387 protein-coding genes, 3 pseudogenes, 2 riboswitches and 1 other annotated feature (1 of these 393 running past the window's edge) are annotated in these 461,373 nt (G+C 45.6%); of the genes and pseudogenes, 309 read left to right on the top strand and 81 right to left on the bottom strand.

Annotation, left to right across the window (positions count from 1 at the left end; translation table 11 throughout):
* Positions 1–303: 303 nt before the first annotated feature.
* The 3 genes from HP552_RS30665 (at position 304) to HP552_RS30655 (ending at position 2,567) form a co-directional block, all read left to right on the top strand.
* Entirely contained in the window at positions 304–1,062 is a 759-nt protein-coding gene (locus HP552_RS30665) for a cupin domain-containing protein (protein ID WP_175399122.1), read from the top strand.
* A gap of 91 nt (positions 1,063–1,153) precedes the next feature.
* A complete protein-coding gene (locus HP552_RS30660) occupies positions 1,154–1,600 on the top strand; it encodes a carboxymuconolactone decarboxylase family protein (RefSeq protein WP_175399121.1) in 447 nt (148 codons plus the stop codon).
* Positions 1,601–1,637: 37 nt separating this feature from the next.
* A complete protein-coding gene (locus HP552_RS30655; RefSeq protein WP_175399120.1) occupies positions 1,638–2,567 on the top strand; it encodes a sigma-70 family RNA polymerase sigma factor in 930 nt (309 codons plus the stop codon).
* 86 nt (positions 2,568–2,653) lie between these two features.
* On the opposite strand, the gene HP552_RS30650 is transcribed toward HP552_RS30655, so the two are convergent.
* Positions 2,654–3,607, bottom strand: a complete 954-nt coding sequence (locus HP552_RS30650) for a hypothetical protein (RefSeq protein ID WP_175399119.1) — start codon at positions 3,605–3,607, stop codon at positions 2,654–2,656.
* Between the two features lie 265 nt (positions 3,608–3,872).
* On the opposite strand from HP552_RS30650, the gene HP552_RS30645 reads away from it, so the two are divergent.
* Both HP552_RS30645 and HP552_RS30640 read left to right on the top strand, forming a co-directional pair.
* Positions 3,873–4,556 carry a DUF1361 domain-containing protein gene (locus tag HP552_RS30645; protein WP_175399118.1) on the top strand — a complete coding sequence of 228 codons (684 nt, stop codon included), beginning with the start codon at positions 3,873–3,875 and terminating at the stop codon, positions 4,554–4,556.
* A 269-nt stretch (positions 4,557–4,825) separates the two neighbouring features.
* The gene (locus HP552_RS30640; RefSeq protein ID WP_175399171.1) at positions 4,826–5,854 is read left to right on the top strand and encodes a serine hydrolase domain-containing protein; all 1,029 of its coding nucleotides are present in this window, start codon (positions 4,826–4,828) and stop codon (positions 5,852–5,854) included.
* A gap of 96 nt (positions 5,855–5,950) precedes the next feature.
* Here HP552_RS30640 and HP552_RS30635 read toward each other — a convergent pair whose 3' ends face one another.
* Complete coding sequence (locus HP552_RS30635) at positions 5,951–6,973, bottom strand: serine hydrolase domain-containing protein (protein ID WP_175399117.1); 1,023 nt, start codon at positions 6,971–6,973, stop codon at positions 5,951–5,953.
* A gap of 593 nt (positions 6,974–7,566) precedes the next feature.
* On the opposite strand from HP552_RS30635, the gene HP552_RS30630 reads away from it, so the two are divergent.
* From HP552_RS30630 to HP552_RS30620, 3 genes are read left to right on the top strand one after another with little or no spacing between them, the layout of a single operon-like run.
* Positions 7,567–8,871 carry an SPFH domain-containing protein gene (locus HP552_RS30630; RefSeq protein ID WP_175399116.1) on the top strand — a complete coding sequence of 435 codons (1,305 nt, stop codon included), beginning with the start codon at positions 7,567–7,569 and terminating at the stop codon, positions 8,869–8,871.
* Entirely contained in the window at positions 8,871–9,614 is a 744-nt protein-coding gene (locus HP552_RS30625; RefSeq protein WP_175399115.1) for a hypothetical protein, read from the top strand. Before HP552_RS30630 ends, HP552_RS30625 begins: the two co-directional genes overlap by 1 nt.
* Before the next feature lie 18 nt (positions 9,615–9,632).
* Entirely contained in the window at positions 9,633–10,031 is a 399-nt protein-coding gene (locus HP552_RS30620) for a hypothetical protein (RefSeq protein WP_175399114.1), read from the top strand.
* 238 nt (positions 10,032–10,269) lie between these two features.
* Here the strand turns inward: HP552_RS30620 and HP552_RS30615 are convergent, their stop codons facing one another.
* Positions 10,270–10,983, bottom strand: coding sequence for a hypothetical protein (locus tag HP552_RS30615; protein WP_175399113.1), 714 nt, complete (start codon positions 10,981–10,983; stop codon positions 10,270–10,272).
* Positions 10,984–11,157: 174 nt separating this feature from the next.
* Between HP552_RS30615 and HP552_RS30610 the strand changes: the two genes are divergently transcribed.
* Both HP552_RS30610 and HP552_RS30605 read left to right on the top strand, forming a co-directional pair.
* Positions 11,158–11,736 carry a cupin domain-containing protein gene (locus HP552_RS30610; protein WP_175399112.1) on the top strand — a complete coding sequence of 193 codons (579 nt, stop codon included), beginning with the start codon at positions 11,158–11,160 and terminating at the stop codon, positions 11,734–11,736.
* Between the two features lie 204 nt (positions 11,737–11,940).
* Entirely contained in the window at positions 11,941–12,639 is a 699-nt protein-coding gene (locus tag HP552_RS30605) for a hypothetical protein (RefSeq protein WP_175399111.1), read from the top strand.
* Between the two features lie 119 nt (positions 12,640–12,758).
* On the opposite strand, the gene HP552_RS30600 is transcribed toward HP552_RS30605, so the two are convergent.
* A complete protein-coding gene (locus tag HP552_RS30600) occupies positions 12,759–13,643 on the bottom strand; it encodes a LysR family transcriptional regulator (protein ID WP_175399110.1) in 885 nt (294 codons plus the stop codon).
* Between the two features lie 112 nt (positions 13,644–13,755).
* On the opposite strand from HP552_RS30600, the gene zwf reads away from it, so the two are divergent.
* The 9 genes and pseudogenes from zwf (at position 13,756) to HP552_RS30555 (ending at position 24,879) form a co-directional block, all read left to right on the top strand.
* The gene (zwf, locus tag HP552_RS30595; RefSeq protein ID WP_175399109.1) at positions 13,756–15,279 is read left to right on the top strand and encodes a glucose-6-phosphate dehydrogenase; all 1,524 of its coding nucleotides are present in this window, start codon (positions 13,756–13,758) and stop codon (positions 15,277–15,279) included.
* Between the two features lie 34 nt (positions 15,280–15,313).
* A complete protein-coding gene (gene fsa / locus HP552_RS30590) occupies positions 15,314–15,979 on the top strand; it encodes a fructose-6-phosphate aldolase (protein WP_175399108.1) in 666 nt (221 codons plus the stop codon).
* A gap of 70 nt (positions 15,980–16,049) precedes the next feature.
* On the top strand, positions 16,050–17,468 hold the full coding sequence (gene gnd / locus HP552_RS30585) for an NADP-dependent phosphogluconate dehydrogenase (protein WP_175399107.1): 1,419 nt from the start codon (positions 16,050–16,052) through the stop codon (positions 17,466–17,468).
* 310 nt (positions 17,469–17,778) lie between these two features.
* Positions 17,779–18,875: pseudogene (locus tag HP552_RS30580) on the top strand (metallophosphoesterase).
* Between the two features lie 285 nt (positions 18,876–19,160).
* On the top strand, positions 19,161–19,490 hold the full coding sequence (locus HP552_RS30575; RefSeq protein ID WP_175399106.1) for a hypothetical protein: 330 nt from the start codon (positions 19,161–19,163) through the stop codon (positions 19,488–19,490).
* A 293-nt stretch (positions 19,491–19,783) separates the two neighbouring features.
* The gene (gene licT / locus HP552_RS30570) at positions 19,784–20,626 is read left to right on the top strand and encodes a BglG family transcription antiterminator LicT (RefSeq protein ID WP_175399105.1); all 843 of its coding nucleotides are present in this window, start codon (positions 19,784–19,786) and stop codon (positions 20,624–20,626) included.
* Positions 20,627–20,751: 125 nt separating this feature from the next.
* The gene (locus HP552_RS30565; RefSeq protein ID WP_175399104.1) at positions 20,752–22,674 is read left to right on the top strand and encodes a beta-glucoside-specific PTS transporter subunit IIABC; all 1,923 of its coding nucleotides are present in this window, start codon (positions 20,752–20,754) and stop codon (positions 22,672–22,674) included.
* Between the two features lie 32 nt (positions 22,675–22,706).
* Complete coding sequence (locus HP552_RS30560; protein ID WP_175399103.1) at positions 22,707–24,170, top strand: glycoside hydrolase family 1 protein; 1,464 nt, start codon at positions 22,707–22,709, stop codon at positions 24,168–24,170.
* 142 nt (positions 24,171–24,312) lie between these two features.
* Complete coding sequence (locus HP552_RS30555; protein ID WP_175399102.1) at positions 24,313–24,879, top strand: 5' nucleotidase, NT5C type; 567 nt, start codon at positions 24,313–24,315, stop codon at positions 24,877–24,879.
* 25 nt (positions 24,880–24,904) lie between these two features.
* On the opposite strand, the gene HP552_RS30550 is transcribed toward HP552_RS30555, so the two are convergent.
* Positions 24,905–25,774, bottom strand: coding sequence for an AraC family transcriptional regulator (locus HP552_RS30550; protein WP_175399101.1), 870 nt, complete (start codon positions 25,772–25,774; stop codon positions 24,905–24,907).
* A 248-nt stretch (positions 25,775–26,022) separates the two neighbouring features.
* Positions 26,023–26,862: a histidine phosphatase family protein gene (locus HP552_RS30545; RefSeq protein ID WP_175399100.1), complete on the bottom strand. Its 840-nt coding sequence runs from the start codon at positions 26,860–26,862 to the stop codon at positions 26,023–26,025.
* A gap of 449 nt (positions 26,863–27,311) precedes the next feature.
* Between HP552_RS30545 and HP552_RS30540 the strand changes: the two genes are divergently transcribed.
* The 9 genes from HP552_RS30540 (at position 27,312) to HP552_RS30500 (ending at position 38,533) form a co-directional block, all read left to right on the top strand.
* The gene (locus tag HP552_RS30540) at positions 27,312–30,008 is read left to right on the top strand and encodes a family 78 glycoside hydrolase catalytic domain (protein ID WP_175399099.1); all 2,697 of its coding nucleotides are present in this window, start codon (positions 27,312–27,314) and stop codon (positions 30,006–30,008) included.
* Between the two features lie 99 nt (positions 30,009–30,107).
* Positions 30,108–30,641, top strand: a complete 534-nt coding sequence (locus tag HP552_RS30535) for a GNAT family N-acetyltransferase (protein WP_175399098.1) — start codon at positions 30,108–30,110, stop codon at positions 30,639–30,641.
* Positions 30,642–30,780: 139 nt separating this feature from the next.
* Positions 30,781–31,869 carry an acyltransferase gene (locus HP552_RS30530; protein WP_175399097.1) on the top strand — a complete coding sequence of 363 codons (1,089 nt, stop codon included), beginning with the start codon at positions 30,781–30,783 and terminating at the stop codon, positions 31,867–31,869.
* A 157-nt stretch (positions 31,870–32,026) separates the two neighbouring features.
* Positions 32,027–32,587: a DEAD/DEAH box helicase family protein gene (locus tag HP552_RS30525; protein WP_175399096.1), complete on the top strand. Its 561-nt coding sequence runs from the start codon at positions 32,027–32,029 to the stop codon at positions 32,585–32,587.
* 40 nt (positions 32,588–32,627) lie between these two features.
* Positions 32,628–33,263, top strand: coding sequence for a pyridoxamine 5'-phosphate oxidase family protein (locus HP552_RS30520; protein WP_175399095.1), 636 nt, complete (start codon positions 32,628–32,630; stop codon positions 33,261–33,263).
* A 31-nt stretch (positions 33,264–33,294) separates the two neighbouring features.
* Positions 33,295–33,600, top strand: a complete 306-nt coding sequence (locus tag HP552_RS30515; RefSeq protein ID WP_175399094.1) for a hypothetical protein — start codon at positions 33,295–33,297, stop codon at positions 33,598–33,600.
* A gap of 334 nt (positions 33,601–33,934) precedes the next feature.
* Positions 33,935–34,774 carry a BglG family transcription antiterminator LicT gene (gene licT / locus HP552_RS30510; RefSeq protein WP_175399170.1) on the top strand — a complete coding sequence of 280 codons (840 nt, stop codon included), beginning with the start codon at positions 33,935–33,937 and terminating at the stop codon, positions 34,772–34,774.
* Positions 34,775–35,131: 357 nt separating this feature from the next.
* On the top strand, positions 35,132–37,054 hold the full coding sequence (locus HP552_RS30505) for a beta-glucoside-specific PTS transporter subunit IIABC (RefSeq protein ID WP_175399093.1): 1,923 nt from the start codon (positions 35,132–35,134) through the stop codon (positions 37,052–37,054).
* Between the two features lie 33 nt (positions 37,055–37,087).
* Positions 37,088–38,533, top strand: coding sequence for a 6-phospho-beta-glucosidase (locus tag HP552_RS30500; RefSeq protein WP_175399092.1), 1,446 nt, complete (start codon positions 37,088–37,090; stop codon positions 38,531–38,533).
* Positions 38,534–38,659: 126 nt separating this feature from the next.
* On the opposite strand, the gene HP552_RS30495 is transcribed toward HP552_RS30500, so the two are convergent.
* Positions 38,660–39,820, bottom strand: a complete 1,161-nt coding sequence (locus HP552_RS30495) for a S8 family peptidase (RefSeq protein WP_175399091.1) — start codon at positions 39,818–39,820, stop codon at positions 38,660–38,662.
* A gap of 224 nt (positions 39,821–40,044) precedes the next feature.
* Between HP552_RS30495 and HP552_RS30490 the strand changes: the two genes are divergently transcribed.
* The 3 genes from HP552_RS30490 (at position 40,045) to HP552_RS30480 (ending at position 41,318) form a co-directional block, all read left to right on the top strand.
* Positions 40,045–40,596 (top strand): GNAT family N-acetyltransferase, encoded by a 552-nt coding sequence (locus tag HP552_RS30490; protein ID WP_175399090.1) that lies wholly within the window; start codon positions 40,045–40,047, stop codon positions 40,594–40,596.
* A 91-nt stretch (positions 40,597–40,687) separates the two neighbouring features.
* Positions 40,688–40,810: an HAD hydrolase family protein gene (locus HP552_RS35870; protein ID WP_376768995.1), complete on the top strand. Its 123-nt coding sequence runs from the start codon at positions 40,688–40,690 to the stop codon at positions 40,808–40,810.
* Between the two features lie 325 nt (positions 40,811–41,135).
* Positions 41,136–41,318, top strand: coding sequence for a YjfB family protein (locus tag HP552_RS30480; protein WP_175399089.1), 183 nt, complete (start codon positions 41,136–41,138; stop codon positions 41,316–41,318).
* Positions 41,319–41,494: 176 nt separating this feature from the next.
* Here HP552_RS30480 and HP552_RS30475 read toward each other — a convergent pair whose 3' ends face one another.
* Together HP552_RS30475 and HP552_RS30470 are read right to left on the bottom strand one after the other, a co-directional pair.
* Positions 41,495–42,127, bottom strand: a complete 633-nt coding sequence (locus tag HP552_RS30475; protein WP_175399088.1) for a DUF1963 domain-containing protein — start codon at positions 42,125–42,127, stop codon at positions 41,495–41,497.
* A gap of 11 nt (positions 42,128–42,138) precedes the next feature.
* Positions 42,139–43,017, bottom strand: coding sequence for a hypothetical protein (locus HP552_RS30470; protein ID WP_175399087.1), 879 nt, complete (start codon positions 43,015–43,017; stop codon positions 42,139–42,141).
* Positions 43,018–43,134: 117 nt separating this feature from the next.
* Between HP552_RS30470 and HP552_RS30465 the strand changes: the two genes are divergently transcribed.
* Positions 43,135–43,827, top strand: a complete 693-nt coding sequence (locus tag HP552_RS30465) for a pseudouridine synthase (protein ID WP_175399086.1) — start codon at positions 43,135–43,137, stop codon at positions 43,825–43,827.
* Between the two features lie 108 nt (positions 43,828–43,935).
* Here HP552_RS30465 and HP552_RS30460 read toward each other — a convergent pair whose 3' ends face one another.
* The 3 genes from HP552_RS30460 to HP552_RS30450 all read right to left on the bottom strand — a co-directional run bounded on the left by HP552_RS30460 (position 43,936) and on the right by HP552_RS30450 (position 47,031).
* Positions 43,936–44,856, bottom strand: a complete 921-nt coding sequence (locus tag HP552_RS30460) for a DMT family transporter (protein ID WP_175399085.1) — start codon at positions 44,854–44,856, stop codon at positions 43,936–43,938.
* Positions 44,853–45,707: an AraC family ligand binding domain-containing protein gene (locus HP552_RS30455; RefSeq protein WP_175399084.1), complete on the bottom strand. Its 855-nt coding sequence runs from the start codon at positions 45,705–45,707 to the stop codon at positions 44,853–44,855. Before HP552_RS30455 ends, HP552_RS30460 begins: the two co-directional genes overlap by 4 nt.
* A 199-nt stretch (positions 45,708–45,906) precedes the next feature.
* The gene (locus HP552_RS30450; RefSeq protein WP_246311115.1) at positions 45,907–47,031 is read right to left on the bottom strand and encodes an NADH:flavin oxidoreductase; all 1,125 of its coding nucleotides are present in this window, start codon (positions 47,029–47,031) and stop codon (positions 45,907–45,909) included.
* A gap of 213 nt (positions 47,032–47,244) precedes the next feature.
* Between HP552_RS30450 and HP552_RS30445 the strand changes: the two genes are divergently transcribed.
* Entirely contained in the window at positions 47,245–47,826 is a 582-nt protein-coding gene (locus HP552_RS30445; RefSeq protein WP_175399082.1) for a TetR/AcrR family transcriptional regulator, read from the top strand.
* Positions 47,827–47,891: 65 nt separating this feature from the next.
* Here HP552_RS30445 and HP552_RS30440 read toward each other — a convergent pair whose 3' ends face one another.
* Positions 47,892–49,145: a cytochrome P450 gene (locus HP552_RS30440; RefSeq protein ID WP_175399081.1), complete on the bottom strand. Its 1,254-nt coding sequence runs from the start codon at positions 49,143–49,145 to the stop codon at positions 47,892–47,894.
* A gap of 106 nt (positions 49,146–49,251) precedes the next feature.
* Here HP552_RS30440 and HP552_RS30435 point away from each other — a divergent pair, with 106 nt between their 5' ends.
* The 4 genes from HP552_RS30435 to HP552_RS30420 all read left to right on the top strand — a co-directional run bounded on the left by HP552_RS30435 (position 49,252) and on the right by HP552_RS30420 (position 52,977).
* On the top strand, positions 49,252–50,400 hold the full coding sequence (locus tag HP552_RS30435) for a YhgE/Pip domain-containing protein (protein WP_217506610.1): 1,149 nt from the start codon (positions 49,252–49,254) through the stop codon (positions 50,398–50,400).
* 75 nt (positions 50,401–50,475) lie between these two features.
* Positions 50,476–51,021, top strand: a complete 546-nt coding sequence (locus tag HP552_RS30430) for a PadR family transcriptional regulator (protein ID WP_175399079.1) — start codon at positions 50,476–50,478, stop codon at positions 51,019–51,021.
* A 35-nt stretch (positions 51,022–51,056) separates the two neighbouring features.
* Complete coding sequence (locus HP552_RS30425) at positions 51,057–51,365, top strand: Dabb family protein (RefSeq protein WP_175399078.1); 309 nt, start codon at positions 51,057–51,059, stop codon at positions 51,363–51,365.
* 292 nt (positions 51,366–51,657) lie between these two features.
* The gene (locus HP552_RS30420; protein WP_175399077.1) at positions 51,658–52,977 is read left to right on the top strand and encodes a nucleobase:cation symporter-2 family protein; all 1,320 of its coding nucleotides are present in this window, start codon (positions 51,658–51,660) and stop codon (positions 52,975–52,977) included.
* 78 nt (positions 52,978–53,055) lie between these two features.
* Here HP552_RS30420 and HP552_RS30415 read toward each other — a convergent pair whose 3' ends face one another.
* The gene (locus HP552_RS30415) at positions 53,056–53,565 is read right to left on the bottom strand and encodes a YhfM domain-containing protein (protein WP_175399076.1); all 510 of its coding nucleotides are present in this window, start codon (positions 53,563–53,565) and stop codon (positions 53,056–53,058) included.
* A gap of 215 nt (positions 53,566–53,780) precedes the next feature.
* Between HP552_RS30415 and HP552_RS30410 the strand changes: the two are divergent.
* The 4 genes and pseudogenes from HP552_RS30410 (at position 53,781) to tyrS (ending at position 58,001) form a co-directional block, all read left to right on the top strand.
* Positions 53,781–55,257: pseudogene (locus HP552_RS30410) on the top strand (protein adenylyltransferase SelO).
* A gap of 140 nt (positions 55,258–55,397) precedes the next feature.
* Positions 55,398–55,856, top strand: coding sequence for an Imm63 family immunity protein (locus HP552_RS30405; protein ID WP_175399075.1), 459 nt, complete (start codon positions 55,398–55,400; stop codon positions 55,854–55,856).
* Between the two features lie 5 nt (positions 55,857–55,861).
* Positions 55,862–56,308, top strand: coding sequence for a DMP19 family protein (locus tag HP552_RS30400; RefSeq protein ID WP_175399074.1), 447 nt, complete (start codon positions 55,862–55,864; stop codon positions 56,306–56,308).
* Between the two features lie 92 nt (positions 56,309–56,400).
* Positions 56,401–56,623 (top strand) — a binding site (T-box leader).
* Between the two features lie 118 nt (positions 56,624–56,741).
* Positions 56,742–58,001, top strand: a complete 1,260-nt coding sequence (tyrS, locus tag HP552_RS30395) for a tyrosine--tRNA ligase (RefSeq protein WP_175399073.1) — start codon at positions 56,742–56,744, stop codon at positions 57,999–58,001.
* Between the two features lie 139 nt (positions 58,002–58,140).
* Here tyrS and HP552_RS30390 read toward each other — a convergent pair whose 3' ends face one another.
* From HP552_RS30390 to HP552_RS30375, 4 genes are all read right to left on the bottom strand, one after another.
* Complete coding sequence (locus HP552_RS30390) at positions 58,141–58,419, bottom strand: YxcD family protein (RefSeq protein WP_175399072.1); 279 nt, start codon at positions 58,417–58,419, stop codon at positions 58,141–58,143.
* A gap of 5 nt (positions 58,420–58,424) precedes the next feature.
* Positions 58,425–58,928 (bottom strand): hypothetical protein, encoded by a 504-nt coding sequence (locus tag HP552_RS30385; protein ID WP_175399071.1) that lies wholly within the window; start codon positions 58,926–58,928, stop codon positions 58,425–58,427.
* A gap of 100 nt (positions 58,929–59,028) precedes the next feature.
* Positions 59,029–59,595 carry a PadR family transcriptional regulator gene (locus HP552_RS30380; RefSeq protein WP_175399070.1) on the bottom strand — a complete coding sequence of 189 codons (567 nt, stop codon included), beginning with the start codon at positions 59,593–59,595 and terminating at the stop codon, positions 59,029–59,031.
* A 186-nt stretch (positions 59,596–59,781) separates the two neighbouring features.
* Positions 59,782–60,345 carry a beta-class carbonic anhydrase gene (locus HP552_RS30375; protein ID WP_175399069.1) on the bottom strand — a complete coding sequence of 188 codons (564 nt, stop codon included), beginning with the start codon at positions 60,343–60,345 and terminating at the stop codon, positions 59,782–59,784.
* 220 nt (positions 60,346–60,565) lie between these two features.
* On the opposite strand from HP552_RS30375, the gene HP552_RS30370 reads away from it, so the two are divergent.
* The 21 genes from HP552_RS30370 to HP552_RS30270 all read left to right on the top strand — a co-directional run bounded on the left by HP552_RS30370 (position 60,566) and on the right by HP552_RS30270 (position 87,087).
* Positions 60,566–62,080: a carboxypeptidase M32 gene (locus HP552_RS30370; RefSeq protein WP_175399068.1), complete on the top strand. Its 1,515-nt coding sequence runs from the start codon at positions 60,566–60,568 to the stop codon at positions 62,078–62,080.
* 149 nt (positions 62,081–62,229) lie between these two features.
* Positions 62,230–63,234 carry an ABC transporter substrate-binding protein gene (locus HP552_RS30365; RefSeq protein WP_175399067.1) on the top strand — a complete coding sequence of 335 codons (1,005 nt, stop codon included), beginning with the start codon at positions 62,230–62,232 and terminating at the stop codon, positions 63,232–63,234.
* 29 nt (positions 63,235–63,263) lie between these two features.
* A complete protein-coding gene (locus HP552_RS30360) occupies positions 63,264–64,058 on the top strand; it encodes an ABC transporter ATP-binding protein (RefSeq protein ID WP_175399066.1) in 795 nt (264 codons plus the stop codon).
* Between the two features lie 41 nt (positions 64,059–64,099).
* The gene (locus HP552_RS30355; protein ID WP_376769000.1) at positions 64,100–64,891 is read left to right on the top strand and encodes an ABC transporter permease; all 792 of its coding nucleotides are present in this window, start codon (positions 64,100–64,102) and stop codon (positions 64,889–64,891) included.
* 467 nt (positions 64,892–65,358) lie between these two features.
* Positions 65,359–66,336, top strand: coding sequence for an aromatic acid exporter family protein (locus HP552_RS30350; RefSeq protein WP_175399065.1), 978 nt, complete (start codon positions 65,359–65,361; stop codon positions 66,334–66,336).
* A gap of 75 nt (positions 66,337–66,411) precedes the next feature.
* Entirely contained in the window at positions 66,412–66,972 is a 561-nt protein-coding gene (locus tag HP552_RS30345) for an outer spore coat protein CotE (protein WP_175399064.1), read from the top strand.
* A 109-nt stretch (positions 66,973–67,081) separates the two neighbouring features.
* Positions 67,082–68,332 (top strand): putative amidoligase domain-containing protein, encoded by a 1,251-nt coding sequence (locus tag HP552_RS30340; RefSeq protein ID WP_246311114.1) that lies wholly within the window; start codon positions 67,082–67,084, stop codon positions 68,330–68,332.
* A 205-nt stretch (positions 68,333–68,537) separates the two neighbouring features.
* Positions 68,538–71,327, top strand: a complete 2,790-nt coding sequence (mutS, locus tag HP552_RS30335; protein ID WP_175399063.1) for a DNA mismatch repair protein MutS — start codon at positions 68,538–68,540, stop codon at positions 71,325–71,327.
* An 18-nt stretch (positions 71,328–71,345) separates the two neighbouring features.
* Positions 71,346–73,427, top strand: coding sequence for a DNA mismatch repair endonuclease MutL (mutL, locus tag HP552_RS30330; RefSeq protein WP_175399062.1), 2,082 nt, complete (start codon positions 71,346–71,348; stop codon positions 73,425–73,427).
* Between the two features lie 17 nt (positions 73,428–73,444).
* Entirely contained in the window at positions 73,445–74,230 is a 786-nt protein-coding gene (locus HP552_RS30325) for a class I SAM-dependent methyltransferase (RefSeq protein WP_175399061.1), read from the top strand.
* Positions 74,211–75,167: a tRNA (adenosine(37)-N6)-dimethylallyltransferase MiaA gene (gene miaA / locus HP552_RS30320; protein WP_376768994.1), complete on the top strand. Its 957-nt coding sequence runs from the start codon at positions 74,211–74,213 to the stop codon at positions 75,165–75,167. Before HP552_RS30325 ends, miaA begins: the two co-directional genes overlap by 20 nt.
* 211 nt (positions 75,168–75,378) lie before the next feature.
* A complete protein-coding gene (locus tag HP552_RS30315) occupies positions 75,379–75,606 on the top strand; it encodes a hypothetical protein (protein WP_175399060.1) in 228 nt (75 codons plus the stop codon).
* Positions 75,607–75,833: 227 nt separating this feature from the next.
* Positions 75,834–76,076 (top strand): RNA chaperone Hfq, encoded by a 243-nt coding sequence (gene hfq / locus HP552_RS30310; protein ID WP_017687918.1) that lies wholly within the window; start codon positions 75,834–75,836, stop codon positions 76,074–76,076.
* A gap of 168 nt (positions 76,077–76,244) precedes the next feature.
* Positions 76,245–78,935 (top strand): penicillin-binding protein 1A, encoded by a 2,691-nt coding sequence (locus HP552_RS30305; RefSeq protein WP_175399059.1) that lies wholly within the window; start codon positions 76,245–76,247, stop codon positions 78,933–78,935.
* A 284-nt stretch (positions 78,936–79,219) separates the two neighbouring features.
* Entirely contained in the window at positions 79,220–79,783 is a 564-nt protein-coding gene (locus tag HP552_RS30300; RefSeq protein WP_175399058.1) for a ribonuclease FAU-1 family protein, read from the top strand.
* A gap of 109 nt (positions 79,784–79,892) precedes the next feature.
* Positions 79,893–80,864: an AAA family ATPase gene (locus HP552_RS30295; protein WP_175399057.1), complete on the top strand. Its 972-nt coding sequence runs from the start codon at positions 79,893–79,895 to the stop codon at positions 80,862–80,864.
* A 117-nt stretch (positions 80,865–80,981) separates the two neighbouring features.
* Positions 80,982–82,268: a GTPase HflX gene (gene hflX, locus HP552_RS30290; RefSeq protein WP_175399056.1), complete on the top strand. Its 1,287-nt coding sequence runs from the start codon at positions 80,982–80,984 to the stop codon at positions 82,266–82,268.
* 85 nt (positions 82,269–82,353) lie between these two features.
* Positions 82,354–83,607, top strand: coding sequence for a methionine gamma-lyase family protein (locus tag HP552_RS30285; RefSeq protein WP_175399055.1), 1,254 nt, complete (start codon positions 82,354–82,356; stop codon positions 83,605–83,607).
* An 82-nt stretch (positions 83,608–83,689) separates the two neighbouring features.
* A complete protein-coding gene (locus HP552_RS30280; RefSeq protein WP_095286436.1) occupies positions 83,690–84,103 on the top strand; it encodes a MerR family transcriptional regulator in 414 nt (137 codons plus the stop codon).
* Between the two features lie 128 nt (positions 84,104–84,231).
* On the top strand, positions 84,232–85,560 hold the full coding sequence (gene glnA / locus HP552_RS30275; RefSeq protein WP_175399054.1) for a type I glutamate--ammonia ligase: 1,329 nt from the start codon (positions 84,232–84,234) through the stop codon (positions 85,558–85,560).
* Between the two features lie 231 nt (positions 85,561–85,791).
* The gene (locus tag HP552_RS30270) at positions 85,792–87,087 is read left to right on the top strand and encodes an aldehyde dehydrogenase (RefSeq protein ID WP_175399053.1); all 1,296 of its coding nucleotides are present in this window, start codon (positions 85,792–85,794) and stop codon (positions 87,085–87,087) included.
* A gap of 102 nt (positions 87,088–87,189) precedes the next feature.
* On the opposite strand, the gene lexA is transcribed toward HP552_RS30270, so the two are convergent.
* Positions 87,190–87,816 carry a transcriptional repressor LexA gene (gene lexA / locus HP552_RS30265; protein WP_056689962.1) on the bottom strand — a complete coding sequence of 209 codons (627 nt, stop codon included), beginning with the start codon at positions 87,814–87,816 and terminating at the stop codon, positions 87,190–87,192.
* 295 nt (positions 87,817–88,111) lie between these two features.
* Here lexA and HP552_RS30260 point away from each other — a divergent pair, with 295 nt between their 5' ends.
* The 8 genes from HP552_RS30260 to HP552_RS30225 all read left to right on the top strand — a co-directional run bounded on the left by HP552_RS30260 (position 88,112) and on the right by HP552_RS30225 (position 95,116).
* Entirely contained in the window at positions 88,112–88,489 is a 378-nt protein-coding gene (locus HP552_RS30260; RefSeq protein WP_175399052.1) for a LysM peptidoglycan-binding domain-containing protein, read from the top strand.
* Positions 88,490–88,585: 96 nt separating this feature from the next.
* The gene (locus HP552_RS30255) at positions 88,586–88,795 is read left to right on the top strand and encodes a DUF896 domain-containing protein (protein ID WP_175399051.1); all 210 of its coding nucleotides are present in this window, start codon (positions 88,586–88,588) and stop codon (positions 88,793–88,795) included.
* A gap of 129 nt (positions 88,796–88,924) precedes the next feature.
* Positions 88,925–89,437, top strand: a complete 513-nt coding sequence (locus HP552_RS30250) for a hypothetical protein (RefSeq protein WP_175399050.1) — start codon at positions 88,925–88,927, stop codon at positions 89,435–89,437.
* Between the two features lie 27 nt (positions 89,438–89,464).
* Complete coding sequence (locus tag HP552_RS30245) at positions 89,465–90,256, top strand: HAD family hydrolase (protein WP_175399049.1); 792 nt, start codon at positions 89,465–89,467, stop codon at positions 90,254–90,256.
* 567 nt (positions 90,257–90,823) lie between these two features.
* Complete coding sequence (locus tag HP552_RS30240; RefSeq protein WP_246311133.1) at positions 90,824–91,753, top strand: ABC transporter permease; 930 nt, start codon at positions 90,824–90,826, stop codon at positions 91,751–91,753.
* A gap of 12 nt (positions 91,754–91,765) precedes the next feature.
* Positions 91,766–92,635, top strand: coding sequence for a carbohydrate ABC transporter permease (locus HP552_RS30235; RefSeq protein WP_175399047.1), 870 nt, complete (start codon positions 91,766–91,768; stop codon positions 92,633–92,635).
* 69 nt (positions 92,636–92,704) lie between these two features.
* Positions 92,705–94,336 (top strand): ABC transporter substrate-binding protein, encoded by a 1,632-nt coding sequence (locus HP552_RS30230; protein ID WP_175399046.1) that lies wholly within the window; start codon positions 92,705–92,707, stop codon positions 94,334–94,336.
* Positions 94,337–94,441: 105 nt separating this feature from the next.
* Positions 94,442–95,116 (top strand): GntR family transcriptional regulator, encoded by a 675-nt coding sequence (locus HP552_RS30225; RefSeq protein ID WP_175399045.1) that lies wholly within the window; start codon positions 94,442–94,444, stop codon positions 95,114–95,116.
* Between the two features lie 87 nt (positions 95,117–95,203).
* Here HP552_RS30225 and mtnD read toward each other — a convergent pair whose 3' ends face one another.
* Positions 95,204–95,749: an acireductone dioxygenase gene (gene mtnD, locus HP552_RS30220; RefSeq protein WP_175399044.1), complete on the bottom strand. Its 546-nt coding sequence runs from the start codon at positions 95,747–95,749 to the stop codon at positions 95,204–95,206.
* Between the two features lie 179 nt (positions 95,750–95,928).
* Here mtnD and metH point away from each other — a divergent pair, with 179 nt between their 5' ends.
* The 26 genes from metH to HP552_RS30090 all read left to right on the top strand — a co-directional run bounded on the left by metH (position 95,929) and on the right by HP552_RS30090 (position 123,331).
* Positions 95,929–99,369: a methionine synthase gene (gene metH / locus HP552_RS30215; RefSeq protein WP_175399043.1), complete on the top strand. Its 3,441-nt coding sequence runs from the start codon at positions 95,929–95,931 to the stop codon at positions 99,367–99,369.
* A gap of 74 nt (positions 99,370–99,443) precedes the next feature.
* Positions 99,444–100,388 (top strand): ribonuclease Z, encoded by a 945-nt coding sequence (gene rnz / locus HP552_RS30210; RefSeq protein WP_175399042.1) that lies wholly within the window; start codon positions 99,444–99,446, stop codon positions 100,386–100,388.
* Positions 100,389–100,744: 356 nt separating this feature from the next.
* A complete protein-coding gene (gene nucF / locus HP552_RS30205) occupies positions 100,745–101,554 on the top strand; it encodes a 5' nucleotidase NucF (RefSeq protein WP_175399041.1) in 810 nt (269 codons plus the stop codon).
* A 6-nt stretch (positions 101,555–101,560) separates the two neighbouring features.
* On the top strand, positions 101,561–102,382 hold the full coding sequence (locus HP552_RS30200) for an Fpg/Nei family DNA glycosylase (protein WP_175399040.1): 822 nt from the start codon (positions 101,561–101,563) through the stop codon (positions 102,380–102,382).
* Positions 102,372–103,220: a deoxyribonuclease IV gene (locus HP552_RS30195; RefSeq protein WP_175399166.1), complete on the top strand. Its 849-nt coding sequence runs from the start codon at positions 102,372–102,374 to the stop codon at positions 103,218–103,220. Before HP552_RS30200 ends, HP552_RS30195 begins: the two co-directional genes overlap by 11 nt.
* Positions 103,221–103,240: 20 nt before the next feature.
* On the top strand, positions 103,241–103,582 hold the full coding sequence (locus HP552_RS30190) for a cyclic-phosphate processing receiver domain-containing protein (RefSeq protein WP_175399039.1): 342 nt from the start codon (positions 103,241–103,243) through the stop codon (positions 103,580–103,582).
* Positions 103,579–103,896: a thioredoxin family protein gene (locus tag HP552_RS30185; RefSeq protein WP_175399038.1), complete on the top strand. Its 318-nt coding sequence runs from the start codon at positions 103,579–103,581 to the stop codon at positions 103,894–103,896. The genes HP552_RS30190 and HP552_RS30185 overlap by 4 nt, the downstream gene beginning before the upstream one ends.
* Positions 103,893–104,672 carry an ABC transporter ATP-binding protein gene (locus HP552_RS30180; protein WP_175399037.1) on the top strand — a complete coding sequence of 260 codons (780 nt, stop codon included), beginning with the start codon at positions 103,893–103,895 and terminating at the stop codon, positions 104,670–104,672. The genes HP552_RS30185 and HP552_RS30180 overlap by 4 nt, the downstream gene beginning before the upstream one ends.
* A gap of 6 nt (positions 104,673–104,678) precedes the next feature.
* Positions 104,679–105,728: a 23S rRNA (cytidine(2498)-2'-O)-methyltransferase RlmM gene (locus HP552_RS30175; protein WP_175399036.1), complete on the top strand. Its 1,050-nt coding sequence runs from the start codon at positions 104,679–104,681 to the stop codon at positions 105,726–105,728.
* 180 nt (positions 105,729–105,908) lie between these two features.
* The gene (locus tag HP552_RS30170; protein ID WP_175399035.1) at positions 105,909–107,387 is read left to right on the top strand and encodes a serine/threonine protein kinase; all 1,479 of its coding nucleotides are present in this window, start codon (positions 105,909–105,911) and stop codon (positions 107,385–107,387) included.
* A 26-nt stretch (positions 107,388–107,413) separates the two neighbouring features.
* Positions 107,414–108,418 carry an SAF domain-containing protein gene (locus HP552_RS30165; RefSeq protein ID WP_175399034.1) on the top strand — a complete coding sequence of 335 codons (1,005 nt, stop codon included), beginning with the start codon at positions 107,414–107,416 and terminating at the stop codon, positions 108,416–108,418.
* A gap of 78 nt (positions 108,419–108,496) precedes the next feature.
* Positions 108,497–109,210 carry a ParA family protein gene (locus tag HP552_RS30160; RefSeq protein ID WP_175399033.1) on the top strand — a complete coding sequence of 238 codons (714 nt, stop codon included), beginning with the start codon at positions 108,497–108,499 and terminating at the stop codon, positions 109,208–109,210.
* Positions 109,207–110,037, top strand: a complete 831-nt coding sequence (locus tag HP552_RS30155) for a CpaE/TadZ family protein (protein WP_175399032.1) — start codon at positions 109,207–109,209, stop codon at positions 110,035–110,037. The genes HP552_RS30160 and HP552_RS30155 overlap by 4 nt, the downstream gene beginning before the upstream one ends.
* A gap of 7 nt (positions 110,038–110,044) precedes the next feature.
* Positions 110,045–111,871, top strand: coding sequence for an ATPase, T2SS/T4P/T4SS family (locus HP552_RS30150; protein ID WP_175399031.1), 1,827 nt, complete (start codon positions 110,045–110,047; stop codon positions 111,869–111,871).
* Entirely contained in the window at positions 111,861–113,927 is a 2,067-nt protein-coding gene (locus HP552_RS30145) for a hypothetical protein (RefSeq protein WP_175399030.1), read from the top strand. Before HP552_RS30150 ends, HP552_RS30145 begins: the two co-directional genes overlap by 11 nt.
* A gap of 65 nt (positions 113,928–113,992) precedes the next feature.
* A complete protein-coding gene (locus HP552_RS30140; protein WP_175399029.1) occupies positions 113,993–114,478 on the top strand; it encodes an ABC transporter permease in 486 nt (161 codons plus the stop codon).
* 16 nt (positions 114,479–114,494) lie between these two features.
* Positions 114,495–114,893: a hypothetical protein gene (locus HP552_RS30135; RefSeq protein WP_175399028.1), complete on the top strand. Its 399-nt coding sequence runs from the start codon at positions 114,495–114,497 to the stop codon at positions 114,891–114,893.
* Positions 114,890–115,441 carry a hypothetical protein gene (locus HP552_RS30130; RefSeq protein ID WP_175399027.1) on the top strand — a complete coding sequence of 184 codons (552 nt, stop codon included), beginning with the start codon at positions 114,890–114,892 and terminating at the stop codon, positions 115,439–115,441. Before HP552_RS30135 ends, HP552_RS30130 begins: the two co-directional genes overlap by 4 nt.
* Positions 115,428–116,423 carry a hypothetical protein gene (locus HP552_RS30125; RefSeq protein ID WP_175399026.1) on the top strand — a complete coding sequence of 332 codons (996 nt, stop codon included), beginning with the start codon at positions 115,428–115,430 and terminating at the stop codon, positions 116,421–116,423. Before HP552_RS30130 ends, HP552_RS30125 begins: the two co-directional genes overlap by 14 nt.
* A 136-nt stretch (positions 116,424–116,559) precedes the next feature.
* Complete coding sequence (locus tag HP552_RS30120; RefSeq protein WP_175399025.1) at positions 116,560–118,110, top strand: ABC-F family ATP-binding cassette domain-containing protein; 1,551 nt, start codon at positions 116,560–116,562, stop codon at positions 118,108–118,110.
* 112 nt (positions 118,111–118,222) lie between these two features.
* Positions 118,223–118,332, top strand: a riboswitch (TPP riboswitch).
* A gap of 174 nt (positions 118,333–118,506) precedes the next feature.
* Positions 118,507–119,199, top strand: coding sequence for a thiamine phosphate synthase (locus tag HP552_RS30115; protein ID WP_312884374.1), 693 nt, complete (start codon positions 118,507–118,509; stop codon positions 119,197–119,199).
* A gap of 21 nt (positions 119,200–119,220) precedes the next feature.
* A complete protein-coding gene (thiO, locus tag HP552_RS30110; protein ID WP_175399023.1) occupies positions 119,221–120,450 on the top strand; it encodes a glycine oxidase ThiO in 1,230 nt (409 codons plus the stop codon).
* Positions 120,447–120,650 carry a sulfur carrier protein ThiS gene (gene thiS / locus HP552_RS30105; RefSeq protein WP_175399022.1) on the top strand — a complete coding sequence of 68 codons (204 nt, stop codon included), beginning with the start codon at positions 120,447–120,449 and terminating at the stop codon, positions 120,648–120,650. The genes thiO and thiS overlap by 4 nt, the downstream gene beginning before the upstream one ends.
* A 3-nt stretch (positions 120,651–120,653) precedes the next feature.
* Entirely contained in the window at positions 120,654–121,421 is a 768-nt protein-coding gene (locus HP552_RS30100) for a thiazole synthase (RefSeq protein ID WP_175399021.1), read from the top strand.
* Positions 121,418–122,467, top strand: a complete 1,050-nt coding sequence (locus tag HP552_RS30095) for a ThiF family adenylyltransferase (protein ID WP_175399020.1) — start codon at positions 121,418–121,420, stop codon at positions 122,465–122,467. Before HP552_RS30100 ends, HP552_RS30095 begins: the two co-directional genes overlap by 4 nt.
* 75 nt (positions 122,468–122,542) lie before the next feature.
* Complete coding sequence (locus HP552_RS30090) at positions 122,543–123,331, top strand: response regulator transcription factor (protein ID WP_175399019.1); 789 nt, start codon at positions 122,543–122,545, stop codon at positions 123,329–123,331.
* Between the two features lie 132 nt (positions 123,332–123,463).
* On the opposite strand, the gene HP552_RS30085 is transcribed toward HP552_RS30090, so the two are convergent.
* Together HP552_RS30085 and HP552_RS30080 are read right to left on the bottom strand one after the other, a co-directional pair.
* The gene (locus HP552_RS30085; RefSeq protein WP_175399018.1) at positions 123,464–123,964 is read right to left on the bottom strand and encodes a C40 family peptidase; all 501 of its coding nucleotides are present in this window, start codon (positions 123,962–123,964) and stop codon (positions 123,464–123,466) included.
* Between the two features lie 286 nt (positions 123,965–124,250).
* The gene (locus tag HP552_RS30080; protein WP_175399017.1) at positions 124,251–124,892 is read right to left on the bottom strand and encodes a thiamine diphosphokinase; all 642 of its coding nucleotides are present in this window, start codon (positions 124,890–124,892) and stop codon (positions 124,251–124,253) included.
* Positions 124,893–125,060: 168 nt separating this feature from the next.
* Between HP552_RS30080 and HP552_RS30075 the strand changes: the two genes are divergently transcribed.
* Both HP552_RS30075 and HP552_RS30070 read left to right on the top strand, forming a co-directional pair.
* A complete protein-coding gene (locus HP552_RS30075; RefSeq protein ID WP_175399165.1) occupies positions 125,061–125,729 on the top strand; it encodes a trimeric intracellular cation channel family protein in 669 nt (222 codons plus the stop codon).
* Positions 125,730–125,731: 2 nt separating this feature from the next.
* Positions 125,732–126,202 (top strand): low molecular weight protein-tyrosine-phosphatase, encoded by a 471-nt coding sequence (locus HP552_RS30070; RefSeq protein ID WP_175399016.1) that lies wholly within the window; start codon positions 125,732–125,734, stop codon positions 126,200–126,202.
* Between the two features lie 150 nt (positions 126,203–126,352).
* On the opposite strand, the gene HP552_RS30065 is transcribed toward HP552_RS30070, so the two are convergent.
* Complete coding sequence (locus tag HP552_RS30065; RefSeq protein WP_175399015.1) at positions 126,353–127,087, bottom strand: alpha/beta hydrolase; 735 nt, start codon at positions 127,085–127,087, stop codon at positions 126,353–126,355.
* 255 nt (positions 127,088–127,342) lie between these two features.
* On the opposite strand from HP552_RS30065, the gene pdhA reads away from it, so the two are divergent.
* The 9 genes from pdhA (at position 127,343) to HP552_RS30020 (ending at position 139,328) form a co-directional block, all read left to right on the top strand.
* On the top strand, positions 127,343–128,410 hold the full coding sequence (pdhA, locus tag HP552_RS30060; RefSeq protein WP_175399014.1) for a pyruvate dehydrogenase (acetyl-transferring) E1 component subunit alpha: 1,068 nt from the start codon (positions 127,343–127,345) through the stop codon (positions 128,408–128,410).
* Positions 128,411–128,515: 105 nt separating this feature from the next.
* Positions 128,516–129,493, top strand: a complete 978-nt coding sequence (locus HP552_RS30055; protein WP_175399013.1) for an alpha-ketoacid dehydrogenase subunit beta — start codon at positions 128,516–128,518, stop codon at positions 129,491–129,493.
* Between the two features lie 180 nt (positions 129,494–129,673).
* Entirely contained in the window at positions 129,674–130,996 is a 1,323-nt protein-coding gene (locus HP552_RS30050; RefSeq protein ID WP_175399012.1) for a dihydrolipoamide acetyltransferase family protein, read from the top strand.
* Between the two features lie 3 nt (positions 130,997–130,999).
* A complete protein-coding gene (gene lpdA, locus HP552_RS30045) occupies positions 131,000–132,415 on the top strand; it encodes a dihydrolipoyl dehydrogenase (protein WP_175399011.1) in 1,416 nt (471 codons plus the stop codon).
* A gap of 292 nt (positions 132,416–132,707) precedes the next feature.
* Positions 132,708–133,502: a thymidylate synthase gene (gene thyA, locus HP552_RS30040; protein WP_312884373.1), complete on the top strand. Its 795-nt coding sequence runs from the start codon at positions 132,708–132,710 to the stop codon at positions 133,500–133,502.
* 27 nt (positions 133,503–133,529) lie between these two features.
* Complete coding sequence (locus tag HP552_RS30035; RefSeq protein WP_175399009.1) at positions 133,530–134,018, top strand: dihydrofolate reductase; 489 nt, start codon at positions 133,530–133,532, stop codon at positions 134,016–134,018.
* Positions 134,019–134,647: 629 nt separating this feature from the next.
* Positions 134,648–136,135 (top strand): glutamate synthase subunit beta, encoded by a 1,488-nt coding sequence (locus tag HP552_RS30030; protein WP_175399008.1) that lies wholly within the window; start codon positions 134,648–134,650, stop codon positions 136,133–136,135.
* A 242-nt stretch (positions 136,136–136,377) separates the two neighbouring features.
* Positions 136,378–136,869 (top strand): ferric iron uptake transcriptional regulator, encoded by a 492-nt coding sequence (fur, locus tag HP552_RS30025; RefSeq protein WP_217506587.1) that lies wholly within the window; start codon positions 136,378–136,380, stop codon positions 136,867–136,869.
* Positions 136,870–136,994: 125 nt separating this feature from the next.
* Positions 136,995–139,328 carry a type IA DNA topoisomerase gene (locus tag HP552_RS30020; protein WP_175399007.1) on the top strand — a complete coding sequence of 778 codons (2,334 nt, stop codon included), beginning with the start codon at positions 136,995–136,997 and terminating at the stop codon, positions 139,326–139,328.
* Between the two features lie 49 nt (positions 139,329–139,377).
* On the opposite strand, the gene HP552_RS30015 is transcribed toward HP552_RS30020, so the two are convergent.
* Together HP552_RS30015 and HP552_RS30010 are read right to left on the bottom strand one after the other, a co-directional pair.
* Positions 139,378–140,142, bottom strand: a complete 765-nt coding sequence (locus HP552_RS30015) for an HAD family hydrolase (RefSeq protein ID WP_175399006.1) — start codon at positions 140,140–140,142, stop codon at positions 139,378–139,380.
* A gap of 42 nt (positions 140,143–140,184) precedes the next feature.
* Positions 140,185–141,105 (bottom strand): ArsR/SmtB family transcription factor, encoded by a 921-nt coding sequence (locus HP552_RS30010; protein ID WP_175399005.1) that lies wholly within the window; start codon positions 141,103–141,105, stop codon positions 140,185–140,187.
* 202 nt (positions 141,106–141,307) lie between these two features.
* Between HP552_RS30010 and HP552_RS30005 the strand changes: the two genes are divergently transcribed.
* The 5 genes from HP552_RS30005 to HP552_RS29985 all read left to right on the top strand — a co-directional run bounded on the left by HP552_RS30005 (position 141,308) and on the right by HP552_RS29985 (position 146,840).
* Positions 141,308–142,507, top strand: coding sequence for an MFS transporter (locus HP552_RS30005; RefSeq protein ID WP_175399004.1), 1,200 nt, complete (start codon positions 141,308–141,310; stop codon positions 142,505–142,507).
* Positions 142,508–142,591: 84 nt separating this feature from the next.
* Positions 142,592–143,317, top strand: a complete 726-nt coding sequence (locus tag HP552_RS30000; protein WP_175399003.1) for a phosphonate ABC transporter ATP-binding protein — start codon at positions 142,592–142,594, stop codon at positions 143,315–143,317.
* A 22-nt stretch (positions 143,318–143,339) separates the two neighbouring features.
* Positions 143,340–144,656 (top strand): hypothetical protein, encoded by a 1,317-nt coding sequence (locus HP552_RS29995; RefSeq protein ID WP_175399002.1) that lies wholly within the window; start codon positions 143,340–143,342, stop codon positions 144,654–144,656.
* Positions 144,649–145,347, top strand: coding sequence for a response regulator transcription factor (locus HP552_RS29990; RefSeq protein WP_095286490.1), 699 nt, complete (start codon positions 144,649–144,651; stop codon positions 145,345–145,347). The genes HP552_RS29995 and HP552_RS29990 overlap by 8 nt, the downstream gene beginning before the upstream one ends.
* Positions 145,344–146,840 (top strand): sensor histidine kinase, encoded by a 1,497-nt coding sequence (locus HP552_RS29985; RefSeq protein ID WP_175399001.1) that lies wholly within the window; start codon positions 145,344–145,346, stop codon positions 146,838–146,840. The genes HP552_RS29990 and HP552_RS29985 overlap by 4 nt, the downstream gene beginning before the upstream one ends.
* A 65-nt stretch (positions 146,841–146,905) precedes the next feature.
* Here the strand turns inward: HP552_RS29985 and HP552_RS29980 are convergent, their stop codons facing one another.
* Positions 146,906–148,132: a glucose-1-phosphate adenylyltransferase gene (locus HP552_RS29980; protein WP_175399000.1), complete on the bottom strand. Its 1,227-nt coding sequence runs from the start codon at positions 148,130–148,132 to the stop codon at positions 146,906–146,908.
* Positions 148,133–148,328: 196 nt separating this feature from the next.
* Between HP552_RS29980 and glgB the strand changes: the two genes are divergently transcribed.
* From glgB to HP552_RS29965, 3 genes are all read left to right on the top strand, one after another.
* Positions 148,329–150,335, top strand: coding sequence for a 1,4-alpha-glucan branching protein GlgB (glgB, locus tag HP552_RS29975; RefSeq protein ID WP_175398999.1), 2,007 nt, complete (start codon positions 148,329–148,331; stop codon positions 150,333–150,335).
* The gene (glgA, locus tag HP552_RS29970; RefSeq protein WP_175398998.1) at positions 150,332–151,771 is read left to right on the top strand and encodes a glycogen synthase GlgA; all 1,440 of its coding nucleotides are present in this window, start codon (positions 150,332–150,334) and stop codon (positions 151,769–151,771) included. Before glgB ends, glgA begins: the two co-directional genes overlap by 4 nt.
* Positions 151,772–151,912: 141 nt before the next feature.
* Positions 151,913–153,622, top strand: coding sequence for a right-handed parallel beta-helix repeat-containing protein (locus HP552_RS29965; protein ID WP_175398997.1), 1,710 nt, complete (start codon positions 151,913–151,915; stop codon positions 153,620–153,622).
* Positions 153,623–153,690: 68 nt separating this feature from the next.
* On the opposite strand, the gene HP552_RS29960 is transcribed toward HP552_RS29965, so the two are convergent.
* The gene (locus tag HP552_RS29960) at positions 153,691–155,442 is read right to left on the bottom strand and encodes an alpha-glycosidase (RefSeq protein WP_175398996.1); all 1,752 of its coding nucleotides are present in this window, start codon (positions 155,440–155,442) and stop codon (positions 153,691–153,693) included.
* Positions 155,443–155,686: 244 nt separating this feature from the next.
* Positions 155,687–156,862: a M20 family metallopeptidase gene (locus HP552_RS29955; protein WP_175398995.1), complete on the bottom strand. Its 1,176-nt coding sequence runs from the start codon at positions 156,860–156,862 to the stop codon at positions 155,687–155,689.
* A 208-nt stretch (positions 156,863–157,070) separates the two neighbouring features.
* Between HP552_RS29955 and HP552_RS29950 the strand changes: the two genes are divergently transcribed.
* The 3 genes from HP552_RS29950 to HP552_RS29940 all read left to right on the top strand — a co-directional run bounded on the left by HP552_RS29950 (position 157,071) and on the right by HP552_RS29940 (position 160,370).
* The gene (locus HP552_RS29950; protein WP_376768999.1) at positions 157,071–158,507 is read left to right on the top strand and encodes an ABC transporter substrate-binding protein/permease; all 1,437 of its coding nucleotides are present in this window, start codon (positions 157,071–157,073) and stop codon (positions 158,505–158,507) included.
* Positions 158,494–159,219 (top strand): amino acid ABC transporter ATP-binding protein, encoded by a 726-nt coding sequence (locus HP552_RS29945; RefSeq protein ID WP_175398993.1) that lies wholly within the window; start codon positions 158,494–158,496, stop codon positions 159,217–159,219. Before HP552_RS29950 ends, HP552_RS29945 begins: the two co-directional genes overlap by 14 nt.
* Before the next feature lie 270 nt (positions 159,220–159,489).
* Positions 159,490–159,693, top strand: a riboswitch (cyclic di-AMP (ydaO/yuaA leader).
* 2 nt (positions 159,694–159,695) lie between these two features.
* A complete protein-coding gene (locus tag HP552_RS29940) occupies positions 159,696–160,370 on the top strand; it encodes a 3D domain-containing protein (RefSeq protein WP_175398992.1) in 675 nt (224 codons plus the stop codon).
* Between the two features lie 134 nt (positions 160,371–160,504).
* On the opposite strand, the gene HP552_RS29935 is transcribed toward HP552_RS29940, so the two are convergent.
* Positions 160,505–161,293, bottom strand: a complete 789-nt coding sequence (locus HP552_RS29935; protein ID WP_175398991.1) for a polysaccharide deacetylase family protein — start codon at positions 161,291–161,293, stop codon at positions 160,505–160,507.
* Positions 161,294–161,444: 151 nt separating this feature from the next.
* Here HP552_RS29935 and lpdD point away from each other — a divergent pair, with 151 nt between their 5' ends.
* The 5 genes from lpdD (at position 161,445) to HP552_RS29910 (ending at position 164,356) form a co-directional block, all read left to right on the top strand.
* A complete protein-coding gene (gene lpdD / locus HP552_RS29930; RefSeq protein WP_175398990.1) occupies positions 161,445–161,786 on the top strand; it encodes a prenylated flavin chaperone LpdD in 342 nt (113 codons plus the stop codon).
* Between the two features lie 123 nt (positions 161,787–161,909).
* Positions 161,910–162,581, top strand: coding sequence for a PspA/IM30 family protein (locus HP552_RS29925; RefSeq protein ID WP_175398989.1), 672 nt, complete (start codon positions 161,910–161,912; stop codon positions 162,579–162,581).
* A gap of 97 nt (positions 162,582–162,678) precedes the next feature.
* Positions 162,679–163,080, top strand: coding sequence for a DUF350 domain-containing protein (locus HP552_RS29920; RefSeq protein WP_175398988.1), 402 nt, complete (start codon positions 162,679–162,681; stop codon positions 163,078–163,080).
* A 23-nt stretch (positions 163,081–163,103) separates the two neighbouring features.
* Positions 163,104–163,610, top strand: coding sequence for a DUF4178 domain-containing protein (locus HP552_RS29915; protein ID WP_175398987.1), 507 nt, complete (start codon positions 163,104–163,106; stop codon positions 163,608–163,610).
* Between the two features lie 11 nt (positions 163,611–163,621).
* Positions 163,622–164,356 (top strand): DUF4247 domain-containing protein, encoded by a 735-nt coding sequence (locus HP552_RS29910; protein WP_175398986.1) that lies wholly within the window; start codon positions 163,622–163,624, stop codon positions 164,354–164,356.
* A 133-nt stretch (positions 164,357–164,489) separates the two neighbouring features.
* Here the strand turns inward: HP552_RS29910 and hlpB are convergent, their stop codons facing one another.
* Positions 164,490–164,780 carry an HNH nuclease-like protein HlpB gene (gene hlpB, locus HP552_RS29905; RefSeq protein WP_175398985.1) on the bottom strand — a complete coding sequence of 97 codons (291 nt, stop codon included), beginning with the start codon at positions 164,778–164,780 and terminating at the stop codon, positions 164,490–164,492.
* Positions 164,781–164,920: 140 nt separating this feature from the next.
* Between hlpB and HP552_RS29900 the strand changes: the two genes are divergently transcribed.
* Together HP552_RS29900 and mobB are read left to right on the top strand one after the other, a co-directional pair.
* Entirely contained in the window at positions 164,921–166,216 is a 1,296-nt protein-coding gene (locus tag HP552_RS29900) for a molybdopterin molybdotransferase MoeA (protein ID WP_175398984.1), read from the top strand.
* Between the two features lie 3 nt (positions 166,217–166,219).
* Positions 166,220–166,756 carry a molybdopterin-guanine dinucleotide biosynthesis protein B gene (mobB, locus tag HP552_RS29895; protein ID WP_175398983.1) on the top strand — a complete coding sequence of 179 codons (537 nt, stop codon included), beginning with the start codon at positions 166,220–166,222 and terminating at the stop codon, positions 166,754–166,756.
* Between the two features lie 91 nt (positions 166,757–166,847).
* On the opposite strand, the gene xerS is transcribed toward mobB, so the two are convergent.
* The gene (gene xerS / locus HP552_RS29890) at positions 166,848–167,942 is read right to left on the bottom strand and encodes a tyrosine recombinase XerS (protein ID WP_175398982.1); all 1,095 of its coding nucleotides are present in this window, start codon (positions 167,940–167,942) and stop codon (positions 166,848–166,850) included.
* Positions 167,943–168,116: 174 nt separating this feature from the next.
* Here xerS and HP552_RS29885 point away from each other — a divergent pair, with 174 nt between their 5' ends.
* The 19 genes and pseudogenes from HP552_RS29885 (at position 168,117) to rbsB (ending at position 186,106) form a co-directional block, all read left to right on the top strand.
* Complete coding sequence (locus HP552_RS29885) at positions 168,117–168,605, top strand: GNAT family N-acetyltransferase (protein ID WP_175398981.1); 489 nt, start codon at positions 168,117–168,119, stop codon at positions 168,603–168,605.
* 65 nt (positions 168,606–168,670) lie between these two features.
* Positions 168,671–169,444, top strand: coding sequence for an SDR family NAD(P)-dependent oxidoreductase (locus tag HP552_RS29880; protein WP_175398980.1), 774 nt, complete (start codon positions 168,671–168,673; stop codon positions 169,442–169,444).
* A 120-nt stretch (positions 169,445–169,564) separates the two neighbouring features.
* The gene (locus tag HP552_RS29875) at positions 169,565–170,461 is read left to right on the top strand and encodes an aldo/keto reductase (RefSeq protein WP_175398979.1); all 897 of its coding nucleotides are present in this window, start codon (positions 169,565–169,567) and stop codon (positions 170,459–170,461) included.
* 357 nt (positions 170,462–170,818) lie between these two features.
* Positions 170,819–172,060: an MDR family MFS transporter gene (locus HP552_RS29870; protein ID WP_175398978.1), complete on the top strand. Its 1,242-nt coding sequence runs from the start codon at positions 170,819–170,821 to the stop codon at positions 172,058–172,060.
* 424 nt (positions 172,061–172,484) lie between these two features.
* Positions 172,485–172,725: pseudogene (locus HP552_RS29865) on the top strand (serine hydrolase); the annotation flags it as partial.
* A 59-nt stretch (positions 172,726–172,784) separates the two neighbouring features.
* A complete protein-coding gene (locus HP552_RS29860) occupies positions 172,785–172,988 on the top strand; it encodes a hypothetical protein (protein ID WP_175398977.1) in 204 nt (67 codons plus the stop codon).
* Between the two features lie 259 nt (positions 172,989–173,247).
* Entirely contained in the window at positions 173,248–173,931 is a 684-nt protein-coding gene (locus tag HP552_RS29855; RefSeq protein WP_175398976.1) for a response regulator transcription factor, read from the top strand.
* Between the two features lie 13 nt (positions 173,932–173,944).
* Positions 173,945–174,991, top strand: a complete 1,047-nt coding sequence (locus tag HP552_RS29850; protein ID WP_175398975.1) for a sensor histidine kinase — start codon at positions 173,945–173,947, stop codon at positions 174,989–174,991.
* A 141-nt stretch (positions 174,992–175,132) separates the two neighbouring features.
* Positions 175,133–175,918: an ABC transporter ATP-binding protein gene (locus tag HP552_RS29845; protein WP_175398974.1), complete on the top strand. Its 786-nt coding sequence runs from the start codon at positions 175,133–175,135 to the stop codon at positions 175,916–175,918.
* Entirely contained in the window at positions 175,905–177,848 is a 1,944-nt protein-coding gene (locus HP552_RS29840; protein ID WP_175398973.1) for an ABC transporter permease, read from the top strand. The genes HP552_RS29845 and HP552_RS29840 overlap by 14 nt, the downstream gene beginning before the upstream one ends.
* Before the next feature lie 20 nt (positions 177,849–177,868).
* The gene (locus tag HP552_RS29835) at positions 177,869–178,228 is read left to right on the top strand and encodes a YxeA family protein (protein WP_175398972.1); all 360 of its coding nucleotides are present in this window, start codon (positions 177,869–177,871) and stop codon (positions 178,226–178,228) included.
* Positions 178,229–178,425: 197 nt separating this feature from the next.
* Positions 178,426–179,373, top strand: a complete 948-nt coding sequence (locus tag HP552_RS29830) for a helix-turn-helix transcriptional regulator (RefSeq protein WP_175398971.1) — start codon at positions 178,426–178,428, stop codon at positions 179,371–179,373.
* A 194-nt stretch (positions 179,374–179,567) separates the two neighbouring features.
* Complete coding sequence (locus tag HP552_RS29825; protein ID WP_175398970.1) at positions 179,568–180,068, top strand: EVE domain-containing protein; 501 nt, start codon at positions 179,568–179,570, stop codon at positions 180,066–180,068.
* 360 nt (positions 180,069–180,428) lie between these two features.
* The gene (locus HP552_RS29820; protein WP_175398969.1) at positions 180,429–181,418 is read left to right on the top strand and encodes a LacI family DNA-binding transcriptional regulator; all 990 of its coding nucleotides are present in this window, start codon (positions 180,429–180,431) and stop codon (positions 181,416–181,418) included.
* Positions 181,411–182,292: a ribokinase gene (gene rbsK / locus HP552_RS29815; protein WP_175398968.1), complete on the top strand. Its 882-nt coding sequence runs from the start codon at positions 181,411–181,413 to the stop codon at positions 182,290–182,292. The genes HP552_RS29820 and rbsK overlap by 8 nt, the downstream gene beginning before the upstream one ends.
* Entirely contained in the window at positions 182,289–182,690 is a 402-nt protein-coding gene (rbsD, locus tag HP552_RS29810; protein WP_175398967.1) for a D-ribose pyranase, read from the top strand. Before rbsK ends, rbsD begins: the two co-directional genes overlap by 4 nt.
* Positions 182,691–182,704: 14 nt before the next feature.
* Positions 182,705–184,186 (top strand): sugar ABC transporter ATP-binding protein, encoded by a 1,482-nt coding sequence (locus tag HP552_RS29805; RefSeq protein WP_175398966.1) that lies wholly within the window; start codon positions 182,705–182,707, stop codon positions 184,184–184,186.
* A 1-nt stretch (position 184,187) separates the two neighbouring features.
* Positions 184,188–185,159 carry an ABC transporter permease subunit gene (locus HP552_RS29800; RefSeq protein ID WP_175398965.1) on the top strand — a complete coding sequence of 324 codons (972 nt, stop codon included), beginning with the start codon at positions 184,188–184,190 and terminating at the stop codon, positions 185,157–185,159.
* Between the two features lie 14 nt (positions 185,160–185,173).
* The gene (gene rbsB, locus HP552_RS29795) at positions 185,174–186,106 is read left to right on the top strand and encodes a ribose ABC transporter substrate-binding protein RbsB (protein ID WP_175398964.1); all 933 of its coding nucleotides are present in this window, start codon (positions 185,174–185,176) and stop codon (positions 186,104–186,106) included.
* A 230-nt stretch (positions 186,107–186,336) separates the two neighbouring features.
* On the opposite strand, the gene HP552_RS29790 is transcribed toward rbsB, so the two are convergent.
* Together HP552_RS29790 and HP552_RS29785 are read right to left on the bottom strand one after the other, a co-directional pair.
* Complete coding sequence (locus HP552_RS29790; RefSeq protein WP_175398963.1) at positions 186,337–186,750, bottom strand: cupin domain-containing protein; 414 nt, start codon at positions 186,748–186,750, stop codon at positions 186,337–186,339.
* A gap of 34 nt (positions 186,751–186,784) precedes the next feature.
* Entirely contained in the window at positions 186,785–187,549 is a 765-nt protein-coding gene (locus tag HP552_RS29785) for a carboxymuconolactone decarboxylase family protein (protein WP_175398962.1), read from the bottom strand.
* Positions 187,550–187,750: 201 nt separating this feature from the next.
* Between HP552_RS29785 and HP552_RS29780 the strand changes: the two genes are divergently transcribed.
* From HP552_RS29780 to HP552_RS35205, 11 genes are all read left to right on the top strand, one after another.
* Complete coding sequence (locus tag HP552_RS29780; RefSeq protein WP_175398961.1) at positions 187,751–188,305, top strand: TetR/AcrR family transcriptional regulator; 555 nt, start codon at positions 187,751–187,753, stop codon at positions 188,303–188,305.
* Positions 188,306–188,465: 160 nt separating this feature from the next.
* The gene (locus HP552_RS29775; RefSeq protein WP_175398960.1) at positions 188,466–189,032 is read left to right on the top strand and encodes a sugar O-acetyltransferase; all 567 of its coding nucleotides are present in this window, start codon (positions 188,466–188,468) and stop codon (positions 189,030–189,032) included.
* A 380-nt stretch (positions 189,033–189,412) separates the two neighbouring features.
* Complete coding sequence (locus HP552_RS29770; protein ID WP_246311111.1) at positions 189,413–191,092, top strand: sensor histidine kinase; 1,680 nt, start codon at positions 189,413–189,415, stop codon at positions 191,090–191,092.
* Positions 191,089–192,732 (top strand): response regulator transcription factor, encoded by a 1,644-nt coding sequence (locus HP552_RS29765; RefSeq protein WP_175398958.1) that lies wholly within the window; start codon positions 191,089–191,091, stop codon positions 192,730–192,732. Before HP552_RS29770 ends, HP552_RS29765 begins: the two co-directional genes overlap by 4 nt.
* Before the next feature lie 182 nt (positions 192,733–192,914).
* The gene (locus tag HP552_RS29760; RefSeq protein WP_175398957.1) at positions 192,915–194,285 is read left to right on the top strand and encodes an ABC transporter substrate-binding protein; all 1,371 of its coding nucleotides are present in this window, start codon (positions 192,915–192,917) and stop codon (positions 194,283–194,285) included.
* Positions 194,286–194,353: 68 nt separating this feature from the next.
* Positions 194,354–195,256, top strand: a complete 903-nt coding sequence (locus HP552_RS29755) for a carbohydrate ABC transporter permease (RefSeq protein WP_175398956.1) — start codon at positions 194,354–194,356, stop codon at positions 195,254–195,256.
* Between the two features lie 13 nt (positions 195,257–195,269).
* Entirely contained in the window at positions 195,270–196,097 is an 828-nt protein-coding gene (locus HP552_RS29750; protein ID WP_175398955.1) for a carbohydrate ABC transporter permease, read from the top strand.
* Positions 196,098–196,132: 35 nt separating this feature from the next.
* Complete coding sequence (locus HP552_RS29745) at positions 196,133–197,134, top strand: glycoside hydrolase family 130 protein (protein ID WP_175398954.1); 1,002 nt, start codon at positions 196,133–196,135, stop codon at positions 197,132–197,134.
* Positions 197,135–197,150: 16 nt separating this feature from the next.
* Entirely contained in the window at positions 197,151–200,231 is a 3,081-nt protein-coding gene (locus tag HP552_RS29740) for a glycosyl hydrolase (RefSeq protein ID WP_175398953.1), read from the top strand.
* Between the two features lie 80 nt (positions 200,232–200,311).
* Complete coding sequence (locus tag HP552_RS29735; protein ID WP_246311110.1) at positions 200,312–202,435, top strand: galactose-binding domain-containing protein; 2,124 nt, start codon at positions 200,312–200,314, stop codon at positions 202,433–202,435.
* 86 nt (positions 202,436–202,521) lie between these two features.
* A complete protein-coding gene (locus HP552_RS35205) occupies positions 202,522–202,650 on the top strand; it encodes a DUF6254 family protein (protein ID WP_246311109.1) in 129 nt (42 codons plus the stop codon).
* Between the two features lie 145 nt (positions 202,651–202,795).
* Here the strand turns inward: HP552_RS35205 and HP552_RS29730 are convergent, their stop codons facing one another.
* On the bottom strand, positions 202,796–203,407 hold the full coding sequence (locus HP552_RS29730) for a TetR/AcrR family transcriptional regulator (RefSeq protein ID WP_175398952.1): 612 nt from the start codon (positions 203,405–203,407) through the stop codon (positions 202,796–202,798).
* 176 nt (positions 203,408–203,583) lie between these two features.
* On the opposite strand from HP552_RS29730, the gene HP552_RS29725 reads away from it, so the two are divergent.
* Positions 203,584–204,321 carry an SDR family NAD(P)-dependent oxidoreductase gene (locus HP552_RS29725; protein ID WP_175398951.1) on the top strand — a complete coding sequence of 246 codons (738 nt, stop codon included), beginning with the start codon at positions 203,584–203,586 and terminating at the stop codon, positions 204,319–204,321.
* 206 nt (positions 204,322–204,527) lie between these two features.
* Entirely contained in the window at positions 204,528–204,734 is a 207-nt protein-coding gene (locus tag HP552_RS29720) for a DUF8580 domain-containing lipoprotein (RefSeq protein ID WP_246311108.1), read from the top strand.
* Between the two features lie 506 nt (positions 204,735–205,240).
* Here the strand turns inward: HP552_RS29720 and HP552_RS29715 are convergent.
* Entirely contained in the window at positions 205,241–206,056 is an 816-nt protein-coding gene (locus HP552_RS29715; protein WP_175398950.1) for a cytochrome c oxidase assembly protein, read from the bottom strand.
* Entirely contained in the window at positions 206,046–206,561 is a 516-nt protein-coding gene (locus tag HP552_RS29710) for a DUF2243 domain-containing protein (RefSeq protein ID WP_175398949.1), read from the bottom strand. Before HP552_RS29710 ends, HP552_RS29715 begins: the two co-directional genes overlap by 11 nt.
* 250 nt (positions 206,562–206,811) lie before the next feature.
* Here HP552_RS29710 and HP552_RS29705 point away from each other — a divergent pair, with 250 nt between their 5' ends.
* On the top strand, positions 206,812–207,402 hold the full coding sequence (locus tag HP552_RS29705; protein ID WP_175398948.1) for a GNAT family N-acetyltransferase: 591 nt from the start codon (positions 206,812–206,814) through the stop codon (positions 207,400–207,402).
* 458 nt (positions 207,403–207,860) lie between these two features.
* Here HP552_RS29705 and HP552_RS29700 read toward each other — a convergent pair whose 3' ends face one another.
* The 5 genes from HP552_RS29700 to HP552_RS29680 all read right to left on the bottom strand — a co-directional run bounded on the left by HP552_RS29700 (position 207,861) and on the right by HP552_RS29680 (position 212,045).
* Positions 207,861–208,628, bottom strand: a complete 768-nt coding sequence (locus HP552_RS29700) for an ABC transporter permease (RefSeq protein ID WP_175398947.1) — start codon at positions 208,626–208,628, stop codon at positions 207,861–207,863.
* Positions 208,629–209,390: an ABC transporter ATP-binding protein gene (locus HP552_RS29695; protein WP_175398946.1), complete on the bottom strand. Its 762-nt coding sequence runs from the start codon at positions 209,388–209,390 to the stop codon at positions 208,629–208,631.
* Between the two features lie 12 nt (positions 209,391–209,402).
* On the bottom strand, positions 209,403–210,266 hold the full coding sequence (locus tag HP552_RS29690; protein WP_175398945.1) for a pentapeptide repeat-containing protein: 864 nt from the start codon (positions 210,264–210,266) through the stop codon (positions 209,403–209,405).
* 14 nt (positions 210,267–210,280) lie between these two features.
* A complete protein-coding gene (locus tag HP552_RS29685; protein WP_175398944.1) occupies positions 210,281–210,610 on the bottom strand; it encodes a PadR family transcriptional regulator in 330 nt (109 codons plus the stop codon).
* A gap of 415 nt (positions 210,611–211,025) precedes the next feature.
* Positions 211,026–212,045 carry an alpha/beta fold hydrolase gene (locus HP552_RS29680; RefSeq protein ID WP_175398943.1) on the bottom strand — a complete coding sequence of 340 codons (1,020 nt, stop codon included), beginning with the start codon at positions 212,043–212,045 and terminating at the stop codon, positions 211,026–211,028.
* 145 nt (positions 212,046–212,190) lie between these two features.
* Between HP552_RS29680 and HP552_RS29675 the strand changes: the two genes are divergently transcribed.
* The 3 genes from HP552_RS29675 to HP552_RS29665 all read left to right on the top strand — a co-directional run bounded on the left by HP552_RS29675 (position 212,191) and on the right by HP552_RS29665 (position 215,940).
* A complete protein-coding gene (locus HP552_RS29675) occupies positions 212,191–213,090 on the top strand; it encodes a LysR family transcriptional regulator (protein WP_175398942.1) in 900 nt (299 codons plus the stop codon).
* Between the two features lie 335 nt (positions 213,091–213,425).
* Positions 213,426–214,703: a cytosine permease gene (gene codB, locus HP552_RS29670; RefSeq protein WP_175398941.1), complete on the top strand. Its 1,278-nt coding sequence runs from the start codon at positions 213,426–213,428 to the stop codon at positions 214,701–214,703.
* Positions 214,672–215,940 (top strand): cytosine deaminase, encoded by a 1,269-nt coding sequence (locus HP552_RS29665; protein WP_175398940.1) that lies wholly within the window; start codon positions 214,672–214,674, stop codon positions 215,938–215,940. Before codB ends, HP552_RS29665 begins: the two co-directional genes overlap by 32 nt.
* Before the next feature lie 144 nt (positions 215,941–216,084).
* Here HP552_RS29665 and HP552_RS29660 read toward each other — a convergent pair whose 3' ends face one another.
* Positions 216,085–216,954, bottom strand: a complete 870-nt coding sequence (locus tag HP552_RS29660) for an AraC family transcriptional regulator (RefSeq protein ID WP_175398939.1) — start codon at positions 216,952–216,954, stop codon at positions 216,085–216,087.
* A 218-nt stretch (positions 216,955–217,172) separates the two neighbouring features.
* Between HP552_RS29660 and HP552_RS29655 the strand changes: the two genes are divergently transcribed.
* Both HP552_RS29655 and HP552_RS29650 read left to right on the top strand, forming a co-directional pair.
* The gene (locus tag HP552_RS29655) at positions 217,173–218,864 is read left to right on the top strand and encodes an ABC transporter substrate-binding protein (RefSeq protein ID WP_175398938.1); all 1,692 of its coding nucleotides are present in this window, start codon (positions 217,173–217,175) and stop codon (positions 218,862–218,864) included.
* 239 nt (positions 218,865–219,103) lie between these two features.
* Entirely contained in the window at positions 219,104–221,365 is a 2,262-nt protein-coding gene (locus HP552_RS29650) for a glycoside hydrolase family 3 N-terminal domain-containing protein (protein WP_175398937.1), read from the top strand.
* A gap of 196 nt (positions 221,366–221,561) precedes the next feature.
* Here the strand turns inward: HP552_RS29650 and HP552_RS29645 are convergent, their stop codons facing one another.
* Together HP552_RS29645 and HP552_RS29640 are read right to left on the bottom strand one after the other, a co-directional pair.
* Complete coding sequence (locus tag HP552_RS29645) at positions 221,562–222,911, bottom strand: response regulator (RefSeq protein ID WP_175398936.1); 1,350 nt, start codon at positions 222,909–222,911, stop codon at positions 221,562–221,564.
* Entirely contained in the window at positions 222,899–224,620 is a 1,722-nt protein-coding gene (locus HP552_RS29640; RefSeq protein ID WP_175398935.1) for a sensor histidine kinase, read from the bottom strand. The genes HP552_RS29645 and HP552_RS29640 overlap by 13 nt, the downstream gene beginning before the upstream one ends.
* Positions 224,621–224,774: 154 nt before the next feature.
* Between HP552_RS29640 and HP552_RS29635 the strand changes: the two genes are divergently transcribed.
* From HP552_RS29635 to HP552_RS29615, 5 genes are all read left to right on the top strand, one after another.
* Positions 224,775–225,821, top strand: a complete 1,047-nt coding sequence (locus HP552_RS29635) for an ABC transporter permease (protein WP_246311107.1) — start codon at positions 224,775–224,777, stop codon at positions 225,819–225,821.
* A gap of 18 nt (positions 225,822–225,839) precedes the next feature.
* Positions 225,840–226,709 (top strand): carbohydrate ABC transporter permease, encoded by an 870-nt coding sequence (locus HP552_RS29630; RefSeq protein WP_175398934.1) that lies wholly within the window; start codon positions 225,840–225,842, stop codon positions 226,707–226,709.
* Positions 226,710–226,773: 64 nt separating this feature from the next.
* Complete coding sequence (locus HP552_RS29625) at positions 226,774–228,459, top strand: type 2 periplasmic-binding domain-containing protein (protein ID WP_175398933.1); 1,686 nt, start codon at positions 226,774–226,776, stop codon at positions 228,457–228,459.
* Positions 228,460–228,543: 84 nt separating this feature from the next.
* Positions 228,544–230,259, top strand: a complete 1,716-nt coding sequence (locus tag HP552_RS29620) for a discoidin domain-containing protein (RefSeq protein ID WP_175398932.1) — start codon at positions 228,544–228,546, stop codon at positions 230,257–230,259.
* A 44-nt stretch (positions 230,260–230,303) separates the two neighbouring features.
* On the top strand, positions 230,304–231,245 hold the full coding sequence (locus HP552_RS29615) for a family 43 glycosylhydrolase (protein ID WP_175398931.1): 942 nt from the start codon (positions 230,304–230,306) through the stop codon (positions 231,243–231,245).
* Positions 231,246–231,307: 62 nt separating this feature from the next.
* Here HP552_RS29615 and HP552_RS29610 read toward each other — a convergent pair whose 3' ends face one another.
* Together HP552_RS29610 and HP552_RS29605 are read right to left on the bottom strand one after the other, a co-directional pair.
* Positions 231,308–232,018, bottom strand: a complete 711-nt coding sequence (locus HP552_RS29610) for a DUF421 domain-containing protein (protein WP_217506585.1) — start codon at positions 232,016–232,018, stop codon at positions 231,308–231,310.
* A 187-nt stretch (positions 232,019–232,205) separates the two neighbouring features.
* Positions 232,206–233,558: an MATE family efflux transporter gene (locus tag HP552_RS29605; protein WP_175398930.1), complete on the bottom strand. Its 1,353-nt coding sequence runs from the start codon at positions 233,556–233,558 to the stop codon at positions 232,206–232,208.
* A gap of 136 nt (positions 233,559–233,694) precedes the next feature.
* On the opposite strand from HP552_RS29605, the gene HP552_RS29600 reads away from it, so the two are divergent.
* From HP552_RS29600 to HP552_RS29585, 4 genes are all read left to right on the top strand, one after another.
* Positions 233,695–234,375 (top strand): TetR/AcrR family transcriptional regulator, encoded by a 681-nt coding sequence (locus tag HP552_RS29600; RefSeq protein WP_175398929.1) that lies wholly within the window; start codon positions 233,695–233,697, stop codon positions 234,373–234,375.
* Positions 234,376–234,576: 201 nt separating this feature from the next.
* On the top strand, positions 234,577–234,714 hold the full coding sequence (locus tag HP552_RS29595) for a hypothetical protein (protein WP_175398928.1): 138 nt from the start codon (positions 234,577–234,579) through the stop codon (positions 234,712–234,714).
* A gap of 160 nt (positions 234,715–234,874) precedes the next feature.
* Positions 234,875–236,137 (top strand): MFS transporter, encoded by a 1,263-nt coding sequence (locus HP552_RS29590; protein WP_175398927.1) that lies wholly within the window; start codon positions 234,875–234,877, stop codon positions 236,135–236,137.
* Positions 236,138–236,325: 188 nt separating this feature from the next.
* Positions 236,326–237,606 carry a diguanylate cyclase domain-containing protein gene (locus HP552_RS29585; protein WP_175398926.1) on the top strand — a complete coding sequence of 427 codons (1,281 nt, stop codon included), beginning with the start codon at positions 236,326–236,328 and terminating at the stop codon, positions 237,604–237,606.
* 95 nt (positions 237,607–237,701) lie between these two features.
* On the opposite strand, the gene HP552_RS29580 is transcribed toward HP552_RS29585, so the two are convergent.
* Genes HP552_RS29580 through HP552_RS29570 form a run of 3 tightly spaced genes read right to left on the bottom strand, consistent with a single transcriptional unit; the run spans position 237,702 to position 240,107 of the window.
* Positions 237,702–238,802: a sensor histidine kinase gene (locus HP552_RS29580; protein ID WP_246311106.1), complete on the bottom strand. Its 1,101-nt coding sequence runs from the start codon at positions 238,800–238,802 to the stop codon at positions 237,702–237,704.
* On the bottom strand, positions 238,795–239,475 hold the full coding sequence (locus HP552_RS29575; RefSeq protein ID WP_175398925.1) for a response regulator: 681 nt from the start codon (positions 239,473–239,475) through the stop codon (positions 238,795–238,797). The genes HP552_RS29580 and HP552_RS29575 overlap by 8 nt, the downstream gene beginning before the upstream one ends.
* 50 nt (positions 239,476–239,525) lie before the next feature.
* Positions 239,526–240,107: a class I SAM-dependent methyltransferase gene (locus tag HP552_RS29570; protein ID WP_175398924.1), complete on the bottom strand. Its 582-nt coding sequence runs from the start codon at positions 240,105–240,107 to the stop codon at positions 239,526–239,528.
* 315 nt (positions 240,108–240,422) lie between these two features.
* On the opposite strand from HP552_RS29570, the gene HP552_RS29565 reads away from it, so the two are divergent.
* The 4 genes from HP552_RS29565 (at position 240,423) to HP552_RS29550 (ending at position 244,430) form a co-directional block, all read left to right on the top strand.
* Positions 240,423–241,649, top strand: coding sequence for a sugar ABC transporter substrate-binding protein (locus HP552_RS29565; protein ID WP_175399159.1), 1,227 nt, complete (start codon positions 240,423–240,425; stop codon positions 241,647–241,649).
* A gap of 70 nt (positions 241,650–241,719) precedes the next feature.
* Positions 241,720–242,598: a carbohydrate ABC transporter permease gene (locus tag HP552_RS29560; protein ID WP_175398923.1), complete on the top strand. Its 879-nt coding sequence runs from the start codon at positions 241,720–241,722 to the stop codon at positions 242,596–242,598.
* A 21-nt stretch (positions 242,599–242,619) separates the two neighbouring features.
* Complete coding sequence (locus HP552_RS29555; protein WP_175398922.1) at positions 242,620–243,435, top strand: carbohydrate ABC transporter permease; 816 nt, start codon at positions 242,620–242,622, stop codon at positions 243,433–243,435.
* A complete protein-coding gene (locus tag HP552_RS29550; RefSeq protein ID WP_175398921.1) occupies positions 243,435–244,430 on the top strand; it encodes a LacI family DNA-binding transcriptional regulator in 996 nt (331 codons plus the stop codon). The genes HP552_RS29555 and HP552_RS29550 overlap by 1 nt, the downstream gene beginning before the upstream one ends.
* Before the next feature lie 380 nt (positions 244,431–244,810).
* On the opposite strand, the gene HP552_RS29545 is transcribed toward HP552_RS29550, so the two are convergent.
* Positions 244,811–245,485: a class I SAM-dependent methyltransferase gene (locus HP552_RS29545; RefSeq protein ID WP_175398920.1), complete on the bottom strand. Its 675-nt coding sequence runs from the start codon at positions 245,483–245,485 to the stop codon at positions 244,811–244,813.
* Positions 245,486–245,793: 308 nt separating this feature from the next.
* Positions 245,794–246,282 carry a pyridoxamine 5'-phosphate oxidase family protein gene (locus HP552_RS29540; protein ID WP_175398919.1) on the bottom strand — a complete coding sequence of 163 codons (489 nt, stop codon included), beginning with the start codon at positions 246,280–246,282 and terminating at the stop codon, positions 245,794–245,796.
* Between the two features lie 251 nt (positions 246,283–246,533).
* Here HP552_RS29540 and HP552_RS29535 point away from each other — a divergent pair, with 251 nt between their 5' ends.
* Complete coding sequence (locus HP552_RS29535) at positions 246,534–247,037, top strand: GNAT family N-acetyltransferase (protein WP_175398918.1); 504 nt, start codon at positions 246,534–246,536, stop codon at positions 247,035–247,037.
* Between the two features lie 18 nt (positions 247,038–247,055).
* Positions 247,056–247,595 carry an AAA family ATPase gene (locus HP552_RS29530; protein WP_175398917.1) on the top strand — a complete coding sequence of 180 codons (540 nt, stop codon included), beginning with the start codon at positions 247,056–247,058 and terminating at the stop codon, positions 247,593–247,595.
* A gap of 247 nt (positions 247,596–247,842) precedes the next feature.
* Here HP552_RS29530 and HP552_RS29525 read toward each other — a convergent pair whose 3' ends face one another.
* A complete protein-coding gene (locus HP552_RS29525) occupies positions 247,843–248,919 on the bottom strand; it encodes a LacI family DNA-binding transcriptional regulator (RefSeq protein ID WP_175398916.1) in 1,077 nt (358 codons plus the stop codon).
* 502 nt (positions 248,920–249,421) lie between these two features.
* On the opposite strand from HP552_RS29525, the gene HP552_RS29520 reads away from it, so the two are divergent.
* The 9 genes from HP552_RS29520 (at position 249,422) to HP552_RS29480 (ending at position 264,797) form a co-directional block, all read left to right on the top strand.
* Positions 249,422–250,315 (top strand): ABC transporter permease, encoded by an 894-nt coding sequence (locus HP552_RS29520; RefSeq protein WP_246311127.1) that lies wholly within the window; start codon positions 249,422–249,424, stop codon positions 250,313–250,315.
* Between the two features lie 16 nt (positions 250,316–250,331).
* Entirely contained in the window at positions 250,332–251,213 is an 882-nt protein-coding gene (locus tag HP552_RS29515; protein ID WP_175398915.1) for a carbohydrate ABC transporter permease, read from the top strand.
* Positions 251,214–251,270: 57 nt separating this feature from the next.
* Complete coding sequence (locus tag HP552_RS29510; RefSeq protein ID WP_175398914.1) at positions 251,271–252,878, top strand: ABC transporter substrate-binding protein; 1,608 nt, start codon at positions 251,271–251,273, stop codon at positions 252,876–252,878.
* A 96-nt stretch (positions 252,879–252,974) separates the two neighbouring features.
* Positions 252,975–254,456 (top strand): glycoside hydrolase family 32 protein, encoded by a 1,482-nt coding sequence (locus HP552_RS29505; protein ID WP_175398913.1) that lies wholly within the window; start codon positions 252,975–252,977, stop codon positions 254,454–254,456.
* A 19-nt stretch (positions 254,457–254,475) separates the two neighbouring features.
* Positions 254,476–255,366, top strand: coding sequence for an ROK family protein (locus HP552_RS29500; protein ID WP_175398912.1), 891 nt, complete (start codon positions 254,476–254,478; stop codon positions 255,364–255,366).
* A 120-nt stretch (positions 255,367–255,486) separates the two neighbouring features.
* Positions 255,487–259,317: a GH32 C-terminal domain-containing protein gene (locus HP552_RS29495; RefSeq protein ID WP_175398911.1), complete on the top strand. Its 3,831-nt coding sequence runs from the start codon at positions 255,487–255,489 to the stop codon at positions 259,315–259,317.
* 1,271 nt (positions 259,318–260,588) lie between these two features.
* Positions 260,589–261,329 (top strand): LytR/AlgR family response regulator transcription factor, encoded by a 741-nt coding sequence (locus tag HP552_RS29490; protein WP_175398910.1) that lies wholly within the window; start codon positions 260,589–260,591, stop codon positions 261,327–261,329.
* Between the two features lies 1 nt (position 261,330).
* Positions 261,331–262,629 carry a sensor histidine kinase gene (locus HP552_RS29485; RefSeq protein WP_175398909.1) on the top strand — a complete coding sequence of 433 codons (1,299 nt, stop codon included), beginning with the start codon at positions 261,331–261,333 and terminating at the stop codon, positions 262,627–262,629.
* Between the two features lie 116 nt (positions 262,630–262,745).
* The gene (locus HP552_RS29480; RefSeq protein WP_175398908.1) at positions 262,746–264,797 is read left to right on the top strand and encodes a serine hydrolase domain-containing protein; all 2,052 of its coding nucleotides are present in this window, start codon (positions 262,746–262,748) and stop codon (positions 264,795–264,797) included.
* A gap of 105 nt (positions 264,798–264,902) precedes the next feature.
* Here HP552_RS29480 and HP552_RS29475 read toward each other — a convergent pair whose 3' ends face one another.
* Both HP552_RS29475 and HP552_RS29470 read right to left on the bottom strand, forming a co-directional pair.
* A complete protein-coding gene (locus HP552_RS29475) occupies positions 264,903–266,057 on the bottom strand; it encodes a glycosyltransferase family 61 protein (protein WP_175398907.1) in 1,155 nt (384 codons plus the stop codon).
* 123 nt (positions 266,058–266,180) lie between these two features.
* On the bottom strand, positions 266,181–266,954 hold the full coding sequence (locus HP552_RS29470) for a helix-turn-helix transcriptional regulator (protein ID WP_175398906.1): 774 nt from the start codon (positions 266,952–266,954) through the stop codon (positions 266,181–266,183).
* A 311-nt stretch (positions 266,955–267,265) separates the two neighbouring features.
* Between HP552_RS29470 and HP552_RS29465 the strand changes: the two genes are divergently transcribed.
* From HP552_RS29465 to HP552_RS29450, 4 genes are all read left to right on the top strand, one after another.
* Complete coding sequence (locus tag HP552_RS29465) at positions 267,266–268,816, top strand: glycoside hydrolase family 43 protein (RefSeq protein WP_175398905.1); 1,551 nt, start codon at positions 267,266–267,268, stop codon at positions 268,814–268,816.
* A 248-nt stretch (positions 268,817–269,064) separates the two neighbouring features.
* A complete protein-coding gene (locus HP552_RS29460; RefSeq protein ID WP_175398904.1) occupies positions 269,065–270,642 on the top strand; it encodes an extracellular solute-binding protein in 1,578 nt (525 codons plus the stop codon).
* A gap of 22 nt (positions 270,643–270,664) precedes the next feature.
* Positions 270,665–272,458, top strand: coding sequence for a sensor histidine kinase (locus tag HP552_RS29455; protein ID WP_246311105.1), 1,794 nt, complete (start codon positions 270,665–270,667; stop codon positions 272,456–272,458).
* Positions 272,443–274,068: a helix-turn-helix domain-containing protein gene (locus tag HP552_RS29450; protein ID WP_175398903.1), complete on the top strand. Its 1,626-nt coding sequence runs from the start codon at positions 272,443–272,445 to the stop codon at positions 274,066–274,068. The genes HP552_RS29455 and HP552_RS29450 overlap by 16 nt, the downstream gene beginning before the upstream one ends.
* 103 nt (positions 274,069–274,171) lie before the next feature.
* Here HP552_RS29450 and HP552_RS29445 read toward each other — a convergent pair whose 3' ends face one another.
* Entirely contained in the window at positions 274,172–274,939 is a 768-nt protein-coding gene (locus HP552_RS29445) for a helix-turn-helix domain-containing protein (protein WP_175398902.1), read from the bottom strand.
* A gap of 295 nt (positions 274,940–275,234) precedes the next feature.
* Between HP552_RS29445 and HP552_RS29440 the strand changes: the two genes are divergently transcribed.
* The 14 genes from HP552_RS29440 (at position 275,235) to HP552_RS29375 (ending at position 296,358) form a co-directional block, all read left to right on the top strand.
* Positions 275,235–276,590, top strand: coding sequence for an extracellular solute-binding protein (locus tag HP552_RS29440; protein ID WP_175398901.1), 1,356 nt, complete (start codon positions 275,235–275,237; stop codon positions 276,588–276,590).
* A 114-nt stretch (positions 276,591–276,704) separates the two neighbouring features.
* Positions 276,705–279,602 (top strand): extracellular solute-binding protein, encoded by a 2,898-nt coding sequence (locus tag HP552_RS29435; RefSeq protein WP_175398900.1) that lies wholly within the window; start codon positions 276,705–276,707, stop codon positions 279,600–279,602.
* Positions 279,603–279,660: 58 nt separating this feature from the next.
* On the top strand, positions 279,661–280,578 hold the full coding sequence (locus HP552_RS29430) for a carbohydrate ABC transporter permease (protein WP_312884379.1): 918 nt from the start codon (positions 279,661–279,663) through the stop codon (positions 280,576–280,578).
* 2 nt (positions 280,579–280,580) lie between these two features.
* Positions 280,581–281,456, top strand: coding sequence for a carbohydrate ABC transporter permease (locus HP552_RS29425; RefSeq protein ID WP_062319293.1), 876 nt, complete (start codon positions 280,581–280,583; stop codon positions 281,454–281,456).
* A gap of 15 nt (positions 281,457–281,471) precedes the next feature.
* On the top strand, positions 281,472–282,935 hold the full coding sequence (locus HP552_RS29420) for an NHL repeat-containing protein (protein WP_175399156.1): 1,464 nt from the start codon (positions 281,472–281,474) through the stop codon (positions 282,933–282,935).
* On the top strand, positions 282,919–283,554 hold the full coding sequence (locus tag HP552_RS29415) for a Yip1 family protein (protein ID WP_175398898.1): 636 nt from the start codon (positions 282,919–282,921) through the stop codon (positions 283,552–283,554). The genes HP552_RS29420 and HP552_RS29415 overlap by 17 nt, the downstream gene beginning before the upstream one ends.
* Before the next feature lie 15 nt (positions 283,555–283,569).
* A complete protein-coding gene (locus HP552_RS29410) occupies positions 283,570–286,140 on the top strand; it encodes a DUF5696 domain-containing protein (protein WP_175398897.1) in 2,571 nt (856 codons plus the stop codon).
* Complete coding sequence (locus HP552_RS29405; protein ID WP_175399155.1) at positions 286,137–287,039, top strand: carbohydrate ABC transporter permease; 903 nt, start codon at positions 286,137–286,139, stop codon at positions 287,037–287,039. Before HP552_RS29410 ends, HP552_RS29405 begins: the two co-directional genes overlap by 4 nt.
* A gap of 16 nt (positions 287,040–287,055) precedes the next feature.
* Positions 287,056–288,000, top strand: coding sequence for a carbohydrate ABC transporter permease (locus tag HP552_RS29400; protein WP_175398896.1), 945 nt, complete (start codon positions 287,056–287,058; stop codon positions 287,998–288,000).
* 254 nt (positions 288,001–288,254) lie between these two features.
* Positions 288,255–289,949: an RICIN domain-containing protein gene (locus HP552_RS29395; RefSeq protein WP_175398895.1), complete on the top strand. Its 1,695-nt coding sequence runs from the start codon at positions 288,255–288,257 to the stop codon at positions 289,947–289,949.
* A 272-nt stretch (positions 289,950–290,221) separates the two neighbouring features.
* Positions 290,222–292,543, top strand: a complete 2,322-nt coding sequence (locus tag HP552_RS29390; RefSeq protein ID WP_175398894.1) for a helix-turn-helix domain-containing protein — start codon at positions 290,222–290,224, stop codon at positions 292,541–292,543.
* A 335-nt stretch (positions 292,544–292,878) separates the two neighbouring features.
* Positions 292,879–293,733, top strand: coding sequence for an ABC transporter permease (locus tag HP552_RS29385; protein ID WP_175399154.1), 855 nt, complete (start codon positions 292,879–292,881; stop codon positions 293,731–293,733).
* 26 nt (positions 293,734–293,759) lie between these two features.
* Positions 293,760–294,686, top strand: coding sequence for a carbohydrate ABC transporter permease (locus HP552_RS29380; protein WP_175398893.1), 927 nt, complete (start codon positions 293,760–293,762; stop codon positions 294,684–294,686).
* Positions 294,687–294,720: 34 nt separating this feature from the next.
* Positions 294,721–296,358, top strand: a complete 1,638-nt coding sequence (locus HP552_RS29375; RefSeq protein WP_175398892.1) for an ABC transporter substrate-binding protein — start codon at positions 294,721–294,723, stop codon at positions 296,356–296,358.
* A gap of 149 nt (positions 296,359–296,507) precedes the next feature.
* Here the strand turns inward: HP552_RS29375 and HP552_RS29370 are convergent, their stop codons facing one another.
* Positions 296,508–297,650 carry a family 8 glycosyl hydrolase gene (locus tag HP552_RS29370; RefSeq protein ID WP_175398891.1) on the bottom strand — a complete coding sequence of 381 codons (1,143 nt, stop codon included), beginning with the start codon at positions 297,648–297,650 and terminating at the stop codon, positions 296,508–296,510.
* Positions 297,651–297,952: 302 nt separating this feature from the next.
* Here HP552_RS29370 and HP552_RS29365 point away from each other — a divergent pair, with 302 nt between their 5' ends.
* The 18 genes from HP552_RS29365 (at position 297,953) to HP552_RS29280 (ending at position 328,077) form a co-directional block, all read left to right on the top strand.
* On the top strand, positions 297,953–300,199 hold the full coding sequence (locus HP552_RS29365) for a glycoside hydrolase family 95 protein (protein WP_175398890.1): 2,247 nt from the start codon (positions 297,953–297,955) through the stop codon (positions 300,197–300,199).
* 78 nt (positions 300,200–300,277) lie between these two features.
* On the top strand, positions 300,278–301,501 hold the full coding sequence (locus HP552_RS29360; protein ID WP_175398889.1) for an SGNH/GDSL hydrolase family protein: 1,224 nt from the start codon (positions 300,278–300,280) through the stop codon (positions 301,499–301,501).
* A 539-nt stretch (positions 301,502–302,040) separates the two neighbouring features.
* Positions 302,041–303,567: a response regulator transcription factor gene (locus tag HP552_RS29355; RefSeq protein WP_175398888.1), complete on the top strand. Its 1,527-nt coding sequence runs from the start codon at positions 302,041–302,043 to the stop codon at positions 303,565–303,567.
* Positions 303,568–303,610: 43 nt separating this feature from the next.
* A complete protein-coding gene (locus tag HP552_RS29350) occupies positions 303,611–305,431 on the top strand; it encodes a sensor histidine kinase (RefSeq protein ID WP_175398887.1) in 1,821 nt (606 codons plus the stop codon).
* Positions 305,421–306,962 carry a response regulator transcription factor gene (locus HP552_RS29345; RefSeq protein ID WP_175398886.1) on the top strand — a complete coding sequence of 514 codons (1,542 nt, stop codon included), beginning with the start codon at positions 305,421–305,423 and terminating at the stop codon, positions 306,960–306,962. Before HP552_RS29350 ends, HP552_RS29345 begins: the two co-directional genes overlap by 11 nt.
* Before the next feature lie 226 nt (positions 306,963–307,188).
* Entirely contained in the window at positions 307,189–308,865 is a 1,677-nt protein-coding gene (locus HP552_RS29340; protein ID WP_175398885.1) for a type 2 periplasmic-binding domain-containing protein, read from the top strand.
* A gap of 140 nt (positions 308,866–309,005) precedes the next feature.
* Complete coding sequence (locus HP552_RS29335) at positions 309,006–309,971, top strand: ABC transporter permease (protein ID WP_175398884.1); 966 nt, start codon at positions 309,006–309,008, stop codon at positions 309,969–309,971.
* A gap of 112 nt (positions 309,972–310,083) precedes the next feature.
* Positions 310,084–310,923 carry a carbohydrate ABC transporter permease gene (locus HP552_RS29330; protein WP_246311125.1) on the top strand — a complete coding sequence of 280 codons (840 nt, stop codon included), beginning with the start codon at positions 310,084–310,086 and terminating at the stop codon, positions 310,921–310,923.
* A complete protein-coding gene (locus tag HP552_RS29325; RefSeq protein WP_217506583.1) occupies positions 310,923–312,479 on the top strand; it encodes a glycoside hydrolase family 43 protein in 1,557 nt (518 codons plus the stop codon). The genes HP552_RS29330 and HP552_RS29325 overlap by 1 nt, the downstream gene beginning before the upstream one ends.
* Positions 312,480–312,542: 63 nt before the next feature.
* Positions 312,543–313,565, top strand: a complete 1,023-nt coding sequence (locus tag HP552_RS29320; protein WP_175398882.1) for an endo-1,4-beta-xylanase — start codon at positions 312,543–312,545, stop codon at positions 313,563–313,565.
* 84 nt (positions 313,566–313,649) lie between these two features.
* Entirely contained in the window at positions 313,650–314,636 is a 987-nt protein-coding gene (locus tag HP552_RS29315; protein ID WP_175398881.1) for a glycoside hydrolase family 43 protein, read from the top strand.
* An 886-nt stretch (positions 314,637–315,522) separates the two neighbouring features.
* Complete coding sequence (locus HP552_RS29310) at positions 315,523–316,290, top strand: alpha/beta hydrolase (RefSeq protein ID WP_175398880.1); 768 nt, start codon at positions 315,523–315,525, stop codon at positions 316,288–316,290.
* A gap of 89 nt (positions 316,291–316,379) precedes the next feature.
* Positions 316,380–317,015: an endo-1,4-beta-xylanase XynA gene (gene xynA / locus HP552_RS29305; protein WP_175398879.1), complete on the top strand. Its 636-nt coding sequence runs from the start codon at positions 316,380–316,382 to the stop codon at positions 317,013–317,015.
* Between the two features lie 125 nt (positions 317,016–317,140).
* Complete coding sequence (locus tag HP552_RS29300; RefSeq protein WP_175398878.1) at positions 317,141–317,980, top strand: formylglycine-generating enzyme family protein; 840 nt, start codon at positions 317,141–317,143, stop codon at positions 317,978–317,980.
* Between the two features lie 184 nt (positions 317,981–318,164).
* A complete protein-coding gene (locus HP552_RS29295) occupies positions 318,165–318,695 on the top strand; it encodes a hypothetical protein (RefSeq protein WP_175398877.1) in 531 nt (176 codons plus the stop codon).
* Positions 318,696–318,934: 239 nt separating this feature from the next.
* Positions 318,935–325,030 (top strand): S-layer homology domain-containing protein, encoded by a 6,096-nt coding sequence (locus tag HP552_RS29290; protein ID WP_175398876.1) that lies wholly within the window; start codon positions 318,935–318,937, stop codon positions 325,028–325,030.
* Positions 325,031–325,264: 234 nt separating this feature from the next.
* The gene (locus HP552_RS29285) at positions 325,265–325,579 is read left to right on the top strand and encodes an ArsR/SmtB family transcription factor (RefSeq protein WP_175398875.1); all 315 of its coding nucleotides are present in this window, start codon (positions 325,265–325,267) and stop codon (positions 325,577–325,579) included.
* Complete coding sequence (locus HP552_RS29280) at positions 325,576–328,077, top strand: FAD-dependent oxidoreductase (protein ID WP_175398874.1); 2,502 nt, start codon at positions 325,576–325,578, stop codon at positions 328,075–328,077. The genes HP552_RS29285 and HP552_RS29280 overlap by 4 nt, the downstream gene beginning before the upstream one ends.
* A gap of 217 nt (positions 328,078–328,294) precedes the next feature.
* Here HP552_RS29280 and HP552_RS29275 read toward each other — a convergent pair whose 3' ends face one another.
* The gene (locus tag HP552_RS29275) at positions 328,295–329,056 is read right to left on the bottom strand and encodes an SDR family oxidoreductase (RefSeq protein ID WP_175398873.1); all 762 of its coding nucleotides are present in this window, start codon (positions 329,054–329,056) and stop codon (positions 328,295–328,297) included.
* Between the two features lie 262 nt (positions 329,057–329,318).
* Between HP552_RS29275 and HP552_RS29270 the strand changes: the two genes are divergently transcribed.
* Complete coding sequence (locus HP552_RS29270; protein ID WP_175399152.1) at positions 329,319–330,152, top strand: AraC family transcriptional regulator; 834 nt, start codon at positions 329,319–329,321, stop codon at positions 330,150–330,152.
* A gap of 51 nt (positions 330,153–330,203) precedes the next feature.
* Entirely contained in the window at positions 330,204–331,187 is a 984-nt protein-coding gene (locus HP552_RS29265; RefSeq protein WP_175398872.1) for an alpha/beta hydrolase, read from the top strand.
* A 49-nt stretch (positions 331,188–331,236) separates the two neighbouring features.
* On the opposite strand, the gene HP552_RS29260 is transcribed toward HP552_RS29265, so the two are convergent.
* Positions 331,237–331,740, bottom strand: coding sequence for a DedA family protein (locus HP552_RS29260; protein ID WP_175398871.1), 504 nt, complete (start codon positions 331,738–331,740; stop codon positions 331,237–331,239).
* Positions 331,741–331,971: 231 nt separating this feature from the next.
* Positions 331,972–332,325, bottom strand: a complete 354-nt coding sequence (locus tag HP552_RS29255; RefSeq protein WP_175398870.1) for a winged helix-turn-helix transcriptional regulator — start codon at positions 332,323–332,325, stop codon at positions 331,972–331,974.
* A gap of 296 nt (positions 332,326–332,621) precedes the next feature.
* On the opposite strand from HP552_RS29255, the gene HP552_RS29250 reads away from it, so the two are divergent.
* From HP552_RS29250 to HP552_RS29235, 4 genes are all read left to right on the top strand, one after another.
* Positions 332,622–333,725, top strand: coding sequence for a Gfo/Idh/MocA family protein (locus tag HP552_RS29250; protein WP_175398869.1), 1,104 nt, complete (start codon positions 332,622–332,624; stop codon positions 333,723–333,725).
* 115 nt (positions 333,726–333,840) lie between these two features.
* Positions 333,841–335,175, top strand: a complete 1,335-nt coding sequence (locus tag HP552_RS29245) for an NtaA/DmoA family FMN-dependent monooxygenase (RefSeq protein ID WP_175398868.1) — start codon at positions 333,841–333,843, stop codon at positions 335,173–335,175.
* Positions 335,176–335,201: 26 nt separating this feature from the next.
* Complete coding sequence (gene nfsA / locus HP552_RS29240; RefSeq protein ID WP_175398867.1) at positions 335,202–335,942, top strand: oxygen-insensitive NADPH nitroreductase; 741 nt, start codon at positions 335,202–335,204, stop codon at positions 335,940–335,942.
* A gap of 142 nt (positions 335,943–336,084) precedes the next feature.
* Complete coding sequence (locus HP552_RS29235) at positions 336,085–336,510, top strand: MarR family winged helix-turn-helix transcriptional regulator (protein WP_175398866.1); 426 nt, start codon at positions 336,085–336,087, stop codon at positions 336,508–336,510.
* A gap of 109 nt (positions 336,511–336,619) precedes the next feature.
* Here HP552_RS29235 and HP552_RS29230 read toward each other — a convergent pair whose 3' ends face one another.
* The gene (locus HP552_RS29230) at positions 336,620–337,471 is read right to left on the bottom strand and encodes an AraC family transcriptional regulator (RefSeq protein ID WP_175398865.1); all 852 of its coding nucleotides are present in this window, start codon (positions 337,469–337,471) and stop codon (positions 336,620–336,622) included.
* 173 nt (positions 337,472–337,644) lie between these two features.
* Between HP552_RS29230 and HP552_RS29225 the strand changes: the two genes are divergently transcribed.
* The 3 genes from HP552_RS29225 to HP552_RS29215 all read left to right on the top strand — a co-directional run bounded on the left by HP552_RS29225 (position 337,645) and on the right by HP552_RS29215 (position 341,376).
* Positions 337,645–339,051 (top strand): family 4 glycosyl hydrolase, encoded by a 1,407-nt coding sequence (locus tag HP552_RS29225; protein ID WP_175398864.1) that lies wholly within the window; start codon positions 337,645–337,647, stop codon positions 339,049–339,051.
* Positions 339,052–339,427: 376 nt separating this feature from the next.
* Positions 339,428–340,630: a glycoside hydrolase family 5 protein gene (locus HP552_RS29220; RefSeq protein ID WP_175398863.1), complete on the top strand. Its 1,203-nt coding sequence runs from the start codon at positions 339,428–339,430 to the stop codon at positions 340,628–340,630.
* 206 nt (positions 340,631–340,836) lie between these two features.
* Complete coding sequence (locus HP552_RS29215; RefSeq protein WP_175398862.1) at positions 340,837–341,376, top strand: GNAT family N-acetyltransferase; 540 nt, start codon at positions 340,837–340,839, stop codon at positions 341,374–341,376.
* A gap of 37 nt (positions 341,377–341,413) precedes the next feature.
* Here the strand turns inward: HP552_RS29215 and HP552_RS29210 are convergent, their stop codons facing one another.
* Positions 341,414–341,596, bottom strand: coding sequence for a hypothetical protein (locus HP552_RS29210; RefSeq protein ID WP_175398861.1), 183 nt, complete (start codon positions 341,594–341,596; stop codon positions 341,414–341,416).
* A 305-nt stretch (positions 341,597–341,901) separates the two neighbouring features.
* Here HP552_RS29210 and biuH point away from each other — a divergent pair, with 305 nt between their 5' ends.
* The 16 genes from biuH (at position 341,902) to HP552_RS29130 (ending at position 357,616) form a co-directional block, all read left to right on the top strand.
* Complete coding sequence (biuH, locus tag HP552_RS29205) at positions 341,902–342,585, top strand: biuret amidohydrolase (RefSeq protein ID WP_175398860.1); 684 nt, start codon at positions 341,902–341,904, stop codon at positions 342,583–342,585.
* Between the two features lie 50 nt (positions 342,586–342,635).
* Entirely contained in the window at positions 342,636–343,643 is a 1,008-nt protein-coding gene (locus tag HP552_RS29200; protein ID WP_175398859.1) for an ABC transporter substrate-binding protein, read from the top strand.
* 12 nt (positions 343,644–343,655) lie between these two features.
* Positions 343,656–344,429: an ABC transporter ATP-binding protein gene (locus tag HP552_RS29195; RefSeq protein WP_175398858.1), complete on the top strand. Its 774-nt coding sequence runs from the start codon at positions 343,656–343,658 to the stop codon at positions 344,427–344,429.
* Complete coding sequence (locus HP552_RS29190) at positions 344,426–345,178, top strand: ABC transporter permease (RefSeq protein WP_175398857.1); 753 nt, start codon at positions 344,426–344,428, stop codon at positions 345,176–345,178. The genes HP552_RS29195 and HP552_RS29190 overlap by 4 nt, the downstream gene beginning before the upstream one ends.
* Positions 345,175–346,248, top strand: a complete 1,074-nt coding sequence (gene atzD, locus HP552_RS29185; RefSeq protein WP_217506582.1) for a cyanuric acid amidohydrolase — start codon at positions 345,175–345,177, stop codon at positions 346,246–346,248. The genes HP552_RS29190 and atzD overlap by 4 nt, the downstream gene beginning before the upstream one ends.
* A 42-nt stretch (positions 346,249–346,290) precedes the next feature.
* Positions 346,291–346,725, top strand: coding sequence for a cupin domain-containing protein (locus HP552_RS29180; RefSeq protein WP_175398856.1), 435 nt, complete (start codon positions 346,291–346,293; stop codon positions 346,723–346,725).
* Positions 346,726–346,741: 16 nt separating this feature from the next.
* Positions 346,742–348,349, top strand: a complete 1,608-nt coding sequence (locus tag HP552_RS29175; protein WP_175398855.1) for a PucR family transcriptional regulator — start codon at positions 346,742–346,744, stop codon at positions 348,347–348,349.
* Positions 348,350–348,385: 36 nt separating this feature from the next.
* Entirely contained in the window at positions 348,386–350,134 is a 1,749-nt protein-coding gene (atzF, locus tag HP552_RS29170) for an allophanate hydrolase (RefSeq protein WP_175398854.1), read from the top strand.
* A 248-nt stretch (positions 350,135–350,382) separates the two neighbouring features.
* Positions 350,383–350,850 carry a hypothetical protein gene (locus tag HP552_RS29165; RefSeq protein WP_175398853.1) on the top strand — a complete coding sequence of 156 codons (468 nt, stop codon included), beginning with the start codon at positions 350,383–350,385 and terminating at the stop codon, positions 350,848–350,850.
* Positions 350,847–351,923 carry a CehA/McbA family metallohydrolase gene (locus HP552_RS29160; protein WP_175398852.1) on the top strand — a complete coding sequence of 359 codons (1,077 nt, stop codon included), beginning with the start codon at positions 350,847–350,849 and terminating at the stop codon, positions 351,921–351,923. The genes HP552_RS29165 and HP552_RS29160 overlap by 4 nt, the downstream gene beginning before the upstream one ends.
* Positions 351,920–352,672, top strand: coding sequence for a glycerophosphodiester phosphodiesterase (locus HP552_RS29155; protein ID WP_175398851.1), 753 nt, complete (start codon positions 351,920–351,922; stop codon positions 352,670–352,672). Before HP552_RS29160 ends, HP552_RS29155 begins: the two co-directional genes overlap by 4 nt.
* A complete protein-coding gene (locus HP552_RS29150; protein ID WP_175398850.1) occupies positions 352,657–353,721 on the top strand; it encodes a LacI family DNA-binding transcriptional regulator in 1,065 nt (354 codons plus the stop codon). Before HP552_RS29155 ends, HP552_RS29150 begins: the two co-directional genes overlap by 16 nt.
* On the top strand, positions 353,697–354,521 hold the full coding sequence (locus tag HP552_RS29145; RefSeq protein WP_175398849.1) for an ABC transporter permease: 825 nt from the start codon (positions 353,697–353,699) through the stop codon (positions 354,519–354,521). The genes HP552_RS29150 and HP552_RS29145 overlap by 25 nt, the downstream gene beginning before the upstream one ends.
* A gap of 40 nt (positions 354,522–354,561) precedes the next feature.
* Positions 354,562–355,602 carry an ABC transporter ATP-binding protein gene (locus tag HP552_RS29140; RefSeq protein WP_175398848.1) on the top strand — a complete coding sequence of 347 codons (1,041 nt, stop codon included), beginning with the start codon at positions 354,562–354,564 and terminating at the stop codon, positions 355,600–355,602.
* 14 nt (positions 355,603–355,616) lie between these two features.
* Positions 355,617–356,780, top strand: coding sequence for an extracellular solute-binding protein (locus HP552_RS29135; RefSeq protein WP_175398847.1), 1,164 nt, complete (start codon positions 355,617–355,619; stop codon positions 356,778–356,780).
* Positions 356,777–357,616 carry an ABC transporter permease gene (locus HP552_RS29130; RefSeq protein WP_175398846.1) on the top strand — a complete coding sequence of 280 codons (840 nt, stop codon included), beginning with the start codon at positions 356,777–356,779 and terminating at the stop codon, positions 357,614–357,616. Before HP552_RS29135 ends, HP552_RS29130 begins: the two co-directional genes overlap by 4 nt.
* A gap of 172 nt (positions 357,617–357,788) precedes the next feature.
* Here the strand turns inward: HP552_RS29130 and HP552_RS29125 are convergent, their stop codons facing one another.
* Complete coding sequence (locus HP552_RS29125) at positions 357,789–358,676, bottom strand: LysR family transcriptional regulator (RefSeq protein ID WP_175398845.1); 888 nt, start codon at positions 358,674–358,676, stop codon at positions 357,789–357,791.
* A 154-nt stretch (positions 358,677–358,830) separates the two neighbouring features.
* Here HP552_RS29125 and HP552_RS29120 point away from each other — a divergent pair, with 154 nt between their 5' ends.
* Complete coding sequence (locus tag HP552_RS29120; protein ID WP_175398844.1) at positions 358,831–359,577, top strand: acetoacetate decarboxylase; 747 nt, start codon at positions 358,831–358,833, stop codon at positions 359,575–359,577.
* Between the two features lie 14 nt (positions 359,578–359,591).
* The gene (locus tag HP552_RS29115) at positions 359,592–360,626 is read left to right on the top strand and encodes a ketopantoate reductase family protein (protein WP_175398843.1); all 1,035 of its coding nucleotides are present in this window, start codon (positions 359,592–359,594) and stop codon (positions 360,624–360,626) included.
* 147 nt (positions 360,627–360,773) lie between these two features.
* Here HP552_RS29115 and HP552_RS29110 read toward each other — a convergent pair whose 3' ends face one another.
* Entirely contained in the window at positions 360,774–361,157 is a 384-nt protein-coding gene (locus tag HP552_RS29110; RefSeq protein ID WP_175398842.1) for a RidA family protein, read from the bottom strand.
* Positions 361,158–361,642: 485 nt separating this feature from the next.
* On the opposite strand from HP552_RS29110, the gene HP552_RS29105 reads away from it, so the two are divergent.
* The 10 genes from HP552_RS29105 to HP552_RS29060 all read left to right on the top strand — a co-directional run bounded on the left by HP552_RS29105 (position 361,643) and on the right by HP552_RS29060 (position 372,139).
* Complete coding sequence (locus HP552_RS29105; RefSeq protein ID WP_175398841.1) at positions 361,643–363,292, top strand: catalase; 1,650 nt, start codon at positions 361,643–361,645, stop codon at positions 363,290–363,292.
* 288 nt (positions 363,293–363,580) lie between these two features.
* Positions 363,581–364,120 carry a glycerol-3-phosphate responsive antiterminator gene (locus HP552_RS29100; protein ID WP_175398840.1) on the top strand — a complete coding sequence of 180 codons (540 nt, stop codon included), beginning with the start codon at positions 363,581–363,583 and terminating at the stop codon, positions 364,118–364,120.
* A 281-nt stretch (positions 364,121–364,401) separates the two neighbouring features.
* Positions 364,402–365,235, top strand: a complete 834-nt coding sequence (locus HP552_RS29095) for an HAD-IIA family hydrolase (RefSeq protein WP_175398839.1) — start codon at positions 364,402–364,404, stop codon at positions 365,233–365,235.
* A 38-nt stretch (positions 365,236–365,273) separates the two neighbouring features.
* Positions 365,274–366,110, top strand: coding sequence for a metallophosphoesterase family protein (locus HP552_RS29090; protein WP_175398838.1), 837 nt, complete (start codon positions 365,274–365,276; stop codon positions 366,108–366,110).
* A 23-nt stretch (positions 366,111–366,133) separates the two neighbouring features.
* Positions 366,134–367,222, top strand: coding sequence for an ABC transporter ATP-binding protein (locus HP552_RS29085; RefSeq protein WP_175398837.1), 1,089 nt, complete (start codon positions 366,134–366,136; stop codon positions 367,220–367,222).
* Positions 367,219–368,091: a carbohydrate ABC transporter permease gene (locus HP552_RS29080; RefSeq protein WP_175398836.1), complete on the top strand. Its 873-nt coding sequence runs from the start codon at positions 367,219–367,221 to the stop codon at positions 368,089–368,091. Before HP552_RS29085 ends, HP552_RS29080 begins: the two co-directional genes overlap by 4 nt.
* A 19-nt stretch (positions 368,092–368,110) precedes the next feature.
* Positions 368,111–368,935 (top strand): carbohydrate ABC transporter permease, encoded by an 825-nt coding sequence (locus tag HP552_RS29075; RefSeq protein WP_175398835.1) that lies wholly within the window; start codon positions 368,111–368,113, stop codon positions 368,933–368,935.
* Between the two features lie 24 nt (positions 368,936–368,959).
* Positions 368,960–370,273, top strand: a complete 1,314-nt coding sequence (locus HP552_RS29070) for an ABC transporter substrate-binding protein (RefSeq protein ID WP_175398834.1) — start codon at positions 368,960–368,962, stop codon at positions 370,271–370,273.
* Positions 370,274–370,604: 331 nt separating this feature from the next.
* On the top strand, positions 370,605–371,069 hold the full coding sequence (locus HP552_RS29065) for an NUDIX domain-containing protein (RefSeq protein WP_175398833.1): 465 nt from the start codon (positions 370,605–370,607) through the stop codon (positions 371,067–371,069).
* Positions 371,070–371,386: 317 nt separating this feature from the next.
* Positions 371,387–372,139 carry an alpha/beta fold hydrolase gene (locus HP552_RS29060; protein ID WP_175398832.1) on the top strand — a complete coding sequence of 251 codons (753 nt, stop codon included), beginning with the start codon at positions 371,387–371,389 and terminating at the stop codon, positions 372,137–372,139.
* 65 nt (positions 372,140–372,204) lie between these two features.
* Here the strand turns inward: HP552_RS29060 and HP552_RS29055 are convergent, their stop codons facing one another.
* Positions 372,205–373,590: an alkaline phosphatase gene (locus HP552_RS29055; protein ID WP_217506580.1), complete on the bottom strand. Its 1,386-nt coding sequence runs from the start codon at positions 373,588–373,590 to the stop codon at positions 372,205–372,207.
* A gap of 341 nt (positions 373,591–373,931) precedes the next feature.
* Between HP552_RS29055 and HP552_RS29050 the strand changes: the two genes are divergently transcribed.
* Positions 373,932–375,557, top strand: coding sequence for a helix-turn-helix domain-containing protein (locus tag HP552_RS29050; RefSeq protein WP_175398831.1), 1,626 nt, complete (start codon positions 373,932–373,934; stop codon positions 375,555–375,557).
* Between the two features lie 23 nt (positions 375,558–375,580).
* Positions 375,581–377,320 carry a cache domain-containing sensor histidine kinase gene (locus tag HP552_RS29045; RefSeq protein ID WP_175398830.1) on the top strand — a complete coding sequence of 580 codons (1,740 nt, stop codon included), beginning with the start codon at positions 375,581–375,583 and terminating at the stop codon, positions 377,318–377,320.
* 54 nt (positions 377,321–377,374) lie between these two features.
* On the opposite strand, the gene HP552_RS29040 is transcribed toward HP552_RS29045, so the two are convergent.
* From HP552_RS29040 to HP552_RS29020, 5 genes are all read right to left on the bottom strand, one after another.
* Complete coding sequence (locus tag HP552_RS29040) at positions 377,375–378,265, bottom strand: carbohydrate ABC transporter permease (protein ID WP_175398829.1); 891 nt, start codon at positions 378,263–378,265, stop codon at positions 377,375–377,377.
* A 15-nt stretch (positions 378,266–378,280) separates the two neighbouring features.
* Positions 378,281–379,171 (bottom strand): ABC transporter permease, encoded by an 891-nt coding sequence (locus HP552_RS29035; RefSeq protein ID WP_175398828.1) that lies wholly within the window; start codon positions 379,169–379,171, stop codon positions 378,281–378,283.
* Positions 379,172–379,259: 88 nt separating this feature from the next.
* The gene (locus tag HP552_RS29030; protein WP_175398827.1) at positions 379,260–380,864 is read right to left on the bottom strand and encodes a type 2 periplasmic-binding domain-containing protein; all 1,605 of its coding nucleotides are present in this window, start codon (positions 380,862–380,864) and stop codon (positions 379,260–379,262) included.
* 403 nt (positions 380,865–381,267) lie between these two features.
* On the bottom strand, positions 381,268–381,669 hold the full coding sequence (locus HP552_RS29025; protein ID WP_175398826.1) for a VOC family protein: 402 nt from the start codon (positions 381,667–381,669) through the stop codon (positions 381,268–381,270).
* A gap of 195 nt (positions 381,670–381,864) precedes the next feature.
* Positions 381,865–382,410 carry a TetR/AcrR family transcriptional regulator gene (locus HP552_RS29020; RefSeq protein ID WP_175398825.1) on the bottom strand — a complete coding sequence of 182 codons (546 nt, stop codon included), beginning with the start codon at positions 382,408–382,410 and terminating at the stop codon, positions 381,865–381,867.
* A gap of 356 nt (positions 382,411–382,766) precedes the next feature.
* On the opposite strand from HP552_RS29020, the gene HP552_RS29015 reads away from it, so the two are divergent.
* The 3 genes from HP552_RS29015 to HP552_RS29005 all read left to right on the top strand — a co-directional run bounded on the left by HP552_RS29015 (position 382,767) and on the right by HP552_RS29005 (position 385,049).
* Entirely contained in the window at positions 382,767–383,939 is a 1,173-nt protein-coding gene (locus tag HP552_RS29015; protein WP_175398824.1) for an MFS transporter, read from the top strand.
* Between the two features lie 132 nt (positions 383,940–384,071).
* On the top strand, positions 384,072–384,548 hold the full coding sequence (locus HP552_RS29010) for an NUDIX hydrolase (protein WP_175398823.1): 477 nt from the start codon (positions 384,072–384,074) through the stop codon (positions 384,546–384,548).
* A gap of 51 nt (positions 384,549–384,599) precedes the next feature.
* Positions 384,600–385,049, top strand: a complete 450-nt coding sequence (locus tag HP552_RS29005; RefSeq protein WP_175398822.1) for a DUF1569 domain-containing protein — start codon at positions 384,600–384,602, stop codon at positions 385,047–385,049.
* Positions 385,050–385,280: 231 nt separating this feature from the next.
* Here the strand turns inward: HP552_RS29005 and HP552_RS29000 are convergent, their stop codons facing one another.
* Positions 385,281–386,192: an AraC family transcriptional regulator gene (locus tag HP552_RS29000; RefSeq protein WP_175398821.1), complete on the bottom strand. Its 912-nt coding sequence runs from the start codon at positions 386,190–386,192 to the stop codon at positions 385,281–385,283.
* Positions 386,193–386,393: 201 nt separating this feature from the next.
* On the opposite strand from HP552_RS29000, the gene HP552_RS28995 reads away from it, so the two are divergent.
* Positions 386,394–387,374, top strand: coding sequence for an aldo/keto reductase (locus HP552_RS28995; RefSeq protein WP_175398820.1), 981 nt, complete (start codon positions 386,394–386,396; stop codon positions 387,372–387,374).
* Positions 387,375–387,720: 346 nt separating this feature from the next.
* Here the strand turns inward: HP552_RS28995 and HP552_RS28990 are convergent, their stop codons facing one another.
* Positions 387,721–388,566, bottom strand: coding sequence for a helix-turn-helix transcriptional regulator (locus tag HP552_RS28990; protein ID WP_175398819.1), 846 nt, complete (start codon positions 388,564–388,566; stop codon positions 387,721–387,723).
* Positions 388,567–388,707: 141 nt separating this feature from the next.
* Between HP552_RS28990 and HP552_RS28985 the strand changes: the two genes are divergently transcribed.
* The 8 genes from HP552_RS28985 (at position 388,708) to HP552_RS28950 (ending at position 399,671) form a co-directional block, all read left to right on the top strand.
* Positions 388,708–390,651: a glycoside hydrolase family 127 protein gene (locus HP552_RS28985; RefSeq protein ID WP_175398818.1), complete on the top strand. Its 1,944-nt coding sequence runs from the start codon at positions 388,708–388,710 to the stop codon at positions 390,649–390,651.
* Between the two features lie 159 nt (positions 390,652–390,810).
* Complete coding sequence (locus HP552_RS28980) at positions 390,811–392,571, top strand: sensor histidine kinase (RefSeq protein WP_175398817.1); 1,761 nt, start codon at positions 390,811–390,813, stop codon at positions 392,569–392,571.
* A complete protein-coding gene (locus HP552_RS28975) occupies positions 392,568–393,698 on the top strand; it encodes a response regulator (RefSeq protein WP_175398816.1) in 1,131 nt (376 codons plus the stop codon). Before HP552_RS28980 ends, HP552_RS28975 begins: the two co-directional genes overlap by 4 nt.
* Before the next feature lie 180 nt (positions 393,699–393,878).
* Positions 393,879–395,561 carry an extracellular solute-binding protein gene (locus HP552_RS28970; RefSeq protein ID WP_175399149.1) on the top strand — a complete coding sequence of 561 codons (1,683 nt, stop codon included), beginning with the start codon at positions 393,879–393,881 and terminating at the stop codon, positions 395,559–395,561.
* 81 nt (positions 395,562–395,642) lie between these two features.
* Positions 395,643–396,533, top strand: coding sequence for an ABC transporter permease (locus HP552_RS28965; protein ID WP_175398815.1), 891 nt, complete (start codon positions 395,643–395,645; stop codon positions 396,531–396,533).
* Between the two features lie 22 nt (positions 396,534–396,555).
* A complete protein-coding gene (locus tag HP552_RS28960; RefSeq protein ID WP_175398814.1) occupies positions 396,556–397,440 on the top strand; it encodes a carbohydrate ABC transporter permease in 885 nt (294 codons plus the stop codon).
* Between the two features lie 268 nt (positions 397,441–397,708).
* Positions 397,709–398,464 (top strand): class I SAM-dependent methyltransferase, encoded by a 756-nt coding sequence (locus HP552_RS28955; protein WP_175398813.1) that lies wholly within the window; start codon positions 397,709–397,711, stop codon positions 398,462–398,464.
* Positions 398,465–398,540: 76 nt separating this feature from the next.
* Positions 398,541–399,671 carry a GntR family transcriptional regulator gene (locus HP552_RS28950; RefSeq protein ID WP_175398812.1) on the top strand — a complete coding sequence of 377 codons (1,131 nt, stop codon included), beginning with the start codon at positions 398,541–398,543 and terminating at the stop codon, positions 399,669–399,671.
* Between the two features lie 63 nt (positions 399,672–399,734).
* Here the strand turns inward: HP552_RS28950 and HP552_RS28945 are convergent, their stop codons facing one another.
* A complete protein-coding gene (locus HP552_RS28945) occupies positions 399,735–402,218 on the bottom strand; it encodes a family 43 glycosylhydrolase (protein WP_175398811.1) in 2,484 nt (827 codons plus the stop codon).
* Positions 402,219–402,706: 488 nt separating this feature from the next.
* On the opposite strand from HP552_RS28945, the gene HP552_RS28940 reads away from it, so the two are divergent.
* The 4 genes from HP552_RS28940 (at position 402,707) to map (ending at position 406,337) form a co-directional block, all read left to right on the top strand.
* A complete protein-coding gene (locus HP552_RS28940; protein WP_175398810.1) occupies positions 402,707–404,005 on the top strand; it encodes an NCS2 family permease in 1,299 nt (432 codons plus the stop codon).
* Between the two features lie 405 nt (positions 404,006–404,410).
* Positions 404,411–405,007 (top strand): acetylglutamate kinase, encoded by a 597-nt coding sequence (locus HP552_RS28935; RefSeq protein ID WP_175398809.1) that lies wholly within the window; start codon positions 404,411–404,413, stop codon positions 405,005–405,007.
* Positions 405,008–405,153: 146 nt separating this feature from the next.
* Positions 405,154–405,450 (top strand): hypothetical protein, encoded by a 297-nt coding sequence (locus HP552_RS28930; RefSeq protein WP_246311104.1) that lies wholly within the window; start codon positions 405,154–405,156, stop codon positions 405,448–405,450.
* A 146-nt stretch (positions 405,451–405,596) separates the two neighbouring features.
* Positions 405,597–406,337, top strand: a complete 741-nt coding sequence (gene map / locus HP552_RS28925) for a type I methionyl aminopeptidase (protein ID WP_175398808.1) — start codon at positions 405,597–405,599, stop codon at positions 406,335–406,337.
* Between the two features lie 62 nt (positions 406,338–406,399).
* Here map and HP552_RS28920 read toward each other — a convergent pair whose 3' ends face one another.
* The 3 genes from HP552_RS28920 to garR all read right to left on the bottom strand — a co-directional run bounded on the left by HP552_RS28920 (position 406,400) and on the right by garR (position 410,184).
* Entirely contained in the window at positions 406,400–407,719 is a 1,320-nt protein-coding gene (locus HP552_RS28920; RefSeq protein WP_175398807.1) for a gluconate:H+ symporter, read from the bottom strand.
* A 133-nt stretch (positions 407,720–407,852) separates the two neighbouring features.
* Positions 407,853–409,289, bottom strand: coding sequence for a four-carbon acid sugar kinase family protein (locus HP552_RS28915; RefSeq protein WP_175398806.1), 1,437 nt, complete (start codon positions 409,287–409,289; stop codon positions 407,853–407,855).
* Positions 409,276–410,184: a 2-hydroxy-3-oxopropionate reductase gene (gene garR / locus HP552_RS28910; RefSeq protein ID WP_175398805.1), complete on the bottom strand. Its 909-nt coding sequence runs from the start codon at positions 410,182–410,184 to the stop codon at positions 409,276–409,278. The genes HP552_RS28915 and garR overlap by 14 nt, the downstream gene beginning before the upstream one ends.
* 288 nt (positions 410,185–410,472) lie before the next feature.
* Here garR and HP552_RS28905 point away from each other — a divergent pair, with 288 nt between their 5' ends.
* The 9 genes from HP552_RS28905 to helD all read left to right on the top strand — a co-directional run bounded on the left by HP552_RS28905 (position 410,473) and on the right by helD (position 425,631).
* Entirely contained in the window at positions 410,473–411,126 is a 654-nt protein-coding gene (locus tag HP552_RS28905) for a GntR family transcriptional regulator (RefSeq protein WP_246311103.1), read from the top strand.
* A gap of 841 nt (positions 411,127–411,967) precedes the next feature.
* Positions 411,968–414,202, top strand: a complete 2,235-nt coding sequence (locus HP552_RS28900) for an S-layer homology domain-containing protein (RefSeq protein ID WP_175398804.1) — start codon at positions 411,968–411,970, stop codon at positions 414,200–414,202.
* Positions 414,203–414,216: 14 nt separating this feature from the next.
* The gene (locus HP552_RS28895; protein WP_175398803.1) at positions 414,217–415,077 is read left to right on the top strand and encodes a GNAT family N-acetyltransferase; all 861 of its coding nucleotides are present in this window, start codon (positions 414,217–414,219) and stop codon (positions 415,075–415,077) included.
* A gap of 338 nt (positions 415,078–415,415) precedes the next feature.
* Positions 415,416–415,871, top strand: coding sequence for a DinB family protein (locus tag HP552_RS28890; protein WP_175398802.1), 456 nt, complete (start codon positions 415,416–415,418; stop codon positions 415,869–415,871).
* A gap of 187 nt (positions 415,872–416,058) precedes the next feature.
* The gene (locus HP552_RS28885) at positions 416,059–416,403 is read left to right on the top strand and encodes a hypothetical protein (RefSeq protein WP_175398801.1); all 345 of its coding nucleotides are present in this window, start codon (positions 416,059–416,061) and stop codon (positions 416,401–416,403) included.
* Between the two features lie 130 nt (positions 416,404–416,533).
* Positions 416,534–418,993: a GH39 family glycosyl hydrolase gene (locus HP552_RS28880; RefSeq protein WP_217506579.1), complete on the top strand. Its 2,460-nt coding sequence runs from the start codon at positions 416,534–416,536 to the stop codon at positions 418,991–418,993.
* A gap of 210 nt (positions 418,994–419,203) precedes the next feature.
* Positions 419,204–420,436, top strand: coding sequence for a PTS sugar transporter subunit IIC (locus tag HP552_RS28875; protein ID WP_175398800.1), 1,233 nt, complete (start codon positions 419,204–419,206; stop codon positions 420,434–420,436).
* Positions 420,437–420,455: 19 nt separating this feature from the next.
* Positions 420,456–422,735, top strand: a complete 2,280-nt coding sequence (locus HP552_RS28870) for a beta-glucosidase family protein (RefSeq protein ID WP_175398799.1) — start codon at positions 420,456–420,458, stop codon at positions 422,733–422,735.
* Positions 422,736–423,204: 469 nt separating this feature from the next.
* Complete coding sequence (helD, locus tag HP552_RS28865) at positions 423,205–425,631, top strand: RNA polymerase recycling motor HelD (protein WP_175399146.1); 2,427 nt, start codon at positions 423,205–423,207, stop codon at positions 425,629–425,631.
* 396 nt (positions 425,632–426,027) lie between these two features.
* On the opposite strand, the gene HP552_RS28860 is transcribed toward helD, so the two are convergent.
* Positions 426,028–427,308, bottom strand: a complete 1,281-nt coding sequence (locus HP552_RS28860; protein ID WP_175398798.1) for a glycoside hydrolase family 125 protein — start codon at positions 427,306–427,308, stop codon at positions 426,028–426,030.
* Between the two features lie 569 nt (positions 427,309–427,877).
* Between HP552_RS28860 and HP552_RS28855 the strand changes: the two genes are divergently transcribed.
* From HP552_RS28855 to HP552_RS28840, 4 genes are read left to right on the top strand one after another with little or no spacing between them, the layout of a single operon-like run.
* Complete coding sequence (locus HP552_RS28855; protein WP_175398797.1) at positions 427,878–428,828, top strand: ABC transporter permease; 951 nt, start codon at positions 427,878–427,880, stop codon at positions 428,826–428,828.
* A 16-nt stretch (positions 428,829–428,844) separates the two neighbouring features.
* Entirely contained in the window at positions 428,845–429,756 is a 912-nt protein-coding gene (locus HP552_RS28850; RefSeq protein ID WP_175398796.1) for a carbohydrate ABC transporter permease, read from the top strand.
* A 38-nt stretch (positions 429,757–429,794) separates the two neighbouring features.
* Positions 429,795–431,405: an extracellular solute-binding protein gene (locus tag HP552_RS28845; protein ID WP_175398795.1), complete on the top strand. Its 1,611-nt coding sequence runs from the start codon at positions 429,795–429,797 to the stop codon at positions 431,403–431,405.
* Positions 431,406–431,446: 41 nt separating this feature from the next.
* A complete protein-coding gene (locus HP552_RS28840) occupies positions 431,447–432,475 on the top strand; it encodes a glycoside hydrolase family 130 protein (protein ID WP_175398794.1) in 1,029 nt (342 codons plus the stop codon).
* A gap of 64 nt (positions 432,476–432,539) precedes the next feature.
* Here HP552_RS28840 and HP552_RS28835 read toward each other — a convergent pair whose 3' ends face one another.
* On the bottom strand, positions 432,540–434,864 hold the full coding sequence (locus HP552_RS28835) for a helix-turn-helix domain-containing protein (protein WP_175398793.1): 2,325 nt from the start codon (positions 434,862–434,864) through the stop codon (positions 432,540–432,542).
* A 230-nt stretch (positions 434,865–435,094) separates the two neighbouring features.
* On the opposite strand from HP552_RS28835, the gene HP552_RS28830 reads away from it, so the two are divergent.
* From HP552_RS28830 to HP552_RS28810, 5 genes are read left to right on the top strand one after another with little or no spacing between them, the layout of a single operon-like run.
* Positions 435,095–436,195 carry an amidohydrolase/deacetylase family metallohydrolase gene (locus HP552_RS28830; protein WP_175398792.1) on the top strand — a complete coding sequence of 367 codons (1,101 nt, stop codon included), beginning with the start codon at positions 435,095–435,097 and terminating at the stop codon, positions 436,193–436,195.
* The gene (locus HP552_RS28825; protein ID WP_175398791.1) at positions 436,173–437,282 is read left to right on the top strand and encodes a DgaE family pyridoxal phosphate-dependent ammonia lyase; all 1,110 of its coding nucleotides are present in this window, start codon (positions 436,173–436,175) and stop codon (positions 437,280–437,282) included. Before HP552_RS28830 ends, HP552_RS28825 begins: the two co-directional genes overlap by 23 nt.
* The gene (dagF, locus tag HP552_RS28820; RefSeq protein ID WP_175398790.1) at positions 437,279–438,034 is read left to right on the top strand and encodes a 2-dehydro-3-deoxy-phosphogluconate aldolase; all 756 of its coding nucleotides are present in this window, start codon (positions 437,279–437,281) and stop codon (positions 438,032–438,034) included. The genes HP552_RS28825 and dagF overlap by 4 nt, the downstream gene beginning before the upstream one ends.
* A complete protein-coding gene (locus tag HP552_RS28815) occupies positions 438,027–439,040 on the top strand; it encodes a sugar kinase (protein WP_175398789.1) in 1,014 nt (337 codons plus the stop codon). The genes dagF and HP552_RS28815 overlap by 8 nt, the downstream gene beginning before the upstream one ends.
* A gap of 10 nt (positions 439,041–439,050) precedes the next feature.
* Positions 439,051–439,773, top strand: a complete 723-nt coding sequence (locus tag HP552_RS28810; protein WP_175398788.1) for a GntR family transcriptional regulator — start codon at positions 439,051–439,053, stop codon at positions 439,771–439,773.
* Positions 439,774–440,049: 276 nt separating this feature from the next.
* Here the strand turns inward: HP552_RS28810 and HP552_RS28805 are convergent, their stop codons facing one another.
* Positions 440,050–441,810: a methyl-accepting chemotaxis protein gene (locus tag HP552_RS28805; protein WP_175398787.1), complete on the bottom strand. Its 1,761-nt coding sequence runs from the start codon at positions 441,808–441,810 to the stop codon at positions 440,050–440,052.
* A 532-nt stretch (positions 441,811–442,342) separates the two neighbouring features.
* Between HP552_RS28805 and HP552_RS28800 the strand changes: the two genes are divergently transcribed.
* The 6 genes from HP552_RS28800 (at position 442,343) to HP552_RS28775 (ending at position 447,705) form a co-directional block, all read left to right on the top strand.
* On the top strand, positions 442,343–443,269 hold the full coding sequence (locus HP552_RS28800) for an alpha/beta fold hydrolase (protein WP_246311102.1): 927 nt from the start codon (positions 442,343–442,345) through the stop codon (positions 443,267–443,269).
* A 377-nt stretch (positions 443,270–443,646) separates the two neighbouring features.
* Complete coding sequence (locus HP552_RS28795; protein ID WP_175398786.1) at positions 443,647–444,447, top strand: MerR family transcriptional regulator; 801 nt, start codon at positions 443,647–443,649, stop codon at positions 444,445–444,447.
* A complete protein-coding gene (locus HP552_RS28790) occupies positions 444,444–444,839 on the top strand; it encodes a hypothetical protein (RefSeq protein WP_175398785.1) in 396 nt (131 codons plus the stop codon). Before HP552_RS28795 ends, HP552_RS28790 begins: the two co-directional genes overlap by 4 nt.
* Before the next feature lie 46 nt (positions 444,840–444,885).
* On the top strand, positions 444,886–445,083 hold the full coding sequence (locus tag HP552_RS28785; RefSeq protein ID WP_246311101.1) for a GNAT family N-acetyltransferase: 198 nt from the start codon (positions 444,886–444,888) through the stop codon (positions 445,081–445,083).
* A 32-nt stretch (positions 445,084–445,115) separates the two neighbouring features.
* The gene (locus tag HP552_RS28780; RefSeq protein WP_175398783.1) at positions 445,116–446,144 is read left to right on the top strand and encodes an alpha/beta hydrolase family protein; all 1,029 of its coding nucleotides are present in this window, start codon (positions 445,116–445,118) and stop codon (positions 446,142–446,144) included.
* Positions 446,145–446,622: 478 nt separating this feature from the next.
* Positions 446,623–447,705, top strand: a complete 1,083-nt coding sequence (locus HP552_RS28775; protein WP_175398782.1) for a foldase protein PrsA — start codon at positions 446,623–446,625, stop codon at positions 447,703–447,705.
* Positions 447,706–447,944: 239 nt separating this feature from the next.
* Here HP552_RS28775 and HP552_RS28770 read toward each other — a convergent pair whose 3' ends face one another.
* From HP552_RS28770 to HP552_RS35865, 3 genes are all read right to left on the bottom strand, one after another.
* Positions 447,945–448,847: a dihydrodipicolinate synthase family protein gene (locus HP552_RS28770; protein ID WP_175398781.1), complete on the bottom strand. Its 903-nt coding sequence runs from the start codon at positions 448,845–448,847 to the stop codon at positions 447,945–447,947.
* A gap of 329 nt (positions 448,848–449,176) precedes the next feature.
* The gene (locus tag HP552_RS28765) at positions 449,177–449,365 is read right to left on the bottom strand and encodes a hypothetical protein (RefSeq protein ID WP_175398780.1); all 189 of its coding nucleotides are present in this window, start codon (positions 449,363–449,365) and stop codon (positions 449,177–449,179) included.
* A gap of 30 nt (positions 449,366–449,395) precedes the next feature.
* Positions 449,396–449,680, bottom strand: coding sequence for a CBO0543 family protein (locus tag HP552_RS35865; RefSeq protein ID WP_376768998.1), 285 nt, complete (start codon positions 449,678–449,680; stop codon positions 449,396–449,398).
* Positions 449,681–450,102: 422 nt separating this feature from the next.
* On the opposite strand from HP552_RS35865, the gene HP552_RS28760 reads away from it, so the two are divergent.
* The 7 genes from HP552_RS28760 to HP552_RS28730 form a co-directional block, all read left to right on the top strand.
* Positions 450,103–451,881, top strand: a complete 1,779-nt coding sequence (locus tag HP552_RS28760; protein WP_175398779.1) for a cache domain-containing sensor histidine kinase — start codon at positions 450,103–450,105, stop codon at positions 451,879–451,881.
* 8 nt (positions 451,882–451,889) lie between these two features.
* Complete coding sequence (locus HP552_RS28755; RefSeq protein ID WP_175398778.1) at positions 451,890–453,428, top strand: response regulator transcription factor; 1,539 nt, start codon at positions 451,890–451,892, stop codon at positions 453,426–453,428.
* 224 nt (positions 453,429–453,652) lie between these two features.
* Entirely contained in the window at positions 453,653–455,236 is a 1,584-nt protein-coding gene (locus HP552_RS28750; protein ID WP_246311100.1) for a glycosyl hydrolase, read from the top strand.
* Positions 455,237–455,301: 65 nt separating this feature from the next.
* The gene (locus HP552_RS28745) at positions 455,302–457,464 is read left to right on the top strand and encodes an alpha-galactosidase (RefSeq protein WP_175398777.1); all 2,163 of its coding nucleotides are present in this window, start codon (positions 455,302–455,304) and stop codon (positions 457,462–457,464) included.
* Positions 457,465–457,689: 225 nt separating this feature from the next.
* On the top strand, positions 457,690–458,649 hold the full coding sequence (locus HP552_RS28740) for an ABC transporter permease (RefSeq protein WP_175398776.1): 960 nt from the start codon (positions 457,690–457,692) through the stop codon (positions 458,647–458,649).
* Between the two features lie 15 nt (positions 458,650–458,664).
* Positions 458,665–459,603 (top strand): carbohydrate ABC transporter permease, encoded by a 939-nt coding sequence (locus HP552_RS28735; protein ID WP_175398775.1) that lies wholly within the window; start codon positions 458,665–458,667, stop codon positions 459,601–459,603.
* 93 nt (positions 459,604–459,696) lie between these two features.
* Positions 459,697–461,373 carry the 5' portion of an ABC transporter substrate-binding protein gene (locus HP552_RS28730; RefSeq protein WP_175398774.1) on the top strand. 3 nt of this gene lie beyond the right edge of the window, so 1,677 of the gene's 1,680 nt are visible here — the first part of the coding sequence; its start codon is at positions 459,697–459,699; the stop codon falls past the right edge of the window.

The raw sequence follows: 461,373 nt of genomic DNA, 5'->3' as shown, positions 1-461,373 counted from the left end.
ACAGTCAGACAGGATTAAGAGTGATTTCTCTTGATCCTGTCTTTTTTTTATTTAAAAAATCTTGATAATGTAATCAACGTTATTTTGCATTTTTTACAATAGTACAGCAGCCTACTCCAAAAAGTTTTAATATCTATATGATTCAGTTAATCGTGAAAGCAAATCCAGATTTAGATATATTCAGGATAGGGTTGTTTGTCCTGCATCCACTCTTGGAGAAATGGGCTCACGCATATGTGCCCAGGGCATAAGCTGGCGTATAGGTTTTTACCTAAACCATGAGCGAAGGGCAGGCGTTATATTTTGGCAACCTCTTATATGGATTACACTTTACCAACTACTCAGTTTACGTATGATGTGAACCAGAATCAACTGTTCAAAAAGGATGATAATAACTATATTAACTCCCTCTCCATTAAACAGTTAAATACATTGGGAAATGCATCCCTGCTTGATATTTATTTGAGTACTGGCAATGTAGTAGAGCCGCACATTCACCAGAACGCAACAGAGCTTGTATACTGCATCAGTGGTTCTGCTGTAGTTTCTCTAATCAATCCCTTTACTAACGAATTGTTAAACTTCCCCATTAATCCAGGTCAGGTAGCGAATGTTCCCCAAGGATGGTGGCACTATGAAATTGCAACTGCAGATCATACTCACCTGTTAGCCATTTTTGATGCACCTGTTCCTGAAGCGATATTTGGTTCAGACATTCTGCGCCTTACGCCTGCGAGTGTGCTGGCCCATACGTACTGTCTGGATGAAAACAAGGTTAAGGAAACACTTGCTCCTATTCAAAAAACGGTCTTCATTGGACCCCCTGCAGATTGTGCGACTCAAGTGTCGCCAGCTGCTGAAAACATGCCAAAACCCAACAGCCAGCCGAACGCTCAGCCTTATGTACAAATGCAGTACGCGCCAAGTCCGGAAATTATGTATTCCGATCCAATGAACCCAACATATGAACATCATCCGAATGCTGCCTATATGCCGTCAGAGACAGGTTATATGCCATACTCGGTACAGCGCCCTTTTATCGGCAACGGCTGGAGATATTAATTGCCCCATCGTAAATTTTTTTGAATGTGTGTCACAGATTCCGCAGCTCATTTGTCTTCAGTATGTACACTACAATACGGAGGCGAATGAAATGAATTTGAGAATGAACCACAGAGCAGTGAATCCGGGAGCTTTCAAGGCATTATTGGCAATGGAGCAGTTTGTGTCGGGTCAATTTGAAGACAAAGTATTATATGAGCTGTTAAAAATCAGAGTATCCCAAATCAATGGCTGCGCGTTTTGTCTTGATATGCATGCCAAAGATTTGATGAAGCTGGGCAATTATGCAGATCATATTTTGATGCTTAGTGTTTGGCGTGAGGCTCCTTTGTTTACGGAAAAAGAACGTGTTATGCTTGAACTGGCTGAAGCAGTGACTCAAATTTCGCAACAGGGCGTGCCACTGGAATTGTATAACAAGGTTCGTGAACACTTTAGTGAAGCTGAACTGGTGGATCTGATCATGGCGATCAATACCATCAACAACTGGAACCGAATTGCAATTACGACAGGCATGTATCCCGGCTGTTTCAATTAAACATATATAATAACCACTGCCAGAGGAGGCCATTCAAATGAATCCTGATTATCCCACTAATGAGCCAGAAGAGTCTTCTCTGGAAGTTGGTGAACTGTATATTCGTTATAAAGCGTATGCGTTCTCCATTGCTTACCGAATGCTTGGAAGTGTTGTGGAGGCGGAGGATGTTGTTCAGGACTGTTTTACAGGCCTGCAGGGCAAATCTGCCGAGATCATCCGTAACCCCAAATCCTACATAGCCAAACTCGTGGTGAACCGGAGCCTGAATTTCCTCAATTCTGCCCGTAATCAGAGAGAACATTATGTTGGTGAATGGCTTCCTGAACCCATAGGTGAGATGGGGATTCTGCCTGAAGAATCCTTCGAGCAGAAGGAAATGATCTCTTATGCCTACCTGGTTCTTCTGGAACGTCTCACACCCGTGGAGCGCGCTGTATTCGTTCTTCGTGAAGCATTCCAATACGAGTACCGGGAGATCGCAGATTGGCTGGGCAAAACGGAGAGCAATTGCCGTCAGATATTTAGTCGGGCCAGACGCAACCTGCCGGATCAACTTCCTGACAAGGAACAGACCCAGGTGGATCGTGCTGCCAAAGAAAAATTGCTTGCGCGTTTCACGACCGCTTTTCTCAATTATGATGTGACTGCCATGCTTGATCTTCTCTCTGAACAACCTGTATTTACCGCAGATGGTGGTGGGCGGGTGCATACAGTTATGAAATCCATGATGGTTCACAAGGGCGTCATGGCTCTTCTGACCTCCAGACGTGTGCTTACCCGATTAAGGGAACGGGAATGGGTGCCCACGGTTATCAATGGAGAGCTTCACGTTGCACTTATGAAAGAGGGGAAGTTAAGCGAGGTATTATGTCTTCAACCCGATTCATCGGGTGAACGCATCGAGGCCGTTTATCTGGTCGTAAACCCAGATAAACTGACAAGAGTCTCAACGATAGCCAATTGAATTATAATGAAGTGATTTTGGAAAAAAGAAAAGCGGCATGCTCCTGCTAAAGGAACAGCCGCTTTTTGCGTTTTGAATTGTCAAATTCATGAATTGACGAATTGGTCTTCGACGGATTCAATCATTTTCTGTATTTGAGGAGTAAGCTCATCATGGTTTTGATTCAGGAGTTCAACAATTTGTTCAATGGTATCCAGAAGAACACTTTGGGTGTTGGCATCCCTGTTTTTGATCGCCTTCTCGTATGCGTTTTTCACTTCAGGATCGAGCGTGCGAACCTCTTCATCGGTGTACCAGTCATAAGCAGGAGAATTGTCACTGCCGTAAAAGATATAATGGACAATCAGGGAGTTCTGAATGGCAGAAGTGCGATTGGAGTACGGGAAGTTACGCAGAAAAGCTTCCTTCTCCAGGGTACGCCGGATGAGTTCATCCCAAGTGACGGAGATGGCCGCATCAGAAATAGTGGCTTGATTTGATTCGTCAGCCATGATATTAATGTATGCAGCAATGTCTGGTTTCACATAAGGCTGGAACTTCTTGTACATTTCATAATTGATGATGGGATAATAGATGCCTTCACTGGTCTCCAGCTTGAACCCCAGATCGGATGCCTCTTGCAAAAGGCGGCGAATGGAAGGGTCCTTAATTTCCTTAAGCAGACTGGTGTACGTCAGTTTTTGTTCATAACCCATTTTGGAATGTGCATCAAAGAGGGCACTTTGCACCGGATTGTTATATATCGTCTCATCCATTTCAGCGAGCTTGATTTTCTGGACGTTCTCAAGCTGCAATGTCATCAACGTGGCTTGCCATGGACTAACTTCCTTTATATGATTCGTCAAATATTTACGAGCCTGAATAAGACTGGACGAAGAGTTTTTGGCATTTTTCCAATAGATCTGAAACTTTGAATACACAGCTTTGGAAGCTGGCACAGAGGCCGCTGATGCTGTTGGAGGTACAAAAGAGACACCAATCGTAGTACAACCCAGTGTAAAAGCAAGAAAACCCAGTTTGATCCTGTGTTTCAAGCGCATACATTATTCCCTCCCCAAATGGTCTGTGCATAGATTAAACCAGTTTATGGTAATGGAAGCAAGTAAAACAGTGATATGGATATTGGCGAAACGGAGTGGAACGGATATATCGCATGTGCTGAATCGTATCTGAATGTAAGCGAATTTGATTCTTATTAAGGACATGGTATGATCCTAGTGTAGTGTATTTAATATAATCTAATATAAATGTTAAGATGAACGATATGAGGGATCGACATTTCCGAAAATAAGTGAGGTAGACTCGTTGAGACAACTGAATTATATCAAAGTTTTTATTTTCCTTAGTGTGGTTACTGTTGTGACGGTAGGGTTATATTATATAGCCGCAGACTGGCTGGACCAGCAATATTTTCGATTTCTCATCTGGAATCTGTTTTTGGGCTGGATTCCGTTTATCTTTTCTTATATTGCGTATGGGTTCAGTTACGTGAAGTGGAGGGCTGCTCCATGGCTTGCAGTGGCATGTGCGCTAATGTGGCTGCTTTTTTTCCCGAACTCATCTTATATCGTAACGGATCTTGTTCATCTGACGGCACGAAGCTCGCGTTATTATGCTGGCAACGGTCTCGATTACAAATACTGGTATGATCTGATTGTTGTACTCATGTTTGTCTGGACAGGCGTGCTGCTTGGTTTTTTGTCCATGTATCAACTACAGGAAGTCATTTATCGTAAAAGCGGAAGTGCGGCATCGTGGGTCTTTGTACTGGCAGGCTGTGCTTTGGGGAGTTACGGTGTACTGCTCGGGCGGGTTTACCGTTTGAACAGCTGGGATGCCTTAACCAATCGTGATACGTTAATTAAACTGATGGTTGAGAGTGTCAGCCGCCCATCACTTGCATTTTGCATGTTCTTTGGCATATTTATTCTTACCATCTATGTGTCGCTGTACTATCTCATCAATACAAGATCTGCAATTGAGAAGTGATATTCCACCCTTAAGGCCTCCTTCAGAGATATTCTGGAAGAGGTCTTCTTGTCTCAACGCTTTTTGAAATTAGTGGGCATAGTATCCGTTATTTGGTGAGAATGTGCAGGAATAGAAAGGATGATGAAGAAATAAAACAAAGCTGGAGCATACATAGAATAGTCTGTAGGTGATTGCATTCCTCTTTTACTCATTGATTCATATATAACGTCTCGTAATCACAGTCACGATATAGGAAGCAAATGAAAAGAAGATAAAGGATTGATATGATGATGAATGTAACGGAATTGACACGCAAGATAGAAGAAGAGATGAATCGGATTGATTTTTCAGGTGTAGTTTTGTTAAAACAAAATGGGCGGACACTCTTGAATCTGAGTCGTGGATATGCCAATCGCAGCGATGAAATTTCCAATCAGACAGATACCCGGTTTGGGATTGCTTCTGGATGCAAGATCTTCACTGCGGTGAGTATATGCCAACTAATTGAACAGGGCAGGCTGTCTTATGACACAAGGCTTGCAGATGCGTTGAATATTGATTTTCCTCTTTGGGATAAGGAGATTACGATACATCAATTGTTAACGCATACCTCGGGCATCCCGGATTACTTTGATGAAGAAGTCATGGAGGATTTCGCGGACCTGTGGAAAGAGCGGCCTGTCTATGCCATGCGGAATGGCAGTGACTTTCTGCCAATGTTCCAGCATCTGCCGATGAAGTCGGTTCCAGGTGAACGTTTCCACTATAACAATGCTGCCTTTATTGTATTAGGCTTGATTGTGGAAGAACAAACAGGACAGTCGTTCACTGACTATGTGCAGAAACATATTTTTACCCGATGTGGCATGAAGAATTCCGGATATTTCTTAACCGATCAGCTTCCGCGTAACACAGCGATCGGATATATCGATCATGACGACGGATCGTGGCACACCAACATTTTCTCGATTCCGGTCAAGGGTGGAGCAGATGGTGGGGCATACACAACAGCAGCGGATATGATTCGCTTCTGGGATGGTTTATTGAATTATCAATTATTGAGTGAATCGGCAACGCACAAGTTGATTACGCCCCATGTACAGGAAGAAGATGAAACCTACTATGGGCAGGGTGTTTGGATTGATCGGAAAGAAGGAGATATTTTCAAAGTGCATGTCATGGGGTTCGATCCAGGCGTGTCGTTCATGTCGTCCGTGTATCCGGATCATGCTACACAACTGGTGGTACTCTCCAATAAGGAGTCGGGTCCGTATCCCATAACGCTTGCCGTTCAAGAGGCGCTGGGATCAAATTGAAGAGTTGAGTCGGTATAAACGAATAGCCCCCGATCCGCCGGCAGCACCCGGTCATGATTTGGGGGTTATTGTTTTAGAAGGACCAAGTGAAACTGTCTATAAGCATTTCAATAATTGAGGGGCAATTAATCTTGGGAACACATCAAGTGGAGGTTTTTCCTTTTTTCGCTTGTCATTGGTCAAGACTGTAACAAGTTCAAGCTCAGGGACGATGTACACGAACTGCCCCCCAAACCCTCGTGCGTAGTAATAGTTCAATACAGGCTTGTTCTGCTCAGTGGTAACTATAGAGGTAGACTGTGACCCGGATATGGAACTACCATCTTTCCCTGATTCGGATGGTTCATCTGCCACGCAAGTATCGACCCACCAGTGCCATCCATAGCTTCCACGATTCGGCGGGGTGACAGTGATGGCTGGCTCTGTAGAACGGGCAACCAGGTCACGCGAAATCACGGTTTCCCCATCCCACATGCCTTGCTGTAAGAACAATTGACCGAATTTAAGCAAATCGGCAGGTAATAGTTTCATTCCGAATCCACCCGTATGTACACCCTGTGGATCGCGCTCCCACTGATACTCCTTAATCTCCAAAGGGCCAAACAAATAACGTTCCGCAAACTCGGCTACGCTCATTCCAGTTTGTTGCATAAGGATGGCCGCAAGTATTTGCGATACCCCCGAATTATATTCCATATGTGTTCCTGGTGTATGACTTAGGCGCTGCTCCAACGCAAATTTCACCCAGTGATCGGTGCGTGTCATGCGTGGAAAAGAATTTTGTCCGCCAAACTCATCCCAGTTAAAGCCAGCTGTCATCGTGAGCAGCTGTTCCAGGGTAATTAGCGGTTTGCGCAAGTCAGGATCCGATGCCAGCTCCGGAAAAAAGGTAGAGATCGGTGTGGATGCCTCCGGCAGCCAACCGTGATCCATCGCGATACAGATGAGTGCAGACAGCACACTCTTGGTGCACGAATTAATTTTGGCCATATGACTCGCTGCTTCTTGATTACGATAGTGTTCATAAATGACCTCACCACGTACGCTGACAAGGCAGCTACGCAGATCCAATGGCGGGATAATTTGACCTAACTTGGTTGGTATGGATGAAGGATTCATAGTGTCCCTTTCTGAACTTGTTGTTTAACTCAATGAAAAATAGGTGTCCATAATATTAGCATAGGAACTGTACTGAGCTCAAATTTTTGTGTCTGAGTTTGAGGAGACCTCTGATATACTCTGCAACGATGTCTATCTATTCTTCATGATAAGCTTGAGCATAATGCAGTATCTATTTTAGTCAAAAAAATAGATTACAGATGTGGAACATCAGGAACATCAGGAATATCAGAATGTAGGAACATTTGATGCATTGATGGCCGAACCTGCAACATTTATTGAAGGGATTCCATACTAAGACTCAATACTTTCCGATAAAGAATCTACGAAACTATAATTTGAACCTCTTTAACATTTGAGTAGTGGAAGAGGTTTTTTTGTATAGCGTTAAATTAATATTTAGGAAAAATAACACAGGAAAAATGAACTATTTTGATGCGAAAGGAGGTTAGAAATGGTAAAATAGCAATGCTTAAACATGAATTCAATAGAATAATAGATGTGGATCTTAAGACTTTTTGGCATGTAAAACTATAGTAGGCACAATATCATTGAGCTTTGTAGTAATCATATACTGAAGTGAGGAATTAAACATGGCGATTATTGATGTAATTAAGTATGATGGCTCACCTGATGTGTTTGCCTGGAAGCATCCCGAGAACGAACTGGGGACATGGACGCAGCTGATTGTGAATCAATCCCAGCAAGCTATACTCTTCAAGGATGGAAGGGCTCTTGATTTATTTGGGCCGGGTCGTCATACGTTGAGTACCGCAAATATCCCGATTCTAAACCGGATTGTTAACCTTCCGTTCGGTGGCAAGTCCCCTTTTGCAGCAGAAGTATGGTATGTAAATCAGGTAAGCGCCCTGGACGTCAAATGGGGAACAGCCAATCCGATTCAGATACAGGATCCCAAATACAATATTATAGTCCCGGTAAGGGCTTTTGGACAGATGGGAATCAAAATCGCGGATTCGCGTAAATTTTTGGTCAAGCTGGTGGGAACATTGTCTGAATTTAACCAAGTCAATATGATCAATTACTTCCGCGGGCTGATTATCATGAATATTAACTCCATGTTGTCATCCTATTTAATACATAGAAAAGTCAGTGTTTTGGAGATCAATGCATATATCGCAGAAATATCCCGACATTTTGCAGATACAATAGCTTCCACCTTTGAAGAGTTTGGTATCGAACTTATTAATTTATATATCCACAATGTGAACCTGCCTGAAGAAGATCCTTCTGTCATCCGATTGAGGGAAGCGTTAGCACGCAAAGCTGAAATGGATATTATTGGGTATACCTATCAACAGGAACGTTCTTTCGATACGCTCGAAGGTGCAGCCAAAAATGAAGGAAGTATGCAGTCTGACATTATGGGTGCAGGGCTTGGCATGGGTATGGGAGTTGGTCTTGGAGGCTCTTTCAGCAGCGAGATGTCCCAGATGTCACGGGTGATGTCCACTACTGAAACGCCTATAATGCATATTTGCGAACATTGTCACCATCCGAATCAGGAGCACGCTTCTTTTTGCAGTAAATGTGGCAAGTCCTTAAAGATGGAATCAGCATCAACAAACTGTAACAATTGTGGGCATGCATTGCAAAAGGGGACCAAATTTTGCCCGAATTGCGGTGACAAATATCATGCATGCCCTTCGTGTGGAGCAGATAATTCAGAGAATGCCTTAGAGTGTATTCAGTGCCATCAGCCCATGCCTAGTCCTTGTCCAAAATGTAACCATATGAATTCCGGTAATACCAAATTTTGCGGCAATTGCGGTACCAGTTTGGCATTAAAATGCAGTCAATGTCACCATGAAGTGAAACCGGGTCAGAAGTTCTGTCTGGATTGCGGACACAATCTGCAAGAGGGAGGACAGGCCTAGTGACTACTAAACAGAGTGATTTCCTTATTTTAAATGCAATCTATCTGATCTGTATGGTGGTAACCTCAATCGTTTCATTTACGATATTTAATCATGCGGTTGTATCTGTTGCATTTTGGATTAATCTGATCGCTTCCTACGTCGCGATTACGGCGATCTGGATGTATATACGTTATATCATGAGGAATCTGGAACAGGTTAAACGATTTGTACCTGGCTATACAGCGTTAGGTGTAATTGCAGTCATTTACCTCCTTTGTGTAGTAGTTTACTCTCTATTCACAAGCACAGCTCATTTTGCGCTTCGCTGGTTCACGTTAGTACATATCGTAACATTGGCGTTGGCATTAATTCTGTGTGGGATAATTATGATTTATATTCGAAATATGCATCGTCAGGAAGCAGACGGGCAAACGAAAATCGTAACCCTTCAGCTAATCGACAAAGCTCTCCAACAATTTCTCCATACATTGGAAAATGCCCCCGCTTCAACTGTAGACGAGGAGAGAAGATACGTGAGTTCTTTAATTGAGCTTGTAAGGTACAGTGATCCCATTACTCCAGATTCACTTACATATAATGATCACCAAATTTTACTGGATATTGAATTAATGAATAATGAACTCGTCAACCAATATGCATCCGGTGAAGGGGTAAACAGTGAGCGCCTGTCTGCGCAATTATCACAATTAAAACACCGGTTAACCGAGCGAAATCAACAATTATTTGCAAGCAAATCATAAGTTTCAGGAGGAAAAGCTGTGAAAAAATTTTTTGGGATCATATTAATTTTGATTTCATCTCTAACTATTCTTTTCTCGTTGTTTCTAGTATCAGAAGGAACTGATGTTGCCGTCATTAGTACCATTATTTTTTTTATTCCTGGTGTTATCGTGCTCGTTACGGGCATTAAAATGTGTAGTAAACCCAAATTTCACCCTAATGTTTATGGGGCTGACTATTATCACCATCAGCACCCCAACCATGACGAGTATTATGAAGAAGAATACGATGAAGAGTACGCTGAGCATGAAGAGGAATTTGAGGAACCACAAGAGCCTGTTTCAGTGAATTGCCCAGGCTGTGGGGCGAAGGCAAAAGTGTATCAGAATATGTCGACTGAATGTGAATATTGCGGCACAACAGTCCGAGCATCATAAGTTTGACTTGACTCGGCATGACTGTTGGAAAAGTTTAAGCCTGATTCCTAAAAGGAACCAGGCTTTTAGTCATTTAATTATCCAAATGGATATTCTCTTATCTCATCAAAAACCTATATAACTCTATGCTTGTACCCTATAGTCCGCTGGAACGGGGTTTCTGACTTGGTTTTAACAGGTTTGGGGTGTTGTTATTGATAATATTTGAGCTTAATGAGTCGTTAGAACATCGGATGGTTCAGGGTGTCCATTGATCATGGACAATTCCGACAAGGGAGTGGTCCTGACCGATCTTTTCAAATACCAGACGCAGTGTATGCCAGTCTCTTCCGTCTGGCTCTGTGCCATTAACATGGAATTCAACAAAATCATGATTGGCTTCAGGGTATACCTCGTGTAAATTGCCGAGATGAGCATCTTCTCCAATCATGGCGTTTACGGCGTTTTCCCCATCATGAATGAAGTCTTTGTTGTACACATATTTTTGATGATAATCCGCATAAGTCATTTCAATGCTCTCTTCGTTACCAGGCGTGCTTCGCCATACATATTTGGTGGTGTCTTTTAGAAGTCCGCTAATTTCATCCGGTTTAAACACCAGATCATTTTCGGGATCAATGTTGGCAAAAGGGGAGAAGCGAACCCCTTCCTGTGAGGCCCAAGAGGCTATGGTTTCCATATCTTCTGCTTGAAGAGCTTTAATAATGGTTGTCGATGCTTCGGTAACGGTCGGTGGCTGGCCCTCAACCGGTTCACTGGTTTCCTTGCTTGATTCGGTATCTTCTGTTTTTGTATCTGTATTGCTTTCCGTTGGTTTATCCTGTTGTTCCTGAATCGTCTCCGTCTCCGCAGTTTGAGGCTCGGCACTCTCTTCAGGGGCTGCACTGCAGGCCGAGAGAGCTGAAGTGACAACGATGCCAAGTGCGAGAAACTTAATTGGTTTCCACTTCAAAATATATCCCTTCCTTCATAAATGTTTCTTACCTTATAGACGTGATTGATCACAAGAAGTTACAGACCAAGGAAAAAAGATGAACAGCAGGTTCATTTTAGACAGCATGATCTAAATTCCTGGCGCATAAAGTACAACAATGAGATGTACGTCCATAAGGAGGAAAATAATAGCATGATAAATCCTATTTTGCAATCCCCGAATGTACAGCTCGCGGGTGACTCCAATGCTGTTTTGAACTATCAGCGAGATGCGCGTAATTATGTTACACAATTATTCGGGGAACAACTGCCTGCGATTCAAAATGGATTCTTCAACGTACACATGAGCAAAGGTATTATTGTTCAGCCTCACTGGCATACCAACGTGACTGAAATGATCGTTTTGATTAGTGGTGAGATTACAACTTCTGTATTTGATCCCTTTACCCGCAGGCGAATGAATTACCATCTGAAGCCCGGCCAGGTCTCCATTTTCCCAAAAGGATGGTTTCACTGGTTTGTGGCCGATACGGATGATGTGCACTTGTTAACGATATTTGATCAGCCAACACCTGATATTGTACTGGGTGCAGACTTCCTAGCTGCAACGCCTCCTGAAGTTGCCCATAGAGCTTACTGCATAGATGAAGAAGCTTACGCCAAAGCAATTGCATCCATAAAAAATGACGCCATCCTAGGACCGCCGATTGGCTGTGTCGACTCTGTTTCGGATCAAGCTACTCAGGCATCCAAAACTAAAGGTGAACTATAGTATCTGCTTCAACGAAACTGTTCAAGTCTGTGACCGGAAAACGAATCGGGTTACAGGCTTTTGTTTTGCAGAAATGTACACATTCAAATTTGTTGGTTAATATAGGTGTATCTTATGATGATCACGATTAAAGGATTGGCGGAGGAACATGGCAAATAAACGTGAAGATATTCAATACAGCAAGGTAACGGAGGGAAACCATTCATGACGATCACGAAAACGGGAATATTGGAAAAAGCGATAAGTTATGCGCCGATATTGATGTTTGATCAGAATGAACCATTTTATCCGGATTTAGTCGGCATTTCACTGTTGGAGAAGCCAGGACCTTCTCCGTCATTTAATCGCGAAATTCTTTTTCCGCTTGAGGCCGTACAATTTGTCATTGAATATGCGATATGGTGGGATTACGAGATTGGTCATCTGTATGAACTGGAGCATGTTTGGGTATATGTTGGCCATGATGGTGAAGTAGTGGATTGTGAAGTCAGTTTCCATGGCAAGGTGCTGCGGGGATTACTGAAAGATCGGGTGAACATGGTTGATCGTCATGTCTGTCTCTACTCACAACCCGGTAAACACGCATTTTCGCCGCTTCCTGTCGTGTTTGAGCTGCTGCCCGATTTGTACTCTGCTACAGGTGTCAAAGCGGGTTGTGACGGACTGCTGGTGAACGACTTGTTCAAAGACTATTATCAAACCAATGAATTGATTGACGCCGGTGTCAGGGACTACCTTAAGACGAAAGCCTTTGTGCCTGCCATGCAGTTCAAGGAGTATATATTGGAGCCAGAGAGGTTTATGACATGGGACAAACTGTTTGAGATTATCCCGCAGCGAATTATGAGCCGATTAAACGAACTGGAACAAATGAATCAAAAAAATGGAGATTTCGACGCATGAGACCTTGCACGAATCTGAAATGAGATCAAGACCGTCACAAAATTAAGGTCGAAAAAGACAAGTGCTTCAATTCCCAGGTCTGGGAGAAGAAGCACTTGTTGCTGTATGGAGAGACATATTCAACTTTTGAAAATAAGATCCATAAATCGGTTTGCCGCCAAAGATATGGGCATATTTCGTTTGGTCATAATCCCCACATGGGAAGGAGGAAGAGGGACGTCGAGCTGAATTTCAAACAGAGAACCCTCCTCCAGCTCTTTCGAGATAAACTCACGAGTCACATAGGAAATACCCAAGCCCCGCCGTGCAAATTCAATGAGCAAATCCACGCTGCCGACCTCAATTTCAGGCTTTAATGTGTAACCATAGCTATTGAATAGCTCAGTAATGGCCATTCGAACCCGGCTGTTCCGCGAGAAGAGAATCAGTTGGTGTTCAAGCAGCATGTCCAGTGTCATCACTTTGTCCTTCAACTGGGCATAACGTTCACCTGCGACAAAGCAATCCTTGAGCTGGATGCTTTCCCTTACTTCCAGCTGAGGATCGACAATAGGCATACGTACAACACCGAGATCAATTTTGCCCTCTTTCAGAAACGTAATGACTTCGGGTGTTGTTCCATGACTCAGATGCAGCTTGATGTTTGGATACAGGACATGGAATTCTTCCAAATACGCAAGCATGTAGTGCTTGAACAAGGAGTCACTGCCGCCAATTCTCAGTTCTCCGCTGTCGAGACTTTTCAAAGCAGCCATTTTTTCTTCCGCGAGTGAGATCAGAATCTGGGATTGTTCGATGTAGGAGTATAAACTAACGCCTTCCTGAGTCAATGCAACTCCCTTGGAATTCCGGTAAAACAACGTAAGACCAAAGCTCTCTTCCAACTGCTTGATGGCATGGCTGACGCTGGGTTGAGTGATATAGAGTGCTTTCGCGGCTTGGGTTAAACTTCCCGTTTTTGCTGCCCAGTAAAAGACTTTATATAATTCATAATTTGTTGTCATAGATATCGTCTATAGCTCCTGTGAAATATATTAATTACTTGTATGGCTATAAAACGTATTATAGTGTAACTACAGCAAAGAAACCAGAGTTACTTGGAAGGAGAACGGTGATATGGAACCAACGAGCATTATTTTGTTTGGTGCTACTGGCGATTTAGCCAAAAGAAAAATATATCCTGCCTTATACAATTTATACATTGAGCAGAAACTTCCGGAAACCTTCTCGCTGATTGGCCTTGGCCGTAGAGAATGGTCTGATGAATTCTTTCAGGCGCAAGTTGAAAAATCACTGAATGAATTTTCCAGACGCCAGGCGGATCCTGAACGCGTGAAGTCGTTTGTGCAGGCTTTTCGCTACAATGTATTGAATATAAGTCATAAGGAAGATTATATAAAGCTGTTAAGTCTTGTTGAGCAGAGAGAAGCAGAGCTGGGCATTCCGTCCAATCGCCTGTTCTATCTGTCTGTTGGACCAGAGTTCTTCGAACCGATTGCTGAAAATATCCAGAACAGCGGACTGGGTTCCACTGAAGGCTGGAAACGCCTCGTGATCGAGAAACCGTTTGGTAATGATCTGCAGTCGGCCCGTGATCTCAATCGCAAATTGAGCGAAGCATTCACGGAAGAAGAAATTTATCGGATTGACCATTACTTGGGCAAACCGATGGTACAGCGTTTGGAAACCCTGCACCAGAGCAACCCGATCATGAAAGCATTATGGAACAACCGTTACATCTCCAACGTGCAAATCACGGCTAACGAGACGGTCGGCGTGGAGGAACGGGCATCCTATTATGATCATGTGGGTGCAGTGCGGGATATGTTCCAGAATCATATGCTACAATTGCTGATGATGATGGCTATCCAGCTTCCATACAACAGCACTACCGAAAAAGTTGGACTCAAGAAAAAGCATATTATGGAATCAATCGAGCCTTTGCAGAAACAGAGCGTAGGCACCAGCGTGATTCGGGGACAATATGCTGAGGGAACCATTCAAGGCAAAGCAGTGAGCGCGTATGCTGCTGAACCAGGTGTTGCCGAAAATACAATGAACGATACCTTCATCGCTGCAAAATTGCAGATTGATGACTTCTTCTGGCGCGGCGTTCCATTCTACATCCGCACGGGTAAACGAATGAAGGAGAAATCAACACGTATCGTCATTGAATTCAAGGAGCCATCAGGTCAGGCAAATGCAACGAAGAGCAACGGTTCCAAACCGAACCTGCTTGTCATTGAAATGAGTCCTGATCAAAGCATGACATTGCAGCTCAATGCAAGCGACCCTCAAAATAAGGGGGAGTTCAAGCCTGTGCATATTGATCTGGCGCCTGATCGGGAGGATCTTGCCGAAGCTTATGAGAACCTGATCCGTGATGCGCTGCATGGCGATCCAACATTCTTCGCGCATTGGGATGAAGTTGAATTGTCTTGGGCTTGGGTACAGCCGATCCTGGATGCATTTGAGGAAAATCTGCTGCCACTTCATCTGTACCCTGCAGGCAGCTACGGCCCTGTTGAATCAGATGAAATGCTTGCTGCAGAAGGCCACCATTGGTGGTTCGATGAACCGTCAGATCAGTCTGCTGAAGATGCAACTGCCGCACCATTAGCTGTAAATGCAAACTTGTAAATAAAATAAAACAAATTAACTGGAGGGTTTTAACATGAAATTTTTCATCGATACAGCAAACTTGGAAGACATCAAAAAAGCGTATAAAATCGGCGTCCTGTCCGGTGTAACAACCAACCCGTCATTGGTAGCCAAAGAAGGCATTAAATTTGAAGATCGCATTGAGGAAATTTTGCGTGAAGTACCTGAAGTTGAATCCGTATCTGCGGAAGTAACTCCAGATGCAATTACTGCTGAAGAGATGATTGCTCAAGCAGATGAACTGATCAAAATCAACAACAACGACAAAAACATTACAATCAAGCTGCCAATGACACTTGCAGGGCTTGAAGCATGTCGTTACCTGACCAAAAAAGGCGTAAAAACCAATGTAACGTTGATCTTCACCGTTAACCAGGCACTTCTGGCTGCACGCGCTGGCGCAACTTATGTATCTCCATTCCTCGGTCGTCTGGATGATATTTCTGAAGATGGTGTTCAATTGGTTGCCAAAGTTGCTGAATTGTTCCGTACACATAATCTGGATGCGCAAATTATTGCGGCATCGGTAAGACATCCGGACCACGTTACACGTGTAGCGATGGCTGGAGCACATATTGCTACCGTTCCATTCGCGGTTATTGAACAAATCTCCAAGCACCCACTGACTGATCAAGGCATGGACAAATTTGCAGCTGACTGGAAAAAAACAGTTCAATAAGATTAACTGTTAAATATTGAATCTTATCCGATTAACGTTCATATAAAACATGGGGTATGGGGAGGACAAAATGAGTAAACAACAGATTGGTGTTATTGGACTTGCAGTAATGGGCAAAAACTTGGCCCTTAATATTGAAAGCAAAGGATTTTCGGTATCGGTGTTCAACCGTTCCCCAGAGAAAACAAACGATCTTCTGAAAGAAGCTGAAGGCAAAAACCTGACAGGCGCGTTCTCCATTGAAGAGTTCGTGGCATCCCTGGAATCTCCGCGCAAAATTCTGATCATGGTTCAAGCCGGTAAAGCAACAGATGCGACTATTGAGCAATTGCTTCCTCACTTGGATGAGGGTGACATCATTATTGATGGAGGGAACGCATACTTTCCTGATACGCAACGCCGCAGCAAAGAGCTGGAAGAGAAAGGCTTCCGTTTCATTGGTGCAGGTGTATCCGGCGGTGAAGAAGGCGCGCTGAAAGGTCCGGCAATCATGCCTGGCGGTCAAGAAAGTGCATACGAATTGGTGGAACCCATCCTGACTGCCATTTCGGCTAAAGTTGGAGATGATGCCTGCAGTACGTACATTGGACCAGACGGTGCGGGTCACTACGTGAAAATGGTCCACAACGGCATTGAATACGGGGATATGCAGTTGATTGGTGAAGCTTACCACCTGCTCAAATCCGTACTGAATGTTTCCGTTGAGGAGCTGCACGAAATCTTCACGGAGTGGAATCAAGGCGAACTGGACAGCTATCTGATCGAGATTACGGCTGATATCTTCTCCAAATACGATCCGGAAACTGGCAAACCGATGGTAGACGTCATTCTGGATGCTGCCGGACAAAAAGGAACAGGCAAATGGACAAGCCAAAGTGCGCTGGATCTCGGCGTACCATTGTCCATGATTACGGAATCCGTATTCTCCCGTTTCCTGTCCGCAATGAAAGAAGAGCGTGTTGCTGCGAGCAAAATCCTGAATGGACCTGCCGTGGAAGCATTCTCCGGAGATAAAAAAGCGTTCATCGAGAGCGTACGCAAAGCGTTGTTCGCAAGTAAAATCGTATCCTACGCACAAGGCTTTGCCCAAATGCGTGCAGCTTCCGATGAATATGGCTGGGATCTGAAATACGGCAACATCGCCATGATCTTCCGCGGTGGTTGCATTATCCGTTCACAGTTCCTGCAAAACATCAAAGAAGCATACGACAAGGATGCAGAACTCAAAAACCTGCTTCTCGATCCGTACTTCCAAAACATCGTTGAATCCTACCAGGATGCTTGGCGTGAAGTCGTAGCAGCTGCTGTAAAACAGGGTATTCCGGTGCCTGGCTTCTCCAGTGCGCTGTCTTATTACGACAGCTACCGCACAGAACGCCTGCCAGCAAACCTGCTGCAAGCTCAACGTGACTACTTCGGCGCTCACACCTTCAAACGTGTGGACAAAGAGGGTTCATTCCACTTCCAATGGATGGACACCAACGAGTAATCCATGTGGATTCACTCTTCTGAATATTAATTGTGCAAGCATGCTTGCATTCGTTGATGAATTCTACACTCAGAACGAATGCCGGCATGCTTTTTTAACTTTTTGGATGAGCAAATTGCGTTGTAACATTCCTTACCTATTGGTTGGAATTTAAGTATCACCAAATTGTAATGAAATGTACGTATCTAAGGTGTGGAAGGAGATGCCTGGACCCCATAAACTGCGTTATACTGGTTCAGACAGACTATTTTTCTATGGTCCGTTATGTGAATTCAGCAATCAACTTATTGACGTGGAGGTTAACCGGAGCATGTTCGTATTGGCAGGCATTTTGTTTTTGGTTGTATACGGTTTATTGGTGTTCTACATAGGGTGGAGCGGCTGGAGCTGGATGAAGCCCGTCGTGTCAGCCAGGTTTCGCTGGTTCTATATTATAGCGATTGTATTTCTAGCGGTTTCCTTCATCCTGGCAAGGCTTTTTGGTAGTATTTCCTTCCTCAGTGTCATTGGTTCTTATTGGCTGGCAATCTTTTCTTTGCTGTTGTTGATCCTGCCAGTTATCCATTTAACGTTGTGGCTGCTCCGATTAATGCGGATTCCTAGGCATCACTCGCAGAAGTGGGCGGGAGCGGTTACTCTTGTGTTGCTCCTCTCAACGATGGCTTACGGGATTTTTAACGCATACAGCCCGGTAGTGAGAGAGTACAGCATTCAAATTGATAAAAAGGTGGAAGGAATCGACAGTCTCAACATTGTCATGGCCGCAGACATGCATTTTGGACTTCTCTCTGGTCCTGGTCATGCCAAGCGTATGGTAGAGGAAATCAACTTAAGCCTGATCTAGTTCTCTACCCGGGCGACATCATTGATGACAATCTGGACATGTACCTGGGTAGTGGTATTGCAGATATCATTAGCGGTATTCAGGCACCCTACGGTGTCTACGCGTCTCTTGGAAACCATGACAAGTTCGACGGGCCGGTCGAAGATCTGATTGCTGCGCTGGAGAAAAGTAATATGCAGGTTCTGTACGATGACAAGATCATGTTGGACGATAAGATTACCCTGATTGGGCGCAAAGACAAAACGGAAAATGATCGTGCCGAAGTAGCTGCTCTGATGCAGGATACCGATCTCAGTAAGCCGGTGCTGATGATGGATCATCAGCCGTATGATCTGGATATTGCGGAGCAAAATAACGTTGATCTGGTTGTGTCCGGTCACACTCACCGTGGACAGATTGCACCAGCTCAATTCATTACACAGGCGATTTACGAAAACGATTGGGGGTACCTTCAAAAAGGTTCCATGCACTCCATTGTGACATCGGGATTCGGCTTCTGGGGACCACCGATCCGCACGAGCAGCCGTTCCGAAATTGTTCAGATTCATGTTACATTCCAGTAATAGACTCAGAAGGCCCTTCAAAAAATGAAGGGCCTTTTATATACAGAAATGATTTTTTTTAACGAACTTAATACATCTAACCTGTGTTTATGTAAATAGAGCTTGTTTACTTTGGAAACACGGTCATTAATAATCTATACTTCCCAAGAAAGAGTTGATCTATTGTACACAGGAAGACATTCCAGAAAACGAACACGATTTGTACCCGTAATTTTATTCGTACTAGTTTTATTAGTTTGCTATTTTTGTTGGAATATAAACCAGTCTAAGGAATCTCAGGTTCCTTTGGAGGCACTTGAACTTACCCAGGCACCGCCTGAGGTCGTGAAGTTAATTGAAGGACAAGCCAGGAAGTTTGAAGTGTTAGCTGCTGAGCATGAGGGGTGGATTTATATATATTATGAAATTGACGAAGGTGACTACACAACAATCGATACGAAGATATTGAATACCTACAAACAATATGTAGTACAGATTACCGTAAATCATGCGGCTAATGATCAATGGATAAACAGTTACAAACTCGTACGATTTGAACGTTCAGAAAACAAGTCATTAGTGACTGAAGTGACCGATAGAACCCCAATCGTGAGGCAAGTACACATTAGTAATTGAAAATTGGTTTTACACCACAGCTCATTGGCAATACTCTATAGGGTGCAAAGAGAAAGACTTGGAAAGTAATCTTGCTAAGATTAAAGCCCTATTTAAAGGGAATGATCCATGTAACCCATGGATGTAAATGAGACAGTGGTAGCATTTTTGGTTGACACCGTTTTCAGGTTATGATAAGTTTATATCCGAGGCTTGTTACCGGTAATGCGGGCAAAACCACTATGGAAATGATTTTATTATTTCTATTTTGGTTTTGCCCTTTTTTAATCCTCAAAAAAAACGGGTGGTCCAGAATGATTATTAAACAGATATTTAATAACAATATTGTCAGTACCGTGGATGACAAACATCAGGAACTGCTGATCCTCGGCCGGGGTATCGGGTTTAAGTTCAAAGTCGGTGATGAGATTGATGAGGAACGGATCGAGAAAGTATTCCGTCTTCAGGATGCATCGATCTATGAGAAGTTCAAGTCCATCGTAACTGAAGTGCCGATTGAAATCCTGCAGGCGACAGATGATATCGTAACGCTGGCACGTACGCAATTGAACAAAACCATCAGTGACGGGATTTATGTCTCATTGTCGGATCACATTCATTTTGCCGTCCAGCGTATGGAAAAGGGCATGATCACGAGGAATCCGCTTTCCTGGGAAGTGCAGCACTTTTACAAGGCCGAGTACGATGTGGCCCGAGAAGCGCTCACGCTGCTGAAGGAAAGATTGGATATTGATTTTCCCAAAGATGAAATTTGCAATATTGCCCTGCATTTTATCAATGCGGAAGTCAATGACTCCATGAATGATGTGACCCATCTCATGCAGCTGCTTCAGGAAATCATGAACATTATCAAATATCACTTCAATGTCGAATTGGATGAAGATAGCGTTAATTATTTTCGCTTCATCACACATTTGAAATACTTCTGCCAGAGAGTCATTACGCATTCAACGCATGATGATTCAGAGGAGTATCTATATGAGGTTGTTCGGAAAAACTATCCGGAAACCTTCAAGTGTATCGGCAAGATCGAAACCTTTATCCATAAGAATTATCAATACGATATGACACACTCGGAGCAGTTATATCTAACGCTCCATCTGGAGCGGTTAATGAAGACGAAGCGAGAAAAATAGATTTTAACTAAATAACCCATGGGCTTGTTACTGTTCAATCAGGCAATACCCGAATGAAATGACGCGAACATCATGTGTCGTATTCGTTCGGGTATTTTTGTTGGAAAAAATGAGGAGGAATGAACATGAAACATCAGGAAACGGCACAGGAAATCATCAAAGCCGTTGGGGGAACAAACAATATCAACTCCGTATATCACTGTGTTACACGGCTGAGATTTGATCTGAAAAATAATGACAAAGTCGATAATAACTCACTTAAGAAACTGGATAAAGTCATGGGAACGAATATCTCCGGGGATCAATTCCAGGTAATTATTGGTAATGATGTATCAAAAGTATTTGATGCCATGGTCAAGGAACATCCCGCCATACAGCAAAGTTCAGAAAATAAAGAACCTAAAGCGGAAAAAAACAAAAATGTAATCCTCAAAATATTTGAAACGATTGCAGGAGTCTTCGCACCAATGCTGCCAGCAATCACAGCTGCAGGTATGCTCAAAGGATTGCTTGCTCTATTTGTATCGCTCGGCTGGATGTCGGCTGGTACGGATACGTATCGCATTCTCTCAGCTATCGGTGATGGCGTATTCCATTACCTTCCACTGTTGATTGCAGTCAGTGCTGCCCGCAAATTTGGCAGTAACCCGTTTGTCGCGATTGCGCTAGGCACCGCGCTGATGTATCCGGATATGAGCACGCTGCTCTCCAGCGGCGAATCCGTAGCATTTATCGGCATACCGGTAACGGCAGTAAGTTATGCTTCTTCGGTTATCCCGATTTTGCTGGCGGTATGGCTGATGTCCTATGTTGAGAAGTGGGTTGACCGGGTTATCCCGGCAGCATTGAAACTGCTGCTTGTGCCACTGATTACCTTGCTTGTCATGGTTCCGGTTACGCTGATCGCGATCGGTCCACTGGGCACATTTGTAGGTAACGGATTGTCAGGCGGTATTAACTGGCTGCTGAATGAAGGCGGATTGATTGCGGGTATCGTTCTTGGGGGCGCAATGGCGCTGATTATTATGACAGGAATGCACTATGCGCTCGTTCCGATTATCCTGAGCAACATTGCTACACTGGGCTTTGATAAATTCTTGCCACTGACGTATATCTCCAACATGGGTCAAGCCGGGGCAACTCTGGGTGTATTCTTCCGTGCAAAAGACAAAAAGCTCAAAACTGTTGCATTGTCTACCAGCTTTACAGCGTTAATGGGTGTAACCGAGCCGGCAATGTACGGCGTTAACATGAAATATAAAAAACCTTTTGCTGCAGCGATGATTGGTAGTGCTGTAGGTGGTGGATTCGCCCTGGCATTTGGAGCCAAGGCTTATGTTCTTGCCGGTAACGGCGGACTTCCTGGACTGCCTTCCCTAATTGGACAAACGTTCTGGTATTCCCTGATTGGTATGATCCTTGCTTTCGTGGTAGGTGCAATTATGTCTACGGTATTCGGGATTAAGGAAGAAGAAGGAGACGCTGAGGCACTCGCTCAATTCTCACCTGGTGCTTCTTCTGCACCATCGGCAGCACCCTCCAATGAGAATGCTGCAACGGTGAACGTGGATGACATGGGTACTCCAACGCCAACAAGTGATGCGGTAGCCGTGGCTCCTATGACAGGAAAAGCAATCCCGCTGAAAGAAGTCAATGACCCTACGTTTGGCGACGAATTGATGGGGAAAGGTGTTGCATTTGTTCCAACCGTAGGTGAGCTCGTATCGCCAGTAACAGGAACGGTTATGAACGTGTTCAAAACGAAACATGCCATCGTTGTCCGCAGTGATAATGGAATGGAACTTCTGATCCATGTGGGAATCAACACCGTTAAATTGCGCGGTCAATACTTCGAATCCCATGTCGCTACAGGAACCCGGGTGCAGGCTGGAGACAAATTGCTTTCGTTTGAACTGGACCAAATTGCTAAAGAGTACGACATTACAACGGCCATGGTCGTTACGAATACGGCAGACTATGAAGAGATTCAGCCTGTGAAATTGGGCGAAATCACGATGGGTGAAGAGGTATTGAAAGCCCGGATTTAATTTCTAAATCATTGAGAAGAGGAGAGATACGCATGATCAATCGACAAGGGTTTCCGGAAGGTTTTCTGTGGGGCGGCGCCATTGCCGCCAATCAGGCTGAAGGTGGATTCGATGCAGGTGGCAAAGGATGGTCCACGGCGGACATGGTTCCCTATTTTGAGAAAAAAGACTACACCAATCTTAGAGAACTCATGCATGTGACTAGTGCGACCGTTGAGAAAGCGATGGCCCACCATAGTGCGAAGGGTTATCCGAAACGTTATGGCATTGACTTTTACCACCGTTTCAAAGAAGACATTGCGCTCTTCGCAGAGCTTGGTTTCAAGACATTCCGTCTGTCAATCAACTGGCCGCGTATTTTCCCGAATGGCTATGATGCGGAGCCTAATGAAGAGGGACTGCGCTTCTATGACGAAGTGTTTGACGAGCTGAACAGACACGGAATCGAGCCGCTCGTGACGTTGTCCCACTACGAAATGCCAATGTCGTTGGTCCTCAAGTACAACGGCTGGGCTGGCCGGGAAGTCATTGGACATTTTGTGAGATACGCCGAAACAGTGATGACCCGTTACAAGGACAAGGTGAAATACTGGTTGACGTTTAATGAAATCAACACGACCATTATTGAACCGTTCACAGGTGGAGGCATCATCGAAGACCGTGTGGATAACGTAATGCAGGCTTCGTATCAGGCTCTTCACCACCAATTCGTTGCCAGCAGTCTGGTTACGGAAAAAGCACGTCAGATTAACCCGCAGTTCAAGATTGGCTGCATGCTTGCGCGCATGATTCATTACCCGGCCACATCGAAGCCGGAAGATGTTTTGCAGGCACAGATTGATAATCAGCTGAACCTGCTGCATACGGATGTACAGGTTCGCGGAAGCTATCCAACCTTCATGGCTCGTTATTGGGCTGACCATGGAATTTCCATTGTTATGGAACCAGGCGATGAAGAGATTTTGAAAAAGCACACGGTTGATTTCATCTCGTTCAGTTATTACACTTCCTTGGTATCTGCCGTAAATCCTGAGGAATATGGAGTAACCGGAGGCAATCTGTACAGCACGATCAAAAACCCGAATCTGGAACGTACAGAATGGGGCTGGCAGCTTGATCCGATTGGCCTTCGCGTGGCGCTCAAAGAGTTGTACGATCGTTACCAATTACCTTTATTCGTGGTGGAGAACGGGCTTGGTGCCAAAGACACGGTTGAGGCAGACGGCTCCATTAACGATGACTACCGGATTGACTATCTGAGAAAGCATATTACGCAAATGAAGGAAGCGGTTATGGATGGTGTAGACCTTATGGGCTATACCAACTGGGGGGCGATCGACATCATCAGTGCATCCACTTCCGAGATGTCCAAGCGTTATGGCGTAATATATGTCGATCAGGACGACAACGGACAAGGCACCTTGAACCGGTATAAGAAAAAGAGCTTTGGCTGGTATCAAAAAGTCATTGCATCCAACGGAGAAGATTTGGCTTAATTCCAAGGGCAGCCCCAAGCGCAGCAATTGTAGCGGCGCAGGGGCGCCTTTTTTATTGGTGTGAACAGTGGGTATGATTGTAAAAAGAATAGCTTCATGACACCCGGGGTGATATACTGTGTTCGTACTGGGGAGGGATAACATGAAAAAACCAATCATTGCCGTAGATATGGATGATACAATCTGTCATCTGGTCAAGCGAGCCATTTATCACAACAACATCAACTTCCCGACCCATCCGCTGCGTTATGAGGATATGATTCATTGGGATACATCCCACTTGCGACATCCGGATAGCACTCATGACGTTTTTTATGGTCGACCGGGACTGTTTGAGGAGCTGGAGCTGTACGACGAGTACGTTGTGGAAGAGATGGAAAAGCTGAATGAAGCGTATGATGTTATTATTGTGACGGCAGCAGACCCGAAAACCGTAGTGGAGAAGTGGAACTGGCTTCAGCGCCATATGCCTTTTATCTCGGCAGAGCAGTTTATCACTTGTAAACGAAAGAATCTGATTAACTTTGACTTGTTAATTGATGATGGAGCACATAACCTGATTCCAGCCTGGAATGAGGGAAAAAAAGTCATTTGCATACCCCATCCTTGGAATGGAAGTGAACGGGAGCAGTATCCGTTTCCCTTAATGTCCAGTTGGAAAGATGCCAAGGCATACATAGATGATCTGTTTCAGACCACCGATAGCTAGACCAGGCATATAAATGTCCAGAGCATCAGACTCTGGATTTTTTGCGGTATACCAGCGGAGTTTCACCCGTAATCCGTTTGAAGACGGCGTAAAATGTATCTACATCCCGGTAACCGACCAGTTCAGCGATGAGGGTGACTTTATGCTGTGAATTCCTGAGGAGCTCACGGCTTTTTTGTATACGCAGGTGCTGCAGGTACGAGCTGAACGTCTGTCCCGTATAACTAAGGAACATGCGGCCAATCTGCTTTTCACTCCAGCCGGAACGGTATGACAGATCACTCATCCGGATTCGCTTGCTTAGGTGCTGATCCAGATAATGAAGGATATGTTCAAAATCAGCAGGCAGCCTTTGTTCACCATGCATTTTCTGATGCAGCTGCCGGTAGGTTGTCACGACGAGCTGGCTAACGAGCGTGTATAACATGGTGGAAGAACCGATGCCCGTAACCGAAGTTTCACGGTATAGCTTCACCATCAGTTCTTCGACCTGTTGATGCTGATCTGAAATGGATACATAAGGGACTTTATTTTTGGCCAGATCGATCAGGTGGCTTCGAATGTCCTCTTCCTGAATGGTGGCTGCCAGTTTGTGAATCAGTTCCATGTTGAACAGACAGTTATATATAATGAGCGGATGCTCTGAGACGTTGGAAGATGCGGGACGGAACACATGGGGAATCCCAACTGGAATGACAAAAAGCATGCCTTTCTGAACCGGAACGATATCCTGATCAATGTGATGAAAACCGGTGCCTTCCGCGACATAGCTGTACTCTATGAAATCGTGAGCATGGAAGGGAACGTTGAAATCCTCGGTACATCTATTGACAAAGAGCTGCAGATCAGAGTTGAAAAAGAATTCACTTTTGAACAAATGTATAGATGGATTCACGTCGTAACCTCCTTATTCAATAGATTATCATACTCGTATAGCAAACATACTTGAACTATCTAGAGAATGGTGGGGGATGGCAGGTTAGTTAAACAAGAAAGGTGCTTTATAAGCACCTTTCATAGTTATTCTACGTTTATTGCATGTTTTAGTTACTCGACCAATCATGCTAATAATAGAGGGTAATGACCCTTTATCTTTGTGGTATGTCTAATACGATATGGCAGAAATAATGACTGATGTAACAGCTAATTCTTTTGCTTTTGTCCTTTTTCAACATATGACAAATCATTAACAGAGTCTACTGTATATTTACCTTCTTTATACGTCACTTTTGAAATACTTGCGTTGCTTAATCCACTTGCTGGAACTTCAATGTTTTCATCAAGGTCTCCGAGTAGAGTAACAATACTCATTCCATGAGAAACAACTAAAATGTTCCCACCACCGTCTTCTTTGGCTTCTTCAACAATATCATTTAAAGATTCTTGTAGTCTTGTCTCAATGGTTTTACTGTCCTCTGCCGGCCAGTTTACTCCTTCTTCGACATTTGCTTTATCTAATTCAGATAGGATGTCTGCAAATTCCTTTATACTCTTATAAAATCCGTTTTCCTGCATAAATTTCATATATTCTTCAACAGATAGCCCTTTCTTTTCAGCTACTGCTGCCATCATTTCTTCGTTCAACATGCCTTCGTACGTTCCAAAGTTATATTCCCTCAATCTTTTGTCTTTTGTAACTTCTAGATCGTCTTGTCCATTATTTGCTAAGATTAATTCTGCTGTTTCAATAGCTCTTCCGCTATCACTACTATAGGCTTTATTAAATTCTACATCTGATAATCCTTTTCCTAATGCTTCAGCTACCTCTACCCCTGCCGGTGTTAACGGTGCGTCGATCCACCCCTGTGAACGGTCTACCGTGTTTAACATCGTCTTTCCATGGCGAGCAAAGTAAATGACCACTTCATTATTCTTTTCAGTTTGACTCTCTGAACTCTGCACTTCACTACCTGATGTATTACTACATCCTGTCATCAGCATTGTTATAGCAGCTACGATGACTAAACCCTTTTTCCATTTCATTTTTCTGCCTCCTGTGTAAGTAAATATTTCCATACCCAGATAAACTCAAGTATGTAGGTAAATAGACTTGGATAGCATAACCATTCTACAAAAAGAAAAAACCTAATTTCCCCCAATAAAGATTCTCTTTATTGGGGGGGAATTAGGTTTAGCTTGTTATACAACAATAACTATCCATCTCTATTTAACTAAAAGTCATTTTAACATAAAAACGCTTACAGTAAATACTTTATTTTAAAAAGCAAAAAATTACGCATTATGTTAGCTATTCATCCTTGTTACCGGATTTTGGTTTTAGAGAGCTTATGTTCATGAAGATAAGAAATGATGTGCATGGCTGAATTACCGGGTTAAACAGTCCTCGTTACCGGGTATTTCCGGTGACAGGATCAGTATAATTATAGCGTAAGCCCGTGTTGGAAACCACGATGGAAAGGAATGTATATCCTATGTTGACCGTTAGTCATCTTCGTTGTGAGTATAAAATAAACCCGATTGGACTGGACGTAAAATCGCCCAGATTAAGCTGGCAATTACAATCGGACCAGCGCAATTGTGTACAATCAGCCTATCAGATTCAGTTGTCCCTAACTGAAGGGCATGAACAAATTGAATGGGATTCCGGCAAAGTAAGTTCGGATCAGTCCATACATGTGGAATTAGACCATTGGCTGCCCCAGGCTCGAACTCGTTATTTCTATCGCATCCGTGTCTGGGACGCGGCAGGGGAGCAATCCGACTGGTCCGAAACGGCTTTCTTCGAAATGGGACTGATGGATGGCACGAATGCTTGGCAGGCTAATTGGATTACGTCGAGACCGATTGACGAGCACGATTCATCCTGTCCTCGTCTTCGTACCACGTTTGAACTGGAACAGCCTATAGCCAGTGCGAGAATATATGTGACCGCCCTCGGGTTATATGAACTGCATCTGAATAACAAGAGAGTAGGGCAGGACTATTTTACACCCGGCTGGACCAGTTATGGTAAGCGATTACAATACCAGGTTTATGATGTCACGAATCTGCTTCAAGCGGGAAACAATATTCTAGGTGCCTATCTGGGAGATGGCTGGTATAAAGGGCATCTGGGATGGAACAAAGAGCAGAAAATATTTGGAGCTGAGGCAGCCTTGCTGCTGGAGCTTCATATTCACTATGCCGATGGATCGGAACAACGTATTCTGTCCAACGAGAGCTGGACGACAGCGAGCAGTGCCATCCGTATGTCGGACATTTATATGGGGGAGACATACGACGCACGGATGGAGGCGGATTGGATGGATACTTCTTCGACCATCTGGACTCCCGTCGAACGGCTTGAATATACAAAAGAGATCATCGTCGCTCAGGAGAATGTACCTGTTACCAAAGTACAGGAGCTCAAGCCCATTGCCTTGCTCACAACACCTCAGGGAGAACGGGTGCTGGACATGGGTCAAAATATGGTGGGCTGGGTGAAATTCAGCATACAGGGTGAGTCAGGACATACGGTTGAATTAAGGCATGCCGAGATATTGGATCATGAGGGCAACTTCTATGTTGATAATCTTCGAGGAGCAGCGCAGTGTATTCAATATACCTTAAAGGGCGGGGGAACGGAGACGTACGAGCCTCATTTTACGTTTCAGGGATTTCGCTACGTCAAGCTTATCGGTTTCCCGGATGTGGTTGACCTGGATTGTTTCACAGGCGTGGTACTGCACTCCAACATGGAGCGAACAGGTGATTTCAAGTGCTCCAGTCCGCTGGTGAATCAGCTCCATCACAACATATTGTGGGGGCAAAAGGGGAATTTCCTTGACGTTCCTACGGACTGTCCGCAGCGTGATGAACGTCTAGGCTGGACGGGTGACGCACAGATGTTTGTCCGGACAGCCTCGTATCTGATGAACACAGGACCATTCTTCACCAAATGGCTGCGGGACCTCCGAGCGGACCAGGGTGAGGATGGTGGTATTCCTTTTTTTGTTCCGGATTTAAGGAGTTCAACTTCCGAAGGATGGGGAGATACCAGCCACTCTTCGGCTGCTTGGGGAGATGCGGCGGTAATCTGTCCGTGGACCATTTACGAGATGTATGGGGATGTCAGGCTGCTCGGTGAACAATATGAGAGTATGAAACGTTGGGTCCAGTATATTCACGAACAAGGCAGTAATCCGTATTTGTGGAACACCGGCTTTCACTTTGGAGACTGGTTGGGATTGGACTCCAAGCCGGACAGCTACATCGGTGCCACAGACAAGGATTTTGTGGCATCCGCGTTCTATGCCTATTCTGTCTCACTTGTGCAGAAGGCGGCTGCCGTACTCGGTCAGGATGAAGATGCAGCATATTATGACAAGTTACATGACAATATTGTAGCTGCATTCCGGGAAGAGTTTGTTACACCTGCGGGGAAAATCGCGGTTCCGACACAGACAGCTCATGTTCTCGCTCTTCATTTTGATCTGCTGGACTCCACTGCCAGGAAGCGTGCCATCGATCAGTTGGGAAAACTGGTTGCGGAGGCGGGAAATCATTTGACAACCGGCTTTGTGGGCACTCCTTATTTGAACCCGGTTCTCAGCGATACAGGCCACCACGATCTGGCTTATACTTTGCTCTTTCAAGAAGATTACCCGTCATGGCTATATCAGGTTATACAAGGGGCAACGACCGTTTGGGAACATTGGGATGGAATAAGAGAAGATGGAAGTCTTTGGAGTGCAGATATGAACTCATTCAATCATTATGCGTACGGTGCCATCGGAGAATGGTTGTATCGTTATGTGGCAGGCATTCGTTCTGATGAACAGCATCCGGGCTTTCATGTTGTGCACATTGAGCCAGAGCCCGGTCCTGGGCTGGAGTGGGTGGAAGCAAGTCTCGACACGATGTATGGTCGTGTGGCATCAAGCTGGTATCGCCGGGAAAACAAGGAGATGGAAGTACATGTAACCATTCCTGCGAATGCAACAGGGACTGTTGTTCTGCCAGGTGCAAGTCTGCAGACGGTTTTGGAGAGCGGGCTTCCTCTGCACGACGTGCCTCATATTCAGGGTGTTCAAACGATAGAATCTCTTGTAAAGATTGAATTGGGATCTGGAAGTTATCAGTTCACATACAAATGTGTGGAGGAATCTGATGGCGTGATCGTGAAATAGTATAACAGCAGAACATTAGACCCGGGAAAGGATCTGCTTAAACGCAGATCCTCTTTTCTTTTTGCCTATAGAAATCAGAATGAGGAGAGTGTACTTCGTATGGTAAAAGAACAAGTCAGACTGGTTAAACCCTCAGTTGTGTATAAAGCAGCTTACATGGCATTTTATCAGGACTGGCTCAAAAGTGGAGAATTGATGGTACCTTGGGTTATTGCCAAAGATCCCAGTAATTTTGAAGAAATGATAGCCTCTTTACGTCGAAGCGAACAAGGAATGGACATCCCTGAAGGATGGGTGAAGGACAGTACATTTTGGCTGGTAACGGAGAGCGACAATGTGGTGGGAGCTGTAAATATCAGGCATGAACTTACCGACAAACTGTTCAACAGTGGTGGACATATCGGCTACGGAATTCGCCCGGGAGAGCGGCAGAACGGGTACGGTTCCCGGATTCTGGAGTTGAGTCTAAAAAAGGCGAGGGAGCTCGGTATTGTCAATGTGCTGGTTGTGTGCGACTCCCACAATACAGCTTCCAAAAAAGTCATTCTTCGAAATGGAGGTGTTCAGGATCAAGATTATATAGAGCCGGACGGAAACGTCGTAGAGCGATTCTGGATTAGCGATGTCGAATAATGCTGAATAATGATGTGAAATGGCGAAAATAATATGGATATCGATTGTATAACCCTCGCAGGCTGATTACAATGAAGCGTAGAATCTGGATTGCGGCCGGAAACTATCATCCCATATCAGTCATAAGTGAGGTTTTATTATGAATCAACCGGTTAATCGGCCCAAACGAATTGAGTATCTGGATCTCTATCGGGCTTTTGCCATCATGGCAGTGGTTGCCATCCATGCGACATCCACAGCAGTTGCGCATTACCCCAAGCAATCGATCGATCATGATTTTTATTATTTCTGGAACAGTTTTCTGCAATTTGCGGTGCCTGCATTTCTGTTTCTGTCCTCTCTTGTATTGTTCTACAACTACAGTGCCGGAACAAAGGAAAAGGGCTGGATGTTTAGGTTCTATAAAAAACGTCTGTTGTATGTTTTTGTGCCTTATTTGATCTGGTCCATGATTTATTTTAAGGTTAAACAGCTGCTGGCAGGCCATGATCCGATGTCTCACATGATGGTCTTCCTTACACAATTGCTGACAGGAACAGCTCATACGCATTTATACTTTTTTCTTATTATTCTGCAGTTTTATGCGATATTTCCACTGCTTCTTTTGCTGACCCGATATCGTTTATTTAAATATTGCTTGCCCTTATTCTTTATTGCGGCACAGGCTGTCTATTATGCATTGCATCTGCAGTTTCACTTCGAGCGAATGGGAAGTTTGCTGCCAAGTTACCTGATCGTTATCGGGTTTGGCGCCTGGGTTGGCTTGAACTTCGATGTTTCGTTGAAGAGACTGCGTGCTTATCGGTATTTGCTAATCTTGGCCTTTTTAAGTGGGGGCATCATTTTCATTTATGGAAATGACTACATAAAAATGTCCTTTGCCGCTTCTCCGGTCATGACCTATACGATACTGTTTTTGTTCCGCAATTTGTTTACACTTTCTGCCTGTTTGCTTTTGTTGATGACATGTGAACGAGTGTATGCAAGAAAACGGGATCGAACCCGCATGATAACTCGCCTGCTGAATTCACTGGGAACAGCTGCCTTCGGCGTATTCTTGATGCACCCATTCGTGCTGATGTTCTGGAGACGGGAATTCACCTCGGCACTGGTTCAACATTATAGTCTTGGCATTATTCTGTCATATGTCGCAGCGCTTTTACTCTCATGGGCAATAGCGATTGGATTGCGGCGAATCAGGTGGGGATGGGCGTTGATCGGAAGGTAACCTTGATTCACGTATATTAACATCTGAATAAGAGATTTCAGGCTCCTGATTAAAAGGGATGGCTTGAAATCTCTTTTTAATTTGCTTTTAAAGAGGTAATATGGATGAATGTCCAGAAAATTCAAATGGTATGGTTATCCAAATGAGGAGTGATCAGATGAAATTTATTATCATTTTTGGTCCGCAAGCTGTGGGGAAAATGACAGTCGGGCAGGAACTGGAGAAGATCACGGATCTGAAATTGTTTCACAATCACATGACGATTGAACTTGTGTCTCCCTATTTCAGCTATGATAGCCCCCAAGGGAAAAGACTTGTGGGTCTTTTCCGACAGGAAATTTTTGAAGAAGTGGCGAAGAGTGATCTTCCCGGCTTGATTTTCACATATGTGTGGGCTTTCGACCTGGAGCAGGACACAGCGTATATTCGTAGCATTAGTGAATTGTTTTCCTCTCAAGGCGGGCAAGTGTGTTATGTCGAATTGGAAGCAGACACCTCGGAACGGTTGGATCGTAACCGTAGTCCGCACCGCCTTCTGCATAAGGCAACGAAACGAAACGTAGAATGGTCTGAACAAGATTTGCTCGAGAGCATGAGGAACTATCGTTTAAATTCAGCGCCTGGAGAAATCACGCATGAGCACTATATTCGAATTAATAATACGCATAAAAGCCCTGAAGAGGTAGCCGAGGCGATCAAAAAAAGGTTTGATCTATAACCTCCAAAATCGATCAGTCAGATAGAAAGGAAGGTTCACCATGAATAACAACCCATTTAAAGACATTATTGCATCGGAAGACGTCCTCAGAGAGATCTGTGGTAATCCGGGAGATCTGGTGAAGAATAAAACGATACCGTATCTGGATGAGCATTGTCAGCAATTTATAGCCCGATCTGCCTTGTTATTTATGTCAACCAGCAATCGCTCAGGCTCATGTGATGTGTCTCCCCGTGGTGACGGTGAAGGGTTTGTACACGTCGTGGACCAGCAGCATCTGGTGATTCCGGAACGACCAGGTAACCGACGTTTTGACTCGCTGTTGAACATTTTGTCCAACCCGCACATCGGCTTGATTTTCGTTATTCCGGGACTTGATGAGACCCTGCGCATTAATGGCAGAGCAGCGATCATTCGGGATATGGATCTGATGACGCTAATGCAGACACAAGGCAAAACGCCCAAACTTGGCATTGCAGTGACGGTAGAAGAATGTTATATGCATTGCGGCAAAGCGTTTAAACGTTCGCATACATGGGAACCTGAGAGCTGGCCTGCCAAGGAGCAGCTGCCCAAACCGGCTCGAATTATTGCTGCGCACGCTGGCAAATTGGGTGTTACGGAGGACGATGTTGCACGTTCACTCAAAGAAACATACGAGAAAAGATTGTATTGATTCGTTTCTTAGCTGGAGGAGGTGGAATGATTTGTTGATATTGGTCTTGATAATTGCAGGAGCCATTGTCAGTCTTTTGGTCCCGTATGGCACTGTCATCGTCATTGGCATTATACTCGGTCTTGTGGTAGATAATTATCGTAATACGTTGTATCTTCGTGAGGACATTCGTGCGATTAAAAATCATTTGGGGCTGATGAACAATAAGGAATCCAAAGAGTACGAATTCGACAAAGAGTTCAAGCAAGTGGATCGACTCAGTTCGGATGAGATGAGTGTAATTAACAAGAGAATCGAGGCTGAGCTGGAGAAGGAAAGCAAAAAGAACAAGAATTGAACTGAGACAGACGAAGGAGGCACTTGTACAGGGACTGGAACGGCACGCACCTTACAGAAGAGAGCTATGAAATAATTTATGTATGCCAAAAAATAACGGATCCGTTTCGTCCATCTTCTACGAATTGACCAGCTTTGGAATCGTATTTCGGTACATAGAAGATTGGAGCGAATAAAATAATTCGATCGGAACCAAATTAAATTTATTGTTGCAGAATGTAGAAAATTGTAATACCATGAACGCACATATCGTTGATATTGAAGTTGAAAAGGGCAGGACCTATTACCTCGTTGCAGGTGTGGCTTGTCTTTTTCTGTATATTGGGGTGGATAAAGTGAAAATCGAGAAGGTACTGAACAATAATGCTGTAGTTGCTATTCAGGATGATCGAGAAGTCATCGTCATTGGCCGGGGGATTGCTTTTCAAAAGCGGGCAGGTGATCTGGTTGCAGAGCAGCTTATTGACAAGATCTTTACTTTACAGAATGAAGATATCCAGGAAAACTTTAAAACATTAATCTCCAGCATACCACTGGAATACATGAAAGTTTCCGAAGAGATTATCGCTTATGCCAAACTGAAATTGGGCAAAAAACTGAATGACAGCATCTACCTCCATCTTACAGATCACATTCATTTCGCGATTGAGCGTTACCGCAAAAATCTGCCTATACGAAATGGGTTACTCTGGGAAACGAAGCAGTTATACAAGGATGAATACGAAGTGGGACTTGAAGCGCTCAACATGATCTGTGATCAGTTTGGTGTCCTTTTACCGGAAGATGAGGCCGGTTTTATGGCATTGCATTTTGTAAATGCAGCCTTGAACGAAGAAATGCCAAATATCCGAAGCATGACTCAGGTGATGCAAGAGGTGCTGACCATTATCAAATACCATTTCAAAATGGATTTTGACGAAAATTCGCTGAATTATTATCGATTTGTGACACATTTGAAATTTTTTGCCCAGCGTCTGGTGAAGGGGAAGCACTACAAAAATAACAATGATGATGAATTGTTTGAACTGATTCAGAAGAAATATCCTGAAGCCCATAGATGCTCGGAGAAGATCAAAAAATTCATTGAAAACAACTACACATATCAACTGACTAACGAGGAAATGATGTATCTGTCGATTCACATCGAACGTGTGGTGCACGCCACTTCAGAGTAGTTTAAAAGACCAAAATCTTTTCTTAAAAAAACGCTTGCAAAACTGCAGAAGTTATAATATTATAAATTCATAAAGTAAGCGCATACAAAAATCGGATTGTTACTGTTCAATCAGGCAATGCCGGTCACTCCAGGTCAGTATAGACTGGTTGCAACTTACTTTAAGATGAAGTTGTTGAAGTAACAACCGAATATCGCTGTGTACAGCCTTACAGGGTTGCAACCATTAAGGGCAAAACCTGAATTGCTGAATAACATGACTTGTTTCCGGATCATCCGGCACGTTGTGTATGTTCAGTAGTTCAGGTTTTCTTTGTTTCACAAGCATGGGGAGTCTACTTAGAGAGGGAGAATTACTATGAATTACGATCAACTGGCCAAAGACATCCTATCCCGTGTAGGTGGTTCTGGAAACGTGAACAGCGTCTTCCATTGCGTAACCAGATTGCGTTTTAAACTCAAAAATGAAAGCGTTGCTAAAACGGAAGAGATAAAAAATCTGCCAGGTGTAATTACGGTTATGCAGAGTGGTGGACAGTATCAGGTTGTAATCGGCAATGAAGTGCCGGATGTATATAAAGCCATTGTAAAAGTAGGCAACTTGCCAACGGAAGGTCAGGTTGAAGAAACGAAGGAAGAATCGGGTAAAAAAGTAGGGCTGTTCAGCCGATTTATCGACATGATTTCGGGTGTCTTCACACCACTGCTTGGTTTACTCGCTGCAACAGGGATGATCAAAGGTTTTACAGCCATGTTTTTATCCTTTGGGTGGTTGACCGACACATCAGGAACCTACCAACTGTTGAATGCAACGGGTGACTGTCTGTTTTACTTCTTCCCGGTATTCCTTGGTTATACGGCCATCAAGAAGTTTGGCGGTACACCGTTCCTGGGTATGGCCATCGGTGCTACACTGGTTTATCCTACGCTGTCCGGTCTGACTGCCGGAGATCCGTTGTACACCCTGTTCACGGGTACGTTGTTTGAATCACCGATTCACATCACGTTTCTGGGCATTCCCGTTATTTTGATGAATTACTCATCATCGGTTATTCCAATCATTATCGCTACCTTCTTTGCAGTAAAAGTCGAGCGTTTCTTCAAAAATATCATTCCTAAAGTAGTTAGCACGTTCCTTGTTCCGTTCTTCACTCTGCTTGTTATCGTTCCGGCAACGTTCCTAGTTATTGGTCCGGTATCCACTTGGGCAGGACAATTGATCGGTGCAGGTGCAACTGGCATCTATGATCTGAGCCCACTCCTTACAGGACTCGTGATCGGCGGTTTGTGGCAGGTGTTTGTACTGTTCGGTCTTCACTGGGGTCTGGTGCCAGTCATGCTTCTGAACCTGAGCACGTCCGGAGCTGACCCGGTGGTTGCCATGTCGTTCGCCGCTTCTTTTGCTCAAATTGGTGCGGTACTCGCAGTTATGTTGAAAACTAAAAATGCCAAATTGAAATCATTGAGCATTCCAGCTTTCATTTCGGGCATCTTCGGTGTAACCGAGCCGGCGATCTATGGTGTGACGCTTCCACTGAAAAAACCATTTATCATGAGCTGTATTGCAGGCGGAATTGGCGGAGCCATTTTGGGATTCTTCGGTTCGAAAATGTACATGTTTGGTGGACTTGGCGTATTCGGCTATCCAACCTTCATTAACTCGGCAACAGGCGTTGACTCCGGATTCTACATGGCACTTGTAGCAACAGCCGTTGCATTCGTTCTTGGTTTTGTTCTTACGTATGTCGTTGGTTTCAAAGATACTGCTGCTGCAGCACCGACACCTGCTTCGGAGCCAACACCTATACTTGATCCAAATCCGAACAGCAAATACGAAATTTTTAGCCCCATGGCAGGTGAAGTTGTTGAATTGAAAGAAATCAACGACATTACTTTTGCCGGAGAGCATATGGGTAAAGGGATTGCGATTCGTCCGATCAATGGCAGAGTGGTATCCCCAATCAATGGTGTCGTACAAACGGTATACCGCACAAAACATGCGATCGGACTTGTAACGGATGATGGTGTAGAAATGCTGATTCATATCGGACAAGATACCGTGCAGTTGAAAGGCCAATATTTCAATGCTCATGTAAAAGATGGTGACCGGGTTCACGTAGGCGATCTGATTATGGAGTTTGACCTGCAAGCGATCAAGGATGCCGGTTATGAGACCGTAACACCGATTATTATTACAAATACTTCGAATTATCTCGATGTTGTGGACACAAAAAATGTATCTGTGAATGAAAAAGACAAATTGCTGACGGTGCTTGGCTAATCAACCTTTAGGACGAATAGGAGGAAAACCTTGATGTTTGAAAAGTTAACTTCCTTCCCGGAGAATTTTCTCTGGGGAGGAGCAACAGCAGCGAATCAGCTGGAGGGCGCCTATCTGGAAGGAGGCAAAGGATTGACTACGGTCGATCTGATCCCGGTTGGACCCAATCGATTCCCCATTGCGATGGGCAATCTGGATTCGTTTCAACCCAAAGAGGACGAATTCTACCCTTCCCATGAAGCAATTGATTTCTATCATCGGTACAAGGAAGACATTGCTTTATTTGCAGAGATGGGATTCAAATGTTTCAGGCTTTCTATCGCCTGGGCCCGGATTTTTCCGAATGGAGATGACGTGGAGCCCAATGAGGCTGGACTTCAATTCTATGATGATGTCTTCGATGAATTGCTGAAATATAATATCGAACCTGTCGTTACCATCTGCCATTTCGATGTGCCTGTACACTTGGTGAAGATTTATGGCGGCTGGAAAAACCGCAAGATGATTGAATTTTTTGAAACCTATGCGAAGACGTTGTTCAACCGATATAAGGACAAAGTAAAGTACTGGATGACGTTTAACGAAATTAATATGCTGCTGCATCTCCCGTATATCGGTGCAGGCATAGTCCTTCAGGAAGGGGAGGACAAGCAGCAGATCCTCTATCAGGCAGCGCATCATGAATTGGTAGCGAGTGCACTTGCCGTCAAAGCTTGTCATGAGATCATTCCATCTGCAAAGATTGGATGTATGCTGGCCGCAGGAACGGTATATCCATACACGTCCAATCCGGATGATGTATGGAAGGCGATGGAACAGGATCGCGAATCATTTTTCTTCATTGATGTTCAGTCCAAAGGTGCATATCCGGGCTATACGAAGCGTTTCTTCAGAGAACATGGCATTCATATTGAGATGCAGCCGGAAGATGCCGACATTCTTATGCAAAATACGGTGGACTATATTGGATTCAGCTATTATGCCAGCCGTTGTACAAGCACGGATCCTGAAATTTTAAAGGACCAGACTGAAGGCAATGTATTTGGTTCAGTTAAAAACCCATATCTGGATGCATCAGAGTGGGGATGGACAATCGACCCGAAAGGGCTGCGAATTACCTGTAATCAGCTTCACGACCGCTACGGCAAACCATTATTTATAGTAGAAAATGGACTTGGCGCTACGGATGTATTGCTGGATAATGACACAGTTGAAGATGATTATCGCATTGACTATCTCGATCGTCATTTTGCCGAGATGGCAGAAGCCATTCAGGATGGTGTTGAGATCCTCGGATATACGAGTTGGGGACCGATCGACCTGGTCAGTGCAGGTACGGGAGAGATGAAGAAACGTTACGGTTACATTTATGTAGACCGAAATAATGATGGAACGGGCACACTTCGCAGAGTGAAAAAGAAAAGTTTCCATTGGTACAAAGAGGTTATTGCTAATCAAGGCGCACAATATTTCAAATGATCGATCTGTAAATGAACGAAATCAACAAAAGTAAGGGGCAAACTCGTGTTATAGACGGGCTTGCCCCCTTTTTTTGTAAAACAAATCTAACTTAGCATATCTCACTTTACTTTTAAGTGAACCCAGTTACGGCACTTGCAGACTCCGATGCGCGTTCAGTCGCCCATATTGCCAGTAGACACCAGAGCCCGATACCGGATCGGAGGCGAAGCATAATGCGTCTCGAATTTGCGCATTGGTTTTGCCCTGGGCAGCAAGCAAAGCTGCCGCACCTGCGACCTGTGGCGCAGCCATCGAGGTTCCGCTCATGTAGGCATACGAGCTGCCAATATATGTGGACAGGATGCTGTCGCCGGGAGCGGCCATATCGACCCATGAACCGTAGTTGGAGAAGTTGGATTTTAGATCAGAAGGGTTGGTGGAGGCGACGGCGATGACGTTGGGGTAGGATGCAGGCACAATGGGATAAGAGGTGTTGTCATTGCCGGCAGCGGCAATAATGACCGCGCCACGATCCCAGGCATACTGTACCGCAGCCTGCAAAAAGGCATCGCCGACAGGTCCGCCCAAGCTCAGATTGACCACCTGTATTCCATTGTTGGCAGCATAAACTAGCCCGTTTCCCACATTCCCCATGGTCCCCATCCCGTTGTCATCCAGCACACGAATGGGAACAATGGAAGCGAGTGGAGCAACACCAGCGATGCCGACCCCGTTATTCGTGACAGAAGCTGCAATCCCGGCGACATGTGTGCCGTGTCCGTTGCCGTCCTCGGGGATGGCGTCATAACTGACATAATCATAACCTGGCAGAAGCTTGCTGGCGAGCTCGGGGTGGTTCAGTTGCACTCCCGTATCGATGATGGCAATTTTGATGGAGCTGTTACTCTGGCTGATATCCCAGGCAGCAGGCGCGTTGATTTTTTGCAGGTTGTTTTGATAAGGAAAGAAAGGATCATTGGGGGTATAAGATGCCTGGGCGAGGTAATTGGGTTCTACATGTTCGATGAGTTCATGATCCTTATAGTTTTTTAACATACGGTGCATGATTTTACTGGATTCTACCCGATACCAGCCCAGATCTTCATAGGTTTCGGCAACTTTACATTTTCCTTTTTTATGCAGGGATTGCATTTGGTCTGGAGTGGTGCCTTCTTTGAATTTGATTAAGAGCTGCTTGGGAGCATGGGGATGAAATTTTCTGGTTTCAAGGATGTCTTCCACGTAACGATATACGTATCCGATAGCGAGCAGGATTGCGGCAGAGATACCTAGCCATAACCACATGGGTTCTTCCCCCTTATGAAATTGAAATGGTAGCACGCCTTATCGTATGCAGAGTCTCCCAGATCGCGTGGGCTTTATAGCATTTTGGTTAGGAGTATAGATAGATTGATAGAAGAAATTAAATTGGGTAAGATGGATGGAAGAGAGCGAACTCAGAAAAAATCCAGGTTCGGGGTAAGTGCCATAAACCAGGCTCAAATATAGAGGATAGGAATGAGAATGTTGTGACACAGCTTCAGACAGTACCCAAGGTAATGAAGGTTCAGCTGAATCAGATTGAGAATGCCATTGATTTTGCCATGCGTGTCCGCAGAGAAGTATTTCCGATGATGAATCATGAGAGATTACCGGTAGATCTGGAGCAATTCAAAGAAAATTATCTGGATTCAGCCGATGCTGTCTTTCTTGTTGCAGTCATGGAAGACGAAAGGATTGTCGGATCCATTGGTATCCTGCCGTATGATGGGCGAATCGAAGCAATAACAGGAAGATACCCTGCACAGTCTGCGGCGGAAATTGTGAAATGTTATGTGGATTCGGAATATCGCAGGTACGGTATCGGTTCACTTCTTGTAAGAGAACTGGAGAAAATGGTGGCAAAACTGCACTATACAACGTTGTATTTGCATACACATCGCTTCTTGCCTGGAGCCGTGGATTTCTGGAAAGGTCAGGGATATGTGGTTGTTGTAGAGCAGGACGATGATTGGCAGACGGTGCATATGGAGAAAGTGGCGAGAGTGGAAGTGGACCAGTACCAAGCTCATCGCGGGTGAAACAGCTGGATCTGACAGATGGCATATCACGTGAAGATACATTTGCTATCGTCGACGGCATGAATGATGCGGAAATACTGGAGTTTGCAATGTGGGCATTGCCATGGGCAATGCGAAGCCGGGTCTGAAAGCCATTGCGGATGACGTTACCGGAACCATTGAAGAGGATGGACTATATCATAGTTTTGTGAAGTATGGATTAATCCAGTCTTAATGATTCTTGTCAATTAAAAGCGTATTATTAACAGGCAGCTCGCGTATAGAGGTGTCTGCTTTCAGCATCTGGGTTCAATTTAATTAAGAATTAGAGATAGAGGTTAAGATCCAGAAGATTAGTCCACCAAAACCTCCCACGGCTAGGCCGCATAAAAGTGCAAAAAGCGCCACAAATTTTTTTTCGTTCATCAAATCCCTCCCGCATGAATTGTAAGCTGCAGAGAAACATCATGGTGTAGGTTCGCTGGATTACATATTTACGGTGCATTGTCCGATATATAATAGGTACGCTCATTTACTAGAGACATAAAGGAGTGCAGAACATGGATATTGCAGCACTATCAATGGCCATGAGTCAAAGCTCGCTTGCACAGTCAGCGAGTTTGCAAGTGATGTCAATGTCGAAAAACATGGCAGAACAGCAAGGGCAGCAGCTTACGGAAATGTTAAAGTCAGTTCCAGCTCCGCATCCAAATCTGGGGGGCAGTCTGGATCTTTCCGTTTAGACACATTCAAGGATGTATTTCAAACCCAATTTGCAGCAAGCGAAACCCAAACGACTTCAATTCAACGGAATTGAGGTTGTTTGGGCTGTTTTTATATGGTTTTCCAAGTGAGTAGAGTTGTCGTTGTCAGCTTTCGCGTTCCTTCTCACTTCCGGTCTCAATGACTTATGCAGGACTTAGGAAGTCTGTACGAAAAAAAGTCCATCCAATGGTGCTTCAGCGGAGGCGGGGCCTTTTCGTAAAAACAAATAGCCGCTGGCATCGGAAAGCCCCAATATGTCCTTATAGGGCGCTGGAAAATCTGCGGAATAGATCTGGCACACCAGTTGATAATGGGTTAACAAATGGCCGATTCCGTTTACCCCGTTAGGTATAGTCGAGGAGAAGAACGAAAAGGCAGGGAAATCCTGCTCGGCTAACTGGGTTTCCACAAAGCTCACTTCGCTTATAGGAATAGTTAGGGTTGGACTTAAGGAAGTTTGCGCATGTGGGGTTACGGACACATAAGTACATCCAGCCAGAATGTTTTCGTTCCATTCCAGCTCATCTCCTGTATAGGTCACCTGATCCAGGAAATATTCCGAAGCCGAATACGTTGAAAAAACGGAGATAAACATGTCTGGTGGTAAATACGGGACGTGTACATGTTGCAAGAGCTTGCTGGAATTGATGGAGAACAGATGCAACAGGGGATGGCCTTCCGGATTGAGCGGCCATTCCTGAATGTATGCCTGTTCACCGCCGATCCACATAGCAGAATTCAGGTTCGGGTGATCCGGATTAAAAATAATTTGGGTAACTGTATGCATGGAAAAACTCCTTAGTCTTGAATATGATTACCAAACAGCTGGCGGGCCTTGTCCCAATTGACGCCAAGTTTACCTTGCCAGCCCGCCCATGGCATCTCCATGTCGGAGCGTCCTTTCGTATTGCTAAGCAGTAACTCGGCATTCTGAAGCTCTTCGATATTTGTCCAGTGATTTGCACTAAGGGAGAGAACCTGGTTCGGCAGAACGCCTACTCTGGATAGTGATTGTAATATGCTGCGGCGGATGCCAGCATGTCCTTTCACCAGTTTCTCAGCCGTGAGCCGCTTCTCGTACTTTCCAGGAGTTTCTTCGTTCTCTGCCTGATCTAAACTGCGAAGCAGTTGATTGAACGTATGAACGTCCTCATCACTCGGTGTAACCGTTCCTTGTTCAAATAGGGAGGCTAGCTCCGTCAAATCGGTATATGCCCCTACACTTGTCCCGCTGTAATCATAACCCTGATGGAGAGCATGGCGGATGGAGGACAAATTTTTCCATGACTCATCACTATGACTGAACCCGCAGAATTTACAAGAAAGGAAACGTTCCGCTTGTTCATAAGAGTGCTTCTGCATGTGAATCATCATATGATAGCTTCCCAGTGTTGTTATGCCACGAGGGAAACTTCCACCAACACCGGCCACAAATGCATGGGTTACCGCTGACCAGGACAGATGTTTATTCTGCTGCAGATTAATTAGCTTATGAATGATTTCATCATGTCTAATCAACTCCAGATCATTGGGTATCCAGCCATTTGTGATTAATATATCCTGTTCTGCAGCAGTAAGTGTATTCATTTGATATAACATCACTTCACGTTCTCTGTCGTACTCACCATTCGAATGCAGATATAGCTTCTTTAGCACGTTCATGCATTTTTTATCCATGAGCAGCTCCTTCCAGAATTCAGTTTGCTTCTTTCTATGTACATTCGGTTAACCATCATTGCTTCATTTTATTATAAATGAGATGATAACCTTATTACAGATGAGAAGCGGTGAAACATGCGAATTAACAAATACATAAGTGAAACGGGATTTTGCTCTCGCAGGGAAACGGACCGCCTCATTGCGGCTGGGCGTATTACGATCAATGGCAAGGTATGTGAAAAAGGGGCAGATGTCGAGCCCGGAGATATTGTCCTCATTGATGGCAAGGCAATTCCACAGGGTGACCGTGAATCCGTGTACCTGGCTCTGAATAAACCGATTGGGATTGTCTGTACGGCTGCCCAACAAGTCAAGGGGAATATCATTCAGTATGTGAATTATCCATCACGCATTTTTGCCGTTGGCAGGCTGGATAAAGACTCGGAAGGGTTGATTTTGCTTACGAACGATGGAGGGATCGTCAACAAAATGATGCGTTCGGAGCATAATCATGAGAAAGAATATGTTGTGACCGTGGATAAACCCGTTACAGACGAATTCATACGATTAATGTCCCAAGGTGTTGAGATTCTGGACGTGGTGACCAAACCATGTGAGGTATATCGGGATAGCGAGAATGTTTTTCGAATTATTTTGACACAGGGTCTTAACCTGCAAATCCGCAGAATGTGCAAAGCCCTGGGGTACAGAGTGCTGAAACTGGAGCGCATACGAATTATGAATATTACGCTGGACCAGCTGGAACGAGGACAATGGAGACATCTGGAGAAGCGTGAACTGGATCTTCTCTTGTCCAGGCTAGAATAGAATCATTCACCTGCGCTTGAATAGATGTATCCGAAAAGAATAAGCCATGTAAAATAAGGCACCAATCCGGAATGGATTCGTGCCTTATTTGCGTCAACTAAAAATGTGTTAATGGATCTCGGACAATCTCGATCCGGATACGCGTTTTCGAGTTTTTCGTTCTGAAATATATGAACCCAGCAGCGTTAACAAGGCACCAAGCATCGTGATCCAGGTGATGGGTTCATGCAGTAAGAGTGCAGAAGCAACCAGTGTGATAACCGGAACAAGGTAGATGTACACACTGGTTTTCACCGCTCCGAGGAGACTTACTGCCCGGTTCCAGGTCACAAAACACAAGGCAGAGGCACCTACTCCAAGAAATAGAAGATTGAAGAGGTTGGACATATCGGCAAATCGCCAAAGTTTGAAATGAAATTCGAATAGGAATAAGGCAGGCAGCATGAAGATTAGCCCGTAGAAGAACACTTTGCGTGTTGCACCGATGGTGTGGTAGCGGAGCTCGCCTATTTTGCGCATGAGTACTGAATAGATGGCCCATACGGCAGGTGCCACAAAAGCAAGCAGATCTCCCAGTGGATTCAGCTGCAGCATGAAACTCCCATTGAACGCGATCAGCACGATGCCTGTTAAGGCAGCAGCAAAACCAACGACAAAACGTCGGGTTAACGGTTCATCTTTCAGGAAAAAATGCGCAAGCACAGCAGTGAAAAACGGCGCAATGGAAACAATGACACCTGCATTGGAAGCCAGTGTGTAAACAAGCGCAATATTTTCGATCAAAAAATACAAGGTGACGCCGCACAGTCCGGCGGCCATAAACAGCATCTCTTCCCGAAACGATGACACCCGCACCAAACGAGGATAGATCAGAAAGAGCACAACATATCCGATCAGAAAGCGGAAAAACAGAATTTCCACAGGCGTAAAATGAATCAAGAGCACTTTGGTGCTTATGAAGGTGGTCCCCCAGATCAAAATCGTAAGCAAGGCGAGCAGGTGACCGACCGAAACTTTATTTTGCCTCATCGTAACACACTGTCCCGTAACCGTTTGGAGTCGACTTCATGGTTGAAGATGCGTCGGTATTGTTTGGGTGTCAAACCGATCAGTTTTTTAAAAAAATTCGTAAAATGGCTCTGATCACTGAATCCTGTCTGGGCGGCCACTTCAATCGGCAGCTGTCCTTGCTCCAATAAACGCTTGGCATGATTAATACGAATCGTCTCCAGGTAACGATAGGGTGAGATGCCCTTTTGGCGGGTGAATCGTCTTATCAGGTGATATTTGCTCATTCCGGTTAATTCAGCTAACTCATTCAGCGTAATACTATCCATATAATGAGACTCTATGTATTCGCATAAGCGTTTAATTTCGATCGTGACGTCCTGAGAAGATAGGGGCGGTTCAGCATCTGCATTATCCCGAAGCAGCTGTTCCAGCAACAAGAGCAATAATTCTTCTTTGCCAAAATCGGATTGCTCCTCCAGGATCATTAAATGCAGCTCATGCAGGGAACTGACAAGTTCATTTTGATAGAGAACAGGTGCCCTGAACCGGGGCAGGTAGTCTTGTCCGGTTATCTCCCGTGCGTATTCTCTCATGACCTCGGGTTGAATGTTAATACAGCGATAATCAAGTGTTCTTCCGTCAACCTGCTCACAGGCATGAGGATCATGGGGGTTGAATACAATCATGTCCCCGGAATTCAACATATACTCTTCGTTGTTGCACACGAGATGGCGCTTGCCCTGCTCAATAAATCCAATGACGTAATAGTCATGAAAGTGGTTGGGGAATTTCTGCATAATTCCTTCGAATTGATAAGCTTCAAGCTGCAGACCGGTATCAAATACAACAGTTCGCACTTCGCGAGTCACATGCTGCACCTTCTTTCTCGTAAGTTCTTGTCATTATAATATGAAAAGAAGGAATATTCTTGGACGATATTGCTCGCTGTGTCCTTGATTAAGCCTTACAAATAACCAAAGTACCCGCTGCCCTAATGGCAATTCGGGTACTTTGGTTAAATTATAGTTCATCTATGAGAGGGATTCATGTTCTTGATCTAAGATATTTTTAATGTAACGTGGCAAGCGCTTCTCGAGTAAAAGCTTGAATTTCAGATTCACGGCCTTCACGTATTTTTATGGCCCATGCCGGATCTGAGATAAGGGCACGTCCAACGGCTACCAGATCAAATTCCTGATGGTCTAGTCGATGGAGAAGATCATCCAGATCTTTGTGTCCGGCGCCTTTACCTTGCGTGTAGAGACTGGTAAATTCATCATCCAGGCCAACGGAGCCAACAACTATCGTTGTTTTGCCCGTCAGTTTCTTCACCCAGCCCGCGAATCCAAGATCAGAACCTTCAAACTCGGGCTCCCAGAAGCGACGTGTAGAACAGTGGAAAATGTCCACGCCAGCTTGTACGAGTACATCCAGGAATTGATCCAGCTTTTCCGGTGTATCGTATGGCTTAACGTAATAATCGCTCATTTTCCATTGAGACACACGAATGGCAATTGGATAGTCAGGGCCCACCGCTATGCGGATAGCTTGAATAAGTTCTGCGGCAAATTGGGACCGCTTGATCAGATCACCACCATAGCGGTCGGTGCGCTTATTCGTTTTCTCCCAGAAGAATTGGTCGACCAGATAACCGTGTGCTCCCTGAATTTCAATGCCGTCAAACCCAAGACGTTTCGCATGCACTGCCGCATCAACAAAGGCTTGAATAATACGCTCAATTTCTTCCTCATTCATCGGCTCGCCTACCTTATTTCCTTCCAAATCGATTCCAGATGGTCCGATGGATGGGGCTTCAGGATAAGGCTGTGATCCTGCCGGACGGGCCATACCCATGTGCCAGAGCTGAGGGAAAATCCTGCCACCCGCTTCATGGACTTGTCTGACGACCCCTGCCCAACCGTTTAATGCTGCTTCTCCATAAAAAGAAGGCACTTTTGGTTCACTCGTTGCCGCTGGATGGTCGATTACCGTCCCTTCGGTAATGATAAGACCCACGCCATTTTCGGCACGGCGGAGATAATAAGCGGCGACATCGGGACCTGGCACACCACCCGGTGAGAAAGCCCTGCCCATGGCCGGCATGACAATGCGAGACTGCAGGGATAAATTAGGAAGCGTATAAGGTTGAAACAGATATTCTGTGGATAGAGCTTTCGGTTGCTGGTTACTCAAGTGCAAACACCTCCAATATTTTGTTCCTTCAAGCTGGGGTACGAGTGCAATAATAGCAACGCATCCCATCCTCGCTCAACCGACAATTTGTTCAATGTGTTGTTTAAACGAAGGAGGGAGAAAATTGTCGTATTGGTAAATTCACTTGTTGGCAAAAGTGGACCTGTTTATAATGGGGACATCACTAGTTTGATGCAAAGGAGTTCTCTGAATATGTCCGGTGTGTTTTCCCCCAACCCCAACGATCCACGGGTGATTCGAACCCGTCAACTAATTGTGAATGCATTCCTAATGCATCTGAATAAAAAAGACTTTTACTCCATTACAATTCGGGATATTACGGAAAAGGCGACCATAAACCGTGCAACCTTCTATGCCCATTTTGCGGACAAGTATGAACTCTTGGAATCCGTCCTCTCATTCGCATTTGAACAATATGTTCTCAATAAAGTAAATGCTCAGGCCCCTCTTACGGAGGTGACCGTGAAACAGCTCATAACTTCCTTATGTAACTATCACGATTCCAGCAACCAATGTATCAAGAAATATGAATCAGTTGCACCGATCTTTGAAGAAAATATTAAGACTCAACTGGAGCAGCTCATCCTTCAGATCATCACAAGGGAAACGGATCAAGCAGAACGAAAAACATTAGCAAACGCTGCCACCATGCTAAGTTGGTCTATCTATGGACTAACGTATCGATGGAATCTTGAAGGCAGACAGGAATCTCCTGCAGAATTAGCTGAGAGAGTTGCACCCTTGATTATGGGCGGAGCTGGTTTACTGAATTGATGAATAGAAGGAAAGAGAAAAAGAGCAGATGATCTGCTCTTTTTTGGTATCCCAATAAATTGTATTTATTTATATAGCTTCATAGGAAGGCTTGTTAAAGACTGCCCAGCTGCAGAAGGCGTTAGATTTTCTTCCAATATAAATCTTTCAACGGGCTCAATTCTTGAGAAGGTTTTTAAGAAAGTGGTCAGTACAATTTTGGCTTCCAGTCTGGCCAGAGGTGCACCCAGGCAGAAATGCGTGCCATATCCAAACGCGAGCTGTTTGTTATTATTCGGACGATGAATATTCAATGTGAATGGATCTTCGAACATATCCTCATCCATATTGGCTGCACTCATCCACGCCACGATCGCGTCTCCTTTTTTGAGTTCAACGCCTAGCAGGTTATTGTCTGCTTTCACCATTCGATCCATCTTGCTGATATGGAAGCGATATCGCAGCATCTCTTCAACTGCATTTGTTACAAGCTCGGGGTTATTTCTCAACTCGGCGTATAGTTCCGGCTTATCATAAAGCAGCGCATAAAAGGAGTTGGCCAACAGGTTGCTTGTAGTTTCTACGCCTGCACCCAGAATGAACATGGTTGTGCGTACAATCTCCTCATCCGTAAAATGATCACCATCGACCTCGACCTGAATCAGATCTGAAATAATATCTTCAGCCAGATTGGTTCGTTTGGACACGACAAAAGGATAGAGGTATTCGAAATATTGTTTTCCGGCGGTTTTTTTCATTTCATTGATCTGCTCGAAGGTAGCTTCCGTTGTTGGCATGAACATGATATCTACCCATTCCTTAAATAGAAGGCGGTCTTCAGAAGGAATGCCAAGCAGGTCGGACATAATGATAATAGGAAACATGCTGGTGTAGGCTTTAACAATATCCACCTCTGACTTAAGGGCAAATTCCTCAATTAGTTCGTCCGCCACAGCCTGGATCCGGGGTTCCCACAGGCGAAGACTTCTTGGTGTAAAGGCAGAAGCAAGCAGAGCTCTACGCTTACGGTGTTCCGGCGGGTCCACATTGTGGATGTCCAGCTTGTCCGGAATATGATGCTGCTGGTTATCCTTCTCATTATCACTTGAATACCCCACATTGACGATCGATCGTTTTCGTACACTTGAAAAATGTTCGTGATCATTTAATACTGTTTTGACCAGATCATACTTGAATACATGCCAGGAATCGGTTTCCTCATTGTAAACGACAGGTTCCTGTTTCAGCATGTGGCGATACCAATGGTAAGGGCTAAACTCTTCTTCTTTCGATTCGAATTTTGTGATTTCAGACAGCGAAATAATGGCGCTCTTCTTCATTCATCTTACCTCCTTGGTTGGGGTCATTGACAAATATACCAAACAAGAGTACTTTAATTCAAGTAGTTTGAATTATAACAACAAGGTGGAGTAGAGAGTGAAGAACATGCTGAAGCATAAGGGAGTCAAAGCGGGCATATTCATGATTGTTTTTTATCAGATTGTGATGCTTACCGTTTTTATGTCCGGATATAGTGCCATTCCCAAAAACGTAACCAATCTTACGGTTGCAATTGTTAATGAGGACAAACAATCCGGTACCGAATTCGTTCAAAAGCTGCAAGAGCAGCTGCCGTTCAACGTTGTGACCGATAAAACGCTCGAACAGGCGAAGACGGGGCTGGAAGACCGGGATATTCATATGGTGATACGTATACCGGGTAATTTTACGGAGAAACTGTCTGAACAGAGCGGGAAAGCAGAACTGGAATATTTGATTAATGAATCCAATCCAACGACGATTACCAGTTCAATGAAAAGTGTGGCCACAGAAATTACCTCCCAGATTGGAACACAGGTTCAGGCTCAAAGTTTCGAAGCTGTATTGAACGGCATGCAGGTTCCCGCGGAGCAATCCAAACAGATCGTGGAATCCACCACTGGCAAGGTATCCTCCAATATCGTTCTGAGCAATCCGCAGCCTGCCGGCATGCAGAACCAGATGGCACCGATGTTCATCACGATGGCGCTTTATGTTGGAGCCATGATTTATGCGATGCAGAGTGTTGGCGGTATGCAGCAGCTGCGTGGACAAATGGGGAAATGGAAGGCATTCTTTGCACTGCGCGGGACTAACCTCCTCATATCTCTGATTGCGCCGCTGGTTGGCATAGGTATTTACTTTATGGTCCAAGGATACGGAGTGGAAGTGTTTCTGAAAATGTGGCTTGTGCATAGTCTGCAATTGTTCGTGTCGATTGAGTTTACAAGTATCTTCATCATGCTTCTGGGTCAAGGTGGAATGCTGATCAACATGGTGTTTGTACTCAGTCAATCGATTGCCAACGGAACGTCCATGTCACCGGAAATGATGCCTGGATATTTCAAATTCGTCAGCCAAATTACGCCGATGTTCTATTCTACGCATCTGGATTATAATATTCTCTTTGGTGGTGGGAGAACAGCACATTATGCGATTGGATTGGCACTGGTTGGCGTGGGGGCTTTCGTACTCAATGCAGCCATTCATCATTTCAAAAATGCCAAGCAAACCGAACTTGTGCAAGAGTCTTCCCAACAGCCCGCGATGGTATAAAATAAGAAATAAAAGGGTTGGGCTATTTTCTCTAAGAAGCTTTGCCCTTTGAAAGAGCAGAATGGGGGCAGTCACATGTCGATTCAAATATTTATTCTCGGTTCATTAAGTGAGGGGAACTGTTATCCCTATGATATTAAAAAGAAAATTGGCAAACATTTGGATCAGACCGATGCCAAAATTACGGAAGGCACGATCTATTACAATTTTGAAGTTCTGCACAAGAAGGGTTTGATCGAGAAGATCGAAACGATCCAGAGTGAGAATCGCCCAGATAAGACCATGTATGGCATAACCGAAAAGGGGCGTCTCGCGCTGGAAGATAGCATATATAAGGTGTTTCAGAAGTTTACGAACGTACAGTCCCTCTATGCTGCGCTAGTTAATCTGGATAAGGTGGACAATCAAAAGATTGCTTACCTGATTGAAGATATTATTGTGAAACAGAGAAATAAAATCGAGTATATTGAGCAGCAAAAGCCAGAGCAGATTGATGCGAATGAGGATTTAATGGATGCACTCTGGTTGATGAGAGACCATGCCTATCAAACGATTCAGAGCAATATTGATTGGTTGCAGAAGCTGCTTCACCATGTTCAGAGCAGAGTGTTAAAGAATTAAGTTTTTATTCATTTGTAACGAGGGAGGTAAATCGCATGTTCGAACATCTGGTTGTATTCAAATTTAACGATAGCATTACCCCGGCAAAACAGCAGGAATTTGTCTCTCAATTGCTTGCCTTACAAGACGAAATACCAGGGATCATTGATCTGACTGCCGGAATCAACGTAACGGAAGAAACCGACCATATTCAGGGATTCACACTCGGATTGAGAGTGACCTTTGAAGACCAGGAAGCCTTGCGTGCATACGGTCCGCACCCGGCTCATCAGGCATTTGTAGCTTCCTTGAGCGGTTGGGTCGAAAATGTGATTGTAACAGACTTCCCGATTCCCTCGAGATAAGGTGTGGATGAAGGAGAACATATTCCGTTGAATAGGAACAAAAGCTGGCACAGTATGTGCTAGCTTTTTTGATGCCTGACATTCCATGCGAAACATGGTTGTGTAAGAGAATATCACATTTGAAGGTGAATATTTTGTTTGATGTGCCCAAAACGATGCTTGCTCTTTATCTCCTGTAACAATTATCGTTCATGAATCATGGAACTTCCCGAAATAGTTTATATAATGTGAATCAACATAACATGATTAATTAACGCATGGGGTTGATTCTAATTTCGGGGGGCAAGTGCGGATGAACGAAACAAAAAAGATGAGAATTTTTTCACTGGGGATTCAACATGTATTGGCGATGTATGCCGGGGCAATTCTGGTACCTTTGCTTGTGGGAAGAGCATTAAACCTGACTGCAGAGCAGTTGGCGTACCTGGTATCCATTGACCTGCTAACATGTGGTATTGCAACATGGCTTCAGGCCCGAAAAGGAAAGTACCTGGGCATTGGACTACCAGCGGTGCTTGGAAGTTCGTTTGTAGCCGTTACGCCCATGATTGCCATCGGGTCCCAATATGGGATTCCAGCCATTTACGGGTCCATCATTGCAGCCGGGTTATTTATCGTCATCTGTGCGGTGTTTTTCAGCAAAATCGTTAAACTGTTCCCTCCAGTTGTCATCGGTACTGTTGTAACCATTATTGGTCTTGCGCTTATTCCGACAGGTATTAAAAATATGGCTGGCGGGGCGAATAGTGAAAATTTCGGCAGCTTGGACAATTTAGCTCTTTCATTTGGGGTGCTGCTCTTTATTTTGGTGCTCAATCGGTATGCTCGTGGTTTCGTTAAGTCACTTGCTGTTCTTATTGGCATTATCGTGGGGACCCTCATCGCAGCCCTTATGGGAAAAGTGAATTTCACACCTGTTCAGGAGGCGTCCTGGTTCCACCTGCCACAACCCTTTTATTTTGGATGGCCGACGTTCGAACTGGGTCCGATTATTACGATGATTATTGTCGGTACAGTCGTAATTATCGAGTCCACGGGTGTGTTCATGGCTTTGAGCAAAATATGTGATCAGCCAATAAATGAGAAGGATCTCGCTCGTGGCTATCGTGCAGAGGGCCTCGCGTTTGTGCTTGGAGGCATATTTAATGCCTTTCCATACAACACGTTTGCTCAGAATGTCGGGCTCGTTCAGCTGTCCAAAGTGAAAACAACCAATGTGGTGGTTGCAGCCGGAGGCATTCTGGTCTTTCTCGGACTTATTCCGAAGGTAGCTGCTTTTGCAACCATTATTCCTAGTGCTGTATTAGGCGGAGCGACTGTGGTGCTGTTCGGTATGGTCGTCTCTTCCGGGATCAAAATGCTGCAAACCGTCGACTTCGGTAAGCAATCCAATCTTCTGATCGTCGCTTGTTCCGTTTCGTTGGGGCTTGGTGTTACGGCCGTACCTGATCTGTTTGCACAGCTGCCTCAAAGTATTCGCATTATTGTGAGCGATGGTATTATAACAGGAAGTCTATGTGCCATCCTGCTCAATGTCTTTTTCAACATCGGCTTAAAAAAAGAAAGCCTGCCCGTTCAGCCAGTAACGGGAACACAGGAAGCACCCACTTGATCCAAGCTTAATTGGATTGTCCCTGATTAAAATGAACAGGTCCAGATTGTTTAATTGGTAGGATGAGGATGGACACACTCAACTCACAATTGAACTTTCATGGGCCTTTTGTATGCCGAATGCGATGCAGAGTTTGGCTTTGTTTTTTACTTGCCCGGACAACGCTTCGCCTGTTAAAAGTTCAAATAGTTTAGCAGATTGGGTTTTATCCAGCTGAACATAGGTAGATTGGCTTTCAACAATGATTTCAACCTGATTCTGATTAGGACTGATCCAGAGGTCATATATGACTCTATTGGAAGCCGCCGCGTTTTCATCATTCTCAAAATAAAACTTATAATCAGGCGGGCGGATCATTTCCGCCTCAATATTATTTTGCTTAATGGTTGAAGTGATGTCCTTAATCATCTGTACTTGTTTCGGAACGGAAATTTTCCTTATCATTGTGTATCCATGGGCTTCAGCGACACGTTGTTGTACAATTACATAATCCCCATTATATTGATCTTCATCTTCATGTACGGGACAACCAGTGAACAAAATGAGGAATACGGCTATAAATAAGATTCGATGGTTTGTGTATATCAAAATGCCTCCCCTCCCTTTCATTTCCAGACGTTTCTGAAATAGAGAATGTTTCTGTTGAAACATGCAATTGCTGTACAATTATGCTAAAGTTTCATCATGAACATATTACATGTTCTTACCTTGAAATTTCCATGCGACTACATAAATGAGCATTGGTTCACAAAGGCTACATGAATATAAACAGAGGATTTCCTTTGTTGAGGAGAAGGAGTGTGATCCCAATGGAAAAGGCAAAGTTGGATGCAGGTTGGAATTTGGACAATAGTTATGCTCGGCTGCCGCAGACCTTTTATACAAGCCAAGGGGCAATACCCGTTCAGTCACCTGAGCTGGTCATTTTTAACGAAGCGCTTGCTGCCAGCCTTGGACTGAATGCGGAAGTGCTGAACAGCCGGGAAGGAGCAGCCATTTTTGCCGGCAATGAAACTCCGGAAGGAGCCGAGCCTCTTGCTCAAGCTTATGCAGGTCATCAGTTTGGTAATTTCAATATGCTTGGTGATGGACGAGCTCTGCTGCTGGGTGAACAGATTACTCCACAAGGCGAACGGATGGATATTCAGCTCAAAGGATCAGGGAGAACCCCCTACTCCCGTGGAGGTGATGGTCGTGCAGCGATTGGACCGATGCTGCGCGAATACATCATTAGTGAAGCTATGGAGGCGCTCGGTATTCCAACAACGAGAAGTTTGGCTGTAGTGACCACGGGAGAAAACATTATTCGCGAAACGGAACGACCAGGCGCAATATTGACCCGTGTGGCTTCGAGTCACATCCGTGTCGCAACCTTTCAGTATGCTGCCAGATGGGGCTCCGTTGAAGAACTCCGAACACTGGCCGACTACACGCTGGAACGCCATTTTCCTCACATTGCTGCAGATGAAAACCGATACTTGAACTTCCTTCAGGAAGTCATCAAGCGACAGGCTGCTCTTATAGCGAAATGGCAGAGTGTTGGTTTTATTCACGGCGTAATGAATACAGACAATATGGCCATCAGTGGAGAAACGATTGATTACGGGCCTTGTGCTTTCATGGATGCCTACAATCCGGGAACTGTTTTTAGTTCAATCGATACGCAGGGTCGCTATGCCTATGGGAATCAGCCATATATTGCCGGATGGAACCTGGCTCGCTTCGCTGAGACGCTGTTACCCCTCCTGCATGATAATGAAGAAGAGGCTGTACAGATCGCGCAGGATGCCATCTCCCTGTTTTCGGAGCAGCACCACCATTACTGGTTGTCCGGGCATGCGTGCCAAGCTAGGATTGTCGACTGAAGAGCCAGAAGATGAAACGCTGATCAAGGATCTTCTGGAACTGATGGAAAAGCATACAGCTGACTACACGAATACGTTCATTGCTTTGACTTTTGACCAATGGGAGAATTCGAGTCTGAACGAAGCACCGGATTTTACGGAATGGCACGAACGCTGGAAGGCCAGATTAAGCAGACAGTCTGACTCGAAAGAGGCAGTGCAGCAGCGGATGAAGAGCAGCAATCCTGCCGTCATTCCCCGGAATCACAGAGTGGAAGAGGCGCTCGAACGGGCAGAGAATGATGAAGATTATAGCGTAATGCATCAGCTGCTTAACGTACTAAAAGAACCATATGCACATACATCGGAACAGAAAGAATACGCTGCACTGCCTACGACGTGTGATCCGTCTTATCGTACATTCTGCGGCACCTGATCGTTAATATCGATCGGAATCAAAAATAAAAAGTGTGAGAAAAACAAGCCATATGATTTTGAAGGAGCTGCCACTGGCAGCTTTTTCACCATTTTTCCAAGTGGATTACAAATAGATGAAGAGTAGGTGAGTGCTTAACCATGTCAGATGTGCTGCCCAAGCAGGAATTGGTGCAAAAGCTTCTTCAACTGTTATCACGCACAGATTTTGGGGGAGAACACAGCGAAAAATATGCTAATCGCCTTTTTGACCCATTCAAATGGGAAGGCGTTCCTTATGTTGAAATTGAGCGTGGAAAATACGTAGTTACCCTATATGAACGCGGGTTTCCGATGTTGGAAAAAAGGCTGGACCAGACTGATGAGGTTATCTACTGGCTGCTGGAAGATATTATTTTTACCTGTGTACATGTAGAGACGTTAAAAAAGTACAATGTTGATAATATCCATACCCATTTGCAATACACGAGCGAATTAAGGCAGGAAATGAACAAAAGGGTTACGGAAGCTTTTCAACAGATGGGAAATCCATATTTGCATTGGCACCAAACAGGTAAACGTCAGGAACTTGAAAGCATGCAAACAGGAAGAAGGGAGTAAGGGGCATGACGGAGCAAGATATCCATGATGTGTGGTATGAATATGCGACAACCTTTGTCGACAAAAAGAATGAATCTGAGCTTGGATGGGACGGGTTGACCCCTCATGAACAGGAGATTACTGCTTTATGGCTGTTTGAAGTGGATGTCTTTAACGGCGGGTTCATCCAATTTTTCTGCAACTGGGGTGAAGAAACGTATTTATATGTTTTACGGGCATTACATACGATTGGTGCAAATCAGGTGCGAAACATCCTTAAAGAACAGTATGGCTGCATTGAGCATTTAGCCGATGATGAAAGACTGTCTGCATTATGGGATATCCCACGCTTTCTTACGCCGGAAGAGGAACAGGGGTTGGACAAGCTGGATCAGCAATTTTGGAATAACGATGATCAGATTGCGCGTAAGGCATACGCTTATTATCATGGAAAGCTAGGTATTGAGGCATAATAAAATGGGTTGTTAGTGATCATTCGCTGAGATTGAATACTGGCTCTTGCAATGACTTTGACGTTCGGCTATACTGGCTATAATCTAATACATGAATTACGTTGATGGAGCGCAGTAGCGGCTTTGTCCCTGTTACAGAAAGTCAGGGGTTGATGGAACCTGATACATACAAGGGCTGCGAATTACACTCTGGAGTACTTGGGTAATGCCAAGCGGAATGGGCAAACGATATATTGCCAAAAGCGGTATGGACTATGCGCAAGCAGCTGTTCATGCAAGTTGGGTGGTACCACGGTTATGATAATCGTCCCTGTGTCTAATGAAGACAAGGAGGCGATTTTTTTGTGTCCAAAAAAGCTGCTCCGATGTGTTTTTCGTCATTAACGTAGACCATGACTGAGGAACGATAAGTAGAGAAAGGGGTTGTTTGTAAGTGAATATTATTGATGAACTTGAATGGCGCGACGCCATTAACCAACAGACGGATGCGGAGGGGCTGCGTGAGCTGACCGAAACGAAATCGATATCCTTGTACTGTGGTGTTGACCCAACGGGAGACAGTATGCATATCGGCCACCTGATTCCGTTTATGATGCTGAAACGTTTTCAGCTTGCTGGACATCGTCCGGTGATCCTGATTGGTGGAGCTACAGGCACCATTGGTGATCCAAGTGGACGTCAATCCGAGCGTTCGTTGCAAACGCTGGAACAGGTACAAGAAAACGTAAACGCGTTGACGGCGCAGATGAAAAAACTGTTTGTTACCGAAGGTGACAACCAGGTTCGCATGGTAAACAACTACGACTGGACCCATCAAATTAATGTCATCGAGTTTCTGCGTGACTACGGCAAGAACTTTAACCTTAACACCATGCTCGCGAAGGATGTTGTTGCGAGCAGACTGGAAGGCGGAATTTCGTTCACCGAGTTCTCTTACCAGATCCTGCAATCCCTTGATTACCTGCACCTGTTCCAAAACGAGGACGTGCAGCTGCAAATCGGTGGTTCCGATCAATGGGGGAACATCACGAGTGGTCTGGATTTGATCCGTAAAAAAGAAGGAGCTGAAGCCAAAGCTTTTGGTCTGACGATTCCTCTAATGCTGAAAGCAGACGGCACTAAATTTGGCAAGTCTGCAGGCGGCTCCATCTGGCTGGATCCAAACAAGACAACACCATTTGAATTCTACCAGTTCTGGGCCAATACAGATGACCGCGACGTCATTAAATACCTGAAATACTTTACGTTCCTGAGCAAAGAGGAAATCGACGCTTTGGCTGAAAAGGTGGAAACGGAGCCGCACAAACGTGAAGCACAGAAGACACTTGCCGAAGAAATGACGAAATTTGTTCACGGGGATGAGATGCTGGAGCAGGCTAAACGTATTACTGCAGCACTCTTCAGTGGAGATATTCGTTCCTTGACAGCAGACGAAATCGAGCAGGGCTTCAAGGAAATGCCGACATTTGAAACCGGCGGCGAAGCCAAAAATATCGTGGACTGGCTTGTGGATCTTGGATTGGAGCCATCCAAACGTCAGGCTCGTGAAGATATCACTAAAGGTGCCATCTCCATGAACGGTGAGAAAATTACGGAGCTTGAATTCACTGTCTCGGCTGAGCATGCGATTGGTGGCAAGTTCATCATTATCCGCAAAGGCAAGAAAAATTACAGTTTGGTGAAGCTGAAGTAGTAACGTACAGCTACATGAATATCTTGGGAAGGGTTAACGGATGTTTAACTTCCCAAGGAACACAAAAAGGCCGTCTCCATTGATGTCAATGACATTATGGAGACGGCCCTTTTACAATCCATCTGCAAATGGTTTATGTTTAATGATTCACGATGGCTGTAATCTCTTCGTCCAGATCAAGTCTAACGTTTTCACGGTAAGCCCGGATATTATATTCACTGTGCAGGTAGCGCAGGATGGCTTCAATCATGTTGGATTCAACCAAGTATTGACTACGGCCTTGAATCCAGACTTCGGCGGAATATCCTGTGTCCTCTTCCCAGCTCAGTTCCACATTGACATCGGTTGGGCGTACCCCTTTTCGTTCAGCCATGTGAAGACAGATCGCGTTAACAATCTCATCCATGCTTAGAACCATAACGATTAGTACCGTCCGTTTCTGTTGCGGTCATCATCCTCACGATCATTGCGACGGTCATAACGACCATCTGCTGCCGGTTTACGGCGATTCGTGATGGCTCTGAAGAGTGCCATAGCGAGCATAACGATCAGCATGATTGCAGCAACGTTTACGAGTAATCCAAGAATGTTACCGAGAGCTCCCATGCCGCCGAACAATCCGCCGAACAGCATACCTGCCAGACCACCCAGCATCATGCCTTTCATGAATCCACCGCCACCGCCGAAGAATCCGCCACGGTTCGTTGCAGCTGCACCAGTACCCGATTTGGTCGAGTTCGATTGGCTCACATTATTATTTGAGTCCGATTTCTTAGGTGTATTGGTATAACTTTTCGTACCCGATTTGAAACCGCCACCACGTCTTGCATCAGCAGAATCCGGATTCGCTACTCCAACTGTTGCGAACAACAGGGTAAATGCCATAAAAACCATCATCAGATGTTTAATGCCAAATTTTTTCTTCATTGTAAAGATCGTAACCCCCCGATTAAATTGTGTGATCGCCCCTAAAAATGGGCCTTACTCATGTAATACGGTCTACAAGCAGGAACGTTTCAAATTTTTTTTAATTTTCCGAAATAATCGGACAAGGGTCCTGAATGGCTGCCTGACCATCGAGCAGCTGAGTAACCCAGTTACACCATTCAAGGCCAGTCTGAGCGTTCATTAATCCTTTTTGAACCAAAATGTAGCTCCCGAATTCCCGATTGCCTACACGAAGGTTATCCTGAGGGATGCGGGACTTCAGATCCTCAAAATACCGGATTCGCTCCATAAACCAGTTTTTGCGTTCATTCAGAATCCGTCTCATGCTCCCGTCTTCCGCTATGCCGACACACAAGATACGCAAATTGAATTCGTCTCGTGTAACGGGCGCTGTAACCGGAGTGATCATCCAGTCGAGCAGCTTTTCAATACCTTTTTCCGTGACTGCATACATTTTTTTGTCCGGTTTGTCAGACTGTTGCACCCAGCGGGAAGATAATAGCTCATCATTTTCCATCTTGGACAGGAGCGGGTAGATCTGACTGTGTTTCGCTTGCCAATGAGGCTGAATTTTCAGCATCAGATCATAACCAGACGACTCCTCGCGGGTAAGCAGCCCGAGCAATCCGTAGGAAAGTATGTTCATGCACATGTCTCCTTAATATTAGGGCTGGGCCAGTGAAAACAAAGGATAATGTCTTCATTGACCGCTTTCATAAAAGTGTACACTGAAACTGTATGGTTTGACAACCTGACAGACTAACTGCCTCAATTTAGACAAAAAAAGAGTGCGGACCCTGAGGTCCGCACCCAAAACCATTTAGAGAGATGCCTATTGCTCGTAACCCTCTGCAACAAGATCAAGTTCACCTGTGTAGGAGTCAATGACCATGCCGTGAACGGGTACGCCCGGTGGAAGCAAAGGATGTTTCTTGATGACTTCCACAGTATGTTTTACCCCTTCTTCAACACTGTCAAACCCGCGCAGCCACTTGTTCAGACGAATACCCGAGTTCTCTAGTGTGGACATAACTTCTTCGGATACACCGCGCTCAACCATGTGTCCGATCATGGTCTCGGCATGAAGGGAAGCCATGCCGCATTCCGTGTGTCCCACAACCAAAACTTCGTCAGCCCCGAGCTCATAAATGGCGACAAGTACACTACGCATAACACTACCAAAAGGCTGAGAAATAATTGCGCCTGCGTTTTTAATGATTTTCACATCGCCATTTTTCAGATTCATGGCCTTCGGCAGCATTTCAACCAAACGGGTATCCATACAGGTGATGATGGCCATCTTCTTGGTTGGAAACTTGCCAGCCGTATACTTTTCGTATTCTTTGTTCTCGACAAATGATTTGTTGTACTCCAAAATCTCTTGAATGTTGTTCATGTCCATTGCCTCCTGTTATCCAATACGATGAGCACGGCTGCTTGCATCGGTATGCAGCTTGTCCTACGCCCTATCCTTGATTATACCACGTTCAGCAAATGGCAGGATGCTTAATACATCAGAATCAAGCCATTTACCTCTGTTAAAAGTTGATTATACGCATTGCAAAAAGTATCATCAATAGGGAAACTAAACATTTTTGGAGAGGTGAACGATAACAATGGAACAACAATCACTGGAACATCTAGACTCATTCCGTAATTTGGCCCGCAAAATCAAAAGTTATCACGAAGCCATTGGTTTGCTTCATTGGGATCTGCGCACAGGTGCGCCGAAAAAAGGCGTTCCGACTCGCTCGGAAACCATCGGCATGTTATCTACTGAAGCGTTTAAGCTTCAAACTTCGGTTGAGATGAAAACTTATCTGGACACGCTGACCAATCCAGAGGTACTGAAACAGCTGGAGGATACAGACCGCCGCCTGGTGGAGGATTGCAAGAAGGAATACGATCGCAGTCAGTCCGTGCCGCCTGAGAAGGTACAAGCATATACGGTACTCACGGCCAAATCGGAAACGGCTTGGGAAGATGCGAAGCATAACAGCGATTTTGATGGTTTTTCCCCGTATCTGACAGAGATCGTGAAACTCAAACAGGAGTTCATTGACTACTGGGGCGTGAAAAACACGCGTTATGATACTCTGCTTGACATGTATGAGCCGGATCTGACGGTAGAGAAAGTAGATGCTGTATTTGCACGTTTAAAAGCACGCTTGGTGCCACTGCAGGAGAAAATCAACGCTTCCGAGAACAAGCCGAATACCGAATTCCTGAACCAGCTGTTTGATACGGAGCAGCAGGAGAAGTTCAGCTTGTTTATTTTGGAACAGATGGGTTATGACTTTGATGCCGGAAGACTGGATGAGAGCGTTCATCCGTTCGCGACAGGACTTAACCCCGGGGATGTGCGAATTACCACCAATTATTTGCAGGATGATGTGACGAGCGCCGTATTCAGTTCCCTGCATGAAGGCGGGCATGCCTTATATGAGCAAAATATTGACGAAAGTCTGGCAGGTACCCTTTTGGCTGAAGGAACGTCCATGGGCATTCACGAATCCCAGTCCCGTCTCTGGGAAAATATGATCGGCCGCAGCCGTCCGTTCTGGACACGCTACTACAAAGATTTGCAGCAGCATTTCCCGCAATTAAGCGAAGTGGCACTGGAAGACTTCTATCGGGCAATCAACCGTGTTGAAAGTTCATTGATCCGTATTGAAGCAGATGAACTGACGTACAATCTGCATATTATTATTCGTTATGAGATTGAGAAAATGCTATTTAACGAAGGACTGGAAGTCAAGGATTTGCCGGAGACCTGGAATGCCAAGTACAAAGAATATCTTGGCATTGTACCTCCAAACGATGGTTTAGGCGTGCTTCAGGATGTACACTGGTCCGGTGGTGATTTTGGTTATTTTGCTTCGTATTCCCTCGGCAATATGTATGCTGCACAGATTCTACATACATTGCGGAAGGAAATGCCGGAGTTTGATACGCATATCGCTGAAGGTAACCTGATTCCGATTAAAGAATGGTTAACCGACAAGATTTACCGTTACGGTAAAAGTCGTACGCCTTCCGAACTGATTCTCGCCGTGACGGGAGAAGAGCTGAATCCAGATTATCTCGCTGACTATCTGGAAGCGAAGTATACCGAAATCTACAAACTATAAGACAGCACAAATGGATGAGCAGGAACTTAAAGAGAGCTGGGCATATTGCCTGGCTCTTTTTTTGGTGTGCAAGTTCTTAACCTTTTGCTGGGCAGCGGCATATTCATAGTAGAGAGAAACTGCTGAAACCAGCGAAGGAGGTAAACAGCATGAAGTACACGCCCTGGTTTATCCGGGCCATCGTTATTTTGCTGATTATTATTGTGGCACTCACGAGCTGCAATGAAGAGAAAAATGAAGCGAAAATTACGATTGGTGAGGTGACCCGTTCTGTATTTTACGCACCGGAGTATGTAGCCGTGGCCCAAGGATTTTTTGAAGAGGAGGGGCTGGAGGTCGAAATCCAGACAACCGCTGGTGGTGACAAAACGATGGCTGCCTTGCTTGCAGGCTCAGTAGACATCGCTCTGGTAGGAGCGGAGACATCCATCTATGTCTATCAGCAGGGAGCCGAAGATCCGGTCATTAACTTTGCTCAGTTAACCCAGACCGACGGAACATTTTTGTTTGCACGGGATGCGGAAGCCAGCTTTGATTGGAACCAGCTCAAACAAAGCACCTTCCTCGGACAGAGGAAAGGCGGGATGCCGCAAATGGCGGGGGAATTCACGCTGAACAAACATGGCATTGATCCGCAGAATGATCTGGAGTTGATTCAAAATGTCGACTTTGCCAATATTGCTTCTGCGTTTGCGTCAGGCACAGGGGACTATGTACAGCTGTTTGAACCACAGGCATCCATCTTTGAACAAGAGGGTCGTGGAAAGGTCGTTGCATCATTCGGGACCGAAAGCGGACATTTGCCTTACACGGTGTTCATGACTAAACAAAGTTACATCAATGACAACAAGGAAATGGTGCAGAAGTTTACAAACGGGCTGCACAAAGCGCAGGCCTGGGTAGATTCCCATTCGGCTGAAGAGATTGCCGAGGTTATCCTCCCTTACTTTAAAGACATTGACCAATCCATCCTAGTTAGTAGTATTAACCGCTATAAAGAACAGGGGACCTATGCAACCGATCCGATTATTGATGAAGAAGAATGGAACAATCTGCTGGACGTGATGAGTGCCGCCGGCGAACTTGAGCAGCGGGTGGATTCACAAACGATTGTGGATAACACTTATGCGGAACAAGCGACGTCATCGAAGTAACCAGGCATTCAGGAAAGGAAGGGATATGTGTGCCTGAATCCGATACGGTGATAAGACTGGAAGGAATTTCGCAAGTGTATGTCAGTGAGCGTGAAGCAACATTGGTCATCGAGGATCTGAGTCTTCAGGTGAAAAAAGGAGAATTCGTCAGTCTCGTTGGTCCGAGCGGATGCGGCAAAACAACAATATTGTCCATCATTGCCGGACTGCTCACTCCGACTGCCGGAGAAGTAAATATTAAAGGGAAACTGGTTGAAGGCCCTTCCGCCCAGATTGGTTATATGCTGCAGCAGGACTATCTGTTCCCATGGCGTACCATTCTGGACAATGCGCTGATTGGACTTGAGCTGACAGGCAGGCTGGATGAACGGAGCCGTAGTCGAACACGCGAATTGCTGGCAGGTATGGGGCTCGCAGGAACCGAGAATTTGTATCCTTCAGAACTGTCCGGAGGCATGAGACAGCGTGTCGCGCTCGTACGGACACTGGCGACCGAACCGTCCTTGCTGCTTCTGGATGAGCCGTTCTCTGCGCTCGATTACCAGACCAAGCTGCAGCTGGAAGATCTGGTGTCGGATACGCTCAAGGAATCCGGGAAAACATCGGTGCTTGTCACACATGACCTCTCAGAAGCCATTGCGGTGAGTGACCGCGTTATTGTTTTGGATCGCAATCCTGGCCGTATTCGCAGGGAGTTTATCATACCGGAAGGAATTCGAAAGGTTCAGCCTTTTTTTGCAAGAGAACAAGAAGGTTTCAATGAGCTCTTTCAGGCGCTGTGGAGTGAGCTGGAACAGTCTGGAGGAGGTGAGAAGAACGGGTGAATCAGATGAGAGAGAAGCAGGAAATGCGCCGCGATGAATGGATGCAGAAGCTGCACCAAAGCCATATTCAGCAGGTCGCCAAATGGCGCCGCAAGGTGCTCTTGGTACAGCTGTCCCTTCTGGTCTGCATGTTTTTGTTGTGGGAGCTGGCAGGGAGGCTGCGCTGGATTGATGTGCTCTTGTTCAGTTATCCGAGCAAAGTTTTCACTCAAATCGGCAAGGACATCGCCAGTGGCGAAATTTGGGCACATGTCGCGGTAACCGTGGGGGAGACGGCCGTAGGCTTTTTGCTGGGGACGCTTGTCGGAACGCTGCTTGCGGTCCTGATCTGGTGGTCTCCTTTTTTGTCCAAAGTGCTTGATCCCTATATGGTCGTATTCAACAGTATGCCTAAGGTTGCGCTGGGTCCGATCTTTATCGTCATGTTTGGTGCGGGCTTTACCGCTATTGTCATGACTACGTTGTCCATTACGGTGATCATCACCACTCTTGTCGTGTATAACAGTTTCAATGAAGTTGACGACAATTTCATCAAGGTGATTCGAACATTTGGCGGCGACCGGTCCGTGATTTTCACCAAAGTTGTACTGCCAGCTTCTTTTCCCGCAATTGTTTCTACATTAAAAGTAAATGTGGGCATGGCCTGGGTCGGCGTTATCGTGGGTGAATTTTTGGTTGCGAAACAGGGACTGGGGTACCTGATCATCTACGGTTTCCAGGTTTTCAATTTTACTCTGGTGCTGTCGAGCCTGCTGATTATCGCGGCTGTAGCTACAGCAATGTATCAGATTGTAGTGTATGTAGAGCGCAAACTGCTGGCAGGACGCAGGTAAATCAAGTATAGGTTAATATATAATAGCGGTTCATGCTATGTATATAATTTCACAAGGGGTGTCACGTTGCCCGATACAGTAAAATCAAGTACCATACTATTACGAATATTCCGTGTAGTCCTTCATGAATGCGATGATTGGAGGAATGGTCCTGCGGCTTCTGTCGCGTGGATCAAAATGGCCAGCGTCCCACACCCGGGACGTATTATTGTGACCGGCATGCATGGGCATGTCGGTTGATGCTGTTTATCTTTTTCAGCGTGATTGAACAGGCTTGTCCATCACTTCTGTAGTTTTCTTTTTTTCAAGAAATGGGAAATGGTTTGCAGCAAGGTGTGTAATACTAGGTATGACGAGTGCGGGCTAACAAAGTTTTGTTAGAGGCATGAAGCTGGACAGGCATTCTACCGGATGGGACAAAGAGCTGGCTAGGATGCATAAACAGCTTAGAGGAGAGGGAATGAGAAATGGGTTTTAGGGTTATCAAAACCGCAATTGCCGCGCTGATGGCTGTGCTGATTGCGGACTGGTGCGGCTTGCCAGGACCAACATCGGCAGGATTGCTCGCGATTCTTGGTGTCGATGTAACGAGAAAACGAAGCATACGCACAATTTCAGCGCGATTCTTTGCTTCCGTTGTAGGACTTTTGTTTGCAAGTGTACTTTTTCACTTTCTAGGCTTCCACTATTGGGTTCTGGCCGTGTACATACTGATTGCGTTTCCGGTTATTGTTCGGGCCGGATTCAAGGAAGGCATTGTGACGGGTTCCGTTGTAGTCTTTCGCGTCTTTAGTGGCGGGGAGATGGACGTTCAGGTTATTTTGGTACAGATTGCTTTATTACTGATCGGTCTGGGATCGGCGATGGTTGTTAACCTGGCCTACATGCCTGCAGCAGATCCGCAGATGCTTCAGATTCGCAAAAGGATCGACGAATTATTTTCGGTGATTTTCAAGGAGTTTGCCGCTACGCTTCGTAATCCCAATGAAGTGTGGGCAGGGAAAGAATTGATCGAAGCCGACAAGGCTGTTCTGGGCGGAATAGAAGCGGCCAAGCGTTCGCTTGAGAATCAGGTGATTCATCCGAACGAAGAATGGAGCGTATACTTTTACATGCGAAAAACGCAGCTGGACTCCATCCAGCACATGATGCATCTGGTATCCCAGATTTATCAAAAGATGCCCCATGCCGAAATGGTGTCAGAGCTGTTTGACCAGCTCAGTCAGGATGTGCTCACGGAATCTTACACCGGACGAACCGAAAAACTTCTCGCAGATGTGCAGGAAGAATTCAAGCGGATGGAGCTGCCGGATACAAGGGAAGAATTCGAGATTCGTTCCGCGATTCTCCAGCTGTGCCGGGAACTCGCGCTGTATCTGAAAATTGCGAAGAAGGACAAAGCGCCTTCCCCGATGACAGACCGGTCCCAATCTACAAACGAATAATAGAAAATAGTTGTCACCCTAGACGGATGCCCTGCATACACTTGTAGTGAATGATTGTATGGAGGAGGTTTAAAGATGTCATTGAGTCATAAACATCAATGTAGAGAGATCATCACGAAGGCGATCTGCGGCAAAGGTCGTAAGTTCTCTACCGTAACACATACCGTGACTCCGCCTAATGGTCCGACCAGTATTTTGGGGGCTTGGATTATCAACCACCAATATGAAGCCGTATCAGCGGGGGACGGAATTGAAGTTATTGGTACTTACGATATCAACATTTGGTATTCCTATGACAAAAATTCGCAGACAGATGTAGCCAAAGAAACGGTGTCGTATGTAGAGCATGTGCCTTTGTCTTACCTGGATCCGAAACACCGGGCTTCCACAGTGGAGGTATCTGCGGATGCAACGCAGGAACCGAGCTGTGTGGAAGCCACGGTATCAGCAGGTGGAGGCAGCGTAATTATCCGGGTAGAACGGGAATTCGCTGTTGAACTGGTTGCCGAGACCAAAGTTTGTGTGAAGGTGTGCACAGATGGTTGTGGGGACTACGAAGACAAGGATTATGACTTCGGAAGCACGGATGAAGATTATGATGATCTTGATCCGGACCTGCTTGACGATGAACTGTAATTCATCGTCTCTTGTTTCCTTAGCTAAGGTATCATATGCGCCGCAAGCGGCAGTGAAGAGGGCGCAAGCCCTCTTTTTTCTTTTTTGGGCGGTGGAAAGGAGGGACCGAATGAATGTGATGGAGGAGGCAGAGCAAGCTGCCAGGCGATACGAACGTATGCTGCCAGGCGAACGAGCAGGTCGATTGGAGAGAGCCGGTATTGAAGTGCTCGCCTCACGTGATAGGCAGAAGAGGGAACCTGGACTCCGAGCGCGTTACGACGTCGAGATCTGCTGCCTGCAGGCTCTCAGAATTAAACGTCGAGATACCAGCGGCATGAGCGGGTCACAGGAAAGTTTACTGAATCGTGAAGCAACCTCAACCCTATTCAAACGAATCGAGCGGCTTGCTGTCAAAACGTTGTACACTTTGGGACTAGATCACGGTGCCGTGCGCCTGGAAGCCTCGGGGAAAAACGGATGTGCAGTTCTGTCTATTGACCCTCGGCCATGGAAGGGCATGACAGATCTATCCGTCATGTACCGGGCAAGCTGGAAGCAGCTGCAGTCTCAACTTGATGAGGAGAACCAGAATAAGGTAACGCCCGTGCTCGGAATGGACCCGGAGTTTTTGCTTGTACAGATGCCCGAATCCAAAATTATACCTGCCTCGAGATTTCTGGGACGTACAGGTATGGCGGGGTGTGATTCCGTGACGATTGGGGGCAGAAGAATCTATCCGGTTGCTGAACTTCGCCCTGCACCCAGCTCGGAACCCCGTGAACTGCTTACCCACTTGCTTAGAGCTTTTGAACTTGCTTCCCGCAGTATAACCGACCATTCGTTAATTTGGCAGGCCGGAGGAATGCCGCAGCGTGGACTGCCGCTTGGCGGACATGTTCATTTCAGCGGAGTAACGCTAAATGGGGAATTGCTGCGTGCGCTGGACAATTATCTGGCCCTGCCGCTTGCGTATTTGCAGGACCCGCGTGGATCAGGCAGACGTCCAAGGTACGGGGCGCTTGGTGATTTTCGCCTGAAAAACTATGGTGGATTCGAGTACCGCACACTGCCCAGCTTTCTGGTCTCACCACTCGTTGCCAAAGGGGTTGTAGCCCTTGCGGGTCTTATCGCGGCTTCCTATTCCACACTACGTCAGCGTCCTTTGATGAACACGCCAGTGCATACTGCATTTTACGATGGCGATCGGGATCAAATGAAGGCATACATTCCAGCGCTCCTGGATGATCTGACCGGCTTGGATGGATATGCAAGATATGAACCATATGCAGCACCCTTGATTCGCCAGATGAGAGAGGGCAGAACGTGGGATGAGAGCAGGGATATTCGCAAAGTCTGGAATATTCGTGCAGGTTCATGAAGAGTGGATGTTTTTTTGTTATAATAGAAATCAAGTCAATTTTGGATCTGATTACAGCTATGGAAGACATGCAGACAGCAGTTTGTGAAGGAAGCGGCCGATGGCCGAAACATGAGGCGGAGGCACGTTGATGTGCCTGACCGCCTTATTGTCCTTCAAGGGCAGGGACTCTTCCTGACAATATAGGAACGGATGGAGGATATTCATGGCTCAGTACACGCCAATGATTCAACAATATTTGCAAGTAAAAGCCGAAGCGCAAGACGCTTTTCTTTTTTTTAGATTGGGTGATTTCTATGAGATGTTCTTCGAGGATGCTGTCAATGCAGCCCGTGAACTTGAAATTACACTGACAGCACGTGCAGGCGGTGGGGATGAGAAGATCCCAATGTGCGGTGTGCCTTATCATTCGGCTGACAATTACATACAGCGTCTGATTGAAAAAGGATATAAAGTTGCCATTTGCGAGCAAATGGAAGACCCGACAGTAACCAAAGGTATGGTACGACGTGAAATCGTACGAGTTATTACGCCAGGAACAGTGATGGAAGGCAAGACACTGGGAGACAAATCCAACAATTATATGGTCTGCCTGACGGGAAACCACAATACACTGGCGCTCGCGGCATGTGATCTGTCGACTGGAGAGTTGTATGTAACATCAGTCCCGTATTCCAAGGAATGGCTCAAAGATGAGATCGGGATCTATGAACCTTCAGAATTAGTCGGTGATGCTCCTCTTCTGGATACAGTTGCTGCGCAGTCTTCCCCAATCGGAAGACCTGTTGTATACACGCCATGGACGAAGAGCAAGGAAGACCTTGTTCGGCAACAATTCGGTGAGGCTGCATGGGCGAGATTGGAGCCTGAACGTCAAGCGTGCGTTGCACGTCTGTTTTCGTACCTGAGTGAAACGCAAAAAAGGTCCTTGGGGCAGCTGACGCAAATTTCAACGTATGAGCCGGATCACTTTATGATTCTGGATCCGTTCACCAGACGTAACCTTGAACTGGTTGAAACGGTGCGGGAGCGTTCCAAGAAGGGCTCGTTGCTCTGGCTGCTGGACAAGACGGAGACATCCATGGGTGCGCGGATGCTGCGGCGGTGGGTGGATAAGCCGCTGCTGCAAAAAGGGAAAATCAATGAGCGTCTTGAAGCAGTGGACACGCTGTACAATCAGTTCATTTTGCGTGAGGATCTGCGTGCTGAACTGAAGGACATCTATGATCTGGAGCGACTGGTGGGACGAATTGCCTTCGGGAATGCCAACGGGCGAGATCTGAATGCACTTAAACTGTCTCTGGATAAAATCCCTGGGCTGCGTCAGTATTGTGCTGAATCCTCTTCTACAACGCTTCAGAACATCGCGGAGATGATGGATGACTGCAGTGACTTGCGGGATGCCATCGGGAGTGCCATAGTGGACGAGCCACCAGTTTCCGTTAGGGATGGAGGATTGATTCGTGAAGGATATCATGAACGACTCGACGAGCTGCGGGAAGCTTCGATAAACGGCAAACAGTGGATTGCCGAGCTGGAAGCGAAGGAACGTGAAGCGACTGGCATCCGTTCTTTGAAAATTGGTTACAACAAAGTGTTCGGCTATTATATTGAAATTACGAAGTCCAATCTGGCCTCCCTGCCAGAGGGTCGTTATGAGCGGAAGCAGACCCTTGCCAATGCGGAACGTTACATTACTCCTGAGCTGAAGGAAAAAGAAACGCTGATTCTTGAAGCGCAGGACAAGATGGTTGATATCGAATATGGATTGTTTGCCGAGCTTAGGGATCGGTTGAACCAGGAAATCGCTAGACTTCAAAAATTGGCTGAACAGGTTGCGGAAATTGATGTATATCAATCCTTCGCGGTGATCAGTGCAGAGCGGAATTTTGTAAGACCAACGCTGACAGACGGCTATGATTTTGTGGTGGAACAAGGACGTCATCCAGTCGTGGAGGCCGTGATGCGTGAGGGTGCTTTTATTGCCAACCACACGGCAATGAAAGAGGAAGAGGCACACATTCTACTTATCACAGGCCCCAATATGGCTGGGAAGAGCACGTACATGCGACAGGTTGCACTGATCTCGATTATGGCGCAGATCGGGTGTTTTGTACCGGCAGGTCAGGCAGAAGTCCCGATCATGGATCGCATCTTTACACGAATTGGAGCCGCGGATGATCTGATTGGGGGCCAAAGTACGTTTATGGTGGAAATGGCGGATATTCAAGTCATGACCGATAAAGCGACACCGCGAAGTCTGATCATTATCGATGAATTGGGCCGAGGAACGTCAACCAGTGAAGGCATGGCGATTGCCCAATCCGTCATCGAGTATGTGCACGACATTATAGGCTGCAAAGCGCTCGTATCGACGCATTTTCATGAACTGGCTCACCTGGAAGAAAGTCTGGATAAACTGGCAAACTACTCGATGGCCGTACAGGAGAGTGGTGACAAAGTGAACTTCCTGCGCAAACTGATTCCGGGTGCAGCGAGCAGCAGCTATGGCATTTACTGCGCACGACTAGCGGGTCTGCCGGATAGCATTATTGAACGAGCGAATGGGCTGCTGCACGGTTTTGAACATGCTGCAGCTCAGGTTGCGGTTGGCAGTGAGTTTGCCGGAAAAGCGAAACCGGGTTCGGATGTCGATACTGGACATGCGCTAACAGATGGTAATGGATCATCCATCATTCGGGAAGAAGTCGTGGCCACTTCCTCATATAAAGATGAGGTATTCTTGGAGAGTGAGCCTGTCAAGGAACAACATAACAAGAATAAGTCAGGTTCCAGACAACAAGACGTTGTCCAACTCTCCATATTCGGTGATGATGAACCGAATGTGGCAAGCAAACCGGAAGTAATCCCAGTGGACAAACCGACGCGGGATTTTATCCGCAATATGAAAGACATTGATGTAATGAATATGACGCCTCTACAAGCGATGCAATTATTGAACGATCTCAAATTAAAGGCACAGCAATTATCCTGATAACGGGAGGGGAAACCTGTGGCGAAAATCCATGTGCTTGACGAACATATTGCCAACCAGATTGCGGCGGGTGAGGTGGTTGAACGACCTGCTTCGGTTGTAAAGGAATTATTGGAGAACTCTGTGGATGCCGGCGCCACCAAAATTGAAGTTTCTGTTGAAGAAGGTGGATTGCTCAGCATTCGTGTGAAAGACAATGGTTCAGGTATTGAACCTGATGATCTGGAAACAGCCTTTTACCGTCACGCAACCAGCAAAATTACCCACGGACGTGATCTCTTCCAGATTACAAGTCTTGGTTTCCGGGGGGAGGCACTGCCGAGTATCGCGGCGGTCTCCAAGGTCGAAGTCCTAACCGCCAGCGGGGACGATGGTCGCGGGCGTAGGATTGTGATTGAGGGGGGCAAACTGTGTGCACACGAGGATGCAACGTCACCACAAGGTACAGAGTTTGTAGTCAAAGAGTTATTTTATAATACCCCTGCTCGGCTGAAGTATATGAAAACCATCCAGACCGAGCTGGGACACATCTCGGATGTACTCTATCGGATGGCCATGTCTCATCCCCATATCTCATTTACACTGCGGCATAATGCCAATGTGCTGCTGCAAACGCTCGGAAACGGCGATCTGCTGCAGGTGGTGGCAGCAATTTATGGTACGAGCGCTGCCAAAGCCATGCTGCCAATCCAGGGAGAGAGTTTGGATTACCGCGTGAGCGGGTTGATCAGTCTCCCGGAATGGACTAGAGCCAATCGGGGCGGCATGTCAACGATTGTGAATGGTCGATATATTCGCAATTACGGCCTTAATCAGGCGATTCTCAAAGCGTATCACACGCTTCTGCCGATTAATCGGTTTCCGCTCGTTGTGGTGCAGCTGGAGATGCACCCTTCACTCGTGGATGTAAACGTGCATCCGGCGAAACTGGAGGTGCGCTTCAGCAAGGAAGCCGAATTGTACGAATTTATTGAAACGACGCTGCGTGGCATACTGCGACATGAAGTGCTTATTCCACAAGTCACCAAACAGCAGATCAGACGAGGAGACAACAGTTCATTCATACAGGAACAATTTCTCTTTCCGCGTGGTCCGTTCAAGGATGAGCCAGAATCGGAAGCAGAGGGTACACAAGAAAAGGCAGATAACACCTCCGTGTCCGGGAAACCGCCTGCAGAAGAAGACGATCTGGATGCACCTGCTGATATTCAACCTGGACAGGCTTCAGAACTCTTTACTGAGGTGCCACCATTGCCGGATGCACCGCCACCTGATCTGGCCACGATGAATCCGTTCCAGGCATTTGCTTTTGATCGGGCTGAGGTTGATGAACGTACATCACCAACCCAAGATACAGCCCCTGCATATCGTTCCAACAACACGAATACGCCGGTTAGAGAAAGCCGATCATCATATAAAGCGGCAGTCAGTTCCAATGGAGATCGCAGTTGGAAGGCATCCAGTATGCCTGACACGGCGAAGCTCGCAGCTGCGGTGAAGTCGGATGCAACCATGCCTTCATTCCCTGAACTTAGCCTGATCGGTCAGCATCACGGTACGTATCTGATCGCCCAGAATGAAGATGGCCTCTATCTCATCGATCAGCACGCCGCGCATGAGCGGGTGAATTACGAGTATTATTATGAAAAGTTTGGCAACCCTGCTCAAGCTTCACAGGAGCTCTTGCTGCCGATCACGCTGGAGTTTACCCCGTCCGAGACGGAAAAACTCAAAACAAGGCTGGCCTGGTTCGAACAGGCTGGTGTATATCTGGAGCATTTCGGCGGGCAGACGTTCCGCGTGCGCTCCCATCCGTTTTGGTTTCCCAAAGGGGATGAGAAAGATATCATCGAGGAAATGTCTGAATGGGTACTGAGTGAGCGCAGCATTGATGTTGGCAAGATGCGGGAAGCGGCTTCCATTATGTGCTCCTGCAAGGCCTCGATCAAAGCAAATCAGAAGCTGACAGCACAGGAGGCAGAGACGCTCATTCAGCGGCTCGGTTCTTGTCGCCAGCCTTACACTTGTCCACATGGGCGACCGATTGTCGTTTCATTTTCAATCTATGATCTGGAGAAATTGTTCAAACGGGTCATGTAGCTGTTTAGGAGGAACTTATGTATATTACAACCGGTGATACAGAGGCTGCTTCTCTAGTTGAACGCGCACGCAAGCTTGCGGAAACGACGGGAGGCACCTATGTGCCGCGCAATAAAAAGTCACTGTCCAGGCTGATCGAACGTTACGGAATAAACGAAATTTTGGTCGTGCTTCAGGGCAAGGCGCGCTTGTATCGTAAAGATGCACCGCAGCTTGAGTTTCATCCGAGTATGGGATTCGTTCGCGCCAAACGTGTACTGCGTGGAGAGCCTGATCCAATGCTGGAAGCGGGAGCTGTTCTTGAGGGAGATACCATTGTTGACTGTACCGCAGGACTGGGCACGGATGCACTGGTATTTTCGGTCGCGGCAGGTAAGCAGGGACGGGTTATTGCTTGCGAAAGCTCGCTGCAGCTCTACGCACTGTTGGTGGAGGGAATGTCACATTACGAAAGTAATCGGCCCGAAGTCGATGAAGCGTTTCGCAGGATTGAATTACGGCATGCCAATCATTTGGACTTCCTTCGCACCTTGCCTGATCGAAGCTGTGATACCGTCTATTTCGATCCCATGTTCCGTGAGCCGATGATGGATTCGAGTGCCATTCAGCCTTTGCGGGATTATGCGAACCCCCATGCACTGGACATACAGAGCGTTGAGGAAGCCAAACGAGTAGCCCGCAAACGGGTAGTGATGAAAGAAAAGCGCGGCAGCGCGGAATTTACAAGGCTCGGATTCGAGGTGCTGGATCGCGCCAATGCAAAAACACTGTACGGAGTGATAAATGTTGAAATTGGAAGATAAACCGAAACTGCTTGTATTGGTCGGACCGACAGCAGTGGGCAAAACAAGAATGAGTATCGAGCTTGCACAGGCGTTCAATTGCGAGATTATCTCGGGAGATTCAATGCAGGTATATCGTGAGATGGATATCGGTACGGCGAAAATTACCCTTGAAGAAATGAAGGGAGTGCCCCATCATCTCATAGATATCCATGAACCCGAGTATCCATATTCGGTGGCAGAATTCCAGGAGAGCTGTACCCGTTTGATCGGTGAGATTCATGCACGTGGCAAGCTGCCTTTTATTGTTGGAGGTACCGGTCTGTACGTGGAGTCGGTTTGTTACGGCTTTCAATTCTCGGAAAGTGGGTCGGATGAGGCTTTTCGGGAAGAACAATTCCGCTATGCTGAGCTGCATGGTGCACAAGCGCTTCATGACAAACTTAGAGAAATAGACCCGATCAGTGCAGATCGTTTGCATGTGAATGACCAGCGGCGAATCGTCCGCGCCCTTGAGATTTACCATCTTACAGGAGAGCGACTGTCCGAACAGCTGGCATCACAGAAAAAAGAATCTCCGTATGACCTCAGTATTATCGGTTTGACCATGGATCGCCAGAAATTATACGCCCGGGTTGAAGAGAGAATCGATCTGATGATCGAGCAAGGCCTGGTTGAAGAGGTGAAGTCATTGCTGGAGCGTGGCGTTGCCAGAGGGCATATCTCTATGCAGGGACTGGGGTACAAGGAAATAGCGGCTTATCTTCAAGGCGAAGTGAGCTGGGATGCTGCGGTGGAATGGCTGAAAAGAGATACCCGCCGTTTTGCCAAACGGCAGCTCTCCTGGTTCCGTCATATGAAGGACATTGAATGGGTGGATATGACGGACACGGAAAATTTTGCAGGGAATTATGAGCAGGTATGTACATTGATTAAACAAAAGTTTGACTACACGTAGAATGTGAAAATAGGCCCTCGTCTGGGACGTTAGAACCTCTATCTTTTTGTTTCAGAAAAGGTAGAGGTTTTATTTTTTTACCTAAAGTGTGGAAATGAAGAGGGGAAGGTGTATTGAATTATTGTAAAAAAATAACATAAACATTAAAATAAAAGCACATAACAACTTGAATGAAAATCAAAGTTTATTGCCCAAGAAAGGAGTGAGCTGGATGGAAGCAGGCATGAGTGGTGGTACGAGTCTATATCTCTTTTTGTCCGAATTATATGGAGCTGCTTTCGCAATTCTGGGTCTTATTGCCCTAATTTGGGTAATTATCGTTCTGTCCAATACCAATACATACCTGAAATTGCTGATCAAGGACCGAAAGCAGCTCCAGAATGTTCCTTTAACGAAGGCATTGACGAAACCTTTGGTGGATCAGGAAGAACAGGATTAAAGCGCTCTAAAACGAAGATTTAGTCCCTCTTTTGCAATTTAGACAAGCGGTGTATAATGGATAAGTCTTCTAGCTGCATGCAGGCTGATTCCGAGATGCAAATGTGGAGACAAGGGGTTTTTGTGGATTATATGAAACTGTTCATGATATAATAGCACGAAAGCTACTCAGCGATATTGAATACTATCTTAAACACGAATTCAAATGAACCAATGGGGGTACGGCTAATGAACAAGTCCATCAACATCCAAGATACGTTCTTGAACCAACTGCGGAAAGAAAACATTCCAGCTACGGTCTATCTGACCAATGGCTTCCAAATCCGTGGGACGATCAAGGCATTTGACAATTTCACGATCGTCATTGACAGCGACGGACGCCAGCAAATGGTCTATAAGCACGCCATCTCCACGTTCACGCCGCAACGCAGCGTATCGCTGATGCAGCAGGATAACAGCGGCGAAGCTTAAAAAATTACGAAACCTTTTCTACAACCATTTCGTCTACAAGTATAGGAATTGAAGCAGAGCAACCTTAACAAGGGTTGTTCTTTTCATTCCGGGCAAAAAAGGTTTATGATAAGCCTTAGCCATCAGGCGAATAGAAATTACGCAACCGAAAGGGAGTCAGGAGGTAACATGCCAAACGATCCGTTGTCGAGGTCTAACAATCGCAACAGCAATAACAAGTCAACCAAAAAAGCGAAGCCAAAGACCTCTAAAAAGAAAAAAATTACGGGTAAACGCGTTGGATGGACACTATTTTTCACCATGGCAATCGCCATCTTCTGTGCACTTGGCGGGTATCTGTTTATCATGGTAAGTGGTGAGCGGCTGCTAACAGCCAACATGGACAAAACAACTATTAATGAGACGTCGAAAGTATATGACCGCAATGGCCAATTAATGGGTGAGCTATCGATTCAGAAGCTGGAACCAGTTGATGAAGATGAGATTCCCGAGTTGGTAAAGGAAGCTTTTGTGGCAACAGAGGATAGACGATTCTATGAGCATCAGGGTGTGGATATTTGGTCCATCGGGCGTGCGGCTGTAAAAGACGTCATGGCCCGTTCCATGGTGGAGGGCGGCAGTACGCTAACCCAGCAGCTTGCGAAGAACATGTTCCTGTCCCGTGACAAAACATTCTTCCGGAAAGCGACAGAAGTATCCATTGCAATGGCATTAGAGCGCAAGTACACAAAAGACGAGATTCTGACGATGTATCTGAACCGAATCTTTTTCGGTCATCAGCGTTATGGTATTAAGGCTGCATCCGAATTTTATTTTGGTAAGGATAAGCTTGAGGACCTTGATTTATGGGAAATTGCCACACTGGCAGCGATGCCTAAAGGTCCTTCCGCCTATAACCCGCTGAGCAATCCAAACGATTCCAAAGCACGCCGCGGTGTGGTGCTGCAGCTGATGTACGATCAAGGTTACATCACGAAAGAAGAGATGGATGAAGCCAAAGCGGTAGATTATGATTATACGCCGCCTGAGAAAGAGCAAAAATACCAAGCCTTTATCGATTATGTTCTTCGTGAAGCGGAACGCGTAACTGGCAAAACGGAAGATGATCTGAACATCGGCGGATACAAAATCTATACGACCATGGATGCTCAGGCTCAGACGGCCATGGAGAGTGCCTTCTCGGATGACAGTTTGTTTGAGGAAAGTAAGGATGACCAGAAGGTACAGGGTTCCATGGTTATCATGAACCATGAAAATGGCAGCTTGGTTGCCCTGTTGGGTGGTCGAGACTACCAAACGAAGGGGTACAGCCGGGTAACGCAGAGCCGTAGACAACCGGGGTCGGCATTCAAGCCCATTGTATCTTATGCTCCTGCACTGGAGTCTGGCGATTACAACGCCAATTCGCCGCTGAGCAATCAGAAGCAGTGCTTTGGCAACTATTGTCCCGGCAACTTGCACGGATACTCTTCGACGATTAGCATGACAGAAGCCATTACGAAGTCGGAGAATATTCCTGCCGTATGGCTGCTTGATAAAATAGGTGTGAATACAGGTGTACAGTTTGCCAAAAGTGTAGGAATCCAGCTTACAGATGAAGATAAAAACCTTGCGATCGCCCTGGGTGGTCTCAGCAAAGGTACAAACACACTTGAAATGGCGCAAGCCTACAGTGCGTTTGCCAATCTGGGTGAATATCAAGAGGCTTATTCGATTAAAGAGATTAAAGACAGCTCAGATAAGGCTGTTTACAAGCATGACAAGTCAGAGACCAAGCGTGTCATGAGTGAACAAAATGCATACTCACTGACTCAAATGCTTCAAAACGTAGTCAATGATGGTACAGGACGTTCAGCAAGACTGGATCGACCTGTAGCAGGTAAAACTGGTACGGTGCAGAGCGGCATCGCTGGCAACAGCGCGAACCGTGATGTATGGTTTGTTGGATATACACCTGAATGGACTGCAGCAGTCTGGATGGGGTATGACAATCCGGATGCAACCCATATGCTCAAAAACAGCAGTAAGCTGTCAGCTGCTTTCTTTGCGAAAGTCATGACGGAAGCGCTGAAGGGTGTACCTGTGAAGGACTTTGAAGCACCTGAAGGGGCTCAGACACCACCGCCGGAAAAAACGGAACCCGAGCAGCCGCAGTTGTCGGTAAGTGGATTGAGCGGAGCATACGATCCTGCCTCTCAGACCGTTTCGCTAAACTGGACTGGTACCGGGGATGCCAATACACAGTATCGCATCTATCGGAAAGAAACTTCCGAGGCCCAATACACGCATCTGATCGATGCCGTTGGATCGACTACTGCGCAGGATTTAAGTGCACTTCCAGGTCTGACGTACGAGTACTATGTCACCGCCGTTGATTCGGTATCTGGATTGGAAACCGACCCGTCCAATACGATATCACTTATGATTGAAGCGCAGGAGATTGATCCAGTGGAACCTGATCCAGGCATAGACACAGGAACGGATCCGGGAACGGAACAGCCCGGTACAGATAATCCCGACATCGGTTCGCCGGACAATGGCAATTCTGGTGAAAACAACGGCAACAATGGGAATAACGGAAACAATGGTAATGGTAATGGCAATAACGGCAACAATGGCAATAATGGCAACGGTAATGGTAATGGTAACAATGGCGGACCAGGGCAAGGGAATGGACAGTCTGGTGATGGAAGTACATCACCAGATCAGGGAACTACGGAGCCAGGTGGGAACAGTGATGGTTCGACTGACGGTTCTGTTACGACCCCTGGTGAAATTGTGACGCCTGATACCGGAACCGAAAGTAATACAGGTGAAAATGATACTTCGGTCGAATCACAGACCGGTAATGATGGTTAACGAGATTTGAATAGTAACAAATGCTTTTCTCAAGAGCCTGCTTCCCGATTATTCGGCGAGGCAGGTTTTTTCTTTTATAGCGCATTTCATTTGGATTTAGCAGCTGAATAGGGCGGGGCAAAGCTTAATTTTGAGTGTATAACTTAAATATGGTAAGCTGTAGCTATCGTAATACGTTGTGCAAAACTGATTCGGAAGTCATGGAATCGGAATTGCGGACGTTATTCAGTGTTCACCAATATGAGAACAGGTCAAGGACCTGTGGTCGGCAAAGAGGGGTTCGTATGAAACGGAAATTCGGGGACCGCGCGAACTGGCGCCGGATTACGAACCGACAATTTACATGCCGGTTCGTACAATCCAAAGTTTTCACAGGTTACATTACGCTGTACACCATACAGGATTTGAAAGAACCTTTGTGGAAAACCTATGGGGGAAGTACCTTTTGCATCGCGGACAAAGGATATTCATGGCTGCAGTATTACCCTAAGGGCGAGCACTTTGTGGTCACTGCCATGTTTGACGATCAGGAGCGTATTGTTGAATGGTATATTGATACCTGTCGCAGTCAGGGCATAACGGACCAGGGGGTTCCTTGGTTTGATGATCTCTATCTGGATGTCGTTGTGCTGAAAGATGGAGAGGTATTTTTGCTGGATGAGGATGAACTTGAAGACGCACTTTCGCGCAAGCATATCACATCTGGAGATTATGATCTGGCTAACCGAACGGCCAAGGAGTTGCTGCATGCCATCGATGCGCATGTGTTTCCTTATTTTCAACTATCGCTGAAGCATCGGCAAACCTTGTTTGAGAACGGAGACTTTCGCAAAAACGTTCATATCTGAGTTTTGACCAAGCACAGAATTACTTCATCATCCTTCTAATATTGGAGCATCTGATAGAATACATTAATAATCAGGAGAGATCAGCCCGATAAAATAGAGGTGATGGCGAATGAACGGACGGGTTATGGCTGCAGGAGGGCAACCGGGAGGCAGACCATCGAGACAAATTAATGTTGTATTGCGTAACCAGGAACCTCAGATGTTGGTTAAGGAAGAGGAGACACCAGTTCAGGCAGCCAAGGGGTTAGCAAAGCATGGACATTTCCAGGAGATTCAGGGTGAACTGGAGCAGCTGGTGGGATTGGAAAATATCAAAGAACTTGTATTTGAAATCTATGCTTTCTTGCAAATTGCCCAAATGCGTTCTGAAGCAGGTTTGCTCAGTGGAGCGCACGTGTATCATATGATTTTCAAAGGAAATCCGGGGACAGGTAAAACAACAGTGGCCAGGATTGTGGCAAAGCTGTTTCAAAAGATGGGTGTGCTCAGTAAAGGTCACCTCATTGAGGTTGAACGGGCCGATCTTGTCGGAGAGTACATTGGACATACGGCACAGAAAACACGGGATCTGGTTAAAAAAGCCCTAGGGGGTATTTTGTTTATCGATGAGGCATATAGCCTGGCGCGTGGGGGCGAGAAGGATTTTGGCAAGGAAGCCATTGATACACTTGTGAAGTCCATGGAAGATCATAAGAATCAATTTATTTTGATTTTGGCAGGATACTCTGAAGAAATTGACTTTTTTCTGCAGACGAATCCGGGATTACCGTCCCGCTTCCCCATCCAGGTTGAATTTCCGGATTACAGCATAGATCAGTTAATTCAAATATCGGAAATCATGGCGAAAGAGCGAGACTATATTTTAATGCCACAGACCATCCTTAAGTTAAAGCACCATTTGCTTCAGGAAAAAAATGATTCTCTGCACGCATTCAGTAATGCTCGATATGTTCGAAATGCAATTGAGCGCGCCATTCGCCATCAAGCGGTTCGATTGCTGGAGCAGTACACCCAGGGCAGTCCCGGGAAATTGGAACTGATGACGATTCGAACAGAGGATTTGAAGTTTGAGCGAAAGTGAGCGATAATGTTTTTTTTGGATCAGCCGGCCGGGTTAACCGGTTCGGCTTAAAGTACCCTATGAGGGAACAATAAAAGAATTAGATGTAGTGAGTTTTAGAAGGAGGGCACATAGAATATGACAAATACCACACATGATACAGAGCAAGTCAAGAAAGACCGCGCCGTATTGGTGAGCCTGATTACCGATGAAGTGAAGCGCTCAGGCATTAATCCGGAGTACTCTCTGGAGGAATTGGTGAAACTTGCAGAGACTGCAGGAGTTGAAGTGCTGAGTGTACTGTCTCAGAATAGGGAAACCAGAGATACAAAATGGTTTATCGGTAAAGGGAAAGTGGAGGAGCTCCGCGCAATCGCAGAGGAACTTGGTGCTACCACAGCGATTTTTGATCAGGAATTGTCTGGAGCCCAGGTTCGAAATCTGGAAGAGGCACTGGATCTCAAGATAATTGACCGTACCCAATTGATTCTGGATATTTTCGCTCAGCGTGCGAATACAAGAGAAGGTATCATACAGGTTGAATTGGCCCAGCTCAGCTATTTGCTTCCACGTTTATCGGGGCATGGCAAAAACCTTTCCCGGCTTGGTGGGGGAATCGGAACACGTGGACCGGGGGAAAGCAAGCTGGAGACGGATCGTCGTCATATTCGGGGACGCATTGATGATCTGAAACGGCATCTGGAAGAGGTTACACGCCATCGTAAATTGCACCGTGAGCGTCGCAAAAAGACAGGAATTGTTCAAGTTGCCCTTGTAGGGTATACGAATGCCGGTAAATCCACACTCCTTAAACAATTGACTGCTGCTGACGTTTACATTCAAGATCAGCTGTTCGCAACACTTGATCCTACTTCACGTACGATGGAGCTTCCGAGCGGGAAAGAGATCGTGCTTACGGATACGGTTGGATTTATTCAAAACCTTCCGCATGATCTGATTGCAGCTTTCCGTGCGACTCTGGAAGAAGTGAATGAAGCAGATCTTATTTTACATGTTGTGGACGCATCCTCTGCAATGCGTGAAGATCAGATGAGAACGGTGCACGAAATCCTACAGCAGCTGGGATCAGGGGACAAGCCTCAATTGGTTCTCTATAACAAAAAAGATGCGTGCACACGGGAGCAGCTGGAAATGCTTCCTTTGGACAAAGATCATATGAAGGTAAGTGCGCTGGATGAAGCTGACCTGCTGAAGATTAGGGAGCGTATACAGGAAGAGTTGACCGGAGACACGAAGCGGTTTCGGATTCCAGCAGAACGTGGGGATCTGACTTCTGTACTCTACAAAATCGGAGATGTCGTAGAAACGACTTTTGAAGAAAACGATGTGATCTATCAAGTAGAGCTGCAAAAAGGGGAATATGAAAAATTCGGTTATTTACTTGAAGATTTCATTGAATTGTAATATATATGACACATTAATGTGGTAAGTTGACACGATAATCAATATTATGCGTTAGATATGGGCTATGAAGGGGAATGAAGGTAAGATGGCAAGTTTGGATACAGCAATTGTTGAGCTTCAACAACAAGTTGAGGCTCAGATCGAACAGCAGATGAAAATGATAGATGGTATTACCGATTACAACCAGTGGAAGGTCATTGATGCTTTTCAACGCAAACAAGTCAGCGATTATCACTTTGCTGGTTCGACGGGATATGCATATAACGACCGCGGCCGGGAAGTGCTGGATGAGGTGTATGCGGACGTATTTGGCGCAGAAGCAGCGTTGGTACGTCCTCATTTTGCGTCAGGTACGCATACGATTGCTACAGCTCTCTTTGGAGTGCTGCGCCCAGGTGACGAATTGTTATACATCACAGGTAAGCCTTATGACACGTTACACAAAGTGATTGGCAAACCGGAAGACGGCACCGGATCTCTTCGAGATTTTGGTATCGGTTACCGTGAAACCGCTTTGCTTGCGGATGGCAGTGTAGACTGGGACGCCGTTAAAAATAATATTAATTCATCGACCAAAGTCATTGGAATCCAGCGTTCGAGAGGATATGACTGGCGTTCTTCCTTCTGTATTGAAGAGATTGCGGATATGGTAGCACGCGTCAAGTCGATGAAAGAAGACGTCATCGTGTTTGTCGATAACTGTTATGGCGAGTTCACGGAGAAACGCGAACCGACGGAGGTCGGGGTAGATCTGATGGCAGGCTCACTAATCAAAAACCCTGGCGGAGGGCTCGCTGAAACCGGGGGTTACATATGCGGGAAGGAAAAATATGTACAACTTGCGGCATATCGTCTGACTGCACCTGGCATTGGCGGTGAGGTTGGTGCCATGTTGGGCACTACCCGCGGGATCTATCAGGGACTTTACATGGCCCCGACAATTGTGGGACAGGCCATTAAGGGAAGTACCTTCGCCGCTGCGATGTTTGCTGCCTCAGGATTTGTAACGAAACCTGCTTGGAACGAGACACGTACAGATTTGATTCAAGCAGTACAATTCTCCTCGGCTGAGCATCTGATCGCTTTTGTACAGGGGATTCAGCGAGCTGCAGCAGTGGATAGCCATGTGGTTCCGGAGCCATGGGATATGCCGGGTTACGAGCATCCCGTCATTATGGCGGCAGGTACGTTTATACAGGGTGGAAGCCTGGAATTATCAGCGGATGCCCCTATTCGAGAGCCATATATTGGTTACATGCAGGGAGGATTAACATACTCTCATGTTAAATATGGCGTTTTGATGGCGCTGCAAACGATGAAAGATCGTAAATTATTGTGAGTTTATCTAACACGTCATTGACACTTAGTAACAACTAAATGTACAATAAGGTGAAGAATAGATGACTGGAAGGTTGATGAACATGGGTGACGAAATTCGCAGAAATATGGCCTTATTCCCGATAGGTATTGTTATGAAACTAACGGATCTGTCAGCTCGTCAGATTCGATATTATGAGCAGCACAGCTTGATTGTTCCAGCGAGAACGTCAGGTAACCAACGTTTGTTCTCTTTTAATGACGTAGAACGATTGCTGGAGATTAAAGCTTTGATTGAAAAAGGCGTTAACATTGCCGGTATCAAACAGGTTATGAATCCGGTATCCAAGGAATCCGAAGAGGCGACGGTAATTACTGCTGACACAGAAGTGAAGCGCAGAGAACTGTCGGATACACAGCTGCACCGTTTATTGAAGCAGCAGTTGGTTTCTGGTAAGAGACCTGGACAAGTATCTCTCATTCAGGGAGAGCTTTCCCGCTTTTTTAATAAAAAGTAAGTTCGTGTAACGTGGAGGGTCAGCGTAAATCCGGCTTTTCGTTAAGTCGGCTCCTTGACCCGTGGAACATTCTAATGTACAAATATAACATGCAAGCAAAATAAGCAGAAAAGAAAGGGAGAGGTATCGTGAGTTATACAAAAGAAGACATTCTCCGCATCTCTAAAGAAGAAAACGTACGATTCGTTCGATTGCAGTTTACCGATTTGCTTGGAGCTATCAAAAACGTTGAAATTCCTGTAAGCCAATTGACTAAGGCTTTGGATAACAAAATGATGTTTGATGGTTCTTCCATTGAAGGTTATGTGCGTATCGAAGAATCCGACATGTACCTCTATCCGGATCTCGATTCTTGGCTTATTTTCCCATGGGTAGCTGAGAACCGTGTTGCTCGTCTGATTTGCGACGTATATCTTCCAGATGGTAATCCGTTCCCAGGAGATCCACGTGGCATCTTGAAACGAAACCTGAAGGAAGCCGAAGAAATGGGATTCACTTCCTTCAACGTCGGTCCTGAACCAGAGTTCTTCTTGTTCAAAACAGACGAAAAAGGAAACCCGACTAACGAACTGAATGACCAAGGTGGATATTTCGACCTTGCGCCTACGGATCTTGGTGAAAACTGTCGTCGTGACATCGTTATCACACTTGAAGAAATGGGCTTTGAGATCGAAGCATCACACCATGAGGTAGCTCCAGGCCAGCATGAGATCGACTTTAAATACGCTGATGCTCTAAAAGCAGCAGACCAGATCCAAACGTTCAAACTCGTTGTTAAAACGATTGCACGTCAGCATGGTCTTCATGCTACCTTCATGCCGAAACCGCTGTTTGGTATGAACGGTTCCGGTATGCACTGTAACCAATCCTTGTTCCAAGGCAAAGTGAACGCATTCGTTGACGAGTCGGACGAGTTGGGTCTGAGCAAAACTGCACGTCACTTCATGGCTGGAACTCTGAAGCATGCTCGTGCGTTTGCAGCAATTACTAACCCAACTGTGAACTCATACAAACGTCTTGTACCTGGTTATGAAGCCCCTTGTTATGTAGCATGGTCCGCCAGTAACCGTAGCCCAATGATCCGTATTCCGGCTTCCCGCGGTCTGAGTACACGTGTTGAGGTTCGTAACCCGGATCCGGCTGCGAACCCTTACTTGGCTTTGGCCGTTCTATTGAAAGCAGGTCTGGACGGAATCAAACGTGAGCTTTCCTTGCCAGCACCAATTGACCGTAACATTTACATCATGTCAGAAGAAGAGCGTGTGGAAGAAGGAATTCCAAGCTTGCCTGCTGACCTGAAAGAAGCTTTGAACGAATTGATCCGCAGTGAAGTAATCTGTGATGCTCTTGGCGATCACGCACTGGCTCACTTCTACGAGCTGAAAGAAATTGAGTGGGATATGTATCGTACACAAGTCCACCAATGGGAACGCGATCAATACATTACTTTGTACTAATACCGGAAGCCCTTGGCGCATTAGCGCTGAGGGCTTTTTTATGTGAATAGTAGGAAATTAAAGAGGAGGAGGGTCAGTCCGGAAGCGATGTCTTATCGGAATGAAAGAGACAATACATAGGAACTGGAGAAAATATACATACTTGATATGTTGATATTTTCATATTAATAAGATATAATTCAATTATATTTTAGGCAATTTAATTTTAAAATATTAATTGGAGATGTTGTTATGGAACAAGCGAAGCAGCTCGTAGCAAGCCAGCGAGCTTTCTTTTATACAGGCCAAACCAAAAATATTGAATATCGTATTCGTGCTCTTCAACAATTAAGACAGGGAATTGAGAAATACCAGCAACGTATATTGGACGCCCTGCGTGCGGATCTGAATAAATCTGAAGCTGAGGCGTATAGCTCTGAGATTCGCATCGTTTTAGGTGAATTGGATTTTGCATTAGATCATCTAAAAGATTGGGCGGAGCCCAGAGTTGTGCCCACAAGTTCTCTCATTCCTGATGGCGTAAGCACTATTTACTCCGAACCTTATGGGGTAGCTCTTATTATTGCACCATGGAACTATCCGTTCCAACTGGCCTTTGGTCCTTTAATCGGTGCGATAGCTGCGGGTAACTGTGCCATTATCAAACCATCTGAATTAACCCCGTCTGTATCACGACTTACTCATGATCTGGTCGAAGAGATCTTCCCTATGGAGTATGTAGCGGTCATGGAAGGTGAAGTTGAGACAAGCACAGCCTTGTTGAATGAGAAGTTTGATTACATCTTTTTTACAGGCAGCACGGGTGTTGGCCGTATTGTAATGAAGGCAGCAGCTGAACATCTCACTCCGGTCACCCTTGAATTGGGTGGTAAGAGCCCGGTAATCGTTCATAAAGATGCTGATTTGCAGCTAGCTGCTCAGCGGATTGTTCGGGGCAAGTTTCTAAATGCGGGTCAGACCTGTGTCGCTCCGGATTACTTGCTTGTACATCAAGATGTGCACGACAAACTGCTTGAACTGATTGCGACAGAGATCAAAGACAAATTTGGTGAAGATGTGATCCGAAATACTGATTTTCCTCACATCGTCAATGCTCGTAACTTTGATCGTTTATCGGTTTTCCTTAATGGTGATAGAGCACTAATCGGTGGTCGCTCTGATCGGGATCAGCTGCTGATTGAACCAACAGTGCTTGGAAATGTGGATTGGAATTCGCCTGTTATGCAAGAAGAGATCTTCGGTCCTATTCTACCTGTGATGATATACAATGATCTTAACCCTCTACTGGATGAGATTGTGCGACGTCCAAAGCCGCTGGGGCTATATCTCTTCACAGAGGATGAGGAACTCCAGAATCAGATTCTGGAACAAGTCTCCTTCGGGGGAGGATGCATTAATGATACGTTATCACATATGACTTCACATTTTTTGCCGTTTGGTGGTGTTGGAGAGAGTGGTATGGGGGCATACCATGGTCAGAAGAGCTTTGATGTGTTCTCTCATCACAAAAGCATCCTAAAACGTTGAAAAGTGGAATTAAAATTAGGTGAAACAAAAAAAAGAGGTTGTCCTGGCGAACAGGACAGCCTCTTTGAATATTTCATTTCATCTGATTCGCTGCAGAGAATGCTAGTGAATATCGCGGAAAAGGCCAATGACTTTACCTAAAATGCTTACGTGTTTCAGGCGAAGTGGTTCAAATGTGGCATTCTCAGGCTGAAGGCGAATGTGATCTTTTTCTTTGTAAAATGTTTTGACCGTCGCTTCATCATCTTCAGTCATCGCAACGACAATATCACCGTTATCTGCTGTTTGCTGCTGGCGCACGATAACATAGTCACCATTGACGATCCCTGCTTCAATCATACTGTCTCCAACGACAGAGAGCATAAATACCTTCTGTTCACCGACATAATGTGTGGGAAGGGGGAAATAATCTTCAATGTTCTCTGTTGCAGTAATAGGGACCCCTGCTGTGACTTTACCTACAACAGGAATACGGGCAACACTATGTGCAAACTGATGGGAGTGCTCGGATTCCTCTTGACTTAATAGTTCGATGGCTCTTGGTTTGGTAGGGTCACGTCTAATTAGACCTTTCTTCTCCAAGCGATCCAGGTGTCCGTGGACCGTTGAGCTGGAAGCCAGTCCAACAGCTTCTCCAATTTCTCGTACGGAAGGAGGATATCCCTTCAACCGGACTTCATTGCGTATAAACTCCAGAATAGCCTGCTGCCTGCTGGATATCTTCGACATACCGTATCAACCCCATTTTAGTAACGTTTGGGAAAATTATAACATAGAACCTCCGTTCGTACAAACATAAGTTCTAAATAAAATGCGATAAAATCAACGATTATGAATGGGAGTATAGCGTTTGTTACCAAACCGTTACGAAAAGTGAGAATTGGACTGTTATTTATAATCAAGTTACAGAAATTAGGTGATGAAAATGAAGCGAACAATTGTTCTAAAAATCTGTTGTACAAAACAAGTGTTCGTGTTATATTGATTTCAACAGATAGGAACAAACGTTTGGAGGACGATTGATATGAGATATTCTACTTATCAAAGTATTTATGAACCGGTGAATTCGGAAGCGGTCAAGTCTAACATAGGTCATGTTAAGAGATTGTTTGCAGATGCCAAGATTCCAACATGGATGTTGAAATTGATTATGGTATCGTTAATCATATTTGTTGGTTGCAGTACCGTTTTGACTGTATTTGCAGGGGATGAGGGTGACGTTCTTCCCGGAGGGAAAATAGCGGTGTCTCAGGGAGAGACGCTATGGAGCATTTCTTTGGAACATAAACCGGAAAATATCGATACACGTGTATATATAGAAGCAATGAAGAAAGTAAATCAACTTGAATCGACTTCAATTCAAGCAGGGCAAGTGTTGATTTTGCCTCAGTTTACACCCTAATTTCATGATTCATACGACCGTGTAAGTAGTAGCCTTGACAAGCTGCCTCGATCATGTCAAAGTTAGTATGACTTTGTATTTTTGGAGGGGACAAGCTTGGATATAGATAGCCTGGTAGCACGTATTAATGAATTGGCTCGTAAACAAAAGTCCACTGGACTGACGGAGGAAGAACTTGCTGAACGGGCCAAACTTAGAGAAATTTACTTGAGCAACATCCGCAGCAACTTCAGACAGCAACTGGATTCTATTGAAATTGTAGATGATGAAAACGATCAAGGCCGCCAAGGCAAACTCAAACACTAAAAGAAACCTAATGATATCTTGATGATATTTAGGTTTCTTCCTGTTATTTTGAGAATGCAAATTTATAGGGGGAATGTTGGTTTACGTTTTTTGTAAGCCGATACAAAGAAGACATAAAGGGGGATTCTCATGGCTCGTTCGTTCGAGAGAACGGTTCGGAAAAATTCAAAGCAGTTGAATCAGCAGCGCAAAAAAAATGGTCAACCGATTTCGGGTTCGCCCGGTGAAGACATTTTTAAAGGACGCAGTCTCCTGTTTCCTATTTTCCTGATCGGACTTGCGTTATTGTATCTGTTTATGAGCACATTTCTTGTTAAAGCTCCGATGACAACATGGGACTGGGTTACCATGCTGTTGTATGTATTTTTGGCTGTGATCTTTATGCTACGCCGTCCTTACATTAAAATCGGGAGCAACCGAATTATAACAACCAAAGGGAATCGTGAACGCTCCATCGGAGTAGATGACATCGTTAAGTTCCGATTCGAGCAGGGAACGGTAGTTATCGAGCATAACAGCCGTGGCAAAAGATGGGTGTTCACTAAACTATTGAACCGTTATGATACAGATGCAATTTCGGAACGACTTCTGAAATTTGCCAAAGCACATCAGATTACTGTAGAAACAGACGAGAAAAAGTAATTATTCACAAAGGGGAAGATGACCGGAATGGCATTAAAAGCGATTTTGTTCGACCTGGATGATACTTTGTTGTGGGATGAACGCAGTGTGCGTGAAGCATTCCATGAAACTTGCCTGCTCGCTTCTCAAGAAACCGGCATTAAGCCTGAAGATCTGGAGGAAGCAGTTCGTAACGAAGCTCGAAGTCTTTACGAATCATATGAAACTTTCCCGTTCACCAAAATGATTGGCATTAATCCTTTTGAAGGATTATGGGCTAACTTTACAGGTGGCGACCAACCTGAGTTCCGTCAATTGGAACAACTCGCTCCTGTGTATCGCAAGGAGTCATGGCGTCGTGGCTTGTTGAAGCTGGGTGTGGATCGGGAAGACTTGGCTGAACGACTCGCTTCGCAATTCGGGACAGAGCGCAGATCCAGACCTCATGTTTATGAGGAATCGATGGATACGTTGAGACAATTGCAAGGCAAGTTCAAGCTATTGCTGTTAACTAACGGTTGTCCAGCACTTCAACAAGAGAAGTTGGACGGTGTACCTGAGCTGGCTCCTTTCTTTGATGAGATTATTATTTCGGGTACCTTCGGTAAGGGGAAACCTGACCCGTCAATCTTTGAGCATGCACTTAGCAAACTTGAAGTGAAACCAGAAGAGAGTCTGATGGTAGGGGATAAACTTACTACCGATATTCGTGGAGCTCTATCTGCAGGTATTCAGTCTGTCTGGATTAACCGTGAAAATAAGGTGAACCCTGAGTCGTATGTACCTGATCATGAAATTAAGCATTTGTCGGAATTAGAACGTATCATTGCTAACTTCTGATATCTCCATATTTTCTAGCCAAACATTGATAACTCAGCGAGTGATGCTAAATCATTCAATTAGTTATCAATGTTTTTTTACATAATGATACTTTATAGCTGTAATGTGTTGAAGTTTGGAAAAATAATAAAAAAAGGTATTGAAATGTTGGGACTGCTGATTTAGAATGTAACTAACATACTAGTATGACTAGTATGGAAACTAAACAAGCGGTGATCTTTTGACAAATCCAGGTTATGGAATCAGGAGTTATTGCTTTATTATTTTTATGTTTATTGTAAGCGCTTTACATAGTTTTGGGAAATATTAATTTTTGGAATACAAGAGGTATGGATGAGATTGGGCAGCAAGATAACAATCTGGACTAAGTATATCCATTTAAATCACATATATTGATATCGCTTACATTTCCAAATACTTATTATGCAGTGGGGGTGAAATTTCTGCAAGGTCTTCAATAGAAAGAAGAGAAGATGGGAGTTGTCATGAAGTACTTTTGATTTTATCAAGATTATGGATCGGAGTGAATCAGACATGAATTCAGAAACTGCAAAAAACACGCTTACGATGACCTCATTACGTAAAGAAAGCAGGTTAAGAACAGCAGGAGCCTTACTCCGCAAAGATTGGCAGCTGTATTCCCTATTAATACTTCCAGTTATCTATCTGCTTATTTTCAAATACGGACCCATGATTGGTAATGTGATTGCCTTTAGAAGATTTGTACCCGGAGGCAGTATTTTTGGTGAAACTTGGGTTGGGTTAAGGTATTTCCAGATGTTCGTACAAGACCCGACGTTTTGGAAAGTATTTGGAAATACATTAATACTAGGTGGGCTTGCATTACTATTCACTTTCCCGGTTCCAATTATCTTTGCTCTGCTTTTGAACGAAGTGAAAAGTAAACGCTTTAAAAAGTTTGTTCAGACTGCATCCTATCTACCGCATTTCTTATCCATCGTTATCGTAGCCGGAATGATTTTGCAGTTAACCGCAGTTAATGGATCAATAAATGGCTTGGTTGCATTCTTTACCGGAGACAACATTCCTTTTATGCAGCGTGCCGAATGGTTCAGAACGATCTATATTTCTTCAGAAATTTGGCAAGGCATGGGTTGGGGAGCCATTCTGTATCTTGCCGCATTGACAACCATTGATGATTCCTTGTATGAAGCTGCACGGATTGATGGTGCGAACCGTTGGAAGCAAACGATTCATGTAACCATTCCGGGCATTTTGCCAACGATCGTTACATTGTTGATTCTGAATATGGGTAATTTTCTTGCCGTCGGATTTGAGAAAATTTTACTCCTTTATAACCCGCTGATTTATGACACATCTGACGTGATTTCCACTTACCTGTACCGGGTAGGTTTGCAATCCAGTAACTTCAGTTATGCTACTGCGATTGGATTATTCGAATCACTCATCGGACTCATATTGGTATTCTCGGTAAATGCAATCTCACGCAGATTAACACAACGAAGCTTGTGGTAAAGGAGGGGCAACATGCAGGAATCAAAATCATACAAAGTGTTCAAAGTGTTTAACGCCATTTTTTTGCTGCTCGTGGTGTTCATCACGCTCTATCCATTCCTGAATGTCGTAGCACAATCTTTCAGTAGTGAATCTTATATCAATTCAGGGAAAGTCAGCATCATCCCGAGAGGTTTCAATGTAGACACGTACAAGACAATCTCTCGAGACAGCATGTTCTGGACCAATTATAAAAATACGATTATCTACACTGTGGTGGGTACGCTGATATCCATGTTCATGACAACCATTTTCGCGTATGCAATCTCCAAAAAGAGATTAATGGGACGCAAGTTCTGGACGATGTTCGCCGTGTTCACCATGTTTTTCAGTGGCGGATTGATTCCAAACTACGTCCTGATTAATTCCCTGGGTATGAACAATACAATGTGGGCGTTGGTTGTCCCTGGTGCAATCAGCATTTATAACATGTTAATTATGAAGTCATTTTTCGAGAACATGCCGGAGGAACTGGAGGAAGCTGCAGCCATCGACGGCTTGAACACATACGGTATTTTACTTCGTATCATACTGCCGCTGAGTAAGGCGGTAATGGCTACAATGGTACTGTTTTATGCGGTGGGTCACTGGAACTCATGGTTTCCGGCTTTCCTGTATCTCGACAAAAAAGAGCTGTTCCCTGTGACCATCTATCTGCGCAACATGATTGCGGGTGCAACAGGAGGAGCTTCGGCGGGCGCATCAGCCGACAATTTGACTCAAATCTCTGCAAATATCAAGTCGGTAACCATGGTACTGACAATCCTGCCAATTCTCACGATATATCCTTTTGTACAAAGATACTTTGTAACCGGTATCATGTTGGGATCTGTTAAACAGTAATTCCAATCAATATAGTTAATATCTATTCTACGCAAGGCCAACCTAAACCACATGCAGGGGGACAATGGAATGAAAAAGAGACCACGCAAGCTTGTAGGCAAGATGGTTTTGGCAACAATGATGAGTGTCGTTTTGGCAGCATGCAGCAGCGGTGCTGGCACAGAGAAAGCTGAACCAGAATCTAAGGGTGCAATGGAATCCTACAGTGTGGGTGAGACGTTTAAAGCGTCAGAGCCGTTTAACTTATCCATTCTTTATAGTGATCAGCCAGCATATCCATACAAGAAAGATTGGTTGCTTTTCCAAAAAATTACCGAGTTGACGGGTGTGACATTGGATCCTACGATCGTACCGATGTCCGACTATCCTCAGAAAAGATCTCTTTTGATCAGTTCAGGAGATGCACCTCTCGTTATTCCTAAAACCTATCCGGGCGAAGAATCTGCCTTTGTATCATCCGGTGCGGTTTTGCCAGTAAGTGATTATGTTGACTTGATGCCTAATTTCAAGGACAAGGTAGAGAAGTGGGGCCTTGAGGATGAACTGGAGGGTCTCCGGCAGGAAGATGGTAAGTATTACGTTCTCCCTGGTTTGCATGAAGAAGTGTGGCCTGACTATACACTGATTGTTAGAACGGATGTCTTTGAGAAAAATAATATTCCGATCCCTACGACATGGGATGAATTATATGAGGCTGCCAAGAAATTGAAAGAGATTTATCCGGACTCCATTCCATTCTCGGACCGCTTTGAATTCAACAGTACTTTAAATATTGCCGCTGCTGGTTTTGGAACCAAGGGCGGTTGGGGCTTCGGCAACGGCCTTACGTACAAGGAAGACAAGGATGAATTTGTATATACATCCACTACACCTGAGTACAAAGAGATGCTGACGTACTTTAACAAACTGGTGTCTGAAGGGCTTCTGGACAAGGAAAGTTTAACTCAAGATGATGATCAGGCAATACAAAAATTTGTCTCTGGCAAATCGTTTATCATTAACGGTAACTCCCAAACGGTTGTTCTGCACCGCAATGATATGAATAAAACATTGGGCGAAGGCAACTTCTCCATTGCAAAAATTACAGTTCCGGGTGGACCAAAAGGACAATTGATGTCTGGATCGCGACTTGAAAACGGTGTCATGATTTCCGGCAAAATTAAAGAAAGCGAAAACTTCAAAGCCATAATGCAATTTATTGACTGGTTATACTATAGTGATGAAGGCCAGGAGTTCACCAAATGGGGCGTTGATGGAGAGACTTTTACCAAACAGGATGGTGTTCGCAAACTTGCGGATGATGTGAACTATAACGGGTTGAATCCTAAAGGCACAAAGGATCTGCGTATTGATTATGGTTTCTCCGGCGGTGTATTTGCGTATGGTGGAACTACAGATCTGCTGCATTCCATGTTTAGTGAAGAAGAGTTGAAATTCCAGCAGGACATGAAGGATACCAAGGAAGTTATTCCAGCTGAACCGCCAATTCCATACTCAGACATTGACCGTGAACAGGTGACATTGCTCAGTACTCCTCTTAAGGATTACTCGGACCAAAATACACTCAAATTTATTCTGGGCGAACGCAGTCTCGACGAATATGATGCATTTGTGCAGGAACTGGAAGGACAAGGATTGTCCCAGTATCTACAGATTTCCAATGATACGTACAAAAAGTATAAAGAAAACAAACAGCAGTAGCAGATAAGCGAAGTTTAATCGATTGCCGTTTCGCTGAAAGCATTTTAGTGAAGCGGCAATTTATGCTAAGATGAATGAATACGGCTGAGAGGAAGAGGTTAAGGAATGTCACTTAATCAAAAGATTAGAGGTTCGACCCGGGCTTATTCATACGATCTGATAAAGGAACGAATTTTGCACCTTGAACTTAAGCCTGGTACGAAAATTTCCGAGAAAGAAATTGCGGACGAACTAGAGGTCAGCAGAACGCCAGTCCGCGAAGCTTTTATGAAGCTTGCTGAAGAGGAACTGCTGGATATTATCCCGCAGAGCGGAACAATAGTCTCACATATTAATCTGGAGCATGTTGAAGAAGGCAGGTTTATGCGAGAAAAAATAGAGAAGGAAATTGTAGCACTGGCTTGCGCCTCATTTGCGGATGAATTCAAATTCAGGTTGGAAACCAACATCGCTATGCAGGAAGTGTGTCTGGATAAGAATAATTTCTATCGACTGTTTGAACTGGATGAGGAGTTTCATCAAATCCTGTTTCAGGGCACTGGTAAAATGAGATCATGGAAAATGCTTCAGCAGCTTAACATTCCGTTTAATCGTTTGCGCATCCTCCGCTTGTCTGAAGACATTAACTCGGAAATTATAATCTCCCAACACAAGGAAATCTACCAGCTCATCAAGGAACGCCAAACCGAACAAGCAATGAAGGTGATGGAAGCTCATCTCAGACTTGTCGTCGTTGAACAGGAGACGGTCAAAGCAAAATATCCACATTATTTTATATAGTTAACTTAATGTTGCATACTGATCCAAATGGCAACAAACCCCTGTTCGAATGGACAGGGGTTTGTTGAATGAACAATCATGTATTTATTAGGCTTGTTTAATAAAAGTAGGATCAGGATATGGATCAGCGACCCAGCCATCTTTTTCAATAAAGAGCCGAACAGCAATAATCTGTTTATTCTCCATCAAAGTAAAGAAGTGCGGAGTATTCTCTGGTACAGAAATGACGTCTCCAGGAGACAATTCTACATTAAAATAACCTACATCATCAGTACCTTTGATTACAAAAATACCTTTACCCGCAACAATTGCGCGGATTTCATCCTCAGCATGCGTGTGAATTTCTTCGAACTTGGCCAGTTTTGCTTCGATGTCTGGCGTTTGTTCGGACAGGGTGATGACATCCCAGATTTGGTATCCGCGACGTGCGGCCAGGTCTTTGATCTCATAATCATAGGTTTCCAAAACCTGATTTTTTTGATCATCAGTCAATCCAAAGTTATTTTGCAATTCAGCACTTAATTTGGATGCATCCCATTTTTCATAAAGTACTTCATATTTGTCCAAGAAATTTCGAACATTTTCGTCTCCAGTGATACGTTCGTTCGTATTTCGGATTACAATTTCAGCCATGTTCTTTCCCTCTTTTCCACTTGGTTTAATAGATATTATATCGGATGTCAATCTTTTTGTCGATTCACAAATTCGTTCTGGGTCCACCGAAACCCGCAATACAGCTGAATAAAACCGATCTTTCACATTAAGTTAGTTTCTGTTAAACTAAGATTTAACGTTTTGCGGGGGTGAAGATATTGGATAAGCTTAGTCTACAAGATGCATTAAAACAACGAATATTAATCCTCGACGGTGCGATGGGGACCATGATTCAACAAGTTGATCTAACCGGTGCAGATTTTGGCGGAGATGATCTGGATGGATGTAATGAAATGCTGGTACTTACACGTCCAGAACTCATACAGCGCATTCATGAAGAATATCTGGAAGCTGGTGCAGATTTAATCGAAACCAATACATTCGGAGCTACTTCTGTCGTATTGGCCGAATATGATATCCAGGATCGTGCTCGCGAGATTAACCTCGAAGCTGCTCGAATTGCGAGAGCAGCAGCAGATCGCTTTTCGACTCCGGAGTCTCCAAGGTATGTGGTAGGTGCGATGGGACCAACGACCAAGACACTCTCGGTTACAGGTGGCGTAACGTTCCAGGAACTTATCGACAGTTATTTCGAGCAAGCGCTTGCTTTAATCGAGGGAGGCGTTGACGCGCTACTGCTTGAAACTTCGCAGGATACTCTTAATGTTAAGGCAGGCAGCATCGGTATCCAGCAGGCATTTGAGCAGAGCGGTATGAAGCTTCCTTTGATGATCTCGGGGACAATAGAACCGATGGGGACAACCCTAGCCGGTCAGAACATCGAGTCCTTTTATATATCCCTAGAACACCTTAACCCAATTTCAGTGGGACTAAACTGCGCAACAGGTCCAGAGTTTATGCGTGACCATATTCGTTCGCTTTCCGCAATGGCTTCTGTTGCGGTCAGCTGTTATCCGAATGCCGGTCTTCCGGATGAGAATGGCAATTATCACGAGTCACCCGATTCACTTGCTCAGAAAATTGGTGCATTTGCCGAACAGGGATGGTTGAACATTGCCGGTGGCTGCTGTGGAACAACACCAGCACATATTCGGGCGATGCGTGATACGCTTGCCAAGTACCCCCCAAGAGAAATGAACGGAACACATCCACCTGCGTTATCCGGGATTGATCCGGTATATGTCGAGCAGGACAACCGCCCATATATGGTTGGTGAACGGACCAATGTGCTTGGATCACGGAAGTTCAAGCGCCTGATCGTAGAGGGGAAATATGAAGAGGCTTCCGAAATAGCACGGGCTCAGGTAAAAAATGGTGCACACGTCGTCGACGTTTGTGTACAGGATCCGGACCGTGAAGAAGCTGAAGACATGGAAAAGTTCCTAGAACTTGTCGTCAAAAAAGTAAAGGTCCCGCTTATGATCGATACAACAGACGCCAAAGTTATCGATTTGGCTCTTCAGTACTCGCAAGGTAAAGCAATAATTAACTCCATTAACCTTGAGGATGGGGAAGAGAAATTTGAGCTTGTGACTCCGCTTATTCACAAATACGGAGGAGCTGTCGTTGTAGGTACGATTGATGAACGCGGACAGGCAATCAGTCGGGAAGACAAACTGGAAGTCGCCAAACGTTCATACGATCTCCTGGTAAATAAGTATGGGTTGAAGGCAGAAGACCTGATTTTTGATACATTGGTTTTCCCTGTAGGCACAGGGGATGAGCAGTATATTGGTTCGGCCAAGGAAACGATCGAAGGTATTCGGGTTATTAAGGAAGCGATGCCTGAGTGTCACACGATTCTCGGTATCAGCAACATCTCATTTGGATTGCCTGAAGCCGGTCGGGAAGTGCTGAACTCTGTGTTCTTGTATGAGTGTACGAAGGCTGGTCTCGACTATGCGATCGTAAACACGGAGAAGCTTGAACGGTATGCCTCCATTCCGGAGGAAGAGCGTAGATTATCGGAAGAGCTTTTATATAATACGAATGACGAAACACTCGCCGCATTCGTAGCGGCATTCCGTAACAAAAAGGTTGAGAAGAAAGAAAAGATCTCCAATCTTTCATTAGAAGAGCGTCTGGCCTCTTATGTTGTTGAAGGAAGCAAAGAGGGGCTGCTGCCCGATCTGGAACAGGCACTGGCCAAATACTCAGCACTCGAAGTAATCAATGGTCCACTTATGCGCGGGATGGAAGAGGTAGGACGACTGTTTAACAATAATGAGCTGATTGTAGCCGAGGTTTTACAAAGTGCGGAAGTGATGAAGGCTTCAGTTGCTTATCTGGAGCAATTCATGGAGAAAAATGAAACATCAGTGAAAGGCAAGATCATTCTGGCAACTGTTAAGGGTGATGTGCATGACATCGGTAAAAACCTGGTGGAGATCATCCTGTCCAATAACGGTTACCGAATCATTAATTTGGGTATAAAAGTACCACCAGAACGAATTATCGAAGCATATAGAGAAGAAAAAGTCGATGCTATCGGTTTGTCCGGTTTGCTCGTTAAATCGGCACAGCAGATGATTGTCACCGCACAAGATTTACGTACAGCAGGTATTGACGTACCTATTATGGTTGGCGGGGCAGCACTTACGCGCAAATTCACCAAAAACCGGATTCGTCCTGAATATGACGGAATGGTTGTGTATGCGAAAGATGCCATGGACGGTCTGGATCTGGCAAACAAGCTGATGAACCCTGCTACACGTGAAGTTATGCAGCTGGAGATGGAGGCTGAAAAAGAAGCGGATGCTTCCAGCACAGAAACGGTTAATCCGCTGCCGGAGCTAACGCGAGTCGAACGGTCGGATATCGCAATCGACAATCCGGTTCTGGTTCCTCCGGATCTTGAGCGGCACACGCTCCGGAATTATCCGCTGTCGCACATTCTGCCATATGTCAACATGCAGATGCTGCTTGGTCATCACCTTGGTCTACGGGGTTCTGTAGAGCAGCTGCTCGCCTCAGGTGACCCCAAGGCAACGGACCTCAAAGCAGTCGTAGATGGGATCATGCACGAAGCTGTCCGGGATGGAATTATTCAGGCACATGCCATGTATCGCTTTTTCCCGGCACAGTCCAGCGGTAACAGTGTCATCATCTACGATCCGGAGAACACGAGCAATATTTTGCATACATTCACCTTTCCGCGGCAAAAGGTTGAACCATTCCTGTGTCTGTCGGACTTCCTGAAGCCCGTGGAATCCGGACAGATGGATTATGTTGGTTTCATGGTTGTAACGGCTGGACATGGTGTTCGCGAGCTATCAACGGCTTGGAAAGAGCAAGGAGATTATCTGCGTTCGCATGCTTTGCAATCCGTAGCTCTTGAAGTGGCAGAGGGATTAGCTGAACGTGTGCATCATATGATGAGAGATATCTGGGGCTTCCCAGATCCTGCGAACATGACCATGAAACAGCGTCACGGCGCGCGTTACCAAGGAATACGGGTGTCATTTGGATATCCGGCTTGTCCGGATTTGGAAGATCAGGGACCGCTCTTCAAGCTGATGCAGCCTGAGGACATTGGCGTGGAATTGACGGAAGGTTTCATGATGGAACCTGAAGCATCCGTGTCAGCGATGGTATTCAGCCATCCACAAGCCAAGTATTTTAACGTTGAAAAAGCATAATAATGAAGAGGTCAGGCAGAGCCCTCCGCATCGTCGGAGGCTTTTTGCTGGCAACAGAAAGAGGTGCAATCCGGATGGAACTATATTTCCTGGGAACTAATGCTGGTGTACCTACGCTGCAGCGGAATGTAACTTCCATTGGGCTCCGCATGTTGGATGAGCGAAGAGCTTTGTGGTTGTTTGACTGCGGGGAAGGAACCCAGCACCAGATTTTAAGTTCACCGCTAAAATTGAGTAAATTGGAGAAAGTATTCATCACCCATCTTCATGGGGATCATGTATTCGGGCTTCCAGGCCTGCTTTCCAGCCGAGCTTATCAGGGAGGAACTACCCCTCTTACGGTCTATGGACCGCCTGGAACGGAACGCATGATTACGACAGTGATGGAGTTAAGTCAGTCACGGATTAACTACGAGTTGAAGATTATCGAACATACGGGTGGATTGCTGTTTGAAGATGAAAGCTTCATTGTAGAATCCGCATTGCTCGAACACCGAATCGACAGCTATGGGTACCGGATTACCGAGAAGGATCGTCCAGGCAGCCTCGACCAAGTTAAATTGGCAGAATACGGTCTGAAGCCTGGTCCTCTCTTTGGTCGTCTTAAACGCGGGGAGACGATTACTCTGGAAGATGGCAATGTGGTTCGTCCAGAGGATGTGCTCGGGGCTCCGAAGCGTGGCAAAGTGATAACGATTCTGGGTGACACGCGTCCTTGTGAAAATGTATTGCCTCTTGCTCAGCATGCAGATGTACTTGTACATGAAGCTACCTTTATGGACGATTTAGCGGATACGGCTCATGAGTATTATCACAGCACTGCGAAGCAAGCGGCCGAGGCGGCGAGAGCAGCAAATGTTGGAGAACTGATCATGACGCATTTTAGCTCACGCTACAAGGATGAAGATCAACTGCAGCCACTTTTGGAAGAGGCAAGGACCGTATTTCCAAACTCTAGACTGGCAAACGAGCATCAATTGATTCCTGTCATTTACCATCAGGAAATTTCCCGGCCTTGATTAGTGAGAGATGGTGATTCAAAAACAGTTTGTTTAAAGACAGCAACTGAACGGGACTGAGGGGAGGGATATGCCCTGAGGTCCCTTTTGCAATCTGTTCAGAAAGCGTGTAGGATGGGCAATATGAGCAGGAAATGAATTAAATTATTTTCCGGGAAAGCGCAGGAAATGACAAGCTTGTACAGAAGACGCGCGTGTCAAAACGTCTGAGTTCGATTCGGTTCGACTTGTTGCGTGTTTATACGAGCAACCCCATATTTTCTTCTGGAATACATAGCTATGGTTCAAGAAACAAACAATGGAATTTTAATTAAGGACATGAATGATTAATGGTCTAAAGAAAGGAAGTGCTCTGTATGATTAAGGCCTATCTGATTGATCTGGATGGTACTCTCTATCATGGCAGACATCGGATTGAGGGAGCGGATAAGCTTATTCAGACACTGAATGATCAAGCTGTACCTTATCTGTTTGTAACAAATAACTCTTCCCGTACACCGCAAGGGGTGGCAGATCACTTGAACGGCATGGGAATTCCAGCGGAAGCTTCTCAGGTATGCACCTCAGCTGTAGCTGCTGCGGAATATGTGGCTGAAGAGTCGCCGGGTGCCAAGGTTGCCTGCATTGGAGAAGAAGGACTGCTTCAGGCCATTGAAGAGGCGGGATTACTGCTGACGGAAGATAAACCGGAATACGTTATTCAAGGCATTGACCGTGAATTTTCGTATAAAAAGCTAACCAAGGCACTGCGCTGGATCAATGATGGGGCAAAATCCATTATGACCAACCCTGATCTTCAGCTTCCTTCGGATGATGGACTGACGCCGGGAGCGGGTACGATTGGTGCAGCGATTGAAGCAGCTGCGGGTGTTTCGCCAACGGTGATCGGCAAACCATCGAGCATTATCATGAAATCTGCGATAAGTCGCTTAAATCTAAACCCTGATGAAGTTGCTGTGATCGGGGACAATATGCGTACCGACATTGCTGCAGGAGCAGCGGCCGGATGTGAGACACTCTTAGTACTGACAGGTGTCACGACGAAACAAAATATGGATGGTCATATCAGCGCAGCGAAGGTACGACCTGATCATGTGTTTGATGATTTGCATAAACTGATTGAGTGGCTGTCGCAACAAGCAGGCCATGCATCCAAGAAGGGATAGATAACGATGCCGGAACTGCCGGAAATGGAAAATTACCGGACATTATTGTCCGCGGAGATACTTGACTTACCTATAACGGGTGTAACCGTCATTCGGGATAAATCCATTAACAAGGAGCCTGATGAATTCGCTCGCGAACTTACAGGCAATCGCATTATTTTTGTGGAGCGCCGGGCAAAACATCTTATTTTTCATTTGGCAAATGGAAAACGTCTAGTGCTTCATCTCATGCTGGGAGGCATGATTTTTTGGGGGACTGAAGCAGAGCGTCCTGATCGATCCACACAAGTTGAGATTCAATTTGGAGATCGCATCTTGTTCTTTATCGGACTTCGATTGGGTTATTTGCACCTGCTTACTTCCAAGGAAACGGAAGAAGCTATGTCCGATCTCGGACCTGAACCCTTGGATCGCCGAATGAATTCTGAACGCTTTGCTTCATTGTTAAAAGGGCGTCGCGGCACGCTGAAAACAACCCTGGTTAATCAGCACATCATTGCTGGAATTGGCAATTGCTACTCGGACGAAATTGCGTTTGCTGCAGGATTGAGACCCAGCTCCAAAACCCAGAATATCGCGAGTTCTCCTGAACTGACAGAACGTTTATTCCGTTCCATGCAGTCGGTGCTGCGTGAAGCGGCTTCTGAAGGTGGTTATATGGAGATGCCATTGATGCAAGGAGATACAAAGACAGGAAGTTTTGATGAGCAATGCCGGGTGTACGACCGTGAGGGTGAAAGCTGTCCGCGTTGCGGGGGAACCATCGAACGAGTGGAAATTACGGGGAAGAAGGCTTTCTTCTGTCCGAATTGTCAGCATGAGGCTTAATCACGGAATCGGGGCACATGTCAGCACGAGAGGCGGATTTTTTCAAGCAGCCAAGAGAGCGTATGAGATGGGGGCTACGGCTTTTCAATATTTTCCGAAAAATCCCCGGAGCCTTGGCTTGAAAGAACCTGATCTAAAAGATGCTGAACGGTGCCGGGAGTGGTGTGAGGAGAATGGTATCGCATCCATTGCGCATTCACCCTATCCAACGAATCCGGCTTTGGGCATGACCCGTGGAGAGGCGGGTTTTCATGCTATCATAGCTTCCATACGGAATGATCTGGATATTGCAGAGGCTTGTGGTTCTGTAGGAACCGTGGTTCATTTCGGTCATCTCAAGAGCGATCAACCGCTCGAAGGATATCAAAATCTCATTCATTGTTTGGATACGGTTTTAAAAGATTGGAATGGTCAGGCCAAAATACTGCTCGAAAATCAGGCTGGTGACCATGGGCCAATGGGCACGACAATGGAAGAGATGATTCAGATTCGCAAGCTAAGCCAGTTTCCGGAGCATATTGCTTTTTGTTTCGACACATGTCATGCTTTTGCTTCAGGAATGTGGTCAAGCAATAGCGAACAGGATATGCTCCAAAAGGGCAGACAGCTTGGATACTGGGACTTACTTGCTGCTGTTCATTTCAATGACTCCAAATATGCTTCCGGTTCGTGCAAGGATCGACATGCCCGAATCGGGCAGGGATATATAGGCAGCAAAGCGATGCAAGAATTGCTTCGTGCGCCTGAGTTTCAGCAGGCTGTTGTTGTGCTGGAAACCGAAACAGGTGAAGATGGGACGCACAAAGGTGATATTGATGTCATGCGTTCCTGGCTTTAAATGGGGAGAGGAGCGATTGTATGCATGTTTTTTTGGATGACTACCGAGCATGTCCTAAGGGATTTGTTCTGGCTACGAATGCTGAAGAATGTCTGATGCTGCTCAGAGAAGGTGATGTGGATATCTTGTCGCTGGATTATGAATTGGGTCCGGATTCGCCAAATGGCGGTGAAGTAGCTGCTGCCATTGTACGGGAAGGGCTGTTTCCGCGCGAAATTTATTTACACACGTCCAGCATGTACGGCAAACGTCAAATGTACGAATTGTTATATACCAATAAACCTGACACAGTTAAGGTGCATAACGGCCCGATGACAGGTGAGGTTATGCTGCGAGTTGCTGCTGGAGAGCATAGCATATGAAGCCAATAAATTCCAAGCTGCTGATGCGCAGTGTGTGGGAAGGTATTCCTCAGGCTGTATTTATCTATACCCCTCTATGCGGAACATGTGCGGCAGCAAGACGGATGTTGGAAATCGCAGAGCATCTGCTTCCTGAGAATACTATTTTTGAAATGAACATTCACGACATTCCCGATCTCGTTCAGCAGTTTCAAATTTCAAGTGTACCTGCTGTAATGTTGTTTGACGGAGAACAGGATACACCGAAAATGATCTACCGGATGAACTCCGTGGAGCATCTGCTGAACGAAATTCGAAAGGCGGTGCTGAAATGAGGGTCATCTCGATGGAACATGTATCTCTCTGGCGTGAGGACAATCAGATCCTGGATGATGTTCAACTGCATATTGAGCAAGGTGAGCACTGGGTCATTCTGGGACGTAATGGTTCAGGCAAAACAACGCTGCTGGAAATGATGAACGGATATATGTTTCCCAGTCAAGGACGTATTGAGGTGCTGGGAAATCTATATGGGCAATGTGATGTACGGGAAGTCAGAAAAGAGATCGGTTATATCAGCCAAACGCTGATTGAGAAACTGGCGCTGCGGGATCCGGTATGGGAGGTCGTCGCTACGGGAGCATATGCCTTTTTGCGTTTTTATCAAACGATTCCAGATGAAGTGAAAACCAAAGCCATGAATCTACTTGATGAGATGGGTTTCGCGAAACTGGCAAATCACCCGCTTGGGACATTGTCCCAAGGCGAGCGCAAAAAAGTCATGCTGGCACGTGCTTTGATGGCGGATCCCAAGTTATTAATTATGGACGAGCCTTGCGCTGGACTCGACCTATTTGAACGGGAAAAAATGTTGGCTGAAATTGACCGACTTCATCAGCGCAACATAACGGTAGTATACGTAACGCATCATGTAGAGGAGATCATGCCGTTATTTACCCATGTAGCATTGATTCGTGAAGGGCGCATTGCAGCGGCAGGAAACAAACATGAAGTTTTAACACAGGATACAATTAAGCATACGTACGATATTCCGGTCGAAATCCAGTGGGATCATGATCGTCCGTGGATACGCGTGCGTTCTGGAGGGTAACACAATTTGAGTACACAGTCGTCTTGGGGAGAAGGAGACTTTTCCCGTTTTATCTGCACAGCCAATCATGGTTTTGCGCCATATGCTCAGGAAGAATTGCGCCGAACATTCGGTGCTGTTAAGAGTACAGTACTAGTACCGGGTGAAGTACTGCTTGCCGGTTTGCCGGCAGCAGAAGAAGAGGTAGCGATTAAATTGCTTGGAGAAAATCCAACGTTCTTACGTCATATCCAGCCTGTTCAGTTTCAGGAGAACACGGAAGATTCTGATCAAGCCATGGGGAAACTGGTCGCCTTTATCATGAACCATACTGAATTGACCGGAACTAAGGTTGCACTACAGGTTCGGAAGACGGAAGATTCATTCTGGCGTGAGAATGCAGCTTCATTAAAACAGTTGCTGACCGAAAAGCTTGATGAACTTGGGTGTGAATGGGTTGTTCGTGATGCCGATTATATCATTTCTGTGTTTGCTGCAGATGATGTATTGTATGCTGGTATTTCACGACCCGAACAGAACCTTTCCGACTGGAGCGGGGGGGCTGTACGATTTCAAAAAGAAGAAGGTCAGATTTCGCGCGCCAAATTCAAGCTGCTTGAGGCAGAGCAGACATTTGGCATAGACTTCACATCGTTTCATAAGGCGCTGGATATTGGTGCCGCCCCTGGTGGTTGGACGTCATTTCTGCTTGAACGCGGACTTGAAGTAACAGCGGTGGACCCAGCCAAAATGGATGCAACGCTTCTGCAGTCGCCCAAGTTGACGTTCCTGAAAAAAAATGCAGGTGATGTTCGGTTCCGCGAGGGAGAGTTCGACCTGCTTGTCTGTGATATGAGCTGGAGTCCCAAGCTGATGAGCCGTCTCGTCTCTGACCTGTTATACAGCCTTAAATCTGGTGGTACAGCGGTTGTTACTGTAAAATTGCTGCATAAGAAACCACTCGCGCTGATCAAGGAAGTGATCGATACGTTTGAGCGTTCACGGATGCAGATCCAGCGTTCCAAGCAATTGTTCCACAATCGTGAAGAGATTACACTTTATATGATTAAATATTAAGCTAGTAAAGAATTGAATTTTCTACTTTACAAGTTCTTGTAGCTTGTAATATAATGATACCAATATTAACCATAACGAATCAAAGGGAAAGCATCCCGAGGTGAGCAAGTCCGGATAAACGGACTGTTCCGCTTCGGTTGAGCTTTCCCTTTTTTGGGTTGCAGAATAGGAGGGATAGAAATGAGATATCCGGCCAGGCTGGAGCACGGAAGCCTGCTGGGAGGACGATATCGGATCGTGTCCATACTGGGTTCTGGTGGGATGAGTCACGTATATAAGGCAGAGGACATGAAATTGCCGGGCAAGATATGGGCTATCAAAGAAAGTGTAACTGCGCTGCCATGTGAAGCAAATATGGAGACGGAAGCCGCTCTTCTGACTTCACTCAGGCATCCAAGACTGCCGCTGATTGTTGATTTTTTTGTACCGGATGAAGAGGGGTATACGTACCTGGTGATGGAATACATCGAGGGTCAAACACTGAGTGATTATCACAAGCAATGTCGCGGGAAGATACCACTCGAACATATGACAGAGTTTACACTTCAACTGCTCGATGTGCTCAGTTATTTGCATGGTCTGAATCCGGCAGTAATCTATCGGGATCTGAAGCCGTCCAACATTATGATCACACCAGACCATGAAGTCAGACTGATTGACTTTGGAATCGCACGAAGCTTCAAGGCTCAGAATGGGGAAGATACGGTCAAACTGGGTACCGCAGGGTTTGCGGCACCTGAACAATATGGTACTGGGCAAACTGACGCACGGTCTGATTTGTATGGGCTCGGAGCATTACTGCTCTATCTTATGACTTGTGGCGCTTATACAGAATGGATTCAAGGTGTCGAAAGCTCCATACGAAGTGACGTTCCACGCACCTACATTCCAGTTGTAAGGCGATTGTTGAGGCACAATCCGGAGGAACGTTTCCAATCTGCAGACGAAGTCCGCAAAGAACTGCTTCGCAGACCAGGAGTAACCCCGAACAGTGAAGTCACAACACTGACAATTAGCGGTGGCACCAGAGTTATTGCGCTGACAGGGGCATCCTCCGGTGTTGGGGTTACACATACAGCTATAGCTATCAGCCATTATCTGGAGAGACAGCATTTTAAGGTGGCAGTCATCGAGATGTCCCCACGCTCCCAATCGTTTGCAAGGATTCAGCAAGTTGCACTAGCTGGAAAACCATTATCTACAGGCAGACAGTTTGAAGTGGATGGGGTGCACTATTGGAAACAGTCCGGGCGAGCAGATATTCTGTCGTTGCTTGGAGGCAGCTATCAATTCATCGTTATGGATCTGGGTAGCGGTCAAGATCAGAACCGGCTAGAGGAATTTCTCAGGGCAGATCTGCCTATTGTTGTTGGTTCAGGCGCAGAGTGGAAACAAGCCGAGATCAGCGCTTTTGTCCGTTCGCACCATCGTTTTCCGAGAGACAAGTGGATTTATTGTCTTCCGCTAGCAGCCTCCGATGCCGTTCAGCGTGTACGCAGATCATTGGATACCTCAAGTGTGTACGGTCTACCATTACACATAGATCCTTTTGACAGAGAACCTCAAATGGACAAGGTATTTGCCCATATTCTAATGGATATGATCGGGCATCAGCCCAAGAAGCGTTCGTTTTTTGCAAGAAAAAAGATTCATGATTAGAGGAGATTGTGAAAGGAGAGCCCTTTTTGTCCAAATTAAGAAAACAAAGCCGACAAATGATCTATGCCGGACTAACCGGAGCGGGAGCAGTAGGGTTGATATTCGGAGGATACGTCATCTATAACGTTATGACGATGAATGATACCAGATCTGAAATGGAGTCCCGGTATGCTTCAGCATACGAACAAAAGGAAGCTGAATTGCTTCAGCAATGGAACACAGGAGCTCAGGGTTGGGTAACGGTTCGGGATATTGAAGCAGGAGAACCAATCTTGCATGAGGATATTAAGCTTATTGCAGTCCCGGATGCTCAGGCACCACGTAATTTATGGTCCAGTACGAAACAGATGGAAGGTCAAGTAGCCAAAATAGAACTAAAAAAAGGAACAGCCATTACAACCGAAATGGTATACGAAGACACGCCAGCCCCGGCAGATCTAAGAAATCGCGAACTGCAGGTCGTTTTATTACCATCTTCACTCGAGCAAGGCGACAACATTGATATTCGTATCCAGTTTCCAACTGGTCAGGACTATATCCTTCTGTCCAAAAAGAAAGTGGAACGCTTAAATGCAGCAACGTTGTGGATTACGATGACAGAAGAAGAAATTCTGTCCCTGTCCAGTGCAATCGTAGATGCCTACTTACATAAAGCTTCAATATATGCACTCACTTATGTTGAGCCTCAATTCCAGACAGCTGCAATCCCGACGTACCCTGCTAACAGTGAAGTATTGAAACTGCTGGAAAGCGACCCGAATATCGTTCGCAGGGCAGAACAGGAGTTGTCGAGACAGGTAAGGAGTTCGCTTGAAAGCTCCCTTGCTGCAGCTATGACAGTACCATCACAAAGTGTTGAACAAGATGTTGCGCAATCATCGGTGTCCTATAACAGCAGACCTGGCTCCAATAATACTACCGACGATGTAATATGGAATGACGGAACAGGAAGCAAGCTTGAAAATCATAATGCAACTGACTCTCCCACATCATCGGACGAACAAAAAAGTTTGCTGACCGGTGGGGAATAGTAAGAATAAACAAATAATTCATTTCACTAAATTCGGTTAACAACGATTTAATTATATCTTGAAAGGGGTGTGGCCGCTTTGCATACTTGGATTTTTGCCGGTCTATGTGAGAAAAATGATCTGATGTTATATTTGAGCAAAATTTTAGCTGCTTCAGGCAAGCGGGTTTTGCTGGTTGACGGAACATTACAACAAAAGTACGGGTATGGGGTGGGGGAAGCGCAGCATTCGCTCCGAATTACCGAATTTGAGGGTTTTGATATTGCCTGTCATTTTGTGACTTCGGCTGCAGTTGAGAGTCATTTGGAGGCAAGCGGAGAAGGACTGGAATCGTATGATTATATCTTATATGACATGGAAACCTCCCATTTTGCTTCAAGGGAACTCTGGCTCACTGCTGATATTCGTGTCTGGGTGAGTGATTACGAGCGTTACAATCTGGAACGAGGAAAAGGCTGGTTGAGGCGGCTTCTTGAAGAGCAGTCCTTGCCAAGTGAACTTCCGTTTCAGCGCATTCTAATCAATGCTGTGGACTGTAAACTGGAGGAACGTTATCTATGGGCGTATCTGGAGGGAAGTCCATTCGTATGGACAGGAGAATCATTGATGCTTCCATGGGATGAACTGACAGCTGCAGTGAAGCTGGAAAATGAACATCACCGTCGGGTTCTGTTAGGACCTTTATCACGTAGTTACAAAAAATCGTTGTGCCAACTAGTTGAGCAGTTGACCGGATGGGAAAGTGTTCGGAGCCGCCGGGCCATTAAGGAAGCGGAAAGGATGAGAGCATGAGTAACATATTGTTTTGGAGCCCTTTTGCAGGCTCAGGCAGTACGTCCAGTGCAGTAATTAGCGCCTACGCCATGGCACTTCAGTACAGAACCAGAATTTTATTAGTTAATACAGGTCCTGCCGAGAGTGGGATCGAGGCCTCCCTCCCATCCATTGAATCCGGGCATACTGACTCTCTATTCAGATTTGAAGAAGGAGGCTGGGATGCAGCCGAACGTTTACATATAAGCGGGAGCCTGAACAAGCATAACTTGAGAGATTATACGAAGCCTTTGCTTCAGGAACGGTTGGATCTGCTGACGGGTAGAATTAACAGGATGGAGCGCTCACAGAAAGAACATGTGGACACACTGAAAGCTCTGCTGAACGTGGCGAACGAGTACTATGATCTGGTTCTGCTGGATGTTGACCGTGATGGGTTGGATGCGGCAGCTTTATTGGCACAGGCTGATTATGTTGTAGTGAACTTGACTCAAAACATGAGGGATCTGGAATTGTTTTTTGAACAAATCAGGCCCGAAAGGTTGAGTAACCAAAATATGCATGTTGTTATTAACAAGTATGATCCGCAAGCGCGTGCGACAGTCAACAACATTCGGCGACGTTTCCGTTACAAAGGTTCGATATCGATATTGCCCTATACGACTGGGTTTCTGGATGCTGCGAATCGACGGGATACTGCTGCATATCTACAGCTTGAAGGATTAAGTGACAGCCGTGATCCTCGTAAAGGGAGCATGGCCGCGAGTATGGCTGAACTCGCTCGCCTGATTATGGACGGCGCAGGTATGCGTACTGTTCTGAAGAGGCTGGAAAGGGGAGCCTGAATCTCCGATGCTCTGGAATATGATAGGGATCAGTTTCATTTTAATCGTAGCTTTTACATACATCTGGCACAAAACCAAGGCTTTCAATCGGCATAAAAATGCAGGAATGCCTGAACGGGAAGCATTCACGATTGAAATGCTTACTGAGCAGGTAAAGAACTCGCTACATGAATTGAGCCATAGTCAGCTTGCTGATGTAGGACTTCATGAAGAAGAATATCGCAGGAGAATCAATCAGCGTGCCGAGATGAGAAAAGCACTAAAAGGTTGTGTCTCTGGCAGTATTAGTGACAAAACGTATGTTAAAAATCTGATTGGTGATTTACTCACTCGAAGCATTGGTTTGAACAAGACTAATGTTGACGAAGTCATACTTTTCGCGGAACCCGAGCTGTTATCCATTCAGGATCGGTTTGAGATTGTCTTTTATCTGTACCGGCAGCAATTCGGCGTGGATGCCTTGTCGCGCTTAATTGATACGTACGATCTGGGCAGGCTCCGATTGGAGGATGGTGCCGATGATGGCGGTGGATATTACATTTCCGAGGAAGACATCCGGTACGTATTTGAATGTGAATACCGTGAACTTGGGTTTAGGGAAAAAACGGATATTATCGTCCAGCGGATCTACCAGCATTACAAAGGGTTCTCGGTTGTAGATGAAATCAGAGACCAGCGCATTGACGGGGTTAGCGGTGGGGTTAGCGGCATGCTGGATGCCATGCAGGACATGAGGGTTCAGCATCAAGCCTCGTGGAATGATCTGTTGGAAGATGGATTCGAGGAAACTCCGGTTGAAGTTCCCTTAAGTGGTATGGAAAGTGTCTGGATATTTTATAAAGGGAAGTCCATTCATCTTTCGTTTCTCTCGTTTGGCAGTATTCGTGAACTGAAAAGGGTATGTCAAAATATTTATAAATATAATTACCCTGGCCAGCTGTCTGAAGCGAATGGATATAAGGTCAATGAAATGAAAGATGGATCTCGTGTTGTTGTGGTTCGTCCTCCTTTTGCGGAGTCATGGGCGTTCTTCGTCCGGAAATTCGATATTCCGAATGCTTCGCTGGAGCAGTTGATTACAGGTAACAATGCTGAGCTGCCAATTACATTATTGCAATATCTTATGAAAGGAAGCCGAATTACGGCCGTAACTGGTGCACAGGGATCGGGTAAAACAACTCTGTTAATGGCGATGGTTAAGCATATTTATGCCTCATACACCCTGCGTGTACAAGAAATGGCTTTCGAGCTGCAGCTGCGGCGAATTTACAGTCGTCGTAATATTTTGAGCTTTCGGGAGACGGAACATATTTCAGGGCAGCAAGGACTGGATTTGCAGAAAAAAACAGATGGTACGGTCAATATTCTGGGAGAGGTTGCGAGTGATGAAGTTGCTGCCTGGATGATTCAGATGTCTCAGGTTGCCAGTTTGTTTACCCTGTTTACCCACCATGCCAAAACGTTCCGTGATCTGGTATTTTCACTACGCAACTCTTTGCTCAAAACAGGCATGTTTCAACATGAGCACATCGCCGAGGAGCAGGTCGTCAGTGTCATCAATTTCGATGTACATATGAAAAAGGATCCCGAAGGGCGCAGATACATTGAGCGAATTACAGAGTGCTTGCCCCGTGCGGAGCAGGTTGACAGTGTAGAAGAACGGGCCGGATTTGCTTTTCAAAATGTAATTGAATTTAAGGATGGAGAATATGTAGTTACCGCTCCCATTTCCACAGGCAGCATTATGGATATGCGGGATCAAATGACCCTACAGGATGCGGCACAGTTTGAACGATTTATCGAGCAGCACTGGGGTGAAATGCATGACAACTAAATCGTTGCTCATCATCCTGCTTGGTGTATGTTTATCCGGGCTGGTGATTACGCTTCTGGTTCTAAATCTCATTCATAAAAAGGGAAGAGGTTTCAACAGTAAAGTTCCTGGAGCATTAACTCCCTCGTTCAGTCGAACGGTGTGGATGAGGTCATTTCTGCTTCAAGCCTACCGTTGGGGAATGAGGGTACCGCTCTTATCGTCCTACATCTATCTGATCCAAAAGCGGATCTCTTTCAGGCATGTTGGAGACGAAGTATCACTACGACGCATGACCATGACGGTTGTTATGATTATTGCCGGGGGATATGGCAGCATCAGTGTAGTGCTGTTTCTTATGCAGCCGGGCATCGCTTTTGTCATTTTGTCTGTACTCTGCGCTGTGGTGCTGAATAGTCTTGTCGTGGATATGTGGCTGAATCGGATCGAGAAGCGGCTGCTGGTTCAAATGCTGGATCTGTTTGCGGATGTGCGACATCGTTATCATCAGCACGGAATGATCGAAGAAGCACTTTATGAAGCAGGAGAAGCAGGTGTAGGCGAAGCAGCCGAGCAGGTGCTATTGATCTACGAGGCATTAACATCACCAGACCCCAATGAAGCTTTGGAGCGATATTATGAGATTGCACCCAATCGTTTTCTGAAGGCTTTTGCCGGCATTTCATTTATGGTAATGGAATTTGGTGATAAGGACAGGAGCCAAGGATCAATATACCTAAAAGGTTTGGGAAACCTGACCCAGGAAATTCATTTGGAAATTTTGCGACGGGACAAGCTGGATTACCTCTTAAAAGGGTTAAATATGATTGCACTGGCTCCGGTATTGTTCACGGCTCCCATTGAACGCTGGGCAAGGGGAAGTTTTCCGACCATGGATGAGTTTTACCGCAGCAAGCTTGGATTTATAACCAAAATATCAATTTATATCATCATTATTCTTGCCTATTTGTTACTGCAAAGACTTCAGCAGTACGATGAAACGCGATATCGAGCTGGACGCAAACATTCTCTCGTGGATCGTTTTTTATACCACCAGACCTTCATTCGCAAATTGAGCATGTTGTTTGCAGCCAAGCCAGGTACTACAAATTACAGCCAAACCATAAGGCTCATGCGGGAAAGCAGCACTGAATTGAAATACGAATGGCTGGCAATCCGCAGACTGATGTTGTTTGCTAGCTGCTTCGTTCTGTCTATCGGTTGTGTGTTGCTGCTTCATCACATTGAACGGAATCACGTTCTGTACGATCCGGTAAGAGATGACCGAATGTTTGGTGCAATGGCCGAAGCGGAACTGAATCAGGCTGCGGAAAAAACAGCTTTGGACCGTGCGGTTATGGAGCGGGTAGGCATGAAACGTGGAGTAACCTATGATGAAGTGTTTAACACGTTACAGCAGGTTTCCCCCATCCCATTGGATCCTGATACGCATACTGAAACGAGCCTACGCATTATGCAAAAGCTGGAGGTATACAACAAGCAGTACTTGCATTGGTGGGAGCTAATCATTGCAATATGTATTGGTGCAGTTGGATATTACATGCCTATATGGCTCATGATGTTCCAGCGTAAAATGCGCAGCATGGACATGCGACATGAAATATACCAATACCAGACCGTTATTTCCATTTTACGTGAGATGGATCGAATGTCCGTTGAAGAGATCCTGGAATGGCTTAATCGGTTTGCTGTTATTTTCAAACGGCCATTGCAAAAATGTCTGTTGCATTTTGAACATGGGCCTGAGATCGCACTTGAGCAACTGAAAGAGGATGCGGGCTTGCCTGAATTTCAGCGGCTGGTGGATAAACTGCAGCTTGCGCTCGGCAAAATTTCTATTCAGGAAGCATTCGATGATCTGGACAGCATGATGGCTTTTTATTTTGAACAGCGGAAGCAGGAATATACCAAAATGATCGATGTGAAAGCCTCATGGGGAAGAATGATTGGATTTACACCGATGTACGCCCTTATTTTTCTTTATCTGGTGATCCCGCTTGTGGGCATGAGCTTCCTGCAAATGAACATCTATTATGAACAAATTCAGAAACTGTAATGGTTGATGCTTGAACCTATCAGGTCCGAGATATATTTAAATATTAAAACCTAGGAGGATTTAACATGAACAATGCTTCAAGTGCTTTAAAAGTGGCAGCAGGGATCTTTTTGACTATTGCCCTCATTACGATTGTGGTGCTGCTGTTTATTTCGGCCCAGGAGGCGACCAAAACGGCACAGAACAACTTTGCTGACATTCAGACCGAATTGTCTCAGGCCGCTTTTACAGTATATGACGGAACAACAATCAGTGGGTCACAGGTTACAAATGCGCTGCGTAAATATGCGGACAAAGATCAATTTGGTATTCAGGTCATTACAGGGAAAAACAAGGGCGGCCAGTGGTATGGCAATGAATTAAACATTTCCCAGGACATTAATAATGCGGATTATGGTTCGGTCATTGCTCCAGACAGCAAAGTGGGCAGCATTAACCAGACCATGAGTGAAAAAGACAATCAATACGTCAACCCGAGTGGAAAGTTCAAGGCAGTTATCGTAAAAGATAAATCCAATGTAGTAAGAGGACTGATCTTCCAGCAATCCTGACAGGAGTCGGTTTATAGTGTCCCAAAATACACAGCAACTCATGTTGTTTTGTACCGCGATTGTCCTGTTTGTAACAGCCTGTCTGTATGGACAACAGAGTGTTAGCGTTTTATCCAGTGCGTTGAGTTCTACTATGAACACTACAGAAAACATGGAAGGAAGAATGAGCACGACATTAAACATAAGCAAACCACTCAGATACAGCGGAGCTGAGGTATTACATACGGTAAGACAAATGACAGGCACACCGGTCGAAGTCCATGTGGACGGGAATACGTATGCGATAGATCCGCTTATCAACAAGAGTGCGACTATACCTGTTTCCGTATCCGCCTCATACAGGCCAGAGTTTATAAGAAGTGAGAGCGGGGAACTGCTTAAAATTGCGTTTTGGAAGGAGGCCAGTATCAATTGATAAATGCTGTATCCAAGCTGCTAGCAGTTATGCTGGCAGTACTTCTGCTTTATGTATACCCGGCTGCTGAAACGGCAGATCGACAGGATGATATGACACGAATGACCGTATATCAGACGGTTACCCGTTTTGTGGATTCTGTCCGAACCAAAGGGTATATTTCTCCTGGCATGTATGCCGAATTTGAAGAACAGCTGGCGCGAACAGGCAATGTCTATGAAATTACGATGGAGCATTTGCACAAAAAATATGTCCCTCACTATACGGACCCAATGGATCAAAGCACGTTCACAGGTACGTACGAGACGGTACAGGATGGATATTATTCGGCGCAAATTCTTGAAACATTGTTTCCTGACACAGATACGTTTCCAGGTGATGATCTGCTCCGCAGATATACGCTGACACTGGGGGATTTTTTCACAATCACACTTAAGAATACCAATCGGACACCCGCCATGCTGTTTCGTGAGTGGCTATACGGCACAGACCCTGCATCAGCAGTATTCACCACTTATGGAGGCATGGTTCTTAATGAAGATTACTGATTTGTCCATTGTGTTTATTCTAATTTTTCTGCCATTCTTTTGGATCGTTTCCCATAACACTCAAGATGCGGAAGAAGCCCAGATTTTAAGTCAGAGGTATAGATCGGCGCTCCAAACGGCAGTACTGGATGCGGGAACCGTAATGCATCAGAACGAGAAACAAAACAGTGAGGCAGGCTATGACTCCACCAAATTTGTGAAGGCTGATAAAGAACTGGCGCTGCAGACATTCACGCAGACGATGGCTTTGAATATGGGCATACAGGATAATCCAAATGCGATAAAAGCATTGTTTGATTACATACCGGCCGTCGTCGTACTCGATTATGATGGTTATTATATTTTGGCAAAGGAGACGGAGTTGACGGGTGAACCTGATGATTCTTTCCGACAGGTATGGGGTCCTAAAATACCCTATACTTACGCTGATTCTGATGGCAGCAGCATTAATTTTACACTCGATGGGTATGTGTACGCGTATGATGCCAGTCAGGGGAAATGGATCGAAGGTTTTCAGAACGAACTTGCTTTAAGTACGGGTATTCCATTGCTGCAAGATACAGAATTGTTTGATCAGGTCAGGCGATCCCGCATCGTTATGAGTATTCAGGAAAACCTCGCCGAGGTCATCAATCGACATAATGAGTTCGCAAGAAGAAATGGGATTTCCTATACGTTTACCCTGCCGCTCATATCACAGGAAGATTGGTACAATTCCATCAATGACACAGGTATCATGGCCTTTATCCAGGGCTTGCCTGTTGGTAACCAGAAAGTTAATACATATGCCATTGGTGGCGGTAGACTGGTGAAAAGAACAGCCGTGATCGGAGGTGTAGAATCTTCAACCGGTATTAAGTATTATTATCCAGCAACTTGTCAGAACAATCTTCGAGCTGAGGAAGTTTTTACGGATGCGAAGCAGGCTGCGGCGGAAGGGTATTTTGAACACAATTGTTACATTAATAAAGTCATTTATTGAGAAAGACACCGCGCTATTTCATTACTTTCAGAAAAGGCAGGTCCTGTGCTAAAATAGAGTTTTAGTTCAGAACTTGACCGGTATCAACAATACCGATTAAAAAGTAATGTCAAATAGATAGGAGCAACCTCATCTTATGAGTTTATTGTCAGTAGAGAACGTGAGTCACAATTTTGGAGATCGCACGTTATTTAAAAATGTATCTTTTCGTTTGCTTGCTGGAGAGCGTGTAGGCTTAGTCGGGGCAAACGGTGTCGGAAAATCCACGTTGATGAATATTTTGACTGGGAAGTTGCTGAAAGACAGCGGGAAAGTGGAGTGGACGCCAAAAGTCCGCTACGGATATTTGGACCAGCATACCAAGTTGACTCCAGGCAAAACCATCCGCGACGTATTGAAGGATGCTTTTCTGCCACTCCTCGAGCTGGAAAAGGAAATGATGGCCATTACAGATCAAATGGCTGATGCAGACCCGGACCAGCTGGAAAAACTGCTGGAAGAAATGGGCGAAATCCAGGAACAACTGGAGCAGGGCGATTTTTATCTGATTGATGTAAAAGTGGAAGAAATGGCAAATGGTCTCGGTTTGTCCGCGATCGGGCTTGATCGTGACGTTGCTGCACTAAGTGGTGGCCAACGGACCAAAGTACTGCTCGCCAAACTGTTGTTGGAAAAACCGACAGCTCTTCTGCTGGATGAGCCAACTAACTATCTGGATGTCGAGCACATTGAATGGTTGACGCGTTATTTGAAAGACTACCCATATGCGTTTATCCTGATCTCGCATGACACGGAGTTCATGAATGAAGTGGTAAACGTCATTTATCATTTGGAATTCGCCAAACTGACGCGTTATGCAGCCAACTATAACAAATTTCTCGAAATGGCTGATATGCAGAAAGCACAGCACATTGATGCTTATGAAAAACAGCAGGAATATATTAAGAAACAGGAAGATTTCATCCAGCGCAACAAGGCACGGGCCTCGACTTCTGGACGTGCCAAGAGCCGTGAGAAGCAGCTAGGCAAGATTGAGCGAATTGATCGCCCGGATGAAGCAGCGAAACCAACATTCAACTTCAAAGATGCGCGTGCGAGCAGCAAAACGGTATTCGAAGGAATTGATTTTGAGATTGGTTATTCCTACCCATTGCTGCCTAAAATGACAATGACCATAGAACGAGGCGAGAAAATAGCCATCGTTGGATGTAATGGTGTAGGTAAGTCGACACTTCTTAAAACCATATTGGGCAAAATACCGCCGATTAGTGGTAAGACGTTCTTGGGGGATTACCTGGAAACAGCTTATTTTGAACAGGAAGTCCGTGCCGGAAATATTACGCCTATTGAAGACGTGTGGAACGAGTTCTCCCATTTGACGCAGAACGAAGTAAGGGGCCACCTGGCCCGCTGTGGTTTGAAAAATGAGCATATCACCCGTCCGCTGAGTGCGCTTAGTGGGGGAGAACAGGCAAAAGTCCGATTGTGCAAGCTCTTGATGCGGGAAAGCAACTGGATTTTGTTTGATGAACCGACTAATCACTTGGATGTGACTGCAAAAGCAGAGCTTAAGCGAGCTTTGCAAGAGTTTAAAGGGACAGTTTTGCTCGTTTCCCATGAGCCTGAATTTTATCAGGATTGGGTAACCAAGACATGGGATGTTGAGGCATGGTCCGAGAAAAACTAGCAATTGAGCACATGGGGAAGAGCTTCTCAAACGAAACAGTTCATTAACAACATAAAGAAAAAATGAACGGTGACAAAAAAAGGTGTCTATGGTAACATAGGCTACAACTTCATATGAACACTGGGGGGGCCGCACGTTGCGGCTGAGATGGAATGATGCGATTCCGGACCCTTTGCACCTGATCTGGGTTATACCAGCGTAGGGAAGTGGCGCGTTTCAGTGAATGACATGGGCAAGCAATTTCGATTGTTGTAGCGAATGTGAGTGCCCACATGTATGAAGCATGCAGATATTATGTATAGGTTCAGCTATGATCCAATAGCTTGTAACATGTGCAAATGGCATGTAACGGTCATTAACTAACAGGACTTGATTTCGCGGCCACTCCCTACGGGAGTGGCTTTTTTTGTACATACTGCTACGGAGAGGAGACGAACCCACACGACAAACTCTCATAAACATGTGAATTCACGTTCATTTGAACTGCATGCAGTTTCACCAGGTACAGGTGATAAACAACGTTTTGTAAAAACTGCCAAAGAGGTATGGCCATGTTTTGACTATATACACATTCGGGAGAAGCACTTATCGGATGGACAGAAGATGGAGTGGGCGTATAGCTTGCACGACGCGGGAATCCCTATGGAGCGTATTGTCATCAATGGTCTGAATCAGCTGAATAAACATCAATGCATACAAGGAGTTCATTGGAGTCAATATGACTTGGCCAGTGCTGACAGTTCTTCTTTAAATACAACCAATCGACTTCGGCTCGGCGTATCTGTTCATTCTCTAAGTGAAGCAAAGGAAGCTGAAGAACGAGCTGCGGATTATCTCTTTTATGGCCACGTGTTTTCTTCTGGCAGTAAACCAGGGTTCAAGCCGAGAGGACTATCCGCGCTAAACGAGATATGTTCAGCGGTTTCGATTCCGATTATTGCCATTGGCGGCATTGAACCAGCAAATATTAATGCTGTGCGTGCGGCAGGGGCAAGTGGAGTTGCCGTAATATCATCATTATGGGCGAGTGAAAATCCGAAGGTAGCAGGAGCTGCCTTGCGGCAGGCAATTGAACGCTGGAGAACTTAGCCGAATCAAGGAGATGAATGGATGAGCGAAGAAGTAAGAAGTCGCAGCCGAAGTGGAAGTCTGTACAGAACTGGAACAGCCTATTCGAGCCAAATACGCGGAGAAATCCGGGGCAAGCTTCATGCGGAAACCATTGTAGTGGGCGGCGGTGTTATTGGTTGTGCCATAGCGTATGAGCTGGCTTCACAGGGCAAGGAAGTGATACTGGTTGAGCGTTCACGTATTGCAGGAGGAACGTCTTGTGCAGCAGCCGGAATGCTGGCTTCGGACAGCGAGGAATTCCATTCCCCAGTCTTGACCAAACTGGCACATGAAAGCAAAGCGCTGCTTCACCAGCAAACAGAACACATTAGTGCACTCAGTGGAATTGACATTGGCCTGCAGCAGCATGGATTTATTACACCATTTCGTCAGGAAAACGAAATGAACAATTATAGAGACAAGAGAAGCGGTGATTTGACAACAGAGCATGTGTGGTGGGATCGTTCCATTCTTCAACATCGAGCCCCATGGATCAGTGAAGAAGCGCACGGAGCTCTGTACAGACCGTCAGAAAGTGAGGTTCTCCCTGTCAATCTGGCGCGTGCCTACGCCAGGGCTGCTCAAACGCTGGGAGCTAAAGTTATAGAAGGTGTGCAGAATGTAAGGCTGAATGTGGATGCGAATAGAGTGCAGGGCGTGGATACGTCCATTGGAATGATGACGTGTAAGCATGTCATTATTGCAGCTGGTCTCCAGGGAGGAGAACTGATAAAACAGGCAGGTCTGAATCTTCCGGTTCTCCCGGTGAAGGGCGAAATTGCTGCAGTCCGGTTTGCAGATCATGACACAGGTTACAGACCGGACAAGACAGTCTATGCAGATAATGTGTATATTGTCCCAAAAGCAAATGGCGAAGTCTGGATAGGTGCTACCAGTTTACCTGGACGTTCGGATCACATCGTTACCGTTAAAGGTATACAACAGCTGCTCGCATCCGCAGCAAGCTGGGTTCCTGGCATAGGGCAAGCCCAATATTTGCGCGCTTGGGCAGGGGTTAGGCCATCGACGCCTGACGGGTTGCCTTATATCGGTGCTTGTGAAAGCATACCGGGTCTATACACTGCATTTGGACATTACCGCAACGGAATTTTGCTTAGTGCAATAACCGGCAGACTGATGGCTAATTTGATTGGCGGTCATACTTCGGAGGAGCTCGGCATTGAAGAGCTGTGTCCGGAAAGGTTGAGCAGAAAGGAGATCATGCAGTGAATATCATCGTTAACGGGCAAAGCATGGAGGTTGAAGACCATTTAAATCGTGTAGATCAATTGCTGCATTCCTTCAATCTACAAGTTAAAACTGTGGTGGTGGAGTTAAATCGCCAAATTTTGATGCGTGAGAATCACGCTACAACCGTATTAAGAGACGGAGATCGAATCGAGATCGTACATTTTGTGGGAGGCGGTTAAATTATGTTGAAAATTGGACATCATTCATTTAATTCAAGGTTATTGCTGGGTACGGGCAAATTCGAAGATCTGGATATACAGAGTCAAGCTGTAGAAGCATCCGGAACAGAAGTTTTGACATTTGCCGTTCGACGTCTGAACCTGGAAGAGCGCGGTAAGCGCCACTTCCTTGATACACTCGACCTGAAACGATATACATTACTGCCTAATACCGCGGGAGCTTCGACTGCAGAAGAGGCAGTACGCACTGCTGAACTTGCCCGGGCTTCAGGACTTTGTGATATGATAAAAGTTGAAGTGATCGGGGATGGAATTACGCTGCTGCCTGACCCGATTGAAACGTACAAGGCTTGCGAGATTCTGTTGGAAAAAGGTTTTATCGTATTGCCTTATATTTCGGATGATGTGATCCTGGCCAAACGGCTGCAGCTGCTCGGTGTTCATGCGGTGATGCCTGGTGCTTCACCGATCGGAGCAGGAAGAGGTATTATTAATCCATATAATCTGGAGATCATTATTGAGCAGGCTGTTGTTCCTGTTATTGTAGATGCGGGGTTACGTTCACCCAAAGATGCTGCTTATGCCATGGAGCTTGGTGCGGACGGTGTGCTGTTGAACACCGCTGTGTCCGGTTCGGGAGATCCGGTTAATATGGCAAAAGCAATGCGGATGGGAGTTGAAGCGGGCAGACTGGCTTATGAGGCAGGCATGATACCCATTAAGCGTTATGCGGCAGCCAGCAGTCCGGCGGAAGGAATGGTTCATACATGATAGACGAGACAAAATCAACCGAGCAGAGCAATCGTTATTCCAGACAGGAACGATATGCACCGCTTGGCAAGGAAGGTCAGAAAAGACTAAACAACAGCAGAGTCGTGATCGTGGGTGCCGGTGCATTGGGAACCGGAATCGCGGAGACTTTGGTACGTTCAGGCATTGGACACGTTACCATTGCGGACCGGGATTATGTGGAATGGAGCAATTTGCAGCGGCAGCAGCTCTATATTGAACAGGATGCTGTTCAGCGAATGCCCAAGGCGATGGCAGCGGAGAAACGTCTGTCGGATATCAATTCCTCTGTTGTCATTGAAGGTAAAGTGATGGATGTCCGCGCAGATGAGCTTGAGGATTTAATTCAAAACGCAGACCTGATTATGGATGCAACAGACAATTTTGATACGAGGCTGCTGATTAATGATATGTCCCAGAAATATCGCATTCCGTGGATTTATGGGGGATGTGTGGGGAGCTACGGAATTACGTACACCTTCCTGCCCGGAGAGACTCCCTGTCTGAATTGTTTGCTTGGAGAGGTTCCGCTTGGCGGGGATACCTGTGATACATCAGGCATTATTCCTCAGGCCGTGCAGATGGTAACAGCCAACCAGACAGCGGAAGCCATGAAACTTCTAAGTGGAAATGAACATGCATTGCGGCATAAGCTGTTGTCATTTGATGTATGGCGTAATGAATACATATCTATCAATGTGGACGGTGCCAAAAAAGCAGATTGCCCTTCCTGTGGTGAAGCCGCAACATATCCTTATCTCTCCGCGGCCAATTTGGAGAAAACCGATGTTTTATGCGGAAGGGATACGGTGCAAATTCGTCCATCTCGTCCAATGAAGCTGGATCTGCATGGTACGTCTGAGCGATTGCGCAGATTGGATGAAGGTCCTGTGGAAGTTAATCCTTTCCTGGTTTCATTCACGACAGGGGCCCATCGAATGGTTATTTTTCAGGATGGACGGGTATTGGTTCATGGAACGAAGGACACCGCCGAAGCGCGTACACTCGTTCACCGATATTTTGGGTAAGGTTAATAACGGATGTTCAAGTCTATTCCTTTCAGGAATGGACTTTTTCATTTTATGGCATGCTAAACACACAACATGCAGCATACTGCTGTCCAGCAGGAAGTGATTGGTAACGAAAAACACGGTCCAATGGCTTGGCAGCGGTTTGAGACAGGCCGGGTGAGCAAAATGAAAACATCCATTTTACTGATTGGTGTAAAAGAACGAACGAACGAGATCAAGGAAGTCTTATGCGCTGAGGGTTACACTGTTCTCGATAGCACATGGGAAGATCTGTATCGTGAACAGGAGTTTCAACTAACAACCTGCAGTATGGTTATCCGGGTGATGGAAGAGAATCATGATCATAAAATTGGTGAGGAACTGCACTGTCTACTGGAGCAAAAGGAAGGCAGTGTTCCCATCATTGTGATTACATCTCCAATCCCCCCTGAACAGGTTGTGGCTTGGCTCGATCAGGGCGTAAACGATGTGATCGTTGAACCCATTCAATGGAAAGTCATGATGGCCAGAATACGAAATTTGCTTCGGGTGTTTGCGAATGCTGTCCAAATGGACGAGGAAGTTATCGTCGTACATGATCTTAAGGTAAACTTGCGTTCACGCAGGGTTAGCCGTGCAGGAGAATACCTGATGCTGACGCCAAAAGAATATGAGCTGCTGGAATTTCTGGCGAGACATGTGAATGAGGCATGTACTCGAAGCATGATATTAAGAGAAGTATGGGGTTATGATTTTGCGATGGATACCAACGTAGTGGATGTGTACATTAAACATTTGCGGGTCAAGGTGGATAAAGGAAGAGACATCAAACTGATTCAAACGGTTCGTGGAATTGGATACATGCTTCATACCGATTCGTGATCGGAGATATCAAATCAATCATCTAATTACCGTAATATACAAGCTTATGTATCAGAGAAATACGGGTAAATATAAAAGGACCGGATCCAAGATCCGGTCCCAACTGCCTGTCTTTAATGCAAGTTTCCTGAACTACAGTACACGGCGAGACTTAACATATGTTCTTTTCCAAGTACCGGAATTCAAATCCGAGATCGTTACGCCCGGAGAGCCGTAAGTGTGCAGAATTTTACCATTCCCTGCATAAACAGCAACGTGTGTTACGTTTGATCCTGTGGAACGGCTGCCGCTTGAGAAGAATACCAAGTCTCCTACACGCAAGTTTGCCTTGGAGACAGCTTTACCTTCTTTAGATTGCTTAACCGACGTACGTGGCAAGCTCACACCATATTTTTTAAAGATGTATTTCATAAATGATGAGCAGTCAAAGTACTTTGTAGTTGATGTTGACGCGCCAAATTTATAAGGTGTTCCCGTAAATTTTTTGCCGTAGTTTACAATTTGTTGTCCTGTCGATACAGATGAAGTTGCTGCTTGTGCAACAGGTGCATTTGTCATTAATACAGCTCCAAAACCTAGTGTAGCGCACAACCCTACGGTTACGGCCTTTTGGACAAAGATGTTTGTTTTCATGTTGTTATTACCTCCAAAATTCGTTTTCGTTAAGTTGCTAGAGCGAGTATAACAGGTTTGTAACTGCCTAGAAATTGGATACAACGTGATAATCCCTTATCCCGCCTAGGTTTGGGTTTCTTTATTAAAAAACAATTAAAAATGTCAAAAAATTAATCGTTGACTAATAACTTTCCGCAGACAAACAGAAAAGACCCTTGATTATCAAGGGTCTTTCGTAATTTATACGTGTAATCTCGTAAAAATCTCAGGTTACAAAAACGTAATAACTCTACCGTGAAGAATGTTAGTCCTTACTCTGAATAATAAGCAATAGTCCACTATCTATGGAGACAGTACCTGATGCGCCGAGCAGTTTATTACTTATTCCCAAGGACTGTCCCATTCGAATCGTGGCTTTATCAAGAGGATACAAGAAGCCATCCAACGTGATTCCGGTAACTTCAGGAGTCAGAGGAAGCAAGGAGATGTATTCATAACCCCGGTCGTTCACCTCTACTTTGGATGTGGTCAGCATCATATAGTTGTGCTTATCCTGGATTGTACAGAACACATGGTGCTGCATGGCACGAACCATAATATGTACATTGGCCAAAGTGTGATCCAGTCGTGTTCCTGTAGCTCCAAGCATCAGAATATGGGTAGGTTCGTGCTCAAGCGCTGTCTCAAAAGCCATTTCAGTGTCAGTCCAGTCCTTGGCAACAGGATCAACCGTTATCATGCGTTCACTATTCTCGCGTACCAATAGGAATTCCTGCTCTGTAATGGAGTCAAAATCCCCAACAGCTATATGAGGCTTTACGCCATGTTCAATTAAATACAATGCTCCCCGATCGGCTGCGATAACAATGTCGTCCTGCTTGATTTCTTTAATAAATTGAGGAGAGAGGGCTCCGCCTGTAAAAATTACAATGCGTTTCGTAGTCATTCCATTCATCCTTCCTATTAATGTAGAAAGTATAACATCAATTTATATTATTCACGAATGCTATCAGTATAAAACACAAAATGTGGTTGCACAATTTCAGTCCTCGCGGATACAATGGGGAGAGCGACATGGAGATGACTTGAAAAGTGAGGTTTGAACAGGTTGGACTTGCACATTTTTGAAGTGTTCAGCATTATAGGCACCATTGCTTTTGCAATGTCAGGTGCTTTCGTGGCTATGGAAGAGGAATATGATATTTTAGGTGTACTTGTGTTGGGACTCGTGACGGCCTTTGGTGGTGGTGTTATTCGTAATGTACTAATCGGGGTACCTGTCACTACACTATGGAGCCAAGGTGCACTAATCATGCTTGCTCTGGTATCTGTCGCTGTTGCGTTTTTGTTGCCGCTAAAATGGATTGGTCACTGGAAGCGGACAGAGGCGCTGTTTGATGCGATAGGGCTAGCTGCGTTTGCCATACAAGGCGGACTGTATGCTGCCAATATGGGGCATCCCATCAGTGCGGTAATCGTTGCAGCAGTGTTGACCGGTATCGGCGGGGGAATCATTCGTGATTTGCTCGCAGGACGCAAGCCGCTTGTACTGCGTGATGAAATCTATGCAGTATGGGCTATGCTAGCTGGATTTGCAATAGGAATGGGATGGTTTACCTCGAATGTGGGTCTGTTGATATGTTTTGCAGCTGTTGTATTATTCCGGATGTGTTCCGTACATTATAAATGGAAACTTCCTCGCCGTTCATTGGTAAGTGCAGACGCTACTCCAACACAAACCACACAAGGGGCCTTAAATCGTACGTTAAGCAAGGGGGAGTAAACATGATACATGTTTTGTTCGTTTGTCTCGGTAACATTTGTCGTTCACCGATGGCAGAAGCAGTATTACGCCACAAAATAGAAGAGCGTGGTCTCAATCACCAGATTCAGGTGGACTCGGCTGGTACGGGAGATTGGCATATCAGCAAGCCTCCGCATGAAGGGACACGGAATCTGCTGGATACATACCAGATTCCTTATGCCAATATGGCTGCGAGACAATTCGGAAGTGCTGACTTCGAGCAGTTTGATTATATTGTCTGCATGGATGACTCCAACGTGGCCAACGTGCGTAAGATTGCAGGCGGAGCCGAAGCGGATATTTTAAAATTCATGGACTTGCTACCGAATGAATCATTACGCGAAGTTCCTGATCCTTACTTTACGGGTAACTTTGAAGAGGTGTACGGGCTGGTAGATGCGGGATGTAATGTACTCCTGGAGCGGATCCAAAAGGATCATTCACTCGCTTAAATCTTATACCATTACTGAATTGGCTGAAAAAAACAGCAACAGGCTTATGCAAGCAGGAGATTCCTGCTTTTTTTTGAATCTCTATGTAAGCGGTGTCATAAAAGGTTAAGAAAATAGCGGCATTTTCAGCCGCATGTGTTTCTTAGTAAACTAGCTTTCCTGAAGGTAATAAAGCAATGCCTCAGGAAGTTCTTTTTGCCAGAATCCCCATTGGTGGTGTCCGTCTTTTTCTCGATAAGAGACGAGAGCACCGCGTTTCTCTAGCAAATCACGAGTATCCCTGTTCAATTGAACAAAATCATATGTGCCGGTATCTGCTTCAAACGCAGTTTCCTGCAGCCCGACAATCATCCAAATGGATAGCCAGGACAGGTCTTCTTCAGCCGCATAAATTTCCTGAGAGGCGGAGTAGAAGGCTCCAGACAAGCTAATGACTCGTGTAAACAGATCAGGATAGAGCAGGGCGAGATGCAGTGAAACACTGCCTCCAAGGGAATCGCCGGCGAGCAAACGTTCCTGTGGTGAGCGTCGTACAGGATATTTCTCTTCAATGTAGGGAATAATCTCTTCAGCAAAGCATGCGGTATACGCTTTGAACCGATTTCCGAAGGGAGCATACTCCTGGGTTCTGACCGAAACATCAACTTGAACACCCACAATAATGAAAGGTTCTGCACCCTCGTCAAGAATGATCCGGTTGGCAGTCGTGGCGATTCGCCCAAAGTTGAAGAATTCTTCGCCGTCCTGACAATAAACGACAGGGTAACTGAGCAATTCGTTATAGCCTGGCGGAAGATAAATTCGAAGTGTACGCTTCTCTCCAAGATAGCGGCTATCGATCTCTTCCTTTACAATCGTACGTTTCAAATAGCGGGAATCCGTCATAAAACGTCACCTTTCTCGGTTTATTTTTGCATTCGTCCGCGCAATACGGTAAGATTAACCTTGTGCGGGGATAGGTCAAACACGCAATCATGTATTATGCTGTTATACCAATATTAAGCCCCTGTTATACATACAATCCGGAAGGAAACATAAAAAAATTACGGATATCTTTGACGTATGCAGTGAAACAGGTGTATAATAATATTATAACAGCGGAACTTGATATTCAAATTTTTTGTTGAGGTGAAGAAAAAAATGAGCAAGGTTCCTTATGAAGTGTATACGGAGGATGTAGAAGCTCTGTCCGTGCTGTCTCCTGACGGCGAAATTGTAAACAAAGACATGATGCCTAAACTTTCCGACGATCAATTAAAAGAAATTATGTACCGCATGGTATTTACCCGTACTTGGGATGACCGTGCAGTAAACCTGGGCCGTCAAGGTCGTCTTGGTTTCTATGCTCCAGTATCTGGACAAGAAGCAACAATGGTTGGTAGTGAGTTTGCACTTGAGAAAGAAGACTTTATTGCTCCAGGCTATCGCGACATTCCGCAACTCGTGTGGCACGGACTTCCTCTTTATCAAGCATTCTTGTACTCCCGTGGTCACCAACATGGTGGACAAATTCCGGATGGCGTTAATGTATTGATGCCGCAAATCATCATTGGTGCACAAATTCTGCACGCAATGGGTATTGCTATGGGTTACAAATTGAAGAAACAAAAACAAGTTGTTATTACTTACACAGGTGATGGCGGTTCTTCCGAAGGTGACTTCTATGAAGGTCTGAACTATGCTGGTGTTTACAAGCTGCCTGTTATCTTCTTCGTACAGAACAATGGTTATGCCATCACAACTCCTTTTGCCAAACAAACGGCAGCTCTGTCCATCGCTCATAAAGCGGTAGCAGCAGGAATCAAAGGTGTTAAAGTTGACGGTATGGATATCTTCGCAGTTATCAAAGCTGTTCAGGAAGCTGCTGAACGCGGTCGTAATGGCGAAGGCGCAACTCTGATCGAAGCTGTTACTTACCGTTTCCGTCCTCACTCCCTTTCTGACGATGCTTCCAAATATCGTACAAAAGAAGAAGAGGCAGAATGGAATGCAAAAGATCCAATCGCACGTTTTGCTAAATATCTGGAGAAAAAAGGTCTGTGGACTGAAGAAGATACAGCACGTGTGAAAGAAGAAGCAAAAGCTAAAGTGAACGAAGAGATCAAAAAAGCGGAAAAAACCGAGAAAATGACAATTCCAGGCTTGATCGACAGCATGTTCGAGCAAACGCCTAAGCACTTGGAAGAGCAAAAAGCTGATTTCCAATAAGTTTTTTCCGATAAAGCATAAACATCCGGGACGGATTCCGGGGTCTCGGTATACATGTATGAATTCAAATGTGAACTGTCAATGTTTAAGGAGGAAATGAAGCAAATGGCACAAATGAACATGAAAGAAGCAATCCGTGATGCGCTTCGCGTTGAATTGAAACGCGATCCTAACGTTCTGCTTTTCGGTGAAGACGTAGGTAATGTAGGTGGCGTTTTCCGTGTAACGGAAGGTCTCCAAAAAGAATTTGGCGAAGAGCGTGTATTTGATACACCACTTGCTGAATCCGCTATTGGTGGTCTGGCTGTAGGTCTTGGTGTACAAGGCTTCCGTCCAGTTGCCGAAATCCAGTTCGTTGGTTTTATCTTTGAAGCACTCGACCAAATGGTAGTTCAAGCAGCTCGTATGCGTTACCGTTCTGGTGGTAAATACAATTCTCCAATCGTATTCCGTACACCATTCGGTGGCGGTGTAAAAGCGGCAGAATTGCACACAGATGCCCTGGAAGGTCTGCTTGCGCAAACTCCAGGTATCAAAGTTGTTATTCCTTCCAACCCTTACGATGCAAAAGGTCTGATGATCGCTTCGATTCGCGACAACGACCCTGTATTCTTCATGGAGCACCTGAACCTGTACCATGCTTTCCGTGCAGAAGTGCCTGAAGAAGATTACACTGTAGAACTGGGTAAAGCGAACGTTGTTCGTGAAGGTTCTGATGTAACCATCGTTACTTACGGTATGATGGTTCACACTTCTGTGAAAGCAGCAGAAGAGCTTGAAAAACAAGGAATTAACGTTGAAGTTATCGACCTTCGTACGGTTAGCCCGATCGATATTGATACCATCGTTGCTTCCATTAAGAAAACCAATCGTGCAATTGTTGTACAGGAAGCTCAGAAGAGCGCAGGGGTTGCAGCTGAAGTCATTGCCCAAATCAATGAAAAAGCGATCCTGCACTTGGAAGCTCCGGTTCTGCGTGTAGCTGGTCCGGATACTGTATATCCATTCGCACAAATCGAAGATACATGGCTTCCTAACCCAGCACGCATCGTTGCTGCGGTTAAGAAAGTCGTAGAATTTTAATAATTCAATCATCTGACATGCCGCAAGGCGCAGTATGGTGATTCACACCGCAGCGCAAGCTGCACTGAAAACAGCCATTAGCCCCTTAAGTAACAGTTATTTGCTTTAGCAGTAACGGTTGTTTTCATGGAGTTAAGGGTTGTTTTCAGGATTGAGCAGATAATCAAGGAGGTTTTTCAGTTGGCTAAATTTGAATACAAATTCCCTGAACTGGGCGAAGGCCTGCACGAAGGCGAAATCATCAAAATGCATATCAAAGTCGGTGATAAAGTAACTGACGACGATATCATCATGGAAGTACAGAACGACAAAGCGGTTGTAGAAGTACCTTGTCCGGTAAACGGAACAGTAACAGAAGTGTTCGCAAAAGATGGTCAAGTTTGCCATGTAGGCGAAGTTGTTGCTGTTATCGATGCTGAAGGCGAGCTTCCAGAGCAAGAAGACGCTCCAGCTGGCGATCAAGGCGAGCAAGAAAAAGACGCAGCTCAAGGTGGAGCTGATACAAGCGGTTCTTCTGCAGCAGCATCCAGCTCCGATGCAGCCAAAGAAGGCGGCAACAACAGCGTTCCGGCAGTACCTGCCAAAGACGTTTTGGCAACACCAAGCGTGCGCAAATTTGCTCGCGAACAAGGCGTAGACATCGCTCAGGTTAACGGCACTGGCAACAACGGTAAAGTAACCAAAGAAGATGTGGAATCCTTCAAAAATGGTGGCGGCCAATCCGCAGCGGCTTCTTCCGCAGCTCCGGCTCAAGAAGAGAAAAAATCCGCAGCACCGGCAGCAGCTTCAGCTGATCAACGCCTTGAAGAAGAACGCGTACCATTCAAAGGTATCCGTAAAGCGATCTCCAATGCAATGGTTAAATCGGCTTACACTGCACCTCACGTTACAATCATGGACGAAGTGGACGTAACTGAACTGGTTGCTTTCCGTACTCGCATGAAACCAATTGCAGAGAAAAAAGGAACAAAAGTAACTTATCTGCCATTCATCGTTAAAGCATTGGTAGCAGCTTCCCGTCAATTCCCTGCTTTGAACGCTATGATCGATGAAGAAGCTAACGAAATTGTTTACAAAAAATACTACAACATCGGTATCGCTACAGATACAGACAACGGCTTGATCGTTCCTGTTATCAAAGATGCTGATCGTAAATCCATCTGGATGATTGCTGATTCCATCCGTGATCTGGCAGCTCGTGGCCGCGACGGCAAATTGAGTGCTAACGAAATGAGAGGAAGCACAATCTCCATCAGTAACATCGGTTCTGCAGGCGGTATGTTCTTCACTCCGATCATCAACTTCCCTGAAGTTGCTATTCTCGGAACTGGACGCATCAGCGAAAAAGCGGTTATCAAAAACGGCGAAGTTGTTGCAGCACCTGTAATGGCTCTTTCCCTGAGCTTCGACCACCGTATCATCGATGGCGCAACAGCACAAAACTTTATGAACTACATTAAACAGCTGCTCGCTAACCCTGAGCTGCTTGTTATGGAGGTGTAAGATATGGTAGTAGGCGACGCTTCTCTCAATATCGACACATTAGTAATTGGTGCAGGTCCTGGCGGCTATGTAGCTGCCATCCGCGCTGCTCAACTGGGCCAAAGCGTATTGATCGTAGACAAATCCGAGCTTGGCGGCGTATGTTTGAACCGCGGATGTATCCCATCCAAAGCCCTGATCTCGGCTGCACATCAATATGAGAATGCTCTTCACGGCGACGCATTCGGTATCTCCGCTGAGAACGTAAAAGTGGATTTCGGCAAAACTCAAGAATTCAAAAACGGCGTTGTTAAGAAAATGACTGGCGGTGTAGCTGGTTTGCTCAAAGGCAACAAAGTTGAAGTTTTCAACGGTGAGTGCATGTTCATCAACGAAAACGAAGCGCGTGTATTCAACGATCACGAATCTCCGCGTTACAAATTCAAAAATGCAATCATTGCAACAGGTTCCCGTCCAATCGAACTGAAACCTTTCCCGTTTGGCGGACGCATTCTGTCTTCGACAGAAGCATTGAACCTGCCTGAAGTACCGAAAAGCCTGATCGTTATCGGTGGCGGTTATATCGGTGCTGAGCTTGGTCAAATGTATTCCAAATTCGGTGCAAAAGTAACCATCATTGAAGGTTTGGATACTGTACTGCCAGGATTCGATAAAGACATGACTAGCCTTGTGGCTAAAAACATGAAGAAAACAGGCATCGAAATCGTAACGGGTGCAAAAGCTGAAAGTGCTGAGCAAACGGACAAAGATGTAACTGTTAAATATTCCGTAAATGGTGAGTCCAAAGAAGTAACTGCAGATTACCTGCTCGTTACTGTTGGACGTCGTCCAAATACGGACGGTGAGCTTGGTCTTGACATGATCGGTGTTGACGTTGACGAGCGTGGATTCGTTAAAGTTGACCACCAAGGTCGTACCAGCATCCCGCATATCTTCGCAATCGGTGACATCGTATCCGGTTTGGCACTTGCCCACAAAGCTTCTTATGAAGGTAAAGTGGCTGCTGAAGCGATCGCAGGACAACCGTCTGTAGTTGACTACAAATGTATGCCTGCAGTTGTGTTCACAGACCCTGAGTGCTCCAGCGTAGGTTACACAGAAAAAGAAGCCAAAGAAAAAGGCTACAAAGTAAAAGCTGGTAAATTCCCTTACGCGGGTAATGGCCGTGCTGTATCTTTGAACCATGCTGAAGGTTTCGTGAAAATCGTTGCTGACGAAGAAAGCGGCCTTGTACTTGGTTGCCAAATCGTTGGTCTGGAAGCTTCCAACCTGATTGCTGAGCTTGGCCTTGCAATCGAAATGGGCGCTACTTTGGAAGATCTGGCTCTGACTATTCACGCTCACCCAACTTTGGGCGAAATCGTGATGGAAGCTGCGGAACTGGTTATGGGTCACCCGATCCACATCATTTCCCGCTAATATCGTCTAAGCCTCGGATTCGTCCGGCATTATACGTATACGAAGGGACAGATAACGTGTTACAGCGTTATCTGTCCCTTTTTTATATGCAGATATTGTTCAAACAAGGATCATGCAATAAGAAGATCAATATGGTACACTATAACAACGTATAAAACAGGTTGTGACCCAATGGAGGGGCATTGTTTTTAAGCAATGTAAGTCAGCAGAACTCGGTCACAGCGAGTATTTTCTGTTTATTTAGTTTTTGTATGGAATGAAATTAAAAGATATCTTAGTGGGGGAGTACAACGTGAAAAACTATCTCGATTTATTACAGGATATCCTGAACAATGGTGTGCACAAAGGAGATCGTACCGGAACCGGAACTCAATCTGTCTTCGGCAGACAACTCCGTTATGATCTTTCGGAAGGATTTCCTTTGGTTACAACCAAACGAATTCATCTAAAATCAGTCATTCATGAACTGTTATGGTTTTTGAGTGGGGATACGAATATTGCTTACTTGAAAGAAAACGGAGTCAAGATCTGGGACGATTGGGCCGATGAAAACGGCGATCTGGGCCCCGTTTACGGTTCACAGTGGAGAACATGGGAAGCACCCAATGGAGAGAAAATTGATCAAATCGCAGCAGTTATTGATTCAATCAAAAATAACCCGGATTCACGCCGTCATCTCGTAAGTGCATGGAATGTGGCAGAAATCAACAACATGAAGCTTCCCCCATGCCATTTTGCGTTTCAGTTTTATGTGGCGGAGGGTAAATTATCCTGTATGCTAACCATGCGTTCCGTGGATACATTCCTTGGACTGCCGTTTAACATTGCGAGCTACGCCTTGCTGACACATATGATTGCCCAACAATGTGACCTTGAGGTGGGTGATTTCATCTGGTCAGGCGGGGATGTACACATCTATTCCAACCATGTGGAACAGGTGAAAACACAGCTTGAGCGTGAACCTTATGCTTTGCCTAAGTTGATCATTAAACGTAAGCCCGATTCCATTTTCGATTACAAGTTTGAAGACTTTGAGTTTGAAAACTACCAGCATCATCCGGGCATCAAAGCTCCAATTGCAGTATAAGCAGACTTGAAAGAAGGAGTGTAGCATTTGAGTATTGAACTTGTATGGGCTATGGGCGAGAACGGTGTTATTGGTTTAAACAATTCGATTCCATGGCGTCTGCCCAAAGATATGGCTTTTTTTAAACAACGCACGTTGAACAAAACGATTATTATGGGTCGTAATACGTGGGAATCCTTTGGCGGTAAGCCGCTCCCGCAACGGCGGAATATTGTGATCACCAGAGATCTGAACTACAAGGTGGAGCAGGCTGAAGTGGTGCATACCATTGAAGAGGGGCTTGAAGCGACCAAGGGCGATGAACTATGTGTGATCGGCGGTTCCCAGGTATATCGTGAGTTTCTCCCTTTAGCAGATCGTCTGGTCGTTACCAAAATCCATGAGGAGTTCGAGGGAGATACCTTTTTCCCGGAATTGGATTGGTCGGAATGGGAGCTAACAGAGCACATTGAAGGCGAACAGGATGAAAAAAATGTGTATGCCTATACGTTTGAGTTTTATGAACGAAAACGCTAAGGTTGCATAAGGGGCGAGTCTAAAGAGCCCCAAGAAGATACGTTGCGATCTGTTCAATGATCAAGACGCTGATTTACGAAATATTCGTGAACAGCGTCTTTTTTTTTGTGAAAATAGCGGACATCATGCCATTTTCTATGGTTTACACGAATATAACATTTAAAGCATTGAAAATTAGAGGGAAGAACATAAAAATTATCACCAATTCGTAAAAAAGTATAAAAGTTATGGGGATTCACCGTTGTAAAGCCCTAAATTCGAGTTAATATTCGGAAATAGGAGAAGATACATGCTGAATTGCTTGGTTTTTATGGCAAATTAGCTTACATTCATGTGACGTTTTAGCTCTTATACGACATAATAAACGTTTGATCAGACGATTGATTACAGTTTTAAGCACCAAAATAAGGGTATTGACCACAGGTAAACCTGACGATATGATGTATAAAATACAAATAATTATGCGGATAATCCATTTAATATTCAGTTGTCGAAATGCTACTATAATTGAAATATCTTCGAGAAGATTTTGTGATACAATAGACAAAAACTCAGCATGAGTAATCCATTTCATATAGAACCATGCCAATGAAGGGATTAAGACGAGAACGGATGGGGGAAAACGTAAGATGTCTACACCTACTGGATTTATGGAATACAAACGGCAGCTGCCTGCAGACCGGGAGCCGGCTGAGCGGGTTAAGGATTGGGAAGAGTTTCATAAACATATGGCTGAAGAAGAGCTCAGAACACAAGGTGCGCGATGCATGGATTGTGGTACCCCGTATTGCCATACAGGTATAGATATGACTGGCGGAACGTCGGGCTGTCCTGTGCATAACCTGATTCCGGAATGGAATAATCTTGTATATCGCGGATTGTGGCGAGAGGCACTTGATCGTCTGCACAAAACAAATAATTTTCCCGAGTTTACAGGTCGTGTCTGTCCGGCTCCGTGTGAAGGATCCTGTACCGTTGGCCTGATTGGCCAGCCTGTAACCATCAAAACGATTGAAGAAGCCATCATTGAAAAAGGTTTTGAAGAAGGATGGGTGGTTCCCCAACCTCCGGAGAAGCGTACGGGTAAACGTGTAGCGGTTGTTGGTTCTGGTCCTGCCGGACTGGCTACTGCGGCTCAATTGAACAAAGCCGGTCATACGGTAACTGTCTATGAGCGTTCGGACCGTGTGGGTGGTTTGCTGATGTATGGCATTCCTACGATGAAACTGGACAAAAAAGTGGTTCAACGTCGTGTGGACCTGCTTGAAGCGGAAGGCGTTCAGTTCGTGACGAATACAGAAATTGGCAAAGATATCCCTGCGCAGCAATTGGTAGACGAGTTTGATGCTGTTGTACTGTGTGGAGGTGCAACGAAGCCGCGTGAATTCAACATTGAAGGAAGCGACTTGAAAGGCGTGCATTACGCTATGGACTTCCTGAATGGAAGTATCAAAAGTTATCTGGACTCCAACCTGGAAGATGGAAACTATATCTCCGCACAAGACAAGGATGTCATCGTTATTGGTGGCGGGGATACCGGTTCTGACTGTGTAGCTACATCGCTTCGTCATGGTTGCCGGACCGTAACCCAATTTGGTACACATACACAGGCTCCTATGGAACGGGATCGCATTAATAATCCTTGGCCGCAGTTCCCGAATGTATATACGCTGGATTATGCACAAGAGGAAGCCAAAGCACTCTTCGGTCAAGATCCGCGTGAATTCTCTATCATGACAACTAAATTTGTTGGTGATGAAGAGGGCAATCTCAAAGAATTGCATACGGTACAAATTGAGCGTATTGTCGATGAAACGGGTCGTAAGATCTATCAGCCTATCCCTGGAACTGAGCGCGTATTCCCTGCCCAAATGGCAATGATCGCAATCGGTTTTGATGGACCGGAGCAAACACTGGTTGAACAGCTGGGTCTTGCAACAGATCGTCGTACCAATGTAAAGGCTCGTTACGGCAAGTACAATACCAATGTGGATAAAGTATTTGCTGCAGGCGACATGCGTCGTGGTCAAAGTCTGGTTGTATGGGCTATCAACGAAGGCCGCGAAGCAGCTCGTGAAGTGGATAAATATTTGATGGGTGCCACTGTTCTTGTATAATCTGCATATGGCAATAATTGATATTATTATGGAAGTTACAAAACAACTCTCGCTATCAGTGAGGGTTGTTTTTTTGTTATATCTATTTCACCTAGAACGAAAATAATTATTGCAAGTGTGAGGTAGAGCATTGCTTTTTAAGTCATAAAGACTTATTATTAGATTATAATTATTATAAATAAGAAAATAAATGACAATGACATCGTAAATAGAGAATGATATATCCGGAGGTGCAACCTGCTATGGCAAGAAACCGGGAGAAGTCCATTTCAGAACAGATATTCGAGATTAAAAAGCAATTGGTTGATAAGGGATATAAACTAACTCAACAACGTGAAGTAACGGTACGTGTACTGCTTGAGCATGAGAAGGATCATTTTAGCGCCGAAGAAGTGTTTCTGCTGGTGAAAGAACAGTTTCCAGAGATCGGGCTGGCTACTGTATATCGTACACTGGAGCTGTTAAGTGATCTTCAGGTTGTAGAGAAAATCAATTTTGGAGATGGGGCTGCCCGCTTCGATCTGCGAAGTACAGATGGCTCCCATCATCATCACCACTTGATCTGCACGGAGTGTGGAACTGTAGAAGAAATTATGGAAGATGGTTTGCTTCGTCTGGAACAGCAGATTGAACGTCAATATGGTTTTGCAGTGACAGATCACCGACTTGATTTTCAGGGTGTGTGCAAGGAGTGCCGGGAAAAGCAGGCCATAAATGAGCAGGCGGCAGGTTAATTCATCCGTGGAGGATGCTCCCGGAATCAAAATCTGATATAATAGGTTTCAGAAGCAAGGGGCTTCCGTGGGCGGAAGGCCCCTTTTTGCCGTCATGCGGACGGTGAAGGAGGAGAGATGGACGGATGAAGACACTGGTTATAGCGGAAAAGCCTGATATGGGACGAACCATTGCCGCCGTCATAGAACCAAGAGCCAAGAACAATCGCAGTTATCTTGAAGGTGAGCATTACATCATCACTTGGGCGATTGGTCACCTGCTCGGGCTTGCTGAACCGGATGCGTATGATACGAAATACAAGCGATGGAATATTGCCGATCTGCCAATCATTCCGGATCAGTTCAAAATTGTGCCCAATCCCAAAACGAAAGATCAACTGAAGATCATCGGAGAACTTGCTAAACGAGCTTCAGCGATCGTAAATGCATGTGACGCAGGACGAGAGGGGCAGTATATTTTTGCGCTGATTCAACAACAATTGAAGCTGCGTCAGCCTGTTAAGCGTTTATGGATCTCGGATCTGACTGCTGAAAGCATCAAACGCGGATTCGACGGACTGAAGGATGCATCCGAGTTCGAAAACCTGACCCATGCTGCCCGGGCTCGAAGTGAGGCCGATTGGCTGATTGGCATGAATGCTTCACGTGCTTTTACAACTCGGCATAATGCGTTATTGTCTGTTGGACGTGTGCAGACGCCGGTACTCGCGCTGATTTATGATCGGGAAATCGAGATAGAGGCGTTTCAGTCACAGACCTTTTATGAAGTGGCCGCCTGGTTTCGTCAGGAAGGCGTTGAGTATAAAGGTATGCGTCAGGGAGACAAGCTTACAGATGCTGAGGCTGCTGAAGCGATAGCCACAAGTGTGAAGGGCAAGACCGGACATATTTCCAAGTATGAGGCGAAGCAAACGAAGGAGTACCCGTACAGGTTATATGATCTGACTCTTTTACAGCGTGAGGCTAATGCGAAATACGGATACGGAGCAAAAAAAACATTGGATATCGCACAGGCCTTGTATGAGAAACACAAGGTCATTTCGTATCCGCGTACCAATTCCAACTATGTTACGGAACAGAATATCGAGGGTATGCACAAGACATTGAATCTGCTGAAAAACGGGCCATACAGTGAACTTGCAATTGGTGCTAAACCTGAATTGGTTCACAAAAACAACAAGGGCGTTTGCAATCCATCCAAGGTAGAGGATCACCATGCTATATTGCCTACGCTGAAGCGTCCGGGTACTTTATCCAAGGATGAGCAGAACATCTACGACTTGATCGTTAGACGGTTTTTGTCTCATTTCTATCCACCGGCAGAGTACAAACAGCATACTGTGCTTACAGAGGTTGAGCAGCATCAGTTCAAAACTTCCGTGAAGGAGCTGCTGTCACTGGGGTGGAAAGTGGTTTTGCCTTCTTCGGATCAGGAGCAGAACGGCTCTGGCAAGAAAAAAACGAAGAAGAGCAGCAATGAGGATGAAGATGCAGAGGAGTGGACAGACAAGACGTTCTCGGTACAGCCCGAACTTCCAGTCCAATGTATCAAGAGCGAGTTTAAGGAAAAAGCAACCCAACCACCCAAAAGTTATACCGAGGGAACTCTGCTGAAAGCGATGGAAAGCGCAGGCAAGCAGATTGAGAATGAAGAACTGCGAGATGCAATGAAAGACAGTGGACTGGGTACGCCAGCAACACGTGCTGCTACCATTGAAAGGCTTAAAAATGTCGGTTATATTACGATGCAGGGGAAAAAGATGCAGTTGACGCTGAAAGGCCGGACAGCGATTGAATTAATTCGCCGGGCCGGTGTGGATCTGTTAACATCCCCTGAAATGACGGGGCAATGGGAGAGAAGACTGTATCAGATCTCCAAGGGGGAAGCCGGACAGGATAAGTTTATGGAGAACGTCAAGAAGTTCACCATGTCCATCATAGATAAGGTCCGTGTTCAGGCTCCTGCACCAGCAGATGCATTCGGGGAAGATTCACGCGGGGGGCGTGGTAAAGGCAAGGGAGTGAAAGCTTCAAGAGCCGGAACGAGAACGACGACCAAATCTGCCGCTTCAGCACCCAAAACATCACGTCAGACATCAGCAGCTGTCTCCAGATCGGGTAACACGGCCACCTCAGTGGCGAAGGCACCATCTGCATCTTCCGGGAAAACCGGCGTTCGTGAACCCTTGGCGTCTTGTCCTTCTCCGGGATGCACCGGTCAGATTATTGAAGGCAAGAAAGGATATGGGTGTACCCGATTCAAGGAAGGCTGCGGATTTGTCATCTGGAAAGAGTATGTCGGCAAAAAAATAATCAGTACGATGCTAAAGTCTCTGATTGAGAAAGGAAGCACACAGGTACTGGCCTTCAAACGAAAAGACGGGAGTACGGTCAAGGCGCGGATTATCCTGCAGGATCTTACTTCAGGTAAGCTTTCTGCTGAAAGACAGGAATCATAGATCTGCTCTGAGAAATAACATATCTCTAATCGATACACAAAAAGGACCCTTAACCAAGGGTCCTTTTTTGCTGCTGTTGTTGAATATTTTCATGAATGATCTTCGGTACCTCTTCCAGAGCAGTGATGGTATACATCGATGTTTCCGGATTTGGCTGAAGTTCAACAATATTATACTGCCATTCATTTGGCTGTTTGATATATATACTGTGGATTCCGGCGGTTACCGCCGGCAGAATATCCGTGCGTAATGAATTTCCGATCATCCACGTAGTCCTGCGGTCGAACGGTCCGGAAGACAGAATGCCTTCAAGAGCTTCAACGTTTTTGTGTTGTCGGATATAGATACGGTCATCAAAATAAGCTGACAACTTCATCTGATCAATCTTCCGCTGCTGTATCACGGTTTCGCCTCCGGTGTACAGATAGAGGGAATGTCCAGCCGATTGAAGGCTCTCCAGTGTCTCGACCATGTGAGGGTATGGCTCTACCTCTTGATCGTATACGCTCATGCCGAGCTTGGTAAGAAACGATTCTTCTTCAGATGACGTGGCTCTTTCATACTTTTGAGAGAAATAACGATACGTATCAATGAGGGACTCGGGAAAATGATGACTTGCAAATCCCACTTTGTTTACTCCTGTCACGTCGATCTCCAGTTGTTTGTCACGGATTTCCTGAACCGTTAATGCATGAGGGTCAAACCACTCCTGCATGTTTTCAAAGAATTCACCCAGAACCAGGTTGAAATATTTGTTGCAATAGACAAGTGTATCGTCCAGGTCAAAAATAATATGCTGTTTAATGGTGTTCATTCAACTCACTCCTTGCAGCCGGCAACTCCAATGCATCCTCTTTTATATGCGAATATAGGATTCCAGGAACATGTTTAATTCAGACACGCCATCCGGCCGGATACTGTATTTCTCTTTGCGGTTACTGCCGAGCAGATGGGTTCGCAGCAGACCTGCGATACGTAACGCCATAACCTGGTCTTTGACCATGTCTTCATCTTTGTTCAATTCTTCACACATCTCCGCGAGCGATTTCGGTTCATCGGATACGTAACGAAGCAAACGAAGTCGTTCGGGATCGGCCAAGGCATGTGTGAAACGCAGCAGACAGGTCGGCGGCTGGTCTTCATTTTCTTCAGGGATATCAACAGGATACTGCATAATCATCATGCCTTCATAGAAGCAGTACATATTGATTGGACGGTTATGTACAGTCGGAAACAGGATGACTTCGTCAAGTCCAGGCATAGGCTCCACGATAACACCTGCTGTTGCATATTCGATAAGCAGTTCTGGTCCCATTTTACCCAAAAGAGTGCGCTTCTCATCCGCGTCCTCTTCCAGCCAGGTACGATGATCTTCACTAATGCTTCGGCAGTAATGCTGATCCCAGAGACGAAGCAGCGGCACATAGCTGTCCCGAATGTGTGTCGTTTCTTTTATTGTAATACTTGGCAGCAGAGGAGATACACGAGCAAACAGCTCTTCTGCAGTCAGTTCCGCAAGCATGTTCAGAAAATCCTGATTTTCTGAAGAGCTAGTCCGATAGGCCGCCCATGCAAACAAGACATCAAAATCATCAAAAGGCCAAGTCGAGGCAGGCGCGAGAGCAGCTCGTACATTGGAACTTAGTTTGCCTTCGACTTCAAGAATCCATTCGGGACCAACATCCAGATGTTGAATCCACTTTTTTGTAACATATACAAGAAAACTGTTCAGCATTTCATATATCGGTGAAACATCAATTTTAACATGATAAGTCATAACGATGCAGAATCCTCCCGTCACATCTAAATGTACGCAGCGACTTATGTACTATTATGGCTTGTTTTGCAGGGCGTTGTCCACTATAATGTTCAAGTCCGGGGCAAATGCACCGGCGCAGCAACGCTTTATCTTATGAATATGAATAACATGCGAAAAGTCGTCAGCGATGGCGATTTTTCTTTGTTTGTCCGCAGGAGGAATGAAATTCGTGTCATCGGTTAATGTCGCAAAATCATCACATTCTAGATCTAACTATCTTATCCTAATCATCGTTATTGTTGTTGCAGGCATTAGTCAGGGGCTATTGCTTCCGGTATTATCCATTTTCCTCGAGCAAAAAGGAGTATCCCCCGGATTAAACGGTCTCAATGCAGCTGCACTGTATGTGGGTTCTTTTGCAATGACCCTGATCGCCGAACGGCTTCTTGGCGCTGTCGGTTTTAAGAAACTGATTGTCGGCGGTCTGTTATTTGTTATGTTTCCACTGATCCTTTTTCCGTATTTTCCGGATATTAAAATATGGTTTATCCTTCGTCTTGCCGTAGGTATTGGTGATAGCGCATTGCATTATGCTGCCCAGCTCTGGGTACTTCTCGTTACGGCACCCGAAAAAAGAGGGCGTTACATATCCCTATACGGCATGTCCTATGGACTTGGTTTCAGTATAGGCCCATTGGGCATCAAACTGCTTGGGTTTGGCGAGGCTGTCCCGTTCTGGGTTCTTTTCGTTTGTATGGGAGCCGTACTCTTGCTTGTATTAATGAAGCTTCCCGACACCAAACCGGAAAAAACAGAGCATGGACAACTACCTGAACGTCGTTTCCGTCGCAGTTGGTCCTGGGCCTGGTATGCTTTAATACCGGCGCTTTTGTATGGTTATATGGAAGCGGGCATGAACAGTAACTTCCCGGTATACGGATTGCGAATCGGTTTTGATGCCAATCAGATCTCATCTTTGCTGCCGTTTGTGGGAATCGGTGGATTGTTCCTGCAGTTACCCTTGGGTATGCTAAGTGACCGATTTGGACGCAAAAGGGTGTTAATGTCTGCCGGTATTGCAGGCGGGGTCATGTTCATGCTGGTACCCGTGGCCGGGACTCATTTCTGGTGGACGCTGGTGTTGCTAACCATAGCAGGAGGTCTGGTAGGTTCCTTCTTCTCGCTTGGACTTGCCTATGCTGCAGATATTCTACCTAAGGCACTCCTGCCGGCAGCCAACGTGGTGGCATCGTTCCATTTTACGATTGGCAGTATTTTGGGACCGAATGTGGGTGGTCAAATGATCAATTGGATTTCGCCTGGAAGCATGTTTACCCTGCTTGGATGCATGTATCTGCTTTTTGGTGCTGCAGGTGTATTATTCCGGAATAAACCCATCCCCCAATCTGTGGTAAAATAGAAGCTGGTGTTCGCATGGAAATTGATGTCCATTTCCGAGTACACTATATAGTAGGGAAAAACATGGACAAGAGGAGACATCGCGATGATCAGAGTTGAGAATTTGAGTAAATCCGTTGGAGCGGACCGGGTTCCGGTTCTGCGGGATATACGATTTGATATGCAACAGGGTGAAATGATCGCAGTAATCGGTTCCAGCGGTAGTGGAAAAAGCATGCTGCTTAAGTGCCTGGCCATGTTGGAGAAATGGGATGGCGGCCGATTTACGGTTGACGGTGTCGAAATTATAAAAGAAGGCTGGTCCGGTAAACGGAAAATTAAGCGTGAATGGGCATACTTGGAACAGAATCCTCAGCTCTATCCTAGGCGTACGGCACTCAAGAACGTATTAATTGGTCGATCGGGTCAGACGCCTTGGTGGAGAATGGTGACTGGCATGGTCCGTTCGGATGATTATATGGGGGCCATGGATTATCTGGAGGGGTTAGGACTTCTGGATAAAGCACATCAAACTGCGGAAAAGCTTAGCGGTGGTGAGAAGCAGCGTGTTGCCATTGCCCGTGCTCTCGCACATGGTGCCAAAGTAATCCTCGCGGATGAACCTGTAATTGGACTTGATCCGCACACGGCAGATACCGTTCTCGAAACATTACGCAAACTGTGTGAAGAAGAACGTGCTACAGTCATCGCGGTTCTACCGATTGAAATGGCGGAGAAACATGCCACACGCATCTGGGGTCTTGCGGAAGGTAAGATTGCTTTTGATATACGTGGACGTAGGCTGACGCAAAAAGAAAAAAACATGATTTAAACTATTGAAATGAGTGATGAAATTGCTTAACTCACGATGGGTGCGCCTGTTAGCTTGTGGAGCGGTCACAATCGTGCTTGGCTCTGTTCTTAGCGGATGCACGGTCATTAGCGACCCCAAGGGTTTGATGAAGAAACCCATGCTATCCATGGATAAAGAGAAATTGTTTTATGTTGTTCAGAAGGAGCAGCCGCCTGAGAGCGCACTTATTCGCCCCAAAGACATGAACAACACCAGCATGATTCGTGTGGAAGATCTCGACGGTGACGGAACCCGTGAAGCGATCGTATTTTATGAAACCCCCAATGAAAATGTACGCATCCATGGCATGTTATTGGAGGAGCAGGGAGATACATGGGTTAAAAAGCTGACGTTTGATGTGCCTGGCAGCGAGCTTCAATCCTTTAAAGTGTTGGACATTACGAACGATGGGAATCCGGATATCATTCTTGGTGTGAGTCTGCAAGAACAAAAAGCACTGACAGCATACTCTTACAAGGGCGGTGCACTTGAGCAGGTCTTGGGTGGCGTTCCATATAACCAATATATTATTGATGATTTGCAAGGAAACACACTGGATCTGAACGGGGATGGGAAAAACGACTTTGCCATTGTAGCCCTGAATAACAGTGGTTTCGCAAGCATTGCTTTATATCAATACGATGAAGGCAGCTTTAAGGAAGTGGATCGTCTTCAAACCGATTACACGGTAAAAGAGATCTACAATGCTCTGGGTGGAGAGATTGCTAAGGATAAGATGGGGATTGTGCTGGACGCAGAGCTGGATGACCGCAGTTCGTTTTCACAGATTATTTATGTGAAGGATAACAAACTGGTAAATGCGTTCAAATCGCCTGACCAAACCTACAGAGATGACAAAATTTTAAGCGGTGATTTCAACAATGATGGTATTATTGAATTTGGGCTAAAGGAAACTCCAAAAGGCTGGGAACATTACGTATTTGATTCACGCATGTGGTTCTATACCTTTTATCAATGGGATGGCAAGGATGGGAAAGAATTTGTCTCATTCCAGTACCGTGATGATGCCAATCTCTTTCATTTGAACTTAAAACCTGAGTGGTACGGTAAAATCACGATTGACACCAAATCGGAAAAGGAAAAATATATTCGATTTAAAATGATTGATACAGATGAAACCGTAGGTGAAATTAAGTATTTCACCCTTTCCCAATGGGAGCAGGAAAAAGGGAAGAGGTGGAAAGAAATTACCCGTACGAACGATCGGGTGATTGCTTCGCGTAATGCCCAGGATAGCAACGAGGGATTACTGGATAATATGTCTCAACTGAACAGAAAGGGAGAACTTAATGAGTAAAGTACTTATTCTTGAGGATGAAGAATCCATCCGCAGTTTTATAGTCATTAATTTAAAAAGAAACGGGTTCGAAGTGCTTGAAGCCGGAGATGGGCATGAAGCGCTTCGCATTCTGCAGACTGTACCGGATATTGATCTGGCTCTTCTGGATGTGATGGTACCAGGAATTGACGGTTTTGAAGTGTGTCGTCGTATCCGCGAAACCAATGAACGTTTGGGCATTATCTTCCTGACGGCCAAGGTTCAGGAACAGGACAAAGTATATGCTCTCTCGGTTGGAGCAGACGATCATGTAAGCAAGCCCTTCAGTCCGACGGAACTGATTGCACGTATTCAATCTTTGCTGCGCAGAGTGAACGTACATCGGGAGACCGCAGCTAAGGTCACTTTCCAATCCGGTCCGTTCTCGCTTGATCTGATCTCAAAACAATTCAAGAAACAAAACGAATTAATTGAGTTGACGCCAACGGAATTTTCACTTATTCAGTTCTTCCTGGAAAAAGAAAATACACCGCTCAGTCGTGATCTGCTGCTGGATCATGTCTGGGGTAAAGAGTATATGGGTGATCCGAAAATTGTGGACGTGAATATCCGTCGTCTGCGACAAAAAATTGAGAACAATCCTTCCGAACCTGAATACCTGCAGACAGTATGGGGTCATGGGTACAAATGGAAGGGCCGGGAGCAATGATTAAAAAGGGTATCACCAGGCAGATTGTATTGCACTATTTTATCGTAGTTCTGCTTGCTCTGTTATTGGTGGAGTTTATTTTCATGCTCGCGGTGCAGCGATATTACTATGAGAGTATCTATAACACCATCAGCTCTCATATCTCCATGTCCAAAGACTTTTTGGAGCCTATTGCCCGAGAAGATAATGCGGATAATGGGAATCTGTCCAAATTACTTACGAATTTGAATTTTTCCAGAGCAGAGCTCGAAATTCTCGATCTCAACGGACGAGTGCTGGCAAGCTCAGCGGCCTTTGAGTCTGATCGGGCTGTATTGCAGACAAGTGATATCATGCAGGCGATGAACGGCAATACAGGCCGATGGGTCGGCAGACAACCGGGTACCGGAGAGCAAGTCATGGCTGTTTCTCAAAAAATTGACCTGGGCGGGGAAAATACTTACATTGTAAGATACTTGACCTCCCTCGAAAACGTTAATTCCAAGCTGCTGGTTATGGGATTGCTTGCCGTTGCCGTTGGTGTGGCCGTTCTGGCCATCGTCCTGATTATCAGCATTGGGATGGCGAACTCGATTGTTCGTCCGATTAACAATATCACTGCGGTTTCTGCACAGATGGCCAGAGGACGTCTGGATGTCAGGGTCAAAGGAAACTACAAGCATGAGCTTGGCGAATTGGCTTCTACGCTGAATTTTATGGCTCATGAGATTGTCCGGAGTAACCAGATCAAGGATGATTTCATTTCTTCGATTTCCCATGAACTCAGGACACCTCTGACCAGTATCAAAGGCTGGAGTGAGACGCTGGATTCGGGTGGTTATGACCCGGACGAGACCCGCATTGGGATGAGTATCATTTCAAAAGAAACCGAGCGTTTGATCGGACTTGTCGAAGAGATGTTGGATTTCTCCAAGCTGCAGCAAAATCAAATGAAACTGGTTAAAGGGACAGTCAGCATTCGTGAGATTGTACAGGAAACCATGTTAAACGTTTGGGCCAAGGCCGAACAAAAGCAAATACATTTGAAGCTGGATACAGATGAGAATCGTGCATTTAATGTGTTCGGAGATGGAAATCGGCTGAAACAAGTATTTCTTAACATCGTAGACAATGCAATCAAATTTTCCCACGAAAATTCTTGGATTTACTTGTCGGTAAAAGAAGAGGATGGGAAGATCATCGCGGCTGTTCAGGATACAGGGATCGGGATCAGTGAAGAACATCTTATCAAGGTTCGTGACCGTTTCTTCCAGGTGGATCACCAGAACGGTGGAACAGGATTGGGGCTGGCCATAACGCAGGAACTCGTGGAATTGCATGAGGGAACGATCATTATGCAAAGTGAACTCGGATCGGGTACAACCGTTACCATTGCGCTGCCTGCGTTGCCGGAAGAAGAGATGGGAAGCGAATATCAAGCGGATGACAGCACTCCTGGTCCCGGTTCGGAGACAGGGATACAACAGAATCCATCGGATCCAAAAGAGGTGTGAGATCCAATGAATACATCAATACACCAAAAAAGGCGAGCCATTAACGGCTCACCTTTTTTAGTATGTTATGACGAAAGTTCACCTGCACGCAAGCGACCTGTTTTCTCATACACTTCTTTCAGCATACGGGCTGGCTGAGTGCGTACTGCCGGCTTGGCAGATACAATTTCATTTGGGCCCACAACGACAATCTCATCAGCAGTGCCCTTGACGATGGCTCCGTCTTTGATGATGGCACCTTCACCAATAATGGCACGTTCGATGTGCACCCCTCTACCCACACGAGCATTTGGCATAACGACACTATCTTTCACTTCAGAGCCTTTGCCCACTTCAGCACCGCAGAAAATAACAGAGCGCTCAGCGTGGCCTTCAATGGCGCAGGATTCATGGATCATGGATGCCATATGCTCAGTCCGCGAATGACGAGCTTTGTGAGCAGTCAATTTGGTTTTCCAGTCACGAGTGAACATCGGCCAGTGATCCTTATGCAGGCTCCAGTTTTCTTCGTTGTACAAAAGATCCATGTGGGCATCCCACAGACTTTTCACCGTACCTACGTCTTTCCAATACCCATTAAAGTTATAAACGTAAAGGGAGTTGTTCTCATTGAGCATTTGCGGGATCACATCTTTACCAAAGTCATGACTGGATTCCGGATTGGCTGCATCCAGCAGAAGATGGCGTTTCAGATACTCCCAGTTAAACATGTAAATGCCCATGGAAGCAAGGTTACTCTTCGGCTCAGCTGGCTTTTCGGCAAATTCAGTAACGCGCATGTTTTCATCCGCTGCCATAATGCCAAAGCGATGTGCTTCGTCCCAAGGGACTTCCATCACGGAAATAGTCGCAACGGCATTATTTGCTTTATGTGCCTCCAGCATTTCACGATAATCCATATGATAAATGTGGTCTCCCGACAAAATTAGAACATTTTCGGGGTTTTGTTGGTCAATATAGTCCATATTTTTATAAATAGCATCCGCCGTTCCCAAGTATTCGTCATTTCCTGTATGATAAGATGGAAGCAGGGAGATTCCTGCCTCACTCGAATTACCATGTCCCCATGGCTCTCCTCCACCAATGTGATCGTGTAAAGATTCAGCTTGGTACTGCGTCAGTACACCAACCGTGTCGATGCCTGAATTTACGCAGTTGCTGAGAGGAAAATCGATAATCCGGTAGTGCCCGCCGAACGGTACAGCGGGTTTAGCAATACTTGAGGTTAATGGGGCTAATCTTTTCCCCTCTCCTCCCGCCAACAGCATAGCGATGCAATCTTTATTAAACATAATCGTTTCCCTCCCGAGATATTTGTCCAGTGTAGTACATACATAAACGCAAAGTGGAGCTGTTGAAACGAGTAATACTGTAAAATTCCTGTAAAATTACAACATTTTTTTAAACACGTCATTTTTCTTTTCAACTTGGCTAGAATGGGGTAATGATTAACGTTATATCTATTTTCTAGGGGAAGAAGGTGATCTCTTGGCCATTCAACCATTGGCAGATCCGGCCATTTCGCCGGAGCATATTTATTTGTTTCATGAAGGAAACCTTCATCACAGTTATCGAATATTGGGCGCACAGCCTACGATTGAGGATCATCGTCAAGGGTATCGCTTCACCGTGTGGGCTCCGAACGCCAAAGAAGTAGGTTTGGCTCTTGACCGCAATGATTGGAAAGGTGAACAGGAACCTTTATATAAGATACCCGATTCTGGATTTTGGACTCGTTTTTTTCCGGAAATCAGTGAAGGAACATTATACAAATTCCGTATTTTAGCGGAAGACGGAACTGAACTGCTCAAAGCAGACCCGTATGCATTCCATGCCGAAGTAAGACCACGGACTGCTTCCATAACGAGTTCGATTCAAGGGTATAAATGGAATGACGGCGCATGGAGACGCAAGCAAAGGGCTATTTATAACAAGCCTTTACATATTTATGAGATGCACATCGGAACATGGAAGCGCAAGGAAGATGGCTCTCTATACAGTTATCGCGAAATTGCGGATCTGCTCGTTCCTTACTTATTAGAAATGAAATATACCCATGTTGAGATGATGCCTCTTAGCGAACATCCCTATGACCTTTCGTGGGGATATCAAAGTACGGGTTTCTTTGCACCGACAAGCCGTTTCGGAGGACCTCAGGATTTAATGTATTTGGTGGATACACTTCATCAGGCAGGAATCGGCGTGCTGCTCGACTGGGTTCCTGCACATTTTGCGAAGGACGCTCATGGTCTGCGTTTGTTTGACGGGACTCCTTTGTTCGAGTATGCAGATCCATTGTTAGCCGAGAAACCAGGTTGGGGCACACTTAGTTTCGACTATTCGAAACCAGAAGTTCGTTCATTTCTGATTTCCAATGCCCTCTATTGGATGGACATGTATCACTTTGATGGTCTGCGCGTTGACGCAGTCACCAGTATGCTGAGGCTTGATTTTGAGAAGCATCCTGGACAATTCCGTCCTAATACGGATGGCGGGTTGGAAAATCAAGAGGCTGTAGCCTTTCTGCAGCAACTGAATGAAACGATATTCAAGTATTATCCTTATGCGCTGATGATGGCTGAAGAATCCAGTGCATGGCCGATGGTCACCTCTCCAACTGACGTAGGCGGACTGGGATTCAATTATAAATGGAACATGGGTTGGATGAACGATACGCTGGATTATATGAAATCGGATTTCCACGAGCGTCCATCGAAGCATCATTTGCTGACATTTCCTGTGGTCTACTCCTTCTCTGAAAATTATGTGCTGCCTTTGTCGCATGACGAAGTTGTACATGGCAAGAAGTCCTTACTGGACAAAATGCCAGGATCGTACGAACAGAAGTTTGACGGCATGCGAGCTTTCTTGGGTTACTTCATGACTTTCCCAGGCAAAAAACTGCTGTTTATGGGTGGAGAGTTCGGCCAGTTTATCGAGTGGAAAGATGAGGATCAACTGGACTGGTTTTTGCTGGATTACGACAGTCACCGCAAACTTCACAAGTTTGAACGTGATCTGTCGGCGTTGTACCTGGGCGAAAAAGCTTTGTGGGAGCTTGATCATTCCCTGGACGGTTATGAATGGATCACTCCGGATGATCATGCCCAAAGTGTCATTTCATATGTACGCAAGGGAAAAAAACCTGCGGATACACTCCTTGTGCTTATTAACTTTCAGCCGGTCAAGCGGGAGCGTTACCGGATTGGTGTCATGCGTCCCGGTATGTATACCGAAGTTCTGAACAGTGATCATCCCGATTACGGGGGATCAGGTATATTGAATGATATGCAGATGACTACCGAAAAGATTCCTTTTCATGGGCATCCCCACAGTCTTGAAGTTGTTTTGCCTCCGCTGAGCGTGGTTATTCTAAAAAAGAATACACGTCGGAAAACGGATGGGACAGCAACTGAAGTCGCTTCTGTCAGACCAAAATCCATAAAAACAACAGAACAAACGACTGCCAAACCGAAAAGGGGGAAGAAGGCATGAAAATTTTATTCGCAGCTGCCGAGGGTCATCCATTTATTAAAACGGGTGGTCTCGCCGATGTAATTGGAGCATTGCCTCAGGCCTTGAAAAAGGCTGGGGCAGATGTTCGTGTCATGTTGCCCAAATATAAAGGGATTCCTGACGAGTATAAGCAGGCCATGAAACCGGTTATTGTGACGGATGTGCCTTTGGGCTGGCACAGACAATATTGCGGTATTGAAATGATCATTCATGATGGTATTCCGGTTTACTTTGTCGATAACGAATATTATTTTGGGCGAGACGGTGTATACGGATATATGGACGATGGGGAACGGTTTGCTTTCTTCAATCGCGCGGTACTCGAAGTATTGCCTCTACTGGACTTCAAGCCGGATGTGCTCCACAGTCATGACTGGCATGCGGGAATGATTCCGCTGCTGCTGAAGGCGCATTACGCCCATGAGTCATTTTATAGTGAGATTCGTACCGTATTTACCATACATAATCTGTTGTATCAAGGGGTGTTCCCGCATTCGTTATTCAGTGACCTGCTTGAGCTGGACGATCGATATTTCACCATGGATGGCGCAGAATATTATGGTAATGTCAATTTCCTGAAATCAGGCATTGTATATTCGGACCATGTTACTACAGTTAGTCCAACATACGCCCAGGAAGTAAAAACATCATATTATGGGTACGGCCTGGACGGATTGCTTAGTTCGCTCGGCGAACGTTTCACTGGGATTGTGAACGGGATTGATACCAAAAGCTATAATCCCGCAACAGACAATAAAATCCCGGTTAAATACAGAACAAGCTTGGCCAAGAAAACCGAGAACAAGATTGAACTGCAAAAGGAACTGGGGCTTCCTGTACGTCCGGATGCACCTCTTATGGTTATGGTTACCCGTCTTGTAGACTCTAAAGGGCTTGATCTGGTCTGCCGCATATTGGATGAACTGCTGTATTACGATGATATTCAGTTTGCCGTGTTGGGGACCGGGGATCCGGCCTATGAACATTGGTTCCGCGAGGCAGCTTACCGTTATCCACTAAAAATGTCTGCTCAAATTAAGTTTAACGATGGATTATCCCGTCGTTTTTATGCAGGGAGTGATATCTTCCTGATGCCTTCCAAGTTCGAACCGTGTGGCATTAGCCAGCTGCTTGCACTCCGATACGGCAGTGTACCGCTTGTCCGTGAAACGGGTGGTCTGAACGATACCGTGCAGGCATACAATGAGTTCAACGGTGAAGGGAATGGCTTCTCGTTTACCAGCTTTAACGCACACGACATGTTGAACACCATCCGCTTGGCAGTGAAGTTTTATCGCGAACCCGAGCACTGGAAAAAAATTGTGAAGAATGGGATGAACGGGGATTACAGCTGGGATGTTTCGGCAGACGAATACATGGACATCTATCGTGGCATAACTGTTGCGAGCATATAAACTAATCTTTAAACCACCTAGCCGCAGTATTCGTACTGTGGCTTTTTTGCAGAATTAATTTCGGAGCCCTTGCGAAATGCCCTTTGTAAGAGTTGGGTGATAGTGATGTAGTTGAAAATGGAATGAAAGAGAGCTGGTAAAATGACCAACAATATTAATTTTACCTCCGCTTATAATCTTAACTTGGAGGCATGGGGTGCTAATGAACAATTTGATCCTCTAAAATTAAATGAAATGTTCAGTCATGTATTAGGAAATATCGCTTCTGTGCAATCTTCCGTTCCTGGAAATATCATTGACGTTAGAAATTTCGCTCCAGGGGATGGGAGTAATCAATCTGCACAGATCAAGGCTTTTTTTGACTCAGCACAAGAAGGGGATATTTTATTATTCACCCCAGGACACTACAAAGTCGTAAAATCGGGTTGGTTTTATACGTTCAACGGTAAGTCGGTAACCATCAGAGCTCATCCGGGAGCAATATTGGAAGTCTCCGATCAGGGTTTACGCTTTGAGAACAGCAATCATATTGAAGTGAGTGGGTTAACGTTAAGGCGTACAACTCAGGCTGGCTGGGCCAAGGGAAGAACAGGAATATATGTTGAGAATTCAAGCAATGTTATCCTGCAAAATAATGATATTAGCAAATTTACGGATGGTATTGGGGTAAATGGATCAAGTAGTCAAGAGAACCCGTCCCGGAATGTAATTATCAGAAACAATAAACTTCACCATTTGGGTGAAGAGCCTATTGCGGTAAGGACCAATTTAACGTTTGTAATGATTAGCCAAAATGATTGCTACAGATACCTGGGAGATGGCATTCTAATTAAAGCAACCTGGAACGTATTTATAACCAATAACTATCTTCATACTCCCGTGCTGTCTACGGATTCGGATTATGCGACATTTACAGCAGGTCAAGAAGGGACTAATGTTCCCAAGGTAGGCGGGGGCATCACTTGCAACAATGAAGGCGGCGAGACTGGTGCGCGGAGTATGCATATCCATGACAATAGCGTGATCGGAACTGCTTTTGGTGTAGGGCTCATTGGTTTCCAAGGGGCATTCGTTACTTCAAACTTCTTTAAAAATATTCGAAACAGTTCTGTTATTTCGGTATCCTTCCTTCCTTCCCAATTCAACCCAAATGATGTGAGCAACCATATTTTTGTTATTCAGGGCAATTATATTGACACCATATCCAGATCATCGAGTCCCACATCAGCCATTGAGGCAAGGACCAATAACGGTGTTGAGGGCATGGATATAGGGGTCATCTCTGACAATATCATTATTCCTAATGGCAACCATTGGGGTATTATCGCAGACGGTAATATCATAATTAAGGGCAACTATATCGCTAAAGCAGGAATTGCAATGGATTTAAGTAATGGAGTCATCGCCGCCAATAATATCATACAGCCAGGTTTTGTGACGGCCAATCCTGACCGTATGGTCAGTTTGAACCATAATGTCACATTCACGGATAACTCAATATCAGGCAAAGGTACATCGCTTAAAATTCGCGGTTCAAATAATGTAGTTACTGGCAATCGCATGAAATATGACGGGAATTGGTGGGCAGTTCATTTTGATAATGCAAATCATGTTGTGGAAAATAACATCATCAAAGATAATGTGTTGCTGGTCTCTGCTAATGCTACAGGGCGATATTTATACGGATCAAGCCCTTTTTCGAATGGAAAGAACGTCGTCATTGATATTGTGAAGGATCATAATGGTTTCGTATATCAACTCGTAAACGATCTTGTATTGTCTGGTCCTAACTCTACCCGTTGGAGGGTCAGTGTTGATGAACACGGTAATATTAAGGGGACAAAGATATAATACATTTTCAAAAAAAAACCTCCTAAACACCAGAATCTGCAAATTCATCTGATGATTAGGAGGTTCTTTTATAATGGATCCAGTTGTCTGTACAAGATACGGTAGCCGTAAGGATCAAGCTTAATATTCATGACGCCATCCGTAGGCGTGACCGGCTCTTCAGTTAATGCATCTCTCCAGTCCTTGGTCTCCATGGGATGTGAGAGTGTACGTCCTTCCGGAGTGTTGTTCATCCATACGGTGAAGTGAAGATTGTCATCCATGCGCTCATACACGATACAGGGATCATTGTGATCCGCCTTCAGGAAGCGGAAGCGCCCTTTCCGAAGTGCCTCATTGCTTTTACGCAGATCGATCATCAGCCGGTAGAAATCATAGAGTTCCCGGTCTTGCTTGGCAGGGTCCCATTCCATGCATTTGCGGCAATCGGGATCGCCTTCACCACGAATCCCCACTTCGTCTCCGTAGAATATACAAGGCGTGCCAATATAGGTAAACAGGAACACAACGGACAGCTTCAATCTGCGCTTGTCTTCACCACATCTGGAGAGTAGGCGAGGGGTATCATGACTGCATAACATATTGAAGATCACTTCGTTGGTTTGTTGCGGATAACGCATAATCAAAGTGCCCATTTCATTCGCAAAATTATAACCATCCATGGATCCACAGAAAAATTCAAGGACTTTGTCGGCAAAAGGGTAATTCATGACAGAATCGAACTGGTCACCCATCAGCCATGTCAGGGAATCACTCCAAACTTCGCCCACGATATAGGCTTCCGGGTTCGCAGCCTTTACAACCTTTCGGAAATCACGCCAGAAGTGGTTATCCACTTCATTGGCAACATCGAGCCTCCAGCCGTCGAGCTTGATTTCCTTGATCCAGTATTCAGCCACATCAAGCAGGTACTCCTTAACCTCTGGATTGGCTGTGTTAAACTTCGGCATATTGCCATAAAAACCGAAGGTATCATAGCTGGGTATGCCATGCTTAATACCGACAGGGAATTCATTAATATGAAACCAGTCCACATATTTAGAATTCTTCCCATTTTTCAATATATCCTGAAATGGAGGGAAGTCTTCACTGCAATGATTAAAAACCGCATCAAGCATGACACGGATTCCACGCAGGTGACAAGCTTCGGCCACCTTTTTGAGCATGTCATTATCTCCAAAATGCGGATCTACTTTTTTGTAATCAACGGTATCGTATTTGTGGTAGGAGTTGGCTTGAAAGAGGGGGGTAAAGTAAATGGCGTTCACGCCGAGTGTGACCAAATCATCCAGATGATTGAGGACGCCTTGCAAATCTCCACCGAAGTAGTTATCAAGCTCAGGTTTGCCACCCCAACTGTGGATTCCTTCCGGATTGAGATCTGGATTGCCGTTGGCGAAACGTTCCGTCATGATCTGGTAAAAGACAGCTTCTTTTGCCCATTCAGGTACTTTGAATACATCAATTTCATGTATGTAGGAGAATTCATAATATCCTCCCGTCGGATAAGGGGCTTCATGATGAATGCCGTTATCAGCCAAAAATACATTTTCACTGCCAGCAGTGACCCGGAAAATATAGGACAGACGCTTGAATTTTGGCTTCACCGCAGCCTCCCAGTAATCAAACATGCTGTCAGATGCGGCTTTTTCCAGCTGGATTTCTCTATAGGTTCCATCCCAATCATACTTATCACCGGTCAGTGCAGTCACATATTCTACATCATTTCTCTTGGTTCGTACACGCAGATGAATCGTAGACGGGTTATAGGCATAGGCCCACTTGTCACGGGGAACGTGGTACATCGCTTCGAGCAGCATGACAGCACCTCCTGTATCAAGATAAGTTATAGCTATACATAACCAAGCTAGACAGCAAATGAACCAGAAACGGTTTACATAACAAGAAAATTTTTCATCATTTTCATCGTTTTCATTTCACAGGCTTCTCCATGTTGTGCCTGATTATACGTATGCAGAATAAACAAAAGAGGTGTTTTCCGCAGACGTAAATCCGTCCCGAAGAACACCTCTTCTTACATTTCAGAGAGCTAAATACCTTGGATTAACGAACAGCCTGTTCAAACTCAGTTCGAATAGATTGCAGCAATTCTGGCTTGGTCAGCACATCACAGGCCGTTGTAGCAAGTGCTTTTGCACCCAAAATCATGCCGTCCAGCGCTCGTTCCTGCAGCGCCAAATCACGAAATTCGATGGAATGGAGGGTATGAACTTCATCCACAACACGGATATAAGGGTGGATCGCAGGACAGCGCAAGGACACGTTACCGATATCCATAGACCCATGGTCGTTGCCGCTGACAATCTCTTCTTGGGGAATACCAAGTTCTATCAGATTTTCACTGAAAGCAGCAGATAACGATTCATTGGTCACCATCTCATCGTATGATGTTTCATAATTGGAAGTCACGAGACGACAGCCTGTTTGCAGCGCAGCACCTTCAGCAATCTGTATGACGCGCTGCGTAAGTGTATTCAGTTCTTTTCTTGTTGAGGCGCGTACATAGAATTGGGCAGAAGCATAATCGGGAATGATGTTGGCCGCTTGTCCCCCACTATTGATAACTCCATGAATCCGAACGGTGCTTCTCACCTGCTGGCGGAATGCATTAATGCCATTAAATGTCTGGATTACGGCGTCGAGAGCATTAATCCCTTCATGCGGACTGGCAGCAGCATGAGACGATTTTCCGTGGAATTCAAATTGTACTGCATCAATGGCCAGAGAGCTGCCTGATTTCTCATAAGCGTAATATGGATGGGCCATCAGCGCGATATCACAGTCATCAAACAGGCCGGCTTCCGCCATCGGAACTTTGGCACCACGCGTTTCTTCCGCAGGTGTTCCGAATACCTTTAGCGTGCCACCGACTTCATCCAGGATGGATTTCAAACCGACAGCAGCACCCAAACTCATCATGCAGATCAGGTGATGACCACAGGCGTGTCCGATCTCAGGAAGTGCATCATATTCGCATAAAAGGGCTATGGTTGGTCCTGATTTGGCAGCCGAGTAGGTACCGATAAAGGCCGTATCCAGTCCAAGTACGGGAGCCTCCACATCGAAGCCGTGGAAGCTGAGTTCCTCCTTCAACCGGGCAGAGGCGAGATATTCTTCATTCCCTAGTTCGGGGTTGGCACCAATGTATGATGAAATCTCTTTAAAACGGGAAGCATATTGATCAATAACCGACAAAATTTGTGATTTGGTATGTGTCATCGTAAAACTCCTTATGCAAAATGAAAATAATGCAGTAATTATATCATGTTTGCGTGTATTTTTCAGAAACAAGTCAGGATTTGTAATTTCAAAATGCATTGCATAATCATGCATTGTACTTTATAATGACTCAGGCATCAACATGAGAAAGCATACAAAGTATTGTAAGGGGAGAACAGGGTTGAAATTGATAAGTCGTTACATTATGATGCTGTTGGCCTTTGTCGTTTTACTGACGGCAGCCGTACCTTCGGCGCTTGCAAGTGGAACTACGGGTAATTCAGGCAGCAAAAAACTGGTGCTTGGCACAAGTGCCGACTTTGCACCATATGAATTCCATAAAGTCATCAATGGCAAAGATGAGATTGTAGGATTTGATATTGCGATAGCCAAAGAAATTGCTGCCGATCTGGGCGCAGAGCTCGTCATTGAGGACATGGGCTTTGACGGTCTACTGCCTGCCTTGCAAAGTGGCCGTGTGGATCTGGTCATCTCGGGCATGACACCGACAGAGGAGCGCAAGAAAAGTATCGACTTTTCAAATACCTATTATAAATCGAAACAAGTGATTATGGTCCGGAATGAGGATAAAGACAAATATCCAACAATGACCGAGCTGGAGAATGAAAAGATCGGTGCACAAAAAGGTTCCATTCAGGAAACGATCGGACAGAAGATTCCGGGAGCCAAGCTGACTTCTCTGGATAAAATCTCGGATATTGTGCTGCAGCTGCAAACCAAACGGATCAACGCTGCAATCGTTGAGGATACCGTTGCTGCAGGTTATTTGGACGATGCGATTGGACTTGCTCCTGCAATTCCGGACGAAGAGCAGGTGGAAGCCGCAATCGGGATTCGTAAGGGAAACACGGAATTGCTGAAAGCAGTTAATGGTACGCTTGAACGGCTGAAAAGCGAAAACAGAATCGATCAAATGGTTACGGAAGCCAGTCAGTTGATGGCTGACCGGGAAACCAAAACGCCAAACATTTTTGAAGTGTTCTGGCAATATAAAAGTTTTTATGCGACAGGTGTTGGTTACACCCTCTTGCTGTCTGCACTTGGCGTCATATTTGGGGTGATCATCGGATTGATCATTTGCCTGTTCCGAATGCATGACCTTGCGATCCTCCGCTGGATCGGTACTGCCTACGTTGAAGTTATTCGGGGTACGCCGATGCTGGTTCAATTGATGATTATCTATTACGGTCTTTCCCTGACCTTCGGAATTAACTTCTCGGCGCTGCAAGCGGGTATCATTACCCTTTCGATTAACAGTGGTGCCTATCTTGCCGAGATCTTCCGTGCGGGTATTCAAGGTGTCGATCGCGGTCAACTTGAAGCAGCTCGTTCCCTGGGGATGGGGAAAGGTGCAGCGATGCGGTTCATTATCCTGCCACAGGCTTTCAAAGCAGTGCTGCCTGCCATCGGTAATGAATTTGTGACCATTATTAAAGAATCGTCCATTATCTCGGTCATTGGTATGGTCGATATCATGTACCAGGCAAGTGTAGTCAAAAACATTACGTACCAAGGAATGAATCCGTTCCTTATTGCGGCAGCCATCTATTTTGTATTGACATTCATTTTGTCCAAGCTGCTGGGTCGACTGGAAAGGAAGTTGAGTGCAAGTGATAGACGTTAGACAATTACACAAATCCTATGGAAAAAACGATGTGCTTAAAGGCATTAATGTAACAATTGGCAAGGGTGAGGTCGTTGTAGTCATCGGTCCTTCCGGATCGGGTAAAAGTACCTTCTTGCGCTGCCTCAACCTGTTGGAGCAGCCGACCTCAGGCGAAATTGAGTTTGAAGGTGTGTCGATCACAGATCCCAAACACAACATTAATGCAACGCGGGAAAAAATGGGGATGGTATTCCAGCATTTTAATCTGTTTCCGCATAAAACCGTACAGCAAAACATTACGATTGCCCCAATCAAGGTTAAAAAGCAGTCAGCACAGGAAGCAAATCAGATCGCTGCAGACTTGCTCAATACCGTTGGTTTGTTCGATAAGAAGGATTCATATCCGAATCAGCTGTCTGGTGGACAGAAGCAGCGGATTGCCATTGCCAGGGCACTCGCCATGCAGCCCCATGTAATGCTGTTTGACGAGCCAACGTCTGCGCTTGATCCTGAAATGGTCGGGGAAGTGCTGGATGTAATGAAACGTCTCGCTGAAGGCGGTATGACCATGGTTATTGTCACTCACGAAATGGGTTTTGCCCGAGAAGTTGGTGATCGCATCATCTTTATGGATGGTGGCGTAATCGTGGAAGAAGGAACACCTGACGAAGTGTTTGGACACCCTAAACATGCCCGTACACGGGATTTTCTGGGCAAAGTGTTGTCATAGACTTTCCTTGAAAAGTCGACGGATAGCCTTTCATTTTTCATCATTAATCATAAATATTTAATCAAACAGCCTTGTTAACTATACTGTTAGCAGGGTTGTTTTTTGTGAGCTGCATAAGCATGGATTTACATAAAAGTAACGTTTCTGTCATTGTTGAAAGCTGCTTTTACACACCCATTTTCTGAAAAAACCTTATAAATTCAGTCTCATCATGAACTGAACATACCATTTGGTAACATTTACTACGGACCCTGGTTACAAAATTGTGATATATTGATTCTGCCGAAACTTCCTGAGCAGGAAGTGTGGAGGATGTAATGATGCAAAGCGTGTACGGGGGAAGATTGAAATTACACGCTGCTAGGGGTGAATTAGGGGTACATAACGCATCACCAATGTAACAGCGAACCTATAGGGTGGTTTCCTCCATCCGAATCCGACAACTAACTTCGCAGGCACAATGAGGGAGGAAGACCATGATTAAGAAGAGAAGTATAGCCAAAACAGCAACAGCCCTGCTGACAGCAGCAATGCTCATCCAGGCCGTTCCAGCTCACGCTGATTCTGTTCACGTGGCCAAAGAGGGGGATACCTTCTACACCTTATCGAAAAAATATGGCGTTGGACTTAACACACTTATCAAAGCTAACAATGACATTTCGCCTTACAACATTTATGGTGGTTTGAAGATTACCATTCCTGGCAAAACCAACACGGTCAAGGCTGCTGCAGCCTCTAAGAGCTCATCCGCGGCGAAGACCATCACGACAGCAAGTCTTGATGTAAATGCAGATGACAAAGTCGTTCAAGCCTGGGGTAAAACGTTCGACTATAGTAAGGCAGTAGAAGTGAAAGCAACTGCTTACTCTGCAGATGCCTCTGAAAATGGGGGATGGGGTGCTGTGGATTACTTTGGTAATCCGCTCGAATTGGGCACTATCGCCGTTGATCCAAGTGTTATTCCACTGGGAACAAAAGTACTGGTTACAGGTCACTCCCATCCGGGACTACCAAAGCAAGCATTTGTAGCAACTGCGCGTGACATTGGTGGAGCCATCAAGGGAAAACGAATTGATATTTTCATTCCTGGCAGTCAGAAGTCTGTGAGCACATTTGGTTTTCAGGACGTTGAACTTTACATTTTAAAATAATATAATCATCCACAATAAAGGTGTCCATTAGTCATGATGATCGTGACTGAAGGGCACCTTTTGTCTTGTATCTGCAAACTCAAGTTTGCGTTCGTTTGCAGATACATGTTTATAAGTGACAGTTACTTCGGACATTATTTGCTCTTGGGCAGCTGCAGCATCTCGTCCAAGGTCACCAGATTGAATCCCCGACACCGCAACTCATCAATAATTTCCGGTAGTGCCTCTAATGTACCGGACAGGTTGGAACCCACACCGCCTCCGGCATGCTGGAGAATGATGGAACCCGGCTTGACCGCAGATAACACATTTTGCTTCACCTGGTCCTTGTTAAGACCTTTCCAATCCAGTGAATCCACGTTCCAGTTTACGATACTGTACTGCTGTCTGGCGGCCCATTGCAGCTGTTTTTCGTTAATGTCCCCGTATGGAGGACGAATCATCTTCGGTGTGTACCCGGTCAGTTTATGAATAATGTCGCCGGTATGTAGGATCTGTTTACGAAAAGCGTTGAGAGACAGCTTACTGAATTCAGGGTGGTTGTAACTATGGTTTCCAACAATATGGCCTTCCCTAACGATTCGTCTGACGAGGTCGGGATGTTTCTCAGCGCGGTTGCCCACAATGAAAAAAGTAGCCTTTACTTTGTATTTTTTCAATATATCCAGCACCTGTGGGGTGAACCTTGGATCAGGCACATCATCAAAAGTCAGTGCCACTTGTCTGGTAGAAGGGCCATTGGTTTTGAATGTGTCCGCATATTTCTGCCTTAGCTGACCCAGTGTCAGCTGTTCATCTTCAGATAGATCGGGTTTTGCAGCAGGCAGACTGTCCGGAGCTGAATTAGCCCTTAGATGTCCAGGAGAATAACTTCCACTCAGGATCAGGACCAGCATGGAAAGTACGATGAGGCGAATTCGCATGATACAGCCTCCTTTTCAAAATTGCGTTCTCTTTGGTATGCCCTTGGCGTTGGTTCATTATGCATGATGTGAGAAGTTTCATTGTCCAATCTGATCCATTGGGTTCATAATTCCACCATTACATATACACACATAAAGGATGGGTGGACTAATGAATGCTTATGATTTAAATACGGTTCGTTTACAGGTAATTGATGCAGGAGAGGATAAGATATTTTTGGTCACTGGTGGGAAAGCTCATATTGGGGCTGTAGCAACCTTTTATCCGGAACGTGAACGGGTGGTCGGAACTGCAATCCACATTCCGGGCCATAAGGAACAGGAGCTATGCGAGCGGCTTGCACGCAAGGCTGCGAATCATCTCAAGGTAACCGTGACTGTTGTAATGGGCATTCATTTCGACGCCATTACACGCATGCAGATTGATGAGATCGTGCTGACGGCAGAAAAGCTGCTGGACGATCATTTAAACCAGGCAGATGTAACAACATAGTAGATTTTGGAAGGCAGAGCATCGTGTTTTAAACTTTTTTTTGGTAAAATTGAAACGAGTGAAAGATTACCACGTATGTATGTTTATATACAAGATGTAATATCGACTAGGAGGAATACCATAATGTCCATGTTCAAACGTTTACGTGATTTAACGATGTCTAACATTAATGCCATTATTGACAAGGCAGAAGATCCAATCAAGATGACGGATCAATATATCCGTGATATGCAGGAAGATTTGGAAGATGCCGAGAAAGCTGTAGCTCAACAAATCGCTATTGAGAAAAAATTTAAGCAGCTGTTCGAAGAACAGGAAGCTTTGGTGAAGAAGCGTGAGGAGCAAGCTCATACTGCAGCACGTGCACAGAACATGGATCTGGCACGCCGGGCTCTGGAAGAGAAAAAAGCGGCAGAAGTGAAAATGGCGGAATACAAAACAAGCTATGATCAGAACAAAGCATCTGCAGACAATCTACGCGGCAAGCTGGATGAGATGCGCAAGCAATTGACACAGATGAAAAACAAACGTGAGACATTGGTTGCACGTTACAACGCTGCCAAAGCTCAAACTGAAATCAACAAAGCATTGAACGGATTCAGCTCCGACACGGCTAGTGCGGGCATGAAACGCATGGAAGAAAAAATGATGCAGATGGAAGCACAGGCAGAAGCCAGCAATGAGATGTCGTCCAAAGGAAAATCACTGGATGAAGAGTTTGAGAAACTCGGCAAGGATCAGGCCGTTGAGGATGAACTGGCTGCGCTCATGAAGCAATACGAAAATAAGAATTAAACCTTGCACCTGAAGCAAGGTTCATCAGCGGAGGAGAGACCAACGTTTCTCCTTCGCTTTTAAATGCGGTTCATGTTGATATGTGGGGGCTGTGTAAATGGATTTGAACATTTTGGCGATGCTGGTCTGGACTTTATCTGGTTCGGTTTTGCTTTTTGTTTTGATGTATGTGGACTCGTTGTTTACGAAGTATAAGGATTTTGCAGAAGTTAAAGCGGGGAACATGGCGGTTACGACACGGATGGTCATGAAGCTGTTTGCTCAAGGGTATGTACTTGCGACTTCCATTTCGACAGCAGGTCACCTGGGTGAAGCATTGCTTGTATCCGTTGTTTCATTTGTCATCCTGCTTATTCTGGAGAGTGTAGTGCACTTTATGATTCGCAAGTGGGCCAATCTGGATCTGGACACGGGAATACAACAAGGGAAGACAGGGTACGGTTTGTTCTCCGGTGCTCTGCATATCGTGGGTGCATTAATTATTGCAGCTTGTTTATAAGATAATGAACGGGAGTAATGGGTATGAGTGTATGGAAACGGATTAAAGGGATTCTGGCTAAGCCCGAACCGCCGCAGGCGGAGAAAACGATGCTGGATCTTGCACCTGGTGACATCTGTGAAGTCTCACTTGTAACATATGAAGTCGTGGGACGGGTGCATCACCGTGCGCGAAGAGCAGTGGTGCTAACCTTGCAGGATGGCACAACCATTAGACATTTGCATGTTGAAGAAAGAGAAATGACACATTACGCCCTCTATACACCAATTGACGGCCGTCTTGACGCACCGGATGAGGTGCCGACGCTGCTCGATCTGGATGGACGCGCCTATCATCTGGAGGAAGAATATGGAGGAATGGTTACCACAGCAGGCAGGACACCTTATGGTCAGGGTGGGGAGCAATTGGTTTGGCAGTACCAGTCCGATGATAATATGCTTCTGCGTGTGGAATGGCAAGACAGAAGATTTACTCTGTATGAAGGTGAGTCCATTCTTCCTGCGGATATCAAAGTGATTCGTTCGAGCTAGGAGAGGTTCCAATGAAAAAGCGCATGGCACTTGGATTAAAATTAATGCTGGTCCTCAGCCTTGTCATGTCCCTGTTGTCCGCGTGCGGGATGCCTTCCGTTCAGGACACTTATCCGCTTGAGTCTGTAAGTGGCAGTGGCAATACAACATCGTATGTGTATCGGGCTGCCGACCGCTCTGTTCCTGAAGTTGCACAGGAGTTATCCGAAGAGCGTAGACCTGATCAGATCTCGGCGGAAAATGAAGAGCGGATGTTCCTGGTATATCAGGACCAGTATTATCATTTGCAGCAAGATCCAAACAAGAAGGAAGACACCTTAATTGAAGTGGATTCCAAGGAATATGTTCGGCAGAATTACGATTCCTCTTTTCTACAAGGATATTTGACCGCAACGCTCATTGGCAATTTGTTTGATTCCTTTGGCGGAAGCGGGTACGGAAAGTACAGAGGATACACAGATCGTGATACGTACAAACCGAATCAAGGTACTTATCGTGCACCAACAAGCAGTGACAAAAAGGCCGCTCCGCCTATTACAGTCGACCGAAAAGGGTCGATTACCCGGCGGGGAGGGGATACCGATACAAGTGTAGGTTCAGGCGGGGGCTTGTTTAGCCGCAAAAAAGAACCGAGCACGGGTACGGTTGAACGGAATAAGAGTGGAGGCTTGTTTGACTCACCAAAAAGCTCTTATAAGAAACCCAAAACGAGGGTAGGCGGGGGACGCATCAAGAGGCGAAGGTAATCATGATTCGGCCCGTCTGAACAATCCATACAGAACAGCCACGAGGTAAGGCAGAATGAACCCTGCCATGCGCAAGCAAACCTTGTGGCTGTTTTTTTATATATATTTTAGTAAGGAAAGGACCAACGTATGATTAGGATCTGCGAACGTGATTGGACTTGCGTGTCCGGGGTATGGTGGAAGGAGGCTGTTTACGAATCCAGCGGATATAAGGGGCCATTCGTTCATTCTCGCGCAGTGCCTGTAGATCTCTAAGGTTTAGGCTCATAATATCTTGATTGGTAAATAGCGAGTGGATTTGTTTATGACACGGAATACATAGATTGGCGGTAGGCATGAACGTTCCGCCCATTTCTTTGGGTGTGAGATGATGGACCGTCGTTTCGACAGGATCTCTACCGCACAATTCGCATCGGTTACTCATGATGACCCTCCATTTCTTCATCTCTATTATGGGCATGATATCGCACTTTCATGTTCCCAGCCGGGCTTTTACTTGTCACACCTTAGCTTTCACGCTACACTTTCTTAAACGAGTTCTGTCCCAAGGAGGTTTTATCCATTTTGAAAATCAACTCCCATTCAGATGACATCACCAGTCCCAAATTTAATCGTACAGCAGTTCAGGTCGAGGCTGCACAGGCTAAAATTTCACCCCATGTTACTGCAATTGCGATTGAGAGAGTCACCCTGGAATCGGCGCATGGGCGAACGCTTGCTGAAACGATTCATGCCCCGCATCCATATCCCTTTTTCCGGAGATCCGGGATGGATGGCTATGCGATTGTGAGCAGTGATACCGTCAATGCGTCCAGCGACCAACAGATCTGGCTGCGTGTCGTTGATGAAATTCCATGTGGATATACATCGGATCAACCGATTGTTCCCGGCACCACCGCCCGAATTATGACAGGTGCGCAAGTACCTGATGGTGCCGATGCGGTTGTCATGCTGGAGATGACCGAAAGCAGGGAGCAGGATGGAGAACAATGGATTGCCCTTAAGCGTCATATCCAGCCTAACGCCAACATTACGCCAATCGGATTGGAAGTTCAGGAAGGTCAGCTATTGCTTGAAGCCGGAACGATTATTCAGGCAGGAGAGCAATCGGTACTGGCTACTTTTGGGGTTGCCCATGTCCCGGTGTTTCGACGTCCGAAAGTCGCCATTTTTGCCACTGGAACCGAATTGCTGGAGGTAGACGAGCCTTTGCAGCCCGGACGAATTCGCAACAGCAATAGCTATATGCTGCGTTCCCTGGTCACGGAGGCAGGTGGAGAACCTGTCATGTATGGCTCCATAGCGGATGATGTGGATACTGCACGTGCGAAACTGGCAGAAGCGGTTGAAGATAACGATATTGTGGTGACCACTGGCGGTGTATCGGTCGGCGATTATGACATCATGGGTGATTTGGTACGTGAAGGAAATATGGAGATGCTCTTTAATAAAGTGACGATGCGTCCAGGAAGTGTTACAACAGCAGCCGTCGTGAATGATAAACTGCTCTTTGCACTATCCGGTAACCCCGGAGCTTGTTTTGTTGGATTCGGTTTGTTTGTCCGGCCAACCATTCGTATGATGCAAAATGATGCCAACCCTTATTTGGAAGAGTGGACAGCGATCCTGGATCAGGAATATACGAAAGTAAACAACTTTACCCGGTTTGTACGGGGGCGCACGGAAATTCGGAATGGAAGGGTATATGCGATGCCTGCTGCGGCTCGAGTGGATGAGTCCAGTGTCATGATCACGATTAAAGATAGTGATTGCCTGATTATCATTCCACCTGAAAAGAAAGGGATTCCTGCAGGAGAACAGGTACGGATTCTTAAGCTACCCCATGGGCAGGTGAAGTAGGATATGGGCAAAACAAGTCCTGTTCCACCATACATTGTGCAGATTGTAGGCTACAAAAATACGGGCAAAAGCACATTAACGGCAGAACTCACCCGATATTTATCGTTAAAAGGACTGAGGGTCGCTGTCATCAAGCATGATGGACATGATCATTTCCAGATGGATCATGAAGGAACCGATTCATACCGTTTTAATCAGGCGGGTGCTTCTGCTGTAGTTGTCATGTCGGATAAGCGAACGGCCATTATTGAACAACAGGCAACCACTTTGGAGAATATGTTAAACCATCTGAACCATTATGATTGGATTCTGATTGAAGGATACAAGTGGGCGAACTATCCCAAGCTGGTGATGATCCGCGAAGATCAACATTTGGCCATGCTTGAGAAGCTGCATGGAGTGATGGCTGTCGTTTCCTGGCTGCCAAAGGATTCACTACATTTAGTGGGGAACGGCCATGATCCGTTAAAAGAAGTGGTGTGGCATTCAGTGCATGAGACAGGGCTTATCGCTGAGTGGCTGTTAAAAAGGGTGAATTAGACTGAAATCATGCTGAACAAATAGCGGATTCTCTTATGGTGTGTGTAACCAGGAGAGAATCCGCTGTTTGATTTTTTTGGTGATAACCTGCTTAAGATCCCGTATCTTCAGAGCGACGTTCAATTGCTTCAGACATCGTTTTGTCGGTGAGATGCGCATAGATTTCGGTCGTTTCCGTGGAGGCGTGTCCGAGCTGTTCCTTCGTTTTATAGATATCATTTTGCAGATAGTAATCTGTCGCAAAGGAATGCCGCAGCTTATGCACGGTCAGATACGGCTTGCCAAAACATTTGGCATATTTCATGATCATCGCCTGAATCGCCCGTTTGGTCATTCGACTGCCTTCAGGCTCACCGTTACGCAGCGCAATGAATAGCCCCTTTTCCCGTTTGGGTGTACGGTATCGTGATTGCCGCAGGTGCATGTAGTTTGCAAGCTCATCCTTGGCCTGTTCTCTGAAATAAACAGGGGTTTTGAACGTTTCATCATTGTTACCTTTGCGGTAAACATATAACAGTTTATTGTTCAAATCCAGATCGTCAATATTCAGGTTAACCACTTCGGATACCCGCAGCCCTGAATTCAGAATAAGGCTGGCAATGCACGCATCCCGTTCTTTGTTGAGTTCATGCGAGTAGAGCGCTTGCTTGTTCTTCTGCATGTCGACAGCGTAACCTTCGAGGATGTATCCGATAAATTCAAGCAGTTCCTCATCTTCCAAAAGCTTCCCTTTCAGCTTCGCTGCCGTGTCTTTTGGCTTATGCGTGCGTTTAATCTCAATTTTGGCCATAATATTACGTTTCAGCAGCGGATAGAAGTCTTCATCTTCGGCAATTTGGCTTAAATAATGAAAGAGTGAGCGAAGGGAGGACAGTTTGCGGGATACCGTAATTCTGGAGTTGGCTCCTTCACGCTTGGTCGCCAGAAACAAACGGAATGAAGTGACCGAATCCATACGTAATACCTCAAGTTCAGTTAATGTTACGTCTTTATTGGACTCAGCCTGGGACAATCCTTCCGCGCGCAGCCAACTGAAGAAGGTGTCATAATCCCTTAAGTATTCAAGCAGGGTGGATGGTGATAAATCGGGAAGCTTATAGTCAATGAATTGCTGAACGAACCAAGGCATGGAAGGCAGTTTATCATCCAGCTTGCGTCGATCTATCTCTTTTTGCACATTGGTCAAGTTCGGCACCTCCTAATCAGTTCATTCTACAAATTAGTCTATATCCTAGTGTACCATAATTTGCTTGGTCACAGCCTGTTCACGGAACAGGAGCAGGCGAGGGCTGCTTCCTTGCCCTTCCGCGTACAAACCTTTAAAGTAATTGTTATAAGCAGAGCAGAGGAGGTGAACCGGATGAATATGAGATTAGAGCTGGTTCCCCGGGAACGGAGTCAGGTGATCCGGCATTTGATGCAATTTTATCTGTATGATTTCACCAAATATTTAAATATTGATGTGGACAGCAACGGTATTTTCCCGGAGTATCCGGGTCTGGAGGCTTTTTGGGAGGAGGAGGGCCGCAAATTTGCTTTTCTGATTACGAGTGAAGGGGCACCGGCAGGTTTTGCGCTGGTAGAACGTTTCGAGCCTGGCAGCAAGGATAATGATTATTATTTGACTGAGTTTTTTGTCATGCAAAAATATCGGCGGAGCGGAATAGGGACTCAGGCAGCACACGAGCTGTTTAATCGTTTTCCGGGACGCTGGAAAGTGACGCAGGTACGCAATAATGTGATTGCGCAGGCGTTCTGGAGAAAAGTAATAGGGGCTTATACGGGAGGCCGATTTCGCGAAAAATTTCACCCGGAGTTGGGTAATCCAAGCCAGTTTTTTGTAACGTGAACATCAGGCTCGCGAGCTGATCTGCAGCTTGAATACATATTTGAATGGATAGAGGAGTGTGTGGCATGAACGGACCAACATTTCATCTGGAAGGACAGACTGCACTGGTCACCGGTGCGGGAAGAGGGATCGGAAAGGCGATAGCCATCGGACTGGCGGAGTCGGGATGTGATGTTGTTCTCATATCTCGTACGATGACGGAAGTCGAGGAGACAGCTGCTTTAATTTATGAGCAGACTGGCCATAGAGCCATAGCTTTTAGTGCTGATGTGACATCCAGAGAGCAGCTGGAAGAAGTCTTTCGTGAGACGATCGCCGAACTGGGAAGACTGGATATCCTTGTTAATAATGCCGGTATGAACATTCGGACGCCAGCGCTTGAAGTGACGGACGAGCAATGGGAAACCATTATGCAAACCAATTTGAAATCAGCCTTCATGGCTTCACAGCTGGCCGGTCAACACATGAAGGAGCAGGGCAGCGGTAAAATCATCAACATTTCTTCAGTAGGCGGGCACACAGCTTTGCGTACAGGCGTTGTCTATGGAGCGACCAAGGCAGCTCTTATTCATATGACGAAGGTCCTTGCCATGGAATGGGGGAAATATGGCATTCGTGTAAATGCGGTAGGTCCATGGTATTTCCGTACACCGCTGACCGAAAAGCTGCTGGATGATCCGCAATATTTGCAGGAAATTGTAAGTCGAACACCCCTTCAGCGAGTGGGTGAGCTGCAAGAGGTAGTTGGACCTGTGGTCTTCTTGGCGTCAGACGCTGCAGGATATATGACGGGCCAAACTCTGCTTGTTGACGGGGGCATGTCCATTTATGGATTCTAAATAATAGAGAAATTAACGGTAAAAAGTGGGTCCGATGCATTGCTGGCGGGTAATAACAAACAGAGTTGTCATTCTTTCATATAAGTTGTACCTATATTTACGAAGTCGGAGGAATCAATTATGGAACTGCGCGAATATGGAAACACAGGCATGAAAGTAAGCACTCTCGGGTTTGGCGGATCCGAAATTGGAAGCAATGTATCCAAAGGTGACGTGGAAACACTCCTGAATACCGCTTTGGATGCCGGATTGAACGTCATTGATACTGCCGAATGTTATGGAGACAGCGAGGAACTGATTGGAGACGTACTTTCGCACCGACGTGACGACTTTTATTTGTTTACCAAGTGTGGACATGCTGCCGGAGTGGATGGGCCGGATTGGGATCCCAAAGTGCTGGAGCAAACGATCGATCGCAGTCTAAGAAGGCTCAAAACGGAGTATGTGGATGTCATTCATTTGCATAGCTGTTCTGAAGAAGTACTTAGGCAAGGAGCGGTAATTGAAGTCCTCCAACGTGCCAAGGAAGCGGGAAAGACCCGGTATATCGGTTACAGCGGTGATACAACAGACGCATTGTACGCCATTGGAACCGGGGTGTTTGACAGTTTGGAAACTTCACTAAATATTGCGGATCAAGAAGCGATTGATCTGACATTGCCAGAGGCCAGAAAAAGAAACATGGGTGTAATCGCCAAACGGCCGATTGCCAATGCAGCCTGGACATATGACACGCTCTCCGAAGATGCCTATCCATTCGTGTATTGGAGACGGTTGCAGGAACTGGGCTATGGTTTCCTGTCGGGTGACAATGCACAAGCGGCGGTTGAAACGGCCTTGCGTTTCACGCTAAGTACGGAGGGCGTCGATACGGCCATCGTGGGTACAACCAAGCCGAACCGTTGGCAGCAAAATGCTGATCTGGTGGCCAAGGGCGCGCTCCCGCAGGAACTGTATGACGAAATCAGAACAAGATGGAAGGAGATCGCCGGATCGGATTGGACAGGCCGGACGTAACCTAAGACGTATCGAATGGTTCAAGAGAGAACCATCGATTTTGAAAGCCGCCGAGTGCGGCTTTTTTTAGTTGAATCTGGATTAAAAGGGAACAACTAAAACAATGAAAAGATAACTATTATATAATTTCAATATATGAAAAATTCACAATAATAAACACTCTTTACGCACTCACCATGGATATAGATACAGTGTATGCCTGTGCGAGGAAAAACGGGGAAATTTAAAACAAAATGAAAGAAGTCAAGTCTTTTTCCTAAATTAAATTTACCTCTAACAAGTCCCCTAGTCGTATAATAGAACTCATATGTTTAAATGAACATGAAAATTCAGGAAGGGTCAACAAGGGGGAACAGCATGGCATCACAGTTAAAACAAATTCATCCACTGGCGTGGACCATCATTGTGGGGACGATTTTTGGAAGGATGGCTACCTCAATGAGTATTCCGTTTCTGTCGATCTATCTGACGCAGCAGATGGGGGCGTCGCCAACGCAGACAGGAATTATAGTGGCGGTAAGTGCGCTGGTAGGAGTCTTTGCCAGCTTTTATGGAGGGTATATCTCGGATCGGATTGGACGTAAAAAAGTGTTGTTCATATCGGTTTTTGGCTGGGCTCTCGTATTTATTGGATTTGCTTTGTCCGACAAGATCTGGCTCTTTTTTGTCATGAACGCACTCAACGGCATTTGCCGGGCGCTGTTTGAACCGACATCCAGAGCATTGTTATCGGACATCACACCGCCGTCAAGCAAGCTGCTCGTATTCAATCTGAGGTATGCAGCGATTAATCTGGGCGTTGTGTTTGGGCCGCTCCTTGGATTGTACCTGGGGTTGTCGGATTCCAACGTATCGTTTCTGGTCGCAGGCGGAGTATACATAGCTTATGGCATCCTGTTAATTATTCAATTTATTCTTCATCCACTGCAATCGGGTGAACAGGGTTCGCGGACAGTAGAGCCGATCCGGTTAAAACAGGCTTTTCGCACAACGAGTGGTGATCCGGTCTTTATGTTTGTATTGATTGGCACGATCTTTTGTGTGCTCGGATATGGACATTTCAGCTCGACTTTGCCGCAATTTATGGCGATTAACCCGAATATGACAGACGGTGCGAAATGGTTTGGATACATGCTATCCTTAAACGCAGTCGTTGTCCTGGCCGTCCAATTTCCGGTGGTTCGGATCGCGAGTCGCTTCCCACCTGTGGTGCCGCTCATTATAGGCAATATTATGGTATCCGTGAGTTTAATGATGTTTGGCTTGGCGCAGAGCCCGTGGATGCTGGTGGCGGCAGTTGTCATTTTTACTGTAGGTGAAGTACTCATGTTCACGTTGATGGACGTTCTGGTGGACCGGATCGCGAAGCCGGAATTGAAAGGGACGTATTTTGGCATGATCGGGTTCAACAATCTGGGGAACGTCAGTGCTCCGATTCTAGGCGGTTTCCTGCTGGACAGCTTTGGTGCTAACCAACCTTTACATGTATTTACACCGATTGCGCTTAGTGCCGTATGCGGAGTCCCCTTCCTATGGATTGCTCATAAACGGATGCAGGCAAAAGGTCAAAAAGGTCTGCAACGATCGATGGAAGCTTAATTTCGATTCATATGGAAATAAAATCAAAAACCTTCAATTTACCTGAACGTGAATTTGAAGGTTTTTTTATGGATTCATACTATAATCTTTCAACATATGAAAAATTCACAATAGAAAAACATTTCTCGGACTTTGTATCTACCTACCACCAAGTTACATTTGCGTTTTCTCAATGTAATAACGAACTTCAAAATCAACACATAAAAGTCAAGGACCTTTTGTTTGACTGCTGTGTCGTACGTTCCTTTTGTAACAATAATCATTTTCTTAATCAATCTTACCTTGGAGAAGACCGCGATTGCGGCTTTTTAAGTTGTTCATGTTCAGTTCATATGGGTGTCACGGGCAGTACATCTTCATTCATTAAACAACTTCAATTACAGTCATAACAATGGTGTTTGCCATGCTTGCCCCAATGTCTGCAATGGCCGCCCCGGTTACGAGTAACGGTAGCAACCTTACGTATGATACAACCAAAAAAAACAGTTATCGAGAAAGCGAATATATTGACGGAGTCGTATGGCACGACAAGTTTGCAATATGCACTCATTGATGAGGGAGAAATCGTGGTTTCCGGACAGACTGGGAAAAATGATATCAACAACAGGGAACCAATCACTGCCAATACGATGTACGGCATCGGTTCAACCAGCAAATGGTCGTTACTGCCGCTGTAGGTACGGAAAAATTAAAATTCGTATAGGAAGACAACGGGAATACCTACTTGTGGTCCCGCTCGTATCAGTCCGTGCCCGGGCTTGGACAGATCGCCTCCTCGGAATACAAAGCTGAGAAGCTTGAAACCAATAAATTATCCGAAGATGTAACGGCTGCTTGGCAGAAGAGGGAAGGACAGATTTATTACTTGGTGAATGAGAAATACAGATCGATGGTATATGACAGTGCTACCCGGTTATTCATCATATGAAGGTCGCCTTTTTAATAACCTGTGGTAAAACTTTGTTTAGTTGTTCCGTCTAAAAATGGATGACCTTTGGCATGTTGTAACAAGAAATAAGAAGAAATTTGTGCACAACTATACATTCATTTGGGTAACGATTAAGTATGAAGTGAGTAGTACAGTCGAATACATATGTTATTATTTTTGTTGAGTTATGGAACAGCTTGGGGCCAAGAGTTACTTCACAGACATAACATGCAGGAAAATGAACAAGGAGGTTGACTCTATGGAGTTCACAATATTTGTAGTCGAAGATGATGATGCGTTATACGAAGCATTGAAAACAGGACTGGAAGCATGGGCGTTTCGGGTTACGAGGCCGGATAATTTTAACGAGGTCATGCGTTCGTTTCTTGATCAACAACCTCATCTCGTTATGATGGACATCACACTTCCTAAATTTGATGGTTTTCACTGGTGCAGGGAGATTCGCTCCGTATCCGAAGTACCTATCATTTTCTTATCCTCTCGCGATCATCCTTTAGATATGGTCATGGCGCTCAATATGGGTGCGGACGATTTCATCCAGAAACCTTTTCATACAAATGTACTGTATGCCAAAATTCAAGCTGTACTTCGTAGAACTTATGCTTACGGAGAAAGCCAGACCGATATTCTGGAATGGAATGGTGCCTTGATTGATCTGAAACGAGGTACAATTCGAAGATCAGACGAGGAGGCTGATTTGACAAAAAATGAATTTTTTCTGTTAATCACGCTCGTGAAAGCCAACAATGCGGTTATCTCGCGTCATGATTTGATACGTAAATTATGGGAAGATGAACAGTTCGTGAATGATAACACCCTAACTGCAAATATAACCCGTCTGAGGCAAAAGTTGGAGCCGCTTGGACTATCAGACGCAATCGTTACAAAGAAAGGAATGGGTTATATGGCCATCAGTTTATAGGAGGAATAGGTATATGTTCATGCGTTACTTGGTTTCAAGAAAAAGCTGGATCTTGTTGTTTGTAGGCTTACTAGGTTTGACCGATTTACTAATCTTACTTGAACAAGAATTGAGAGTTGAATTGACCTCTCTTCTCTATTTAAATGCTTTGTATCTTATTGGGTTTCTTCTGTTTTTTCTATGGCGTTATAAGAAAGAAACAAAATATATTACGGCGATTGCCAAGCTGCAGGAAGTCATGACCTCAGACTGGTTTGAAAACCTGCCTGAACCTGACAATGAACTAGATAGGGCTACAAACGAGTTGCTGAGAGAGACTGCTTATCAGTTCAAACGTAAACTATCCCAGTTTAAGGAAGCTCAATTGATTGAAAATGATTTTGTGGCCTCTTGGATCCATGAAGTTAAGACTCCTCTTACCGCGATGAAACTAATTTTGGACACGAGACCGAGTGATCCAGACATGCGAAGAATTGATTCTGAATGGCTGCGGATTCATTTACTAGTAGATCGTCAGTTACATATGACACGTCTACCCGCTTTGGAATCGGATTATAGGCTTGAACGAGTTTACATACATCGTCTTGTTGCAGAAGAGATTCGTGAACTGGCTCCTTGGTGCTTGGAGAAAAACCTGGAAATTGGTATCGAAGGTGCGGATGCCATGGTTGTCACTGACCGCAAATGGTGCCGCTTTATCATCCGTCAGTTATTGACCAATGCCATTAAATACAGTCCCCCGGATAAATCTCTTACATTCCAAACAGACGTGACGAAAAAAAATAATGTTATCTTAGACTTGATTGATGAAGGTCCGGGGATACAGCCACATGACCTGCCACGTATCTTTGATAAAGGATTTACAGGCGATAATGGACGGATTCATAACGCAGCTACCGGATTGGGACTCTATCTTGCCCAAACTGTAGCGGGTAAAATGGGAATAACGCTTCAGGTACAACCTGTCCAGTCGCAAGGTACGACGATGCGAATGACTTTTACGGATCCCAATACGTTTGAGACAATCCGAAGAGGACAAGAGGAAAATATCCCGTTATAAACAGTCAAGATTAATCTTGGCTGTTTTTTTGTGAACATGACAATCCTGTCACCTTCCTATTCAACTCGTCACCCAAAACGTGCGACAAGATGGGGGATACAAAGTAGACTTAACCTACAATCAAATTTTGGGAGGTACAACATGAATGAATGGAGTGAACAAGAAACAGTTTTACATGCCCGCAACGTTCACAAATCATATGGTACAAAGGGCGGTGCCCAACAGGTTTTAAAGGGAATAGAGTTACGTGTTCTTCGCAAAGAATTTGTTGGAATAATGGGGCCCTCCGGTTCTGGAAAGACAACATTGCTTAACGTTCTTGCAACTATTGATCGGACTACCGATGGCACGATTTTAATCGAAGACGAAGATATCTCTACCATGAACAATACCGCTCTTTCTGCTTTTCGGCGAAAAAAACTTGGATTCATCTTTCAGGACTACAACCTGCTTGATACCTTGACGGTAAAGGAAAACATCCTCCTGCCATTATCCCTTAGCAAAATAAGTAAAGAGCAGGCAGAGAGCGAATATATAGCCATTGCAGAAGTGCTTGGCATTGATGAATTATCACAAAAATACCCCTTCGAAATATCAGGTGGTCAAAAACAACGCACTGCGGCTGGACGGGCCCTCATCCATCAGCCTTCCATCATCTTTGCAGACGAGCCTACGGGAGCACTGGATTCCAAATCCGCTTCATCGTTATTGTCAGTAATGGAGGAGGTGAACCGGAAACGGAAGGTCACGATTATCATGGTCACGCATGATCCAGTCGCATCCAGCTACTGTAACCGCGTGGTGTTCTTAAAGGACGGGAAGATTTATTCCGAACTGTATCGGGGAGAGAAAACCAGACAGTCGTTCTTCAAAGAAATCATTGATGTGCAGGCTGTTTTAGGGGGCGACCATATTGACAGTATTTGATTTAGCACTACGCAGCATGCGGCAAAATGTGAAGCATTACTATTTATATTTCTTCGCACTTATTTTCAGTTTGAGTCTGTTCTTTGTCTTTTCTTCTTTACAGCATGATCAGCAAGTTCAGGCGATGATGGATTCAAGTGATAAATTTCTGGTAGCTTTTCAGTCTGCAGCAATCCTACTTTTTGTGATTATTGTAATCTTTACTGTATCATCTAACCAAATTTTTCTACGCCGGCGCAGCCGTGAAATCGGATTGTACCAACTCATCGGTCTATCCAAAGGCTGGGTTGCCCGTTATTTAGTCATAGAGAATATACTACTCGGTTTTGGTGCACTCATTGCAGGAATTATCTGTGGAGCATTGGTAGCCCGTTTGTTTGTCCTTATTCTAATGAAATTGCTCCGTTTGGATGGGATGCCTGCGATTGACTTTTCATTACCAGCAGCCTTCGATACGGTAATTGTCTTTGTTCTCGTCGTTGTTATTACTTCTGTTCAAATCATATACATGATATGTCGCAGTACACTTTTAAATTTGTTTCAAGCAGATCAGCAACCTGACTTATCCAACCAGCCTCCGTCAATCCGAGCATCTATTCTTACGGCTATTTATGCCATGCTTGGTATTGTGCTTCTTGGATATGGCTATGAATTATCGGGTCGGATGGTAGATGAGCAATTAGTTTTAAATTCATTCCTGGTACTTGTTTCAACTATTGCAGGAACATATATCTTGTTTCGTGTGACGATCAAATGGTGCTTCTCCTGGCTTCGCAAACGGAAAAATGGCCATCTTGGCTTGTATAATAGCCTGTCACTTGCTCCACTGATGCACCGGATGAAGGGTAATGCCAACTCGCTCACCTTAATTACAGTGTTGTCAGCTTTAACCATTACTCTAGTTACAATGGCTTATTCTATTTACTACTCCACGGAGAATACGGTCCGTATGGAGATGCCTTATGATTTCTCATTTGAAAACAGGAAGATGGATGCACAGTCGTTCATAACCGAGCTTGAGTGGGAAGGAATTAACTTCAGCTACCTACCCATTGAGGCCCTCCGGACTAAAGGTGTTATTCTTAATCCACTTGATGAATCCAGCTATATCGAGACAAACCTGTTGTGGCTTCCAGCCGAACAGCTTCAAAGGACAGATAAAAAGTTGCCCGTGCCTTCAGACGGCGAAGCGGTAGAATACAGCGTAACTGCTTATACTGCTTTTGATGACAGTGATTTCTCAAAGCGTTACCCAACGAATATTGAACTGATAACAGAGGGGCAGACGGTTAGTTATCCGTTAAAAGAACTGGTCGTGGCAAATCTCGTGAATTCCGATATATCCGGCAATCAGATTTTAGTGTCTGAACATACGTTAAGAGAAATTGAGGATAGCATGTCCAGTACTGCTGGTTATGAGAAAGTACAGATCGATACGTATCGTATATTAGACAAAGGAGATCTTGCTTTAGCTTCCTCCCTTTACCAGAAATATAATCCTGACGAACATTTTACGACCGACTTCTATGCACGATACAGACAGATGATTGAGATTTCCGGATTATTGATTTTTATCGCTGCCTTTCTGGGACTTGCCTTTCTGGCCTCTACCGGCAGTATCCTGTATTTTAAACAAATGACTGAGGCGGAGCAGGAAAAACAGAGCTTCAAGACGCTGCGTCAGCTCGGATTTGATGAGAAGATGATTATGAAGGGCATTGTGCGAAAGCAGATGGTAGTGTTTCTTCTCCCTTTATTTATGGGGGTGCTGCATTCGATCTTCGCAGTTAAAGCGGCTTCGTTTATTATTATTTCGGATATTACTATTCCAACGATTATTTCGATAGGAGCCTATGCAGCCATCTATTTTCTGTTCGCACTTTTCACTCTAGGTTACTATCGGAAAATTGTTAAACACGCTATGTTGTAACACTATTTTTCAGGAGGTGCATGATGAAGAAAACAGTTATTTTTATATTCATTATCGTCATTATCTGCTCGGGCTTATATATAACATTCAAACGGGAGTTTGATCAGTTCAACCCGTTATATAAGGAACAATATGTATACGCAGTAATCAATAAACCAGCCGAACAGGAAGGTAAAAATGAATGGATCCGCTACAGATATAATCTGAGCGGTTATACCGAACAGGGACAAAAAGAAGAGATTACATTCTCTTCAAGTAAAGAACTGGAGCAGGGTACGTATGTGAGTGTGCTTGCCAAGGGATCTTACACCAAAAAATGGATATTAATTCAAAGAGAAGACATTCCGGATAATGCGTTTAATGCGTTAAATTCCAACTAATTTGGTCATACTTAAACTGCGACTCCAAAGTAACTGTGACAGCTATTTTGGAGTCGCTATTTTAGTATGTTTGTTTAAAAACAATTCATCTAATCGCTAGTAGAAAAACATTCATCTCTGATCTAATTAAGCTATCGGGTAAGTACCTATGATAGAATTAATAAGGCTTAAATTGAGCAATCGTGGGGGAACAGAAATTGAACAAAACGGAACGGCAGCTTGCAATCACGCTTGAATTACAGCGAAGCAAAACGCTTAGAGCAGAAGATTTAGCTACCCGGTTTGAGACAAGTGTACGTACGATATATCGGGATATTCAAGCACTAAGCGAAGCTGGGGTGCCAATTATAGGAGCACCTGGCCAGGGTTATTCCCTAATGGAGGGATATTTTCTTCCCCCGGTCAGCTTCACAGCAGAAGAGGCAGTATCCCTGCTAATGGGGGCTGATTTTATTGAGCAGAGGTTGGATACAGATTACGGTTTGAAGGCTAAGTCCGCTCAACGCAAAATTGAGGCCATTTTGCCGGAATCCGTTCGTAACGAGTCTACACGTGTTCGGGAAACGATGCGACTGCTTCATACAGTGGAACCGTTAACTGATGAAATGATTAAACCGTATCTTAACCAAATACGTAACGCCATACTGGAACGGCGTAAGATCAGTTTTATGTACCTCAAAAAAATGCCGGGAACGGATGGCACTCGGAAAAATAAGCGTGAGGTTTCTCCATATGGATTGACGCTGCTTCATGAAAATTGGGTTCTAATCGGACGCTGCGACATGCGTCAGGATATACGTCATTTCCGCTTGTCCCGGATGACCGGGCTTTCCGTTTTGGAGGATCACTTTCTTTTGCCGGATGGGTTTGACCTGAGCAGCTATCGACCTCCTGACGACCGAAACAAGCGAGTATTAATCAGGGCAAACCCTGAAATAGCCGACAAGATCATAGAGGCGGTTCATTTTTATATTGAATCCATAGAGGACCACAAGGAAGGTGTGAATTTCCACTTTCGTGTCCGGTATCCGGAGGAACTATTGCATCATTTCCTTGGCTGGGGTGGAGATATTGAAGTAATTGAGCCGAAGTCTCTGCGCTTCCGAATTCAAGAAGTTGCGACAAACATTCTAAAGCACTACTGACATACCCTTGTCAGTAGTGCTTTTTTATGCTGTGGGTATACCCAAGATGAAGAGGAGTTGCTTGAAGGATGAGAAACACCATGGAAGTATTGAAGTCATTTGAAGCCTCAGTAGCAAGAGTCACCATTTTTATAGCTGGATCGATTGAAAAATAATTTAGAAATTGAATTTTGATAGAGAGTAGGGATAGTGTAATGTCGATGATAAAAAGTCAGAAAAACAGATATTGGATTGGTGTTGTATCGGCTTCTCATGTGAATGCAGCAATAGAGGGTGGGTTCGCTCAGATGTGTCACGGCAAGTCAGCCCCCTTACGTCAAATGGCACCAAATGATTGGCTGATATATTATTCTCCACGTTCAGACATGTCAAAAGGGCAGCCACTTCAAGCGTTTACCGCGATTGGTCAGGTTATGGATGACAGAATTTACAAACATCAGTCGTCTGAATCATTTGTACCCTTCCGTCGTGATATCCGTTATTTTCCATGTCGAGAAGTCAAGATTGCATCTTTGTTAAACCAACTCACCTTTACCCGCGAGAATCGGAATTGGGGATTTATATTTCGTCGAGGTCATTTTGAAATTGGAGCTGAGGACTTTAAGACGATCGCTGCCTCAATGCTAGTTGAGGAGTGTCTGGAAGATAAACTTCTCCCAAAAGAGTCCTGCAATCAGACAATGCCGCTGCGATAAAACTCTCGAGAATTTTGTCTTGATACAGAAAAGTCAGGTGAAAACTCCAATGACTACGAAGTGACCTACATCATGTCATTGGAGTTTCTCCCTGCGGACTAAATTCCAATGACAACTGGCTCACGAACCTTTAAGTAATCAAATAAACAGCCATGATCTGGAATTCCAACGGATGCAGGCCGTATGATTTGCTTGAATAGATTTACCGATTTGAAAAAAGTATTTACCTTGATGTACCTCTATTTCAGCTCCCTTTCAGACTGACTTGGATAAATTTCCAGTGACAAAAAGATTGTCAAAATAAAAAAAGTATGATAATTTAATGTCTGTAACCGGTTACACACAGAGGAGAACAATCTTATGACAACAATCAAAGATGTAGCTAGACTGGCTGGCGTATCGGTAGCCACCGTATCAAGGGTCATTAATGACAGGGGTTATGTTCATGCGGATACCCGCAAGAAAGTAGAAGATGCCGTGAAGGCGCTTAACTTCTCCCCCAATGAAGTGGCCCGCTCATTATATAAACGTAAGTCCAAACTGATTGGTCTGCTGCTGCCGGATATTGCAAACCCTTACTTCCCGCAGTTAGCCCGCGGCGTAGAGGATCGGATGCAGGAGCAGGAGTTCAGACTGATTTTCGGAAATAGTGATGAGGATGAACGGAAGGAGCAGGACTACATCCAGACGTTTATCCAAAATAACGTGGTGGGTGTGATCTCTTCAACGAACTACCCTCATTCTTCAATATATGAGAACCTGAAGATTCCGGTTGTATTTCTGGACAGGACTTCGCTGGATAGTCCTTCCGTATATGCGGACGGTAGAGAGGGCGGACGACTGGCTGCCAGAGAGATCATCAAACGTGGAAGCCGGCGGATTACGGTTATGCAGGGACCTTCACATATCCGGCCAGCGCAGGATCGTTTCGAAGGAGCCATCGAAATCATCCGGGACGCCGGTTTGGATTACAGCGTAATCCAGACGACCTCTTTTTCTTTTAACGAAGCAGGGTTATGGGCAGAAGAATTATTCAGCAAATACTCAGACACCGACGGGATCATTGCCAGCAATGATATCGCGGCCATGGCGGTACTGCATGAGGCAGCGCGAATCGGACGAAAGGTCCCCGATGACGTGCAGGTGATTGGCTTTGACGATATTCCGATGAGCAGCTTGTTATCGCCGGGATTATCCACCATCCGTCAACCGGCATATGAGATGGGAAGAGAAGCAGCGGGATTACTTATCGGGCTTGTGGAACAAGCTCCAATTGAGAATAAAAACATACAGCTGCCTGTCGGGTTTATCGAACGAGGCACAACGAGAAAGGTGAATTCAAATGGCTAAAATATGCGTAATCGGCAGCAGTTCCATGGATTTGGTCGTTACTTCTTCAAGACGCCCGGGGGCGGGTGAAACCGTCCTTGGCGATAGTTTCAAAACCGTTCCAGGCGGCAAGGGAGCCAATCAGGCCGTTGCCGCAGCAAGGCTGGGTGGCGAGGTAACCATGATCGGCCGGGTAGGTGACGACGCTTTTGGCACAGACATTTTAAATAATTTCAAAGCAAATGGAGTAAATACGCAAAATGTGAAACCGGTTACACATTTGGAGAGTGGAACAGCTCATATCATATTGGCGGAAGGTGATAATAGTATTGTATTCGTTGAGGCGGCTAATCGCGAAGTCACTCCCGCATATGTTGATCAAGCGGCAGAGGTGATTCGCAGTGCCGATATCGTACTGATTCAGCAGGAAATTCCGGAAGAAACCGTGGTTCATGTTAGCGCAATGTGCGCTGAGTTCGGAACACCTCTACTGCTTAACCCGGCTCCGGCCAGAACATTACCGCAGGAAGTCATTGACAATGCTGCATATATCACGCCGAACGAGCATGAAGCTGCGATTTTGTTTCAAGGCATGAGTCCTGCAGAAGCATTGCGCCAATATCCAAACAAGCTGTTTATAACGGAAGGCAGTAATGGTGTACGTTATTTTGATGGAGCACAGGAGATCGTTGTACCTACTTATAAGGTGGAGGCAGTGGATACTACCGGGGCAGGGGACACGTTCAATGCCGCATTTGCGGTCGCTCTGGCCGAAGGGAAGCCTCTCCAGGAGAGCATACGGTTCGCCAATCGTGCTGCATCGTTGTCTGTGACCAAGTTCGGAGCACAGGGCGGCATGCCGACGAGAGATGAAGTGGAGGAGAGTTTGTCATGAAAAGAAACGGCATGCTGAATAGTCACATTTCCAAGGTGCTGTCTGATTTGGGTCATACGGACATGATTGCCATCGCGGATGCTGGCCTTCCCGTTCCTGAAGGAGTAGTCAAAATCGATGTGGCTCTGAAATTGGGAGCACCAACTTTTCAGGAAGTTGTGGAACTGATTGCAGATGATATGGTCATTGAGAGAGTGATTGTGGCAGAAGAGATCAAGGAAGGAAATCCCGAGGCGATGCATTATATTACGGATAAATTCGGTGAGGATGCCGTAGATGCTTCCATCAGCCACGAACAATTCAAAGCACTAACCCGGCAGGTGAAGGCGGTCATTCGCACAGGTGAAGCTACGCCTTACGCCAATTGCATTTTACAATCGGGTGTCCATTTCGGTTAAAAGGGGGTTGCATTATGCACATTCAGATGCAAAACATTCATAAAGCATTTGGCACCAATCAGGTGCTGAGCGGAGTGGATTTCGAACTGAAGGAAGGCGAGGTTCATGCCCTGATGGGTGAGAACGGAGCCGGTAAATCCACGCTGATGAACATTTTGATCGGACTTCATCAGCGTGATCAGGGAACCATCTCCATTGACGGACAGGAAACCTATTTCGGCAGTCCGAAGGAAGCAGAGAAACAGGGCATTGCTTTCATCCATCAGGAGCTGAACGTATGGCCCGAAATGACGGTGCTGGATAATCTCTTTATCGGCAAGGAATTGACATCGTCCTTCGGACTGCTAAATACGAGGCAAATGAAAGCGCTCGCTTCAGAGCAATTCGCCAAGCTGTCCGTACAAGTTCCGCTTGAACGTCCAGCAGGAGAATGCTCTGTCGGACAGCAGCAAATGATTGAAATTGCCAAGGCGCTGATGACCAATGCCAAGGTTATTATTATGGACGAACCAACCGCTGCACTTACGGAACGCGAGATTCAAAAGCTGTTTGGCGTCATTACTTCGCTCAAGAAGAACGGGGTATCCATCGTATATATTTCTCACCGAATGGAGGAGATCTTCACCATTTGCGACCGGATTACGGTGATGCGGGACGGCAGAACGGTGGATACGCAACCGATTCCGCAGACAAGCTTTGATGATGTGGTGCGGAAAATGGTTGGTCGTGAGCTTACAGAGCGATATCCGGCCCGGAATCCTTCATATGGTGAAGTGGTTCTGGAAGTTCGGAACGCAAGCAGTAAAGGGTTGTTTCGGGATATCAGCTTCACCGTGAGAGCGGGGGAAGTTCTCGGTTTCTCGGGTCTGATGGGCTCGGGAAGGACAGAAATCATGAGAGCGATCTTTGGTTTGGATGCGATGGACAGTGGCGAGGTCATCATCCGTGGGAAAAAGGCAAACATTCGCAAGCCGGCAGACGCGGTCAGACATGGCATCGGGTTTATTACGGAAGACCGCAAGGATGAAGGCCTGGTCCTTGACTTCTCCATTCGCGAGAACATGGCGCTGCCGAATCTGTTTAGCTTCTCAAGCAAAGGATTTATCTCGGCTTCGAAAGAACAAGATTTCGTCGATACTCTGATTAAGCGTCTTCAGATCAAGACACAATCCTCGGAAACGGCGGCCCGGAATTTATCAGGGGGCAACCAGCAGAAGGTGGTTATCGCCAAATGGGTTGGGATCGGTCCGAGCGTGCTTATCCTGGATGAGCCAACGCGCGGAGTGGATGTCGGAGCGAAGCGCGAAATTTATCAGTTGATGAATGAACTGACAGACCGAGGCGTTGCGATCATTATGGTATCTTCAGAGCTCCCCGAAGTGCTCGGCATGAGCGACCGAATTGCGGTTGTGCATGAGGGGCGCATCACTGGCGAGCTGGCTAGAGAAGAAGCAACGCAGGAAAACATTATGACATTGGCCACAGGGGGACAGTGAAATGACAACAATACAGGAAAACAAAACTGCCAAAAACGGCTTCCGCTTATCAAACGTGACACAAAAATTGGGGCCACTGCTCGGTTTGATTATTCTTATTCTTATCGTATCGATATTAAATCCAAGCTTCCTGGAACCGCTTAACATTTTGAATCTACTGCGTCAGGTCTCGATTAATGCGTTGATTGCCTTCGGCATGACGTTTGTTATCTTGACGGGTGGTATCGATTTGTCAGTCGGCTCCATTCTCGCACTATCCAGTGCCTTTGTAGCCAATATGATGTTATCCGGGCTTGATCCGATCTTGTCCATCATTATTGGAGTAGCGCTCGGCGGTGTTATGGGTATGGTAAACGGATTGATGATTACCAAAGGAGGAATGGCGCCGTTTATCGCCACATTGGCGACGATGACGATCTTCAGGGGTTTAACGCTTGTATATACAAATGGGAACCCAATTACAGGTCTGGGAGACAGCCTGCTGTTCCAACTGTTTGGACGTGGTTATCTGCTTGGCATTCCGGTACCTGCCATAACGATGCTGATTACCTTCGTGATTTTGTGGACCATTCTGCATAAAACGGCCTTTGGCCGCAAAACGTATGCCATCGGCGGCAATGAAAAAGCCTCCATTATCTCGGGTATCAAAGTAACGCGTGTGAAAATCATGATCTACTCCCTGGCAGGCATGCTCGCAGCCCTGGCAGGTGCGATTTTGACATCTCGCCTGAATTCAGCGCAACCAACGGCGGGTACGTCCTATGAGCTTGATGCCATAGCGGCTGTCGTATTGGGTGGTACAAGCCTCTCGGGAGGACGCGGACGAATCGTCGGCACATTGATCGGTGTTTTGATTATCGGTGTGCTGAATAATGGATTGAACCTGCTCGGAGTGAACTCTTTTTATCAAATGGTTGTGAAAGGCGTCGTAATTGCCATTGCTGTCCTGCTGGACCGCAAGAAAACGGCTTAAGGAGAGAAGCGAATATGAAAAAATGGACTTTAACGCTCGTAAGCATGCTGATGATTATCGTTCTGGCTGGGTGCTCTTTGGAGCCACCGGGTTGGGCTAAGCCTGACTCCGCTGGAAGCAATGGACAGAAGAAAATCGGACTGTCGATTTCTACACTTAACAATCCATTCTTCGTTTCATTGAAGGACGGGGTAGTTGCCGAAGCGAAAAAACAGGGAATTCAGGTTATTGTGGTGGATGCTCAGAACGACTCGGCCAAACAGACGAATGATGTGGATGATCTGATTCAACAGGGAGTCGATGCGCTCCTGATCAACCCTGCGGACTCCGCAGCGATCTCCACGGCGGTACAATCCGCGAACAGTGTGGACATCCCTGTAATTACGCTGGATCGCTCTGCAGATAAAGGTGAGGTAGCGGCCTTGGTCGCATCCGATAATGTTAAGGGTGGACGAATGGCGGCGGAATACTTCGTTGAACAGCTCGGCGAAGGCGCGAAAGTGATTGAACTTGAGGGTGTGCCGGGAGCTTCTGCAACGAGAGAACGGGGACAAGGTTTCCATGAAGTGGCCGACCAGAAACTTAACGTGGTTGCCAAACAGTCTGCCGATTTCGATCGATCCAAAGGCTTGAATGTGATGGAGAACCTGCTCCAGGGCAACCCTGATGCGCAAGCGGTATTTGCTCATAACGACGAGATGGCACTTGGCGCGATCGAGGCGATCCAAAGCTCCGGCAAAGACATTCCGGTCATTGGATTTGACGGGAATGATGATGCAATCAAATCCATTCAGGACGGCAAGTTGACCGCCACGGTTGCTCAGCAGCCGGTGCTGATTGGCCAGCTGGCAGTGCAAGCTGCTCTCGATGTACTGGGTGGTAAGCAGGTGGAAAAATCCATTCCGGCTGAATTGAAGCTGGTGACCAAGGAAAACGCAAACAACTAACATTCAAGATATCCCGTTTTGGCAAGCGCCAGAACGGGATTTTTTATGCTTGGTTTCAATCGGTGATACCGCCGAATTCCACTTGTTCGGAAGACGGAATAGAATGTTAAATGACATCAAGTTCTTGTCCCGTGTTGATGGACTAAGAACTTGATGTCATTCTCATGTAGAACTCTATTATATATTTATCGAATACCTAAAAGCAGCCTTTGAACAATTGCATTTTGCACTCATTTGCTTGCTTTTTCGTATATCTCATCTGAAACAGGTTCCAACCATTCTGGCGTACCTGCCGTGATGGCAATGTGTTCGAACCAGCTATCTTTTGCTGCCCCATGCCAGTGTTTGACACCATCATGAGTGACAACAACATCGCCAGCTGTTAGGAATTGGGCAGGTTTCCCCTCCTCCTGATACCAGCCTTCTCCGCCAGTAACCAATAATAGTTGAAATCCATCTCGATGGATATGCCAGTTATTTCGGCATCCTGGTTCAAAGGTCACATTCCCAACACCGACATTCACTTTGGGATCAGCGACCAGTGTTTTGAGATAACTTTGGCCCACAAAGTATTGTGCGTATGCTTCGTTTTTCTCTCCAATAGGAAAAATAGTTCCATTTTTGACTGCTTCGTGCTTTGTCATTTTTTGATTCCCTCCATTGGTTTTACTTCATTATCTAGTTATAATCGTTCTCGGTAATAACTTCATTAATGCAGGCTAGTGCATTTAGCGTTCTTGGAAAGCCCATATAAGGAAGACATTGAGTTATCGCAGCAATTAATAGCTCTTTATCATTGCCAACATTTTTGTTTCCCTGTACATGTGCCCTAACTTGACTTTCCGTACCACCCAATGCACTGATTATGCAAAGTGTAAGCAGTTCCCGTGTTTTCAGATCAATTTCACTGCGCGTATAGAAATCCCCGAAGCAAAAAGCGGACAGATAGTCCTGTATGTGTCTTTGATTTGACGGTGAACTTTCACGTATTTTTACAATCACATCACCGAAAATTTCCTCCTGTACCTCAAGTCCTTTACCTAAACGATGCTCTTCATTGACAGTTTTCTTGCTTTCAAGCGGCAATGAAATACCTTTGGATTTGAACACTTCATTCATTTCTGAAATAGCATTCAACGTCTTGGGGAACCCAATGTAAGGTGCGCACTGGTAAACGGCTTCTTTTATTTCACTCGGTGTAAGCCCAATGTTCAGAGCTGCGCTAATATGTGCCTTGAACTGAGGCATAGTCTGATTGGTGACATGTACGGCCAAGGTTATTAGTTCACGTTGCTTATCGTCTAAGGGTCCTTGATTATACACCTCACCATAGACAAATCTGCTTAAAATATCATGAAAATCAGGATCTGTGAGATGCAGACCTGTTTCGTCGTTACCAAATAGCTGCTGGAACTTTTCCTGGGACTTGCTGGCTCGATCCATAGTTCGCCTCCTTAATCCTTATCATTGTCCAAGGTTAATATACCAAGGATGATTTGCGTATGGATGCGATATCGCACATCTGTGTATAATATAGGTCGCAATTAAAATTACGACAATAATCAAATGACCAGGAATCGTGCCATTTGGCACATTTTGATGAAATCGTGTCATAAAACTTGAGGGAAGTTAGGTGTAATTCGAATGGATGTTAAGGATAGAAGAGTCTTGAGGTCCCAAGAAGCAATAAAAAAGGCTTTGATCCAGCTGATGACCGAGAAGGATTTTGATCATATAACGATCCAAGACATATCGGATCAAGCCAATGTTGGCCGGAGAACGATATATCATCATTACATGGATAAATTTGATTTGCTCGATAAGCTTATAGAAGAACATATCCATGAGCTAAGAGCGTTGTGTGAATCAGCATCTGAATTGTCATTTGCTGAGGGTAATTTGATCTGGTTTGAATACTTTGAAAAGAACTATACGTTTTTCTCAACGTTGTTGACGAAAAAAGGAGCACCCGTATTTCGGGGTCATTTTCTGAAATTTGTTATGGAGGAGTTGGAAGGAGAAGTAGATGTAACCAAAGGCATAAATCAAGGATTAAGCAAAGAATTGCTCCTTAGGTTCTTTGCGGCAGCTATCGTTGAAATCATAGAAGCCTGGTTCACAAGTGAATTACACGAGCCCACGCATGTCGTAGCAGAGCAGGTAGGATCTTTGTTAGATCGGAACCTGACCATTATCTAATCCTTGAATGAAGATTTAGAACATCGATAAATTCGAAAAAAAAGGATATTAGTTCTTATACGGGTAGTACATCAAAATTGATGTTGACCTAGAGTTAGATCGAAGTGGTACGGTAAAAATACTTACTACTCTATAAAGGAAAGTTGAAGGGAGAAACATAATGAGCAAAGATATCTTTGAGAGAGATCGTTCAGGAGAAATCATTTCAATCAGTGACCCTGAGTTTTATAAAATTGCCGAAGCTATTGAACGTGCACAAAAGCTAATTGCAGAATTAAATACGGGGTACCATAACACCAATAAAGTTAGGGATTTATTTAGCCAGTTAACGGGAGAACAAGTGGATGAAACGTTTGAACTGCTGCCACCGTTCTACACCGATTATGGTCAAAACATCCGAGTGGGAAAAGAAGTATTTATCAACCAGGGCTGCACGTTTATGGATCGAGGTGGCATAACCATTGAAGATCATGTGTTGATTGCTCCCAAAGTCAATCTTGTCACCATTAATCATCCAATCTCACCATCCCAAAGGAGATCCACCGTTTCAACTCCCATCGTCATCAAAAAAAGAGCCTGGATTGGCATTGCAGCAACCATTATGCCGGGTGTAACCGTCGGTGAGAATTCCATTGTATCCGCAGGGGCCGTAGTCACAAAAGATGTGCCTGACAACACGATTGTGGCTGGTATACCGGCAAAAGTGATAAAAACCATAGAGGAATAACCGATAGGGTTGGCATTTTTCAAAAAAGAATCACCCATTCAAAGTCGCTAAACTAGCGACTTTTTTTGTTTAATGCACTCACGGCAGCGCTTCTCGTCATCGTTTCCAATAAAATGGCCAAACGCCATCTTAACAAGAATTGAATTTTCGGAAACGAATAACCTGTTGCTAAATGGATAATCTGTTGTACAATATTCCGCGAATAGGTTTGTTAAATTCAAGGGTAAAGTCTGGATTTCAGGAGAGGTTGATGAAGTTTGATAAGACGACTTCAGTTGAAACGTGGAAAACTTAGCCGATGGCTTCACGGTATCTCTTTCAAACAAAGAGTTCGTTTGTCATTCATGGTTATGATAACGCTTGCAATTGGAGCGGTAGGCATGACAAGCTATTGGATTGCATCGAAGGAGCTTCAAAAGAATGCATTTGAATCCAGCCAAGAGACCGTGAACAAAACGACCCAGATTCTGGACGATAAACTGTCTGGAATCTCCAATTCCGTTCGTTCCCTTATGTTCAGTTACGCATTTAAGGATATGATGCTGGATGTGCAGAGTAATGACATCTCCAATTATTATGTGCATTTGTCCGAGCTTCAATATGTATTTTCGCAGGTGTCTTTCAACGAACCTTTGATCGAAAGCATTCTCATTGCCACGCCGATTGGGGACTTTTATCCAATGTCGCAGCGCCGTTCCCAGACACAATCCTTTTATGAATCCAGCATGTATTACGACGTAAAAGAGAACTATGGGGGAGTCTGGATCAAGGGGCACACCGACAAGTTTTTTACCGGGAACAGTCGTACGCTGTCCTTTGTGACGAACGGAACGCTAGATAACGTTTCGAATACCAACGTATTTATTGTGGTGAACGTGAATGAAAGCGGGCTAATCGGCACCGTTAACAAACATTCTTCAAATGATGACAGCGACTACTTTGTCATTGATTTGAAAGGGGAGGAAGTGATCCGAACCGCATGGTCCTCCAGCCACAATCTTATGAAAGATAAGCTGCTATTAAATAATGTTTCCGAAGATACACAAGATTCTTTTTTTCATCATTTTGACGAAACCGATTATCTGGTGAACTACACCAGATCGGCCATCGTTAACCATTGGAGCCTGTTCGGTATACAGCAGAAGGATAAGCTGCTTGAGCAAATGAACGGGGTCAAACGAACTACCATTTTAATTATGCTTTTCTTTCTCCTTCTTACCTGGCTTCTATCCACGAAGTTGACCGCGATACTGCTGAATCCGTTATATAAATTGCAGCGGCTTATGCGGGAGGTCGAAGACAACCGTCTGAATGTACGCTTTGCAAGTCGTTCTACCGACGAAGTTGCACAGGTGGGATATCAGTTTAACCGGATGCTGGATGAAATCAATCGGCTCATCGATGATGTAAGACTGAGCGAATCCGGAAAAAGAAAAGCAGAAATGCGAGCGTTAACCGCACAGATGGAACCGCACTTTTTGTACAACACGCTAAACACCATCTATTGCAAATCGGTATTAGGAGAAAACGATGAGGTCAATGAAATGATTTTATCCTTGTCTTCAATGTTTCAAATCGGACTGAGCGGGGGCAAAGACTGGAACACACTGGAGGATGAGATTCAACATGTGAAACAGTACTGCCTGATCCAACAAAAATGTTATGAAGGACGGTTTGAGTTTAACGTTACCGTAACGGATGATTCGTTGCTAACCTGCCTTTTACCAAAAATATTACTACAGCCAATTGTGGAAAACAGTATTCAGCATGGATTTAAGGACATGAACTCAGGAGGTAGGATCGACCTGATAATCACCAGGCAGGTCCATGTGCTTCACTTGTGTTTTGAGGATAATGGGATCGGCATGGATGTTGAAAAAGTGACGGAGGGGATGCGACAACCGCCAGTCTCGAAGAAAGGGTATGCCTTGAATAATATTGTAAATCGGCTCAACCTCTTTTACGGCGAAGAAGCCGGAATCGAACTGACCAGCCTTCCTGGCAAAGGATCAAGAACGGAAATATGGATACCGATTAGCGAAGGGGAGGTTGTAGCATGACAAAGGATGGGCCAATGATTAAATTATGCATCATTGATGACATTCGAAGCGTGGTTGATATGATTGCCAAGAAGCCGCCATGGAACGAACATCATATAGAGGTTGTTGGTATGGCGCTGGATGGGGAGGAGGGGCTTCGCCTGGTCAAGGAAAAGAAACCAGAAATTGTCCTCACGGACATCCGCATGCCTAAAAAGGATGGGCTAGCCATGACTCAAGAAATTCTTGAAAATTCTCCCTCAACGAAAATTGTGATTCTGAGCGCGTATACGGATTTTTCTTTTACAAGACAGGCCATTCGTTTAGGTGCATTTGATTTCGTTAAAAAACCCTTTTCCATTGACGAGGTCATACAAATTGTATTAAAGGCAAAGGCGGCTTATCTAGAAGAATGGCAGGAGCAGAGAGAAGTCATGGAACTGAAGCAGAATATGATCAAGAGCTTGCCGGTTTTGCAGCAGGAATACTTGTCACTGGTGATCCATCATCGCACAAATCCGACTACTGCATATCTAAGATGGCAAACACTTGGAATTCAGCTTGATTCCAAGGATTTCAGTCTCTTTATCGTGGAACTGGATCGCTTCATGGACAAATATAAACAGCAGCCTGCACGAGAAGTAGAACTAATCCGTTTCAGCCTCCGAAATATTCTGGAGGAAACGATAAGCAGTTTCACCCGTGGCGTCGTTTTTAGTGAAGCATTAAATCGGTTTGTCTGCCTGATTCATTGCAAGGATATGAAGATGGCCGAACAAATTTCAGAAGCATGTCGAATGAATATGTACCAATTTACGCATTCAACCATTTCAATCGGGATTGGTAGGTGTGTTCCATCTATAGATGAATTACCTGACTCGTATCAACAGGCTATGAATGCACTCGAGTATCATTTCTATACCGATGGTGTAAACAATTATGTGCGTACTACGGAGAATGAGAAAACTCTCCTGAACTACACGGCTTCAACAGAACAAGAGCTGCTGTTCGCCTTACGCGCCGGGCATCACGAAAAGTGTCAGCTGATTCTGGAGCAAATCTTCAATGAGATGTTGCAGCGTGATCCACTGCCCAAACCTCAGCAGGTCGAGCATTTAAGTTATGAGCTGTCATCCAAGATCTGTAGGGTTATGTCGGAGCAATTCCCTCAAGAACGGGTGAAAAGACTGGAAGAACAATGGAATGCAGTGAAGCGTTCAGGACTTGTTTCGTTCCAGATGTTGAGGGATGCGGTGAAGGAAATATGCCTTGAAGCTTGTTCATGGATTGAACAGGAGCGCACAGACGAATCGACGAGATTGATATATCAGGCAAAAGATTATATCTGTACACATTTGCATACCAACTTGACCTTAGATGTTTGCGCTAAGCAGTTCAATATTAGTCCTGGCTATTTCTCGAATCTTTTTAAAAAAGTACTGAACATATCCTTTCAGCAATTCGTGATTCACCAGCGGATGGAACAAGCCAAAGAGATGCTGATCGATGATTATCAGGTACAGGAGATTGCTCAAAGGCTTGGGTACGAGCATCGACGCTACTTCAGCGAAATTTTTAAGAAGCATACCAACATGACACCATCCGAGTTCAAGTTGTACAGTACCGGAAAAGTTAGTACACATACGGATCTGCTGGACTAAGAATCATTATACAGATAAGCCTTGTTTCCGAGCTTTGTTTGGATGCAGGGCTTTTTTTGAAGGAAGCATTTTCATTGAATACCTGCCCTCGATGTGTGGTTACCCTCATTATGCAAGCGAGAAGTGCCCCTTATACTGAGAGATAGAAACGAGGTTTTGTAGATAAAAAGGAGGTAACATGGATGAAGATCAGCAAGAAATTGCTCTTATCCGCGACGTTTTTGATGTTTATGGGGAGTCTCGCAGCTTGTGGCAGCCCAAGCCCTTCGGAGGAAGGAGCGCAGTCTGACAGCAATGCCAAGACGAAGATCACGTATTGGACTGGCGATCGTCATGATTCTGAATTTGTCAAAGAGACCGTCGATACATTCAACCAAACGAACAAGGACAATATTGAGGTAGAACTGGTCATCAAGGGAGACGACTTCGATCAAGCGCTGGATATGTCCTACCAGACCTCCGAGCCGCCGGATGTTATTCGCGTGAAGGAGAATACCATACAGACTTTCTATAAAAAAGGGTTTCTTGCTCCGATCGACGAGTTTCTGACGGACGAAATGAAGGATAAGTTCCCGATCATGGAGGATCTGAACAGTTTTGAGGGTAAACGCTACAGCCTGCCGAACTACGGCACAACGATGCGCCTGATCTATAATAAAGAGCTTTTCGCCAAAGCGGGTATAGAAACACCGCCCACCACATTGGATGAGCTCGTCGAAACTGCCAAGAAATTAACTGAAGTGGGTAAGGCTAACGGAACCTACGGGTTCGCTCAAAATTTCAAGAGCCCCTCGAGTGCTTTCGGGCGTTCCGCACGAGTGATTGCAGAGGTGAGTGGATACGGAGGCTTTGGATATGACTTTAAGACAGCCCGTTATGACTTTAGTGGTTTTAAACCCATTATCGAGGCTTTCAAAAAAATAAAAGACGATGGCAGTATGCTGCCAGGCGTCGAATCACTTGATATAGATCCGCTGCGTGCTCAGTTCGCGGAAGGGAAAATCGGCATGTATTTATCCTTTTCCGCTGAAGCTGGAGTCTATCAATCCCAATTTCCGGCGAAGATTGACTGGGCTGCGGCACCCGTTCCATCCATCGATGGTCAGTTCAATGGGGCATCGGGCTTCTTGGGTGGACAGTGGCTAGCCATCAGCTCAGAGTCGGAGCACAAAGAAGCGGCATGGAAATTCCTAACCTACATGTACGACGAATCCATCCTTCAGCAGTACCAGGAAAAAGGGTTTGGAATATCGATGGTTCCTGCAGTTAGTGCGGTTGCTGCGAAGCCTGAAGTGAAAGGCATTGACGGGTTTCTGCCCAACCAGTACGACGGTGTGTGGCCGGTTTATCCGGCAGTACCCGTTCAAGGCATAAAATCAGACGATGCCTTCTTCACATATATGCTTAGTGGTGGTGACCTGGATAACATCATAAACGATTTAAATACACGGTATAATGCCGCTCTAGATGCAGCCATCGCAAACGGGGAAGTGAAGGCAGAGCCAATGGCTGATTTTAATCCTCTCGATCTTGCTGGAAAGTACGCCAAGTAGATGTTATCACGGGATGGATTTATTCCATCCTTTCCCAAATGCTAAGAGATACAAGGAGTTGAGAGGATATGAATAAAGCGAAGAATGCCGCTTTTTCATACAGCTTTCTGATGCCGAGCTTTATTCTGACCATAGTTCTAGGCATTTACCCGATGATATGGGCTATGAGATATATGTTTTACGATTATAAAGGATATGGCACCGAGAGATTCATTGGGTTGGCCAATTTTGAGCGTGCCATGAGGGATCATCAATTTTGGGAATCTGTAGCGAACACGTTCATTTATGCGGGTGGTAAACTCCTGATATCCATTCCACTTGCTTTAATACTAGCCGTTATTCTGAATTGGAATATCAAAGGCAGAAACTTGCTTAGAGCCATTTTCTTTATGCCAACAATCATAAGTACAGCCGTAATGGCAGTCGTGTTTTTTACGATTTTTAATTCCTATAACGGCATACTCAATCAGTTTTTGATGAAATATCATTTCATCCGGAATGCCATTGATTGGCTTGGCGTGGATTATGCGATGCTGACGGTCATTATTGTAGCGGTATGGGGAGCGATTGGAAATTACATGCTGTTATTTTTGGCGGGACTCCAAAACATTCCTCAAGATGTTTACGAAAGCTCTGCATTAGATGGGGCCAACAAATTTCAGCAATTCCGATATATCACTATTCCAATGCTGGGGCCTGTCATGCAGATGATTATCATGCTAGCCATTATCAATGCACTAAAAGGCTATGAGAGTATCATGGTGATGACCGATGGCGGCCCGATTGGAGAAACCAATGTCATGTTCTTATATGTGTATAAATTATTTTTTCCACCAGCTGGCTCGGCAGCAGCCACGCAAATTCAGGAGTTTGGCTATGGTAGTGCAGTAGCTTTTATTACGGCAGTAATCGTCGGCTTGATTACGATACTTTACTTCTATGGCTCAAAAAGAATGAGTCAAAACGATTAAGGAGGAAACGTTCATGAAAATCGCCTGGAATACTATACTATGGACGTTTCTGTTAGTCGTCGCTTTCCAGACATTGTTCCCTGTGGTGATCACCCTCCTCGGTTCTTTTAAAACCAATGCTGAACTTACCGCCGGGGCCACATTTCTGCCAGCCGTTTGGCAGTTCTCAAACTATATTGAAGCTTGGGAACAGGCGAATTTCTCTACGTATACGCTGAATAGCCTATTCGTTGCCAGTGCCTCAACGCTCGGAACATTGTTGGTGGCCTCCATGGCAGCATACGTTGTAGATCGGATGGATTTTATCGGTAAAAAGGTGTACGTAGGCCTTCAGGCATTTACGATGTTTGTGGCTATCGGCGCTGTAGTGCTGCGCCCCCAATTCGATCTCATGGTTAAGCTTCATTTGCATAATTCGCTGTGGGGGGTCATTCTGATTTTGATTAGCGCCCATGCTTCAGCATTTTTCATTCTGCTTAGTTTTATGAAGGGGATTCCCAGGGAATTGGATGAAGCTGCCCGGATCGACGGGTGCTCGCCCGGCAGAACGTTCTGGAGAATTATCATTCCTTTGCTGACACCAGGCCTTGGCGTTTGTGCGTTGTTTGCTTTTCGGGGTGCATGGAATGAATATCTGCTCCCGTTTGTGTTTACGCTCAGCAAACCCGAATTGCAGACGTTGACTGTTGGCCTGGCCAATCTAAAATACGGTGTCGCCGCTGCTTCACAGACTCACTTCATGATGGCTGGAGCGTGCCTCTCCATTCTTCCGATTCTTATTGCTTATATCTTTGCTAACAAATCCTTCATGCAGATGACCGCCGGCTCTTTAAAGGGCTAACGGCACTCTATCGATAAAACTGGGAGGTTCATGCCATGAATTCGCTTCAGATTGGAAATCTTGTCTCAAGTTCCGTCATTAGGCGACATCCGGATAACCCGATTCTGGATGCGTCTCGCATTCCATACCCGACTGCGCTCGTGTTTAATGCTGGAGTAACCAAATTCAATGGGAAATATGTCATGGTGTTTCGCAATGACTACGGCTGCGCAGAGCAGCAGATTCTTGAGCCCCACCACACCACGGACCTAGGAATCGCGTTTAGCGACGATGGGATCAACTGGGAAGTACAACCGAAGGCGTGCTTTAAGCTGCATGACCAAGAGATGATACGTGCATATGACCCAAGGCTTACTGTGCTCGGCGGTCGCTGTTATATGTGTTTTGCCGTGGATACACAACATGGTATACGCGGAGGCGTTGCAGTTACAGACGATTTTGAACACTTTGAAATACTCAGTCTGTCAACGCCTGACTTGCGTAACATGGTGCTGTTTCCCGAGAAGATTGGTGGTAACTATATACGACTTGAGCGACCATTTACGGTTTACAGCCGAGGGGGAAAGGATCGGTTTGATACATGGATATCGGAATCGCCAGATCTGAAATACTGGGGGAATTCCGACCTGCTCCTGGCTGTGGAAGACGTCCCTTTCGCCAATGACAAGATAGGTCCTGCTGCGCCACCGATCAAGACGAAGCAGGGATGGCTTACCACCTTCCACGCCGTAGATCTAGATCCTGCAAGAGGCAAGAACGGATGGGAATCCTCCTGGAAAAAACGGTATACAGCCGGCTTAATGCTGCTTGATTTGAATAATCCGAAAAAAATCATCGGTATGTCTAGAGAACCTCTACTTGCACCAGAGGTTCCTTACGAAACCCATGGAGGATTTCGCAACAACGTGATTTTCCCTGGCGGTATGATTTTAGAAGAAGATGGCGAAGTGAAGATTTATTACGGTGCCGCAGACGCCGTGGAATGTTTGGCGACGGCTCATATCGATGATTTGATTAAGCTATGTTTAAACGAGTAGTGGAGGTGGAGTGATAATGACCGTATGGAACCATTTGAAGAACCCTCCTGCTTGTTATCGAACATTACCCTTTTGGTCTTGGAATGATGATCTAGATCAGCCCGAGCTTATACGACAGATCGAAGAAATGCATAGAGCTGGTATCGGAGGTTTCTTTATACATGCCCGCGGTGGTCTTACGGTACCTTACATGGGTGAAAAGTGGATGGATGCAATTCAGCTCTGTATAGAGAAAAGCCAAGAGCTCGGAATGGAGGTGTGGCTGTATGACGAAAATGGCTGGCCCAGTGGGTTTGCCGATGGAAAGGTGCCTGCTCGGGGGCATGCATATCAACAAAAGCTGCTGGCTTACGAGTGGGGTCCTTTTAAACAAGAGAACAACAATACGATAGCTGGTTATATTCAGTGTGGTGATGAACTGCATCTTCTCGCTCCGGAGGATCGCCGAAGTCCCGACTTAAGGATATATTATGAGGTGAATCCATATTATATCGATACGCTAAGCAAAACTGCAGTGAACGCATTCATAACCACCGTCTATGAAGTGTATTGGGCCAGATTTGTTACTAGATACGATTCTGTATTGAAGGGGATATTTACCGATGAACCGCAGTTTGGCAGGGGTAATCTTCCTTGGTCATTGGAGCTTGAGCATGAATTTGAAACCCGTTTCGGGTACTCACTTCTCACAGCTCTTCCAGCACTGTTTTGGGAAAGCGAAAACTATCGGAAAATAAGAAATGATTACTGGTTGTGTGTCACTACCATGTTTACTGAAGCCTATGCCAAGCAAATTGGTACCTGGTGCAGGAAGAGGGGATGGCTGTCCACCGGCCATGTCGTCGATGAGCAAACACTTATGAGTCAAGCCACCTCGGTAGGTGATCCACTTTCCTTCTATGAGCATATGCAAATACCAGGTTGTGACTGGCTTGGCCGATCCGTTAGCGAAGAGCCTCTTGTTCCCAAACAAGTCAGCTCTGTTGTTCGGCAACTAGGCAAAAAACGGGCCATTACCGAGAGTTACGGTTGTGCAGGATGGAATATTGACTTTCAGGATCTGAAGCGGATCGGGGAGTGGCAGTTTGTCCATGGGATGAATCTCATGTGTCAGCATTTGCAGGCGTACACGCTAAAAGGAATGCGTAAAAGGGACTATCCGCCATCCTTATTCTACCAGCAGCCGTGGTGGGAGCACTATCATCACTTTAATGATTACTTTGCCCGTTTGTCCATGCTGCTTGTTGAAGGTACACGTCAAGCGGAGGTACTGCTCCTGCATCCGATCAGGACCGCCTGGGTTGAACAAGCGGGACTGGACTCAACCAAAATTGATTTCTACCATCAATCGTTTGCACAGCTATCACGCTGGATGTGCCAATCGTTTATTGAGCATGATTACGGGAGCGAGGGAATCATAGAACGACATGGCAAAGTAGAAAGTGGACAGTTCATTTTAGGAGAGGCCGACTACAGGGTGGTTGTCATTCCGCCAAGTGTCACATTAAGCAGCCGCGTCGTGCATCTGCTGCAGCAGTTCGTTCTTCAAGGCGGGACATTGATTGCATTCGAGCCTTATCCGTACCTGATGAACGGAGAACGGAGAACCGAAATCAGTCATTTAATAGAAGCTGCACGGAAACCTGCATACAACCGTTTAACACTTGAGAAGATGATTTCCAGTGTGGTTTCGCCATCGATTTCTGTTAACGATAGACAAGGAGTTCCGATAACATCGGATATGGTTAATGTTCAGACACTCGAACTCGACGACGCTTATCTCTATTATGTTGTGAATTCCGGTAAAGAGTGCTACCCCGATTCTGAGGTAACTATTTATCAAAAGGGAATGTTATCTTTAATTGATTTGGAGAGTGGAAACATCAAACCTTTGAATCACAAAACAGTAGAGGGCAGTACACAGGTGAATCTGACCCTGTATCCCGGTCAGTCCTATATGATTCGTCTTGTCCAGGAGGAAGTGCAATCGCTCGTTGAAACGGTAACGAAAATGCAAGCTGATTATTCCAATTGTCACATTCAGCATTTGAATACAGATTGGAAAATCCATGATATGGATGAGAACAGCTTAACGCTCGATATGTGCAGATATCGTCTGGAACATGGTGAATGGTCAACGATGATGCCCCTTATTTTTATTCAGGAGGAGCTGCAGAACATCGGGTCTGCCGTGAATATCGAGTTGGAATTTGCTATTAACCTGGCATTTGATCCCACCGATGGACGGGAAATGTTTCTGGTTTTGGAGAATCCGGAGAAAGTGCGCATCGTTGTTAACGATAAAGAAGTAGCATCGTACAGTTGTGGTTGGTGGAGGGACATTGCTTTCAGGAAGATAGATATTAGAGGCTGCCTTCGTTATGGACGGAATAGTATTCATCTCATGATGGATTTCTGGAATTCATCTGAAACGTATGAAGCTCTGGAGCGGGCTGGTCAATTTGAATCCGAAGCCAATAAGCTTACATTGGATACGGAGCTCGAAAGCATTTATATTATCGGCGATTTTGCCGTAGCATCGGAATCAGGTTATGTGGACGGGGAACTTGGAGTCATGTATACGGATGGACCATTTATGCTTACTGAATATCCGGGAATATGCTCGATTGAAGATGATTTGGTCAGCCAGGGTTTGCCTTTCTTTGCAGGGAGCATTCGGCTAACGCAGACGGTTTCCGTTCGTTCTGATGATCAGGCATCCTGGTTATGGCAGTTCGGCTCTAAACCTGATGCGATTATCACCCAGTTAAAAATAAATGGGGAAGAAGTTCACACCTTCCTGTGGGAACCTTATGAGGTGGATATTACTAGATTTCTCCGGTCTGGAGATAACTTCATTGAGCTCCAGCTGACCAATAGCTGCAGAAACTTACTCGGCCCCCATCATCACATAAAAGGAGAACCTCTCAAGGTTGGTCCGGACAGCTTCAAGGATAAAGCAGGATGGACGGATAAGGACCTCGACAAAGACACTCATATATTCCAAAGCCGCTACGCATTTGTTCGGTTCGGCTTGTCTGACGTTCCTAGATTGGTTCGCATGACGAATGATTTAATCTCAGAGCCTGCTTCCTGACGAGGTCGGAATGCACGAGAATGCTGGTTCAGAAATGTGTATTTGTTTTCAACGAGTGAGCGAAAAGGGAGGCGTATGTCATGACAAGGGTTAAAAAATGGATTTGTGGAACCTTTATGCTCGTTTCTACCTTGCTGCTGGCAATAACTGCAATTCCGCAAGTTCAAGCGCTGGAGGCCGAGGAACAGCATGTTTCTATGATCCCTGCATCCATCTTTCCTTATGAGCCCTCAGATCGTTATGCAAGCTCCGTAAATTATACCCTCAAAGCAAATGGAGTATCTGTTCCCGTGGTCAAGGGCTTCAGCGACTATGACTATGCACATTTTTCCATGTCCGATGGTCCTGTCACTTACGAATTAACAATCCTGAATACGGACAAGGTTCATGAGTACTCCATAAGTCCGAAGAAACTTGGAATTCAAGCTGACAAGATAGAGGGTAGAACCATCACCTTCACGACTCAATCTGATGAGTACTTAATCGTAATGATGAATAATCGCAAGACGCGTATGGTCATCGCTGCAGATCCGCTCGAAACGGACGTTCCTGCATCAAGTGGTGAAGGTACCTTCAATATTGGTAGCGCTCCGTATCATGTTGGTTCTTCAAGTTCTTCCTTAACACAAGTTTCTTCAACAACGGCGGCGATCCAGCAGGCGATTGATGATGCTAGTCAGTATGGAACCCATAAAGGGGGTGGGGTACAAGGCACTGTTTATGTACCTGCAGGAACCTACTATATTGGCAATTTGGTTTTAAAAAGCAATACGGCGATCTACATGGAACCCGGTGCTGCTTTTGTGTCTACAGGGAGGACCGCCGATTATACAGAACACTGGTTCAAGAATTCGATGGGTCGACCGGCAACCTGGTGGATCTCAACTGCATTTCAGTCCGAAAACATTCGAATCTATGGACGGGGTACAATTGACGGAAACGGGCAAGCCCTGCATGACGACAAAGGCTCCAACGGCAAGGGGATGATTAATAATCTGGTTGTTCCGATTGACACATCCCATTTTGTGATGGAGGGTATTGTCATAAGAGAATCAGCGGGCTGGGCTGTAGTAACCGTTCGTTCCGATGATTTAACCTTCAGAAACCTAAAGCTCTTCAACAGTTTGGGTATGGGAGAGAACGATGGAATAGATATTTGTGAATCGCAAGATGTCGTTGTACAGAATGCGATTGGCATTTCGCTCGATGATCCTTTCTCCACGAAAACATGGAAAGAGGACACCGATATAGCTTCGGGGAAAGTCCCTTGGCCAGGTAACCCTGAACCCGTCCGAAATGTGTTATTCGAGGATACGATCGCATGGACATTATGCTATGGATATAAGATCGGTCAGGGTGTCATGCAGGATCAATCCAATATCGTATTTAGAAACGGCGTGGTTTACAAGGCAGCTGTAGGGTTCGCCATACATCATAAATACGGTACCGGCACGGTGAATGACGTTAGATTTGAATCCATGGACGTCGAAGATATCAGCGGTAAAAACGAAGACAATAGTGCCTGGATGACCATTTTTACTGTGGATGGAAGCAATAACGGTGTAGGGCCGATCAGAGACATCCTAGTAAAGGATATTACAGTACGTGATGCTGGAGAAAGTTTTGCCAAGATTAAAGGTATGGAAGGTGCCGATATTACGGATCTGACCTTTGAAAATATCTATATGCCCGGAGCAAGCGAACCGGCGACTACGCTTCACGAAATGAACTTTTTGAGCAAAGAACATTACAGTGATGTCACGATTAAACCTGTTCAAAATGAGGAACCGCTCCCAAGAACCAACTTGGCACTTCAACGTCCAGCCGTGGCATCATCCAATGATGGGGTTGAGAATACTGCACCTTATGTGAACGATGGGAAGTTAACAACGCGTTTTGGATCAAAGCGGGGAGTGGATCCCGGTTGGATATACGTGGATTTGGGAGAGAGCAAAACGATAGATGAAGTCAGACTCTTTTGGGAGACCGCTTATGGGAAAAGTTATCGAATACAAGTAAGCGAGGACCCAAGTCATGAGGCAAACTGGAGAGATGTATACAGCACTACAACAGGCAAAGGTGGCTTGGAGACAATTACTTTTGACGAAGTAGAAGCACGGTATGTTCGAATGTATGGAACGGTTCGGGCAACCATATACGGATATTCGATTTGGGAATTTGAGGTGTATGGTCCTGAAGAGTAGAATACCAAAATCTGAATGAAAATCATTCATTAATGACATTCTAAAGAAGTAGTATAACTCTAATTTTCCAGAGGAGGAGATCTTTTATGGCTCGCCAGAAGAAAAGGCAGGAAGCTGCCTGGAAGTCACGAAAGCAAGAACAGCATCCTCATGGTAAAATCAAATCGCTTAAAGAGTTATCAAGCGAATATGATGAGAAGAATACTACGATTTAAGGGACTGACTGCCTGTGAAATTTGCAGGTAGTCGTCACAATTTAATTCATGTAATTCTAAGTCTAATCCTATGTATCAGACAAAAACCGCAGTGCCGCTCAAAGTCGCTAACATTAGCGGCTTTTTTGGCTATAGAGTGCTGTAATCAATCCAACTTGTCTCCCACATAATGAAAAGAGTGAATATGCGTCTTGGTCAGTTCGATCACGTTCTGGATAAACGCCTCACGGGATTCGCGAAATCCGCTTAATATCCAATTGTTCAGTAGTCCGAAGAAGCCATATGCCGTATAGTACTTGAAATACTCCATATTCACTGGAGAGTTATTGATCGTCTCGAAGATAAATTGTTCCTCGTAGATTTTGAGTATGGTCTGTGGGAAGCCTGTATGCAGACCAGGCAACGTATCATCATATCGGATCAATTCAAAGAAGTCCCGATGTTCATGAATGTAGTCCACGATTTGGAAGGATTCCGAATTGAGCTTGTTGGTATAAACCTTTTGACCGTGCTTATATGGCCGGCCTACGGAGCACCTCAGACCTACGAGCATCTGAGTCAACAATTCTTCGGCGATCACAAATTTATCTTGGTAATGTAAGTAAAATGTGCTGCGATTGTAACCTGAATGGTCAACGATGTCTTTGACAGACACAGCATGGTAGCCCTTTTTCTTAATGAGTTGGATTAGCGCCATTTTAAGGTGCTCCTTGGTGCGATTGCGAGGTTGAGATGTCACAATAAATTCATCATTCATTCAAAAAATCTCCTATATAAATAGACATTGTTCCACGAAGTGTCGATGTGGTAGACACATCCTCGTATCTTAATGATTGGATTGTTACGATTTTAAGCATACAATTAGGTTTGTAAACGTCATATAGCACTATTTGTATAGGTGCTATTCAAAATAGTATACTGGAGGATTTAATCATGAGCAAACTTCAAGACAAAGTGGCAGTTATTACAGGAGGGGCATCCGGGATCGGCGCAGCGACAGCACGCTTATTCGTATCAGAGGGAGCCAAAGTGGTTTTGGTGGACCTGAATGAAGAAAAAGGCAAGGCGTTTGAGCAAGAACTGAAAGCGCTTAAAGCGGATGCCCTCTTTATTAAAGCGAACATCACGAGTGAAGAAGAAGTTGCTGATATTTTCAAACAAACCATTGAGGCTTTTGGTAAAGTGGATATCGTATTCAACAATGCAGGGATCGGGCGTGTTCATCCTTCGCATGAGCTTGACTATGCCGAATGGCGTAATACAGTAAATGTAGATCTGGACGGGGTATTCCTGGTTGCACGTGAATCCATCCGCGAAATGCTCAAAATTGGTGGAGGAACGATCGTTAACACGGCTTCCATGTACGGATGGGTTGGTTCGCCGGGTTCTGCAGCCTACAATGCAGCAAAGGGTGGCGTCGTGAATTTGACTCGTTCGCTGGCGCTGGAATATGCTGAACAAAATATTCGGGTGAATGCACTTTGCCCAGGTTTCATCGATACACCGATTATTCCGGAAGAGAGCAAGCAGGCTCTGTCTGCGGCAACACCAATGAAACGACTCGGACAAGCAGAGGAAATGGCTAAGGCTGTTCTCTTCCTGGCTAGTGACGATTCATCCTATATGACAGGGAATAGCCTGATCGTGGATGGAGGATACACTGCTCAATAAGAGTGATGTGTATTTCCAGGGTCTTATAATATAGAAATGCAAAAACCTGAAGAGCTAACTTCAGGTTTTTTGTTGTTTAAACGGGAGCAGAAGCAACCTGTAGAAGCAAATCGCCCGGAGACCGAGAGCTTTGAGCTGATGACGGCTGTCGGAAACAAGACTCCGCTGAGGGCCGCTTATCACTAACCAGCAATCCGGATTATGTTGTGGACATAGAACCGCTGCCTTCCGATTATGATCCGGCTCAGTTGGAAACATCGGGCAGGGAAGAGTTGAGTCAATTTGGTGAGGTGTCCGATTATAGCGGGGAGTTGGTTGAACATCCGCTTGGTTCCGCGGAACTGTACCTTCAGGCTTCGGATTTTGCAGGCCCTGTTCTTGTTCCCCTGTCTACCGTACAAAGTGCGAGGTAGCTTAGCATTTCTTTTAGTATTTAAAGTAAAGTTATACCCATTTAAAAGTCGTTAAATTGAAGGTTTTTTTATGGGTTAAAACTTTTATTTCGCGGTTTTTTTTTGTTTTAAGGAATGAAGTTTCTGTCCCAAGTCAATGACACGAATGTGTGCTCATTGCCGTAATGATTGGAGCAATTTGCGGACAAACCATATAAGTAACAGAATAACTAGGATCAGAATGATTAATCCTGGAATACCAATACTACTAAACATAACAACCTCCTAATATTATCCATGAATTATTTCGGTTCATTATAACATAGGAAAGAGACAGAACATTTAGATTTCCTATAGATTTCGCTGAGAACGAATTGCAAATCAGTTTTAATTTCTGCTTTACATTGCATGGTTGGTTTACGGGCAGCAAAAGTCCCCTTGTATTCCTTCCAGGTTTGGAAGATAGAGCATGGCTGTTTTTGTTGACTCCTGTTATGACAAGATAATGATATAGCATTTTAAAATACTTATTTCCAGCTCATGGTCAGGCCAGTTCGAGGACGAGTTGCTCTAAACCAATGCAAACATATTATGAAGATAATCACCATATCAACGGCATCTCCACCATAGTACATGAGCATGCCTCCGAGCTTGGCTTGATCCAAAGGTACGCCGATAGGAGGGGAGGCATAAATCATCTTCGATAAAACGCCATGACCTGCCAAAGAAAACATGAGTACCATTGAACGGTACAAAAAAGAGAATCGGTGGGGTGCAGGATCAATGTAAATGATGGACACCGTGAACAAATAACCTGCTGCGAATATATGGAAATGAATGATAAGAAACAGAAGGGTATTTTCATGCATGATCGAGTATAAGTTCGTGGTGTATAACAGCCAAAGTCCCCCTATATTAAGGAGTGACGTAACAATAGGGTGAATCAATATCCGGGACGGCCAGCTTCTCAGAATACGTGTAAGAGATCTGGCTGCAGGTACGCTTAGTGATTTCAGCAGTAGAGTCATCGGAGCCGCAAGTACCAGAAGCAATGGTGCCAGCATACCCAAAAGTAAATGACTGAGCATGTGCGCAACAAAATCAGTATGTCCAAGATTAGCCAGGGGTCCAGCCACGGCAATAACTGTAAAAAGCACACCAAGCGACCAACAAACCGTCCGGTAAATGGGCCAGGGCTTGGTACGATTGGAACGGAATGCAGCAAGGATATACATACCAAACGCGAATGCAAATGGTAGGGCTAGAATCACTTGAGGTACAATCCACGCCATAGGTTCCAGCTCAGTTCCATGGTTGTGATGAATGTGAGTACTAATGTTCATATGAGTTACCCTTCCTTAATGGTTGTCTGCTTCTTGTACGATAAATAAGACTGAGCCCTATCAGGATCATTAAAACGGCTAAGATGTTCCATATCGAATCGTAGAAAATAACATTTTCCACATAACGAATCTGATGAATTCTCATTAGTTTGTGTTGGATGAGCCCATCGTACAATTGGAAGCTTCCCGCTCCAAGAAAAAGGCCACCCCACCATCTCGTGAGCCATATTGCGTTTCGTCTTCGAAGATCAGCAAACATGAATAACCCTCCGATCGTCGCAAACCAACTAAAAGCGTGAAACAGACCATCTGATATCAGACCAACATCTGTTGTCGACTTGTCATAAAAATGATGCCAACGCAGCAGTTGATGGAAAACGGTCTCATCAATAAACGCAACAAAACCAATCCCGAACAGAATCCCGGACCATAGATTTCGGTTAGCATAAACGAAGCGATTCATGACATTGGAGTTTTGATGTTTACCTTCCGTTTTAATCCCCATGTTTACTTCACCTCCACTATAAAAAAAACATTACTTTATTATCCAATATACCCACATAAATGGATTGTACTCAGGATTAAAGAAAGCAGTTCTTAAGAGTACATAAAAGGGTTGATTTAACCCGCTAATGTGTACTTATGGAAATAAAATCATATATTTGATAATTATGCATTCCAATTTATTTGAATTCTTGCTAAACTTTGTTTTATAATAAGGTGTTTTAATGGAGGGAGTTCAAAGGAGGATTTACATGGTATCCAAAAACACCAACTATAGCATTCTCATTGAATGTGAAGATATTATTCTTCGCGAGTATCGTTTGTCCGATCTTGAGCGTATGCAGGAAATCACATGGCAGCCGGAAATTCACGGTTTTTTGCCAGGGTGGAATGTTCAACAGGAAGTTCGCCAAGACTGGCTGATGAATTACGAAATTCCAACTAACAATGAATTCATTCAGCGAGTACAAGAAGGCAATGATATTGAGGATCTTATTTTAAGATTAGGGATTGTACTAAAGGGGACTGGTGAATTCATTGGATGGTGTTGTTCAGGGATCAAGGACGAGCTTCCGGAACCGAATAGAGAGGTCATGTATGCCATCTCGAAAGATCATCGGAATAAAGGTTATGCGTCTCAAGCTGTCCAAGGAGTCATACAGTATTTATTTGAAAACACAGAAGTTGCCCAGTTAAATGCGATTGCGCTCCTAGAAAACAAACCTTCCAATAAGGTCATTCAGAAAAATCATTTTGTTTTCATTAACGAGATTCAAATTGAGAAGGATAAGTATAATCATTATCTGCTTCACAAGTCAGATTGGATAAGCCTCAACAATTAAGCACGTTTGAAAAGTAGGATCGAATAACAATTCTAATGATTAATGGCTTGGGCGTACCGTTCGGGTGTCAGTGACAGGGAAGGGACATTGTTCTTAAATACATATGAGTATAGCTAAACATAATTAAATCATTCAAGAAGAATAAGTAATGTAAAAACTGCACCTCAATGGTTAGATGAAATCTACATTGAGTGTGCAGTTTTTAACGTTTCGATTAAAACACGGGAAGGAAGGAGGAACAAACGGAATAAACAGGTTTCACTGACCTACTCAAGTCGAGAGCACAGGATAAATGTAACGTAAAAGGTGGGTTTGAACTTGGAAGGATAAATGGTTCTAGAGTGTAATCAGTCAAACATACTTAACTCATTATTGTAATCACAGGAAGGTGTATTGCAGGGTGAAATTATTATAGAGTGGGAGCCAGTTGACAGTTAAAACAGAAAGCTGAGGGTTTCTTATACCCGCTTTTTATACACTCTCATTGCGAAGATATATGCTATAACCAAGATCCCGACACACCAGGCAAGTGCGACCCAAATATCATTGCCTACCGGCTGACCCAACATTAATGCACGGATCGCTTCCACGATCGAGGTTACCGGCTGGTTTTCAGCAAAGGCGCGAACGACCGAAGGCATCGACTCGGTGGGTACAAACGCAGAACTGATAAAAGGGAGGAATATAATCGGGTAGGAGAAGGCGCTTGCGCCATCCACAGATTTGGCGGACAGTCCGGCAATCGCTGCGACCCAGGTTAATGCCAACGTAAACAGAGTGAGTATGCCAGCTATCCCAAGCCATGACAGTATCCCTGCCGGTGAACGAAAGCCCATAACGAGCGCTACGAGAATGATGACTATAACCGACAAAAAGTTGGATAACAGAGAGGTCAGCACATGGCCCCATAATAAGGTAGAACGTGAAATCGGCATGGAGTGAAACCGTTCGAATATGCCCCGCTGCACATCAATGAACAGACGGTAAGACGTGTAGGATATACCGCTAGCAATAGCGATTAATAGTATACCGGGCAGTAGATAATTTACATAATTATCGGTTCCGGTTTGAATGGCTCCACCAAACACATAAACGAAGAGCAGCATAAACGCGATGGGCATAATGGTGACTGTAATAATGGTGTCCATACTGCGGAAAATATGCCGCATGGAACGTCCAAGCATGACGCTCATATCGCTAAAAAAGTGTTTTTTCACCGTTTCCATTTAGTTAGCCTCCTTTTTGCCGATGATGGCGAGGAATATATCTTCCAATGTGGGCTGTTTTTCGACATACTCCACCTTTGCAGTCGGAATCAGCTTTTTAAGATCCGAGAGGGTGCCGCTGGCGATAATTCTTCCCTCATGCAGAATGGCAATCCGATCGGCCAGCTGCTCCGCTTCTTCTAAATACTGCGTGGTCAGGAATACCGTCGTACCTCCGGCCGACAGCTCCTTCACAATCTTCCAAACCTCAATACGTGCCTCGGGGTCAAGTCCGGTGGTTGGCTCGTCGAGGAAGATGATCTGTGGTTTTCCCACTAGACTCAAAGCAATGTCGAGCCTGCGGCGCATGCCACCAGAATAAGTGGACACCCTGCGGTCGGCGGCATCTGTCAGTCCAAAACGTGTAAGCAAATCGTCTGCAACCTGACGGGGATTTTGGAGGTATCGAAGTTTGGCAATCATGACCAGATTTTCTCGTCCGGTTAAAATCTCGTCTACGGCGGCAAATTGCCCAGTCAAACTGATCGCCTGCCGCACATTGTCGGGTTTGGTTTCCACATCGAACCCGTTTACGGTGGCAGTACCGCTATCTTTCTTGAGCAGTGTGGTGAGAATTTTGACAACGGTTGTTTTGCCCGCACCGTTGGAGCCGAGCAGGGCGAAGATGCTTCCTTTTTCCACCTCGAAATCTACGCCCTTAAGGACTTGCAGCTGCTTGAAGGATTTTTGCAGGCCATTCACATGAATTGACTTGTTTTGCATAGGATCTCCTCCTTAGATAACTGTAACTTTTGACAAATTGGCATCCATGCCTTTAAGGGCGGCATACGTCAGTTTATCCATCATCGCACCGTCAAAGCAGATGGTTTTGATAATGCGGTAATATTTTCTGGACCATGAAGACGTCGGGAAAGACACGTTCTTGAGAGTCGCATTTTTAAACGAAACTTCGTTCAGTGCTGTCTTTTCAAACTTGACGCCGATAAAAGTTTGCCCGTCAAAACGCATCCCTCCCAGATCGGAAGATTTGAACTCCACGCCGTCGAAGATACAGTTTTGGAAAATGGTTTTTCTAAGGTCGGTCAAGGAGAAGGTGACGTCGGTCAGTCTTACACCTGTAAATTTTGCGCCATCCAGTCCTGACTTGCTGAAGATTGTGCGTACAAGGATCGATCGATTGAAGCTCGCATTACCTAGGTCAAGGGTGGATAGGTTGCAGTCCGTCAGATTTGCACCGTCGAATTTGGCATCCCTTGCATCGCTGCTGGCAAATGAGCTGCCGGTCAAGTCCGCGTTCGTGAAATTAGAGCCTCGCAACGCGCTGGACTTAAATTGTCCTTTATGGGCGACAACACCAGCAAAGTCGCTCGTTGGCAGGTTACTCGCGTTAAAGTTCGTCACCACCTGCCGTTCCAGAGAGCGGGAGAGGTTGGCGACCTCCTGTACCGTTTGCTCAATATCGCCGATGCTCTCAATGGTCATCTCAAAAGCAGTTTCATCATCCTTGCCCTCAGCTTTAAGATCACGGAACCTCTCCTGCAAATCGGAGTGAAGGTCTGCTTTCAATTCGGTGACGCTTTTCACCTCATCGTACGGTGCAAAAACGCCATTCAAATACTGGGTTAACTTCTCATTCATAACCTCAACACTCCTCATAATAAGTTTTCAAGAACACGCTTGGCGTACTCCCAGTTGTCTTTGTTGCTAGCATACGTTGCCTTACCTTTTTCGGTAATCCTGAAATATTTACGGCGTCCACCTTGAGATTCATCGCCCCAATACCACTCGATATCGCCCTCCGCTTCAAGTCGCCGTACGCTGGAGTACATTGTGGCTTCTTTTAATTCGTACTCACCGCCCGATCGTTCGGCAATCATTTTGACAATCTCGTACCCATATCTGTCAGCTTCGGATAAGAGCCGTAATATCATCGTATCGGTATGGCCGCGCAGTAGGTCGGATGTAATTTTGTTCTGGCTCATGTAATCACCTCGCATCTGTATAATACGACACACTACTATGACTGTCAAGGTAGTATTATAAATAAAATACCTTGATTGAAAATTTGGGCGTATTTTTTCTGTTACCTAAAAGGATTTTTCCCGTTTTCGTACTAAAAAGCGGATTCAATTTTGGAGAAGAGGAACTTGCGGAGCACGGAGTTTAGAGTAGTATGCACCGAAGGCTCCTTCCGATGGGGGAAGCAATGAGTCAACTGCAGCACATATATGCCGACATATCGTCGGGTGCAAAAAAAGACCACTTCATGATCGAAGTGGTCTGATGCGAAATAGCTAACCTAAGGAGATATATGAACAAGAATACGGAGTAGCGCACTGGAGTACACAAAGAGCGGTCATTTGATCTCCGAAACAGGCGAAACTTCATTCCAATCCTTTATCCTTTTGTACTAAGCGCCAACAAGCGTTTTAGATTATCAACTATAAATGTATTGTCAGCACTGTTGATCCCACGTCCGGCAAAGTGGCCCCAGATCGACTCGATCGGACTAAATACAGCATTGGGAATAAGCTTAGCCTCGTATTCGTTATCATCAGCTGTACAGAAGAGATCTGTGCTTCCAGGCATGATGCAGGCAAGCGCTTTTATGCTTCGAAGTGCCTTATCGAAATCCCCGTTATACGAGGGGTTTGCACTAATATCTGCAAACTGGCCTGTCCATAACATGGTCAGCACATTATGCGGATCCATTGTCATAAAGATATTTTCCCAGAAGCCTGCCACAAAATCTGTCACTGTATCATATCCCAGCTCGCGATAAAGTTCCTCTCTGTAAAATGCTTGTGAAAAGCCCCATCCCGCATAGGCTCGGCCAACAGCGCGCATGTCTGCTGATGTCAATTGGTTTAGCTTACTTGAATCGAAATGGGCGACAGCCATAAGTGGAGCGCTCACTCCATCCATGACCACAAAGGTATGAGGCCAAGTCTTCGCAACTCCGGCGATAGGTGCAATTCGCTCCACCATGTCGGGATAACTTGCTCCCCATTGGAACGCTTGAATGCCTCCCATTGACCATCCTAGGACGAGAGCGATCTTTTGAATGCCGAATTTTTCAGTCACCAGCCGATACTGTAATTGTACGTTGTCATAGATGGTTACCCTTGGAAAATTAGCCCGGTCAAATGGTGGAGGTGTGTTGCTGGGGGAGGAGGATAATCCGTTCCCCAGCAGATTCGGAACGATAATGAAATATTTCTCCGGATCCAGTGCCATGCCGTTTCCAATCAACCATTCATTTTGAACATGCTGGTCACCAAATGCCGTTGGATAGATGATGACGTTATCTTTTTTTTCATTCAATCTTCCATACGTCTTATACGCAAGAAAAGCGCTTGGCAACGTCACACCTGATTGCAAAGTTACGTCACCCAAATCAAAAATTTCATAGTCCATTGTTTTGTCGCTCCCTTCAAAATAGAAACCACACAGGTAAAATGTAATTTCTTGTAGTCAGTATAGGCCTGTGGTACCCTCAAATAAAGTGAATGAAATTGAAATCTGCATTCAATAATTTTGATAGTAAAAGGGAGATCGTACGATGGAATTACGCCAACTGAATACGTTCCGCACGGTGGCATCCACATTGAATTTCACTCGGGCTGCGGAAGTGCTGAATTATGTCCCCTCGAACGTGACGATGCAAATCAAAGCATTGGAGGACGAACTTGGTGTTCGTCTTTTTGACCGTCTTGGCAAACAGCTCGTTCTCACAACTGCGGGTAAACGTTTTTTAACTCATGTCCAAAGCGTTCTGGACAAGCTGGATGAAGCTCGCAGCGACATACATGACAATGAAACGCTGAGTGGTACCCTAACGATCAGTGCTAACGAGGTTCTTTGCGCTTATCGGCTTCCCGTTGTTTTTCACCTATTTCGTTCGCGTCATCCCGGAGTTCGACTTATCTTTCGGTCTGTTCCCAATCAGCAGCTCAAGGAAACGCTTTTTGAAGGAACGGCGGATGTTGTTTTTATGTTGGACGAGCCCATTCGCTCAACGGGACTTGCAGTGGAACCGATGCTGGAAGAAACATTCCGCTTTTATGCCACTCCGGACCATCCACTTGCGAAACGAACTGCACTACAGCTGGAGGATTTTCACGGTGAAGTTTTCCTGACCAATGAAAAGGGCTGCACCTATCGAACCATGTTTGACCGGGCATTTGAGCAAAAGGGCATTGATAGTATTACATATTTGGAGTTTCAAAATGCCGAAGCCATTAAACAATGTGCAATAGCGGGAATCGGTATTGCTTTTCTTCCTGAAATAACAGCCGAAGCTGAAGTTCAACGGGGCGATCTTGTTGCTCTTCCATGGCAAATACCTGACTTGCATGTATATACACAGATGCTATGGCACAAAGACAAGTGGCTTTCACCAATCCTGTTATCGTTCATAGAAGCAGCAAGAGAGGTTATGGCAGTAGAGGAGGAGAACTAAATTTATAATTTTTTTTATAGATTAATCCGCGGGCTGACAACGTTCGCATAGCTGATTTATAACCAATGGATAATAATGACATTGACAACTGCGGGCTTTTTCAAAATAATAGAATGTAATTGAATACTGGTACCTTTAATTCAGTCCAGAGAGGCTGGCAAGGGCAGCGGATTTTTATAATCACGCGTGGAACAGGGCATATTCCGTCTGGGGATGCTCCGCGTCTTCGCGCGGGTTATGATGCAAAAAAGAGGCTACTTGTCAGTGAGACTTGACGAGTAGCCTCTTTTTTCTGCTTTCTTGGTATCAGGACACTTTAAGTTGGAGGTATTCTGATGAGCAAACAAGATCAAGAGTTTTCGTGGCAAGAGGTGCCAAAAACGCAGAGAAACCAATTTTGGAAGACGTTATCCGTGATGCTCGGATTCACCTTCTTTTCGGCAAGCATGCTGGCAGGAGGGACCTTGGGAGTCAGCTTGACGTTCATGGAGTTTATTGGGATTGTACTGGCGGGCAATCTGGTGCTTGGTATTTATACGGGAGCGCTGGCACATATCGCTGCCAAAACGGGACTGTCCACGCATTTGCTGGCCAAATATTCGTTCGGTGAGAAAGGGTCATACTTGCCATCGTTCCTGCTCGGCTTCACGCAGGTCGGATGGTTTGGCGTTGGAGTGGCCATGTTCGCAATCCCGGTTGCAAAAGCGATGGATTGGAATGTGTATCTGTTGATTCTCCTGTTTGGTCTCGCCATGACGGCAACAGCCATCTTCGGTATGAAGTCACTTGTCATTCTGGGCTATATTGCGGTCCCTGCAATTGCGATTCTCGGCGGTTACTCCATGCTAGAAGGCGCAGACACGCTTGGCGGTTTGCAAGGACTGCTCGATTATACACCCACACAGACACTGACTGCGGCAGCGGCATTAACGATTTGTATAGGTTCATTCATTAGCGGCGGTACGCTGACACCCGATTTTGCCCGGTTTTCCCAGACGTCCCGGCAGGCAGTTACCGCAACGGTTATTGCCTTTTTCCTGGGTAACTCACTCATGTTCCTGTTCGGCGCTGTAGGCGCAATGGCGTATAACCTGGCAGACATCTCAGAGGTCATGTTCCTGCAAGGTTTGATCATTCCAGCGATCATCGTTCTGGGGTTGAATATCTGGACGACAAACGACAATGCCTTATACGCCTCCGGGCTCGGTTTTGCCAACATTACTAAAATTTCGAAAAAGCTCATTGTTATCGTAAACGGTACCGTGGGTACCATATTCGCCATGTGGATGTACAACAACTTCGTTGGTTTTCTGAATGTGCTTGGCGCGGCGGTACCGTCCATCGGGGCGATTATCATCGCGGACTACTTTTTCGTGAAGCGCAGAAATTATAAACCGTTTGCCGACATGACTTTCAAGAAGGTAAACTGGATAGCGATGGTAGCTTGGGCCATCGGCGTTGCGTTCGCTCAGCTGGCCCCAGGAGTAACACCATTAAACGCACTGATCGGTACGGCGGTGGCTTACATCGCGTTGATGCTGATCGTATCTGCCAAACAATCCAAAGAAAAGGGGAAAATAAATGATTATACAGAACGCGAAATTGCGGGGTAAAGAAGGTCTATGGAATATCGTCGTGAAAGACGGGAAGTTCGGACAGATCACACAAGCGCAGGAAGCAGCTGCAAACGAGGAAGTCATTGATGTCAACGGCATGCTTGTACTGCCGCCATTCATTGAACCTCATATTCATCTCGATACAACGTTGACGGCGGGCGAGCCGGAATGGAACTTGAGCGGAACGCTGTTCGAAGGCATCCAGCGTTGGTCGGAACGCAAGGCATTCCTGACGCATGAAGACGTCAAAACGCGCTCCAAAACAGCACTGAAATGGCAGCTTGCTCAGGGGATCCAGCATGTACGGACGCATGTGGACGTTACCGATCCAACCTTGACCGCAGTTAAAGCGATGCTTGAAGTGAAAGAAGAAATGGCACCGTACATGGACATCCAGCTGGTCGCTTTCCCGCAGGAAGGCATTCACTCCTACCCGAACGGCGCAGAATTGCTGGAAGAGTCGCTGAAAATGGGCGTTGACGTGGTTGGCGGCATTCCGCACTTCGAATTCACGAGAGAATATGGTGTGGATTCGATGAAGGTTGCGTTTGACCTTGCCGAAAAATACGACCGTCTCATCGACATCCATTGTGACGAGATCGATGACGAGCAATCCCGTTTCGTGGAAGTCGTTGCCAAGGAGGCTTACGAACGCGGACTGGGTTCCCGTACAACGGCAAGCCATACGACGGCGATGGGGTCATACAATGACGCATATACGTACAAATTGTTCAGATTGTTGAAGATGGCTGACCTGAATTTTGTCTCCAATCCTCTGGTCAACATCCACCTGCAAGGGCGCTTCGACACGTATCCGAAAAGAAGAGGGCTGACCCGCGTCAAAGAGCTGCAGGAAGCAGGTCTTAACGTATGCTTCGGTCACGATGACATCTTCGATCCATGGTATCCGCTAGGTACGGGCAATATGCTTCAGGTGCTGCACATGGGTATCCATGCTTCCCAATTGCTCGGTTACGATCAAATCGTGAATTCGATTGATCTCATTACAAAGAACAGCGCAAGAACGTTGCACATTGAGGATGTGTACGGCATTGAAGAAGGGAAGCCGGCCAACTTCATCGTTCTTGAAGCAGAGAACGAGTATGAGGCCATTCGCAAACAGGCTGGAGTACTATATTCGTTCAGAGGCGGCCGCAAAATCGCAGAGTCGAAGCCGCGGGAGACGTCGATCATTCTTGATGGCGGTTTGGAGAAGGTCACTTTTAATAAATAATTAAATGAGGCGTGCTATGCATCAAGCAGAGCCTGCGTCTTAGCCAATAAATCCCCTCATGGTGGACAGGGCAACAAGAGAGCGCAACATCGTGCAATCTTCCTGAAATCAAGAGGGGATTTTTGATTGTTTGCAATGAAGTCCTTATGTTAACTCACTCTGTCTGAACAGCTTAGGTGACATCTTATACGTCTTCCTGAATTGTCTCGCAAAGTAATTGCTGTCATTGAACCCAGATTGGTAGGAGACCTGCGTAATGGACAGATCGGTTAATCTCAAGAGTTGACAAGCTCTCTCCAAGCGCAAACGTTTGAGGTAAGCCATTGGGGACGTCTGGTAAAAAGATTTGAAAATTCTATTCAGATGCCTGATAGATATATTGCAGTGTGAAGCAATTTCCTCCAGTGTAATCTGTTCCAGAAAATGGTCTTCAATATATGATATTGCTGCAGCCAAATGCATGAATTGGCCATCGGATGACTTTCCATTCGATTGGTGGTATCTCGATAAATAGACTATCAATTCGGTTAGTTTTGAAGTCAACAGAGTTTGGTAGGCGGGCTGCTTCAAATGATATTCATTGATCATGTCGGCTATAAACGATTCGATGTAATCGAAGTCGTTTAACGACATAACCATTTGACTTTTTTCCGAAGGGGAATTTCGATAAAACGGTTCCAAAACAAACATCGAGTGGTAGCCGTCAAAAGTAAGTAAATCAGATCCGAGATGGTGCTGTAATATTTCAGGTCTAAACATGATATTGCATATTTTAAAATCACAAGGCTCTTTATAGGCATGGCTCGTTTCACCACTGATAACAAATACATGACCTTTTTTAATGAATGAAACTTCATCATCTACGATATGGGTTGCATGTCCATGAAGAACAACGACAAGTTCAGCGAAATCCATATGTTTATGTAAATAAAAGTCTTCAGAATGACCTCCGTATTGTATGAAAAACGGAAATTCTTCGTCACGGGTAAACCATCGCAAAGGAATCTTTTTCAATATATCCCCACCTCAACCACTGAATTCATGTCTATATCATCCTATAATGATGTCTTAAAAATCAAGGTTTGGGTTTTCATTTCCATACTAGTATAAGTGTGAGAAAACAAGATACAGCCAACAAAGGAGGATCATTTTTGAAGATGACTCTGTTTCAAACATCTTGAAAGCGCATTCCCGATTTGAAAACACTGAATAATTATAGGGGGCAGAATAGAATGAGAAATGTCTCAAAAACGTTTGGAGCATGCCTTTTGACAAGTATAATGATTATTTCTGGATGCGGAGATTCGACAGACAATTCCAGTACGAACAACAGTAATTCTAATGGTCCGATCACATTTACCTTCTTCGGAGCTGACGCAAGTCCAAATTGGAACAAGATGCAGGATGAGGTAGGCCAAAAAATCTCTGAAAAAACAGGTGTAACCATTGATGCGGAGTACGATATTTCAAGCGGTGGAGGGAACGACCGCATCTCGCTTATGGCTGCCAGTGGTGATTATCCGGATTTGATTTTCCCCAAAGGAAACTTAACAAGACTCGTTGATGCTGGGGCCATGATTGATTTGACGGAATTAATCGAAGAGCACGCACCGAATCTGAAAAAAATTTATGGAGAGCATTTCAATCGTTTAAAATATAGCAACGACGATCCTTCAATTTATTGGATACCGACCAATGGTGCCATTGACCAAATCAGTTTTGATGCTAACAATGGCGCAGCCATTCAGCATCGCGTAGTCAAGGAACTGGGGTATCCGGAGATCAAAACCTTAAACGATTTCGAAAAGGTGTTGAAACAATATTACGAGAAACATCCCACAACAGAAGATGGACAACCAACGATCCCGTTAACACTAAGCGCAGACGGGTGGCGACGAATGATCACCGTAACCGATCCTGCCGCTATGGCAACCGGTGGCCCCGGGGATGGCGAGTATTATATCAACCCGGACACTTACGAGGCCATTTTGCATTATAAACGGCCTGAGGAGAAGGAGTATTTCCGTTGGCTGAACAAGATGTTCAATGAAGGTCTACTGGATAAAGACAGCTTTGTTCAGAAGGATGATCAGTATAAGTCCAAAATTGCCAGCGGTCGTGTACTATCGCTGCTGGATCCAAACTGGGGCTATAGTGACGCGGAAAATGCACTGAAAAGCGCGGGCAAGGACGATATGACATACGGATATTATCCAGTGACGCTGGACGAAACCTTTAAACGAAAAGACTTCCAGGATATCGGTTTTGACGGTTATGGCATCGGCATTACAGTTGACTGCGAAGATCCTGTTCGAGCCATTAAATTCTTGGATTGGATGTCTTCCGAAGAAGGGCAAATTTTAAGAAACTGGGGCATTGAAGGCGAGCACTACGTTGTGGAAGATGGAAAGCGCACGATTCCGACAGATGTTCAGGAGCGGAAAAATAAGGACAACAACACATTCACCAAAGAAACGGGCATAGGGCTGTACTATATTTTTGGCGCTCATTACGGTGATGGTGTCAAAGATTCGACGGACAATTACTTCACGACCAATTATCCTGAACAGATTCAACAGAATTATTCCGAGGTGGAAAAAGAAGCTCTTCAAAGTTATGGCATCACGACCTGGAAAGATTTGTTTCCTTCCGAGGAAGAATTCCCTGTAAAAGAGTGGGGTGCGGCTTACAATATGCCGATTCCTTCAGATAGCGGGGATTACAATGTCGTATATCAAAAAACGCAGGATATTATCCAGAAACGGATCGCTGAAGCAATCACCGCCTCTCCGGACGCCTTTGATTCCATTTATGACAATATGATCAAGGAAATTGATGATGCAGGAGCAGTAGCCATGGAGAAACAATATACAGAATGGATCAAAGATCGTGTCAGGTTGTGGACGGGTAAAAATATAGAATGAGATTGGGTATTAAATACAACCTAGAGCAACCGATCACCGAAAAGGAAAACAATAGGGTTACTAAAAGTCGCTGTTTAGCGGCTTTTTTGCTTTGAGAGGATAGTCTTCGCGCAAGTGGGATAATTGAAATTGATTTGTGCTATGGCGAATGGGGGACACGCCAGCTGGCACCATAAACGCAACAAATTGTATATGAGAAGCGTCTATTCATCATATAGACATCAGCAGGGGTGAAACAGATGCAAGTAAAACTAATGACAATGATCGGTGCTGTTCTCGGTTCTATGCTCGTATGGGCAGGCAGTGCTGCAGCGGAAGCACAGTTTGTCGATCTGCAGCATTCCAAGTGGGCAGAAGATGGCATTGCATATATGTCGGAACGGGGAACAGTGGCTGGCTATGGCAATGGGATATTTAAGCCCGAGGGGCTGGTCACACGTGCACAAGCGGTCACTTTTATGGTGCGGGAGCTATATCCGCAAGAGCTTCAGAAAGCAGTGCAAGGCACGGCATATTCGGATGTTCCGACAACACATCCGTTTTATCGCGAAATCGCCATAGCGGCTAAACATGGACTTGCCAGCGGATTTCCTAACGGCACCTTCCATCCGGATGCTCCAATTAGTCGCGCAGAGACTGCGGCATTCCTTACACGTGCATATCCACTCGTGGAAGGCAAGCAATCCGTAAGTTTGACAGATACGGAAAAGCATTGGGCAAGAGCGCCTATTCTCATCTTGAGTTCAAACGGTTTGGTTGGCGGATATTCAGATGGCACCTATCGTCCGAATCGATCTGTCACACGAGCGGAATATGCTGTATTCATGGCGCGAGTGATTCGGTTTGAACGCGAAGCAGCTATTCAAACGCAAGATTGGGACAAGCTGATATCCTATATGACCGTAAGTGAGCAAGTCGGCCAAATGCTCATGCCTGATATTAGGCAATGGAACGGTAAAGTGACAACCACTGTTAATGAAGGGCTGAAACGAAGTATTCACGATCAGGATTTGGGCGGACTTATTCTATTCGACAAAAATATTGTAGATGTTAGGCAGGTCACAACGTTCACACACAATATCCAAAAGGAAGCAGGAGACATTCCTATGTTTCTTAGCATCGACCAAGAAGGAGGCGTTATTAAGCGAATCCCAGGCGGGACGAATCTGCCGGGGCAAATGGCGCTTGGTGCAACCGGAGACACAGCGCTGGCCGAAGCGGCCGGACAGTTGACAGGGGAGGAGTTGAAGGCACTGGGGGTGCAAGTCAATTTTGCACCAGTGCTTGACATTAACAGCAATCCTGACAATCCGATCATCGGCATGCGGTCGTTTGGCTCGGATGCGGATTTGGTGACACGGCTTGGTCTCGCAGCGATAACGGGACTACAGAAATCAGAGGTGATTGCGGCAGTCAAGCATTTTCCGGGGCATGGCGATACGACAGTAGATTCCCATCTCGGAATGCCGGTGCTGCCACATAACCGTGAGCGGCTCGATACAGTAGAACTGAAACCGTTTCGGGCTGCGATTGAGAACGGGGTAGAGATGATCATGACCGCACATATTGCTTTCCCTGCAATAGATAACGAGTATGTCACTTCACTCAAAGACGGGACTAGCGCGCCGATCCCTGCCACGTTATCCAAAAAGGTACTGACCGGACTGCTTCGGGAGGAGCTGGGGTATGAAGGTCTCATCGTTTCGGACGCTTTTACCATGGACGCAATCGCAGAGCATTTTGGGGAGAATCAAGCGGTGGAACGTGCTGTCTCCGCTGGTGTTGATATCATTCTTATGCCGCAAGATTCGGCAGCTGCACATCAAACGCTGGTGAATGCGGTGAATAGCGGCAATATCCCAACCGAAACCATTCATGCTTCCGTGAAGCGAATTCTGGAATTGAAAGCGAAGTATGGACTGTTTGAACGCAGCGAAACCCTTACCTATAAGCTAGCCAGACTTAACGATATCATCGGATCGAAGGAGCATCGCACCGTAGAACGTGAAATCGCAGAACGAGCAGTTACATTATTGGCCAGCCGCGAAGGTGAGCAACCGGACCTAATTCGGCAAGGCGATCAGGTTGTTATTGTCGCAACAGAAGAGGATCAGGCGAAGCAGCTCGAGAAGCAGCTGCTGCAAGCCGCAAACAGTCTATCGCTAGAGACGGAAATTGCTGTGGTGAGCCAGGGGAAAACGAATGAAGCCCTTCAGGCGATAGGCAAGGCGGATTACGTCATCCTGGCTTCGTACCAGTTCCGTAACGTAGCCAGTCAGTTCGGATGGTCCGATTATCAAACCTTAATCGATGCGATGAACAGGAGGAATCAACGATACACGCTGTTGTCGCTGGGCAACCCATACGAGACAATTTATTTGAATAATGTGCGCTCGGGACTTGCCGTATACGGAAAGCAGGAGCCAAATACAAAAGCGGGGATCAACGTGCTGCTTGGCCAACAGAAACCAGGTGGCAAGCTGCCAGTGAAAACGCCTTGACAGCAAAAATGGAGAGGCTCAGCCTCAGAGGTTGATGAAGAGCCCCATTGAAAGTCGCTATTTTAGCGGCTTTTTTTGTTATACCGGTATAATTTCTTGTCCTAAGCAGGACAACTTCTAACTTGGGAGGTCCTAGAGGTGAGCACTAGCACCTGACCTCAGTACCAGCACTAACATCACACCAGTGCTTGCAGTTTTATTGGTGGATTATGTTTCTGCGGTATTGGTAGGGTGTAACCCCGTATTCTTCCTTGAACAACTGGATAAAATATTGATTTTTTTTGTAACCGACCATTTGTGCGATATCGGCTATGCGGAGTTCAGATTCCTGCAGCAGCCGGGAAGCCTCCTCCAACCTTTTCCTCGAAATGTAGTTTGACACATTTTCTCCTGTCTCCTGTTTAAAAAGTTTGGAAAGGTAGACAGGATGAAGATGTGCGACTTTTCCCAGTTCATCCAGGCTAAGGCCATGTGAAAGATGGTCTTCGATGTATGTTTGCACTTTGTCGACAATGGTTTGAATGGACATCTGCTTGTTGTTCCTGATCCGGCTGACCTTATCCATGAGGGTCGACCAAAGTTCGTCAGGGTCTCGCAGCCGATTAAAAATCCAGTCTGCAGTTTCAGATGCATCCCGATTATTATCCGCCTGATATAGATAAAGGATGGTCTCCATGAGAAAGATGATTTTGTGCTTTCTGAGATGGATTCGATCATATTTTTTAATGATGTTTCCGGCAGACTCCCATTCACCGCATGATCGAGATGGATTGTATAATTCCATGAAGTCACTTGAGTGCACGTGTTCGCTTAGGAAAAATCCGTAGAATTGTTGGCGGGTCTCGTTTCGATCTTTTAACGAAAAGGGCGGTGACAAAAGCGAGTGTTTCAATGTGATGGTCAGTTCCCCAGCAATTTCTTCCGGAACGAAAGCGACCAATTGGGTACCCGCAGTCCAAACAAGACGGTCCAACTTGTCTCCAATCGTATGTTTTACAATATCCACATGTGCTTGTGTGAAATTATCCATCTTAAAGCCGCAAAATTGGCGCGCCCCTAAAAAATCAGTGTAGGCATCAAATTTGGCCCGTAAGGTTTCGTTTTCTCCAAGAAGCGAAAGCAGATACCCCAAACCATCGAAGTTTTCCCATGCGACGGGTTGAATGGGCCGTGTTTTTATAATGTTCTTGATGGCTTTAGACATGGCTTTCTCCACATCATCTTTGTCTACAGGTTTGAGCAAATAGTCGAGTGCACCCAAACGGATTCCTTGCTGCGCATATTCGAACTGGGAATAGCCGGAAAGAATGATGACTTTGGTTGGCAAGCCATTTTTTTGGATATGTTGAAGCAAATCAATCCCCGATACCTCGGGCATGCGGATGTCAGTGATCAGAATATCGATATGGCTCTGATTCAACATTTCTCTGGCTTCAATCGAATTGGTCGTCGTCTCGATCTGATCGATGCCGAAGGATTTCCAATCGAGCAAGTGCTTCATATACTCAACGACATAATGTCCGTCATCAACGATTAATAATCGCATAAAATTTCCCCTTTCTCCGTGGGATTGTGAATGAGCAGCAGGACGGACAAGCCTCCCCATTCATTGGTGGAAAACTGCAGACCGCTTAGCTCGCCATACGTATTTTTCAGACGCTGGTTTACATTCCAGAGCCCAACCCCTCTAGTTCCTTCAGGTGAGGCGCTGCTCTCAAGCCGAGCTTCCAGCATCCGGATCTCGTCCATCGTTAGACCTTTGCCGTCATCCGAAACCCTTATCTTAATCAGATCCTCTTCCTGTTTTACATCGATCGTCACCTGATGGGCTCCCTGTTGACCTTCAATTCCGTGTTGAATCGCGTTTTCGACTACGGGCTGAATGATCAGCGGCATGAGGGGAAGCGAGGCCAGTTCCGGCGGCAAATCGATGTTGTACTCCATTTTTTTGCTGAGAGCCATAATGACCAGGAAATGTTCCGCAAACTGAAGTTCACTTTCCAACGTGACTTCATGCCGATCCAATTTGGTTAAATAGCGGTAATATTCGGCCAGATGCTTGCTCATTCGCATGACGGAATCCGGCGAAAACTGGGCCACCGACATGATGAAAAACAAACTGTTGTATAAAAAATGAGGGTTAATCTGAGCTTGTAATTGTTGAAGTTCCGCACTTCTTCTCAGTTCCGTTTCGGTCTTCAAGGATACGAACAGATCCTGGATTTCGGCGACCATATGGTTAAAGCTTCTGAAGAGGCTGTAAAACTCTTTGTCGGTGTTTTCGGTAATCCGTGTGTTATGGTTCCCTTGCTCGACTTGTAAAAACTTCTTCTCCAGCAGACGGATATTGCGGTAATAGTTCCGGTAGAACGTAAAGATGACAATCAGGCCGAGCGTCAAAACCGCTAAAATGCTGGCGAGGAAAACTTTGCGGCTGCGGTCAAGCGGCTGCAGGAAATCATTGGTCCGTGTGTATGTAATCAGGTAGGTGTCGATCGGTTCAATATATCGGGATAGAACATAGTAGTCATCCGAATTGGTATGATAATCATATTTTAAGGTTGCCTCGGTCTGGGGAGAAAGCATATTGGTAACCGCTTTCAATAGATCATTGTCGACTTCTGATTGACTCCATAATTGCTGGTGATCAAACAGAAAAAAAGCGTTCGAGCTGTCATTATTCACGGCTTTTTTCAGCAGGCTTTTCAAATATTCCGTATTGAGCTTCACGCCAACGACATACTGAGCTGGTTCAGTTTGTCCTGGTTTTTGGATGTAAGGGTAGACGGCAAAGTAATACAAGCTTTCGTCAATGATTTGCCATCCCCGTTGATCAACATCTTTGAACGGAAGTCTTGCCTCCAGCGTATTGTTGGTGGACAGGAACGTTTCCTCAGACTTCCAGTAGATGCCGATCGATTCAATGGATCGACTGGAAAGTAGCGTTTGCCGCAATCGATCAACAATATCATTTTTCTTCATTTGGGAATCATAATTGCTCAACTCGATCACCTGGCTCTGATAAAAGCGGACATCACTGTCTGCCGCAAACTGAACCCCATACATGTTTGCCTCATACATAATCCCGTCTAGAATGCCCTTCACATAATCAAGCTGGTTCTTGGAAGCGACAATCAGGTTTTCTTCCAGTGTCTTTGAGCTCAAACGGTTCATTACAAAAAACAAACTCAGCGTCAGCAGCAGAAAAAAAACAAAGAAATAGATAAATCGCTTCATGTACATTTTTCTTATCATATGATTTCCCTTTCCTAATGCAACACTAGAAGTTATAACTCCATGTCGGTGTAACTTTAATATAAGCCAAACCACTGGAAAGCGGAAGAGCAGCGAAATACTAAAATGAAAGCGGTTTAAAAATGATTCAGAATGGGGTGATGATCTTGAAATTTTGGCATTTTGGTGTGAAAGCGCTTTTGTTAAGCTTAACTGCGAGGATTGCTTTCCCAGTGTCATCATAGAGGAGGTATGCAACATTAACGAGATTGGTACCGTTACAACTGGAAAAAAAACAAAACTTAAGATTTCCCATCGAAACTCGTTGAAAAAGGAAGTCAGGAAAAATTGGCCTTTGTATGTACTGTGTATTCCCGCTTTGGTGTTTGTCTGCATCTTTTCTTATGGCCCCATGGTAGGGCTGCTGATGGCGTTTCAGGACTATAAACCGTGGCTTGGCATCGGAGGTTCCCGGTGGATCGGGTTAGATAATTTTGAACGGATTTTTCAGTATAAAGAAGCGACACAAGCGATCGTCAATACGCTGATTATCGCCGTTTCCAAAATTATCGTTGGTATTATTGTTCCAATCATCATGGCTATTCTGCTGAGCGAGATCCGAAATATTGGCATTAAGAAAAGTGTACAGACACTGGTGTATCTGCCGCACTTTTTGTCGTGGGTCACAGTGGCAGGGTTGATGATCGACATTCTCGGATTAGACGGAGGCATCAACCAAATTTTGACCCGGCTGTTCGGGATCGATCCGATTTACTTTTTGGGTGATCCTGATCTTTTTAGATTCACGGTTGTGGTCAGCGATGTGTGGAAAAGCTTCGGCTTCGGCATGATAGTCTATTTGGCAACGATAGCGGGGATCAATCCTTCCTATTACGAAGCGGCAGAGATCGACGGCGCCACACGTCGGCAGCAAATCAGGTACGTTACCTTACCTAGCATGCTGCCAATGATTATCGTCATTTCCACGCTGAGTCTGGGGAATATTCTGGACGCGGGCTTTGATCAGGTCTTCAATCTGTACAACCCGCTTGTCTACAGTACGGGAGATATCATCGACACTTATGTCTACCGTTCGTCCTTGTTAAATGGACAGTACGGGTTCGGGACCGCGGTTGGGTTGTTTAAGTCGGGTATCAGCCTAATCTTGATCGTTGTATCCTACAGACTGGCCTACAAGTATGCCAATTATAAAATATTCTAACAAGGAGGGAGAGGGATCATGTACCATAAGACGACAGGCTATAGAGTATTCTCGTATTTTAATTATGCGTTCATGATATTGGCAGGACTGGCGTGTTTTCTTCCCCTGCTGCATTTAATGGCGCAATCGCTCAGCAGCAAGGCGGCCATTAGCGGCAACATGGTGTCATTTTGGCCGGTCGGATTCAACGTTGACGCCTATGTTAAAACGTTCAACAATTCCAATTTCATCGGCGCCATGCTGACCTCCATTACCCGAACGGTTTTGGGGACTACAATCAGCATGTTTATCCTTACCTGTGCAGGTTATGCCCTGTCCAAGGAATTTCGGGGGCGCAATGCACTGATGTGGTTTTTTATCTTTACCATGCTCTTCTCTGGAGGATTGATACCTTCTTACATTCTGGTGACAAACCTGGGATTAAAGGATACCATATGGGCCCTCGTATTGCCGGGAGCTTTCGGAGCCTATAACCTGATCCTTCTCGTCAATTTCTTCAAAACGATTCCAAAAGCGTTGGAAGAAGCAGCATTCATTGATGGAGCATCCTTTTTCGTGATCCTCAGCAAAATTTATTTACCGTTGTCTCTGCCTGGACTAGCAACCGTATCCTTGTTCATTATGGTTGGACACTGGAATTCCTGGTTTGACGGAATTCTGTACATGTCGGATGCGAGCAAGTATCCGCTGGCTTCGTTCCTGCAGACGGTTGTGGTGCAGAGCAATATGCAGAATATGGCGATGAGTCAGTCTGAGGTGGCAGCCATGTCGGAACAAAGCATCAAAGCAGCCCAAATTTTTGTCAGCACGTTACCCATCATTCTGGTCTATCCTTTTTTACAACGATATTTCGTTAAGGGGATCGTGCTCGGAGCTGTGAAAGAATAGTTATGATGACGAAAAATTGGATCAGAGAACACAAATTGAGTTTGAGTGAAGGGGGCATGTTTTCATGAAGAAAAGAAATGATTTATGGAAAATGGTAAGTCTGGTTATGTTATCGGCTATTCTTGTTGCTGGCTGCAGTAAAGGGGAAAGTGCTTCTGAGGCCGCACCGGCATCGGTGCTCAAGGATGGAAAATATGATCCTCCGTTTACGATTACCATCGCGAAACAACAGGATGAAAATGCCGGCAAATACATCAATGGTGAAAGTTTGAATGACAATGTGTTGACCCGTTGGGGCGAACAAAATCTCGGCATCAAGATCCAAACGACCCTGCTGGGTGGCGACGCTTCCCAGTACAATACCAAACTGCGGCTGGCACTGACAGGTTCCGAGAAGCTGCCGGATGTTCTGCCGGTCTATGACACCATGCTGATCAATGATTTGATCGAATCGGGGCGGGTCAAGGAGATCACGGAAGATATTTCAACCTACATGCCTGATCGGATCAAAGAAATTTACAAACAATATCCAACCACCTTCAATCCTGTGGTCAGAGATGGCAAGGTTTACGGAATGGCCATTGCGCCGAATTTGACGGAAGGCGAGGTCATGCTGATCCGCCAGGACTGGCTGGACAAATTGAAGCTGAAAGCTCCGACGACGATGGAGGAGTTTGAGCAAGTCATCGCTGCGTTCACTACTGAGGATCCGGATGGTAACAGTAAACAAGACACATACGGCTTTACTTTCTCAGGAAAGGATTCCTACAACACGGGCTGGGTCAGCGATCCGGTGATGATATTCAGTGCATATACAGGCAAACACCTTCCAAGACAATGGTATAACGACAACGGCAAACTTACCTATGGATCGGTGGCTGAGGGTAATAAGGATGCCCTTGCCAAGCTGCGTGATTGGTATTCCAAAGGGTACTTGAACAAAGAATTGGCCACCCAGGGCGCCTGGGACGCACTATCCGATTTCACTGAAGGAAAGGCAGGCATCATCATCGGCCGTCCTTGGCTTTACGACAGTGTGAAGGACGTGGAGAAAAATGTGGAGGGTGCGAAAATCAGTGCTTATCCGACCATTCAAGCCGTAAACGGCGATAAGACCTACCAGTCTGCCCAGTTGAACGATGGCGTGTTCATGTTCAACAAAGACTTTCAAAACATGGAGGCATTCTTCCTGTACTACGATAAAATGTACGATGCGGCGTTCAGCACTGGCGATTTCAAATATGGCTACGCTCAGGGATACGATTACGATATCGTCAATGACGAAGTGACATTCGATCCAACGAAATTCAATACGCCATTGGAGGCTGTACAAGGTGTTGGGAAAATGGCATTTACCAAAAATACACCGAGTGTTGACGGTCCCGGCAAATCGTACTTCGATCTGGCTAACGGTGCCAAGCCCGATACGGGTGTCCTTATTCAAAGCGCTTCAAAGGATCAAACCACCAAAGACGGATATCGGATCTCCTATGAAAATCGGGATGTCTTGCTGCCAAATGAGTTTAATGGTCCGCCCACGCCAACGATGCAGAATGTGTGGGAACAGCTAACCACCATGGAGCAAGAAACCTTTACGAAAATAATTTACGGAAATGAGCCACTTGAAGCGTTTGATACCTTTGTCAAACAATGGCACGAAAAAGGCGGAGACCAAGTGATCGAAGAAGTAAATGAGTGGTACAGCCAAGCCAGGGAGACGGATGTCATGTCACTGATGAACCTGAAATAAAAGTCCCACTTCATAGAGGTCAATCTTCCGGGAACAAGGAGGGTTGACCTGTTAAAGGGGAGATACAAAAGGAGATGATGAATCATGATCAAAGGTAAACCAGGAATTGCACTCATCATTGTATTTTGTTGGTTAGCATTTCATTTATCGTCCTCAGCTCAAACTGCTCACGCTGCTGCAAGCGAGGAGACAAATATTGCAGCAACACTGTTTGTGCTAAAGAATGAATCGGAAGTTTCCAATGCCAAAATACATTGGGCACCTGTTAACGGAGCGACCGAATATGAGCTGTTTAGATCCGAGAACAACGGACCCTATACGCTGCTGCAGACCTTAACCGGTACAACAACGGATGATTATGACCTCAGCATAGGAAGCACATATAGCTACCAAGTGAGGGTTTATGGCGGCAATTCCCTGTTAACCTCCGCCGTTTCGCCTGAATATACCCCTTATACTCTTCCGGATAACCTCACCACTTTTGATAATATAACAAAATCAACCCTATCACTCCCAAATGAACTTAAAGTGGGAGATACCTACTACAGGTTCAATTTTGAACAAAAGTCATCAGGTGGTTTTGGTCAGATGATTCAACAGACGTCAACCGACGATATCACCTATGGTAACGACAAAGTGGTCCTTTCATACACGGATCATCCCGATCTGGCTAATAGTAAATTTGAAGGGATCAATATTCTATACCATGCCCCCTCCAATAAATTTGTCTTTTGGGCTCACTATGAAAATAGTACAGACTACACACTTGCCAGGGTATCGGTGGCTTCGGCCACGCCGGGAGAAAACTTTACATTTCACAAAAGCTTTCGACCCGAAGGAAACGAGTCCAGGGACATCTCGATTTTCAAAGATGATGATGATTCAGCTTATTTGATCTCCACGGCGAATAATAATTCGGACACCATTTTGTACAAGTTGACCTCCGATTGGCTTGATGTGGATCATCAAGTTTCGGTTATTTATCAGAATCAGCACAGGGAACTGCCTAAGATGATCAAAAAGGATGGCATTTATTATTTGTTTTCTTCCCAAGCTGCAGGTTGGTATCCAAGTATCCCCCTGTATTCCTCAGCAACAAGTATCGATGGAGCTTGGTCTGAATTACGAACCATCGGCAACACTTCTACCTTTTCGGCACAATCGGGTTCCGTCATGCGAATAAAGCCAAACACTGGAAATCAGGTTGTAATGGTTGCTTACCGCTGGATGTTTGGCTGGGCAGGTACACAAAACGGAACAACGGAGGAACGACTGCTCCCGGTTTGGTTCTCCAATGGTTACGCGTTCTATGATTACTTTGATCAAATTTTGTACAATGCGAACGATGATGTCGTGGTTCCTGTTCAGAATGGAAAGCTGTTGTCGCAAGGCAAACAAGCCACTGCGCAAACGGCTGCCGGAACTAACCCGGCGAATTATGCGAACGATGGTAACTATCAAACCGAATGGATCGGCACAGGCAGTTCCTGGCCACATTGGTGGAAAGTAGACCTTGGCTCAGTTCAACAAATTAATAACGTGCAAATTTCCTGGTGGATGCAAAAAGGCTCCGAAGGATTTTACAAATATAAAATTGAAACGAGCACAGACAATGTGAACTGGACCGAAGCATTGGATCGAACCGATAATACATCGTACGGCTTCACCTCGGATAGTCTTTCGAGTACTGCCAGATATGTACGAATTAATATGCTAAATGCGACACTTCATAACAACCCTAACAACTGGTACACCCCAAGGCTGTGGGAAGTAAAGATATTTGGAACAGAAACCGATTAACGATGTTCCCAAACATCAAATATAAATGGATGAGAGGTAGCTGTGTGAATAATAGATTAACCAATGGTGAGAGTTGGAATGATTCAAGCGGTCAGCCGATCCATGCCCATGGTGGACATATTCTATTTCATGACCATTATTATTATTGGTATGGTGAAGACCGCAGAGACGATATTTATGTTAGTTGTTACCGTTCCAAAGATCTTTTCAATTGGGAGTTTCGAAACCATATCATTACGACTTTTACTCCAGCTGCACCCATTCGTGTTCGAACAAATATGAAATTAAAGAACGACAAAGGTGGAAAAGTGAACCTGGAGCGACCTAAAGTGCTTTTTAACCCGGCGACAAAGAAGTTTGTTCTATGGGTGCACTATGAGAATGGAACGAATTATACTGATGCTGCATGCGCGATCGCCACATCGGACTCTCCGGATAGCCATTTCGTATATCATGGCAGCTTTAATCCTTATGGGTATATGTCGCGAGACTGCACACTCTTTCAGGATGATGACGGGACTGCGTATTTCATTTCAGCTGCCAGAGACAATGCGGATCTTCACATATATCGGCTGCATGCAGATTACCTTAATGTCGAAAGCCTTGTCGGAAAGCTGTGGCAGGGGGAGTATCGGGAGGCTCCGGCCGTTTTCAAGCGAAACGGAAAGTACTACATGCTGACCTCTTTTTGCACGGGTTGGGATCCGAATCAGGGGAAATACGCGATGGCGAATTCCATGGATGGTCCATGGGGAATGCTCAGCGATTTTGGCGATGAAACTACGTTTCGAACGCAGCCTGCATTTGTGCTGAAGCGATCAGCAGAGGAGTACCTTTACTTTTCGGATCGCTGGAACGCCTTGGATTACTTTCAATCCAGCTATGTGGTGCTGCCCATTGAATTTGAAGGGGATATTCCGGTCCTGAATAATTGTTCAACATTAACTTTAGAAGGGGATACTCATTCCATTGTTTTTAAACGGTAGAGGAAGTTGCTCTTGTGGGGATAAATCGATCGATTTATCCCCTTATTGAAGAGCGTGATCATTCATGTCACATGTCTGTTTATCATTCGTTTGTTCTTTTTCTTTCTCGGAATGATATAAAGTGTTCCATCTTCGCGATACTCTGCGTACGCTATATCCTTAATATTATGATAGCCCTGTTTTTGCATCTCCATCATTACCTTCTCCGTATCAATTTCCTTTCCTCTCATCGACATTTTCAGAAGTTCCCCTTTGTCAATCACTGTAATAGAAAAAGAATCGGATTGTGTTTCCAAACCCATATCTTGAACAGTTGGAGGTTCATATTCGGGCTTGCGAAGGACGGACAGAGATCCGTCTATTTCCAAGACGGCATGTTTGACTTCCTGGAGCGAAAAAACATTCTGTTTTCGAAGCATGGAGAGCAATTGTTTATATTCGATATCATATTTTTTTATCAAACTCTGATTCACTTCACCGTTATCAATTAAGAGAGCCACCCGACCTTCTGCTACATACCCGAATTTCACAAATCGGGTGGTTGCTTTCTCAAAAAGATAAGAGAGGGCAGTCCAAACGGCCAATGCAAATAAAAGGTGAGACACCTTTACCTGATCGTCATACAGCGTATTCCCTACAATTTCACTCAATACTAACGAAGACAGGAAGTCCAGCGGTGTAAGTTGACTAAGCGTTTTTCTACCCGTGATAAAAGCGATGGCCCAAAGTCCGAAAAAGCTAATTACGAGCTTCATTGTTAAATCCATAAACATATCTATCCAACCTCCCGAAAGAACCAATCATTGATGAACAATTACCCACTCTATTTGATTAAAAACATCAAACCATAAAAGATGACATTCATCCTGAGCAGGAAGACTGGGCGGAAGGGTCATGAATGAGGAAAGGCCATAATAACAATCCGGCGTACGTGTTGCCTTCTGGCGGGTTATCTGTTTTCTACTGCATTAAATTACTTAATTCTGGCTGCAGCTTGGTCCGCAAAACATACATCATAATGGCACCAACCAGGAATGCAACGGCATCTGCAATGACGAGCGACCACACGACCCCGTGGAAGCCGTTCATTTGATTAGCAATATACAGCACAGGAATTAAAGTAATTCCTTGAATAACTGACATAATAAACGCGGCGGTCCCTTGCGCTGTTGCTTGGAAGATTCCCGTAAACAACGTGGTCATTCCTGAAATGAAGAGGGACAGGAATGAAACGTGAAGAATGTAGCTGCCCATCTCAATTAATTGTGGGTCATTCGTAAATAGACTAATCAAGTGGTCGGAAGTCAGATAGACAATGATGCCGAACGCGACTGCTAACGCCACAACCGCTTTGATCGTAAATCCAATGGTATGCTTCATGCGTAATTTATTCGCTGTGTAAGTAAATGCAATCAACGGTACGACTCCCTCGCATAAGCCCATCAAAATAAACTCTGGAAATTGCAATAAGCGTGATGAAATTCCGTACCCCGCTATGGCTTGATCCCCATATTGGGCAAGAAAGAGGTTCACGATCAGTGACATTGCACCCAAGAAAATACTCATAATAAAGACGGGTACTCCAATTTTAAATACATTGCTCAGAATGTCTTTGCTAACCATGAACCATTTTACGGAGATGGTTAAGTACTGGCTCTTATAACCCATATAAAAGGCGTAAAATACACTCGCTACCAAGTTAGAAATGACCGTCGCAGATGCAACACCCATCACACCCCAATGGAAGACGAAAATGACTAACGCATCAAGAATGATATTCACGACAACACTGAGAATCATACCGATCATCGACGTGATGGCGGCACCCTCCGAGCGCACGATATTCTCCAGGGTGAAGAATAATACGACGAATGGTGAGCCAATGAGCATAATCGTGACATAGTCCTTTGTAAAACCGAAGGATTCAGATGTTGCCCCTAGGCCATGGACGATTGGATCAATCAACGGGAGACCGGCGGCCATTACGATAACACCGAGAACTAAACTGCTGTAAAAGGCGAATGAAGATACATGCTTTACATCATCATATTTATTCTCTCCTAGCAAACGAGAGATGAATGTACCGCTACCCATGCCAATCAGATTGCCTAGCGCCATAATTACTGCGAATAGCGGCAAAGTTAGCGCAAGTGCGGTTAACATCGCTGTGTTGCCTAATGTACCAAGGAAATAGGCATTCAAGATTGAATAGATCACACTCATTGACGTGCCTAGCATCATCGGCACAGCGAAATGAGCTACGGCTTTTGCGATAGGTGCTTTTTCAAAGTAATGCAGGTTTTCTGTATCCATGTGGTTCACTACTTTCTTTGTTAATTTCGGTTTAGTCTAACAGTGTTAGATTGAACCTTACAGTGTTAGATGTTATCATGAACCCACGGACCTGTAAAGTATAAACCTACACTGTTAGATAAAAGGGCGGATACCAATGAAAAGACAGCAGCCTCAGATTTCGGAAGATAAGATTTTGGAAACTTCGTGGAAGCTACTCGGGGAGGAGGGCATTGAGAAATTCAGCTTGAGACGATTGGCCGATCGGCTGGGGATTCAGGCTCCCTCTCTGTACTGGTACTTTAAGAGCAAACAGACTCTTTACCAGCGCCTAGCCAACCAGATATCGAAAGTGATTCTGGAGGAGTTCGACTCCGAGGGGGACTGGAAGGAACAAATGGAGGGACTTGCGGTAACGGTACGAAGTGTGCTCCGCCGATACCCTTGCTCCACGCAACTCATGATGATGACGCTGCCTCACGAGCCGGACATGATCCGGTTCACCAACCGCATGCTACTCTGCATGGAATCGACGCCACTTGAGCAAGAGGAGAAATTACAAGCGGTTCTTACACTTGTGAACTATGTTTTTTACTTCGTGCTGGATGATTATCAACATCAGCGTAATATCTCCGCTGTTCTTAAGGACCAGGAAGTATTTCCGGAAGGGGAAATGCTCCCTCTTCTGGACTCTATGAGTGAGACGGAAGCGGGAATATTCCGCAGGATGTACAAGGGCGGAATGTTTGAGCTGATGGGAACCGACGGGGCGTTTGACTTCGGTTTGAAGCTGATTCTGTTGGGGATAGAGCAGGTAATAAAGGAACAGGAGAAGTAGATAGAATAGTGAAGTTGTAGTAAAAATGCTAAAAAGGACGAGAATATGGCTCTATGTTTTCTTAAATGGATGTTCCAATAAGGGTTTTCCGGAAATATATAAGAAAAGAAGAATAGGAGTTTAGCCCCTTTTTATTTTAGCCTTGTCAAATGAGCCAATCATGCATAATCTAACACATACCACAGAAGAGGGGGAAGAAACATGAGTGAAGTTGGATATGGAAATGGCAATGGCAATGTAGGGGGAATTGGTGGAGGATACGGTGGTTTCACATCCATCGGTGCAATTCTGGTACTCTTTATATTGTTGGTCATCATCTCCAAAGCTTTCTTAGTTTAATATCTAGCTTAAGAATGCCCGCCAGCTTTTGCTGGCGGTTTTTTAGTTGTTATCTGATTCATTCCGCAACTTGAGTGTAATTTAGTTCGTTCCAATCATTACAAATGCTGAGATAGAATATATAATACGATTAATTAAGTACATAATGAGGGAGGAATATATGGCTTCCAATTCTTTTCGGCAATTAACCGGCAACGCCAAGGGCTGTCTCATCTACGAACCGCTGTTTCTGATTCCTTACAGCATGTATGTCACCTACAGCTCCATCTTCATGTATCAGCTAGGGGTAACGGAAACAGGCATCGGCTGGATTACTTCCATCGGACTGCTTGTACAGGTGCTATCTTCTTTTCTTAGCGGATACCTTACAGACCGGATGGGGAGAAAGCGCGCTTTGCTCTATTTTGATGTGCTCAGCTGGAGCGTCGCTACACTATTATGGGCCATTTCTCAAAATTTCTGGTTTTTCGTATTCGCGGCCATTGTAAACGGGTTTCAAAAGGTGCCACACACCGCGTTTTATTGTCTGCTGGTTGAGGATACGGCACCGAAAGAAAGAACATACGTATTTACTTTACTGCAGCTCATTAGTGTAGTAGGGGGATTGTTTGCACCGCTTGGTGGTTTGCTGGTTTACCATTTTTCGCTCGTACCCGGGGTTCGGATCATGTTTGTCCTGGCCTGTATTATGATGACGATTCAGTTTATCGGACGCCATTATGCGACGAAAGAGACGGATATCGGTTATCGCAAAATGAAGGAAACCAAGTCAATGGGCATCAAAGAGGGAATGTCCGACTACTTGTCCGTAATGAAAGTGATGCTTCGCAGCCCAATGCTGCTGATCATATTTGGCGTCTATATCCTGTTTAACTTTCAGACAACGGTGAAGACGACTTACGTCTCCATATTTATGGTCGAATACTTGCAGCTTGGAAGTGGGTTGATCTCTGTTTTTCCAGCGTTCTCCTCTGTGATCATGTTAATGTTCATGCGCTGGATAATGCCCCGGATCAACGAGTCGCAAGTGAACCGTACCATGGTGTGGGGATTTGTCATTTCCGTTCTGTCCAATGTGATTCTCGTCATTGCTCCAAAAGGTGACCTGATCATACTAAGTGTGAGCACGATCATCGCTGCAATTGGAACAATGATGACCTATCCGTATTTGGAGACCGCAGTCGCAAATGCGATTGACGATGAGAATCGTGCCAAGATATTTGCTCTGCTTCAGGTGTTAATCCTGATCGTTATTTCACCTTCCGGTATTATTGGAGGCTGGGCTTATGGAATCGACCCAAGAATTCCATTCCTGCTCGTAGCAGGAGCGTTTGCGATAAGTATTCCCCTGATGTTATTTTATGCAAAGCAAAATCATCAGTTTCCATCCAATACGGGCTTGAATAATAACGACAGTTTCTGATTCGACTTTCACATAAACGTATTCATAAGCCGCTATGCATTTAGCGGTTTTTTTAGGGATCTTAGTAAACGTGAATTAATGTAATTGGTTGATTTTGTCAATGTAAAACGAAGACAAAATTTGCTAAAGTAATGTGAAAGGTACTCTAACTAATTACAGCTATCCGGGTGGAGGATTGGACGAGAAGTATGAGAGAATTTTTAAGTGAGCAGTCCATTGAAGCATTTAGATCGATCATTAATTACAATCCGGATGCGATCTTCATTGTTTCCAACGAAGGAAAGATCGTAGAAGTAAATGAAGGGGTCACGGAATGCTTAGGGTATAAGAAAGAAGATATTATGGGTTCTTTATACAAAGAACTATTTTGTCCGCATCAGCTTGAGTTGATAAGCCAGTATTTTTCTGAGGTTTTAAAGGGGGCATCCTGTCAATATGTTGCCGAAGCCCATCATAACAACGGAGATATAGTGTATTTGCAAATTAAGCAAGTTCCCTTGTTTTATGAGGGAAAGGTGAATGGTGTTTTTGGAGTGGCTAAAAACATTACTGAGCATAAGTTGCTTCTCAAGGCATTGAAAGAAAGCGAAGAGCGCTATCGATTGCTAGCAGATAACTCCCTCGACCTGATCCAACTGATTAATCTGGACGGTATTGTGGAATACGCTTCTCCTTCTCACAAAATGGTGCTTGGGTTTGATCCCAAAGAATATATAGGCAAATGGGTATTCTATCAACCGAATGAAGAAATGGATGAGAAATTCCGCTCCGTTTTTATGAGTATGCTGCTATTGCAAAAGCCCTTTACCTACGAGATACAGCGGCAGCATGAGCAGGGTTATCCGGTATGGCTAGAGTTGAAAGGAACGCCGATGTTCGATGAGAACGGTGATTTTAGAAATATGATGCTTGTCGGAAGAGAGATAACAGAGCGGAAAAAGTATCAGGTACAACTGGAGCAATTGAGTTATCATGATGCCCTGACTGGGGCACCTAACCGAAGATGTCTAAATAAAATGTTAAATGATGCTTTACTTGAAGCAGATGTTGGACAGCTAGCTGTCATGTTTGCAGATTTGGACAATTTTAAGCAGATCAATGATACATTAGGACATGATGCAGGCGATGAACTGCTTCGCCAATTTGTGAAGAGGGCCGGAGCTTGTCTTCAAGAACACGAGATTTTGGCCAGAATGGGTGGTGACGAGTTCGTCTTTGTACTCCCTCGAATTAAAGATACTTCAGAAGCCAGTATTGCGGCTGAAAACATCTTAGAAGCGCTGCAGCATCCTTGGCATTTAGGTGGGCAGGAGCTCAATACGACTTCGAGCATTGGCATTGCCTTTTATGAAAAAGACGATACCGTAAAAGAACTGCTTCAAAAAGCAGATGCAGCGCTCTATCTTGCTAAAGCGGAGGGGAAGAATACATATCGGATATTCTCCTTTGGTGATTCGTCAAATTCCTAACCGGACAACAAAACCCACCGAAGATAGCACTGAGATTGTGATAATCTGCGGCGGGTTTTGTGTATGAGGGATTCTTCGGAACGAATGGAAGGAGTTTAATCACTGGTAACTTCCGAAGGCAGAGTTAACTGAAAGATAAATATATTATCGGTATGTTTGAGCGATATGGAACCATGATGTAATTCGATGATGTTCTTTGTGATGGCCAAACCTAGCCCAGCCCCTGCTTGAATGCCCTCGTTGCTTCTGGAGTGATCCACCTTATAAAAACGATCAAAGAGTTGATCCTGTTGATCTTTCGTAAGAGGGATCCCTTTATTTTCGACCTCAATTACAATTTGATTGTGACTCGAGTTCAATCGAATGCTGATCGTTCCTGGTTTCAGGGAATATTTTAGAGCATTCATGAGAAGGTTATCGATGGCTCTGGCCATTTTGTCACTGTCTACGGACGTAATCATTGGTAAATCAGCGATTTCTTTTACGATTTGAATCCCCTGTTCTTGTGCAATGGGCTCAAATTCAAATGTTATTTGTTTTAATAGCTGTACAATGTCGATTCTTTTTAAATGGATATGAGCGTCCATTGAAGTAAGACGTGTGTATTCAAACAAGTCATCAAGCAATTTCTTCAAATGAAATGCTTTGTTATAGGTGTTTTGGACAAACCTGTTGTATTCATCTTCGTTTTGAAATGAATTGGATTTTAAGAGCTCGATGTATCCAATAATACTTGTTAGAGGTGTGCGTAAGTCATGTGAAATTCCTGTGATCATGTCCATTTTGGACTTTTCAATCTCTCGTTCCTTTGAAAGCTGCTGCTCTAAACGTTCTGTCATTCGATTAATGTTATGAGCGACCCGCCCGAGTTCATCCTGCCTTACAACAGGTACCCGATATTTCAAATTCCCTTCGGCAATCGTTTGCAGTCCTTCTTCCAGTGTAATTAAGTCTCGAACCATCTGACGTGTCAAAATCAAAAAAATCAATACAAAGGCTACAGTAAATAAGGGAGTAAGGATGTAAGGAAAAAAATCGCGAAACCAAAACCACTCCATAACCGTGCTTATTTTGAGAAAAAGCATGATACATAAATTGTTTATGACTGTAGCCATAATTAAACTTAATAACATCCTGATTAATATGTTGACCTGAATTTTCTTTTTTTGCTTTGGTCGATCTGCAGCTTCAGTCAATTTTGTAGCCAACTCCCCACACGGTCTTAATGTACTGAGGATCCCTTGGGAATTCCTCTATTTTCTCCCGTAAATTCCGAATGTGAACCATAACCGTATTATCCGAATACCCATAAGGCTCTTTCCAGACATTTTCGTAAATCTGTTGTGAACTGAAAACTTGTCCAGGGCGGCTGGCAAGCAGCACGAGGATGGAAAACTCCAGAGGCGTCAACGAAATGTCTCTTCCTTTCAGCCTCACCAGATGTTTGCTTTCATCAATAAGCAGATCCTTGATAATCATTAGGGAACTGAATTCTTCCTTGCCCAGTAAGGATTGACGCCGCAGCTGAGCCTTCACACGAGCAAGCAATTCGAGCGGGTTAAACGGTTTGATCATATAGTCGTCAGCCCCAGTGGTCAGACCGGTAATTTTATCAATATCTTCTTCCTTGGCTGACAACATGATGATGGGAGTGTTTGATATTTCCCTTATTTTGAGGCAGGTCTTGATTCCATCCATTTTAGGCATCATGATATCCAGGATTACCAGCTGAATGGATGATGTTTGAATGGCTTTAAGTGCTTCTTCACCGTCGGCGGCCTCAATGACCTGGTACCCTTCATTACGTAAATAGACATGAATGATATCTCGAATCTCCGATTCATCATCTACAACAAGAACAGTATTCATTATGACGCTCCTTCATTTTTTGCATGTTTATTATACATCCATAGTTTAAACTATAGTGTTTCCATCCTATTGATTTCCTTTTTTCGACAGACGTAAACGAAAGCAGGAGGGACGTTCCACGGTACGAAATCAATCTTTTCGATCATAAATTTCTCGGAAAGTTGCTTCTTCATCTGAAGTGAGTATTGAAATGCGATAAACAATCCCCCAGGTTTAAGTCCATTATAGATCTGTTCAACCAACATATCTCTGAACTCACGTTCAAAATTAAAAAAGGGAAGTCCGCTAAAGATGCAATCTAATTGTTGAATATGTTCTTGCTTCAATATATTAACAAGGTTAGCTGCGTCCGGGTAGCAGGCATACTCTGGATACTTTAGCTGTAAATCGTTCCTCATTGTATCATTCATTTCAAACAATACAACCTTGGCTGATTCACTTACGTGTTCGTGAATAGAATGGGTGATGGCACCCGTACCCGAACCGAGTTCTGCAACGGCACTCATCTCATGCCATGGAGCTTGCTCAACCATTTTTTTTGCCAGAAACCGAGAGCTTGGAATGATGCTTCCCACTCTTTTCGGACAGTGAATAAAGCTGCGTAAAAATAAGATGTTCTCATTAAGTTTCAATGGAATGTTCCTCCAATATCGTTGTTTCCTACAAACAATTGATTCTACGAGAATAATAACGAACAGAACTTAGGATTCACTGGGTATAAATCTGAAGAAATTCTAAAGAAGAATGGATTATGGAGAAACGATGAAAACCGGGGTCGGTCAGAATCAGCTGGAACTTAAACGGATGATTAGAAAAATAGTGAGTTGAAGGAATAATTTACTATTATTTTACACCTGGTTTATCATTCATTAATTAAATTCTTTTATACTTCGTTTTAGGAAACCGGTTACCTAAAATGTGCAGGGTGAGAGGGGTTTGAAGCGTTGATGAAAAGAAGGCTGAAAAGTGGCATACTCGCACTTTCTACAGTTTTTGCGATGGCTTTATCTGGTTGTTCGTCTCAGGCGGGAGCAGATCATACCATTCAAGTGTGGGCGATGGGCTCGGAAGGAAAACAAATGCAAGCGTTCGTAAAAGGGTTTGAAGAGGAACATAACATGAAGGTTGATGTACTCGCAATTCCGTGGGGAGATGCGCATGATAAGCTGCTTACGGCAGTTGCAGCAGGCAAAGGCCCTGATGTATTACAAGTAGGGAATACTTGGGTAGCAGAATTTGCTGAAGCCGGAGCTTTTCTTGACCTCACTGAACATTTAGACAAATATCCAAATCTTAATCCTGACAACTTCTTTGAAAGCGCTACGGCCACGACCATCTATGATGAAAAAACGTATGCAATTCCATACATCATTGATACTCGCGTATTGTTCTATCGTTCAGATTTACTTGCTGAGGTAGGGTATCCCAACGGTCCGGAAACCTGGGATGACATGCTTGATGCGGCAAAAAAGTTGACAGCACGGGGGGAAGGGAATTTCGGATTTGATATCGACAAAGGCAGTCACCATATCCCGATGATGATGGCCTGGGAACATGGCTGGGTCTACGACACGGAGAAGGGAGCAGATAACTTTAAAGATCCAAAATTTAAGGAAGCAATGGAGCTTTACAGTACCTTCTTTGCAGAAGGCTTGTCTCAACTGGAAGCCGGTAAAGAAACGGTTCAAGGGTTTACCGATGGTACATATCCAATGTTTATCAGCGGCCCCTACATGGTCAACACCATCAAAGAACAGGCTGCCGATATTGAAGGGAAATGGAATGTGCGAGTAATGCCTAAGGCAGAACAGAATACATCGATGGCTGGCGGTTCTCATTTTACGGTATTTGAAGGTACGGATAAAGTGGACGAAGCGCTTACGTTCATTAACTACATGACTGATCCGGAGACTCAAGTGGAATGGTACAAAGCAGCATCTACGTTACCAACTACGAAAAGTGCTTGGGAAGATCCAATGTTCGCTAATGACCCTTTCATGAAAGTATTTGGAGAACAACTGAACTCAACTCAACCGTTCCCGGTGATTGCGGAATATGAATTTATCGCATCCGAATTGCTGAAAACGCTTGAACAAGTGATTCGTGGCGGGGAGGATATCGACGAGGCTCTGGAAAGTTACCAAGAGGAAGTCCGCAAAATTTTGTCTGATTAATGAATCCGTATTGGGCAGGTGTGATTGAAGCGTTTACCATCTGCCCAGTTCATTTTATGAGGGGGAAAAGATGTATCGGTTCAGAACAAAAATGATTCCGTATCTGTTCGTAGCTCCAGCCATTCTTCTTTTGGCCATTTTTTCAATTGTTCCAATTATCGTATCCATATTCATCAGCTTCACGGATATGGACCTTGTTGGTCTGGCGAATTGGTCGAAAATCCATTTCATAGGCATCGATAACTTCATTGAGCTGTTTAATGACAAAGTCTTCATCGTTTCAATGTTAAATACAATGTTCTATGTATGCATTGGCGTACCTGTAGTCGTTCTGTTATCGCTTGTCGTAGCACTGCTTCTTAATTATGGGAACAAAGCATTCTTCTCTGCTTTTCGAACCATTTATTACTTACCCACGATAACTAATATCGTAGCTATAGCTGTAATTTGGAGTTATCTCTACAATCAGCAGTATGGTTTATTTAATTATTTGTTGTCCCTCGCAGGAACAGATTCTATACCTTGGTTAGAGAAGCCTTTTGTAGCTAAGATTTCTTTGCTCATCCTGGCCGTATGGCAAGGACTTGGGGTCAATATGATTATTTTTCTAGCGGCTCTTAAATCCATTCCCGAGATGTACTATGAAGCAGCCGAAATAGATGGTGCCAATCGCTGGCAGCGCTTGTGCCATATTACGCTGCCGTCCATCCGCTATGCCATTTTCTTTGTCGTGGTTACCAAACTCATTGGATGGCTGCAATTCTTTGAGGAGCCTTTTGTTATGACAGGGGGCGGGCCTCTGAACGGTACAATCTCAATGGCTTTGTTCATTTATCAGGAAGGCTTCCAATACAGTAAATTCGGATACGCCGCAGCATCATCTACGGTCTTGTTTGCAGTCATTATCGTCGTTACGATGATACAGTTTAAACTAAGAAGAGAAGAATAAAGACACCTGAGGTGAAGAAGCATGAAAAAACAATGGGAGGTTTCCATTTCGGCAGTTCTTTTATCCATAGGAAGCATGGTGATGGCTTTCCCTTTTTTATGGATGATATTGAACTCATTCAAGACGGAAAGGGAAGCATTAGCCATTCCGCCGACATTATTTCCTGAAACGTTCAGCTTTCAAAGCTACATAAATCTCTTTCAACGACTTGATTTTGATGTTTACCTTATGAATACGATGATCATTGTTCTATTTTCCATGCTGGGTCTCCTCCTTGATACGATGGCAGGATATGCATTCTCCAAGTTCCGGTTCCGAGGCAACCGCATATTGTTCATGATTGTATTGGCAACCATGATGATTCCCGGACAGGTCAAAATCATACCTATGTATATTATCATCAGCGAAATGAATTTGACGAATACGATGGCGGGTATTGTTCTACCAGGACTTGCATCCGCGTTCAATATATTTTTGGTACGCCAGTTTATGAACACCATTCCAGATGAACTCCTTGAAGCCGGTAGACTGGATGGGGCGGGAGAGTTTCGTATTTTTGGTCAGTTGGTGCTCACGATGTCGAAGCCCATTCTAGCTGTGCAGGCCATATTTACTTTTATTGGTGCTTGGAACAGTTTCCTATGGCCGCTGATTGTTGCCAATGATGATGCTTTGTTTACGTTATCCGTAGGCATGTCGCTGCTAAAAGGACAATATTCAACCGATTTTGCTCTGCAGATGGCAGGTGCCACATTTATGGTTATTCCTGTTCTCATTGTATATGTCTGCTTCCAAAAATATATCGTTCAAGGCTTTAACTTTACGGGGATTAAATAATGGATAAAAAACATACCATTCGTGATATCGCGAAACTGGCAGGTGTCTCGGCTGCAACAGTATCCAAAATAATGAATAATACGGGTAACATAAGCGATCAGACGCGTCAAAGAGTGAAAAAAATCATTCAGGATACGGGTTATGTTCCAACGTTTTCAGCCAAAACACTGGCTACGAATCGTTCCAAGTTGATTGGGGTTATTATTGGTGGTCAATTTAACGTGGGCTTTACGCATCCATTTTTCAGTCTTATTTTGAATAATTTCAAGGATTTTATTAGTGAAATGGGTTATGACTTTGTTTTTTTCTCGAAGGATAGGGATTATTTAGAAAGGTGTCACCACTACAATATTGACGGATGCCTGATTATGTCAGGTGATGAGACTGACGAAGGGAGCCGCCAGATAGATGAGAGTCACATTCCGGTCGTAGGTGTAGACATGATCCTCTCAGGTACAACATCGAGCTATATCATGACAGATAATTATATGATCGCGGAGAAAGTGGTCAGCCATGCTCATTTAAATGGGATACGTAAAATTGCTTTTATAGGCGGAAACGAATGCTCCTTTATAACTCAACAGAGAGAAAGCGGCTTTCGAAAGGCTCTACATCTTTATAATCTGGAGTGCAGGGAAGAATGGATCGTTTACGGAGATTATTTTGATCAAAGCGGATACGACTCCATGAACCAGATTTTGGACGGAGGAGATCTGCCGGAATTGGTCTTTGCTTGTTCGGACTTTATGGCATTTGGAGCCATAGAAGCTATCAAAGAACGAGGCATGCTTGTTCCGAATCGCATTGCGGTTATTGGCTGTGATGATATTGAAGCTTGTCGATTCACCACACCCAAGTTAACGACAGTTAGGCAGGATAAAAAAGGGATTGGCAGATTAGCAGGGCAGATGCTGATAGACTTGATCGAAAAAGGCGCATCGGGGCAAGCCATTATGGTTGAGCCCCAGCTTGTAATTCGCGAAAGCTGCAGGTGATTTTCATTCTGGTTATCCCATTGGCCCGTTACGAGTTCAAGACCAGTTGACAGAGTTACGCGAAGCAGACCTAAGATTTACTTCCACTGAAGTTGAGGCATTTACCCTTTCATGCCATAAAAGCAGCTGGCCCGGAGAATCAGATCATAGGAAAATCTGGAGGTAATGTTAGAAGCTAAGAGTCGCCATTTTGGCGACTTTTTGGTATAAGCCAAATAGCCAGTGAATTATCGCAATTCTACCTGCTCGTCATATAAAGAGTGAGAAGCCCAATTTGAAGGATCATGAAATTGGCCTACCTTCATATCGAGAACCTATTCGACTTGCATTTCGGCACCGAAGAATGACGTAAACGAAATATATCTGCGATCTGATTATTTCTATTTTTGAGCGTAAAACACCACGAAATCCAAATACTTATACATACAATCCGCCACGCTAAAACCAGCTTCCTCCAACCACAGCAACTGATCCTCCAACTTGGCATTGATATCCACTTTACGACGTTCGATTGAAGCCGAGATGGCTTCATCTGACAATCCGCTCTTATGAATGGCATCCAGCCAGCGATGGCGATAATAAGCGTCTGTCATTGGGGTCCTTCCCTGAACCTGATCTGCGTTGATGAAGAGTCCACCAGGTTCTAGCATTTTGTATACAGTGCCAAACACATTCTTCTTGTCAGCGTGGGTCAGATGATGAATTGAGAGAGAAGAAATGATCATATCGTAGGAACTGGTAAATGCATGTTTGGTATAATCTCCAACCACATACTGTACTTGATCTGTATCAGCAAATCTTCGGCGTGCCATTTCAAGCATTTTTTCACTAATGTCCATTAAGGTTATCCGCGCGTTTGGATATTTCTGCAGTAGCATTCCAGAGAGAAGTCCCGTTCCGGCACCCAGATCAAGAATACGCGGGTTGTCCTTGGAGCATTCCATAAGGTCCAGAGCCATTCCGTAAAAATCATTAAAACAAGGGATAAGCTGCTTTCGTTGCATATCATAGTCTTGGGCTACTTTATCAAACAAGTGCTTTACTGAAGGTTTCATGTATTTATGCTCCTTGAGGTTTTTTCAATATTTTACAGGAGAGAAATAAGAAGAGGAAATAGGGAATATGGATAAGTTCATAGGTCAGAACTATGAATATGTTCCGATTTCTGATTCAATCATGATAAGAAAATATGTGAGGGAAATCCAAAAGCAGCGTCTTCCGTAAGATACGGAGGCAACCTTGGAGGTTTTTGCGGGTTTATGTAACACACCGTAATGAATTACTTATACGATTGAATTAAAAATGCCCATCACTTATAGCATGATGGGCATTTCTCTTATGAAGACTGGATTTCTCAACGAATCTAATTGAATTCCACGATCTGATTGATATCCGTCCCCTCCGTATTTTTGCCCAGGAGCCTACGGAACATGAACTTCGCCATTTTGAACTTGTTGCCGGAATCCCAATACTCGGCGGATTCGGCTGTGACCTTGATGAGAACGAGATTCGGATCGTCATATGTGGTTTCCAGTACTTTCTCGTAGGCCGGACTCCAGAATTCTTTTATCTTCTCGGAACTTTCCACGAGTTCGGCTTCACCGCGGATGGAGAGGAAAGACTTACCCACATATGCCACGTTGACTTGCTGATTGCGAAGCAGTTCATGAAACTTGCTGGTATCTTTCTTGGTCAGGAACCACAGGTTGCTGTCGAACTCGCAATCCTGGGTTTTCATGGGACGTGAAACTAGCCCTTCTTCTGATACCGTTGTGAGCATCGCAACGTCGATGTCTTTGATCAATTCCTGAATTTTCTTGATCGCTTCTTGGTGATCTGAGGTTGGATTCATCGTGTGATTCATCCTTTCGATGTGTATTATTATTAATATTTCCCACGCTAAGCTTCGCCAAACCTCTCGTTATCGTCCGTTCTTTGATCCGAATGTACTTCTTCTTGTCCAGTATGAAATTGGAGAGACCACGAACAGATGAAGCGTTGGTTCAAATTTGTCTGTAAGGCAGTTTTTATGTAACCTTAAGGGGGAGCTTCATTCCATAAGATGTATAATACTGAATATATATATTTAATGGGGTGAATGCGATGTTAATCAGAGAGATACAACCTGATGATGCTCAACGTTTTGATTTGCTAATGAAACAAGTTGAAGCTGAGGCTGATTTTATGCTAATGGAGCCAGGAGAAAGAAAAGCTTCTCCTGAACAACAACATAAATGGTTGGTAAGAATGGACAAGGAATGGAATTCAACGGTTCTGGTTGCAGAACATGATGGACAGTTAGTTGGATATTTAGCAGTCATTGGTGGAGATACAAGAAGAACAAAACATTCAGCCTACCTAGCCATAGGTGTTTTAAAAGAATATACCGGGCGTGGTATAGGAACAAATCTTTTTCAAAAGATGGAAGAGTGGGCAGTAACTCATAATATTTTACGGTTAGAACTTACAGTGGTCATTCAAAATGAAGCAGGTGTATCTCTATATAAAAAAATGGGATTTGAGATAGAAGGCATAAAAAGAAACTCACTAATGATAAATGACACACCTTACGATCAATACTTTATGTCAAAAATATTCTCGAAGTAAGAAGGGAGGCAACTTGTTATGGAAGAAGTTATTTACTTAATCACAGGCGTTATGGCTTCCGGAAAGTCAACGGTGGCGGAGCTGCTGGCCTCCAAGCTGGGGAAAAGTGTTCATCTGCGAGGGGATGTGTTCCGTCGCATGATCGTATCAGGACGGGAAGAAATGTCTGCTGAACCGTCCGAAGAAGCAGTCCGCCAATTACATTTGCGGTATCGGTTAGCCGTAAATGCTGCAAAGACCTATTATGATAACGAATTTTCTGTTGTTTTGCAGGATAATTACTATGGAGCGGAGTTAATCTATATGATGGAGCAATTAAAGGATTACCCGGTTCAGATCATTGTGCTGTGTCCAAATGTAGAAGTGGTGAAAGAACGTGAAAAATTAAGGGGCAAGGTCGGCTATACTGGCTTTACGGTGGAAAATTTGTATTCAGAGTTTAAGAAGGAAACGCCTAAAATCGGGTTTTGGCTGGACAGCTCGGAGCAGACACCTGAGCAATCAGTAAATGATATCTTGTTATACTCTGAAAAAAATGAACCTATTACAAATCTGTAGTGACACTTTTTTAATGATATATCGAAGGTAGAGTATAGTTCCATTCATAGTCGCTATTATAGCGGCTTTTTTTATCGGAACAAATTAGAAGGCGAAAAGGGATCAGTGCTGCTGCACGTGAAGCGATAAAAAGAACAAGCGAGCTTGCGTATTGACGCACTGCTCGCTTGTTGCTTTTATTAACCCACCGGCTAGGGAGGAATTAACGGTGGTATACAAACCTTGGAAAAATTACCCGTCAGTTCATTTATGTTACGGTTACATCAGCCAGATTAGAGTTGGCAGGCATAATGGATGGTGTGGATTCTCTTATGATCGGTTTGGTCACGATGTGCGAGACCTGAAAAGGTTGTGCGGGATTGTCAATTCGGGATAACAGCATCTCCGCTGCCTTGATACCCATCTCGTTGCTATATATATGAACCGTCGTTAATGGAGGTTCAATAATTCGTGATTCGGGAGCGTTATCGAATCCGCATACAACAACATCCTGTGGAACGGATACATTTCTCAATTTCAAGGCCTTTATCAGTTCGACCGCGATGAAGTCATTGGCGCAGACATATGCATCAGGTAACGATTTCAACTCAGACACTCGATCCCTCAACCAGCCGGGCTTCGAGAAGAACAGGCGGTCATCCTCCACAATGCATTGGGATAGATCGACCTGCAGCCCCGATTCCAGCATGGCCCGCTGATATCCTACCCAACGTTCATTGAAGCTTTTACAGTGATTGTAATCCCCGGTAAATCCAATATTTTTGTAGCCGCTCTCAATTAATTTTTTGGTTAACTGGTAGATGCTATGTTCATTCTCCATCAACAGCAGATCAGCATGGAAATCAGGATAACATATGTTCGAAGCGCAATCGATGAAGATGGTGGGGATCCCCAGATTGGTAATAAGCTGAGTGTATTCAAGATTGAATAATTCAATACAAATGATGCCATCTACCTTCGAGAGATCAAAATTGTTGGGAAGTGCAAGTGAATTCTGATCAACCTCGCGCACAATATGGATGGAGAGATTGTATCCCTCTGCACTAATTCTTTTCTCCAAACCGCTGATCAATAACGAACCAAAGTGGGATGTATTGGGCAGATTTTCTGTTAACAGGGCGATATTCCCTGGTGTTTTGGTTAAGACATGCTCACTCTCCATATAAGCGAACTGTTTGTATTTGAGTTCCATTGCTTTTTTGATTACACGATTCCGTGTCTCGTCCGGGATATTGCCAGTATCATTTAATGCCTTGGAAGCCGTATTCCTGGAGATGCCTAAAGCATCCGCGATGTCCTGAATCGTGACTCTTTCTTTTGCCATCTCGCGTTTCACCTCTAATGATCAAATGGTCATCCGTATAGCTATCTAACTCAAATGTATAATAGATTGAAGCAAATAGCAATCTCGAGTTTACAAATGCACAATTAAGTTTACGTTTTCCAAATTGAGGCAATCTACTTTGGTATGTTTGTATTCTTTCTGCCATGACCGAAAAATAACAATCCCCCTACGATGTATGGGTTTAAGGCGTGGAGAAGTGAAAGGAATATACTTTATATACGCAAATAAATGGACGACCTATACTGAAAGCAAACAAAAAAGTAATCAAATGCACAATTATTTTTACATAATGTATTGACTAATGCCTATACCACCTGTTAAATTGTAAAATATCAAATGAGCAATTGTAAATATTGAAAGCCCTTACCGGGTGCAATTGTAAACTTAAGTGATGAACGGAGGTAACATGTTGGATAACGCAGTGGATACCCAAAAAAGTTCGGGAAGGGCACTGAAAGAGAGGACATCGACCAGTCACAGGATGCAGCAGCTCAAAAAGCACTATTTTTTGTATTTGTTACTTGCACCAGCTTTGATCCTGACCCTTGTCTTCAAATACATCCCGATGTATGGAGCCATTATTGCATTTAAGGATTTTAGCCCAATCAAAGGCATCATGGGCAGTGAATGGGTAGGGTTGAAGCATTTTGAGAAATTTTTGGCTTCCCCCAATTTTGATGTCATTTTTATGAATACGCTTAAACTCAGTTTTTTTGGATTGATCTTCAGCTTCCCGGTACCCATTTTGCTAGCTCTCATGCTCAATCAGGTGCGTAAAGCCGGGGTGAAGAAAAATATTCAGTTGTTTCTGTATGCACCAAACTTCATATCGGTTGTTGTCATTGTGGGTATGCTGTTTATCTTTCTATCACCGACAGGGCCGATTAACCAATTCGCCACATGGATCACCGGTCAGCCGATTATGTTCATGTCCGAGCCGGAATATTTCCGCTGGATATACATTTTGTCTGATATCTGGACCGGAGCGGGATGGGCTTCCATCATTTATGTCGCGGCGTTGGCCAATGTCGATCCGGAACTTCACAATGCAGCCAATCTCGATGGTGCGAATCTCATTCAGCGTATTCGTCACATTGACCTTCCGACGATTCGTCCGATTATGGCCATCGTATTTATTCTAGCAGCTGGCGGGATCATGTCCATTGGATTTGAGAAGGCTTACCTGATGCAGACGTCCATGAACCTGCCATCCTCCGAGATCATTGCCACGTATGTCTACAAGGTGGGCTTGCAGTCTGGAGATTATGCTTACTCTGCAGCTGTGGGATTGTTCAACTCGGTTATCAACGTGATTTTGCTGGTTACTGTGAATCTGATTGTCAAGAAATTGAATGAAGGCGAAGGCCTCTATTAGGAAAGGAGAGTTATTCATGGTTGTCAAACATACGGGACTGGATCGTCTGCTCCTCGTACTGAACGCGATCTTTCTCACTTGTGCTGTACTGGTTGTGGTCGTGCCCCTGATTTACATTGTTATCGCCTCATTCATGGACCCGACTGTGCTGCTGAACCGTGGCCTGTCTTTCAATGTGTCCGATTGGAGTTTGGATGGTTACCAGATGATTTTGTCGAATCCGGCCATGATTCGAGGTTTTGCCAATGCTGTGCTGTACTCGGTTTCCTTTGCACTCGTGACGGTGACTGTCTCGATATTTGCAGGTTATGCATTGTCTGATGATAGGCTGGCAGGACGAGGATTTTTCATGATTATATTTATCATTACCATGTTCTTCGGTGGCGGATTGATTCCCACCTATCTGCTCGTGCGTAATCTCGGCATGCTGGATACGGTATGGGCCATTATCATTCCAGGTGCAGTGAACGTATGGAACATCATTCTCTCCAGAACCTTTTTCAAAGGGGTACCGCGAGAATTGAAAGAAGCCGCCAATGTGGATGGTGCATCCGAGATGAAGATTTTCTTCCAGATCGTCATTCCATTGTCGAAACCCATCATTTTTGTACTGGCGTTGTACGCGTTTGTAGGGCAGTGGAATTCCTATTTTGATGCCATGATCTATCTGGATAATCCCAATCTCCACCCGTTACAGCTTGTACTGCGCTCTATTCTGATACAGAACCAGGCTGCACCAGGCATGATCAGTGATCAGCTTGCGATGGCGGAACTGAAACGGCTCTCGGAAATGATCAAATATTCAGCCATTGTCATTTCGAGCCTGCCACTCATCATTATGTATCCATTCTTTCAGAAATATTTTGAAAAAGGTGTCATGGTAGGCTCACTTAAATAGTGAACGGCCTGATATACAGCAAGTTTGATCCAACTCAATTCCATGGAGGTCATGATCATGAAAAAAGCGAACAAGTCCAGAAAAGCCGTTACCACAGCATCCGTTTCCATGCTGTCTGCCATGCTATTGCTCTCGGCCTGTGGTGGGGGCGGAGGCGGTGCAGCGAGTGAAGCCCAATCACCTGATGGCAAAGTGTCATTGAATTTTATTACACAGAGCTCTCCGCTGGCGCCCGCTGATCCGAACGAGAAGCTGATCTACAAGAGACTTGAAGAGAAGACCAATGTGCATATCAACTGGAAAAACTATACGAGTGATGTGTTTGCCGAAAAAAGAAACCTGGCAGTAGCCAGCGGTGATTTGCCGGATGCCATTTTTGACGCAGGTTATGGGGATTATGATCTCCTGAAACTGGCGAAGGACGGGGCCATCATTCCACTGGAAGACCTGATTGAGCAATACATGCCCAATCTGCAAAAAGTGCTGGAGGAAGCTCCCGAATACAAGAGCATGATCACGGCTCCGGATGGACATATTTATTCATTTCCCTGGATTGAGGAACTTGGTAGTGGCAAACAACGGATTCAGGCAGTGGATAACTTGCCCTGGATCAATGTGGAATGGCTGAACAAGCTCGGACTAAAAATGCCGACGACAACCGAAGAACTGAAAGAAGTGCTGATTGCATTCAAAACTCAGGACCCGAACGGTAATGGTAAGGCTGACGAAATTCCGTTGTCTTTCATTAACAAGCCGGGCGGAGAAGATCTGACATTTCTCTTTGCGGCATTTGGACTCGGGGAGAACTGGGATCATACCGTGGTGACCGATGAAGGCAAGGTGGTCTTCACGGCAGCTGATGAAGGTTATAAGGAAGCGGTTAAATACATTCACGAACTGGTTCAGGAAGGTCTCGTGGATGTGGAAGCGTACCAGCAGGATTGGAATACGTATCTCGCCAAGGGCAAAGACAACAAGTATGGCATGTATTTCACTTGGGATAAAGCCAACATTACAGGCATGAATGATGCCTATGATGTTCTGCCTCCGGTTGCTGGACCGAGTGGCGAGGTCAATGTGACAAGAACGAACGGTATCGGTCTCGACCGGGGACGTATGGTTATTACCAGCAGCAATAAAAATCTGGAATCCACAGCGAAGTGGGTGGACCAACTGTACGATCCGCTCCAATCTGTGCAGAACAACTGGGGAACGTACGGCGATGAGACACAACAGAATATTTTTGAATTCGACGAAGCCAAGGGTATGCTGAAGCATCTTCCGCTGGAAGGCGCTGCACCTGTTGAGCTCAGACAAAAAACGAGCATTGCAGGACCGCTGGCCATTCTAGACAGTTACTACGACAAATACACAACCAAACCGGAAGATGCGGCATGGCGTATGGAGCTCCTTGACAAAGTGATGGTTCCGCATATGAAAGCGGAAAACGTCTATCCAAGCGTGTTCTTCTCCATTGATGAACTCGACCGGCTCTCCACGATTGAGACCGATCTGTTCGCCTATGTGTTGCGTATGCGGACGGAATGGTATCAGAACGGAAAGATCGATCAGGAGTGGGATGCTTATTTGAAAGAGTTGGATCGTCTTGGACTGCAAGAATGGCTTCAAATTAAACAAGCGGGATATGACCGCAATACCAAATAAACAAACGGATTGAGGAGACGCTGCTATACATTGCAGCAGATTGCGAGTAAAGCCTTGTCTCCCCATGATCAGTTTGATCCAAAGGAGTTAACCAATATGTCTACAATAACAACATCCGATTTCCGGGGAATCTATCATTTCACACCTAAGAAGAATTGGATCAATGATCCGAATGGCATGGTATTTTTCAAAGGCGAGTATCACTTGTTCTATCAGCATCATCCGTTTGGCACAACATGGGGACCGATGCATTGGGGACACGCGGTGACCAGGGATCTGGTCAACTGGGAAGAGCTCCCCGTGGCTTTGGCACCGGATGAACATGGCACGATATTCTCTGGAAGTGCTGTGGTGGATTGGAATAATACTTCCGGATTCTTTGACGATGAGCCTGGATTGGTGGCTATTTTCACCCACCATCTGGAAGTGCCAAACGATCATCCGATTCAGCGACAGAGTCTCGCTTACAGCAAGGATAACGGCAGAACATGGATCAAATACGAGGACAATCCGGTACTGGAAGATAAAATGTTCGTGGATTTCCGTGATCCCAAAGTATTCTGGCATGAGCAGACCGAGAAATGGATTATGATTATTGCTTGTGGTCAAACGGTATGTCTGTATCATTCTCCCAATCTGAAGGATTGGACGCTGGGCAGTGAATTCGGTACAGGAATCGGCTCACATGACGGTGTCTGGGAGTGCCCTGACCTGTTCCCGCTGGCCGTCGATGGAGATGCGAGTCAGGAGAAATGGGTGATGCTCGTCAGCATTGGTGCAGATCCTGCCTTCAAGGAAGGCTCCAGAACGCAGTACTTCACCGGAGATTTTAATGGCATTTCATTTGTTCCTGATGAAGCTTCCCATACCGTTCGCTGGGTTGATCATGGTCGGGATAACTACGCAGGGGTCAGTTGGTCTGATATTCCGGCAGAAGACGGCAGACGCCTGTTTATGGGCTGGATGAGTAACTGGATGTATGCCAATCAGACGCCAACGGAAGGGTATCGCGGCGCGATGACCATTGCGAGAGAGCTGACATTGGAGACAAGGGACGGAGAAATCCTGCTGGTTCAGCGTCCTGCGCGCGAGCTGGAACAAGCCCGCAAGCCAGTATTGTCCCTACAGGATGCTTCAATCAGCCAAGTGAGTGAGCAGTTGAACACTTTGCGTCTTGTAAATTATGAGATTCATGCGGAATGGGCTTCTGATCTATCCGTTCAATTTGCATTACGAAGTGGTGTGGAGAATGAAACGCTTATAGGCGTGGACGCTACCGAGAATGAAGTATACGTCGATCGCAGCCGGTCAGGTATTATCGACTTCCATGAACATTTTCTGGGTCGTCATGCAGCTGAATTAAAAGCAGTAGACGGCAACCAGCGTTTGTGTATCTTTGTGGATCATTCATCCGTAGAGGTATTTGCCAATGACGGTCAGGCGGTGATTACCGATCTGATCTATCCGGATGCGGGTTCCAAGGGAATCTCGGTTCATACGGATCATAAAGATCTGGTATTTTCTTCGCTTCATATCTATGAACTATCCCCTGTCCAAGCAGAAGGTCAATCGGAATGAGCGCAAGGGGGACAGGAAAATGCGTATAGGAGCCATAGAAGCGGGAGGAACAAAGTTTGTATGTGGTGTAGGCAATGAGCAAGGTAGAATTGAAGATTGGTGCAGCTTTCCAACCGAGCATCCCGAGACCACACTTTCGAAAGTTACCGAGTATTTCAGGGATAAGGGAGTGACGGCCATCGGAATTGGCTCCTTTGGTCCGATTGATCTGCAACCGGATAGTTCCACCTATGGCTCTATCACAACAACACCCAAGCCGGGTTGGGGTAACTGCAATGTTGTTGAAACCTTGAAGCGTGAATTTCCGGTTCCCTTCGGATGGGATACGGATGTGAATGCAGCGGCACTTGGAGAAGTCACTTGGGGAGCAGCGAAGGGGCTGGACAACTGTGTGTATTATACGATCGGCACCGGTGTTGGAATTGGACTTGTTACGGGAGGCAAACGTGTACATGGATTGCTGCATCCCGAGGGTGGACACATGCGGACGAGGCGGCACCCGGATGATCATTTTCCCGGATTATGTCCGTATCATGGCGATTGCCTGGAGGGGATGGCTGCAGGGCCAGCCATTCAAGCTCGCTGGCAGAGCCCTGGCAGCGAACTGCCGGCAGACCATCCGGCGTGGGAGATCGAGTCCTTTTACATTGCGGAGTCCATCACGACGGCCATTCTGCTTCACTCCCCGCAAAAGGTCATCTTGGGCGGTGGGGTAATGCAGCAAAGTCATCTGTTTCCGATGATCCGGGAGCGGGTTGTACAAAATCTGAATGGTTATGTGAATGCAGCGCCAATAACACATCATATCGATCAATATATTGTCCAGCCGGGATTGGGCCAGCATGCAGGACTATGCGGTGCCCTCGCATTGGGTTTGGAAGCACTGGAACGTGTCACGTCTGCTTCATAGCTTTTGATATTCATTAAAGTCCCGGAAGGGACGGATGCATGTTCACTTATTTTGCTAAGAGAATGCACCGTCCTTTGTGGGATTTTTGCTTATTCATTCATACGAAAAGAGGGAAGGCTCATGAAATGTATCATCCGGACCATCGGTTGTGTTCTATTATCATGTTTCCTTGTGTTTTCTTCTGCAGAAGCTTATGCCACAGCATCTTATACGGAGACAGACGCCACGCAGTGGAAAGAGCAACCATACGAGGGATCAGCGAAACAACACAGGGAGGCGGTTCAAACGTTAACCAAAGTGTCTAAGGCTGCAACGAATTTGTCGGATTGGACAGTACAGGGCAGAGGCAGTCTGGAAGATACAGACGAAGGACTCCGTCTGGCTTCGGATGCCGGGGAGAATGTGATGGCGATTTCCGCCACACGAGCCGATAATTTTATCTATGAAGCTGATTTGATGATTCAGAATATGAAAGCGGATACCAGTCTTATTTTTCGATCCAATGATACAGGCTGGTCTTCATATATGCTGCAAGTGGTTCCCCAGGCTGGTGTGATACGTCTAAGAGATGCAAGTGGACAGCAGGGAAAGTTGTATGTCGAACATAAAGCAAACCTCGAAGTTGGAGGCATCTATCATTTGAAAGTGAAAGCGGACGGGGATAGACTTCAGGTGTTTTGGGACGATCGGTACGATCCGGTGATTGATGTGAAGGACAGTGCCTACTCATCAGGGAAGCTGGGGCTCCATGTTTGGGATGGGTCCGCTTTGTTCCAGAATGTGCAGGTTAGTACCATGAATGGAAATGTAGGCAAACCGATAAGCAGCGTAGGCGAATGGCAGCCGGATTTGAAAGGTTATAGAGGGAAGGGAAATGCCCAGGACACCGGAATGACTGTATACGAAAAGGCAGCTGCAGATTTTGTGTTTGAGGGGAATATAACACTGTCCAATACAAATGAGGGTTCCTCGGCGGCACTGTTATTCAGGGCGAGTACAGACGGAACGAGGGGATATGAAGCAGTCCTGATCAGGGAAGGAGCAGAAGTAGGAGTTCAGCTTCGAAAGGCAGACGGGACCGTGCTCGCCAGCTCGAATCGCATGTATCCAAGTCTACCGGGAGCGAGGCATCACATCGAAGTTATAACCTCGGGCAGCCTGCTTCAGGTCTATGTGGATGGTTACACCCCTCCGGCTGTTGAGGTCACAGACACAAGTTATGCGAATGGAAATGTCGGCCTTGTGGTTCAACAAGGTGTGGCTTATTTTCAGGATATCTATGTAACGGAAGAGTCAGTATACTACAAAGAAGACTATCGTCCCCAGTACCATTATTCTCCGATTCGGGGATCGGCAAGCGATCCGAACGGGCTGGTCTATTATGAAGGAGAATATCATTTGTTTCATCAGGATGGAGGAACCTGGGCTCATGCAGTCAGTTCTGATCTTATACATTGGAAACGCTTACCCATCGCCTTGCCATGGAATGATCAGGGTCATGTATGGTCGGGATCAGCAATTGCTGATCTAAACAATACATCCGGTTTATTCACGGATTCAGGCGGAAAAGGTCTGATTGCGTACTACACTTCCTATCACCCGGATAAGCCTGGCGGCAATCAGCGCATCGGTCTTGCCTACAGTACAGATCAAGGCCGGAACTGGCATTACGCTGAAGATCGACCGATTGTTATTGAAAACCCTGGCAAGAATGGTGATGATCCGGGAAGCTGGGATTTCCGTGATCCGAAGGTCGTCCGGGATGAAGAACACAACCGATGGATAATGGTCGTGTCCGGAGGGGATCACATCCGGTTCTTCACTTCAACGAATCTGCTTGATTGGACGTTAACCGATAATTTCGGATATGGAGATTACGTACGTGGTGGTGTGTGGGAGTGTCCCGATCTGATGCAGCTGCCTATAGATGGAACGGATCAGCGGAAGTGGGTACTTATGATTAGTACAGGAGCCAATCCGAAAACCCAAGGATCAGATGCAGAATACTTTGTAGGCGAGCTGACAGCAGAAGGGAAATTCCTGAACGATCATCCGGTTGGGCAGGTGTTGAGAACGGACTTTGGCAAGGAATTCTACGCATCGATGTCCTTCGCAAATATGCCTGATCAGCGGAAAGTCATGCTTGCATGGATGACGAATTGGGATTATCCGTTTGAATTCCCAACCTCATCTTGGAAAGGGCAACTGACCATTCCTAGAGAAGTATCTCTTCGAACCGCGGATGAAGGAGTGCGGTTGGTACAAACACCAATCACTGAACTCCAGACGCTGCGGCATAATCTATATAGTGCACAACAATTGATGGTTGGACCCAAAACAAAAAATCCGCTTGATGGCCTCACGGCGGGAGCATATGAGATTGAAGCTGAAGTGGAAATCCCGGCTAATAGTTCCGTAACCGAGTTTGGTTTTCAACTGCGTCAAAGGGAGGGGCAGCAAACCACAGTAGGATACAGAGTGGATTCGCAGAATATGTTCGTGGATCGCTCTACCTCAGGTGATGTGAGCTTCTCCGACTTATTCACCAAGGTCCATGAGGCACCGTTACAACCCGAAAATCAGAAGGTGAAGCTGCGCATATTTGTCGATGAATCCTCTGTTGAGGTCTTCGGCAATGATGGTAAGGTTGTTTTCTCGGATGTCATTTTTCCAGACCCGGCGGGAAGGGCGATGGCATTCTATAGCCTCGGTGGAGAAATGAAGGTGAACTCTTTGAAGGTGCACACCTTGGATAACATCTGGAGAGAGGACACATCTCCTCAGACACAGGTCATTGCAGATACCCACAGAAGAACGGCAAATATAGGGCAGACTCAAACCTTGTACGCGGCGGTTGAGGGCGGACGTGGAAAAGGTGCTCAACCGTTGAAGTGGAAAGTAAGCAATCCCAAAGTGGCGCAAATCGTTCATTCTGATAAAACGAAAGCGACCGTTCGAGCCGTGGGTGGAGGGGAAGCTATCGTAACGGTATCAACGGCAAACGGCAAAGCTTCTGCCAAAATACCGATTACGGTATCCAGCGGCATATTCCAAACCAACTTGTCTGGCTGGAAATCGGATAAATCAACTGCCCAATGGTTTGTTACCGAACAAGGCATACAGGGGAGCTCTAGTGGAGATTCACAGTATATCGCACAGGAAACGGCGGGCGATTTTCAATATGAAGCTGATCTAACGCTAGGTGCGCAGAGTGGAGCGGGGTCCATTGTATTCCGTGCGAGCGAGGATGGACGAAGCGGTTACTACTTGAACATTGACCCTAATCTGAAATCCATCCGACTTTTTTATAAAGTGAACGGGAAATTTGAAACTAGGCAGGTCCTTGCCCAGATTCCGAGATTCAGTGGTAAGCATCAAACGTATCACATCCAGATTCAGGCGGATGGTCCTCGGATCCAGGTTGTTTTGGATGGCAAGCGGATAATGGATCTTAAGGATGGAACGTTTGCTGAAGGACATTTCGGTGTTCATGTTTTTGGAGGAAGTGCTTCCTTTCAGAATGTAAACGTGAACAATGCGAAAAAAGCGGAATTGGAGACGGTGATGATTCGGAACGCAGGGCATCCCGTAGTCATGCAAGCTGTTCAATCTGAAGCAGGCGAAGTTATAAAGGTTGACGACGGGGCAGAGAATGCAAGTGAAGGTTTAAAATGGGTACTTGTTCCTACTGGAGATGATTCCGGCTCCTACTCCATTCGAACCTTGAGCGGAATGGCGTTGGATTGGGATGTAGGACAGAATCGCGTCCAGCTCTACTCGTATCTTGGGTATGCTAATCAACGCTGGCTAATTTCTGAAAATGATGATGGAAGCATACACATTACAAATATGCATAACGGAAACGCACTCGGCATATCCGCGGATGGGTCAGAACTCGTGTTGAATGAGCTTCGCAAAGAAAATGAGAATCAAAAATGGTTTTTTAGGTAGGGGATCCCCAATCAAATTGAGTGAAAATACGATAAGGTAACAAGGATACATTCCCATTGAAAGTCGCTATTAGCGGCTTTTTTTGTTTCCATGAACCCATTTCTTGTTCCGATCCGAGGGTGAGAATTTGCTCCGGTTACCGATTACGTCGTTGCCTGGACATTAAAATTATTCAACAAAATGTGACCAAATCAGAAGGCATGGTTGATTCGGGTCATCACCAATCATTACGAATCCTTATTAGGCAGAGGATGGCGTAAACGGGAGGTCAAGCTGGAAGGAGTCGATCCCCTTACAACGGACAACCCTGAAGATCACGCATTGATCGAACTCGTGCTGTCACTGCCCGTTAAGTATAGATCGGTGGTTCATCTGTATTCTCGAGGTTGAGGATGGAGCGTTTCAAACGTTCTGGAACAGCCTGGGCGAGTAAGGCGCGGAACGCACTACGAATGCATCAAGAAGAGCGAACAGGGCACGCAGGTGCATTTGTTCGCTTTTTTATGTTTGCCTAAACGAGGTATTGCCGAGGGGGTCATGGCATTATTTAATAATATTCTGATGTAAGAAGTGCAGAAAATCACTTTGCATCGAGCCAAGAGTAACTATTTTTTTGATTATTCTGAAATTCCAATATTGGCCGTTGACTTTGAATGACCATATGGCGGAAAGCAGAGTTCCAGAACGATACTTTTGTTCTTCTAAATCAGATACTTCAAATTCAACTTTGTGTACGACTTTGGAAGAAAACAGATTGAGAAAAAGGATAATCATCCGATCCTCATTTACGAGTAATATGGCCCGACTTGTACGAGCCGAGAAACTTTGGGGAGTTGAGTAGCAGATATGCATGTTAGATTCCCTATGGGATTCAGTCAGCTTATCGATTGTTTTTTTGTTAATGAATATCATCGCCAGTTACCTTTCTATTTGGACGTTATTCATGCAATAACTTGTTAAACCATATGTACAGAAAGAATGAGAAACCCATAGCGAATTCTTAAAGGACATTAGTATTGGTATTGCTGTATGAATTCAAACCACTACAAATTCCAATTTTTGTGATAAGAGCAAATCTATTCTATACTACCACAAGTAAACGTTCTCAAGTAAGACCAGCTTCCCAGCATTTTACCGATTCCATCCGCCAAGTGCACTTCAGGGCCTGAATAGTGCATTTCACCCAAATTCAGCTCCGAAACCTGTGATAAAATAGTATATTCGAGAGTGAAATTCAGAGTCGATGTCAATGGAAAGGCGGATGTTCCCTCATGTTCAATGTAGCAATCTGTGATGACGAGGAGAAACAAAGAGAACAGGTAAAAACAATGCTGATCTCCTTGTCACTAAAAACAAATATTGATTTCCAAATTACCTTATTTGCTTCAGGCGAACAGCTGGTTTCTCATTATAATAACGTTGGGGATACGTTCCATGTTCTGATCATGGATGTGGAGATGAGTGGAATGAACGGGATCCAGACGGCCAAACAAATCAGAAATATGAAGCATTTGGATGTGCAGATCATGTTTCTAACCAGTTACCCGGAGTATATGGTGGAGAGCTTTGATGTGGTCACCTTTCAATATTTGATCAAACCGATCCAGCCCCATATTTTCGAGGAGAAGATGATTAAACTGTGCCAGTACTTTAAAGCGATGGACAAAAAGTATGTGCTGATCAAGTCAGACTATGAAGAAATTCTGTTGAAATACGATGATATTTTCTGGATTGAGGTCGTTAAGAGTTTAACGATCAAAAACAAACTGAATTTTGTTACAAAAGAAAACACACATGAGAGCAAAGGCATTTTATCCAGTTATGCTGCCGCCTTGAAAGACCATGGTTTTTTGCAAATTCATCGCTCGATTATCATCAACCTGCTGCATGTCCAAAAGTTTTCCGGCGCTCAAGTGGTCATGTTAAATGGTACCGAATTGCCTATTGGTCGTTCAAAAGTCAAGGAAGTCAAGGATGCTTACACCAAATTTATGATTATGAGGATTCAATGATATGGATACATATGTGATCTGGTCCGTCATCGTGGTTACCTTGCTTATGGCGTTCCAAGTGAATTTTTATTTTGATTCTGTACTTGGCAAGTTCAGGCGAAAACGGCATCGAGCAATCTATTTTGTCCTGTTTATCGTATTGGGTTATTTCTACTTGGCATCATCATTACCTCCAATCGTTTCTTCTGTCGTTGCTTTGTTATTCATCTTCAGTCTGGCGCAATCCTATGAAGTGGAGTTCAAAATCAAACTTGTCTTCACGGTCCTGTATGCGGTTCTGATCACAACGGTGAATTTCATTGCGGTATATATCATAGGGGTACTGGATTCTACAGATTATAGTTCATTGGATCATTTTAACGAGGAACATCAATGGGTGTTCTCCAAGGTGATGCTGCTCGGCTGCAGCATGATGTTCATTGTCATTCAGATTGTCCGCCTTATTGCCAAACGGAGGAGTTTCACAGTACATTATCGCTATTATTTCTTGTTTCTGATTGTACCTACCATTACGATCTACCAGATCAATGTGGCTTCGGTGTACAGTGAAAAAAACATATTTTATGTCGTTTCCGTGCTAGGCTCCCTTTTTCTCAATGTGTTCATTGTTTATGTATTCGATAGTATGGTCGAAAAGGTTCAGCTCGCTCATGAAAATGCCCAGCTGCAGCGTCAGATGGATTATCAGGATGCCAACTACGAGAAGACGGTGCACAGTTTCAAAAATGTGAAAAGCATCATTCATGATATCAATCAGCAGTTTCTGTACATTGAAGAATGTATCAAGCAAAACAAGCTTGAAGCGGCGGGGGATCATATTAAACTCACGTTGAATAAGATTGAAGGATCGTACCAGCGGGTGAACTCCGGCAATCTCGTGATTGATGCTCTTGTAACAAATACCATCGCCCTGGGGCAGGCAAATGGAATCAAAATCGACACCCGAATTGGACTTCACTCTCAACATATTCACATTGATCGATATGATCTGTGCGTAGTGCTCGGCAACATGCTGGATAACGCCATCGAGGCTTCCAAGCAGGTCAGACATGCGGAAGACAGATATATCCTGGTTTCGATTCACTCCACAGCGTCTGCACTCGCTATCCAGATTATGAATCATGTGGAGCAAAAATTGACTCACTTGAAGAGTGAAAAGCCCAATCCGGAGTATCATGGAATAGGCCTAACCAATATAGCGAGAATGTGCGAGAAATATGGTGGACATATGAGCATCGAGAATCATCATCGTACCTTCAATAACATGGTCGTGCTCCCGTTTGATCCAAACCATCTCTGAACATACCGTTCGGGGATTGTTTTTTTCCATTCAGGGTCCATTCTCGTTCGATATGCCTCTTCCCGGATATGATGAAAGCAATCATACAAACAGCATCATAAGGGAGGAAGTATTCAATGAAGAAACTGATCAGCATGTTATGTGCGGCAGTGCTCGTGGTCATTCCGATGACCGATGTCAGGGCAGAGGCAAACAGGATGGGAGCGATCGAGAATCAGGCGGAGCGACTTGCGGCACAGATGGTGCAAAATTATGGGGTTACAGGTCTGCAATATGCCATCATGGACGAAGGGGAAATCATTTTGTCGGACGGTGTAGGATTCCACGACAAGGCATCCCAGAAACCAGTCGACAAGGATAGCATGTTTGGTATAGGTTCTGTAAGCAAGATGGTTGTAACAGCAGCTACCATGATGCTGGTCGATTCCGGTAAAGTGGACCTGGATCAGCCCCTCACTTCGTATATTAAAGACTTTGAGATGGCGGATGACCGGTACACTCAAATCACCCCGCGCATGCTGATGAACCATTCTTCCGGTCTCTATGGCACACATTATGGAAACAGCATGTTGTTTGACGATAATGACACTCGCAATCATGATGAATTATTACTCAAACTGAAGTCTGAAAAGCTTAAGTCAAAACCGGGAGCCTATTCCGTCTATTGCAATGATGGTTTCCAACTACTTGAGATATTGGTTGAACGGGTGAGCGGATTAAGCTACAGCGAATATATCGCCAAGTTCATCAGCAATCCGTTACACTTGGAAGCAACCAAAACACCACTGGATTCTTTTGATAGAGAACAATTGTCTGAAACATACTGGCCTACGATGGAAACGAAACTGCCTGTCGAAAATGCCAATATCCTCGGTACAGGTGGAATCTACTCGACTGCAGAGGAATTGAGCCGATTTGCTGAGGTGTTGATAGGGAACAGACCCGACATTCTGTCCGAATCCTCGGCAAAGTCCATGCAAAATCATGAATATCGTCAAGGAATATGGGTATCCGAAGAGAGAAATACCTTTAACTACGGTCTCGGATGGGATGCCGTTGCGCTGGCACCGTTCAGCGATTACGGCATTACTGCACTTACCAAGGGTGGAGACACCATGTTGTATCATGCATCGTTAATCACCATACCTGAACATGATATTTCGATGGCGGTTCTTTCTTCTGGCGGGTCATCCATCTATAACCAGATGTTTGCCAGTAAAGTTCTGCTGGAGGTTCTTGAGGATCAAGGCATTATTGAAGAGATTCAACCTGATCAGAAATTCTCAACACCCGACAAAGTGAAGATGCCGACGGAGTTGACTGCCTATTCCGGTCTTTATGGTACGGTAGGTACAACGCTGGATATAGACATTAAAAACAGTGAGATCAAGCTGCCTGCTTTGCAGGGAGGACTTATCCCGGAGCAGACCTATGTGTACACAGGTGAAGGACAATTTACGAGTCCCGATGGAAGTGTGAAGGTCAGTTTCGAGAAAGAACGTAATGACAAGGTGTATGTTAAAGTTCTGGCAAACATCACGTTACCCGGTTTAGGCCAAACGGTGATGAACACCTATGATTTCCAAAAACTGGAGCATAACACGCTCGATACAGCAACGAAAGAGAAGTGGGCAGCTCGCAATGGCTCGAAGTATTACGCATTGGATGAAAAGATAACATCGATCTTCTATCTGCTTCCTTCAATGCTGATCAAAAATCTATCCGTAGATGCGGAGAACGGTTATGCGAATGGTACCCGAGTTGTTGATCCAGACCACGCAGAGAATGTCGCCGAGATTCCTGTTATGAATGGAAGAGATGCATTCGATCTGCAGCTCTACTCGAAGAATGGCGCAGAGTTTTTGATTCAGGATGGTCAGGAATACATCGCAGAGGATGCCATTTCACCGATCTTTGCCGGGAAAACAGGAGTCACTACCATCCCATCCAACGGGCAAGCCCGCTGGTATGCCATCGACTCCCGCTCGGCGAACAAATCGTTAACGGTGGATTCTCCGGAAAACGGAGGTTATGCCGTATATAACGAGAAAGGTGAAGTGGTTCACTTTTCCGTAGCAACCAATCAACAATCGACACAGCTCCCAAAAGGTGGTTTTATCGTTTTTGGTGGTGAAGCCGGAGATGTCTTCAAAATTCATCTAAAGTAAATGAATTGAACAATGAGTTCAAAGGAGCATATTGGATCCCGAGCATAGGCTCCCCGTGATCCGGTATGTTCCTTTTTTATGTGCCCAGATAGCCTGAACGGCTGCTCATGTATGCTGTGTTTTCAGTCCTGCTAAACGAAGAGTTTGCTCCAGCCGATCCAGATCCACGGAGAAGTCCTCCAATCCCGGAAAGCGGTCCTGTGTTGTTCCGGCATCCTGCCCATACATCATATAATAATCAAGTTTGTTATGGTTGCTGATCATCCAGTAAGTAGGCACTACATGCCGGGTATGAAAAATTTCGACGACAAGGGTTCCTTCCATGCAGAAAGCAAGATTGGCCAGCCCGGCTCCATGTGGTGAAACAATTGCTTTTGAGGAAGAAAAGAGCTGAACTTGCTGGGCAACGGTCAAATCCTCCAGACATACAGGAGTGAACCCATACGGCTCCAAATGCCGGATTACCTCGTCCTCGTTAGTGATCCGTCGGGCAGAGGCTTTGCTCCGAGAAATGAAAATGCGATCGGGAGAATGCAGCGTTGTATCGCATCCGGGTAGCATAAACGTCCGAAGGATAGCTGTGGCCCAAGGAGGATAATGGGAATTCATCATGAGGGAAGGTACGACCAACCGGTCGGCCTGAATTTCCAGATCATCTTCAGTACGAATTACGGACGATTCGGATACGCCAAACATACATAACGTTTCTTTCACAAAAGATCCATGAGGATTCGGATTCATGACCAGTGATTGAAAAGGAATATTTAAAACCCGAAGCATACCCAGTCGCGGCAGCACATCATATAACCAATGAAAATAATTATGACTTCCACAAAAAGTTAAAACGGCTGCTGTCCCCTCGAGATGCTGATGCTCTTGAGCCTTCCTTCGGTGCAAAGCGGGGTGTTCTTCCAGTGTCAGCATTCTGTTTTGTTGTCCATCATACTCAGGGGAAAGTTCGAAAATCAGTTTTCCGTCCGATGTCAGGATAGAACCTGTTGATCCCCAAACACGCCCATTCGGTATGCAGGCAACATATCCGCCTTCGGGATGAAGGGTGTATGGCATCAAATAACGATGTATCTCCGTTTCAGGGGTTTTCGGAGCCTCGAATTTGGCGACTCCGCCAAAATGAAAAGGGGAAACCATTTCATCGCCGCCGGGGGAAACGGAGGCTATCCATTCCCAGATGTCTCTATAGAAACCGTATTTATTTGGATTGGTGTCTGTCGATTTAGCATTGCCGCACATTTCATTCATTCTTCGCCCTCCAGCACCATGGTTACTTATGAAGCTAATTTATGCAGGTAGGCCATAAAGGGCACGAAGAGAACGGACTTTATATGATGCCAAACTTTAATTTCAGATTTTTGCAAGACACCATCAAGACGTAGAAGTGATGGATTTGCGGTAAGCACGCGGTGTACAGCCAACCACTTGTCTGAATTGCCTGGAGAAATGCTCGACATTCCGATAACCGCAAAGTTCACTGATGTCTGAAATTCTGGACTGGCCATGAATCAGTCTTTCTTTGGCCAGACGAATTCTGGATTGAATGACATCTTCCATGCAGGAGATGCCAAATGTAGTTTTATATATCGTTTGCAGATAGCCCGGACTAAGATGGACACAATCGGCCATGACAGCAACGCTCCATTCTTGTCCCGGGTTGTGGTTAATGGCTTTGCGCAAATTCAAAAGATCCTGATAATGAGGCTTGTTTTCGGCGGACTGAGAGGCTTCGAGAAGCTTGTTAAACATAATTCGAAACAAATAATCAATGGAGAGCTCACGGTAATCACACTGAAGAAAATTTTCGGTAGCCATCAATTGGAACAACTGATGACAATAACCAGGATCCGGAAGAAGAATGGGAGTGCCGAGCGGAAGAGTTGTCTCCAGTACATACGCTTCATCGGAAAGAAATCGCACCCAGTCATTTACGTATTGATCAGAGCACGCACGATACATGATTTTCTGATAAGGCGGGTATAGGACGGCACAATTGGCCGGATACGCTTTTATTTCGCCATTCACCCAGAATTCTGCCGGAGTCTGTGTAAGAATAAGCAACCAGAAGTCATGACCTTCCGGTATGTCATAAATGAAATCAGCAGGATGAGCGGCATCATAACCGACATAAAAGATCGTATTCATAGGATTCTCCAATCTTGGGATAGATCAATTTTGCGTTAGTATATATCATTCTTTGAGATGCACTTCTACTTTATAATTTTAAGGGAAAAACGCTAGGAAATCACTCATTTATCGATAAATTTCGAGAGGGGTATCGTCGGGTAAGTCTTTGAAATCATCAATAACGGAGACGTATTGTTGCCGGTTCTATCTTGAAATCGATGGATTTCCGGTCATGGATTTAACCGAGGATCGTGATCTGTAACAAGAATTCGTTAATGTATCTGTTGAGGTTGTGATGAAACATGAATAGAAAGGGGAGAACGGAAAGTATGTATGCAAACCCGATTATTTGGGCTGATTATCCGGATCTAGATGTGATTCGGGTCGAAGATACCTATTATATGGTCAGTACAACCATGCATATGATGCCGGGCTGCGTCATCCTGCGGTCCTATGATTTGATTCATTGGGAGACTGCAACTCATGTGTACGATAGACTTGATGATACACCAGCCCAGTGTTTGGAGGAAGGCAAGCAGATTTACGGCAAAGGCATGTGGGCTGCCTCGCTTCGGTATCACAAGAACAGGTTCTACGTTATTTTCGTTGCCAATGATACGCATAAGACATATCTGTACACTGCCCAGCAAATAACCGGTCCCTGGACCAAACAGTATGTGGAAGGGTTTTATCATGATTGTTCTCTGTTTTTTGACGAGGATGATCGAACCTACCTGATACATGGCAACACCGAGATATATCTGACGGAATTAAGTTCTGATCTGTCCGGACCTAAGCCTGGTGGAGTACAGCGAATGATCGTAAAAGATAAGCAGCCTCATTTCCTCGGCTATGAAGGTGCCCATTTCTACAAAATTAACGGAAAGTACTATGTGTTCCTAATCCATATATCCAAGGCTTCTGGCAGAAGAACACAGGCGTTCTATATGGCAGATTCGTTGGACAGTGAGTTTGTTGGCGGTGAAGCATTCAATGATGACATGGGATATTTTAATGCAGGGGTAGCTCAGGGGGGAATCGTGGATACACCGGATGGAGACTGGTATGCCATGCTGTTTCAGGATCATGGTGCCATCGGACGTATACCTGTGCTGGTCCCGCTGCACTTCGAGAACGATATACCGGTGTTTGCCGAGAAAGCTCCGAAACAAATCCTGATTCAGAGTACAAGACCCAATTATACATATAAACCTCTGATTGGGAGCGACGCATTTCATTATGAAGCCGATGAAACAGGGAGGGTAAGACTGAACGATTTTTGGCAGTGGAACCATACCCCACACGATGGCCTCTGGTCCGTGACCGACAAACCGGGCGTTTATCGGATTCAATCCGGACATATTCGTCCCAACCTGACCTTTGCCGTTAATACACTGACACAGCGTGCAATGGGTCCCGTTTGTGAAGCGACGGTCACATTGGATGGAAGCGGGCTAAAGGATGGCGATTATGCCGGTTTGGGTTTTCTGATTGGCACCTATGGGTTGATCGCACTCACGAGGAATGAAGGTCGTTTAGAATTAGTCATGCTGGCAAGAAACAGCGAGGATTCATCCATCTTCGGTAATCTGATCGATGCGGAGCCAGCTACCGAATACGCAAGAATTCCGATGGTGGAATCCGTAGTTACGCTTAAGGCTATTGGAAATTTCGTGGACAACCAGGATGAGTGTTCATTTTTTTATCTGGAAGGATCGCAGTGGAAGCCGCTCGGAATTACCCACAAAATGGTTTATAAATTGGATCATTTTATGGGATGCCGGATCGGATTGTTTTTATATTCGACAAGCGTGATCGGAGGAATCGCTGATTTTTCGAATTTTGAATATCAGGTGATGCTTGCGCATAACGGGAAATAACGGAATGAAGTCGCCGAGCCGGCGGCTTTTTTTTCTACCAACAACTAATCTGGTTCTGCTCAGCTGAAGCGAATTCATGTACAATAAGAACAGGTTTCAAGATCAGGGGACAAACCATCCATTTCGGCCGAATCGGGGTGCATACTTTGCGCATTACTGCGTTAACCAAAACAAAATTAGTTATGATCCTCCTGCTTAGTGCATGCATACCAACAGGACATACAAGCGGATATTCGGAACAGGACTTAATGAATATCGACGTTCAGGCTGCGGAAAATGAACCGCATATTAGCAAATACAGCTCTCCGGTACAGGTATCCTTTGTCAGAGAGGTAGGGGACGATCTGGAACAAATGATCAGCCAGCTGCCTGGAGAGAGTCTGCTCGACAATCGATGGACCCGGTTGTATGAGGAGAAGCTGGGGATTCAGCTTCAATACGACTGGATTGCGAGAGGGGACGTTTATGGACAGAAGTTGGGTGTTTCTCTTGCTGCCGGTCGTATTCCTGACATTGTCAGAGTAAATCCGTACCAGCTAAGACAGTTGAGTAATGCAGGTCTGATTCAGGATCTGTCAGAAGTGTACCAAACCTATGCCTCTCCGCTTACGAAGAGCATATTGGAGGCAGAAGGAAGCGGCCCGTTTGACGCGGCAACCATTGATGGCAAATTGATGGCCATTCCTGAAACGGCATCCTCCATAGAATCTGCCCAGTACTTGTGGATTAGGACCGACTGGCTAGAACACCTGCAGCTTGATCGGCCTGAAACCATGGAAGACGTGCTTGAAATTTCTAAAGCGTTTACAGAGAGAGACCCGGACGGCAACGGTCAACGGGATACGTACGGACTTGCCCTAACGAATCATTTGTGGGACCCGGTCATGGGGGCTGTCGGCCTGATGGCCGGGTATGGCGCATATCCGAATATATGGATTAAGGATGAGGATGGCAGACTAGTATATGGCGGCATACAACCCGAAGTCCGAAAAGCACTGCAAGTGCTGCAAACCATGTACCTGGAAGGTCAGCTTGACCCCGATTTCAGCTACAAAAAAGGAACGAACGAAGCAAGACTGATCCAGAACGGAAACATTGGCATGCTTTATGGTGAACAATGGACTCCTTTTAAGATCCAGTCAAGCCGGGAGAACGATCCAAAAGCAGAGTGGCAGGCTTTTCCCATCCTTGCTGAATCCGGAAAATTGGCGAAGGTGCAGCTTCGCACCAATACTTGGCAATATTTCGCTGTTAGAAAAGACTACGCGCACCCTGAAGTCATCATGAAACTCATGAACTTGCATTTGGAAACCAACTGGGGTGAGCACGCACAGTACGAAACATACTACAATGACGATTCCAAGGCCGTATGGATGCTCTCGCCGGTCACCCCTTTTCCGGGGACCAAAAACCTGGACGCTTACCGCCAAATTCAGGAAGCGAACCGCTCGGGTAATCTTTCCGTTCTCCAAGAGGAAGCATCGGCTATTCAGAAGAGAATTGAGGCGTATACCGAGGAGAACGTGGAGAGCGGTTGGGGATGGAAGCAAACCTATGGACCGTCAGGTGCGCTCAGTATAGCTGATGGCTACGAAAGAAACGGACAACTACTGTACGATCAATTCACGGGTGGAATTACTGAAACAATGGTTGATCGGCAAATCATACTAAATGATCTTCAGCTTGAAGCCTATCTGAATATTATTCTGGGCAGACCCATAGAAGAGTTCGACCTGTTTGTGGATAATTGGCTAAAGCTGGGTGGAGATCAGATCACTGCGGAGGTTAATGCGTGGCTCAATACAAAAACGGCAATGGAGCATTAAATCGATCCTTAAGAGTTCATTCATGCAAGAAAGCGAACCACATGCTGGAGGGGATGAGTTGATTAAATTCCCGGCCCAATCATGGCGCAGCAGCATCTTCGCACGACTGGTCGTAACCTATCTGATCTTTGTTCTTCCACTGATTCTCTTGGGGATATATCTGTACAACTGGAGTTACGACAATGCCAGCCAGGAAATATCGTCTTCAACGGAAAGAAGGCTTGATCGTTATCTCGAAGAATTGAACCGGGAAATCGAATGGATGGAGCTGCAGCAGTTTGACATTGTGGAGGACAGGAAGCTAAACAGGCTTGCCGTACTATGGGAGATGATGGATCAGGTAGATCGCCGCGAGACATTGAACTACCTGTCCGATCGGCTTGCGACGTTTAAGAACAGCAGTGTCTACATTAAAAACGTTCATGTGCATATTCGCACGATTGGCAAAAGCATCTCCGCCACGCATGGAATTGACGATTACAACAGAGATTCCTATGAATACTTCAGCTCAGGCAAGGAGGGAAAGGGAACTCGTTTCATGGTGAAAGAGGGTGTAATGAACCTGAGTGCCGTGCGGCTGACCGGCAAAAAGGGAGAGGCTCCGCTGTTCGTGGTTCAGGTCGAACTGGATACGGATCAATTTCAACATGCGCTGACCCAGCTTAATTTGTACCCTGATAGCGGTTCCTTCCTGCTGGAGGAAAAAACGGGACAGATCATCACCGACCTTTCGCAGCGTGATTTTATCCTTTCTGATTATCGTGAACAGATTGTCAATGGCGAACATGGTGCATTTCAGGTGAAGGTAGATGGCACAAGTTATTATGTCAGCCAGAGCCGTATGGAACCGCTGGGCTTGTCGATCGTAACGTACTTGCCGGAGAAAAGTGTAAAAAGACCACTTACCAAGTTCTATCATTGGGCCTGGTTGTTTGCAATTACATCATTTGTTGCCATTTCGGTCTTCTTATATTCAAGTTATAAGCTCATCCACATTCCTCTGTTTTTGCTCGTCAAGAGGTTCAAAAAAATGGAAACCGGCGTACTGGATATCCCTATCGTGCACAAGCGGAAGGATGAGTTCGGTTTCCTGTATACCCGGTTTAATCAGATGCTTGAGAAGCTTCAGCTGCTTATTGATCGGGATTTCAAACAAACGATGATGATGCAGCGCGCTGAATTGAAGCAGCTCCAATCTCAGATCAATCCCCATTTTTTATATAATAGTTTCTTTATTCTCAATTCACTTGCAAGAACAGGGGATACGGAGCGGATTGAACAATTCACCAACATGCTTGGCGAATATTTCAGGTTTATTTCCCGGAACGAAACCGATCAGATCAGGCTGGAAGAAGAAGCGGCCCATTCGCGTACATATACCGAAATTCAAAAGCTGCGCTTCTCCAGACGCATACACGCAGACTTCGGAGATTTGCCAGCATCGATGGAACACATTCGTGTCCCCCGATTAATCATACAGCCCATCATTGAGAATGCTTATGAACACAGTCTGGAAAAAATGACCGCTCAGGGCATGCTTCGAGTCCGGTTTGGCATGACGGAGCAGATCGCAGAGATTACGGTGGAGGACAATGGGCATGAATTGGAGGACGGTCAAATCGCTGCGCTTCAACAACGTTTGCATGAAAAAAGTGACACGGAGGAAATGACCGGATTAATGAATATTCATCGTCGGCTGATGCTGACCTATGGGGAAGATAGCGGCTTGTTTTTGACGAGAAGTGAACTGTCGGGATTAAAGGTCACAATCCGAATTCATATAGAAGGAAGGGAAGACGGATGTATCGACTTTTGATTGTGGATGATGAGGAAATCATTACGGATGCTCTTTATGAAACATTTGCAAGATATATGCCGGACCGTCTGGATGTATACAAGGCTTATTCTGCGAGTGAGGCATTGGCCTGGATGGAACGCTCAAGAATTGATATCGTTTTGACAGATATTCGCATGCCGGGTATGAATGGTCTTGAGCTGACAGAGCAGGTTCAGGTCTATTGGTCACACTGCCGTGTTATTTTTCTGACAGGTTACAGTGACTTTAACTATGCTTACAAGGCTTTTCAGATGCCCAATGTCCGTTACTTGCTCAAAACGGAAGGGTATGACAAGGTTATGGCTGTAGTGGAGGAAGTGATGGAAGAGATTCGGCAGAGTCACGACATGCATGAGCTGCTGGAGAAATCATCTGAGATCACTTGCAAGTTGGCGCTCCTTCAACAGGAAGAGTTTCTGCGGAATCAGCTTCAGAACGGCACTGCATATACGGATTCCACTTTTGAGATTCAGAAAGAATTAGATCGCTGGGAGCTTGGTCTGCATGCTTCTTCTTCTGTATATGTCGTACTGGGCCGGTTCCATTCCAAGGATAAACATACCCATTTGGAACGCGCACAGATTCAGGCACAGACGCAATTAATTGTTTCCTCGTTGTTGGAGGAGCACATAGTTCACGTTAGCGTGCCGGATCATTACGGGGATATGGTATGGCTCATTCAACCCCGGTCGGATACAGAGCCAGGCAGTTCTTTTGTCCGATATCTGGAGGGAACATTGGAATTGATCCAGGAAGCATGTATGACTTCACTTGGCATATCCGTGGCTTTTGCGTTGGGCGGGAAGAGCTGTCAGTGGTCAGAGATTCCCCGGCAATATGAGCGGTTGAGGCAGCTTCACTGGATGAAGATTGGAGATGGCATATCCATGGTGCTTAAAGATTATGATGATGTTCTTTCCAATCAGGGCCAGAGGGAGTTTACACGGGTCAGTAACCGAATTGAAGTGATGTCAGGGTATTTGGAAACAGGGCGAATCCAGCAATTTTATGAAGTGTTTGAGGAATTGGTCAATGAACTGATTCAACAGGATGTGAATCTGGAACGAACCATGGAAACCTACTATAATCTTGCGCTGCATCTGTATTCAGTCATCAATCGATGGGGTTTGAATCAGGATATACCGGATCAACGCAGACTGCTGCATCTCAACGAGTATACGTGTATGAAAGATGCCGTGCAGTTTTTGTATCAGGCAGCCGACCAACTGGTGCGCTTCAAAAGTTCGAATGAACAGGAACGGGCAAATGCCGTAATTCATTCGCTCTGTACTTACATCACCGAGCATCTGGAAGAAGACCTTTCTCTTGTAAGGCTGGCCGAGCTTTATCATTTCAATCCATCGTACCTGTCACGTTTCTTCAAACAGGAGATGGGAATCAACCTTTCCGAATTTATTGACGAGCTGCGAATCCGCAGGGCAAAGGATCTGCTTCGGAATGCCGATCTCATGGTTCGTGAGGTTGCTCTCCAGGTTGGCTATGAGGCAGCTCATTCCTTCACCCGCTTTTTCAAAAAGGTGACAGGCATGACTCCCCAGGAATTCAGGGAATCTTTGATGGTCCGTTAATTGGAAAGATAACGAAGCAAAATAAGGTCACAGGCTCGAATGTCCTGTGACCTTATTTCGCTATTGGTTTAACGGCTCGCCCAAGGAAGGTTAATCTCTAGCTTTATGCGGTGAACGCTTTTTGTTTTCGATAGGCATTGGGACTTACGCCTGTGGTTGCCCTAAATTTTTTATAAAACCAGTCTGTATCTGTATACCCTACCTCTGCTGCAATTTCATAAATCCGCAAGTCGGTGGACTTCAGCAGAAATTTGGCTCTTTCCATTCGTTGCTGAAGCAAATAATCATTGAAGGACATGTTTTCTTCCATTTTGAATTTTTGCCCAAGGTATGCGCAGTTAAAATGAACCATATCGGCAATTTTCTTCAATGTGATATCCCCATTCAGATGATCGAGGACATAAGCTTTGATGATCTTAATCACCTGGGTGGAATGGACCTGCTGACCCTCAAGTTGAATGAGTGATCTGAATGAGGGCAGATTTCGTTTTGGTCTATCAGGTTCAAGCCGGGACTGGAGTCTGTTGAGACTATGAAGGAGGGAAGAGCCATTGAACCTGCCGGGTAGATAATCGCTTACTTGATAGGCTAGTGCTTTGCGGACAAGCTGAAAATGATCATTGCCTCCCATGATCAGAATGGGAATCTGGCTCCTCTTTCGAATGTGATGACATACCCACAAACCTGCAGCAGTACATCCTCCGGTGCTTATGAGCACTACTGTAAACTCCCTCTCAGACAATGCCGATAAAGCACACTGGGCAGAAACGACTCGTTTTCCAATGGTATATTCAGATTTGCTGCGGTGCAGCAGCTTTTGCATTTCCCCGAATACACAGCGACTGAAATCCACAAGCAGGATGTTATGCATGAAGCAATCTCTCCCTCTCAATTGATATAAACCGAATCAGGTCCTCTTCATATCCGGATAACAGATGTCTTAATTTCATTATGAGAAGAAAAGAAAGCGCATACAATGTGCATTTATTTGTAGAGGGAGCATTTATTTACCACTTAACTACGTAAATGCTCTAATCTGCATTCAATTTGCCAAAACCTATAGTTTGCCAGGGTAAACACCTGTAATTACACATGTTGTTTGCGTTTTCATTTAAACGCTACACTTTGATGGCAAACGATAAAACCACATTCAGGGGGGACAACGAATGAGAAAAAGCATGTTCATGCTAACGAGTTTGATCCTTGCAGTCATGCTGTTGTTGAGTGCATGCAGCTCCGGCTCCAGCGCTCAAACAGAGCCAGAAACAAAGGCACCGCAGGAAGAGCAGGCAACCAATGAAACAGAACCAAAGAATGAGAAATCCACCCCAGAGATGGAGTTTGACATGGGGGGAAGAACCATCAAGGTGGTTGCTTGGTGGGATATGGAAATGACTGATAGCAACCCGGATAACATTCAGCGAATCGAGAACCTGGAGGCACTGAAAAAGAAGCATAACTTTGACATCGAATACATTTCGATTGATTTTGGTGAGTATCAGGAGAAGGTCGTGGCTTCCTTGATGGCAGGTGAACCGCTGGGCGACATTGTGCGGCTGGGCAAAGACTATGCCATCCCGGCACTGACCAAGCAGGACCTGTTATGGCCCATTGATGAATACACCAAGAATGATCAGGTATTCAATCAGAAAACGACGAACGAATACTTTCAGTATGAAGGCAGAGGTTATGGTTTCACCGAAGATCAATCTTCATTTATCAGTGGGATCTTTTACAACCGGACACTCATGCAGGAGCTTGGCATGAAGCCATTACAGGAATACGTGGACGCAGATCAATGGAACTGGGATACGTTTATTGAAGTAGCCAAACAAGCAAACAAGGACCGCAACAACGATGGAAAGCTCGACACATGGGGATTGGCTCAAACGGGACTGCTTGAGCCTGTCCTCTATTCCAACGAAGCGTCTCTGACCAAGGATGACAAACAAAATCTGGAGGACCCAAAAACAAAAGAAGCACTGAGTTTTCTTTCCAAATTGGCGACAGAGAAGATAGGAAGACCTACGGAGGGCGGGGATTGGACGGAACCAGCGACCTTTTTCCGTCAGGGGAATACGCTCATGTACTCGGGAGCCATGTATGAAATTGAAGGCATTCGAACAGATATGAAGGACTACGACATCGGTTTTGTTCCTTTCCCAAAAGGACCAAGTGCTACAGCATACCATTCCGGGGAATCGCGTTATCAGGCACTGACGATTCCTAAGGCAGTAGAGCATCCGGAACAGCTGATGTATATCTGGGAAAAAATCAATGAAATTGAATCCATCTACGATTACCCTAGCCAGTCCACCCTGGAGACTCATCTGACGGATGAGGCCGATATTGAAAATGCCAAGACCGTTGCCGAGGGTATGCTTGTGCTGGACCACAATACGTTCCCGTCTCTGCCATTCTGGGATTTCAATGGTGAATTGGTCGACGGTGTATCTGTATCTACCGTTATTGAAAAATACAAGGCACCTTTCCAGGCGGCCATCGATGAGGTATACAAATAAACACACTTAGTCTGTTCTCTCGGGACGAAAACGGCCGATGGCTTAGGTCCCGAGAGACCATTTAGTGCATAACCAACTTACTCCACGGCAGAAGGAAGGGGGACGTATTCGAACATGCGGTCACGAAAGAAAAAGGCACTGATCCTGCTGCTGGCCATGGTGATGATCCTCTCATTATGGAGCATTTACCTTACAAGGGATCGTGGTCCCGGCATCGTTCAGGCGCGTGAGGATTTCGAAGCGGTATCCGGTACAGAAGACTCTCGCAGCTATGAGCATTACCTCTCTGTTCATGCTGACGCAGACAAGCCGGAGCAGACCATACGGATTGAGGGAGAGTCATTCACTCAGGCGGTGAACGGGGAGTTCGAGATCGTCAATGCGTATGCCGGTTTGGACGGGAAAGCCGTCATCACTCCGGAATCCGGAACCATCAACTGGGAGGTTCCTGTTCCAGCCAGCGGGTTATACCAGATGCGCATACATTATTATCCTGCTGCAGGCAAAAGCTCAGGGATTGAGCGGCAGTTGGAGCTGAATGGAGAGGTTCCGTTCAGAGGAGCCGATGTACTGTTATTTGACAGGGTATGGGGGAATCGAGATGACCATGCCCGCAGGGATGATCGCGGGAACGACCTTCGGCCACGGCAGGTGGAGCAACCAGCTTGGCAGCTGGCCTCTTTTAAGGACAGTGCGGGTTACTTCGAAGAACCATATCAATTTTATTTTGAAAAGGGAAAACAGAAACTATCACTGACTTCGCTGCGCGAAAGCATGGCGATCGATTATATCGAGCTGTACCGGGAAGAGAGCATTCCAGCCTACACAGAGCTGCAGGCCGATTATGAAGCAGCAGGTTTGAAGCCGGCTGATCCTGTCTCGATCAAAGTACAGGGAGAGGAGGCAGTGAGTAAATCCTCGCCAACCCTTGCCCCCATCTCGGATCGCTCAAGCCCGTCTCTGGAACCGTATGATGTATCCAAAATCCGTGTTAACGCCATTGGGGGCATCAACTGGAAGCTTCCTGGTGAATGGATCGAATGGGATGTGGATGTACCGGAAGACGGCCTGTACCAAATTGGGCTCAAAGTAAAGCAGGATCAGCTGCGCGGCGTCTATGCCACACGTAGTCTGACGATCGATGGCAAAATTCCTTTTGAAGAAATGAAGCGTATTCGATTCAACTACAGCCCGGATTGGCAGACACAGGTGCTGGGCACAAGTGAGAGTGAGCCTTACCTGTTTCATTTGGAGAAAGGAACTCACCGCTTGCGTATGACCGTTACGCTGGGGGATATCGCTCCACTGCTGCGTACAGTGGAATCAAGCGTGCTGGAGTTGAACGAGATGTATCGCAAAATTCTGATGATTACCTCCAATAAACCGGACCCCATGAGGGATTATCAGCTGGAAACACGCATTCCAGAGATGGTTGAGGTATTCAAACGGCAGGCAGACATTCTTCGATCGGTTGCTGACTATCTGGAGAAGGCGACAGGTGAGCAGAGCGATAAGGTCGCCATTCTCCATGCCATGGTGATTCAGTTAGAGGACATGGCGGCAAGACCGGAAACTGTGCCCAAGCGTCTGGACACCTTTAAGATCAATGTAGGCGGGTTAGGGACCTGGATTCTTTCCGTCCGTGAGCAGCCGATCTCACTGGATTACGTCCTGGTATCCTCACCGGATCAGAAGATGCCGAAGGCAGAGGCGACGATGCTGCAGCAGATGAAACATGAAATGGGCGCTTATATCGCTTCGTATACGGAGGATTATGACAGCATCGGAAATGTTGAACAGAATAAGGATTCCATTACGGTGTGGATTACAACAGGACGCGATCAGGCGCAGGTTCTGAAAGGTCTGATTGATGATTCCTTTACACCGGAAACCGATATATCCGTTCAATTGCGCCTCGTTCCACCTAATATTTTGCTGCCTGCGACGCTTGCCGGGGAAGGACCGGACGTTGCCATGCAAATGGGCGAAGATATCCCGGTGAATTACGCCATGCGGAATGCAGCGGCGGATCTGAGTACATTTCCGGATTTTGAACAGGTTGCGAGCCGATTTCGCGCAAGTGGATTGACGCCATACCAATTCAACAACGGAGTGTATGCACTTCCGGAGCAGCAGCATTTTCCAATGTTGTTTTATCGAAAGGATATTCTGAAGGAGCTTGGCCTGGAGCCGCCAAAAACGTGGCAGGATGTGTATAATGCCATTTCGGTGCTGCAAAAGCACAACATGGAGTTCTACCTGCCCATTGAGGATACGACGAACAATGCCAACATGGTACCCAACGCAACCTTTGCCATGCTGCTCTATCAGAACGATGGCGAATTTTATTCCGCAGATCAGAAGGAAAGCGCGCTCAATTCGGAGATTTCCATGGACGCATTCAAGCGTTGGACGCAATTTTATACTAATTATAAGTTCCCTCTGAAAGCTGATTTTCCAAACCGTTTCCGTACCGGGGAGATGCCGATTGGTATTGCGGATTACACCACCTACAACATGCTGACGGTCATGGCACCGGAAATTCGCAACCTTTGGGATTTCACGATCGTTCCTGGCACGCAGCTGGAGGACGGGACTATAAGGCATGAGGTGGCAAGTGCCACAAGTGCGGTCATGATGCTGGAGAACGCCAAGAACCGGGAAGCTGCCTGGAAGTTCATGAAGTGGTGGACCGACAAGCAGACTCAGATCGAATATGGCAGAGAGATGGAAGGGCTGATGGGAGCAGCTGCGCGTTATCCGACTGCCAATATTGAAGCGCTGGAGCAGCTGCCATGGCCAGTTAAGGATTATCAAAATCTCAAGAAACAGTGGGAGTGGGTAGAGGGCATTCCTCAGGTTCCCGGCGGATACTTTACGGGCCGACATCTGGACAACGCATTCCGCAAAGTGGTCAATGCCAATGAGAATCCGCGTGAAGCCTTGGCTGATTATGTCCTGTACATTGATGATGAAATCGAGCTCAAGCGAAAGGAATTCAATTTGAAGTAGAGAGAAGGGAGGGTAACGGTTGCACGCAGAAACCACCAAGTCATCCACTGCTCCTGCCATCACCACAAGGCAGAGCAGCTGGTGGTCCCTTTTGAAAAGGGATTTATACCGAAGCAGGCACTATTATGTGCTGATGGCACCGTTTATGCTGATCTTTTTCCTGTTTACTGTCATTCCGGTGGGCATCTCGCTGGGGCTCAGCTTTTTTCACTTCAATATGCTGGAGCTGCCCCGATTTGTCGGCTGGCAAAATTATTCACGGCTGTTTTTGAACGATGATGTTTTTTTGATTGCCCTTAAAAATACGCTGCTGTTTGCCGTGATTACGGGACCTGTCAGCTATATTGCCTGTTTTTTGTTTGCCTGGATTATCAATGAGCTGTCACCCAAAATCCGTGCAATTATGACACTTGTTTTTTATGCCCCTTCCATTTCGGGAAACGTTTTTTTTATCTGGCTAATCGTGTTCTCGGGAGACAGCTACGGATACATGAACGGTTTCCTGATGCGTCTCGGCGTTATCCTCGAACCGATTCAATGGCTGTCGAATGAGAAATATGTGCTGGCCATTGTCATCATTGTACAGCTGTGGCTCAGTCTCGGCACGAGCTTCCTTGCCTTTATTGCCGGGCTTCAGACGATCGATCGGTCCCTGGTGGAAGCGGGAACGGTGGACGGTATCAAAAATCGGTGGCAGGAGCTTTGGTATATTACGCTGCCTTCCATGAGACCCCAGTTGATGTTTGGTGCGGTCATGCAGATTACAGCTTCATTTGCCGTGGCCGAAATCTCCATTGCACTGGCTGGTTTCCCAAGCGTTAACTATGCAGCACATACCGTTGTAACCCATTTGATGGACTTTGGAACGATTCGGTTCGAGATGGGCTATGCGTCGGCGATAGCGACCGTTTTGTTCGCCCTCATGCTGGGAACGAACGTGCTGACACAAAAAATGCTTAGAAAGATAGGTGAATGACAATGACCAGCAAGGTACGTGCCGTTTTCGGCATGCCGAGAAGACTCAACCGGTCATTTACCGTCAGTCTGATGCTGTTTGTACTGCTGGGTCTGTTCGGCTCATTTATGGTATTGCCGCTGATCTATACGGTCAACAATGCCTTTAAACCTCTGGATGAGCTGTTTATTTTTCCGCCGCGATTCTGGGTGAACAATCCGACGATGGAAAATTTCGCGGATCTGATCAATCTGATGGGCAACTCCTGGGTTCCTTTATCCAGATACATTGCCAATACGCTGTTAATTACGCTGCTGGGAACGGCAGGTCATATCCTTCTCGCTTCCGCAGCAGCTTATCCGTTGGCGAAATACCGATTTCCCGGTTCAAATGTACTGTTTACGATCGTGATCCTGTCGCTGATGTTCTCACCACACGTCACGGCAATTCCAAACTACATGGTGATGTCCTGGCTTGGATGGATCAACACCCATGCGTCCATCATTGTGCCTTCTCTCGCATTCTCTCTAGGTCTGTTCCTGATGAAGCAGTTCATGGAGCAGATTCCGGATGCGCTGCTGGAGGCAGCCAAAATCGACGGGGCGAACGAATACCGTATATTCTGGAGCATCGTCATGCCTAACGTGAAGCCCGCTTGGCTCACGCTTATGATTTTACAATTTCCAGCATTATGGGGAACAGACGGCGGAAGCTTCATTTACAGTGAAAACCTGAAAACGCTGCATTATGCGCTCAGTCAGATTACTCAGGGTGGTATCGCCCGGGCAGGTGTCGGTGCTGCGGTAGCACTGCTGCTCATGATTGTACCGATTACCCTGTTTATCATCTCCCAGAGCAGTGTTATGCAGACGATGGCAACTTCCGGGATGAAAGAGTAGAAGGGGGGCAGCAACATATTGAACAGCGTGTGGAAAAAATGCGGATGGCTCACCCTGGGCCTTGCCTGCCTCCTGGGCTTGGGAAGCGCAGCGTCAACGGCTTTCGCCGATGGTCAGACGAGTGCGTACAATTATTCCTACTGGGGAGATGCGGTTCGTTCTCCTGCTGCATATGAGGCGACAGGAATTGTTACGGGCAAGGAACTGGATATTGGTATGTTCAAAGAACCGAACGATATGCACGTCACTGCTGATCAGCGGGTGTATGTGCTGGATTCCGGCAACAGCCGTATTGTCGAGCTGAATCAAGAGATGAAGCTGACAAGGGTTATCGATTCTTTTGATCATGATGGAACGAAAGACAAGTTCAAACTTCCACAGGGATTATACGTATCGGACAACGGGCAGCTGCTCATAGCGGATACGGGTAACCAGCGGGTAGTGCATCTGGATAAGCAAGGTCAACTGATCAAAATGGTGGAACAGCCACAATCCGAGCTGCTGAAGCCAGACTTTCAGTTCAAACCACTGCGGGTGGTTATGGACAAAGGCGAGCGGATCTATGTCATGGCTGAAGGTGTCTTCGATGGCTTTATGGAGTTTAATTCCGATGGAACTTTTGCTTCCTTCATTGGAGCCAACAGAGTCCAGGTTGACCCGGTGGAGTACTTGTGGAAACAGTTTGCAACTCGTCAGCAGCGCAGCCAGATGGTCATGTTCACACCAACCGAGTTCACCAATATGGACATGGACGGAGAGGGCTTCATTTATGCAACGAGTGGAGACAAGACCGGATTACCGATCAAAAAACTGAATGCACAGGGCTTGGACATTCTGAGAAGGGAAGGATATTATCCACCTCAGGGTGATTTGCTGTACAGCAATGAGAAGGGGCCTTCACGTCTCATTGATGTCGACGTTGGAGACAGCGATATGTATTCCGTGCTGGATGCCAATATGGGACGGATCTTCACCTATAACGGGGACGGATATTTGCTACACATGTTCGGAGGTATCGGAAATCGGCTTGGACAATTCAACACTCCTATTTCTTTGGAACGTGTGGGGGATCGCATGCTTGTCCTGGACAAAGCGCTCGGGGAAATCACCGTATTCCAAACCACTGAATACGGACGTACGCTTCATGAAGCTGTACGCAGTTATTTCAATGGAGACGAAGAGGGTTCTGCCGCGAACTTTGCCAAAGCCGCAGATATGAATGCCAATCTTGAATATGCCTACGCAGGTATCGGAAAAGCGCTGTTGCGTCAGAAGGAGTATGCGCAATCCACGCAATACTTTAAGCGAAGCATGGAGAGAGAAGGGTATTCCAAAGCGTTTCTCCTGTATCGAAAAGAACTGCTCCGCGAGCATTTTTCATGGATCATGTCCGGACTGTTATTGGTCGTTATCGTGCTAGTGATCACGTTCCTAGTCCGCAGGCAGAGAAGGGGGAGCACACATGCAAGCATCAAGTAAACAGCTGATCCAATATCCGCTCCATCTCATTTTCCATCCATTTGACGGATATTGGGAGCTGAAATATGAACGAAATCAGAGAACAACGCTGATGATCGCATGGATCATTCTTGCTGTACTCATGGTGACAACGATTCTCCAGTCCCAATACAGCGGTTTTCTGGTGAACTTCAACAATCCGAAACGACTGAACAGTCTGATGGAAATGGTGTACGTCATTGTCCCGGTGCTGTTCTGGTGCACAGCAAACTGGTCGTTGACTACACTTATGGACGGTGAAGGCAAATTTTCTGAAATCTTCATGTCCACCTGTTTCGCATTGGTTCCGCTGATTTTGATACAGTTTCCATGGATTTGGCTCAGTCTGATCATTTCCAGTCAGGAAACCGCCTTTTATTATTTCTTTAACATGGCTGCTACGGCCTGGACGGTATATCTGTTATTTGTCGGCAATATGACGGTGCATCAATACTCACCCGCCAAAACAGTGCTGACCATGCTTTTGACGCTGGTTGCCATGGCATTCATGGCCTTTCTCTGCCTGCTGTTCTTCAGTCTGGTGCAGCAGATTGTGTCCTTTGCAGCCACCATCTATCAGGAACTTGTACTTCGGGGCTAAGGAAGGAGAATGGAGATGAACTATGACGTGGTCAAAAAAATGATCGTAATCCTGCTCGTATTCGGCCTGTTTCTTAGCGGATGTCAGTCTGGTTCTGCGCCTGTAACCAGGATGTCAGCGAATGCAGATGAGCAAGCGGAAGTGCCTGTGCTGCCACCTGGAGAGAAGTTGGTATCGTCTTTCAGGGATGACCGTCTCCCGGATATGCTCGGGCTCGTTCAGAATGATCAGCTGCAGCTGCTCATTCAGGAGGATACCGCCGAAATTGCGATAGTTCACAAGCGGAGCGGGCAGGTCTGGCGCAGCAATCCCGAGGAGCGGAATCTGGATGCGCTCGCTGCAGGAATTAATAAGGACCTGCTGTCGGCGCAGGCCAAACTCACCTTTTACAACAGCTTGGGACAGAGCAGCTCGGTCAATTCCTATACCGATAGTGTAGCTCATCAACAGATAAGCTACGAATTGTTGCCAAACGGCGTTCGAGTGAATTACCAGTTTGGAAGCGATGAGAGTTCGATTGATGATCTGCCTGTAAAGATCAGCAAAGAGCGATTCGAGCAGAAGCTGCTTGCTTCGCTCGACAAGGCCGGGCAGCGGGCTTTGAAGATTGGATATGCGCAAGATAAGGGAGAGGACGTCTACGTAAGGAATGACAAAGCGCTGCAAGGGCTTCAGCTGACGCGTGCCCTGAAGGCTTTTGAAACAGCCGGATACACCTCTGAGGACCTTGAACTGGACAATGCCGAGCATGGCATAGAACAGGAGAAGAGCGGCCCCCGCATGTTTATGGTTTCCATCGAATACGAGCTGGACGGGGAATCATTGGTTGTACGTGTTCCAGCAGCAGGCATCCATTTTCCTGAGCAATACCCGATTAACAGCATTTCTGTACTGGATTACTTTGGGGCAGGTACAGCGGAACAGGAAGGATCTCTGTTTGTTCCTGACGGTTCAGGAGCGCTCATTCATTTCAATAATGGAAAAGTTCAATACCCTTCCTATCAGCAGGACATTTATGGACCGGATCTAACCATGAAGCTTCGGGAAGTGGATTCTTCCGAGGAAAGAGCCAGGCTGCCGGTATTCGGTCTCATTCGCGAGGGCGGCGCATTTCTTGGCATCATTGAAGAGGGTGCAGCAGCAGCCGTTGTAAATGCCGATATCAGCGGAAAGCTGAATAGCTACAACAATGTGTATCCAAGCTTTTACGTTGTAAACAAGAGTGATGTAACTCTTCAGGCCAGCGACATGGTACGCACACTTCCCAAGTTCCAGAAGAAGCCGACCGCATCCGATTTTGTCGTTCGTTATGCTTTTGCTGGGGCAGAGAAAGCCTCTTATTCCGGTCTGGCTTCCTTATATCGTGACTATTTAACCCAGACGAACGGTCTTCCAGCGAAGCAAACGACTGAGGCTGATAAAGACATTCCATTTTACTTGAAGCTTATCGGCGGAATGACGACCAAGAAACATATGCTGGGCATACCTTACGACTCCACTGAAGGCTTGACCACCTTTGATGAAGCCCGGCATATCTTGTCGACCCTGAAAGGAAAACAAGTGTCCAACATCCAGGTTCGTTATGCAGGTTGGTTCAACGGGGGACTTCAACATCAGGTGCCGGATTCCATCCATGTGGATGGAGCGATTGGAGGAAGAAAAGGCATGCAAGCATTCAGTGAGTATACCCGTGAAGAGGGAATTGGATTTTATCCCGATGTGGCTGTTCTGAATGTACACTCCAAGAAAGGATTCAGTCCTTCCAAGGAGGCTTCACGTACCCTTACGCAGGAACCTGCGCTTCTGTATCCTATGGATCCCGCAAGACTGCGGCGTGACCGGGATCGACTCCCGTCCTATATCCTCTCTCCACATTTGCTGGATGATGTGACTCAAGACATGTTGAAAGCGCTGCAACCTTTTGAGCTAGGTGGACTGTCTCTGCGTGATCTCGCAGAGCAATTGAACAGTGACATGAATCCCAAAAAATTGATGGATCGTACAGGCGCGCAAACCGCGGCCACCGAAACCTTGAAGCAGATTGCACAGCAAGGTATACCCGTTGTCGCTGAAGGAGGGAATGCTTATTCCCTGCCATATGTGACAGGTCTGACGGATGTACCGATGTCCAGCAGCCGCTTCAAATTGGAGGATGAAGAAATTCCGTTTTTCCAACTGGTTACACATGGGGGGATCAGCTATACAGGTGCTGCTTATAATCTGTCTACGTATACCGATGCGAGAGAGTACGTGCTGAAGCTCGTGGAGTACGGCGCAAGTCCTTATTTCACTTGGTTTAACGCACCGAATCATGTCGTTAAGGAAACGGATTATGACTATCTGTATGCTGCACATTATGAACAATGGATGGATCTGGCAGCCGAAATGTATGAAGAGGTCAATCTGGCCATTCGTGCATTTGCAGGATCTCACATGGTATCCCATGAGAAGCTTGCTGAAGGCGTGTTCCAGACGACCTACGAAAACGGCGGGTTTGCGATAGTGAATTATAACGACTTCCCGGTACAGGCAGCAGGCCAGACCGTGGAAGCCAAAAGTTATGTGACAGGTGGTGAGCAACTCTGAAAGCGCTATTGAGAGGGAAGTGGGGACGACGGACCTATGCCCAGCAGAAGGCTGCCTGGGGAGTCATCTACGTGCTTCCTTGGCTCATCGGGTTTGTACTGTTCTTCTTTGTTCCATTGCTGGCTTCTCTTCGTTACAGCATGAGCACCATCCAGGCAAACGCGGAGGGCATATCCATTCAGTTCACGGGTCTTGCCAACTACGTCCAGGCATTGACGGTAAATACCAGCTTCAACCGGGCACTCATTGAATCCATAACGGATGTAGTAGTCAATGTGCCGTTAATCGTTATTTTCAGTTTGTTTCTGGCTGTGATTCTCAATCAGAAGTTCCCGGGTCGGGCGATCGCGCGGTCCATCTTTTTCCTTCCGGTTATTCTGGCATCGGGGGTCATTATGTCATTGGAAAGCACTAGCCTGATCGAGGCTGTAAATCAGAACAGTACTGGCGGCAGTGCCTTGGGTACGTTTGAGCTGGAAAACCTGATGCTGGACGCCGGGCTGAGTGAGTGGGTTGTGACGTATTTGAGTGGGGCTGTAGACCGCATTTATCAGATCGTTAGTCAGTCGGGTGTCCAGATTCTAATCTTCCTGGCTGGCATCCAGACCATATCTCCCCAACTGTATGAGGCATCGAAAATGGAAGGTGCTACGGGATATGAAGCCTTCTGGAAAATTACATTTCCGATGGTCAGCCCGCTTATTTTTGTCAACGTCATCTATGCCATTGTGGATTCGTTTGCCAACAATGCCATGACAACGCTTATTCGGGACACGGGTTTTGTGAAATTTGATTTTGGATTAAGTTCAGCCATGGCGTGGGTGTATTTCGTGGCCATTGCCATCATATTGGTGCTCGTATCCCTCATTTTCTCCAAACGTGTCTTCTATCAAGATTAGAAAGGGGGTTGTTCGGATGATAATGTCCAGACTGTTTTCACTTGAGCAGTGGAAAAGCTGGCTCTGGTCCATCGTGCGATTCACACTGATTGCCGGGCTATCCTTCGTGATTCTGTTTCCCATATTTCAGAAAATATCAACGTCCATCAAGGATAAGAGTGATTTGTATTCAGCCGTTGTGGTCTGGATTCCACAGAATTTCTCCTTCGATAATTTCCGGGAGGCTATTCGTGTCATGGATTACTGGGCAACGCTGCTCAATACGTTTGCGTTATCCGCAACCACGACCATCTTGACAACGCTTTCCTGTGCACTCGCTGGATACGGTTTTGCCCGTTTGAAATTTAAAGGCAGCAACCTGTTATTTGCCGGGGTCATCCTAACGATTCTGGTTCCACCCACCACGATTCTCATTCCGGTGTACCTGAATCTAAAGAGCTTCGATCTCATGGGAGCCATGACACTGATTTTTGGCAAACCCATGAATTTGCTGAATACGTACTGGCCGTTTATCCTGACCGCCCTTACAGCGAATTCGCTAAAAGCAGGCTTGTATATCTTCATCTTCCGCCAGTTTTTCAGAGGTATTCCCAAAGAGGTAGAGGAGGCGGCTTACGTCGATGGTGCAGGCATCAGCCGTACATTTGCACGCATTATGCTGCCTAACGCCATTCCGTCGATCGTTACAGTGCTGCTTTTTTCCTTTGTATGGCAGTGGAATGACAGCTTCTATACGACAACATATCTGACATCCAGTAAAGTCATGTCAACCCAGCTTTCTTCCCTTCCTTACAATCTAGCCCAGCAGGTAAGCGATGGAGCATCCAAAGCCGATCCATTCTATCTAAGCATGATTCAGGATACAGGTATTTTGCTGGCGATCTTGCCTTTGATCATCATTTACCTGTTTGTACAGCGTTATTTCGTTGAAAGTGTAGAACGTACCGGAATCGTTGGATGATATATAGTCCAACTAGAGGATATTTACACTGGCACTCCGCTTGACAGAATAACCTTCCGATCGCTGTTATCCCCAGATTTTTTTGATTCCCTTCTCCAAAGGGAAAATCCGGGGATAAAGGCGACCTCTTCGCTTCTCCAGGTTTCTTCTGTCCGCTCCGTTATTGTGTAAATGTTTAGTTGAACACATATAGGTGAGGAGGTGATGCCGTCTGTTTCAAAGCTTCACAATTTAAAATACAGGAGGGATAATATTTGAAAAGATTGTTGATAGCATTTAAATGTATGCTCGTTCTTGCTTTGCTGTTGTCCATTACACCACTCGGACCGGGACGCGCGGAAGCTTGGGTCGGCATGCCAATGGGCAAGCTTCACGTTAATGGAAAGAACCTGGTTAACAGTAATAATCAACCCGTCGTACTGAGTGGTTGGCATCAGCCCTCAGGTGCTTATTGGACTTACCAGAACAGTAACTATTATCTGAATCTACATGGCAATAACCGCCATGCTGCCACATTGGCTTATCTAAAAGACATTACGGATACATTCACAAGTACCAGTCCAAAGTACGGAAGCAGCCACGGCTGGAATATGAATCAGATTCGTCTGTTCATCGACCGGGAAGACATGGGAGATGTGGCAGCAGGCACTTACAATTTTGCAGGTGTACAAACGGTAACGCAAAATGTCATTATCCCTTATATTCAATATGCTAAAACAAAAGGCGTCTATGTCACGCTCGGTCTTGACTTCACTTTGAAGGATGACCAGGCTACCACCTCAGCCAATCTGCAAAAGTTTAACGAGATCTGGGGTTATCTTGCTTCCCGACCAGAAATCAAAAGTGCAGACAATGTACATTTTGAGCTGATTAACGAGCCTGTAAAATCATATGCGAACGGGCATTGGGGCGGCTACAACGGGGAGAATGACTTCTTGGATCACTGGAACGACCTGCGCAATTTCCAGAATTCCATCATATCCACGATTCGCAGTAAGGGCGCAGACAACGTGATCTGGGCAGCAGGCCTCGGATACAATCAATTCTATAGTTTGACGGCGAGTCATCCTCTAACAGATCCGCTGAACAACTATGGTTATGCAGTTCATTGGTATCCGGGATATGGTGCCCATGACGATATGTCGATTCTGCAGGATCAGTGGAATACGAATGTGAAGGCTGCGGCGGATAAATATCCAATCAACATCACCGAAGTAACATGGTTCAAAAAGAAAGCAGGAGATTCCGAATACTGGAATCTGTTCAACGGCAGTAATGAAGGCTTTGGCAACAATACGAAGACTATTTTCAACGCCGCTGGCAATGTCAGTATTGCGGCACACGTGAACGGATTTATTTTGGATGCTGGACAACGGAGTTCCTTTGCCGACCCTACGGCAGGCCTGAAATGGGATGGCGATGCTTCACGGAGCGCAATGGGAAGGTTCCTCTTCGAATGGTTTTATGAACGTGCACAGACCTACCCGAACGGCGGCAATCCATCAACCGGTCTGATCCCGGGTACGACCTATAAGATTGTAGCCAGACATTCGGGGAAAGTGATTGATGTGCCAGGCGGGGTAAACGAGAATAATTTGCAGCTTCAGCAATGGTCCGATCTGGGAGGCAACCCTCAAAAGTGGGTCCTGAACCAGATTGCGGGTGGGATCTATAGTTTGACGAGTGTGAATTCGCCCGATAAGGTCATCGACATTCGGAATGGAACCAGTAACAATGGAGAAGCGGTTCAGCTTATGAGCAATTTGAATACCACAGCGCAGCACTTCAAAATCAATGATCTGGGCAATGGGTATTGGAGTATTATAAACGTTAACAGCAATAAAGCCATTGAGGTAACAGGTTCTGCGACGACGGATGGTGCAAAATTGCAGCAAAATACCTTTACCAATGCGACCAATCAGCAATGGAAGTTTGTTGCAGTCAATTAAAAAGCATGTACAAGTAAGGACCTTCAAGCCATGATATGGCTTTGGAGGTCCTTACTTGTACTCAGGAGAGGAGTGGAAATCAGCAAAACATTTGAAAACTAGCTTGCGCTTTAGAGTTAGCGGGTTTTCTTCTATTTAATAATACTGGATCTTTTAATTGGATTTTAAGGATTTGTACCAAAAAGAAGAAGTTGTACCTTCACCTAGCGCAAATGAAGGGTGTATCATTAACAGAACACTTTTGTAAACGCTTACCAAAGGAGGAGGTACATATGAAGCACCTATGGTCCAAATTCTCGCCGTTGTTTCGCAGATTTATGATTTCTTATCTCATTATTCTCATGATTCCTCAAATCGCCGGATATGCCTCCTATAGAGCATCCATTGAAGCAGCGAGGACAAGCTCGATTGAGAACAGCTTAAAGTCACTTAATCTTGGCAAGGAAATTATTGAACGTAATCTTATGCAGGTCGAGGATTTCACAAGACAGTTAGCCATTAACCAGGATTTATACCGTTTAATAGCCGATCCTAAGCCGCAAGATGCTAATAATGTCTACGGTTTGAGCCGCATGCAGCGCAGTCTGTCCATGTACAGCAGCACCAATGAGTATTTGTCTCATTTCTTCATCTATATTCCCAATTATAATGTCATTATTACACCTACGACGGTTTACTACCGACCTGAACATTATTTTGCTGCCAATCCACTGGAAGGCGTGACGTTCGACGAGTGGAAAGACAACATCTTAAAAAAGCCGCATTTAAATGAAATCATTCCCCTACAAAATTACAAGAAGGAGATTCGCAGTAATGTGCTTGTGGACGCTCCTGCCATTACGTTTCTTCAATCGCTTCCATTAAACAGCTTCAACAAACCACAGGCTACAATCGGCGTCATGATTGATGAGGATAAGATGGCGAGCTTGACTCACCATATTGTAGAGCAATATGGAGGATGGACACTGGTGACAGACTCCAATGAGAATATCATTTTTTCGAGCGGCCTGAATAAAGACGAGGCAAACAAATTAAAGGTTATGACTGCCGGCAAGGAAGATGAAGCGAAGCCTATGGGCGACGGACGTCTGCTGATTTCCATTCACTCCAATCAAAACGGTTGGAATTATATGGCTGGTATTCCCGAACGTGCGCTGATGGTCAAGGCAGATCAAATCAAGCAGGTTACCTTTACCTTTACGCTAGCAACGCTTGGTTTCGGATTGTTGATTGGGCTTCTACTTGCTTACCGAAACAGCGCTCCGATTCATCGGCTTCTGTCCGTGTTCCGGGAACAGGATATCGTGCTGCCTGGAAAGGCAGGCAACGAATATGATTTTTTGGCAAGCAACATCACCAGCCTTATTACCAATAACCATTTACTCAAGAATGCATTAAATGAGCAGATTCCCATGCTGCGGGACGGGTTTATCAAGCGTCTGCTGACGGGTGAGTTTTACACCATCCGTGAGTTGGAGGCGATTTCTTCCCAGACCGGCATATCCCTTCATACCAGCCGGGGCTTTGTGGGAATCCTGAAGGTAGACGGTTATGGCAGTCCGGATAGCGAAGAAATTATTCAAGAACTAAGCGTAGCGAGACTCATCGTGCGCGAAACCATGACCACATGGCATGCCGACGTGCTGATAACAGACTGGGGGACAGATCAGATTGCTTTTGTGCAACCGCTTAGCGAAGAACCTTCAAACACTCCCTTGCACACTGCTGTATCTGAACTGAGCAAACGGATGAATGCTGTATACAGGGATTATCGGGTATCCACCACGATCGGAATTGGTTCTTCTTATGAGGATTGGAATGATGTTGGCCGATCGTTTAACGAAGCCAGACAAGCGTTGGAATATGCCATTCATATGGGAGCAGAACATCTGGTGAGATTCGAAGATACCATAAAGGAAACCGAATTGTACTACTATCCGATTGAGTCCGAACAGCGTCTGCTAAATACGCTGAAGGCGGGAGAAATGGAAGAATCCGATCGTGTTTTGGATCAGTTGTTCAGCCGAAATTTTACAGAACGAGAGCTGTCTTATGACATGACACAGCAGTTCGTTGTGGAACTAAAGGGAACATTCCTGAAGTTGGAACCCAAGATCATGCTGGACGAAGCGCTTGTCGATGAGTTTAAAAATCGGATTGCGGCCATTCAGGTAACGGACAGTGTAGGCATACTCCGGGACAAGTTTCATCAACTGGCGAAAGACGTCTGCCGGGACGTACAACGCAAAAAATCCAACATGCATGCGGAAATTGTTAACGAAACGATCGCTTATATTCAGAAACGCTATGCCGATGCCACCTTAACGGTATATCGGATTGCGGAACAAATGGGGAAACCGGAAAAATATATCTCGCAATTATTCAAGGAGTACACCGGAGAGAACCTTTCCGACTATGTGGAAGTGGTACGAATTAACAAAGCTGCTGAACTGCTGCGTGAGAGTCAGCAGACGATTGATGAGATTGCCCTGACAACCGGATATAACAGCGCGCATTCGTTCCGAAGAGCCTTTAAGCGAGTCCGGGGGGTCTTGCCTAGTTCATTTCGCCAGATGGAGGATCAAATAAAATGAAGCTGCCACAATCATTATCACCAAACAAAGCGGAAACCACAGAAAAATCAAATTGAAAAGTAAAGCAGTATCAGGCTTCCCGGCCTATTTGTCCTTGAATCGTACCTCTTCGAGTAAAGTGTACCTTTACGCGACAAGGGGGTCCCTCTTATGATTACGAACAAGAAAGCGCTATCAAAAAAGAGGGCCTTATTCATATTAGGCTACCTACTGGGGGGATGACTCTGAGAACGACAACTTCGAATGGCAAAATGGTAGTGAAACAAGGCAGGCGCTCTGCGGTGAAACGAGTCTTGTCCAGAAGCTGGAGGAGGCACTGGCAGCTATACCTGTTGATGATTCCTCCGGTCGCATACTTCCTTATTTTCAAGTATGTGCCCATGGTTAATGCAGTGCTCGCTTTCAAAGATTACAACGTGATCAAGGGGATTTGGGGAAGTCCGTGGGTAGGCACCAAATATTTTGAGCTGCTTTTCCAAAACCCCGCGTTCGCTACTCTCATCAAAAACACGCTGTATATTTCGTTTTACAGTTTGGTCGTGGGTTTTCCGGTCCCGATATTGCTGGCACTGGCGTTGAACGAAGTCAAAAACGCCCGATTCAAGAAAACGGTACAGATGGTTACTTATGCACCTTACTTTATTTCTACGGTTGTCATGGTATCCATTATCATGCTGTTCCTATCCCCGCGGCTGGGCATTGTGAACACGATTGCAGGGGCACTTGGATTTGAAGCAGTCAATTTTCTTGGAGAGCCTGGGCTGTTCCGTTCCATCTATGTGTTTTCTGATGTCTGGCAGAGCATGGGATATTCGGCAGTCATTTATTTGGCAGCACTTGCGGGTATTGATCCTTCATTGTACGAGGCAGCCAAGGTTGACGGGGCTAACCGGTTTCAGAAAATGTTGAACATTGATCTGCCCGGCCTGCTGCCGGCGGCAGTCATTATCCTGATCCTGAGCGTTGGCAATATCATGGCGGTTGGATTTGAAAAAATTTATTTGTTGCAAAATCCGTTGAACCTGTCCGCTTCCGAAATTATTTCCACATATGTGTACAAGATGGGTTTGCTGAATGCGAATTACAGCTTTGCTACCGCTGTTGGCCTCTTCAATTCGTTTATTAATCTGATTCTGTTGTTAATAGTCAATGCTGCCGCCAAGCGTCTGTCCAATACAAGCTTGTGGTAATGCGGCAAAAGGAAGGGGGATAAAAGATGAGCAAGTTGCACTCCCAAGCCGGTTCGGCGGTAAGTCGGAGGAGCACAATCAGAGAATCTTTTGGGGACCGGTTTTTTATAGCCATCATCTACGTCATTCTGACTGTAGTCTTGATTGCGGTACTCTATCCACTGATTTATATCGTAAGCTCGTCCCTGAGCAGCCCGGCAGCAGTTACTTCAGGAAAAGTCTGGCTGTGGCCCGTTGATATGACACTGGACGGCTATAAGTCTGTATTGCGCAACGATCAGGTTATTATGGGTTATGCCAATTCGTTATTTTATACCGCAATCGGAACACTAATTAGTGTAGCGCTGACAATTATGAATGCTTATCCACTTTCCAAAAAGACCTTTGTCGGGCGCAGCCCTCTCATGATGTTCATTACATTCACCATGCTGTTCTCCGGCGGATTAATTCCAACTTATCTGGTGGTCAAATCCATGGGACTGATCGATACTCGCTGGGCTCTGTTGATCCCAAATGCCATTTGGGTATGGCAAGTGATCATCGCACGCACCTTTTTTCAGAATTCAATCCCAGAAGAGCTGTCCGAGGCAGCTGATATTGACGGATGCAGCGATATCCGTTTCATTTTCAGCGTCATTCTGCCTCTCGCCAAACCCATCATTGCCGTTCTGTCGTTGATGTATGCCGTTGGACAGTGGAACGCATATTTTGATGCGCTAATTTATTTAAAAACGCAATCACTCTACCCGCTGCAATTGATTCTCCGCAGCATTCTGATTCTGAGCAACGGCACGGGAAATATGGATGTGGGTGAGATGGTGAAACAGCAGCAGATGGCCGAGTTGATGAAGTTCTCGCTCATTGTTATGGCCAGCTTGCCCGTACTCGTCATTTATCCGTTTGTTCAGCGATATTTCGTTCAGGGCATGTTGATTGGCTCCGTCAAGGGCTAGTTCACGACAATCATTCATAAGGGAGAGGGTCTATTTGAGAAAAACAGGATCATTCGTACTTGCTTGTATACTGCTTCTGTCTGTGGCACTGGCGGGATGTTCATCCAGCGGGGAAAAGGGAGAGGGGGCTTCATCCGGAGACAACGCGTCCATTAACGTGTTCGCTCACCAAAGCTCGGATACCAACCTTCAAACGAACAAGTTTACGAAAAAAATGGAAGAGAAGTTCAACATTAAGATCAACTGGACGACCGTTCCTTTTGACGGTGCAGCTGAAAAAAGACAGATTTCACTGGCTTCGGGTGACTACCCTGACCTGTATTTGCTCATTCCATGGGTGGACCGTTTTTCTCAAACAGACCTGTTGAAATTTGGCCAGCAAGGTGTCATTGTACCGCTCAATGATCTGATTGATCAATATGCGCCGAATATCAAAAAGGTACTGGACAGCAGTGAGTATTATAAAGCCATGAATACTGCGCCCGACGGCAATATTTACGGTCTGACGGGCTTGAATGAATGTTTCCACTGTTCTTATCCGAACAAGATGTGGATGAATACCAAATGGCTGAAGCAGCTCGGCTTATCCGAGCCTACAACGACAGAGGAATTTAAGGAAGTGCTGAAAGCATTTAAAACCAAGGACCCGAACGGCAACGGTAAAGCGGATGAAGTCGCGCTAAGCGGTTCCATTGAAAATTTCGGTGTGCATATCATTCCCTATTTGATGAACGGGTTTATCTACGACGATGACAGAACCTATCTCATAGCGAAGGATGGCCGGGTTGAGACGGTTGCGAGTAAACCGGAGTGGAAGGAAGGACTTGCCTATATCAAGTCGCTGTACGATGAAGGCCTGATTGACCCCGGTGCGTTCACGCAAAATGTTGGGGCATTTAAAAAAATCGGAGATAATGCTGAAGCGCAGCTTCTTGGCGCAGGTGCGGCCATGCATCCGTCTCTTTTTGTTAACACTGCCGAGGACTCTCCTTATGGGAAAGATTATAATCCGATCCCTCCGTTGAAAGGGCCGCATGCCAATTATGCGACTTATAACTATCCGATTGACCCAGGTGCTTCTTTTGTACTGACCAACAAAGCAAGCGAAGAAACGCAAATTGCAGCCATAAAAATGCTGGATTATCTCTACACAGAGGAAGGAGCCATGAGCGCATATCTGGGTGAGGAGGGCACGAGCTGGCGCAAGCCGCAGGAAGGAGAAGTGGCCCTTAATGATCAGGTGCAGCCACTCTACAAAGCAATTCCACTCCCGACAGGAGAGGAGCCCCGTAATGACAGCTGGGGAGCGCTCAGTCAGTACAATCACCACAGAGCTTACCGGGATGCCGAGGTACAAGGCAAGGACATCTATGCGGGTGACGGATATGAGCGCCGACTTTATGAGGCGACACTGCTGATGGAAGGCAAAGAACCAGATGAGATATTTCCGCATTGGGCACTATGGGTGGATCCGGCAAATGCAGATGAAACAAGCATGATGCAGACGAATCTCAAGGATTATATTGACCAGAACGCCCTGCAGTTCATCACTGGAGCGAAGAGTCTAGAAAAGGATTGGGATGATTATGTGAAAGGGCTGGAGGGCCTCAATATCAATCGTTACCTTGAAATTATGCAGTCCGCGTATGATTCTTCAACCATTTCCAAGTAAGAAGAACAGGCATGATTGAGTTTTAGAATCATCTGTGCGAGCACAGACCGTCCATCTTCCTAAAAAACGGACCCGGTTCGCATTCCTTGCGAAATCAGGTCCGTTTTTTGGGAGATTGATACCCTTGTATGCGGTTATAATGATCTGCTTTAATATATGCGATAGCAGCCGCTCAATGCCAGCAGACTGAAGAAATAGAGACAATTGTCATAATACCTACGTTCGCCCTGGCGCAGAGGAGTGTTCCAAAACTGGTGCACGAACTGGCTGGAATGTGGACCGTCCGCAGCCAGAGATGCCATGGCATTGGTGGCGAGAAGTCCGATAGGATGCAGCGATGGCTCATCGAAAGGTTCACCATCGATGGTGTAACGACGATAATCGGATACTTGAATCTCACTGAAAAACGCCTGTATGCGATTGGACTGCTCCACTTGCCAACGATCCTTGCCAAACCATTCCCAGTCAAGGGCGATGTTAGCCGCAACCCGGTAAGCGTCACTGTAAAAATGTCTGAAATCTCCATGACGCTGAGGGGGGGCGGGTGTTCCGTCAAAATTGGCATACTCCGGCGAGAGCCCGGTCACCGGATGACATGCTTTGTGCAGGTACGCCCGGCTTGCTGCCGCAGCTTCTGTCCAAAACGCTTGATCGCATTCATCTGCGTACTTCGCAAACAGTTCGTAAAAATGGGGCAGATGATAGGAGGGGTCACTAAACGGTGATTCCGGTATGAATTTGATTAATTTGGTTTCGGGGTCCCACATGGGATCGCCCTCGCCATGTTCACCTTGATGCACGCAGGCGTGAAGGATTTTTCTCGCTTGCTGCGCATAATCATATGGCGCGGCTCCATCCCCCCATCGGTTGGAGGCAAAGAACAGGGCCATAGCAAAAAATTCTTCCCCGTCCGGAGCAGGGCCTTGCGATATCCGCGTGCCGTCAGGTTTGCAATGCCATGCAAAATAATCCTTGTATCGGCCATCGGCATGCTGCATGAATGTTTTCGAGAAATTCCAGAGTCGATCGAATTCTTCTTTTTTGTCCATTTGCACAGCCATCATCATGCCATAAGACATGCCTTCCGAGCGAACGTCGTGATTGCCGGTATCGAGAAGGTATCCTTTGTCCTCATCCATGGGGTAATAAATCCGCGTATTAGGGTCACCGTAGAACAATTCGGTCCAGGTGTCTTCAATTTTTGCTGTAATTTCTTCGTCGGAGTAGCCGTGCTCCAAAAACAGATTTCTGTACTTTGAAGTATTGTAAGCGCCTTCAGTTATGTGAGCCAAGTTATTTTCCTCCTTGATCGATCGTACTCGCTTTAGTATAGCATGCGGGTTATGGATCAAATTAAAGCATTTTCCTTAAAAATCTTAGTTTATTGGTCTGACCTATTGGCCCGAAGAAAAATATGCGCAATAATCCAATTGTGCTAACCGAAGTGAAATTTCAAAATAAATCATCACTATCAATTTACATGTCATATAAGAGTACTGATCTGCTGGAATACGTCATTTTTATTCCTTAGTTGGATGATAAAATTAAATTACACTCATACAAATATACCTATTATTCGTATTGGAGGTTCACAATGAAGGTATCGAATCGGAACAATCATCGAATGTGGTACAGCAAACCTGCGGAGGTGTGGAACGAGGCTTTGCCAATCGGGAATGGTCGTCTAGGTGCAATGATATTCGGTGGGATAGCTGAGGAGCGCTTGCAGTTGAATGAGGACTCCATGTGGTATGGCGGACCACGCGATCGTAATAACGAAGATGCACTGCCCAATCTGCCCCATATCCGCAAGTTAATAATGGAAGGGAAACTCCGGGAGGCTGAAGAGATTGCATCCATGACGATGGCCGGGCTTCCGGAAGCCCAGCGACATTATATGCCACTTGGGGAGCTGCAGTTATCATTCGGCAATCATGATGGTCCCATTGAGGATTATGTTCGGGAGCTTGATTTGGACCGGGGCATCTCCAGAGTTAGCTATCGAGTCAGTGGTATCTGTTATACACGTGAGCTGTTTGCCAGCCATCCGGATCAAGCCATCTTCATCCGAATTTCAGCAGACAAGAAGAGTGCATTGTCTGTAAAAGCCCGATTTAATAGACATAAGTGGAGGTACTTGGAGAAAACAAAGAAGTGGGAGCAGAGCGGGCTCATCATGCTTGGTGAATGCGGTGGTAAAGACGGAAGTTCCTTTGCGACTGTTTTGAAAGCGATACCAACTGACGGTGCCTGCAGGCTCCTTGGCGAGTATTTGCTGGTGGAGGACGCGAGCTCGGTCACACTGATGCTGGCTGCGGAAACGACTTTCCGCCAAAAGGATCCGGAATTGTACACTAAACGTCGCGTGGAAGAGCTTAGCCAGACTGCTTATGATACGCTGCTTGCACGGCATACATCGGATTATGGTGAACTGTATAACAGAGTTGCATTGAACTTGATCCAAAAGATTGACCGCCATGATCTTCCTACCGACGAGAGGTTAAAACAGTTTCAACAGGGAGAAGAAGATCCCGGATTGATCGAAACCTATTTTCAGTTTGGTCGATATCTGCTGATTTCCTCAAGCCGGCCAGGCTCTTTGCCTGCAAATCTTCAAGGCATATGGAATGACAGTTTTACGCCGCCATGGGATAGCAAATTTACCATCAACATTAACACACAAATGAATTATTGGCTCGCTGAAAACTGCAATCTAGCAGAGTGTCATGAGCCATTGTTCGATCTGATTGAAAGAATGCGTGAGCCCGGCCGAATTACGGCTCGGACGATGTATGACTGCCGGGGTTTCACTGCACATCATAATACCGATATTTGGGCAGACACGGCCCCTCAGGATACCTACCTTCCAGCTTCCTTCTGGCCGCTGGGCGCTGCTTGGTTATGCCTGCATTTATGGGAGCATTATCGCTATAGTCAGAATCGCATTTTTTTGGAGAAGGCTTACGAAACCATGAAGGAATCTGCACAGTTTCTCCTTGACTATTTGATCGAGGATGCAGAAGGACGCCTGATTACTTGTCCATCCGTTTCTCCAGAGAACAGTTACAAGCTGCCTAATGGCGAGATTGGGGTGCTTTGCGCAGGTGCTTCAATGGATTTTCAGATTATAGAAGCTCTGTTCACTGCTTGCATCCGCAGTGCCGAGTTGATCGGAAGAGATTCTTCATTTAGAGAAGAACTTGCTGCAGTCCTGGAGCGAATTCCGAAACCGCAAATCGGTAGAAGCGGACAAATTCAGGAATGGATGGAGGACTATGAAGAAGTGGAGCCGGGACACCGCCACATCTCGCATCTATTCGGGCTGTATCCTGGAGAAAGTTTCACGCCAGAACACACGCCGGAATTAGCGAAAGCAGCACGTACAACTCTGGAGCTCAGACTGAAAAATGGTGGTGGACACACCGGCTGGAGCCGGGCCTGGATCATTCATTTCTGGGCACGTCTTCAGGATGGGCAGAAGGCTTATGAAAATGTCAGGGCTCTCTTGGAGCACTCAACATTGCCCAATCTTTTTGATAATCATCCGCCGTTTCAGATTGACGGCAACTTCGGTGGGTCATCCGGAATTGCCGAAATACTAATGCAGAGTCACACAGAGGTGATCCGGCTTCTACCTGCCTTACCCGACACCTGGTATGAAGGGAGTGTTCAGGGACTCAGGGCCCGAGGCGGCTATACACTTGATTTCTCCTGGATGATGGGGAGAGTTATTGAGGTCACCGTAAAAAGTGCAATTGATGGACTTTGTCAGTTGGAAGGCCCTGGACTTGAGCCTATTTCCTTTCATGCAGAAGCTGGACGATCCTATACTTTTACTTAAACAGATTCCGTTCAATGTGTTGCTACAAGGTCCACTATCCGATGATTAAAAAACCATATCTTATCAGTGGGGGAAAGGATGATTTCCATGCAAGGCACCAGTGAGCCACTTTTGGATCTCCAATCACAAGCTTATCGTGATCTGATTTCAAAATCGCTGTTGAATAAGGGCCATAACGCCAGACTGAAAAGGGCAATTGAGAAAACAAAACGAGGGGAGCCTGTAACGATTGCATACATCGGTGGCTCGATTACCCAAGGCGCCGGCGCTGAACCGATTCATATGAATTGTTACGCTTACCGATCCTTTGACCTTTTCAGGAAAATGTTCGCTCCAACAAGCAACGTGCCATTACGTTTTATTAAAGCTGGTTTGGGCGGCACGCCTTCCGAACTCGGTATCATCCGTTATCACCGGGATGTACTTAGAGAAGGAACGGTCCAGCCAGACATCGTGGTTGTGGAGTTCGCAGTGAACGATGCTGATGATGAAACCCAGGGAATATGCTATGAAAGCCTTGTGCTCCAAGCTCTTGGTGCTGACAATGATCCTGCTGTCATTCTGCTGTTCAGCGTATTTGAGAACGACTGGAATCTGCAGGATCGCTTGGCACCTGTAGGTTGGCATTATAATCTCCCGATGGTAAGCGTAAAAGATGCGGTTGTGGAGCAGTTTCATCATACCCCAGCGGAAGGAGGCATCATTTCCAGAGAGCAATTCTTTCACGACATCTATCATCCAAGCAATGCCGGGCATTTTATCATGGCCGATTGTCTGGGCTGGTTATTCGAGGTAACGAATCATTCTGACCTGGACAAAGAAAAATTGGCGATGGATAAACCACCGCTAATCGGAAATGATTTTGCAGAAGTGAAGCTGCTGGATCGACTGAATGGCGACGCTATCGCCCGAATCGATGCGGGAGGCTTTGAGAAAATAGATACGGATCTGCAAATGGCAGAGATGGATGATCACGCCTTTGGCACTCCTCATTTCCCTAATAACTGGATGCACACAGGAGAGCGTGATGATGGAAATGGCAGCTTTAAAATGATCCTGCGGAGTAAACGAGTCATTCTCGTCTTCAAAGACTCAGGAAGCGACGAGTTCGGGATCGCCAATATAATCGTGGATGGTAAGCTGGTAAGAAAAGCCGACCCGAGCCAAATCAAGTGGACCCATTGTCATGCCGTGCTTCTGTTTGATGAAAAGGATGCCAGGGAGCACACCATCGAGATTGATATGGATGAAGGCCATGAGGCCAAACAGTTTACGATTCTAGGCTTTGGCTATGTCGATTAAAACGCGGTATGAAGCTTAACAAAGGTCCACTGGTTGCAAATGAAGAAAAGGGGAAGCCTGTAGCGAGCGCGAATTGGACTCCAACCATGCTTTCTTGAAAATTCGCCCAAGTGCTGCTTTTTGGAGTTCAACCAGAAAGAAACAGAACAAATAGACAGGAGCATTCCTACTGTGGCTGTGTGGCAGGGAGCGTTCTTGTCTTTTGTTCTAATACCCAAAAAATACATAGCCCTCATAGACTGTTAAGAACTCAGTTTTATCAAAACGCCATAAATGAGTAAAGCTTTGGATACTAAATCAAATATTGAATGTTGCAAAAGAGATGAAAGCTCTTGATAATTAAAAAGGTACACTTTTCCAGGGAATTTGCCTCAGAGTCCGTGGTCTAGGATGCCCCAGGGTTCGAAAGAAGGTAATGCTTCTCATTTACCAGGTTAAAAGATATGCATCATATGATACTATTGGTTTGAAATGAAACGTGATCATATTCGCTGTCGAACACAAAACAAACTTCATTTAATGCGAAGGGGGAAACATGAATGATGGATGTTTTATTAGTGGATGACGAGCCATGGGTGCTGGAAGGATTGAGAACCATGGTCAATTGGGAAAAACACGGTTTTCGAATCTGCGGAGAGGCCGAGAATGGGAATACCGCCTGGACCATGATTGAGCTTCTTCATCCAGATCTGGTGTTTACAGATATTCATATGCCTTCCGTGAGTGGGCTTGATCTGATTGACCGTTCCAGGCACGAGCTCGCCAAACCACCGCGATTTGTCATATTAAGTGGATACGATAGCTTCGAGTATGCGAAAACAGCACTGGAACAGCGGGTGGAAGATTACTTGCTCAAGCCCATAGATGAAGCCGAGATTGAAACCGTATTAGAGCAGATGAGCCGTAAAATCCAGAAAGAGCAAGATTCTGAGAAATTGCATCAACGCGCGCGTGCCTTATATGTGAATTGTTTATTCAAACGCCTGCTTCAGGGTGAAGAAAGCAGCGAACTAAAAGCGGAAGTAGAAGAAATGCTGCAAATGGAAGGTCATGTTAACATGGCATGTCTTCTGATTGAAACAGATATGTGCAATGAGGACATACATGCACGGTTGCGTAATCTTGCTGAGGCTCATTGGTCAGAACTCTTTACCGATGCCGAAGGAAGAATTGGCGTGTTCGCTGCTGAAATTGAAGATTCTCTGAAGCTGCTTGAGATGTTGGGGAGAAGTCTGTATGAGATGTACTCTACTCATGCGTCAATCATCGTTGCATTCGGACTAGAATCAGGCGGAGTAGGTGCTATGCGGACAGCGTATGAAAAAGCACAATCTGCAGTCAAATGGAAGCGCTATCATCAAGAGTGGGGTATTGTTTATCATCAGGATTTGCCACAAAATAATGCCATGTCGAGTGTGAATCAAAAAGCGTTGACAAATCTGATGGAAACCATACTGTCCGGGGAAGAGGAGCGGTTGGGGGCAAAGGTACAAGCGCTGCTTGCCAAACCTGACTCAGGACAGCCTGTGTCGGAAATCGAATACGTCAGGGTTCAATTGCTTGCTCTTGAAATGGGTGTCCTCAAGAAACTGAAGGAGCTGGATGGAGATGTGGACCACTTTATGCTTCAGGTTCAAAATATGTCAGGCGGCATTAATGGAATAGACTCATATCCTGCGTTTTTGGAGTATGCACTTGTATTAAGTCTCAACGCTTTAAAGACGTTACAGGAACAGCGAAAAGAAAAGGAATGCAATACAATTTTCTGTGTGGTGCAGTATGTCAATCAGGAGTTCAGGGAGAAGCTGCAGCTTCAGGAGCTTGCACAGAAATTTCATATGAATGCCAACTATTTGGGGCAGGCATTTAAACAGCAGACCGGCAAAGCTTTTCGGGAGTATTTAAATGATAAACGAATTGAAGAGGCGAAGCGGTTATTACGTCAAAGCTGTATAAGTATTGCCGACGTTGCGGTAAATTCCGGTTATCCGAATGCTGACTATTTTGTAAGCCAATTCAAGCGAATGACTGGTATGGCACCTTCTGCATATAGAAAGCAGCAATAGGCCTTTCGGAAGATGAGATGAACGAAGGATGGCGATAGCAGACATGTTCAGACAAATCCGTTTCCGCAGCATCGTGAACGATATCCCGTTGAATTATAAGTTTATTCTGATCTATGTAATTGGAATTTTGCTGCCCATCATTGCGAGTAATTATTTGTTTATGGATCGTATGTCCGGGCTGATCAAGGAGCGGGAGGAGCACAATTTGCAAATATCGCTGGAGCGGGCAAGAAAGGACATTCATACCATGATTGATGGTGGCATTGCAGTCAGTCATGCCTTGATCACGGACAAATTATTGTCTGAATCCATGGATCGGGTGTATAACGGACAACTGGATTTTTACAGCACGCTCGATGATCAGCTGCGGCACCGGGTGACCTCCTATATTCCTGTGAACAACCAGATTCAGCGAATTGGCATTTATACCGATAATCCAACCATTGTGCCTGGAGGGGATTATTATTTTCTGGATAGTACGACGCGCTCCAGCACCTGGTTCAAGCAGTGGAAAGCGGCGGGGGAGTCCCTGCGCGTGCTCGCCTACCGTGATCAGGCAGCCAATGATCGGGCTGCGACTTCTTCATACTTTAGCGTGATCGAAAAAATGGACTATTACAATGAGGACAGCTCTTATCAGAAACTGGTCCGGATCGATTTTTACCTCAATCGTTTCTATGACGTGATCGCCAGAGAAAAGAGTTCGCTGGATCTATATCTGGTTAATGCCCAGAATCAAATCATCGTTTCTGCGGATGACAAATATCAGGGCGAGGTGGATAGCAATTATGCGTTGTTCGATATGAGCAAGGCGGCAGACAAAGACCTACATATTGTTTCAATTGGCAATGCCAGCTATGTGAAAGGCTGGAAGCTGATTGGTGTGCCTCAGGAAACGCGTGTCAAAGAAGCGATGCTATCCATGCAGCTCTATTTCGGCATGCTGGCCGGGATCATTACCCTGATCACTTCCATTTTCATTTATGTCATGCTGCGGTCCTACAATTATCGGGTAAAACGCTTGTCCAGACACATGCAAAAAGTCGGGAATGAGAAATTCGAGCTGATCAACATAGACGGTGGACAAGATGAGATTGGTCATTTGATCCGGAATTTCAATATGATGACTGCCCAGATCCATTCATTGATCAATAATGTATACAAGCTGGAAATTCAGCAACGGAGCCAGGAAGCCGAGCGTATCCGTGCCGAGCTTAATATGCTGCAAAGCCAGATGAATCCTCATTTTTTATTTAATACACTGAATGCGCTGCTTGTGGTTAGTGCCAAAAATAATTATACGGATGTCAAGGATATCATAAAGGACTTGTCCAAGCTGCTTCGTCGTCTCTTGAATTGGAAGGACGATGTGGTCACGCTGGAGGAGGAGATGAGTTTTACAGTCATGTATCTGGGGATTGAAAAATTCCGTTTTCGGGACAAGTTTGAGTACTACATTGAAATTACTGATGAGGCACGACAATATAAAATACCGAAAATGAGCATCCAACAATTGGCGGAAAACGCCTGCAAACATGGCATCCAGGCCATTGAGGGTCTTGGCTATGTGAGAATACGAGCTGAGGTCGTGAGGGAGCGTCTTCGTGTCGTTGTATCTGATAATGGCAAGGGCATGGACAAGGAGCGTCTGCAAGAGGTTCTCTATCATATGCGAAGCAAGGAGGAAAGCGGAGGAAGCAATATTGGCATGCGCAACGTGTATCGCCGTCTCGAATTGTACTATGACGATAAAGTGAGTTTTAATCTGGTGAGCAGAATGGAAGAGGGGACTGAGGTCTCTTTCGAAATTCCGCTGCAGATGCTGGAGCGTCAGGAAAAAGGAGGCATGGATAATGGCATTTAAAGTGCTATTGATTGATGATGAGCCATGGGCGCTCGAAGGCTTGCAGCTGTGGATTCCTTGGGAAAGTCTTGGCTTTGAGGTGTGTGCCGTCTGCGGAAACGGGGCGGAAGGGTTGAAACAAATGGAGGAGCTGAAGCCGGACCTTGTCATGGTAGATATACATATGCCAATTATGGATGGACTGGAGATGATTGAGGAATGGCGGCGCAGAGGCAACTGGACAACCAAGTTTATTATTCTTACGGGGTATAGCGATTTCGAATATGCGCGAAAGGCACTTAAATTCAAAGTTTCCCGTTACCTGCTCAAACCACTGGATGATGAACAGGTGGAGTCCGAAGTTCTCATCATGAGACAGGAACTGCTCAAGGAGCAAGAGCAGCACCAAATTGGACAGATCGCACAGAGAGAGCAGAAAATGTTGACAATGAAAGAAGCGCTGATGGGCAGCACGCTTTCGGTAGACGCTGCTCACTATATAGAGCGGTTGTCCCGCGAAGCAGATGTCTGGAATGTATGCCTGATTCAGGTGTCCGGTGAAGATTATGGCCGATGGAGCAGTCTTGCTGCGGAGTTTCTAAACGGGTGGGATGCCGTTTACTTGATTCGTTTGCGAAATGATCTTGTTTCCATCGTGTTTGGCGAATTGGCCTATGCAATCCAGGGAACGGAAGAAACGGTAAGAACGCGATTGGAGACACTAGCTCGCCGTTTGGCGGGCTTTCGTGTATTTATGGCGGTAGGCTTACCCGAATCTTCCCTCATTAGCATTAGCAATTCCCGAATTACAGCAGAGGAAGCGCTGCTGCATGCCTTTTATGAAGCGGAACGGAACAAGATTATAGAATATGAAGCGGTCAAGAACCACGCTTTTCAAAGGCACTACAATCAGGTAGAGCTGGTGGAGAGAGTACTGGGGGCGTTTCAGCTCATTGATCACACCAGTTATCAGTCCGCTGTGGGGTTTATTGAACAAACATTTCGGGAGACCAGGGTTCACCCGGAAGCTGCCCGGAAATTTGTGATATACCTTCTTCATGAAATTAGGGCGTATATGGGAGCAAAAATGGCGGAGAATTCAGCAGATTCTAACCGTCTATTCGAAATCCCGAATCTGGATGAAGCCCTTCTTACCTTTGATGATTTGATCGGCATGCTGCATTCGTGCGGAAGAGTCTGTTTTGAGCTTTTGCTTAAGGAGAACGCCTCAGAAGCGCAAGGCATTGTACAGGATATTAACGATTATATTTCTGCGCATTTCCGGGAGGGGTTGACCATTAAGATGCTGGCTGAACGCTTCTTTCTGCATCCGGCCTACTTGGGACAACTGCTGATAAGAAAAAATGGAATCGGCTTCAATGAACTGCTCCATAATCTGAGGATTGAGGAGGCTTGCCGGCTGCTCCAGCTGAACCAGTACAAAAATAGCGAAGTTTCAGAAAAGGTTGGATACGCCAGCTACCATCATTTTCTGAAGCAGTTTGAGAAACGTATGGCCATGTCTCCTAATGAATATAAGAAAAACGTCTAGCCAGGTACCTTTAAAAAGAAAGCAGATGATTTAGCTGAATTTTTTCTTGCAATATCAGGAAAATAATGTCCTACAATGTAAACCTTTAGGTATTTATAGAAAACCTGAGCTTTTCTCGGAAAGAGCTATAATTCGAATATAGTTTCCAGATGGCGTTAAATTTATAATGAAATTATTCAAATGAAAGGGCTTTCATGAATGCGAGATCAAATTTTGGAGGTGCTTTATGGGGGACAGTAAAAAGAAGTTTTTCCGTATGGGGGCAACATTGCTGTTGTCACTGAGCGTTGTGCTGGCAGGCTGCTCAGGCGGCAGTGATTCAGGCAGCGGAGAGACAAGCAGTGAAGGCAGTGAGGTGGGAGCTGAAAATCCGATAGAAATCTCGGTATTCTTGAACGAGGCCGGACAGCAGCCAACCGCTGACAACAAGATTTACAAGAAAATGAAAGAAGAGCTTGGTGTTACATTCAAATTCGAATTCCTGGCTGGTGACAAAAACCAAAAGCTCGGCGTTATGATTGCTGGTGGGGATTATCCAGACCTAATCTCAGCTGATACCAAACTGACAGCTGCAGGTTCAGTCATTCCGCTTGAAGATCTGATTGAGGAACACGCCCCGAATTTGAAAAAACATTACGAGAAGTACTGGAATCAAATGAAGGATCCGAATGATGGACATATCTACTACCTGCCAAACTATGGTGCATATAACGGCGAAGTGGCTGACACCTATTACAGCGGTCCCGCGTTTTGGATTCAAAAAGCCGTACTTAAAGAGTTCGGTTACCCGACTCCAAAAACACTGGATGAATACTTCGACCTGATCGCGAAATACAAAGAGAAATATCCGACTATTGACGGCAAGCCGACCATCGGTTTTGAGGTCCTGAACTATGACTGGAAAAACTGGGGCTTGTTGAACCCGCCTCAGCATTTGATCGGTCATCCGAATGATGGCGGAGTGGTCGTCAACGATGGCAAGGCGGAGATCTTCGCCGATAAGGATTATGCCAAACAGTACTATCAGAAGCTAAATGAAATCAATGCCCAAGGCTTGCTAGATAAGGAAGCGTTTGCACAGAACTACGATCAATATATGGCCAAATTATCCAGTGGGGCCGTACTCGGCATGTTCGATCAACATTGGAATTTCCAAAGCGCGGAAGATTCCCTCATAACGCAAGACAAAATTGAACGCACTTATGTAGGTTTCCCGCTTGTGTATGACAGCAGCACCAAAGACTATTATCGTGACCGCGCAGCACTGAATCTCAACAATGGTTTCGGTATTACCGTGAGTGCCAAAGACCCTGTAAAAATCCTCAAAGTGCTCGATAAACTGATGGAGGAAGAATGGCAGAAAACACTCACTTGGGGCATTGTGGATGAAGACTATTATGTCAATGAAGAAGGCCGCTTCATGAAGACACAAGAACAGCGCGACAATGCAGCGGATGCTGCTTGGAAGCTTGCCAACAAAGCAGATGCATTTTATGGAACTGCACCGAAAATGGAAGGGTACTTTAGCGATGGCAACGCAACTTCGGCAAGTAATCAGCCAGAAGAATACCAGGCAAGCCTGAAACCGTTTGACAAGGAAGTTTTGGATGCCTATGGTTTCAACAGCTATATCGATTTCTTCAGTGCTCCACCAGAGAATCCGGTGACTTACCCTGCTTGGTCTGTCGATGTGGTAGAGGGATCTCCAGCCAAGATTGCCAATACGAAGTTGAACGAATTGTCGACCAAATATTTGCCAAAAGCAATTTTGGCCGGTACATCAGAGTTTGACAATGTGTGGAACGAATACGTTTCCGAGATTCAAAAGCTGGACATCAAGGCATATGAAGATCGTATCAATGAAGTGTTGAAGTGGAGAATCGATAACTGGTCTGTGAAATAAAAGGTTTAGCGTCAGGAAGGAAGGATGCCTTCCTTCCTGATTTTGTGAAAAACATGCTGCTAGACGCGGTCTGTCACCAAGGAAGATGCGTCGGCGGACGTTTTTCCTTTCATTATAAAGATGGATAGGGGCTTGATAATATGGAGGAAATTGTAGTGGGAACCAAGCCGCACAGCCCGAAGAAAAAAACGAAAATCAGGCGGCTGACCTGGCAAAACATCAAAGCACAGAGACAGCTCATATGGATGTCTGTTCCTCTGCTTGCATACATTATTGTCTTTGCCTATGTGCCTGTCTGGGGCTGGACGATGGCCTTTCAGGATTATAAACCTGCGAGAAGCTTCTCGCAGCAAACTTGGGTAGGATTCAAGCATTTTCAATTTTTATTTAGCGATGACAATTTCTTGCGGGTGCTTCGCAATACGCTCGCCATGAGCGTCATTAACATGGTTTTGGGTTTTGTAACCGCCATTGTTTTGGCATTGTTGCTCAATGAGATCAAAAAGATTATGTGGAAGCGGACGGTACAAACCATCTCGTACCTGCCCCATTTCTTATCATGGATTATCGTTACCGGCATCGTGGCGACATCGCTCGCTTCTGATGGGATTATCAACGATATCCTTATGAAGCTGCACTTGATAAATGAGCCTATTCTGTGGCTGACGGAAGGAAAATATTTCTGGGGAGTCGTAGCCAGTTCCCATATCTGGAAAGAAGTCGGCTGGAGTACAATTATTTATTTGGCGGCCATGGCCTCCATTGATCCGGCACAGTATGAAGCAGCCGATATTGATGGAGCTAATCGATATCAAAAAATGTGGAATATCACCTTGCCTGGAATCAAGCCTACCATTGTCATCCTGTTGATTATGTCGATTGGGCATATTCTGGAAGCGGGCTTCGAGGTTCAGTATTTGCTGGGTAACGGTTTGGTTGTTGACTGGGCGGAAACGATTGATATCTTCGTGCTCAAATACGGGATTGCACAGGGTAACTATTCGCTCGCAACTGCAGGCGGAATATTCAAGACTGTGGTCAGCATTACCATGTTACTTGTAGCAAATTGGACCGCCAAGCGGCTTGGGGAAGAGAGGCTGTTATAATATGAAAAAAACATCACTGTCCGGTTCAGGGAATACAGCGGCACTTTCCGTACGCCGCCCTGGTGCCAGAGGTATCGAACCGTTTCTGTTCAACACGTTTAATACCATCTTCATGATACTGCTTGTCATTGTGACGTTGTATCCGTTCTTGAACACAATTGTCGTTTCGTTTAATGCAGGGAATGACACCATTCGGGGAGGCTTATATTTATGGCCTCGCGATTTCACCATGCAGAATTATAAAGCCGTATTTGCGTCAGGTACAATTTATAACGCGTTTATGGTTTCCGTTGCACGTACTGTTCTTTCTACCGTTCTGAATATTTTCTTGACTACCATGCTGGCTTATACGCTTAGTCGGCGCGATTATATTTTCCGCAAGCTGATTACAACCATTTTTGTGCTGACGATGTATTTCAATGCAGGGCTTATCCCGGGATACTTCCTGATGAAGGATTTGCATTTGATCAATTCCTTCTGGGTCTATGTCCTGCCATCACTGGTCAGTGCGTTCAACCTGATCGTTATTCGTACTTATATATACACGATTCCCGAAAGCTTGATCGAATCTGCCAAAATTGACGGTGCAGGAGATTTCAGAATTTTCTGGAAAATTATTTTCCCGCTATGCAAACCTGTGCTGGCGACGATTGCGCTCTTCGTCGCAGTTGGCGCTTGGAATTCCTGGTTCGATGCTTTTCTGTACACGTCATCCCGTCAAGAGCTAAGCACCCTGCAATATGAATTGATGAAGCTGCTGTCTTCCAGCATGAATGCCAACAGTAACCCTTCCGTAGCCAATGGCGTGGGGGTGGAGCATTCAACACAGGTAACGCCGATTTCCATTCGAGCGGCAGTGACAATTGTCGCCTCTGTTCCGATTCTGCTCGTATATCCATTTATGCAAAAGTACTTTGTCGTTGGACTTAACGTAGGGAGTGTGAAGGAATAATGCCACAGCTTCAATCGCAGACAATTCATTATGCCAACCCGATCCTTCCCGGATTTTATCCGGATCCGAGCATTGTAAAAGCAGAAGATTACTTTTACCTTGTTTGCAGTTCGTTTGAGTATTTTCCCGGTGTGCCGATTTTTCGGAGCCGGGATCTGATTCATTGGGAGCAGATCGGAAATGTATTGGACCGGATGAGTCAGCTTGATTTGACCGATCAGAAGAGCTCGGACGGGATCTATGCTCCTGCGCTGCGTTATTACCAAGGCACGTTTTATATGATAACAACTGACGTGAGGGGCATCGGGAATTTCTACGTCACGGCAACCAATCCTGCCGGACCGTGGTCCGAACCAATTCGTATACCTTACGGTGGAATTGACCCATCTCTGTTTTTTGATGATGACGGCAAAGTGTATGTTACTGCACAGCAAGGTGCGGATTACAATTCACACGCCATTCAGTACGAGATCGATATTGCGACGGGAGAAGCACTTTCTGAACCACAAGTCGTCTGGCATGGGGATGGCGGGCCTTGGACCGAAGGGCCGCATTTGTACAAAATCAACGGCATGTATTATATGATGTCTGCTTCCGGCGGGACAGCCAAAGAACATCGGGAAATCATCGGCCGAAGTGACAAGCCTTACGGGCCCTTTGAACGCTATCCCGAACCCATCCTGACTCACCGCAATCTGGATCATCCCATCCAGTATCTGGGTCATGCCGATCTGGTGGAGGATCATCACGGCGACTGGTGGGCCGTATTCCTTGGCGTTCGATTGACGGAGGAGGGGTACAGTGTGCTCGGAAGGGAAACGTTCCTCGCACCGGTCATTTGGAACGAAGGCTGGCCGCACATTGACAACAATGAAGGAACGGTAAGTCTGGACATGGTTGTACAGCGCCTGCCGATGACAGTGCCTGCCATACCGGAGAGCCACGCTTCAATCGTGGAGGGCCGTGAAGACTTTGATGCAGAGCTTGGGCCTCAGTGGCTGTTTGTGCGCAATCCGTCAGAAGGGGCATGCTCCATTACGGAAAAACCAGGTTTCCTGACATTGTATGGTCAGGAGTCAGGTCTCAGTGACGTTGGTCAGATTACATTTATTGGCCGGAGACAGCAGCATCTTCAAGCCAGCTTTACAGCTAGCATGTCATTTGTGCCAGCTGCCGATGGTGAAGAAGCTGGATTATGCATCCGCCGGGATGAGGATGCACATTATGAGCTTGGGGTAAGGCGATCGGAAGGACGCAACATGATCTTTGCCCGCCTAACGGTACGTGGAGAGTCGAGAATCGTGCATGAGAGCGAGACCGAAGCGGACGTGCTGCGGCTCCGAATCGAATCGACAGAAAAGGAATATAAGCTTAGTTGCTCCGCGGATGGAGAGAACTGGTTAAGCGTGGGCTCAGGTGCCGCACGGGCCATTTCTCCGGAGGATTTTGTGCATAAAATGTGCTTTACCGGAGCGGTGGTCGGGCTGTATGCTACCGGCAATGGCCAGGCTAGCCGCACGCCTGCCCGCTTTGACTGGTTCGAGTATGTGATCTAGCTCTTAGGATTCGTACAGGAGCCACAGGAGTGAGAGGATTCGGCAATATAGAGGAGGGAAATCATGACTACGTTGCGAGCAGAGACTCCATTGAAGACATTGTACAAGGATGCTTTTCACATCGGAGCAGCAGTGAATACGAGAACGATCGAAAGTCAGAAATCACTTCTTGCGTATCACTTTAACAGTATAACAGCTGAGAATGAAATGAAATTCTCCAGCGTGCATCCACAGGAGGAGTTGTACACGTTTGAAGACGCAGACGTCATTGCTGCATTTGCCAGAGAGCAAGGCATGGCGCTTCGTGGCCACACATTAGTGTGGCATAACCAGACCCCGGATTGGCTGTTTGAGAATGATAAGGGCGGTCTTGCGGAGCGTGACGTATTGTTGGCGCGGCTCCAATCACACATTCAGACCGTGGTTGGCCGATATAAGGACGTTATCTATTGCTGGGATGTCGTGAATGAAGTTATATCCGATGATGCGAACGATGAGAGCGCATTTCTGCGGCCTTCCAAATGGCTGGATATTGCCGGAGAGGACTTCATCGCGAAAGCATTCGAATTCGCCCATGAAGCAGATCCGCAGGCGCTCTTGTTCTACAACGACTACAACGAGTCCAATCCGCATAAGCGGGAGCGCATCTATCGGCTCGTTCGTTCGCTGCTGGATCAAGGCGTACCGATTCATGGCGTCGGTTTGCAGGCGCACTGGAATTTATTCGATCCTTCTCTGGACCAAATGCGTGCCGCGATTGAGAGGTATGCGCAGCTTGGCGTACAGCTTCAGCTGACCGAACTGGATGTGTCGATGTTCCGCTTCGAGGACAGACGTACGGATCTGGTTCAGCCCACGCAGGACATGCTGGAGTTGCAAGCCGAACGATATGAATCCATATTCCGCCTGCTTCACGAATACAGTGAACACATTAGTGCCGTGACATTCTGGGGGGCTGCTGATGATTATACCTGGCTGGATCATTTCCCTGTTCGGGGACGGAAAAACTGGCCATTCTTGTTCGATGAGGCACAGCGTCCCAAGGAAGCCTATCAGCGTGTTGCCCAAATAGCTGCGCCCAAGTAAACATGGACTAATGAAGCATCATGAATCAGTTTTACATCGGTAGAGATGGGCTCAATAGTATATTTTATGGAAGGAGTCATTGGGATGTCCAAATTATCTAACATGCATCAACCTCTAGTCACTCATATTTTCACTGCCGATCCGTCAGCGCATGTATTCGAGGATCGCCTCTATATTTACCCTTCCCATGATCTGGATCACGATGGTCCGGTGAATGACAATGGAGATCAATACAAAATGGAAGATTACCATGTTCTATCCATGGCTGGCCCGGATTCACCCGTGACGGATCATGGCGAGGCACTGCATGTGAAGGATGTTCCATGGGCGTCCCGTCAGATGTGGGCGCCGGATGCCGCATTTAAAAACGGCACGTATTACTTGTTTTTTCCTGCGAGAGACCATGAAGGCATTTTTCGCATCGGCGTGGCTACATCACCATCACCGGCAGGTCCGTTCAAGCCGGAGGAGCATTATATTGATGGTAGCTTCAGCATTGATCCTGCCGTCTTCATTGACGAGGATGAACAGTCCTATATGCTCTTCGGCGGGCTGTGGGGCGGACAATTGGAGAAGTGGCAGACAGGTAGTTATGTAGAACATGCAGAAGGCCCTGCTTCGGATGCACCTGCGCTCGGTCCAAGAATTGCAAAGCTGAGCGAGGATATGCTCTCAATGGCTTCGGAGGCGATGGAAATTCTTATCGTCGATCAGGAAGGAAAGCCACTGACTGCAGGTAACGAGGATTGCAGATATTTCGAAGGGCCATGGATGCACAAGTATAATGGCAAATATTATCTGTCCTACTCGACGGGAACGACGCACAAGCTGGTGTATGCCATCGGAGACAGCCCAATGGGACCATTTACGTTCCAGGGAACCATCCTGCCGCCTGTTTCGGGTTGGACAACGCATCACTCCATTGTTCAATTTCAAGAGAAATGGTACTTGTTCTATCATGATTGTTCTCTTTCTGGAGGCATCGACTACAAACGCTGCGTAAAATTGGCCGAACTGACGTACAATTCGGACGGTACGATTCGTATGATTGATCCCTATCCGGAGAAGTGACAAAACTAAAGGTACTGCATGAATGGCGGAAATACCTATAATCGTGGCCTTTAAGATGCCCTTGATTGGTCGTTTGTTTCAAGGGCACAGGCACGGTTTTGAAGTTTAGAGTGTAAGAAGCAAGCTGTACTATTTTACCCTCTTTTTATGTAAGCGCTTTAATATATAGATCCTTATTTCCCTTAAACGAGCGGATTTTGCCAACCATGCATCCTGATTTACATAAAAACGTCTTTGCTAAAGCGGTTCGACCTTATGGATGGCATCAGACAAAAAATGGTTTATGCGGGCGTCCCTCATGGACTGTGTGCCAAAAGATGTTCTATAATCGTGCAAGCACGACAATATAATTGTCTACACAGATCGGTCAGGGCAGCTCGGTAAGCAAGTCCTATACTTTATCAGGTTGCTGTTAAAATATGTAAGCGCTACACTTTGAGAGAAGGAGTACGTTTGATACTGATATATCTGAAGTTTTGACTCCTTCAACATGCTTTTCTTGGATTGTAAAATCCTGCGGAAAGGATGGTGATGCTGTAACAGTTGGAAATTGGACGTGATGACCGGGATCTGCACCGAAGACACCGTTTATTCGGATATCTTCATTGTCAAAGTTGCAATAACAACACTGGAGAAAGACCCGGGGGAGGGGCTACGAAAGCCTAATGTTGGAAGCGATTGCTTCAAATAACAAGCTATTGATGAACCTCGATTATAGCGTACTTGCGTACTTGAGAAGCGCTGGAATCTTCTGTACCACAGCTACCATCCAAATGACAGGAGGGTATGGGGATAGGCGTTCACAATTCCGGGTTTCTGCTACGTCGATGAACTAAGACTCATCCAGTTCAAAGGGATAATGCATGCCATGAAGGGAGTATTACACATGATATCTTCAGCACCGGCGGGATTTGACCAATACCGAGATAACATACCGCGCGGAGTAATCGAGACGGTAGAATATCACTCCGAAACGGTTGGGAATGTACGTAAAGCAATGGTGTATACACCGCCAGAATTTTCTTCGCAGCTCACGTATCCTGTCCTTTATCTGCTGCACGGGATTGGTGGGGACGAAACAGAGTGGCACAACTATGGCGCTCCGCAGATTATTCTTGATAATCTCTACAACGACAACCTCCTTGAACCGATGATTGTTGTTTTTCCCAACGGCCGCGCCATGCCCAATGATCGCGCCGAGGGAGACCTTTTCGAGCCTGAGAAAATAAGAGCTTTTGAACGTTTTGAATCCGACTTGATTCATGACCTTATACCTTATATCGAGTCTGATTATCCCACAAATAAAACCAGGGACAACAGGGCAATTGCAGGCTTGTCCATGGGAGGAGGCCAGTCCCTGAACATCGGATTGGGTAACCTTGACCATTTTGCTTGGGTCGGTGCCTTTTCCGCAGCTCCTAACACCAAAGCCCCGGAATTGCTCCTACCCGATCCGGCAGAAGCTTCCTCACCCCTCTCGCTGCTGTGGCTTTCCTGTGGTGATCTGGATAATCTCATACAGATTAGCATTGGTTTACATCAATACTTGGAGCAGCAAGGATTAACTCACATTTGGTATGAAGAGAGCGGAGGGCATGATTGGCCGGTGTGGAAGAACGATCTATATTTATTTTCGAAACGTCTGTTCAAGTAATCTGATCCATGAAATACCCAGACCCAGGGAAATGAAAATCGGCATATGGTCAGTACTAAATCCATTTAAATATCAGGAGGTATTCTACCATGTTCAAATTCAGCAAAAAATTGTTGACGGTCGTTCTTGCAGCTTCCATGAGTTTCGGAGTATTTGCCGCTACATCAAGTGCGGCGACAGATTATTGGCAGAATTGGACAGATGGCGGAGGAACGGTCAATGCCGTGAATGGCTCTGGCGGAAATTACAGTGTAACCTGGCAGAACACCGGGAATTTTGTTGTCGGGAAAGGGTGGACATACGGTACGCCAAATCGGGTAGTCAACTACAATGCCGGCGTATTTTCTCCTTCCGGTAACGGATACTTGACCTTTTACGGCTGGACCAGAAATGCACTTATTGAGTATTACGTGGTGGACAACTGGGGGACATATCGTCCAACCGGAACATACAAAGGTACGGTAAACAGTGATGGCGGCACATACGACATCTATACAACGATGAGATACAATGCACCTTCGATTGATGGTACGCAAACCTTCCCTCAGTATTGGAGTGTCAGACAAACCAAGCGGCCTATTGGAGTAAACTCTACGATTACGTTTAGTAATCACGTGAATGCCTGGGCAAGTAAAGGGATGTATCTGGGCAACAGCTGGTCCTATCAGGTAATGGCGACAGAAGGATATCAAAGCAGCGGAAGCTCTAATGTGACGGTCTGGTAACTTTCGTTGACTCTTTCAATTGAACCAGGAGGCTATTGTAACGCATACCTTCTAGGACAGACTCAAGCAGGACAGGTTGACAGCCTGTCTTGCTTTCAATTTACGGATCGAAAGGAGACATTTGAATGAAGAAGTGGTTGGTCGTTCTTTTAATCATTGCAGTCGCTGGCCTGAGCGCTTGTTCAACAACCGGCACCGGTGTTGGCGATCATCTTGTTTTTGTGGAGGGTGGGACGTTTAAGAATAACAAGTCCACTTTTAGTGGCAAGAACATAACGCTGTCCGATTTTTATATTGGGAAATACGAAGTGACTCAGAAGGAATGGCAGGACATTATGGGCGAGAATCCGTCCGGTTTCAAAGGAGATGATTTGCCGGTTGAAATGGTGAGCTGGTATGATGCGGTGGAATATTGCAACCAACGAAGCATCAAGGAAAACCTGAAACCTTATTATGAGATCGACAAGAATACGACGGATACAAACAATAAGAATGAAAACGACCATTTAAAATGGACTATTACCATTAATGAAGGTGCTGATGGATATCGCTTGCCTACAGAAGCGGAGTGGGAATATGCCGCAAGCGGGGGTAAAAAAAGTCTGAACTATGTCTACAGTGGAAGCAATAATCCTGACGAAGTGGCGTGGTACTGGGTCAATGCTGGGGACAAGCTATTAACCGGAGACTGGAGCTGGCCGGCCATCGAGAATAATCGGAACCAAACGAAAAAAGTGGGGACGCTGAAGGCAAACGAGTTAGGAATCCACGATATGTCTGGAAATGTGAGAGAATGGTGCTGGGACTGGTACAGTCATCCCGAAAGCCCGGAGAACACTTGGCGTGTGGTCAAGGGAGGTGGCTGGATTGGCGGTGTTAACAACAATGAAATTTCCTTTCCGGGAAAATTCGATGCAAATGGGTTTGGACCCGATCAGGGTTTTCGAGTCGTAAGAGGAAAATAATCGGTCCCTTCATTACAGAAGGGCCTTTTTTTATTTTCAATGCTTACGAACCTTTACCTAATCTTGATGAGGCGCAAGTTTCATTTGTCAATCCTTTTTCGGCACGCGGATGTCCTATTCGCACAGTCAAGCAGTCCACCCAGCGCGTAGACTATAGCAGATCAGCGGATTGAGGTGATATTCCATGGCTAAAACCAATGAAATACGTGTAAAGGCAAAGAGGTATAAGGATCGGCCGGTCTGTGTGACTCTTCATAACGGTGAAACATACATCGGTTACATCTCTAGGGTGAGCAGCGGAGGCGTGGTACTTACCAATGGAGGAAAAATGTCACGTCCGGCAACAGGAGCTGGGAGTTCCCATGCTGCTAAACGAAAAGCTGGTTCGAGCGGCAAAGGCAAATCTTCGCCGAGTCGGAAACGGGTGAACAGCATGCGCAAGTCATCTATGCGATCACGTACAGCATCTCGTGCACAAGTATCATCCTTTTTACCCATGATGGGCTCGTTGTTAGGCGGTTTCGGCGGTCTGGGCGGGGCTGCTTCGGCTGGAGGCATGCTTGGTGGTGGTTTGCGTTTGTTCGGCATGATCCAGCGATTTGTGCCTGTCGTGAAAATGGGTTACGGCATGATCAAGTCCATCCAGCCGTTTATGGGTGCGGTACAAGGACTAATGGCTCCGCCTAGCCAGCAGGCAGAAGAGGAAGAGGAATAATCCAGTATCCAGCCCCTCCGGAAGACGGAAGGGGCTTTTGGCTATGAAGCGATGAAAGTCGTTCTGGATTTCACACGGATATAAAAGTATTTGAATATTTGGATAGTGGACCAGTATAAGGTAGGCTTAACTCTCTATTTACTTTGCGAGTGTACTCTTCTAACAAATACCTTTTATGATAGAGAATGCTTGTTTACTTAGAGCAAACCAAAATGGAATAAAAGGAGATGCGGGTTAAATTGAACAGAAGAAGGATATTTCAGCGAAGTGTTTCCATCGCTGTGCTAAGCAGCATGATTCTGGCAACGGGAATGCCATTTTCCTCCTTGCCTGCAGTACACGCAGAAACGGTGTCATTGACAGACAGCGGGGAACAGACACAATTTCAGCAAGCTGTAAATGTTCAGGTAAACCACACCGCTTCGGATTGGATTACCGAAATGCAAAATTATACGGTTACCGCCACGGTATATGGCACAGATCAGCTGTTGACCGGGCGCATCTCTTTTTCCGTCGATGGCCAAATGTTTGCACCCGTTGAACTCGGGCCAGTAGAACAGCAGCCAGGTACATACGCAGGGGACATTCCCGGAGAGGCACTGGTCGGCAGTGAGTTGAACTATTCCATCGATATTGTGGATTATGAAGGAAAGACCATTCATTCGGCATCATACTCCACGAGGATTCGTCCATCTATGTCCCCCATGCAGCAGAACACAGGACCAGAGCTTCTAATTACCGAGATGGTACCGGATACGACGAATGTGCCAAATGTTAGTTCAGATGCGTACGAGTTCGTTGAGGTCTATAACAATACGGATCATGATATAAATTTCAAAGACTATGTCTTTTTCTACAATAACAAGGATACGTGGAAGACAGGAGAAGGTACGGATATCATCGTTCCTGCTCGGAGCCCGATCGTATTCTGGATTTTGAACGGAAGCAACAACCATCTTACGACCGAGCAATTCAATGAAAACTTTGGGACAACCCTCATTGAAGGGGATCGCTTATTCCGCATTGAGGGTGGAGGAGGCATGGCTAACGGCAGTCTCAGATCACTTGTAATCAAGAACCAAACCAATGAGAGCATCGTTTCCGCTGCCTACGAACCGGCTCACGTTAAGGCGGATATGGGGATATTCTTCAAACATCCGGCTGCCGGAAGTACGCAGATGAGCGTCATGGAGAATTCAGGGGGAATTCCTGCCACGCCAGGCGTGATTGATCTTGCACAAGCGGTTCCGCCAGTTGTGGAGGAGGGATCGCAAACCGAAATTGTGCATGCGGTTCCAAAGGTTCCCTTGGAAATTCAGGATTTTGAGGTGAAGGCTCAGGTTAAAAATCTGGGTACGAATCCGGATGGAACCAAGCCAGCAGTTAAGTTATTATACAAAACTCCTTCCCAACATCGCTACACTGTCACGACCATGACGAATGTAACTAATACGGACGATTATACAGCAACGATTCCGGCTTCCGTGCTTACTGCTCCGGAACTCGAGTACCGAATACAAGCAGGCAACCTGGACATCCCTTATTCGGCTCAGGTACACATGGATGCGTTCGACCCATCCAAAGCACCGACGCTGCTTATTACGGAACTTGTGCCAAATACAACGAATATTACGGGTACATCTACAGACGCCTATGAGTACATCGAGGTTTATAACAATACGGACCAACCGGTTAATTTTAAAAACTATAGCCTGTATTACCGTTATCCAGACAAAGGACCCAGCGCGGACGTGGAATGGGGAGCAGTCCATCCCGATTTTGTCATTCCTGCGCAGCAGTCGGTCGTATTTTGGATTAAAAACAGCGCCAACGCTTCTTATTCCGAAAATGATTTCAATCTATTTTATCAAACCAGTCTAATCCCTAATGTTACGCTGCAATCAATTCCGAGCGATGGGATGGCGAACTCCGGTCGCCGAGCCCTTGTGATCAAAACGAATACCGGCAAGGAAATTTCTTCTGCCTATTATGATGCCGACCAGGCGTACGAGGACGGTACCAAAGGCGATGAAACGAAGGAAGACAGGGCGATCACTTACGCTTACCCTGTAAATGGCAGCACGATGATGATCAAATCCAGTTCTGGTGTGTTAGCTCCCTCGCCAGGCAGCATCTTGCCCGAACAGGTCCCTTCAGAGCCGGTTCATATCGATTTGGATGTGGTTCCGCCAACGGTTCAGGACCTGACGAACATGACCGAGGCAGATCAATCCAAAGGATTGGAGCTGACTCTCGACGCCAGCGATGACCGAGAGGTGACGTCGGTTGAGGTATTCGTTCGTTCAGACAAACAGGCCGAATATACGGCTCATCGTTTGACAGAAGACTACGATGATATGTTGTACCACTATACAATGACATCAGCTGATCTGATCGGACGCAAAACTATCGAGTATTATTTCGTCGCTTCTGATGGCGTTAATGAATCGAGAACCAAGACGACCAGCATATCCGTGACCGGAGGGGTAAGCGATGAACCGCTTCGCCTGAACGTAAATGATCAGGATACTATTAACGGTGTTTATACGATAAAAGGAACCTCGCAAATGGCAGGCACGGACATTGCCCTCAGCATTGACGGAGAAGTTCTGCCGGAAGATGATACCTTTGCCGCACTTGAGCATGATGCATACTTCGTGTTCGAAGCAGTTAATGTCGATTATTACTTTAAGAATGCTGTAACAATGGGACCATCAGAACTGGAGGATAAATCCATTCTTTATACGTTCATGGAACCCATTACGACATACACAACGTTGTCCTATCCGATCGATTCGGAACGTTTGGCTCAGGGCGACAATGTGATCTATATTCGGGCAGGTTCCAAAACTTCGCCGTTTGATGAACGTCCGGAGGAAAACAAAGATGATTTTGAAGTCAAAAACGTCCGATTGCTTTTGGCAGACGGCACTGAAATATGGGACCCGGCCTACGCTGAAAAAGAGAAACAGATCAAAATGGGTGATTCTGCCGGGAAAAGTGAATCGATTGGCTTTCATTTCGACCTAAAGCCTGAACTTTTGAAGGCTAAAGCCTATGCGTGGGACACAACCCACATCCCGGATGGCACTCATGAAGTAGCCGTAACCGATGGGGCAGAGCATGTTACGGCCAAAGTCATGGTGGATAATACGGCCCCCGAAATCACGCCGACGGTCGAAGAGGGGAAGGAATACCGTGGAGATTTCGTCATCGATGCTGAGATCAACGATGCAATAGCCGGCATGGACAAGGTTAGTGTGAAGCTCGACGGCAAGGAGATCGTTCTGCCCCTGAGAACCTCGTCTGGGCAAATGCAGGCCGGAAAGCACACACTGGAGATTCAGGCAACAGATAAATTGGGCAACGTTGCGGAGAGAACTGTGAATTTTGAAATACCCGATGAGAACCCGCTTCCACCGGAGTTAGTATCTCCCAAGCAAAATCAAACGAATGTTGGATCAGATGCCAATCTGACAGTTAAAGTTCAGGACCCAAGCAACGACGATATGGACGTGACATTTTACAGAGGTTACAAATACGATGGAAGCCGAGCCGAAGGCTTTACGGGCTATATGAACACTTCCGTTACCGAGCCGCCTAAAGAAATGACTCCTTCGGGAGAAAAGGCCATGAATGCAGAGGATTACAGGAAGATCGCCGAAATCGACGGAATATATCTCGTTAATGACTCGGTGGAGCAGTTCCCTTACCAGCGCTTTGAAGTAAAGATTGATCCATCCGTGAAAAGCACGGATCGTGTCGAAATCGAATGGCAGGGCAAGTCACTTGAAGACAGGAAAGTAAGCTTGTATGCCTGGAGCATGAGCGAGCAAAAGTGGAATCCGTTGGATCAAGTTATTGCTGGTACAGGAGATTTTGAATTAAAAGCTGTGGTAAAAGCGGGTGATTATGCGAAGGATCACATCATCCAGGTTATGGTGCAGGATGAACTTGTGGAAAAAGCTGAGACCACAGGCAGCAAACCAACTCCGGAGTCACAGGATCCGTACGATTTTTCGTTTGTTTGGATGTCGGATACGCAGTATTACTCCCAGAGCTATCCGCAAATCTATCAAAATATCGTGAACTGGATCGCCGGGCAAAAAGAAAACATGAACATCAAATATGTTATTCATACGGGGGACGTCGTCGACAAAGCGGATCAGGAATACCAATGGATCGAGGCAGACAAAAACATGAAGGTGCTTGAGGATGCTTCAATTCCGTACGGCGTATTGGCAGGAAATCATGATGTTGGACACCAGGACAACGATTATGCCAAATTCCAGCAGTACTTTGGAGAGGACAGATTCAAAAATAATCAGGTATTTGGCGGGTCATACGAGAATAATCGTGGACATTATGATTTGGTTTCAGCGAACGGTAATGATTTCGTCATTGTTTACATGGGGTGGGGGCTTGGAGAGGAAGAGATTGAATGGATGAACGAGATCGTCTCCAAGTATCCGGAACGCAAAGCGATTCTCTGTTTACACGAATATCTGCTCGTATCCAATAACCGTTCACCGATTGCAGACCAGATTTATGAGAAGGTCGTAAAACCGAACAAAAATGTGATTGCTGCCCTTTCCGGACACTATCACGATGCAGAGCTTAAGGTTGATCAGCTGGATGATAACGGAGACGGTATTCCTGACCGCAACGTCTATCAAATGCTGGCTGACTATCAAGGAGCGGCAGAAGGCGGACTTGGCTATATACGGCTTATGCAGTTTGACATGGCTAACAATAAACTTCATATCAAGACGTATTCGCCTTATCTCGACGATTACAATTACCACGATCCCGAGACGGAACAAGGCAAAGACGAATTTAGCCTGGATCTTGGTCTGGCACCAACAACGAAGCGAGTAGCCACGGATTATATCGGGGTACAAGTTTACACGGATCAGGAAATAGGCTCTAAGGCTAACATTGCGAGTGGGCAAGAAGCTTCTGTGGATTGGAAGCGGCTTTCAAACGAGAACTACTACCAGTGGTACGCCAAAGCAGAAGACAAATATAGTGGAAGTGCCCTATCAGATATTTGGGGGTTCCATACAGGGACTTCTTCTCCGGGGGAACAAACACCTGGTAATGGAGGAGGTACAGGTAACGGAACCGGTAATCAGGGAACTCCTACGGATAGCTCCAACGAGTCCAATCCCCCAGCAGCGATTAGCAGCAACGGCCGAATTACGCTTGGTGCATCTTCCGATGGGACCTATCGTGCAGATTCACATGAGATGGAGCAAGCCGTTACTTCAGCAAGTGGCGGGAAAGTAGTCGTTTCACTTGAAGACAAGCAAGAGCCGGACGGGCAGTTTGATGTGTATCTTCCTGCAGAAGCGGTGAAAAAGGCGAAAACAAGCGGACTTTCAATCGTGATTTCAATGTCGGCATTAGAAGTTACGATCCCAGCTGCTTCCATGCCGCAGCAATGGGGAGGGGCGGATCAGCTGCTGCTGCGCATGACTACTTTAATGAATGATGATATGAAGCAGCTGTTGAGTGACCGTCTAAGTGAGTCACAGCATTATTCACGCACGGAGATTGGGCAATCGCTGCGCATGTTTATGCTCCAAGGAGAAAACGAGACGGAGGTTAAGGTATTCGGTAGTCCGGTCAAGCTTGAACGGACATTGACGGCCGAACAGCAAAAGCAGATTCAATCGGAATATGCTGGCGTTTATCTGCTTGGGAAAGAAATTGAATATAAAGGCGGTCGCTTCGGAAGCGGAACCGTGACATTTGAGGCGGACCATCCAGGTCTATTCGCCATTCTGGAATATCATAAACAGTTCAAAGATATGAAAGACTCTTGGGCAGAGCGTTACGTCAATACATTAGTGGCGAAACATCTCATCCAAGGTATGGATAATGAGAATTACGGTCCTGCCTTGCAGGTAAGTCGGGGCGATTTCATTACCCTGATTATGCGTGCTGCAGGGTTGAGTTCTTCGGAAAAAACAGTGGGTTATACCGATGTTTCCGCAGACGCGTATTATGCTGCAGCTGTGGCCGAAGCAACCAAACTCGGTATCGTGCAAGGAAGCGGTAATCTCTTCAGGCCAAAAGATTCCATCAGCCGGGAAGAGGCAGCCGTGATTTTGATGAGAGCTTCCGAAGTGTTGTTTGATGTTCAACAAGCAGACATAGTGAAATCTTCGTTCTCGGATCAAATCCAAGTATCTTCTTGGGCAAAAGAAGCTGTCCAGCACGTCAATGGACTGGGATTGATGACAGGCAAAGCGCATCTTCGGTTTGACCCAAAAAGTAAAGTCACACGTGCAGAAATGGCTAAAATCGTGTATATGCTCATAAATAATTAAACAACTTAAATCCTGTTTAGGAAGCAAGTGAGCCATCAAGTAAGGAGTTCCAACTACGCATTAGAACATCATACAACCAACCAACCTCCCTGACTGTGGGGGTTATTTGGTTTGGACTAAAACTGCTGAATCTTCCGCGGATTTGCGGGTGCGCGGAAAGAGATAGTATTCGATATTTGACAACTATATCGCTATATCGTAATATCCTAATATAACGTTCTAGGAGAGATGAATATGGATACTCCCGCTTTTGAAAGCAGTGATCTGACGCAATTTGACGAACCTGCAAATCTGCTTAAAGCTCTGTCACATCCAATTCGCCTGTGCATTGTACGCGGGCTGATGCGAAAAAAGAAATGTAATGTTTCCTATATGCAGGAATGCCTGGATCTACCGCAATCAACCGTGTCTCAACACTTGCAGAAGCTGCGGAGTACGGGGATTGTCGCTACCGAGCGCAACGGCCTTGAAGTAAATTATGTGCTTGCCGACCAACGAATTGCGCAGATTGTTACTATTTTGTTTGGAGAGGAAGATTGTGAGTCATGAGTAAAAAAGTATTGATTGTAGGGGGCGTTGCAGGTGGTGCATCTGCAGCGGCTCGCCTGCGCCGTCTGGATGAACATGCGGAAATAGTCATCTTTGAAAAAGGACCTTATATCTCGTTTGCCAATTGCGGTTTACCTTATTATATTGGCGGAACGATCGCTGACCGCGAGCGTCTGCTGGTACAAACCCCTAAGGGGATGGCGGATCGCTTTCGAATTGATGTACGAACGAAGAGCGAGATCATAGCTGTCGATCCGGTCAATCGCACGGTGCAGGTACAAAGCCATGAGCTCGGTCAATATGAAGAAAGTTATGATGAGTTGATTCTGTCACCTGGCGCACGTCCGATCATTCCCGATTTGCCGGGAAAGGATAACGAACGTATTTATACCGTGCGAAATATTCCAGATATTGACCGCATCAAAGAACAAGTTAATTCATCTAACAACGAATCTGCAATCGTTATAGGTGGAGGCTTTATCGGTGTTGAAATGGCAGAAAATTTAAGGGAAGCAGGACTTGAAGTGACTTTGGTTGAGGGAAATGATCAACTGCTCACTCCGTTTGATCCTGAACTGGCAGCTGCACTGGCACAGGAAATGGAACAGCATGGCATAAACCTGTTATTTTCCCAGCGTGTTCAGGGCTTTCTTGCACAAGAACAGGGCATTGGTGTTAAACTTGCGGGTGGTGATGTTTTGTCTGCAGATATGGTTATTCTTGCGATAGGCGTCACTCCGGATACTTCTTTCCTGAAGGATAGCGGTATTTCTCTCGGTACACGAGGTCATATCATTGTCAACGAAGCGCTGGAAAGCAGTGTGCCGCATATTTATGCTGTTGGTGATGCCATCGAAGTAAGTGATTATATTCATGGACATAAGACAGCTGTTCCGCTTGCAGGGCCTGCCAACAAACAGGGTCGAATCGTTGCTGATCGGATTGCCGGAATACATTCCACTTACAAAGGAACACAAGGGACATCCATAATTAAAGTGTTTGGAATGACAGGAGCTTCTACCGGTAGTAATGAAAAAACATTAAAGCGTCTTGGTATTGATTATCGGACGGTCATCGTGCATCCTGCTTCCCATGCATCTTATTATCCGGGTTCGAGTGCGATTACGCTTAAACTGCTGTTTACACCGGAAGGTAAAATTCTGGGCGCTCAGGCCGTAGGATATGATGGGGTGGACAAACGGATTGATGACATTGCCGCAGCCATTCATTTTGGTGGTTACGTCAGCGATCTGACGGAGCTTGAGCTGAGTTATGCACCGCCGTATTCCTCTGCGAAAGATCCTGTTAATATGGTTGGCTATGCAGCGGAAAATCTCTTGGCAGGACGTGTGAAAACTTTCACCTATGATCAGCTGTCTGCACGCGAGCGGGAACAATCCATACTGCTGGATGTACGCAGTGACTTGGAACATCGTAATGGGAATATTCCGGGTTCAGTAAGCATTCCGGTGGATGAGCTTCGTGAGCGTTTAAATGAATTGGATTCCACCAAAGAAATTTGGGTATACTGTCAGGTCGGTTTACGTGGGTATACGGCTTCGCAAATTTTGCGTCAGCATGGCTTTAGCGTCAAAAATTTGAGTGGAGGCTATAAAACATACCGTCAAGCTCAATTTAAGCCAGCTCCATTTTCTTCCGAAAACCGTAATCATAATGGTGGCCAGGACCATAGCGAGCAAGTGGCTACAGTAAAAGGAACTTCGTTTGGGGAGACCAATCTGGCATCCGGACAGTCAGTGCATATTGATAAGGAACTGGATGTATGCGGTTTGAGTTGTCCCGGTCCGTTAATACAAGTCAAACAGAAAATGGATGAACTGACGGATGGACAGACGTTGCATATTAAAGCTTCGGATCCAGGTTTTTATGAAGATATGAAAGCTTGGGCAGCAATGTCTGGTTCCCCGCTCCTGCAGTTGGAGCGTGGCAAGGGCGGTATTATTGATGCGATTGTAGCCAAGAAAACAAAACAGCCTGTATCTCCAACAATGGAAACTGCTAATGCTGAGCCTGCCAGCACGATGGTGATCTTCAGCGGAGATCTGGATAAAGCAATTGCTTCTCTTATTATTGCAAATGGTGCAGCTGCAAGTGGACGCAAAGTAACGATGTTTTTTACATTCTGGGGATTGAATATTATTCGTAAACATGAGCCGCAGCCAGTATCCAAAACCTTTATCGCTCGTATGTTTGATATGATGCTTCCACGTGGTAGCCGCAAGCTTGGCATGTCCAGAATGAACATGTTGGGTATTGGGCCGAAAATTATCCGAGGTCTTATGAAGAATAATAATGTTCCTTCACTGGAAGAACTGATTCAAACCGCAACTTCCCAAGGAGTTGAGATCGTCGCCTGCCAGATGTCCATGGATTTAATGGGAATTCATCGCGAAGAATTAATGGATGATGTTAAGCTTGGAGGTGTGGGTTACTACTTGGGCCAGGCTGCTCATGCAAATCATAACCTGTTTATATAAAACAATTGAAGCTGCATAAACTGGTTGTCATTGAAGACATTGAAGCATGCTGGCATCCGGTTAAAATTTCATAAAGTATAATGAAGAGAAGACCATCCAACGATAAGTGCCGTTTGGATGATCTTCTTTTTCTTATATACAGAAACCAACCATACCTGAATATGTTGTGGAGGGGCAAGAGTTTTGCCTTTGTGTCAATATTTTATGCGGCTGTGCCCTAAGCTTGTGCAGTGGGACGGATTACAATCTCGTTTACGTCAATATCGTCAGGTTGCTCAATGGCGAATGCAATGGCACGAGCAACCGCATCCGGAGGCATTGCCATTTCGTCCCGAATAGATGCGAGTTTATCTCTTACTTCGCTATTTGTTACACTTTCAGTGAAATTTGTTTTCACAATACCAGGCGATATTACGGTTACACGCATTTGATTGCCGGCCTCTTGACGAAGCCCCTCGGAAATGGCCCGAACTGCGAACTTTGTTCCTGAATAAACAGATTGATTGGGCACTGTCTTATGTCCTGCAATGGAAGAGGTGGTCACGAAATGTCCCGATCCTTGTTCGCGAAAAAGAGGTAGCGCTGCGGCTATCCCGTACAGAACGCCCTTCATGTTTACATCGATCATCGCTTCCCAATCTTCGATCCTTAATTCATCAAGGGGAGAGATCGGCATGACTCCGGCATTGTTAATAAATACGTCAATCTTGCCGTACTTTTCACAACCCAGCGCGACAAGACGGGTTAAGTCTTCACGCCGTTTCACATCAATGCTTGCATAAACCGCTTGGCCCCCCTGATTCACAATTCGTTCCGCAAGTTTCTCAAGTCGATCGGTTCCGCGTGCTCCAAGTACAACTTTAGCTCCACGTGCGGCAAGCAGAAGTGCCGTTGCTTCTCCGATCCCGCTGCTGGCCCCGGTAATGATAACAACTTTACCTTGAATTCCTGAATGTATTTTGTATTGTTCTTCGCTCATGGATGAACCCTTCCTTCATAGTGAGTTTTGCTAGTGCTCTGCTGCACTTACACTGTGAAGTATAGTTAAATCTACGTTATATGAGGTAGACCATTCATGCGCTTTTATTGCCTAATCCTTCCCTGCCAGATACAATTGAGGAATTAGATTGACCTTATAAGGATCGGTGATTCATGTGAACGACCACATCAAAACGAATGCCTTTACAAGCCCTCTACAAGAATTGCTTCGTCTTACCGAGCGGCATTCTGCTGTTGAAGGTATGAACTCCACTGCCATACCCGAACTACATTTCAGACGTGCCAGCCAAGAATCGGAACCGACGTATACAATTAATATGCCCTCTCTATACATCATTGTTCAAGGATCGAAGACAGCTACGTTGGTTGGTGAAACGTACCATTATGATTCAGCTTCCTATATGGTGTCATCCGTTCATCTTCCCGTGATCGGCAAAATTACAAATGCTTCAGCGCAGCTTCCTTATTTGAGCCTGCAATTGATACTTCATCCGGACGTTCTGCTGGACATCGTCAATAGATCGAATCAAAAGAAAAGTTTAAAGACGGGACGCGGCATAATGGTTAATCAGTCCACGCCAACGATGTTAGAGGCAGTTATCCGGCTTGTAAAACTCCTTGATTGTCCCGCCGATATTCCCATGTTGGCTCCACTCTACATTCGTGAAATTTTTTATCGAGTGCTGCAGAGCGAGCAGGGGGTGTTACTCCAGCAATTTGCCGTCATTGGCAGTTATGCACAAGGTATATCCAAGGCCATCCAACATATTAACCGCGACTACTCCAAACCTCTCATTATTAACGAGCTGGCTAAAGAAGTAAACATGAGCGTAACGTCCTTGCACAAACACTTCAAGCGTGTAACTGGAATGAGTCCGTTGCAGTATCATAAGACGATTCGATTGCAAACGGCACGACGTTTGCTTCTCACAGAAGGCTTTTCCGCGGCAAATGCGGGTTTTAGCGTCGGTTATGAGAGTCCGTCCCAGTTCAACAGGGAATACGCCAGGTTATTTGGACTTCCCCCGATAAGCGATATCAAGCATCTCCGAGATTCCTTATACGAACTCAATTGATTTGGGTAATCATGCGTAATTTAAAAAATCCAAAACAGGTGGGGATATTCCATGAAGGTAACCAAAAAAATGATTGATAGACAATTACGATTTAAAGGCAGACTTATTGACTTATTGTTGAAATCCTCTTCCGAAGAAAAGTGGGTGGAGTCGATGGTCAAATTTAAAATAAGGTCAGACAAATCGGGGGGAAAGATAAAAGACATTGAGGGCATTACATGCAGCGAAATGTGGATCCCCCGTCAAAATAGCGATTCTAAAATACGTATTCTCATTTATCGACCTGCTAATCACCATCAAGATCTTCCCGGGGTTCTTTGGATTCATGGCGGTGGGTATGCAATGGGGAATCCGGAGCAATTTGTTCATGCTTGTACAAGATTAATCCGTGCCAAAAATTGTGTGGTTATCGCGCCGGATTACCGTTTATCCGTAGAAGCGAAGTATCCGGCTGCGCTGGAGGATTGTTATGACACATTGCTTTGGATGAAAAATCAGGCAAAAGAGCTTGGAATCCGTGACGACCAACTCATGGTCGGTGGAGAAAGTGCAGGTGGAGGTCTGACGGCTGCACTTACGCTATATGCGAGAGATAAAGGAGAAGTGAAGATCGCGTTCCAAATGCCTCTTTATCCAATGATAGATAATAGAAATGGTACGGAATCAGCAAAAGATAACAATGCCCCAATCTGGAACTCGAATTATAATAAATGGGCGTGGAAATTATATTTGGGGGAGTTAGCTGAAGATGCGGTTCCGCCTTATGCAGCGGCGGCCAGAGCTTCAGACTACAGCAATCTGCCGCCTACGGTCACTTTTGTCGGAGATATTGAACCATTCAGGGATGAGACCATTCAATATGTGGATCGTTTAAGAAAAGCCGGGGTTTCCGTTGAGTTCGAAATATATAAGGGGTGTTATCATGGATTTGATATTATTAACCCAAACGCAGAAGTGAGCAAAAAGGCGACAGCATTTTATATCAATGCCTTCAAATATGCTGTAGATCATTATTTTGTTAAGCAGAATGTTTAAAGGGCTTGATCATGTAATGATCAAGCCAGTAGTCAGGTATCGAAATCGATTAATTATGAAATAATTGAAGTGTAGATAAGATGGGTGAACCAAAGTAGGTTCCAGCTGTAAAATAAGTTATGGTCCATAACAGAGCACTGGAATAGGATATAAGAGCAAATCTTTTAAACTTGATCCCACTCAGTCCAATCACCAAAGGCAGCACATATCGCACAATGGGAATAAACAAACCGATACACATTGCCCAATTGCCTCGTTTATTCAGAATGCGTTCAGCCTTGATCATATGTTTATTGTCTTGTAATGTGTGCCTTATTTTTTTCCCAAATAACTTTCCTGCAAAATAAGCTATAGTAATCGCCGTTAATAGTCCGGATAAGATACAGAAATATGTGATCCATGAATTGATGATACCTGTCTGGCTCAAAATGGCACCACTGATAATTGTGATCTCATTGGGTATTGGAATTCCGAAAGGGCCCAGGGAGAAGGCAAAATAAAAAATCAGATAACCATACTGATGAAGTAACTCCATGATCGTCGTACTGATCATTCATGTACCTCCTCTCTTGTTGATACAGACATAATAATGAAAAAATCTAAGGAATTAATGAGTAAATTTCTAAAGAAAATCTAAAGATAACTTCGTAAAGAGATCTTATATCTACATTCCACCCGAAACGTGTGTTGGCAAGATCATATCCATTACTGTGATATGTTTTTAATTTTATTATCTTTATGTTCATAATAATATCATTTAGTGGCATGCACAACTCTCAACAGATCAAGGTTTTTCGCCGTATTCTTTACCGAAGTCCGCCATCTTCTCAAGGATCGGCAGCAGTTTGTTTCCCTTGTTGGTTAACGAGTACTCTACTCGTGGAGGAACTTCCGGATACACATCGCGCTTGATAACGCCATCGTTTTCCAACTCTTTAAGCTGCTTGGTGAGAGAGCCTTGTGATAAACCTCCAAGGAATTTTTTTATATCCGTATAACGGCGTGTTTCACCTTTCAGATACCATAATATAAAGTATTTCCATCGTCCTGAAAGGACATTTTGAGTAAAGGCGATCGCGTACATTTCCCTTTTATTATCGATAAACTCTTGGTCAAATCCTTCATTACAAACTCTCATTGAACTCACTCCTCATCTATAGGTACGAAAAAATGTACTATGTTCATTTAAATTGCCCTCTTTGCAAACGAAACGAATAACCTTATGATTGTTTCAACTCACCTACACAAGGTTAGTTTGAGTAATATGTGAACGATAATATTCTTATTTTGCTATATAGTTAGTATGCTAAATAAATATACCATAGAAGAGCGAGGTTGATAAGTGGTTATTAGCAGGAACAGTGGTGGGGCTAAAGACGCTTGGGGGTTTCAGCAGGTGCCGGTGAAATTAAAAATAAAAGGAGATGTTTTACAATGAGTAAAAAAATTCGGACCGGAATTATAGGTGCATCAGTGAACAATGGTTGGGCAAGCGGTACTCATATTCCGGCCATTGAACATTTGGATGAGTTTGATCTTACGGCAGTTGGGACAAGCAATATGGCGAGTGCGAAGAAGAGTGCAGAAGCTTTCCACGCAGATTACGGTTTTGATAACATGGAAGATTTGGCTCAACATCAGGATGTGGATATGGTAGTCGTCAGTATTAACGTCAAGGAACATTATAATGCTGTTCAAACCATTGCTCCTGCTGGAAAACCGATCTATTGCGAATGGCCACTCGGATCCAATACAGGTGAAGCACTTGAAATGCAGAAATGGGTAGCTGATCGCCAATTGCCAAATGCGATTGGATTGCAAGCCAGACAGGCCCCGGCAATTCAGTATGTGAAAGATCTAGTGGCAGAAGGGTATGTTGGAAAAGTATTGTCAGCCAATTTGAAGATCTCCATTGATGGAATGGGTGGTGTTGGTGACAAGTCCACAGCATATTTGTTTGATCGGAAGATTGGAGGGAACTTGCTTACCATTGTAGGTGGACATAATTTGGATGCATTTACCTATATGCTTGGGGATTTCACCGAACTTTCGGCCGTCACGGCGCAACAGTTCCCTGAAGTCGAATTGGTGGATATCCAGAAAGTCATCAAGAAGACGACAGATGATCAAATACTGATTACAGGAAAATTGACGAGTGGTGCAGCAGCCAGTGTTCATATTCAAGGCGGAGTCAAACATCAGACCGGACTTACACTTGAAATCTTCGGAGACAAGGGTACGATCGTGCTGAGTGCGCCTGCTTCAATTCAATTCGGGTCACACCAATTGCGCGGTGCAGGCACTAATGACCAACAGCTTGGTGAGCTAACCATTCCCGATTCCTATTACTGGGTGCCAGACTCTCTCAAAGATGACCCAGGATTTGTTCTGAACATGGCTCAGGCTTATCGTAAATTCGCCCAAGATATCCATGAAGGAACATCCTTAACACCCACTTTCGCGGATGCGGTAAAACTCCATCAGTTACTGGATGCAGTAGAGAAAGCAGCACGAACTGGAGAACGTCAATATTTTTGATTCTGAAAATTTAGGGACAGAAAAAAGCTATCAACTTTTAGTTAACAGGCTAATTATTAAAGGATTACAAAAAGGTGATTTACGCTGTGGCTTTCGGAGTAAGGAGAAGAACGACATGAAAACAAGAAGTGAGATGCAGCTGGCTCTACAAATGGTTTCTGGGTATGGAGCTGAGTTCAGCGCCTGGAGAATGCCTGGTACCGACCCAGCAGCTTATACCAATACGGATCAATATGTGGAACGGGCTAAATTAGCCGAAAAAGGAAAATTTCAAATGATTTTCATTGCCGATACTCCAGCATTAACCGTTAACTTAGGGCCTCAGACGCCTATGTTTCCTATGGACCCTATGCTGGCTCTAATGGCTGTAGCAAGAGAGACGAACCATATCGGGCTTGTTGCTACTCTCTCCACGACATTTAATTATCCATACAATATCGCGCGTCAGTTCAAAGCATTGGATGTAATCAGTCATGGACGTGTAGGATGGAATGCGGTTACCACATCTGATCCCTTAGCGGCAGCTAATTTCGGTTCACGGGTTGCCAATCGCCAAGAACGCTATGACAAGGCGCATGAGAGCATCCAAATCGTGCAGGCATTGTGGGGGAGCTGGGAACCAGACGCTTGGACGTTAGATGTAGAAGGAGGGACATTTGCCGATATGGACAAAATTCAGCCCATAAACCTTCAAGGTCAATATTATGCATCTCGCGGTCCGTTGCCGATCCCGCCATCCGAACAGGGCCAGCCTGTTATTTTCCAGGCTGGAGGAGGGAGAGAGGGATTGGAATTGGCGGGGAAATACGCTTCGGGGGTCTACGCCAATCCTTATGATATAGAGTCTGCTCGTGAACAAAGACAAGCCATTCGGGAAAGTGCTGCCCGTTTCGGTCGAAACCCCGATGATATCAAGATGTTTGCAGGTTTCATGTTTTCTCTGGCTTCAACGGAAGAAGAGGCTCTGCTACGTCGAAAACAACTGATGAGTTTTAATCCGGAGGAGATTCCCAACAGGGTAAGTTACCTTGGTTCCATGGTTGGTCTGCCTTTATCCGTAAATTCGGTAGATATAGATAAACCTTTAGCGCACGACATATTGAAGAATGCATATGCCAACCCAATGGATCCGCGTTCCGCAAGAGCATTGAAGTTGTTGTTACAAGGGTTATCCATTCGGGATGTTCTCGCCCACGGAGTCATTAACTATCATCCGGTAGTTGCAGGTACCCCTGAGCAGGTCGCCGATTTCTTGGAAGAATGGTTTGTGGCGGGAGCATGTGACGGATTCTCGGTTGTACCCGATATATCCTTTGATGGAGTTGCCGATTTTGTGAACCTGGTTGTCCCGATATTGCAGGACCGGGGATTATTTCACAGGGAATATGAAGGGAAAACACTACGCGAGAATATGGGCGTTCCTTATGAATATGGGATGCGGAATGATTAAATAACTAAATATTGGAGAGGACTTTTATGAATAATACACTCGAATTGCTTCATAACCATACATCGTTTCGTGCTTACACATCTCAACCCCTGACAGATGAACAACGAGACGCAATCTTTCAGGCAGCTAATCAAACCTCATCGTTCAGCCTTCTGCAGGCCGTGTCCATTATTCGAATCACAGACCCGGTACTTCGAAAAAAAGTCAGACATCTCTGTGTCGATCAACCTTATATTGAAGAAGCGGCAGAGTTTTGGATTTTCTGTGCAGATTTTAACCGGAACCATCAAATTGCCCCGGATGTGGATATTGAATTTATTGAATTTCTATTGATCGGATCATTCGATGCCGGACTAATGGCACAGAACGCGTTAACGGCAGCCGAATCCCTGGGACTTGGCGGGGTTTTTATTGGTGCGGTCAGAGCCAATATTTCCGAACTATCTGACGTATTAAATTTACCGAAGTATGTGATTCCTTTGGTCGGATTATGTATTGGCCATCCAGCTGGAGATAAACCTGAGCTGAAACCCCGGCTTCCACAATCCATGGTTTTACTGGAAAATCAGTATCACCCCCTTGATCGAGAGAAATTAGCTGTCTACGATGAAACCATGCTGAAGTATTATAAAAGTCGTCCGGTTAAGGCTCCTTTCACCGTGAAAAAAGTAAAAGGATGGAGTGACCATATCCAGGATCATCTTGAAAGAAGTATTCAGCCTGAAATGATGGACTACTTGAACAAGCAAGGATTTGCAAAAAAATAAGTTTCTAAACAAAGCTATCATTTGTGAAAATTAGATACGAAACCTGTCCCTAATAGGGGAACTCTAGGTAAATTGACACCTGTATTTCACCGTGATACATTTAGTATACTAACTATAATTCGGGTGCAGGGAGGGAACATTCATGACAGATCCAGTGGATTGTGATATTCGACAGACGTTAGATCGGATTTCTTCCCAAATGCGTCGAAATTATAGTGAATCTCTAAGGGAAATCAATCTCTATGTAGGGCAAGATAATTTGTTGTATCGACTGTGGTTGGGTGACGGGGTAACACAAATGCAACTATGTGAACACTTAAAATGTGAACCGCCTACGGTAACTAATATGGTTAAATCGCTGGAGCAGAACGGATTTATATATCGGAAACGTGATGAACAAGATGCGAGAATCATGCGTATATATCTAACGGATAAAGGCAAAGAATTAGAAAAGCCGGTTGAGAACAAATGGAAGGAACAGCAGGAAAAATTACTGCATTCCATATCTAAGGAAGATCGGTTGATATTAAGACAACTAATGCATCAAATGGAGAGTAATATAGTATAGCTCGCTTATAAGTATTCAGTTCTCAAGATATAATTAGTAATCCAGATTAAATGCATGTGAAACAAGCCGCTATTTCAGCGGCTTTTTTTATTTCAAAAGTACAGCGCGCCTACTCAAATTTCGAAGGAGGCACGTTGTAATATTTTTTGAAGGCTTTAGAAAATGTAAAGGGATCGGGATACCCGAGGAAACCAGCGATCTGTTGTATCGTATATTTTTTTTCGTAGAGATAATCCCTTGCCCGATTCATTTTGATCCGGGAAATGTACTGTCCTGGCGTGATACCTACGGTTTTCTTGAATAAGGAGATAAAATACTTCTCGGAGACACCGGCAATTGCCGCGAGTTCGTTGATCCGAATGGAACACTCCAGGTTCGCATCCACGTATTGGAATACGTCCTGCAGAAATTCCAGGCTTCCTTCTGTTTTTCTTCGGTTTTTACCGTTCAGGAATGTACCAGCATAGGTACCTTGTTTGTGAAGCTCGAGGATCTGCGCGATGACGACGAGAAGAGAAGCTTTTAAGTAAAGCTGGTTCCCTGATGTGCCGCTGCCCCGCTTTAAGCGGTGATAGGCTGTGGTGAACAGCGTGACTTCCTCATGGATCAGGTTGCCCGGCACAATGCCCGGGAGTAGAAACTCGTCCAGAATTCGCTGTTGGTCGCCGATGCCGAAATCAAAGTGGATATATATGAATCTGCAATGATCTTCGTTTGTTGAGGCGATATAGGGCAGATCGGGATAAAAAAAGACGACGTCTCCCGGGAATGCTATATGTTCGATCCCATCAAGTGTGACTTTGACGGAGCCCGATTGGATGAACCAGAGATCGTAATCGGGATGAGACTTGTGTTCAATCCAGCCTATATCGTGAACTTGTTCTAAATAAGAACTCATCCGGAGAGTAATGTACTCCGAGAGTTCGTTGAGTATACTCATATTTATTTTGCCTTCATTCATTAGAACCTCCCAATTTCCTCTACCGCATGACATCCTTCATTTTCAATTAGTATATCAAAGGATTAATGGGTTGTTAATGATCATACTATTTGACATGTTTTAAAAACTATCGCACATTCCGCTTTTGCTCCACTCTCCTATAATGAACTTATAACATATGAGGAGGGTTAATTATGAATAGTTCAAACATGCAGCAACCAAAGGTTGTCGTGATCGGAGCAGGCAGTCTATTTTTCGGACGTCAATCCATTTGGCAGATGATCCACTCCCCTTACCTGAATCAGGGAACGCTTGCTCTAGTGGATACGGATGAGGAAAGACTATCGAAAATGGTAAGACTCGCAGAAATGGTGGCTCGGGAGAACAACGTATCGTTGAAGGTGGAGGGCTCGACGGATCGAAGAAAGGTGCTTTCGGAAGCCGACTTCGTTGTGCTCAGTTTTGCGGAGCAATCGGTGAAATATCGGGGTATTGATTGCCAAGTGTCTTTAAAATATGGCATCCGCATGTGCTCCGGGGATACAATCGGGCCGGGCGGGATTTTTCGGGCGATGCGGGAGCTGCCGGTAATCATGGAATGCGCTAAAGACATTGAAGAGTTGTGTCCCGATGCTTGGGTTATCAACTACATTAATCCGTCTACCGTCCATGGTATCGCGTTACACCGTTATGCCCCGAAGCTGAAATCGTTTGCGCTGTGCGACAGCCACCATATGCCGCATAAAAAGGCCTTTTACGCAATACGAGCCGGAATTATTGGAGACCGGAGCGAGTTTAACGAAGAGATCGACCGAAAATTCGATTTTCGTATCGCCGGCGTCAATCATTTCACGTGGCTGCTAAAAGCGGAATATGAAGGAAAGAATCTCATGCCCGCGATCGCTGAGACCATGCGCAAGGCGGCTGGTGAAGAGAACAACGGCGGAGACCGCGGTGCAAAAGCACTTCATAACGACGCCATCACGTACGAACTGTACGACACCTTTGGCTATATTCCTACCTGTACAGCACACACGAAGGAATACGTCCGTTTTTGGCAGGGCCTTGGTAAGACGCCAGACGCCATTCCGCCGTTATCAATCTGGGAGACGGAGGACCGGTATCAGCGTCATGATGAGATGTGGCAGCAGGTGGATGACTTCCTCACTGGTAACATTCCGATCGCTGAATACATGCGTACTTTCGGCCCGGATCATGCCACAGACATTATCGAAAATATGGTGGGGAATTTGGGAAAACGGTTTTTTATCAATACGCTTAACAACGGGGCGGTAACCAATATGAATCATGATTCATTCCTGGAGCTGTTATGCGATGTAAGCATGGATGGAGCGAAGCCGGTCCACGTAGGTGAGATGCCGCGAGGAATTCGAGGGATGCAGGAGCTTGTGCTGGATACGCATGAGCTTACGGTGGAGGCGGTCGTGGAGCAGAGTTATGAAAAGCTGAGGAGAGCCATGTTAACGGATCCGCTCGTAAGTTCCATCAGTGACGCGGATAAGATCATCAAAGAATTGCTGGCACTGGAGCGCGAGATGATTCCGGGTATCTGGTATGCGGATGGGCTAAACCGGAATTGAATTTCTGGATAAACCAGCATAAGTAACTTCTGCACCTGATCATTAAATAAATCCGAATGCACAATGAAAGTCGCTAATATAAGCGGCTTTTTTGTCTTGAATCCGCAAACGAACACGTATATCGTTCATCCATCTCCTGTTGATGATCTCGTTCTTACGTACATGTACCATCTATAGAACAAATAAATATTTGTCGAAAAATCATAGACAGATTATTGTTCTTTATTTTCCATATTTGTGTTAATCTGTTCTTGTTAGGCGGCTATTTCATTTGTTTGATCGATACGGAAGGGGGCAGATTATCGAATCATCCGATGGGGATAAAGAGAGTAACGGCACTGCTTGTTGAAAAAATAGAATAAGCGGAGGTTTGGTTATGCTCAAAAAAATGAAGAAATTTGGCGTTTGCAGCTTAGGGCTAGTATTGTTGGCAGCTGTGGCATTTACCGGGTGGAGTACCCGGGCATCGGCAGCTGATTTCAGATCATTAACAGCTTCGCAAATCGTATCGGAGATGGGTGCAGGATGGAATTTGGGGAATCAGCTTGAAGCAGCAGTAAACGGTGTACCGAATGAGACAGCATGGGGCAATCCTGTCGTCACCCCAGAATTGATCAAAAAGGTGAAGGCTGCTGGCTTCAAAACAATTCGAATTCCCGTATCCTATTTAAATCATATTGGAAGCGCTCCCAATTATACGGTCAACGCCACATGGCTGGATCGGATCCAAACCGCAGTTGACTATGCATATAATGAAGGCTTATATGTGGTTATTAACATTCATGGGGATGGGTATAATTCCGTTCCGGGTGGATGGCTTCTGGTAAACGGCAGCAATCAGGCTGCCATTAAGGAAAAATATCAAAAGGTATGGCAGCAAATTGCTACCAAGTTCAGCAGCTATAATGAGCGTCTTATTTTCGAATCCATGAACGAAGTGTTCGACGGAAATTACGGTAATCCGAATTCGGCGTATTATGCTAATCTGAACGCCTACAACCAAATCTTTGTGGACACGGTCCGGAAAACCGGAGGCAACAACAACGCCAGATGGCTGCTGATTCCAGGCTGGAATACAAATATTGATTACACTGTAGGCAATTATGGATTCGCGCTCCCGACCGATCAATTCAGATCCTCGGCAATTCCCAGCTCCCAGAAGAGAATCATGATCTCGGCACACTACTACTCCCCTTGGGATTTTGCAGGTGAGGAGAACGGCAATATCACCCAGTGGGGTGCAACGGCAGCAAATCCTTCGAAGAAGTCTACTTGGGGGCAAGAGGATTATCTGAATTCGCAGTTCAAATCGATGTACGATAAGTTTGTAACGCAGGGCTATCCTGTTGTGATTGGTGAATTCGGTTCTATTGATAAAACAGCTTACGACGCTAGCAATAACGTATATCGTCAAGCCTATGCCAAAGCGGTAACAGCAACCGCCAAGAAGTATGGTGCCGTGCCGGTGTATTGGGACAATGGACATAACGGTCAGCATGGTTTCGCTTTGTTTAACCGTTCAAACAATACAATCACTCAGCAAGGCATCATTAATGCCATCATGGAAGGTATGCAATAATCTAAGATCGTGTTTTATCATGAAATTGGCGTGTCCTTTCATAAGAAGGGACATGCCGTTTTTTTGTGCGATCCGTAGAGGTATGAGGTACATTTTTCCAATGAAATTTACATAAGACACATACAGAATTCATTAAACTCCACAATACCTTTTATATACTTAATTTGCTTGAAATAGCGAACTAAAAGGACTAGGTGGTAGACAGAATGTTGAAAAAACGAGATTTGCATGAATGCCACACACTGTACAGCTTATTGATAGACCCCGCAGTGTCACCTTACGTTCGTTACCAGTGCCAGTCGCATGAGGAATATTTATTCCTGACCAAGCAGTTGATGGATGAAGAAGAACAGAATACCACGATTTCCCGAACGATTCTGAACGAAACTGGACAGCCGATCGGAACCATTGATTTGTATCATGTCGTAAATAACACGGGGCACCTGGCTACATGGATTGGAGCGCCGTATTTCGGAAAAGGGTACAGCCAACGAGCGAAATCCGCCTTTTTGACTGAACTTTTCCTCGAACATGCGATCGAAACGGTATTTATGAAAATTCGCAAGCAAAATATCCGATCCAGTAAAGCCGCACAGAAGTTGCCTTATGTAAAGTTAGCCAATGATTTGTATCATGAAATGTATCTATCGATTAATGCCAAGGAACAGATCTATGATCTGTATCATGTGGAACGGTCGACCTTTATCGAGAGCAGCATTGAGCTGCATCACGTAGTGGCTACGTAACAAATAATATAAAGAACCCTTTGCATAAGAGGAACGATTAAGAAATCATGAACACAATAAAGCAAAGTGAGCTGTCGAGGGTCAAAAGCATGCTCTCATTAAATGCCGCTAATTTAGCGGCTTTTTTTGTTGTCTTATCGGCACAAGTTCCTGTCCAGAGGGAGAATAACAACTTGTTCTGTGATGAATCAAACATGGATTGAAACGTGTTACGGCTCACTACGTATCATGCCCTCCTCCCACTATCTCTTGTGGACCTGCCATTCTATTCTCCACACTAAGGAGAAAGGAAGGAAATAGAAGAAGTTAACAAGCTTAATGTCATATTTAATAACATATAAGTCGTGTTTTTGTGAAAATTACAAAATAAAATCAATATTTTTTATGAAAAAACACAAAGACTTACGGTTTGTTTCGTAATATAATATGACACAAGAAGAAAAACGATCATAAAAGTCAGGTTATGTAACATGTGATTGCGGCCTGCTAGATGAATGCTGATACGTACTGAAAGGGGACTAGAACATGCAAATTACAGCGGAGCCTTATCATTGGCCTTTTGACGGGAGTGTCGATCCCATGAGAACAGCATTAGTCATCATCGATATGCAAATCGACTTTTGTGGCAAAGGTGGTTATGTGGACCAGATGGGGTATGACTTGTCCTTGACGGCCAAACCGATTGGGCCCATTCAAGCACTTCTTCAGCGAGTTCGACAAATTAAAGGTTTTCACGTCATCCATACGAGAGAGGGACATAAGCCGGATCTGTCTGATTTACCCGCGAACAAACAGTGGCGCAGCAAACAGATCGGTTCAGAAATAGGCTCGCTTGGGCCTGCGGGACGCATATTGGTTAGAGGTGAACCGGGTTGGCAGATTACCCAGGAGCTTGCACCCATCGAAGGGGAATCGATCATTGACAAACCAGGTAAGGGCAGTTTTTATGCGACGGACTTGGATCTGATCTTAAAGAATAAAGGAATTACCCACTTAATTTTGACGGGGATCACAACGGATGTTTGCGTGCACACGACAATGCGCGAAGCCAATGACAGAGGATATGAATGTTTGATTCTTGAGGATTGCACAGGAGCAACCGATCCGGATAATCATCACGCGGCGCTTCAAATGGTTAAAATGCAGGGCGGCGTGTTCGGCAGTGTCAGCAGCTCAAGCGAGGTTTTGAAAGCACTAGCTATGTTTTAAGCAGACAATACCATAAAAACAGACAAACCAACAACATCGGAGGAAACCATATGTGGAAATGGTCTAGAAAGTCATTAATTATCCTCATGTCCGCTTTAGTTCTCGTACTAACAGCTTGCGGTTCTAATAATACACCGAGTTCAGCTACAGGGGATGGGGAAACAGGTGAGCTGAAAAAGGTCATCCTGCGTCTGAAGTGGGTTCACCAAGCACAGTTTGCAGGGTTCTATACAGCAGTGGAAAAAGGCTTCTATAAAGAAGCGGGCTTGGACGTTGAAATCAGACCAGGAGGCGCCGATTTCCCTTCCGTACAGATGATTGCATCAGGTGCGGAGCACTTCGGTGTAACGGGTGCAGATCAAATACTGATGGCCAGGGAAAAAGGGGTTCCCGTGAAGGCACTTTCCGCTATATATAGAAAAACGCCATTCGTGTTGTTTAGTCTCAAGAATTCCGGGATCACGAAGATGGAAGATCTGGTCGGTCAGAAGATTGGTGTGAAGCTGGGCGGGAATGAAGAATTAACTTACCGTGCAATGGTGAAGAATGCCGGCATCGACGGCACAAAGGTAGAAGAAATGCCGGCGAAATATGACCTGAGTCCATTGCTCAGCGGGCAAGTGAAGGCATGGCCCGGCTATGTGATCAATGAGGTCCTCGCTGTACAGGAGCAAGGGAATGAAGTCAATATCATAGAGCCGAACGATTATGATATTAACTTTTATGCGGATACGTTGTTTACGACAGAGGATATTATCGAACGGGATCCGGAGATGGTAAAAAGCTTCGTCCAGGCTTCCATGAAGGGTTGGAGTTACGCCATTGAGAACCCGGAAGAGGCTGCCGAATTCGGCTTGAAATACGGGGACAAATTGACCCTTGATCACGAGGTTAGCATGATGAATGCGAGTATTCCTTTGCTGGAGCCAGAGAATCTGCCACTCGGCAAGATGGAATCAGAGGCATGGGAAGTGCTGCAACAGAACCTGATTGATCTGGACTTTTTGAAGAAAGAGCAAAAGCTTGAGGACGTATTCTCAAATGAATTTATTGAATAGGGAGTGATTTTAATGCTAACAACGGCTTCTTCCAAAAACGAAATCGCGGTTACGTTGAAAAATTGCTCCTTATCGTTTGGTGACGTAAACGTACTGAATAATGTGTCGATTGATATTTATAAAAATGAATTTGTTTCGATACTCGGACCAAGTGGCTGCGGCAAATCAACACTACTCCGGTTAATGCTCGACTTGCTTCAGCCGAACGCGGGAGGAGAGATCGTCTATCCATCGAAGGATCTCTCGCTCGGCATGGTATTCCAGAAGCCGGTATTGATGCCTTGGCTGACTGCAATCCAAAATATCTCCCTGCCTCTCACGATCGGAGAGAAGAAATTCACCAAAAAGGAGATCAAGGAAAAAGCGGAGTCCTCGCTTCGGTTAGTTGGACTGCAGGATTTCATGAATCATTTCCCACATCAGCTCAGTGGAGGCATGCAGCAAAGGATTGCGATTGCACGGGCGCTCGCGGCAGATCCGACGGTATTGCTTATGGATGAGCCCTTTGGTGCATTGGATGAATTTACAAGAGAAAAGCTGAATTTCGAGTTACTGCGTTTATGGGAGAGTCCCGAAACAAGCCTAAGCACGGTCGTTATGGTTACCCACTCGATTCAGGAATCTGTGCTTTTATCCAACCGCGTTATCATGATGTCACCAAGGCCTGCGGGAGTGGAGGAGATTATTTCAGTTCCGCTGCCGTCACCGAGAGAGGTGGGGATGGATGAACTTCCGGCCTTCCATCAGACTGTAAATGAGTTAAGAAAGCGGGTCAAACATCTATGAGGACAAAAATACAAGACGCCATGTATCCCGTCGTATTCGCTATCGCCTTCCTGGTATTGTGGGAACTTGCTGTACGTCTCTTCGATATACCGCTCTATTTGCTCCCATCTCCCACTGGAATCATATCTGTTATGGACAGCTCGTTGTGGTCGCATATGCTAGTCACGCTGATGGAAGCTTTGGCGGGCTTCGTACTGGCCAATTTCTTCGGATTGATTACCGCTGTCATATTCGTACATTCCAAACCCATTGAAAAAGGAGTATTCCCGCTGGCCATTGCGCTCAAAACTACCCCGCTTGTCGCTCTGGCTCCGCTTCTGGTCGTATGGATGGGGACGGGTTACTCTTCCAAGGTTGTAGCTTCGATGCTAATCTGTTTCTTTCCCATTCTGGTCAACAGCGTTAAGGGTCTAAAAGCGATTGAGCACGAAGCGTGGGAACTTTTCTCCACATATAAAGGTACCAAATCGGAAATTTTCTGGAAGTTGCGGCTGCCGACGAGTTTGCCTTACGTGTTCTCCGCGTTGAAAATTTCGACCTCTCTAGCCATTGTTGGTGCAATTGTCGGTGAATTTGTCGGCGCAAACAAAGGGCTAGGCTATGTCGTCTTGGTTTCCTCGTACCATATGGATACGCCTGTGATGTTCTCTGCAATTATCGCATCAGCATTATGCGGACTCGTTCTATTCTGGGCAATCAGCTTACTCGAGAAAAAAATTATATTCTGGCAAAGGGCGGATGACCTATGATGAAATGCACTGTGAACCGTGTTCCAAGCCGTTCGCCTAACGACATGGTGTCGCTTGAGAAAGTGATCAAAGAGGGAGTAATTGATCCGCAAGATGTGGTTGCGGTTCTAGGCAAAACGGAGGGCAATGGCTGCGTGAACGATTTTACACGAGGCTATGCTGTTTTAGCTTTAAAACAATTTTTTAGCGAAAATCGCAAAGATTCAACCTTTCCAATTTCTTATGTCATGTCAGGAGGAACCGAAGGCATATTGAGCCCTCACTTTACGGTGGTCAGCCGCAAAGGTGCCTACAGCCCAAGTGAGGTGAGAAAGGATCAAAAATCACTTGCGATCGGAGTGGCTAAGACGGCTGATTTCCTTCCGGAGGAGATTGGAAGGCTGGCTCAAGTGGATGAGGTGGCGGCGGCTGTTCAACGAGCCATAGCGGAAGCTGGCATCGAGTCCGCGGCAGATGTACATTTTGTGCAAATTAAGTGTCCGCTGCTGACGTCGGAGGACGTGCAAGATGCTCAAAATAGAGCTCATAGCACCGTAACGGAAGATACTTATAAATCAATGGGGTATTCGAGGGGCGCATCGGCAATTGGTGCAGCAATTGCTCTCGGAGAGGTTGATCGGGCGGAGCTTAAGGATTTGGATATTTGCGGGTCCTGGCAGCTGTTCAGCAATGTCGCCTCAACCTCCGCAGGAAGCGAGCTTGCGTATTGTGAAGTAATCGTCTTCGGTAATTCTGCCTATGCGGAAGGTCCGTACTTCATCGCCCATGATGTGATGAAGGATGCCATTGACGCGGCTGCACTCAAACGTCTGCTGGTGTCACACTCAGATTCTGAAATGGTACAGGTGCTCGCTAAAGCAGAGGCAGATCCAACAGGATTCATTAGGGGCAACCGGCATACGATGCTTGATGATTCGGATATCAATCATACGAGACATGCACGTGCTGTCGTCGGAGGTGTACTTGCCTCAGTGTGTGGCGATCCGATGATATACGTATCCGGTGGTGCTGAGCATCAGGGGCCTCCAGGCGGCGGGCCGGTAGCGGTCGTTTTCAAGCGTAAGGAATAAACGAACATCCAACAAACAGCCAAAGATGGAGGAACGATAACGATGATCACAGCAAAGAAAACTGAGGTAATTATTGGAGAAGAAATGCAATGGGGGCTTATGCCAGACCATATTGAACTTTATCACCGCGAGATTGTGTCAGCGTCACAGGCCGATCAAATGGGCTTTCGCACCAGCTCCGTTCTATGGGAGAAAATTGGAGTTGGCGGTCAGGTACTGCCGCATTTTCATGATGTGGCTGAAATAATCTATATTACGGTTGGTAAAGTAAAGCTGTTGTGCAATGGAGAATGGAAAAGCTACAAGGCGGGCGATACGTTCCATGTCCCGGCAGGCGTCGTGCATTCGGTAGCGAATGACGATGATCAACCGACCGAGCAGATCAGTATTTTTTTACCTGTAGAAGAAGATACCCCGACCAACTCGTTTTTTAATACAACGCTGGTGGAAGACGTGTATTCTACAAAATTGAAATAGTCAGGCGGGACATGAGATGGCAGATCACAAGAAGGCAGGATTCACGTGCAACGATGTTTTCCTGATCCCCGACTTTAAGGAAGCTGTCGTCTTGGCTGGCGCTAATGGCATGCAGCGAATCATTAATCGCGTCAACGTGATGGAAGTGCCGGATGTCATCGATTGGGTGCGTCCGGGGGAGTTTTTAATAACGAGCGGCTTCCCATTTCGAGATCAGCCGGATGCGATCGCGGATATCATTCCGCAGCTAGTGGAGAAAGGTGTATCGGCCCTTGGGATTAAGACCAAACGATTCATCGATCAAATTCCTGCTCGTGCGCTGGAGCTGGCTGATCAGCTCGATTTTCCGATCTTTGAGCTTCCAGCCGCGATAGTATTTTCGGATGTTGTCCGGGATATCATGGAGCGGGTGCTCGTGCAGGAGGCAAGGGAGCTTTCGCTGCTGCAAAGCCGTTTTCAGAAGTTGTCACAGCAGTTGCTGCACGGGAAAGGATTAGAGGAATTTTTGCAGACACTGGATAGCATACTGAACAATCCGATTATATTGCTGGATGATTCCAATCAACTCTTTCTTTCTCCACAGGCGGAAATACTAGAGGAAGCGGACAACCCGATGCTATGGGCTGCTCTTCGGGAGGAAAGCAATCTCGGAGTAAGCTTCATTACACTGGGCGAGCGCCGAATCCGTGTATATGTGTCGGCTGTCAATGACAAGCAATACGATAAATGCCTGCTTGTCCTGCTCGAATGGAATCAGGAACATTCCGTTGTTGATCGGCTGACGATCGACCGTGTTGGTGTTTTGGTAGGGTTAGAGATGATTAATGCGAATGCTAGGCGGGAAGTAGAGCTGAAATACGTCGACCAGTTTTTGCAGGATTGGATTACGGGCAGGATCGTTACCATAGAGGATTTGAGGCTGCGTGCCGAAGCGTGCGGGCACTCTCTCGAGGATGACCGGCCGCGCTGCGTTGCCTTAGTACGCTTTCTAAACTCCAAACCAAATATCAAGACGATGCAGCAGGCGATTAAACGGCTGAGAACCAAATCCATATGCGAGGACCTTCAAGCAACGATACTGGAGGGGGAAATGATTTTTCTTTTTCCGGAGGCGATGAATGGTATCCGAAATGTGGCGGTTGAAGCGATTTTGGCGGATATGAAGACACTTTTCCCAACAGAGAGCTTCTCGCTTTGTGTCGGTAATCGAACCCTTGTTGCAGAAAAGGTTCATGAGAGCTATAACGATGCCAAAAAAATTCATCATATCAGCTCCATTTGTGATTACCGTGAAACGTATGTCGACTACATGAAGCTTGGTGTATTCCAACTGCTCTATCATCTTCCAGATACGGAGGAGGTTCAAGATTACCGAGATCGATTTATACTGCCACTGCTTGCATACGATGCGAAGCATAACTCCCAGCTGTTTGAAACCCTGAAGGTTTATTTCAAGCACAATCGAAATGTGAAAAAGACTTCAGCAGAACTGTTTACCCACTATAATACCGTATCCTATCGGGTAGAGCGCGTATGTGAACTGCTCGGTATAAACATGGATAATGGCGACGATATATTGCAGCTGCATTTGGCTGTGAAACTGAACGAAATGAGACCGGCCTAATGTAAAAACAGGCAGGTGTTTAAGGAGGGAAGTCGGATGAGCAGACTGAATATGCCGCATGAGCTTACAGTTGATTGGCTGCAAGCGAGTTATGGAAGCGGGAAAATTACTCCTGAGCAGGTCATAGAAGTGATTATTCACCGTGCCCAAGAGGACGAAGGAATGAACATTTGGATTACACCGCCTGTGCTCGAGAGAATTCAGCCTTACTTGAACAACCTCAAGTCAATGGATGCTTCCCTGCCGCTTTGGGGCGTGCCATTCGCAATTAAGGACAACATAGATTTGGCCGGCATACCCACGACGGCTGGCTGCTCCGAATATGCTTATATTCCCGAGAAGCATGCTGCAGTCGTAGAGCGACTGGTGAATGCGGGAGCGATTCCTGTTGGTAAAACGAATATGGACCAATTTGCCACAGGACTTGTTGGCACCAGAAGTCCTTATGGTGAGACGCATAATGCGCTAATCGAAAAATGGATTAGTGGCGGCTCCAGTTCGGGTTCTGCCGTTGCGGTAGCGAGGGGGCATGCGGCATTCGCTCTAGGTACCGATACTGCGGGTTCTGGACGAGTTCCTGCAGCATTGAATCGCCTTGTAGGCTATAAGCCGAGCCTTGGTGCGTGGCCAACAAAAGGTGTTGTTCCCGCTTGTGCAAGCTTGGACTGTGTAACCGTATTTACCCATTCTTTACAGGAAGCAAGAGTTATTGATGAGCAAGTCCGCGGGTTTGAGCCATCGGATCCTTGGTCAAAGAGCGTTCCTCGCTTGAAGGAGAAGCTTCCGAAGAAGCTATACTTGCCGATGAAACCCTTGAACTTTTTTGGACCAATGGCAGAGGAATACGGTAAAGCGTGGGATGCAGCGGTTGACAAGATCGAAGCGCTCAATCTGCCAGTTGAATATATCAATTACGATATGTTTGAGCAGGCTGCAGCGCTCCTTTATGAGGGCCCATGGGTTGCCGAGCGCTGGGCCAGTGTAGGCGAATTTGTAGATGCGCGTCCAGGGATCACGTTTCCGGTGACCGAACAAGTTTTGCGTTCGGGTGCATCCGGCAAGCATGATGCAGCTTCCGTATTTACAGCGATGCATAAGCTGCAGGAGCTGCGTATGAGAAGTAATGAGCTTTTGAAAGGAGCCGTTCTTGTCATGCCGACCTGTGGAGGAACGTGGACAAGAGCGCAGGTTGAAGCTGAACCCATAACCACGAATTCGGACATGGGGCATTATACGAACCATTGCAATCTGCTCGATCTATGCGCGATTGCAGTACCGGCAGGTGATGCGGCGACAGGAATACCTTTTGGGATTACACTGTTTTCGCTTTCGGGAAATGAGCATCTGGTGGAACAAGCTGCAGCTTCGTTTCTTGGAGCAGATTTGCCGCCTTTGAAAGTGAATAGGCCAGAGACGATAGCGCTTGCCGTTTGTGGCCTGCATATGAGAGGATATCCACTGGAGAAGCAGATGCTGGAGTTCGGGAGCCGATTCGTCTATGAGGCACATACGGCAGAGAAGTATCAGATGGTGAAGCTGCCCACAGTACCGGCTAAGCCTGGTTTGCTAAAAAAGAATGCGGGAGGGGGCGCGTTTGCGGTGGAAGTGTGGGAGATGCCAGCAGCTTCATTTGGTGCTTTTGCTGCACTCATTCCAGCTCCGCTCGGCATCGGCAAGATTGAATTGGCGGATGGAACAGAGATACCTGGTTTTATATGCGAGGGCTACGCGGAAGTGGGTGCGGAGGATATTTCCGCTTACGGAGGCTGGAGAAACTCACCATAAACAAGAAGAAGTCATATTAACTTACTGCGACCAGCCTTCAACGCGAAAACAATCTAGTGATAAAAAAGATAGGGCGGCCATTCTTCTTTTAATAGAAGAGTGGTCTTTTTTGCATTTACAGAACATTAACATGATGCAGATACAGGCCTAATTTTTCACCCGTAACATTAGTGGTGGATGTGGGAACGGTCCCACACCATCCATAAAGGGATTGAAGACTACGAAAAAAAGAAAGGCGGTGCGGCCCAATGAAGCTGGTGGATCTGCAAGGATATGCGGCACCCGGGGATTCCAAAACGCATATTCGAATTCCATTTGAGTTGGACGAGGGCTGTGACAAGCTGCACCTGCGATTACAATATGCACCGAAGATGCTGGACAATCGGGAGAAGGCACTGCAGCTGCTCAAGGACAGTTACGACTTATACATCTTGCCGGAACATCGGGAATACGCGATCTTCAACGCCGACCGATATCTGCCCTTGAAAAATCTGATAACCCTCTCGCTGGACGATGCGCAGGGATACCGCGGAGCGTGCCACCGACAAGATGAGCTGCAGGAGCTGTTCGTATCGGAGCAAGAAGCTTCTCCAGGCCTGATGGCGGGCGAGCTGGTCCCTGGACACTGGAGCGTCACGCTCAGCCTGCACTGTATCGTGACGGACACCTGCGATTATCGGCTGCAAATCTGGACGGCGGAGGATGACGAGATATGAAATGGCTCGCCTGCGAACTACATACGCACACGCTGCACAGCGACGGCAGCCAGACACTGGAGGAGCTCGCTGAGGGAGCGGCCAAACTGGGCTTCGATGCCATCGCGCTTACCGACCACAACACGATGTCCGGCTTGATCGGCAAAGAAGAAATTGAGCAGAAATATGGACTTCGGATCATCCCAGGCATGGAGTGGACAACGTTTTACGGTCATATGGTCACGATTGGGCTGAGCGCTTTTGCCGACTGGCGTCAAACGGTTCAGGGCGGGATCGATGAAGGAATCAGATCCGTGCACCGCCTCGGCGGAATCGCCGGGCTCGCCCACCCGTTCCGTATGGGCAGTCCGGCCTGCACAGGCTGCTTCTGGGAATACGAGATCGAGAATTGGTCTGCCGTTGACTATATCGAAGTCTGGTCCGGCACATTCCCTTCTATCCAACTGAACAACCGACGGGCATTCGATCTATGGACAGACAAGCTGAACGAAGGATATCGAATTGCCGCTACTTCGGGCCGAGACTGGCACACGCAGAGTGAGACGGATGAGCCGATCTCGGTCACTTACCTCGGCATCGAGGAAGATGGAATGGCGGAGAACGGGAACTCCGCTGCCTTGTCAACCCGTGAAGAAACGCTGATTCGTACGCTGCGGGAAGGGCGTGCGTCCGTTACGATAGGACCCCTGCTGACCCTGACGCTGGACGCAGGGGGTACAGTCTGCCCGATCGGCTCTACAGTTCCAGCGGTAGTTGAGAGAGGGAAAAGTACTGAGCAGCCGATTATAGCAAATTTGATGCTGGACTTCTCGGTCCGCGCCGGACTGTGGTCGCTGCCGAAGCAAGTCTGCAGACTGAAGCTGTGCTCCAATCTGGGCGAAGAGCTGAGCCTGGAAGTCCCCGTGCCATTAGACGGACAAATGATGCCGTTTAAAGCCCAACTGCCGGAGTTTCCTCCCGCTATCCCTCGCCGGTGGATTCGAGCCGAGCTATGGGGAACCGTACGGGGTGCCCATGTGCTCATTGCCTTTACCAACGCGATTTATTTCAACGAAGGAGGATACTTGTGTTGAACAAATTCCCACTGATCACGGCTCACACCGGCTGCATGGGCCATCCTGATCATTCTTTGGAGTCACTGCAGGCCGCCCTGACACTTGGCGCGGATATTTACGAAGATGATATCCGGTTGACTCGGGACGGCGTACTGGTGCTAGCGCATGACGAAGAAATTGCCTTGCCGGACGGAAGCTGCGGCAATCTGGCAGAGATGACGCTAAAAGAGCTGGAAGTAGGCAGTTCAGCACCGTTTCCAACTCTTCAGGATGTGCTGGAGCAGATTCGTGAAGCCGGTAAAATCATGAATCTCGACATCAAAACGGACAGCGCTCTGGAGCCGCTGTCTGCCCTGGTTGAACAAATGGGTATGACGGAGCAGGTATTCCTCAGCGGCTGCACGTACGCGACGGCAGTCAAAGCCGGACGGTATGCTCCGCACATCCGCAGGCTGCTGAATGTAAACATTGACAGCTTCAGAAGTATGCACTATGGCGAGGCGATTATCCAGGCGTGCGCAGAAGGTCGCGAAGCCGGCTGCTTTGGGCTTAACGTGCCATATCAGGTGGTTCGGCAGGAGCTGCTGGACGCCGTGCGGCGGAACGGTCTGGATATCTACGTCTGGACGGTTACGGAGGTGGACGACATGAGGCGCCTTGCCCAGTGGGGCGTCGATTCGATAACAACCCGCGATCCGGCGAAGCTGATCGCCGTCCGGAGAGAATCGGAATTTGCAGAGGAGAATAGGGATTGGACAATAAGCTAAATCACAGTCTGCGGGAGCTGGCGCAGCTGGCTGGTGTATCGAAATCGACCGCTTCTCGGGTCATCTCCGGAAACGGATACGCAAGTCCTGAAGTCAGGGAACGTGTACTCCAGGCGGTAGAACAGCTTCGCTACAAGCCGAGCGCTGTCGCCAGGGCGATGGTAGCCAAGCGGACATACAACATCGGGGTCATCGTTTTTCGCGACAAGCTTCCGATCGTGTCCCATACATTGTATGGCAGAATTATCGACGAGATTCTGATGGCTGCTGAAGCGTTGGGCTACTCGATCTTCCTGAAGACTGACCGGGAGATGTCGCTCCGCTCCACCGATTATATGCTGGAGCAGCGGGTGGATGGTCTCATTCTGGTCAGTCGGCTGCAGAAAAACGTCATCGACTATGTTAAAAACTTTCATATCCCTTACCTGATGGTAAATGGCTCAACGGAAGATCCGGACGTCGTGCATCTCGTTAGCAATGACGAAACCGGCGGAGAGCGAGCCGCAGAGCATCTGTATGAGAGAGGACATCGCAGGTTTTTCATCATCGCAGGACCGGGGGAGCACCGGAGCCACTCTTTGCGGCTGGCTGGCTTCCGTAAACGGCTGGAATCTTTCGGTGTTTCTTCCGGTAAGGTGGAGTACACCATCGTTGAATCGCCGGAATCCAGCTTCCAATCTGGCCGGAAACTGATGGAGGAGCATTATGTGGCATTCCGGGAAGCTGGATACAGTGCCCTGTTCAGCACTAACGACATGCTTGCACTTGGTGCGATGAAAGTACTGCTGGAACGAGGCGTCCGCGTTCCCGAGGAAGTGTCCGTTATGGGGTATGACAATACCGAAGTGTCTGACATGTATCACCCGGCACTGACGACCGTCAGCGTGGATGCGGCAGGTATCGGTCGGGACGCGGTGGCGATTCTGGATCAGCTGATCGGCGGCGAGGAGAGTGTGCCGCGTCTGATTGAATACGAAAGTGAAGTGATCGTTCGTCAATCGACGAATGGAAAGGAGGACGAAACATGTTTTGGTACTGGAAACACGTAGGCCCGAGAAGGATTATCGAATTTTTGCTGCTGACTGTGTTCGCCGTTTTTTTCGCGGGGCCGCTGGTCAACCTGCTTGTGCTTGCCTTTAGCGAAAAGTGGAATTATCCGGACATCCTGCCCCAGGTATGGGGCTTCAAATGGTGGGAGTTCGTGCTGGCGAAGGATGACATCGTCTCGTCGATTTCACTGTCGTTTCTCATTGCCACTCTGGTAACCCTGCTGTCTATTGTGGTCTGCATCCCGGCAGCATACGCGTTCGCCAGACTCCAGTTTCCACTGAAGCGGATGTTCCTGTTCTCATTCCTGCTGACGCACGCTTTTCCAAAAATGGGATTGTACGTCTCCATCGCGGTTCTCTTCTACCGAATAGGCCTGATGAATACGCTGTTAGGCGTCGTGCTGATCCATATGATTAACGTGTTGATGTTCATGACCTGGATTCCGACTGCTGCTTTTCGCAACGTACACCGGGCGCAGGAGGAATCGGCGCGGGACGTCGGAGCTAGTCCATTCAAAGTCTTTCGCAGCATCACGCTGCCAATGGCGATGCCGGGCATCATGGTTGCTTCAATCTTCACATTCCTCAATTCGCTCGACGAAGCGCAGGGGACATTCCTGGTCGGCATTCCCGACTACAAAACGATGCCGATCGTGATGTACTCGATCATTTCCGACTTTCCGAGCAGCGCCGGGGCCGTATTCTCTATCATCCTGACGCTGCCGACGATCATCCTGCTGGTGGCAGCCCAGCGGCTGGTGAGCGCGGACGTGCTCGCAAGCGGTTTTCAAATGAAATAAAAAGGTTTGGGTCAAATACCGGGCAAAGGGAGGCGGCAGCATGCAGTTATCTGTACGAGAGTTAGCAAAACGCTACAAAACCGGTGACGGAGTCAGCGGCATCAACATTGACATTGAAAAAGGCGAGCTGGTCACCCTTCTCGGTCCTTCGGGATGCGGGAAAACGACCGTGCTGCGCAGCATCGGCGGATTCCTTGAACCGGACTCCGGCGACATCCTAATCGAGGGCAAAAGTGTCATTCAACTTCCGCCGGAAAAACGGCCGACCTCGATGGTATTTCAGAGTTATAATTTGTGGTCACATATGTCGGTGTACGACAATCTGGCGTTCGGCCTGAAAATCCGCAAAGTGCCGAAGGCGGAGATCCGAACGGCGGTCGAAGATGCACTCAAGTTGGTCCGGCTGTCAGGCTTCGGAAAGAAGTATCCGGCGGAACTCTCGGGCGGACAGCAGCAGCGGGTGGCACTGGCCCGGTCGCTGCTGCTTAATCCGGCGGTGCTGCTGCTGGACGAGCCATTCTCGGCACTGGACGCCAAGTTGCGGCATGAAATGCGAGAAGAACTGCGGGAGATTCAGATGAAGACGGGACTCACAATGGTATTCGTCACGCACGACCAGGAAGAAGCACTGTCGTTATCTGACCGCATTATCGTCATGAATCATGGGCGCATCGAGCAGATTGCCGAGCCGCAGAAAATCTATGATGAGCCCGCTTCATTATACGTCGCCGGTTTTATTGGCAAGATGAATTTTCTGAAGGGGGTGGCGGAAGGGGAGGACATCCGGATAGGAGACCTTCGCCTGCCGAACGAGAAAGGATTAACCGGACAGGTGATGGCGGCGATCCGGCCGGAAGATGTTCAGGTGGGCAGCAGCATGGATGGGGAAGGTGTTTTGGCGGGCAAGGTCAAGCAGGTGATGATTCTGGGACATTACGCCGAGATTACCGTGGAACTGGCGGAATTCGGCATTATACGCGCTTTCCTGAACAAGGAAGTCGTACAGCAGCTGCAAGTAGGAAAAGACGTCGGCGTCTCGATATCGAAAATGACCGGATTCCCGGTCGATGAATCGAACTGAGGAGGATGAAACATATGCGTTTGAAGAAGCCATTGTTATCGTTGTTGACTGTTGTGGGATTGTCGGTGTCATTGCTGGCCGGGTGTGGAAACGGAAGCGAGAACACAAGTACCTCCACTGAGGGAAGTGCTGCGGCATCGGGAGATCCGGCATCTTTTAACTTTTATTTTACCGGTTCGCAGAACGTCAAGGACCTGTGGGATTCACTGGAGCCGATGTTTGAGAAACAGCATCCGGATATTGACGTGAAACTGGTTTACATTCCGTCTGGCACCGGCGCTGAGCCGACTTACGACCGGATCGTTGCCGCAAAGACGGCGGGTAAAGGCTCAGGAGATATCGACCTGTACGAGGACAGCATTGCCTACGTTTCACAGGGCACGAAGGACGGAATATGGACGCAATTAAACGCGGACGACATTCCAAACCTCAGCAAAGTCAACGCAGAAACAATGAAGGATGTGGACAACTTCGCAGTGCCGTATCGTTCATCCGCAGTGGTGCTGGCCTATGACAGCAGCAAAGTTTCCAAACCGCCGACCACGCTGGATGAGCTGCTGGAATGGATCAAAGCCAATCCCGAGCAGTTTGCCTATAATGATCCGTCAACAGGTGGTTCCGGCAGTTCGTTCGTCCAGACGATCGTCTACAAAGACCTGCCGGAAGAAGACATTCACAACTCCGATCCGGCGATCATGGAGAAATGGGACGGCGGCTTCAACACCCTCCAGGAAATCGGACCATACGTCTACGGGCAGGGCATCTATCCGAAAAAAAACCAGGGTACGCTGGATCTGTTGATGAATGGAGAAGTATCCTTGATTCCGGCCTGGTCGGACATGGTGCTGCAGCAGCTGAATGAAGGTCTGCTGCCGGATACAATCAAGATGCAGCAGATCACGCCAGGCTTCAATGGCGGACCAACTTATCTGATGGTCAATCAGGAGTCGGACAAGAAGGAAGAGATCAATGAATTCCTGAACTTCGTCCTCTCGCCGGAAGCACAGGAAGTCATCGTCGAGAAAATGAACGGTTTCCCGGGCATTGAGCTCTCCAATATGTCACAGGATATGCAGGATAAGTTCGACGGCGTGGCCGAAGGCTTCCGTACGTTCAACATCGGGGATCTGGGCACAGAGATTAACAAACGCTGGCAGAGCGATGTTGCCGCACAATGAGTAAGGAAGCCAAACAGTCGATCACGGGCCTGGCAATGGTCCTCCCCTCCTTCGCCATCCTGCTGATCGTTGTTATTATCCCGATCGTCCAATCCTTCATCATGAGCCTGAGCAACGGCTCTGGCGGATACGATCTGAGCCGCTATACGTATCTGTTCAGCGATAAGGGGATGCGCAACAATATTGTTTTTACGCTTCGGGTGACCGCCATTACGTGCGTTGCCGTGATGCTGGTCAGCTACACGCTGGCGATCTACATGCGCTTCAACCAGGGACCGATCGTCAATCTGATCCGCAAAACGTACATGATCCCGCTGTTCATCCCGGGTGTCATTGCCACCTATGGTCTGATCAACCTGCTCGGCAACCACGGCTGGCTTGCCCGCATGCTCGAGGTTGTGGGGATCACGCTGCCGCGCATCATTTTTGACGAAAAAGGTATCATCATCGCCAATCTGTGGTTCAACATTCCGTTTACAACGATGCTGCTCAGCTCTGCGCTGTCGGGCATTCCTTCGTCGGTCATCGAGAGTGCGAAGGATGTGGGCGTAGGGAGATTAACACTGTTTACTCGGTTTATCTTTCCTCTATCATACAAGACATTTCTTGTTGCCCTGACGTTCGTCTTCATGGGGGTCATCGGTTCTTTTACCGCGCCCTACCTGATTGGAGCCAACTCTCCACAGATGCTGGGTGTCTCCATGCAGCAGGTGTTCAGCGTCTTCCAGGAGCGCGAACAGGCAGCGGCGATCGCTTTCTTCTCATTTCTGCTCTGTTCGGTACTGGGTGCGTTCTATATCCGGTCGATGGCGGAGGAGGAGAAGGCGAAGATCTAGGTGTGATCGTGAAAAGGTAAATGTTGAAGCGCTCCTTTATAGGGAGCGCTTTTTTTGATGCGAAGACACGTTTGGTTGAATAAGGATGATGAGCGCTGCCAAAATGGAAAGGTTTCTGCAAATATATTCTTTTTGAAGCAAATCTCTAAAATATCACTAATTTTTTTGGAACCTAATCAACCTTAAACATGCCAGAGTTAACTTCATAGTAAGCAGTAATAAAATCACGAAAATTGCTAACCGATGAAGATAACCATTTTTGTTTTACCCAAGATAAGCTGATTGGATATATCGCAGAATCATCAGCAATCTTAATATAATTTAACCCCAATGTTCTACAAACCGAGATAGGAAGCAAAGCGACGCCCTGATCAAGTTTTATAATTTCGACCAGAGTAAGTGAATCTACCTCAAAAGCATGATTGGGGACGAAACCAGCCTTCTCACAAAGCATGGTTGTGAAACTACTGTACTCAATATTATCGGCAAGAGAAATAAATGGTTCGCTCGCGACAAGACTTAATGAAATTTCTGTTTTTCCCGCGTGTGGATGATTAGATGGCACTACCAGAACAATATCCTCATTCACCAGCACATGACTTTCAATCTCCTCATCTTGAATGGGGTGACCTGTAATGCCTAGATCGATGTCTCCTTTTTTTAAGCTTGTGATGATTTCACTCCGGGCTCCAATGCCTTGATGAAGTTTGGATTCGGGACAATCGTTGACATAGTCGCTAATGAGGCCCGTGAGGAATCTTGAATTAGTGATCGATATTTTTATCGTATTGGAGGCTTGATGTTTCTCCGTTCCAATCTCCATCTCCGCGTTTTCAATTTCTATGAAGATCCTGTTTACGTGCTTCAATAGAATTTTCCCTGATGCATTCAATTCAATATTTCTCCCTCTCCTATGAAATAGGGGAGTTCCTAATTCATCCTCAAGTCGTTTGATTGTCAGGCTCAGAGAGGGTTGAGCAATATTCAATTGCATAGCTGCCTTGGAAATATGTTCCGTATAGGCAACGGTCTGAAAGTATTTTAGCTGAAGCAATTCCATTCGTTTACGCCCCTTATTTATTTTGATAAATATATATAGCACTTATTATGTATTATATTAAATTTAATTATTGATGTAGAATTTTTTTATGAGGTAAAGATAAAAATTTAACAATTCAAATCCCAACTAAAATGAAGAAGGCAGGTGTCCTCTGATGAAAATGGATGTGAATAACATAGCTAAAAATCTGAATACACCACTAACGGCTCCGGCTTACCCCATGCCACCCTACAAATTTGTTAATCGCGAATACTTGAATATTATTTACCGAACCGATGAAAAGGCTTTGCGGGCAGCAGTGCCAGAGCCTTTGGAAATCACTCAACCTTTGGTTAAATTTGAAGTTATGTGGATGCCGGATGTTTCTGGACTGGGAGCATATACCGAAGCTGGACAAGTTATTCCTGTGCAATTTAATGGGGAGGAAGGCGATTATGTGCATTCGATGTACGTGGACAACTTTCCTGCGATTGCAAGTGGGAGGGAGCTGACAGCGTATCCCAAAAAGTTAGGTGCGCCCAAGTTGTATACCGATTCAGATACGCTTGTCGGCACACTTGATTATGGAACGCTTCGTGTAGCCACGGCGACTATGGGCTATAAGCATATGGAGATGGATAAAGAAATGGCTAAAAGTGAAATATGCCGACCCAATTTTATGATTAAAATCGCTACGGACTATAATGGTAATTTAAGAATTTGTGATTTGATCCGAACTCAGATAACGGACATAGAAGTTAAGGAGGCTTGGACGGGACCTGCAAGACTTCAACTTTTTGAACATGCATTGGCACCTCTTGCAGATCTGCCTGTATTGGAAGTTGTTTCAGCATCCCATATCCTTACCAACTTAACCCTAAACGCTGCACAACCTGTATATAACTATCTGGAAGAGAAATAAGGAGGAGCAACGGAATGAGAATTGCAATTGTAGGAGCAGGTTCTTTGGGAACCATCGTTGGCGCATACCTTGCTGATGGGGGAATGGATGTTGAGTTAATTGATGCTTACCAAGAACATGTAGATACTCTAAATCAAAAGGGTGCTAAAGTCATCGGAACAACGGAGTTTCAGGCAAAGGTGAAAGCCGTGACCCCTGACAACAAATCAGGTAAGTATGATCTCGTGTTACTTTTAACTAAACAATTATATAATGATGCCGTTCTCCAAGAGTTACTTCCGTTCTTGAAAGAAGATAGTATAATCTGTTCGTTGCAAAACGGTATTCCTGAAGAAAAAGTGGCTTCCATCGTTGGGGACAAACGTGTCATTGCAGGATCGGTTGAATTTGGCGCAACGTTCATTGAACCAGGTGTATCAAGTCTTACTACCGAGTACAGCCAATTCAAGAAGTATGCTTTTCAAATTGGAGAATTAAATGGAGAAATCACCGAACGAATTCAGCGTGTTAAATCGGTTTTGGATCTTGTGGGTGGAACACACATTTCCGACAATCTGGTTGGAACCAAGTGGTCAAAATTGCTGATCAACAACGCATTCAGTGGTTTATCAGCAGCATTAAACGGAGAATATGGAGATATTCTTGATAATGAAGTTGGCATTGTGAGTGCCGTTCATATCGCCGATGAGACGATTAAGGTTGGACACGCCAATGGGATCCAATTTGTTAAAATGAATGGATTTGATATCGCCTCGCTTGAACTAAAAAGTAAAAATGATATTCCTGAACGAATTAAAACGTTACAAGTTGTGATGGAACCTTCAAGGCTGTTAAAAGCAAGCATGCTTCAGGATCTTGAGAAAAAACGCAAAACTGAAATTGATTACATTAATGGCGTGGTTTCGAGTAAAGCGGAAGGTACGGGGATTGAAACCCCTTATAATGATTTAGTTGTAAAACTGGTCAAATCTGCTGAAGAAACGCAATCGGTTCCACATTTTCACACGAATATAAAAGCTTTTGAAGATTTAGTAAGTGGACAAATATAAGGTGAATGAAGGGTAAGGGATAAACCGTTGAACTTTAAGTTCAACGGTTTTTTTTTGGGGTAGTTAGGATAAATGGATATGGTCCATATTGATTCTTCTGTTTTGAACAAGTGGTTAGTGATTTTTTAAGCCCAACAGGTGACTGGGTTAGTCCGTGTGTGCGACTGCGCTGATTTCGATCAGTTGAACAGGGGACGCCAGGTATGACACACCAATGCAGCTGCCGGCCGGTCTGTGTTGACCCATGTATTCCTTGAACAGCTGGATGCATGGTTCGAAATGCTCTTGCGCGTTTGTCAGATAGACCTCCACATAGGCGAGGTTGGACTTCGTGACACCAAATTCTGCTAGCACACGATCGAGATTTTCTAGTGTTTGACGAGTCTGTGCCTCGATATCGTCCTCACCAACAAACGCACCTTCCGTATTATGGGAAAATTGTCCTGAAATGTAGATCGTTCCGTTGACGCTGTAGCCCTGCGAGATACCGTGATCCCAAAGATGGTGATTATAAGTTTTGACAGTAGTCATTTGTTTCTCTCCTTTAGTTCAAAGTAAGGTTAGTATAAAACGGGTGTTAATTAAAAAATAGTACGCACTTTATTGATAGCAGCTATCCGAAAAGATAGTGTACCAACGAATATGGCTGCTTATAAACTTCTTAAAACCTTAAGTTCTCAACTTAAATTTGAAGACAGTTGGCATGATGAAAGGGCTAATTTACCAACTGAACTTCTCGTAGCATCGCTTAAAAGTTCAAATCCATGTTTAGGTTAATAATGGAAGGGTACCATAATATGGTGGAGATAAATTTGCAAACTTTTAAGGCAGTCTAAAAGAACAGCTGGATCAAAAAGTTGGATCAACTTGGAGCTGCGCCAAAATATTCTAACCATATGGATTAAACCTGCTTAAATAGGTTTATTTAATTTTAAATAACGAGTGCATAATACTGTATAAATTTTCTATTTACAGATAAGATATAGTGGAACTGATTATGGAGGAGGTTTTCGATTTTGGCAGAGAACAATGATAAAAATGCTTTAAACGAACAAGACGTGAAACGTGAGACCTTGACAACGCGCCAAGGCCATCCTGTGAAGGATAACCAAAACATCCGTACTATCGGTAATCGTGGTCCAGCCACACTTGAAAATTACCATTTCATTGAAAAAATCTCCCATTTTGATCGTGAAGAGGTTCCGGAGCGTGTGGTACACGCTCGAGGTTCAGGAGCTTTTGGATACTTTGAAACATACGGAAAAGTTGGAGATGAGCCAGTAGAGAAGTATACTCGTGCGAAAGTATTTTCAGGTGCAGGGAAAAGGACACCCCTAATGGTCCGTTTTTCTACAGTAGCTGGCGCGAAGGATTCGCCGGAAACAGCACGGGATCCACGCGGCTTTGCGGTGAAAATGTATACGGAAGACGGCAACTGGGATCTGGTTGGAAACAATCTGAAAATTTTCTTTATCCGTGATGCGATGAAGTTTCCGGATATGATTCACGCATTTAAGGCTGACCCGGCTTCGAATGTGCCAAATCCTCAGCGGATGTTTGACTTTGTTTCCCGTACACCTGAGGCAACACATATGATTACATTCCTATTTTCTCCTTGGGGTATTCCAGCTACATACCGGCACATGCAGGGTTCTGGTGTGAACACTTACAAGTGGGTCAATGAGAAGGGCGAGGCTGTGTTAGTGAAGTATCACTGGGAACCAAAGCAAGGGATACGTAATTTGACGCAGGAAGAAGCCGATGCGATACAAGCAAAGAATGTTGGTCATGCAACGCAAGATTTATATGAATCCATAGAGCGCGATGATTATCCGGAGTGGGAGCTCTTTGTGCAGATCATGGAGGATGATTACCATGAGGAGCTTGATTTCGATCCTCTTGATGATACCAAACTTTGGCCAGAAGAACAGTTCCCGTGGCTGCCTGTAGGACGTATGGTCCTTGATCGCAATCCAGTAGATTTCCATGCGGAAATTGAGCAAGCAGCTTTTGGCACCGGTGTTCTTGTCGATGGTATGGATTTCTCAGATGACAAAATGCTGCAAGGTCGGACCTTCTCGTACTCGGATACACAGCGTTATCGGGTCGGTTCGAACTATTTGCAATTACCTGTCAACGCGCCAAAAACGGCTGTACGTACGAATCAGCATCGCGGTCAAATGGATATCCGTGACCCGAAAGAGTCCGGGGAAAATCCGCATATTAACTATGAGCCATCGATGCTGGGCGGACTTAAGGAAGCAAGTGAAGAAAAACATCGTCCGCACCATCCTATGTACAATGCAGCAGCTATGAGTGCACCGATTGATCGCCCTAACAACTATGGTCAAGCGGGCCACACGTACCGTAGCTTTGAGGATTGGGAACGCGATGAATTGATTAAAAATCTCTCTGAAGCCCTGGCGGTATGTGAAAAACCGATTCAGGATGCCATGATTGAACACTTCAGACAAGCCGATGAAGACTATGGTCGTCGTGTGAAAGAGGGTATCGAAAAGAAAATGAAAGAAATGCAAGAAATGCAGTCGGAAAACAATGTTCCAGGCCGCGAAGCAGGAAAATCGAAATATGGCCAAGGCTCATTAGCAGCGAACAAAGCAACAAAAGATGCTGTGAAGAAAAGTCAGGAAGCTGATCCATATTAATGATAAAGTAATGACAGGGGTGTCCAGAGTGTCAGTGAAAACTGAATGGCTGGACAGCCCTTTTTTTGTTCATTTCATTTATTTAAACCTCTTGATCCTATTAGAGACAAAACTATTTCCAACAGGGAGTCATGCTGGCTCCATTGAAAGATCATTGCTTAATTTACAGTAGACGAGATGATTTAGTTTGAAAGGTGAAATTAACAGCCCATTTACATGAAGATGATATAAGACGAATATTTCTGCTTTAACATATAAGATGACAAACGAGGGAATGAGGACTGACTCATGAAGGATTATCCGATCATCGCCTCCATCACGGTAGATGAGCAAATCGCACGAGCTATGGCAAGCGATGTGAAGCGAGTTATTCTGATGACAGGGAACATCACGAATCTTGGTTCAATTATAGATAGTCTGCATCAAAGCGGTAAACAGGCATATGTACATACCGAGATGGTATCCGGTATTGGACGAGATAACTCTGCCATTCAGTATCTTGCTGATGTGTTCAAAGTCGATGGTATCGTGACGACAAAGAGCAATACGGTTTCTGCGGCAAAGCAAGCAGGCATATTAAGCATTCAGCGCATATTTGCCATTGATTCAGCAGCAATTGAGACTGCAGTACGGATGATTAAGAGCTATAAGCCAGATGAGGTTGAACTGATGCCGGGGCTTATGCCTCGAGTCATCCAAGAAATGAAAGAACGCATCACGCAGCCTTTGATTGTTGGAGGACTTATCCGGCATGAGGAAGAAATTCAGGAAGCATTAAAGAGCGGGGCAGATTTTGTTTCGATAGGCCATGAGAAATTCTGGGCTTAATTTTATAATTTTATAATTTTATACATTTATCCTTGGGTGGAGACGACGAGAAAACCCGGTGGTAAGTAAATCAATACAACCTTGATGTTGAAGGAGGGTGATTTGCTGCTGGGTTTTTTGTGTTGTCCAAAAAATACAACGGGAGGTAATTGAGCATGACCATTCAAGCAGCTGCTCATCGCGGTTATCCAAAGAAATATTCTGAAAATACGCTGTCTTCCTTTATAAAAGCGGATGTGTTGGAGTTGTCCGGCTCAGTGTGAGTGGGCAGGGTTAAGGTCATGGAGGATTTGTATGCTTACGATGCGTATTGCTTTGATTTAGACGGGACGATCTATGTCGGCCAAATGATGCTCCCTGGCGTAAATGACTTCATTAGTGGCTTGCGCTCACGGGGCAAGCGTCTGTTGTTTCTTACGAATACTCCCGTTCATACCAGGGAGGATTGCTACAAGAGACTGCAGAGTCTGGGTGTTTCATGCCAGCTTGGTGAAATTTTGACGGCAGGGTACGTGTCAGGAATGTATTTTGCAGAGTATGCCCCAGACGCCAATGTGCTGGTTGTCGGTGAGGAGGCTTTGCGGAGAGAACTTCAGGGAATCGGGATAGCTATCACCGAGGATCCGTATCGATCCACGCATGTGTTAGTCGGAATGGATCGTCAGTTTCATTACGATAAGCTTCATCTGGCGGCAAAAGCAGTTCGTCACGGGGCGGTTCTGCTCGCAACGAATCCGGACAGCTGCTGCCCCGTACAAGGTGATATCATTCCGGATACCGGATCCATTCTAAGCTCCATTGAGGCAGCCAGCCAACAGAAAGCGTCAGTCGTGATTGGCAAGCCTTCCCGCTACTATGCAGAGAAGGCGCTCCAGCTTTTGAATGTGAATAGCAGCAGATGCCTTATGATCGGCGATCGGCTGGAAACGGATATTTTATTTGGGCAGCAGAATGGAATGAAGACTGCCCTGGTGCTTACGGGTATCTCCTTGAGAGAGGATATCCAAAAAACAGGTATTGTTCCAGATTATATATGGCCTTCCTTCAACGAATGCATCATGGAACAGCAGGACCATTCGAAGCATTCAACTGTGTTGCAGGTGGAGAAAGCTTAGCAGTAAGGTGTTGCAAAATAAAGATGGAGGTGGAGTTCATGCGTTTGGCGTTACTTGGTGATTTTCACTATTCAAGCATGAGTTATGGGACCGAAGAAATGAAGGCTGCGAGAGTTCGGGTATATGAGCATATGCTCAAGGCCTTTTTAGAGGAAGAGGCGAACTTTCATGTCTCAATTGGCGATTTAACGCATGAAGGAACGGCTCAGGAATTCCGATCGATTTTCTCCATTCTTTCCAGAAGTGAACGGAACTTCATTCATGTGCTGGGCAATCACGATACGTATTCGATACCCAAGCTTGAAATTTCCGCGCTAACAGGTCAGGATCGCTTTCGATCGATTGACACGCCTCATGCCAAGCTGGTTTTTCTGGATACTACTCAGGAAATGAACCGTGAAGATTGGGGAGGGGAGCTGGACGGAGAGCAAGTGGGATGGCTCAAAGACCAGCTTGCCGATTCGCATAAGAAGCAGGTGCTTCTCTTTGGGCATCATCCGGTTTTTGATACAACTGCACGTTCAACGCTCGATAAGCTGTATGTTCGTCCGCAGGATGAACTGAAGAGCATACTCAATAGTCGGCCAGCAGGAGGCATCTATTTTTGCGGGCATAATCACATGAACTCCATCGTGAAGCAAGGTACATGGCACTATGTTCAGACCGCAGCTTGCCTGGATGTGCCTGCATACCGTGTTATTGAAGTTCGTGAGGGCGAAGTAGCGATAACTCACCATCCTATAGAGGGTGCTAGCCTCGCCGATGATATTCAAAGTTTTTGTTGTGATATGCCGGGTTTTGGACCTGTCGCTGGTGCGTTAGGTGAAGAAAATGACCTTATTCTATCCATTCAATTAGCATCGGCCGCTCAGTAATGTAAAGAGAAGGAGGGAACGTCATGGCACAAATTGTGTTGAAGCAAATTGAAAAAAGCTTCAAGCAGGATAAAGTCATCGAGGGTCTGGATCTGACCATTGAGGATGGTTCCTTTACGGTATTGGTCGGCCCGTCTGGCTGTGGAAAATCAACGACACTCCGCATGATCGCAGGACTTGAGAAAGAAACGGGCGGTGAGATTTGGATCGGAGACCATTGTGTCAATGGGGTAGAACCGGGCAAACGTAATGTGGCCATGGTATTTCAAAACTATGCTTTGTATCCAATGATGACGGTAAAGGAGAACATTGAATTTGGACTCGTGAATCGCAAGGTGCCTCGGTCTGAGCGAGAGCGTCTTGTTAAGGAGATCACGGAGGTGGTCGGCCTTGCCGAGTATTTGAACAAGAAGCCGCAGGCTCTGTCCGGTGGTCAACGTCAGCGGGTTGCCTTGGCTCGGGCTATGGTTAAGAATCCCGCGGTATTCCTGATGGATGAGCCATTGTCGAATCTGGATGCCAAGCTGCGCCATCAAATGCGTACGGAGCTAATTCAGCTTCACAAACGGCTAGGCGCAACCTTTGTCTTTGTTACTCATGACCAGGTTGAGGCCATGTCGATGGGAGATCGTATCGTCATCATGAATAAAGGGCGTATTCAACAAGCAGATCGTCCAATGAAAATCTACGATGATCCGGATAATGTCTTCACAGCCCAATTTATCGGTACACCGCCGATGAATGTGATTGATCGCGAACGTATCCTGCCTTATTTAAATGGGCAGCTTGATGATGACATTGGGCAGGTTGGCTTTCGACCAGAGAAAGCAACGATGACACTTGAAAACAGACCGCAGACGGGGCATGTTCAATTCACAGCCCATATCATGACACGCGAGACACTAGGGGCAGAAATCATCTATCAACTGGATTCCGCGCTTGGATCTGTGGCCGTGAAGAGCTTTTTGAAGCCGTTGGAGTCCGCCTCCGAGGTAAACGTCACGGTCTCCATGCAGGATCTGTACTATTTTGATCGGAACGGAGTCCGTGCTCGACAGCTTGAACGGTCTGAACCTAGAGAGCTCATTGTCCTGGGAGGGAAATATTCATGACCGTTTGGTCCAAATTCCGTCCCTATGTCATGGTGGCTCCCTCTATCGTGATATTCTCTATTTTCTTCATTTATCCGATCTTCTATATGATCTTTTTGAGTTTTTACAATTGGGATTTTATTAACCCGGTCAAGGAGTTTGTGGGCTTCAACAATTTTGTCGAGTTATTTAAGGATAGTGCGTTTCTTCAGGTCCTGAGCAATTCCTTGAACTATACACTTCTTTCCGTATCCTTATCCATTGTGATTTCGCTTCTGCTTGCGATTTGGCTGAATCGGGAAGGGGCATGGTTCGGGTTTGTTCAAGGTGCACTATTTAGTCCGCATATTGTTTCGCTTGTATCTGTATCCCTGGTGTGGATGTGGCTGATGGATCCCAAATTCGGTTTGCTTAACGGTTTGCTGGATATGGTTGGCTTGCCCAAACTGGAGTGGCTGAGTAGTCCCGACAGTTCATTACTGTCGCTTGTGCTTGTTTCGGTCTGGAAAGGCGTGGGATACAACGCTCTCATCTTCATCGCTGGTCTCCAAAGCATTCCGAAGGATGTGTATGAAGCCTCAGCTCTGGACGAGGCCAATTGGTGGCGGAAGTTCTACAAAATTACGCTGCCCATGCTTTCGCCGACCCTGTTTTTCTTGATTATCATTAATTTGATCAGTTCATTCCAGGTGTTTGAGACCATTGCCATCATGACCAACGGGGGTCCGGTTAATTCAACCAACACGCTCGTCTTTTACATCTACGAGTACGGATTCCGCTATTTCAAGATCGGTTACGCCTCTGCTGCAGGTGTTATACTGCTCGTTGTTGTTGGTGTGCTTACGCTAGTCTACTTCAAGCTGCTGAGCCGCAAGGTTCACTATCAATAGAAAGGAGAAGGGATATATCATGGCAAGAAAGTCATTGCTTCGTATCCTGAATATTACTGCCACGATCGTACTGGTTGCGATTTTTGCTATCCCTTTTCTATGGATGATTTCAACATCACTGAAGTCTTACCCGGAGACCGTGATCTTTCCACCCAAATGGATTCCCTCCAAGGTGATGTGGAGCAACTTCCAAGCGGCGTGGGAATCAGGGCCTTTTTTAAAATACCTAATGAATAGCGTTGTCGTATCGGTCAGTATACTCCTGCTTCAGTTCACAACCATTATATTGGCTGCCTATGCGTTTGCAAGGTACTCCTTCAAAGGAGACAAGCTGTTATTCGGGATAACGATGGTGACCTTGATGATTCCTGGTCAGCTGATTTTCCTGCCTGTGTATTTGTTGCTCAGCAAGTGGGGACTCATTAACAATTTGCTGGCACTCATTCTGCCTTTCTCTTCCAGTGCCTTTGGCATATTCATGCTGAGGCAGTCATTCAAGCAAGTACAGGAAGAGCTTATTGAAGCGGCACGGCTTGACCAAACGCCGGAATGGAAGATCATTCTTAAGATTATGGTGCCCATGGCACGGCCAACGTTGGTGACCTTTGCATTGTTCAGCTTCATCGCACACTGGAATGATTATTTCTGGCCGCTCGTGATGACGACCTCCGATGCAGCAAGAACGCTTCCGATTGGGATCTCTAAGCTGCGCGAGGTCGACGGAGGAGCCGCCTGGCACATTTTGATGGCTGGAAACATGATTCTGGTCGTTCCGATTTTGATTGTTTTCTTATTTGGACAACGGCAAATTATTAAAGCATTTGTCTATTCGGGTGTAAAGTAATCCAATTCATAGGAGGGTTTGTCCATGAAAAAATTTGGTTCTATTTTGTTGGCAGCAACGCTTGCATTTGCTTTAACGGGTTGTGGTGATTCCAATTCTGCAGGTTCTACCGATAATGCTGCTGCTTCTGGTAGTTCGAATGGTGCGGCCAATAAACCAGTAGAGATTACATATTGGTACTCATGGGGGGACAAGATCGCCGAGAACAATGAGAACTTGGTTAAAATGTTTAATGAATCCCAGGATGAAGTCATTGTAAAGGCGGAATACCAAGGATCGTATGCAGATCAGCATTCCAAGGCACAGGCTGCTTTTGCAGCGGGCAATGCACCTGAAGTTTGGCAAAATGAAATTGCTTCGGTTGGTGTGTTTGCCGAATCCGGCATGACGCAGGAATTGACTTCATTTGTTGAGAAGGATCAACTTGATATGGATGATTTCATTCCAGGACTAATGGGAAATTCCTACGTAAATGACAAGCTGTATGCTCTTCCTTATTTACGAAGTACACCAATCCTGTATTTGAATCGTACGATGCTGAAAGAAGCGGGACTTGATCCGGCTGGCCCGAAGAATTGGGCGGAATTTGAAGATTATGCACGCAAGCTAACGATTAAGGATCAGCGCTATGGTATCTCGATGCCTGTTGATATTTGGTTCTATGAGGCTTTTGTTAGACAGAGCGGAGGAACGATGATTAGCGAGGATGGGAAAAGTGCGGCATTCAATAATGAAACCGGAATTGAACCAGTGAAGCTGTGGCTTAAGATGAAGGATGAAGGCATCATGAGCATCGGGACGACCGATGATGCAGGTACACAAGCCAAGACGGATTTCCACAATCAGCGTTCTGCGATGATATTCTCCTCAACTGCGGACTTGACCAATAATATGAAGGTTGCAGAAGAGCAGGGTTTTGAACTTGGGACGACATTTATGCCTGCGAATGATACGTATGGAGTGCCAACAGGTGGTGCCAACCTGGTGATGACTTCCGGCTTGTCTCCAGAAAAGCAGGAGGCGGCGTGGAAGTTCATTAAATGGATGACCGCCAAAGAGCAAACAATTTATGCAAGCTCCTTCACGGGATATTTGCCTAGCCGAATTAGTGCAGTGGAAAGCGATGATATGAAGAAGCTTTATGAGGAAAAACCGCTGTTTAAGGTGGCGGTAGACCAACTGGAATATGCGGGTCCACGCCCAATGCAAAAGGTGTACCCAGAGATTGGTGAGATGATCAAGGATGAAATTCTACGCGCGGTTGTTGATTCGTCCATTACGGCAGAGGCAGCTATAGCTGAAGCAGCGAAGAAGGCCGATGCCTTACTAAATAAGTAGACTATTATTAAAGAGCTAGGCGGTATACTCCCGCCTAGCTCTTTAATTTGGGTAGTGCATTCCTAAATGTTCAGAATTTGTTGAGACATACGTGTTAGAATCTTTATGAAAAGCGTAATTAGGGATATACAGAGCAGTTTAATCGATAACCAGCAGGAGGGAATCTTCAGCGTTAATGGTTCCGAATGTGCTGAGTAAGTCTGACGGCATGATCAACGAAAGCAAGCCCTCCATTGTGAGGGCCTTTATTGCTTGTTTTGTAGTATGCGACAGCCAACAGACAGAATCTTGAACAACTTGAGACGGATTAATGGCAAATGGGGGAACAAAAATGGAGCGGAAAATTAGAAATTCTGCAAAAGCATTAATTATCAAAGATGGGAAAATGCTTGCAATTAAACTAGATGATCATGGTGATGTGATCTATATCATGCCTGGTGGGGGTCAGAATGCAGGGGAAACTCTTACCGATGCCGTGAAGCGAGAGGTAGCGGAAGAAATCGGAGTGGATGTAGAACCGTTATCATTGGAATTTGTAATTGAAGGGGTATACGGCGAAGCTTTTCATCGTCTAGATTTGGTTTTTTTATGCGAATACGTAGGTTTAACTGACAATTCTATGCTGCAAGGTGACGAAAACCAAATAGGATATGAATGGCTTGATGTTGAAAATATTACCGAACAACCGTTATATCCGTCCAAATTAAGAAAGCAGATTCTAAGATTATTCAAGGGAGAAAAGACAGATATGTACTTAGGTAATGAGGAACCTGGTGACCCTGAAAGTTTAGTATAAATTAGAAGATTGATTGATTTAACTCCTGAAACACTATTTAGGAATGATCACACGTATAGGAAGTCGCTAATTTAGCGGCTTCTTTGTTTTATCGGTACAGGTCCTTGGCCGGGTAGAGGACAAATCAACGAAGTCAACTAGTTGAAATCTTTTTTGGTTGAGGATCTGGTTTAATTATTCTCCAGCGACAATAACATAAAAGGTAGTTTTTGACCTCTTAAGGTAACGGGTGGAACTCATTTAAATATGGACTGGATGTACAATCAACAATAGAATAAGTACTAAGGAAATATTTCCATTATGGGGAGGGGAACAAGATGGAACTTTTTTACGAAATTGAAGGGAATGGACTCCCGATAGTCATGATTCACTCGGGAGGAGTCGACTCAAGGGTATGGAGGTATATGGTGCCTGAACTGGCAAAGTCATTTAAGGTCATTACCTTCGATGGTCGAGGAACAGGTCGCTCACCTGCTATGCTGGAGCCGACTTCACTTGTGGAGGATTTGCGCAAACTTCTCACACATCTCGGACTGGAACGTGTAACACTTGTTGGTCATTCCATGGGCGGGCAAATCGCGACTGACTTTACGTTATCCTATCCTTCAATGGTTGAGCAACTAGTGGTAATTGCCCCTTCATTAACAGGATATAACTATTCGCAGGAGTTCACCAATTATATGGCATCCGTGAATGCGGCTGCTCCCGATATATCTAAAATCGTGGAGTTGTCCTTAGCAGCACCGATCTATCGGGCTGTGATGGCTAGCCCCCATCGGAGCCTACTGAGTGAAATGCATGATCACTACATGGGGAGGGTATTTACCGAATGGAGAAGCTTTGAAGTCCTTTGGCCAGAGCCGCCTTCTATTGAACGTTTAGAGAAAATTACAGCGAGTACGTTATTTATACATGGAACAATAGAATGGCCGGATATGTATAATATTGCCGAGCATTTCAAGCGTGTACCTGAGATTAGGTTTGTCGAAATCCAAGGGGCAGATCATATGCTTGCCCTTACTCATGCAGAAGAACTAGCCATAAGCATCCGAGAGTTTTGTCAGAGGTAAGAAAAATAGCCCATCTCTAATTCCTGACGGAAAGAAGAGAATGGGCTATTGCTGAAGATTGGTGACTATTTATGCTTCTTTAAAATATCGAAAATGATTGCTGCATTATCCGTATTGTCGATCAGGCCTGCAAATCGATGGCTTGCCGGACCGTAAGCATAGACTGGTACGTCTTCTCCTGTATGTCCGCCTGTTGTCCAGCCAGTGAACGAACGGTTATCGATAATCGCTTCAATGGCATTATCGATCGTCGTTACATCTGCGTCTTTTGCTGCATCTTTTACGGATTGAATTTCTTCTGCTGTCAGTTCAAGCTTGAGGTAGCTCTTAAGCGTCTCTTCTACGGAAGCACCTTCAGCAATTTGAGCTGCCATGAAGTCTGGAGTGCGTACTGCAGCTTTAATCGGATCCACGAAGAAGTTATATTCTCCGTCTTTTCCGAGCGTGAGTCCCCCAGTGGAATGGTCAGCAGTTGCTACGACAAGAGTTTCGCCGTCTTCTTTGGCAAAATCAATAGCTGCCTGGAATGCTGCTGCAAAATCCTCCATTTCACTCATAGCGCCAACAATGTCATTATCATGGCCGGCCCAGTCAATCTGGCTGCCTTCAACCATTAGGAAGAACCCATTTTCGTTTGTGCTCAGGCGATCAATGGCTGTATTCGTCATCTCGGCCAGCGAAGGTGTTTCGCTAGTACGATCGATCATCTTGTCCATTCCTCCGTCAGCAAAAAGTCCGAGAATCTGTTCATTTGTATCTGCGAGCAGGGTGCTGCGATCAGTCACGTAGCTAAAGCCAGCTTCCTGAAACTTTTTCGACAAGTCACGGTCCTCACGTACAAAATTGGATTTTCCTCCACCCAACAGGACATCAAGTTTGTGATCTCCATTGATCAACTCATCATAATAATCATCTGCGATCGCGTCCATGTTCTTCCGGCTGATGTCATGGGCGCCGAATGCAGCCGGCGTGGCATGGGTGATCTCCGAGGTGGCAACAAGACCGGTGGATTTTCCGTTTTCCTTCGCCTGCTCCAATACTGTTTTAACTTCAGTATGGTCATTATCGACCGCAATGGCGGCGTTATATGTCTTCACGCCAGCAGACATAGCGGTTGCCGCGGAAGCGGAATCTGTTACGTTCTGACTGTCGTCATCCGGATATGTCATTTGAGTTCCCACAAGATAGGGATCAAATACGGTTCTCTCCATGATCTTAGTTGAAGGATCGTCCTTCATATAACGATAAGCGGAAGTATAAGCAGTTCCCATGCCATCACCAATGAGGAAGATGATATTCTTGATTTGTTTTTTCTCTACACTAACAGCTTGTACTGCATTTGCCTGTCCGGCAGACAAGACTGTAGAAGCAGCAATGGCCAGGCTCAGTGCTGCTGCGGGTAGTGCTTTTTTTGTTAATCTCACGATAATTCCTCCTTGTATTTTAAACATGAACATATGAAGCTTTATTCATCTGTATATGAAGATTATCATTCGAGTGTAAAATAGGACCAAGATATCTGTATACGTGGAGTAAAATGAACAAAAAAAGAGATGTGTAATTGACAGACAACCAGAAATATAGGGGTGGCATTGAAAAGCAAGGAAGAATGAATGTCAGGGGACGAGATGAATGAACGAAGGTACTGGAAAACACGGCTTTTGTTTGGATAGAAGATAGGATCGTGGTCTTTGAAATGGTAGAATAGCTAAAAAGATCAGGTTGGCTCTCATTTTCCAAAATAGTAGTGAACCTTAATTCAATCCAGGAAAAACAAAAATGGGGGATGCCCATGTACAAACTAATGATCGTAGATGATGAATTACTGATGCGTGTTGGGATTCGTTCCATGCTGAATTGGGAAGAGTACAATTTCTATGTTGTTGGTGAGGCGGGGAACGGAAAAGAGGCATTGGAGCTTGCGCTTGAAGTGGCTCCCGATCTAATCATTACGGATATCAAGATGCCGATCATGGATGGATTACAGCTTATACAAGAGGCCTCCGGCGTGCTGAAAACCTGTAAGTATGTCATCCTGAGTAATTTTGATGAATTTCATTATGTGAAAGAGGCACTGAAACTTGGCGCCGCTGACTACTTGATTAAAAGCGAAATTACAGAAACCTCCCTGATCGAGCTCCTGACTACCATTGGACAGAAACTGCAAAGCGAACAAGTCAGCCCGACAAACACACCTTCTATGTCACTTGATTACTCGAAGAACCTGAGACATCTGAAGGATAGTTTCTTTCAAGATGTTGTAAGCGGATTCATTAATGGAAAGGATATGGTCGCCAAAGCTGAAGAACTGCATTTTCACATAAGATCGGATCAACTGGTTGTCATCAAATTCATCGTTAACTATTACGATGATACGAAGAGGAAATATGTGGAGAAGGGGGAGAAGCTGCTCCGGTTTTCTATTCTTAATATTATGGAAGAGATCATTCCATCCAAATGGGAGAAAGAGATTTTCGTCGAACATTCGTCTGAGTATTGGGTTATTGTCAATGTGCTTCCAGAGTCTAAATCTGTACACGCTGACCTAAATAAACTATGTAATAAGCTTCTGTCTTCCATCAAGGATTTTATGAATCTGTCGCTTACAGCAGGTGTAAGTACAATCGTTTCCGGTTTCCATGGCATTAGAAAGGCGTGCCAAGAAGCTGAATTTGCACTAAAACAGGGGTTCTTCACAGGCAGCAACCAGGTACTGTATTACGAAGATGTGATTCAGGCTCCAGCCCGAAAAGAAGTGAACGGAATGCTGAGTCCGCAGCAAGAACGGGATTTCCTGAAATTGTGGATAAGCAAAGACAACATAAGAGCAAAGGAGTTCCTTGAAGGAATTCGATCTGGTCTGGAGGCAGAGCAAGCGGATGAGAGCAGTATTCGTAAGCAATATATCATGGTGATGGAAACCATTCACTCCCATTTATCACGAGCTGCTGAAAGAGGCAAACCTTCTTTTACGGAGAAATCGCCTTATGAAATCGTTCTGAAGGGAGAGTATTGGGAGGATATTCATCAAGATATGCTGGATCATATTGCGTATTACTTTAAAACCGATTCCCAAATCATGCAGGAGCGTACCTATACAGACCTCGCCACCGAGTTGATCGACAAATATTATGCGGAGGATATTTCGTTGCAAAGCGTAGCTAGCCAAATTAATGTCAATCCATCGTATCTCAGCCGATTGTTTAAGCAGGATAAGGGAGAGAACTTTATTTCTTACTTGACACGAGTTCGGATCGATCATGCGAAGGCTTACCTATTGAGCAGGGAATTGAGAGTGTATGAAATTGCAGATAAGGTCGGTTACCATAACTACACGTATTTCAGTAAAATTTTCAAGAAATCTGTAGGATACACGCCTGAGGAATATCGGGAACGACTGCAGCAGGGATCCATGTAATCCGTGAATAAGAGGTGCAATAGATGAGGCGTACCCAACTCTTTCGAATCCAAAATAAAATCATGGTGATATGTATAACGGTCATTATCCTGCCGGTATTTGTGATGACGATTAATTCGTATTACTCCTCTGAACGGTTATTGGCCCAGAATTACACGAAGCTGCTCAGCGACCTGGCCAAGCAAACGAATATTCGGATTGATGAGTTTCTAAAAGAAATTGAGAAAATCACGCTGCTGGCCAGCAACGGACTGAGCAATAATCTATCTGCGACCCATGAAGGAAGCTTTCCGATCCAGGATTTCCTGAGAGATGGGGATCAGCAGCATGAGGTTGCCGCATACAATATTCTGATGAATTATATCATGATGAAGGATCGCGTATTCTCCATTTACCTCTATAACTTAAACGGGGGACAAGATCTGTTCGTGAGTCCTAACCAACCCATTGACCCTAATTACAAAGTGGCTAATGAATTGTGGTTTAAAAAGTTCATGCATGATAAGGATCGAACCATCACTCTGACCACCCGGATGGATGAGCAATTAAAGAATAAAATTTTGGCAGTCTCGCACGCTCGAAAAATTCATGATGTGGCTAGCGGGAAACTGCTTGGCGTGATCGTTGTCAGCATTGATATCAAATTCATCGAGATTGTTAATCGTAACCTGCAGGAAGGGCTGCGTTCCAGGTTCATGATCGTAGATGAGAATGACAAGATTGTATATAACGTGGACGAACGATTGATCGGCACACTCTTCCGGGATAACGTTCGCCCACCCGAATCATTGAATGTTGTGGTGACCAGTCCGCTTAGTCAGCAAAAATGGACAACTTACTTATACATGCCCTTGGATGAGCTGACTGCTGATGGCAAAATATTGGGCCGTAATCTGATAACATTGGCCATTGTCATGTTTCTTTTTGCTGCAGTAATATCCATATTTCTATCTCATGTCATTACAACCCCCATTAAGAAACTCCTGCGTAATATTGCGCTGGTCGAGAAGGGGCAGTTTGAACAAGTCGAACATATTCGCTCTCGGGACGAGATTGGACATTTATCGATTCGATTCAACAAGATGTCGCATGAATTGAAGCTCTTGGTTGAGCGGATGCAGCAGGAGGAAATAGAGAAAGCCAAAGCTGAGATGCGTGCCCTTCATGACCAGATCAAGCCTCATTTCCTGTATAACACACTAGGGTCGGTAAAATGGATTGCGTCCATGCAGCAGGCTGACAAAATCGTGGACATGACAGATGCACTTATCTCGATGCTCCGGTATGCGACAAGATCAGATGGGATGCTCGTAACGATTCGTGAGGAGATTGATAATATAACGAATTACGTCACGATCCAGAATGTCAGGTACTATGATTGTATTCAGATGAGATATGAGATTGAGGAGCGACTGATGGATTATCGTATGCCCAAAATGATCCTGCAGCCCCTTGTGGAGAACGCGATTTTTCATGGTCTGGCCGAACTCGAAGAAGATGGGATCATCACCATTCGGATTCAATCACAGCTGGATGAAGTTGTGATCGAAGTATGCGACAATGGCGTCGGAATGGATCATCTTACGATGCAGAACTTGATGGAAGAAAAGTCCGGTGCCAGTACAGGAACGAATGGGATTGGATTGCATAACGTGCAGCGGAGGATTCAACTTCATTTTGGTAAACCCTATGGAATACAAGTCGCGAGTAAAATAGATGAAGGTACCATTTTCTCCATTCTGCTACCTGCCATTCAAAAATGAAGTTTAGATATAAACAAAAGGGCTTACAGTATGAACTGCAAGCCCTTTTATGATTTATCCTTTAACGCTGCCTAGCACCAGACCCTTGGTGAAATATTTCTGTAAGAACGGGTAAACGAGCAGAATCGGAATGGCACCCAGGAACATTTGGGCGGCGCGTCCGGTTCTGGCATTCATCATGGATAGAAGTTGGGTATAATCGGATCCAGATTTCAGCATGATTTGCTCAAAGCTCTGCAGAAGGGTCTGCAGATAGCTTTGTAATGGATAATTGGCTGGATTGTTCATATAAATAATGCCATCGAACCATGAATTCCAATGGCCGACAATACTGAACAAACCGACTGTAGCGAGAGCTGGCTTGAGGAGAGGGAGCAGAATGCGAAGCAGTACCTGTACAGGCCCGGCACCGTCGATGATGGCTGATTCTTCAATTTCCTCTGGCAACCCTCTAATGAAATTCATGAGAATAATCATGCTAAATACCGGTAGAGCTCCGGGCAGGATCAGGGACCAAATCGAATCAATTAGTCCCATTTTGACAACCACGAGGTAGGTTGGAATTAATCCTCCGCTAAATAACATGGTCACGATGAAAAATCCCATATAGATATTACGGCCCATCAATTTTTGTTTGGATTTGGAAAGTGGATAAGCTGTGAGCACGATTAAAACGAGATTGACCAACGTTCCGAGAACGGTCCGTTGGATGGCGACCCAGAGCGAGGAAAAGAATGACCCTCCAGTTAATGCAAATTCATAGGCCTTCGTCGTGAATTCGACGGGCCAGAACGTGACACTTCCCGCAGATACTGCCGAGCTGCTGCTGAACGAAACCGCCAACAGGTTGATAAACGGGAGGATACAGAGAAGAGAGATAAGAAGCAATATCGTGTAATTCATGATATGAAACAAACGCCTGCCCATACTTTTATCATGGATCATAATGATAGTTCCTCCTTAGAAGATACGATAGCCGGCTACCCTGTAGGCCAGGATGTACGATACGGCAACCAGAATACTGGAAATGATGGATTTGAATAATCCGACGGCAGTACCAATCGAATATTGTGCCTGCTGAATACCCAGACGGTATACATAGGTGTCGATAATGTCACCGGTCTGATACACAACAGGGGAGTAGAGGTTATAAATTTGATCGAAGCCTGCATTAAGTACGTTCCCAAGCGACAATACGGTCATTAAAACAATCGTAGGCATAAGGAGGGGCAAAGTAATGTAGATGGTCTGCTTCCACCGTTTGGCTCCGTCGATCACAGCGGCCTCGTAAAGTCCAGGATCGATGCTGGTCAGGGCTGCCAGGTAAACAACCGTGCCAAATCCGAAGCCTTTCCAGATGTCACTCACGATCATCGTCCATGGGAAAATGGAAGGTGTCCCAAGAAAGGAGATAGGTGCAATCCCGAATACGCCTAAAAATGTGTTGATAATGCCGTCGGAGCTAAGGATATCCAGCATAATGCCGGCCATAATGACCCAGGAGAGGAAGTTCGGAATATATACCAGAGTTTGGAATGTGCGTTTGATTCCACTGTGCAGCACTTCATTAAGCAGTAATGCGAAAATAACAGGTACGATAATACCACCGATAATTTTAAAGACAGACATGTACAGTGTATTCCAGATCGTTCTTACGAAGTTCGGCTGATTAAACACATGCGTAAAATTATCCCATCCTACCCATGGTGAGTTGAAGCCAAGGCCCGGGTTGTACTTCTGAAACGCAATAATAAGTCCGTAGAAAGGGATGTAACTAAAGATGAAGACCAGGACTAGACTTGGGATCAACATGAGATGGTAGGGACTCTGCTGCTTCCATTTTCTCAGCATTCATATTCCTCCGTTCTTGACGAGATCAAGTTGTAACCGCTACCAACAAGAGATGAGAACATCCCATCCCTTATTGGCAATTGTCTTATTATTTTCCGTATGCGTCATTGACTGCCTGGGTCGCGTCATCCCCTCCGGCTGCTCGCCAATTCTGGACAACAACATCGAAATAATCGATACTTTCGCTACCCATAATGATTTTGGTGAAACCCTCAGTCAGGATATCATCCAGCGTTGTGCCGTAGCTCGACAATGCTTCAGGTGAAACTCCCCATAGAGCCGTCTTTGTGTAGTTCCCGCTGTCGAGCACTTTCTTCGCAAGACCGTAAGCATTCTTTGGTGCCCCTTGTTGCAAATAATCACCGACTGCTCCCGGTGTTGCGTTCTTCATAAACTCAACACTGTTGTTATATTTCTGCCACATTCCCGAAGTTGTGAGTCCACTGGTATCCTTGGATTCAAGGGCTGCGGATACAGCCTCAAACTGCTCGTAGTCGGAATTCGGATTAAGTACACGGAACGCTCCTACAACATGGGCAATATCGTTGTCCAGCAGGGCGGATAACGTTTCTTTGGATTCCTTGCCATTGCCTTCATCCACGATATAAGCATAGTCGTTCAAAATTTTAATCACTTCTTGAGGATTCTTGAATCCCTTTTTCATGACAATATAATTGTTGTTGGCGAAGAAAATGGATTGTTTCGCTTCCTTTCCATCGACGGTAGGGATGATATACGGATAAAAGATCGCGTCCTTACCCAGATTGGCTATCGTATCGACACCCGGATTATATCCCCACCACTGGTAGTAAGGCTGCATCCCCACTTTGCCGGCTACGATATCAGCGTTCATTGCATTAAAATCTTTGATTGCAAATTCCGGATCAATGATGCCTCGCTTGTACCATTCCGACCATTCAGCCAGCGCATTCTTCATCTCAGGCTGGACTGAGCCGTAAACCAGTTTTCCACTGTTATCCTCGATCCACATATCCGGATGTGCATTCCATGCAATGGCGAGCAGGTTCAGATAATCCAGCGTTTGATCTACCGCGATACCGTAACCGCCGTGTTTTTCCATGAATTTCAGTGCGATGTTCTTGATGTCTTCCACGGATTTCGGATCCTGGAGACCTAGTTCTTCTTTCCAATCGTTCCGAATCCAGATGAAGTCTGGTTGTTCAATTAATCCCCAGTGCATCTGAGGTATCCCGTACAGCTTACCTTCCTTCTTTCCAGACTCGTAACTGTCCGCATCTGCTTCCATGTAACCTTTGAGTCGATCTGAAGCGTGCTGTTCAAAGACTTCCGTAAGGTCCATCACCATATCCGCTTCCACCAACTGCCTCAATTGTGAGGGGTTAACCCTGAACACGTCGGGAAGATCGTTCGATGCTATAGCCAAATTTAATTTGGTATCGTACTCATCGCTTACCCAGTCTGTTTTGACATCGATATTAAACTTCTCTTTGTATCGCTTAATCCAGACATTGTTTGTGATATCGTCTCCTTGTGGATATTTTGCAGAAGTGTATTCTGACGTTACCGTGTGAATGGTTGTTGTTCCACCCTCGTTGGTGTCCGAATCCGTATTTGTCGGACTTTGCTCGGTGCTGCTCCCGTTCGTACAGGCTGCGAGTAATAAGGTCGACATACATAAAGACAACATTAAGTTTTTCGTTTTCTTTTTCATAGTGCTTCCCCCTTTTTCGCGATAGTTACTAATGACTTGCTTGAAAATATTGTAAAGGAGAAAAGGAACACGTGATATAAAAGTTATTGACGAGAAGCAGCAAGTTTTTTTACTTTCGATTTCAATGAGGAGAGATGATAAGAGAGGATCGTGCACTTATTTGACTTTTGACAAATCTTTTTTTTACATCGCAAATGAGGACTGATCAACTCATTCCAATATAAGTACGTTAGCTTTTTGGAAAATCTAAAATATTAGTACACTCGAGAAATATACGGATGAATAATGGAAGGAGGGGGAAGAGGATACATCTGCTGCAATTCGTGACCAAAGTAAAGGCGTGGCTATTTATGGAGGTGTAAAAAACGCCGGTAACCTTTAACAGGTGAGCGGCGTTATCATATTAGCTTGGCGGCATTCGGCTCTCATCCATGTACAGCAGATTCCAGCGGTGACCGTCCAGGTCGGCAAATCCAGCGCCGTACATCCAGCCGTCAATTTCACTCGGCTTGCCAAAGATGCTTCCTCCGGCAAACTCTACTTTTTGAATAAAGGCATCTACTTCTTCTCTGCTTTCAGCACCAATAGAAAATATTACTTCTGCGCTATGGGAAGTATCTGCGGTTTTTGAACCTGTAAATTTCTCAAACGCGGCATCCGGGAACAGCAGAATCGTTGTTTGGCCTATGGCAAGCTTGGCTCTCTCGTTACCAACACTCACCGCATGGAATCCGATCTCATTGAAAAAGGCAGTTGACCTCTTAACATCCTTGACCGGCAGGTTAATCCAGATTTCCTGTGACATGGCTCTAGCCTCCTGGAATATATTCTCAACAACTCCAACTATACTACTTCTGGTAGCAGAAGCGAATCATATAAATGAAACCGATACTAATCTTCATTTAGCTTAGGGCAAGATCGTGTAACTAGGAGTTGAGATCAATACAATCTCAGCTTTCAAAAATGATGAACTTACTTTCATAATGCGCAGTTAAACACACTATGACAGGTTTTTCTCTAACATCATCCCTACTTGTTCTTCCATAACACGCGGTGGGTAGGGCATTCCATTCATAAACCACCATTCTACAAGCCCTACATATGCAGGTGCAAAAAATTGCACAAGGATATCCTCGTTTAATCCACTTTCTTTTCCTTCGTTCATATCCCATCCATTGCGTATATCCTCGATAACAAACTCAAGGAATCGGCTACGGAAGAATGGAGCTCCTTTACTAGCCAGCATGACCGAAAAGAATGAATATTTTTCAGCAAAGTATTCAAACCAACTATAATCGCCTTCTGAAGCAGAAGATTCAGATTCACAAATCTCTCTTAGTTCATTGATGTGCTCTTCAATGAGTTTATCCAACAAGTCAAATTTATCTTTGTAGTGATGGTAGACTGTTTTGCGATCAACGTTTGCTCTGTCGGAGATATTCTGAACCGTTATTTGATCGAAATCCTTTTTTTCTATCATCAATTCAATAACAGCCTTTTTTATGGCTTCTTGAGTTTTGAGTATACGTCGATCCACTTTACGCATTCGAACGACACCAACTTCCAATATAATAATCCACAGTTCATTTGTTTCTGTTACTTATTCCGCAAAAGCGATCCATTTGGCCATTGCAGGAAGTTCATACAAATAGAATAATACACATGTGGGGAATAATCCATTGTTGTGGAGTTTTTTGATAACCCAGTCCAAAGCTAAATTAACGAAATACGAGACAAGTTCTTAAAACACATAAGTTGCAGCCACAGCATGGCTAGGATTAGGAGGATAAAAAATGGAAAAAGTAATTTGTTTGTAAAATGGCGTGGCAATGTTAAATATGATATTTAACTCTTTAAAAAAAGGAAGATCTTTAATTACAAAAAGTTAGGGGATAAAATGTTGTGATTCAACGGAATAATTTGCTTATATATATCTTGATGATTGGTGTATTTGGTATTCTAACAACGGAAATGGGCATCGTTGGGATCCTGCCTTCGGTTGCTGAGCAATTTGATATCAGTGTATCCAGAGCAAGTTTGCTTGTCAGTCTCTTTGCACTTGCTGTCGCAATATCAGGTCCCATTTTGCCGCTATTATTTTCAGGAATTAATCGTAAAGTAGTCATGCTGCTCGTACTTGGAATCTTCATTATAAGTAATATTGTCTCTTATTTTGCTGCCAACTTTACCATTTTGCTCATTGCCCGCATCATCCCAGCTTTTTTTCACCCAGTGTATTGTTCAATGGCTTTGACGGTTGCTGCTGGTTCGGTCAGACAAGAAGATGCGCCAAAGGCTGTTTCTAAAGTGATTTTGGGAGTAACTGCAGGTATGATACTCGGTGTACCCATTACAAATTATATTGCGAGTGGAACATCCATAGAAAAAGCCATGCTTTTCTTTGCTATTGTTAATGCTATTGCATTTATAGCCACTATTATATTTGTGCCATCTATGCCTGTTAAAGAAAGACAGTCTTATGGATCTCAAATAAGCGTGTTAAAAAAACCGATGATCTGGTTGGCAATTCTCTCCGTCTTATTTATCGGATCAGCTATTGCAAGTGTGAACAGTTTCAGTACAGAATACCTTGGAACCGTAACGAATTTGACAGGTACAACTTTAACTTTTGCGTTATTCTTATTAGGTTTAGCAAGCTTAGTAGGAAATCTAGCTGGGGGAAGATTACTTACTAAAAATGCGATGAAGACAGCATTACTTTTTCCGATCGCATTGGGAATCTCACTTGCATTATCGTTCTTTACAGGGAAATCAACGGTTCTCATGTTAATTACAATTATGCTTTGGGGGTTATTCTTTGCTATAGGAAATAATGTGGCACAATATTGGATTACTTCTGCGGCTCCGGAAGCCCCTGATTTTGCGAATGGTTTATTTTTATCATGTAGTAACTTTGGGATAACGATAGGAACAGCAGTAGGAGGATTGTTTATATCAGGGATGGGTACTCCATACATAGTTGTAGGAGGAATCTTATTCTTGTTATTGAGTTGGATATCTATATTGCTAAGAAAGTACATGTTTAATTCAAAAAAACATCAACAAGTTAGCTGATTAGTAAGTATCTACGCATTGAATGGAGCAGTTGCCGGTTGGCAGCTGCTCCATTTTTAGTAAGCTAATGGCAGGATTGTTTAGGGACCGCGTGGAATAAATATACATCTTTCCGAATGAGGAGGTCGTGTAGTGGCGTTTCCGACACATATTGTATCAGCAGGTGGAATTGTAGAAGATGGAAATGGAAATATCCTATTAGTAAAAGCTCATGACGATGGTTGGGTGTATCCTGGTGGCATCACTGAAGTTGGAGAAAATCTGATGGATGGCGTGATTCGTGAGGTCAAAGAGGAAAGTGGAATAGACGCCACGGTTAGCCATTTAATTAGTGTTGTTTCGAATACAGCGATACATAAGTGGTATGACGGTGTGACCGATGTTCCTACGAAGGTCATGTTTGACTTCGTTTGCAAGGCTGTGGGTGGTGAGTTAGCTATTTCTGATGAAACGAGCGAATGTAGGTGGGTTCCAAAGGAACAAGTTCTGGATTGGATTACATTACCCGCCATCCGATTACGTTATGAAGCTTATTTGAACTTTAACGGCAATGTGAATTATATGGAGTACGTCACTGGGACAATGTCAGAATGTAATGTCAAACTTTAAAGGCAAGTTTAATTGCACGAGGGCTGTAACTGTAAGGAGGTCTTTGTCCAAGTGAATACTATTTTTGATCTATCACATGCCAAAGGGATTTTAATGCGCATCGATCAATTAGCCCAAGACTCCCAACCACAATGGGGGCGTATGGATGTTGCTCAAATGCTAGCTCATTGCACTTCGTTCCATGATGTAGCAACGGGAAAATCCCATTCCTCAAGAAGTTGGTTAGGAATGTTCATAGGAAAGTTTGTAAAACCCATTTTATATAACGACAAACCAATTCCTCGCAATATGTCTACCATTCCAACCATAATGATTGTGGACAAGAGAGAGTTTGAAGTAGAAAAAGAAAAACTAAAAGAAAATATAATGACATTACAACGTAATGGTCCTAAGACTTGTGCAAATCAACGACATCCTTTTTTCGGAGTACTTACTTCCGAGGAATGGGGCAAAGGGATTTACAAGCACTTGGACCATCATTTAAAACAATTTGGCGTGTAGTTTTAGTCAAACTAACTGGTAACGTTTATTCAATATCAAGTTCTAGTACTCGGACAGCTGCTGCTGCGAAATACAAGAACATGAGCCCATTGAGAGTCGCTATCTAGCGACTTTTTGCTTTTTGTTTAATCGGTACAAGTTATTCTAACCCTAATCTTCGCTATAACCGACTGCATGGAAGTATTCAGTTTCGATACGGTTATCATCCGAATCTTCGAAGCTCATTTAAATTTAAATCTTTCCCTCTCTCAATCGGTGAATATCTGCTCTGGGGGATAAACCAAATAAGCGGGAATATTCCCGGCTGAATTGAGATTGACTTTCATAGCCCACGCTGATTGCGGCGTTAGCTACATCGGTTGACTCGGTTATTAACAGTCGTCTGGCTTCCTGTAATCTCAATTGTTTTTGAAACTGAACCGGACTCATAGCCGTTACCTCTTTAAAATGCCGATGAAGCGAAGCTGCACTCATGCTCGCTATTTCAGCCAGCTCCTCAATTCGAAAGGGATCTTTATACGTTTCAATAATATGTTCAATTACTTTTCGTATTCGAACGGAATTGCTGCCTTCTAACGCCATTTGTTCGAGTGCTTCCCCATGTGGACCTTGCAGAATCCAGTAAAGTATTTCTTTCTTAATTAATGGAGCAAGTACTGGAATATGTTCTGCATGGTTTAGCAAAAAAGCTAATCGGTAAACGGCATCCAGCAAAGGTGGTTCAACGTGTCCTATAAACATCGCACGTTTTGCATTTTTTTGGGGCCCAGGTTGAAGAGCAGCGTGATTTAGAACCTCTAAGACATCACTGGGTGAAAATTCAAGTTTGAGTGCCAAATAAGGAGATTCAGGTGTTGCTTTGATAACTTGACCAGTCACGGGTAATTCAACAGACGCAACAATGTAATCGTTAGGCCCGTATCTATAGCATTCTTCACCCAACCAAACCTCTTTTTCGCCTTGAATGATAATGCAAAAGGAGGTTTCGTTAACTCTAGCTACGGGTTCGCTAATCATGGATTCACGGATCAGAAATAAGGATGGAATAGGTGTAGGATGAACACCATCCTGATTTATGTAATGCTCAATAACTTTACTTAGTTCGTGCTCTTGGCTAAACTTCTCAGCAGTGAACTCAGGCATGTCCGCTTCTCCTTTACTCTTTCTTTTGCAAGTTTTCATTTTACTTGATTACTGAGGACAATGTAAGTGATTTGAGAGGATTAGGCACAAACTTGATATGAATGTGGGTAGGGTTTGCTTAACATTTATGACATAATCAAATTTATAATGATCCATTCAAGAGGGAAATATGTAAATACATGAAAGGGAGGAATAAATAAAATGGAATACGTTAAATTAGGTCATACAGGATTGGATGTATCCAGGTTTTGTCTTGGTTGCATGGGTTTTGGTGATCCAAAGAAGTGGATACATCAATGGGTACTTGATGAAGAAAAGAGCCGGCCAATTATTAAAAAAGCCCTTGATCTAGGAATCAATTTTTTTGACACCGCTAATGTCTATTCGATGGGGACCAGTGAAGAAATTATTGGTAGAGCCTTAAAGGATTATGCCAATCGTGATGAAATTGTGCTTGCTACCAAGCTACATGGCCGTATGCACCAAGGTCCAAATGGTGCCGGTCTTTCAAGAAAAGCAATCATGAGTGAAATCGATAAAAGTCTAAAGAGGCTTGGCACAGATTACGTAGATCTGTATATTATCCACCGCTGGGATTACAATACTCCCATTGAAGAAACGATGGAAGCGTTACATGATGTTGTGAAGGCCGGAAAAGCAAGATACATTGGTGCTTCCGCGATGTATGCTTGGCAATTCCAAAAGGCACTGTACGCAGCGGACAAAAACGGATGGACTAAGTTTGTATCCATGCAGAATCATTTGAATCTGATGTACCGTGAAGAAGAGCGTGAAATGTTACCACTGTGTAAGGAAGAGGGAATTGGAGTAACCCCATATAGTCCACTTGCATCAGGAAGATTAACACGTGATTGGTCGGAAACAACGCTTCGTTCAGAAACGGATCAAATCCAGAAATCCAAATATGATGCGACTGCAGATGCAGATCGATTGATTGTCGAACGAGTTGCAGCCCTCGCAGAAAAACATGGTGTCCCACGAATCCATATCGCACTTGCCTGGTTGCTGCAGAAAGAAACCGTCTCATCTCCGATTATTGGGGCCACAAAAATATCTCATCTAGAAGGTGCCATAGGAGCTTTAAATATGAAGTTAACAGCTGAAGAAATTGAGAGCTTGGAGGAGCCTTACGTACCACACTCGATCGTTGGACATGCGTAATTGAAGAATCTACAGTTACGAAGAATGAGATGGAAGTTCGTAGGGTGATCTTCTTTTGTCCACCAAAATTTTATAAAGTGGGGAAAAAATATGCCTTACATTGTTGAATTAATCTTATCTGTATTGATTTTGATTGGAATTTATTTTTTAGTAGCTAGTATACTTGAAAATCCTCGAATGGGTAGTTACGTTGAACATCGGCATAAGCAATTCGAGAAGAATCTCTACGGAGATCAAGATTGAGGAAGCATGCTTTAACAAACAAGAATGCGAATTAAAATTCGTTCATGCATTAAAAGAAGAGCGATTCAACCGGTCCACTGTGCCGAATGAATTCGCTCTTTTTTTATTTCATATATTGCCTGCGAAATTGCAATGGAGAAAGGCCGAATTCGCGTTTGAAGCAGGACGAGAAATAGGGGGAGTGACGAAAACCCACTTCCTCGGCGACCCGGTCAATGGACCAATCGGTGGTGACCAGGAAGCGTTTGGCCCGCTCCAGCCGGTACTGCTGCAGGTAATCCGATGGCGTGCAGCCGTACCTCGCTTTCATGCAGCGAACGATATAATTCGGATGAAAATGCAGGGCAGACGCAATCGAATCATTGGTGATTTTCTCCCGATAGTTGGCCTGAAGGTATACCGCAGTCCGCTCGGCTAGTCGGGAAGCCACGGAATCCGTTCGCCCGAAGCTTCCTTCTTCAAGCAAGCCAAGCAATTCTCCAAGCAAATGCTGCTCCTGCCAAAAGGAAAGGGCTGGAGGCTGGGCCAACAGCTGTTCCACCATGCCAAACACCGTCCATGAGTCAGGCAAATGCATATACTTCGGTAATCTCAGGGTGTAAGGGTTAATGAATGGCCTGGTTGAATAAAGCGATGGATTGTTCTCCGTTTTCTCTTCCGGAAAAACATCCCGTCTGGGGGCATGTTCGAAGTGCACCCAGTAAAAAACGGTATCCTGATCGCAGGGCTGGAGAGGATAATGTTCCGCATCAGGCAGCAAGAGCAGCATGTCCCCTTTTGTTAGCGTCCAAGCCGATCCATTCTCCCCAATGTGCATCTCGCCACGAACCAGTATCAGTAAATCATACGCCCCGATATTGCTGCGGTGGGGATGTTGATCCCCTATTTTGTATTCCGTTCGGCCCGATCCCAGATAATAGGGCAGCGGGGGGATCCGAAGTTCAATCATGGTGTCTTCCACCAGAACATTCACGCCCCTTCGCCTGTGTTAAATTTTATAGAAATTGGTTCATTCCATCGCTATTAAGTCCCTAGCACCAAGCATATAATTGAGTTCGTAAAGAGTCAATTTATATAGGAGGTACGGTAGATGCAGACAACACAGGTTCACATCCGGGACAAATTTTGGGAGGATTATTCCGAGCTGGTTCGTCGAACGGTCATTCCCTATCAATGGGAAGCGCTGAACGATCGCATCGCAGGGGCAGAACCGAGCTATGCCATACGCAATTTCCGGATCGCTGCCGGATTGGAACAGGGCGAATTCGGGGGCTGGGTGTTTCAGGACAGCGATTTATATAAATGGTTGGAAGCGGTTGCTTATTCACTGAGAAACCAGCCGGATCCCGAATTGGAGAACATCGCTGACGGAGCGATCGATCTGATTGGTCAGGCTCAGCATGATAATGGGTACATAAACACCTATTTCACGATCAAGGAGCCGGGCAATGAGTGGACCAACTTGTATGAGGCCCACGAATTATACTGTGCCGGGCATCTGATTGAAGCTGCGGTGGCTTACGCCGAAGCGACGGGCAAACATAAGATAATGGACATTGCATGCCGCTTTGCCGACTTGATCGATACTCTTTTCGGCACGGGGGAGAACCAGAAGCGGGCATATTGCGGGCACCAGGAGATTGAACTGGCACTCGTCAAGCTGTATCATGCAACCGGGGAGGAACGTTACCTAAATCTGAGCCGATATTTCATCGATGAGCGTGGCAGCAGCCCGAGTTATTTCACCCAGGAATGGGAACGGCGCGGCAGAACGGGCATCTGGTCGCAAGGTTCACCCAATCTGGAGATGTACCAATCGCATCTTCCGGTGCGTGAACAAACGGCTGCGGTCGGACACTCCGTACGTGCCGTATACATGTATACGGCCATGGCCGATCTCGCCCGCTTGACCAATGATGCAAGCTTGAGGGCGGCGTGTGAACGGCTGTGGGCCAATACGACCCGCAAACAGATGTACATTACGGGCGGCGTCGGAGCAACACATCTGGGCGAGGCGTTCACCTTTGACTATGATCTTCCCAATGATGCGGTGTACGCGGAGACATGTGCATCCATCGGACTCATCTTCTGGGCACGCCGGATGCTTCGCCTGGAAGCGAAAAGCGAATATGCGGATGTGATGGAACGCGCGCTGTACAACAACGTGCTTGGCAGCATGTCCAAGGACGGCAAACATTTTTTCTACGTCAATCCGCTTGAAGTATGGCCGGAGGCCAGCAAACGCAATCCGGACAAGCACCATGTGAAACCGATCCGCCAGAAGTGGTTTGGCTGTTCCTGCTGCCCGCCGAACGTGGCCCGTTTGCTCAGCTCGCTGAACGATTATATCTATGATGTGTCTGCGGAAGGGAACACGGTTCACGTTCATTTGTACATTGGCAGCACAGTGCAGTTTACATCACTTGAAGGCCAGGAAGTCACGCTGAGTCAGCGCTCCGAACTCCCATGGAACGGCAAAGTTGACTTCAACGTCTCGCTAGCTCCAGGAAACGCCAACGGTGCTGCCTTCACGCTCGCGCTGCGGGTCCCCAACTGGTTCCAGAGCGGGCAGCCTGTTCTGCGTGTGAATGGTGTAGTGCAGGAGGTTACGGTGAATAACGGTTATGCACATATCAACCGACTCTGGTCGGAAGGAGATACATTGGAGTGGCTGCTGCCACTGGAAACGAAGCTGATTGAAGCTCATCCGCAAATCCGGGCCGATGCCGGCAAGGCAGCCATTCAGCGCGGACCACTTGTTTATTGCGTGGAAGAGGCGGATAACAGAGCACCACTTGCCTCGTTATACATTGCCGAGACAGCCCATTTGACGGAGCGGGAAGCCCCACATCTGCTCGGCGGTTGCGTTGTGGTGGAGGGTGACGGGTTGGTCGCGGACGGATCCGCATGGCCGGAGGATCAGCCGTACCAGCCGATCCGCAAGACTCGTAATCCGGTACGCTTCACGGCCATCCCTTATTATTTATGGGGCAACCGCGAACCGGGTGAAATGAGCGTATGGCTGCGTAACTAAGGCGGGAATCATCGAATCGAACCCAACATTGCAAGGCATTGCATGGCAAATGAACATAACGCGTGGTTTCGAGACTGGCAGGTCAGGAGGTCCCTGGTGTACTACCGGGGGCCTTCCGCTATGCCCTGCATGTTGAAACCCGGAAGCGGAGATGAATGCATGAACACAGACCATGTACGAAAGTCCCGTATGGAACGAATCACGCTGAAAAATCGAATTCTTCTGCTTTTTGCGGTCGTAGCCCTCATTCCTTTCCTTTTATCCTGCTACCTATCCTACCGTACGATCAATTCCATTCTGACGACCAAACTGCAATCCGGCATCCAAAGCAATCTGAAACAGGTGACATTGTCCCTGGAAAACACACTCAGCAACCTGAACCATGCCTCCCAGCAACTTGCCTTCGAAGGAAGCATCGGCAAACAGCTGGAACAGCTCATGATTGCGGATCAACCCTATGACCGCAGCTATTTGACCGACCAGATCAAATACCAGCTAAACCTGATTGCGTTTACCAATCCCAATATCGGGTTGTCCATGTACTATTTTCGTGAAGACGGTACTTATCTTTTTGAAACGATGGGGGTGAAGGATTCATTCGATCCGGAGAAACTGCCCATCATGGCCAGTTATTACGGAATTACGTATTTCGGACCCCATATCAGCAACGACAGGTTTAACGATCAATACGTTCTTTCAGCGCTGCGAAAGGTGGATCTGCCTGAACGTGAGGATGCCTATGTGTACATTGAATCCGGGTTTAAGCTAACGCAAAGCATCCTTGACTTGGACGATGTCAGCAAAAACACGGCTCATCTCATTTTGGATAACCATGGGCGAGTCTCTTACAGCGAGTTAGGAGATATGTTTCCTGAAAACACGACTTTTCCTGATTCTGGACATTCTGCGGTTGCCGCAGCAACTTCGGGCCTCACCTCAGATTATTACTGGTACAGGCAGTACAGTAACCAGGGATGGAGTGTGGTATCACTTGTTTCCAAAGCGGATTATGACCAGGAGAAAAACCGGTGGATGATGCAGATGTTTCTGTTAACCGTGTTGTTTGCTGCAGTCAGCCTGGCGATCGGCTGGTTGCTGTGGAAAATGGTATATCGGCCATTGTCCCAATTTCATCGGGAGATGAAGCAGATGCTTGACAGCAATTTCGACGTGGTGGATGCAAACTCCCGCATACCAGAGTTTGAAATGCTGCTGACGCAGTTCGGGCGGATGAAATCTCACATTGCAAGGTTATATTCCGAGGTTGAGATTAAAGAGAAGCGCAGGGCGGATCTGGAAATCGAAAAGCTGCTCTACCAAATCAACCCGCATTTCCTGATGAATACGCTGGATACCGCACATTGGCTAGCTGTCATGAATGGACAGGAGGAGATTGACCGGCTCGTAACTTCGCTGAACAAGTTGCTGTATTACAATTTGCGTAAAGGCGGCCAGAGCTCTACTATCCGTGAGGAGATGGATTCGCTCAGGCAGTATCTCATCCTGCAGCAGATTCGCTATAATTTTCAATTCGATGTTCGCATACACATCGATGACGAACTGCTTAATGTATCGGTGCCGAGGTTCATTCTGCAGCCGCTGGTTGAAAACTCCCTTTACCATGGGCTGGACGACAAGGGAAGGATTGAAGTGGAGGTAAGCAGGCACAACAGCCGGCTTGAAATCTCGATCAGGGACAATGGCAGAGGCATCTCGGAAGAAAAGATCAAAGAGCTGCTGGAACAAGAACAGGCCGAACGTCATCGGGTTGGAATGGGGATCGGCATGAATTATGTCAAGCGTATGCTGGAGTCTTATTATGAAGGTCATGCCACCCTGAACGTATCCAGCGAACCGGGAAAAGGAACCTGGATTGTCATACAACTGCCTATTCAATGCAAAGGGGAGGAATTATCATGATTAATGTGCTGATCGTCGATGACGATCAACTTGTACGCAAAGGACTCATGCTCGCGATGCCGTGGGATGCATTTGAAATGAAAGTCATTGGCGAAGCGGGGAATGGTGAGAGAGCGCTTGAATTTTTATCAGAGAACCGCGTGGATTTATTGATTACAGATCTGGCCATGCCTGTCATGTCAGGAATTGAGCTAATCCGTATCGCACGCAAGCAATACCCGGAATTGCCGATTGCTGTCCTTACGCTGCATCAGGATTTCGAATACATTCAGGAAGCGCTGCGTTTGGGCGCCATTGACTACATTGCCAAAGTACAGCTGGAGAAAGAACGGTTCGAGGAAGTGCTTGGCCGCATCCATGATCGTATTCTGACCGAAAGGCGAAAACGTTTAAATGACGATACCGTATCAGAATCCGATAAGGACGCGTTGTTTTATGGGGGGGCCGACACAGGTACACAAATACTGAACGAATCGATCTGCGAGTGTGAGCAGAGCGGATCGACATGCGTTGAAAAGGGAGAGGGGAGTCTAAAGGACAAGTTGCACTCCTTTCGCTGGGTTCATGATGAACGATATATGAATGAACTGCTGCAAGAACTGAGGACCATGAGATTGCCCGTACCCCGATTGATGCAGTTGCTATACGGCGTTACGGTAGACTGGAACCGAACATTCAAAAACATCGTCCAAACGGAAATGACCACGCCCGTTCATTTTGCGTCATGGCAAGACGTGGTGGAATGGATGGCGAACTTTCGTGCAGAAGCGCTTGTATTATCGGGCGGCCAGTACCTTCGCAAGGAGGTGAGCAGCAGCATTTTAACCGCAGTCAAAATGGTTCATGACGAGCTGCAGAAACCGTTATTTGCCAGCGATGTCTCGAAGCGGGTCAATCTCAGCCGCAGTTATTTCAATCAATGCTTCAAGGAAATGGTCGGTTATTCTTTTAATGAATATCTTCGCAAAGTCCGGATTGACAAGGCACGGGACTATCTGACCCAAACGGCCAAACCGATTGTCTGGATTGCGGAGCATACGGGTTATGCAGACGAAAAGTACTTTAGCCGGATGTTCCGGGAACAGGTAGGCATGCTGCCAAGTGAGTACCGTAATGCACCACGATGAGGGTAGACGGATGGAGTTCAGGGGTGATGAATGGATTGTAAGCGTTATCAAAATCGGACGTTTGACCGCCTGTTTCTCGTTCGCCCCTCTATCCATAAACGTTTTCCGGCCGTGTTATATTGTTGGTGCTGGACGCTAATGACATTCCATTAAAGGGGGAGCATCCATTTGAGCAAAAAAATGGTCATGGTGGCGATGATGCTGTTACTCACATTCACGAGCGCCTGCAGCAGCGCAGGCAGCAAGGAGAACGGAACGGCGGGAAACAATACCACGCCTGGCGTTGCTGAAGAAGGGCCGGCGGATCCGTTCGGCAAATATGATCAGGCGATTACCCTAACGTATGGTAAAGAAGTCGATCCAACGGACAAAAGTTTGCCTGCCGGAGATACGCCGGAGAATAACCAGTATTCGCGTTATGTGAAGGACAATCTGAACATCGATACCAAGGTAACCTGGCAGGCGGCCACCGGAACGAACTATGAGCAGAAAGTAAATCTGGCGATTTCAAGTAACGATTTGCCCGATGCGCTCGTGGTCAAGGATACCCAATTGCGGGCGATGGTGAAGGCTGGGCAGCTGGAGGATCTAACCGATGCATTTAATCGATATGCTTCTCCGGCCATGAAGAGTTATATGGAAAAAACGAACGGTGTATCGGCTGAGGCGGTAACATTTGACGGGAAAATGTATGCTATCCCTAGTATACAAGTACACTCCGACGGTGTTCACCAAATGTGGATACGTAAGGACTGGCTCGACAAGCTGGGACTTGAGCCGCCAAAAACAATGGAAGATCTGGAGAACGTTGCGAAAGCATTCGTGGAACAGGACCCGGATGGCAACGGCCAGAACGATACGATCGGTATTGCCGGACAACAGAACGGCGGCCGGTTATACGCCAATTTTTTGGAATCGACGAACAACACATATGGACTTGATCCGATCTTTGGAGCGTACAAAGCTTATCCTGGGTACTGGTTAAAAGACGATTCAGGCAGCCCTGTCTACGGCTCCATTCTGCCCGAAACGAAGGAGGCGCTCGCCAAACTGCGGGACATGTATGCTAATGGACTAATCGACAAGGAACTTGGCATACGCAAAAGTGCGTCCGAGCCGGTAGTCAATGGTAACGCAGGTATCTTCTTCGCTCCGTGGTGGATGGGATATGGACCACTGCCGGATGCGATCAAAAACAATCCTGAAGCCAACTGGCAAGCATATCTGCTGCCGCTGGATGCCGAAGGACAATTTAACGCTCACATGGGAGCGCCTTCTACCGTATTCGTCGTCGTTCGCAAAGGATATGAGCATCCCGAAGCCGTTATCAAAATGCTGAACCTGCTCATTCGGGACGAATCGAAATTCGATATCTCCGTGCCTGTAGGACATTATCCGCTGCGTGTTCCGATGTCCTATATGGATGAGAGCGAATATTCGGCAAAAGCGCTGCAGGAAGTGCTCGTTGGCTCCAAAAAACCTGAAGACTTTACCGATCCGGGCTACAAATTGCTTGCGGCAGATATCCAAAATGTCAAAAAGGTAAAGAAAGAGCCGTATGACAATATGGACATCCAGTACTGGGATCCTCAGGCAGACCTTGGCGTATGGAGCCGCATCTATTCGCTATTGGTCGGATCATCGTCCTTGCAGCAGGATTACAACAAGGTATATAGCCTTCTATACTCCCAGACTCGCACGATGGAAAGCCGCTGGTCGAACCTGAAGAAGCTGGAGGATGAAACCTTCCTGAAGATCATTATGGGAGCTGCCCCTTTGGATACATTCGATACGTTCGTCAGCGACTGGAAAAAGCAAGGCGGGGACAGAATTACCGAGGAAGTCAAGGAGTATGTCAAGTAGACAGCCGTCCAGAGCGCCGGATTCATCCGGCGCTTCTTCTGGAAAGAATCAGGATGGGAGATTGCAAGGGAGGAACACCGGATGCGAAACCGAAGTTTCATCAAACATTATTACATCATGTTGTTGCCCGGAATGGTGTGGCTGCTGTTCATCAGCATCATTCCCATGTTCGGGATTGCCATCGCCTTTCAGGACTTTAACCCGGGCCAGGGCATCTGGAAATCGACCTGGATCGGGCTCGAAAACTTCGAATATATGTTTAGCCTGAACGATACCAAAACCATTTTCTTTAATACGGTGTACATTGCTGTCATGAAAATTGCGGGCAATCTGATCGTGCCGTTGATCTTTGCAATTATGCTCAATGAATTGCGTCTCATGGTGGTCAAGCGTTGGGTTCAAACAATCGTATACCTTCCGCACTTTTTGTCTTGGGTTATTCTGTCCGGCATATTGCTCGATGTGTTTTCGTATACGGGTCCTGTCAATGGACTACTCAACTTGCTGGGGATTGAACCGGTGTTGTTCTTTGCTCGTGCAGACCTGTTCCCGTTTATTGTTGTAGGCAGTGATGTATGGAAGGAATTTGGTTTCAACACGATCATCTATCTGGCAGCGCTGACGGGCATCAGCCCATCTCTTTACGAAGCTGCATCGATTGACGGTGCAACCCGGATGCGCAGAATCTGGCACGTGACTTTACCAGGCTTGCGAACTACGATTGTGCTCTTGGCCGTGCTAAGTTTGGGAAACGTGCTCAACGCAGGCTTTGATCAAATTTTCAATCTGTACAATCCGCTGCTGTACTCGACGGGTGACATTATCGATACCTGGGTATATCGCGAAGGTCTGCTGAACATGCAGTACGGACTTGCAACCGCGGTTGGGCTGCTGAAATCGGTGGTCAGTTTCGTGCTCATCATTGTCTCATACCTGCTTGCTTCGAAGTTCGCCAATTACCGCATATTCTGACAATGAGAAGGAGTCGAGCGAGATGATAAGAGAAACGACGCTGCGATCCAGAGTATTTGATGTCACGCTGCTGGTCGTGCTGCTCCTGATCGCGTTCCTGTGCATTTTGCCTCTCTGGTATACGCTGGCCGTGTCTTTAAGCGAAAAATCGGCTGCTGCTGCGGGGAAAGTATGGTTATGGCCCGTTGGCTTCAACTTCAATTCATACCAGCAAATTATCGGAGACCGTTCCTTTTTCAATTCCTTCTGGATTTCCATTCAGCGGGTTGTGCTTGGTGCGACAATCACGTTTATCGTGACGACAATGATGGCTTATCCCCTCTCCAGAAGCCCGCGCGAATTTCGCATGCGCAACGTGTTTATGTGGATTCTCGTGTTCACACTGCTGTTCAACGGTGGGTTGATTCCCTGGTATATGACCGTAAAGGCCATCGGGCTTTATGATACCATTTGGGCGCTCGTTCTTGGCGGGGGAGTGCCGGTATTTAACGTCATTCTGATCGTGAACTATTTCCGCAATTTGCCCAAGGAGCTCGACGAGGCTGCGCTCGTGGACGGGGCCGGGCCGTGGAGAATGTTGATCACCATTTATGTGCCGCTGGCCGTGCCCGTGCTGGCTACTGTAACGTTGTTCACCATCGTGTACCATTGGAACGAGTTCTTTCATGGTCTGGTGCTGACTTCAGGGCAGGATCATTATCCACTGCAAACGTTAATCCAGCAATTTGTCGTGGTCATCGACGCGTCCAACATGACGGAAGACCAATATAAGCGGATGAATGAGTTGTCCAATCAAACACTTAATGCAGCGAAAATTTTCATCGCCATGCTTCCTGTCTTGATTGTATATCCATTCCTGCAGCGCTTTTTCATCCACGGGATTACACTCGGCTCGGTGAAGGAGTAGTTGCTTGGTTCATGATGCAATACGTGTTTATTGCAGTGTTCCCTGGTCGGCGCATTTCTGTCAAATTGATAATCCTGTATGAAGATGGGGCTGCGTGTTCCATTTTCTTGCAGGATTTTTGCACGCTTCGATATGTAGGAGACGATATAACTCCTTCGAGAGTAGTTTTTGTATTGTACAAAATAGGAAATTAAAGTCGCAAAGCTTCTCTTTATTTTAATGGAATTCATCTGTATCATTTGATTAAAATCAGATGGGAGAGGACGAAATGAAAAATACAGAAAAGTTTTCGAACCGGGTCGATTCCTATTTGAAATACCGCCCGAGCTATCCGGAAGAGGCAGTTCAATATTTGTACGACTTCGTTGGATTGCGTTCGAATAGTAAAATATCAGACATCGGTTCAGGTACAGGGATTTTTTCCAAGCTGCTTCTGGAACACGGCAGCAATGTGATTGCGGTTGAGCCCAATCGGGCCATGCGGGCAGCCGCAGAGCAAAGGTTAGAAAGCTATCCAAAGTATCAAAGTATTACAGGTTCTGCAGAATCTACTGGGTTACCTGATCAGTCGGTGGAGTTTATAGTATGCGCACAGGCTTTTCATTGGTTTGATCGTTTAGCAGCGCAGACCGAGTTCCGCAGAATTCTACAGCTGGGTGGGAGAGTGATACTCATCTGGAATTCCCGTATTACAACGGGTACTCCATTTCGTGAACAGTACAATCAGTTGCTTCATACATACGGAATCGATTACGAAAAAGTCAATCATAAAAATATTTCCCGGAAGATGCTTCTGTCTTTTTTTAAGGAAGGTTCGATGCAAGAAGTGCGATTCAGAATGAGTCAGGAATTCGATTTCGAGGGCTTGAGAGGACGGTTGCTATCATCTTCCTACAGTCCTGTACCCGGGCATCCAAATTACAATCCGATGATGACAGAACTGCGAAATCTTTTTGATCGGAATCATCAAGATGGTATTGTTCCATTCGATTATGAAACGGAGATATTTTGGGGAGAAGTATAGTTTGATTTGATGGTCTTTGTGACCAACTAGTTGTCCGAAGGATAGAACACATAGTATAGTAAAAGTGGTGATTTTCATGAAAAATATACCATTATACAAGCAAATTCAGCATGTAATAAAACATCAAATTACGCTCGGAAATCTGCGTTCAGGAGACCGGATTCCTTCGGAAAAAGAATTGGCGGAACAGTTCCATGTCAGCTTAATAACGACCAAAAATGCTATGGCGGGGCTAGCTGAGGAGGGCGTGGTTGTCCGCATAAAAGGAAAAGGGACTTTCGTTGCTGGCCAAGCCTCGTTTAAGCTGCGCATACCGATTGAAACATACCAACAAACAGACGAGAGCCCTGAGATGCTTCATATCCCGTTTTCTTCAAAACCAAAAGAAATGATAGGTATTATTATCCCGTCCATGCGAACCAAAGTGGAGCAGCGTCTGCTCGATTCGATTGAAAACGCTGTCAATGAAAACGGATATACGCTGGTTATTCGTGTTACGAGAGGTAGTTCAGTTAAAGAACTCCAGGCAATTGAAGAGCTTTGTGCGTTGGGAGTTAGGGGATTAGTGCTGTTTTCCATTGGAAGTGAACATGAACGGCATACGGTTGACCGAGCTTCAGAACTGGGGTGTCCGTATGTATTAATTGACCGTTATTATTCGGACAAACCAAACGTAAGCGTATGCTCTAATAATATAGAGGGGGCGCATAAAGCGGTAACAAATCTGGTTAAGCAAGGGTTTCGACAGTTTGCTTTAGTTACCCCGCCCAAAGAGCACAGCGTTGTGATCGAACGCATTGCAGGCTTTGAACAAGCGGTGGCGAAAGCACGCTTACCACAAGAGGACATCATATGTCTCACGATGCCCTATGAAATTTTTAATGAAGAGATTCAAAATAGAGAACAGATCCTAGACAAGTGGGTCAGTCAATACTATGGTCAATTTACAGCTTTGGTGGCTGTTGACGTTGAACTAGCCCGTTTGGCTCATTATTCGTTAATCCGTACCATTGGCAAGGAGAGAGCAAAACGCATAGCAATCGTAACGTTCGATGATCCTGGGATCGCTGGTATTGCCTATGTTCAACAGAACGAGAAGATGATTGGTATACAGGCTGTCACCTTGCTATTGGATCAGATGCATCACGGCATACGAACTCCCAAAAAACTCTTTGTGCCAATGGAGTGGATTCCATCATCATCATAACAACCGAAAAAGTAAAAGAAGGTGATTCGACAATACATACTGCCGAATCCCTTCTTCTTATCATTATGGGGTTATACGGAAATTGTCGAAACGTGTATGATTATTCATGGTTCGCAGGCCAACCTTGCCGTGCGTGAATGGATTCATGCTATTATCCTTGTACGTGATCTTTGGTGTGTTCATATCGTCAACATACACCTTAATTGTCGTACCGGAGGTCACTACCTTCATATGCTGCCAGGTACCTGAAGCAATGGAGAGGGGGGCCGAAGCGAGCTCCTTGTAGCCGTAGTTCATTTTGCCCAGGTAGACACCATTTGACTTAATGAATGCATAGTAACCTTGTACATAATCCGGATTATTCGCGAGCACTTTACCATTGGAGGGGTTATTGACCCGCACCATAATTCCCGAATCTCCACTAGTATCAATAAGTTTAATGTCTGACTCAACCGTATAGTCAGCCCAAGTATCTTTGCCAATAGTGCTCTTGGCGAACATGCCGCTGCCTGCAGAATCTAGCTCACCATCAATGACGGACCAGTTTCCTTCGAATCGAGTCCAACCACTGTCATTGCCATCATTAAAATCATCAAACAGGCCTGTCACAGACTCACTGGGTGTAAATGTCATATCGCTGAAATCAAATTCGCCTTTCACAAACTCGAACCGCAGTTCATGATTGCCAGCAGTCAAATACAGACCCTTCTTGCTGGCCGTTGTCGAGTTCTCCCACTCACCTGAACTAGATACACTTACAACACCTGTTAGATCCGTTGTTTCGTTCCAAACCCGGAAGCTTGCATCGTTAAACGTCGTGGCTAGTCGAACATCCAAATCATAGTATCCGGTTTCCGCTACATTAACACGATACTTAAGCCATTCACCAGTCTGATTCCAGCCAACAACATTTTTGCCTTCAGCCGCAGAGCTGCGAATATCAACTGCGTCGTTCCTGTAGGCACCTCCAAGATTAACTGGTGAAAGATCATGATAAGCGGTTCCTTCATTTCCAGTCATATAATGAACGGCTTCAATCTTACCCGGCAAGGGCTTATACGAATTCCAGGCACTGCTACCGTTTACTTTATTGCTAAATGCCGTATATCCAAAATCAGCGTGCACATCTGTAGTTGTGTAACCGATTTTACCGCCTTTTAGTCCATCAATTGTTCGAGTCTGCTTCTTCATCCCGTCCACATAGACAGTAAAGGAAGAACCAGCCTTCTCTACGCGGATTTGATGCCATTTGGAATAATCGTAACCCGTTGGAAGCGATGCATATTGCCAGCCTTGACTCACGCCCTCTACGACGTAATTTGTCTCCAAACGATTCTTATTACGATTCAGTACCGCGACGCCGTAAGAGTTCTCATTGGTGTAGGAGAAGACAGCACCATATACTGGGTTTTCACTACTACCCTGTTTCATTTGTTTTGTGTTGAACTCGGCCGTATAATCGCTGGCACTATTAACTGCCGTGACCTGACGGTAAGTTGATGCAGTACCAATGGTATCCTGCCACATTAGCTCTTGATTGTAAATTCCCCATGTGCCGCCCCCTACATTCGTCCAATTGCTGCCGAGCGATGTCCTGTTAAAGCGATCCTCAAAATCCGGCATTTCCGGATTTGGCTGTGATTCGGTTGTAGGTCCCTGCACAAGAAGCTTATCGCCATTCCAAACGATCCGATCCATATTCATTTTACGTCCCGGGTAGGTTGTATTCCCATCAGAAGCATGACTATGGTATACGATATAATCTGAATCAAGATCAGGCCCTTTGATGATTGAATTGTGACCAAGTCCGACATTAGAGCCTTCGGTATTAATAAGTACTGGATTCATGTCCGCAGCCGGCTTGAAACCAACTGTTGGGCTGCTCCCCGTTGCATAATCGACACGGTAGGCAGTGCTCCAGACATGGTTGCCCGTGTAAGTCATGTAGTATTTTCCATCTCGTTTGAAAGTGGTTGATCCTTCTGTCCAACCAGCCATGGATAATCCGGTTGAGAGAGGAGCCCCGAATGTGGTTGGGCTTGTCATCGGACGTGCCGCAATTGTATTTGAACCGGTGGAGTAGAAGTACCATTTACCGTCATCGTCGATGAAGACATTGCCGTCAATGCCCATACCCAGGTTGCCTGTTTGAAGTGTGAAGGGGCCAGTGGGGCTGGGACTGGAAAGTACGTAGTGACCACCGCCTCCCGGGGAGGTGTACATATAGAATTGACCGTTCCAATATACAACTTCGGGGGCATACGCCGCCTTGGTCACGGCCTCCGTTGAACATAAACCGCGATATGTCCAGTCAACCAGATTTGTGGATGACCATACTTTCACACCTACCGAGTCATCTACTGTGCTGACATACAGGTAGTAGGTCCCATTGAACTTCAAAATATATGGGTCACCTTCACCATAAAAATCGCTATTCGACCAATGCCAAGAGTTTGATAAATTAAACGGATTATTGTAGGCATACATATTCGAGGGCATCAGAAAGCATAAGGCTGCACTTAAAAAAAGAATTCTCCATTTTTTCATATTGCAACTCCTTTATTATTAAATATCTGTAAATATAATCATTTCAAAATAGAGAGAGACACCTCCTGAATTCGAAATGTGAGCGCTTTCTATAATGGAGTATAACAAAGGAACGCTCGGATTCTTATAACCAATTAGATATAATTTTTAAGGATCTTTATGCGTTGGCACGATATCTAAAGTAACTACGATCATTCCAAAAAACGAATGAATAATATATGTAATATCTATATAGTTCGTAAATAACTGTGAACAAATCGTTAGTTCGTTGACAATGGATGTTATATTTATTAGAATACGAAATGACATCAGGTTAAAAACAGATATGAACATCCTTATTGTTGGTTTGGAAGCTTACAATTATAGAGCTGTTAAATCCTAATGAATGACGAATATAGGAGCGATAATATTACAATCCTATATGAAGATTAGGATTTTTTTGTTTTTAGCTTTGGAGCATAATATGAAGGTTGGAGGCTGGCTTTATCATGGACAATTGGTTCAAATTAAAAGAAAGAGGCACGAGCGTTTCCACGGAAATCATCGCAGGGATCACGACGTTCTTCACGATGGTATACATAGTGATCGTTAACCCAGGAATACTTAGCAGTACCGGAATGGACTTCAATGGAGTATTCATTGCTACGGTGCTGGCAAGTATTGTGGCGACACTGATTATGGGATTATGGTCTAATTATCCAATCGTCCTGGCGCCTGGGATGGGCCTGAATGCTTTCTTTGCCTATAGCGTGGTTGGCGGTTATGGTGTGTCTTGGCAGGTTGCACTGGGAGCGGTATTTATCGCAGGGCTTTTGTTTATTATTTTATCGCTTACTTCATTCCGTTACATGCTGCTTGATGCAATTCCTTCGAGTCTTAAACACGCGATAACAGCGGGGATCGGATTGTTTATTACAACGGTAGGCCTGCAAAATTCCGGGATAATTGCCGATTCAGAATCGAATTTGATTACCCTCGGGAACCTGGCAGAGCCAATGACTTATCTGACCATTATCGGACTGATTATCACGGTTGTGCTAATGGCCTACAATGTAAAAGGTTATCTGTTCATCGGAATGGTGATTACAGCGATACTTGCCTGGATCATGGGACTGTTTCAAATGCCGGAAACCATTGTATCCATGCCGCAAGGCATTACGACAACGGCTTTCCAACTGGATCTGGCAGGCGTATTCTCTAATGGGCTGTATACGATCATATTTACTTTCCTGCTGATCACCCTGTTTGATACGACAGGAACGATGCTCGGAGTAGCTGAACAAGCGGGACTGCTCAAAGATGGTAAATTTCCGCGTTCACGCGGTGCGCTGCTCGCGGATGCGGTAGGGACAACTTCTGGGGCACTGTTGGGAACAAGCCCTACCTCGGCATATATCGAGTCCAGCACAGGGGTAGCTGCAGGCGGAAGAACAGGACTGACAGCGGTAACGGTAAGTGTGCTGCTCGCTCTTACTTTGTTCTTTACACCGATCGTGAGTGTGATATCAGGTATTCCGGCGATCACTTCTCCGGCACTGATCATTGTTGGCTACTTTATGATCAATGTCATCAACAAAATCAATTGGAAGGATCTCGAAGAAGCGTTTCCTGCCTTCCTGATCATCATACTTACTCCGTTGACGCACAGTATTGCGACAGGCATCGGCGTAGGGTTCATTTTCTATCCGGTACTTAAGCTGCTTCGCGGAAAAGGCAAGGATGTTCATCCGATATTCTACATTTTTGCAGTATTGTTCTTCATCCAGCTTGTGTTCCTAGACCACTAATACACTGCACTGCCTAACAAAAAAAGGAGAACTGCTTGGATACGGGCAGTTCTCCTTTTTTCGGAGCCATGAAATTCACAACATGGAATATGGCGAGCAGATGGCTTCTTTAATGAATGATCATTTTCAAATGCAACAAAGAGGTCGCATCTCCAACGATGGCATCAACTGGATAAGGAGGGTGTACACTGTCTCTTGGAGTACAAATAAGTTGCCTAGAGACATGGAGAGAATCCGTCTAAGAAAAGATGGATGTAAAACCAGTGTAACTCCTATTCATCCATTTATTTTGTTTATCCTCAATCACAGTTTCAGGGAATGACGAGCGAGTCAACTATTGTGGATTAGAATGCACCAATGAAGGCTATAGTCTATATATTGTTGTAAAAAAGGAGTTGTTGGATAATGATTAATTATGTTCCTACGTACTATTATCCTGTCTTTCGAGTAGCCGATCACTTGAGCTGGCCGCCAGCCAACATAGATTTAAACAGGAAGCTCAGAGCACTATGGGAACAGCACGTGTTCTGGACGAGATTAACAGTGAATAGTATCGTCGATGGGCTTGAGGATGTCAAACCAACAACCGCAAGACTTCTACGAAATCCAAGTGATTTTGCAATGGTGCTTGAACCGACTTATGGGACTGCTATTGCCAATCAATTTGAGAAACTGTTCAGAGAACATTTAACGATTGCCGCAGAACTTGTCAGTGACTTAAAGGCTGGTAACACTACTGCAGCGGAAGATGCTCAGAAACGATGGTATGCCAATGCAGATGCGATTGCAGCTTTTATGGCCCATATTAATCCATATTGGTCTCAAGTGGAATGGCAACGGATGATGTATGAGCATTTACGTCTCCTCAGTGAAGAGGTTGCAACTCGCATCGCGAAAGACTACGTAAGAAATGTTGCAATAAGTGATTCCATTGAAAAACAGGCTCTAGAGATGGCTGATATGATGACAATCGGAATTGCACAACAATTCCCTACCGTATAGAAGTTTTAATGAATTTGTAGATGCTTGGGGTTCAGTTAAAACTTTTGAGAGTCGCTATTTTAGCGGCTTTTTATTTTATAGGTCAAGTTTTTTCCTAAGCCAATGTCAAAAAGTTACTGCCATATGACCAGCAGACCAAAGAACAATTGAACATCATGATGCGTAAAAACATGTATAACAACACTCAATTAAATGAGGCAGTGAGCATGTATACCGACTTAATAGCAGCTGAACAGCTAACTTTTCCTTCCCATTTACCTGTCCTTTTCTTTGTACAAGCAAATCACCCTGTGACAGATCAATGGATCCCTGAACATGAGAAGCAAATAGAGGAGTCTCTGTATGGAGAAATGGTCTTGTTGGACGCGGGACATTATGTATATCGTTCCCATGCAAAAGAAATCGCTGGAAAAATACAAGAACCTGGCATCAGTCCACCCTGATCGATTGCTTTGTTCAACTAACGTTGGGACGTTTATAAAAAAGTTGCTAAGCTTCGCTCCTTTGGATATGATTATTTAATGCGGTGTTTTCGAGAAAATAACACTTATATGGTTAATTGATAATAATGGATAGTGAGGTAAGCGAAATGATTGCAAGAACAGAAGAAGACTTTAATGGTTTGAAGGAAATCGGCAAAATTGTTGCCTCGATTAGAGATGAATTGGTACGAAGAACAAAAAACGTTATAACGACAAAAGAGCTTGACGATATAGCTGGAGAGCTTTTCGAGAAAGAAGGCGCAGTGTCAGCTCCAAAAAGTGAATATGATTTCCCTGGTTATACTTGTATTAGCGTTAATGAAGAAGTGGCACATGGTATTCCGGGAGATCGGGTCATCCAAGAAGGGGATCTGGTGAATGTAGATGTTTCCGGCTCAAAGAACGGTTATTTCGCTGATACAGGAATCTCGTTTGTCGTAGGCGAGGGAGAAGAAGTGTTAACGAAAATATGCAGTGTTGCTAAACAAGCATTTGAAGCAGGTCTTAAAAAAGCAAAGCCTGGCTCCAAAAAAAGCGGAATTGGAAAAGCAGTATTCGTAACGGCAAAACAACATGAATTAACGGTCATCAAAAACCTTACAGGACATGGTGTTGGACGCGCTATCCACGAAGCACCTGACCATATTTATAATTATAACGATACATCGGATGATGAGTTGTTAAAGGAAGGGATGGTTATCGCTTTTGAACCATTTGTCTCAACCCTTGAAGAGGAAGTATACCAAAAAGGAGACGGATGGACCTTTGCTACAAAAAAAAGCTATGTAGCACAAGTGGAACATACGATTATCCTTACTAAAAATGGTCCAATTATTGTCACGCTTTAATCAATTCAATAAGCAAAAAAATAAAGGCATGGTTCGGTTAAGAACATGCCTTTATTTCTTGTTTACATAAACATATCCAGAATCAAAACACCAGCTAGTCCTACCAACGATATAATCGTTACCATAACAGACCAGGTTTTTATCGTTTTGCCGATACTGAGATTAAAATATTCCTTGTATATCCAGAATCCTGCATCATTGACGTGAGAGAAGGTAACGCTTCCTGCACCCGCAGCCAGTACCATCAATTCTGAACTTACACCCGTTGCGGCAACCAGAGGCGCGGCAATACCGGCTGCTGTCATACCGGCTACAGTTGCAGAACCAACGGCAATCCTTAGAATTGCTGCAATCAGCCAGGTCAAAAGCAATGGGGAAAGGGTTGATCCCGACATGAGGTCAGAAATGTACTGGTCAATATGACTGTCGATCAAAACCTGCTTAAACGCACCACCACCAGCAATAATTAACAAAATCATTCCAATTCCACTTACAGACTCGCTTAGTGAGGTCATAATTTCAGGCATTTTCTTACCCAGATTTAATCCGAAAGTAAAGATGGCGACAATAACTGAAATTAATAGAGCTACATTCGCATTACCGATAAAATCAGTTACTGGTGAAATGGCTGATTCAGGCGCGAATATTTCGACAACGGTTTGAAGCGCGATCAAAATGACAGGTAAAAGAGCTGTGAACAGGCTGATTCCGAACTTAGGCAGTTCCTCTTCTTTAAATTCCTTTGGATTAAACAGACCTTTAGGGATGTCAATCTGCAAAGCTTCTTTTTTAAATAGTTTTGTATAAACAGGACCTGCAAGGATGAACGCAGGGATGGCAACGATTATTCCCAAGATCATCGTTAAACCGATATTCGCTCCAAAAACGTTAGCAACAGCTGTTGGGCCAGGGTGCGGAGGAACGAATCCGTGCATGGTTATAAGTGCTGCAATGACGGGCATCCCCAGATATAGAACGGGCACTCGAGCAGCTCTTGCGATTGTAAATACCAATGGAATTAAAACGACTACTCCGGTTTCAAAGAATAAAGCGATTCCAACAATAGCGGCTGTAATAACTGCAGCCAGCTGCGTTCGTTTTTGACCAAAGGCACTAATCATGGTTGTAGCAATACGCTGTGCACCACCAGAATCGGTCATTAGCTTCCCGAGTATTCCACCGAAAATAATGATCATCGTTAAATGTCCGAGTGTTCCACCCAAACCGGATTCGATGGATTCGACAGCTTCGATCGGGGACATTCCTTCAAGTACTCCTACTGCCAGGGAAACAATAATCAATGATATGAAAGCGTTTAATTTAAAGAACATCATTAATATGAGTAGCAGGATGACCCCAATCGTAACAGAGATAATTGGCATATATTTTTCCTCTTTTCCTTATTGGCTTAATAAAGGAGACCATACTGTAAGGAGTGCGCTAAATTTTTTCAATTATAGTCATTGTAAAGTGTTACTCCTTACAGTCTGGCCAAAACTGATACGTACATTTAAATTACTTCGTACTTAGCATTTCAACAACTTCTCTCAAATCCGTTTTGGCACCCACGTTTCCAGGGAAGATGACATAGGAAAGGCCCGGGAATTTACTCTCACTGCCTGTTGTCCATACGGGAATGCCTGGCCGGATTTGTCCAGCAACGGTTGCTCTTTTGACCTCCAGACCATTCGTCCCAATATCACTTGAGGTTATACCACCCTTGGCAATAATATAGGCGGGTCTAACTTCTAGACGTTTTACAATACTGGTGACTGCATCTGAAATCTTAACGGAGAGCTTTAACTCTTCTTCTTTTCTGTTTTCTCCAAGATCCAATCGTTCTCTTCTTGTATAGACAGCTACATTTTTTCCTTGAAGAATCAGTTCATTGGTTGTGTCAACAACTCTGTTAAGCTCGGCTTCGAATTGATCTGGCTCTAGTACAAGGTGAACATTGAATTCGATAAACTCAACAGCTGCAGACTTCTGAAGTTCTCCGAATTGTTCCGTCGTCTTTTTCACATGTGATCCAATGATGACCAATCCGCCATGGTTCGTGTCGGCACTCATCATTTCCTCACGAGTGAGAAGGCTTTTATCGCTAATGCCTCCCATGACTTTCGTAAGTGCAGCAGCACTTCGGAATAGAAAATGCTTCCCCTTGTTTATGGCTCGAATTAAAGCGATGGCGAAGATCTGTACATCGGCATAGTCAACCGCGTTCACAATAACTTTATTGAAATTTTCTACATGCATGAGCTGCTGTTCAATGGATTCAATATTCATGGCACGCAGACTTTCCAGCGAAATGTAAGTCATATGTTCGGCTTGATATTTTCCATTTGATTTTTCCTCAGCCCATTCACCCAAATGTGATTTCGTGTAGCCAAAAGTGCGATCTTTTGAAAATTCGGTTTCTCCCGCAGGAATCAATTCCGTATCATACTGAACGTAGTGAATGTCATCAATTGTGAAGCGTCCGCCTTCTTTAAAGAAAGGGAGGAGTATCTCGCCGTCAAAGTGTGTATCAGACATTGCTTGAACGGTATCTTTCAATACTTCCGTTTCCAGCGGATAGTGTCCTCTTAATGTGGAGTCACCGCGGCTAATAATGATGAATTCACGATTGTTTTTCTTAGCAGCTTCTACAATATTTGCAGCAATTTCTTGATGTGCTTTTGTCGTTTCTGCAGCTGTAAATCCGCGTGAATTGGTCAGAATAAAGAACATCGAATGTTCTTCCTGAAACCCTTTGTTGATACTTTCCAAGGACCAATCCGTATAGACCGATACGCCATGTACCGTTTGTACGCCAGTCGGATCATCATCCAAAACGATAATTTTGCGGTTGAAGCTTTGAAGTTCTTTATTGATCATTTCATTTATGAGGCTGGTGTCCGGAGAAGGGATTCTGCTGAAAACTTCTGCTGCAGACCGATTATTTGTTTTCATGGCCCAGTCCCCTAACTTCGACATTTGCGAGTTTTTCATAATATTGCACGATCCCGCCATGGTCGTCCATCAGTTTACCGTCCACTTTAAGCGCATGGAACATTTCCAACAGATGACTGGAAAGTGGGAGAGGGACACCGATCTCGTGAGCCGTATCCATGACATTGGTAATATCCTTCATATTGATCGCGATCGTACCGCCTGGAGCAAAATTTCTTTCCAGAATCAGCGGAACTTTGGCATCGAGCACTGCACTTCCCGCTAATCCGCCTCGGATCGCCTGATACATTTTCTCGATATCTATGCCCGCCTTAGCTGCCAAGACAAGAGCTTCGGACATGGCGGCAATGTTTAAATTTACGATGATTTGATTCGCTAATTTAGCTGTAACTCCGCAGCCGCTATCACCAACTAAGGTTACAGCCGTTCCCATGTCAAACAGTACTGATTTGGCTTCTTCGAATACGCTTTCTTTACCACCGACCATAATAGCCAATGTACCATCAATGGCTTTAGGTTCTCCGCCGCTTACGGGTGCATCCAAAAAGCCGATGCCTCTTTTGGCAGCTTCTTTTGCCAGAGCAATGGAAACAGCAGGAGTGATGGAGCTCATATCGATAATAATAGAGCCTTCATTTGCTCCCGATAAAATTCCTTGTTCACCTAAAACAACAGCTTGCACATGTTGAGATGCAGGGAGCATGGTGATAATTATCTCACTGTTTTCCGCCACTTCTCTGGGTGAGGATGCCGCAGTTGCACCTGAGTCTACCAATATTTGAACCGCTTCCTGATTAAGATCATTAACGGTTAATGCATGTCCCGCTTTGGTGAGATTTAGAGCCATTGGTTTTCCCATGATTCCTAATCCAATAAAACCTACTTTTTTAGTCATGTTGTTTTCCTCCTGATACTGTTCTAAGAAAGGCTTTTATGCCTATGAATGGATATCTGTTCAAAAACTAGATTCAAACAACGTTGAAGCAACTTGGTGTGCTGAAAATGATAATGTTTCCTGCGGCAACCGCTTACATCGTTGTTTGCGTTTTCATTGTATACTAAAAATATAAAATTGTATACATTAAAATATAATTTTGTATACAATTTATGAAAAGACGTATACTTTTATGATGAGGCTTCGTTTATTGGAATGATTTTATGAACATAATTTGGTACTATATTTATGATGAGAAATGAAACTGAGGTGAAGTTTGTGCATGAAAATAATAGCTCACGACCGGCGTATCATCAGTGTTATGAAATTCTCCGAGACAAGATTTTAAACGGTGAGCTTCCTAGCGGTACTAAGATCGTTGAAGAAAAACTAGCTGCAGAGCTTGGAGTTAGCAGAACGCCCATAAGGGATTCCATACGAAAACTGGAGAATGAAGGATTAATCGTTCAAAAAAAAGTGGTTAAGCCAACCGAAAAGGATTTACGGAATTTATTTAATGTTCGTATATTGTTGGAAGGGTATTCAGCCAAATGCGCAGCGAATTTTCTCAAAGACACCGAGATTGAAGAGCTGTATAAGTATGTGGAGATTGGGAGAACAGGGACAAAAGATGAAATTATGTCGGCCAACGAAGGCTTCCACAATGACATTGTAAAAGCAAGTAATAATCCTCTCATGATCGATATTATAGACCGGATGCAAGCTATTATTTATCTATTTAGGAAGACTGTCGTTATTTATAATCGTCCTCATCTTATTGATGAGCATGAGGAAATATATGAGGCAATCAGGTCCAGAAATGGTGAGAAAGCAGAAGATCTGATGAAAAAGCATCTAGAAAACGATTTGAACTTTTATCTTCATGTAATGAGCAATCAATGAGAATTGCCAATACGTGGTTAGAAAAGGAAAAGAGCCTGTCTTTGTATAAAGACAGGCTCAATTTAATTCGAACTATCAGGTGAACATTTTATTGTTCACTTAGCCTCAGCCTCCATTTTGTTATGAAAGGACCACTGTTTTTGTCCCGATTCATAAAAAAACACTTGAAGTTCGTTTTTGAATAGCGTTTCTATTTGTGGTGTAAATGCCTCGTAACTTCGCTGACACTGGTAACTAATTGATGTTAGAAACTTAATAATCGAGAAGAAAATAGCCTCAAGGGTCTTTTCATTAATCTCCTCATGTGTACTTCCTTCTTGAATCACTTCCCTCATGACACTCTCGCTTAGTACTTTTTCAAGCAAGTCATATTTGTCAATAAAGTGATACTAAAAGGTTGCACGATTAACCGTAGCAGCAGTTGTTATATCTTTAATGGTTATGTCTTTAAAATCATTTTTCATGGATAACTCAATAAATGCATCCATTATTAGCTTTCGCGTACGGAGAACACGGGGCAGAAGAATTGGCAGATAAAATATTGTATCAGCATGCGCTATTTGCGCATTCACGCTTTTTGGGACAATTTGATATGGGTGGTCAGCCAAGTCTTTGATTGCCAGTACTCAATTTCTTAGAGGACCAATTTTAGTCAAATCTAATACGAAGCAATCGTCAGATTTATTTTGAATATGCAGTATTTTAAATGAACTCATTCCTCTTTTAAAAATTATTTTTTTTACATATAAAAATTTAAGAGAAAAATGTCGAAATTTAATAAGCATCGTTTTTCACTCTTTGAGTGAATTGTTTATTTCAGGCACATATAGGGGGCACTAATTTGAAGAAGAAACTGCTTATTAAAGTCATGACAACAACCGCTTTGCTCAGTGCAAGCATCCAGCCTGCCTTCGCTTCAACGGATCTGACCGATATCAATGGTTCGTTTGCCAAAGATGCAATTCTGAAACTGGCCGAAGCAGGAATTGTCAGCGGGAAAGGTGACGGCAAGTTTGATCCAACCGGCAAAATAAACAGACAGGATTTCGCCATCATTCTCGTCAAAGCTTTAGGTCTGGATATGGACAGCGCGCCTGTAAAGCCAACCTTCTCAGATATTCCGGTAGACAACTACTCCTACAAATATGTTGAAGCCGCTATTAAAGCAGGTTTAATCAAGGGACTTGGGAACGGTACCTTCGGCTTGGGACAAAATCTCTCCCGGGAGGATATGGCAGTGTTGTTTGCCAGATCGTTAAGCTATACTGCAGGTTCCGATATTACAGTCGGTAAAGCGTCTCAGCTGACATTCACGGACGCAGCCTCCATCGCAGATTATGCTAAAGATTCGGTAGCCGCAGCCGTTGAGCTTGGACTGATTAATGGAAACGGCAACGGCACCTTTAACCCACAAGGCAATGCCAGTCGTGAACAGGTCGCTTTGGTGGCCAGTAAATTTCTGTCAGCCCAGCAAAAAATAAAAGAGGACATCGCGAACCAGCAGTCCGAGGAGCAGGAAACTCCTGCACTTCCGAGCACAACGCCTCAGCCAACGACTCCGGTTACCTCCGGCAGCTCAAACAGCGGAAGCAGCAGCGGCAGCACCGGGAGCCCGGCAACCCCAACCGATAGCATACCTCCAACGGTAGTCATCATGTCATCCACACCTGTTCCGGTTGGCGGGAGCGTAAGTGTAACGAGCACGGAAATCGGGTCTGTGTATTTGGTGCCTTTTGAAGGCATTCCAGCGAACGTATCCGGGCTGAATACATTAGTAACAGAGCATCTTGCTGTGAAGGGAACCGTTACAGCAGCCAATACCCAAACCTTCATTTCAACCGAGGGACTGGCTGCCGGAATATACCGGGCAGTTGTTGTTGATGCAGCGGGCAATGTTTCCGTACCTTCGGCTGCGTCGATTGAACTGGTAGAGAACACAATTCAGACAACTTCAATCGTGTTCTCGGATGCGAGCACGATTGTGTTGAATTACGAGGAAGAGTTGGACCCAGCCCATAAACCGACTGTCTCTAACGAGGATTGGGATACCATTACCTCAGATCTGGTTGTTAAAGGCCTAGATGGGGAGGAACTTTACCCTATTCAATTAGTAAACGAGGATGTCACGATTTTAGGGAACCAAGTAATCATTAAACTCCCTGAACCGGTGCAAGTTGAAGATAGCCTGTATATCTCATATCAGCCGCATGCCGAGGAAAATGCTCTCCGTACCTTGTCCGGGAAAAAAGCTCAGTCAATTAGCGAATACAAAGTCCAATATTCAGAGAATAATGAATCCACACTATCATTGTCTCTAGTACCGAATGCTTCTTTTGTAGTTAATCCTTCTTTAGTAGCTAATGAACCGATTACATTATTTGTATCAACAAATCCCGAAAACTATAATAAGCGCAGTATTAAAAGCTTAATTCAGGTAAAGCGGGGCGAAACGGTAGAGAACTTCCAATACAATGCCAAAGATAATGATTTCGATATTATCGATGCAGAGCAGCATGTACTGGGCAGCGTAAGTATCACTTCCAGCTCAGATGCACTGTCGATAGTTCCAAGTGGAGATAACGGAATGACTATTATTCCTTCTATCCCCCTTATATCGGAAATGAACACTCAGCTTGTGTTTACACTTCACGAGGAAGGAAATGATCAATTGAAAGAGGTTGTACTTCCCGTTACGATTGATCAGAAGAAACCAACCGTAACGGATGTTACCTATGATAACGGCAAAGTTACGTTGGATTTTGATGAGCCCATTTCCGTTCCGTTAGGCTTTGCAAGTAGTCCTGTATTGGAATATTCACCTACAGGGGATTTTACTGGTGAAAATGGGGTGTTTTTAACTGGGAACATGTTAGATACGGGTAGTTCGGAAACAGATTATCTTTATTCCTTAGTTAATAATCAGCTAGTAATTTTACTGACGGATGAAGCCTTCACTAGATATGGCTTTGCATCCCCTGGAAGATTCCGAGTAACCCTCACCGATTATCAAGACTATTCGAAAAATTACCTTGAACAGAATCAGTGGGAAGTGTTTATTCCCGCGATCCAGGATTGAGCCAGCCAGCCCGAGTGGAATTTGTTATCTTTCAAAGGGCTGTTCCAGACGAATTTCACGCTTATATTTCGATAGAGCACCGCGCAGTCCTGAAGCAAATGCCGCATTTCTACGCTGCCGTGGGCGTAATAATCGAAGGGAAACCGGCAGGAATTTCATTAATCCACCTTCCTGCTGATCCTAAGCGGCCGGCAAAGCTGCTAGATTTTTATGTAGACGAGGCGTTTCGCCGGCAAGGAATTGGCCGAGCATTAATGAATCAGCTTTGCCTATTACTTAAGAAGGCGGGAGTTCAAGAACTGACTGTTGAATATCTGAGGAGTGAAAGGGATCAAACCCTGTTATCGGCTTTTTTTCAAGCTTGCGATTTTGATCTTCCGGTTCCCGGTATTTATGTGTACAGTTCATCCCTACAGGTACCACAAGAGTTCCCTTGGGTAAAACGCTTATCTCTGCCTGAAAGCTTTACAAGTAGTCCTTTTCATTCAATTTCGACTGAGGAGCGGAATCGGATTAAAGAGGGGATTGGAGAATGGTACCCCTCAATTTTGGATCCTTTTGCAGAAGAAGAGTTAATCGACAGAGGCCGAAGTGTTATTCTGCGTCACAACGGCGCGATTGTGGGATGGCTGATCTTTGAACCTTTTGACGACAAGACCATTCTATGTAAAACCATGTTTGTTCGCAATCCTTTTCAACGTATGGCCAGAGGTATTGCATTGCTGGCCGAGGCAAGCCGGAGGATGGCAACGGATCCGGTTTATACAGAATTGATCTTCTTTGTGGAAGCGGAAAATCAACCGATGGTGAAGTTTCTTAAGAAACATGTTTGTTCTCCACATATTGAAAGAAGAAATTTTATGGAGAACACATAAGACATTTGATTAGATAGAACAATATAAATCCTCCTCTTAGAGTTAAGCCTTGGCTTAACTCTTTTTTCATAACAAGAGTTAAGCTTTGACTGCGACCAAGAAGGAGAATGGACAATTTAGATCAACCATTAAACGTATGATAAAATGTGGATAGTGGTGATATGATGAACAAAGAAGAATTTCTGGTTGAGCTTGAAGAAATAATGGAGGATAAGATGTATGTTGGAAACGGCATTGAAGACTTAACTTTTAAGCTTTAATTTGATTTTGGATGCACATATGAAACTGGAGGAAAACAGTTGTTCAAGCAATCGATGAGAAAAGAGGGGGAAAACGAAATGAAGACGATCAAGGGTATGATGGATCACCTGTACTGGGCGAACGGACGCATCCTGGATGCGCTTGAGGAGAGTGGGACGAAGAACAAGGATCTACTGAAGCTGGTTCGGCATGTCGCGGTCGCGGAACGAGTCTGGCTCTCCCGATTGCAGCTCAAGGGCAGCGGTCAATATACGTTGTGGGAGGAAGCGGAAGACGTGACGGAGATCCGGACGATGTTCGAAGAAAACGCCGAGCAATATCGCGCCTATATTGAAGGGCTTGAGGAACCCGATTTGGACGAAATGATCGACTATGCAAACCAGAGCGGGGAACCGTTTCGAACGTCCGTCAGGGACATCCTGTCGCAAGTCCTCTTACATGGGCAATATCACCGGGGACAGATTAACCGGGCACTTCGGATCGAATCGGCAGAGCCTGTACAAATCGACTACATTACATACACAAGGCTTTAACTGGGACTAATAATCATCATTACTCTGAAAAGGAATCGGCGTTGAACTAACGTAAAACGTTAATTCAACGAATCAAGGGAGCGGTTTGCTGCGGCAGCTGCTCCCTCTCTTTTTTTTACGGGCAGGATAGTTTGCTGATTTCTTTGTTTGAACATAGTTATGATAAAGTAACACAGGAGGGATGGAAATGAGAATAGCAAAACGTATTGGAATAATGTCTTCAATGGGCTCCATGATCCTATGGGTTATATTAATTTTATTCAATCCATACACTCATGAACGTGCTGAGAATGATGTTATCATAAGCACGTTATTTTCACTTTTTATTCCAGCTTGTTTAGCATGGTTAGCATCCATTATCCAAAAGCCATCACTTATGTTTATTGCATTTTTCTGGTCACTTCCTATCAGCCTATATATGACGATGACCCCGAGTGTTTTTAAATGGTTTGGAGTTACTTCTATTATGTACCTCATATCCGGTATTTTGATCATTAGGGGAATTAGGTCTCGACTAAAGCGGATTAACTAGGGAAAGAATTGACTATGACTCATTGGGAATTTGTTTTCTTGCAAACGATACGTTTATATTAATCATTACGAGGGAGGGGAAGTCAATTCGTTATTTGTACGAGTTTATACAGCATCAGGACGACCTACCCATGAAGCTCTTTGTGAACAGCGTGAAACATGTTGATTTTCATTGGCATAAGGAAGTCGAAATTGTGTATGTCCTGCATGGCTCAATCATCATGTATCTGGATCAAAGGCAGTACACGCTCCATGAAGATGATGTTGTTGTGGTAAACAGTATGTCTGTCCATAAGATTGAGCGGACCAGTCATGACAATGTGCTTCTGACGCTGCAATTCGGTCCGGAGCTGCTAAACAATAATGCGTTTATCTCCTGCAATTCTGCTCTGAATAACGATGGAGATGAATTACGATTAACCAGCATCAAACAAAACCTTGCGCAAATGGTATGGGAAATCAACAAAAAAACGCAGGGTTATCAAAACTATACGTTAGGAAGACTGCAGACGTTATGCGGATGTCTTTTACGATATTTTGCCGACGGGACGAAGGTGGAAGCAGAGGAGAGCAGCAAGGAGTACGATTATAAAAGGCTGAACAGGGTCCTGGCTTACATTGATAGCCACTACAATGAGAAGATCACGCTGCAGGATATGGCGGCTTCCGAGCATTTGAGCATGCATTATTTCTCCCATTTCTTTACGGACAAAATCGGAATTCCCTTCCAAAAGTACTTGACGCTCATTCGCCTGGAGAAAGCCCAGATCCAACTGACAGGGAGCGAGAAGAAAATTTCGGAAATCGCGCTGGATTGCGGATTCGCCAATGTGAAGCTGTTCAACAAATACTTCAAAGAAAAGTACGGCTGCACGCCTGGTTCATACCGTGAAGTGTCGCTAGCGCCGGAATACCAGAAACTGAATCAGAACCGAAAACCCAAAACGTACGAAGAATCTTCAAGCGGGGATTATTATGAGATGGACACGTTAAACGCGATGGGATCGCTGTATCGGTATCTGGACGTGAGAACGGAAACGGAGCAGGCGTTGCCCCCATCCTCGAAACCCCAAATGGAAGAGCAGCACGTGATCGAGATACGGAAAGACCACACTACAGCTGCTTATGAAAAGCACTGGAATATCACCATGACCGCAGGCCGAGCTGCAGAAGGTTTGCGCGAGGATTGGCGGAGGCAGCTGTCCGAAATAAGAGCACGAATTCCGTTTCAATACATCCGGTTTCACGGCATATTTAATGATGAGATGATGGTGTACAGCGAGAATGAGGACGGAACGCCAGTCTACAACTGGTCCTACGTGGACAAGCTCTATGATTTTCTTCTGGCTCAGGGGGTCCGGCCATTCGTGGAGTTGAGTTTCATGCCGAGTCTACTTGCCAGGTCCAATGATACGGTATTTCGGTGGAAAGGAAATATCAGTCCACCATCCGATCCCGCCCGGTGGGAAGCACTTGTGTGTGAATTCATTCGTCATTGTTTAAACCGATATGGGGCACAAGAAGTGAAGAAGTGGTATTTCGAAGTGTGGAACGAGCCAGACTTGGCAGGAGTATGTTGGGCAGGGAGCAAGGAAGAATACTTCGCTTTTTATGAATCCACCGTTCGTGCCATCAAATCGCTGCTGCCCGAACTGAAGACGGGTGGCCCTGCCATGGGTTACGGATCGCTTTGGAACGATACTTGGACTGAAGAGTTTTTGGCATATTGCCAAAAGCGTGAAGTACCCTTAGACTTCTTTTCATTCCATATCTATTCGGAGTATCCGAAACTCAAAATTGAAGAAGATCGTCTGACCAAGATCATGCCTCCTTCGTTTTATAAGGATAGCATTGAACGTTTACGTCAAAAAATGAATGCGTCATCGTACGGACATGTTGAGCTTCATGTGACAGAGTGGAATTTTTCACTGTATGACCGAAACTTGCTGCACGATACGATGTTTATGGCTCCGTTTGTTATTTACCACACCGTGAATACGCTCGGTGACATAAAGGCGATGGCTTTCTGGTCCTTTACTGACGTTTTCGAAGAAAGCATCGTTCCGGCTTCACCGTTCTATGGAGGTTTTGGCCTGATCAATCGCGACGGACTGAAAAAGCCGGCGTATTATGCGTTTGAGCTAATGCAGAAGCTGGGGGACGAACTGCTTGTCCAAGGAAATGGTTATGTTGGTACTCGAAAAAGTGATGGAAGCATGCAATTCCTGTTCTATCATTACGTACACGTAGATCAGCTTTTTGCGAGTGGAGACTGGTCGGAATTATCTGATTCAGCCCGATATGATGTGTTTGAGAAAAAAGGAAACAAGGCATTCGATCTCAAACTAGATAGTCTCAAAGGAACGTATAAATGCACCACCTATCGACTGGATCGGGAGCACGGATCGGTATATGACGAGTGGATTCGCATGGGATCACCCAATTTTTTAACAGAAGAAGAGATCTCTTATCTTAACGGCAGAAGCGGTCCGGTTATCCGAACAGAAATTGTGCAGGATCAACATTGGCGCAAAGAAATTCTGCTACCGCCACATGGTGTAGCCCTGCTTATACTAGACCGGCAGTATTAAATGATTGTGGAATTTTAGACTCAAGGCATCCTTTCCGCAAGGAAGGGATGTTTTTTGTTGTTTATTTCAAGCCCAACCAGACATGATAGAACTATAGGCATGAAGAGGACAAAAAACGAACCAAGATGCGGCAAGTTACGACAAGAAAGCGTTAACATATATCTTTATACTAGGATTGTAGCAGCTAAGAGGAAAGTAGGGGGAGTTTGGATGAAGCGTTTTATGAAATGGATGACAGAATCGTTTGCACCCAGATTGGAGGCGTTTACGAACAATATTTGGGTTTCGTCGATTCAAGAAGCGATTATGGTCGCTATTCCGATGATTTTCATCGGTTCGATCATTACATTAATTTCGATATTGCAGGATTTCATTCCGGGAATGCCGGACCTGACGCCTATAACGACATTCAGTTTTGGTTTGTTGGGTTTGTTTATTGCTTTTCTGACGCCATATGTAGTTATGGAAAAAAGGGATCGTCACAAAATTAAGCTGCTTGCGGGCATGTCAGGGGTCTCCCTGTTCGTTATGCTGCTTAACCCGATGGTGAATGAAGATGGAACCATTCAGTTTATCCTTGAACGATTTGGTCCATCCGGCATGATTACGGCGCTCCTGGTGGGTGTGTTTGTTGCACTTGTCATGAATGTATGCAATAAATTCTCGTTTTTTAAAAAAGGATCCTCTCTTCCCGAGTTCATCATGGACTGGTTCGATTTTCTCGTCCCGATTGCATTGGTGTTAACGGCTGGATGGCTGCTCGTATACCAGCTTCATTTTGATATCTTTGCACTGATCGTGAGCGTATTCGAACCCATCAATGCCATGGGGCAGAGCTTGACCGGGTTTGTCTTGTTTAATTTCATTGGTGTTGTATTGTATTCCTTCGGCGTAAGTCCATGGGTCATGACACCGATCTGGTACGCGATATGGATACCCGCAATCGAAGAGAACGCCGCTCTCGTTGCGGCAGGACAAGATCCGGTCAATATCAATACCTTCGAAACCTTTTTCTCCGGCTGGCTTGGTATTGGGGGAATGGGAGCTACCTTGCCGCTTGTCGTCTGGTTCCTGCTGGCCAGATCGAAAAAGTTGAAGTCTGTCGGTAAGGCGACCATTATTCCATCCTTGTTCAATATTAACGAGCCAGTCGTGTACGGAGCACCGATTGCTTTCAATCCGCTTCTCATGGTACCGATGTGGATCAACGGACTGATCACGCCGATTATTGTGTATTTGGCGTTAGATATGGGCTTTGCAAGAATTCCGAGCCAAATCTTTCAATTGTGGTATACGCCAATCGGTCTGTCTACCTACATTATGTCCGGCTTCAACGGACTCATTTTGCTGGCAGTGATTCTGCTGATTGTATTCGTTGTCTGGTTCCCGTTTTTCAAACTGTATGATGCTCAAGAGCTGAAAAAGGAACAGGAACAAAACTGATTAAAAAGGATGGATTATTATGAATAAAGCGATGAATGAATTGCTGGCTGAGATGACTCTTATTGAAAAAGCTTCGATCTGCGCGGGATTAAATATGTGGATGACAAAAGGAATTGAGCGGTTAAACATACCGCCCGTTCATATGTATGACGGAACAAACGGGATTCGTAAAACGAACAGTGACGAAGAAATGGGCATCACAACAGAGAATGTTCCCGCGACCTGTTATCCAACAGGATCTGCGATTGGCTCCTCTTGGAACACGGAATTATTGCATGAGGTCGGCGTAGCGCTGGGCCGGGAATCAAAGGCTATGGACGTGGAATTGTTGCTCGGGCCAGGAGTAAACATGAAAAGGACACCGCTTGGCGGAAGGAACTTCGAGTACTATTCGGAAGATCCATGTTTGACGGGTGAACTCGGCGCCGCTTTCATTAACGGCATCCAAAGTGAGGGGGTAGGCGCTTCCCTCAAGCACTTTGCAGGTAACAATCAGGAGTTTGAGAAAATGGTGACCAGTTCGGAAATTGATGAGCGGACGCTGCGTGAAATTTACCTGAGCGCTTTTGAACGTATCATCAAAAAATCCGATCCTTGGACGGTCATGTGTTCCTATAATTTGCTGAATGGAACATATACAAGCGAGAACGAACATTTGTTGAATGACATTTTGAGAGAAGAGTGGGGTTACGAAGGCGTTGTCCTGTCAGACTGGACTGCCGTTAATGACCGGATACGCGGGCTGAAAGCTGGACTTGATCTAGAAATGCCGGGACCTGCCAATTACAATACCAAAGCGATCGTGGAAGCCGTTCAAAACGGAACACTTTCTGAAGAACAGCTGAATCGGAGTGTGGCCCGCATTTTGAAGCTGGTTGAACGAGTGACAGGCAGCCAATCCACAGACACGGATTCACACGGTGATCAGAACTATCATGCGCTTGCACGTAAAGCTGCAGCTGAAAGTATTGTGCTTCTGAAAAACGAAAACGCCATTCTACCGCTGCAGCAGGAATCGATTTCTTCGATTGCGGTGATTGGACGGTTTGCCAAGAAGCCCAGAATTCAAGGGGCGGGCAGTGCCAAGGTAACCCCTACAAGCGTCGATATCCCTTGGGATGAAATAAAGAATCTGGCCGGAGCCTCGGTTACAATTAGCTATGCCGAAGGATACCCGGAGGATGACTCCATTCAAGAAGAACTGATCAAGGAAAGTGTATCTTTGGCCGTGAATTCCGATGTGGCGGTGCTGTTTGTTGGTCAACCGGAATATGCCGAATCGGAGATGCACGATTTGAAGAGCATCGATCTTCCAGAGCATCAAGTCAAGTTAATTCAGGCGGTTGCAGCCGTTCAGCCTAAGTGCATCGTGGTGACAAGCAGTGGCTCTGCTCTTGTCATGCGTCCATGGGTACAGCATGTGCCTGGTGTTATTCATTCCTGGTTATCGGGCCAAGGGATGGGGAGAGCGATTGCGGAAGTATTGTTCGGACAAGAAAACCCATCAGGCAAATTATCCGAGACCTTCCCTGTGAAGCTGTCGGATAACCCGTCCCATATGAGGATTCGGGGAGAAAACGGCAAGCTCTATTATCGCGAGGGTCTATTCGTAGGCTACCGATATTATGACCGCAAAGAACTGGCACCACAATTTCCCTTCGGTCATGGCTTATCCTACACTTCGTTTTCATATACGGACCTCGAAGTAGGTCAAGGAGACAAAGGTGTTACGGTGTCCTTCCAACTGAAAAACACGGGCAAGCGAAAAGGGAAGGAAGTCGTTCAATTGTACGTACACGATGAGGAATGCAGCTGGAACCGCCCGGAGAAGGAATTAAAAGCCTTTGCCAAAATCGAGCTTGAGCCGGGTGAACAACGGAAAATCGTCTTTGAGCTTGAAGAGAGAGATTTCTCCTATTACAACACCAAGTATAGCCGTTGGGTTGCGGAGAGCGGATTTTTCCAAATTGCACTGGGCAGCTCATCCAGAGACATCCGGATCACGGAACGTTTGTATTGCAACTTCGGAAAGGAAGAAATTACGTTCCACAAGTTCAGCCTGCTCAGTGAATGGTTGAGCGATCCCGCGGCAAAAACGGTACTAGAACAGTGTCTGGATGAAATGAACAAGCACGTTACGGATAAAGTGTATCTAAACGAGGAATTCATTGGATTCTGGGAAGACTTCCCTGTGGTCAAATTGTTCCAGATGTTTGGTCAAAATTGGATGAATGAACGGTCGCCGGACGAGGTCATCCACGATCTTATCGCTCGTGTCGAGAAGGCGCGGAATGTTTAATCTTTTTAAAAACCATCTATAATAGATGGTTTTTTTTATTTATATTTTTTTGAACAAAGGGCTACAACATATTGCCATACAAATGATGGGAATGGAAGAGTGATATACTTTATAAATCTGTCATGATGTGCAGTGTTCTGTCCGGTCAGTCGATAAAGGCAGGGAAATTAGTCGCTGGTTTAGACAGTGGGCATAAAAAAAGATGACCCTCGATGATTCATGGGTCATCTTTGACAGCTCAATTCGAAATAGTTGGTTTAAGCCGACCGCAATCCAGTTTTGCCGAAGATAAATAAAAAAATAAATTGAACGCAAAAAAAACGCTGTGATATAATCGATAGCGTCATTGAGAAATGTAATCCGGATTCGTATTCATCATTATTCCTACTCTTAGTATACATCTGGGAATTGGATTTGTCAATGCTCTTTTTTAACCCGAAAAAATGGAAAAAGGAGTGGCTCAAGAATGATGGAAACGAAGAATTGGCAGCAAGAACAGGAACGGCTGGAATTGGTCAGGAACAAACTGCAGGTGAGGATCTCTGAACTGGAGCCGGAAGTTGCAGGGCTGCATGATCAGGCAGCGGACATCCGCAAGCGGTTTTGGGAAGAAGTTACGATGAACACAAGTACCAACGAAGATTTCGAAGAGTCTTTCTTTACGATTAACCAGCAGTCCGCAGTATTGGCCGAAAGGGAGCGTGGCCACAAGCGGTTGATGCAGCAATGGAAAAACATGAAACATCTGCTCCCATCTCCCTATTTCGGACGCATCGACTTCCAGGAGAAAGGAATCAACCTCAGGGAACAGATCTACATCGGCGTATCTTCCTTCGTCGACCAGGACGGCCTGAGTTTTCTGATCTATGACTGGCGCACTCCCATTGCTAGTCTGTACTACGACTCCTCTCCCGGACCGGCTTCTTACGTCACCCCATCCGGATCCATCGAAGGGACGATGGAGCTTAAACGGCAGTTTCAGATTCAAAATGGGAAAATTCACAACATGTTTGACGCAAGTGAAACGATCGGAGACGATTTGCTGCAGCAAGTGCTTGGTAATGGTGCAAACTCGCAAATGAAGAGCATCGTGGCAACGATCCAGAAGGAACAAAACGCCATCATCCGCAATGACAAAAGTCGAATGCTTATCGTGCAGGGGGCTGCCGGAAGTGGTAAAACTTCCGCAGCTCTGCAGAGGGTGGCATACTTGCTGTACAAACACCGACAGACCATCAAGGCGGATCAAATTGTTCTTTTTTCGCCAAATCCGATGTTTTCCAGTTATATCTCTACCGTCCTTCCGGAACTGGGTGAAGAGAATATGCAGCAGACGACGTTTCAAGAATATCTGGACTATTGGCTGGATTCCTCGTTACGGCCGGAGGATGCTTTTGACCAGATTGAATATGTCCTGACTGCACAAGGAACACCGGGTTATGAGGCTCGTCTTCAGGGGATCGAGTATAAAACGTCCGAGACTTTCCTGCAGGCACTCCAGAACTATAGACTATGGTTGGGACGGGAAGGCATGCGCTTCACTGGAATTCGGGTACAGGAACGCGATTTAATTACGGCAGAGCAGATGAAAGCAAAATTTTACGGGTACGATGATACCCTGCCGCTAATTAACCGCGTTGTTCTCTTGCAGGAATGGCTGCTGAATGAACTAGCCTCGCTGGAACGTTTGGAACGGGAGGCCCCTTGGGTACAGGAAGAGTTGAATTATCTGGATACCGAGCAGTACGTGGAAGCTTATAGGATGCTGCATAAGGAGAAAGAAGTGTTTGACGTTGCGGAACGATATGCGGCGATTCTTAAGAATAATAAGAGCCAGCCACGAGGGGATGAAGGCGACTTTGATTTCACTCAGAGAGAGGAGGGGCTGCTCCGCCGAAAGATTGTCAAAGAATACTTTAAACCGTTAAGGAAAAGTGTGAAAAAGTTCTCTTTTGTTGATATCAAAGGCATATATGGCCAATTGTTTGTTGACGAGGCAGCATATCAGGAGAAAGCGAATGGAGCTGCCGTTCCGGCGCAATGGCCAGAAATCTGCAGGCAAACCAAGGAAATGTTGGACCGAAACGAGTTATTTCACGAGGATGCGACTCCGTATTTATATGTAAAAGAATTGATTGAAGGTGTTCGGACAAACACGGATATTCGGTATGTTTTCGTAGATGAGGGTCAAGATTATTCGTCGTTTCAATATGAATATTTGAAAAAACTGTTTCCTCGTGCCCGAATGACGGTGCTCGGTGACTTCGGGCAAGCTATCTTCATGCAGTCCACAAGTTTGGCCGGGGACGATTCGCCGCTGGTCCGTCTTTTTGGAGAAGCCGACACAAGTCTGTTCTGCCTTTTGCGGAGCTATCGGTCGACTAGAGAAATCGTTGAATTCACAAAATCGATGCTTCCGGACGGCGGGGATATTGTACCGTTTGATCGGAAAGGTCCCAAACCCGTTCTGACCAGATTGGACAGCAGAGAGAACCGTGATTCGCAAATTCTGGCAGACATCGCTGCACTAAGAGGCAAGGGCCTTGAATCCATCGCCATCATTACGAAGACCGCCGCCGAAAGCCGTGAGGCCTATGAATCATTGAGAATTCAAGGAAACGAAACGCTGCAGCTCATTACCAAAGAGACAATGAACTTTGAAAAAGGAGCGATGGTCATTCCCGTCCATCTCGCCAAAGGCGTCGAATTCGACGCAGTCTTTGTTTACGATGCTTCACCAGAAGCTTACGGTCGGGACAATGAACGCAAGCTGTTATATACCGCATGTACGCGGGCGATGCACCGGCTTCATCTTTATACGACTGGAGATTGGTCGCCGTTCGTGCAGGCATTACCGGTGGATTTGTATGAGATATCGTCTTACTCAGCTAGATGAGCAGAAAATAGGAAACATATTAGCCTTGGTTGTTAAGTCAGCCAAGGCTATTTTTTCATCATACCCATAAAGGCTGTCGAGGGATAAAGAACTTGTCCCGATTACCGAAGGAATGAATGCGATTTTATCGAACTCAAATGCACACAACTTTCCAATAAAATAAGAAGCATATGTGATGAGCCGGCAATGTTTAAGCTGTATATGGCGTATATCGATAGGGATTCGGCAGTACTTGTTCGGCACATCGGCGATTTGGTGGGCAGCTTTAATGTGGTAAGCCAGAAACCGGCTGGGTCTTCCCGCTATACAGGACGACGCAGCCGGTTTTTTCTATAGTTAGAATACGATACTTTCTCCGCTGTGTTGCCTTTGAAATAAGGTAAGGCTCAGCAGCGCTTAGACAATTCCTTTGTCCATCGCTTTGCCGATCAGCGTCGCGAAAAGACTGTTGGACCAGGCGAACCACTCGCGTGAAAAATCGGAGGGATCATCCGGGTGAAAGCCTTCGTGCATATATCCGGTATCCGCATCGGTTCTGACTAGCATATCAATTAATTCTTTGATCTCCTCATCATTATCTGCTGTCAGCGCCTGCATGGATAGAGCCATGTGCCACACATAACCTCCCGGTGTATGTGGACTACCAATGCCTTTGGCATGTTTACCCTCGAAGTAAAAGGGGTTGTCGAAGCTGAGAGCAAACCGGCGGGTGTTCTGATAAATTTCATCCTCCACACCGACATAACCAATATAAGGAATAGACATCAGTCCCGGTGTACCGGCATCGTCCATCAGAGAATAATTACCGTATCCATCCGTTTCGTAAGCGTAGATTCTGCCATATTTCGGATGATTCACAATTCCGTAAGTGCGGATGCCGAAGTCAATTTCCTTGCGAAGCTTCGCAGCCCGGGCCGCCAGTCTTTCGTCCTCATAGATTACGCTTGCGATCTCGCGGATATAGTCCAGAATCACCACAGCGAACATATTGGATGGAATATTATAACCGAACTCACAGCTGTCATCGCTTGGGCGGAAGGCCGACCAACTCATGCCGGTGTAGTTGACAGGCATGCCGCGTCCGTTATTGTGCAAAGTCTCCGTATCCTGAAGCGTCTGCCGGATGAAATGGTAGGGCGATTTCTCCCCGTGATACTGCTCTGTTTCAATCACGTTCACGATGGAGGTTAGCGCTTGGTAGCAGGCGGGATCGAAGATATCCGTCTGTTCCGATTCCTTCCAGTACATATAAGCCAGCTGTACGACGAAGCAGAGGGAATCCAGTTCGTATTTGCGCTCCCACATCCACGGGTTCAGATTGCAATCATCCGTAGCCCGGTAATGCTTGTCGCTTGCCGTTTCGTTGAAGGCATTCGTGTATGGATCAATGTTGACATAGAACATCTGCCGGGCAATTAGGCCGCGGAGAATCCGCTGAAGCTCGGGATCCTTTTTGGCAAACGGAATGTAGTGGCGCACCTGCTCCGTAGAGTCGCGCAGCCACATGGCCGGGATATCCCCGGTGAATACGAAGGTAGTACCATCTTCAAGCAGCTTAGTTGTTGTCTCCAGCGTATTCGGGAAGCAGTTACGGAACAGCTGCTGCAATTTCGGTTGATGCGAGAGACGTTTATCGGCTTCAGCAAGATACGCGGTAATGGAAGCTGGCAGGTTCATAATCTAATTCCTCCTACATCGTTAAGGTTAAGGTTGTCCTACTTACAGGGCATAGGTGACAATTCGGGGTTTGCCGACGGAGCTGCGGTGAATTTCCTCATCCTTTATTTCCCCGTATATTCGTGGTCCAGAATATCCACTGGCATGTACAGCAGTACCATTCCCGGTCCCGAGGGGTGTGGGAGATCAGGTGAGCAGTTGTACGGTTCATGACAGAAACCTCCTAATATCATCAGTCCATGTTTTAGCCTTGGCATTCGTAGCAAATGTTTGCATACCTGCCCGATGATCACAATATGTAACTTTTGCACGGTGAAATGAGGTTCATAATTCACATATTGCAGCTATGCTCCAGCTGCAGTCACCCACAGCAGGGCATGCCGTAAAGTACCGCAGCAGCGCGGTTTTGCACTCACTTAACATGACAATGCACAACCTACATATTTACTGTGTCAGCTTTGTTTCACTACACTTTGATTTGTAAGCGCTAGCATGTAAGGAATCAACAAAAATGCGAGGCGGCTGCATGAATCTGTGTAACGAAAACTAACATAGAGAGGAGTGGGAGAATGAAGGGGAGTCATGCGGCAGTAACCGTAAATCCTTCATTGAAGAACAAATCCCTAGGCAAAAGAATCTGGAAAAATTGGGAGCTCTATCTGTTCATGCTTCCTGTGATGTTGTATTTCCTCGTTTTTCATTACGGTCCGATTTACGGCATTCAGATTGCTTTTAAGAATTTCGTACCTTCGAAAGGAATTGCAGGCAGCGAATGGGTTGGTTTTGACCATTTTGAACGATTCTTCAATTCCTATTTTTTCTGGGATTTGCTCTGGAATACTTTCAGTATCAGCTTCTATGAACTTGCCCTCGGGTTTCCGCTGCCGATCATTCTCGCGCTGGCCTTCAATGAGGTCCGCAACGGCCCGTTCAAGAAATCGGTCCAGACGGTAACCTATGCGCCACATTTCATTTCTGTCGTTGTTATGGCAGGGATGATCATTACCTTTTTATCACCCTCCAGCGGAATGATTGTTCGGTTCATTGAGTTCCTGGGCCTTCAACCAGCGGAGTTTCTGACGGATCCGGCCTGGTTCAAGACGGTGTATGTCTTCTCGGGCGTCTGGCAGAGCACCGGGTGGGGAACCATTATTTATCTCGCGGCTCTGTCAGGCGTAGATCCTCAGCTGCATGAAGCGGCTATTATGGATGGAGCAAGCCGGTTTAAACGGATGCTGCATATCAATCTGCCGACGATAGTGCCCACCATTACGATCATGCTGATCTTGAATATGGGTAATATTCTGGGCGTTGGCTTCGAAAAGATTTTGCTTCTGCAGAATTCGCTTAATATGGAGGCTTCCGATGTAATTTCCACCTATGTATACCGCGCTGGCCTGGTGAACGCCCAGTATAGCTTCTCAACGGCTGTCGGATTGTTCAACTCGGTAGTCAACGTTATTCTGCTTGTTACTGTCAACCAGATCGCCAAACGCACCAGTGAGAACAGCCTCTGGTAGAAAGGAGTTGAAGTCTTTGGTTACTGCGATGAAAGAATCCAAGGGGGACAAGCTGTTTCTAATCAGCACCTATATTTATCTGGTCCTTGCACTGCTGGTTGTTCTCTATCCGCTGATCTATATTCTCAGCGCTTCAATCAGTTCGCCGCAGGACGTCAATTCGGGAGCCATGTGGCTGTTCCCGAGGAATGTAACACTGGACGGCTATAAGCTTGTTTTTGAGAATCCGAAGATATGGAATGGCTACTGGAACACAATTATTTACACGCTGGTAGGGACTCTCGTCAATCTCGCCGTTACTTTGCCGGCTTCGTATGCGCTTAGCAGATCTGATTTTGTCGGGCGTCAGCTGTTCATGGGTCTCATTTTGTTCACGATGTTCTTCAGCGGCGGACTCGTGCCGACGTATCTGCTAGTCAAGAACCTTGGACTCATTAACAGCATGTGGGCATTGATTCTGCCGGTGGCCGCTTCGGTCTGGAATATCGTTGTGGCCCGCACTTTTTTTCAGACGACCATTCCGAAGGAACTGCAGGAAGCGGCGCATATTGACGGTTGTACAAATCTGAAGCTGTTCATCCGCATTATTCTGCCGCTGTCGGCACCGATTATAGCGGTTATGGCGTTGTTCTATGGAGTTGGGCACTGGAACAGCTATTTCCCGTCTCTAATCTATTTGAATGATGATGCCAAGTATCCGCTGCAGATGGTTCTGCGCCAGATCCTTGTCCTTCAGGAAATGTCGGCCGAAACCACGGGCGCTTCAATCAACAGCGAGGTGGCGACCGCTATGAATAATAAGGCGGAAACGGCATCACTGATCAAATATGGAGTCATTGTTGTCTCCACACTGCCCATCGTGGCGGTCTATCCGTTCCTGCAGCGTTACTTTGTCCAAGGAGTCATGATTGGCTCTGTTAAAGGCTAAACGTTTAGAATGTAATGATAACAAGGGAGGAATCATTTATGCAGACCACACGCAAACCATGGAAGCTTCTGCTGTCTTCGGCTCTAGTGCTTACACTGCTGGCAGGCTGCAGCAATTCAAACGAAGGTACAGCGAATAACAATACCGGAGAGGTTGCTGTGAATAAAGAAGGTTTTCCGATTGTCAATGAATCCGTTACCCTGACGCTTATGGCGCCCGATGTAGGGATTCAGAACTGGGAGAACATGGCGGTGCTCCAGCAGATGCAGGAGAAGACTGGCATTACGCTGGAATATAAAAATGCACCGAAGGACAGCTTCGAGACCAAGAAGAATCTGGTGCTCGCCAGCGGAGATTACCCGGATATCCTCTATGCTGCCGGTCTGACGACTGCAGAGCAGATGAATTACGGAGAGCAGGGTATCCTCATTCCTCTTGAGGATCTGATTGATGAATACGCTCCGAACTTCAAGGCGCTGCTGGAAGAGAATCCGGATGTCCGCAAATCGATTACTGCACCGGACGGGCATATCTATTCCTTGCCAGTAGTGGAATTCAGCCAGCACTGGTACCGCAATCCGATGTGGTATAACGGGGACTTCCTGAAGGCGCTGAATATCGAGAAGCTCCCCGAAACGACAGAAGAGCTGTATACCTACTTGAAGCGTGTGAAGGAGGAAGATCCGAACGGCAATGGCATAGCGGATGAAATTCCGATTTCCTCGGTGACAACACCCGCTGCGAATCTTCGCGATATCCGTACCTGGCTGCTTGGCGCCTTCGGCATCTATGAAGAGGAAATTTATGTGGACGATGAGGACAAGGTGCATTATACACCGCTTGAAGAAGGCTATAAGGAATATCTGACCTATATGAACCGCCTGTGGTCCGAAGACCTGCTGGATCATGAGAGCTTCTCGCAGACGGCAGAGCAAAAGAAGGCCAAAGCGCAGAATAATCAGGTCGCCCTTTTCTCTGACTGGAATGCCTACATGACCAAAGGCGGAGAGCCTTCGACGGCAGATCCGATGTTTGCGCCTGTCCGCAGTGAAACGGTTGCTGCTCCTGCGATTGCCAAGAACAAAGGAATTTCAACCGGCGCCTTTGCCATCACGCAGAACAATCCGGCGCCAGAAGCCTCCATGCGCTGGGTGGATTATCTCTATTCCTATGAAGGCGCTATGTTCTTCAATAAAGGGCCGGAAGGCATTCTCTGGGAATACACCGATAAAGAGAACAGGGTCAAGAAGTACTTACCGGTACCGGACGGCAAGGAAATGGAAGATTACCGGGCAACTCTGACGCCTAACTACGGCATTCCTGCTCCAACCTTATCCATGGATGATATCAATAAAGGACTGAAGACAGACTTTGACCTCTGGGTAGAGCAGGAAACCCAGCAGAAGCTGCTCGATAAAGGGGCACGAATTCCGTTCCCGACTCTGTTCTTCACCGTGGAAGAGCAGACCGAAATCAGCAGCCTGAATTCTGATTTGAGCACATATGTGAAACAGATGGAAGCGAAGTTTATCACTGGTGCCGAGCCGCTTACGGGCTGGGACAATTATGTGGCGACCGTCAAGAAAATGGGCGGAGAGCGTGTGGCTGAAATCAACCAGGCTGCCTATGACCGCTGGAAATCCAACTAATTCAAACTACACCACGAACATTAATCTCAGGAGGGAAAGACATGCAAATCACGAGACATCCGAATAATCCGATTGTCGTCCCGGGCGGCTATGAATGGCGCAAGGTTACGGTCTTCAACCCGGCGGTCATCATCGATAACGGCAAATTTTATATGATTGAGCGCACCGCAGGTTCCCTGACTCCATGCAAAAATTACTTGGGTCTGCTGGAAAGTGATGACGGCGTGAACTTTACCCACGTGAAGGATGAGCCGATTGTGACGCCCGATATGCTGGGATTCCCTTACGGTAGTGTGCAGGACCCGCGGATTGTCAAAATCGATGGCACCTTTTATCTGAACTATGCCCTACGTCCCTGTGCTATGAGTTATTATCCTACCGGGGCAGGCGTCCCCCTGCGCTCGATTCCGGAATATCCGGACGGGTGGGGGGAAGAGGAGGGGCATTGGCTGACCCGGTCATCCATTCTGAAATCGGATAATCTGCTGGATTGGGAGTTTGTGGCGGACACGACACCTCTTGATATCAATGATCGGGACAACATTTTGTTCCCCGAAAAAATAGGAGGCAAATTCGTGCTGCTGCGCCGCCCCGAGGAATATGTGGGAGAAGCCTACGGAACGGATAAGGCGGCTATGTGGATTACCTACTCCGAGGATCTAGTGAACTGGGAAGAGCCCAAACTGCTTGCTGCCGCCGGCAACCTGTCCTGGGAATCGCGAAAAATCGGAGGCTCTACGCCTCCGATACGTACAGATAAGGGCTGGCTGGTGCTCTATCACGGCGTCGATGAAGACATTGTCTACCGTGTGGGGGCCATGCTGCTGGATTTGGAACAGCCTGAGAAAATCATTGCCCGGACACATCATTTCATAATGGAGCCGGAGACGTACTATGAGAAATTTGGGTTCCAGATTCCGAATGTCATCTTCCCGACCGGGAACGTGGTCAAAGACGGACTGCTCTATATCTATTACGGGGTAACGGATACGGCGATAGCGCTCGCCACTGTTCCACTGGATGAACTGGTAGAGCATATTCTTCAGGAAGCGCAGCAGCAAAACAGTTGAAATGACACCGTCCTACAAAAAGGACGTCAAAGCAGTTTCCACTGCTCCGCCAACTTAAAACGGTCTATTTCGCAGCAGCCTCCTTTAAGGCATATTCCTTGCGGTACTGCCCCGGTGTCAGACCAATTTCTTTTTTGAACTTGCGGATGAAATTCGGCGTATCCAAATAACCGACCTGCTCGATAATTTCTTTGAGCGGTGCGGTCGTGTTCTCCAGCAGCCGGATGACCTCATCCACACGCCGCTGCCAGACATATTGTGAGAAATTGCTGCCGGTCTTCTCTTTGAAGCTCCGGCTTAAATAAGAGGTTGAAATGGCAAACTTAAGCGCCACATGCTCTAGGCTGAGTGTGTAGTCAGCAAACTGCTCATCCACGTATGCCAGAATGTCATCCATTAATGAAGACTCGCTCGTCTCCGTATTCCGCTCGACCTGCGCGCAGATGTCACCGGCCAGAGAGAGCAGACGGTTCTCGAGCTCTTCAAGCGTTTCGAAGGAGGTCAGTTCCGGAATGTTGGCGAACACTCCGTCCATGCCAAGCTCGGAGGCGGTGCGCAGAAAAGCGTTCAGCAGATCGAAGCAGATGCATCGCAGCAGATGAACCTGTAGCGGCTCGTCTTGGATCGTATCAATTGTATCGGCAATCATCTGGATGGCTACCGATTCGTTGCCCTGCTTCAGGCTCTGCTCCAGCTTCAGCATGGATTTACGCGGAATCCAAAAGCTCTCGGCAGCGGCAGGACTCAGCTCTGCAAGCTGCTCGAAGTAGGTTACCTGCCCGCTGCGCCGGTTCATTCGGTGCTCTAGAGCTGCAGCGGCTTCAATGAAGGATTGGTTAAGGAGTGCCAGGTCCATGTAGGCCATGCCGACACCGATACTTAGAGAAAGCTGCGAGTGCTCGCGGATTACCGCTTGAATGGCTTCAATAACCTGCTCCATCTGGTTCTGGATGGGCATGTTCGCATCACCGGGAAGTGAAATAATTAAGGCAAACTGGTCTTTGACCGAGAATTCCACACCGAAGATCTGAGCACCTAGACCGGGCAGACATACATTGCTGAGTATTTCCTGCAGCAGATGGCGTTCCTGCCAGGATTTGCCCGGCACAGGTTCATCCCAGGAAAGGATCGCCGAGAAATAGAGGCCTTGTCCCTGAGGATACCTGAAGCCGGTGCTGAAGATCATCTGCTCAATCTCGGGATCATCCGGCTTGCCGTGCTTGAGCAGCAGGAGCATGCACTGATTGCGGACGAAGGGCTCCTGAAGATCAATTCTGGCACTGTAATCGTGGAGAGTCTGCCGGATCCATTCCCATTCATTGCGGAGTTTGGGAGTATCATTGCAGCTGCCTTTCATCTTGGCGAATTCCATCAGATCCCTGATCGGATGGTACTGCCGTTTGGCCAGCAGCAGTGCGGCAGCTATGCCGGTAATGGCCGTTATACAGAAGACGATCAGAATCAGAGTCTGGACATGGGCGACACGGCTGAAGAACTGGAAGCTGGGCATCGTGGTCACATAGGTCCAGCCATTTTCTTCAGATTGTACAGAAACGACGGAGTGTTGTTCCCCATCCAGTTCCAGGTTATGAATACCAGGCTCAAGTCCGGATAACTTCTCGAGCTCGTCCTGGGGAAGGTTGACGTTATGGCTGTTCGCGGTCAACACCTCTCCAGTGGGACCGAAAATATAGCTGCTCCCCGAGAAGTCACTCAAGATCGAGTCCATGACCCCGGTAAGATTGGATTCTTTCATTAAATAGATAACGGTCCCGTAAGGATACGGGTCATTCGGTTTAACAGGTACAAGCATGACGAGCATCGGCTCCACACGGGAATTTACCGTCACATTTTCGGCGGGACGTACCATGGGCTGCCGGGTTTCATTCAAGTCCCGCCGCAATTCTTCCGGGGTCCAACGCTCGAACTGATAGAGTGTATCAAAGGTGACATGAAGATCAGCTGATCCGCGGTAAGAATAAATGTTGGAATCATTATGGAAATAGAGGAGCAAGTCCTCTGTAATGCTGCTGCTGGCTTTGTAATTCGCCAGCGCCTGAATCGCCTCCAGGCTGTAGTAGGGATCGCGTACCATATAGGGAGTCAGATGTTTGTCATAGGCGATTCTTCCCGCTATTTCCTGAAGCTCATTCATACGGGTATCTATAGTGTTCTTCACCTGGTTAAGCTGATTGACATTGGATTGTTCAATTTCTACACGAAGACCTTTGACAGCGTTTTCGTAAACGAAAATGGTTACACCGGTCAGAGGGATAAGAAAGATGAGGATGTAGGAAAACGCATATTTTAGAAGAAGCCTTGATTTGAAATGATTCCAGCTGAGTCTGAATCTGTTGAGCAAGGATGGCTTGAGTGCCGGATTTGCCATGAAGCATTCCCTCCAGTGTTAACATATTCGGATTAAAAATCTTAGGAGTATAAATTACTGTTCTCTTCTGGATTACACTTGTGCTAGTATAAACATTATAACATTATAATCTTTGGAATGGAGCAGCTCATCAGGTTTATTTTTTAAACATAAGGATGTACAGGTTCCATGTCATTAAACATTTTTTGAATTTCGCCTGTATACCGGGGTTGAAAAAGGAGATGGGATGAGTGGGCACAGAGAATGTACTGCGCAATTTGCAGCTTGTTGACGGGCGGATTGTAGATATCGCCATTCAGGATGGGATGATCACTGCCATTACACCGCCAGGCCAGGCTGAAGGAGAGAACGGCCTAGACTGTTCCGGGTTATATGTGTCCAGCGGATGGATTGATCTGCATGTGCATGCCGTGCCGGAGCTTGATCCCTATGGCGACGAGATCGACGAAATTGGTGTGAAGCAGGGGGTAACAACGCTGGTGGATGCTGGTAGCTGCGGTGCAGACCGGATCGGAGATTTGTATATCTCGAGGCTGAAGGCTGACACACAGGTATTTGCTCTGTTGAATATTTCAAGGATCGGGCTCGAACGGACAGATGAATTGTCGCAACTGGAATGGATTGACCGGGCCAAGGCGTTAGAGGCGGCAGCGGCTTATCCTGATTTCATCGTTGGTCTGAAAGCCCGCATCAGTCAAAGTGTCGTCAAAGACAGCGGCATTGAGCCGCTCAAGCTTGCACGCACACTGTCGGAAGAAACAAAGCTTCCGCTCATGGTGCATATCGGTTCTGCTCCGCCCGTGATCACCGAAGTGCTGAAGATTTTACAGCCGGGCGATGTAATTACCCATTATCTTAACGGCAAGTCCAACAATCTATTCCATGCGGACGGCACACCGCTGCAAGGGCTGCTGGATGCAGCTGCGCGGGGAGTTCATCTGGATGTGGGGCATGGCACAGCGAGCTTCTCCTTCCGGATTGCAGAACAGGCCAAGGCGGCAGGCATTGCGCTGAATACAATCAGCACGGATATTTACCGGGGCAACCGTCTGAACGGGCCGGTGTACAGTATGTCGAATGTGCTGACGAAATTTTTGGTTCTCGGCTACAGTCTGGAAGAGGTGATCCGCGCAGTGACAAGCAGCGCAGCGGAGTGGCTCGGCAAGCCGGAGCTCGGCCAGATTAGGGTGGGACAGGAGGCGAATCTGACTTTGTTTGCCCTGGAAACAGGCGAGAAGCAGCTTGAGGACTCGGAAGGCGATGTCCGGGTTGCGCAACACTATATTGAGGCTAAAGGAGTCTTTGTAAATGGATCACTCATTACAGGCTAGATATGGATTGAAGCGTGTTATTAATGCCAGTGGAAGAATGAGCATCCTTGGTGTTTCCGCACCTACGGATTCGGTCATGGAGGCGATGAAGCAGGGCGGACAGCAGTACGTGGAAATTGCAGATCTTGTAGACAAATCCGGAGAATATATTGCACGCCTGCTTGGTTCCGAAGGGGCAGTTGTTGTGAACTCGGCATCCAGCGGCATAGCGCTGTCGGTGGCAGCCATTGTGACCGCCGGAGATCCGAGGCTCAGCCTTCGCCTGCACCAGGAGCCGATATTAAAAAATGAAATTATTATGCTAAAAGGCCATAATGTACAGTATGGAGCGCCTGTCGAATCCATGGTATTCCTTGGCGGTGGCCGGATAGTGGAAGTCGGATACGCCAATGAAGGTCGCAAAGAGCATATCGAACAGGCCATCGGTGAACGCACTGCAGCCATTCTCTATGTGAAATCCCATCACGCCGTTCAGAAGAATATGATTTCTGTGGAAGAGGCCTGGGAGGTTGCGCAGCGTCAAGGGATCCCACTGATTGTTGATGCGGCTGCGGAAGAGGATCTGCGCAAATATGTCCACTATTCGGATTTGGCGATTTACAGCGGATCGAAAGCTATTGAAGGTCCTACCTCCGGTATCGTCGCTGGCAAAAAGAAATACGTCGAGTGGTTGAAGGTACAGCTGCACGGGATCGGCCGAAGTATGAAGGTCGGCAAAGAGACCACCTTCGGGCTGCTTCAGGCCCTGGATGAATATCAGGACAAAGCCGATCACAGTGAGCGGGAGAAGCTGGCGCTGGAGGCTCTTCAGCCGCTGGCCGGGCTTCCTGGTGTTTCGGTCCGTATCGTTCAGGATGAAGCAGGCAGAGCGATTTTCCGCGGGCGTATCCAGATTGATTCCTCTGTAGCAGGGATGGATGCAGGAAGTGTCAATGACCAGCTGCGTGAAGGTGTAATTGCGGTATATACCCGTGACTATGGCGTCAAGCAGGGTTATTTCGATATTGATCCGAGGTCTCTGCAAGGTGATGATCTTCAGGTCATCGTCAGCAGAATACATGAAATCGTGGGGGGCGAACAAGCATGAGTCATATTCATCAGCGTCTGTATAAGAACCGGGCCGCACTTAATGTACTGGCCGGCAGTATCGGGAACGCTAAGGATGTGTTCAAGGCTGCGGAAGGATATGTACTGGTAGGTGTGCTCTCCAAAAATTATGATACGGTGGAAGAAGCGGTAGCCGCCATGACTGAATATGGTCAGGCTATCCGAGATGCCGTATCCATTGGACTCGGGGCCGGAGACAACCGCCAGGCGGCAGTTGTGGCGGAGATTGCCGCAAGTTATCCGGGAAGCCATATCAATCAGGTATTCCCGGCAGTGGGGGCGACCCGCGCCAATCTGGGGGCTAAGGACAGCTGGATTAACAGCCTGGTCTCTCCGTGCGGGAAGCCGGGCTATGTAAATATATCAACGGGCCCCATCAGTTCGGGAACCACTCCGCAGGCTATTGTTCCGGTTCATGCCGCCATTGCACTGGTTCGTGATATGGGCGGCAATGCGCTCAAATATTATCCGATGCAGGGACTGAAGCTGGAGGAAGAGTACCGTGCGGTCGCCAAGGCCTGCGGGGAAGCCGGGTTTGCTCTGGAGCCTACGGGCGGAATTGACCTGGTTAACTTCGGACCCATTCTGGAGATTGCACTTCAGGCAGGCGTGCCGCAGGTTATCCCGCATGTGTATTCCTCCATTATTGACCCGCAGACAGGGAGTACGAACGTACAGGATGTCCATCGATTACTTGAAACAATGAAATTGCTGGTGGACCGGTATGCCTAGGATTGCTGCTTTTGGTGAAGTGATGATGCGGCTGCAGGTTCCGGGCTATGAAACACTGGTGCAGAGCAACAGGCTGGAGTATTCTTTTTCCGGCAGCGGGGTGAATGTAACTGCTGCACTGGCCAGATACGGCCATCATGGTGCGCTTATTACCACCTTGCCGGAAACTCCGCTGGGCGAAGCGGCTTTTGCTTATCTTCGCAAGCTTGGCGTGGATACTTCACTAATTAGCCAAGGCGGAAAGCAGCTGGGGATGTACTTTCTGGAGAATGGCTTTGGAGCTCGCCCCGGCAGAGTCACCTACACAGACCGGCTGGGCAGCAGCTTCAATACCGCGGAGGCGAGCAATTATGATATGGTAGCGCTCGCTTCCAAGGTCGACGTTCTTCATTTGTGCGGAATTACGCTGGCAATGAATGAAGGTGTGCGCAAGCAGATGAAACAGCTTGCTATGGAAGTGAAAAGTGCCGGTGGCAAGATTGTTTTTGACTGCAATTATCGTCCTGCGTTATGGGGGGAGGACGGCTATACCAAGGCCCGCCCGCATTATGAGGAACTGTTGGAGCTGGCTGACCTGGTGCTGATGAATGAGAAGGATGCACAGTATATTCTTGGCATTGGAACCGGAGAATATGATAGAATAACGCAGTTGAAGCAAGCAATTCCAGAAGTTGCGGAACGCTTCCGCATCGGTATGACAGCAGGAACCCACCGTGAAATTAACGCTGACAATACGCATTCCCTGACAGGATATATATATCATCAAGGTACGTTCGTGTTTTCCAGCAAGCTGACCTTCCCTGTGTATGACCGGATTGGTGCCGGCGATGTGTTTGCGAGCGCTGTTATCCATGGGGAATTGCAGCAATACCCGCATCAGCAGACTGTTAATATGGCATCGGCGGCAGCGATGCTGGCCCATACCACTCAAGGCGATACAGCGCTTTTTACCGAGAGCGAGGTGCTCCGGGCGTTGTCAGACCATACCTTAGATGTTGAAAGGTAGTGAACAGCGAGTGTCACTGAAACGCAAGCAAGGTCCTTTATATCAACAAATTCAAAAAATTCTCAAAGACCGGATTCTGCATGGGGTATATCCTCTTGGAAGCATCATCCCCTCCGAGCCGCAGTTGGAGAAAGAATTCGGCGTCAGTAAAATGACGGTCCGCGGCGCGGTCCAGGAGCTGTCCCACGAAGGCTATGTGCAAAAGAAAAGCGGTGTCGGAACAATTGTGATGCGCAATACCTCCTATCAGAAGCTCTCCAAGGGCAAACGGTTTACGGAGCTGCTTGTAGAAGAGGGCCATAAGCTGGAAAAGAGACTGCTAAATTCCCGGTTAATCACCAATGATACCGGAACAGAGGACTATGTCCGCTACGGGCCGTATTGCCAGCGGATTGAACGGCTCTACATTCTAAACGGACAGCCTTATATTCATCTGATCCACTTCTTGGCTGCAGCTGCACTGCCCGGCGGAGGCACGGCAGAAATGGATGCAGACATCCAGTCGCTGTATGACTCACTGGAGGAGAACGACATTGTGCTGGAAAACTTCAAGGACCGTTTCTTTGTAGAGCCGGCACCTCATGAGGTGTGCCAGCTGCTGGAGCTCCTCCCGGGGACACATGTGCTCAAGCGCTTGCGAAATTCCTTCGACGGAGAAGGCAGACTGATTGAACACAGTATCGGCTGCTATAACACGGAGCTCCAACATTATCTGGTCAGTTACGACACCTGAAGTCAATGTTAGGTACGAATGGATATATATTAAGAAATCCAAGATGGATACCGTTATTTTCAGACTCTCGCTGCTTGCAGCGGGATTTTTTGATGCGCCTGAGCAATCATTTCAATTAAAGTTCCTTCATCAGCTGGTTAATACATTCTGCTGCTTTTTCATTACCCATTCATAGCGTGAAATTAGCTGGCATTGTAGCGCTCATAAGCAGTCTAAAAAACCTTCTCACTGAGAGCTATACTCTCAGATAAGAAGGCATGTTGTGAAACCTCATCATTAGTATTTGAATTTCTCTGTCAGATTCTCTAATTTCTGTGACATATCCGACAAAGTTGTGGCAAGGCTCGTAATTTGCTCCATTGAAGCCAGTTGTTCCTCCGAAGATGCAGCAATATTTTGTGAGTTGTCTGCAGCTTGAAGCGCAAGATTCGTAACTTGCTCTTGGCCCGCTGTTATTTCCTGAACACTTGCAGTTATCTGCTGTGTAACACTGGCGAGTTCTTCCGTTTGCTGCGCGATAAAGTTTGTGGATCCCACAATTTTGTTAAACTGTTGTTCCGTCTCATTAGCAATCTGTATACCTGAGTCGACGTCCTGTTTAACTCGTTCCAACGTTTTAAGAGATTGTTCTATATCCAAACGCATATCTTGAATCAACGTGGAAATTTGCCCCGACGACTGATTCGATTGTTCAGCAAGTTTTCTCACTTCAGCAGCAACTACGGAGAAACCGCGGCCTTCTTCTCCTGCACGTGCAGCCTCAATCGAAGCATTTAAAGCAAGAAGATTAGTCTGCTGGGCGATATCCGTAATGGCATGTAACATCGTACCGATCTGCTGGCTGCGTTCATCCAGCATCCTCATGACTACATCCGTTTCATTAACCGAATGGTTAATCAGGTTCATTTGTTTGGCCGTGTGTTCTACGGCAGTACCACCGATGTTCGCTAATTCCATCGCATCAACAGAAGAATCGGCAATGGTGGATGAGCTTTCAGCTATTCGCTGGATACCAATCGATATCTCCTCGAGTGAGTTGGTTGTCCTTTGAAGCATCATTTGCTGCTCTTGTGCACCGGATGCGGATTCTTGAATCGACATGGTGATATTCTCAGTTGCTTGACTGGTGTGCTCTGCTCCAAGGGTCAATTCTTTGGAGGATGAAGCGACCTGCTTGGTAGAGAGATCTACTTGGCTAATGAGATATCTCATATTTTTAATCATTTCATTAAAATCCTTAGCCAGCTCACCGATCTCATCTTTGGATTTCATTTTAACTTCTTCAACGGTCAGATCACCTTCTGCAACTGATTTCAGTCGCTTTGCAATCTTTAGGATAGGATTCGTTAATCGCCCCGAAACAAAGCTTACGATAATTGATCCGAGAACAACCGCAACTGCCATAACAATTAGAACAAGATAGAGGACTTTTGTGGCACCGCTGTTGAACTCACTTAAATACGCACCTGAACCGATGATCCATCCCCAATGTGGATCCATTTCGACATATGAAACTTTCGTTTCTACTTCACCTGTATCGGGTAGAGCCCACTTGTAGGTGACAAATCCTCCTCCAGCTGTTCCAACGCTAACGAGCTCTTTTCCCAAATATACGCCATCTTCCGTTACAACATCTGTCAGATCCTGACCTTCATTTGAGGGATTCATCACGGAATGGGCATCCTTATCAACTGCCCATGGATATCCGGTCTCCCCTACAGTATATTCACTTTTTACAGGGCGCTTATTATCGGCATTCTTTTCACCGAGCAGTTCGACCCGGAGCTTTTCCTGTGCTTGCTCCAATGTTAAATCTCCATTCTCCACTTGTTCATTGAGGAGATTAATCATGCCAATGACCATCCGCACACTATTTTCGAGTGCTGCCTTGCCCGATTCATTCATTTCATTTTTCGATACCGTATACGAAGTGAACCCGATCACGATCGTGGGCACGATTAGTATAGCCAAGCATAGAGTGACTAGCTTTGTTCTTAAAGATCTCATTTTTAGTATAGATGCCATCTTTGTTTTCACTGCATTTCCCCCTCAATACCTTGATTTACAGATCCCATAATCTTAATAGTTAAAATTTTAATAAAAGTCTGTACATAATATATCGTACATTTATCCCGTAAAATGAAGCCTCGTTTCGATGTATGTTGCGGACTTTTTGGTTGTGGATGTTATTAATACAAGCCGTGATCCTAAGTCTTCACTTTATAGTAAAATCCTTGCTGCGGCTGTCTTTTCATTTTAAAAATATTTTGACACAGATCAAATCAAGGACAAAAAAGCTCCTGGCGCAACAAAAAATGAGAACTTTAAACTAAACTTAAACTTGCTCCATACTTTGTCTTAAGCCTGGAGGGTTATGATCGTTCCCAAGGGGATAAACAAATACACAATAGAAGATTAAAACAGCAGACGTTTGAAAGACTTAACATGGCAAAAATACTCTATATAAAGGCGTTTTTTACCGTAAAAAGAATGGGAGGGAGCAAACTACTACGTGATTGTCAAAAAGAAAAATAAGATTCTAACCATCTTCAAGAGACTGTTTCTCGTCATGTTGTCCACTGTACTCATCTGGATCGGCTTTCATCATGTCATGAAGCTGGTAGAGCAGCACAAATACCCGGCTATAGGTCAGTATGTACAAATTGAGAATCAACGGATGCATATCTACACAAAAGGTAACGGACCCAACACTATTGTCTTATTAAGCGGCCTGGGAACAGTCTCACCTGTGCTGGACTTTGAACCATTAATTAATGAAATGTCCAACCATAATAGAGTTGTCGTCCTAGAGCCGTTCGGATATGGCTGGAGTGATAAGACGGATAAGAAAAGAACGGTGGAGCACATCGTTGGGGAACTAAGAAGTGCATTGCAGCAATTAAATATCAAAGGGCCATATGTATTAATGCCGCATTCTATTTCAGGGATTTACAGCATGTACTATGCTCATGAGTATCCTGAAGAGGTTAAGGCGGTTGTTGGAATAGACGCGACGCTGCCAGCGGCCCTTGCTTATTTCAATGAATCCCCTCCGGCCATCCCGGGTTATATGAGATATGCGGCGCCCATCGGGTTAGCTAGACTTGCTGTATATTTGGATGGTAGTGCTTATCTTCCTCTTGCAAGTGAAGGTGCTTACTCGGACGAGAATTTAGCAATGACCAAAGCAATGACGGCATGGAACGGTTACAACAAAAATGTTATTCAAGAGGCAAGTGAACTGGGTGACAATGTAAGAAAAACTGCTCAGATGTCGTTTCCATCAGATATACCCGTATTGTTTTTTACAAGAGACGATGGCAGGGTAAGTGAGGATGGGAGATCTCAATTCACTTTTTTACAAACTCAGCTTACCGATCATCCCTCGAGTACAATCTTCCCTTTACAAGGTCATCATTATCTTCATTGGACTAAATCCAAGGAGATGAGCGAAACTGTCCTGAAATTCTTGAAAGATATTAAAGATAAGGAATGACCTTAGTTGTATTTGCTATGAAGGTTAGCCAGGGGTGTCCGTCGTTATTAGACGCTTCCAGACAAAAACATAACTTGAACCCAATGAGAGTCGCTAAAATAGCGGCTTTTTCTGGTTATATCGATAAGACCTTGTCCTTATCAAGGATAAGATCATGGCCCGGTTACCGAATCCTTGCTGTCTAACTAAAGAGGCTTAGGTAGCTAATAGTAAGAAATATCAACAGTAGAAATGTTAAGAGTAGAGGAGACATTACTCCCGTAATCGAAATTGCCAGACGTGGATTTCTAATTCTATGTTTTACTTTCATGACTTGACCTTAGGTCTGACCTAAGGTATATGCTTAATTTGTATTCAAGGACTGGGAGGAAAAACCGATGAAAAAGGAAATCACCATTAGCGAGTTAGCAAAACTGATGGGTGTGTCCGTCCATCAAATTCGTTATTTTGAGGAAAAAGGCATATTGTTCCCGTCCTATATTGATGAAAATCAATATCGGATGTATAGCATTAATGAGATGTATCGGCTGGCACATATTTTGCTCCTCCGTAAGGTGGGTTTGTCTGTACAATCCATCCGAGTTTGGAAAGATGAAGGGATGCCGGACGACATGCAGCGGTTGCTTGTACAGTCTGTTTCCAAGATGAAAGTCGAGATAGATCGCCTGCAAAAGTTGAGCAATTTTATCTGTAAGGTATTGGATGAGAATGAGCGCTATGGACAGGAGGCTGATTCCTTCCGAGTTACTCAACGAGATCCGCTTGTTCTGTCTTCATGGTTCGAGACAGACATCGAGACGGAACTGGATGCTCGAATGTTGGTCCAGCAGGGGGATACGCTGCCAGCGTTGTTTGAAGCGGACATTCATTACGTGTATGAGGGAGGACGCCGCGTAATGCTGTGCACGGAAGTGCACGACACGGAAGGAGACATGGTTTTGCCAGCTGGCGAGTATTTATCTTACCATTTCTCGCTACATGGCGAAGAAGGCTTGGAACAACACTTCAATCAATTTCAGACCTTCGCCGATAGCAGCTCACTTATTTTAACCGGACCACAAATCCTTGTGGAAAAGTCATACCTGTCTCTGTTCACCCAAGAAAGCATACATTACGAATTGCTTGCACGTATTGATCGTAACGGCATTGGTGCTGCGAAACGGGAGGAGATTCAATGACCACGATTTCTGCCATTCTAATGGAGCGAATGAAAGAGGAACACAAGGCCTCAGTCAGCGAACTGCTTCAACAAGGATTTTGCAGCAAATTTCAACTTGGGACAGGGCTAAATAACTCGCAGTTGCAGTGGCTGTTAGAAAGGCTACTTGTGTTGGTTGAGCAACGGGGAGGAAGTGAGCGTATCGTTGCCCTGCAGGGAGGATCCGTCGTCGGCAGCCTGTCACTTCAGTTTCAGGTTCGTTCAGGTGATCCGCGTCCAAGTCAAACAGCAGTGGACCTGCTCCCCTTGTGGAAAGGGATTCAAGAAGTCGGATGGGCAAAAGCGTTAGGTTTCTCTGTTCGATTGGCCTTTTTGAGCCATCGCCCGGTGCGTGGCGAATTGTATTGCTGACATAACTGTCCATGAACGCTTTCGGGGAGCGGGGGTAGGCAGGACGATGCTGGAATGGGTCCTCCGCGAAGCAGCATCAAGGGCGGAAATGCGATATGCAAGCATGCATGTGTCGGGCAGCAACGTTGGAGCCAAACGCCTGTATGAACGGATGGGATTCCGTACAAAGAACGTCCAGCGCAGCCGTTTCATGGCGTGGTTATTTGGCGAGAAAGAGTGGAATTACATGATTCATGAAGGGTAGAATCCTTGCGTAGAAAGGAATGCAGAGGAGAGATGAAAAAGAAATGGGGAATTTCGCTCCTGATCATCCTGCTGCTGTTGGGAGGAACCGGCGCGTATATTTTACAGCAGAACAGCTTTGATATGGTCCAACAAGCTGTGGAGATGGATACGCCTCAAGGCAAACTGACGGGCGTACTAACGTTACCCGAGAAATATAACGGCAAGGTTGGTCTAGTGTTGTTCATTCATGGAGACGGCCCAATCGATGCGACACACGATGATGGTTATAAACCGCTCTGGGAGCGGCTTGCTGCGCTTGGCTATGCCTCACTCTCGCTAGACAAGAGGGGCATCGGTGGATCGGAAGGCAACTGGTTAGACCAGAGTATGGATGATCGGGTGGAGGAAGCGGAGCATGCGTTAGCCTGGGCGAGGCAGCAACCATCAATTGACGTGGATCGCATAGGCGTATGGGGGGCAAGCCAGGCAGGGTGGGTTATTCCTAAACTAGCCGGCAAAGAAGAGCTAGCTTTTAGCATTCTCGTTTCTCCTGCAATCAACTGGCTTACGCAGGGAGAATACAATACGCGCAGACAAATGGCGAAGGAAGGACGATCTTTGAGTGAGATTGAGCAGCAGGTGATCGACGATAACCGAATTAAGGATCTTTTAAAGGCTGGGAGCTCTTATGATGAATATGTGAGCGTTGCGGGCCAAAAAAATGCCATGTCTAGGGAACGTTGGACGTTTGTAAGTCAGAATTATACTGCTGATGCTACAAACGATATTGCGAATTTTAGCTCTCCAGTTCTGCTTCTGCTCGGTGATCAAGATATTAACGTAGATGTGAAAGAAACAGAGAAGGTTTACAGGGAACGTGTATCACCATCCGAATTACTGCGAGTCAAAGTGCTGCACGACACGGAGCACTCCATGCTCTCCACCTCGACTGCCGATTCGTCGACACGTGCGTTATTGATCAGCTTGTTTGCGCCGAGGAACATTACGGCGAAGGGGTACATGGATGAAATAACAGATTTTTTGAAACATGCTCAACCCATTCAAGATACGCAGCATTAAAGTGAAAAGTTATAGGTTATATCAAGAGGGAAAGACATGGAACTGAAGCTGCCGAGCGGGAGGAAGTCGGCCTGGATCTGGCAAAATCCATTACGATCTTTGGTATGATCATGGTCAACTGTAAGCTGTACTCTGCAGTAAAAAACTAGTCAATTGAACGGGTCATAATGAATGCTGGAGTGGTGAATTTAGGAATGAGAGACAAAAACATAGTCCCAATGAGAGTCGCTGATTTAGCGACTTTTTTAGTTTTAAGAAACCCAGCTCTTTACCTGAATTAAAGACAAGAACCTCGATCATTTCCAAAAAGGATCCGGGTCACTTTCGCTTTTGGCTCAAACACTTTCGCATAATGAAATGAATCATAGAGTTGGAACGAATTCATATGAATATGAGATTTTTTATATTATTTTAAGGTTTTATTTTCTAAATACTTTATATTTAATATGGAAAAGACCGAAGGGGGATTATACATTTAATGGATAATAACAAGCCGTCGCAAGACAATGAAGAAGAAATGAAGGATTCATTGACTGAAGAGCAGGAAACACAGCAAGAAACAACTTTGGTACCGGAAATGCTAAAAGAGGAGAATCAACGGACGCCTAAAGGGAAAAGTAGTGTGGTCTGGATGATAATCTCGGGAATTCTTGCTGCTGCACTTATCATTGTAATCGTATATCCACCATTTGGTGGGGGCAGGGAGGCTGTGGCTTCGGTCAATGGGACTGACATTTCAAAGGACGAGCTATACAATGAATTGGTATCTCTCGGAGGTGAGAGTACATTAAACAGCATGATTACGATGAAATTGATAGACCAAGAGGCCGCAAAGGCTAAAGTGTCTGTTACGGATGAAGATGTGAATGCCGAGATTGAATCACTAAAGACCCAATATGGCGGTGAAGAAGGCCTTAACACGGCGCTTTCTCAATCAGGTATGACAATGGATTCGCTCAAGAAAAATACGGAGGTACAAGTGAAAATCCGTAAAATACTTGAGCCGAAAACGACAGTAAAAGATGAGGATATCAGTGCTTACTATGAGGAAAACAAAGCGACGTTCGCAACTCCGGAGCAGGTAAAAGCATCCCATATCCTTGTGGCAACGAAAGAAGAAGCTGATGAGATCAAGAAACAATTGGATGAAGGAGCAGACTTTGCAACCCTGGCATCAGAAAAATCCACCGATACAGCTTCTGCAGCAAGCGGCGGGGATCTTGGATTTTTCGGGAAAGGTGAAATGGTAGAACCATTTGAGAAAGCCGCTTTCTCCATGCAGATCGATGAAATCAGTGAACCGGTTAAATCGGATTTTGGTTATCACATTATCAAGAAAACCGATTATAAAAAAGCTACAGATCCAACACTGGAAGATAAAAAGGAAGATATTCGTAAAATACTGGTGGAACAACAAGTCGGTGAACTGAGCACCAATTGGATGACGGAATTGCGTTCAAATGCTACCATTACCAACACACTTGAACCAGCAGAGGAAAATGCAGATGCTGCAGATTCCGCAGATTCCGCTCAGGATACAGAATCCAGTCCAAACGAATAATATTAATAATGGTAGAATGAAAACAAGTGAGCAGCTGGCAAATTTGAATTGTATGGTTTAAACTTGTCAGCTGTTTCTTTTCTTTGCTAACCTTGGACAAGAATCTCATTGAAGTCGCTATTTTAGCGGCTTTTTATTTTGTCGAAACAAGAACTTGTTCCGATTACGGATTAGATGGATGTCTATAATAAACAGTAAGCGGCATCCTTTCATCCTCTGGATCAGAACTGATTGGAAGATTAACAAGAGCTTTCAATAGATGTTATTTCTATAAGTATGGACTTCAACTGATCCCTGACCAAGCCATTCAGTGGTTGTAAGGGAAGAGGGAGACTGGGACCTGAAATGAAGCCATTGATTTCTGCTGCTGCAGAAACAACACGTAAGCTTCCATATTGACGGAATAGCGCCCAGATCGGTTCAAGTCGTGCTGATAGTTGATTTGCTTCGTCTTTACTACCGTCGAGTGCCAACTGGGCCATTTTCAAACACGTTTTAGGAAATAAGCCGCCCAGAACGGAATACCAGGCTTCGCAGCCCGCATTCAAGCCAGTGACTGCAAACGGATCCCCGCTTACCCCGATCGTAACAGTAGAAGGAATGAGTTTACGAAGACGGTTAACTCGTACTATTGCTGCCTCAGGATCAGAAGGAACCCCAGGAATCTTGATTGAACGTACAGAGGGAAGTTTAGCAATTTGTTCGTGCAGTTCATCGCTAAAATGAAAGTGCGTAGTGGCCGGATTATCATAGATACAAAGTGGAATAGAGAGCGAACTTGATACTTGTTCATACAACGAATAAACCTCTTCATTTGTTAATGTTTGATAAGAAACAGGTGCAAGCAGCACAGCTCCGGCTCCGGTTCTTTGAGCGTCTTCTGCTAAATGAAGTACATCCATCGTGCGAAGCGCACTTATGCTTGTCATCACAGGAATACCATCGGCGGAATCGACTGCAAGTTGCAAAACGCGAAGCCGTTCTGCTCGGCTCAAATAGGCATAATTACCCGTCGATCCCAGCGCTCCGATGGAGTTTACTCCGGCTGTAACCAATCGTTGAATCAGATTTACAAATTCTTTTTCGTTAACTCCACTTTCATTCATTGGAGTTAGCGGAAAAGCAGATAGTCCATGGAACATTAAATTCTCTCCTTTAATCATATTGTGAAGAAGTATTATCGATTATAGGAAATTTATTGGACTAACTTACAGTGCCAATTATTAATCAATTTATAGTGCCAATTTTATTATAATTGCGGTATGCAATAAAAATGTACTCATTGCTATTTCATTTTGGTTAATGGTGAGAGGACTTAGATGAAGAGGAGTATACAATGAAATTTGTATTTCATAATACATGTTATCAGTTAATCTGACTGCTTTTCTCGATTAAAGCTTGAAGGCTTTCCTTCAGCGTTGCTGCTGGGCTTCGTGCCAACTTGAGATAACTTTCAGTGCAGAAAGTATAGTTATTCTTGTTTATTTTTTTCCTCAAGAAGAGTATCCACCTTCTGAATCAAGGTCATCAGTTTTTTATCATAATGCCTATACGTATAAAATCCAATTAAAGCCTTAAATACAAAAAATAGTACTGCTGCGATTACAATAAGGAGATAATTTTGTGCTATTTGCTTTAACCAAGCATTAATCTCATCCATCGGTTTATACCCCTAAACATTGAGGAATTTTTAGACTTTATTGATCAACTTGCTGTATCCATATGCTGAAGCTAAAGGCAAAAAGTAGGATACAAAAGTCCAATAAATGTTCCAGCCATTAAAGTAAATTACTCTGCCCATTTCATTCGCCAACCATTCCAGAAACGTTAAAACAAATGATGTAATTAGTATAGCTAACCAGGCCTTAGCCTTCTTTTTTAAAAGAACCAACATCATGAGGCACCCTGCTATAGGATACAAGCCAAGATCCATAGGGAGAGCGGCAAATGATTGATTATGTGTATTGGGGAGTATATTCCAGTAATAATATTAAATCCAATACTGTTTATACAAGCGGAGGATGCAATGCCCAGCGGAAAATACGTCAACAGAATCCTAAGGTTATTTTTAAGGATATAACCACCTTCTAAAATCGGAATAATGAATCCTAAAATAATATTTCCTAGCATGGGTTCACTCCTTAAAGCACCTCAATCTAGTTACTTATTATTGACATCATTGCTCTTTTTCAAACAAACAAACTTACATACTAGCAGATTAGAATGTTATCTAATCCAATCGGACTATGTTGGATCTCATCTAAAATGTCTCATTGACTATCTAAAAAGAGAAGAGTACATTTGGTCTTATGCTAAGAGGAGATATCAGGATAGAAATATTTATATAATTCATTCATGATTAAGATCAGAACAATATTTAGGAAAGAGGACCGTGCTATGCGCTTTATCCGAATACTAAATGACATCAGACTTAAGAGTAAGCTATCATTGATTTTTATAACTGTGGCTGTGCTCCCGCTTTTAGTAAGTGGTATCTATCTAACAAGCAAACTGAAGGAAGTTATGATCACGAACGCCTTTGAACAAGCAACCAATAACGTAGAGCGTGTCCAGAAAAGGACCGAGGAAGTTATCAATGTAGCTATTGATATTTCCTATCAACTCTCCAATGATAACCGATTGAAGTCCATAGCAAGCCGGAGTTATGACAGTTATAACGAAGTCATTCAAACCTATCGTCAATATACTGACATTCGGGATTATATGCGGCTTTATAAAGAAATAAAATCAATTCGGTTATATACATCCAATCCAACGATGCTCAATAACTGGGAATTTATGCAGCCAGACGCTCAAACGAAACAGTCTGAGTGGTATAGAGCTGCCTTGAGTCAAAAGGGCCTTGCAGGGTGGGACTATATTCAGGATGAGCGTGATCATAAACAGTATCTAAGTCTGGTTCGAAAAATCAATCTGGATGAGTTGAAAAATGAAAGTGTTTTGGTGATTAATGTGAATTCTGATTTGCTAAACTCCATTCTATCCCAAGAGACCTTTTCAACGATGATCGTGGATAACAGCAACAATATCGTGGCAGCCAACCGGCCAAACCTTTACGGTAAAAACCTTGCCTCTGTGCATGCTGGGAGTAATATGCTGTCTCAAACACAGGGCAGCTATGAAGCTGTCATGGATGGAAAAAATTCGAAGGTGGTCATAGCAAACATAACTCCACAGAATAGCTGGAATGGACTACGTATCATTTCCGTTTTTACGGTATCTGACATTCTACATGATGCAAACGCTATCATTCGATTGGCTACTCTGGTTATAGGCGGATGTCTAATCATCGCAGTTGTGCTTGTATATATTTCGGCATCCTTTATCGCGAGGAGATTGCTTCGACTTAGTAAACACATGTCCCGAGTAGGTACGCTATCCTGGGATACTTATCTTGACCTCGACGGAAAAGTTGAGATCGGACAACTCTCCAGACAATTCAATGAACTGGTTCATCGGATCAGTGAACTGATGTACGAAGTGGAGGAAAGCAATCAGCAGAAACAGTTATTACTACAAAAACAAAATGACATCAAATTCAAGATGCTGGCTAGCCAGGTGAATCCCCACTTCCTGTTTAATACGCTTGAGTCGATTAGAATGGAAGCACATCTTCGTGGGGAAGAGGGGTTAGCCCAGGCCGTTTGGCAGCTTAGCACGCTGATCCGAAATAGTTTAGAGGTCGGAAGTCGCCAGATCCCACTTTCAGATGAGTTAACTATGGTTCGTTGTTACTTGGAACTTCAAAAATTCCGATATGAAGACAGACTTCAATACATTATGGAAATCGACCCAGCAAGTGAACACATTGAAATTCCTCCACTTATCATTCAACCTTTGGTTGAGAACTCGATAATCCACGGATTAGATCGCAAAGAGGGGCCAACACTGATCACTATTCGAACGAAGCTTAACGTTCAAGGTACGTTATTCGTGGAGATCCAAGATGATGGTGCTGGAATTTCTCCAACGAAGATGAACGAATTAACAAAACAGTTAATGACCTCCGATGAATCTGGTAATCGTATTGGTCTTCGTAATGTAAATGACCGATTGGAACTCACTTACGGTATAGCATCTAGGCTCACAATTAATAGCATCGAGGGGAGAGGCACCAGCATCGCATTTTGCATACCGAAGGAGAGTGGAACCTAATGTTTTCAGTGATAATCGTTGATGATGAACCAAAACTGCGGTTGGGGTTGCAGACTTTAATACCATGGAGGGATTTGGGGTTCGAAGTGATTGGAACGGCAGCTGGTGGACACGAAGCACTTCGGATATTTGAAGAAACCATACCCGATGTATTGTTGGTGGATATACGTATGCCGGGTATGGACGGACTTGAACTCCTTCAGGAGATCCGTCAGGGGGGCTGGTCCAGTCATGTCATTATACTCAGTGGTTACGCCGATTTTGAGTATGCGCGCCAAGCTCTTCAATTAGGTGTCGAAGCATACCTGCTCAAACCTGTTAACAAGGAAGAACTTTCAGCATCGCTTCAAAAGATTCATGAACAGCTCTCCAACGTGCAGAAAAAAAGTTTGTTACAAAAGACAAATACGCCAGAATGGATACTTTATTCTTTACTAACCGGTAATTCTGCTTCAGAGGATTCTATTTTAGGTGAATGGTCAGACTCATTTGAGGCGAGCTGGAAAACATTTCAAATCCTTTTAATTGGTTTTTCAGGGTCACATCAAGAAGAAAGCGAACAGATTCATAACTTCAAGGATGTACTCAGTAGAACGTATGCTTCGGATCGTCAAGGGATCGTTTTATATTTTGCTCCATACATTGTCCTGCTGCTTGGTGATCCTCCTGTCGGTGAATTGGGATGGTCTGAACTTCACAAGAATCTCCAGCTATTATCAGGAGAACTTCGATTTGAAATGGACGTAGCGATAGGCCAGCCTGTTCGGTCTTTAGATGAAATCATTCATTCTTTCAGAACTGCACGATCTCTTCTGGAGCGTAGTTTCTTTTATGATAGAGGGAGGATGCTGACGGAGGAAACACCGGAAACCTATCAAAAAGAAATTGTTCAAACTTCAGTATTATCTCTATCAAATAAGGAGGAAGAGGCTTTCAGGCTGCATTATCTGGTCGATGTTGGGCATGCAAGTGCGATCTCATCTTTTTTAAACGAAATAGCATTACAACAAGCAGCTAATCAGGCCGATGAAAAGGAGATCCGTGACCGTTTCTTCTACCTTGCTAATGAAACGGTTCGAAAAATTCATTCCCGTGTCTGGTCTCTAAGCGGTTATCCGGGAGAGCCAGCCCAATTCCTTGCTGAAGTATATCATTCCCGATATATTCGGGATCTCGTAGACCGTATTTCTGTTGTTATGGAGAGGCTCGCTCGATGCGCAGATTATAATAGTAAGGACAATGAAATGAAGCGATTGCTGGATTATATAGATCGGCACTATGGGGATAACCTAAGATTGGAAATGCTTGCCGTATTGTTTAACTACAGTAGTTCCTATCTGGGCCAACTCTTCAAAAGTTACACGGGGGAATATTTCAACGCCTATCTGGATCGGATACGGATTCAAAAAGCGAAAGAATTACTGGCTCAGGATATGAAGGTTTACGAAGTGGCTGAAAGGGTAGGATATTCAAACGTCAATTATTTCTACACCAAATTCAAGAAGCTAGAAGGGGAGTCACCTTCTTTTTATCAAAAAAAAGAATAACCTTGAACAAAGCTCCTCTACTAACGGAAGTAAACGAACAGTAGGGGAGTTTTCTAATTTCTAAATGAAAAGAAATGTGATTTTCTGAAAATACAAAGGATTTTAGAATGAAAGGATTTAAAATTTGTGATATGTCCGAGAGCCTCCTAAGCCAATATAGTTGATACGAAAGGAGGGACCATAACAATTGAAAGCGATAACAGGAATGCGAGGGGAGGCATAAAATGAAGGCAAAATCAGATTCAAATATAAGGTGTGCAGCGTCGAATAAAACCTACTTAATGTTAGGATCGGCCATTTTCTTGTTGAGCATCATCATGTCGAGTTTCACTCATTCCAGGGTGGAAGCAGCCATTACGGTACCGGGATTTGTTGTTGAACCTGAACCTTTTCCAGATCAAGCACAAGCATTAATAGTAACATTTAAAGATGCCCAGCTAGAAGGGTACGGGATTGAGAAACGGGACGAGACAACTGCCAAAGCTGAGGACAATGCATATGATGGGAAAGGTTACATTTCTTATTTTTTCGAAGAGGATCATACAACTAAAGGAAGCGCTACATTCAAGGTTGAAGCACCGGAAGATGGTCTTTATGAGTTGAGTTTGGGATATTACATCCCTGAAGGGAATGGAGATAAAACAACCTCCATACAAGTGAATGGTTCGGGAGCTGGTGAATTGACGCTGAATGCTCCCAACCCAGGGAAGGTCCGCGCTGAAAAAAAGGTAACAAAAGTGCTTCTGAACCGGGGCAGCAACTCCATCCAACTCTTACGAGGATGGGGATACTATGGCATTGAGTATATAAAACTGGATCATGTCGATCCCAACATATCCAAACAGGATATAAAGATGGACACAATAAGTAACTCTAAAGCAACTCCGCAAGCGAAGGCACTCTTGAATTTTATGACCAGCCAGTATGGAAAGAATATAATTTCAGGACAGCAAACACTAGAAGATGCGAAGTGGATCTACAAGCAGACAGGAAAACTCCCTGCGCTGGTCTCCAGTGATTTGATGGATTATTCTCCATCCCGTGTAGAAAACGGAAGCACCTCAAACGAGGTGGAGAAGATGATTGAATGGTACGAACGTGGAGGAATAGTGTCATTAAGCTGGCATTGGAATGCCCCGAAGGGAATAGGCGGCAACGAACCGGGACGCGAATGGTGGCGAGGTTTTAATACCGAGTTCACGTCCTTCGATGTAGAATATGCCCTGAATCATCCGGAATCGGAAGATTACAAGCTTTTAATTCGAGACATTGATGCCATCGCTGTTCAGTTGAAGCGGTTGCAGGATCATAACATTCCCGTACTTTGGAGACCGCTGCACGAGGCAGAGGGCGGCTGGTTTTGGTGGGGAGCCAAAGGGCCCGAACCTGCCAAAAAATTATATAGACTAATGTACCAACGTTTGACCGATCACCATCAGTTAAACAATCTCATTTGGGTATGGAACTCTGTGAAGGAGGAGTGGTACCCGGGCGATGATATGGTCGACATTGTAAGTGTCGACGTTTACAATCCAGCGGGCGATCACAGCCCGAACATTTCCAAGTATGATGATCTTTTGTTTTTGAGCAAGCACAAAAAGCTTGTAGCGCTCGCAGAAAACGGACCTATTCCGGATCCTGATCTGCTGAAGACTTACGGCGCACATTGGAGCTTTTTCAATACCTGGACTGGAGATTATCTGCGCGACGGAAAAACGAATACAAAGGAATATTTGAAAAAGGTATACAATCATGACAACGTAATCACGCTAGATGAACTTCCCGAAGGATTGTATGGCAGTCCCTAAATCGAAGTGGAATAGATTTTATTATTGAGCAGAAACAATCTAGTTTAACAGGAGTGAATCATGTAATGGCTATTTATATTAACGAGTCACAGCATATTTTTCATATGCAATCCCGTGTAACCAGTTATGTTATTCAAATCATAGACGGCTATCCGTTACTGGTATATTGGGGGCAACGATTGTCCGAGAAAGGAAACCTTGAAAAACTTGTACCAGGTCTGGAAAAAACGGAGCTAGGCTCCATGCCTCATGAATATCCGCAATATGGAACAGGTGACTTCAGGTCGCCTGCCTATCAAGTTCAACTTGAAGACGGGAGCCGCATTACAGAGCTTCGTTATAAAGGGTACGCAACAAAGGCAGGTAAACCAGCACTTGAAGGCTTGCCATATGTGTATACGGAAACGGACCATGAAGCAGATACCTTGGAGCTGGAATTGGAGGATGCATATGCAGGACTGACCGTTCTTCTAAAATATTGCATCTTCAGGGATGGAGCTATTACCAGGTCAGTTCAATTTAAGAACAACGGTCAACGCACGATCAAACTTTTACGTGCGCTTAGTGCCAATGTTGATTTGTATGGTAAGAGCCATTATGAGTTGCTATACCTTGCGGGTCATTGGGCACGAGAGGCGCATCTTCAACGCAGACCCCTGGGCCCAGGAGGTACTAGTCTTGGGAGCAGACGTGGAATGAGTAGTCATCAGCACAACCCTTTTGCGGCTGTCGTTAGCCCTGGAGCCGATGAGGATCATGGGGAGGTCTTTGCGGTAAATCTGGTGTATAGCGGTAATTTTCACGCCGAAGCTGAAGTGGATGCTTTTGGTGTCGTTCGTTTGGGCATTGGACTGAATCCGTTTGATTTTGGTTGGATGCTTCCTCCCGGCGAATCCTTCCAAACCCCTGAGGCTGTATTGGTATATTCAAATGAAGGGATCGGAGGCATGTCCCGAATCTATCATCGACTTTACCGGAACCGTTTATGCCGCGGCGTGCATAGGGACAAGGAGCGACCGATTCTCGTGAACAATTGGGAGGCAACTTATTTTAATTTCACTGCAGAAAAGATTGAAGCGATTGCCGAGGCAGGCTCTCAACTGGGGATTGAACTGTTGGTGCTTGATGACGGCTGGTTCGGTAAACGTGACAGCGACAATTGTTCGCTCGGAGACTGGGTTGAAGATCGGAGAAAGCTTCCTAATGGCCTGCGTGATTTGGCGGAACGGATTCAACGTCACGGATTGCAATTCGGTTTATGGTTTGAACCTGAAATGATCTCACCCGACAGTGATCTGTACCGGAAGCACCCCGACTGGTGTCTTCACGTTGAAGGTCGTCGCCGGACAGAAGCCCGCTGGCAATTGGTATTGGATCTTTCACGGCCGGAAGTCCGTGATTATTTGTATGATGCACTGGCTGAAGTCTTCACCAACATACCTGTTTCTTACGTAAAATGGGACATGAACCGTGCGTTGACCGAAATTGGTTCCGCAACGGCTTTACCGGAGAATCAACAGGAGATTGCACATCGGTACGTGCTTGGGCTCTATGAACTTTTAAATAAACTGACGACTGCATTTCCGGAAATTCTATTTGAAAGTTGTTCCAGCGGTGGAGGTCGATTTGATCCCGGAATGCTCTACTATATGCCGCAGACTTGGACAAGTGACAACACGGATGCCGTGGAACGCTTAAAAATACAATACGGGACCAGTTTGGCTTATCCCGTCAGTACCATCGGAGCTCATGTCTCCGCCGTGCCGAACCATCAAGTCCACCGCGATACCTCGCTTAAATTCAGAGGTGACGTTGCGATGTCGGGGAACTTTGGCTATGAACTTGATCTGACCAAATTCACGGATGCCGAAAAAATCCAGGTGAAGGAACAGGTTGCCATGTACAAAGAACATCGTTCTCTCATACAACAGGGTGATCTATTTAGACTTCGGAGTCCTTTTCAAGGGAATGAAACATCCTGGATGTTCGTTTCGGACAATCGATGCGAAGCTATCGTATTTTACTTTCGAGTTTTAGCTAAGCCAAACCCTGCTTCTGATATGCTTCAGCTCAAAGGATTGGATCATTCGTATACTTATGAGGTGAGTGGAGAGAGTGGACACATGGGATCTTTTGGCGGGGATCGTTTAATGCAAGCAGGCTTGATTATCCCTCAACTTACAGGAGACTATAACAGTGTATGGTTCAGATTAAGCGTTATTCAATAATTATGGCGATGCCAGAAACATTCTCTAAACGTTAACTTTTAGTGATTCAATGATAAAAATTCTCTGCATTGGTTTACTGCAGGGGATTTTTATTATACCAACTTATGAAAATAAATTATATTTTTCTGAAAATAGTAAGGATTTTTGAATGAAATCATAATAGATCTCCGATATGTCGCCAAAATAACAATCGTTTTATGATGAAAGAGGAAAGGGGGGAATGAAATGAAAGCGATAACAGAAGAGAGAAGGTTCCGCACGCGCAAACACAAAAATTCGCAAAAGTGGAAAGTCTTTAAGAATCAAAAATATTTGTATATGATGTCATTTCCGTTTGTGATTTGGGTGTTTGTATTTCAGTATTTGCCTCTGTGGGGATGGACGATGGCATTTCAAAACTACAGACCAGGCAAAGGGTTTTTCGATCAAAAATGGGTTGGATTCGATCATTTCCAAGCACTGTTTCAGGATGAGCATTTCTATTTGGTGCTAAGAAATACGCTGGCAATGAGTCTTATGGGGCTTGTGGCTGGGTTCGTGTTTCCTGTATTGTTCGCAGTGGTTCTAAACGAGGTACGGGTTCAGTTTTTGAAGCGTTTCGTACAGACTGTTTCTTACCTGCCTCACTTCGTGTCATGGGTCGTGGCAGCCGGAATTGTCATCAAAATGATGTCAACGGACGGAGGCGCGATAAACGACTTGCTCTTGGGGCTGAATTTGATTGACCAACCGATACAATTTATGGCCAAGGGGCAACTGTTCTGGGGAATAGTGACCGGAGCCGATGTTTGGAAGGAGACAGGTTGGAACGCCATTATCTATTTGGCTGCCATTTCGGGGATTGGTCCTGAACTGTATAAGGCAGCAAGGGTCGATGGTGCCAGTCGTTTGAGACAAATATGGCATATCACACTCCCTGGCATCAGGCCAACCATTATCGTACTGTTTATTATGTCGATTGGCCATCTCGTTGGAATCGGATTTGAAAAGCAATTCTTGCTCGGCAATCACTTGGTTAGCGACTATTCCGAAGTGTTGGATCTGTATGCGTTGAACTACGGTTTATCCATGGGGAGATATTCTTTCGGTACTGCTATTAGTATCTTCAATTCGGTCATCAGCGTGATTTTGCTGTTCGTCGTGAATGGACTTTTTAAAAAATTCGCTAACGAAAGCATTATGTAAGGAGGAGGAACAGACATGGAAGCATCCGAGCCGACAACTTCTTCCGTCACACCCAAACGACCGAAGATAGGCGCAAAATCTTCCCAAGACTTGATATTTGACACCTTTGTTTATGTATTCATTGGAATTGTTACAATCGCGACGCTATATCCCTTTTTGAATGTACTCGCCATTTCCTTCAACGATTCCGTAGATACTGTTCGAGGCGGTATTTCAATTTTCCCTAGACAATTCACTTTGGAAAATTATAAGCTCATCTTTAGTTATGAAGGATTGATCACGGGTTTCAAAATATCGGTGCTTCGAACTCTAATAGGAACACTGGCAGGTCTTGTAAGCGGATCGATGGTTGCTTATACACTTGCTCGTAGAGAATTTCAGGGAAGGCGGTTTGTCTCCGTATTTCTGGCAATCACAATGTATGTGTCGGGCGGTTTGATTCCGGGTTTTATCTTGATCAAGAATCTGGATCTGATCAATACATTCGCCGTTTATATTTTGCCAGGACTCGTAAGCGCCTTCAATATATTCATCATCCGTTCGTTCATCGATGGAATTCCTTATGCTCTGCAAGAATCGGCCAAGCTTGATGGGGCGAACGATTTCACCATTTACTGGCGTGTCATACTCCCGCTTACCAAGCCTGCTCTTGCTACGGTAGCCTTGTTCCTTGCTGTCGGGCAATGGAATTCTTGGTTTGATACGTACCTTTATAATGGTTCCAATGACTCCCTAACGACCTTGCAGTATGAGCTTATGAAAGTGCTTCAGAGTACCACCACAAACTCGAACAATATACGTGGGGAAAACATGTCGCAACTGATGTCACAAGTATCTCCTGATGCTGTTAAAATGGCGATTACCATCATCGCAACAGTGCCTATTCTCATTGTTTATCCTTTCTTGCAGAAGTACTTTGTAAAAGGCATGACACTGGGTGCTGTCAAAAGCTGATGAGACACTAAACGTAAATGACTTTGTATCCAGGAGATATGTTGTAGACCTGGTTATCTGAAATTATCTGAATCATGGGGAGTGTTAGTTTTTATGAAAAAGCGAACCCGAAAAACGGCAGTAACACTACTTTCAGCTGGTCTTTTACTCAGTCAGCTCGCAGCCTGCAGTGGAAGTGGTGGTGGGGAATCAGCAAGTCAAGATGGCTCAAAACCTATCACACTTACTTATTTTTCAGAGGATGGAAGTCCTAACTGGAACAATATGAATGACCGTATAGGAAAAGTCATCACAGAGAAAACAGGCGTCGTTTTGGATGCTGAATTCGCAGTGGGTGACCCTGTGCAGAAAGTATCCATCATGGCTGCCACCGGTGAAGTTCCCGATCTCATAGCTGCAAAGGCTGATCTTGGCAAGCTAGTGGATGTAGGTGCAGTTCTTGACCTGACGGACCTGATTGAAGAACATGCTCCCAATATTAAAAAGATGCTTGGCGATAAGATTGTTCGTGCCAAATATAGTTTGGAGGATCAAGCCATTTATGCCATTCCGACTTGGTCTGCTATCGATGAACGTAAATTCAAAGCCGACGGCGGTTTTCAGCTTCAGCATCGCGTTGTAAAAGAAGCTGGTTATCCCGAAATTCGTACGGTAAAGGATTATGAGAAGGTTATTACGGACTATTTGGCTAAACACCCAACAGATGAAAACGGTAACAAAAATGTCGGGCTAACCATTAATGCGGATGACTGGCACATGTATCAGGTGACGAACATGGGATTTTTTACGACAGGCGCTCCGGATGATGGAGAATATTTTGTGGACCAAGAAACATTCGACGTAACCTATCATTTCCGCCGTCCAGAGGAGAAGGAATATTTCCGCTGGTTGAACCATATGAACGATATAGGTTTATTGGATAAGGAAAGCTTCGTCCAGAAGACGGATCAATTCAAATCCAAGGTTTCATCTGGACGAGTGCTTGGCCTGATCGACCCTGCATGGGACTATGGCGACGCACAACAGGCATTGAAGGCTGCAGGTGAATTTGACCAAACCTACGGACATTATCCAGTAACGTTATCTGAGGAGTATAAGGATACAAATTTCTGGTCCGCTGGTTTTGACGGAGGATATGGTATTGCAATTTCCAGTGAATGCAAGGACCCTGTAGCTGCGATCAAATTTTTGGATTACCTCGCTTCGGAAGAAGGACAGGTTCTGATGAACTGGGGGATTGAGGGACAAGATTACGTTGTAGAGAATGGAAAAAGAACCGTACCGAAGGAAGTTCAAGAAAAGATGGATAGCCAAGGCAGTGCTTACATGAAAGAATCGGGTCTCGGCCTGTATTGGAACCTATCGGTTCATTATGGTGACGGAATTGAGGACTCTACAGGCAATTATTTTACGAAAACGAACAGTGATCTTTTAACGGCAACCTACAGTGAGCCCGAAAAAGAAGCGTTGGCTGCTTACAAAGTCGAGCACTGGAGAGATCTTTTTCCAAAAGAAGAAGAGTTTCCTGAAAGAAAAGCGGGCGCGGTCTACAATATTGCTTTGCCAAGCGATAGCCAGGCTACAATTCTAATGGCTAAGATGAAGGATATTACATGGAAACGAATTCCTGAAGCTGTTATGGCCAAACCGGAAAATTTTGATAAAATCTGGGATGAGTACATGGCCGAGTTGGAGAAGGCAGGAGTAGAAGAGATGGAAGAGGCTTTTGGCCAATATGTGAAAGACCGCGTTAAACTGTGGAGTGGTCAA

Source organism: Paenibacillus xylanilyticus (assembly GCF_013359935.1).
In the GTDB taxonomy this organism is placed as follows: domain Bacteria; phylum Bacillota; class Bacilli; order Paenibacillales; family Paenibacillaceae; genus Paenibacillus; species Paenibacillus xylanilyticus.
This window is presented reverse-complemented; position numbering and strand designations above follow the sequence as displayed.

Coding starts and splice junctions, on each gene's coding strand:
- HP552_RS29855 (WP_175398976.1), top strand. CDS start 173,248: ATGGAGTTCACAATATTTGTAGTCGAAGATGATGATGCGTTATACGAA.
- HP552_RS29260 (WP_175398871.1), bottom strand. CDS start 331,740: ATGATCAGTACGACGATCATGGAGTTACTTCATCAGTATGGTTATCTG.
- HP552_RS28980 (WP_175398817.1), top strand. CDS start 390,811: ATGAACACAGACCATGTACGAAAGTCCCGTATGGAACGAATCACGCTG.
- HP552_RS29500 (WP_175398912.1), top strand. CDS start 254,476: ATGCGTATAGGAGCCATAGAAGCGGGAGGAACAAAGTTTGTATGTGGT.
- HP552_RS28770 (WP_175398781.1), bottom strand. CDS start 448,847: ATGTTCCATGGACTATCTGCTTTTCCGCTAACTCCAATGAATGAAAGT.
- HP552_RS28750 (WP_246311100.1), top strand. CDS start 453,653: ATGAAGGCAAAATCAGATTCAAATATAAGGTGTGCAGCGTCGAATAAA.
- HP552_RS30430 (WP_175399079.1), top strand. CDS start 50,476: ATGTCGATTCAAATATTTATTCTCGGTTCATTAAGTGAGGGGAACTGT.
- HP552_RS29075 (WP_175398835.1), top strand. CDS start 368,111: ATGGCAAGAAAGTCATTGCTTCGTATCCTGAATATTACTGCCACGATC.
- HP552_RS29705 (WP_175398948.1), top strand. CDS start 206,812: ATGGTATCCAAAAACACCAACTATAGCATTCTCATTGAATGTGAAGAT.
- HP552_RS30640 (WP_175399171.1), top strand. CDS start 4,826: ATGATGAATGTAACGGAATTGACACGCAAGATAGAAGAAGAGATGAAT.
- HP552_RS29275 (WP_175398873.1), bottom strand. CDS start 329,056: ATGAGCGAAGAACAATACAAAATACATTCAGGAATTCAAGGTAAAGTT.
- HP552_RS30500 (WP_175399092.1), top strand. CDS start 37,088: ATGTTTGAAAAGTTAACTTCCTTCCCGGAGAATTTTCTCTGGGGAGGA.
- HP552_RS30185 (WP_175399038.1), top strand. CDS start 103,579: ATGAAGCCAATAAATTCCAAGCTGCTGATGCGCAGTGTGTGGGAAGGT.
- HP552_RS28940 (WP_175398810.1), top strand. CDS start 402,707: ATGGACAATTGGTTCAAATTAAAAGAAAGAGGCACGAGCGTTTCCACG.
- HP552_RS30245 (WP_175399049.1), top strand. CDS start 89,465: ATGGCATTAAAAGCGATTTTGTTCGACCTGGATGATACTTTGTTGTGG.
- HP552_RS29870 (WP_175398978.1), top strand. CDS start 170,819: ATGGCATCACAGTTAAAACAAATTCATCCACTGGCGTGGACCATCATT.
- HP552_RS30400 (WP_175399074.1), top strand. CDS start 55,862: ATGACGGAGCAAGATATCCATGATGTGTGGTATGAATATGCGACAACC.
- HP552_RS30180 (WP_175399037.1), top strand. CDS start 103,893: ATGAGGGTCATCTCGATGGAACATGTATCTCTCTGGCGTGAGGACAAT.
- HP552_RS29935 (WP_175398991.1), bottom strand. CDS start 161,293: ATGCGAATTCGCCTCATCGTACTTTCCATGCTGGTCCTGATCCTGAGT.
- HP552_RS29955 (WP_175398995.1), bottom strand. CDS start 156,862: ATGACACATACCAAATCACAAATTTTGTCGGTTATTGATCAATATGCT.
- HP552_RS29630 (WP_175398934.1), top strand. CDS start 225,840: ATGTACCATAAGACGACAGGCTATAGAGTATTCTCGTATTTTAATTAT.
- HP552_RS29755 (WP_175398956.1), top strand. CDS start 194,354: ATGAATAAAGCGAAGAATGCCGCTTTTTCATACAGCTTTCTGATGCCG.
- rbsB (WP_175398964.1), top strand. CDS start 185,174: ATGAAAAAATGGACTTTAACGCTCGTAAGCATGCTGATGATTATCGTT.
- HP552_RS29620 (WP_175398932.1), top strand. CDS start 228,544: ATGATCAAAGGTAAACCAGGAATTGCACTCATCATTGTATTTTGTTGG.
- HP552_RS30610 (WP_175399112.1), top strand. CDS start 11,158: ATGATAAATCCTATTTTGCAATCCCCGAATGTACAGCTCGCGGGTGAC.
- HP552_RS28875 (WP_175398800.1), top strand. CDS start 419,204: ATGAAGCGTTTTATGAAATGGATGACAGAATCGTTTGCACCCAGATTG.
- HP552_RS28985 (WP_175398818.1), top strand. CDS start 388,708: ATGCAGACAACACAGGTTCACATCCGGGACAAATTTTGGGAGGATTAT.
- xynA (WP_175398879.1), top strand. CDS start 316,380: ATGTTCAAATTCAGCAAAAAATTGTTGACGGTCGTTCTTGCAGCTTCC.
- HP552_RS29080 (WP_175398836.1), top strand. CDS start 367,219: ATGACCGTTTGGTCCAAATTCCGTCCCTATGTCATGGTGGCTCCCTCT.
- HP552_RS28890 (WP_175398802.1), top strand. CDS start 415,416: ATGAAGACGATCAAGGGTATGATGGATCACCTGTACTGGGCGAACGGA.
- HP552_RS30145 (WP_175399030.1), top strand. CDS start 111,861: ATGACAACTAAATCGTTGCTCATCATCCTGCTTGGTGTATGTTTATCC.
- HP552_RS30195 (WP_175399166.1), top strand. CDS start 102,372: ATGAGGCTTAATCACGGAATCGGGGCACATGTCAGCACGAGAGGCGGA.
- pdhA (WP_175399014.1), top strand. CDS start 127,343: ATGAGCAAGGTTCCTTATGAAGTGTATACGGAGGATGTAGAAGCTCTG.
- licT (WP_175399105.1), top strand. CDS start 19,784: ATGATTATTAAACAGATATTTAATAACAATATTGTCAGTACCGTGGAT.
- HP552_RS30635 (WP_175399117.1), bottom strand. CDS start 6,973: ATGAATCCTTCATCCATACCAACCAAGTTAGGTCAAATTATCCCGCCA.
- HP552_RS29710 (WP_175398949.1), bottom strand. CDS start 206,561: ATGGGGATTAAAACGGAAGGTAAACATCAAAACTCCAATGTCATGAAT.
- HP552_RS30305 (WP_175399059.1), top strand. CDS start 76,245: ATGCCAAACGATCCGTTGTCGAGGTCTAACAATCGCAACAGCAATAAC.
- HP552_RS28780 (WP_175398783.1), top strand. CDS start 445,116: ATGAAAAAGAAATGGGGAATTTCGCTCCTGATCATCCTGCTGCTGTTG.
- HP552_RS30240 (WP_246311133.1), top strand. CDS start 90,824: ATGACCTCATTACGTAAAGAAAGCAGGTTAAGAACAGCAGGAGCCTTA.
- HP552_RS29805 (WP_175398966.1), top strand. CDS start 182,705: ATGCACATTCAGATGCAAAACATTCATAAAGCATTTGGCACCAATCAG.
- HP552_RS29250 (WP_175398869.1), top strand. CDS start 332,622: ATGAGTAAAAAAATTCGGACCGGAATTATAGGTGCATCAGTGAACAAT.
- HP552_RS28840 (WP_175398794.1), top strand. CDS start 431,447: ATGCAAATCACGAGACATCCGAATAATCCGATTGTCGTCCCGGGCGGC.
- HP552_RS29730 (WP_175398952.1), bottom strand. CDS start 203,407: ATGAATGATGAATTTATTGTGACATCTCAACCTCGCAATCGCACCAAG.
- HP552_RS29965 (WP_175398997.1), top strand. CDS start 151,913: ATGACCAACAATATTAATTTTACCTCCGCTTATAATCTTAACTTGGAG.
- nfsA (WP_175398867.1), top strand. CDS start 335,202: ATGAATAATACACTCGAATTGCTTCATAACCATACATCGTTTCGTGCT.
- HP552_RS29270 (WP_175399152.1), top strand. CDS start 329,319: ATGAACTCCACTGCCATACCCGAACTACATTTCAGACGTGCCAGCCAA.
- HP552_RS29040 (WP_175398829.1), bottom strand. CDS start 378,265: ATGATCCATGATAAAAGTATGGGCAGGCGTTTGTTTCATATCATGAAT.
- thiO (WP_175399023.1), top strand. CDS start 119,221: ATGAGCGAAGAAGTAAGAAGTCGCAGCCGAAGTGGAAGTCTGTACAGA.
- HP552_RS30190 (WP_175399039.1), top strand. CDS start 103,241: ATGCATGTTTTTTTGGATGACTACCGAGCATGTCCTAAGGGATTTGTT.
- HP552_RS29360 (WP_175398889.1), top strand. CDS start 300,278: ATGATTTCCATGCAAGGCACCAGTGAGCCACTTTTGGATCTCCAATCA.
- mtnD (WP_175399044.1), bottom strand. CDS start 95,749: ATGGCTGAAATTGTAATCCGAAATACGAACGAACGTATCACTGGAGAC.
- HP552_RS30340 (WP_246311114.1), top strand. CDS start 67,082: ATGAATGTGATGGAGGAGGCAGAGCAAGCTGCCAGGCGATACGAACGT.
- HP552_RS28735 (WP_175398775.1), top strand. CDS start 458,665: ATGGAAGCATCCGAGCCGACAACTTCTTCCGTCACACCCAAACGACCG.
- HP552_RS29680 (WP_175398943.1), bottom strand. CDS start 212,045: ATGGACTATGAAATTTTTGATTTGGGTGACGTAACTTTGCAATCAGGT.
- HP552_RS29440 (WP_175398901.1), top strand. CDS start 275,235: ATGAGAAAAAGCATGTTCATGCTAACGAGTTTGATCCTTGCAGTCATG.
- HP552_RS29725 (WP_175398951.1), top strand. CDS start 203,584: ATGAGCAAACTTCAAGACAAAGTGGCAGTTATTACAGGAGGGGCATCC.
- HP552_RS29470 (WP_175398906.1), bottom strand. CDS start 266,954: ATGAATACGATCTTTTATGTCGGTTATGATGCCGCTCATCCTGCTGAT.
- hlpB (WP_175398985.1), bottom strand. CDS start 164,780: ATGAGTAACCGATGCGAATTGTGCGGTAGAGATCCTGTCGAAACGACG.
- HP552_RS29990 (WP_095286490.1), top strand. CDS start 144,649: ATGAGTAAAGTACTTATTCTTGAGGATGAAGAATCCATCCGCAGTTTT.
- HP552_RS30000 (WP_175399003.1), top strand. CDS start 142,592: ATGATCAGAGTTGAGAATTTGAGTAAATCCGTTGGAGCGGACCGGGTT.
- HP552_RS29245 (WP_175398868.1), top strand. CDS start 333,841: ATGAAAACAAGAAGTGAGATGCAGCTGGCTCTACAAATGGTTTCTGGG.
- HP552_RS29560 (WP_175398923.1), top strand. CDS start 241,720: ATGTATCGGTTCAGAACAAAAATGATTCCGTATCTGTTCGTAGCTCCA.
- HP552_RS29485 (WP_175398909.1), top strand. CDS start 261,331: ATGGATACATATGTGATCTGGTCCGTCATCGTGGTTACCTTGCTTATG.
- nucF (WP_175399041.1), top strand. CDS start 100,745: ATGATTAAGGCCTATCTGATTGATCTGGATGGTACTCTCTATCATGGC.
- HP552_RS30345 (WP_175399064.1), top strand. CDS start 66,412: ATGTCATTGAGTCATAAACATCAATGTAGAGAGATCATCACGAAGGCG.
- HP552_RS29915 (WP_175398987.1), top strand. CDS start 163,104: ATGAGTGTATGGAAACGGATTAAAGGGATTCTGGCTAAGCCCGAACCG.
- HP552_RS29540 (WP_175398919.1), bottom strand. CDS start 246,282: ATGAATCCAACCTCAGATCACCAAGAAGCGATCAAGAAAATTCAGGAA.
- rnz (WP_175399042.1), top strand. CDS start 99,444: ATGGAACTATATTTCCTGGGAACTAATGCTGGTGTACCTACGCTGCAG.
- HP552_RS30015 (WP_175399006.1), bottom strand. CDS start 140,142: ATGAACACCATTAAACAGCATATTATTTTTGACCTGGACGATACACTT.
- HP552_RS29685 (WP_175398944.1), bottom strand. CDS start 210,610: ATGAGCCAGAACAAAATTACATCCGACCTACTGCGCGGCCATACCGAT.
- HP552_RS29475 (WP_175398907.1), bottom strand. CDS start 266,057: ATGAATGAAATGTGCGGCAATGCTAAATCGACAGACACCAATCCAAAT.
- HP552_RS30270 (WP_175399053.1), top strand. CDS start 85,792: ATGGAACAAGCGAAGCAGCTCGTAGCAAGCCAGCGAGCTTTCTTTTAT.
- HP552_RS30505 (WP_175399093.1), top strand. CDS start 35,132: ATGAATTACGATCAACTGGCCAAAGACATCCTATCCCGTGTAGGTGGT.
- HP552_RS28845 (WP_175398795.1), top strand. CDS start 429,795: ATGCAGACCACACGCAAACCATGGAAGCTTCTGCTGTCTTCGGCTCTA.
- HP552_RS29050 (WP_175398831.1), top strand. CDS start 373,932: ATGTACAAACTAATGATCGTAGATGATGAATTACTGATGCGTGTTGGG.
- glgA (WP_175398998.1), top strand. CDS start 150,332: ATGAAAATTTTATTCGCAGCTGCCGAGGGTCATCCATTTATTAAAACG.
- HP552_RS30390 (WP_175399072.1), bottom strand. CDS start 58,419: ATGGTTCTAAGCATGGATGAGATTGTTAACGCGATCTGTCTTCACATG.
- HP552_RS29340 (WP_175398885.1), top strand. CDS start 307,189: ATGGGGGACAGTAAAAAGAAGTTTTTCCGTATGGGGGCAACATTGCTG.
- HP552_RS30325 (WP_175399061.1), top strand. CDS start 73,445: ATGTATATTACAACCGGTGATACAGAGGCTGCTTCTCTAGTTGAACGC.
- HP552_RS29825 (WP_175398970.1), top strand. CDS start 179,568: ATGTCGATGATAAAAAGTCAGAAAAACAGATATTGGATTGGTGTTGTA.
- HP552_RS29760 (WP_175398957.1), top strand. CDS start 192,915: ATGAAGATCAGCAAGAAATTGCTCTTATCCGCGACGTTTTTGATGTTT.
- HP552_RS30140 (WP_175399029.1), top strand. CDS start 113,993: ATGAACAATGCTTCAAGTGCTTTAAAAGTGGCAGCAGGGATCTTTTTG.
- HP552_RS29000 (WP_175398821.1), bottom strand. CDS start 386,192: ATGCCTGAGTTCACTGCTGAGAAGTTTAGCCAAGAGCACGAACTAAGT.
- rbsK (WP_175398968.1), top strand. CDS start 181,411: ATGGCTAAAATATGCGTAATCGGCAGCAGTTCCATGGATTTGGTCGTT.
- HP552_RS29315 (WP_175398881.1), top strand. CDS start 313,650: ATGTCCAAATTATCTAACATGCATCAACCTCTAGTCACTCATATTTTC.
- HP552_RS29695 (WP_175398946.1), bottom strand. CDS start 209,390: ATGCAAAACAAGTCAATTCATGTGAATGGCCTGCAAAAATCCTTCAAG.
- HP552_RS29035 (WP_175398828.1), bottom strand. CDS start 379,171: ATGCTGAGAAAATGGAAGCAGCAGAGTCCCTACCATCTCATGTTGATC.
- HP552_RS30070 (WP_175399016.1), top strand. CDS start 125,732: ATGATACATGTTTTGTTCGTTTGTCTCGGTAACATTTGTCGTTCACCG.
- HP552_RS29140 (WP_175398848.1), top strand. CDS start 354,562: ATGCAGTTATCTGTACGAGAGTTAGCAAAACGCTACAAAACCGGTGAC.
- HP552_RS29090 (WP_175398838.1), top strand. CDS start 365,274: ATGCGTTTGGCGTTACTTGGTGATTTTCACTATTCAAGCATGAGTTAT.
- HP552_RS29385 (WP_175399154.1), top strand. CDS start 292,879: ATGATTCCTCCGGTCGCATACTTCCTTATTTTCAAGTATGTGCCCATG.
- HP552_RS29085 (WP_175398837.1), top strand. CDS start 366,134: ATGGCACAAATTGTGTTGAAGCAAATTGAAAAAAGCTTCAAGCAGGAT.
- HP552_RS29200 (WP_175398859.1), top strand. CDS start 342,636: ATGTGGAAATGGTCTAGAAAGTCATTAATTATCCTCATGTCCGCTTTA.
- HP552_RS28970 (WP_175399149.1), top strand. CDS start 393,879: ATGGTCATGGTGGCGATGATGCTGTTACTCACATTCACGAGCGCCTGC.
- HP552_RS30465 (WP_175399086.1), top strand. CDS start 43,135: ATGCGAATTAACAAATACATAAGTGAAACGGGATTTTGCTCTCGCAGG.
- HP552_RS29120 (WP_175398844.1), top strand. CDS start 358,831: ATGAAAATGGATGTGAATAACATAGCTAAAAATCTGAATACACCACTA.
- HP552_RS29875 (WP_175398979.1), top strand. CDS start 169,565: ATGGAACTGCGCGAATATGGAAACACAGGCATGAAAGTAAGCACTCTC.
- HP552_RS29030 (WP_175398827.1), bottom strand. CDS start 380,864: ATGAAAAAGAAAACGAAAAACTTAATGTTGTCTTTATGTATGTCGACC.
- HP552_RS29110 (WP_175398842.1), bottom strand. CDS start 361,157: ATGACTACTGTCAAAACTTATAATCACCATCTTTGGGATCACGGTATC.
- HP552_RS29125 (WP_175398845.1), bottom strand. CDS start 358,676: ATGGAATTGCTTCAGCTAAAATACTTTCAGACCGTTGCCTATACGGAA.
- HP552_RS30170 (WP_175399035.1), top strand. CDS start 105,909: ATGAGATATCCGGCCAGGCTGGAGCACGGAAGCCTGCTGGGAGGACGA.
- HP552_RS30565 (WP_175399104.1), top strand. CDS start 20,752: ATGAAACATCAGGAAACGGCACAGGAAATCATCAAAGCCGTTGGGGGA.
- HP552_RS30660 (WP_175399121.1), top strand. CDS start 1,154: ATGAATTTGAGAATGAACCACAGAGCAGTGAATCCGGGAGCTTTCAAG.
- HP552_RS28795 (WP_175398786.1), top strand. CDS start 443,647: ATGAAAAAGGAAATCACCATTAGCGAGTTAGCAAAACTGATGGGTGTG.
- HP552_RS29160 (WP_175398852.1), top strand. CDS start 350,847: ATGAAATGGCTCGCCTGCGAACTACATACGCACACGCTGCACAGCGAC.
- HP552_RS30090 (WP_175399019.1), top strand. CDS start 122,543: ATGCAGCATACTGCTGTCCAGCAGGAAGTGATTGGTAACGAAAAACAC.
- HP552_RS29445 (WP_175398902.1), bottom strand. CDS start 274,939: ATGCATAACATCCTGCTTGTGGATTTCAGTCGCTGTGTATTCGGGGAA.
- HP552_RS30120 (WP_175399025.1), top strand. CDS start 116,560: ATGAGTTTATTGTCAGTAGAGAACGTGAGTCACAATTTTGGAGATCGC.
- HP552_RS30475 (WP_175399088.1), bottom strand. CDS start 42,127: ATGCATACAGTTACCCAAATTATTTTTAATCCGGATCACCCGAACCTG.
- HP552_RS29490 (WP_175398910.1), top strand. CDS start 260,589: ATGTTCAATGTAGCAATCTGTGATGACGAGGAGAAACAAAGAGAACAG.
- HP552_RS30650 (WP_175399119.1), bottom strand. CDS start 3,607: ATGCGCTTGAAACACAGGATCAAACTGGGTTTTCTTGCTTTTACACTG.
- HP552_RS28790 (WP_175398785.1), top strand. CDS start 444,444: ATGACCACGATTTCTGCCATTCTAATGGAGCGAATGAAAGAGGAACAC.
- HP552_RS29925 (WP_175398989.1), top strand. CDS start 161,910: ATGTCCATGTTCAAACGTTTACGTGATTTAACGATGTCTAACATTAAT.
- HP552_RS30605 (WP_175399111.1), top strand. CDS start 11,941: ATGACGATCACGAAAACGGGAATATTGGAAAAAGCGATAAGTTATGCG.
- HP552_RS29780 (WP_175398961.1), top strand. CDS start 187,751: ATGGATGTTAAGGATAGAAGAGTCTTGAGGTCCCAAGAAGCAATAAAA.
- HP552_RS28760 (WP_175398779.1), top strand. CDS start 450,103: ATGCGCTTTATCCGAATACTAAATGACATCAGACTTAAGAGTAAGCTA.
- HP552_RS29255 (WP_175398870.1), bottom strand. CDS start 332,325: ATGAGAGTTTGTAATGAAGGATTTGACCAAGAGTTTATCGATAATAAA.
- HP552_RS28920 (WP_175398807.1), bottom strand. CDS start 407,719: ATGCCAATTATCTCTGTTACGATTGGGGTCATCCTGCTACTCATATTA.
- HP552_RS30155 (WP_175399032.1), top strand. CDS start 109,207: ATGAGTAACATATTGTTTTGGAGCCCTTTTGCAGGCTCAGGCAGTACG.
- HP552_RS29195 (WP_175398858.1), top strand. CDS start 343,656: ATGCTAACAACGGCTTCTTCCAAAAACGAAATCGCGGTTACGTTGAAA.
- HP552_RS35205 (WP_246311109.1), top strand. CDS start 202,522: ATGGCTCGCCAGAAGAAAAGGCAGGAAGCTGCCTGGAAGTCACGAAAG.
- HP552_RS29300 (WP_175398878.1), top strand. CDS start 317,141: ATGAAGAAGTGGTTGGTCGTTCTTTTAATCATTGCAGTCGCTGGCCTG.
- HP552_RS29175 (WP_175398855.1), top strand. CDS start 346,742: ATGGCAGATCACAAGAAGGCAGGATTCACGTGCAACGATGTTTTCCTG.
- HP552_RS29235 (WP_175398866.1), top strand. CDS start 336,085: ATGACAGATCCAGTGGATTGTGATATTCGACAGACGTTAGATCGGATT.
- HP552_RS29320 (WP_175398882.1), top strand. CDS start 312,543: ATGACTACGTTGCGAGCAGAGACTCCATTGAAGACATTGTACAAGGAT.
- HP552_RS29775 (WP_175398960.1), top strand. CDS start 188,466: ATGAGCAAAGATATCTTTGAGAGAGATCGTTCAGGAGAAATCATTTCA.
- miaA (WP_376768994.1), top strand. CDS start 74,211: ATGTTGAAATTGGAAGATAAACCGAAACTGCTTGTATTGGTCGGACCG.
- HP552_RS29790 (WP_175398963.1), bottom strand. CDS start 186,750: ATGACAAAGCACGAAGCAGTCAAAAATGGAACTATTTTTCCTATTGGA.
- HP552_RS30460 (WP_175399085.1), bottom strand. CDS start 44,856: ATGAGGCAAAATAAAGTTTCGGTCGGTCACCTGCTCGCCTTGCTTACG.
- HP552_RS28765 (WP_175398780.1), bottom strand. CDS start 449,365: ATGGATGAGATTAATGCTTGGTTAAAGCAAATAGCACAAAATTATCTC.
- HP552_RS28995 (WP_175398820.1), top strand. CDS start 386,394: ATGGAATACGTTAAATTAGGTCATACAGGATTGGATGTATCCAGGTTT.
- biuH (WP_175398860.1), top strand. CDS start 341,902: ATGCAAATTACAGCGGAGCCTTATCATTGGCCTTTTGACGGGAGTGTC.
- HP552_RS29515 (WP_175398915.1), top strand. CDS start 250,332: ATGGTTGTCAAACATACGGGACTGGATCGTCTGCTCCTCGTACTGAAC.
- HP552_RS29700 (WP_175398947.1), bottom strand. CDS start 208,628: ATGGAAACGGTGAAAAAACACTTTTTTAGCGATATGAGCGTCATGCTT.
- HP552_RS29355 (WP_175398888.1), top strand. CDS start 302,041: ATGATGGATGTTTTATTAGTGGATGACGAGCCATGGGTGCTGGAAGGA.
- HP552_RS30525 (WP_175399096.1), top strand. CDS start 32,027: ATGAAATTTATTATCATTTTTGGTCCGCAAGCTGTGGGGAAAATGACA.
- HP552_RS30375 (WP_175399069.1), bottom strand. CDS start 60,345: ATGAACAACATTCAAGAGATTTTGGAGTACAACAAATCATTTGTCGAG.
- HP552_RS29020 (WP_175398825.1), bottom strand. CDS start 382,410: ATGCGTAAAGTGGATCGACGTATACTCAAAACTCAAGAAGCCATAAAA.
- HP552_RS29690 (WP_175398945.1), bottom strand. CDS start 210,266: ATGAATGAGAAGTTAACCCAGTATTTGAATGGCGTTTTTGCACCGTAC.
- HP552_RS29325 (WP_217506583.1), top strand. CDS start 310,923: ATGCCACAGCTTCAATCGCAGACAATTCATTATGCCAACCCGATCCTT.
- garR (WP_175398805.1), bottom strand. CDS start 410,184: ATGACTAAAAAAGTAGGTTTTATTGGATTAGGAATCATGGGAAAACCA.
- HP552_RS29310 (WP_175398880.1), top strand. CDS start 315,523: ATGATATCTTCAGCACCGGCGGGATTTGACCAATACCGAGATAACATA.
- HP552_RS29220 (WP_175398863.1), top strand. CDS start 339,428: ATGCTCAAAAAAATGAAGAAATTTGGCGTTTGCAGCTTAGGGCTAGTA.
- HP552_RS30470 (WP_175399087.1), bottom strand. CDS start 43,017: ATGGATAAAAAATGCATGAACGTGCTAAAGAAGCTATATCTGCATTCG.
- HP552_RS30055 (WP_175399013.1), top strand. CDS start 128,516: ATGGCACAAATGAACATGAAAGAAGCAATCCGTGATGCGCTTCGCGTT.
- HP552_RS29640 (WP_175398935.1), bottom strand. CDS start 224,620: ATGATAAGAAAAATGTACATGAAGCGATTTATCTATTTCTTTGTTTTT.
- HP552_RS28965 (WP_175398815.1), top strand. CDS start 395,643: ATGCGAAACCGAAGTTTCATCAAACATTATTACATCATGTTGTTGCCC.
- hfq (WP_017687918.1), top strand. CDS start 75,834: ATGAACAAGTCCATCAACATCCAAGATACGTTCTTGAACCAACTGCGG.
- HP552_RS29820 (WP_175398969.1), top strand. CDS start 180,429: ATGACAACAATCAAAGATGTAGCTAGACTGGCTGGCGTATCGGTAGCC.
- lexA (WP_056689962.1), bottom strand. CDS start 87,816: ATGTCGAAGATATCCAGCAGGCAGCAGGCTATTCTGGAGTTTATACGC.
- fsa (WP_175399108.1), top strand. CDS start 15,314: ATGAAATTTTTCATCGATACAGCAAACTTGGAAGACATCAAAAAAGCG.
- HP552_RS30540 (WP_175399099.1), top strand. CDS start 27,312: ATGTTGACCGTTAGTCATCTTCGTTGTGAGTATAAAATAAACCCGATT.
- gnd (WP_175399107.1), top strand. CDS start 16,050: ATGAGTAAACAACAGATTGGTGTTATTGGACTTGCAGTAATGGGCAAA.
- HP552_RS29770 (WP_246311111.1), top strand. CDS start 189,413: ATGACAAGCTATTGGATTGCATCGAAGGAGCTTCAAAAGAATGCATTT.
- HP552_RS29285 (WP_175398875.1), top strand. CDS start 325,265: ATGGATACTCCCGCTTTTGAAAGCAGTGATCTGACGCAATTTGACGAA.
- HP552_RS29165 (WP_175398853.1), top strand. CDS start 350,383: ATGAAGCTGGTGGATCTGCAAGGATATGCGGCACCCGGGGATTCCAAA.
- HP552_RS29415 (WP_175398898.1), top strand. CDS start 282,919: ATGCAAGCATCAAGTAAACAGCTGATCCAATATCCGCTCCATCTCATT.
- HP552_RS30630 (WP_175399116.1), top strand. CDS start 7,567: ATGGCGATTATTGATGTAATTAAGTATGATGGCTCACCTGATGTGTTT.
- HP552_RS29455 (WP_246311105.1), top strand. CDS start 270,665: ATGCAAGAAAGCGAACCACATGCTGGAGGGGATGAGTTGATTAAATTC.
- HP552_RS30230 (WP_175399046.1), top strand. CDS start 92,705: ATGAAAAAGAGACCACGCAAGCTTGTAGGCAAGATGGTTTTGGCAACA.
- HP552_RS30350 (WP_175399065.1), top strand. CDS start 65,359: ATGGGTTTTAGGGTTATCAAAACCGCAATTGCCGCGCTGATGGCTGTG.
- mobB (WP_175398983.1), top strand. CDS start 166,220: ATGGGCAAAACAAGTCCTGTTCCACCATACATTGTGCAGATTGTAGGC.
- HP552_RS29880 (WP_175398980.1), top strand. CDS start 168,671: ATGAACGGACCAACATTTCATCTGGAAGGACAGACTGCACTGGTCACC.
- HP552_RS29225 (WP_175398864.1), top strand. CDS start 337,645: ATGAATAGTTCAAACATGCAGCAACCAAAGGTTGTCGTGATCGGAGCA.
- HP552_RS29850 (WP_175398975.1), top strand. CDS start 173,945: ATGTTCATGCGTTACTTGGTTTCAAGAAAAAGCTGGATCTTGTTGTTT.
- rbsD (WP_175398967.1), top strand. CDS start 182,289: ATGAAAAGAAACGGCATGCTGAATAGTCACATTTCCAAGGTGCTGTCT.
- HP552_RS30260 (WP_175399052.1), top strand. CDS start 88,112: ATGAGATATTCTACTTATCAAAGTATTTATGAACCGGTGAATTCGGAA.
- HP552_RS29380 (WP_175398893.1), top strand. CDS start 293,760: ATGAGCAAGTTGCACTCCCAAGCCGGTTCGGCGGTAAGTCGGAGGAGC.
- HP552_RS30100 (WP_175399021.1), top strand. CDS start 120,654: ATGTTGAAAATTGGACATCATTCATTTAATTCAAGGTTATTGCTGGGT.
- HP552_RS29605 (WP_175398930.1), bottom strand. CDS start 233,558: ATGGATACAGAAAACCTGCATTACTTTGAAAAAGCACCTATCGCAAAA.
- HP552_RS30545 (WP_175399100.1), bottom strand. CDS start 26,862: ATGAAATGGAAAAAGGGTTTAGTCATCGTAGCTGCTATAACAATGCTG.
- HP552_RS28835 (WP_175398793.1), bottom strand. CDS start 434,864: ATGGCAAATCCGGCACTCAAGCCATCCTTGCTCAACAGATTCAGACTC.
- HP552_RS29100 (WP_175398840.1), top strand. CDS start 363,581: ATGAAGGATTATCCGATCATCGCCTCCATCACGGTAGATGAGCAAATC.
- HP552_RS29365 (WP_175398890.1), top strand. CDS start 297,953: ATGAAGGTATCGAATCGGAACAATCATCGAATGTGGTACAGCAAACCT.
- HP552_RS30420 (WP_175399077.1), top strand. CDS start 51,658: ATGAACGAAACAAAAAAGATGAGAATTTTTTCACTGGGGATTCAACAT.
- HP552_RS29590 (WP_175398927.1), top strand. CDS start 234,875: ATGGCTTCCAATTCTTTTCGGCAATTAACCGGCAACGCCAAGGGCTGT.
- HP552_RS28745 (WP_175398777.1), top strand. CDS start 455,302: ATGGCTATTTATATTAACGAGTCACAGCATATTTTTCATATGCAATCC.
- HP552_RS30560 (WP_175399103.1), top strand. CDS start 22,707: ATGATCAATCGACAAGGGTTTCCGGAAGGTTTTCTGTGGGGCGGCGCC.
- HP552_RS29920 (WP_175398988.1), top strand. CDS start 162,679: ATGGATTTGAACATTTTGGCGATGCTGGTCTGGACTTTATCTGGTTCG.
- HP552_RS30600 (WP_175399110.1), bottom strand. CDS start 13,643: ATGACAACAAATTATGAATTATATAAAGTCTTTTACTGGGCAGCAAAA.
- HP552_RS30355 (WP_376769000.1), top strand. CDS start 64,100: ATGCAGAAGCTGCACCAAAGCCATATTCAGCAGGTCGCCAAATGGCGC.
- HP552_RS28785 (WP_246311101.1), top strand. CDS start 444,886: ATGCTGGAATGGGTCCTCCGCGAAGCAGCATCAAGGGCGGAAATGCGA.
- HP552_RS29480 (WP_175398908.1), top strand. CDS start 262,746: ATGAAGAAACTGATCAGCATGTTATGTGCGGCAGTGCTCGTGGTCATT.
- HP552_RS29390 (WP_175398894.1), top strand. CDS start 290,222: ATGAAGCACCTATGGTCCAAATTCTCGCCGTTGTTTCGCAGATTTATG.
- HP552_RS29845 (WP_175398974.1), top strand. CDS start 175,133: ATGAATGAATGGAGTGAACAAGAAACAGTTTTACATGCCCGCAACGTT.
- HP552_RS29520 (WP_246311127.1), top strand. CDS start 249,422: ATGCAGCAGCTCAAAAAGCACTATTTTTTGTATTTGTTACTTGCACCA.
- HP552_RS30200 (WP_175399040.1), top strand. CDS start 101,561: ATGCCGGAACTGCCGGAAATGGAAAATTACCGGACATTATTGTCCGCG.
- HP552_RS28960 (WP_175398814.1), top strand. CDS start 396,556: ATGATAAGAGAAACGACGCTGCGATCCAGAGTATTTGATGTCACGCTG.
- HP552_RS29525 (WP_175398916.1), bottom strand. CDS start 248,919: ATGGCAAAAGAAAGAGTCACGATTCAGGACATCGCGGATGCTTTAGGC.
- HP552_RS29145 (WP_175398849.1), top strand. CDS start 353,697: ATGTTTTGGTACTGGAAACACGTAGGCCCGAGAAGGATTATCGAATTT.
- HP552_RS30125 (WP_175399026.1), top strand. CDS start 115,428: ATGAAGATTACTGATTTGTCCATTGTGTTTATTCTAATTTTTCTGCCA.
- HP552_RS29330 (WP_246311125.1), top strand. CDS start 310,084: ATGATACTGCTTGTCATTGTGACGTTGTATCCGTTCTTGAACACAATT.
- HP552_RS29450 (WP_175398903.1), top strand. CDS start 272,443: ATGTATCGACTTTTGATTGTGGATGATGAGGAAATCATTACGGATGCT.
- HP552_RS30380 (WP_175399070.1), bottom strand. CDS start 59,595: ATGAACATACTTTCCTACGGATTGCTCGGGCTGCTTACCCGCGAGGAG.
- HP552_RS30495 (WP_175399091.1), bottom strand. CDS start 39,820: ATGTGGTTATGGCTAGGTATCTCTGCCGCAATCCTGCTCGCTATCGGA.
- HP552_RS28855 (WP_175398797.1), top strand. CDS start 427,878: ATGAAGGGGAGTCATGCGGCAGTAACCGTAAATCCTTCATTGAAGAAC.
- HP552_RS30405 (WP_175399075.1), top strand. CDS start 55,398: ATGTCAGATGTGCTGCCCAAGCAGGAATTGGTGCAAAAGCTTCTTCAA.
- HP552_RS29505 (WP_175398913.1), top strand. CDS start 252,975: ATGTCTACAATAACAACATCCGATTTCCGGGGAATCTATCATTTCACA.
- HP552_RS29650 (WP_175398937.1), top strand. CDS start 219,104: ATGCAAGTAAAACTAATGACAATGATCGGTGCTGTTCTCGGTTCTATG.
- lpdA (WP_175399011.1), top strand. CDS start 131,000: ATGGTAGTAGGCGACGCTTCTCTCAATATCGACACATTAGTAATTGGT.
- HP552_RS29130 (WP_175398846.1), top strand. CDS start 356,777: ATGAGTAAGGAAGCCAAACAGTCGATCACGGGCCTGGCAATGGTCCTC.
- HP552_RS30080 (WP_175399017.1), bottom strand. CDS start 124,892: ATGACTACGAAACGCATTGTAATTTTTACAGGCGGAGCCCTCTCTCCT.
- HP552_RS29135 (WP_175398847.1), top strand. CDS start 355,617: ATGCGTTTGAAGAAGCCATTGTTATCGTTGTTGACTGTTGTGGGATTG.
- HP552_RS28800 (WP_246311102.1), top strand. CDS start 442,343: ATGTTGTCCACTGTACTCATCTGGATCGGCTTTCATCATGTCATGAAG.
- HP552_RS28915 (WP_175398806.1), bottom strand. CDS start 409,289: ATGAAAACAAATAATCGGTCTGCAGCAGAAGTTTTCAGCAGAATCCCT.
- HP552_RS30445 (WP_175399082.1), top strand. CDS start 47,245: ATGTCCGGTGTGTTTTCCCCCAACCCCAACGATCCACGGGTGATTCGA.
- HP552_RS29425 (WP_062319293.1), top strand. CDS start 280,581: ATGACCAGCAAGGTACGTGCCGTTTTCGGCATGCCGAGAAGACTCAAC.
- HP552_RS28905 (WP_246311103.1), top strand. CDS start 410,473: ATGATGAGAAATGAAACTGAGGTGAAGTTTGTGCATGAAAATAATAGC.
- HP552_RS29565 (WP_175399159.1), top strand. CDS start 240,423: ATGAAAAGAAGGCTGAAAAGTGGCATACTCGCACTTTCTACAGTTTTT.
- HP552_RS28955 (WP_175398813.1), top strand. CDS start 397,709: ATGAAAAATACAGAAAAGTTTTCGAACCGGGTCGATTCCTATTTGAAA.
- HP552_RS29435 (WP_175398900.1), top strand. CDS start 276,705: ATGCGGTCACGAAAGAAAAAGGCACTGATCCTGCTGCTGGCCATGGTG.
- HP552_RS29065 (WP_175398833.1), top strand. CDS start 370,605: ATGGAGCGGAAAATTAGAAATTCTGCAAAAGCATTAATTATCAAAGAT.
- HP552_RS29715 (WP_175398950.1), bottom strand. CDS start 206,056: ATGAACATTAGTACTCACATTCATCACAACCATGGAACTGAGCTGGAA.
- HP552_RS29350 (WP_175398887.1), top strand. CDS start 303,611: ATGTTCAGACAAATCCGTTTCCGCAGCATCGTGAACGATATCCCGTTG.
- zwf (WP_175399109.1), top strand. CDS start 13,756: ATGGAACCAACGAGCATTATTTTGTTTGGTGCTACTGGCGATTTAGCC.
- codB (WP_175398941.1), top strand. CDS start 213,426: ATGAGCAAACAAGATCAAGAGTTTTCGTGGCAAGAGGTGCCAAAAACG.
- HP552_RS29555 (WP_175398922.1), top strand. CDS start 242,620: ATGAAAAAACAATGGGAGGTTTCCATTTCGGCAGTTCTTTTATCCATA.
- HP552_RS29665 (WP_175398940.1), top strand. CDS start 214,672: ATGATTATACAGAACGCGAAATTGCGGGGTAAAGAAGGTCTATGGAAT.
- HP552_RS30005 (WP_175399004.1), top strand. CDS start 141,308: ATGAAATTCGTGTCATCGGTTAATGTCGCAAAATCATCACATTCTAGA.
- HP552_RS30085 (WP_175399018.1), bottom strand. CDS start 123,964: ATGAAAACAAACATCTTTGTCCAAAAGGCCGTAACCGTAGGGTTGTGC.
- HP552_RS30425 (WP_175399078.1), top strand. CDS start 51,057: ATGTTCGAACATCTGGTTGTATTCAAATTTAACGATAGCATTACCCCG.
- HP552_RS28815 (WP_175398789.1), top strand. CDS start 438,027: ATGCCTAGGATTGCTGCTTTTGGTGAAGTGATGATGCGGCTGCAGGTT.
- HP552_RS30095 (WP_175399020.1), top strand. CDS start 121,418: ATGATAGACGAGACAAAATCAACCGAGCAGAGCAATCGTTATTCCAGA.
- HP552_RS29750 (WP_175398955.1), top strand. CDS start 195,270: ATGAAAATCGCCTGGAATACTATACTATGGACGTTTCTGTTAGTCGTC.
- HP552_RS30010 (WP_175399005.1), bottom strand. CDS start 141,105: ATGACTTATCATGTTAAAATTGATGTTTCACCGATATATGAAATGCTG.
- HP552_RS29655 (WP_175398938.1), top strand. CDS start 217,173: ATGAGAAATGTCTCAAAAACGTTTGGAGCATGCCTTTTGACAAGTATA.
- HP552_RS29585 (WP_175398926.1), top strand. CDS start 236,326: ATGAGAGAATTTTTAAGTGAGCAGTCCATTGAAGCATTTAGATCGATC.
- HP552_RS30520 (WP_175399095.1), top strand. CDS start 32,628: ATGAATAACAACCCATTTAAAGACATTATTGCATCGGAAGACGTCCTC.
- HP552_RS28740 (WP_175398776.1), top strand. CDS start 457,690: ATGAAAGCGATAACAGAAGAGAGAAGGTTCCGCACGCGCAAACACAAA.
- HP552_RS30150 (WP_175399031.1), top strand. CDS start 110,045: ATGCTCTGGAATATGATAGGGATCAGTTTCATTTTAATCGTAGCTTTT.
- HP552_RS29600 (WP_175398929.1), top strand. CDS start 233,695: ATGAAAAGACAGCAGCCTCAGATTTCGGAAGATAAGATTTTGGAAACT.
- HP552_RS30555 (WP_175399102.1), top strand. CDS start 24,313: ATGAAAAAACCAATCATTGCCGTAGATATGGATGATACAATCTGTCAT.
- HP552_RS29550 (WP_175398921.1), top strand. CDS start 243,435: ATGGATAAAAAACATACCATTCGTGATATCGCGAAACTGGCAGGTGTC.
- HP552_RS29950 (WP_376768999.1), top strand. CDS start 157,071: ATGCTGTTGGCCTTTGTCGTTTTACTGACGGCAGCCGTACCTTCGGCG.
- HP552_RS30030 (WP_175399008.1), top strand. CDS start 134,648: ATGTCTACACCTACTGGATTTATGGAATACAAACGGCAGCTGCCTGCA.
- HP552_RS29510 (WP_175398914.1), top strand. CDS start 251,271: ATGAAAAAAGCGAACAAGTCCAGAAAAGCCGTTACCACAGCATCCGTT.
- HP552_RS29495 (WP_175398911.1), top strand. CDS start 255,487: ATGAAATGTATCATCCGGACCATCGGTTGTGTTCTATTATCATGTTTC.
- HP552_RS29835 (WP_175398972.1), top strand. CDS start 177,869: ATGATGAAGAAAACAGTTATTTTTATATTCATTATCGTCATTATCTGC.
- HP552_RS30285 (WP_175399055.1), top strand. CDS start 82,354: ATGGCAAGTTTGGATACAGCAATTGTTGAGCTTCAACAACAAGTTGAG.
- HP552_RS30315 (WP_175399060.1), top strand. CDS start 75,379: ATGGAAGCAGGCATGAGTGGTGGTACGAGTCTATATCTCTTTTTGTCC.
- HP552_RS29625 (WP_175398933.1), top strand. CDS start 226,774: ATGAAGAAAAGAAATGATTTATGGAAAATGGTAAGTCTGGTTATGTTA.
- HP552_RS29025 (WP_175398826.1), bottom strand. CDS start 381,669: ATGTCACAGGAAATCTGGATTAACCTGCCGGTCAAGGATGTTAAGAGG.
- HP552_RS29280 (WP_175398874.1), top strand. CDS start 325,576: ATGAGTAAAAAAGTATTGATTGTAGGGGGCGTTGCAGGTGGTGCATCT.
- HP552_RS29735 (WP_246311110.1), top strand. CDS start 200,312: ATGACAAGGGTTAAAAAATGGATTTGTGGAACCTTTATGCTCGTTTCT.
- HP552_RS29215 (WP_175398862.1), top strand. CDS start 340,837: ATGTTGAAAAAACGAGATTTGCATGAATGCCACACACTGTACAGCTTA.
- HP552_RS29595 (WP_175398928.1), top strand. CDS start 234,577: ATGAGTGAAGTTGGATATGGAAATGGCAATGGCAATGTAGGGGGAATT.
- HP552_RS30065 (WP_175399015.1), bottom strand. CDS start 127,087: ATGACGGATTCCCGCTATTTGAAACGTACGATTGTAAAGGAAGAGATC.
- HP552_RS29940 (WP_175398992.1), top strand. CDS start 159,696: ATGATTAAGAAGAGAAGTATAGCCAAAACAGCAACAGCCCTGCTGACA.
- HP552_RS29335 (WP_175398884.1), top strand. CDS start 309,006: ATGGAGGAAATTGTAGTGGGAACCAAGCCGCACAGCCCGAAGAAAAAA.
- HP552_RS30295 (WP_175399057.1), top strand. CDS start 79,893: ATGAACGGACGGGTTATGGCTGCAGGAGGGCAACCGGGAGGCAGACCA.
- HP552_RS29465 (WP_175398905.1), top strand. CDS start 267,266: ATGTATGCAAACCCGATTATTTGGGCTGATTATCCGGATCTAGATGTG.
- HP552_RS29745 (WP_175398954.1), top strand. CDS start 196,133: ATGAATTCGCTTCAGATTGGAAATCTTGTCTCAAGTTCCGTCATTAGG.
- HP552_RS28775 (WP_175398782.1), top strand. CDS start 446,623: ATGGATAATAACAAGCCGTCGCAAGACAATGAAGAAGAAATGAAGGAT.
- HP552_RS29230 (WP_175398865.1), bottom strand. CDS start 337,471: ATGAATGAAGGCAAAATAAATATGAGTATACTCAACGAACTCTCGGAG.
- HP552_RS29985 (WP_175399001.1), top strand. CDS start 145,344: ATGATTAAAAAGGGTATCACCAGGCAGATTGTATTGCACTATTTTATC.
- HP552_RS29535 (WP_175398918.1), top strand. CDS start 246,534: ATGTTAATCAGAGAGATACAACCTGATGATGCTCAACGTTTTGATTTG.
- fur (WP_217506587.1), top strand. CDS start 136,378: ATGGCAAGAAACCGGGAGAAGTCCATTTCAGAACAGATATTCGAGATT.
- HP552_RS29765 (WP_175398958.1), top strand. CDS start 191,089: ATGACAAAGGATGGGCCAATGATTAAATTATGCATCATTGATGACATT.
- HP552_RS29045 (WP_175398830.1), top strand. CDS start 375,581: ATGAGGCGTACCCAACTCTTTCGAATCCAAAATAAAATCATGGTGATA.
- HP552_RS29645 (WP_175398936.1), bottom strand. CDS start 222,911: ATGCGATTATTAATCGTTGATGACGGACATTATGTCGTTGAGTATATG.
- HP552_RS28990 (WP_175398819.1), bottom strand. CDS start 388,566: ATGATTGAACTTCGGATCCCCCCGCTGCCCTATTATCTGGGATCGGGC.
- atzD (WP_217506582.1), top strand. CDS start 345,175: ATGATGAAATGCACTGTGAACCGTGTTCCAAGCCGTTCGCCTAACGAC.
- HP552_RS29910 (WP_175398986.1), top strand. CDS start 163,622: ATGAAAAAGCGCATGGCACTTGGATTAAAATTAATGCTGGTCCTCAGC.
- HP552_RS29675 (WP_175398942.1), top strand. CDS start 212,191: ATGGAATTACGCCAACTGAATACGTTCCGCACGGTGGCATCCACATTG.
- HP552_RS28945 (WP_175398811.1), bottom strand. CDS start 402,218: ATGAAAAAATGGAGAATTCTTTTTTTAAGTGCAGCCTTATGCTTTCTG.
- HP552_RS29070 (WP_175398834.1), top strand. CDS start 368,960: ATGAAAAAATTTGGTTCTATTTTGTTGGCAGCAACGCTTGCATTTGCT.
- HP552_RS28975 (WP_175398816.1), top strand. CDS start 392,568: ATGATTAATGTGCTGATCGTCGATGACGATCAACTTGTACGCAAAGGA.
- helD (WP_175399146.1), top strand. CDS start 423,205: ATGGAAACGAAGAATTGGCAGCAAGAACAGGAACGGCTGGAATTGGTC.
- HP552_RS30280 (WP_095286436.1), top strand. CDS start 83,690: ATGGGTGACGAAATTCGCAGAAATATGGCCTTATTCCCGATAGGTATT.
- HP552_RS30020 (WP_175399007.1), top strand. CDS start 136,995: ATGAAGACACTGGTTATAGCGGAAAAGCCTGATATGGGACGAACCATT.
- HP552_RS29885 (WP_175398981.1), top strand. CDS start 168,117: ATGAATATGAGATTAGAGCTGGTTCCCCGGGAACGGAGTCAGGTGATC.
- HP552_RS28825 (WP_175398791.1), top strand. CDS start 436,173: ATGGATCACTCATTACAGGCTAGATATGGATTGAAGCGTGTTATTAAT.
- HP552_RS29115 (WP_175398843.1), top strand. CDS start 359,592: ATGAGAATTGCAATTGTAGGAGCAGGTTCTTTGGGAACCATCGTTGGC.
- HP552_RS30435 (WP_217506610.1), top strand. CDS start 49,252: ATGCTGAAGCATAAGGGAGTCAAAGCGGGCATATTCATGATTGTTTTT.
- HP552_RS29060 (WP_175398832.1), top strand. CDS start 371,387: ATGGAACTTTTTTACGAAATTGAAGGGAATGGACTCCCGATAGTCATG.
- HP552_RS29400 (WP_175398896.1), top strand. CDS start 287,056: ATGATAATGTCCAGACTGTTTTCACTTGAGCAGTGGAAAAGCTGGCTC.
- mutS (WP_175399063.1), top strand. CDS start 68,538: ATGGCTCAGTACACGCCAATGATTCAACAATATTTGCAAGTAAAAGCC.
- HP552_RS30480 (WP_175399089.1), top strand. CDS start 41,136: ATGGATATTGCAGCACTATCAATGGCCATGAGTCAAAGCTCGCTTGCA.
- HP552_RS28870 (WP_175398799.1), top strand. CDS start 420,456: ATGAATAAAGCGATGAATGAATTGCTGGCTGAGATGACTCTTATTGAA.
- HP552_RS29740 (WP_175398953.1), top strand. CDS start 197,151: ATGACCGTATGGAACCATTTGAAGAACCCTCCTGCTTGTTATCGAACA.
- map (WP_175398808.1), top strand. CDS start 405,597: ATGATTGCAAGAACAGAAGAAGACTTTAATGGTTTGAAGGAAATCGGC.
- HP552_RS29800 (WP_175398965.1), top strand. CDS start 184,188: ATGACAACAATACAGGAAAACAAAACTGCCAAAAACGGCTTCCGCTTA.
- HP552_RS29785 (WP_175398962.1), bottom strand. CDS start 187,549: ATGGATCGAGCCAGCAAGTCCCAGGAAAAGTTCCAGCAGCTATTTGGT.
- atzF (WP_175398854.1), top strand. CDS start 348,386: ATGAGCAGACTGAATATGCCGCATGAGCTTACAGTTGATTGGCTGCAA.
- HP552_RS30225 (WP_175399045.1), top strand. CDS start 94,442: ATGTCACTTAATCAAAAGATTAGAGGTTCGACCCGGGCTTATTCATAC.
- HP552_RS30655 (WP_175399120.1), top strand. CDS start 1,638: ATGAATCCTGATTATCCCACTAATGAGCCAGAAGAGTCTTCTCTGGAA.
- HP552_RS30530 (WP_175399097.1), top strand. CDS start 30,781: ATGAATCAACCGGTTAATCGGCCCAAACGAATTGAGTATCTGGATCTC.
- HP552_RS30235 (WP_175399047.1), top strand. CDS start 91,766: ATGCAGGAATCAAAATCATACAAAGTGTTCAAAGTGTTTAACGCCATT.
- HP552_RS29460 (WP_175398904.1), top strand. CDS start 269,065: ATGAATATCGACGTTCAGGCTGCGGAAAATGAACCGCATATTAGCAAA.
- HP552_RS28950 (WP_175398812.1), top strand. CDS start 398,541: ATGAAAAATATACCATTATACAAGCAAATTCAGCATGTAATAAAACAT.
- HP552_RS30250 (WP_175399050.1), top strand. CDS start 88,925: ATGGCTCGTTCGTTCGAGAGAACGGTTCGGAAAAATTCAAAGCAGTTG.
- HP552_RS29980 (WP_175399000.1), bottom strand. CDS start 148,132: ATGTTTAATAAAGATTGCATCGCTATGCTGTTGGCGGGAGGAGAGGGG.
- HP552_RS29095 (WP_175398839.1), top strand. CDS start 364,402: ATGGAGGATTTGTATGCTTACGATGCGTATTGCTTTGATTTAGACGGG.
- HP552_RS28860 (WP_175398798.1), bottom strand. CDS start 427,308: ATGAACCTGCCAGCTTCCATTACCGCGTATCTTGCTGAAGCCGATAAA.
- HP552_RS29180 (WP_175398856.1), top strand. CDS start 346,291: ATGATCACAGCAAAGAAAACTGAGGTAATTATTGGAGAAGAAATGCAA.
- HP552_RS28880 (WP_217506579.1), top strand. CDS start 416,534: ATGAAGCTCTTTGTGAACAGCGTGAAACATGTTGATTTTCATTGGCAT.
- HP552_RS30300 (WP_175399058.1), top strand. CDS start 79,220: ATGAAACGGAAATTCGGGGACCGCGCGAACTGGCGCCGGATTACGAAC.
- HP552_RS29545 (WP_175398920.1), bottom strand. CDS start 245,485: ATGAAACCTTCAGTAAAGCACTTGTTTGATAAAGTAGCCCAAGACTAT.
- HP552_RS29575 (WP_175398925.1), bottom strand. CDS start 239,475: ATGAATACTGTTCTTGTTGTAGATGATGAATCGGAGATTCGAGATATC.
- HP552_RS30370 (WP_175399068.1), top strand. CDS start 60,566: ATGGAACAACAATCACTGGAACATCTAGACTCATTCCGTAATTTGGCC.
- HP552_RS29410 (WP_175398897.1), top strand. CDS start 283,570: ATGAACTATGACGTGGTCAAAAAAATGATCGTAATCCTGCTCGTATTC.
- HP552_RS29960 (WP_175398996.1), bottom strand. CDS start 155,442: ATGCTGCTCGAAGCGATGTACCACGTTCCCCGTGACAAGTGGGCCTAT.
- HP552_RS29190 (WP_175398857.1), top strand. CDS start 344,426: ATGAGGACAAAAATACAAGACGCCATGTATCCCGTCGTATTCGCTATC.
- HP552_RS29265 (WP_175398872.1), top strand. CDS start 330,204: ATGAAGGTAACCAAAAAAATGATTGATAGACAATTACGATTTAAAGGC.
- HP552_RS28935 (WP_175398809.1), top strand. CDS start 404,411: ATGATTAATTATGTTCCTACGTACTATTATCCTGTCTTTCGAGTAGCC.
- HP552_RS30440 (WP_175399081.1), bottom strand. CDS start 49,145: ATGAAGAAGAGCGCCATTATTTCGCTGTCTGAAATCACAAAATTCGAA.
- HP552_RS30365 (WP_175399067.1), top strand. CDS start 62,230: ATGAAGTACACGCCCTGGTTTATCCGGGCCATCGTTATTTTGCTGATT.
- HP552_RS29610 (WP_217506585.1), bottom strand. CDS start 232,018: ATGTTTATGGATTTAACAATGAAGCTCGTAATTAGCTTTTTCGGACTT.
- HP552_RS30535 (WP_175399098.1), top strand. CDS start 30,108: ATGGTAAAAGAACAAGTCAGACTGGTTAAACCCTCAGTTGTGTATAAA.
- dagF (WP_175398790.1), top strand. CDS start 437,279: ATGAGTCATATTCATCAGCGTCTGTATAAGAACCGGGCCGCACTTAAT.
- lpdD (WP_175398990.1), top strand. CDS start 161,445: ATGAATGCTTATGATTTAAATACGGTTCGTTTACAGGTAATTGATGCA.
- HP552_RS29345 (WP_175398886.1), top strand. CDS start 305,421: ATGGCATTTAAAGTGCTATTGATTGATGATGAGCCATGGGCGCTCGAA.
- HP552_RS29295 (WP_175398877.1), top strand. CDS start 318,165: ATGGCTAAAACCAATGAAATACGTGTAAAGGCAAAGAGGTATAAGGAT.
- HP552_RS30385 (WP_175399071.1), bottom strand. CDS start 58,928: ATGAAGAAAAAATTTGGCATTAAACATCTGATGATGGTTTTTATGGCA.
- HP552_RS28885 (WP_175398801.1), top strand. CDS start 416,059: ATGAGAATAGCAAAACGTATTGGAATAATGTCTTCAATGGGCTCCATG.
- HP552_RS29055 (WP_217506580.1), bottom strand. CDS start 373,590: ATGTTTAAAATACAAGGAGGAATTATCGTGAGATTAACAAAAAAAGCA.
- hflX (WP_175399056.1), top strand. CDS start 80,982: ATGACAAATACCACACATGATACAGAGCAAGTCAAGAAAGACCGCGCC.
- HP552_RS29530 (WP_175398917.1), top strand. CDS start 247,056: ATGGAAGAAGTTATTTACTTAATCACAGGCGTTATGGCTTCCGGAAAG.